This window comes from Fibrisoma limi BUZ 3 (assembly GCF_000296815.2).
Taxonomy (GTDB): Bacteria; Bacteroidota; Bacteroidia; order Cytophagales; family Spirosomataceae; genus Fibrisoma; species Fibrisoma limi.
The window spans coordinates 403,700-865,072 of sequence record NZ_CAIT01000006.1 but is presented as its reverse complement, the minus strand read 5'-3'; the positions used below and the strand labels follow the sequence as shown (position 1 = coordinate 865,072).

Below are 461,373 nucleotides of genomic sequence, written 5' to 3'. Positions count from 1 at the left end.
TCCTTTAGTTACGCTACAGGTACGGTGTCAGGGAGGCCAGTATTATGAGTTCGGCTGGCGCACCCAGGAAGGTAAGTATGTCCCGCTGACGGATGCCCCGCTGGATGGCTCTTTTCTGCCCCGTTGGGACCGGGCTCCCCGTATCGGTATTGGCCTGAGTGGTAAAGACCAGGCGAGTAGTCTGATTCGTGCCCTGACTCTTCACTACAACGAGTCCTGAAAGGGGGCTCTGGGCCGATCGTTGGCCGGGTCACAATGATGCCTGCAACACATTACCGGTACACAGGAAAGTGTATGCTACAGATTACGATTGCCACCATCGTGGCTATTTCTGATGAGTGTGCGTAAACGCTCATCATGTTGATCCCCCCACTGCCCCATGGCGTCAATGACGGGTATTAGTGATTTTCCGAAATCAGTGAGATAGTATTCGACTTTGGGCGGGACAACCGGATAAATCACTTTCCCAACCAATTCGTGGTTTTCCAGTTCCTTTAGCTGTGCAGTCAGGACGCGCCGGGATGCCCCCGGAATCTTTCGCTGTAGCTCGCTGGGGCGTTTATATCCTTCGTTGATAAACCACAAAAGCCGTATCTTCCATTTGCCGTACAGCACTTCGCCGATCAGATCGAGTCCGCAGCTCAGGTTAGGCAATGTCTTTCGTTCGTACATAATACAAAGATAACCGTATGCAGTGGGCAGTTTGATAGGGATAAATTTATCCCTATATGAATCGTAAATCCCTACTTGTCAGCCCCTGCCATACTCCCGAAATTTGTCCTAAACAAATCAACAGCGTAATGGACTTTAATTTTGAAAACGAACTGGCGGGAAAAATTGCACTGGTTACCGGCGGCAGTAAAGGTACGGGTAAAGCAATTGTCGATCGCTTTTTGAAAGCGGGTGCAACGGTGATCATCACCGCAAGAAACAAGCCCGAAAACGAGAACAAGGATACATACTTTATAGCAGCCGACCTGAGCAAATCAGAAGGAACGCAGAAAGTAGTTGATGAAGTACTCGAAAAATTCGGCTACCTCGACATTCTGGTCAATAACATGGGCGGCTCAGAAACGCCCGGTGGTGGTTTTGCCGTGCTGTCCGATCAGGATTGGGAATCCTCTATTCAGACGAATCTATTAGCGCCCGTGCGGCTGGACCGCGGCTTTTTGCCGGGTATGATTAAGCGCGGTAAAGGGGTGATTGTCCATATCGCGTCCATCCAGGCGAAGTTGCCCCTGTACGACTCTACCCTGCCCTATGCGGCAGCAAAAGCCGGTCTTCTCAATTATAGTAAAAGCCTATCCAACGAAGTTGCCCCGAAGGGTGTGCGAGTACTCACTGTTTCGCCAGGTTGGATCAGGACGAAAAATGTCGAACGATTCTTGGAAAGGATCGGCCAGAGTTCAAATATTTCTATTGAGGAAGCTCAACAAAGTGTTATGGATGCTTTGGGTGGAATACCCTTCGGAAGACCTGCCGAACCAGAAGAAGTAGCCGAGCTCGTTGGCTTCCTGGTGTCGCCCCGGGCGGCTTACCTCACCGGCACCAACTACGTAATTGACGGCGGCACGATACCTACCGTATAGACCAGCCGACGATCAAGCTGTTGATGCAACCAAACTCATGTCGATCATCATAAACTATAGAACCATGACACTCCCTGACAACATAGAAGGCCTGATTCAGGCACAAAACGAACAGGACAGCACTAGATTTTCGCAATACTTTACAGCCAACGCCACCGTTTCCGACGAAGGGGCGTCCTACTCGGGCAGAGCCGAAATTGAGCAGTGGATACAGCAGGCGACTGAAAAGTACCAAATGCAGACCAAACCAATTGATTATCAGCAATCGGACACATCGGCGGTGCTGACTGTGGAAGTAACCGGCACCTTCCCAGGAAGCCCAATCGTTTTGCACTATCACCTTGGGTTAGAGGATACGCTGATCCGCTCGTTAAAAATCACCGGGTAAACGCTTAGAGTAGATGTTCACAGGATGCTCCGTAAATCCGCATAGCTTATTACAGATCATCCTGTGAAATCAATACACGCTAACGTAGTAGCCATAGACATGATCAAAAAATTAGGGGGTTCATTTACCATTTCAGCTTTGGCAATGCTGTTGCTTTCAACTTGTACGCTGGGGCAACAGTCAAACTCCAGGCACCAGCTCGACCTGTCTCAACGGATACGAACAGCACCTGAAAGCGTCTTCAAGATGTTCAGCGAGGCCGGTATGAAGCCTGTGAACCACGAGTTAACGCAAGCTCAAAAAGAAAAAGTGAGCAAGGCTTTTAACCTGTTGCCTCCGTTACATCAGCGCATTTTGACGCAGCATCTGCAAAGCATCAGCTTCATGGATAATATGCCCAACACGGCATTGACTTCGTTACTCGATTCTGGTGACGGGCCAAAAAAATTCAATATCACTTTTCGGGCGGGTTTGCTGGATGAGACCATCTCAGAATGGGCATCCTGGAAAGAAAACAGTTGCTTCAAGCGGACAACTGATTCCAGCTATGCCGTGCGTGTCGAAGGGGGCAGCCTGGATGCAATCCTTTACGTCTTGCTGCATGAAGCTACGCATGTCGTCGATGCCGTGAGGAACATTACCCCACATGCTTCAGGAAGCCGCGCAGTCATTGCACCCACCCCGTTCACCAAAGGTGTTTGGCGCACGATGAACGTGCCTGATGACAGATACATTGATTCATTGCTGGAACAGACCCGTTTCCGAAGCGGTCAGCCCATGCCGATCAGCCTGGCCCCGGACGTGTATCGGAAGCTTGCGCAAACCCCGTTTCCCTCGTTGTATGGAATGGCAGCCTGGTCTGAGGATATTGCTGAGCTTGCCACGATCTACCACCTCACCGCTAAGCTGAATCAGCCTTTTCATGTGGTTGTCAGTAAAGACAACGTTGAGGTGACCCGATTTGAGCCAATGAAGAACGGGCTTGTTCAACAACGATTGAAGCAACTACGCTTTTTCTACACATCCTAAAAACTCCTTCTTCTTTTTCTTCACAACAGCCGTAAGCGGCCAGTAGTATCTGCGTACGGCTACCAACGGAGTATTGCTGAAGAGTGGACAAGATTGCTTTGCCCACCCTGTTGGAGGTTTGCTATGTCAAATTCAACCGTAATCAGCTAATAAGTAACAGATTACCACTTGAAGTCTAAACAGATTATTCACATGAAAACAATTGCACTAATTATCGGACTTATGCTAACCGTCAGTCAATTTCTAATCGCGCAAACGCGCAAGCCAGCCTCTGCCGGCCGGGATGAGTACATCGAAGTAGAAAAAAACGTTAAGCTGCACATCGTGGACCTCGGCGAAGGTCAGCCGGTGGTGCTCATTCACGGATGGCCTCTGAACAACGCGATGTATGAGTATCAATATCAGTACCTGGTCGATAAAGGATTCAGGGTCATCGGTATTTCCCTGCGCGGTTTTGGTAAGTCGGACCGGCCCTACGGGAAATACGATTTCGACACGTTCTCTGACGACATCAAAGTGGTGTTGGAAAAGCTGAAAATCGAGAAGGCTGTCCTCGGGGGCTTTTCAATGGGTACCGCCGTAACGATGCACTACGTGATCAAATACAATGGAGCGCACATCAGCAAGCTTGCGTTATTTGGCTCATCGGGTCCGTCGTGGAAAAAACGGGACGGCTATCCGTACGGCATCTCCGACCAGGATGCAGCCGCGCTGATTCAGCAGACCAAGACCAACCGGCAGCAATTGGTGGCGGGTTTTGGAAAGGGTTTTGCCGGGCAGGAAGGCGGACTCTCCCCCGAATCGCTCAGATGGCTTGAAAGCATCAATCTGGATGCATCGCCCTACGCCACCACACAAGCGATCACCGCCTTGCGCGACCTTGACCTGCGGCCACAACTGGCGAAAATCAACATGCCCGTGGCCATCTTTCATGGCGTCAACGACAAATTATGCGATTTTGCTCAGGCGGAACAACTGCTCAAAGGCATCAAGGGGTCTTACCTGGTAAAATTTGAAAAAAGCGGGCACGCCTTGTTCCTGGAGGAAATGGACAAGTTCAACGCTGAGCTTGAGAAATTTGCAAGGTCATGAGCGCCTGGCCGTATCGGTGAAGTGATTGGTAGTGTCGAAGGTACTGCCAACACTACTTCAGAATGGAGAAATATTGGCCCTTCACATACGTATTTCAGGAGATGTAACGCGCTGTCTACTGATTACATTAGTCTTTACTAACCCATAAAAGCCGCCCTGGAAGGGGCGGCTTTTATGGGTTAAGTGGTTTTTCAGCACACTTTAGCAGGGGCGTCAAAACCCAGATCTTTACCTGGGTAAATAGCCGACCATTTGTTGGGTGTAAACTAAACCAACAAGTTACTACTCACGCATCAATAATAGAATCTGGTATGGTTGAGAGGCAGCAAAAAGTCTCTAACTGCTACGCCAGCTTTTCCTTAAAGAAATCGATGGTTCGTTTCCAGGCCAATTCGGCGGCTGCCTTGTCATACCGCGGGGTGGTGTCATTATGAAAGCCGTGATTAGCGTTGGGATACATGTGAGCCGTGTATTCCTTGTTATTGGCTTTCAGGGCGGCTTCATAGGCCGGCCAGCCCTCATTCACCCGCGTGTCGAGGGCTGCGTAATGCAACAGCAGCGGGGCTTTGATGGCAGGAACGTCCTGAGCCGTCGGCTGACCGCCATAAAACGGTACAGAAGCTGCCAGATTGGGAATACGTACCGCCATCATATTGGCAATCCACCCGCCAAAGCAAAACCCAACGACTCCTATGTTGCCGTTGCAGTCTTTGTTGCTTTTCAGATAATCAAAAGCCGCGACAAAATCCTGTAGCATCTCGTCGCGGTTTCGTTTGCTTTGCAGTTCGCGGCCAGCGTCATCATTGCCCGGATAGCCTCCCAGCGGGCTTAGGGCATCGGGCGCAATGGAAATAAAACCGGCCAGAGCGGCCCGTCTGCCTACGTCTTCAATGTGGGGATTCAACCCTCGGTTTTCATGAACCACGATGATTCCGCCCAACGGTTTTTTCGCATCGGCCGGCTTCGACAGCAGGGCTTTGATGGAGCCGCCCCCCTTGGGAGACTGGTACGTAACATAATCCGACTTCAGGCGAGGATCGTCCACCTTGATCTGCATACCACCCTTGTAGTCGGGCATGAGAAAACTCATCAGAGAAGCTACCGTAATGCCGCCCACGGCGTAGGCCGACAGCTTTTGGGTAAACTCACGCCGGTCGATACGGTTGTGGGCGTAGTCATCATAGAGGTCAAACACTTCCTGTTTGAGGTCTTCTTTTTTTATTGGGTTCATGGGCGTCCGCAGTACGTATTAGGTTGAAGATAGTGAGTTTAATGAGCCGATTGAAACGAAGGTAAATGCCAAACCCCGGACCACTACTGAAGGAGGTTGATTCAATCGCTTACCAGTAGCATCCGGGGGACTGTAACGGCGCAGTAACTAAGCCAGCGTTTTCCGGGCTTCCCGGTCCGGATCATTGACCAGCATGGGGGCGTCGTCCAGAACCATAGTCTCGCCGTTCTGACTGGAATACGGTTTCCAGGTTGGTAAACCCCCGCCGTTTGGATTACCGGTTCTGGCGAAGTTTATAAACGACTTGGCCATTTTTTCAGACAGCGCCCGGGGACGTTTGCCACCGCCCGTGTGCGTCAGCATCAAGTCGGTGTTGTAGAACCAGAAACAGATATCGTCGCAGTGAAAAGCCCGCATCCGGCCATCGAACAGGGGCGGCTGCCAGCCAAACCACGCTACGTAAACGGGGGCTTTTTGCTGCGCGGCTTTTGCGTCGGCGGCAGCAATGGCGTTCTTTCGGTTGGAAACGACCAGCGACCAGATTTCGATTGGACGGGCCTTCGGGAAATTCTTCGCGTACGCATCCACGATTTCGTCCGCTTTATCGCCAAACCGTGGTTTAACTTTCTCTTTTACTTCAGCGAGCGTGATGGTTTCCAGCGCTGCATCCGTCCGACTCGGGCTCTGCTCATGGAAGGTTGAGCAGATCAGCAGCGGAATGTCGGCCGAGAAGTGGTTGGCATCGCTGAAGAAAGGTCCTTCGCTCAGCGCAACCCCGTCGGCTACGGGCGAAAAGCCGCCCCGCTGGATACTCATCCGTCTGGCTTCGGCGGTCATCTTCTCAACGGCCCGGTTGGCGATGTCGATGTACTGCCGCCAGGGTATCTGCTGGAGTTTGTCCACTTCGCCGGGTTTCAGGCCCGCTTCTTCCAGCACGGTCATTCCCAGTTTTTCGGCGTACTCCTTGTTGGCGCCAGCCAGGGAGGTGCCACTCAACGCTACTGCCTTGTGAAACAACCCCTTCGCCGACGGCATATTCATCAACGTAGTCACCTTAGCCCCGCCACCCGACTGGCCAATGATCGTCACGTTGTTCGGGTCGCCACCGAAATTAGCAATGTTGTTTTTGACCCATTCCAGCGCGGCTACCATGTCCAGGTTCCCGACGTTGCCCGACGCAGCATGGCCCCCGGCAGCTTTCAGATCGGTATAACCCAGCGGGCCGAGTCGGTGGTTGAGCGAACAGAATACCAGATTTCCCAGACGCGCCAGATTTTCGCCGTGGTAGCCATCCTGTTCGATGCCGTTGCCGTTGGTAAAGCCTCCGCCGTGCAGCCAGACCACAACGGGGCGTTTCTGGGTGTCCAGGGCGGGCGTCCAGACGTTCAGCTTCAGACAGTCTTCCGATACGTCATCGTAATTCCAGTGGTCGACAAACGAGGCATATGCGTTGGCGTACCGTTTCTCCATGATCTGCGGAGCCGAGTTACCCCACCAAAGCGCGGGTCGAACGTCGGTCCAGGGGGTGGGTTTTTGCGGGGGCATGAACCGATTCTTGCCCGACGTATCGGCACCGTAGGGAATGCCCAAAAACTGGTGAATTCCCCGGAGGATGAATCCCCGGACTTTCCCGTGTTCGGTATTGGCGATGGCAATGGTGTCGCCTACGAATAGAATCTGATCATCACCGGCGGATTTGGCCACCTTAGGCGGTTGCGCGGCCGTTGATTCGTGCGCAATGCCCATGCCGGCTACGCCAACGCCCAGTGATTGTAAAAAATTACGTCTCGTTGGTTTCATTCCTGCAATATGGTTAAGGTTGGAAAGAAAAATCTTTTATGTATTATCACTAAACCCGTGAGTACATTGATAAAGCCATGTCAGTACGGTTTTTACTAATTCGGCCTAACGGGCTACATCCCCGATAACCAAGATAAAAAGTCTCGAAGCGAGTTGGTCGGGGGCCTGCTTCAGCCGTGCCTGGTTGAACTGTCTGGTAGGCCTGCTGGACCCAAGCCAGAGAGTTGCCGGCGAACGTCCTAATTGACGGATAGTAAGTACATTCATGTCGCTGCGATAAAACAAAAGATGCCAGGGGCTCCCCTGGCATTTCTCAACCATTTTTTCAGAAAAAAACTTTTTATCGATAGCTATCGAGTCGTATCTGGAAAGAAGATTCAGTCGATCTGAAGTAAATATTTCATCCCGGCCGGATTGTTGTCAATCGTTTCAAAAACCTGCTGTACGTGTTCCAACGGCGACACCTGCGTAATCAGGCTTTCCAGCGGTAGTTCGCCCGATGCGGCCAACCGAATCGCTTCATCGAAATCCTCCGGTTCGTAAACCCGCGCGCCAATCAGCTTGATTTCCCGCCAGAAGAAACGGAATAGGTCAACTGATTTCGGCTCGCTGTGAATCGCGACCATGACGATGCGACCACGGGCGCGGGGCAACTGTGTCATGGCCGTAACACCGGCCTGAACACCCGATACTTCAAAAACCACGTCAGCCATCGCTCCGTTGGTAAATGCTTCTACCGCAGCCACCAGCTCCTGTTCTTTGGGATTTACGGTTGACAAACCGAGCGATTCGGCCAGCCGTAACCGCGCCGGATTGACTTCGGAAATGAGTACGTTGGCCCCAACCTGTCGGGCCACAAGTGCAATCAGTACGCCGATCGGGCCTCCACCAATAACCACTGCGTTTTCGCCCGCTTTCAACTCGCCCAGCCGCACATCATGGCAAGCTACAGCCAGCGGCTCGATCATCGCCCCCAACGTCAACGGCAGGTTCTCGGGTAGTCGATGCAACGTATAGGCAGGTACGTTCCAGTAGGCCTGCATACCGCCCGGGGTATCGATACCAATAAATTTCAGGTTCTTGCCGATATGGCGTTGATCGTTGTCGGAGGGGTCTTCAAGGCCGGGCTGTAGGGGTCGTACGGCTACGCGGTCGCCGACCTGCCAGCCGGATACGCCTTCGCCAACGGCGTCGATTTCACCCGAAACTTCGTGGCCGACGACTTGCGGAATGCGAACCCGCTTGTCCATGCTGCCGTGATAAATATGCACGTCGGTGCCGCATACGCCACAATACGCGACCTTCAGGCGTACTTCGCCCGGTTGTGGGGGTAGGGTAGTAGCGGGTTGTATGTCAAAACGGCGATTGCCGGTGTAATAAGCTGCTTGCATTGGGGTAATAGTTTAAGGATTCGTAATCGGAAGCGGGCGTTCCAGAACTTGGAGCATGTTGCCGTCCGGATCGAAGAAGTTGCGGACCAGGCCACCGCCAATGGCGTTCGTTAGCTCACCACCCCAGGTAACCCCGTGTTGATCGAGCCAGGCAATGGCCTGTTCAATATTCGACACGCGCAGCGCCAGATGCGACCAGCCGGGTGTCCAGGTCGTGCGTACTGGTCGGGCGGTGTCGTCTTTGGGCATGATTTCCAGCAATGTATCATCGGGTGCCACAAGCATCCAGACGGGTTTCTCGTGTCGGAACCACTTTTTATACCCTAGTACGGTACAGTACCAATCGGCCAGCTTCTCCACATCATCGGCGGCTACGGCGGGGTGGTCGACACCCCAGAAAAGCGTTTCATTCATTGTTTGGTCACCAGTTTTTTCTGAATAAATACGTCGGCATACCGCACGCCCAGCGTTCGGGCAGACGGGGTATCAAAATGGGTGGAATCGCCTTTGTGCGTCAGCCCTTCCGATACGACGCAATACGTGTCAGGTACCCGACCGGGCATCTGTTGCAGCGTTGCGTTGATCACTCCTGCGTCCGGGTTTCGCCTGACAATAAAATCGCCCAGCGTCCCGACGACAAATGGTACATTCGGGGCATTCAACTCCCGACGTAGCCGCTGGATCAGTTCGGCCAGCTTAGCGCCGTAGGCCGGCGCTTTTTCGGGTTGCGAATCGCTTTCACCCTGGTGCCACAGAATACCGGCCAGTTCACCGTTACCCAACGCTTTCTTCGCCCGACGTAGCGCATCGTCGTAGGGATACGACTTTGTTGGTTCGTAGTACGCGCCCGGCTGCCAGACATCGATACCTGATCCACCGACGGCGCAGGGAATCAGGCCTATGTTTTCGTTTGGAAACGCTTCGGCCAGCCGCCTGCCGAACGCAAACCCTGGCCCAACCCCCACCACCGCGGGCTTATCGAAGTGCATCGGTTCGCGGGCAGGCACCCAAGTATCCTCTTTTGTGAACATCCAGACCCGGTCGACGGGCTGCTGATCCTGCGCTTCGGGGAGCCCCCGACCCGCCATATTGGACTGCCCGATGAGCAGAAACAACCGTAAGCGGGTTGGTGCATCCTGCTTCAGGGATGTACTCAACACAAGAGCAAGCAGGGCAAGCAGCTTAATTTTCATGGCGATTATTTTACCACAAAACCAGACGAGCCTTCGGTTATACTGACCTGGTTGTTGGCATTTGTCACCTGTACCCGTATGGCAGCGTCAAACGAACCTGTCAGTTGAATACGTTGCGACTGTTTCTCTACAGTTATCTGCTCATCGTCTTGTGTAATGCGCCACTCATCGAGTTCGGCTACGTCGTCGGCAATCAGGACGTGAAGCCGGGATACGTTGGTAGACGCCTGGTTGTCGGTATGCCGGAACAACAGGCCACTACCGGGCAGCCCTTCGCCCAACTGAGCCGGTTCGGGATGGTAGGCATCGTGAACGTAGGCATAAACGGGGCCGGATAAGGCGGCTGGTCCAACCTGGCATAACCGCAGACCGCTCTGGTGGCGATTGAGTACCAGCTCACCGCCATTCGTACGAATGACCGATTGCCCATCGCGGTTGTTGAGCAACCAGTTCCAAACGGTTCGGACGGGTTCAGTTGCCCGAATACGGTCGATCACGAACGTAACGTGCGGACCCACCTGCAACCAGCAGCGGGTAAACTCCTGGATCGGTGCCCCATAGGAAGCGGCCACCTCCGACACCACCCACGATACATCACCGACCCGCTGGCAGTGCAACAGACGACCTCCACGTTCAACGGGTGGCCCCACGTGGCCATCGGTACGGATCAATCGCCGGGAGAGGACATTTCGTTGTTCGAGCAGCTTGATTTTAGCCAAATCCTCCTGCAAGCCAAGCGAATCCTGTTCGACCAGAAAAGTGCAGGTATTGTGCGTCTGCGTGCTGCTTTCAAGACCATGAATCAGGTTTCTGTAGCAACTGTGGCCCGGATCGACCAGCAGCCGTTCCCGATTGTGAACCAGCATAAAGCTGTTTAAATCGCCCTGTAGGTGGCCGGGCGCATAAACACCGTCGTTGTTGCCGCCCTGAACGGCCAGTACCGATCGACCCCGCCAGGCATCCCGAACGAACGCATTACCGTTGGAAAATGAGGTTGTCAGGGGCAGATCAGCCGCTGCGGGCGATACTGATTGACCAGCTTTTGTCAGCAGCGGCAGGGTCAGGAAACCCCAGTCGTTGCGCATGCCGAAGCTCGCCAGGTCGTGTGGCCCCTGCGTTGGGCCTGGCTCGTAATACTCCTGAAATAACCAGCGGGCCAGGCCAGCCTGCAGCGGGTCGTCGTAGCGAACCGCAATGTGCAGCAGCAAATCGCCCGAAGGCCGGAACAGGGCCGCCGAATCGTTGAAGTTTACGGCCCGCGCCCGTGGCTCATCGCTCCCGGAATGGATATTCCATGCTTGCATCGGTTTGCGATACAACATGCTCTGCGCCATCCAGTTCATACCCCGGCTGTACGCGCTGACGTCAAGCTGAGTGGCCTGCACTGGATACTTACGCACCAGTGATTCATACGCCAGCATCAGGGCGTTAGCCAGATAGTTGCCGTACTGCAACGATTCGCCGTAGCTACCATCCGGCTGAAACGCCTGGGCCATGCGGGCCAATTCCGGCGTAAATTCATCCAGCAGATTGTCATCCGGATCGCCGGCCGCCGGATCGCCGGCCGCCGGATCGCCGGCCGCACCCAACGCAGCCGACGCCACCAGCGCGCCCGACGCCATGATACCCCGCCAGTTAGCCAAATGGCTGTTCTTCTGAAGCCACCGCCGACACAGCACTATGCCTTTCTTGTAGAGCATCTCCCGAACTTCGGCCTGCTCGGCATCCGTGAATACGTCACCCGCCAGGTCCAGTACGGCCGCGACACCCCAGCAGACGTGGGCTGTCTCCAGATGGCCCGTCAACGGTTCGGCATGGCTGCGAAACCACGGCCCTACCCAATCGCCAACCGGCCGACGAGCAATGGTCAGCGTGGTGCTACGTAGCCAGGCCGCCAGTTCCTCGGTCGGCTCCAGGGCATGCTGCATGGCCGCGTCGGAGAGGTATTCGGCGCAGGGGTACCACCAACCAAGCGAAAGGCTCTCAGCCTGCAAGCCGGGCACCGTCAGACGACTCGTCACCCGCTGCCTGAGCGCCTGACGAAACCGTTTGATGACCGGGTCCTGGCTGGTCAGGATGGCGTCTCTCTCGTCGCCAGATAGAAACAACCTGAGCGTTGCAATGGCTTCCATCAGAAATAACCGCCGTTTTTGACTACTTCAGTCGGGCGCATACCGCTTTCGACCATTTCTTTAATGCCTACTTCCTTGTGAATAATCTTTTCGGCCGCGACCAGCACATCGTACGCAATAGCGTGCGGGATAGCGATGACACCGTCAATGTCGCCGAAAATCCAGTCGCCGGGCTGAATGATCACCTCACCGATCTGCACCGGTTTCTGGTAGTAATACATCCGGAAACGGCCCAGCATACCGGTGCTCGTTTTGTACTTGTAGAACACTGGAAAGCCCTGATCCAGAATGGCCTTTGTGTCCCGGATGCCGTTGATCAACGCACCCCGACAACCGGCTTTAATAGCCGCCATGGTCATCACTTCGCCCCATTGTGAGGTAACCGTATCGCCCGTGCAGTCCCAGACTACGACTGAATCTTTGTGCAGATCCTCCAGCATCTGCGCCCGCATTTCGAACTCACCGTCGGTGGTGATGTCGGGCGCACCTTTGACGGTGAAGGCCATGCCGGCCATCTTCATCTCCTCGCGTAATGGGGCGTAGCAGGCCGGTAAACTGGTAGCGTGCAGTTTATACGTAAACCGCAGAACGTCGTTAACTGCCCCCGTGTAAAGCTGTAAATACCGTTCGCGCATCTCTGAAACGGGTATCGGGAAAGGCGATGTGTGGTGTGTGCCGTTGGATTTCATTGCGCCAAAAATTTCATGTTGTCAAAATTGATTTCGCGGATCAGGACATAATCCGGCTGATTGAGTACAAACGTGATGACGTTCGCTACGTCCTCTACTTTCAGGAATTTCTCCCGTGGCACCTTGCGGTCGCCCCAATAGTTGCTGTCGGTCGGACCGGGGTTAACGTCGGTGACCTTAATACCTTCTTTAATCACCTGGTCGGCCAGGCCGCTGCTCAGTCCCCGTGCGCCAAACTTCGAAGCCGCATAAACCGGCGCATTGGGGTTTGTACGTTGCCCGGCCATAGAAATAACCGTAATGATGTGGCCCTGTTTTTTGAGTTTCATCACCCTGAGTGCTTCCCGGTTACAGAGAAACACGCCCCGCATGTTCACGTTGACCATCTGCTCGTAGGTCGCCAGATCGGTTTGCGAAAGGTCGGTGGTCAGTACGCCCATGCCCGCGTTGTTGATCAGTACATCGACGGTGCCGAAGGCGTCCAGACAAGCCGCAAACCCGGCCTGAACGTCGGCTTCTGCGCTCACGTCGCCAGTATACGAACGCAGGTTTTCATGCTGAACGTTATCAGTTAAACGGTGGGTACGGCTAAAATCAAATACGTTAGCACCCTGATCAAGGAGTTGCAGCGCGGTCGCTTTTCCAATGCCGCCCGACGCGCCGGTGATGAAAATGGTTCGGCCGGCGATCCGGTTGTTTTCGAGGTTATTCATATTTGTTCAGGTTGGCCGCCGAAGCGGTGTTATATTTCAGCCCCGTTAGGGGAAATGGTCCGCCGTGCGGCCGGTGATGGTACTACTGGTTTGTTTAATTTGGCCCCCATTAAGGGCGATCAGTTAATAGATAACTATTTTGCCGTATCAGAATGGTCGGCACGGTCGCTCCGGCGGAGTTAGGTGCTTTTGCGGGCATCTTCTGCTACTAGCAGGTCATCCCTACGGGATTTTGTTCTGTTCGTTTCGCGCGTCCAGTACCACAGAATGCCCGATAATATCAGGCAGATGACCCCGGCACCGAACGCAAACTTGCCGCTGGTTTCGCCCAAAGATGGCCCGCTCATGGTCATGAACAAGCCCCCCGTTACGGACAGGGCAACCGCATAGAGCCGGTTCATCGAACGCATGAAAATCGGGTCTTCTTTCGGCTTTTCGGCTTCAGTTAAGGGTGTGGATAGACGGCGGAAAAAGGCTTCGACGCGCAGCCGGTATAGGGCATCCTTTGATTCGATGAGTCCCGACAGGAGGAAGACGGCCACGCAGGTTAAAATCTCGATGAGGGTCGCCATCTCCCAGGAAATCGACGGGGTGGCATTGAGAAGCAGGCCAATAATCATTCCGGCCAACACTGTAGCGAGAGCCCCCCAGGGCTGCGGACGCTTCAATACGATACCCAGCACCAGTGGCAGCGTCATCGGAATGGCAAACAGACCCGTGAACAGCTTGTTGGCTTCAAAAGCACCCCCAAAACCTCCGACAAACAGCGCACCTACCGTAATCAGTCCACCGAGCAGCAAGGTCATCATCCGCCCGACCCAGAGTGTCTCTTTGTCCGTTGCGTTGGGGTTGAATAGCCGCTGGTAGATGTCGCGGGTCAGAACCCCCGCCGTTACGTTGTATTCACCACTGAGCACCGACATTGTAGCCGCGAACATGGCCGCGACCATCAGGCCCATGATGCCTTCGGGCAGGAGCTTCAGGCACACGCTGACGTAGGCCATTTCGGGGTTCTCCAGGCCAGGGATAATGGCGCGGGCGGCAATCGACGGGAACAGAAAAACGATCGGGAAAAAGAAGAAAAACACCGCCGTCAGCAGGCCCTGCTTCTGGCTGGCGCGTTCATCGCGGACGCTATAGAACCGCTGAATGAATGTCCAGTTGCCGCTGTATTTAACCAGAATCATGAGGTAATACACCGACAGGTAAAGCGGGGCACCCTTGGGGCCGTTGAAGGGGTCGAAGTGCTGGGGAATCGTCTCCATCATCTTCGGTAACCCCCCGGCGGCCTGCATCGTCAGCGGCACCAGAATCAACGTAGCAACCATCAGGATAATGAACTGCACCACGTCCGTAACGACTACGGCCCATAGTCCACCGGCAATGGTATACAGCGCTACAATGATGCCACAGCCCAGAATCGCCTGCTCCAGACTCAGGTTAGCGGCCGTTTTGACAAACAGGCCGAGGGCGTAGAGCCGCACCATATTGTCCAGAATCTTGAAGAAGACCCCCGCCCACGCAAACACCTGCCGGACGGGTGCGTTGAAGCGCGTTTCGAGGAATTCCATCGGCGTCATGATTCCCGCCCGTCGCCATCGTTTGGCGAAAATGGCCACCCCAACCAGCGCGGGCAGCACCGTACTCCAGATGAGCGTCAGGGCCACGAAGCCGTGCTGGTACGCAATGCCGGCGTAAGCAACGAACATGAACGTACTGAACTTGGTCATGAAGTTGGAGATCGCGCCCGATACCCACGGGATGGCGTTGCCACCCTTGAAGTAGTCACCAATGTTCTTGATGAACTTCCCCAGAAAGAGGCCAATTCCCGCCATCAGCCCCATGTAAATGGCGATTGCCCAGTAGTCTAAGGTTTGGAGTGTTTGCATAGGATCAATGAATGAATGGGCGACAGAGCGAATGAGTGATTGAGCGAACAAGCAGGCGTATGTCAGCCGCTCTTTCGCTTATTCACCGCCCGGCTGCCCGGTCTTTCGCTCAATGCCTTGTTTCGGATGGTTTCGGTAACTCGTCGGCACTCTTCCAGATTCATCTTTTTATCGCCCTGGTACCAGTTTTGCCATTTGCCGGTGGCGATTCGGTGCTGGCCCTTCTGCATCTGGTCGAAGGCTGCAACGGCGTGTTGCAGGTTCGTTTCGACATCGGATAGCCGGTTAGCGTTGGCAGCAATCCGTGCTTGCAGAACGCCTTCGAGCCAAGTTTCGAGCCCCAGAATCAGGTCGAGGTTAGCCAGTAAGTTGGTTTCCATAAATCGACGTTCGCTTACGGGGAGTTGTGGCAACACCAATTGGGCGAGCGAGTCGGCGCGGAGGTGAGCGGTTTTCTGAGCCTGCACCCGTTTCAGCAGCGTTTGAGTATCCAGATTCTCACTGCCCATATCGGCCAGCGCCGATTTAATCCAGCGGCTCTCCTCAGTTTCTACCTTTTGTTGCTTCAGATGAACCGCATACCCCGCCGAATCGGTCAGTTGCAGGCGTAACTCCCGCAGTTGGCCCAGTGCAATACTACGCAGTTGACCATCCATCAGAATGGGCGTCTGGGTGCGGCTATTCAGGGCAAAACCGTCAAAATACGTTTGGTAGGCCTGCTGTACCTGCGCTGCCGACGCGCCGTAACGCGCTGTGAACCAGTTGCGCTCGAAAACATCGATCCGAAAGTTGCTGAAGCCCGTGAGCATCCTGGCTGTAGCATCGGCACCCAGCACAAATTCACGAAGGTTCGAGATGTTGGCGATGGCATAAGCGGTATCGCCTTTTTCATAGACTTCTCGTAAGACTTTATACGTCTGGGCGGGTGGAACAATCTGGGTTAGATGCGGCCCGGAGCCCCACAACTGATGGTGGTAATAGACGCCATACGAATGTCCCGGTTGTCGGGGTGTGTCGCGAAAATCGGCCTGCATGCGCCAGCCGGGGCTGTTATCAGAGAAAACAACCGTAACGCCTTCGGGAATCTTCAGGTGGCCCGCTTTGTTGAGCACCGAGCCTTCGGCCCAGAGCGTGGTGGTGATCGGTGGATTCGGGCGTTTGTCTACCTGTCGGATAAGCTGCATCTGGGTTTGCATAGCCTCCGAGATGAGTCGACCCCGGTCGGCGTCGGTTTGCGGAATACCGGGGTCGGCCAGCCACATGGGCCGGTCGGCAATACCGCGCAGACCAATCTGCCAGATGACATTGGGGTACTTCGCCCATTCGGTAGCATACACGCGCCAGACCTCTTCGAGTTGCGGTCGGCTGCTGAAATAGGAAAACAGGGGAACGTCGTTGCCTCCTTTGCCATTCAGCGGCAAGCCTGCTTTTTCGCGCCAGTAATTGAAGAATGTAAAGGCGCTGACGCCCATCGGTTCAACATGGTGCATGGAGACAAACACCCCACGCCGGGCGGCTTCCTGCACCAGGGCGGCCTCTGCCGGATTACGGATGTCGATGAAACTGGCCGGGATAATCAGGTTCTGCCGGAGCCGGACAAGGCTTTCGACCACATGCCGCAGGGTTTGCGGAGCTACCACCTGACCATAAAAAGGATAGTCGATGTTACGTTTGCCGCCTGCCGCCGGTTCGCCGGGTCGCTGCCACTCGGTCAGCAGGTCTTCGTCGTTGATAAACCAGCCCCGGAACCGAAACGTCGGCGTTGACTGGGTAATAGATACGGTATCCCAACTTAATGCGGTACGTTTGGCCGGTTCGCGGTCAGACCAGAAGTAGAGCGGGTCGACGCCGAGGTACTGTTCTATGAAATGATACACCGCAAACATTGTCCCGCGTTCGTCGCTACCCGCCAGCACCAGATTGCTGCCCACCGACTGCACCCGGTAGTTCTCCCATTTTCCGGTCAATTGGCGACTTTCGGGGAGGTGTTGAGTAACTACCGAAGACCGGCCTACTGTGCCGATGATGACGGCGTTCTGGTACGACCTGCCGGGCGTTGAAGCAGTAACTCGTATTTGCTGATCCGTAATTTTTTGTACGTCGCCGATTAAATCTTGCACGGCCAGCCGCACGCATTCCGGCTCGCCAGACCCCACTACAACCGTCGCCGTTTGCCGCGCCCCCACCAGCACAAACGGCGATGGCTTCTGACACCAGCCCTCCGCTCCGCCCAATAGCAACAGGCTGATTAGTAGATAATATGTGACCGGGTTCTTCATTTGCTCGTTGGAATAATCGATGCGTCGGCTATCAGAATGGGCGCATCGTAAACCGGTATGTTTTTGAATGTGTAGGTCGTGCCGGTTTTCGACCAGTCGGTGGCGGGAATGTCGTACACGCGGCCGGTGATGATGTCGACGTACACCGGTTTGTCGAAGTTGCCGTTCAGGAACGTGACCGTGACTGGTTTCGTCTGATTCGATTCGGCCGGTATGCATTCATTCATCCAGATGGAATAAACCTGCTTCTTTGATTGCTTGTGCTCATAGCCGTACACGGCCAGGCTCCGGTCGGTGCTCTTGTTGTATTTCACTTCGCCCGGAGCCGTTGGTGCCTTAACGTTATGCGTCGGTTTCAGCGACTTAATCCGTTTCAGCGAATTGTCGAATACCGAGGCCACGTGTTGCATCGCGTAGTAGGCCATCTTGGGGCGAATAGCTCGTTTGGTTGAGTCTGACTCAATGATTCCCTTGACGTTCAGTTTCGTGATGGGGCTACCAGCCGACGCGTAGTTCATGTCGATAATACCCAGAATACTACACTCGATGTCGTGGCCCAGGTCGCCGAGCATGCGCCGGGTGTTCCATTTCGCCTGGGTTAACTCCGACCAGTTATAATCGCCGAGAGCGCCCCGCCCGAAGCCGCCAAACGAAGGGCTGCCGTTTTCGCCTTGCCGCAGTTTTACGTTCGGCGCATACTTGTCGAGGACCTGCCGGAGTTCGGCCACGTGCCCGTAGTTGGCGTCGGGGTTGTAGAAATAGTCGTGATACGTCATGTTGTCGAACAGACCCATCTTATCTTTCTGGTGCAGAATTTTGAAGAACGCGTCGGCGTAGTCGAGGTCAATATGGCCCATCGACAGGCCCGAAATTTTGGCTTCCGGCTGAATGCGTTTGATGATGTCGGCGGTACGGATATTCAAATCCGCCACCATCTCGGGTGTGTTGATGGTGTTATCGCCAAAGTTGGGTTCGTTCCAGACCTCCCACTCCTTAACCTTGTCCTTATAGCGTTTCACCAGGGCTTCGACCCAACGATCCCAGGCTTTCAGGGCTTCCGGCGACGTCGGTAATCCTGCACTCAGGTTAATGCCCCCGCCACCGGGATAGACTGGATTGCCGTAGGAAGTCTCCAGCCAGGGCTGCAAACCACGCTGAACGGCATCGTTGATAATCCGGTCGAGCCAGGCCCAGTCGTACTGTCCCTGCACTTTCTCCGTTTTTGCCCAACCCGCCTGTAATCGGATGCGCTTGATGCCCAGCGGAGCCAGGTAGGTTTTGTACTGCTCGTAGTCGGCCATGTCCCGGTCGAGGGTTTCGCAGCCAATCAGCCAGTTCGACGATTCAATGTCGGTCACACTGCGGGGCTTTATGGCACCGAGTTGCGGAAGATCGATCTTGATGTCGGTCGTTGCCGGATGATCTGCCGATTGTGCCCGCGCGCTTATTCCCGACAACAGCAGGAGCAGCCCAAAAACCGTTCGATATGTCAGTTGCTGTTTCATTCTTTACTTTTCACTCATTGTCAAAATCGACGCGTCGGCAATCAGCGCCGGCGAATCATACACCGGAACATTCCTGAACGAGTACGTTGTGCCAGTCTTGCTCCAGCCGTTTTTTGGTATATCGTACACCTTACCCGTCATCAGATCGACCCAGACGGGCTTGTCGAAATTACCGTTTTCGATCGTGATGTCGATGGGTGTGGTCTGGAACAGGTTATTTGGTGTTTTGCCGTCCAGCCAGACCGTAACGAGCTGTTTCTTTCCTGCTTTATGCTGATACCCGAAGATGGATACGGATTCTTTCGCTGTCGTGGTAGCCCTGAAATTTGGAACGAGTTCAAGCCGGTTGTCGAAAACGGATGCCAGGTTTTGCACCGCGTAGTAGGCCACTTTCGGCCGGATGACGGTTTTGTCCAGGTCAGATTGAATCAGACCTTTCATGTTCAGCACTGGTGGGTCGCCACCGTATCGGATGTCGATGATGGTGAACACCGACGTTTCAATGTCGCGGCCCAGATCGCCCAATAGCCGACGCAGGTCGTATTTGGCCTGGCTGTATTCCGTCCAGTAGTATTTGTCCAATGCGTAGCTCGGGATGTACCCCGATGGCGCACCGTTCTCGCCCTGCCGAAGCAGCAATTTCGGAGAGTATTTAGCCAGTGTTCGTTTAAACGCGGCCACACCTCTGTACGATTGCTCGGGGCGGAAGGCGTAACTGTGGTACGACACCCAAGTGAATAAATCCAGCTTATTGCGTTCAGCCAATACCTTCAGCGCGCGGTCGAGGTACACCGTGTCGGTGTGGCTAGCCAGGGCCAGGGCCGCAATTTTGGCGTCGGGCTGAATACGTTTGATGATATCGGCAGTCCGAATGTTCAACTCGGCGGTGGTTTCGGCGGTGATTTTCTGCATGGGATGATCCGGCTCGTTCCAGATTTCCCACTCGGTCACGCGGTCTTTGTAGCGCGTTACGAGGGCTTCAACCCAGCGGTCATAGGCGGCATAGCCTTCGGGCGAGGTCATCAGGCTATTCAGCAGGCCCGTCCGGCCTCCGCCTTCGTAAATCGGATTGCCGTACGAGGTTTCCAGCCAGGGTTCGAGACCATTGGCGACGGCAAAATTGATGATGTTGTCGAGCCATGCCCAGTCGTATTGGCCTCTTACTTTTTCGCACTTGGCCCAACCCGCCTGTAGCCGAATCTTCTTGACACCCAGCGGTGGCAGGTACGCTTTGTACGCATTGAAATCGGTGAAATCCCGGTCGAGGGTTTCGCAACCGACCGTAATCCGCGACGATTCAATATCCTTCGTTGAACGAGGTTTCAGCGTTCCGATCGGCTTCAGGTTTATGGATAAAGGCGTTTTAACGCGGTCGTCGCTGGTGTCGATAAACTGCGCATTTATCTGGCTCGACCAGAGACAGACACAGGCAAGCGCAAAGCGTAATCGAAGACCGTTTTTCGGTAAGTTGTTCATGCGGATTATGGGGAACCTCAACCCGGTTTATGCGTAGTCAAAAGGGTATTACAGCACAGCCGCCAGCGCGGCTTTGTCAGCGATCAGCACCGGATAGTCAGGTACCGGAACGGCCGTAAACGTTACCTGCTTACCCGTCTTGCTCCACTGCTCTTTTGGAATGTCATACACCTTGCCCGTAATCAGATCCACAAATACCGGCTGTTTAAACTGGCCTTCCACCGTTATCGTCGTGGGTTTGGGTGTGTATTCGTCGGCGGGCCGCGCTTCTTTGCTCCAGATCGTAATCAGACTGCCGCCGTTCTTTTTGTGGCGGTAGGCAAAGGCATTGACCGTTTCCTGATTCACCGTTGGCTTGACCTGCTGTAGTGTTTCAATAGTCTCGTCGAATAGGGAGAATACGTGCTGGGCTGCCTGATACGCCAGTTTTGGCCGTTCAATGGTCTTATCCGGTTTTGTTTTCAGCAAGCCCTTCGTGTTCACACCAACCATGTGATCACCGGCCGCGTAGTGAATGTCGGAGATCGTAAACAGGTTGGTGGCAATGCCGCGGCCGTGGTCGCCGAGCATCCGGCGCAGGTCCCATTTGGCCTGGGTCAGTTCACTCCAGTCGTACTGCCGCAGCGCGCCGATGGTCTGGGCGCTGGGCGTAGAAGGAGCGCCATTCTCACCCTGCATAAACACAATCTTTGGGCGGCCGGCGCTCCGGTTGTAGGACCAGACGAGCTTTCGCATCTCCTCAATCTTCGGGTAAGAATCGTCAGGGTTTGGACTGTAGCCGTGATACGTCAGAATATCCACCAGATCGAGCGCGTTTTCCCGTTTCAATACCTCAAAGAAATCGCGCAGCCAGTCGAGCTTCGTGACGCTCGCCATACCAAGAGCGATGAGCCGGGCGTCGGGCTGAATGCTTTTCACAAGGCGGGCCGTACGGATGTAAAACACGCCCAGCTCACTGCCCGTGTTGAGGGGATTACCGTCGGGTTCGTTCCAGATTTCCCACTCCGGCACCTGCCCTTTGTAGCGGGTGACCATCGCCCGTACCCAGTTGTCCCAGGCGGTCAGCCCTTCGGCCGAGGTGGGAATACGGCCCATCAGCTTAGCTTCGCCACCGCCTTCGTAGATAGGGTTGCCGTACGACAGCTCCACCCAGGGGGCCACCCCACGCGAAGCCGCATCCGGAATAACCGCGTCGAGCCATTTGAAATCATACTCCCCTTTCACTTTCTCGCACTTGGCCCAGCCACCCTGCAACCGGATGCGTTTGGCACCCAGCGGGCCGAGGTAGGTTTTGTACGATTGATAGTCAGTGTAGTCGCGATCGAGGGTTTCGCCCCCGATACTCCAGGTGGATGATTTGATGTCCTTAGCGTCGCGGGTTTTCAGCTTGCCCACCTCTTTCCAGTTGGGAGTAACTACGGGATTTGCGATCAGTACGGCTCCGAGTAGGGTTAGCAAATAATTCATGGCTCGTTAAATGGTTATTTCCCGGTTGAGTTAGTCTTGTTTGTGTCGTCAAGCTGTCTTTTCAGGTCGGCCAGAAATACGCTTCGGGTGCCGTCAACGAAGCCGTTAAAGACCACGTAGCGGCCGGAATGATCCCAGGCCGGATGGGCATCAATCCGAAATTCGCCCTGCGCTTTCGACAGAAAAATTTTTGCAATGGCCTGCTCCGTGCCGGTCGACAGATTCAGCAGCCGGATAGGGACAGTGCCATCATTGGCCGTTACGCCCTCGTTCGGGTAAGCGTCGGTGACGATGTAGGGTAGGCCCTTCGGTTGCAGGGACGGATGCCCCGAACCGGGGTGGAAAACCGTCTTCATATCCGTCCCGTCGTACCGGACGGTAATGAGTTCCAGGCCGGGCCTGTTATCCACTTCCAGGTTCATCGACAGGTGTTCGCCATCGGGTGTCCAGTTAACGTGGTGGCCACCTTTCGCCCATTGGTCGGGCGTAATGGCCGTGTGCAGATCCGAACCGTCGGGCCGCATGGTAATGACTGAACGACGGCGCGGCCCTCCGGTAACCGGTGCCCATTGAACGGTCGTCAGCAGCCGGGTACCCTGCGGGTTCCACTTCACCTGGAAGCAGTAGTACTCAAAATCCTGTGGGTTTGCAATGGCGATGCTCGGTACCGACTTTTCATAGATCTCCCGAATGCTTACGATACGCTTGGTTTTACCAGTACGCGTGTCGGTAATATCGATGCCATCGGTGGAAACCGGGCCGATGTTCTTCGGCGTCAGAGAGTCCGGAATGACCACACCGTAGCCAACCTGCGCCCGGCGCGAACTGATCAGGTTATACGAAGCCAGTTTTTTGCCATCCGCCGACGCCATGAAAACAGTGCCCTCTAGCCGTCGTGATTGGCCCGTAAGCGGATTGACCTGTACGGCAAAGGCTTTCCAGGTAGCAGTGTCTACATCGTTGAAGTATAATTCCGCATCGGAACCACCCCACTGCACATTGGCACCCAACTGCATCTCCCAGCCCCGCGACTGCGCTACAACGCGTTCTTTGCCAGTTTGTAGGTCGACCAGCACCACCTCACCGACCTCGCCCGGCTTAGGCCGTCGTGTCTCCTGCGGCAAGCGGAACAGGGCCACGTACCGCCCCGACGGACTAACCGGCGACGTATCGAAAAACCGATGAATGACCCGGCCCGAGCTGATCTTCACCACCGGCACCAGCGTATTGGTTGTGTACGGGGTAAAAGCCGCTATCGGAGCTTGTTGCGCCAACAAACTCGCGATACCCAGCCACCCAGCCAGCACAAATGACACCGTGTTACTCATAACGATCAACTAATCAGGTTTTAGGGCTCTCCGTTACGCTTTCTCATAAAGAGTTTGAAAAAAGGCCGCCAGGAATCTCACTGAACCGGTGGCCCGGCGGGCTTTAACACTAACGGTACGGGTCACGGCGGGGAACGGCATCGGCCGCCCGTCGCGCCCCGCTACGAAGAAAAAACAATCTAATAGCCCTGGTTCTGCGTCAGGGTTCTGTTCAAATCAATCTCACGTTGGGGGATGGGGAAGAAGCGGTGAAAGGCTTGTACCTTAAGGCCCTTGCTCGTCAGAACGGGTAGGTAGCGGTCGGTGCGGACGAGGTCGAACCAGCGGTGGTTTTCAAACGCCAGTTCAACGCGACGCTCCTGCTCCAGTGCCAGTCGCATATCGGCCTGACTCAAGCCGGTTTTGTCGGCCAGCCCGGCCCGCTTCCGAATCTGGTTCAGGAAAGGAAGGGCTTCGGTTGTTTTTCCCTGTTCGTTGAGCGCTTCGGCGTACATCAGCAGCACATCAGCGTAGCGCAGAATCGGGAAATCCACGTCGGAGTCGGCGTTCAGTGCGCCCTGCTGGCGGAACTTAACTACGTACGCATCGTTCACGTCGCGGCCTTGTGCGTTTTTGTAGCTCGTCAGCAGCGAGGCATCCTTGCGCAGATCCCCCGCTTCGTAGGCTTTCACCAGGTCAGCCGTTGGTCGGTTGAAGCCGCCACCACCACCGCCACCGGTGCCGAGCAGGGCTGAGCCCGCGTTGAACGGTGCCCAGTTCGACCACATATCCGAACCCTGACCAGCCTGCCCCGAGTACGTTGGCTGACCGATCAGACCGGATACATACTGTACCGCGAAAATCACTTCCCGGTTGGCGGCAAACGATGTTGTGGGGCTAAACACGGCTGCGTAGCTCGGCATCAGGTCATGCGCCTTAGAGTCGATTACTTCCTTCAGCTTGGCGGCTGCGTTGTCGTACTGTTTTAAAGTCAGATAAACTTTCCCGAGCAGCGTTTTTGCCGCCCAGCGGGATGCCCGACCAGCCTCCGCGTTAGCAATAGACGTCGGTAGTTTCTCTTCCGCAACCTTCAGGTCATTGACGATCAGTTCGTTTACCTGAGCGGCCGGGCTGCGGGTCAGTGTATTGGCTCCGTACGGCGAACCGATTTCAGAAGTAACCAACTGCACATCGCCAAAGAGCCGAACCAGGTTAAAGTAGAACATAGCCCGCATAAACCGGGCTTCGCCTTCGATGCGGTCTTTGCTGGCCTGTGGAATATCCACTTGCGGTAGTCGGTCCAGGATAGCGTTGGTACGGGCAATGCCCTGATAATGACCTGTCCAGGCTGTATTGACAGTCGAATTAGTGATGGTTATCAGGTAATCGTCAATCTCAAAAAGGGGGGATGAGATAGCCGTTCGTGTTACACCCAGATCTGTGTTATCGGAGATAATTTCCGACATGGCAAACAAAGCTCCACTGCCCGTACCATATAGGCCGGGATGTTTCAGGGTGGCATAAACACCCACGACAGCGTTGTTGAAATCGGCGGCCGTTTTGTAAAAATTTACCTCGCTGCGTTCGGTAACGGGTACCTGCTCCAGAAAGGAGTCTTCACACGCAGTCGTGAAGATGGTAAGCAGGACCAGAGGGATATAACGGATTTTCATTGCTTTCAGGGGCTAAGGATTAAAAGCCTAAGTTGATGCCAAACGTAATGGTGCGCGCTTGTGGATACGTACCGAAATCAAGACCAGCAGCCCGCAGGTCGTCGTTAGAAGCACTCACTTCCGGGTCATAGCCATTGTAGCCTGTAAATGTAAACAGGTTAGTACCGGTAGCGTACACCCGTGCCGACCCTACTCCCAGGCGATTGATCAACGACGAAGGCAGGTTATACGCCAGCGTTACGTTGCGGATGCGCAGGAACGAGCCGTCGAACAGATAGGCGTCGCTGAAGAGGGGGTTGTTGTTGCGCCCACCTCGAATTGCCCGGCCGTAGCGGCCGTTGCCCGGCTGCGAAGGTGATACCCAGCGGTTGTCGAACACCTCCTGAAGCTGATTCTGAACCCCCGAGTTGTTGATTGAGAACGTAGCATTATAGATTTTTTGCCCAACAATGCCATTCGTCAGGATGTCGAGCGTAAAACCTTTGTAGGAGAAGTTGTTATTGAAACCAAAGAAGAATTTGGGGTGTGGGCTGCCAATAACGGTACGGTCGTTGTCATCAATCCGGCCGTCGTTGTTGATGTCTTCCCATTTGAAGTCGCCCGCTTTGGCAAACGGCTGCTTGCCATACGCCGTAGCCTCTTCGTCGGTCTGGAATACGCCGATGACCCGCCGACCAAAGAAACTGCCGATGGGATCACCTGCCTGGGTGACGGCGTAGGCCGTCCGTCCCAGAGCCGTGCTGAAAATCCGCTCAGCATCGGCGCTCATCGCCAGTACCTTATTTTGGTTGAACGTGATGTTGGCGCTGGTCGTCCATTTGAATTCTTTAACCGTATTGCGGCTGGTGAGGGCAAACTCGAAGCCCCGGTTCTGCACCTCGCCCAAATTCACGACCGCACTGGTTAAGCCCGTTGCCGCCGGCGTCTGGATCGTGAACAGCATGTCGGTGTTGCGCTTGTCGTAGTAGTCGGCGGTAACATAAATCCGGTTGTTGAGCATACTGAAATCAAGCCCGAGGTCCAACTGCTTCATCGATTCCCAGCCCAGCAGCGAGTTGGTGAACGTTGAGCGGCCCAGACCGGGGGTAAGTGTGTTGCTAATGATGTAGTTGGCATCCTGCAGCAGACCGATAGCCCGGTAGTCGCCGATGGCGTTGTTCCCGGTCAGGCCATAGCTGGCGCGAAGTTTCAGGTCTGATACGACCGATACGCCTTTCATGAAATTCTCCTCCGACACGCGCCAGCCCACCGAAGCCGAGGGGAACGTACCCCAGCGGTTGTCGGACCCAAAACGCGACGAACCATCCCGGCGAACCGTAGCCGTTACGAGGTATTTATCTTTAAACGAATAGTTGACACGGGCGAGGTACGACAGCAGCGTCTGAATCGTCACGTTTTCGTAACCAGCGTTGATCGTGCCGCCATTCACGCTTTCAATCAGATTGTCCGGGAAGCGGGTCGCCTGGGCCTGCAGTACGTTTGAGTAGGCTTTCTGGGCGGTAAAGCCGGCTACCGCATCGACTGAGTGATCACCGAAGCGTTTTTTATAGCTGAACGTGTTCTCATTCAGCCAGTTCGTCGCTTCGGTGTTTGTCCCTGTCGCGTTCGTCAGGATATTAATCGGGTCAATCGTGTTCGGCTGAAACCGACGGTTTTTGGCGTAGTTCAGATCGGTACCAATGGTTGTTCTGAACGTCAACCCGTCGAGAATCGAAACTTCGGCGTAGGCATTGCCGAAGAAGCGCAACTGCGTTCCGTCAATCTTCAACTCGTTGGCTAACTGAACGGGGTTCGGATAGGAAATGTCGCCTTCGGTAGGGCGGTACGTCACGAAATACGAACCATCCGGATTGTAAACCGGGAAGTAAGGCGGTAACGACAGAGCCGCCTGTACCACCGCCCCGCCCGAGTGGCCAATGGCCGCTACGTCGTCCTGCTTCGTAAAGCTGGGAAGCATAGTCACCCCAACGTTAATCCGGTTAGATATCTTTCCGTCCAGATTCATCCGGAAGGAGTACCGCTCCAGACCCGAGCTAATGACAATCCCCTTTTGATTGAAGTACCCACCCGATATGGAATACCGGATGTTCTCGTTACCGCCCGAGGCCGAAATCTGATAGTTCTGAATTGGGGCCGTCCGGAAAATGGCGTCCTGCCAGTCGGTATTCGGCAATTGGGAAATATCACCCTGAATGATCGACGGAATCTGGTAGGAGTTAGGCCGGAGGTTATTCGGATCGGTGATCTTGCCATTCGGGTTGTTGTCGATGTAGCCGTTGTTCCGACCATCTTTTATAAACTGGACAAAATCCGGCGTATCGAGTAGATCCAGCTTTCTGGCTACCTGCTGAAAACCCGTGTAAGCGTCGACTTCAATTCGGGTTTTACCGGCTTTGCCCCGCTTGGTCGTGATCATAATCACCCCGTTCGACCCCCGCGAACCGTAAATAGCCGTCGATGAAGCATCTTTCAGGACGTCGATGCTTTCGATGTCGTTCGGGTTTATCGTATTGAGTGGGTTACCAATCCCCGAGTTCGTTACGGGGTAGCCGTCGATGACAAACAAGGGTTCATTACCGCCCGAGATAGAGCCAATTCCACGAATCAGGATGTTGGTATTCGCCCCGGGCGCGCCGTTGCTTTGCGAAATCTGCAAACCCGCGACCTGTCCCTGCAGGGCCTGATCAACGCCCGAAACAGGCAGTTTCTGAATATCCTTCGACCCAACGGAGGCAATAGCCCCGGTCAGGTCTTTCTTCTCCTGCGTACCATACCCGACTACCACAACCTCGCCGAGCTGTTTGGTATCGGGAGAAAGGCTAACCGTGAGCGATGACTGGTTCTCAACCGTAATTTCTTTCGACAGATAACCGACAAATGAGAAAACTAACGTGGCTCTGCCGGATCTGACGCGCAGCGAAAAAGCGCCACTGTTATCCGTTGTTGTACCCGAATTGGTGCCTTTCTCGACCACCGTAACGCCGGGTAATGCCTGGCCGGCATCGTCCGTAACCTTGCCGGTTACGACTGGGCCCGATTGTGCAAAGAGGCATGCTGATGCTACGAGCCAGCATACGGCTACTAGCCATGCTCTTTGTGTTTTAGTGAGAAGTTGGTTCATATAGGGTTTACTATATTATTGTAAAATTAAATATCAATCGATACAATACTATAATGAGGGTATCTGTAAAGCAAACTATTTTGTATAATTTTTTTTGATGATAAAATTTTTCCAATACGGATTGACTTAGAAAAATAATAGATTGCATTAATCACTTGTTTTCAGAAGGCAGTTGATGTGGTTAAAGTGCAAATCGGGATAAATAATTAAGCTACTGGTATAGTTATTCACTAATAAAAGATTAGTATTGCGCTAATTATCACAATGATATACTATGTCGATTAATACGTTATTTTCACTTTCGGGAAAGGTGGCTTTAGTCACAGGATGCAAACGAGGAATAGGCAAAGCAATGGCGCTGGCACTGGCGGAAGCCGGGGCCGATATTATCGGGGTGTCCGCATCGCTCGAGCGCTCGGGCAGTCAGGTTGAGCAGGAAGTGACGGCGCTCGGGCGGCAGTTCCGGGCTTATCAGTGTGATCTGAGCAACCGACAAACGCTGATGTCCTTCATCGGGCAGGTTCGACAGGATGTACCCGTTATCGATATCCTCGTCAATAATGCCGGCACCATCCTGCGCAAACCGGCCGCCGAGCATCCCGACGATTACTGGGATACCGTGCTGGAGACTAACCTGTCGGCGCCGTTTATCCTTACCCGTGAGATCGGGCGGGACATGCTGACTCGTGGGGCCGGTAAGGTTATCTTTACAGCTTCGCTGCTGACGTTCCAAGGTGGGATTAACGTGCCGGGCTATGCGGCCAGTAAAGGTGCGGTGGGTAGTCTGGTGAAAGCGTTTGCCAACGAATGGGCAGGGTCGGGCGTGAACGTAAACGCCATCGCACCGGGCTATATTGACACCGATAACACGGAAGCCCTGCGGAACGACCCCGTTCGGAGTCAGGCGATTCTGTCGAGAATTCCGGCTGGTCGGTGGGGGACACCCGACGATTTCAAAGGGGCAACAATTTTCCTGGCGTCATCCGCAGCCGACTACGTTCACGGTACGATCCTGACCGTCGACGGTGGCTGGATGGGGCGCTAATTGTGTACTAAACCTTAAATCATATAGAACGCAGATTGTCATGATTGGTATGATTTGTTAAGATAGCCGATCATAATTAACCATACCAATCACACCAATCTGCGTTCTATATAACTTGCTGCCATCATGGTCCTAGTTATTGTTAAAGCGTTCAACATACTCGAATTCGTAGCACGCGACCCAACCAAAGCGCATTCGCTGACCGAGATTGCTGAGGCCATGCAGCTTCACCAGGCTACGTGCGCCAACATTCTAAAAACACTGGTCGAAATCAACTACCTGGAACACCTGGGTCGTAAGAAAGGTTACCGGCTCGGTTCAATGGCGTATAACCTGACCAACAACTCGTCGAACGGACCGACGCTGGTGCTGGCTGCGGCCGAGGTAATGGAAGAACTAACCCGCCGACTGAACGAGACGTCGATTCTGGGCGTGATTCGCAATTACAAGCGGTACATTATTCACCTTGTCAATAGTGATCAGGACTTACAGGTACGTAGCCGCAGCGAACGGAATGTGTATGAGACAGCCAGCGGGCGCATTCTGCTGGCATTTATGCCGGAGAAAGAACGGGCCAGTTTCGTTCAGGTAGTGGGCTTACCGTCGGCCAGTATCTGGCCCGGTGCCGAAACCGTTGAGAGACTGGAGCAGGCGCTCGCCGAAATCCGGAAGAACGAACTGGTCATTACCCATTCGCCCTCCCATATTGTGGGGTTTGCCGTGCCGATCCGGAAAGGCGAGCAGGTAGTAGCCAGTCTGAGCATCTTTCTGCCCGAAATCCGGTGTTCGACAGAACGGAAACGGGAGCTAATCATCGCCCTGCGTGATGCGTCGTCGGCCATCAGCGACCGATTGAAATAGCGATCAGATTCAGAAAGCCGGGTCGGCAACAAATAGCCTCGTACCCCTTCCCCTTGTTCGGAACGAACACAATTGCCTGATTTTGGATGAATCAGGTAATACTTTCATGCCCTAAATCAAATGTCCTTCTCCAGTAGCTGCACCGACCAGACAGCCACTACGTCGCTCTCTTCACAATACGAAATGCCCGCTGTAGCTTGCGCAGGTTGACATCGGCTCAGTGCCCATTCATCATGTCAGCGAATTAGCGCTCTTGACGCAGGATAGTGGTGTGCAAACAGCACCCGTTGATCTTGGGTGAAGCAGGTTGATGGAAAGATTTGAGCCGATAGGCGGGTGTTGTCAACTGTAAATAATTGTACTTAATAAAAATATTGTTCAAAAAATTGTGTCATACTAATTTAAATCATAGTATTGTATCGATGAATTAGTTATTTCATAATGTTATAGTAAATAGTATCAGTGCCTTTCTGGTCAGTTAAAAATAACCAATAATTTGGGTGAATAGCCCGGTTTTCTGCAAAAAGTTGGTAAAAAATTGCAACCCCTGTAAGTGCTTTTGCGGCTGAGTCTGTCTTATCTGAAAAGGCACTGGTGCTTCCTACCCATAACCAATTTACGTAGCCTCCTATCATGAATCCGGCGCAAACAAGACCGTTTCCTTCTGATGACAATCAACTACGGATTGGGTACTCCAGCCTGTCAACCGATACGCGGATGAATGTCCCGGAAGACGATGAACTGTTTATCCGTCGCACGATGGACGAAGACCCCCGGTTGGGCGTAGAACTGCTGTTTCGGCGGTACTACCAGCCCATGTGCAGCCACGCCGTTAAATACGTCGGGTCAAAAAGCGTGGCTGAAGACCTGGTGTCGGATATTTTTTACCAGTTCTATCAGCAGAATATATTCACGGATATTACGTCATCCTACCGGTTCTATCTCCTTCGTACGGTCCGAAACCGGGCTTTTAACTACCTCAAACAACAACTTAACCGGCAGACCGTCGACGAAGATGCTGACGAAGTGGGCCGCCTGGCCGTATCGGCCGGTGACGCCCCCGACTCGCTTATCCAGTACGAAGAACTCTATCACGACGTACAGGACGCCATCAATGACCTGCCCATTGACCGCCGACGTATCTACCTCCTGAATCGATTTGAGGGCAAAAAATACCAGGAGATCGCCGACGAACTTCAACTGTCTATCAAAACCGTTGAGGTGCAGTTGTACCGGGCCAACAAACACATTCGAAGCCTGCTGAAACGGAAATGGTATCTGCTGCTGCTCCTGCTGACCAGCTTTTGATGCTAATAAACGCGGACATCTGTAAGTGGAATAGGGACCTTCGGTTGTCTTACTACTAAACGAATTTCGGACAGGATGACGATCACGAAAGAACTCATATTCGACTATTTGGCCGGGAAGGCGTCTGCCCTGCAAAAGCAGATGATCGAATCCTGGCTGCAGGATCAGCGTAATGAAGAACTGTTCTATCAGTATCTGATTGAATACGAAACGATGCGGCCTACCTATACCGCCGACGTCGCACAGGCCATTGACAACTATAATCAGTTCCTGAAAAATGCCGGATCGAACACGACCCCCGGAAGCAACCAGGCTACCGTAGTAAAAACCCGGCCGATCTGGCTGCGCTGGTCAATTGCCGCTGCGGTTACCCTGCTGCTGATGACCTCAGTCTGGTTACTGCGAAACCAGTGGCAGTACGAATCCTACGAAACGGTTTATGGACAGACACGGAACATTAGCTTACCCGATGGCAGTACGGTGGTGCTGAATGCAAACTCCCGGCTTCGGGTACCGCGCTTTGGCTTCTCGTCCGGTCCCCGCGAAGTGTTGCTGGAAGGGGAGGCCCTGTTTTCGGTATCGCATACGAAAACCCACCAGCGATTTATTGTCAAAACGGATCATCAGTTTCAGGTGGAAGTGCTCGGTACGGTGTTCAACGTTTTTGCGCGGCAGCGGGGCGGCAAGGTGGTACTGAATCAGGGGAAAGTGAACGTGCTGTTCACCGGTAAGGTAACCAGGAACAAAGTGACGTTGAAGCCAGGTCAACTTGTTACGATTGACCCGCAGCGCATCCGGGTCAAATCGACGCCCGAACCGGAAGCCCACGCGGCCTGGTGCAACAACCGCTACGTGTTCGACAAAACCACGGTGCAGGAAATCGGCTACCTCCTCCGCGAGAACTACGGCCTGACAATAAGCACAACCGACAAGGAACTGTTGGCCCTGACGATCTCCGGTTCCTATTCGGCCAGTAACGCCGGTGAATTACTGCAACTCCTCGAAGAAACGCTTGGTATTTCGACCAGCCGCCAGGGCGACACGGTCATGATTGCCCGCCCGGCCGTACCCCAACCGCTCCAATAAGTTTTGAAGCCCTTATCCATATGAATCGATACGTTTACAGGCAATTCCAGTTGATCGGCTTATCGGCGCTCCTGTGTACGAGCGACCTTGCTGTGATGGCGCAGACCAGTAATCTGGCTAAGTACGTTGACAAGTCCGAAAAGAGTATGCCCGCGCCGGCGGTGAGTCTGAAAGAGGCCCTGAACTCCCTGAAAGAACATTACAAAGTCGATATCGTTTTTGGCGATCAGGTGATTGAGCAATACACGGTTTCTCCGGCGCTTATCAATTACAATCAGTCGATTGAAAAGAACCTGGAGGCCGTCCTGAGTGCGTCGGGTTTAAAATTCCGGAAACTCAAAAATGGAACCTATGCCATCGTCGGGCGGATGTCCGGACGCCGGGGGGCGTCGGTGGGGGTGTCGGAAACAAAATCAGCGGTAGCGCTGACAAGCCTTGGCGAACATCTGCCGATGCTGGGCCAGACCGCCAGTACGGAAACGAGCCGGGAGCCTGAAAAAGCAGCCGATAATCCGATACGTGGAAAAGTAACCGACGAAAAAGGCGAAGGCCTGCCGGGGGTAAACGTGACCATCAAGGGAACCACCCGCGGCACTACAACCGACGCATCGGGTAATTTTAACCTGCCCAATGTGGATAAAAATACGGTACTGGTGTTCAGCTTCATCGGCTACACCCCGAAGGAGATTGTGGTGGGCAGCCAACCTGTGCTGACCGTCTCGCTCACGGAGGAGTCGAAATCTCTGAACGAAGTGGTGGTTGTCGGGTTCGGTACGCAGAAAAAAGCCACCGTAACGGGGGCCATCGCGAACGTTACGACCAAAGACCTGATCCAGTCGCCGGTGGCCAATATCAGCAACTCGCTGGTCGGCCGGATGCCGGGTTTGTTTGCCGTACAGGGCAGCGGGGAGCCGGGCAATGATGCTTCTACGCTTCGGATTCGGGGCGTCAGCACCTTCTCGGGGGCGGCCGATCCGCTCATCCTGGTGAATGGGATTGAGGTCAGCAACTACAACAACATTGACCCCAACGAGATTGAAAACCTCACCATCCTGAAAGACGCCAGCGCCACGGCCATTTACGGGATTCGGGGGGCCAACGGGGTGATCATCATCACCACCAAGCGGGGCAAGGTGGGCAAGCCGCAGCTCAGCTACACGGCGAATCTCGCGGTAACCAGCTTCACGAACCTGCGCAAGGGCATGAACAGCTACGACTACGCCCGGTTGTATAACGAAGCCATTCGGAACGATGCCTACGTGAGCGGAGCCGTTTATACCCCCCGGTTTACGGAAGCTGATCTGGCCAAGTACCGGTCCGGCGAAGATCCGATTTTCTACCCCAACACCGACTGGTACTCGCTGGTGCTCAGGCCGCAGGCGTTGCAAACGCAGCACAACCTGAACCTCAACGGCGGTACTGAAAAGGTCCGGTACTTCGTATCGGCGGGCTTCTTCAGCCAGGGCGGTCAGTTTAACAACACCGATCTGATCAAGGAATTTGACGCCAACCGCAAATACAAACGCTACAATTTCCGGTCAAACTTTGATTTCGACGTTACGTCAAAACTGAAGGTATCGCTGGATGTTGCCTCGCAGACCGAAAACCTGAGCGGCAGCAACTGGCCGACCGTCCGCATCATTGAAGGCATCGCCAAAGCTAACCCGCTGACCTCGCCGGGCTTCATTGGCGACAAACTGGTCAATCTGCCCGGTCTTGGAACGGTCAGTAATCCGCTGGCCGATGTGTTTGCGCAAGGCTATAACCGACAGTTCCGGAATTTTCTGCAAGGGTCGGTGCGGGTTGATTACCTGCTGGATTTTCTGTTGCCGGGGCTAAGCGCCACGGGTATTCTCAACTACCAGAACAACAATACCGAAACCCTTGTCAACCTGCGGCCCCTGATCACCTACAATGCCGTTCGGTTGCCGGATGGTACGGTCAATCTGATTCCGCAGAATGTGGAGCAGCCGTTCTCATTCAACCAGGTTATCGGCAAAAACCGGCGGACGTATGCGCAGTTCGGCTTTGACTACAAGCGGTCGTTTGGCGACCATGCCGTTACGGCGCTGGTCAACTACAACCAGACCAAGTACTTCGATCCGAACCTCGCGTTTCTGGTCCCCAACGGCTACCAGGGCGTAGTTGGCCGGGCTACGTACAACTTCAAAAGCCGCTACCTGGCCGAGTTTACGTTTGGCTACAACGGTACGGAAAACTTCGACGTAGGCAAACGCTTCGGCTTTTTCCCGGCCTTCTCACTGGGCTGGGTTCCTTCCGAAGAACCGTTCTTTCCGAAAAACGATGTGGTCACCTACCTGAAAATTCGGGGTTCGTACGGGGAGGTGGGCAACGACCGCATCGGCAACGACCGGTTTCTGTACCGGCCCTCGGCCTATACTTCCGCTACCAACGGCTATTTTTTCGGCGAAGTGGGCAGCACGCAGACCGGCTACGTTCGCTCGGTTGAAGGGAAGCTGGGGAACCCGAACGTAACCTGGGAGCGGGCTGTCAAGCAGAACCTCGGCGTGGAAATGGCGTTCTGGAAAAGTAAGATCAGCGTAACGGCTGATGTGTTCAGCGAAGAACGTAATAACATTCTGGCCAACCTCGGTACGGTTCCCGTTACGGTTGGGGCTACGCTGCCCGCCTATAACCTGGGCCGGATGAGAAACCGGGGCTTCGACGGCGACATCGCCTACAATGACCGGATCGGCGCCGTAAATTTCTTCATCAAAGGGAATTTCACCTTCGCCCGAAACAAGGTGCTGTTTCAGGACGAAATTGCCCGGCCGTTCTCGTATCAGTACCGTACCGGGCAGCGCTACGGGCAGTATTTTGGTCTGGTGGCCGACGGCCTGTATAACACCTGGGAAGAAGTGAATGAGGCCAATCGGCCTGTGTCGGCCTGGAACAGTAACCGGCTGCAACCCGGCGATATCCGGTACAAAGACATCAATGGCGACGGGATCATCAACGAGGACGATGCCGTACCGATCGGCTACTCCAACTTTCCGGAAAAAATCTTCGGTATCTCGCTGGGAGGCAACTACAAAGGGTTCGATTTTTCAGTCCTCTTTCAGGGCGCTGACAATGTATCACTGGCCTATAACCGACGGCAGGTACGCGGCTTTTTCGAAAACTCCGGGGCCGTGGATTATCTGATCAATAGCTGGTCGGCTGAGCGCTACGAGCAGGGGCTGCCCATCTGGTTCCCACGGCTGACTACGGGGGCCGACGAGAACCACAACAACAAGATGTCGACCTTCTGGGTGCGTGACGGAAGTTACGTGCGGCTGAAAAACGCCGAGCTTGGCTACAGCCTGCCAAAGGCCGTTCTTAGCCGACTGGGCATTAGCTCAACCCGGGTGTTTGTCAACGCCAATAACCTGATTACCTGGAGTTCCGTGTTCCCCGGCGTTGATCCCGAGCAGTCGGGTACCGCGCCCGGCAGTACGACAGGAGGTGTCACGAACGAAGAACCGTACCCACTCACCCGCGTGGTCAATTTCGGGCTTACGCTTAAATTTTAATCAGCCATGAAAGCATTCATCAGAGCCGTAGTTGGGGGTTTCCTGTGCATGGCCGTATCATCCTGCGATAAGCCGCTCTCCCAGTTTCTGGATAAAGCCCCCGGCGTCGACGTAACCGAAAACACCGTCTTCTCATCGCGGGCGCAGTTGGAAACGTTCATCACCGGAACGTACCGGATTGGTATCCACTCGATATTCTCTTACAACGATGCCAACCTGATCCCTACTTCCCGCACCTTCTGCATCAATGCCCCCATTACCGACGAGGCCGAGTGCGAGGTCACCTTCATGCACCCTGAGCAGTGGAACGCCGGTAACATTACGGCCTCGACTGCGCTGGTAGCCAACGAAGATTACCGGTATTACATCCGGTGGACGGCCATCCGAAACTGTAACATCATTCTGGAGCGGCTGAATGATGTGCCTGATGCCGATGAGGCTTACAAGAGCCAGGTAACCGGCGAAATGAAATTCATCCGGGCGCTGAATTACGCCGAAATGCTGAAGCGCTACGGTGGCGTTCCGATCATCGACAGGCGGTTTCAGTTGACCGACGATTTTAAGGTAAAGCGGAATACGGTTGAAGACGTAGTCAATTTCATCGTGAAGGACTGCAATGATGCGGTGGAAAAACTTCCCGCTTCGTATCCATCGAACCTCCGGGGCCGGGCCACCAAAACAGCGGCCCAGATGCTCAAGGCCCGTACGCTGCTGTACGCAGCCAGCCCCCTGTTCAACGCTGCAACGCCGTACATGAGCCTGGGCAACGAGGCCGATAATAAGCTGATCTGCTACGGTAACCAGGACAATAATCGCTGGCAACTCGCTGCCGATGCCGCCAAAGCTGCGATTGACATGGCCCCGGCCGGAAACTTCTCGCTCATTACCGACAAGGGCGTAGACAAGAACTACAAGTTTGCCTGGGAGCAGAACGACAATGCCGAGATTGTCCTGGCCGAGAAAGTCTATGCTGCCCGCAGCCGAACCCAGTTTCCCTGGTACGGATTTCAGCCGTCGTCCATTATCAATGCCTGGGGCGGGGTATCGGTAATCCACAACTTTGTCCGAAAATACGAAAAGAAAGACGGTACCCCGCAGACCTGGCCGGGTGGCAATGATTTACTAAAAAAATACGCGGAGCTTGATCCTCGTTTTGCCCAGACGGTTGGGTACACCACCTCAAGCTACAACCGGGATGTACCCCTGCTCGAAACGTTTCAGGGGGGGCGTCATGCCGCCGACTGCGACGGGGGGGCCTGGCTGAAGAAACTCATGCCTGATGCACTGGGCGCTACGTCGAGTGCCGTACCCAACGCCATTGTATTCCGGGTGGCCGAAGCGTATCTGAACTATGCCGAAGCCCTCAATGAAGCCCAGGGCCCGGTACAGGCAGCTCACGATGCCGTTAATATTATTCGCGGGCGTTCGGGTATGCCCAAACTTCCGACGAATCTTACCAAAGAGCAGTTTCGCGAACGGGTTCGCAATGAGCGGGACATCGAACTAGCCTTCGAAGATCATCGGCTCTGGGACATCCGACGCTGGAAAATTGCCGAAAACGAAGGGGTAATGCAGGGGCCGATGTACGGCCTGCGGATTACACGGATCACCGGTAATACTGATTTCGCCTATCAGCCGTATGTGTTCGAAAATCGGACTTTCCTGCCGCGCATGTACCTGCATCCGTTCCTGAATACGGAAGTGTACAAGGGCTACCTCGTTCAGAATCCTGGCTACTAACTCTTTGCTGCTGAGCATTATGAACTTCAAACTATACTATATCCTACCCGTACTGGTATTGCTGGCCGGGTTGCGTCCGTCTGCCCGGGCGCAGCAGAGCAGCCCCGACTCCCTGGCCGAAATCCAGGTTGAACGCCAGCGTACGTCACTCCAGCCGATTGGCTACGGCCAGCAACTGGCCTGGCGCGTGACGAGCGCTATCTCGACCGTAGCCGGCCGGGATCTGGAAAAGAACTTCACGACCAATCTGGCCAATACCCTCTACGGCCGCCTGCCGGGCCTGACGGTCGGGCAATCCGGTGGCGAGCCCGGCAACGACTCACCCTCGGTACTGGCGCGGGGTATCAACACATTCGGGTCCGGTCGGGATGTGCTGGTGATGGTCGATGGATTCGAGAGTACGTATGAGCAACTGGTCCCCAGCGAAATCGAAAGCATTTCGTTGCTCAAGGATGCTTCCGCGACGGCGATTTACGGCCTGCGTGGTGCCAATGGGGTTTTGCTGGTCACGACCAAACGAGGCCGCACCAGTCCGCTGGTAATTAATGCCAGCACCCAGCAGGGGTTTCATACGGCCACCCGGCTGCCGCAGTTTCTAGGCTCGTACGACTACGCCCGGTTATACAACGAAGGGCTTCAGAACGACGGAAAAGCGCCGTTGTATACCGATGCCGCACTGGAAGCGTACCGTACCGGCAGCGATCCGTACTTCTACCCGAACGTGAACTGGTACGACGAAGTGCTGAAGAAAACAGCGCCCATATCGAACTACAACCTAAACTTCCGGGGCGGTAGTAATACGGTCCGGTATTTTGTGCTGCTGAATTCCATCCGCAGCAATGGGCTGTACAAAAACGCAGGTAACCTGGCCGATGAGAGCGTAAACTCGCGGTATTCGCGGATCAACTTCCGCTCGAACGTCGACGTCAACATCACCGACCGGCTGTCGGCATCGCTCACCCTCGGCGGAACCGTCGAAGACAAAGCCAACCCGGCGGCCAATACAACCGGCGCGTTTTTTAACTCGCTGGCTACGTTGCCGCCCAATTCGTTCCCGGTCTACAACGCCGACGGATCGTTTGGCGGTACCAGTGCGCTGACCAACCCGCTGGCCAACCTGCTGCAAACCGGTTCGTATACCTCCAACGGCCGTACGCTGCAAACCACCCTGCAACTAACCGAACAACTGGACGCTATCTTGCCCGGCCTGAGCATTACGGGGGCGGTGTCGTTCAACAATTTTTTTCGCAGCTACTCCAACAAGACCAAGACCTACGAACGCTTTGCCGTGACCAGAAATACGGCCGGCGAAACGATCTACACCCGCTACGGCCAGAGTACCTCACTCGTAGGGAACGAAGCCAACTCCGACCAATGGCGCAATATGATCTTCCAGGGCATGCTGAACTATACCCGTACGTTTGGTAAGCACGACATTGCGGCCATGTTGCTCTACAATTCGAGCAGCTATACGAACATCAGTAACGCAACAACGGCCATTGAGAGTCTGCCCTACAAACACGTTGGCATGGGTGGACGCGTTACGTACACGAACGCGAATAAGTACATTGGTGAACTGTCGTTTGGCTACATGGGCTCGGAAGCGTTTCCGAAGCGTAATCGCTACGGCTTTTTCCCGGCCGCATCGGTAGGGTGGGTGGTTTCCAACGAGGCCTTCCTCAAAGATAACGCCCTGGTGAACTTCCTGAAGATACGGGCCTCGTACGGCCTGGCAGGCAACGACCAGATTGGCGGCAACCGCTTCATGTTCGAGCAACGGTATCCATACACGGCTGCCTATTATTTCGGAACGGGCAATACGCAGGCATTTGGCCTGGCCGAAGGTCCACTCGCAACAACGGATCTGCGGTGGGAAACGGAGCAAAAACTGAACTTCGGTGTAGAACTGAGTCTGGCCCGGCGGCTGGATGTGTCGCTGGACGTATTCCGGCAGCGTCGGTATGATATTCTGGCTACGCCCAACCGCACGGTGCCGCAGTATACAGGCGCGACACTGCCGTTGCTCAACATCGGTAAAGTGAACAACAGCGGCTTCGAGGCTATTGTGCGCTACAGTAGCAAATCGAACAGCCCGCTTCAGTATTCGCTGGAAGCCGGCGCGTGGTACGCCCAGAACAAGATTATTGAAAACTCGGAGGCTATCCGGCTCTACGACTACCAATACACAACCGGCCGACCCGTGGGGCAACCGTTTGGCCTGGAAGCTATTGGACTCTTCCGGGATCAGGCCGACATTGCCGCCAGTCCCCGACAGATTTTTGCGCCCGTGCAGCCGGGTGATATCAAATACAAAGACCAGAACGGCGACGGCCTGATCGACGGCAACGATACCCGCCCGATCGGTAAAACATCGGTGCCGACCCTGACTGTCAGCCTGCACCCGCGGCTGCAATACCGGAGCTTTGATCTGGAACTGCTCTTGCAGGGTGTAACGGGCCGTACCGCGTACTTTGGCGGAGCCTACTTCCACGCGTTCCAGAACAACGGCCAGATCAGTGCCATTGCGCTGGACCGCTGGACGCCCGAAACGGCCGCAACGGCCACCTACCCGCGCCTGTCGGCCAGCAACAACCTCAACAACTTCCGGTACTCGTCGTTCTGGCAGCGCGACGGCAGTTTCGTGAAATTGCGGAGCATCGAACTGGGCTATACGTTGCCGCTGAACCTGACAGAAAAGGTCCGGCTGACAAACGCCCGGGTGTTTATCAACGGCACCAACCTGTTCTCGCTCGATCGGCTGGAGGGCTACATTGACCCGGAGGTAGCCAGTGGATATCCGGCCCTGCGAACACTCAGCGCCGGTCTGCGGGTGCAACTGTAAACGTCATTCCTGAGAGATAAACGACGCCACCGGAAATGACACGACTGATAATCATAGACTTGTCGATCGCCATGAAACGCATTATACCATTTTTCGTACTAGCCGCCGTTGTCGGGCTGAGTAGCTGCGAAGACCTGGAACGTGAACTCATCACGGATATCACCGGGCAGCAGCTCATCCGGTCGTACGACTACACCCTGAACCGGCTCAACTCCATCTATACCGACGTTCCGGCTGGGTATCTGCAAATCGACGGAGCCATGACCGCTTCGGCAACGGACGAGGCCGAGCATACGCTCGAAACCTCCAACGTCCAGAAGTTCAACAACGGCTCCTGGAACGCGATTGATATTCCTGACAATGGCTGGGTTAATTTCTACCGCGGTGTTCGGAAAGCCAATCAGTTTCTGGTCGCTACGGATAGCGTCAATCTGGATCAATATCGACTCGACCCGACCCCCGCAGCCCAGACAACCTACCAGAATCGCCTGAACGACATCCGGCGATGGAAGTACGAAGCGCGGTTTCTGCGGGCTTATTTCTACTTCGAACTGATAAAGCGATACGGTGGGGTGCCGCTGTTTACGAAAGCGCTGACTATTAACGATAACTTCGCAGACGTAAAGCGCAGCTCCCTGGCCGAATGTATCAGCTTCATCACCGCCGAATGCGACTCAGCCGCCCGCAACCTGCCCGTCACCTACGCAGCCACCGACCTGGGCCGGGCTACCCGCGGAGCCGCCCTCTCGCTGAAAAGCCGGGTGCTGCTCTATGCCGCCAGCGACCTGTTCAATACGTCGTCCTGGGCGGGGGGCTATACGAACCTCGACCTGGTTACACTGCCGGCGGGCGACCGCACAGCCCGCTGGAAAGCGGCTGCCGATGCGGCCAAAGCCGTGATCGATCTGGCTGGTACGGGCTACGCCCTGCATAACAACTACCGGAACCTGTTTATCACTAACAGCTATACGCTTCCCGAAATCATCTTCGCCCGGCGTAACAGCGCTTCCAACGAGTTTGAGCGGGCAAACTACCCGATTGGCTATGACCTTGGCAACAGCGGCACGACACCTTCGCAGAACCTGGTCGATGCTTACGAGATGAGCAATGGCACCCGGTTCGACTGGAACAATCCCACCCATGCCGCCAACCCCTACGCCAACCGCGACCCACGACTGGGCCTGAACATCATTCTGAACAACACGACCTACAAAGGCCGTCCCGTTGAAGCCTGGATTGGGGGCCGCGATGGCCAGGGCGTAGTGAATGCTACGCGGACGGGCTACTACCTGAAGAAGTACGTCAACGAGAACCTGAACCTGCTGCTGAACAACACCAGCGTGTACTCGTGGAATATCTTCCGGCTGGCCGAGATCTTCCTGAACTACGCCGAAGCGCTGAACGAATACTCACCCGGTCACGCCGACATCAAAACCTACGTGGATCGGGTGCGTGCCCGGACCGGAGTAGCCTTGCCGGCCCTGTCCGCGGGGCTTTCACAGGCCGAGATGCGCGAACGCATTCGCAACGAGCGCCGGGTTGAGCTGGCCTTCGAAGATCACCGGGGCTGGGATGTTCGGCGGTGGATGATCGGGCCGCAAACGCTGGGCGCCCCACTACTGGGCGTAGAAATCACCCGCCGGGCCGACGGTACGTTCCAGTACAAACCGGTAGAAGTGGAGAAGCGGGTGTTTGAACCGAAAATGTACCTGTATCCCATTCCGCAGGGGGAACTGAACGCATCGAAAGGGCTGGTTCAGAATCCCGGCTGGTAGACCACCTCCCAAAAACCAACTTACCCAATGGCATTGTATTTAAACCTGATTCGGCTGGCCTGTGTGGGCCTGGGGTGCGGTCTGCTGATGAGTGCCTGCTCCTACGATGAATTGCCCGAAGCCGACTATCCACAGCAACTGCTGTATCAGCCTACCGCCCGCAATGGCGTGTACACCATCAACAGCCTGCCCCCGGCTACCGGTACGTATCGGTTCTCGGTCAATCTGGCGGAGAAAAAACTGATTGTTCCCCTGAGCGTATTCCGGGGGGGCGTATCGACGGCGGGTGATGTGGCCGTTACGGTTTCCGCCAACGCCGATACGGTTGCCAGGCTGATTTCGACCAACGTACTGCCCGGTACCGTTCCGCTTCCGGTGGAAAGGTTTGTGCTGCCTAACTCGCTCAACCTCGGCAATGGAATGGAATTCGCGCCGTTTGACCTGCGCATCGACCTCGATTACCTGCGGGCCAATCCGGGGCAGAAGCTGGCTGTTGGTGTTACCATATCGAGTGGGCAGATACCGGTCAATCCGGCCCTGAAAACGACCATTGTCTCGCTGGACCCGTCCATTCTTAAGCCAACTCCTAACTTCACCAGCAAGGCAGATGCGACCACTCCGCGCAAAATCGCGTTCGCCAATACCTCGGCCAATGCGCTGAGTTACTCCTGGGATTTTGGCGATGGGTCGGCGGCCGTGACGGACGCGTCGCCAACGTATACCTACGCCAAAGCCGGTACGTACACCGTTACACTAACGGCCACCGGGATTACCGGAAGTCAGGATGCTACCCAGAAAATAATGTCAGTCGTTGTACCTTGAGCGCCTGTAATTTATGAGTCGAATTAGATGCTGCATGCTGTGTAATTAGCTGATATATAACCAGGTAAACTAGTGTCTTTGACCTGATTAATGGCTGGTAGATTGAACGTCGCTTGAATCAGGGTTCAGCGCTGCCCACCGATCGTTAGGCCACCGTCAACGAGAATGCTCTGGCCGGTGACGAACGAAGCTGCTTCGCTACTAAGCCAGTACACCAGCTCGGCAACCTCCTTGGGGTCAGCAAACCGGCCCACCGGCGTCTGTCGTTTCAGGGCAAGAGCCGCTTCGCTGTCGGGGTCAAAATTGCGCCGGAGCATGGGCGTAACGATGAAGCCGGGATTGACGTTGTTAATCCGGATGCGTTGTTCGCCGACTTCGATAGCCATTGGGCGAATCATGCCATCCAGGGCCGCTTTGGTGGCCGAATAGATGCTTGAGCCGGCCAGGGCACCGATTGCCAGCCAGGAGGAGGTGTTGATGATCGATCCGCCGTCACCCTGCCGAAGCATCTGCTGAACAGCATACTTGCAGGACAGCCACACGCCCTTCAGATTCGTGTCGATCAGGGCATCAAGCTCGTCTTCGGGGGCGTCGACCAAGGGCTGAAAGGTGCCTTCCTGACCGGCGTTATTGACAACTACGTCCAGCCGTCCCAGCCGCTCAATGGCCGTTTGCACGAGGTGATACACCTGATCGCGACGGGCCACATCGGCCTGGACAAACGATACGTCACTGCCGAACGTGGTAAGGTAGTCGACGGCCTGCCGACCGACATCGGCCCGGCGACCGGCAATGACGACGCGGCCGCCCCGTTGCAGGAACAATTCGGCGGTGGCCAGCCCAATGCCGGTGGCTCCGCCCGTAATCAGCACTGCGGGATTGTTCATGATAAGGAAGCGTTTATTGATGAAGTGTTTGGGTAGACAGGCCAGACTCCTGGCCTGTCTGTACGTGAATTAGCGTCTTACGGGTCGGGAAGCCGCTTCCTGGAACGGAGCTGGTATGCCCTGAATACCCAACTGGATAAAGCAGCGTGGCCAGTCGAACTGATCCCAGTGCTCATAAAGCTGACCATTACGGATAGTCCAGATGTCGATCACATCAAACTCCAGCCGTTGCCCGGACGGCGGCACGCCCAGAAAAGGAGCACCCGTTACGTTGCCGGTGATGGTCCAGCGCACCACCACCCGATCTTCAGTGGCAAATACGTCCCGAATTACGGCATTCAGGTTGGGAATGGCTTTATAGAACTCTTCGACAAAACCAATGAGTCCATCACGGCCCAGAGGGGCGATGGCATTGTACTGCTGATAATCCGGCGATACGACCCGGGTAAAGCCGGCCGCCCGGGCAGCCGGCGTATCTGCGTTGAGCCCTTCTTCGAAAAAAGCCCTGCCCAGGGCCGCATTGGCCGCGATGGTATCCGTAGCCGTCGGTTTAACGTTCTCGTTTTCGTCCTTGCAGGCGGACATCGCTACCAGCAGGGTAACCGACAGAACGGCCAGGCGTAAAAAAGATGTGAACGATGTCATGATCGTGAAAAGAGATGTTTGTTGATGAAGTGGTCAGTGCGAACGAAGGGACTAGTCTTCGACAATCTGGTAGGTCGTCCGAACATTACCCCGGGTGGAATTACTGTACGCGCAAACGGTCTTGGTCGCTTCAACGAGTTCTTCGGCCACGTCGCGATTTACGCCCGGCACCCGGATGAACAGGTCCGCTGCCAGACCATACCCGCCTTCGATCTGGAGCAGGTGCACCTGCGCCGTTACGCTGACATTCTTGACGTCGACCGGCAGTTTGCGCTGCGAAGCGACAAAGGACAGGCTCTGGCCAAAGCAGGCTGAGAAGCCAGCCGCAAAAAGCTGCTCAGGATTAGTGGCTCCGCCGTTACCGCCGATTTCTTTCGGGAAGGCCAGGTGGACATTCAGCAGGTCATCGGAGGACTGAGCGTGACCATTACGGCCACCAACGGTTGTTACTTCGGCTACGTAGAGCCCCTTGCTTGTTTGTGTTTCCATTGTGTTGGTTTGTGAAAATTAGGTGAAAGGAAAAAGAACTGCTTAGTACGTGGAGGATACCAGCGCCTGGCTGGTCAGGGTAGGGTAATCCGTGTAGCCATCTTCGCCACCACCGTAGAGCCGGGCTCCGTTGACGTCGTTGAGGGGGGCTCCCTGCCGGAACCGCTCGACCAGATCGGGATTAGCCAGAAATGCCCGGCCGTAGGCCATCAGATGCGCCTGTCCGGTGGCCAGGGCGTCGGTACCTGTCTCGAAAGTCAGCCCACCGTTCAGTATGATCGTTCCCCCGAACGTTCTGGCCATTGTTGCCAGAAAATCGTCGGAGAAGCCCCCGGTCCCGAACGTAGCCTGGTTGAACAGGTGGATGTAGGCCACGCCGAGTTTACGTAGTTCAGCGGCCAGGTACAGGTAGGTGGCTTCCGTTTCGGCGTAGGGAGGCTGATCGTGCAGTTGACCAAACGGCGAAAATCGCACACCGACCCGGTTGGCTCCCCACACGTCGGCAATCGCACGGGTCACCTCAAGCGTTAGCCGGCTCCGGTTTTCGATGCTGCCGCCCCATTCGTCGGTACGCTGGTTGACCACCGGATTCAGAAACTGTTCGAGCAGATAGCCGTTGGCACCGTGCACTTCAACGCCGTCAAAATCCGCCATTCCGGCGTGGCGGGCCGCCTGGGCAAAATCCGAAATGATGCCAGGTATCTCTTCCGTCGCCAACGCGCGGGGTTCACCGTAGGGTAGCTGCGTCAGACTGCCATCATACGCATAAACGGTTGCCTGGTAACCCTGAGCCTGGACGGCCGACGGCGCTACGTGGGCCTGACCGCCCGGTTGAAAATAGGAAAGCGACATGCGGCCCGTGTGGAATAACTGAGCGAAAATGCGGCCCCCGGCTTCATGGACAGCCTGGGTCACCTGCTTCCAGCCTGTTACCTGCGGCAGCGTGAACAGACCCGGTGCGTGAATGTAACCCACAGCCTGAGCGGAAATGTGAGTGGCCTCGGAAATGATCAGGCCGGCACTGGCCCGCTGGGCGTAATACGTAGCCATCAGTTCCGTCGGTACGTCACCGGGCGCGTTTGCCCGGTTGCGCGTTAGCGGGGCCATAATCATCCGGTTAGGCAATAGCAGGTCACCGAGCCGATAGGGCTCGAATAAAGGAGAATGATTCATAACAGTGTATTAGGTTGATTAGATGAGCGTTGAGACCTGGTTAGTGTCCCGCGGGTAGTTGTGTCTGATGAGCGGCCCGCGTGACCGCCTGTACGAACTGATCGGGTGGCTGGGCACCCACCAGAATGAGTTGGTTGTTAAAGAAATACGTTGGTACGCTGCTGACACCGGCAAACCGGTAGAGCCGTTGTTGGTGCCGAACCACCGATGCCCCTTCGTCGCTGGCCAGGAACTGGTCAAGATCCGCCCTCGACCAGTTGAATGGTGCCAGAATGGTCGCAATCTGATCGGGCTGGGTCAGATCCCGGTTCTCGGTAAAGAACGCGTTGAAAAAGACCATTGCCAGCGTGTCCTGATAGCCCTCTTGACCGGCTTTCCACAGCAGGCGGTGCAGCAGGAACGTATTGGGCGACCTGGCAATGCGGTCAAAACGTAGATCGAGTCCTTCAGTCTGTCCCACCTGGGTTACCTGAGCAAAGACGGCATCACGACGCCGGGCCGATCCAAACACCTTGGCCATGTGGGCGTGGCGTTCCACACCGTTTACGGGAATCAGCGGGAACAGCTCGAACGGTTGCCAGTGAATTTGTGTTTCCACCTCGGGTATTTGAGCCAGTGCGTTGGCCAGTCGTTTGCGCCCGATGTAACACCAGGGGCAGACCAGATCAGAAACTATATCAATTCGTACCGGATTCATCTTCGCAGCGTTGACCGCCAGTTGTTTTTCGTCCCGATCAACGATACAAAATTGGCCTTGTTTCCGTCTGTAAATCAAGTAGTTACGAAATTGTGTGTCACTTACGAAAATAATAGTGTGCTGACTATGAGAAAGTTGAATTCGTCCAATGCGCAGAATCAACTGCAAATGATCACGAACTGCCCGCTGACCAGCAGCCTGATCCTGATTAATGGGCGGTGGAAGATGATTATCCTCTGGCAAATCAACGGTGGTGTGATTCGCTTTGGCGAGTTACGCCGGGCCATCCCATTGATTACTGAGAAAATGCTGACGGATCAACTCCGGGAACTGGAACGTGATGGATTTGTCCAGCGAACTATTTATCCCGAGGTGCCGCCCAGGGTGGAATATTCCTTAACGCCACTTGCGCAGTCGCTGATACCCATTTTAGAGCAACTGCTCAGTTGGGGCGAGCAGAACCAGGCTATTGACCGGGTCAGGCAGCATTATCTCGGTTCGGACGCGAAAGAAGCGTAAAGGCGGTTTAAACTCAGCCGGGAGGTGGTCAGGAGTAGTAGCCTGTCTGACACATGATACGCTGAAACGAGAAACCGGGAGTTTTTTTGGTTTAACGGTTGCGGCTGTAAGTGGTTTCTGGTCGTCGGTTGTCTTATGAATGCTGACCAGGTTCACTCTATGTTAAACCGTCGAGATTTTGTCAAACAGGCCGCTCTGATTGGTGCCAGTGCGACTACCAGTTCTACTCTGTTCGCTTACGCCGGTGCCCCCAACGACAAAGTCGTCATCGGGGTCATGGGCACCAACAGCCGGGGGGCGTTTCTGGCTAAAACCTTCGCCAAACTGCCAAACGTCGAGATCGGCTACGTCTGTGACCCCGACGCTACCGTGCTGGCCAGAACCATCTCGGAGATCGAAAAACTGACCGGCAAAAAACCGCAGGGGTTCAGCGACATCCGCCGGATGCTCGAAAAGAAGGACTTCGATGGACTCGCCATTGCCGCTCCCGACCACTGGCACACCCCAGCGGCTATCCTGGGGCTTCAGGCCGGTAAAAACATCTACGTTGAAAAACCATGCAGCCACAACCCCCGCGAGGGCGAACTGCTCGTAGCCGCCAGCAACAAGTACAAAAAACTGGTGCAGATGGGCAGCCAGCGCCGGACGTTCGGCAACGTCAGAGACATGATTGCCAGGCTGCACGCCGGGGCGATCGGGCGGGTCTACTTTGCCCGGGCCTGGTACGTCAACAACCGCAAATCGATTGGCAAAAGCAAGTCTGTGGCGGTGCCCTCTACGCTTGATTTTGACCTCTGGCAGGGCCCCGCTCCCCGGCGGGAGTACCGCGATAACCTGATCCATTACAACTGGCACTGGTTCTGGCACTGGGGCACGGGCGAAGCCCTCAATAACGGTACTCATGAACTGGACGTAGCACGCTGGGGGCTGGGTGTCGACTACCCCACGCAGGTGGTCTCGGCCGGGGGACGGTTCCAGTTTGACGACGACTGGGAAACGCCCGATACCCAGACCATTACGTTTAACTTTCCTAACAACACGGCCTGTAGCTGGGAGGGACGTAGCTGCAATGGTTACCCATCCGAAGGCAGTGGTCGGGGCGTGGTGTTCTACGGTGAAAAGGGGACCCTTGTTTATCCGGGCAGCAACAGCTACAAGATTTTCGACGGGGCGAACAAGCTGGTCGTGGAGGTTAAAGACAACACGCCCTATGATCCGGGCAACACCGTCAGCCCGACTGAGCAGCTTGACGGTCAGCATCTGTTGAACTTCTGCGAGGCAATCCGGGGGAATGAGCCCCTCAACGCGCCCATTCTGGAAGGGCACAAATCGACGCTGCTGCCGCAACTGGGCAATATTGCTTACCGGGTAGGGCGTAGCCTGCGGTGTGATGCGTCGAACGGTCACATTCTCAACGACACGGAAGCGATGAAGCTGTGGTCGCGGGCGTATGCCCGGGGCTGGGAGGTGGTGGTATAAGGCAATTGCAACTTGTATTTTGTAGGTTAGAATAAACCGGAATCAGACAGTCGGTGTACTGTCTGATTTTTATGCCTGTATTGAGTTCTCATTCACGAACGATGCGGCTGAGCTTAGTACACAGACCATCAAACGGTTATACATGAAACAGTACGCCCTCCTTTGCCTGTTTGCAACCCTGCCACTGCTCGTCAAAAGCCAGCAGACGCTCCGTGAGGTACCTGCCAGCCGGTACGAACAACTGAAAAATGGCATCAACATCGATAACTGGCTGGTGCGCAATAAAACAACGGGCGTTCTCGCGCCAACCCAATACACTGAATCGGACCTGAAACTTATCCGACAGGCAGGCTTTCGGCACGTTCGGTTTCCCATCCGTTCGGTGCTGATGGATGAACAACATCCCGAAACACTCAACCGGCAGGATATGGACAGTATCAAAGCCGTACTGAACCTGATGCTGAAAAACGGGCTGGCGGTGGTCTTCAATCCGGTACATCCGGCTCGCGAATACACGGCCCGGCTCGAAGCCGATACCGCCATGCAAACGGCGTTTATTCGCTTCTGGACCGCCCTGGCCCGCGAAGTCAGCACCTACGATCCCGAGCGTTTGTTTATTGAACCCATGAACGAGCCGTTTTTCAAAAGCCAGGCAGTCTGGGATACCTTCAATGGTCGGTTGCTACGGGCCATTCGCCGGGTTGCGCCTACCCATACGCTGGTGGTAACACCGGTAAAAGGCAATCAGGACGTAGCTGATATGCAGCCGGTTGATGATCGGAACGTAGTATATTCGACCCACTGTTATTCGCCGTTCGGCTTTACGCACCAGGGAGCCCCCTGGCTACGCTATACGTTGCCAACAGGCCAGCATTATCCGACCAGTCAATGGACGATTGACTTTATCCGTAAGGACTTTTTCGATCGGGTGCTGGCGTGGGCAAAAACAAACCAGGTGAGGTTGTATCTGGGTGAGTACGGGGTACTGAACACCGCTGACTATAACGACCGCGTAGCCTGGCTGACCGATCTGGGCACCATCATCCGGGAGAACCAACTGGCCTCGGCGCTGTGGTGTTATGGCCGTGCGTCGGTGAGCCCGAGTTTCTCGACGCTGGAAAAAAACGATGCGCCGGCGAGTGAGCGGAAATTTGACGATAAGCTTCTGAACGCTTTACAGCTTAAGTGATTATTTATCCTTATGAACAATACCCTCCATACCCGACGAGCCTTTCTACACCGCGCCAGCCTGCTCAGCGCGTCGCTGTTGGTTTCCCGAATCGGATTGGCTACCAACAAACCTGACCCGACGATTCTGTTTACATCGGGCTGGCAGTCGGTCAATATCGGTGATATTGCGCACACCCCGGGGCTGATTGCGCTCCTCAAAAAGCGGCTGCCAAAGGCCCGGCTGATTCTGTGGAAACGCAGCCGCAGCGCAGAGGTAGAGGCCATGCTGCTTCGGCACTACCCCGATTTACGGATCATTCACGGCAACGTAGTGAGCAACGTACCGCAGTCGGAGGCCGTGAAGCAGGCGTTTGAAGAAGCGGATTTTTTTCTGCACGGCTCCGGGCCGATGGTGGTGGCTGCCGATTACCTGGAAGCCTGGCACGCACAAACGAACAAACCATTCGGGCTGTTCGGCGTCACGATCCAGGACGTTAATCCGAATCTGAAAACGCTGTTGTCAAAAGCATCGCTGCTCTTTACCCGCGAAACGGCTTCGATCGATAGCCTCAGAAAAGCAGGGCTTTCGGGCGAACACATCGCCTTTGCGCCCGACGCGACGTTTGCCCTGACCATCCGCGACGACGATAAGGCGAAGGCATTTCTGAGCGCCAACAACCTCAAACCACGCGAATTCATCTGTGCTATTCCCCGGCTTCGGGTAACGCCCTATCATAAAATTAATCCCAACAACAACGGCTGGAGCGAACAGAAAATCCGCGAAGTCACGGAGCTGAATGATAAATGGAAGGAAGCCGACCACGCCAAACTGCGCGAGGCCATCACGGCCTGGGTCCGGCAGACGGGTCACAGCGTGCTGGTTTGCCCTGAAATGACCTACCAGGTAGACATCATGGACGAGTTACTGATTGACCCGCTGCCTGCCGACGTAAAAGCGAAGGTCGTTAAGCGGGGGTACTGGTTGCCGGACGAAGCCACCTCGCTGTATGCGCAGGCTCATACGGTACTGAGCTTCGAATGTCACTCGCCCATTATGGCCGCCGTTACGGGGACGCCCTGTTTCTACCTCCGCCAGCCGCAGGATACAATCAAGGGGCAGATGTACTACGACCTGGGCCTGGGCGACTGGACTTTCGAGATTGAGCAGAGCACGGGTCAGCAGATTACGGACCGGCTCATGCAGGTAACGAAAAATTACCCGGCCGCCCAGCAGAACGTCCGCAAGGCATTGGCGGCTGTCGAAAAACGGTACGATCAAACATTCCAACTACTCCGAAAAACATGGCTCGTATGAGACGTATTGTTTTCTCGATTCTATGGCTGGTATTATTCAGTCCGCTTGCTCTGGCTCAGGTTTGGCACGTATCCGGCGACGGTAAGGATACCAACGACGGTAAAACACCCCAAACCGCTTTCCGAAGCCTGCAAAAAGCCGCTGAACTGGTTGAGCCCGGCGACGTAGTATGGATTGGGGATGGTACGTACACCAACGACGATACGGGTAACGGCAGCGCCGTTTTGTCCATTACCCGCTCCGGCCGGCCCGACGCCTGGATTTCCTGGAAAGCCCGGCCCGGCCACAAACCCGTCGTTCGTCCGGTGGGCTGGAACGGTATTCACGTTTCCGGATCGTACCACATCCTTGAGGGGCTGACCGTGGTGGGCAACAACGATTCGATTGTGCTGCTGGCCGCTCAGGAAGACGCTAAAAAGCCGAAACCCAATCCGTTCTTTAACACCAACGGCATTTTTGTCAACGGGCGGCTGAACAAACCCGATCAAAAGCCCCACCATGTTATCATTCGTAACTGCTCCGTAAGCAAATGCGCGGGGGGGGGATTGTCGGGATTGAAATGGATTACCTGACGATTGAAGATTGCCGGGTGTACGACAATGCCTGGTTCATGCGCTACGGTGGCTCGGGCATTTCGACGCTCAATAACTGGGCCTACGACGACGCGCCCGGCTACCACATCATCATCCAGCGCAATTTCGTCTGGAACAACAAAACGCTTGTTCCCTGGGAGAGGATCGGGAAGCTGAGCGACGGCAATGGGATTATCCTCGACGTGACCGACGGGGAGCAGGGAGCTACTAACCCCAACGCCGACGCCCTGGTAAAAGTCGATTCTGCGCGGGCGGTTGAGCCACGGCCCGAAAAACCAAAACGCCCCGAATGGAAGGGCCGTGCGCTGGTGGCCAATAACGTGAGCGCGTTCAATGGAGGGTCGGGGATTCACACCTTCCGCACCCGTCACGTCGATATCATCAACAACACTACCTACCACAATGGCGGCATTGTCGGCTACCAGGAACTGTTCCCCAATCGTTCGGAAGACGTGGTGATTATGAACAACGTGATTGTGCCACGGCCCGGCGGCAAGGTTACCTCCAACAACCGAAACAAAGCCATCCGGTGGGATTACAATCTGTATCCGTTAGCGCAGGAGGTGTTTGTCGGTTCAAACGACATCGTAGCGGACCCTCAGTTTATCAACGTTCAACCCGACCCGACAAAAGGCGATTTCCGGTTAGTGAAGGGCAGTGCGGGGCTGCACTCGGGTACGAATGAGATAGCGCAGTCTACCGATATACTGGGAAAGTCCAGAGCCCGGTCAAAAGGCAGGGATCGCGGGGCGTTTGAACAGTGATCGAGCCAGCCCCATGATTACATAATTACCAGTTGAAACCGAAACACCAACGGTCGTGAAGGATAAGCTGATTGCGTTCCTGCCGTCGCAGAAGCTGGTGGCCCTCAACCGGTAAGATGATCTGAACGTTCACGCCCGATAGTACCAACGGCAGCACCTGGACCCGGTCGGCCACGTACCACAAAAGCCGGGATGGTAAACCCGACAGGCTTTTCTCCGTTTATGGCACCACGCTCTATTCAATCAATGCCGGCACGGGCCAGTTGGTCGATGGTTTCGGCCAGGGCGGACGAGTCGATTTTATGAGGGGCTTGAGGTGCCTGCTGCTATGCGTCGTCGACCCATTGTCCCCTCCCTGCTTCCGTTTGCGGAAGCAGGGAGGGGACAATGGTTTTCAATAGATTCCCCGTTCGTGTACGTACCGGCAAGAATTTATACTACTTCAGAACAGCTTTTGCGCGTGTCCGTATCCTCACCCCAACCCTCTAAAGGGCGGACGGGCTCTGTCGGCTTAGCTACGCCATTTCAGGCGTAGGGCCACCCTCTAAGGAGTTGGGGTAAAGCGCAGTACCAAAATGAGGCTGGTAGCATAAGTATAGTTTTGACAAGGCTGTAAGTGTATAATCCTGAAAGATTGTCTTAAAGATAAACCGTATTGGACACGTTTTATATCAGGCTGGTTGCTAATAGCTGCCATAATCTCCCTTTCCTATGCAAAATGGTTACCTCCACGCTTTACGACTCCTTTCGTTGTGTGTACTGCTGATTGGTGTTTGCCGGATCACTCAAGGCCAGACACTGTCAGCCAGTATGCCTTTCCCGCAGTTTAACTCTTCATACATTTCTGGCACGGACATTACTATTCAGGTTAATGCATCAACCCCTACGGGTACGACTGTCACCAAAGTAGAGTTCTTTGTCCAGGAAAACTTCTCAGGCACGTACAACAAAATTGGTGAAGATCTAACGGCTCCGTATTCATACATCTGGACCACACCCACCGTGGCAACGGCCAGAAGCTTTCAGATCAGAGCGATTGTAACTAATTCGGCTTCAAATACGGCCGTTTCCAATGCGTCAACTGGCTACAACAGCATCTCTGTTTATGCTCCAACATACGTCAGCACCCGAAACTGGTATGTGAGTGCTTCCGCTTCTGCCGCCAACACCGCCGGTACCGAAGCCCAGCCTTTCAATACAATTCAAAAAGCGGCTGACCGGGTGGCACCGGGAGATACCGTTTTTGTCATGGGGGGAACGTATACGGGCTCCGGAATTAATGTGGTAGGAATCCAGCGTACCGGCCTGCCCGACAAACCGATTGTCTTTATGCCCTACAAAGCGGATAAACCGGTCATACAGCTCGGTAATGCTAATTTCAATGGATTCAATGTTCTGCCGGCGGCCGCCTACATTCAGATTCGGGGGTTTGAAGTGATTGGGAACAACAATGCGATCACGCTGGAGCAAGCCAGGCAGCAGCCCGGCGCTTGTGAAGGGCCAAGTCCGACAGCGACTCCGATCGCCCGATTTAATGGCAATGGAATCTCGGTGAGTGGACGAACGGGCGGAAATTTACGACCGCATCACGTTACCATCGCCAATAACAACGTGCACGATTGCGCAGGGGCGGGCATTTCTGCCATCGAAAGTGATTACATCACCATCGAGGATAATACTACGGCCCGAACCTCCTGGTACACCGTGTATGGAACGAGTGGAATCAGCGTATTCAACTCTTGGAACTACGATACGAACACCGACCAGCCCCGGGTGATCATCCGTCGGAACCACTCCTTCGGCAATATCCTGAAGATCGCCTGGAACATCGGTGGCACAGGCACTACCTGTCGGTTTTACGATGGTAATGGCATTATCCTCGATAACAACCGGGCCAACGACCCGAACAGACCTACCGTTGTTAAAAACCCGCTTGGTGATTACACAGGTCGGTTTTTGGTGGAGAACAACGTCTGTTATCTCAATGGAGGCCGGGGAATCAACGTAAACTACAGCGATAATGTAACCATCATCAACAACACGACCTATCAGAACGGCCAGAGCGATGGACCACTCTATTTTGGGATCGATAACGAACTGATCATGCAGGGATCGATTGGCTGCCGGGTTTTTAACAATATTTTCTACGGAAAACCAGGCGAAAGCCCCAGTTCGGTTTCGGGTAGTTCAGATCTTCAGCAGAACAATAACCTGACTTTCAGCGATTTTGATAATGGCTATTTTACGGGCGGGCAGAATGTAGTCGGGCAGGACCCTTTATTTGTCGATGCAGCTAACGGTGACTTTCGGCTTACTGCCACCAGCCCGGCGATCAACGCTGGAAGTGCCGTACCTGGGCAATATCCGCTCCGCGACATACTCGGGGTGGAGCGGCCGCAGGGCGCTGGTGTTGATATCGGAGCCTATGAGTATCAGGGAAGTCCTATTGTTTTTTCCCAGCAGCCGGCCAGTGGTTCGGCGGTTTGTGCAGGCACTGACGTGAGCATCTCGGTTCGCGTCGACGGCCCCGTAAAAACGTATCAGTGGTACAGGGAATCTCCGTCCGGGCAGATAGTAAGTCTGACAGGTGTGACCTCGGCGACCACGGCTACGTTGACACTACCAACAACGACGACAGCCGATCAGGGCGCTTATTTTGTTGTCGTTACCGGCTTCAATAGCCTAACGTCTACAGCGTTCTCACTTACGGTGAATGCAGTTCCCGATGCGCCGAATGTCGGTAGTTTAACCGTGGCGCAAGGGGCTGCCAACGTCAGTTTATCCGCAACGAACTGCCCCGGCGTACTTAGCTGGAACGGCGTGGAAGGAGGACCGACATTACCAGTGTCGACGACGGCTGTCGGGCATTTTGTTTATTCGGTTACCTGTAAAGTCGGTGATTGTACCAGCCCGGCTGCCAGCGTAACCCTGACGGTCACTGCTCCACCCGTTGTTCTAAGCGTTTTATACCGGGACGGGGATAATAATCAGACAGGTAACAATACCATCCGACCCTATTTCAAACTGCAAAATGAGGGCGTTTCGGCTGTACTTTATTCCGAGGTGACCGTCCGGTACTGGCTGACTGCGGAAGATTTTTCGCCGGTGACGAACCTGTCCGTGTACTGGGCACAGTTAGGGACCAATAAGGTAAGAATGAAGTACGTAGCCCTGCCGCAGCCCCGACAAGGAGCATTTGGGTATGTTGAATACAGCTTTGATGCTGCCGCCGGAACGTTGTCGCCCGGCAGTAACTCAGGCGAAATTCAAACCGGAATCGGAAAACAGAACTGGACAAATTTTTCGGAAACAGACGACTACTCATTTGTGTCGACTGCCGCTTACGCCAGGAATAACCGGATTACCGTGTACCATAAAGGTGAATTGGTTGGGGGTGTTGAGCCATCGGTCAGTACGCCGGTGACATCCCTAAAGGTATACGCTGAAAACAGGAATTCGAATCCCACTACCAACCAGATCAGTACGCACCTCAAACTGGTTAATAACGGTAACGTACCGCTGGACTACAGCCAATTGACAGTACGGTACTGGTTTTCTGCCGATGGCGATAAGCCTTTAGTACATACCGTCGACTATGCTGAGTTGGGAAATAGCAATGTCAGAGGCCGGTTTGTCAACGAAATTCGTAGCGGTACGGATAGGTATCTGGAGTTGAGCTTTGCTTCCTCGCTGGGGCAACTCCAGCCCGCCAGTTCGACCGGAATCATTCAGCAGCGAATCAACAAGAGCGATTGGTCGACCTTCAACGAAGCCAATGACTTCTCCTACAAACCGGCTGGTCCCCTGGCAGAAAACCCCAGCATCACGGTTTATCTCAGCGGATCGCTGGTATACGGTCAGGAGCCGGGGCCAGTGGGGGCCCGGGTGGCAGCAGAGGGCCGTTCTGAGCTGCGGGTGATGGTGCTAGGTAACCCGGTAACCGATCAGTACGTGCGGGCGCGGGTAAACGGAGCGGAAGGGCAGCCATTGGTCGTCGACCTGATTAATCTTCAGGGGCAATCCATTCAACAGGAACGTTATGGACGGGCAACCTCTCAACAGGAGGTCGTGCTCATTACGGACATGGCATCGGGCACTTATTTACTGCGAATCAGTACGCCTACAGAAACACAAACCGTAAAACTTGTCAGGCAATAATTAACCTCCTGCCCAATTCTTCCTGGTTGAAAGCAGACTGCTATGCTGTCTCGGGGAAGAATTGGAGCAGAATGGGATCGATACGTTCATCCGCACCCGTGGTAACTGAATCGTTTCTTTTCATCTCCCTTAACACGAAAATGTAATGAAAGCACTTGCAATGGCCCTGGTGGTTACTGCGGGCATCACAACCCATGTGTTTTGCCAAGCTCTTTCGGTCAATCTAAACTACCCCCAGTTCAACTCGTCTTATCTGGCAGGAAAGACCATAACGATCCAGGCGACGGCAACAACGCCACCGGGGACGAGCATTACGAAAGTGGAGTTTTTCTACAGTGTGGATTTTTCTGGCTCGTACACAAAAATTGGGGATGACACATCGGCTCCCTATTCCATAAACTGGACGGCACCAAGTGTCACTACGGCGAAAAGCTATCAGATCAGGGCCGTCGTTACCAATTCGGCGGCTACTAGTGCAGGGCAGTCGGGGGTAGGCTACAACGGAATTACGCTCTATCCGACAGATTACACCAGTACCCGGAACTGGTACGTAAGTCAGACGGCTTCCCCAACTAACACGCAAGGAACAGAAGATTTTCCCTTTAACACCATCCAGAAAGCAGCCGACAAAGCAGCCCCCGGAGATATTATTTTTGTCAAAACGGGCACTTACACCAGCACCAGTTCCGACATAGTCAGCATCCGGCGAACCGGAACCCCTGCCCAGCCGATCATTATCAAACCCTACGGTACAGACAGCCCGAAGCTGCAGATGGGGGATACTAACTGGAATGCATTCAATGTGCTGCCCGGGGCAGCATACGTTACCATTCAGGGGTTCGAAATCATTGGCAACAGCAGCAATATTACGCTGGCTCAGGCCCAGGCCCAACCGGGTGCCTGTGAAGGTTCCAGTCCGTCCGCAACACCCATCCCCAGGTTCAATGGGAATGGAATATCCGTTAACGGTCGGTCGGGTGGTATGAACCGACCGCACCACATTGTCATCGCTGACAACAACGTACATGATTGTGCAGGGGCGGGCATTTCAGCGATCGAAAGCGACTATATTACGATTGAGCGAAATTCAACGTCGTATAATTCCTGGTATACCGTATATGGCACCAGTGGTATCAGTGTATTTAACTCCTGGAATTATGATAACAGTACCACCGCTCCCCGAATCATTATCCGCCGGAATCGTTCCTTCGGTAATATGCTGAAAGTTGCCTGGAACATTGGTGGTACAGGAACCAATTGTCGGTTCTACGATGGCAATGGTATTATTCTGGATAATAACCGAGCCAATGACCCCACTAATACGTCTGTTCAAAAAAATCCATTGGGCGCATATACTGGCAAATTTCAGGTCGAAAATAACGTTTGTTATCAGAACGGGGGGCGGGGCATTAACATCAACTTCTCTGACAATGCGTCGGTTATCAATAACACAACGTATCGGAATGGACAAAGTGATGGAGGATCCGGAATTGGGATTGAGAATGAGTTAATCGTTCTCGGTTCACTCGGGACGCGTGTTTACAACAACATCTTTTACGGTAAAGCGGGCGAAACGCCCACTTCTGTGTCGGGCGGCTCTACGGTACAACATAACAATAACCTGACGTTCGGTGGCGCTAACAATGGCTACTTCACTACAGCTCAGAATCTGGTAGGGCAGGACCCTTTGTTTTCGAATGCTGCAAACGGCAACTTCTGGCTAAGTAAGGTACCTTTGAGCCCTGCTATTAACAAGGGAAGCAATGTGCAGGGCCAATTCACGCCAAACGATTTTTATGGCACAAGCCGACCCCAGTCGTTAAGCGCTGACATTGGCGCTTTTGAGATTACGGGCGTAGCCGCACGAATGGCGGCCGAACTCCTTCCGGAGACTGGACTACAAGTCACCTTACTAGAGAATCCCGTTCAGGACGACGCCGTGATAGTTCAGGTAAGTGGGGGTGACGGACAGCCGCTGCGACTGCTGCTGACCGACGTGCAAGGACAATCAATCACAGACCAGCGTACAACCTTAAAAAGTCACTCAACTCAATACCGACTGCCGCTTAATCAGCATCGGGGAATCCTGTTACTACAGGTGAGCACTGACCTGGAAAAGAAATCCATTAGAATTCTCAGACAGTAGAAACGGCTGAGCATGAAGAACGATGGGGTATAAACGCTCAAACCAACGAAAAACCACGTACGTGCAATGGCCGATGCGACGGGTGAGTTGTTGTTTCAGGTAAATTTTGACAACTCAAGTCTGGTCACCACCAGCAATTCTCAGGTAGCTGAGATCACCGGCAGTGGTCGAGCCTATGGCGGGAACGGCAGTCACTGTTGAGGATGTATCGGCCGCAAAAGCAGTACAGGATTCACCTAACCCCGGGTTGAGCCGGATTGTAATCCGACATACGACGCCGGCCAAAACGACCATGCAGCTTCGGGTAACTGCGATACCCGGCAGCGTCAGGCGCACGCGTTGATGCGAGCTGGCTTTTTGATAATAAACGACTACTTAACCACTAATTGAGCAATCGAATATGCCCTTCACTACCCACGACCGGTTCGTTGGCAAACTGCAGTATGGTCTGGCCGTATTGCTGCTTCTAACGAAGGCTTTAGGCAATGCGCAGACAATTGATACGAGTCGTACCCGGGTGATTACTTCATTCAGGGTAGATCTGCCGTATCTGGGTGCGGTCAAACTCCGCTCTACGAATGAGATTGCGTCGTCTAACTGGTTAATTGGCTGCGAGACACTGGATCGAGATTTTACGGATTATGATCAGTACAAGGGGTACCTCGTTCCATTGGGGATCAAACGGCTGCGAATGCAGGCCGGGTGGGATAAAACCGAGAAGGTTAAGGGGCAGTATGATTGGGCCTGGCTCGACCACATTATTGACGACGCCCATAAGCGGGGGCTGAAACCCTGGTTGCAGACTTCGTATGGTAATCACAACTACCCTGATGGGGGTGGGTCGAATCTGGGTGCCGGTATGCCTACCTCAAAGGAAGCGCTCGAAGCCTGGGACAGATGGGTGGAAGCGTTGGTAAAACGATACAGGGATAAAGTTACTGACTGGGAGATATGGAACGAGCCTAATTTTGGCGATAACCAGGAAAACACCCCGGAGAAGGCGGCTGCGTTGAATATACGCACGATCGATATAATCAAGCGCATTCAGCCCCAGGCGAAGGTTTCGGGGCTGGCTATGGGACATATTGACCTGACCTACGCTGAAACCTTCTTTCGAATCCTGGCCGAAAAAAAGAAGATTCAGTTGTTTGATAATTTCACGTATCACGACTACACCTATAATCCCGATTCCCATTACCCGAAAGTGATGAAGTTGCGGGCTATCCTCCACAAGTATGCGCCAACCCTTCCCCTTCGGCAGGGCGAGAACGGAGCACCGTCAAGTCCGGGTTTCGGTCGGGGGGCGCTTGGAGATTATGAGTGGTCGGAACTAACCCAGGCGAAGTGGGACACGCGCCGGATGCTTGGTGATCTGGGGCACGATATAGAAACCAGCATCTTTGGAATTATCGAGATGGCCTACACCAACGGCCCCATAAACCGGCTCAATTATAAGGGGATCATCAAATCGGATACAACCCGACAGGCCATACGCCCAAAAATGGCCTACTACGCTATTCAGCACGTAACGGCGATCTTCGACCATTCCCTGCAGCGAATCCAGAACGTTGACCTGACGTTCAACAAAAATCAGGTTCCTGCACAAGCCGATGCCATTCTTTATTCTAAAGGAACTGATCGTGAAATGGCCGTATACGGCTATCGGCACAAGACGTCGCGAAAACAGTTGTTTACCATATGGATGAATGAATACATCCCGACGGAGTCAACTACAACCCGCAACCTGACGTTCACGTTTGCCAACGCCAATATAGATACGCCTGTTTATGTCGATATTATTACGGGAGGTGTCTATGACATTCCAGCCGCCAAATGGAAAAAAAATGGTAACGTTTACACCTTTACGGACATTCCGGTCTATGATGCCCCCATCCTGATTGCCGACAAAAGTTTAATTCAATTGCGGCCGAATTGAGCTAACAGAACAGATCAGGCACGCTCCAGGTGGGCTTACAGGCGTTATCGAAAACGTAGTTCAGAACCGTTGGCTGGCCGAGTTGCCTGCGAACGCCCGCCCCAATACCGGAAATGCTGGTATTACATGCACGAAGAAAACGTAACAAAAAAGGCGTAGTATGTTAATGAAAAATTTGTTATTCTAAAACTATAGAACTTATATTGTATCGATTCCAACTATAATTAAACTTCATTCATGAACAAATCAGTTCTGGCATCGGTGTTTGCGCTGACAAGCCTAACCGTTGCCTGTAACCGGGACCAGCAGGATGTCTCGTCTCCGCAACCAACTCCCGTCATGTCTTCGGTGTACACCGAGCGAAATGCCGCTGTCACGGCAGGGGAGTCGGCCCCAATGGCTTCCGGTGCCCGTATCGCCAATGCGACGACCGCTCAGCAACAGGAAGTGTTGCTGTACATCAACCAGGCCCGGTCCAAACCCTGTCAGTGCGGCTCCACCACGTATCCGGCCGTTCCACCCCTGACCCTGAATGCACAGCTCAATACCGCGTCGGACAAGCATGCCGTTGATATGGCGACCTACAATTACTTCAGCCATACGGGTCGCGATGGTTCGCAGCCCTGGGACCGTATGACCCGCGAAGGGTATGTATGGCGGGCCGCCGGCGAAAACATTGCGGCTGGCTACACAACGCCCCGGGCCGTGGTTGATGGCTGGCTAAAATCGCCGGGTCACTGCGCCAATATCATGAGCGCGAAGTTCAAAGACATGGGCATTGGATACGGCTATACAACGACCAGCACCTATAAACATTACTGGGTTACCGATTTTGGTACCAAACGGTAATGGTTGTTGATCCTTAAATGCCAAAGCCCCGACATCATCGGGGCTTTGGCATTTAAGCTGGAAAAGGCTATAGAGACTGTTCGTCATACAGCCGCCGGAGCTTGTCGCGGGTCCGTTTCAGGCGCATTTTAACCGCGCTTTCATTAAGATTGAGCCGCTGGGCAATCAATTTAATATCGAGTTCTTCTTCATAACGTAATCGCAGCAGTTGGGTTTCCTCGGCGGTGATACCCTTCATAACAAACGCCAGTTGCTGTAGCTGCCCGTGAACAGGGTCGGTTTCTGTTTCGGCCAGGTAATCGTGCTCCTGATCCAGCGTGATGGTTGTAGTTCGGTTGGCAAGGCGCAACTGATCCATACAATAATTGTAGGAAATTGAGTACAGCCAGGTAGAAAATGCCGACTTTTCCTGGAAACGCCCCAGGTTGCCAAACACCCGCAGAAAAATGTCGTGGGTAAAGTCTTCGGCCTGCGCAGTATCCTTTGTCAAAGACAGGCACCGGTGGTATATCTTGTTTACGTACCGGTTGTAGAGGGTTTCAAAGTAGTCGTTTTTCTGCGTATTAAGGTATAAACGAATCAACTCTTCGTCTCTGACCTGGGGGCTGTACATTCTGTTCTGTCGTGGTTAGGTTAGTGAAAACGGGCCAAGGGCCTGGTGTCTGGTCAAATCCGTTTCCATCAGGTTCATTGAGCGGGTGGAGTAGGGCAGGGCGTATTCCAGCGCAACTCGAGACCTGAAAGAAATGAACTGACGGCAATCAATTCATCAAATGTACCGGCTAAAGTATATGGCGAGTTACAAATGCGCAAGCCGAAGGGATTAAGAAAGGCCGGTAATTTCGTTTCTGGTACCAGAAGGGGGGGGATTGTTTCGCCGGGCGGAGAGCCCCACGATTTGCGACGGGTTATTTTTCGCGAACGTTGATTAATAACGTACCTTTGTTTTCCATTAACCGATTACTCAGTTGAGCGGGGAAATGGGGTATAATTTTAAGTAACGAACCTTGCTCAGTACGGGCGTGGTCATTGGCTACGGAACCGGTACGGCTTTTTTCAATTAGACAATTCGGCTGCTTCAACACGATATGGTGCCTAACGACGAATTAATACGAATCATTGATTTATTAAATACAACCTACGAGAGCGAAGAAGCCTGGCATGGTCCATCGGTTGTGGAGGTGCTGCGGGGCGTTACGCCCGACATGGCCGGTCGACGTATTACACCGAATACGCATTCCATTGCTGAACTGGTTTTTCACATGACGAGCTGGCGGATTTTCTGCGTGAAAAAAATGCAGGGCGACGCTACGTTCGACATTACTACCCCGGAAAAAAACTTTGGTTCGTTTCCGGATAAAATTGATGATTTTGAGTGGGAGGCTTTGCAGATGGAGTTGAGTCTGAGCCAGGAAGAACTGATCAACGAACTCGACAAACGGGACGATGATGAATTCCTGGAGGACATCGTTCCGGGCCGTGATTATACGTATTATGACATGCTGCACGGCATCGTCAACCATGACCTGTACCACACGGGCCAGATCATGATCCTCAAAAAAGCGCTGACCTTCAAAGGCGCTGGGTCCCGTTTTCAGGACAGCGAAGACGATGAGTTTGGTCCGCAATACGGCGACAGCTTCGAACACGACGATTATTATTGACAATAATGGATGCCTGACGGATCTGGCGAATGATTGAACGGAGACACAAGATTCAATCATTCACCAAGTCCGTCAGGCATCCATTCCTTTTATGAATTACTGGTTAGTCAAATCGGAGCCGGACAAATACGGCTGGCATCACTTCACCGAACAGGGCCGGGCCGTGTGGGATGGGGTTCGGAATTACCAGGCCCGCAATAATCTGCAGGCCATGCGCATTGGTGATCAGGTTTTATTCTATCACAGCGTAACCGGTATGGCGGTGGTTGGGCTGGCGCAGGTCGTCCGGGAGGCTTATCCCGATCCTACCGTGCCGGATGATCCTCGCTGGGTTGTGGTCGAACTAGAGCCGCTGATGGCCTTTGACCGGCCCGTAGCGCTAGCGCAGATAAAGGCTGACCCTCTCCTGCAAAATATGGGCCTGATTCGCCAATCCCGGCTCTCGGTGATGCCCGTCCGGCCCGATGAGTTTGAGTTAATTCTGGCAATGGGGAAGTAGGTTTGTGGTTTGTCGTTGTGTTGGTGTTTCATTCGTAATCACCAGCCACCGCAAACCACAAACCACAAACCACAAACCAACAACCGATTGATACAACTGCTTACCCCCGAGCACTGGACAGAATACGAACTGCTGGACTCGGGTAATTTTCAGAAGCTGGAACGGTTTGGGAGTTTCGTACTGGACCGGCCTGAACCCCAGGCGATCTGGGATAAATCCCTGTCGGACCAGGAGTGGGCACGTCAGGCGCACGCTACGTTCCGACGCGACCGGCAGTCGCCCGAGCGGGGCGACTGGCAAACCCGGCCCGAGATGCGTGACCCCTGGTTTGTGTCGTTCCGCGAAGGGGGGCTTGATCTGCGCTTCAAACTGTCGCTGACGTCGTTCAAACACGTGGGGCTGTTTCCCGAACAGGCCACCAACTGGACGTACATCCACGACAGAATCCGGGCGATGTCGGTCAGCCGGCCCCGGGTGCTCAATCTGTTTGCCTACACCGGCGCGGCTTCGCTGGCCGCCCGGCAGGCCGGTGCCGACGTAACGCACGTCGATTCCGTTCGGCAAGTGATCAGCTGGGCCCGCGAGAACATGGATTACAGCAACTTGGATAACATTCGCTGGGTGGTTGAGGATGCCATGAAGTTTGTCCGGCGCGAAGTCCGGCGGGGTAATACCTACAACGGCCTGATTCTGGACCCGCCCGCCTACGGCCGCGGCCCCGACGGCGAAAAATGGGTGCTGGAAGAACACCTGAACGAGCTGCTGAAAGCCTGTGCTGATCTGCTCGATCGCACCGATTTCTTTTTCATTATCAACCTGTACTCACTCGGGTTTTCGTCGCTGATCGTTGATAACCTGATCCGGCAGGTATTCGGCCAGGTGCCCAATGCTGAATGGGGCGAACTGTATCTGGACGATGCGTCCCGGAAGCGCCTGCCGCTGGGGGTGTTTTTTCGGTTTGCTTCCGTGTAAATGTGTACTTTTACCGGACAGATTGCCGGTTTTCAGCACAACCCGGCAGTGCCCAACAGGTCAATCAATACGTCATTCAATCAACTATGCGCGCTTATCTGCTGACCTTCCTGCTGGCTATTGGGCTCGCAGCCTGTGGCAGTGATAACCGCCGGACGGCTCGTATCCCCCCGCTGCCACCGCCGGGCGACAGCAACCGGACGGCGGCTGCGCTACGGGCGCTGACGCTGGCCATTAACCAGACCTCTCCGGCGTCGGCGTTTGCCAAGCGGGCGGTCCTGCTTCTGGCCATGGGGCGGGTAAACGATGCGTTAGAGGATATCAACCGAGCCATTAGCCGCAATGATAACATCGGGTCCTATTACCTGACCCGGGCGCAGATTCTGCGGGCGTTGCAGCAACCCGGAAAAGCCCTCGAAAGCGCCCAGCGGGCCGAAATTTTAGGCGTTGATACCCCGGAATTATACACCCTCCAGGGAGACCTGATGCAGCAGCAGAACGACTTTGGGAAAGCCCGGCTGTATATCGCCAAAGCCCTCCAGATGGCACCGTTCGAAGGGGAAGCGTATTTTTTCAGTGGGCTGATAGCGGCCCGACAGGGGGATACTACGCAGGCGCTGACGCATTATCAGCAGTCGCTCAGGCTGAAACCGCGCTACCTCGAAACGTATAATCAACTGGCCGCCGTATACAGGTCGCTGGGTGATCATCAGTCGGCGCTGGCCTACAATAACCGCGCGATTTCGTACTTTCCCGACAACCCCCGCCTGTACTATGGCCGCGGGCTCATCTACCACGTAGTTGGTGAACTCGACAGCGCCACGGTCTGTTATCAACGTGCGGTGCAGTTGCAACCCAATTATTATCAGGCGTTTTTTCAGCTTGGTCTGATCTTTCAGAAATACCGCAATTACTACGGGGCGCTGACGCATTACCAGCGGGTGCAGCAGCTCCGGCCGCAGTTTCCACGGATTGACACCTACATTGGTTTCTGCCACGAGCGGATGGGGCAGTATGAACTGGCGATTGCGTCATACACCAAAGCAACCAAAAATAACCCGGCCGATCAGCAGGCGTCCGCCGGTCTCTGGCGATCAGAGCGCCGGATATACGCACAAAACTCGTATAACTCGTTATTTTTGCCGGAAACTGAGCCGGAAAAGGAACTGACACCTACCCGGTCGCGGCCAGTGCTTGACACAAGCCGGTTCCGGATTTCGACCATTCAGCCGAAAGCCAGGTTGTCGACCAAGACCGACTCGCTTCAGCGTACGGTCCGGCCCATCGGAGGAAACTGATTTTTTGATGTAAGATGCATGATGTATTGATCTGATGCCTAAACACATCATATATTCTATATCATACAACTTACATAATACATCAATAACAAGTAGCTTACAGTTGTAGGTAGGCTGCGGGTACCAACTATAACAACTAAGTACATGACTGCGCAGGACGTAATGATCCGCGTGACGCTGCCCGACGGGAGCGTTCGGGAGTATCCGAAAGGGAGCACCGGCCTTGACATTGCCGCCCAAATCAGCGAAGGACTGGCCCGCAACGTGCTGGCGGCCAAAGTTAATGGTGTCGTGCAGGACGCTACCCGCCCGATTGATACCGACGCGACGGTACAACTGCTGACGTGGAACGACCCCGAGGGAAAAGCAACGTTCTGGCACTCGTCGGCCCACCTGCTGGCCGAAGCGCTCGAAAGCCTGTATCCCGGCGTAAAATTCGGCATCGGTCCCGCCATCGAAACCGGATTTTACTACGATGTTGACCTGAATGGGCAGCATTTTTCGCAGGACGATTTCAAGAAGGTTGAGGACAAGATGCTCGAACTGGCCCGGCAGAAGAACGCTTATGTCCGTAAGCCGGTTGACAAAGCCGACGCCATCGCGTATTTCGAGGAGAAAGGCGATCCGTACAAGATTGACCTGCTGCAGGGCCTCGAAGACGGCAGCATTACGTTCTACAGCCAGGGTAACTTTACGGACCTGTGCCGGGGACCGCATATTCCTAATACAGGGTTTATCAAGGCGGCCAGGCTGATGAATGTAGCGGGGGCTTATTGGCGCGGTGACGAGAAGAACAAGATGCTGACGCGCATCTACGCCGTTACGTTCCCGAAGCAGAAAGAACTGGACGACTACCTGTTCCTGCTGGAAGAAGCCAAAAAGCGGGACCACCGCAAGCTGGGTAAGGAACTTGATCTGTTCGCGTTCTCGGATAAAGTCGGTCAGGGTTTACCGCTGTGGCTGCCAAAAGGAGCGCTGGTACGTGAGCGTCTGGAAAACTTCCTGCGCAGAGCCCAGGTACGGGCCGGTTATCAGCCCGTGGTGACGCCCCATATCGGCAGTAAGCAACTGTACGTCACCTCCGGTCACTGGGACAAGTACGGTAAGGATTCGTTTCAGCCAATTCATACGCCCGACGAGGATGAGGAGTTTCTGCTGAAGCCGATGAACTGCCCGCACCACTGTGAGATTTATAAGACCAAACCGCGTTCGTACCGTGATCTGCCGCTACGTCTGGCTGAATTCGGTACAGTATATCGCTACGAACAGTCGGGTGAGTTGCACGGCCTGACGCGGGTGCGGGGCTTTACGCAGGACGATGCGCATATCTTCTGCCGCCCGGATCAGGTAAAGGACGAGTTCATGAAAGTGATTGACCTGGTGCTCTACGTGTTCAGGTCGCTTGGTTTTGAGGACTACAGTGCCCAGGTGTCGCTGCGTGACCCCGAAAATAAAGAGAAGTACATTGGCTCGGACGAACTGTGGGAGCGTGCCGAGTCGGCGATTATTGAAGCGGCCGCCGAAAAAGGGCTGAGTACGGTCACGGAGCTGGGCGAAGCGGCTTTCTACGGCCCGAAGCTCGACTTTATGGTGCGCGACGCGCTCGGCCGGAAATGGCAACTGGGTACGATTCAGGTAGACTATAATCTGCCGAATCGGTTTGAACTGGAATACGTCGGGGCCGATAACCAGAAGCACCGCCCGGTGATGATTCACCGGGCACCGTTCGGATCGATGGAGCGGTTTATTGCCATTCTGATTGAGAACACTGCCGGCAACTTCCCGCTTTGGCTCTCACCGGACCAGATCGCGATCCTGCCGATTTCTGAGAAATACGAAGACTACGCCAACGACCTGTTCTTTACGCTTCAGGAGCGCGACATCCGCGGATTTGTCGATCTACGGGACGAAAAAATCGGCCGTAAGATCCGGGATGCTGAGGTGAACAAGGTACCTTATATGCTCATCGTCGGTGAGAAGGAGCAGGCCGAAGGAAAGATTTCGGTACGTCGGAAAGGGCAGGGAGACCTCGGGAGCATGAGCGTCGATGAGTTTGTGGCTTTGTTTCAGCAGGAAGTGAAGCTGTAAGCAGGCTCATCGCAAACTGCCGCCGATTACGCCGATTCGTTTCTCAGCGGAAATCGGCATAATCGGCGGCAATTCACATTTTATTAATTTAAACGCGCTTGTATTGCGCTGTATCGGGGAATTTTTTAGTTTACCGGAAACTTTTACAAACTCCCTACGTTATCACTGCAATTTTGTTTTTGTTACACTAAACACACTGTATGGCATTACCCCAACGTAGACCACCCCGCCGGGAGGTTGAAGAACCTTATCGAATTAATGAACGAATCCAGGCCCGTCAGGTGCGGGTGGTCGGAGAAAACGTAGAGCAGGGAATTTACGATATAGATAAGGCCCGGGCGATGGCAAAGGCCCAGTCGCTGGATTTGGTTGAAATTTCGCCCAATGCCAGCCCGCCCGTCTGCCGGATTGTGGACTACTCCAAGTTCAAATACGAGCAGAAAAAGAAGCAAAAAGAAATCAAGGCGAACGCCCAGAAGGTGGTCATCAAGGAGATTCGGTTCGGTCCAAATACAGATGACCACGATTTCGAGTTCAAGCTCAAACACGCCATTAACTTCCTGAAAGAAGGGGCTAAGGTGAAAGCCTACGTGCAGTTCGTCGGCCGGGCCATTGTGTTCAAGGATCGCGGCTTTCAACTACTGGACCGCTTCGCTAAAGGACTGGAAGAATACGGCAAAGTCGAAGCCGAACCGAAACTGGAAGGCAAGCGCATGAGTATGTTCCTGGCCCCGAAGGTGGTGGTGAAAAAATAAAGGAGGAAAGCAGAAAGGGAGGAGAGGAGGAAAGGGTGTAGATTATCTTCCTTTTCTGCTCTCCTCCCTTTCTGCTCTCCTCCCTTTTCCTTATCTTTGCGGCCTGTTTACTTTTTACATCGCGAAACGGTTCAAAACAATGCCTAAAGTAAAAACCAATTCCGCGGCCAAAAAGCGTTTTAAGCTGACCGGCACCGGGAAAATTAAGCGGAAGCACGCCTTCCACAGTCACATTCTGACGAAAAAATCAACTAAGCAGAAGCGTAATCTGACCCATTCGACCCTGGTCGATTCGACCAACGAGACCCGGATCAAGGCTCTGTTGAACGTATAGTTCGTCAACGAAAGACGCGGTTGCGTCTGGTTTCATGTTTCACCCGATTACTGGCCCATAAGCACCCGATATTGGGTCGCCAGTCGTCAAAAAACACAACTTTTACACAATGCCACGTTCCGTCAATCACGTAGCCTCACGGGCGCGTCGGAAAAAAGTAATGAAGCTGGCCAAAGGGTACTTCGGCCGGCGTAAAAATGTCTGGACGGTTGCCAAGAACGCCGTCGAGAAAGGATTAGGATACTCGTATCGCGATCGTCGCCAGAAGAAGCGGGATTTCCGCTCGCTCTGGATCCAGCGTATCAACGCCGGCGCCCGCGAAAACGGCGTATCGTACTCAGCGCTGATGGGCGCTATCAACAAATCCGGGGTTCAACTGAACCGTAAGGTGCTGGCTGATCTGGCCATGAACCACCCCGAGGCTTTCAAAGCCGTTGTTGAGCAGGTAAAGTAAACAGGAATTTTTAGGAAAAAGGGAGTAGGGAGGAAAGGAGAAGGGGGCTGTTATGAGCTTCTGTTGTCCGCTCCTCCCTACTCCCTTTTTCCTTTCCTCCTTTCCCTACGTTTCAACGACCTTTGTTTTAATCCCTGCCCGCTCACCGTTGGGCTGTTTGCCGATCAGCAACAGGTCCACCTCAATCGTGCCGACACGGAAGGCCTGCCGATCCGTGAGATGCTGTTCCAGCAACTGCCGGAGTTGTCGGAAGTGCTCCGTGCGGGCTTTCTCCGTATCATCGTACCAATCCTGCTCGGTTACAACCGGTTGCCAGAACTGCTCTTCCGGAATTTCTTCAACAAATACGTCCGGCGGGACCATCTGCCAGTCCTTTATTTGGCTGACGGTGAGTGGTTCGGGCTGGTTGAGATAACAACTGATAAATTCGACCGGCTCGTCGGATTCGCTCGGGTAATACAAATCCTTAAGGAGCGGGGTAACCTGATCTTCCAGGGAAGGGTGCGTATCCATGCTGCGTTACGTTTGCGTCAAATTGCGTCAAAGTTGAGAACAATGCCTCAATCAGTGGGTTAAACCTTCTGAATTTTTAGTAAAACATCAGGCAAACCACCTTACGTAAATCGTGTCAATCATGTTAGAAACCCTAATGAATCTCGTGCGTCAGCAATCGGGCGACGCGATCGTCAACAATCCGGCTATTCCGAATCAGCAAAACGAAGACGCCATGCAGGCCGTATCGAACGGCATTCTGGGCGGTTTGCAGCAACAGGCGCAGGGCGGTGGCCTGGGCAACCTGCTGAGCATGGTTATGGGTCAGGGTGGTCACGAACAGCAGAGCGCCGTTACGCAGGGCGTGCAGCAGAACGTACAGCAGAATCTGATGGAGCGACTGGGTATTTCTCCGCAGGTAGCTATGTCGGTGGCCGCGGCTGTGGTGCCTATGGTGCTGAATAAACTAATGAACAAGGCTCAGGATCCGAACGACAACAGCGTTGATACCAACACTATCATGGGGGCCGCTACGGGCCAGCAGGGAACCGACTGGATGAGCATGGCGCAATCGGCCATGGCCGACGGTCGCCTGGATATGAACGATCTAATGCGTGTCATGAGCGGTGGCGGTTCCGGACAGCAGTCGGGTGGGGGACTGGGCGGTATGCTCGGCGGGTTGTTCGGCGGACGTTAGTCGCTCCCCGTCGCCCGTTGGATGAATGCCCGCTGCCGCCAACGTAGCGGGCGTTTTTATAGACTGACAGGGCTGTCAACCGGGCCAGCACAAACTCCGTCAGGTTGGCCCACCGGCTCGGAATGCGCTGACAGATTGGCAGGAAATTGACCAAAACCAGGGGCTGGCATATTGCTTGATACAAGGATATACGTCTGTCAGCAACTAACATCACGATAGAACTAAACCAACAATATGGGAAAGATTATTGGCATTGACTTAGGTACAACCAACTCGTGTGTGGCCGTTATGGAAGGTAACGAGCCGGTGGTAATTCCGAACAGCGAAGGACGTCGGACAACCCCCTCGGTAGTAGCCTTCATGGACAATGGCAACGGCGAGCGGAAAGTAGGTGACCCGGCCAAACGTCAGGCGATTACGAACCCCAAGAACACCATTGCTTCCATCAAGCGGTTCATGGGCCGTCGTTACGATGAGGTTACCAATGAATTGAAGAACACCGCCTATACGGTTGAAAATGGTCCCAACAACACGCCCCGCGTACGGATTGGCGACCGGCAATACACCCCCCAGGAAATTTCGGCGCTGATTCTGCAAAAGATGAAGCAGACGGCCGAAGACTACCTTGGGCAGACCGTAACCGAAGCCGTCATCACGGTGCCGGCGTACTTCAACGACGCCCAGCGTCAGGCCACCAAAGAAGCGGGCCAGATTGCGGGTCTCGACGTAAAACGTATTATCAACGAGCCAACGGCTGCGGCCCTGGCCTACGGTCTGGACAAGACCGACAAAGACCTTAAAATCGCCGTATTCGACTTAGGTGGCGGTACGTTCGATATTTCTATTCTCGAACTGGGCGATGGCGTGTTCGAAGTAAAAGCAACGGATGGGGATACGCACCTCGGTGGCGACGATTTCGACCAGGTGATCATCGACTGGCTCGCCAACGAATTTAAAGCCGACGAAGGCATTGACCTGCGTCAGGACCCGATGGCACTGCAACGCCTGAAGGAAGCCGCCGAAAAGGCAAAGATTGAACTGTCGTCGTCGTCCTCGACGGAAATCAACCTGCCGTACATCATGCCGGTGAACGGGATTCCGAAGCACCTGGTTCGTACGCTGAGCCGCGCGAAGTTTGAGCAACTGTCTGATTCGCTGATCCAGCGGAGTCTGGAGCCGTGCCGCCGTGCGTTGAAGAACGCCGGTCTGTCGGCCAGCCAGATCGACGAAGTGATTCTGGTCGGTGGATCAACCCGGATTCCCAAAGTGCAGGATGAGGTAGAAAAACTATTCGGTAAGAAGCCGTCAAAAGCCGTTAACCCGGACGAAGCGGTAGCTATTGGGGCTGCCATCCAGGGTGGTGTCCTGACGGGTGAAGTGAAAGACGTGCTGCTGCTCGACGTGATTCCGCTGTCGCTGGGTATCGAAACGATGGGCGGTGTCTTCACCAAGATGGTGGAAGCCAACACGACCATCCCGAGCAAGAAGGTAGAAGTATTCTCGACGGCGTCGGATAACCAGCCGAGCGTAGAAATCAACGTTCTGCAGGGTGAGCGGCCAATGGCGCAGCAAAACCGTCAGTTAGGCCGGTTTATCCTGTCCGACATTCCGCCTGCACCGCGCGGGGTACCGCAAATCGAGGTAACCTTCGACGTGGACGCCAACGGTATCCTGAACGTAACGGCCCGCGATAAAGGTACCGGCAAAGAACAGAAGATCCGCATCGAAGCATCGAGCGGCCTGACCGACGCCGAAATCAACCGGATGCGCGAAGAAGCGAAAGCCAACGAAGCTGCCGATAAGTCCGAGCGCGAAAAAATCGAGAAGGTCAATCAGGCCGACTCACTGATTTTCCAGACCGAGAAGCAGTTGAAAGATTACGGCGACAAGCTGTCGGCCGGCAACAAGCAGGCCATTGAAGACGCGCTGGGGCAACTCCGGACGGCGCATGGCTCCCGCGACGTAGCGGCTATTGATGCGGCCATGACCAGGCTGAACGAAGCCTGGGGGGCGGCCTCGCAGGAGTTGTACAACGCTACCAACAGCCAGGCTGGCCCGACGGACGGCGCTGGGTTCGATGGCAGCAACGGTGCGGCCAACGGCCAGGCTGGTCAGACGACCGGTCCCGACGGCAACGTATCGGACGTACCGTACGAAGAAGTGAAGTAAGACAACCTGAATACAAACAAAACGCCCCGGCCGTTACCAGCCGGGGCGTTTTGTTTGTAGAAGGCAGCCTAATTACCCCCGCTTCAACTCGGGTTTGCGGTTTAGCAGGGCGAACAACACTGTAGTGATGGCGGCCCCGATGAGTACCTTCTGCACCAGCCCCTTGCGGTCGTATTTCCAGTCACCGCCCCAGCCTTTCTCGGCGAAAATATTGGGTACGTGGCCCTGTCGGATGTCGTCGATAATACCCTCCACTACGTTGACCCGGTCGGCCAGCAGCAGGGGAATCCAGTGGCCAAAGCTGGATTCGCTGTAGTTGAAGGCGTAGCGCCGGAGTTGTCCGCTCAGGCCCGTCGGTGGGGCGGACGTACCAAACACGGCGCTGACGTTGGGCCGTTCGTTGGAATGCAACACCTCGACGGTGATCGGCTGCTGGGGTGGGCGTTCCCAGGTGTATCCTTTCTGTTCTTCGTCGGTCCGGTGTTTCATGGGATACGTTGGATCGTTTTTCGGGTCCGCGTCGATACCCCAACCCTTGATGTGCGAAAAGTTTTTAGCTAGATCTTCCATGGCGGCTGTGGTTAAATTTTGGCTGATGGGGGAATTAAGACCGGTTTGATGCAGTTGTCGAGCTTGGCCGAGAAGATGTGATACGCTTCGGACACTTCTTCCAGCGGAACCCGGTGCGTAATCATGGCTTTGGGGTCAAGAATGCCGTTTTTGATGTGCTCAATCAGCCGGGGCAGCAGCCGCTTGACCGAGGCCTGGTTGGCCCGGATCGTAATGCCTTTGTTGACGACATTGCCAATCGGAATCAGGTTACCCGTAGGCCCGTATACCCCAACAATGGAAACAATGCCGCCTTTTTTAACGGAATTGATCGCCCAGTGAAGCGCCGTCGCCGAACCGGCCTGGAGCAGCAGTTTCCGACCGGTGATGGTCTGCATGGCGCTACCGGCCGCTTCGGCCCCGACCGCATCAATGCACACGTCGGCTCCCATCCAGTCGGTGGTGCGTTTGACGAACACGACGGGATCGTCGATCTCCCTAAAGTTGTAGGCTTCGCACTGGGCGTAGTTCCGGACGAATTCGAGTCGGTAATCAACGTGGTCAAACTCGATGACCCGGCCTGCCCCGAACAACCACGCGCAGCGGGCGGCCATAATCCCCACCGGCCCCGCGCCAAATACCACGACCGTATCGCCGGGCTGAATCCCACCCATTTCAGCCGCCTGGTAGCCGGTCGGCACGACGTCCGTCAGCAATACGGCATCGTCGGGGTGCATCCAGTCGGGAATGACCGTCGGGCCAACGTTGGCGTAGGGAACCCGGACGTATTCGGCCTGCCCACCGTCGTAGCCGCTTGGGGTTAAAAACTGAACAAACCGGACACCCCGTACCGCCTGACGTAGCTGGTAACCTACAGACCGGTCGGGGCATGATGAACTTTAACCACAATAAATAATACTTGTTCTATCATGAAAATAGTCTACTGATGCAGTTAAGCACCAGTACGTCTGGCTGCTTCATGCCTTTTGTTCGATTATCAGTCAGTTTCGGCCTGTACGAAGCCTGTTGACCAGAGGCTAAGAATGTAGGCGGATTACCCAGCGGGCCAAGTGTCTTCCCAGTCCTGATCCGGGTGCTCCGTACAAAAAAGACCTGCCACGGTATGGTGGCAGGTCTTTTGGCCGATACTACGGGCCGGGGTACTATTCCATATTTTTGTCCAGCGTGGTGACCCGCTCCAGGTGCTTCTGCAACGTCGGCAGGGTCTTGGCGGCAAACGCCTTCACATCGGCGTCGTCGGCATCATCAGCAGCTTCCTTAAACAGCTTGACGTCCTCCTCATGGTCTTCCACCATCATGTCGATGTATTTCTTGTCAAATTCCGCGCCCGTCAACTGCCGCAATTCGTCGACGTGCTTCTGGGCGTCTTCACCCAGCGTAGTGGGCAGGGTGATGTTCTTCTGAGCGGCCAGGTCCTTCAGTTCCTGGTTGGCTTTCTGGTGATCGTCTACCATCATTGCCCCGAAGGCTTTAACATCGGGATTCTGGGCTTTTTCCTGCGCCAGTCGACCCAGTTCCACCTCGAGCATACCACCGTTGGCGGCTTTTACAGCAAAGTCGTTAACGTCGTCTTCCTGACCCGTACCGGCCTGTTCTTTCAGGTCATTGGCATCGTGTGCATTCTCGACGCTGTCGTCGCTGTCTTTCTTGTTTTCGTTGCAGGCCTGGAACGTCAGACTACTGAACGCCAGTAACCAGATTAAGCTTGTCTTTTTCATACCGTTGTGCTAATTGAGTCTACAAGTTTGTAGGTAAAACTGCTCGCTCCGTCGATGGTTAGTCAGGTAAGGCAAACCTTATTGAACGGACGCGGCTACTGGCCGGCTTTGTTCGTTACCTACTGTGTATGCAACATCTCTTTATCCAGACAAAGACTGAACGGAGTCCGGGGGTTAAACTGCACGTCGTAGCCGCCGGACCGGCCGATGGCCCGCTGGTGATTCTGCTCCACGGCTTTCCGGAGTTCTGGTACGGCTGGCGCAAGCAGATCGACGACCTGGCCGCGGCCGGTTACCGGGTGTGGGCACCTGACCAGCGGGGGTATAACCTGAGCGAAAAGCCAGCGAACGTAGCCGATTACCGCGTCGATAAACTGGTCGAGGACGTCATCGGCCTGATTGAAGCAGCCGGCGTGGAAAAAGCGTTCATCGTCGGCCACGACTGGGGCGCGCTGGTTGCCTGGTGGCTGGCCATGACGCATCCCGGACGCATCCGGCGGCTGGTCATCCTGAATGTACCACATCCGAGCGTTATGGCCCGGTTCATCGCGACCCATCCCCGACAGACGTTCCGAAGCTGGTACATCTACTTTTTCCAGGTGCCTAAACTACCCGAGTGGGTGCTGCGGCTCGGTAACTGGCGGGCCTTATCGCAGATGATGCAGCGCAGCAGCCGCCCCGGCACGTTTTCGGATGAGGACATGCGGTGCTACCGCGAGGCCTGGACCCAGTCTGACCGCTACGGTATGCCCGCTTTCAGAGCAATGGTAAACTGGTATCGGGCCGCGTTCGGTCGGGCCACGCTTGGTCGGGCTTCGGTTCAGCATCCGTCCGCTCCACCGGCCAGCCGGCGCGTGACGGTGCCGACCCTGATGATCTGGGGCAGGCAGGATACTGCGCTGGTCAGCGACATGGCGCAGCCAAGTATCGAGCGCTGCGATCAGGGCAAACTGGTGTACCTCCACCAGGCCACGCACTGGGTCCAGCACGAAGAGCCCGCCCGGGTCAATGCGCTGCTGAAGGAGTTTCTGCAGGACGAACGCTGAAACTATCAGACAAATTTCTTTGTTGTTCGGACAAAATTCTGATATTTGCGCTATGTTACTCCAGGACCGTACCGCTATTGTGCTTTCCGCTCTGAAAGGGGTGCCGGCTACCACCTTTTTTGAAGTGGCCGATCTGACCGGCTACCGACGCGAGCAGTTGGCCGAGGTGTTTGATACGTCGCTGAAGACCTTTCAGCGGTACGAGCGCGAACAGAAGAAGCTGAATCCGCAGGACAGTGAGAAAGCGCTGAAAATCATGGCCCTGTTCAGGAAAGGACCGGAGGTGTTCGGGTCTATGGATGCCTTCCGGCGCTGGATGGACAAACCCGCCTATGGGCTCGGCAATCAGGTGCCGTTCGATCTGCTGCACACCTCGGGCGGGATCGACCTGATTATGGACGAACTTGTCCGGATTGAATACGGCGACCTGGCGTAACGCATGCGGGTATACCGAATTACCAAAGCTATTTACGCCGACCGACTGGTGGCATCCGGTGGGGCTGCCCGCTGGAATGCGCGGGGGCGGTTCGTGATCTACACAGCGGCTACGCGGGCGCTGGCCTGCCTGGAAAACGTCGTGCACCGCAGCGGGGAGGGGCTTCAGGACACTTTTCGGGTGATGGTCATCGACATACCCGATACGTTACCGATAGAAACCATTGCTCCGGCGAGTTTACCGCCGAACTGGTTTGATTTTCAGAACTACGTCTACTGCCAGCAGCGGGGCGAAGAATGGCTGCAAGCTGGAAAAACGGCGGTGCTGCAGGTCCCATCCGCCATCATCCCCAACGAGTGGAATTATCTGCTAAATCCCGGCCACCCTGATTTTTCTAAAATTCAGTTGGTACGTACTGAGCCGTTTGCATTCGACCCGCGCATCAAGCAGTAGCCTGAAAAAAGCCCCGTGGCACCACGGGGCTGAGCGTGTACTTCATAACACCAGAAACTGGCTCAGGTAATTTCGGGCGGTCAGGATGGCCGTCTGTACGTCCGCGGTGCTGCCTTCGTACGCTTTGTCTTCTACTTCGATACAAACCGGACCGCGGTACCGTACGTCGGTCAGGGCCGCGAAAAAATCCCGCCAGCGAACGTCGCCCAGGCCGGGTAGTTTAGGCGAATGGTATTCCAGCGGATTAGCCATGATGCCCACACGGTTGAGTTTGTCGCGGTACAGTTTAACATCCTTGAGGTGAATGTGGTGCAGTCGGTCCCTGTAATCGTAGATAGGCCGAACTTCGTCCATCATCTGCCAGATCAGATGCGAGGGGTCGTAGTTCAGGCCCAGCGCCCGCGACGGGATGATCTCGAACATCCGGTCCCAGATGGCCGGCGTGGTAGCCAGGTTCTTGCCGCCCGGCCATTCATCGTTGGTGAACCACATCGGGCAGTTTTCAATCCCGATCTTTACGTTCGCGGCTTCGGCTTCCTGCACAATAGCGGGCCAGTGATCGGCAAACAGCTTCAGGTTATCGGTGATGTTCAGGGCCGGATTGCGGCCGATGAACGTATTAACGACTGGTACGCTGAGCTTAGCTGCGGCCCGGATTACTTTCTTAATGTGTTCGCGGTAAAACTCCGCCTTCTCGCCATCGGGATCGAGGGGATTAGGGTAATACCCCAGCCCGGAGATGGTAACGCCGTACTGTTGCTGGAGCTGGTTAATGCGGTCTACGTTGAGGTTGTCGACATCGAGGTGGGTAACGCCCGCGTACCGGCGGCTGTCGCTGTTGTCGGTGGGCCAGCACATCACTTCCACGCATTGGAAGCGGTGTTCGGCCGCAAATTTGAAAACGGATTCCAGATCGTAATCGGCCAGGATGGCGCTGACGAAGCCTAACTGAAGCATAGGGTCTTGGTTTGGGTAAAGGGCAAAAATACAGCGAAAATGACCTACGTCGCGATCTCGACCCGCCAATTGTCGAGGTAGGCTATCAACGCAGCAAGGTCGGGACTCAGGCCGTTTTCAACGTAAGCACCGGAGGTAGCCATGCCCAGTAGCAGACAGTCGGCCAGCGAAAAGCCATGCAGGAGGCCCCAGCAGTAGCCCGCGTTGAGGTTGTCGCCCCCGCCGGTGAGTACCGTGGGGTGGGGAACCAGTCGTCCGGGCATGGTCAGTACGCCCGCGTCGGTTGCCACCAGCGAGCAGTCAATGGGGTGAATCAGCACCGTCGGGATGTTCGTTTTCTCCCGGATGCATCGGGCAATATCGGGTAGGTCCGGGGTCTGCGCCAGCCGCTGCGCATCGGCGGGGCTGTGGCCGTGTACAGCCAGGTAGATACGCCGGGCTTCGTTCTCGTTCATTCCCAGCGTTACCTGGCCGTAGGGGGCGTACTGAGCCACGATCATCAGGGCCTGCTGAATCGACCCAATGGAGCGTTTGGTAGGATCGCAGAGGTCAAAAAACAGGTGCCGGTCCGGATCGGCCGGGGCCTGGCTGACTATTTCGCGGAGGTAGTTCTCCCATAACTCATTGCTATGGGGAAGGTTGGCCCAGTCCACAAACGCCACCAGCCTGCTTTCGGCGTATTGCCGACGAATCGACTCGATACCAAGCTGCCCAACGATGAACGACCAGCGCAGGCGCTCAAAGACCGATACTTCCGAAAAGATGAGCTTGCCGTCGCCGAACTCCAGGGCATTGGTTTCGGCCGGCGGCCCCAGCGAAACCAGTTCGCAACCGCGGTGCATCTGGTCGAACACCGGATCGCTGAGGGTACCGATGCACCGGTTTGATATCCCCAGCGATGCCAGCGCCTGGGCCATGATGGGTGCGTTGCCGCCGATCTTAGTCGCCAGCGTTACGAGTTCGATCTGGCCACTTTTGCCCGCCAGGGTATGGAGTAGCCCGGCCAGTTCACTGATCTGGTCGAAGTAGTCGTTGCCGTCGGGGCGTTTGGCCCGTACCACTTTCTGAATCTTGTCGACGTAGCCATCCAGGCCCACAAACGCCTTGTAAGGCGAATGCGGGTCGGTGGTCCGTAACCGGTCCAGGAGTGATTGTAAATGGGTGGGTAGGTGCATAGTACGGTTTGAGGTTTTTCGGTTTGTAGTTTTCGGTTTAGGGTGTGGAGTCTCGCCACGGCATGTACAGAAACCACAAACCGAAAAACCTCAAACTACAAACCGTATACTAGTACCCTTTCGACTCCTGTACCGGCTCGGTGGGAGTGTCGGCTCCTACGATGCCGAAGCGACGATAGGCATCTTCCATGATGGTGGCTGTTGCGCTGGCACCCAGGCGCGTAACGCCCATCTCCTTGACCTTCAACAGGCCATCGAGGGTCCGGATACCGCCCGCTGCTTTAACCTGTACGCCCGGCCCGACGTGGTCAAGCATCAGCCGCAGGTCATGTTCCGTTGCCCCTTCGTACGAATACGTTCCATCGGCCCCCTTCACGAATCCGTAGCCCGTTGAGGTCTTGACAAACTCCGCTTTGACGGCCGTGCAGATTTCGCACAGCCGGATCTTGTACGAATCGTCCGGGAGGTAATCATTCTCGAAGATGACCTTGAGAATGGCACCGTGTCTGGCGCAGGCGTCTTTAACGGCCTGGATCTCGGTCTGGACGTAATCCCAGTCGTTGCCGAGGACCTTACCGATGTTGACCACCATATCGATCTCAACGGCGCCGTCCTGGCAGGCCCGTTCGGTTTCGGCAACCTTGACGTCGATGGTGCTGTTGCCGTGGGGGAACCCAATGACCGTACCGACTAATACCGTCCCGGTGGACCCGTCGGGACCGGCCAGCAGTTCGGCGGCCATTTTTACGGCGTAGGGCTTAATGCACACTGACGCTACGTCGTAGCGTTTGGCGAGTTCGCAACCGGCGCGCAGTTCGGCGTCGGTCATGGTCGGGTGGAGGAGCGAGTGATCAATCATCTTGGCGATCTCGCGGACAAGGGCTGTGCTCATGATGGCTATGGACTGTATAGAAAAAGGTTATAAACTGTTGCTGATGGCGTAGTGCTCGGTGTGGCAGTAAAGCGCACTGTAGACGTAAAAGTCCGGTCGGTTGGTCAGGTACCGCCGTTCGATGTACAGCAGGGGCGCACTACGTTTGCAGCCCAACACCGTAGCCTGTTCCGGACGGGCGGCTACGGCGCGCAGGCTTTGCTCCAGGTTGCGCATGTCGATCTGATGCCGGACACTCAGGGTCCGGAACAGCGACCCCTCCAGAAACGGCTCGGTGAGCAGCGATTCGGTACCCAGGGCCGGTACGTAGGTATGCTCCAGCATAACCGGTACGTCGTCGGCGTACCGCAGGCGGTTCAGGACGATGCAGCCGGCCTGCTGTTCGTCGGCCGATAGCGGATAGAAAAAAGGCGCCGGCCAGTTACCACGCACGGGTGGATCCAGAACCGTGGTGCGAACCTGGTGGCTGGTGTTGCCGACTACGTCCGAAAATCCCCTGAAAGACAGCAGTCCCAGCGACGGGCGCGTAGAGGTAACCAGGCTGCCTTTCCCGTGCCGCCGTTCGATGAAACCGTCCCGAACGAGTTCGTTCAGGGCCTGCCGTACGGTCATGCGCGTGGTTTGAAAGGCCGCGCATAGTTCGTTCTCCGATGGAAGCAGACTCCCGGTCGGGTAAACGCCCTGCTGAATCTGCTGTTTCAGTGCGTCGTGGATCTGCTGATAGTAACGTTGCCTGGTCATGACGACGTGAAGATAAGCTCTCAAACTTGTCTAGACAAGTTTGTTGTTAAAAATAAATCCTGCAACGGAGCTGCAAATTGTACTTGCCCAAGGAGGCAAGTCAATTTATGATATGACAAAAATACACCATAATACAGGTCTGGACGGGTGGGTAGGAGGGGAGTAGAAAGCGAAACAGTCGGATTACAGGCGTTATTTTTATTTTTACCGGAATTTTTGTATATTTGTCTATAACCCGGCGTATACGTCATGTGTACGCTGAAATAGTAAATTTTTGCGAAACCCCTTGTTATATGACGGACGAAACGCCCGATCTGGAATCCCCCAGCAATATCATTCCCATTAACATTGAGGACGAAATGCGCGGTGCCTACATCGACTATTCGATGTCGGTGATCATCTCGCGTGCGTTACCCGATGTTCGCGACGGTCTGAAGCCTGTGCACCGCCGGGTGCTCTTCGGTATGGCCGAACTGGGGGTGAACTACAATAAACCGTTTAAGAAATCAGCCCGTATCGTCGGGGAGGTGCTTGGTAAGTATCACCCACACGGCGATGCGTCGGTTTATGATACCATGGTCCGGATGGCTCAGGACTGGTCGCTGCGGTATCCGCTGGTCGACGGTCAGGGGAACTTCGGGTCTATTGACGGCGATTCGCCGGCGGCCATGCGGTATACCGAGGCCCGCCTGAAGCGCATCGCCGAAGAAATACTGACCGACATCTATAAAGAAACGGTCGACTTCCAGCCTAACTTCGACGACTCGCTCGAAGAACCGTCGGTTATGCCCGCCAAACTCCCCAACCTGCTGCTCAATGGCTCGTCGGGGATTGCAGTGGGGATGGCGACCAACATGGCGCCCCACAACCTGACCGAGGTAGTTGACGGGATCGTTGCCTACCTGGATAACGCTGAGATTTCGGTAGAGGAACTGATGGAGCACGTCAAAGCGCCGGATTTCCCGACGGGCGGTACGATCTACGGCATGGAGGGGGTTAAGTCAGCCTTCCGTACGGGTCGGGGCCGGGTCGTGATTCGGGCCAATGCGACGATCGAGGAGAATAAGGGCAAAACCCAGATCATCGTTACGGAGATTCCGTACATGGTCAACAAAGCGGTGATGCTCGAAAAGACCGCTGATCTGATCAACGAGAAGCGAATTGAAGGCATCTCGGCTTTCCGCGACGAGTCGGACCGTGACGGGCTGCGGGTGGTGTATGACCTGAAGAAGGACGCCATTGCCAACGTTGTCCTGAATAACCTGTACAAGCATACGTCGCTGCAATCGTCCTTCGGGATCAACAACGTCGCGCTGGTGAAAGGCCGGCCGATGGTGCTGAACCTGAAAGACATGATCCGCTACTACGTCGAGCACCGGTTCGAGGTCGTAACCCGGCGGACGCAGTACGAACTCCGCGAAGCTGAGAAACGGGCGCATATTTTGCAAGGGCTGCTCATTGCACTCGACAACATCGACGCGGTGATTGAGCTGATCCGGGGATCACGTGATCCGGAAGTAGCCAAGAACGGCCTGATGACCCGCTTTGACCTGAGCGAGGTGCAGGCCAAGGCAATTCTGGAAATGCGGCTCCAGCGCCTGACCGGACTGGAGCGGGATAAACTGCAGGCCGAATTCGACGAGCTGATGAAGCAGATCGCCGACCTGAAGGCTATTCTGGCCAGCGAAGATCGGAAGCGGCAGGTGATCAAAGACGAACTGATCGACGTGAAGGCCCGCTACGGCGACCCGCGCCGGACGCAGATCAACGCCCTTGGCGACGGCGACATCGACGACCTGTCGTTGATTGCCGATGAGGAAATGCTCATTACTATCTCGCACGAAGGCTACGTGAAACGAACCCCGCTGAGCGAATACCGCACGCAGGGCCGGGGTGGGGTGGGGGCCAAAGCCGTGGTAACCAAGGACGAGGACTTCACCGAGCACCTCTTTACGGCGACCATGCACAACACCCTGCTGATCTTCACTCAGAAAGGACGGTTGTACTGGCTACCGGTCTACAAACTGCCGGAAGGAACCCGAACGGCAAAAGGCCGGCCACTGGCGAACTTCATCAATATTGAGTCAGACGACAAGGTGCGGGCCGTTATTAACGTGAAGAGTCTCGACAACGAAGACTACATCAACAATAACTACGTTGTGATGTGTACCCGCCAGGGCACTATCAAGAAGACCCTGCTCGAAGCGTACTCACGGCCGCGTCAGAACGGGATCATCGCCATTACCATTGATGAGGATGATCAGTTGCTGGGCGTGTGCCTGACCAACGGTGATAACGAGATCGTGATCGCGTCCAGCGCGGGCAAGGCCGTTCGGTTCCACGAAAGCCGCGTGCGGCCGATGGGACGTACGGCCGCCGGAGTGCGGGCCATTACGCTGGACGAAGAAGACTCAACCGACCACGTAGTGGGTATGGTCTGCATCGATTCGCCGGATGCCCAACTGCTGGTCGTTTCCGAGAAAGGGTATGGCAAGCGTTCCGAGATTGACGAGTATCGCGTAACGAACCGGGGGGCTAAAGGCGTTGGTACGCTGAAGGTGACCGACAAGGTGGGCAAACTGGTGGCCGTGCTCGACGTAACGGACAACGACGATCTGATGATCATCAACAGATCGGGCATTGCCATCCGGATGGCCGTGAGCGATGTGAGCGTTATAGGTCGAAATACCCAGGGTGTTCGGTTGATCCGCCTGAACGAAGGTGACGAAATTTCGTCCGTAACAAAAATTGAGAAAGAAGAAGGCGAGGAGGGATCTATAGCCGAGTCCGGGGCCGAACCGGTTGAGGACTAATTGATTGCGGTTTTCGTTATTGAGCCGTTCATGGTAGCTGATCAGGACCATGAACGGCTCAAACAATTTAGGCACTGTCATGCTTATACGGATGGATTCCGTAATTTCGTTGTTGAAAACAAAAAACATAACCACTTACTCATGAAAAAAACTGCTTTAGCGCTGCTGGTTTGTTTACTATCGGCGGGGGCATACGCTCAGAACCAAGGGCAGAACCAGCAGGGGCAAAGCGCTCAGGGCGCAAACGCTCTGGACGCTGCCATGAAAGAATCCCTTAAGAAGGATAAGGAAAAGAGCGACAAAGCCATTACGGAAGAAAAATCGGCGGCCAAAGCGAATACCTGGCTGGACCGGGCTAAAACGTACCAGAACATTGCGGCTCAGGCCCCCGAACTGGATCCGAATGCCGCTACGGTAGCGTATGATGCGTACAAGAAAGTAGTGGAACTCGATAAGGACAAGAAAGGTGGTCCGGGCCGATTGGCTAAAGAAGCTGATGAAGCGTTGAAAGGCCAGAGTATGTACGCCACGCTGATGAACGCCGGAGCCGCCAAATACCAGGCCAAGGAATTTGGTGAGGCTGTGAAGCTGATGCGCATGGCCGGCGACATCATGCCGAAGGATACGACGGCCGCTTTGTTCACCGGTATTGCCGCCCAGCAGAACCAGGATAATACCCTGGCTAAGGAAGCGTTTGAGCGCTATGCTGTCAATGGCGGTAAGGACCCCAGCGTATACTATTCACTGGCTACGCTGTACCGCAACGATAAAGAAACCGATAAGGCTATGGCGGCTCTGGACAAAGGCCTGGCTGCGCTGCCGGGTAACAAGGACCTGCAGGCCGAAAAGGTTAACATCATGCTGTCGTCGGGTCAGACCGAGCAGGCTATTGCCAGCATGAAGGAACTGGTGGCTAAAGATCCGAACAACGTACAGAACCTGCTGAACCTGGGTATCCTGTATGACAATGCCGCTGGTAAATTAAGCGAACAGATCCGGAAAGCGGAAGGTGAAGCCCGTAAAGGTGGTGATGCTCAGAAGAAGCTGGCTGATGACAAAGCGACTCTGGATGCCTACACGGCGGAGATTGCCCGTCTGAATGCCGCCCTGAAGAAGCAGCCTAAGAATGCCGCTGAACTCCGTCGCCAGTTAACGGATGTACAGAATAAGCAGAAGGAACTGAAAGCGAGCGTAGCTCAGGCGCAGACGGAAGCACAACAGGCGGCTTCAAGTCCATCGTCGGAAGGTGCCGGGCAGCTAGGTGACCTTAAGAAGCAGTACGAAGAGCAGCGGGCGCAGGCCAAGCAATACTACGATAAAGTATTGGCCATTGAACCGAATAACTACGACGCTAACTTTAACCTGGGCGTTTTCTACTTTAACGAAGCGGTTGAGTTGAAGAAGAGCGTAGACCAGATGAGCATGGCCGATTACCAGAAGAACGGTAAGCAGATTGATGGTCAGGTATGTGGTAAGTTCAAGCAGGCGGAGCCGTACTTCCTGAAAGCGAAAGCGGTGAAGGAAGAAGCTGACCTGGTTGAAAACCTCAATACGTTGCAGAACGTTCTGAAGCAATATGAGCAGAACAAAATCGTCTGCGTAGAAAGCAAATAAGGATTATAGATACGAGAGGGAGGCAGTCATCAGCAGGTGGCTGCCTTTCTTATGAAAACTTTACTTAACATAATATAAATTATACAACAATTCGTATGCTACCGGAATGACTAGTCAAAATCCAGTATGAATACCTATCTTAACGAATTGTTAGGCTATAAGAATAAGAAAACTCGGCGCCTATAGTGACCCGGTGAGACGGTACGTTTGACCGGAATAGAGAGGGCGTCATTGATCCGGTTATCGTTGTGTCCGTAAGTGGACGAACTATTGTCCGGCAGCGGACGGCAATGCAATTACCGACACTGATTCCGAACTGGAAACGCCGGTTAGACAGGCTGGCAAACTATTTGGGGATTGTTGCATAACTGCTTATACCTGATCGATCATGTTTCGTAACTTCCTGATGGTCGCGCTACGCAATCTGACCAAACAAGCCCTCTTTGCCGTATTTAATATCCTCGGTATCGCAACGGGTATTGCCTGCTGTGTTGTGGTTTATCTGCTGGTTCAGCATCATTATTCGCTGGATGCCTTCCACGAAAATGCGCCCACTATTTTTACGGTCAACCACGTGCGGCAAGCAAATGGCCAGTCCGAACTGTGGGCAAGTTCTCCCGACCCTCTGGGACCGATGCTTCAGAAGGATCTGCCCCAGATAAAACGCGTCGTTCGGTTTGACGGCACCAGCGCCGTTGTCAAATACGGTGCAAACGTATTCCATGAGTTTGTGCGTCTGGCAGACCCGGACTTTTTCCGAATGTTCAGCTTTCCGCTGCAGGCGGGACAGGCTGATCCGTTGCGGGACCCGTCCGGCATTGTTTTATCAGAGGCTATGGCCCGAAAGTATTTCGGAAACAAGGCCGCAGTCGGTAAATCGCTGACGGTGCTCTTTGCGGGCAATATCCGCCGGAACTTTACTGTAACGGCCGTAGCCGCTCCATTCCCCAGAACGGCCAGTTTCAGCTTTGATCTATTGGTGAATTATAAAGCCGGAAACGCAGTAGGCTGGGTTGAAAACGATTGGAAGCGGCCGGTGCAGGCTACGTTCATCCAACTAGCTAAACCGACGGATGCGGATGAGGTAGCTAATGCGTTAGGACGGTATGCCAGGCTGCACAACGCGATAAACGACCAGTCCCCTATTCAATCGTTCTACCTCGAAAACATTACAGATATCTCCCTCAATTCCCACAAAACCCGGCATTCGCTCAGCGGGGGTACATCCCCTACCGGCCTGATTATACTGGCGGTGTTGGCCGGTCTGGTATTGATCATGGCCTGTTTCAATTTCATGAACTATACCCTGGCTACGTCAACGACCCGCTTCCGGGAAATTGGCGTACGGAAAGTGTTGGGCAGCACCCGCCGACAACTGATTCATCAGTTTATCGGGGAAAACCTGATGGTTGGTGGTCTGGCTCTGGTGGTTGGACTGGTGCTGGCCAACACGCTGTTCCTGCCTACGTTTAGCCGACTCATCGATTACTACCAACTCGAATTTAGCCTGGAACAGAACTGGCAGCTCGTGGGATTCCTGGCGGCATTAATTGTCGTGATTGCGCTGTTGTCGGGCGTATACCCGTCGCTGTACGTTAGCAGCTTCAATCCGATTACAATCCTAAGCGGCCGGCAACGGCTCGTGAGTCGGAACGGATTGATGCGAACGCTGCTGGGACTACAGTTTGGGCTGGCCATGTTTACGGTTTCGTCGGCTATCCTGATGACCCGCAACGCGCAGTTTCTTCGTCGGATGGACATTGGGTATGTCCCTTCCGATCTGCTGGTACTTCGCGTACCCGATGAGCGGGGATTTAACCGGCTTCGCGACGCGGCTGCCCGATTAGCCGGGGTGACGCGGGTGGCGGGTTCGCAGGATCAGATTGGGCGTTCATCCGATCAGACCATAATACTGGAAGAAGGAACGACGAAAACGACGGCGGATCTCCTGCGGGTGAGCGCGGACTATCTGAGTACGCTCGGGATACGGATCAACCAGGGACGCAGCTTCCTGCCCGACTCCCCTGCCGATGCCGCGCAGGCTGTTCTGGTCAATACAGCGCTGGTGAAAGCAATGGGCTGGACGACGGCGGTTGGCCGACAGGTGCGCTTGCAGGACAAGCTGTATCGGGTGGTGGGCGTAGTCGATGATTTTAATTACCGCTACTTCTTTGTCAGAATCGCTCCCTGTGTGCTGCGGTTGAATACGCCCGAGCAGAACCGGGTGCTGACCCTGAAGGTTCAGGGCGATGAGGTCGAAGCCGTAACGGAACGGATGAAGGCTGTGTGGCAGCAAGCGATACCGGATGTTCCGTTTGATCTGTCGCGGCAGGACGATGTGTATACCATCAGCTACGACGAATCGCGCCGGGTAAAGGACGTATTTACGTACGTAGCCCTTCTCACACTGATTATGTCGACGATGGGACTGTTTGCGCTGGTGTCGCTGAACATTGCCCGCAGAACAAAAGAGATCGGTATTCGAAAAGTGCTGGGAGCATCCGCTATCAGTATTGCCGGTCTGCTGAACCGGGAATTTCTGGTGTTAATTGTGGTGGCAGGTGGTATCTTCCTGACGTTAGCGTACTACGCACTCTCGGCTATCCTGGATGCAAACTATGCGTACCATATTCCCGTTACGTCGGGCGTCTTCATAAATACGCTGGTAGGAATGCTACTGCTGGCAATGGGAACCATTGGTGTACTGGTCTTCCGGGTAGCAACGGCAGCTCCGGTTCAGGCACTACGATCTGAATAGATCCATATCGTATCCGTTTAACCAATTTTTCGGCATTTATAAGACTAGATCCACAGGATTATCCACAAGTTATCCACGTGGAACACTAAAGTATTGCTTTACAGCCTGTTAGCCAATCGATGTAAAAAACGGCCAAATTCACCCCTACAGGCCGTTTTTTCGTGGGGATAAGCTTCGTGGATAAATGATTGATTCAAGTGATACTTAATTACCAGGTTCCTGGTTTAAACGTAGTATAGAACCACTATTTATACGAAGACTAAATTAAGATAAGCTGGGCGAGTATTCCCGGAAAGTTCCATCCGTATAAAAGATCAGAATCCGTTCTACTTTCTTATCGCTGGATATAGACGGGGTGGTTGTTTCAGGAGCGGTGGCCGGGAGATCGGTTGGTATAGGGGCAATTTCACTTCGTTGGCTTCTAACTACAGAAGGAATAGTAGCAGGCCCATTAGTTCGGAACGAGACAGGGCGTTCTTGCCGGTCCTCAACCAATCGACTGACAGGGCGATTATAGCCAGTAGGTACAGCGCCCGATGCATCATCTTCCATAATCCATTCATAACCCAACTCCGGGAATCGACGAATTATTTTCTGGATAATATCAAAACTGGGCCGATTTCTTCCAGATAGAATATGCGAAATACTCGAGCGCTGAACGCCGATTTCGTCGGCGAAATAGGATGGCGACAAATTTTTGTCAATCAGGATCTGTTTAATCTTGTCATTTATAGTCATACTATTTAATAACGTAAATTGTCTATTGTTTATTTACCTATACAAATATAAGGACGCTTTGTAAATATACACAACAATATACAATGTTAATCACAAAGTCCAATCGTAAATTAACATATACAAACATTAAATTGATTGAACTTTGTGTATTAATGAATCCTGTTACTGAATTAAACAGATACGTTATTTTCGCGTAGAGCGTCGTTCAACGAGGTTTTCAGATCTGTTGACTCTTTGCGCTTCCCAATGATGATAGCACAGGGCACCTGAAAAGAACCCGCGGGGAATTCTTTGGTATAGCTTCCGGGAATCACAACCGAATTAGCAGGAACGTATCCTTTATACTCGACCGGTTTATTACCGGTGACGTCGATGATCTTGGATGAACCGGTGATGGTTACCCCAGCCCCTAATACGGCACGTTTACCAATATGGGCTCCTTCGACAACAATGCAGCGAGAACCGATAAACGCACCGTCTTCTACAATGACGGGTGCGGCCTGCGGTGGTTCCAGTACGCCCCCAATGCCAACCCCCCCACTCAAGTGAACATCCTTACCGATCTGCGCGCAACTGCCGACAGTTGCCCAGGTGTCGACCATGGTGCGTTCATCAACGTAGGCACCAATGTTTACATAAGACGGCATCAGAATTACGCCGGGTGCCTGGAAGGATCCGTAACGAGCTACAGCCGGTGGAACGACCCGAACCTTAGCTTCCACAAAATTTGCCTTGAGCGGAATCTTGTCGTGAAACGAAAAAATACCAACCTCCTCAGGCTGCATCGAGCGACTGACAAAGTACAGCAGAATTGCTTTCTTCACCCACTCATTTACCGTCCACGTTCCATCATCTGTAGTCGGGGGGGTGGCCACCCGAAGTTCTCCCCTATCTAATTTGTTGATTATAGTGTCAATCAATGATCGACTGTCGGGGTTATTCAACAATGTTCTGTCCTGCCAGATTTGGTCAATGACGTCCTGCATAACTTAAAGTATTGATTTACATAAAAAGCAATAACACCCTGATAATTAAGGGTGTTACGCGATGAAACAAAATAATATTTGGTAGTAATTACTGAGCCAGTACTTCAGTGATTACAGCTTATGCAAAGGTAATTAAGTGAGTTATATAAATAAAATATATGCTTTCTGAATCCTGAGTTTTACCAGATGATTGGGATCAATTCGATCAGTAATAACACTTGTCTGTGACATGATAGGAACCCCTTTATACAAGACTGTGTAAAACTTGACTCACCTGTTTTAGCCTGCTGATGACAAAAAGGGATGTATCAGCATCTATCGAGATATTGGGCAAAAGTCGAGCCAATGCACAATTGCGTAATGCGGTTATTAAATTGGAGTGGAGATAAAACCGAAGCTGACAGGAATAAAAAAAGTAAGCGTCTTGGTTAAGCTGCCCTTACCGGGGGAAATAGATTCGTGAAATTTTTGATCATAGTTTGAGTGAGTTTTAAGACCTGGATGCAAATTCTTTAGCTAATAATCTTTTCCCATAAATGGAGAGAGATAACCACACATAGTACCGATCGTCAAAACCGGTGGGATGCTATTACGAATAATCTTATTTGACGTAGCTTCCTCGAAGCCGATAATCTAGAGGCCTAATGGTGACTAGTAGGATGATCCGGATAATCTAATGAATGAATATAACAGACAACGTATGCGCGTCGGGGTGAGTTTGATCTAAATAACCAGGGCAACGAAGGAAAATTAGTAAAAGAAGCCATACGACTTAAATATATCAGTTGGACTACTCATTACAAGCCAATCAGAATCTACAAGAGAATAAGCAGAGTAAAAAATAGGTAAAATTTGAAAAGTATAGTATGAAACTTGCTTTACTATAAACAAGTATAGGAAGACTTTATAGTGTTAGTAATAAAAGTAAGATAAGACTTAGTATTTCATAACTTCTACTCCCCCACTCTATTAATAAACAGTACCATTTAGTAAAATGATTTATATATATTAGTATTTAGTAGTAAAATTAGCAATATTTACTAATATAGTTAGCAAAATATAGTATTTCAGCTATAATTTACTAATATTTATGCTAAATACTACAATTCATTACTAAAATATTTGCTATTAATACATATTTGCTAAAACTATATGACTCCCTTATTAATCCGTATATTTGAGCCCGAATCAAACCACTTGTTAAGTACATGGAAAAAATTCGTGTTGCGATTAATGGATTTGGCCGTATCGGCCGTTTGTCGTTCAGACGTTTATTAGAAAAGGAAAACATCGAGGTAGTTGCAATCAATGACCTCACTGATAACGCTACTTTAGCACACTTACTTAAATACGACTCCGTTCATGGCCGTTTTCCTGGCACGGTTGAATCAGACAGTGATAGTTTGACGGTGAATGGCGTAAAGATTCATGCCTATGCAGAGCGTGATCCTAAAAATCTACCCTGGGCTCAACTCAATATAGACGTAGTGCTGGAATCAACCGGTCGCTTCGTTGACGAAGCCGGTGCTGGTATGCACCTGCAGGCGGGTTGTAAAAAAGTCGTTATATCAGCGCCTGCTAAAGGCAACATTCCGACTGTTGTACTTGGGGTAAACGATGATACCCTGACCGGTGATGAGACGATCGTATCAAACGCATCCTGCACCACCAACTGTTTAGCACCAATGGCAAAAGTGCTCGACGATGTATTTGGGATTGAAAAGGGATACATGACAACGATCCATGCGTACACCGCCGACCAGAATCTACAGGACGCCCCCCACTCCGATCTCCGCCGGGCTCGGGCCGCTGCATTATCAATCGTTCCGACCTCAACAGGCGCTGCTAAGGCCGTTGGCCTGGTATTACCTCAATTAAAAGGGAAACTGGACGGGAATGCGATGCGCGTGCCGACTCCGGACGGTTCATTAACTGACCTGACAGTTATTCTGAAGCGGGAAGCCAGCGTAGAAGAAATCAATAACGCGATTAAACAGGCATCTGAATCGTCACTGCAGGGAATTCTGGAATACTGCGTCGATCCGATTGTTTCAGCAGACATCGTTGGAAACCCGCACTCCTGCATTTTCGACGCTAAATTGACAACTGTCAACGGCAATCTGGCGAAAGTAGTTGGCTGGTACGATAACGAATACGGTTACTCAAGTCGAGTTGCTGATCTGATGACCATGTTATTTAAGTAAATCGTATCAAATTGTAAGCCAGGGAGTTCAAATATTAAATTGTAAATTGGTTTACATAATTAACTTTATTAAAAGGGTGTGGTTTTGTAAACTACACTCTTTTACATTGTAAATAGTTTATTGTAAATCCCTTGTCAAAAAACAATTGTTCGTACTTCGTCTTTATACCAAAGTGAATTGCATTGAGTGGCGAGTTGTACAGATCAGTTGTATATTGTAAATCGGTAAATCCTTCTTCCTGCAACACCTGTACGCTGTACGCGAACAATTCCGGGTTATCGGTCTTCAGATGTAATGTCCCCTGAGGCACCAGAATCTGTTTGTAAAGTGACAGAAACGACGGATATGTCAGTCGATGTTTTTCCTGTTTCGGGCGCGGTTGTGGATCGGGAAAGGTAATCCAGATTTCGTTAACCTCTCCCTCTTCGAAAAATTCAAGCAGATACCGGATGTCCGTGCGCAGGAATGCTACATTGGGTAGCCCCAGATTCATGGCTGCCTGAGAGCCCCGCGCAATCCGATCGCCTTTGATGTCAATCCCGATGAAATTTTTGGCGGGAAAAGCCTGGCTCAAGCCAACCGTATATTCACCTTTTCCGCAGGCTAACTCGAGCACGATGGGGTTCGTGTTCTGAAAATATTCATCTCGCCAGCGGCCTTTACACGTTTTGTAAAACGGTTTACCAAGCTCAATTACGTTGGCACTCTCCTGATTTTGTAAAAATCGGTGTTGTTTACGACGGGTCACGTATTGTATTAGTTAATTCGGCAATAATGTAATTACTTCCTGTGATCAGGATCAGATCTTCGCGAGTGGCGTTCTGTTGTGCAGCTTCCAGGGCTTCGTTTACATCGCTGAATGCCTCACCAATTAAACCCAGTTCAGCCGCTTCAGTTCTTAAGTCCTCCGCCGATAATGAACGTGGCGTGTGTGCCTGGCAGAAATAGTATCGGGCCGCGGTCGGTAGCATCTGGAGTACATGGGAACGCTCCTTATCAGCTACCATACCGATTACCAGATGTAACACGCGGTGCGGCATCGACTGTACAGCAGCGAGCACTGACTGTATCCCGGCCTGATTATGGGCGGTATCCGCAAGGACAACGGGTTGGTCATGCAGGCGCTGGAATCGGCCCTGTAAACCGGTTTGGGTCACCACTGCGGCCAGCCCGGCGGCAACCGCATCGCGGCTAACCGGCCATTGGGTTTGTAACTTTTCGACCGACGCCAGTACGCCCGGGAGATTCTGCATCTGATACGGGCCGGTCAAATCCAGCGTATAGACCTGCGTTTGCTGGTTTACGTCGGTGACCTCTACCCGCCGATACCCATCCCGCATCCCCTCATCCCGGACCGTATACACCTGATCGGCGAATGTTATGGATGCGTGATTACGGTCGGCAACCTCTCGAAAAACCGGCACCGTTTCGGACTGGGTTTCGCTGATGACAACCGGCACACCTGACTTAATAATCCCCGCTTTCTCCCCGGCAATCTGCGGCAGCGTATCCCCCAGCACATCCTGGTGATCGTAGCTGATGTTCGTGATAACCGATAGCCGGGGGGTAATGATGTTGGTCGAATCCAGCCGGCCCCCGAGTCCCACTTCGATGACGGCCAGGTCGACCTGCTGCTTGGCAAAATAGTCGAAGGCCATGGCCACGGTTACCTCGAAGAACGAGGGTTCCACGGCTTCGATCAGGGATTGATGCTCCGTCACAAAGTCGGCTACGTCGGCTTCGGCGATGGGGTTTCCATTCAGCCGGATTCGCTCGGTAAACGATTTCAGGTGGGGAGAGGTATACAGCCCCACCCGGTACCCCGCCGACTGGTAGATACTCGCCAGCATATGGGACGTACTGCCCTTGCCATTCGTTCCGGCTACGTGTATGGAACGGAATTTCTGGTGAGGATTTCCCAAAGCGGCACAGAGCCGTTCTGTGTTGGCTAATCCCGGCTTGAGCGCTTTCGCTCCAATCCGGTGAAAAACCGGTAACCTACTATATAAATAAGCGAGTGATTCACTATAATTCATACGTCTACCTGGCGCTGATGTTAATCGTCAGCGTACCGGTTGCGACCCCGGCGGGTGTGGCCGATCCTTTCGGCCGTAACTTAAACCGGAGTACCTGCCGCCGGTAAAAACTCTCGACCGCGGGACTCACGGTCTGTTGTACGGGCCGGGCCGTTACGATGTTGCCGTCGGCATCGACCTGCACCCGGTACACGATTTTTCCGTCTTCGTCGGAATCGTCGCGACTCAGGTTATTATTACCAAACACCCAGCCGGATACATTCAGGGCGACGCCCGAACTGGCCCCACCGGGTTTACCGTAGTATTCTTTCGCATCCAGCTTACCGTCCGGATTGCCTTTGTCGCCCACCCCGCTGGCATCATCACCGTTGTTATTACCACCAGTTCCGGACGCCCGGCCTACCGTACCGTTGGAGCCACCGCCCCCCGACGACCGTTTATAGAGTGCATTCGGGTCAACGGTCTCTACTTTTTTGACCGGTTCCGCACGAGGGGGAGCCGGCGTGGGTTTGGGTGCCGTGGCTTCGACCTTTTTCGGTTCAGCCTTTTCAGGTACACTCACCGGACTCTCGACCTTACTGGCTATATCCGGTTTTTCGGCAATGGTTTTGCTTGTTTTCGCTTCGACAACCTTCGGCACCGGGGCTACGGGCGTTCGTTCGACCCGCGGGGTCGTCGTTACTTTCGGGTTGGGCCGGTCCTCGGCTTTCTTCACCTCTTCGGCCCTGGGTGAGGGGTTAGGCCGGTTGAGCGTCTGGATACGCCCGCTGCCGATGGCATCGGTACCAAAGTTTACCTCCACAAACTGAATGGGCGGTGGCTGGGGGACAGCATTCGACAGGTGAATCAGCAGCAGCAGAGCCAGCACCACCAGATTGATGGCCATTGCCCCCGCCAGCGCTTTCACCCGGACTTCTTTTTCGTTCTCGAACGTAATGCGGTTCATGCGGTCGTCGCTTGAGTTTTGTTAGTAACGCTGAATTTGACCGGTTCGTTTATTCATTGAGTATCCTCTACCGGTTCCTGTCGACAAAGAAACAAAAATTCCGGGAGCAGCTACCTGTACGGCCCACAACACGGGTACCAGTGAGCAGACATTTTGGTTATACTTGCGGCCACATTCCCCACGCACTGCCGTATGCCCATCCTTCAGCCCATTGTTAACCTCGCCGAGATGCTGTTTCAGAAAGGAATCACCGATGTGGTCGTTTCGCCGGGTTCACGGTCGGCTCCGCTGACGCTGGCAGTGGCCCGACACGGCCGACTGCGCGTTCGGGTAATGGCCGACGAACGGGCTGCCGGTTTCGTAGCGTTAGGCATGGCGCAGCAAAGCGGGCGTACCGTTGCCGTGATCTGTACGTCGGGCAGTGCGGTATACAACCTCGCCCCGGCCGTGGTGGAAGCCTATTTTCAGGACGTACCACTGCTGCTGCTTACTGCCGACCGCCCCCATGAATGGCTCCACCAGCGCGATGGGCAGACCATCGACCAGTCCGGTCTGTTCGGTACCCACGTCAAACGGAGCTATGATCTTCCGGCCGATTATACCCATGCGGATGCGCGCTGGGCCATCGAACGCTCAGTCAATGAAGCCGTGAACCTGAGTCAGCTTTTTCCCAGAGGCCCGGTCCACGTCAACGTACCGTTGCGCGAACCGTTTTATCCTAATCCGGATGAAACGTTCCGTTACGAGCAGGTCCGGGTTGTGGAGACGCTGTCCGCATCCCCGCAGTTGTCTACCGACACCTGGCATCAGCTTCAGGCCGAGTGGGAACGGACCGATCGCAAACTGATTGCCGTGGGACAGATGCCCCGCGACCCGGAGCTGCTCAGCGTTCTTCAGCAGATCAGCGACGAATGGGGGGTTCCGGTCGTGGGTGAACTAATCAGTAACCTCCCCCGCAATGGCCAGTTCATTACCCGCACCGATACGTTCCTCTCGGGTATTACGCCGGACAGAGCCGAAACCATGCGGCCGGACCTGTTGCTGACCTTCGGCGGCTCGTTCCTGACCCGCAACCTGAAAACGTTCTTCCGGCAGTACCCATCCCGGCAGCACTGGCACGTACAGCCAACCGTCGATCGGGTGGTCGATCCGTTTCAATCGCTGACCCGGCTGATTCCGGGTGAGCCCACGGCCTTTCTGCAAAAACTGTTCGCCGATCTGGATTACCAGCATTTTCTGCAGGGGGATGATGAGGACGATTCACGGACGTACCTGCATCACTGGCAAACCGCCGATCGGCAGGCCGCCCGACTGGTCCACCAGACCATATCGGATTCGGACAGCCCCCTCACCGACTGGACCGCAACGCAGCAGGTGCTGGATCAACTGCCGACTCATTCGGTTCTCCACCTGGCTAATAGTATGCCGGTTCGGTATGCTAACTTGTGTGGGATTGATGAACGCCAGCAGATCAGCGTGGCAGCAAACCGGGGAGTCAGCGGGATTGACGGCTGTCTGAGTACGGCCGTGGGTGCAGCTCTGGCCACCGATCAGCTCGTTACGCTCCTCATCGGCGACGTAGCGTTTTTCTACGACCGTAACGCCTTCTGGTCGGCACCGGTCCCGCCCAACCTGCGCATTGTGCTGCTCAATAACGACAGCGGACATATTTTCCGGATGATCGACGGGCCTGGCCGCCAGCCGGAACTGGAGACGTATTTTGAAACCCCCCACGGCTATACCGCCCGGAATACAGCCGCCGACGCCGGGATTATGTATATTACTTGTAGCACAAAGGCTGAACTGGCTTCCCTCCTGCCCGACTTCTTCCAACCGGGCGACCGGGCGACACTGCTGGAGATTACGACCGATAAACGGGTCAATCAGTCGGAGTTCGCCAACTATAAACAACGCCTGACTTCCCTATAGGCTATCGACTATAACTATAGTTATAGTCGATAGCCTATAGGGCCTTACTCTACGCCCTTTACCCGCATCGGTAGTGTGTACACCGACTCGGATGCGGTAATGAACAGCGTCCGCCGATCTTTTCCGCCGAAGCAGAGATTGCCTACCCACCGCGACGGCACAGGGATATTACCCAGCTTTTTACCCGTGGGATCATACACGGTTACCCCCCGCCCTGTCAGGTAAAGGTTTCCTTCCGCGTCGAGGGTCATACCGTCGGAGCCCTGTTCAACGAAGAGCTGGCGATTGGTCAGGCTGCCATCCGGGTTAATCTGGTATTTGTAGGTCTTGTTCGCCCGGATATCCGCTACGTACAGATACTTGCCGTCGGGAGTACCGACGATTCCGTTCGGCTGCTGCAACGTGCTATCAGCAACTACCGGCTGTTTCGTTCCTTTGGGTAAATAGTATACACTCTGTTTTTTCAGGTCCGGCTCCTTACGCGTCCAGTAATTTCGCTGGTAATACGGATCGGTGAAGAAAATCCCGCCCTTCGGCTCCAGCCACAGGTCATTCGGGCCGTTGAGCCGCTTGCCCTGGTAATCGTTCAGCAGTACCGTTACCGATTTATTGGTGGGGTTAATAGCCCAGAGTTCGTTTTTGTCATCGGCGCAGGCAATGATGTTCCCCTGCTTATCCATGTACAGCCCATTGGAGCGGCCGGTTTTGTCCATGAACACCGACAGGGTCCCGCCCACGTCGTACTTCCAGATCTTATCGTTGGGCTGATCGGTGAAGTACACGTTGCCCGCCCGGTCGACGGTGGGGCCTTCGGTAAAGGTAAACTGGTTGGACACCTGGGTGAGGGTCGCCCCGGGCGCCACCACACGGACGGAGTCAACCCGCCCGGCGGGGGCCGACGGCTGGGCTACGGCCAGCGAAAGTGTAGAAAAGCAAATGGCGGCCGTCTGAAGGGCAGTTCGGCAATACGTGTGCATGACGAGATAAGCTGTTTGGCAGGAAAGCTACGAAGGTTCAACAAATACTGCTTTAATCAGCAACCGATAAATTAGAATTCGGGGGGCAGTCGCTTTTCATGGCGTAGCCAGTCCGGTCACCGCAGCACGTTAACTCTACCCTTATGCACTACGGCAGCCTGTTTTTTCTCATCAGTTTTCTTTTTAGCAGCAGTACCATGCCCCCACCCTCCCGCAGCATTCAGCGTGAGCTGTTCGGTACCTTTCCCGACGGCCGCGAAGCCCACCTGTTTACCCTTCGCAATGCCGCCGGTATGGAAGTCAAGCTTACGAACTACGGCGGCTACATCGTTTCCTGCACGGCCCCCGACCGTAGCGGTAAGTTTGAAAACGTCGTGCTGGGGCTGCCGACCTTTGCCGACTACCTGAAAGGAACGCCCTCGCTCGGTCCGATTATCGGGCGATTCGGCAACCGCATTGCCAACGCCCGATTCACCCTCGACGGCCAGGAATACACCCTGGCCACCAACAATGGCAGGAATCACATCCACGGCGGTCCGCAGGGATTTGATAAAAAGTTGTGGGACGCTACGCCTAAAGACGGCGCTGAACCGGCCCTGCAACTTCGTTATACCTCCCCCGATGGCGAGGAAGGCTACCCCGGTACGCTGGGGGTGACAGTTACGTATACCTTACAAAAGGACAACGCCCTGCGCATCGACTACCAGGCGACAACCGATAAACCGACCGTACTGAATCTGACTAATCACGCGTACTTCAACCTGAGCGGCATGAAGCAGGACGTACTGAACCACGAACTGATGATTGCAGCCGACCGGTTTCTGCCGACCGACCCGGGACAAATCCCGACCGGCGAACTGCGGCCGGTAGCCGGTACGCCGTTTGACTTCCGCAAACCCATGGCGATTGGGACGCATATCAACGATACGTCGGAGGAGCAGATTCGGCTGGGCCACGGCTATGACCACTGCTGGGTCTTCCAGGACCCGTCGAACAAGCTCAAACTTGGCGCGACGGTCTACGAACCGGCCAGCGGTCGGCGGATGGAGATGTTTACGACTGAACCGGCTGTGCAGCTCTATACGGCTAATCATCTCAACGGGAAGCTGCAGGGCAAAGAAGGGGTTCCCTACGTACGTCGGTTTGGACTATGTCTGGAAACCCAGCATTTTCCGGATTCGCCCAACAAACCCAGCTTCCCCTCCACGGTGCTCCGCCCGGGACAGACGTACCGCTCCACGACGCTGTACAAGTTTTCGGCGAAGTAGGGTTTATCCGGTTAAACGCACTCAATCAAAACGCCCCACCAGATTGGATACCTGGTGGGGCGTTTTGATTGCTACGTAGCCAATCTGTTTCTACCCACAGTTTTTTGCGCGGGCGGTTCGGGCGGATTCGTCCCCGGCGATGTCGCCCCGACGCCAGGCTTCGCAGGCGGCCGCCTGATTGCCCGATGCCTGTTCGGCCTGACCCAGGTAATAATACAACTGGTCTACCGAAGGGTCGAGTTGTTCAGCCCGGCGGAGTTCAGGTAGCGCTTTATCCGGTTGTTTCTGTCGTAGATAGTAAAGCCCGAGGTTCCGGTGCGCCCAGGCGTTCTGATCATCGCGCCGGAGTGACTGCTGCAACAACGGCAGCGCTTCGGCATCGCGGTTCAGCATCAGCAACAGGTACGCTTTGTTGTTGACGTAGTACGGCTGTCCGGCCTGCACGGTCAAGGCCTGGTTTACGTAGGTGAGCGCTTCGGCGTACTGCTCCCGGCGGGCCAGCAGCAGACTGAGGTTATTGAGGGCCGCATCCTGCTTTGGATTCAGTTGCAGCGCCCGGCGGATGTCGGCCTCGGCCTGCTCGTAGGCTTTCTGGTTGTAGTACAACGCCCCCCGGTTGGTCAGCGCTTCAACGTTGGTTGGGTCGAGTTGCAGCGCCCGGTCGTAGGCGACCTGCGCCTGAGCCGGGTTGTTCAGCCGGACGTAGGTATCCCCCAGCCGGGTCTGGAAAAAGGTGGAGTCGCGGTAATCCGCTTCAATCCGCTGCAGGTCGGCCAGACTGCCGGCCGCGTCGCCGGTTTCCAGCCGGGCTTCGGCGCGATTCAGGTAGGCCGCGCCAAAATCCGGGTCCGCCTGAATCGCCTGGGTATAGTCGGCGAGTGCCCCCTCACGGTCGTCATTGCGGAACTTAGCCAGTCCCCGGTTGTTGAACGCGTCGGCAAAATCAGGCTTTTTTTCCAGCGCTTCCGTATAGTACCGGATGGCTTCCCGGTATTCGCGCTTTTTGAGCTGAACGTTACCCTTCAGAAAAAACTGGGCCGCTTCGTCGGTTCGGTCGGTGCACTGACCGAACAAAACCGCGACAACCCCCAGAACCATTATCTTTGTGATCCACTTAGTCATGTTGTTGATGCGTTTCCTGCAAAACATACCTCATCCCCAACTCAGCATTGGGCTGTATGCCTGGAACAACAAATATATTGTCAAAATAGAAGCCGGTCCGTACGAACAGACCTATAAAGTCAGTGAACTGGACGTAATCAGCCCCGACGACGTACCGGCGCTGCTCGACGAGCCGTTTCTGGCGCAGGTCGTCCGGCGCTTTCAGGAGATGGATACGGACTGGCAGGCTACCCTCGAACGACAGGACTTGTTGTAATACGGCAGCAGACCGGTATGGACACGCACCCCATCAAAACCTACTCGGGCGAATCGTTCCGGAGCAGTTTCATGCAACCCGGCGACGGGGTAAATACCATCCTGCACGCTGATTTCGGCCGGTTTTTCATCGTTCCGGTCGAGCAACTGATTCGGCTGATCAAACTCCCGGTACCGCCCACCCGCGTTACCAACCACACAATCATCTACCTCACGGAGGGTGAAGGTAACATTTCCATCGGCAGTCAATCGGTACGCTTTCGGCAGGACGAGTGCGTAGTGGTGCCGGCCGGACAGGTGTTTTCGTTCGAGCGGGAGGAAAACAACCGGGGCTACCTCTGCAATTTTCACCCGGACTTTATGATCGGTAAAATTGCCCGGGCGGAACTACTCCGGGATTTTTCGTTCCTGCGGATCTGGGGGAATCCGCACATTCGGCTCGATCATCCTTCCTCCACCCACGTAGCGCACTTGTTTCAGCGATTGCTGCACGGCTATGCCGCTCATGGCCTCACGTACCCGGACATTCTCCAGGCCAACCTGATTGCGCTGCTCTGTGAACTGAATCTTGGTGCGCAACCGACATCAACCGCCCCCCAGACGCACGCGGTGACGATTGCGAATCAGTTTCGCGAGTTGCTGTTCGAGCATATCAAAACAACGCATCGGGTCAGCGATTATGCCGATCGGTTGCACATCACCCCGAACCACCTCAACAAATGCGTCCGGTCCGTTACGGGCAAATCCCCCACCCGCTGGATCGACGAAGCCATCATCCTGGAAGCCAAGGTACTCCTGCACCAGAGTTCTTTGTCGGTGAGCGATATCACGGCCGAAGTGGGCTTACTGGACCAATCTTATTTCAGCCGGTTGTTTAAAAAGTACGAAGGCATCACCCCACTGGCCTTTCGTCGGCAAATTCATCCAGCGCAGGAATAATCTCTTCTTCAGTAACCGCAAGGACGCTAAAATTACAACACGCGTTCGGCCCCTTTCCAGATGCCCTCGTCGTACTGAATACCAAGGCCCGGTGTGTTGGGGATAGCCATTTTGCCATTCTGCACGCGTATGTCGGGCGAGTACCACGAAGCCGGTTTCTCGCCGGGGTTGTACACAAACTCCTGCAACCCGTAGAGGTTTGGTGCCAGAGCCGCCACCTGCCAGAACGGGGCAATCAGTGGGTCAGCTTTCGGCGTGTGCGGGGCAACCTGTTTACCGTGTTGGCCTACGATTTTTGATACCTGCAACGTCCGCAGAATGCCGCCGTTGTAGTACAGATCGGGCTGGTATAGGTCATAAACACCCGTACGGGCTAGCCGCTCGAAGCGGTACAGGCTGCTGTCCTGCTCCCCACCCGCCAGCATGATTTTCGATAGCGCCTGATTCACCTGCCGCATACCTTCTTCATCCTCAAAGCTGCACGGCTCTTCGAAGATAGCCACGCCATAGCTTTCCAGGAACTTACCCGTTTCAATGCCTTCCGTCGGCGTGAATGACCCGTTGCCGTCGGCGTAGATCGTTATTGCATCACCCAGTTTTTTGCGCACCAGCGGCACAAACTGCCGGGTCCGTCGGTCGTCTTCCGGGGTGTTCATCATCCGGCCACCCACCTTGATCTTTACCCCTTTGGCACCCGTAGCAGCCAGTTTCCCGGCCAGCCGATCAACTACTTTTTCGGGTGGTTCGCCACCGCGGTAGAAATCGGAAATGTACACCCCGTATTCAGTCCGGACGGGTTTGCCCAGTAAAGCGCACACGGGTTTGCGGGCCACTTGCCCCAGCAGATCCCAGGCAGCAATCTCAACCGATCCGATGCAGTTCCAGAGTGGCATCCCGGCGTATTTATAGTTGCTGTTGAGCCGGTAGGCATTGTCGACGAGCTGGGGCAGGTCGCGGGCGTCCTTCCCGACAAAGTGCGGCAGTACCAGCCCTTTCAGCAGCGACGTCAGATTAGGCATGCGGTCATTGCACTGAGTAATTCCCCTGGCTCCGTCCTCCGCCGTAACGACCAGCAACATTCGCTGCTGGGTTTTCAATAACTCAACCGAACGAATGATGACCGGATTTGGCACGATTTTCTTCAGGTCGGGTAGCGGCCAGGTTGGCAATGCATCCGCAGTGGCCTGATGGGTTCCTGGCCGTGGGGCGGCACCCGTCAGGCCGAGGGCCGCCGTAGCTGTGAGTGTTTTCAGGAAATCAAGTCGGTTCATCATCGGGGGTAAGGGTTACTTTTCGGCTTTCAGGTCTTTGTTCCTAAGGTACTTCTTTTCCAGCTGCTGATAAAAACCGGGTGGTTGGTGGCTCAGATTGGACTGCATCAGATACAGCGACAGCAGACCACTGTCTTCGTGGGCGGTGAGCAACAGGCGGCCATCCGCCGAAAAATCGAGATATTCGGTCCGGGGGCTGGGCTGCTCAAACACCTTTTGGCCGTCGCGTAACCTGTAAAAGGTAAACTTTCGCTGGTGCCCGCCCGTCACCAGAAAATTGCCGTCGCTGGTTAGCGCCACGGCTTCCAGTTTCAGCGGTTCGGGGAAGCTTTGCAGGAGCTTGCCGGTTTTGAGGTCATGTACCCGCGCAACGTTGTCGAAGCCCCCGCTGGCAATCAGTTTGCCGTCGGCCGACACCCGAACCGACTTCACCGAGCCGGTAGCGCCTTCGTACGTGCGGAGTACCTGTTTTTTTTGTACGTCGATCAACCGGACAAACCCGCCGTACTGTACTTTTTTGGTTTGCGGGTCCGGTGTCTGGATGTTGCCGGCCACAGCTAACAGCTTATCGTCGCGGGTAAAATCCAGTGAGTTAACCGTCGAACCAACCTTGAGCGCCCCGGCGTTCGCGAACGTATCGGCATTCCAGAACAGGACCTCCCCTTTTTCGGAGCCGGCGGCAATCAGCTTGCCATCGTACGACCAGGTGATACCGTCCAGGCCGCTGTCCACCTCAATCTGTTTCAGTACCTTACCTGTCTTCGTATCCCAGATTTTAACCAGAAAATCTTCGTCGCCGGTCACGAATCGCTTGCCGTCGGGCGCGAAGGCAATGCACTCAATCTCCGCATTCTGTTCCTGTTCCCACAACAGCGTTCCGTCGGCCACACGCCAGACCATCACGCGGGGGCCGAACTTGGATACCGATACGGCCACCCGACCATCCGGCGAAATCCGGGCCGATTCTACGGAGCGAAGCGCAGGCGAAAAGTCGGCCACCCGATGCCAGACCGGAAAAACCTCCGGCACATCGGGGTTGTAGATGGGCTCCTGCGCCAGCACAACAGCAGGCAGTAGGATGAGGAGCACAACGAATAGAGTTGGTCGTTTCATACGTGTTAATTGGTTCAGGCCGGTTACTTCGCTTCAATATAAAACAACAGGTCCCGCCAGGTACAGACGTCGGGATAGCCATTGGTACCGGGGGGAATAGCCGTTCGCTGGGCAAGGTCAGCGGGAAAATGAGCCGACGCATAGGCTTCCGCGTTGGAAGGATCAGTGAATGGTCGCGTTGGATCAGCCGCAACGGGCGGAAATACACCATTCCCATCGCGCCGGATACCGTGACCGTCCGGGTACTTGCCGTAATAGTTGTTGGCCAGCGTGAAGCCGCAGTTGGGGGCCATTTTGTCCAGCATAATAAGAAATGCGTATTGCTTGCCCGGCATCAGTGTTATGAGCTTGTCGGCGGGCAATGCAAACCGAAGCAGCCGACCTTTCAGCTTTGGGTGATCGGGCGGAACGACTTCGGTGTCGGTACGGTACGGCCGGTCCGCCGGTGCGGGTCCGGCAAAACCAAAGGCCCTCCTGCCCGGAAACGTCGCACCCGAAAACACGGCCAGCGAGGTGTAGGCCTCGCCTGTGAAATAATCGTCGCGGGTATGAGGAATTGAATCCGCAAGGCGGTTATGCGGAAAACCATGAAAAGCTTCGGTTCCGGGGCCGGAGCCATTGTCGTTCAGCACCGGCTCGCCCGATACGGCAAAGACCTGAACAGATAAGCCCGCGCCGTAGGTGTTTGGGCGAACGGCGTTGGTACCGTAGCCGGTGGCAACCGTAATGGCCGTTAAGGTTTTTGGCGTTTTTCCGGTGTATTGGAACGTTTGCCCCAGGTCGCGGTCACGTTTGATGTAAGGCAACTCACGGCCATCGGGTGTAAAATACCCCCAACTGTCGGCCGTATAAGGTGAGCCGCCCGACCATTTGTACGTGTTCTCGCTCTCAAAATTTACGGACGTATTGCCCGCGCCTTTATCAGCCCCTGCATACGAAGCCACTACGTTGCGGGTAGGAATCTGTTGCAGCAGCGACAGTTTCAGGCCGGTGGTACGGGTAGAGGTTTGTTGGGTAGTATGCTCACTACGAACGCCTGGCACCTGTTGGGTTACCGGCAACTGTAGAGCCAGCCCTAACCACCCCGCTATACTAAAGCTGTATTTCATGTTCGCGCTTTTTCTTACTGTCTGGTCGTTGGATCAGGCTCCAGCCGCTGGGGCTGCCCCATTGCCCCGTTGGTTGCTACGTCCCAGGCGGCAAACCGAACCCACTTCTTGCCGGTTGGATCGAACGGAATGGTAAACCGCTTTTTACCGAATGGGGGGAGGTCTGTTGTGGGGATTACGTTGCGGTGCGTCTGTACGCCATCCCCCCAGACAACCTCGACAAAATCGAGCGGGAACGTCCATTCAACGTCGGCCGTCAGCCGTCTCTGTTCACCCGTACCGGTGAGGGCGAACGACGTAATGAGCACTTCGCCGGACGTGACAAAAAACGCTCCTTCCTTCAGGGCCTTGATAACCGGCGACATATCATCGACCGTAGGCACGCGATCAATTTTTACGTAGTTCACCGGCGACATGCCGTAGATGTCATCGTAGGGTGGCTTGCCCCGCTCTCCGTAGTCGGACCGTGTTTCGGAAATGGCCATCACGTGCTTCAACGGCCGGTTGCGGGCCGTCATCCAGTTGTTTACTTCGTCCCACAAGGCAATAAACCGGTATTCGCCAAGCCTGCTTTCGGAGGCATCAATGCCCATGCCCCAGCGGTAGCCTAATCCAAAATACCGTTCATGGAGGAAATGGGGTGTGTCTTTAATCGCATCGGGGTAGCCGGTTGACCCTTTTGTGCGCGGGTGAGGCATGGAGATCAGTGCGTTTTCCCGTTCAGTCATCGCCATCAGATCGGCCGGGCTACCCAGGTTGTACACCGGGCCGTATTTCGGGTGTTGTTCCACAAGCGGCTGACCCGGTTTTCGGGTGTTCCGCCAGAATACCGGTTTGGAAAGCAGCAGATCGTGATGCCCGCCCAACTCGTAACTACGGCCGTCTGTGCTGTTTTCGTCGTGTGGCATCAGCAGAAAATCCTTGTCGGAATGCAGCCGGGCGGTCTGATAATAGGTCGCCTGGGCCTCCAAAAACGAGTCGTCCACGGCGTTACGGGCCTCCCCCCGAACCCCATCAATCACCCCGAACAAATTGATGCCGACGCTTTTAATCGCTTCAATATCGTTGATCCGACCCGAGCCGCCCGCGTCGGTAAATCGTTTCACCAGGCCTACGTGGTAATGATAGCCCATCACTTTGTAGCCGGGTAGCGGCTTAAAAAAATCGTGGTGGGTGTAAGCCAGCGCCTGTTCGATCACCTGCTCTCCCGAATCCGGACTCAGCAGAATAAACATAGGCATCCGCTGCCACGTACCGGGCCGGGCACTGTACAGGGCGAAATTGTGGGAGAAATGCGGGTCCTCTTCATAGTCGGCCTGCCGAATGCCCAACGAAAACGTCTGGGCGGAGTCGGTCCGGTACCAGCTATAACCTAAGTTCTGCTCAGTTTCGCGGGCCCAGAAAAAACTGTGCGGGGGTGGAAACACGGCCATTGACCCGGCTTCGGTTTCGACCGCTATGAGCCGGTTGCTGCTTTTGACGGTGACGGGCGCTTTATCGGGTGGTGTTCCGAAACGCACCTGTTGCCAATGGCGGCCCAGGTCGCGCCAGAGCAGACGCGTTGATTGGTGTCGGGGCATCCCCGACAGGCCCGCGTCGAATTTGAAGGCCACGGACGGGTCTTCGGTTTTAGCCATCAGCGTTTGCCGGATCAGGCCGGACCCGCGGAAAATGTCATATTGCAAATACCCGCTAAAAATGCCTGCCTGAACGCCGTCGAACCGGATTTCCATCCTTGCCCCGTTGGTACGTACCGCGCCTTCTGTTACCTGATACGTGGCTGTTACGCGTTTGATCTCGCTCGCCAGTCGGGGCATACCCGGATGGTTGGCAAACCGGGCGAACGCCGGGATGGCAGTTTTGTGAGACAGGGGCGGCACATTGCCCGTAAGCAGGGGGGCATCCCAGAAGGCGTCCCACTTGATGGCATTCAGGGTACGTTCGGTCAGGGGTATGCCTAATTTTTCGAGGGGTTCGGTTTGTTGCTGGGTCACGCGCCGGATGGCCGAGGCAACCCGGTATTCAGGCGTCAGTTGGGTAGCCAGCCGTTTCCAGTTGCCGCCTTGTTTACGAACGGCCAGTCTGGCCAGTTTAGGCGTACCCTGATCCACCACAAAATAGGCCCGGTAGTCGGCGTTAACACCACCGGCCCAGGCCAACAGCAGGGTATCGGCCCGCACGGTGGCCGTCAGGCCCGGTTGTGCTTTGTAGGCGGCCAGGTTCCAGCGGATCGGGTCCGCGTTTGCCTGCACACCGACAACCGTACGAAGGGCGATGTAACACGAAAAGAAAAGAAGTCGGTACGGGTTCATACGTCTCTCAGATGCGGTCGGTTGTGCTTCTGCCGGGTGTCAGCCAAACACGGGCTTAGTCAAAGATTAAGGCAACTTCTCTCAATACCCAAACAGCGCCTTGGCCCGTTTCTCGTTGATCACCAGCCCCAGCCCGTTGCCTTTGGGCAGCAGCATGTCGCCATCCTGAAACTGAATGCCCTCGTCAAATACCGAACAGATGGTTTTGTACAGGTCGGCTTCAATGTATTCGACCATCGGGCCGCAGTTGGGAATGGCGGCCAGGATCTGCATGGTGGCCGCGCTGCCCTGCATCGGTTTGGTGTTGTGCGGCACAATCTGTTTGTGGTACAGCCCGGCCACGTGGCAAATTTTCAGTCCTTCGGTGATGCCCCCCGACTTGATAAAATCGGTGTTGATGATGTCGGGTTTCCCGATTTTAATGAGGCTTTCGACCATCCAGCGCGTGTAACATTTTTCGCCCGCCATCACCGGAATCGTCAGCGCATCAACCACCGTAGCGAGGTCTTCGAGGTTTTCGTTGGGGCAGGGACTTTCGTAAAATTTCATACCCATCCCCTCCAGCGTTTTACCAACTTCAATGGCCCGGTAGCCGGTGTACCCTTCGTTGGGATCCAGAAATAAATCCACGCTGTCGGGCAGTTCTTTCCGAATGGCCGTATAGTATTTAAGGCAGGGGTCGTTTTTCGGATTGATGTTGTACTCCCGTATCTGTGCCCTGATTTTAAGCCGTTTGAACCCTTTTTCGGCTAGTTTGACGGCTTGCTTGATAGCCTCGGGAAGCGGAACGGCACCGCCCTTGAGCCGGAAGCCCGCATAGGCCGGCACGCGGTCGCGGAATTTCCCGCCAATCAGGTTGTGGACGGGCACACCCAGCAGTTTGCCTTTCAAATCCCACAGGGCACAGTCAACACCGGCGATGGCATAGGTCAGTATCCCGCCCGATCCCAGGTCGACATTCTTCCAGAACATCTGCTCCCAAAGCATTTCGGTATCGAACGGGCTTTGCCCAACCACCTGCGGGGCCAGCAAATCGTTGATGATGGTCTGCACCGCCCGGATGCCGTTGGCACTGCTTTCGCCCCACCCCACGGTGCCATCGGTAGCCTCGACGCGGACATACACGCCCCGGTCATAGCCATCCTGAAACACAATCCCCTTCACACTCTTGATTTTGATGTCCTTGGGAACGTCGCCGGCGTGAGCCAGCGCGGGCAGGCCCGCATACAGCGAACCCACGCCCAGGGCGGTCGTTTTAAGAAAATTTCTGCGTTGCATCGTTTTAGATTTATACCAACCCCGCCAGGTTTTACCCGGACACGTAGTACCCTGCGGGGTTGGTTCGTCAGTAACTCGGGTTCTGGTCCAGATTTGGATTCAGGTCCAGTTCGCGGGAAGGTACGGGCCAGAGGATACGAGCCCGGTTGGCTTCGGTCAGGTTGGCTACCGTGCCGACCGCCTTGTTCCAGCGGACGAGATCGTACCAGCGGTGTGGCTCAAACGCCAGTTCGAGGAAGCGTTCATCCTCAATGGCCTGTTTCACCTGCGCCTGCGTGGTAGCCGTAGTTGGCTGCAGGCCCGCCCGCGTCCGGATCTGGTTCAGGAACGGAATGGCCTCGGCGGTGCGCCCCAGTTCGTTGAGGCATTCCGCCCGGAGCAGGATGATGTCGGCCAGCCGCAGATAGACAATATTGGTGGTCTGATTGCCCCGGATGTTGGTCGTTGGCGGAGCGGCCTCATACTTCCGGATGTACCGGTTGTTGTTATGCGTACCCAAACTGACGGCCGCCCGAAGGTCGCCGGTACTGGCCTGAAACGCGTTGACAATTTTGGTTTCCGGACGCATCCGAAAGCCCGCCCCCGTAAAGGGCACCGTTTCGTTATCGAGATCATGACCCTCAGTCGAGCGGTTCGGCCGGAACGACATTTCGAAGATAGTCTCAGTCGTATTCTGCTTCCCGACCGCAAACAGATCGCCGAAGTTGGCACCCGGTACGAGCCGGTACTGAGCATCGGCCATCACTTTTTCGCACTCGGCCAGGGCCAGTGCGTAGTCGCCCTGCGCATTTCGCTGCAGGTACACCTTGGCGAGCCACGCCTGCGCTGAGCCTTTGGCGGGCCGGGCGCGGTTATTCCCGGGATGCGTGGCAGGCAGCAGCCGCTCAGCCTCCTGCAGGTCTTTTATAATCTGGGCGTATACCTCCGGCACCTCACTACGTCGAAGCTGAAAATCCTGGGTGGCCGATTTGGATGGCTGCAGCGGCAGCGGAATCTTACCCCAGAGCCGCGTCAGTTGGAAAAAGGCCCAGCCCCGGATGAAATACGCTTCCCCCAGCACCCGGTCTTTCTGGAGCGCCGGATCGTTGATGGTTGGTACGTTGGCCAGTACGTCGTTGGCCCCGTGCACGGCGGCATACACCTCCCGCCAGTGATCCAGAATGTTACCGTGTACCGGCGTCGCGACAAAGGCTTCGTGGCGGGTAAAGTTACCACCACTATTGGCGCGGGCATCATCGGCCAGCACCAGCGGCACGATAATAAAGTTTTGCGTCATCGAGTTCTGCATGGAGTTGTAGGCGTTCATCAGCCCCGCTTCCGCATCACCCGCTGTCTGCCAGAAATTTTCGGCAACAATAGAACTCGGTGGTGTCAGCTCCAGAATGTCTCCACAGGACGAAAGACTCAGCAGCGCCGACAGGATTGTAAGTTTATAAACGGTTTTCATGGTTTAGAACAGAGTTTAAAAGCCTACACTTAAGCCGACTGTAACCACCCGTGCCTGCGGCTGGGTGAGGTAATCAACGCCCAGCGACGGAATACGCCCTCCGCCGGTATTCTGGCTTTCGGGATCAAACCCGCTGTAGTTGGTCAGCGTAATCAGGTTCTGGCCGCTGACGTACACCCGGGCGGCCGTCAGGCCGATGCGCTGGATAAGTGGCTGCGGCAGACTATACCCCAGCGTAATGTTACGGAAGCGCAGGAATGAACCGTCCTCCAGGTAACGATCGGAAACGTCGGTCGGGGCGGCACCGCTCACCGACGACGAGCCGTACAGCGCTTTGGGTACGTCGGTGATGTCGCCCGGTTTCCGCCAGCGTCGGAGCACTTCGGTACTCTGGTTCAAATCTTCGATCATCCCCGTCAGAACCCCGCGCGTCATGTTGTAGATCTGGTTGCCGTACGACCAGTTGACAACGGCACTCAGTTCGAACCCTTTGTAGCTGATCGTATTGGTAATGCCTCCAATGTGCCGGGGCAGCGCATTGCCAATGATCACCCGGTCGGCATCCCGGGAAATGAATCCGTCGTTGTTGACGTCCAGGAAAGCGGCCTCTCCCCCGCGGACACCCCGCTCGTAGAGATCGGTGATGCGGTTCTCCGGGTCGGGAATCCGGGGTACGTCCTCATCGCTCGCATACACGCCGAGGTACCGATACCCGTAGAAATTACCCACCGGCTGGCCGATGCGGTAGATACTGTACGGGCCTTCAACGCCGTACGCATCCGGCAATTTGAAAATAAAGTCCGATCCGAGCGCGCCGTTGTTCGGCAGGAACGTAATGCGGTTTCGGTTGAAGGAGATATTGACGTTGGTGGTCCACTTAAACGGTCCGTTCACGTTGACCGTATTCAGGGTGAACTCCAGCCCCCGGTTATCCATGGTGCCGATGTTGGCGTTGCTGATACTGCCAAAACCCGACGTAAACGGCAGTTGGCGTTCGAAAATCAGATCGCGGGTGCGTTTCAGATAAGCTTCGGCGGTCAGACTGATGCGGTTGTTAAGTACGCCGACGTCCAGCCCAATGTTGGCCGCTGCCGTTGACTCCCAGCCTAGTTCGGGGTTCGAAATGTTGGCCTGACCGATGCCGGGGTTGCCGTCGTAGTTCCGGCCGGTGCCGTAGAGCGCCAGGGCCGGGTAATTACCGCCCAGGCCTTCCTGATTGCCCGTCACGCCGTAGCCCGCCCGCAGCTTCAGGTCACTGATGAACGTATTGGTTTTCAGGAACGGCTCCTCCGAGATTCGCCAGCCGGCCGACAGCGCCGGGAAGATCCCGTACCGTTTGTTGGCCCCGAACCGGCTCGATCCATCGACCCGGAAACTGGCATCGGCCAGATACTTGTCCTTGTAATTATAACTGGCCCGGCCAAAATACGACAACAGCGCCCATTCCGAAATGGAGTGCTGCGGAATGTACGGATCAGCAATCGCGATGGTCTTGATGATGTTCGACCCGGCCGTCTGCCCGCCTGCCTGGAGGAAATTGGCCTGCGACTTCTGCACCCCAAACCCCGCCAGCACCGAAATAGTGTGCGCGCCAAACTGCTGCCGATACGTCAGCGTATTGTCGCTCAGCCACGTAAACTGGTCGCTGTCCACGGCCAGGGCTTCGGCGCGGTTCTGCCGGGCAATCACGTAGCTTGGCACAAAACGCTCCTGCCGGTCGTCGAGGAAATCAACACCGAAGGTACTGCGGAACGTCAGGTTTTTCAGGATCTGATACTCGGCGTACAGGTTGGAAATAACCCGCTTCTGGTTGCTCTGGAACAGGATATCATTGGCCAGCATGACCGGATTTTCGTTCAGCAGCGGGTCCAGCGGATACGTGCCGTCCGGATTCCGAACGGGCAGGTTAGGATTCCGCGTCAGGGCATTGCCCAGGATCGAAAAGCCGCTGAAATCATTGGCAACCCGGTCCTGCAGCGCATTGCTCAGTAAGGTGCTGGTACCGAGCTTCAGCTTGTCGGTCGCCTGGTAGTCGAGGTTCACCCGCAGGTTGTAGCGCTTGTAATCCTGACCAATAATGGTGCCCTTCTGGCGGAAATACCCCAGTGACACAAAGCTGCTGGTCCGTTCGTTGCCCCCGGCTATGGAAAGGTTGTAGTTGCTGATGGGGGCCGTCCGGAAAATTTCATCCTGCCAGTCGGTATTGATCCCAGTTGGCTGCACCTGGTTAAACGGACTCTCCGTCAGCGGATTGCGCCCCCGGTTGGTCAATGATTCGCGCAGGAGTTCCACAAACTGATCGCCGTTGAGCAGATCGAGCCGTTTGGTCACGCTCTGTACGCCCGTATAGGCATCGAAGCTGAACCGGGGTTTACCGGCTTTCCCCCGTTTCGTGGTAATCAATACTACGCCGTTGCTGCCCCGCGCGCCATAGATAGCGGCTGCAGCCGCATCTTTCAGGATGTCGATACTTTCAATGTCGTTCGGGTTCAGGTCGGCCAGTGCTGACTGGCGCTGCCCGCCCGCGTCGAGTACGGTACCGCCGAAGTTGTTGAGCGGCACCCCATCTACGACGTAGAGGGGCCGCGTTTCGCCCAGCAGCGAGGCCGTTCCCCGAATGCGGATAAAGATTTCGCCGGCCGGTGTACCCGAGTTCTGCACGACCTGTACCCCGGCGGCTTTCCCCTGCAGCAACGCATCCGGGCTGGTAACGGGCTGATTCTGTAAGTCTTTGGCTTTTAGCGACGTAATAGCACTGGTGAGGTCCCGCTGCTGGGCGGTTCCGTAGCCCACCACCACTACTTCGTTCAGGGCGCGGTTATCTGGTGCCAGGGTCGGGCTAATGGTGCTCTGGTTGCCGACGGTAACCTCCTGGGGGGTGTAGCCGACGAACGAGAACACCAGCGTTACGTTCCCCTCCGGCACACTCAGCGTGTATCGTCCTTCCGCGTCCGTAGTCGTGCCCCGGTTCGTTCCTTTGATGGTGACGCTCACCCCCGGCAACGGCTGGTCGTTGTCCGTTGAGGTAACCACACCACTGACCCGCCGGTCCTGCACAACCGATCCGGGCGCTTCCGGAACCGGCTTTTCGCGGAGTATGAACAGACGGCTGCTCACCTGTTCGTAGGTGAGTCCCAGCGGAGTCAACAAGGTTTCCAGTGCCGCAGGTACGTCGGCAGCCGTAACGGGAGTCACCAGCGGTTTGCCGTCGAGCAGGCGGCTGTCGTACCCGAAGCGTACGTTATGGCGACTTTCCAGGTCTTTCAGCGCCTGCCGCAGGGGTATGGCACGGCCCGGTGCCGTATCGCGGCTGGTCTGGTGGGCATTTCTGGCCAGCAGCGGCTGCCCCTGGACCGGGACCAGCCCCACCGGCAACCAGCTCCAGACGGTTGCAGACAAAAGGACAAATAAGCGTAGATGCGTGTTCATAAAGGTTACAGATTAGGGTTTGGATACGCGGGCAGACTGAATCAACAGGGTTTTATCCTGGCGGGTAATGTTGAGGGAGAACGCTTTTTCAAGCGCCGACAGCAGCACGTCCAGGCTGGGATCGGGCACGGTGGCCGTCAGTCGTCGACGAGCCAGCGCGGGATCAGTAAAGGCAACGCGGTAGCCGTAGTTGTTTTCGATCAGTTGGGCAATGTCCGAGAGCGGGGTTTCATCGAAGACCAGTTCATCAGCCGTCCAGGCGGAGTGTTCTTCGGGTTCGATACGGCTGCGCAGCGTAATGGCCTGGCTTTTATTTACCTCCACCAGATCGCCCGGTTGCAGGTCGAGGGTGCGCTGGGCTACGTTCAGGCGAATCTTGCCTTCGTTCAGGACTACCTTTACCTTGCGGTTGCGGGTCGATACGTCGAAGGTCGTACCCAGTACCTCTACCGCTACGTTGGCGGCCCGCACGATGAATTTGACCCGCTTGCCGTCGTGCTGCTGTTTCTGCACCTGAAAAAACGCTTCGCCGGTCAGGATCACTTCCCGGTTGCCCGGCGACCAGTCGGATGCCAGGGCCAGTTCCGAATTGGCGTTGAGCCTGACCACCGAACCATCGGGCAGGGTTACCGTCCGCCGTTCGCCGAATCCGGTCCGGTACGAGAGCGGGCCGGTGTCGGCTGCCGTACCCTCCGGCGCAGGTAGCGGAGGGGCCGCCGGTTGGGCCGCGTTCGTCATCCGGTCGGCAACGGGGGTTGAGTCGGTCCGCTGGCGTAGGTACCACCAGCCGCTCAGCAGTCCCATCGCCAGGATAAACGTAGCGGCCGCCTGCCAGAGCCATGCCCGGTGCCAGAGGGGACGGACCTCAGCCACGGGTGTAGCTAGTTTTTCCTGCAACTGCCGGATTTCGGCGTCGATCTGATCGGGTGTCAGCCCGCGGGGACGGTAATCCCCCAGCGCCCGAACGATCCGGGTCGCTTCGGCAACGTCGTGTTGTCGATCCGGATGCTGCGCCACCCAGTCGGTCCAGAAGCGAACCGCTTCGGGATCGCTGCCGTCGACATACGCCCGAAACGACGGATTGTCGACCAGGTCAAACGAAGTAAAGCCTTCGGATTTCATGCCTTTTTTTCGACAAGACGAATCCCGACGGCGCTTTTACCGGTTTTTTGTAAATTTTTTATTGGATAAATACCGAAGACAATAGCCAGCCCGCTAATCGGAGCAGCCAGGCGGGCGGCAACCGCTGCCGCAGGGCGTTCAGCCCTTCATGAACGAGGTTGTACACCGTTCGCTCCTGTACGCCCATCACCTGCGCCATGTCGGCGTAGTCCATTTCCTGGAGGTACCGCAGAAAAACCGCTTCCCGCTGTCGGCGGGTCAGGCCGTTGAGGGCTTCCGCCAGCAACCTTGACCGTTCGGTTCGGGTCGCTTCCTGAATCATAAAGTCTTCGGGCGAAAACATGAAGTCGGGCTGGGTCGCCATTTCATTGGAGTCTGCCCAGAACACCGTCGGCACAAAGCGGTGCTGCTGCCGCTGGTGGTCGATGATGCGGTTGCGGAGCGTAACGAGCAGATAAGCTTTCACCGACTGGATGGTTGCCCAGTCGGCGGCATGATGCCAGTAGGCCAGAAAGGTTTCCTGGATGCAGTCTTTCGTGGTATCCTCATCCCCGTTGGTCAGTTTTAACCCGTAGTCATACAGCCTGTTGTAATGCTCCCGCATTACGTCGGCTAATTGAGCTTCGGGGGTAAGTTGCGCTGACACAGGACGATGGAACAAAAGGTGTACGTTTAGTCTAAAGCCGCCAGCCCCGTACATCTCCTGCCTGCCGACGCTAAAACCTTTGCCCATCGGGTACGTATAATGGATCGGAAGCCAGCTTCCCGTAGCCCACCGGCCTTACAACAGACTGTCAAATTCGGGGGTCAGTCGTTTGTCGAGACCGTACGTATCCTCCCGGAAATTAATGCGGCCTTCGCGGTCGGTAAACGCCGTCTGATACAGGATATAAACCGGGATTTTCTCCTCCAGCCGCACGACCTGCCGCCGGTTGTTGGTCATCATCTCCTCCACGGTTTTGCGGTCAAACTGCGGAAACAGCCAGTCGGCAAACCAGGCCGGGTCCTCCACCCGAACGCACCCGTGGCTAAACGCCCGGTGGGTACGGTCAAAAAGCTGGTCGGCGGGGGTGTCGTGCAGGTAAACGGCAAATTCGTTCGGAAACATGAACTTAACCAATCCCAGGGCGTTCCAGGGGCCGGGTTTCTGCCGGATTCGGTACGCGTCGAGCTTGTTCCAGTTTACCCGGCTCCGACTCACAACCCGGGCGTCGCTGCCCCAGCCGTCGAGAATTTCGTAGTGGTGGCGACGCAGGTAGCTCCGGCTCTTTCTGATCTTTGGCCACAGTTCTTTCTGCGCAATGCTGTTCGGTACGTTCCAGTACGGCGAAAACTCAGCGTATTCGATCTTATCGCTGAAAATCGGCGTCGCGTTCATGGCCGTGCCGACCACGACCTTCATCTGCCGGATGGTCTGCCCGCCGTCCACGATGCGTACCTGGTAGGCCGGAATGTTGACCAGCACGTACCGCTGGGGCATGGCACCGGTCGAGAACCACCGAATCCGGTCGAGGTTGAGCATGATCTGCTTCAGCCGGGTATCGACCGGTACGTTCATGGCGGCAACCATCCGGTCGTTGATCGCTGGTTCGACGACCAGGCCATTCCGGGTCTGGTAGCGGTTTACGGCCGCCAGCATCGCCGTATCGTACACCGCCGGGCGTTCCCAGTTGTCAGGGTTGGTTTCCAGATCGCCGGTTCGGTGGAGCCGGTTCCGGATGGCAACCACCCGACGGGACGAATCGCCGGGCTGCAGGGCTTTACCGGTTTCAATAGGCTCCCAGCCTCCCTGGTCGAGTATGGTACGGTACGTGTTCAGGTGTTTCTGTAGCGTTTCGTACTGGTCGAACTGGGGGCGGAACGCATCCAGCGACGGTCCTACCTGCCCGGCCACGGCCTGCTGAAGATGGGTAGATAACGTATCGGGTTTTTGGGGTTTAATGTGCCAGGAGGCCGAGAGCTTACCGGGTTTCACCTTTCCGGTGGCAATCATATCCGCCAGTTTCAGGTACGTAGCCGATAGCAGTACATCCAGGGTAGCCCCGGTTTCGGCATCGGCCTGCTGGCTGGTTATGGCGTCGATCAGCCGACGTAGCTCCCCGTGCGGAAACGCGTCGGGATTGAGGCCTTCCTCGTCAAGCTGTTCGATCTGATTCAGTAGCGCCCCCGCCGTTTCGGGCGTCCAGGCTGGTTCGAAAGTCCGGTTGCTGTAAAACGCAAAAAGGTAATCAGCCACCCGCGGCCCGCTGATTTTGGGCAGGTCTTTCGTTAATCCGGTCGAATCCACCCACGTCCGGATCAGTTGTCGGGCTTCTGCTGCCGGGTAATCGAACCCGTCCTGTACGGGGCTGGCTTCGGTGGTTGTCGGGCGCTGTGCCGGGTCTGATTCCGTTTCCGCGCCGTTGCGACAGGCCGAAACCATACCCAGCCACAGCACGAGTAGGTAGGTCAGTTGTCGTCTCATCGCTCGGCTTTTTTGGGTAGTCTATAGTTTATCAACCGACGAGAGACCAAAAAAGTCACATACCCTATAAAACTAATTGACTAATAACAGCCTGATCAACTTCATCAGACCTCCTGAATGGGATTGATTACGTCGGTCTTCCGCTCGCCGATCTGCTGCCGCCACATGGCGTAGTAGAGTCCCTTTGCGCTGACCAGTTCCTCGTGCCGCCCCATCTCCACGATCCGGCCTTTTTCGAGCACGCAGATGGTCGTTGCGTGCAGAATGGTCGACAGCCGGTGGGCGATCAGGATGGTGATCTGCTCCTGCTGGCTCGACAGCCGGCGCATCGTATCGGTAATGGCTTCTTCGGTCAGGGAGTCCAGCGCCGAGGTCGCTTCGTCGAAGATCAGCAGCCGCGGCCGACGGACCAGCGCCCGGGCAATGGCCAGCCGTTGTTTTTCCCCGCCCGACATTTTCATACCGCCTTCGCCGATGGGCGTATCCAGCCCCAGCCCCGACCGGTTCAGCAGGGTCAGGCAGGCGGCTTTACTCAGGGCGTCGAGCATCTCCTCGTCGGTGGCCTCGGGCTGCACGAGCCGCAGGTTATCGCGGATGGTCCCCGAAAACAGGTGCGTATCCTGCGTCACAAAGCCGATCTGTCGGCGCATGGGGTTAAACCGCAGATCAGCGGTGGCGATGTCGTTGTAATAGATTTGTCCGTCGACGGGCCGGTAGAGCCCGACCAGCAGCTTCACCAGCGTCGATTTGCCCGACCCCGACGGCCCCACGAACGCCAGGGTATCCCCCAGCCGGGCTTCGAACGATACCCCGTCGAGGGCGTTGGGCCCCTCGGGCGAATGCCGGAATACGACATCGGCAAACCGAATCCGTTCGATGGGCCCCACCTCCTGGGGCGACTCCGGATTGCGTTCGATGGGTTTGCGCATCAGCTCGTCGAAGCTGTGCAGCCCGGCTTCCACCTCGCGGTACGCCAGCATGATGTTGCCGATTTCCTGGAGGGGGTTGAAGATGGCTACGGATATAAACTGCATCGAAATCAGCTCGCCCGGACTAAGCACCCTCCGGAAGATCAGCCACAGCAGCGTAAACAGCACCGACTGCTTCAGCACGTTAAGCGTGGTGCTTTGCCAGAACGTCAGCACCCGTACCCGCCTGACTTTCTGCATCTCCAGGTCAAATATCCGCCCTGTTTGCCCCCGCAGCCGCCGGATTTCGGGGAAGGTCAGGCCCAGGCTTTTGATGAGTTCGATGTTGCGCAGGGATTCGGTGATGACGCCCGCCAGTTGGGCCGTTTCGCGGTTGATCCGGCGCTGGGTGGTTTTGATGGCCTGACTGAGTCGCCCCGTCAGCCCGCCCAGCACCAACCCGCCGATCAGAAAGACCGGCACCAGCGCCCAGTGTTTGGTGATGGCGTAAAAAATCAGGAATCCAAGCCCCACCACCGACGAGAACAGCACGTTGACGAATGCGTTGACAAACTTTTCGGTGTCGGTGCGGATTTTTTGCAGGACCGACAGCGTAACCCCGCTGCTCTGCTCGCCGAACTGCCCGTACGACAGCCGCAGGGTCTGTTTCAGACCATCGTTGAAGATATCGGTGCCAAAGCGCTGGACGACCAGCCGCGTCAGGTAGTCGCCCGCGGCTTTGGCGAGGTTCGACAGCAGGGCCACGCCGAGAGCCAGGGCCAGCAGGCGCAGCACCCCGCGAATCTGCGCCTGTTCGGATTGGGGCCGGGGATTGGTGGCAAACTCATCGATCAGTTTCCCGAAGATAATGGGGTCGATCAGGGCCAGCACCTGCGCCGTTCCGATCAGACTCAGGGCACCGGCCATTAACCAGCGATACGGTTTGAGATACGTCCAGAGGGTGCGCACAGGGCATAGCGTGGGGTTTGTCGGGCCCGCTGGTTGTTAAACAGGCCGGGGAGACAAAGGTTTGGCCCGCAGCCACGACCCTACCGACGACCATGGGCAAAAGCGAACGGCCTGTGCATCCACAGGCCGCCGTAACAACGTGTAGGTGTCTGACTGGTCCTACTCAATCTCAGCCGCTTCCAGGATCACGTCCAGCACCTCTTCGGGCTGAGAAATCATCGGTACGTGGCTGCTGTCGATTTCAATCGTTTTAGCGCCGATATGACTGGCCATCATCCGCTCCAGGTCCGGTGGAATGGCACCGTCCTGCCGCGCAACAATGTAAAAGCTCGGCCGGTCTTTCCAGGCCTGGATGGTGTTTTTCGCCCCGAACACCGTTTCCGATGCGGGGGTCTGAGTAGCAAAAATCAGTCGTTGCTCGGGCTCCGACAGATCACCGGCGAAGGATTGCTGTACGCCCTCGAAGGTCAGCTTGATGAACCCGTCTGCTACGTCAAAGTGGCTTCCGAGCGCATTCTGAGGCACTTTACTCAACAGATCGATGAGCGATTCACCGGCATCCGGCGCAAAAGCCGCTACGTAGACCAGCGCCTTCACCCTGGGATCGTTGCCCGCTTCGGTGATTACGAACCCACCCCACGAGTGGCCGACCAGCACGACCGGCCCTTCGATCCGGGCCAGTGCCCGCCGGGTGGCCGTTACGTCGTCGTCAAACGAGGTAGTGGGGTTCTGCACCGATACGACGGTATAGCCGGCATCCTGCAGGGGTTCGATCACGGCATTCCAACTGGACCCATCGGCCCACAGGCCATGCACAAAGACAATGGTTGGTTTCTGATTTGCTTCCATGAATGATGGTTTACGGGTAGTTAACCGCTCAATATGGACGAGTTTTGGCAATTCATTGCGAATCAGTCTGTTATTAATTCGTTAACTCCATGCCGCTTTGGAACCGGGCGTTTCGTTTAGTACCTTGGTATCGGCTGTACGCTACTTTCCGTAAACCTGACTGCCATGTTCACCGCGCTGGCTGCTGACTCCATCACGCTGCACCTCATCACCGACGACAACGTAGCGCAGGTGTACGATCTGTTTCGGGGGTATCCCGACTCGGACGTAATGCTACAGGAAATCGCCGACAGTTACCTGCCCGAATACGAAGACGGCCAGCGGACCAAGTACGGCTTCTATGCGACGCTGAACCACGAACTGGCGGGGCTGAGCCTGCTGGGTATCGACACCGGGAAAGCCAGCACGGGCTATACCGGGGCCGATACGTTGATCCACATGCGCGGCAAAGGCGTAGCCCCCCGTAGCAAACCCCACCTGTTTTACCTGGCGTTTGCGATACTGGGCCTGAACCGGGTCGAAACCGGCTGTTTCGTCTCAAACCTGTCGTCCAAACGGTCGATCGAAAAAACGGCTGGCTTCCAACTGGAAGGCATCATGCGCGAGTCCGGCCTGAATGATCGCGGGGCGTTTGAGGATGAATACCTCTACGCCATCCTGCGCCGGGACTGGGAGCGGCTGTATGACCCATCGCAGGTACAGGTTCGGTAAGCGGCTACACCCGTTCCGAAAACCACCGTGTGGCTAAACGAGTTAGGTAGGGAGCCTCTGCACGGACAGACAGCAGAGCGAAACGCAGAATGAGTAAGCTTGTCAGGAACGTAGCCAGATTCACCCTGGGCGGGGCATTGCTCTACGCCGGAATCAGTCATTTAACCACAGCCCGGCAGGAATTTCAGGCGCAGGTACCCGACTGGGTGCCCCTCGACAAAGATGATACGGTCGTGTATTCGGGGCTAGCCGAAATCGCGCTGGGCAGCAGCCTGCTGCTGATCGACGAAGCGCACCAACCGACGGTCGGCCGGGTAACGGCGGCTTTTTTCGGAGCGGTGTTTCCCGGCAACATTTCCCAGTACGTCAACAAACGGGATGGGTTTGGGCTGGATACGGATCGAAAGCGGTTCGTACGGCTGTTTTTTCAGCCGGTGCTCATCGCCTGGGCGCTCCTGAGCACCCGAACGGACTAAGGCCGGTACGGTACGTTTTGCGCGTTACTCATCCACTTCCCGGATCTGGTACGTGACCGAATGGGGTTTCGGGCGGGCGTCCAGTCTTTTCCACTGGGCGTACTGGCGGGTGAAACTGGCCCCATAGTAGAAAATAAGCGAACAATAGAACACGAACAGCAGCACCAGCGTAATGGCCCCGGCCGACCCGTACAGGCTTCCTACGGCGCTGTTGATCAACAGGCGGGCCAGGACGAATTCGCCGATCTCGACCAGTACGCCCGTTACCAGCGCCCCTACCCAAACCGCCCGCCAGTCGATCCGGACATCGGGCAGGTATTTAAAGACAACTCCAAACCAGATCGTCAGGATCAGTACCGACAACCCATGATCCTGTATCGTGCTGAGCCAGGTGGCGGCAGTACTACCGGGGTCGATAACCGTTGCCAGTACTCGCTGCAGGGCCAGCGACGCCGTGAACAGAAAGCCCGTCAGCACAATGACCCCCAGCGCAATCAGCCGATCGGCCAGGGCATTCCACACGCGACGCTGCGGGGTTGCCCGGACGTTCCAGAGCTGATTGATCGAGTTCTTGATGATCATGAACATGGTCGTGGACGCCAGCAGCAGGACAAACACGCTGACCAGCGTCGACAACCCGGACGAGCGGGATTGCTGAAGACTCCGGGAAATATCCCGAAGCTGGCGGGCGCTGGGCCGACCGAAGACCTCCGCCAGTTTCCGAAACAACTGCCACCGCACCCACCGCTCGTCGCCGGTCAGCAGTTCACCGTACAACTGCGTCAGAATGATAACGATAGCGGGCAGGGCAAAGAAGGCAAAAAACGCCGTAGCCGCGGCCATGCGAATCGGGTCGTTCGCTTTCAGGTTGGTGAACGCGTTGGCGGCCACGTGGAGAAAAGGCGGTATGCGTCGCACAGCTACAGCAGAACAATGTAGTAGGCTAACGGTTTGAGTAGGGTTAAAGTTATTCAGGTCCTGGGGTACGGCCCCGCTGCTGGCTCAATCGATATGCTACGGTTCTTTACCCGCACTGGAACCCGGGCTGTAAGTATCCCTAAAATTCGGACAGTTTTGAATTAGAGAAAAATGCTAATTTTAAACTGATTCCCATGAAAAAGACCCGATTCACCGAATCCCAAATTGTCAAAATCCTTAAGCAGCAGGAGAATGGCATCCCCACCAAGGAAATTTGCCGCGAACATGGCATTTCTGAAGCTACTTTTTATAATTGGAAGAGCAAGTATGGTGGTATGGAAGCTTCCGATGTCAAACGGCTCAAAGACCTCGAAGAGGAGAACGCTCGCTTGAAGAAGATGTACGCTGATCTGGCGATGGACAATCAAATCCTGAAGGATCTGTTCACAAAAAAAGGTTGGGCCCTGCCACCAAAAGGCAATTAGCCGAGGAGATTGTTCAGGAGCACGCTATTCCCGTGAGCAGGGCCTGTCAGCTAGTGTCTTTACCGCGTTCGCAATTCTATTATAACACCAGGAAGGATGATACGGCTGTGATTGAGGTATTGCAGGATTTGGCTTTTGCCCATCCTTCGTATGGGTTCCGGAAACTGTTTGCCTATATCCGAAGATCTGGCCAGACCTGGAATCATAAAAAGGTGTATAGGATTTATAAACTGCTCAAGCTGAATAGAAAACGTAAGGGGAAGCGTAGGCTGCCAACTCGAGTGAAGCATCCGCTGCAACAACAGACCGCAATTAACAGCAGTTGGAGTATGGATTTCATGAGTGATACGATGGTAGGTAACCGTAAATTCCGGACGTTCAACGTCATCGATGATTGTACGAGGGAGGTGCTGGCGATTGAGATCGACACCTCACTTTCCAGCAAAAGGATCATCCGAACGTTGGAACGGGTGATAAAAGAACGAGGAAAGCCCAAGACCATTCGAACCGACAATGGCCCGGAATTTACTTCGGGTGATTTTGAGCTTTGGTGTAGGGGCGAGAAGATTGAGATTCAATACATCCAGCCAGGCAAACCGATGCAAAATGGGTACGTTGAACGGTTCAATCGACTATACCGGGAGGCTATTTTGGATGCTTACCTATTTTTTGACCTTGAACAGGTCCGGCAATTGACGAGCGATTGGATAGAGGAATATAATCTAAGAAGACCCCATGAGTCATTGGGTAATCTCACGCCCGAAGAGTGGAAAAGCAGGGTGATTGAAAACGAAGAAACTCTAATTGGTACTGTCTGAGATTAGGGGTACTTACAGGGCGCCGGGATAATAAAATGCTCAATCAAGCTTGGAAAATTGTCTATAATTCATGTTATCTTTATAAAAAGTCACGTCAACAACAGCATCATGAGCCTGGAAGAGGAAATAACCATCTGCCAATTCGGGCAGGGTCTTTATGCGGCAATCCACCTGCTCGAATTGTTTGAGCAAGTGGATGAACTCACCCAGTATAGACAACTGGATGAGCTTTGCTTGTTCCTTTGGCGGATTGAACCCGACGAGGCCCGCGTTGAGCAGGCACTTTTACAGGAAACGAAGCGCGTTCCTCCTCCGGCTGTTGTCAGGAGAATGTATATGTCGAATTCCAAACTGAGCCGTACGTTCCAGCTACTGGAAGGCGATACTAAAAACAGGTACGCATCGCTGCTGGCGGTGTTTAAAACGTGCTACCAAGCGCGTTATGCGGCCGAAAAAGCAAACCCGGCTAACTGGTGGTACCGGGACTTATCGAACCCGGCCGTTGTAGAGGAAATACTGGCGGGCCATCAGCGGTTAATTGACGAACTCTACCACCACCCCAGCTACAGCAGTGAGTTTGTTTGTCTGGCCAGACTCTGGAACGACGAAATAGCGGAACGGTTAGCCGAATCGCAGCAGCTTGCGCCTAAACACACGGCTCCCTACTCCTTTGTGAGCTACGACGAAATCAGTGAGCTGTTCGGCAATGGGGTTTCTATGATCGGGGATTTATCGTCCAGCCGAAATGCTCAGGCCAGATCAATCCTGACCCACTCCCTGGGTAAAGCCCTGTCCAAACAATACAAACTGGAATACGCAGATGTGATTCGGGTCATCAGCGAGGTCACCCGGTTGCACCTTCGCACGAGATATAACGTCGAGTCGCCCTGGGTGTGAGTTGCAAGGTTAGCTATTTCCAATTTTAATTAATTTGACCTTCACAAGCTCAAACAGTGCTTTCCCAATGGAAGACCAAAGCCATACAGTATTTCATGTTTTTACGGGCCGAACGAAGAAGATAAAGAGTTTATTACCTAAAGATTGACCTACACTGCAATGAAAAAATTTAAAAGTATAAAAAATAATACAGCTTACTAACGTTACAAATATACAAAAGCGCATCAAAGAAGCTACAAAAATACATATCAGCAAACTTTATCGTGACGAGTAAAGAAGCTAATAAAATACAGCATTCCTCACTCATCAACAATTATACAACTACCGTTGTTTAAATCTTCAATTACTTTTTTATATTTTACTTCTTTAACTATACCATTTTTATATCTAACCTTAACAATTTCATTTCTATTATAAATTTTTGAGAATTTAATCGGAGCTTTCATGAGCTGTCCAATATTAATTGCATTTAATGCACTTTTTCGAATCATCTCTAATGCAGAAACCGTTAACAAAGTTTTATTAGCTAATTCCTCAAAAGATTCTCTTTCTAAGAATGCCAAGATACTTCTAGCAATTTCAAAACGCTTAAGTTCATTATTAGTGATTGTATAGTACTGAAGCTCTAGGTTTTGAACCAATAGATAGTTTGGATAAGTCTCTTTGTCGACTTTTTTCTTATAAGAGTATAATACCTCTACTAAATTTAAAAATTCAGTAAAGTTAGAATTACTCAAAGAGTTCATAAGCCTACTCATAAATATATAAAAATCATATATATCAAGAGATTTAGGCTCCAATTTTATAAATAAGCTAATATAAATATTAGAAGCTTTCACATCTACTTGTTTAGTTATATTCAAATGTAATTTAACAATAACTAATTTTTCTTCATCATTAAGTCCAAATTTTGAATCTTCAAGATTATCATATAGATTTTTTAAAATTAAAAGTCCAATGCTTATTTCTTCATTTTGAAGAGCAAAAGTTATTAAATTTAAAAGACTATTTCCTAATGAATGTTTGCCATTATTGATATAATTATATATTTTTATAAATAAACTATTTGGGCTAATATTATATGTATATAAAAGAATCAAATTTAACGTATTAAGATTGTAATTATGTGGTTTATCTATAACATATTTGGATGGAACAAACTGTTTTGTAATTATTAAATCAACTACATTATGTAGTAATGCCTGCTTTTCAACTTCATCATCTAGAAGCTTGTAAAGAGTGATGTATTTAACTGGTTTATAATAATCAGGAGAAAATTCAATTGAACTTCTCAATGATTTTACTGCAAGTTCAAATTGACCTTCAATTATATAAATACTTCCTAAATTAAAGAAAGCCAGTGACTGTATATCTTTAATAATCTCTTCTTTTATAGATATATCTTTATAAAAATTTTCATTGATTAAATCATTATATATTTTCTTTGGCTCATCTAGTTGTCTATTAGCAGTTAAGAAAGAAGCGTAATTAATTAATGCTGTTATATAAACATCATCTTTCTTATTTGTATTAATAATACTTTTCAATACAGCCAAACTTTCTTCATATTTTCCAATAAAGAAATAAGCTTTGCCTTGTGTAAGCCGAACAGTATTATATAGATATATTTGATGGCTATCAGTATTATTAAAATTAGTAAGATTCAAGCATTCAAGTGCCTTATCATAGCGTCCATTAGCTAAGTACGCTTTCCCCATATAAAAGTATGCAACTGATCTTTTATCACTAGGAAATGTATTATTAATTAAAAAATTTTCAAAAGCAGCTAAAGCTTCATCATAGCGTTCATTTACACATAAATCAATAGCATAATCAATAGCTCCTTTTTCCTCAACTTCAACTTGATTAATCCAAGCTAAGTTAAGAGCTTCTGATATGATAGGATTTTTAATCTTAATATCGTCCTCACGATAATTAACAATACCAGCTAAATATAGTTTAGATTTGTTACTGTCAGAAATATTCTTACTTTTATTATAATTAATTTCAATTAAAGAGTTTCTAATATTTTTATCTTTTTTTACTAACTCTCTAATATTATCAATAGGTGGTTTATCGTAAGAAGTTAAATAATGTATTTGTACTAAATCATCGACGTCCTTTGGCTCAATATTTTTATTAATTAGTAGGTTCTCAACTTCAGAACATAGGTCCCAAGACATTCTTGGATTGCCATTAGTCCAATAAAATATCCTTTCCAATACTTCATAACTAACTTCAAGTTTTGCCTTATTCACCAACAATGTAAACTCTTCAAATGAAAAATCATTTAAAAATATTTTTTGACCAATATTAAAAGGTGATATTTTAGGGTCTTTTATGATTTCTGTGGGCTCTACTACTCCTGATAATATATAAGTAAGCCTATTAAGTTCTTGGTAGTTAATTCTGGAAAAATAAATGCTTCTTATCTGAGAGAAAATTAAATCCGAGTATGAACTTCTAGTTAAAGCATCAATTTCATCAAGAATAATAACTAACTTTCCTTCAATGGAATTCAAAACAACTCTTAGCTCATTTAAATGAACTTTATGAGGTGGTAATTGATTCTTATTCAGTCTTACTGTATTAATTTCATTTAAATGATCTTCACTTAAAAGATCAGTAGTATCAATAATAGTATCGATAATATTTTCAAAGCATTCTTTTGCTGTATCAAAAGGATTGGATAGATCTATATAAACAAAAATATCTTTTCCACCCTGATATTGTCTTTTTGAATGTATTAGCAAGTTAGTTTTTCCCATTTGCCTAGAGACTAAAACGTATCCAGGTCTTCCCATATCTTCAATAATTCTCTTTAGCTGTCTATCAGCTTCTCTCTCTACATATAAAGAGTTTGGAATGATAGTATATGGTTTAAGCACCTTTTCCATATTATAAATAATAAAAGTCGTGCGTAGTCTCTCTTAGTGCAATTTCCAAAGATTCAGATTCTGAGGTACTTATTGAGATTAAATTCCTGTAAAATGCTTTTATGAATCTAGGACACCCTTTTGATTTAACAATTAGTTTAGAATTAAATGTGTCATCTAATCTTACAGACAATTGTGTTTGTAATAATTGATTTAAAGATCTTATCTCCTCTTCGGGCCAATAAGTAATTTCAATAAACTTTAAATATTGAGTTACCTTAACTTGAAACCTATTAATATAAATCATTGGATTATCTATTGAGGATACAATAAATTTAATCTTTGATAAACTTTTCTCTTGTGTTTTTACGTTAATAAGCTGTATTATCTTCTCAGTAAATTCTTTTAAGTTATCTCCCTCACAAATAGGTACTTCTTCTAATAGAATATAAGCTTCTTGACCAGCTAGATTTTTATTCAGTATACTAAATAATGCTCTCATGTACTCTAAGAAGGAATCAGTTTTGGGGCTCTCGACATTAACCTCAAGTATATTCGCTAATTCAAAATATATCTCTTTGATGAAAGAATCAACACCTGAACTTATACAACCAGCCAAATTTATCTGAAAAACCTTTTTATTATTATATAAAAGATTTCTAATAGCTAGATTAGTCTTCCCCGATCCAGAATTACCATGTAGCCATATACTGTGACTTGTAATTTTTCGTGTAAAATACTCATCTTTTTCTCTTTTTAAATAAAATGGCTCATTCTCTAAACTATATATATCAAATAAAATATCTTCAGCGTTACTAACTTCAATTGATTCTTTTTTTTATCGTTTTGCGCTACCTCAATACCTATTCCATCAAAGGCATAAGGTGAGTTAAATAAAATCATTGAAGCTGAAATTGCCGCTTCAATTGCAATAGCTTGGTTTTCCTTTTTATTTGTTGATTTTCTTCCATCAGCAAAATCACAAATCCCTTTTATTAGTATCCACTCTGCTTTAGAATTTGCTGCTGAAAATAATCCAGCACCTTCCATCTCTCCACCTTTAGCTGTCGGAAAGGATTTAACTAAATTATCTCTAAAGCTTTTATTATCTATTAATTTATCACCCGATAATATATCTCCTACTTTTAAATCAGCTTTTTTTCCATTTGGTAAATTATACTCCCAATCAAAATTACTTTTGAACCTATTTACCAAAATCTGGCTGGCATAGGCATGACCTGATCTTTGAATATCATACTTCTCGCCTACTCGTTTGAATTCATATGGCAAAATAACTTCTGAAACTAGTACATCACCGATTTGCTGTTCTTTCTTATTAGTTCCGAATGCTATTCCTACCATCACAATCACTTTGGGTTTTAAATCGTTAATAGCATCCTTTATAGTAACAATTGAAGCATCTCTAGAAGAAGTTCCCATCCCGCATTGTACATGAATAATGTTATATAAGCCAAGCTTACCTATAAAATATGTCAAACTACCCTTATGAATTTTATAAATAAGATCTTTTTGAATAGCTGTAAGCTGTCCATGTAAATGCTTTGTTTCTGTTGCAGTGGCCGTAACTAGTAATACAAAATGACTACTTAGATTACTTTGAATAAAATCAAAAGGAGCATCAGCGTATGCAATAGAACTCATATTTGACGTAAAAGGGTTTTACAATGTGAATGTGTATTTATAGCAACGATCAAGCAGATTTAGACAAGATTAAAAGGAATATATTATCTATATTTAATAAAAAACCTCCAAATTTCGTAAAATTTGGAGGTTTTGCAGAGGGAGAGGGATTCGAACCCCCGGACCTGTTACAGTCAACAGTTTTCAAGACTGCCGCGATCGACCACTCCGCCATCCCTCTTCGTGGTGATTTGTGGGTGCAAATATACGGCTCTTTCCACATTTGTCAACCCCCCAACCCCGTTTTTTGGCTAAAAACCGTAATTTTGGATGTCTAAAGAGTGAAAGAGTGAATGAGCGAAAGAGCGAGGTACTCAGTATCAGCCCTTTCGACTGTTCACGGCACCGCTGGAGTTTTTGCAAACACCAACCGCCCTTTCACTCTTTCGCTCATTCACTCTTTCGCTTTTATGGAAATCACCGAATCGCCGAACGTCGGTCCGCTCCCAACCGTCGAAACCGCCCGCAAACTGGGCGTGCTGCCTGAAGAATTTGATCGCATCGGGCAAATCCTGGGTCGCCAGCCCAATTTTACCGAACTCAGTATTTTCTCGGTAATGTGGTCCGAACACTGTTCCTATAAGAACTCGATCGTCTGGCTCAAAACCCTCCCCCGCGATTCGGACCGGATGCTGGCCAAGGCAGGCGAAGAAAACGCCGGACTGGTCGACATCGGCGACGGCCTGGCGTGTTCGTTCAAGATTGAGTCGCACAACCACCCCTCGGCGCTCGAACCCTACCAGGGAGCCGCTACGGGCGTGGGCGGGATCAACCGCGATATTTTTACGATGGGTGCCCGGCCTATCGCCCAATTGAACTCCCTCCGCTTCGGGGACCTGAACCTGCCAAAAACCCGCCGGCTGCTGCGGGGCGTCGTGAAAGGCATCGGCGACTACGGCAACGCGTTCGGCATCCCGACCGTGGGGGGCGAGATCTATTTCGACGAGTGTTATAATACGAACCCGCTCGTGAACGCCTTCTCGGCCGGGATCGTGGAAGTCGGCAAAGTCGCCAAAGCGACGTCCTACGGCGTGGGCAATCCGGTGTTCATCGTCGGCTCGGCCACGGGGAAGGACGGTATCCACGGCGCTACGTTCGCGTCGGAGGACATCAGCGACAAATCGACGGAGAAACTGCCCGCCGTGCAGGTTGGCGACCCGTTCATGGAGAAGCTACTGCTGGAAGCCACGCTGGAGATTATTGCCACCGGCCACGTAATCGGTATTCAGGATATGGGGGCAGCCGGGATCATCTGCTCGACCTCCGAAATGAGCGCGAAAGGCGAACACGGCATGATCATCGACCTCGATAAGGTACCGATGCGCCAGCCCAACATGCAGCCGTTCGAGATTCTGCTGTCGGAGTCGCAGGAGCGGATGCTGGTCGTGATCGAGAAAGGCAAAGAGGACGTTATCAACCAGATTTTCGACAAGTGGGACCTGAACTGCTCCCAGATCGGCGAAGTAACGGCTCCCGGTCCGGATGGCGTAGGTCGCCTGCATTTCTACCGACACGGCGAACTGGTGGCCGACGTACCGGCGCATGACCTCGTGCTGGGCGGGGGCGCTCCGCAGTACCACCGCGAATACCGCGAGCCAGCCTACATCAAGGAATTTGAGGAGTTCGACCCCGAGGATGTCGATGATGTTGAGACCGACGAAATCGCCGACGTAGCGCGGCATCTGCTGTCGCACCCGAACATCTGCTCGCGTCGGTGGGTGTACGAACAATACGACTCGATGGTCGGTACGGCCAACCGAGGCACCAACGCCCCGTCGGATGCGGCCGTGGTACGTATCAAAACGCCGGAAACTGGTCTAAGCAACAAGTCCATCGTAATCACCGTCGACTGCAACAGCCGCTACGTTAACGCCAATCCCCGGCGCGGTGCAATGATTGCCGTCGCCGAAGCCGCCCGCAACATCGTTTGCTCGGGGGGTGAGCCGCTGGCCGTCACGAACAACCTGAATTTCGGCAACCCGTACGTACCGGAAGTCTACTGGCAGTTTGTGGAAGCCGTGCAGGGCATGGGCGAAGCCTGCCGCCGGTTCAGCACGCCGGTGACGGGCGGTAACGTGAGTTTCTACAACCAAAGCTCCGACGACGGCCCGGTCTTCCCGACGCCCACCATCGGTATGCTGGGGCTGATGGAAGACCCGAGCCACCAGATGACGCTGAATTTCAAAGCGGAAGGCGACTGGATCTATCTCGTCGGCCCCCCGACCGACGACATTGCCTCGTCGGAGTACCTGTACTCGTACCGCAAGGTGAAAGCCTCCCCTGCCCCGCTGTTCGATTTCGAAACCGAGTGGCGCGTGCAGGAAGCCATCAAGACATTGATCCGGAACGGCTGGATCAAGTCCGCCCACGACGTATCAGACGGCGGCCTGTTTGTCGCCCTGGCCGAATCGGCGATGGCGGGCAACAAAGGCTTCCAGATCGATACCGTAGACCGCTACCGGACGGATGCCTTCCTGTTCGGGGAGAGCCAGAGCCGCGTCGTGATCACGGTATCGCCGGATAAACTGCACGAAGTGGAAGGTTACTTCAACGAAGGCCAGACATTCGTCAGGCTGGGACAGGTAACGGCCACCGATTTCGTCATCAACGACCAGACCATCCTGACCTCGGCCGAGGCCAGAGATCTGTACGATAATTCGCTGGGGCGGATCATGGCGTAGTGTATCAGGCTGTCCGGACCAGTGCCTCTGGTCCGGACAGCCCAAATGTATTCTGCTACCCTCAGTTCTTGCCAGATGCTTACGAACTCACCGAATCAATCGAACCGACTCACCGTCGACGAGTACCTTCGATTAGAAGAGAAAAGCGAGGTCCGTCATGAATTTTACAATGGCGAGGTGAACGCCATGGCGGGTACGACACTAACCCACAACTTATTAGTTGATAATGTAAAAGACCTTCTAAAGCGACACTTCCGACCTCGCGGCTGCCAGGTTTTTTCGGAGAGTGTTAAAGTAGAAGTGATTCGAGGGGTTTATATTCCATACCCCGACGTAATTGTCACTTGCCATCCATTCGACTTACGAGGTGAGCAGTATTTAATTCGACAACCACGCATTCTTGTCGAAGTTTTATCAAAATCAACAGCTCATATAGACCGGGGCTTAAAGTGGAGAAACTACCGAAAGCTTCCGTCTCTTTGGTATTACGTACTAATAGATCAGTACTCGACAACCGTTGAACTCTTTAGCCGAATTGAACAAACTGATGAATGGATCAATACGATTTATGAATCTTTAGACGATATTGTTGTTTTCCCACGACTTGATTTTGAACTGACTGTTAGGGCTATCTACGACGGCATTGAGCTGCGACCTGAAACGGACGATATCCCAACTGACGAACACCCCTGACATCAACACCCGGCTAACCACCGAAAACAGTAAACTGTATACTGTAAACCGTTACTCCCGTTTATGACCAACGATTTAGCCGCGCTCACCCGCGACATGTGTACCATCGCTCTGGAAGCCGGTCTGTTTATCCGCAACGAACGCCTTCGGTTTTCGAACGATGCGATTGAGTACAAGGGCCTGAATAACCTGGTTTCCTACGTCGATAAGGAAGCCGAAAAGCAACTGGTCGCCCGGCTGCACGAACTACTGCCCGAAGCCGGATTTATCACCGAAGAAGGTACCACCGGCACCCAGGCCGACCCAACGGCGCTGAACTGGATCATCGACCCGCTCGACGGTACGACCAATTTCATCCATAACCTGCCCGTTTATTCGGTGAGCGTAGGGCTGGCCCAGGGCAAAACGCCCATCGCCGGCGTTATCTACGACCCCAGTCGCGACGAGTGTTTCTCGGCCTGGCAGGGCGGTGGTGCGTACTGCAACGGCAACCCAATTCAGGTGTCGCCCGCAACGCAACTGGGGCAGAGCCTGATTGCGACGGGCTTTCCGTACTTCAGCTTCGACCAGATGCAGAAATACCTCCAGATCCTGCAATCGCTGATGCAGCGGTCGCACGGCCTGCGTCGGATGGGATCGGCCGCCATCGACCTTGCCTACGTAGCCTGCGGCCGGTTCGAAGGCTTTTACGAGTATAACCTGAACTCGTGGGACATGGCCGCCGGGGTGCTGCTCGTCCGCGAAGCCGGCGGGATCGTGACCGACTTCGACGGGGGCGACGAGTTCCTGTTCCGGGGCGATGTGATCGCGGGTTGTGGCGTTCATCCGGAGCTACAGCAGGTCGTTCGTGAATTCTGGCAGGCCTAAACGTAGGGCCATCATAAAACGTGGTTCTGATACATTACCCCAAACCCCTGAAGGGGCTTAGCGCTGCTAAAAGTGGAATCTTGACCTAGCAGCGCTAAGCCCCTTCAGGGGTTTGGGGTAATACGCAGTAAGGGGCAGTCATACTCAGTAATGAAATAAAGCACAGCCCTACGCGGAAACTTTCTGCAAATCCGCGAGCCACTCCTGCGCGAAAGCCCGCGCTTCCATGACCGGTTCCCGGCCCAGGCGGTACAGGAACTTCCAGTCTGCGGATTTCCGGCGATACCTATCTTCAGCAAACTCCTGCGTGCGGCCCCGGTTGGTAACCCTGGCGTCGAATTTCACCTCATCGCACAGGGCAATGAAGTCGCTCAGTCGTTTCCGTAGCAGGGCCTGGTGATTCTCCTGGGCTTCGAAGGCCGCTTTCTGACTCCGATAGACTCGATTCCGTTCTTTGGCCTCGGCCAGACGCTGCTGTTCGTCGGCGAGGGTACGGGCTGTTTGTTGCCTGCTGAGCTGAACCTGATAAGCCAGATACTGCTTTTTAAACTCGTCGGGTTTACCCTCAGTGGCGAGTATCATCCGCCTTACCTTACCAATCTCCATTGCCCGGCGGGCCCGGTCGCTGGCACTCAACTTGGCCAGTTCCTGCTCCTGCTGCTGGAGTTGTCCCCGCACCGTTTTCAGTAACGTAGCTGGTTCCAGCTCCGACAGTCTCCGCTGCTCGGCACTTTGCTGCTGGGAGGCCTGCACTTCCAGTTGATGAACACGGATTTCCAGGCGGTCGATTTGTTCATCGCTGTACGTCTCATCCATCGGGTATTTTGCCCGGAGCCAGTTTACATACTCGGTCTGAAAGGTTTCGGTTTCTACGTAGGATCGTACCACCCGCCCCAGCGACCGAACGACGGTTGCCTGCGATCCTTTCGGCAGCCGACGGGCCAGTTTGCGCATGGTAGCGGTACTACTAAAAGTAAACGATTGGTTTTCATTAAGGTTCGTGACCGCGTGCTGGCGTATAGTTTCCAGCGTAACGCCGGTCTGCGAAAGGACATCCGTCGGCCGGGCAGCCAGCCAGCACCCTGAGCCGATCAGGGCCAGAAGCAGTGCTTGTTTCATGATCAATTAGAGAGAGAGAATGCGTTATATCGTCGCTATGAGCTAGTTCCTATCATTAATCAGGCCAAAAATGAGCGGGATTTGACGAGTCACCAATCAACTTAGCCACGAACCAGCAAAAGAAGGCACTCAACCGGCAGACACCGCCAGCCAACCGGCTTAAACAAAATCGGCCCGAACGGGTAGATAAGAAGGCAGCGCCCTGACCGGTTTTCTATTTGGAGATGCTGGGAAGAAATGCTTATTTGGAGCGCTGGCGCATTTTTTATAGGTAAAGCAACGTACTCTCATGCAGGATATTGATGTTCTCCGCTACCCGATCGGCCACTACGATCACAATCAGCCAATTTCATTTGAGCAGAGCAAACAGCTCATTGGGGTTATCCGCGATTTTCCTATTGTACTGACCGAACTGGTTGGCAAATGGGGCGACGACCGGCTCGACACCCCCTACCGACCCGATGGCTGGACCGTTCGTCAGTTGGTTCACCACATCGCCGACAGCCACATCAACGCCTACGTGCGGACCAAGCTGGCCCTGACGGAGGATAACCCGACGATCTCGCCCTACGAGGAGAAGGAATGGGCCAAACTGCCGGATTCAACGCTCGACATTGCGCTGTCGCTGGTGATTCTGCGCAACCTGCACGAACGCTGGGCCACTATCCTCGACGCGCTGACGGAAACCGATTTGCAGCGAACGTATTTCCACCCCGCTGCGCAGCGCCAGTATATCCTGTCGGACGTAATCGGGCTATATGCCTGGCATGGCGAACACCACTACCAGCACATTTATCGGCTGGCCGAGCGGAACGGATGGGTATAAAAAGTCGTTAGACAGGGAAAGCCGTGTGTTTATAGGCTTTATCCATTTGTATGCAGGAACTCATCATTCTTCTGGTTTTTCTGGTGGCCGTCGGCTACCTCGTACGTCGGGCGATGCAGAGCCTTGCCCGGCCTAAGACCGGCGGATGCGGCAAGAATTGCGGCTGCGAAACCAACGCGACCTCCTCGACGCCTAACCTGTTGAATAGCAATAAGTAAACCACAAATTATAACTTTTTCATAAGCCGGTAGTTTATTGTGATGCCATGGGCACTCAACGAACTACCGGCTCTTTATTTATACTTTTCTTTCTGGCGCTTTCCATCGGTTGCAATCGTGTACGACCGAAGGCACCAGAGCTGGGCTCATTTGAGCCGCCTATCACCAAAACCACCTCCTACCTGACCGGCCGGATCACCTTCGACATCGCCGATCTGGAGCGCAAAATCAATCACTGCCTGAAGCCCGTTTTGCTCAATCAGGATACGCTCGATGGGGGGCGGGGCGTCAGGTGGCGATTACGCATTGAACGGATGGGGCCGGTACGTATCCGGTACGCCCGGCAGCAGGTGTTCGTGTCCGCTCCGTTACGGGTCTGGCTCAGCAATCCAATCGGGTTCCGTAAAAAAAAGGCAATTCGCCGGTCGCTCTGTGCCTTGCACGTCAATTTCGCGAGCCCGCTGGCCGTATCGTCCAACTGGCGGCTGTCGACCCGCTCGAAATTTGTAAACTACCAGTGGATTGAACGACCTAAAGTCCGCGTACTGGGCGTAAACATCCCCGTTACAAAACTCGCCGACAAAGTGTTGACCAAACGGCGCGCCGACATAGAAGCGGCCCTCGACAGTGCCGTTCACGAGGAATTACGGCTCGATCGGTTCGTCCGTCGCATCTGGCTCGACATCCAGAAACCCCTGCGGATCAGCCGCAAACCCGAACAGTTCTGGATTGTGCCTAAACCGATCAGCGTAGCCGTATCGCGTATCGAAGGTAACCGCCGATCGATCACCGTACCGATTCAGATCGGCTTCGAGGCCGATACCCGCCTGGGAGAAGAACCCGTAGTTCACCGCTCGGGCCGGTTGCCGCGTCTCCAGCGAAAGCCGTATCTACCAGCCGTTTCGAGCCTGCGGGTCCTGTGGTTTATTCCTTATTCCAGCCTGAACAAGGTGCTCGCCCAATCCATTAACGATCAGAAGTTCGAGCTGCTGCGCGGTACGCTCAAACTGCGCAACACGACCATCTCGGGGGGCGGGCGGGCGCTCGTGCTTCGCACGGACGTAACGGGTGCCGTCAACGGTACGTTGTATTTCCACGGCCAGCCGGGCTACGACACCCTGACCAACACCCTACGGGTAAAGGATGTCGACTACGCCGTTGATACGAAAGAAAGTCTGCTCTCGACCGCCGACTGGCTGCTCCACGATCACCTGCGCGACACCCTGCAAAACGCCCTTATCATTCCGCTTAAGAGCCAGATTGTGCAGTTTCCGCAAAAAATTGAAACGGCTTTTGAGCACGGCAAAGCAGGCTTGAAATCGGACCTCAACATTGATGCGTTCCGGTTCGTGCCCCAGAAGATCGTCATTCGACCCGATGGTATTCAGTTGCTTATCAAGGTTGAATCGGCGGTGGAGGTGGCCGTCAAGAAGCTCTGATCAGCCCGGCGTCTACTTTACAATGGCAAAGTTGAACATTGGTGTCTGAAGCACGCCATAAAGCCGTATCCAGATCGGCAGTAGCTGCTCAGTTCCACGCGCGGTCGTGATGTCGCCCATGTCAATGATGCTGTCGGGCGTCCAGCCGAACTGGTCAGTCAGAAAGGTTTTTACGGTTGCTTTGGCATCAACGTCGTTCCCGCTCACGAATACATTGTGCCGCCCGGGAACAGCCGCGGGATTGACCATCAGGGCGGCCGTCATGGTATTCAGCGTTTTAACCACCTTGACCCTGGGAAACTGCCGCTGAAGAACTTCCCCCAGCGAGTCGTCGTTGACGACGGACAGCGTTGGGGGCATTCCTTTCGAAAAATCGAGCGGATTGGAGATGTCGATCAGCACCTTATCGCCGAGGTTATCGACACCCGCAGCTTCCAGCGCGGCTAAGGAGGCCATCCCGGAGGTAGCATTGATCAGGATCTCCCCAAAAGCAGCCGCTTCGGCGAACGTTCCTACCTGAATCCCCGAATTTTTCTGATGCCAGTCCGAAAAAGAAGCCATGCCCCTGCCTGCGTTACCCGGTTTAGCGAGCGTATCGGCTACGTTACGCGTTCCCATCATGACCTGATTGCCCCTGGCAAAAAGTGCGGTGGCCAGTATCTGCCCGACCATACCCGTTCCTAAAATCCCGATAGTCATTGTCGTAATTGGTTGGTTATGTGATCAATGAGTACGAAACAAAGGTACAATCCCGGCAAAAGGAGCGCATAGTCAAAAACGTAGCTGCGCTGGTCAATTTCTACGTACCTTCCCGGCGATACGCCAGGGGTGTTTTCTGCGTATGCTTTTTGAAAAAACGCCCAAAGTTGGCCGGATCACTGAAATTGAGCTGGTACGCCACCTCGGCAATATCGTTTGGGGTGTAGCGAAGCAGCACCTGCGCTTCGTGGAGGAGTTTCTGATTGATAAAATGCAGGGCGTTCTGACGGGTGATCGTTTTCACAGACTCCGACAGGTAATGGGGCGTTACGTTCAGCAGATCAGCGTATTCTTCGACCGTCCGTTTGTCGAGGTAGTAGTTGTTGATCAACTGGATATACCGCCGAAACAGCCGCTGTTCGGGCGTGACGAAGCGCTGTTCGTACTGATTGAGATCGGCAACGAAGGTCTTGAACTGATACAGCACCGCCAGGAGTTTCAGGGCTGCAACGGGGGGCTGATGCGGCTGCGGAAACCGCTGATAGGCCGCAAACACCTCGTCGAGCAGCGGAGCAAACGTATGGTAATGATCCTGCCGAATCGGGAAGAAGTTGGTATGCAGGATGTTAAAAAATGGAAACTCCTCGTCGAAGTCCGGGCGAAAGAAACTGAAGCACTCCTTCCGAAAATAGATCAGGTACCCTTTGGCGGTTCGGTCGCGGTGCCAGCTATAGATCTGTCCCGGCGCCTGAAACACCAGAAACGCTGTCAGGTTGCCGATCTGGGTCGTGTCGTAGCCGATCTGTGTAGCACCGGGATCGGTAATGAGAGAAATAAAATAAAACCCCTTCCTGAAGGGCGGCATTACATCCACCGTATGCGGAAACGTATCTTCGAGCCGCAGACAAAAGAGCGTATCGTTGACGGTCCGATGCCGCGACTGGATGGCCGTCAGAAACTCGTTGATCGTGTTAAAGTACGGAATGTTGGGGGTCATGGAGCACTGGATTGACCTACCGGGCTGGGGTTACCTCTGGAAGGGTATTTGACGCCGGTACGACTCCCTTCCAGCGCCACAGGTACCGGCAGGCCAGCGTCCGGTGCGGACGCCACGGTTCGGCAATCTCGTGCAGCCTGCGATACAATGCCTTGCCGGTCAGTCCGGCGGTCTGGTCGGCGTAGGCACGGAGCATACTCTGCCGAATCACCAGGTCATCGACGGGGAATACGTCGGGCCGGTCCAGCACAAACATCAGCAGCATCTCGACCGTCCACCGCCCAACGCCCTTGATGGGGATAAGGTACTGAACAATTTCCTCGTCGGTCATCGTGTCGAAAAACGGCCGGTCCATTCGGTTTGTGAGCGCAAACTCGGCTACACTTTGCAGGTACTTGATTTTCTGGAACGACAGGCCCGCGCTACGTAGTTCGTCGGTCGATTTCGCCAGCAGCGCGTTGGGATGCGGGTAGTTATCAGGAAACAGGCCAAGCAGCCGCCTGAAGATGGCATCGGCAGCTTTGGTCGAAATTTGCTGGGAAACAATGCTTTCGAGCAGGGCTAGGTATATGTCGTTTTCCCAATCATAAAAAGGCTTAGGCGCGGGGGTTTCGGCGATGATACGGGCAAAGACAGGGTCTTGCGAGAGATGAGTAATGGGCATTTGCTGGTCGGAATGCGTCACAAACAGGCGGAATCGTCTACCTCAAATATACGCAAAATCCGCCGGACTGCCCACACCAACCGGCCCTTCGTTGCCAGCCCTTACTGATCCCTGGCGTATCGCCGTCGCAGCAGATACGCGACCGAACTGACCATGTCGTCGCGTACCTCCCTGAACAACGACCAGCGCGAGGGCTCAAAGAAAGCGGCCGTTTTTAGCGACTGGCCGTTCAGGGCCCGTTCGTCGCCGTCGAACTTTTGCCATTCGGTGGCCCAGGTTTCGGACTCACTGATCGGCTCCTCCCAGAGCACCTGGTCCGTCTGCGTGTCAATGGCGCGAATACGTACCTCCAGCCGGGCGCATATCACCTTGCGGTAAGTTGTCAGCGTCCCTTTTACCTTTTCTTTAATATCGACTTTGGTGGAATCGTTGATTTTCTTCTCCCCGACTTTATACTCCTTATCGCTGTAGACGGTCGTGCTGGACGACGAGACGCTTTCGTCGTAAGGTCTGTAATTGGTAACGACCATCTGAACGGCCTGGTGAATCGGCCAGCCACGATCGGTATTTTCATCGGGCAGATACAACCGCACAAACTCCGACGGGGCCGTCTGGAGGCCAATTTTCCGGAATACCTCGCGTTGCAGGTCGGCCTGATCCCCCCGATCCAGCTCCGGCGAGGGGCTGAACGGTTCGACCACCACGCGCAGAATAGCCAGCGGCAGGGCATCCTCAGCTTTTCCACGGGCCTGCCGGTAGTCGGGTACCCACTCCATTGCTTTCCGGTAGTTCAGATAGGCATCCTTGGCCGCCAGCCGGTTTTCTTCGCGCCAGGCAAACGCCTGTTCCGCCACCTCATATCGGTCGGCCGCAGCCAGTTCACGGGTTTCTCGCTGACGATCGTCGTACGTAGCCGGGTACAGCGCCAGCCACTCAGCGCAGGCCGTGCAGGTGTGGGCGTTGTCGGTCAGCGCCTGAAGCTGTTTGTACTGCTCAAACACCTGTTCCCACCGAAACGGACTCGTATTTGCGGGGGAACTAAGCTGCTGAATTGCCGACTGATGCTGTTGGTACCCCTGTTCGAAGGCGGAACGTAGCACCCTCGGCGCCAGCGCATGACCGCGTTTACCCCAGCCACGGGGCTGCAACAGCCGCTGCGACGCTTTCCGTACGGCGAGGTCAAATTTGCCCCGACGCAGGGCCGACTGCCCACTGCTACAGGCCATCAGTACGTAGCAGCCGAGTACACCAATGAGTAGGAATCGAACCATGGTCGGATACAGGTCAATTTTCTGAACATTGGACCCCGCTCGCGGGTAATAGGTTTATATTTGGCCAACTTTTTTTTACATCCGTATGGCGAAACGCCACCGCTACCGCTCGGTCGATAAAGCCCTTGGTACGTCTCCGGGTACCCTTACGTACGTAGGTCAGGAGATTGAACACGCAACCAAAATTAAACGCATCGAATATAACGAGGCTGATTACCACATTGACGATTCCAGCAAACTGAGTGCCTGCCGCTTACCGGCCTCTACGACCCCCTTCGTCCACTGGCTCGACGTTGACGGTATTCACGAACCACAGGTGATTGACACGATCGGTCGGCAGTATCACCTGCATCCACTGCTGCTCGAAGACGTCATGAACACCGAGCAGAAGCCCAAGCTGGAGCTGTACGACGATACGCGATCCGGCGATCATCGATCCGGCGGCCCGATTGTGTTTATTACGATAAAGTACCTCCACCGGGGCACCCAGCGGCAGGAAATCGACACCGAACACGTCAGCTTTGCGCTGGGAACGAACTTCCTGGTTTCGTTTCAGGAAGAACGGAACAAAGACATCTTCGAACCGGTGCTGGATCGCATCAAAGCCTCATCGGGCAAAACCCGCCGAAACGGGCCTGATTACCTGTTGTATGCCCTCATGGACATTATCGTAGATCATTATTTCCTGGTTATGGAGCGGATTGGCGATAAAATGGACGAAATGGAAGAGCAGATCGTACAGGAAAAAGCAGGCCAGTACACGCTGGCTACATTGTACACCCTCAAGCGCGAGCTGGCGTATATGCGACGGGCGGTATGGCCGCTGCGCGACATGATCGGTACGTTGCTCCGGGGCGAATCGGACCTGATTCAGCCGGCTACCATGCCGTTTCTCCGCGACCTGTACGACCACGTATCGCAGGTCATTGAAACACTGGATTCGTACCGGGAAATCATCGCGGGGCTGATGGAAGTCTACTATTCTATTGTCAGTAACCGCATGAACTCGGTGATGAAAACGCTGACGATTATTTCATCGATCTTTATTCCGCTGACGTTCATTGCGGGTATCTACGGCATGAACTTCGACAACATGCCAGAACTCCACTCCCCGACCGGCTATTTTTGGGTGCTGTTTGCCATGCTCATCATTGGCATCGGCGAAGTCATTTACTTCAAACGCCGGGGGTGGATGTAGAGGAGAAAGGGAGGAAAGGAAAGAGGGAGGAAGGGGAGAAAAGGTGGAAGGGTTATTCACCCTCTCTTCCCTTTCCTTCCTCCCTCTTTTTCTCACACGCCTACGGGACGGTCGAATCGTCCGGGTCCATTTTTGGATTCGGTTCCTAGTTTAGCACCATATCCGGCCGAAGTGACACCGATCAGCAGGCCGAGAAAGCTAAAAATAGCTGCCTTAGATGCTCCGGCCGCAGCATTGTCGGCTACCTCGCGGGCCCGCACTGCAGCTTCCTGTTTGGTCTGTTCAAACTTTACTACGGCCTGTTTATAAGCCTTGATCCAGTTATCGACGATCTGTTCGGATTCGGCCCGGCTTTTTCCCGTTCGCGTCATCACGACATTGACGGCATCATCGCGGTCTACCTGATTAACGGTGGCCTGCCCATTCTGGAATAGCTGCCGGAACAGCTTACCGGCCAGATCATCCGCAGCATTCGGATTTTCGGCGGCCTGTTCGCCCGACTGTCTGGCCTGATCAACAGCCCGATCGGCCTGCTTTTCAAGCCGGTTTGGATTGAGAGCCGAGTCGCCCGTCTGACGAAGAATTGAATTTATCTCATTCCGCACATCACCTAAGTCCAGTTTGTTGAGGTCGATACCATTTTCAGCCAGTTGATCTTCAACTACGTTTCCAATGGCAGGCGCTGCCGCAGCCAGACCCGATCCGGCCGTTCTGACAATACCACCAACCAGCCGACTGGCTCCACCAATCAGGCTGCCGAGCGTTGTGGTCAGGAAATAGATGGTTACCAGAGTTACCAGACACCACGTCAGTACGCCGTGGATGATACCATCAAACAAGCGGGGCGCACTCGCCAGCCGCCCAGCAACCCACCCGCCGACCAGCAGCGCTATCAGGTTGCTGAGAATGTACCAGATGGCGCTGCCTGTCGCCAGGCCTGCCGTTGGGTTTCGCTCTTCCGCTACGTCAATCGTGCTCAGTCCGATACCGAGTCCCAGCAGCGTGAGTAACATCTGCACGACCACGGCCACCAGCACGCCCGCAAAGATGGCACTCCACGAGATACGCTTGTTCGTTAAGCGTATCCCCTCGGCTGAAATTGGTTGAAAAGTATTTGTATTGGGTTGCATAGTAATCAGATATTTAGGTATAGCCCCCGGCAAGAAGCCGGGGGTTTTCATAACGTTGAGAAATTAGTTGATCAGCACAAACGCTTAGCGATTCTGCAAGTTGTCCTTTGCTCTATTGACGGCCGATTTGGCATCGTCTGCTAACTCGTCTGCTTTATCCTGAAACCGATCGGCAGTACCCCGGGCCTTATCCGCAAAATCAGACAATCCATCTTCTACCTTGTCGGTCGCCCGGCCCACGCTCTTTTTAACATCATTGACCGTCTGTTTCACCTGCGATTTAGTAGTATCCCAATACTCATCCAGGTTATTGACCTGATCATCAAATGCACCCGCAATTTTCTTCCGGGTATCTTTTCCGGAACGGGGAGCCAGGAGAACGCCAGCGGTTACGCCCAGCACGGCTCCAGTCAATAAACCTAAAACGAACTCGCTTCCGATCGGAAGATCATTCCGATACTTATTCATGTGCAGTTTCATATGGATGTTTACTTTATGCAACGCACACCTTGTGCGTCTTACTTGTTTGTCGAACTGATTTATCGAAAACAATGCCAAATCCAGGAGAAGGGAGAACGAAGCCTACGCTAGTTCCTTTATATGATTGATTTGGAGTCTATTACGTTAATTGTACACTTTATATTAGTCATTTATACCAGAATAATACTTGAGTAATATTATACGCATACATGTGAATAATTATTCTCTTTCTCAGCTATTTAATGCAATTTTTAAGAATCAATGCCGCTCCTATTACTCATCATGTCACCCCACGTTGACATAAGTATTTTTTACTACTTATTGTTATATTTCTCTCTGGAAACCGATCAAGTTTTGTTCCAACCAGGCCGATTATATGTGTACCTTGTGGCTTTGTTAGAAACGTTGTTAGCCTGTACGCTTCCTTGTGATTACCCAAAACTTCAATCTCCTCGACGCCTACTGGCTGACTGACTCACGCCAGGTGCTTTCACCCGAACAGAGCCGGTCGGCGGTCTTTTTTGCCATGCAGGGCGAACACCACGATGGTCACGCGTTCGTGGGGGAGCTGTACCAGAAAGGCGTTCGGCAGTTCGTAGTGGAGCGGGCCGCGCTGACGCCCGCCCGCCGGACCGAGTTTGCTCAATATACCGATGCGCAGTTCACCGAGGTCGACAGCAGCCTGCGTCTGCTTCAGGAACTGGCGGGCAGTTACCGGCAACACTTTTCACTTCCCGTGATCGGCATTACCGGCAGCAATGGCAAAACCATCGTGAAGGAGTGGCTGTCGCAGTTGCTGGCGGGCGATTACGTGATTGCGAAAAGCCCAAAAAGCTATAATTCGCAACTGGGTGTACCGCTGTCCGTGCACCAGTTGAACAGCAGCCATACGTTGGGTTTATTTGAAGCCGGTATTTCCAGACCGCACGAAATGCAGGCGCTGGAAACGATCATACACCCTTCTCTGGGCATTTTCACCAACATCGGTACGGCCCACGATGAAGGGTTTCGCAGCCGACGGCAGAAGGTGGCCGAAAAGCTCCGGCTCTTCACCCACACCGAAACGCTGATCTACTGCAAGGACTACCCCGATATCGACGAAGAAATCAATCTGCTGCTAAAGGCCGTTAATCCGGCGGTTCGGTTGATTCACTGGTCGAAACACGAAGGAGCCGTTTACAAGGCTTCGGTTCAACAGGATCAACTGACCCTGCTTGCCGAACACGGCACCTGGAGACTAAAACTACCTTTCACCGATCCGGCATCGGTTGAGAACCTGATTCACTGCGTGGTTACGTTGCTGACACTGGGGTTCATTGACGAAGCCGCGTTACAAAACCGCCTGAACCGACTTCGGCCGGTGTCGATGCGGCTTGAAGTAAAGGAAGGGATCAACGGCTGTGTGGTCATCGATGATTCGTATAATAATGACATCGTCGGCTTGCAACTGGCCCTGGGATTTTTGGATCAGCAACTGACCCGCAACCGCAAGGTTGTGATTCTGTCCGACGTATTGCAGTCGGGCCAGCGCGAAGATGAACTCTATGAATCAGTTGCTGCGCTGCAACAGGCCAATCAGATCAGCGAGTTTGTTGGCATCGGCCCTGTCATTGGCCGCAATGCCCACTTTTTTCCGTCCGGAAGTCGATTTTATGCCGGAACCGATGAGTTTCTGGCCAGTTATCCGTTCGATCAGCTTCGCGACAGTGCCGTACTGGTGAAAGGTGCGCGGCCTTTCTCCTTTGAACGGATCGTGAACCGGCTGCAACGGAAAGTACACGGTACGGTGCTGGAAATTAACCTGGATGCGCTGACGCATAACCTGAATTACTACCGGGAGAAAGCAGGCCGTGGCGAAGGCGGTCAGCCAACCAAACTTATGGTGATGGTGAAGGCCTTTGCCTATGGCAGCGGCAGCGCTGAAGTAGCTCAGTTGCTCCAGTTTCACCGGGTCGATTACCTCGCTGTCGCCTACGCCGACGAAGGGGTTTCGCTCCGTCAGAACGGCATTGACCTACCCATCATGGTCATGAATCCAGCCCCCGAAACCTTTCAGACATTGCTGGATTACCAACTGGAACCGGAGATTTACAGCTTGCGGCTGCTACAGGAATGGGGAAGGTTCGTTGCAGGGAGCAAAGGGTATGGGGCATGGGGTAAGGAGTTGGATGCACCCGCCATACGCCCCCACGCCCCACGCCCCATGCACCTAAAGATCGACACGGGCATGCATCGGCTGGGATTCGTTGAAGATGAGCTGCCCTCGGTTGTCGCCTATCTACAGCAACACCCGGCCCTGCGGGTGGCTTCAGTATTCAGCCACCTCGTCGGGGCCGACGAAGCGCAGTTCAACGCCTTTTCGAGGCAACAGTACGATGCGTTTATGCGGAGTATGGCCGGGCTGGAAGCCGGACTGGGCTATCGCCCCACGCGCCACCTGCTCAATTCGGCCGGGATTGTTCGTTTTCCGGAATTCAAGCTGGACATGGTGCGGCTGGGTATCGGCCTGTACGGCGTGGAGTCGAGCCAGTTGGAGCGTTCGATGGTACGGCCCGTCGGTACGTTGCGGACGGCGATCAGCCAGATTAAAGCTGTTAAAACCGGTGAGTCAGTAGGCTACAGCCGACGCGGGGTTCTGGACCACGACGCCCGGATTGCGACCATTGCGATTGGTTATGCAGACGGCTTCGACCGCCGACTCGGCAATGGTGTCGGGCAGGTTTGGATTAACGGAACGCTCTGCCCAACGGTCGGGAACGTTTGCATGGACATGACCATGATTGATGTCACCGCAGCCCAGGCTTCCGAAGGCGATGACGTGATTATTTTCGGTAACGAAATCCCCATCAGCGAACTGGCCCGCACCATCGGCACCATCCCCTACGAAATCCTGACCGGCGTCAGCGAACGCGTCAAGCGGGTGTTTTATAAGGAAGGGAATTAAAGAAAAAGAGGGAGAAGAGGGAGGAAGGGGACAAAAGGGAGAAAATGGTTTATTACCTTTCCTCCCTTCCTCCCCTTTTCTCCTTTCTCTATTCCAGGAACGGCATCACGATTTTCAGTACGTCCTCTTTCGAGAGCGGCTCATCCCAGGCTTCGGTTGAAGCTGAGTACGGTACGCCCGGGATCAGCGACGAAACTTCCAGGTGCGTTACCGCTTCTTCACCCGCGTACACCGCCGGAGGAGCGCCACCGCTTTCGTTGCCGGTGATCCAGCCCTTCAGGCCGCGTAGTTCACGAACGCGGGCCGCGTGACGGGCTTCTACCGAGTGAATCCGCAGGGCCGTTGTCAGGATAGGGTCATCCATGATCAGACGGGGAGCCTGGCCTTTGTAGGCCCGAACGCCCGTATCTTCAAACGCCTGCGCCAGCAGCGCGAACGTTTTGAAGTTCCGGAATACATCAGGGAACGCACCTTTGGCCGTGAAATCAAAACGCGGCTTGGACACAGCCCGCCCACCGAGCACTGACTTCAGCAGATTTACGTGTGCGTTTTCGTGCTTTTGCAACTGACCAAATACGTTGCGATCCAGGTTAATGATCAGCCCCGGCGTATCCATGCCGACGTTGTAGAATTCGGCTTCAAGGTATTCCAGTGTCAGGGCAAAATTCAGTACGTCAACCACGACATCGCTCTGGGCATAAGCCTTGTTCAGGGCAGACGCCAGCAACGTAGGAGCGGCCACCGACGCGGCTTTTTTCGCGAACATGCTGAACATGTTACGACGCGATACATGCTTCAGCCGGTCGTACACTTCACTGTCAACCTGCTCAATTTCGTTGAGGATATTCTGTAAGTTCATCGTGTTGTGTCCGGTTAGGCCATCGGCAGACGCGAGGCTGAGATGATTTCTTTAATAAACTGCTGCGCAACGGGTAATACCTCGCCGGGCATTTTAGCCGGATCAAGACCAGTAGCGGGGTCCACTACGTCATCGCCGGCAAAGTAGGTGCTACCCGGAGCGATCAGCTCGCGAATTACCGACGCGTGACGCGCTTCAACCGAAACGATTTTACCAGCCGTTGCCAGGTTGTTCGCGTCCGTCAGCAACTGACCGGCACCATTATACGCAGCCGTGGCCAGATCGGCAAAATTACGGGCGGTCGTCAGTACGCTGTCGCGGTTGCGGAAGTTCACGCTGCTGTAGTCCAGGGTAAGTTTAGGAATGGCAAAACTGCCCAGTACGGCTTCGAAGAAGTCAACGTGGGTGATTTCCTGATCCCGCAGGTCTTTGAACACCTGGAACTCTTTGGTCGACATACCGTCGTAGCGCGTATCCAGTACGAGTTCCAGAAAGCGCAGTTCAGCCTGTTCCAGAGCATACGCGTAGTTCAGAACGCCAATGTCGCCGGAACCCAGTTCCACGACATCGCCGGCACGACCGCCCCGCATCGACGTTTCGCCGGGGCCAGTAATTGGGTTAAGGTTCTCCTGGGCACAGGAGCTTAGGAGTACTCCGCCAGCAGCCGTTACACCAACGTACCGCATAAACCAACGGCGACCGATGTTCACCGGGACCACAGGCAGTACCGACACCCGCTGCTTGGGTGAAGCCGGATCTTTGTGTAGTTGTTCCATATAGAAAGTAGAAAGTTGAGTAATACCTCGCCGTTCGGCGACGAAGTCACTACAACTACTCCTATAGACTCAAAAGGTTTTATAGATTTTGTCTTTTAACAATAACTTCTTGTATGTATTGAGTTAATGGTCTTTCAGGATTCATTTTTTCATACAAGCCCCCATGTTTGGACCGGAACCAGACCCGTTTAGTTTGGTTTACGGGCCTTTACGGCTTCGACGTTGTTCTTGCGGTTGTCAACTTCAATCAGGGCTTTTTCCTGTTCACCTTTGTTGGTTTCAACATCTTTTTCGAGTTGAACCAGTTCTTTTTCGTTTTCCTCAATCCGTTTGAGGAGTCGTTCTTTTTCTTTTTTGTTCTGATCAATCTCCCGCAGCAATCGTTCCCCATTTTTTACCAGCCGCTGGTGGTTACGCTGGGCCTCATCGAATCCCTGCTCGGCCTGCCGTACTTCCTGCGTAAACTGTGATCGGCTGGCAAAATCCTTCAACAATTGCTCAGCGTCCCGATACGCCCGGTCGCCGGGCCTGACGTACGTGCGGCTACCCAGATCAAAGGATACAAAGAGTGTCGCTGAGGTCCGACCGGCTTTTACCGTACTGACCAGGTTGATGGGTTCCGGCGAGATGGACGAAATATCGGCGTTTGGCACCCGGTATACTCCCCGCGAGGCCAGCAGGCGGCCGTAGGTTTTTAACTGTTCTTCCCAGTCTTTTTCGATCTGTCGGCCGTCTCCTGAAATGGTCAGAAATAAGCCCGGCAGTTTATCCCGGTCAACGGTACTTTCACCCGCGTAGATTGTCTGAGCGCTTACCAGCCGATTACCCAACAGGGTCAGCAGGAGAAGCAGGTACATCACTTGGTTTTTCATCATGTCATTCGTTACGTGTGTATGTCTGGTTTTCGCTGAACAGACTACGGGCTGTCCACTGCTTTTCGGGTAATCAACAGCCGTTTTTCGCCGTTCTGGAGCGTTGTCGCGAAGATATATACGCTCCCTCCTTCCCGCAACCCGAGTTGTTTCCGCAACGCATCGACCGGCTGCGGAAAGTTCCGCACCGTCAGGTTGGCCTGCAAATCGGGTAATAGGGCTCGTAGTGCCTTCCGATCCGGTTTGCAACTGGCGACGAGTTCAAATACACGCCCTGGAAAGTCGTTTTCGGGTTCCTGGCTTGTGTACAGGTGACTGTGAGGAGCCAGTTTCTTAAGCCTAAATCGGTGGGCAATGAGTCGAAATGCGCCCGCCTTCAATATGGCTGCATTCGGCTCGTAAATATACTGTTCGGGATCACCCAGTATTACAGCAGCCCTGCGTTCTTCTCCAATCGTAAAGGCTAGCTTAACTTCTTTATTTATAGTAAGGTTAACAGCGTTAACTTCTACTTCTTCTAAAGGTATAACCGTCTGACCAATCACAAATAACACCTCTTTTACTTCACCCTGCAGGGCCACGATATGCACCACCTCCACCTGGCCAATCTGACGGATAGTGGCTTCCAGATCAAGCAGGGGCGATGTTTTGAGAAACAGTCGCCCGCATTTTGCCAGCAAGCCGGCAAGCACACCTGGTGCCAGCACGTTTGGAAGACAATCCTCCAGCCGAACCACCCGGCCGCCCCGATCGTCCCGGCGGGCCGGATCCAGATAAATCCAGTCGGCCCGACCGTTGAACGCGTTTAGAAAATTCAGCCCATCCTCATTGTATACCTGAACGTTTGTCAGGCCAAGCTTAGGCAGATTGTAGACCGCCAGGGCCGCCAGTTCTGCCCGCTGCTCTACGTACAGGACTTGCTTCACGCGCCGGGCAAAGGCCCAGGTATCAACGCCCATGCCTCCGGTCAGATCAAGCAGGCTGTCCCCTCCTACCAGCGAAGCTTTGTACAGGGCCGTCCGCTCCGACGATGCCTGCTCAACCGACACCGATGGCGGAAAAATCAGCGTGTCGTTACCAAACCAGGTGGGCAGTTTGTCGCGGGCTTTCTGTCGGGCCGCAATCTGTGCTACCAGGTTTCGAATATCCCCCGTGCGGGGTGGCCGGAGCATCAACTGCCTGACATCCGCCGTCATATGTTGCCGGATAAACTGCTGATCTTCCGGACTTAATTCATTAATTTCAGGAACCAATTAGAAAATGGTTAAAAAATTTTAATCGTTCTTTAATTTTGTGCAACGTTCGTATACCATTTGATGTTCATTTGGTCAACCCTTAGCCATAACCCATGCAATCCGATAACCCATTTCGCACCTTACAAAACTACCGTGCGGCTTTTTTACGACAGGATTTTCCGGCTGGAATATCTGTTTTTCTCGTTGCCCTCCCCCTTTGTTTGGGCATTGCCCTGGCGTCGGGGGCTCCGTTGTTTTCCGGCCTGGTTGCCGGTATGATCGGCGGGATCATTGTCGGCCTGCTGTCGGGTTCAGAGGTTAGTGTTAGTGGACCGGCCGCCGGCTTAGCCGTCATCGTGGCCGACGCCATCGCAAAGATAGGTTCTTACGAAGCGTTTCTGGCGGCCGTTGTGATAGCTGGACTAATTCAACTGCTGCTGGGTTTACTTAAAGCGGGCCGGTTCAGCAGCTTTTTCCCGGACAGTGTCATTAAAGGCATGCTGGTTGCCATCGGGCTTGTTATCATTCTGAAGCAGATTCCGCACGCCCTGGGTCGGGATAATGACTACGAGGGTGAATTTGAGTTTGCCCAGCTTGCCGACGGTGAAAATACCATCTCCGAAATTTACCGGGCCATCGAAACGGCCAGTCCCGGGGCGGTATTGATCAGTGCCCTTTCGCTGGCCTTCCTGATCATTTGGGAACGAACGGCAGGGCGCAGTAACCGGACTTTTTTCCGCAATTTCCCGGGGGCACTCATCGTCGTCTTCATTGGCATAGGGCTTAATGAGTTCTTCCGGACTGCCATGCCCACCTGGTATCTGGGCGACACGGCACATCAGCACATGGTACAGGTGCCCATCATTGCAGCCGGCAAAAGCCCGTTTTCGATATTTGATTTCCCGGATTTCAGCGTGCTGGCTAACCCACAGGTATACTTCATCGGCATCACCATCGCGATTGTGGCCAGCCTGGAAACCCTGTTGAACCTCGAAGCCTCGGACCGGCTCGATCCGCACCGGCGGGTATCGTCGCCCGACAAGGAGCTGATTGCACAAGGGATTGGCAATACGCTCTCGGGGATGATTGGCGGTCTGCCCGTAACGTCGGTGGTGGTTCGTACAACCGCTAACATTTACAGCGGCAGCCGAAGCCGGATGTCATCTGTGCTTCACGGCATTTTCCTGCTGGTGGCCGTATTTCTCGGCGGTCCACTGCTCAACCTGATTCCACTCTCGTGTCTGGCGGCTGTTCTGATCATGGTCGGGTACAAACTGGCCAAGCCGAAGATTTTCAAATCCATCTACAAAGATGGCCGGACGCAGTTCATTCCGTTCATCATTACGGTGCTCGGCATCATTTTTACAGACTTGCTCATTGGTATTGCAATCGGCTCGGTAGTGGGTATTCTCTTTGTGTTGTACACGAATTTCCAGTCAACCTTCAGTGTCACCCGGGTAGAGAACAAAGTGCTGATTCTGTTCGAGAAAGATTTATTCTTCCTCAGCAAACCCCAGCTTAAAGACGCTCTGCGGTCACTACGGCCGGGGGATGAAGTGATTATTGATGGAAGCCGGGCTCAGTTTATTGACCATGATATCTACCACATCCTGCTGGATTTCAAGGATACGGCTCAGTCGCAGGGGATTCGTTACGAACTGCGCAATGTCGAACTGAACGTACAGCCCAAAAAGGCCCCTAAACTGGTTCCGGCAATGGAATAATGAATAATATTATTTCAGAATAGCTTTTGGGCGTGTCCTTACCCCAACCCCCTGAAGCGGTCGGCCGTTGACAGGGGTAAGAGTAAAGCGCACCACCAAAATGAACCAGTACTAAAAAGCCTCTGGATGTTGCGTCCAGAGGCTTTTTAGTACTGGTTAGACTTCGTATTAGTGGAAGCCGTGCTGCTCCAGGTACCGAACATCCTCGGCATCGCGGGCCTGTACGCCAATCACGATACCTCCCTGTCTTATTCCGGATTCGTAGGTTTTGGCCCGGTCTTCGGGAATACCTGAACCGACCAGCGCGCCGATCAGGCCACCCGTAAGACCACCGGCTCCTGCACCGGCCAGACCAGCCGCCAGCGGACCGGCCACGACCAGCCCCAGGCCGGGCAACAGCAGATTGGTACCAATGGCCGCGATGGCCGCAGCTACGGCTCCGACCGTACCGCCGATGGCGGACCCGACACCCGCTTTCTCCATTGTTTTGTTACCCAGATCGGTATCGTGGTCGCTGTCGTGCCGGGCAGCAAAATGCCGGTCACGCGTTTCGTTGGACATCATTACGTTAATATCCTTGTCGGCAAATCCCCGATCTTTCAGTTTTTCGTACGCACGGTCCGCGCTGTCGCGGTCGGAAAACATTGCCGTCATCACCCGGTCGGTTCGATCAGTCAGTGTCGAGCCAGACATGGTTTGGTTGGTGTAATCAGCCATGGTTTTGTTTGGTTATGGTTGAGAAAAGTAAGTTAGCTACGCGAATGCAGCTATAAATTCAACCCTACTCACCGGCTGGTGTTTAGCAGAACTGATGGAGCGGTATCAATACATTATCATTGTTGATAGATTAAGTAGTCTATTTCTCTCAGCGCTCCCATCCTGATTGTACCGTAGCAGCACCGCACGATGCCTGGCTTCCGGCAAACGCTTCCGTAGGTCATCAGAAGCGTAACGGCTTGTTCGCAAGGTCTTGTATGAACGGAGCGCCCGGTTTACTCATGAAGTACGTCTCGAACGACGAGCGTTCTTTGAGCATGTACTGACGAGCCGTGCGTGAGCCGCCATACATCTTCCCCAGAAAGTCGAATGTGTTCGTATATCCGTGCAGAAACGGTTGTTCGATGGAGTTGGCGGACGCCGACAAGGGAAACTGTTCAGTATAAAACTTGATAACAGCCGGGCATTCAGACTAAAGAGCAGCCCAAAGAGCGCGTACCGATACCTGGAAAATCCTTCACTCATGGCCCCAGGGCCAACGCACATTGGCCGCCTACCCAGGTTAACAGGAATAAAAACGTGGGAACAACCAGGTAGGCGCAGCCAGGTAACGATCAGTAAAGACGACCTCATTATGAACGGATATTCGGGCCGCAAAAATAGCGCAACAACCCCACTAGTCGGTGCGATGGGTCGTGGGTAATGGAGTCTTTTCGCTACGGATCAGATCAGGGCCAACCGCTTCAATGTCGGGGGCTCCTTTCGGGTAATACCGGAACGAGGTGTTGCGGATCAGCGCCGGATACGGCTTGAACGTCACCCAGCGCAACGGCCATTTACGAACCCACAGCCCCATCTGTACTAACCCCGATACCCAGCCGGGCGGCCGTTGGTAACCAAAGGCCTGCCGTAGTTTATCACTGAGCAGGGCCGCAAACACTGGTGGTACCAGCGGGTGCAATGGAGACGGAAACCAGCGCTGTACAATGGCCACTGTAGCGTCGGCCACCCGCCGATTGCTGGGGGCGTAGCGCACGTAGCGGTCCTCGTACGTTTTCATGAACGACCGCATATCAGGCAGGCTGCTGGGCAAATCCTGGAGGTGCATACGCTGGCCAACTTCGCGAAAGAAATAAAAGAGCGCCTGTTCCTCGCTCTCGGTGAGCCGACGCCAGCCGTACTGATTAATCCACTCGATCGGGTAAAACACAAACGTACCCAGCACAAACAGGTACTCAGCGTTATCAATGCGGTAGTGGCCATGGATACGGTTCATGTGCGTGATGGCCCGCTGCCCAGATTCACTGTCGTAGCCGGATTCCATAAATTCTGCAATCAGCCGGCTGGTATCGTCGTAGCGTTTCTGTCCGTTCCGCTCAAACTCACCGGTTTTCACCAGCAGCCCCGATACCCGCGGACTGGCGTAGGTATGAAACAAAGCCAGCTCAAGGGCCCGGGTCATATCAAACGGAAATTCGTAGGCGGTCAACAGATGTACCATCCGCTGGTGATCCCGAACCGGATCGAGCGTCTGCAATTCCCGCCGAACCGCTGGATCGCGAAACAAACCGAGCCGCTTATGATAAACCTTCATGATTCAATTCGTCAGTTTTTAAAAAGAGGAGATAATTGAAATTCATGCCTACAACTGTCGGACTTTGAGGTTGCGGTACCAGACCGTACTACCCCAATCCTGTAAGCCAATGTGCCCCGTCAGGGTTCCCGAACCGATCGGGGCGGCTTTTAACGGGCTTTTCGCCACGCGCTGCTTCCAGTCGGCCGAGGTCAGGTCGTGTTCCTGCACCAGAAACCCGTTGATGTACACGTTGAACTGCTTTCCTTTCCGGATTACGTGAACCTGGTTCCACTGCCCAACCGGTGCTGACTCGCGGAGCCGGGCGTTAGCGATGCCAAAGAAATCCCCGGCACGGTGCATGTTCTCAGCCGCTCCTTCATAGATGGCATCATCGAGAATCTGGAGTTCTAAACCGGAATCGTGCATGTTTTTAAACGTCGGCGATTCCGCGACGAAAAAGAAAATCCCGCTGTTGGCCAGGCGGCTGACTTTCCAATCGGCCTTGAACTCAAAATCGCCCGAAAACGAAGCGTTGGTAATGATATCCCCACCGTCTTTGGCCTTATTGCCCAATCGGACCGGTACGTCGAGCTTGATAGCGCCCTCCTCAACGCGCCAGGCCTTACCAACGCCTTTGCCGAGGTACGTATGCCACCCGCTCAGGTCTTTACCATTGAAGAGCAGTTTCCAACCCTGTTGACGCTCCTGCGCCGACAGCGTATTGACGGGCTGCGCCTGGGCAACGAATAGACTACCGATAATGGCGTAGAAGAGAAACAAGCGAAACAGAACAAGCATACGGTTCAGGGTTATAGGTTCAGAATAAAGCGGTTCGGGCCAATGGCCTACTCAGTAGTTTCGGCCTGGTTAACTGGTTTGCAGATAACGGACCAGATCAGATATGGTCTGTATTCCCAGCGCCCGGGCCTGTTCCCGGCGCATCATCAGGCAATAGCTGTTACCAAAGCCCAGGGGTTTCAGCCAGGTCAGGTCGAACTGCTTAGCAAACCCCGTTTTTACGAAGGCATACACAGAATCCGACTGCATCGGAAGCTGCCGCAACGCAGCGGCCGGTGGCTGAAGGATGACCAGCAATCCGGTTCCGGTATACTCCGGGTAGAAGTCCAGCGCCCCCGTACGGAGGGCATCGAAGCAGATTTGCGTCCCGCCAAGTCCCGTACGGGTAGCAACCCGAAGGCCGGTCTGCCCTTCAATGAGCTGCCGGTACATCTCGGCCAGGATGTACTGCTCGGTAAAGACCTTCGAACCCAGCACAATCGTCGCAGAACGGTCGCCAGGTTTGGGGGTTTTCCATAAGCCATTCTGTTTCAGAAAATCCCGCGCTATAGACTCCGGCGATTCGTGGCGGTAATCGGCCCGGTAGTTGAGCGTTGTCATGACCGAATCCGGTAGGCGTCCTGCCAGTTGATTCAGTACGGCTTCCAGTTCCGGGTGGCGCCTGAGGGTGGCCTGGCGTACCACCGGAGCTGCATCGTAGGGCGGAAACGCATGCCGATCGTCGTCGAGCACAACCAGGTCATAGGCTTTAATCCGGCCATCCGTCGAATAGCCGCTGATGATATCGACCTGTTTGCGGTGAATGGCCTCATACATTAGGTTCTGGTCGATCAGGCGGGGTGCTATCTGAAGTCCGTACGTTTGCTGGAGGCCCGGATACCCATCGGCTCGCCCGTAGAACTCATGTGCAAAGCCGGCTACCAGTTTGTCGGATCGGGACGGCAGCAGGTAAAACCCGGATAACAGCGGCAGCAACCCCACAAACACCAGCGCCCCCACACGCAGCCGTCGGGCAGGAAGCCGCTGCAAGCGGGCCAGGCCCAGATCAAACCCTACCGCCAGCAGAGCCGCCGGAATAGCCCCGGCCAGAATCATGTTGACGTTGCTGAGGGCAATCCCCCCGAAAATGAACTCCCCCAGCCCCCCGGCCGCTACGTAGGCCGCCAGCGTCGCCACTCCCACATTAATGACGGTCGCCGTCCGGATGCCCGCAAACAGCACCGGCAGTGCCAGCGGTAGTTCAACGCTGAACAAAATCTGCCGATCGGTCATGCCGATGCCCCGGGCGGCATCCCGCACCGCCGGACTTACTTCCTGGATACCAACGTAGGTATTGCGAATGATGGGCAACAGGGCGTACAGAAACAGAGCTACCAGCGCGGGTCCTACGCCAATGCCGAGCAACGGGATCAGAAAACCCAGCAGGGCCACGCTTGGTACGGTTTGCAGCACCCCGGCTACCCCCAGTACACCCGATGCCAGCCGGGGACGGCCCGCAATCAGAATTCCAAGAGGAACGCCGATCAGTAACGCCAGCAGCAGCGAGATAAAGGTCAGGCTGATGTGCGTGATCGTCTGATCAAGTAGTTTGTCGGACTGCTCGCGTACGAACGTAAAAAAATCGATCATGCTACCTGTGCTGTTCTCGGTTTACTGGTTTCAGTTTACAGGAGTCGGTGCGGTTTTTCGTCGAGGAATTCGCGCACGAAATCGTTGGCGGGCCGCTGCAGCAATTCGTCAGGCCGCCCCATCTGTACAATACGTCCCTGGTCCATGAGAACGATCCGGTCGGCCAGTTCGAGGGCTTCGCTGACATCGTGCGTTACCAGCACGACGGTGGTTTCGCGCAGTTCGTTCAGCCCGAACAGTTCCCGCCGGACGTGTCGGCGCGTGAACGGGTCAAGCGCCCCGAATGGCTCATCCATCAATACCACGGGCGGACGGGCCGCCAGGGCGCGGGCCAGTCCTACCCGCTGCCGCTGCCCTCCGCTCAGTTCGGCCGGGTACCGATTCAGCACGTCCGGGGGCAACCTCAGCCGGTCGGTCAGTTCCCGTGTCCGTTCGCGGATGTCGGCCGCATCCCAGCCGAGCAGTTTAGGCACCGTCGCTACGTTTTCGGCTACGGTATAATGCGGAAACAGCCCCGCATCCTGAATGACGTACCCGATGCTCCGGCGCAAGGTGGGACCGTCCTGTTGCCGGACATCGACCCCATTTACGACGATTGACCCGCTGGAGGGGTCAATCATCCGGTTAATCATCCGTACGGTCGTCGTTTTTCCGCTGCCGCTGGTACCGAGCAGGACCATCGTTTCGCCCTTCGCTACTGTAAACGATACGTCGTTTACAACCAGTTGATCGCCATATTGCCTGGTTACGTTCCGAACCTCAATCATCGCTAGGGCTCCACGCGTACGCCTTTCCAGAAGGCAACACGATCTTTGATTTCGCTGGCGGCCGGTTTGGGGTCCGGATAATACCAGGCTGCGTCCGGGTTCGTCTTTCCGTCGACGGTAAGCGTAAAATACGACGCTAACCCTTTCCAGGGACAGGTGGTATGCGTGTTACTGTCCGTCAGGTATTCGGGACTGACGGCATCCCGGGGAAAATAATGGTTTCCTTCCACGACGACCGTATCGTCGCTTTCGGCAATAGTCGTGCCGTTCCAGATCGCTTTCATGGCTTTGCTACGTGTTTTACGGTAAAACCTGAACCTCAACCAAAGAGTTATCGTACACCCGGTGCGTGGCCTTCTGAAAATCGGCCGCGTCGGCCTTGTAAATGTTATCGACGTATTTCTGGGGGTTACGATCGATGAGCGGGAACCACGTACTCTGCACCTGAATCATTACCCGGTGGCCTTTTTTGAACGTATGCAGTACGTCCTGAAGCCGGAAATTCACATCGGTTACCTGCCCCGGCGTGAACGGCTCCGGTTTTTCGAAACTGTTCCGGAACCGGCCGCGCATCACCTCCGACCGCACCATCTGCTGGTAGTTACCGAGGGTGATGTTTTTATTGGGCAGATACGGGTGATTGGGTTCATTAGGCGGGTACACGTCGATGAGCTTCACAACCCAGTCGGCATCGGTACCGGTGGTACTGACTTTGAGTTTCGCCATGATTTCCCCGCCCAGCGTCAGGTCTTCGGTCAGGGGCTCGGTCTGGAACGTCAGGACATCCGGCCGGCGACCGGCAAACCGCTGATCCTCCGACATATAATTGAAGGGCGTAAACCCGAGCGTAGTCGTAATATCCTCCGTGTAGGGCACGGGCTTCATCGGGTCGCTAATAAACTCTGAAAAGGCGGAGCTACTGGGGCTTTGGTTGGGGGTACGGTCAGACGTACCGTCAGACCGCAATAACTGACCATTCCCGGCTAACTGAAAGGCCACCGTCTGGGCGTTCGCAGTTGGCCATTTGTCGAAGGTTTTCCATTCTTTGCGGCCGGTATCAAACAGATACGCTTCGGGCAGACCCGTTTTTCCGTCGCCGGGCCCTTTCAGGAAATGGTTGAAGAATTTGGCTTCGATGTTCCGCTGGTAGAACGTAGCGATGCTGTCGCCGAAATAGATGTTGCTGTGCAGTGTATGTCCCGTTTCCCGCGACCAGCGTCCATGCCCGAATGGTCCCATCACGAGCGTGTTGTATATGCCGGCGTTGTTCTTTTCCAGCGTCTTATACACATTGAGCGGCCCGTAGAGATCCTCCGCATCAAACCAGCCGCCCACGGTCATCACGGCGTGTTTTACATTCTTCAGATGCGGTAAAATGCTGCGCTTCTGCCAGAACTCGTCGTAGTTTGGATGGTTAATGGTTTCCTGCCAGAAGAAGTTATCGCTGTAGTACTTATTGGCATTTTTCAGGGGCCCGAGGTCGTACTGCCATTGAAAGCCGTCTTTCGAGCCGGTATTGATCATCTCGGACATAAACCAGGCCGTTGTCGTTGGCTTGGGATGCTGAACGCCAAACACCGGATAAGTGAACAGATACGCCTGAATGAAGGCCCCGTTGTGGTGAAAATCATCGAAGAAAAAGTCGGACACCGGAGCCTGGGGCGAGGATGCTTTCAGGGCCGGGTGGGCATCGGGCAGGGCCGCAGCCGTGTAGAAACCAGGGTAACTAATCCCCCACTGCCCTACCCGGCCATTGTGAAATTTAACGTTTTTCAGGAGCCACTCAATGGTATCGTACGTATCCGAACTTTCGTCCGGCGAACCGGCCGAGGTGGAACCGGCCGCCGTTGCTCCAGCGACCGCCTTGCCTTTCTTCCGGCTGGCCGTAGCGGACGGATCGGGCAGGTTGGGCGTCATGTTCGTCCAGGTGCCTTCCGACATATACCGACCGCGAACGTCCTGATAAACAAAGATGTATTTATCCTGCTCAAGCGTTGGCGACGGACCCAGGCGGTTGGCATACTGATCAGCCCCGTAGGGGGCAATGCTGTAGCAGGTCCGCTGCATCAGAAACGGATATTTATTCGTTTCTGATGCATCCTTCGGCACGTACACAATCGTGAACAGCTTCGTGCCGTCCCGCATTGGAATCTGGTGCTCGTATTTCTGATAATTGTCTTTGACGAAGGTATTTACTACCGGATTGGGCTGAGCCAACGCCGTCAGGCTAAGCAGCCCGACCAGTGCCGTAAGTAATCGGAAGCGCATAACAAACAGGTTATTTTTTGCAAGGTACAATCCATCACCGTTTTTTGCTACGTTCCCCCGTCAACTCATGGTTCTATTTGCAGTAGGACTCCAGCCGGACTTTGAACACCCACTGGGCTTTATCGAGCAGGTACTCATTCTGACGATACGGCCAGCTTGCGCCCCCGTCCGTACTCGCCCGCAGGTCGTACTTGCGTCCCTGTTTCAGCTTATAGGACGTTACATTCCGCTGGGTTCGGGTCAGCGTGACCAGTTCGCGCCAGTTGTTTTTGCCGGCTTCGCTGTACTGCGTCCGCAGTATGGCGGGTAGTGCAGCTTCGTCGAGCGTCATGCCTTTAGGACACGAAAACTGAAATTCCAGCTTCATAGGCGGTGGTACGGGCAGCGTCCCGAGATTCAGGCTAACCGGCGTCACATCGCAGGAAGTACCCACCGCCGACTCAGCGATCAACCCACCTTTCGTGCCTTTTCCCCAGGCATCGGTTTCATCGAACACGCGCAGTTTCAACCGCCGGTTCCGGGGCTGTGCGGTGATGCGGATCTGGGCACCGTCGTTGGCGCTGGCATAAAACGAACCGGCCAGCTGGCCCGTTACGGCATCGACGATTTCACAACGGTAGTTCACATCCACGTTTTTTAATTTACTGCTCACGCTGAAGACGGGTCCAACTTCACAAATACTGTCGGCCCAGCCCACAACGAAGGTTCCGGCGGTCAATACGTCGGCCTGGTATTCCAGTCTCCCCGTTTGCTGATTCAACACGACGACACCCGGCTTTTCCTGCCGCCAGACGCTTGTCAGGGCATCAAAACTGAACAGCGGAATTACGTCCCCGGCCCGAATCGTTCGGTCGGCCTGCGGATGGCGCATGGCAGGATTCAGTTCCATCGTCAAGCGCACTGGCTGCGAGAAGCTGCGCGCCAGTTGGTATTGTTCGTTATACGCTTCAATGGTGACAGAACCACCCATCGACGAAACGCGCATCAGACCCAGCGACTGCGAACCGGCGATCAAGGGCATGACGTTGTTCATCAATCCCCCGCCCGGCACCTGCGCGGTGGCATTGCCGCTTCGGGTATCTGTATGGACCAGACTGATTGCCAGTTCTCCGCTCACCGCCTGCCCGTCGCGGTCGGTTAGTTTGGTACCCATCGGCAACGTAAGGCTGGCGTTATCAACTTTTCCCGACTGGAGGGGCGTGTCCAGGGTAAGTGTTGTCGTCAAGGCGCCATCCGTTCCGGCCCGACCAGCGGTGAGTTCCGCCGAGAGCGTAGCCGGTGGCAGAGGGATGTTGATAAACCGAACCGTACGCACCTGACGATTCAGACTGGTCATCACGACCGGCTGCACCACCGGCAGGTATCCCTCCGATTCAAGAACGACCGTAAACCGCAGGGGTTGCTGCGCCGAGGGCGACGACTGGGGTGAAGCCGCCAGCAATAAAATGCCGTCCGCATTAACCTTATAACGATTGGTATTCAGCGTAGTAACGATACGTGACGCATCCGGTCCGGCCAGCTTCACATTGATTTGCTTCGGCAGTGGTTTGCCCGCCGGATCGATCAACCGTAGCTCAAGCACTCCCTGCGTTATCGGGTCTTTGAACCCCAACTGAATCCCGTCAATGGGGTTTTTACAGGCATCCGTTAGGAAAGGGAGCAGACACAATAAATACCTTTTTAAAGTTTTCATAAACTTAATAACAACATTAAGGTTATTACTAAGTATAAATGTAAACAAAAAAGCCCATTCATTGGGCTTTTTTGTTGTTTATTTCTTCAATGTAAATATAGGTGGTGTAAGCAACGTAGTAGGATCAGTGCTTCCTACGCAACGGATTACTTTTACATCTGCGTTTTAGCGTACCAGTCGCGGAAACTTTCCTTCGGCGGTTCGGGCAGTTCACGGGCAATGGCCCAGGGGTTCAGTTTACCGTTGTGGCTCAGTGCGTAAGGCGTCATGGCCAGCATCTTGCGGGCCACCCGACCCAGGCGGGCATACACCTTCGGGCGGGCCAGTACGGCAGCCAGCCCTTTCATGCCCAGCCGTTTGCCCGCGGGCATGGCGTTGGCCTGCCCGATTAGTTGCCGCCATTTATAGAGCTGAACGTGAATATCAATCTTCACCGGGCAGACGTCCGAACACGAGCCACAGAGCGTCGACGCAAACGGCAGCGAACTGTGCTTTTTAAGGTCAATGTTGGGCGACAGAATGGCCCCAATCGGGCCGGGCACGGTAAAGTCGTAGCTGTGTCCTCCGCTACGGCGGTACACCGGGCAGGTGTTCATGCAGGCACCGCACCGGATGCACTTGAGCGAATTCCGGAAATCCGGGCGACCAAGCTGGGTAGTACGTCCATTGTCGACCAGGACAATGTGGAGTTCCTGACCGGGTCTTGCCTTATGAAAATGACTGGTGTAGGTGGTCGATAGCTGACCGGTAGCCGAACGGGCCAGCAGCCGCGTAAAGACGCCCAGATGTTCGAGTTTAGGAATGATTTTCTCGATACCCATGCAGGCGATGTGTACCGGGGCCAGCGTTACGCCCAGATCAGCATTTCCCTCGTTCGTGCAGACCACAAAGCCACCCGTTTCGGCAATGGCGAAATTTACCCCCGAAATGGCAACGTCGGCCGCGACGAATTTCTCCCGCAGGTGTTGCCGGGCCGTTTCCGTCAGGCGCTGCGGATCGCTTTCGCCCTCGGGTGTGCCAAGGTGCTCGTGAAAAATTCGTCCGACATCCTCCTTCTTGAGGTGAATGGCGGGCATGACGATATGGCTCGGCGGTTCGTTCGTGAACTGAATAATCCGCTCGCCCAGGTCCGTATCCACCACCTCAATGCCGTGCTGTTCGAGAAACGGATTCAGGTGGCATTCCTCCGTGAGCATGGATTTACTTTTCACGATCCGCTGCGCCTGATGCTGCCGGATGATCCGCAGCACGATCTCGTTGTGTTCCTGAGCATCGGCGGCCCAGTGTACCTGGACGCCATTTGCCTGCGCGTTTCGCTCAAATTCCTCCAGATAGGCATCCAGACGACTCAGTGCGTGTTCCTTGATCTGCGACGCCAGCTCACGTAGTTGCTCCCATTCGGGCAACTGATACGTCATGCGATCGCGTTTCTGGCGGATGAACCACAGCGACTGATCATGCCAAGTGGTGCGGTCAACATCGGCCGTAAATCGTTCGGCAGCTTCGGGGTGAGTCATAGGTTATAGCTCTCGGGCTTTGATACGAACGGGCTTTCCGTTGCGGGCAATGACCAGTTCTTCATCATTTCGTTTGGCCTGTTCAATGACCTTCTGCACAGCCCGGCGCATACCGGCCACTAATTGTTCACTTCCTGGAGATAGTCGCTCAGCTTCCATATTGTTTCAGAGAAGTCCAAACCAGTTCGTCAAAAACGCGCTCATCGCCTTTCCAACATTCAGCAACTAAGCTGAGTTCGGGGGTCGAATTGTTGACGACAACGGTCTGATCACATAGAGGTAAATATAACGAATTCAGGTTAATCAGACTTCGGTGATACCGTCGCTCAATGACATCAGACGGTATGTTATGTCCCCCCTTTACCTGGTAGCAACGTATAGGCTGCGGTCGTCTTCCCAGCGCCGTTTGGACCAGCTATGATATACCGATTCGGCACACTTAATCTGTTTCGTCCAGTTGAAAGACAGCTTCCACCGGCTGCTCAAACACGCGCGCAATTTTCAGGGCCAGGATCGTCGACGGAACGTAGCGTCCTGTCTCAATCGAATTCACGGTTTGTCGGCTCACCCCGATTCTCTCAGCCAGTTCCCCCTGCGATATGTTGTGCTCAGCCCGCCAAACCTTGATGCGGTTCTTCATAACGCCAGCACCCGACTGTTTTTCAGCATCAGCAACCGAAACCGAATCACAAATACCAGCAATACGGTAAACATGTTGTAGAGCATTACGTCTAGAAACCTCGTTCCGTGTACCAATAAAATGGCAACGGCCAGAATGATGTAATTGACGTACACACTCCACTGCAGGCATTCCAGCCGTAACTGACTCACCATCTCGTCTTCAATGGCTTCCCGCGAAAAGCCGATCATCAACAACCCGGCGATCACACCCAGCGCAGCCAGTTCGTCGGTTAGGTTTATAACATCCGGTTCAAAAAAAGCGGACATCCCACTTTTACCCTGAGTCGTACTACGTAGATCGATCGTCAGAAAATCAAAGTAAAACTCCTTGTAAAGCGCAGCTAAGCCCAGAATTATACAAGGAATTAAAATGAACCAGCCAATCAGGCGGTACCGATGCGGAAATAACCACTGCGTTTTCATACGATATGTAAAGTTTATTTGACACACAAGTATCAAATTTATTTTACCATTTGTCAAGCAAACTTTACAAATTATTTTTCTGCATTTAGAATTTCCGCTACGTGCATAACCCTGACTGGCAGTTTTCTTCGCCGGACAATGCCTTCCAGGTGCATCAGACACGACATATCGCCACCGGTGATGACCTGCGCGCCATGATCGACGTGGTCCTGCACGCGATCCTGCCCCATCCGGGCCGATACGGCCGCTTCCGTTACGCAGAACGCCCCGCCAAACCCGCAGCATTCGTCGTAGCGCCCCAGATCGACCAGTTCGAGGCCTTTCACCTGCTTCAGCAGCCGGCTGATCTGCCCGTCGCGTACCGGTGTCTGCTCCGAATCGGTAGCCAGCCGGAGGCCCCGCTGCCCATGACAACTCAGGTGCAGCCCCACGCGGTACGGGAATTCTGCCTCAATGGTAGTGACACCCAGTACGTCGGTCAGAAACTGCACCAGCTCGAAGGTCCGTTCGCGAACGTGCCGGACGGCCGGGGTTTGCTCGATGATGTTGAAGTGCTTCCGGACGTGGTACACACAACTGGCCGACGGCGCGACGATGTAGTCATAATCAGCAAATGTCCGCACGTAATTCTGATACACCGGAATCGAATCCTGTTCGCAGCCGGCGTTGGCCATTGGCTGCCCACAGCAGGTCTGCTGCATGGGAAAAGCCGTCTGAACTCCTAATTTTTCCAGTAACCTCAGCGTGGCAATGCCAACCTGCGGGTAGAACTGATCCACGTAGCAGGGAATGAATAATGCGACGTTCATACGATAGAACGGGGCTCGGCCCGTCTTACTTAAGTTGATACGTTGCCACTACGGGATAGTGGTACGACGTATTGGTTTCTTCAATGACGCGATAACTGAACAGTTTCAGGGCTCCACCCGGCTGCGTCAGTATATAATCCGTCCGACTTCCCAGGTCTGGAAACGTAATGGCATCCGAGTTCCGACCCGCATCATACCAGCGACCCAGCAGGGGCTCTACGGCCTTCTGATCGGGATGAGCGTTCAGGTCACCCGCCCAGATCACCGGCTGAATACTCGGCTCCAGCAACGCACTGATCGTAGCCGCCTGTACCCCTCGTCCCACCTCCGAGCGGTCGTCGAGCCGCGTGGTGCAGAACCGGACCGTCTTTTTGTTGGGCAGTTCTACATACGCACACAGAAGAACACGGGGTTCGGTCAGGTCCGGATTCGGCAATGGAATCAACTGCTGGGCAATAATCGGATATTTCGATAAGATAGCTACCCCGTACCCTCCTGCTTCGGCATTAGCTTCTTTGCCAAACACCGCCTTCAAACCGGTCAGGTAACTGAGCTGAGCCGCCTGGTTTTTACCTAAACTACTGGCTGTCGCGCTGTCTACTTCCTGCAAAGCCACCAGATCGGCCCCCGTACTTCGGATCAGTCGGCCAACCTGGATCAGGTTCGTTCCTCCCCGCTGGCTGAAACCGTGGTGGATGTTATACGTCATTACGGTTAGTTTCTGTCCTACAACGCCCGTAGTCGACACGAGCCAGACCAGTAAACCTATCCATCCATACTTCATGGTAAAGGGGATTGATGTCATCACCCTAATAACTACTTGTCGCCCCGGAACAGTTTGAAAAACGGGCTACAACGCAAAGATTCGCTGCATTAACAGCCATTTTTCACCGGGTTTGGCCATCGGTAAAGCCTGTTGATAGCGCCACATCAGGTCTTCCCACACCTGTACCCTGGGGTTTTCAGCATCCAGTTGCGCCTTCCGCTCAAACGAAAAGTGTTCGTCTGTTTCCATGATCATAAACAGCCGGTTACCGATGCGGTAAATTTCCATGCTGACGATGCCCGCCGACCGTATACTGGCCTCAATTTCGGGCCAGATCCGCTCGTGGTATTGTTCGTACTCGGCAATCAGCGCCGGGTCATCTTTGAGATCAAGGGCCAGTGCGTAGCGCATGGTTTGTTGGTTTGTGGTTTATGGGGTTCGTAGTTTGTGGTTTGGGCGTTGTGAGTTTGTTTGTGGTTTAATGGCTCCCAAGTATCTCTAAACTACGAACCACAAACCCCGAACAACAGCCAATCTCAAAACGCCCACCACCGCTTCTGCGGATACGTTTGTCCAACCACGATGGGTTCGCCGATTAAGGGCGTAGTAACTGTTACGTTCAACTCAGCAGCTTTTTTGAGCACTCGTTCCACCGGCTCAGTCCAGGCGTGGAGGGCCAGGGTAAACTTGCCCCAATGGACGGGCATCAATACGTTTGCCCGCAGATCGACGGCCGCCTGCACTGTTTCTTCCGGCATCATGTGAATCAAGGGCCACTGTACATCGTACTGCCCCGCTTCGAGCAAAGCCAGGTCGAAAGGGCCATAGGCATCCCCGATTTCCCGAAAATGCGGTCCGTAGCCCGAATCTCCGCCTAAAAACAGCTTATGCGACGGCGACTGCAGGACAAAGGCGGTCCAGAGGGTTTTTCCGTTGACCAGTCCCCGCCCGGAGAAGTGACGCGCCCGAACCGCCCGGAGGGACAAACCACGTCCCACCGGTCCGCCCTCGCCCCAGTCGTATTCGTGGATGGCCGACTCCGCAACTCCCCAGCGAGCCAGGTGCGCTCCAACGCCTAATGCCGTATGAAACTGCTTTGCTTTAGGGATCAGCTTTAGTATAGTATCGTAGTCCAGGTGATCGTAGTGGTCGTGGGTGATGACAACCACATCAATGGGCGGCAGGTCATCGACCGAATAGACGTTCGTTCCCGGGTAGCTTTTCGTCCCCAGCACAGCAATCGGTGAGGGGCGGTCACTGAACACCGGATCAACCAGTATCGTCTGTCCTTCCAGCTTAATCAGGTACGATGAATGACCAAACCACACGACGACCGGGCTTCCCCCCGACGTATCGGCACCCAGGCTGTTCAGATCAGTTTTGACCGAGGGCAGCGGTTTTGTCGGTTCCCGGTTAGCAACCGGCCGCAGGTACTTTATCACCAGTTGCCAGTATGATACGCCCGGAGCCATCATTGGTGTTTCGATGGGAAAGTGAAAATGGCCATCCTGGTAATTCGCCGACGCTTCGATCCGCTTCAGCCGATCGCCGGCAGGCATTGCTCCGAACGAAGGCAATTGCAGCACCAGTACGGCCACAACGGCTAACAAGGCAATTATTCCGAGCAGTATGTACATAGTTCGTCGCAGCAACCGCATCATTTGTTTATACGATCGGTGCCCGCTCAACATCCGCTACCCGGGTTCGGTAGCCCTGCGCTGCATAAAACACAATGTAGGCGAAGCAGACCAGCGGCACCAGCAGGGCGTATTTTGGCCCACTGGCAAACAAAGCGCCAGCCACCAGGGGCAGCAACGCTCCCCCAACGATACTCATGATTACCAGCGACGACGCCAGCTTCGACTCTACGCCCAGCCCTTTGGTCGCCAGCGCGAAGATGGTCGGGAACATGATGCTCTGGAAAAAGTACGTGAAACTCAGGGCGATGACGGCGGTTACGCCACCGGCCAGCATAGCCAGCAGGACCATCGCTACAGCTCCGGCTGAATAGATCGTCAGCACCATATTGGGACGCATGCGTGTCATCAACGACGTACCGACAAAGCGCCCGAGCATGAACAGCACCAGCGCAAACGACGCATGAAAGCCCGCAATCTGGGTGGGCGACAGTTCGGTAGGCGAGCCGGTCAGCGAGTTAATGATATTCATGTACCCTTCGGCCAATGCCCAGTGTCCCTCGCGGGATAGGTCCAGCTTCAGGTCAACGAAGTACCCCCATAGCGTGGCCTGCGCCCCCACGTTGACAAACTGCGCAATAATCCCCAGCGTCAGGTGCCGGTGCCGGAAAAGGCTCGTAATGGGTATATTTCCCGCAGCCTGTTCCTCTTCGGCACCTACTTCCGGCATTTTTGTAATGGCAAACAGGACAGTAACGAACGCAATGATCAGCCCTATGGTCAAATAAGGCCCCTGAACGGACAGAGCCTCCTCCACGCGAATGGCTTCGGCCTGAGCCGCTGGCATCGCGCTCAGCATCTCAGGGGTGTATTCCGTCTTGGAAAAGATGAAGAGCGCCCCAATAATTGGTCCGAGAATGATACTGATACCGTTGAAGGATTGAGAGAAATTTAAACGCCACTCTGATTTGGCCGGATCGCCGAGTACGGTTACGTAGAGATTGGCGGCCGTTTCCAGAAAGGCGATGCCACAGGCCATTGTAAACAGAGCGAACAGGAAGAAACTGTACACCCGCACTTCGGCCGCTGGGTAGAACAAAAACGCGCCACCGCCGTACAGGATCAGTCCGAGCAGAATACCACGCTTATAGCCAAACTTACGCATGACGTACCCCGCCGGCAGGGCCATGAAAAAATAGCCCAGATAAAAGGCAAAATCGACGATTCCCGCCTGGAAGCGGTCCAGGTCGAGGGCAATCTGAAACTGCTTGATCAGCGAGCCGTTCAGGCTGTTGGCCAGCCCCCAGAGGAAAAACAGGCTGGTAACGAGCGCAAACGCAAGGCCGAAGTTGCCGGTTTTTTCACCGGATTTGAGTTTGACATTGTCGGTAACGGGTCCGAGAGGCATAGGTAGCGGGTTTGGAAAGAGTAAATGTACGGTTTTTGTCGTTCGACTGATTCTGTGGGCGTGGTGTCAGGTGCTACACCTGACACCACGCCCACAGAATCAGTCCGTTATAGCCCGGTCGAGGTGGGTGTACCCGCCATCCACGTGCAGCAGTTGCCCCGTGGTGTGGCTGGATCGTTCGGATAGCAGAAACGCTACGGCGTTGGCAATCTCTTCAGTAGTGGTCATGCGTCGTTGCAGGGGGATCTTCGAGACGATCTGCTGTAGTTTCTTATCCGGATCGGGCAGCGTTTTAATCCAGTTCGCATACAGGGGCGTCCAGCTTTCGGCCACGATGACGCAGTTGACCCGGATACCATACGGCAGCAGTTCAACCGCCCACTCCCGTGTCAGGGCGTTCCGTCCGCCGTTGGCAGCCGCGTAGGCAGACGTATTGCCCTGACCGGTTTCGGCGACCTTGGAGCCGATGTTGACAATAGCGCCCTTCGACTGTTTCAGGGCGGGCAGCGCGTGGTGAGCCATCAGGTAATAATGCACCAGGTTTTTGTGCAGCGACGCCATGAAGTCTTCATAACAGCCCTGCTCCAGGCCGACGCCATCGTTCACCCCGGCGTTGTTCACCAGGCCATCGATCTGCCCGAACTGAGCCAGTGTCTGTTCAACGGCCCGTTTGCAGTCGTCTGGTCGGGTAAGTTCCGCAACTACCTGATGCGCCTTCCCGCCCGACGCCCGGATGGCCTCAACCACTTTCTGATTATCGGCTTCGTTCCTGCCGACAATAACGGGAATAGCCCCTTCCGTTGCCAATACGGTACTGATGCCTTCGCCAATGCCTTTGGCCCCGCCCGTAACGAGAATAATTTTGTCTTGTAAGTTTAAGTCCATCAGGTTGAATGTTAGATTCTGAGCATTGAATACCGGACATGAGACAGCATCCAATATCCCTCATTTACAATCGATAGAAGTCAACGGCGTTGGCCCCGAACACCTTGGCCCGGACCTCCTCACCCCAGGGAATGACATACTCCTCGATCAGCGTTTTGACCTGGGTGTAATTGGCCGCAACCAGACAGACCGGCCAGTCGGACCCGAACAGCAGCCGATCGGGACCGAAATGTTCAAAGGCAGCATCCAGATACGGGAAAAAGTCTTTCTTGCTCCAGTTCTGCCAGTCGGCTTCGGTAACCAGTCCCGACAGCTTGCAGTACACGTTCGGTTGTCTGGCAATCTCGGCCATAAAGTTCGACCATGTATTGATCCGCTGCTCGCTGACGCGCGGCTTCGCCAGGTGGTCGATCACAAACTTGACCTCCGGAACGGCACGTACCAGATGCAGGGCCGATTTGAGCTGTTGTGGGTAAATCAGGATGTCGTACGTCAGGTCGAAGGCCGCCAGTTGCCGAATGCCCCGGATTACGTCCGGACGCGTCAGAAAATCGTCGGGTTCGGCCTGGGCTACGTGCCGAAACCCTTTAACCTCCTCGTACTGCGAAAAGGCTTCCAGTCGCTCGTAGATGTTCTCAGCCCGCAGGTCAGCCCAGCCTACCACCCCCCGAACGATGTCGTAGGATTCGGCCATCTTAATCAGAAACAGCGTTTCTGCCTCCGACTGATCGGCCTGTACCGCTACGCAGCCGTCGATACCGTTTTCCTTCAGAACCGGTTCCAGATCGGCCGGCAGAAAGTCACGCCGGATGGCGGCCATCTCGTCGGTTATCCACGTATCCCGCTCAGGGTCATAAAACCAGAAATGTTGATGCGCGTCGATGGTCATGGGGAAGAAGGGAGGAAAGGGAAAAGAAGGAGGAAAGGGAAAAGAAGGAGGAAAGGAGGAAGGGGAGAAAAGGGAAACGGCGCTTGACGGACTCCCTTTCTTCCTTTTTCCCTTTCCTCCCCTTCTTCCTTATTATCAATGATAACTAACGGCTGTCTGGCGCTGCTCACCCAGCCCTTCGATACCCAGTTCTACGACATCGCCGGGTTTGAGAAAACGCTGCGGATTGAGCCCCATACCCACACCGGCCGGGGTTCCCGTTGAGATTACGTCGCCCGGCAGCAAAGTCATGAACTGGCTGATGTAACTGACCAGGGTCGGCACGTCGAAAATCATGTCGTCGGTATTGGAATCCTGCAGCCGTTCGCCATTCAGCGACAGCCACAGACGCAATGCGTTCGGGTTGGGAACGTCGTCTTTCGTGACCAGATACGGCCCCAGGGGTGCGAACGTATCGGCGCTCTTGCCTTTTACCCACTGACCACCCCGTTCAAGCTGAAAAGCCCGCTCACTGTAGTCGTTGTGAACGGCATAGCCGGCGATGTAATCCATGGCATCGTCGAGTTCAACGTAGGACGCTTTTTTACCGATAATAATAGCCAGTTCCACCTCCCAGTCGGTTTTTTCCGAGCGTTTTGGGATGATGACCTCATCGTTTGGGCCGACAAGGGCCGTGGTTGATTTAAAGAACAGGATCGGTTCGGCGGGTGATTGCGCACCGGTTTCGGCCGCGTGTTTGGCGTAATTTAATCCAACACAAATGATTTTGGAAGGCCGTTTGACGCAGGGGCCGAAGCGGGTATCGGGCGATACGTCAGGGCAGTGCTGCGCGTGACTGTCAAGCCAGTGCGCCAGTCGCTCGGGACCGTTGGAGGCAAAGAAAGTTTCGTCGTAGTCTTCGCCAAAATGAGTAACATCAATGTGCTGGCCGGTAGGCAACACCACACCGGGGTGTTCGTGAGAAGGAGCGCCGAAGCGGAATAGTTTCATACTTTAGAAGGGTATCTGCCCGGAAAAGTACGCATTCGGCAAATTATAACCATACATCAGGTCAGAACGTACCAACGGCAGGTAAGTGTGGTACTCCTACCACACTTACCTGCCGTTGATTTCCATCCGATACCGTTTGGGCTTAACTGCGCCGGCTTTTCTCCTTCATCCACAGATCAAGCTTATCGATCAGCCTGGTGTTGAACTTATTGCGGAGCAGTTGTTCGTACTCCGGTGAATCCTTTATGGCCAGAAACTCCTGCAGGCTGCCAACCTCAACCAGGCCGTGGTCGGTTTTGGGCAACAAGAAGTACTCGCCCTTGCCCGGGTGATAGCGATTGACGACGTTGGCAATTTGTACATGATCGTCGGGCTTAAGGGCCGCAATGTCCGCTTCGCCGTAGATGGCCAGCACATGGGCATCCGTTTTCTTCCAGGCGTCGTACAGGTTTTTCTCATTCAACTCCTGCCAGAAGCTGTAGTGCCGCCCGAAAAGATGCCCCTTGCCGTCATACGCCATTCGTTCGGCAAAGGCCCGGCCGAGCGCCGGATTTTCCTTTACGAGATCGTCGGGAGATTTCTTCTGGTAAAAATACCGAAACAGAGGTTCCCGTACCCGTTGCAGATCTACTTCGGCTTCAGCATAATCTATTCCCTCCAGGGTCCGCTGGTCGCGCAGGATGTCGATCATGTAATCGTGCCACGACCGCAGCACGGTACCGTAAACAACTACTCCCCTGGGCTTAAACTGCTCTGCCAGCAAGGGCGCGACAATACCGCCCAGCGAATGCCCGAAAATGAAAACATTGTCTTTATCGACCCAGTCGAGGGTCAGCAGCTTCTCATACCCTTTCTGAAAAGCAGCCAATTCCGTATTGAAGCCAATTTCGGCGCAGGGTTGCGTACCGTCGCAATCGCCCATGCCGGGTTTCTCGACCATATACACCGCATACCCTTTCCGGGCCAGTTGATCGGTCGCCATCCGGTACGGATCAACCGGCGGCAGATAGCCCATCGTCATGCACGACGCGCCCTGGATGAAATACACCACCGGCTGCTTCTTACCAGCCGTCCCTTTCTGCCGCTTTACCAGCGCCCGGATGTAGCCATTCTGAAACGGGAATTCGTCGTACACCAGTTCCAGATCAGGAGCCACCTCATTGGCGCGGGCCACGGCTTTGCCCGACAGAACCTGCTCTTTTTTGTCACGAATGAGCGTCACGCTGACGGCGTCGCCTTCGGTCAGTTTCTGCGAGAACGCAATCAGCTCCTGCGGTCCTTTGATCGGCTGCCCATTTACTTTCGTTAGTACGTCCTTTTCCTGAATACCGATCCGCTCGGCCGTCGTATTGGGAACGACCTGCTGAATCAGCACCCCTTCGGCTTTGGGCAGACCGACGTACCGGGCAATGGCTTCGCTGACGGGTGCCGGAACGACGCCAATTACCCCTCGTTTTTTCAACTGTTGCGCCGAAGTTAGCTGGGCGGCCGACAGCACGAACAGCAGCGGCAGCACGACACGTACACGTTTCATCGTATTTGTTTTTGACAAACTTACGGTGCCGACAATCGGCGGTGTTTGTCAAAACCTGCTATTGTTGGCGGTATTGCGAGGGAGCCACCCGGTACGTCTTCTTAAACGCCTTGCTGAACGCAAAAACATCCGAAAACCCCGTCAGGAAGGCTATATCGGAGATCGTGTACTGCCTGGACCGTAGCAGGTCGCTGGCTCGCTGCAAGCGTTTCCGGATGAGGTACTGGTGGGGCGACTGGCCAAACGCCTGCTTGAAGGAGCGGAAGAAATGGAACTCCGACAGGGCCGCCTGCGCCGACAGTTCGGCGACACTCCAGTCGTGCTGAATGTCTGTGTCTATCAGGTTGCGGGCAATGCACACCCGTCGGTATAGCTCCTTCCGCGTCGACCGGTTCCGGGCCGATAGCCGGTCAATCGCCCCCAGTACGTGTTGCTGAGAACGTAACAGCCGTTCGGCAGTCTGGTAATACAACTCGTGCTGATCAACGGCAATGGCACCGGTTTGTCGATTTGTCTGCTGAGCGAGCTGGCTCAGAAAACCACCCAGCGGACCATCCTGCACGGTATAAACGGCTTCGTAGAAGTCGAATGTGCGGCCGGGTGCCCCAAACGGATTGTCCAGCAGCCGGGCGTCCGCACTGATCAGGTTGTGGTACACGTCCTGAATCAGGGCTTCGTTGACGTACAGACACAGTCCAAACACGGCCTCCTGCGCGGAGAAATCAATCTCCAGCGACTGGGACCGATTCACCAGCAGAAACTCTCCTCGTCTGACGGCGTGGGTATGCTGGTTGACCCGGTAATACTCGACACCGTCCAGCACAAACTTAATTGAAAATGAAGGCGAATCCGTATCCACCCGCTGAAACGAGTGCAACCGCGAAAACACGGTTTTAGTCCCGTCGCCCAGGGCGTGGCTGACAATCAGGGCGTCGTCGGCAGGCGTAAACTGATGCATACGAGGAGGGTTCGGATAAAGACTGCCCAGTGACTCAGTTATGTATAAAGCCTACAGGACAGCTCTGACTATGGAAACGAAGGTATTTGGTGTCCCGAACACAGAAAAGCAGTTTTTGACAAAAGGTCGAAAGGCGTTTTCAGGTAAACTTGGCAAACTTCTGCCCCATGAAACGTACTGCCTGCTGGTTCATCTGTCTGCTGCTGGGTGTCGCCTGCATTACGCCCGCCCCGACTGCCCTTACTTTCTCCGACGTATCGCAGACCCACCTGCCCCTGCTCGACCTGACCAGCAACTCCATGGACGTGGAGCCCCTCGACGTTGACAATGACGGCGACCTCGACCTGATCATTGCCTCCGAGTTCCGGCCGAACGTCATCCTGCTCAACGACGGCAAAGGCATCTTCACGAGCGGCACCAAAGGTCGGCTACCGACCAAAAACCACGATCACGAAGACATCGCACTGGGCGACTTCGACAAAGACGGTGACACGGACCTGGTTTTTGTGAGCGAAGACGACAAAATCCACGAGTACTACCTGAACGACGGCAAAGGTGTCTTCAGCGACGTCAGCGACCAGTTTCCGGTGCAATGCATCAGTAATGCGGTGGTTGTTGGTGATTTTGACAAGGATGGCGACCTCGACCTGATTATGGGCAACGATGGTCAGGACTATTTTCTGGCCAACGACGGTAAAGGCCGATTTACGAACGAGTCGGCGAGCAGGATGCCGGTTGATCAGGACGTAACGCAGGATGTAGAAGCCGCCGACCTGGACAAAGACGGGGATCTGGATCTGATTTTTGGGAATGAGGATGACAACAAGCTATACCTGAACGATGGCAAGGGCGTGTTCACGAACGCAACCGCCGGACGGCTTCCGATCTCGCCCGGTACCGAAGAGACCCGCAAGGTAGATCTGGCCGATGTCGATGGGGACGGCGATCTGGACGTTCACTTCTCGAACGTCAACTTCCGGCAAACCAAAAATCCGGCTAACCGGCTACTGATCAACAACGGCAAAGGCGTTTTTACAGACGAAACCGCTCAGCGCTACCAGGCGGTCAATAACCTCAATACGGCCGATGCGCAGTTCGCCGACCTCGATGGCGACAAAGATCTTGATCTGGTACTCGCGAACATTTTCGGAGCCGCCGGTCCGCAGGTGCTCATCAACAACGGGAAAGGTCAGTTTACGGAACAAACCAAAACGTACCTGCCTGAGGGTGCTGGTCGCGAAGCCATCTCCGTCGAAATTGCTGATGTTAACAAGGATGGTGTTCCTGACGTTTATTTTGGCATTTTCCGCGATACGGACGTACTGCTGCTGGGAAAGCGGTAGTTCACGTCCTGGCCAGGCGGGAGCTTGGTCAACTTACCTGACACGGGCCAAGCGGGAGCTTGGCCCGGACATTACGCCCGCAGGTCAATCGCTACCTTCCGGCCGGTTTCGGCGGCTTCCAGAATAGCGCCGATCAGCTTCATATCCTTCCAGCCCTGTTCACCGGAAGCTTCAGGTTTCTGCTTCGTCAGTACGCTCTGTGCAAACGCATCCAGTTGAGCAACCTGCTGATACCGGGGCGATGGTACGTCCATAGCGCCCCGGCTGGTGATGCCCTGCGCCCCGGTGGCATTGTACGATGGTTCCAGTTTGAACCAGCCCCGCTCGCAGGTTACGTACAGCCGGTCAACGTACGACGAGTAGGTGGTGCTGCAATGGGCCAGCGCCCCGCTCGGAAACTCAAACTGCCAGAACACCGTCTCGTGAATGTCCCTGAAATGCACCGTATCAAAGGTATAGGCTTGCGCCGTTACGCTGATCGGGTCTTCGTTGAGGGTTCGTCGTGCCCCCTGAATGGCGTAGACGCCCAGATCCATAATGGCCCCGCCCCCGCCAATCTTTTTATCCAGCCGCCACGAACCCGGCCCCGGTACGGTAAACCCCAGCCCTGACTCAATGACCTTGACCCCGCCGAACGTTTTGGCAGCCGCTAACCGGCGCATTTCCAGGTGATGAGGTTCAAAATACAGTCGGTAGCCCACCGACAGTTGAACCCCCGCTTTCTCGCAGGCCGTGATCATCTGCCGGGCTTCCGTCGCATTCATCGCCATTGGTTTTTCGCAGATGACGTGCTTACCCGCCTGAGCGGCCCGAATGGTGTACTCGGCGTGCAGGAAGTTAGGGAGTACGACGTAGATAATGTCAATGTCGGGGTTGTTCCGAATCTGGTCAAACGTCTGGTAATTGTAGATATTTTTTGCGGGGATGTTGTATTTCTCCGCCCATGTTTTGGCCTTGTCCGGCGACCCGGTGACGATCCCGGCGAGGTAACAGCCCTGGGTTTCCTGGAGCGCCGGTGCCAGTTGGTTTGTGCTGTAGTTGCCTAATCCGACCAGGGCAATGCCTAACTTTTTGGGGGCCGGCTGCCGACCGGCCGTCAACACGGACGCGGGTAACAACAACCCACCCGCCGTCAGGGCGAGCGTCTGTAGCGAAGAGCGACGGGACATGGACATAGCGGTATTAGGGTCAACGGGTTGAGTTCATAATCAACACGACAAAAAAATAGCGCAAATGTGGCATCTGCACTACCGTTCATCACAAAGTGAACATGCCTGTATGGCCCTATTGTCCTTGCCCATTCCAGATGTGTCAGTTAATGCCTGCTGCGCGCAGTTTCGTCACCTTTTTATCCTAATAAACAGCTATCACAAATGTTCATAAAGAGTCATCTTTCTTGAAAAAAGAGAAGATTTTATGCATTTGAGGGTATAAAATAGCTGGGTTTAGGCCAATACTGACTGCATATTGACATTTATTTGTTTTTAGCTTATATGTATTATATGTTTGATTTATTGGATAATACCGGTAACAAAATCTGTCTTCCGGAATCCTTCAGATAGCTTCTTTTCTCGGCAAATAAACTTTGCTTCACAGCGTGCTATAGCCAGTTCGTCCCTGGCGATAACCACCGAGTAGTAATAAATCCAAACCCCTAACTTACTGATTGCCTATGAACAGATAAACCCGAAGATGATATAAGAAGTCAACGGTGGGACCAGCACCGTTGACCAGTAATTCCCGATCTGCAATGCACCCTGTTGAGGGTGTCAGGAATGTCTTTGCCCTTTGTGTTGAACAAAAACGCCTGAAGTTATGAAAAATATCTTACACACCGAGCGTTCGCACGCCTTTGGAAGATATGCCCTATTTTCACTTCTCTTCAATGCCACGCTTACCTGTGCGCTGGCCTCGCCCGACGATGAGCGGAAAGAATCGTCGCGCGTAAGACCTTTTTTACGAACCCTTACCCACGCCGGGCAACCTGGCGCTGCTGAAATTACGGTAAAAGGAACCGTCACCGACGAAAAAGGCGATGGCCTGCCGGGTGTAAACGTAGTCGTCAAAGGCTCGACCCGTGGGAGCACTACCGACGCCCAGGGAAAATTTACCATCAACGTACCGGATCAGGGCGCGACCCTGGTTTTCTCGTTTGTGGGGTATAAAACCCAGGAAGTGCCGGTCACGTCGGCATCAAACGTAAGCGTCAAGCTGATCGCCGATGACCAGTCGCTCGATGAAGTCGTGGTGGTGGGGTACGGCACCCAGTCGCGGGGAACGGTTACGGGCGCGGTTGGCTCCGTCAAAGCCGACGAGATCATCCGTACACCCGCCGTGGCTACGTCCAGTGCGCTGGTTGGCCGCGTGCCGGGGATTACGGCCCGGCAACCCGACGCCCGGCCCGGCGGGGGTACCAACATCCAGATCCGGAACATGGGGGCTCCCCTGTTTGTAATTGACGGCATCGTGGCTGATGCCGGTCAGTTCAACAACCTCGGCATCAACGACATCGAAAACATTTCCATTCTGAAAGATGGCTCGGCGGCCATTTACGGACTGCGGGCGGCCAATGGCGTAGTGCTGGTTACGACCAAGCGCGGAAAAGCTAACCAGAAGCCCGTCATCAGCCTGTCGGGTTACTACGGCCTTCAGAACTTCACGCGTTACCCTCGTCCGGCCAATGCCTACCAGCACGTTCGGGCCCTGGCCGAATCGGATCAGAACCGGGGCATTCCGACGACCATTACGCCCGAGGAACTGGCGAAATGGCAGGCTGGTACCGAAAAAGGTTACCAGAGTTTTGATTACTACAAGATGGTGATGCGCCCGAACGTACCGCAGTGGTACGTGAACAGCAGCGTATCGGGCGGTTCCGACAACGTAACCTACTACGTGTCGGCCAGCCACCTGAGCCAGGATGCCCTCATCCGGGATTACCACTTCAAGCGGAGTAACTTCCAGGCCAACGTCGACGCCGGGCTGAGCAAAAAGCTCCGGATTGGTACGCAGATCAGCGGGCGCATCGAAGACCGGTTTCAGGTGGGTGTGCCGGGACTGGACGATTACTTCAACCCGTTCCTGAGTATCTTTTCAATGTGGCCCACCGAACGCCCCTACGCCAACGATAACCCGAATTACATCAACCAGACGCACAACGTAAACGTTAACCCGGCCACGTACAGGAAAGAAGTAACGGGCTACATCAATGAATACTGGCGGGCCGTTAAAGCCAACTTCATTGCGCAATATGACTTTGATTTCGGGCTGAACGTCAAGGGAACGTACTCGTACAACTTCTCCAACTTTGACTTCGATGGGTTCGAATACACCTACGATGCCTACACCTACGACCCCAAAACCGACTCCTACAACGTAGTGCCGGGCGGGGGTAACCAGAACCCCTGGCGCGAACGGCGGAAACGCAACATTGTCGACCGCTTCATGCAGTTGCAGGCGACCTACAACAAGCAATTTGGCGATCACGGCCTGTCGGCGGTGGGTGCCTACGAGCGCTACGACACCGACAACAAGTACCTGGTCGTGCACACCGTACCGCCCAACAACTACATCCCGCTGATGTCGTTTGCCAACCAGGACCTGCTCATCGACGAGTGGAACGTAACGGCTCGGGCGGGCTACATCGGCCGGGTCAACTACAACTACAAGCAGCGGTACCTGGTCGAAGCGCTGGGTCGTTACGACGGGTCGTTCCTGTTTGCGCCCGGTCGTCGGTACGGCTTCTTCCCCGGGGCTTCGCTGGGCTGGCGCCTGAGTGAGGAACCGTTTTTTAAGGGGAAATTCAATAACGTAATCAGTGAGCTGAAGCTGCGGACCAGCTACGGCCGCACGGGTAGTGACCTGATCAACGACAACTTCATTGTAGCCCCGTTTAGCTACCTGCCCGGCTACAACTTCCTGCAGGGCAGCGCCATCTTCAACGGCAACTACGTAATCGGTGTCCGGCCCCGGGGGCTACCCATCACGACGCTGTCGTGGGTGACGAACGTATCGACTAACGTAGGGCTTGATTTTGGTCTCTTCGGTGGCAAAATTTCCGGTCAGTTCGACGTGTTCGAGCGCAAGCGGAAAGGGTTGCCTGCGGCCCAGTACGACGTACTGCTCCCCAGTGAAGTAGGCTACACGCTGCCCAACGCCAATCTGAACTCCGACGCCATCCGCGGCCTGGAGGGGGCACTGTCCTACACCGGCAAGGCGGGTGAGCTTACCTACACCATTGGCGGTAACGCAACCCTGGCGCGGCAGCGGAGTCTCGACATCTACAAGCCCCGTTTTGGCAATTCCTGGGATCAGTACCGCAACTCCGCTGTCGACCGCTGGTCGGGCATCAACTGGGGCTATCAGGTCGTCGGCCGGTTCCAGACGCAGCAGGAAATCGACGATTACAACGTAGATAACGACGGGCAGGGTAACCGGACCATGCTTCCCGGCGACTTCATCTACAAGGACGTCAACGGCGACGGCATCATCAATAACCTCGATGAACGCCCCATCGGATACGCCGAAGGCGCTACGCCCTACTTCAACTACGCGTTTAACGGTACGTTGGGTTACCGGGGTTTTACGGTGCAGATCGACGTAGTGGGTGCCGGTTTGCAAACGTTCCGTCGCGAGGTAGAGCAGAAGATTCCGTTCCAGAACAACGGTACGTCACCGGCCTACATCTTCGAAGACCGCTGGCACCGCGCCGATCCGTTCAATTCCGAAAGTCAGTGGGTAGCCGGTACGTATCCGGCCGTTCGCAAGGATAGCCCCAGCCACGTGAACTACAGCCGCCGGAGCGACTTCTGGGTAACCAACGTGCGCTACCTGCGCCTGCGCAACTTCGAGGTGGGCTACAACATTCCCAAGCCATTCCTGAACAAGTTTGGGGTGTCGGCCATGAAGGTGTACGTCAACGGTACGAACCTCGTTTCGTTCGACAACCTCAAAGCCATCCAGGTCGACCCCGAAATTTCGTCGAACGGCGCGCTGGTGTATCCTCCGCAGCGCCTGTATAACGCTGGTTTCGCGATGAGTTTCTAATCAACAAATGACTTTACCGATGAATCGTTTTCATAAATACCTCTCGATTAGTCTGTTGACGCTTAGCCTGGCTGCCTGCAAGGAAGACTTTCTCGAGCGCCAGCCGCCTAACATCATTCTGGACAGTCAGGTCTGGAACGACACCCGAATGATTACGAGCCTGCTGGCCAATTACTACGACCGGCTGCCGGCCCATACGCAGATCGATATTGGTTCGGACGTCAACGCCAACCCCGCCCGTTTTACCGGCTGGACAGATTTTGCCGCCTACGACGAAGCCATGTGGTCGGGCAACAACGACGGCCCCAACAACATCATTTCCTACGGGTTTGAGCGTTGGCGGCTATGGGATTACGGTCTGATCCGGGACATCAACCTGGCCATTGAAAGCCTGGAAACAAAGAGCACGGCCCTGTCGGCCGCCCAGAAAGCTCAATTCACCGCCGAGTTCCGGTTCCTGCGGGCCATGATGTACTTTGAGCTGGTGAAGCGCATGGGGGGCGTTCCCGTCATCACCAAACAGCTCATCTACGACTTCAGTGGTAATCCGTCGTCGCTGCAGTTTCCACGTAACAAGGAAGCCGAGGTCTACGACTTCATTGCCAGCGAACTGGACGCGATCAAGAACGATCTGGGCAACGCCGGCAGCAACACCCGCGCCAATAAGTTTACGGCCATGGCGTTGAAGAGCCGGGCGATGCTGTACGCGGGTTCGATTGCGAAGTACAACAGCCGCATGGGTGCCCCCATTACAACCCCGGGCGGTGAAGTGGGCATTCCGGCCAACCGGGCGCAGGAGTATTACACCAAAGCGCTCGAAGCCGCCAAGGAGGTAATTGCCGGACCGTATTCACTCTACCGCGCCAATCCGAACCTGGGCGAAAACTTCTTTGAAGCCATTACGAAGAAAATCAACAACCCGGAGATCATTCTGGCCAAAGACTTCCTGACGGCCAAGGACAAGCGGCACGGCTTCAGCTACGATAACATCGCCCGCAACATCCGGGAGGATAACCTGTCGTCGTCGAACATTACGCCGGTGCTGAATCTGGTTGAAGACTACGAGTACCTCGACGGTAGTTCAGGGGAGTTGAAAACCCGCACGCCCGACGACCGGGATTACATCTACTACGATAACCTGAGCGGTCCGTTTGCCAACAAGGACGCCCGGCTCTACGGCACGGTGATCTATCCGGGTACCAGCTTCAGAGGCCAGGAGGTGCAGATTCAGGCTGGCGTTATGGTCTGGAATGCCGCCAGTAACAACTACCAGGTAGTTGAAGGCAATACCCTGGGGGCGTTGTACACGGACGGGAAGCTGCTGACGGGTAGTTCCGGGCCGCAGCGGTCGCAGACGGAAGTGTCGAACACGGGTTTCTACCTCCGCAAGTACATCGACCCGACTCCGTTGTCGAGTACGCGTGGTATCCGCAGCGACATGTGGTGGGTACGGTTCCGGCTGGGCGAAATCCTGCTGAATGCCGCCGAAGCCGCCTTTGAACTGGGCCAGACCGCCGACGCGCTGACCTACGTGAACCGCCTGCGCGAACGGGCCGGTTTCCCGGCCAACAGCCTGAGCAGCCTGACGCTCGCCCGCATCCAGAACGAACGCCGGGTTGAGCTGGCCTTCGAAGACCACCGCGTGTGGGATCTGATGCGCTGGCGCATTGCCCACGAGGTCTGGAACGGCAGCACCAGCAACCCGGATGCGATGATGTACGCCCTGTATCCCTACCGTGTGGTGCGTCCCGGCGATCCGGCCCGCGACGGCAAGTACGTCTTCGTCAAGCTGGTAGCGCCCCGTTTCCGGGCTCCGCGTCTGTTCCAGATGGGCAACTATTACTCATCTATCGACCAGGCGGTTATCAACAACAACCCAAAAATCGTTCGCAATCCCTTCCATTGATCTGAGACCATGAAAGCGATCCTTTATAGCCTCCTCGTCGGCACGGTTATGCTGGCCGGATGTGAAAAAGACAACTTCGAGCCCCCAAAATCAACGCTAACAGGGCGGGTTGTGTACGAGAATCAGCCGGTGGGTGTCCGTACAAACGGCGTTCAACTGGAGTTATGGCAGCCGGGATTCCAGTTGTTTACCAAGATTCCGGTGTACGTAGCGCAGGACGGTTCATTTTCGGCCTCTCTGTTCGACGGCGATTACAAACTGGTCCGGCTGCGGGGCAACGGCCCCTGGGTTGACAATACCGATACAATCAACGTTCAGGTTCGGGGAGCCGCCACGATCGACGTGCCCGTGCAGCCCTACTACGTGATCCGCAACGAGAAGTTCCAGCGGAGCGGCACCAACCTGACTGCGAGCTGCCAGGTGAACCAGGCCACTACGGGTCGGGCGGTGGAGCGGGTAACGCTGTACGTCGGCGCAACGCAGTTTGTGGACATTAACAACAACGCCGGGCGCGTCGACCTGACGGGTGCCGCCCTGGCCGACCTGAGCAAGCCCCTCGCCTTCTCGCTGGCGGTACCGGGCGCGCTGATCAGCAAGAATTATTTCTACGGTCGCATCGGCGTCAAAACAGTCGGTGTCGCCGAGATGCTCTATACGCCCGTCATGAAAATTACGCAGTAATCGTATCCAAACCGGATGGCAGCGAAACGGTTGCTATCCGGTTTCTTCTGGCCACACCAGCAATTTCCCAAATCGTCGTCACCCTCCCACACGTAGCCATGCCCCGAACCAATCGAACCATCTGCCTGCTGGTAGGCCTGTTCTGGTGCTTACTGAATCCGGCTAACGCGCAGGAGGGCAGCTTTACCACCCACGACCCAAGCACGATTCAGAAGGAAGGCGGCACGTACTGGTATTTCTCGACCGGCAACGGCATCCAGACCGTCAGATCCACCGACCTGCGGAACTGGACCATTAGCAAACCGGTCTTTGAAAAAGGCACCTGGCCCGGCTGGATCGACAGCACGGTTCGGGGGTTTAAAGGGCATTTCTGGGCACCGGATTGCCTCCGGATGAACGGCAGGTATTACCTCTATTATTCGTGTTCAACCTTCGGCTCGGCCGTATCGGCGATTGGCGTTGCTACGTCCCCGACCCTTAACCCACAGTCGCCGGACTACCGCTGGACTGATCAGGGCATGGTCGTTACGTCAAACGTCCGGACAGACATCAACGCCATCGACCCCGGCCTCCTGCGCGACACCGATGGCCGGGTGTATCTGGTCTACGGCTCGTTTCACGGCGGCATCGGAGCCGCCGAACTCGATACGTTGACCGGCAAGATCAAGACCGGTACGTCCGTCAAAACCGTGGCTGGTGGCCGGCAATCCGATTGGGAAGCGCCCGCCCTTGTTAAGGAAGGTACCTATTATTACCTGTTTGCCAACAACGGGCTCTGCTGCAAGGGATTAAACAGTACGTATTACATCGTAGTAGGCCGATCAACGAATCCGCTGGGGCCGTTCGTGGATAAATCGGGACGCGATTTAACGGCCGGAGGTGGCACGCTGGTACTCCGTACCGAAGGCCAGTACATTGGTCCGGGTCATGTCGGGTTGCTACGTGAGGGGGGCCGTAACCTGGTGTCTATCCACTACTACGACGCCGAGGACAAAGGCCGCTCCAAATTCAGCCTGCGCCGACTTTCCTTCCAGGAGGGCTGGCCGGTGCTGGAACGGGAACTGTACTGAAGGTAATAAATCTAATCAGTGTATGAGTATCTCATGATTGCGGTCCGACAAAGACGGGCAAGCTGTCGACGGATATTCGCCTTCTCTGTGAGAAAGAAGATATGATACCGCATGGCTAAAGCACGTCCTTTCTGGTGTCGAGTTCTTTCTTTATCTCTTTCAAACTATTCAGGTTCAGGAGCACGATGGGCAACAAGCCGAACGGAATGAAAATTAACGAGTTAAAGCCTTGCCAGAAGGCCCTAACAATTCCCATGACCAGCAGTATGAGCAGCATTCCGGCAAGCATACCTGTCACCACTTTTGTCGTCTTTTCTTGTTTGAGCAATGCTTCACTACTCATTTCACTAAATTTCTGGCCTTTCATCTGATTCGTTTAGGTCAAAAGCAACGTTTGCTTGTATTCTATATTTCCGTGTAATGCTCTACGCGGATGAGCACCCTGTCACCAGAACGCTGACTCATGCGAAGCGACACAAATCCGCTTTTGGCTGTGTGTTCGCCCAACTTATTCTGCTAACTGCACTTCACTTATTTGAACCACGGGCTTACTGTTTGTGTAGTTGGGAACATCAGCCCTGAGTTTCTCTGCGTTTGCTTTCATGGAAGCCTGGCAATCGGCCATGGTTTCGAAATAGAAGTACCCAATCGCTAAATAAGGTAACGGAGTATCCGGTGTCCCGCTGGCGACTCCTTTGTCAATAGCCATCGCCTTCAACGAATTACCAAACAAGCGAGCCGCCATGGGCATATGCTTCGTCGAATAGTAGTCCATATCGAATGTTTTACCCTCTCCGTTTGGATAGAATATGGCTACTTTAATCATGCCCTTTTTTATTTTGGGATTGTCCGTCAGGTCATGTTGCCGGAAACCGAGTGAAAGCCCAATGACAATAAGCAGGAAGCAGATTGGTGTTTTCATGTTCAGATGGTCAAGTTAGTCAGTATGATTGAAAGCAGGTAATGGTTTAGGAAGTGAGTGCCTTTAAAAAACTACGTAAGTGTTAACCCTCATAGGCCTGCCTGATCGCTGCCATGTCGAGTTTCACCATCTTGTAAATGGCGTTGAGAACGCGGTGAACTTTTGCTGTGTCAGGGTCTTTCATCATATCCCACAGAATAGTAGGTGCAATTTGCCAATAAACTCCAAACTTGTCTTTCAGCCAGCCGCATTCCTGTGCTTTACCTCCTTCCAGCAATTTATCCCACACGTCGTCAATTTCTTCCTGAGAATCACAGTTCATGTAGAGCGACATGCCTTCGCAGAAGTTGAAGGAGCTTCCTCCGTTCGCAAACTGGAACTCCTGTCCGTTAAGCTGTAAGGCCACAAGACACACGCTGCCAGCCGGGCCGGGCTGATCTTCAGTGAAACGAAGAACAGAAATAATTTTCGAGTCCTTGAAAATAGAGGTATAGAACTGAGCAGCTTCTTCTGCTTTGTCGTTAAAAACCAAGGACGGGAGAAACTTTGGAAGAGGAGTTTGCATGGCTACGTATCGTTGAGACTGGGTTATTTTACCAAATGATACAAAAAAGTTGTGAAATCGCTCGGTATTCGATCTTGCTACATCAGCAGTTAATAACCGGCAAACCTGTTGGACTTTACGTACCTCATGTAGGGACTTGGCCTTTGTCGCAGGAGGACTCTTTTTAATCGCCTTAACCGGAACGTGCTGCCTGCCACACACAACTTGGCAAAATCGTTTTCTGACTGAATATTCCCCTTGTCGCGGGCTACCTACATTCTCATTTTTGGCTGAGCCACCCAACGACCCAAGTGGGTTGATGGCCATGTAAGATAGCAGAAAATAGCGAATGACTCACCCGCTCTTACCCCTCTACTGGCCGGGTAGAACGGCTGTCTTTCGAAGGCCCGCTGCCCAGCGCCCGAAGGACGACAGCGCGGAGTAAGCAACACGGCACTCATCCATTAAAACCTGCTTGGATTAGGCCTGATTCGTTACGCCGATTTAATAGGCAACGGCAATAGCTTTTTGCCAGTTGGCTTGTGTATCAAGTTGATCCAAAAGGCAATTTGCCAGATCAGCCCGCGAAATCCTGTTCGCATGGGCTAACTCACCCGATGATCCCACGCGGTACCGACCCATTCGCTTGCCATCGAACAGGAAAGACGGACGCACAATCGTCCACGCTAAATGGCTATCCCGTATTGTCTGCTCCATGTGTCGCATATCGTCATAAATATTCTTGAGTAGTGGCTTTATCAGCCAAACATAGAATAAGGGGCCAACCGGTTTCTCCAGAACCCCGACACTGGTGAGACAAACCAACCGCCGAACGCCAGCTTTATTCATTTGATCGACAATGTTGCGCGCTGACTGGCGGTAAAACGTCATTGGTTTCAAGCTGTTCTGTCCAATGACTGACAGCACAGCGTCCTGATGCTGAAGAGCGGAAGCGAATGAATCTGGCTTCATAACATCGCCCGTTTCCGTGCGCAGCCGGGCGTGGGTTAGCGTGAAGGCTGCGGGCCGACGAACAATCGCCGTTACCTCATGGCCTCTATCAAGGGCTTGAAGAATCAGCTCGCGACCGGTTCCGCCCGTGGCCCCAAAAACGGCTATGTTCATAATGACCTGTTGAGAAGTTGGCTTACGGCTATGGTTGAATCGGAGTGAAGGGTCGTCGGACGCAAACTAGTTGATCCCGAACACACGAACTCCCGGTAGCCCGATAAGCTAACAATCACTATGTTCTTAAAATGTTTACTATGTCGGTGCGGACAGTCGAACTTGGCGTATCGCAATTGACCAAATCATAAGCGAAGGGCTAAACACTAATTTTTTGACCTTATCGATAAAGAATGAGCTGATGTATTCGGTGCGGTACGTTCCGATTTCTATGCCGACAGCGGAAGCTAAACGCTGACATGTCGGAACGTGCTAACTGTCGCCGGGGCGATGGCAAACAAACACTTGATAGACCCGCACCCAACGCCCCAGGGGGTTGATAGCATGGGCAATATTTACCTGGAAACGAGTTGTTTGCGGCTTTACATCCTCGCTTTCGTTGGGCTGAATACCTGCCTTCGGGGGCGTGCGGGCTGTCGCCAGACAGCCGCCCACGCGGAGCGAACCATAACCAAACTTCCACTTTTTTACACTGTCACCCGAAGCTTGACGATGTACTGATCGATTATACTTTGAAGATAGCGGTTGTCAAGTTTCTGATAAATTCATTACTACCAATCTGCTCTACAAATAGAAACGGGATGTGACACAAAAGTAAGAGCTTAAATGATGGGTGCTTAAAACTACCATATTTGAAGTAGAAGATAACTATAAAAATTATCATAACAATCATCGTTGGAATTGCCATTTTGACCATTGTGATTGCCTCCATATTTCCTTTATTGAGGAAAATAGCTCCTATTCCAATCATTCTTAACAGTGCCGGAGATAGGATAAAAAAAACAGAGGCCATCAACCATTGAACGTGGCTTGAAATGTTTTTCTTTTTTATATTTATTATCGCAAAACATACACTTAAAATAAATCCTGCTACTAATAATAAGTCAATTAGAGCAGCAAAATACGCAAAGGTTGGATTAAAGAAGCCATCTGGTTTAAGGTCTTTAACATTGTCTATATTTTTTGGGATAATAGAAAATGCGCTACCAGCTACAATTCCTGCTAATAAAATTCCAATTGTTCCAAGTATTATATGTTTTTGAATATTTTGTTTACGGATAATTAGGTAGGGTTGAAAGATAACCAGTATGTACCAAAGTGTTGCAGAAACCCCATGCACATGCTGATGAAATGTTGCATCAGCCAGATTAAAATAGTAGCTATATGAAAATCCTAAAATTGAAATAACAAAAGGTATTAACATCCAGAGATGGTAATTCTTATATTTGGTTATTGTCGCTTCCGAAATGGTCACCTTCCTTTTTTCTGGAATAGCATTCATAGTAAGTCTATTTGGTCATTAAAAATACAGAACGCGCAATAAACCTAACCTTTGTGGCATGCAGCTTGTCAGCCGCACCTCCGAAATGGAAATCCAAATCTGCTCAACTCAACGGGGGCGTTCAAACAGTCGCACGCAACCCGGAGATGAAGGTCTAAAGTCTACCCGGTAAGACGAGCGACCTGCCGCCGGTGCCCCTGTAAACACATTTCGGTCCCGCCACCCAACGATCCAGGGGCTGATGGAAGGGGAACGAGCCTTTACACACATGGAGGTGTTAGGCTGCAAACCCGCTTTCAGGACGTGCTGCCTGTCGCACAACAGGTGGTTAACACGGATTCATCACCTATTGACCTGCCAGAGGTGGCATACTTTCCGTATTCTGAGAAGCAATAATTAACCACTTCCCCTTTTGTTTCTCTAAAACCCAAGTAAAAATACCTTCTCGTGGTTCGCCATGTTTTACGTGACGAACTTTATCGCCCTTTGTTTCCCACAATACGCGGGCGATGGCTAAATCAGGTCGGATAAACTTAACGTGCGTTTCTTTCGTCTTCCACACACTTTCAGTAAATAGATTTTTGTGCATAAACGTGTGGGCTTCTTTAAACTCTTTCTGCCCTTTTATCCAACCTTTGGGCCCTAAGACTGTAACAAAGTCAACATTTTCAGCAAGCAATGCTGTTAACGCATCCATATCATGTCGATTCCAGGCATCCTGCCAAGAAATACCGATAGCTTCAATCGCCTTCCGGTCAGCAGGGTCATCGTGTGGCTGATTCGTCCCCGACAGTTTGACAACGGCGGTTAATGGACCGTCCACTGGTGTAGCAGCTACTAAGATAAAAACCAGTATAGACAAGAAAATGAGAGATATATGTCTCATGAGATATTATTGATAAGCCTATCACAAATTTTATACATTATTGTGTACTGATTGTAAGTCATTTAGTTTCTGGTCGGTTTATCAGACGCTTACTCTGCCAACTCGACTTGTCCCATGCAGACAATCTATTGAACCAGGGCGTTTCCTCTGTCGCACACAACCCGCCCAGCCTGTCCAAGTCCGACTGTCGGGGCGTTTGTCCTGTCAGCCGAAAACCGGAAATGGAAGCCAAACGCTGTCCTCCAGGACGTGCAACCTGTCGACCAGAACGCCGAAATGGAAGCACTGCTTGGAGTTCCACCCAACGCCAACGGGGGTTGATGGTAAGGAGAAGCCACCTAACAAACGTAGCTTGCATCTTTACACTTGCTCACGTGAGTCGGATTTCATTTTTTCTTTTTCGGTTTAGGTAGTGGCAATTCTTTTATTGATATTCTAACTAATTCGCTTAACCATTCGCTATCTTCAATTTTGTCCTCTATTAAGAAACTTGGTTTTGCGCCTTCATATGGAGGTGCTTCTAAAACATTTCCTATAAATTCTCGTCCTGAATTAGTTGGCTTTATAAATAATTTATTGTCGCATATCAGTCCAACTAATTTTTCGTCAGAATAAATACCGTATTCACCAAACATTTTTTTAGCGGTTATTACCCCTGCATTTTTGATTTGGTCTAAAACAAAGTCCACAAAATTTTGGTCGGATGCCATTGGTTAGTTCGTTATTGTTGACTAAGACGCGAAACACTCACTCGCATGGCCGGGTCACCCAGCGCCCGAAAGGGCTGATGGAGGAAGCTACTCACCTGAACACACGTACATGCCACTTTTACACCCTTTCCCTTATTGGGCTGAACACCACCCTTAGGTCGCGATCAACCTGTCGCCGGGAAGCAAACACACGCGGAGCGGACCTAGGTTGGGGTAGTGTTTTTGTTCGTTCAATGATGCCGTTAATGAGCGAAAAACTGTAAATTCTAAGTCGCCTGAAGTTGCAAAAAAGTCGTCCAAAAGCGAAAAGCTGTCCTCGTGGTATTTCACGGTTTCTGCCTTTCAGATCGATTTTTGTAGTTTATTATTAGTCCGCAAATTGAAGCCAAAAAGCCGAGAATGTAAATAATATAAATTACTGAGGATAATGGGTTATCAAATTTCAAAAATTCTGAATAATCGTATTTTTTTAGCAATGCTCTTCCTGAAATAACTGCAATGATTAAGAAAAAAACATTTATTCCTGTCTTGCTTTTCATGCTTTACGATTGATTTTTTAGAGAGTCGCCTGAAACTATCAAAAACTTTCCACGAGCAACAAAACCATGCTTTAGCCTGACTAAGCTGCGCACCATGCTTCGTCGGCACGTACCGACATCTACAACCTGGTGAGTGCTGCTCCTAAAAAGCAAACGACGGGCATCTGTTGGATACCCGTCGTTTGCTTTTTACTCAACCACCGCTACCGGCTGCGGACCAGCCTCGGGTCGGTCACCTTTGGGTCGGTTCCGGCGTTTTTTCCGGCGCTTGGGTTTATCCGCTACGTCTCCGCTGACGTTCAGCACCGGATCGCCGGGCAGTGGCACACCCGCTTCGGGGATAGTAGCCATAGGTGCACCCTCCGGCCGGGGCTTACGGCCATTCCGGCGTCGTTTTCCGTTTCGCTTGCGTTCGGCCCCCTGCGGTTGTTCGCCGTCCAGAACGGGTTGCGCATCGGTTGCGTCCGTTTCCCGTGTCTGCCCGTCTGCAACAGGGCGCTCCTGACCACGCGAGCCGTTTCGCCGTGAACCGTTACGACGGCCGCCATCCCCACGACTGCCTTCACTTCGGCGGTTATCGCTACGGCGTCCGTCGCCACGGCGGTTATCTCCGCGCCGATTACCGTATCGTTTCGGGTCAAATACCGGCGCTTTGCCCAAGCCGAGTTCTTCGGTGATGGCTTGTTTCTCAACCTCACGTTCAATCAGCCGCTCGATCTTCACCACGCGGTGCTGGTCTTCATCACTAATGAACGTAATGGAGGTTCCGGTGGTGGCGGCCCGGGCCGTCCGGCCAATCCGGTGTACGTAGTCTTCGGCATCGCGGGGAATGTCGTAGTTCACTACGTGCGTCAGGTTGTCGATGTCAATGCCCCGCGACAGTACGTCGGTGGCAACCAGAATCGGGAACTTGCGGTTTTTGAAGTCCCGCAATACCACCTCGCGTTCTTCCTGCTCCAGATCGGAACTGATGCCGCGCGATTCGTAACCTAATTTGCTCAGCGTTCGCACAATACTGCCCACCTCCGATTTCCGGGAGGTAAACAGCACCATGTTCTGTACGGGCGTCGGACTGTTCTGAATAAGGTGGGCCAGCAGCGGGAGTTTCTGGCGGTCGTAGGCCAGGTAAAACTGCTGATCAATGCCCGCGGCCGGTTTCGATACGGCCAGCCGGATTTCCTCGGGTTCGTGCAGAATCTGCTTCGAAAACTCACGGATCTTGTTCGGCATCGTGGCCGAGAACAGCAGCGTCTGGCGCTTAACCGGCAACTTCCGCACGATATTCAGGATGTCGTCGGAAAAGCCCATATCGAGCATTTTGTCGGCTTCGTCCAGCACGAGGTAATCGAGCTTGTCGAAATTGACGTAGCCCAGTTGCATATGCGCAATCAGTCGGCCGGGGGTCGCGATGATGATGTCGGCTCCTGTTTCGAGGGCCTTACGTTGTTTGTCCCATTCGTCGCCCTTGCTGCCCCCGTAGATAGCGATACTCGTCGCTTCCACGAAGTAGCCGAAGCCCTCCACCTGCTCATCGATCTGTTTTGCCAGTTCGCGCGTTGGTACCAGAATCAGCGTACTCGTATGATCGTGATCGGCGTGCGAAATCCGGTCGAGAAGCGGGATGAGGTAGGCGGCCGTTTTGCCGGTACCCGTCTGGGCGCTGGCAATTAAGTCTTTGCCGTCGAGAATTTTAGGAATGGCCTGTTCCTGAATGGGCGTGGCTTGTTGGTAGTTCATGGCCTGCACACCAGCGAGCAGGTCGTCATGAAGATTAAATTCGGAAAATGTCAAGGTGCAGCACGTGTTAGTGAAGTATAGCTGACCTACTTTCCTCAGTCAGCAAATCGTCGCAATCGGATCACCGATTGATTTATGACAAATATACCAAAAAGTTAGTGCATTTGGAAATGGTTTTCAAATCGGCAGGAATGTCTCACCGATCGGTTCCCCTCAGAAGGCGAACGCCCAGATACACCAGGGGTACAAGCAGAATACCATCGGCGATGTGCGCCATGAGTTCACTACGGGGAATGCGGCTCAGCGGAAAGCAGAGGGCGCCAACGCACAGCAACAGACCCGTCCAGACCGGAACCGCCTTACTCCGTATCAGAACGATACCCAGGACCAGCAGACTTAACGGAAACAGTGGTCCAGCCCAGAACATGGTCAGGTTAAAGGGCAAGGGAAAGAGCGCGGCTTCATCCAGGAGCGCCTGTTTCGTGATACCAAACACATCCGCGTACAGCCCTCTGATGCCAAAATTGCTGCCACTGATACAACCATAGATAGCGATTAACAAGCCCCAGGTAGCGTATGTCGGCATTTTATGCCTGACTTTGGCGAAGAGGCCCATAAAAGCCGGAATCCAGAACACCGACCCAATTACCAGAAGCGTTCCACCCGTCAGGGTGTACTCACCGTTGTTCCAGAAAAACGAAGACACACTGAATAATAACGGGGCGATAATCAGGGAGAGACCCCATAGCTTTTGCTCCTGAAGCTGATACGATTGCATAGTACTGATCGATAAGGGCTTACACTAAAGTCAAGCAAGTATAAGTAATAACATAGTACTTTGCAATACACGATACTAATTTATGTTTAGTACCGAGCTCGGTACGTCTTATTTGCATCCAAACCTATTTCAATCTACCTTTGCGCCATGCAACCCAAACAGGCCTGTTTTCATCGTCTCCATCGACATCAGTGCGGCTTCTGATAGCCGCCAACGCCTGTTTTCTCCCATCCGACGACCCGTCCGGATTGTTTACAAAGTCAACTTAACTCCCCAATTTCATGAATTCCGTGCTACGGATTGCCCTGCAAAAATCCGGTCGGCTGAGCGAAGATTCGTACCAGCTTTTCAAAGAATGCGGTATCCGCTTCGACTACGGCACCGGCAAACTCAAATCGATCTCGTCGAATTTCCCCGCCGAATTTTTGTTCCTGCGCGACGATGACATACCCGGCTACGTTGAAGATGGCGTGGCTGACCTCGGTATCGTCGGCGAAAACGTAGCCGTCGAAACCGCCCGCCAGGTGCAGACCATTCATAAACTGGGCTTTTCAAAGTGCCGCCTGTCCATCGCCATACCACGCGGCACCGACTGGGCCGGATTGAGCGATCTGGAGGGTAAAAACATTGCTACGTCCTACCCCAACCTGCTCGGCAGCTACCTCGCCGAACAGGGCGTTCAGGCCACCATCCACGAAATCAGCGGCTCCGTTGAAATCGCCCCCAGCATTGGTCTTGCCGAAGCTGTCTGCGATATTGTCAGCTCAGGCAGTACGCTGCTGAGCAATGGCCTGAAGGAGGTCGAGACTATTTTTCGTTCGGAGGCCATCCTGATTGCCAACCCGCAGATGAATAACGAGCGGCAGGCGCTGACCGAGCAGTTGCTGTTCCGGATCAAAGCCGTGCAGGCAGCCAAGAACAACAAATACATTGTACTGAACGCCCCAAACGATGCCATTGCGCAGATTGCCAGACTATTACCAGGAATGAAAGCCCCGACAGTTATGCCCCTGGCCACCGAAGGGTGGAGTTCCGTACATTCCGTTATCAACGAAAACGCGTTCTGGGAAAACATCGAAGCCATCCGGGCCGCCGGTGCCGAAGGTATTCTGGTTATCCCAATCGAGAAAATGATTAATTAAACAGGAGGAAGGGAGAAAAGGAGGAAAGGAGAAGGGAGCTTCGCGCTTCAGTTTCTTTCCCCCTTTTCTTTTCTCCTCTCCTCCTCTCCTCCTTATGAACATCATCCCTTTTCCCGCCCGTGCTGAATGGCCCGCGTTACTGGCCCGGCCGGTGCAGTCGAGTGCGCAGATTGAACAGGTGGTGGCCCCCATTCTGCAACAGGTTCGTGACCAGGGCGATCAGGCGCTGGTTGAGCTGGCGGCCCGCTTCGATAAGGTTGATCTGACCCAAACAGGTCTGGTTGTTTCAGCCGACGAACTGGCCGCGGCCGAAAGCCAGTTGAGCGATGATCTGAAAGCCGCCATCCGGCAGGCGTATCAGAACATACGCACCTTCCATGAAGCGCAGAAACAGCCCGTCGAGAAGATCGAGACCATGCCGGGCGTTACGTGCTGGCGTCGGAGCGTGGGCATTGAGAAGGTCGGCATTTATATTCCGGGCGGTACGGCTCCACTGTTCAGTACGGTGCTGATGCTGGGCGTACCGGCGCAACTGGCCGGCTGCCGTCAGATCGTGCTGTGTTCTCCCAGCAATCACCCGGCTATTTACTACGCGGCTTCGCTGGTGGGCGTTACGCATGTGTTCCGAATCGGTGGGGCGCAGGCGATTGCGGCCCTGGCCTACGGCACGGAGTCGGTGCCACAGGTGTACAAGATCTTTGGGCCGGGCAACCAGTACGTAACGGCCGCCAAGATGCTCGTTGCCAAAGAAGGGGTCGCCATCGATATGCCCGCTGGCCCAAGCGAAGTAGCCATCTACGCCGACGATACGGCGGTACCGTCGTTTGTTGCGGCCGATCTGCTGTCGCAGGCCGAACACGGGGCCGACAGTCAGGTGCTGCTGGTGTCTACCAGCAAGAAACTGGTCAGTGCGGTAAATTTGGTGCTGGATACGCAGATGAGCCGACTACCACGTCGCGACGTGGCCGCCAAAGCCATCGACAACAGCAAAGCCATACTGGTTGATACTGCCGACGATGCCATCGACCTGCTGAACGCTTATGCCGCCGAGCACCTGATTCTGAGCGTGGCCGACGCTGAAACCGTGGCTGATCGTATCGTGAATGCCGGCTCAATTTTCCTGGGGAACTACACCCCCGAATCAGCCGGAGATTACGCGTCGGGCACCAACCATACGCTGCCGACCAACGGCTTTGCCCGGGCCTACAGTGGTGTGTCGCTGGACAGTTTTGTAAAGAAGATCACCGTGCAGAGTATCACGCCGGAAGGCTTGCAGGCACTCGGTCCGGTAGTGGAAGCCATGGCCGAAGCCGAATCGCTGGAGGCTCACAAACGGGCCGTGAGTTTGCGGCTGGCGGCATTGGCAGAGCAGATCACAGAAGAGACACCCAATGAAACACCTCGCTGACCTGCTGCTCCTCGGCGATCCGCGCCTGTATGAAACCTGCGAGCCCGTCCGCCGGGAGGAACTGCCGCTTGTAGCGGGCTGGGTGGCCGACCTTCACAACGTAATGGAGGAAATTCGCGCGACGTACCAGTTTGGTCGCGGCATTGCGGCTCCGCAGCTCGGCATCATGAAACGGCTGTTTTATCTCAATGTTCCTGGTCCGGGCCACGCTGGGCCGCAAGTCATCATCAATCCGGAGATTGTGCAGGCCAGCGACGACATGGACGAACTTTGGGACGACTGCATGAGCTTTCCGAACCTGCTGGTACGCGTCAGGCGACATCGCAGCCTGACGTTACGGTACCGGGACGAGCACTGGCAGGAACACACCTGGGCTGTGACCGACTGGAGCCTGTCTGAACTGATTCAGCACGAGTACGACCACCTCAACGGGGTACTCTGTACGATGCGGGCCGTTGATGCACAAGCATTCCGCTGGCGACCAACGCCCGTCTGACTGATATGATAACCGATACTACTCTGAGATTTGACCTGCTTTCACCGGATGATGCTACGCTGCTGGCCGACATAGCTCAACGCGCTTACGCCGATCATTACCTGCATCTGTGGCACGACGCGGGAGCCTGGTACATGGAGCGCTGCTTTAGTCCGGCCGTACTGCAACGCGAACTGGCCGATTCGAACGCCCGCATCTACCTTGTCCGGCAGGATCGTCAGGCGGTTGGCTTTTTCAAACTGAATGTCGACCAGCCGCTGAAAGGTCAGGAAACCGCTAACGCCCTGGAGCTTGAACGTATCTACCTGATCAAGAACGTAACGGGGCAGGGCATCGGTAAGGCCGTACTGACTTTTGTGATTGATTACGCCCGGCAATTGGGTAAAGAGTTGATCTGGCTTAAAGCGATGGATACGAGCCACGACGCTATTGCGTTTTACGAGAAGATGGATTTTGTGGTCTGCGGCACCGAACGGTTGACGTTCGACGTCATGAAGGAGGAAGTCCGGGGCATGGTGGTGATGCAGAGTTTCCTGTAACAAGCGGAGCCCGCGGAACTTTATACAAACGAAAAATGTCGCTATATTTGACGAAAAATTTCCAGAGCCATGACAGTAGCTGCCATTGCCAACCGGCTGGGAGGTAGTAAGATACTCGGCCGATCCGTACAGAATGACGCAGAGTTGATGCAACTCATTGAGCAGGGGATTCCCAAAGCTACCATTCGCTATTTGGCTGACTCGCTGGGCATTGAATCCAAGGAGTTGATCGACTACTTACCGGTAACCGTTCGTAACCTGCAACGGTATCATGAAGCAGATCGATTGAACGATGTTTTATCGGATCGACTGGTAGCGCTGGCTGAACTCTTCGAATATGGCGAAGAGGTATTCGGGAAAGGGCGATTCCGGGACTGGCTACACAGCCCCATTCTTTCTTTGGGCCGTCAACAACCCATTAGTTTTCTAAAAACCCACAAAGGTATTGGTATCATTCGAGACGAAATTGGCCGAATTGAGCACGGCATTTTTGCCTGATGGAGTTGTTTCGATTGACCCGCCGAACTTACCAGAACGACCTGTCAGGAATGGGGGCTTACAAATACGGAGCCCGTTGGAACCATAAACAACATGCCATGCTATACACGGCAAGCAGCCGTTCATTGGCAATGCTCGAAACAATTGTTCATTTAGAGAAAAGTCAGTTTCTCGATGACCATTGTGTAATGGTGATTTACGTACCTGACACGGTGATTATGCGTCAGTTTAGTGATCGTGAGCTTCCCAACGACTGGCGTGTTCAGGAAATGTATACAAAGGAAGTAGGCACCCAATGGCTTACCGCTCAGGAATCATTAGTTCTTCGTGTGCCTTCCGTTTTGGTCAAAGCCGAGTACAATTATCTGTTGAATCCAGCTCACATGGCATTTAACGACATCAAACTTATTGACATCGAACCTATTGAGTTTGATGAACGATTTTTTCAAAAACGCTGATGAGTTCTTTTTCGCTACAATCCCTCCTCCGTCCGCACATCCTGACGCTTACGCCCTACTCTTCCGCCCGCGACGAGTACACCGGCAAAGAAGGCGTGTTCCTGGACGCGAACGAAAATGCCCTCGGTTCAACAACGGACTCGGGCCAGTACAACCGCTACCCGGACCCGTACCAATCGGCAATCAAAGAACGGCTGGCTCCTATCAAAGGTGTGCGGCCGGAGCAGATTTTCCTGGGTAACGGCTCCGACGAACCCATCGACCTGCTTATCCGCGCTACGTGTCGGCCGGGGCGGTCCGACGCTTCGACAGATAATATCATCATCATGCCGCCAACCTATGGTATGTATGAAGTCTCGGCCACTATTAATGATGTTGAGCTTGTTAAAATCCCGTTGACGCCGGACTTCCAGCCTGATACTGACGCAGTAGTGGCAGCCGTTACCGACACGACCAAGATCATCTGGATTTGCTCGCCCAACAACCCGACCGGCAACCTGATCGATCCTGAGTCCATCCGAACGATTCTGAAAGCCGCCGATCATTCGCTGGTAGTCGTTGACGAAGCGTACATCGATTTTGCCGAAACTACTTCATGGACGGGTGAGCTGGACAACTACCCGAATCTGGTCGTGCTGCAAACCTTTTCGAAAGCCTGGGGACTCGCGGCCCTTCGGCTGGGAATGTGCTTTGCCTCCGAAGAGCTGATTCGGGTATTGAATAAAATAAAGCCGCCGTATAACATCTCGGCCCCGACCCAGGCACTGGCGCTGGAAGCCCTGGGCCACGAACGCGAAAAAAATGAGATGGTCGCTCAGATTCTGGCCGACCGGCAGGTTTTAGCCGAAAAACTGCTTTCTTTGCCCATTGTGCAGCACATTTATCCGTCGGACGTCAATTTCCTGCTGGTGCGCTTCATGGATGCCAAGGCGGTGTTCGAGTACCTGATCAACCGGCAGGTGATCGTTCGGGATCGGTCGAAAGTGAAGCTGTGCGAAGGATGTTTACGCATAACCGTAGGTACGTCGGATGAGAACGAGCGGTTGCTGACCGAGCTGCGTCAGTACGACGGCCCCACCCTACCGGACACGTCGGCGCACACCGGCACCGTTACCCATCCGGAACCCGTGTCGAACGCCTGAGCATCGGCAGGCTTCGGTTTTAGCGTAAAATGAACTTGTACCCTATCAGGCTATGAAAAAACGTTTGCTGTTTCTGCTACTGATGTTAGTGGGCTGGCTCGGCGCTGCCCACCACGCCCAGGCTCAATACAACAACTGGTCGGTCGGTTTCCGCATCGGCGAACCGTCGGGCGTGAACGTCCGGAAATATTTTGGCGAGAACCATGCGTTCGACCTGAACATCGGCACGTACGGCGGTCTGTACGGCAACAACCGGGCTTACCGGTCTGGTCGATACAAAAGTGTGGGACTGGCCGTGCAGGGCCACTTTCTCTGGCATACGTCGTTCGGGTCGAGCCAGACGTTCCGGGGCTACTACGGCTTTGGCGGACAGATCGGTTCCCGGCGCTATTACCCCGACCGGCTGGCCTACGTGAACGAGTTTGAAAGCACGATTTCGCTGGGCGGTTCGGGCGTAGCGGGTCTGGAAATCTTCCCGGCCAGCAAGCCCTATTCCTTTTTTCTGGAAACTGGCCTCTACGTTGAAGTACTGCCGGCCCCGTTCTTCCTGAACCTGCAATCAGGACTGGGCCTGCGGTATAATTTTTAGCGAGGAAGAAGGGGACGGAAGGGAGAAGGGGGAGGAAGGGGTAGCCTTTCCCCTCGCTCGGGTCAAACGTACCGTCTGACCGTGTGGAAAACCACAATCTCAAAAATCTCGGTCTGGCGGCACGTCTGACCGCTTAGCAAAGCTCGACTCAGACGGTCAGACGTACCGTCAGACCTAAGGCCTTTCCCGAAGTTCTGAACTGAACCGAAAGAATTTCCTTTCCTCCTCTCCTCCCTTTCTTCCCCTTCCTCCCGTCAAAAAGACTCCCCGGTGAAGATGTAGAAGCCGGTGCCTTCGCGGGTGAAGCCTACGTCGAAGCGGAGGAATACGTCTTTCTTGGGGTACAGGAAATAGCGTAGCCCTACCCCACCGCTAGGACGGATGTATTGAAATTGTAGCTCACGCGGCCGATTGGCGACCGCTCCCGCGGCAACGAAGGCGGCCGCGCCCAATCGCTTGCTGAACGGAAACGGCAGTAGTCTGTATTCCAATTGCGTCGCTACGTAGGTTTTATCCCGATACCGGCCAGCATAATAGCCCCGCATCATCATCTCCCCACCCATCAGGGCCAGTTGGTTAAACGGAACGCTTCCGTTCTGAAACATACCTAGGGCCTGCCAGGCCAGCACCTGTGTTTTACTGATGGTTTTATACAGCCGGGCATCGGCAGTAAGCGTCCCGAATGTCAGCGTACTACCCAGGGCTCGGTGATAGCGCAGGTAGGCTAGCTCAGCGAAGGCTCCTTTTCGGGCATTCAGGGCGTTATGACGACTGTCGTAGACAAGCCCCAGCCCAAGGCCGAGGTTCGCCGATCCCCGGCCACCGGTTGGAATGGCATAGGGCTGGCTTTCGGGCTGGCGGAACCGGACGTTGCTCAACCGCTGAAAGTCTACTTCTACGCCCCCAAACAGGTTTGGAACAATTCGGTGTAGTGCCCGTTCGCGAATCTGGATGGTTCCCGCTTCGACCGTAGCAGGCTCCCGCCTGACAACGTCGGGACCAATGCCGTAGTACAGCAGCGGAAACTGCTGGAACCGCGCCCGGCCCAGAAAATACCACTTGTCCTTGTCGGTATACAGGTTATGGTCGATATTCAGGCCATACTGCCCCATCAGTGTCACGAACCCAAACGCCTGTGCTTCGCTGAGTCGGTTTCGTTGATAATCGTTCTTGGCGTGGTACAGGTACAGTGCCGATACGCCCACTTCAATACTGGTTTCGGGAGCGTAACTCAGGGTCGGATACACCAGAAAACGGGGTTTATCCGGTGATGCCGTATCGTTGATCACCTTCCCCGCCATGGTCTGCACCCAGCGCCACGGCCCAAACCGCGACTGGGCTTTCACCTTCTCGGTGGAAAGGAGCAGTAAGAACAGCAAGGCAGAACAGGAAGCCTGGCCGATGTGGAAAAGCGTAGTCAAGTGGTGGTTCAGTAATTATTTTAAATGATTGTATAACACAATATCGTCCCAGTTGATTGCACAACTTGTCAATTTGCCGGATTTAGCCGTATTTTAGCCATTCGCAGGTGGCAACGTTCCTCGCACATGTTTAAAATCTATAGCTCCTCCGCCGGTTCGGGCAAGACCTACACCCTGACGAAAGAGTACCTGAAACTGGCACTCCGCCCCGGGCAGCGCGACGATTATTTCCGGCATATTCTGGCGATTACGTTTACCAACGCGGCCGCAAACGAGATGAAAAACCGGATTCTGGAGCGGTTGCAGGACATCGCCGGGGGTAAGGAATTGCCCTTGCTGGACGATCTGGTACAGGAGCTTCGCGGCTTTACACCCGGCACCGACGCATTTACCATAGCGAAAAACGAGCTGCGAAAAAAAGCCGGTGATGTTTTTCGAACCATCCTCCACCGCTACTCCGATTTCTCCGTCACAACCATCGACTCGTTCACGCAGCGGGTGGTGATGGCCTTCACTGATGAGTTGGGTTTTCCGTATTCGTTTGAAGTGGAAATGGATACGGACGAGGTGCTTGAACTGGCTATCGACAACCTGATCGAAAAAGCCGGCACGGATGAGATGGACGAAATCACGACCATCCTGAGCGAATATTATACACACACGGCCACCGAGGGCAAAAGCTGGAATCAACTCCCCGAACTGCTCCGCGAATTTGGCCGCAACCTGACCTCCGATCAGTTCTACGAAGCAGTTAATGCCGCCCAGGAGCTATCGCCCAGCGCTGTACGGGCCATCCGGACCCAGTTGCTGAGTCATAAAGAGCAATTTGAGATTGATATTGTCGCCGTTGGTCAGAAAGCCTGGACCTTGATTACGGACTCGGGTCTGAGTGAAGGCGATTTTGCCCAGACCAGCAAAGGCATTGGTGCTTACTTTCGGGCCATTGCCGAAGGTGACGCCCATCGCCCGACCAATTCGTATCACCAGAAAGCCGTTGCCGATGGTGACTGGTATACCAAAAAGGCTCCCCTTAGCACTCAGGCAGCCATCGATGCGATTGCCGATCAGTTGTGTCACTGCTTTCACCAGATCGAAGCCATTCGGGAGGAGCGACAAGCGCAGGTTGCACTGTTCGATTGCTTGTTGCCCCACCTCCAGAAACTCGCGCTGCTGAAACAGATGCGCCTAGAATTTGATGAACTGCTGCGCAAGGACGGACGGGTTCACATTTCCGAATTCAACAAAAAGATCCTGTCGATTGTCGCGACGGAGCCCGTGCCGTTTCTGTACGAGCGACTCGGCACCAAGTTCAACCACATCCTGATCGACGAGTTTCAGGATACGTCGCGGCTGCAATTCGCCAACCTGATGCCCCTAATCGAAAACGCCCTGGGCGCTGGGCATTTTAACCTGGCCGTGGGCGATGGCAAGCAGGCAATTTACCGCTTCCGGGGGGGCGACATGGACCAGATCGTAGCGCTGCACCGCAAGAATCTGGATGGGCTTAAACAGGCCCATAACCCCAACTCCTGGACCGCCGACCGTATCGATATGATTGCCGACCATCTGAACAGCGAGGTGCTCGGTACAAACTGGCGAAGTGCCCAGCCGATTGTCAAGTTCAACAATGAATTTTTTGAGTTCACGGCCCGCCGGTACGAAACCGATCACCCTAAAATTGCGGACGTATTCGATCCGGCGCGGGAATTCCACCAGCAACCCTCGCCCAAAGCCCGGGCACTGGGGCACGTGCAGATCGATTTTGTGGCCAAAAACGAGGACGAAGGGCTGGACCTGACCACGGCCATGCTCGACCGCACAATGGAATACCTGAACCGGGCTCTGGCCGACGGTTATCAGTACGGTGACATTGCGATCCTGACGCGCAAGAAAGCCCACGCCAAAGCCCTGGCCAACGAACTGAACGCCCGCCGGATACCGCTGGTTTCGGCCGATTCGCTGTCGCTGGAGTTTTCGGACCCGGTTAAATGGCTCGTCACGCTCATGCGGCTCCTGCAACGTCCGGATCAGCAACTGCTGCGCTATGAACTGCTTTATCTGTTTCACCGCGTAATCAGGGGTATCTTTCCCGACGATAAGCTGACAGAAGAGCTACGTGCCATCGCCAATAACGAGGATGTTTCGGTCCTGTACGACTACCTGGCCGCGCAGGGTTTCCCGCTCGATCCCTATGCACTGGGCCAGCTCAATCCGTACGAACTCGCCGAGCGCCTGACGGCCCAGTTCCGGTTGTTTGAGCGGACGGAGCATAACCCGTTCCTGTTCCGCTTCCTCGACGAAGTGCTGACCTTCAACCAGAAGCAGAGTGGGCATCTGAGTGATTTTCTGCTATACTGGGAAACGGTTCAGGCCAAAGTGTCGGTTGGGGAAGGCGAGTCGCGTCAGGCCGTCAGCATCCAGACCATCCACAAAGCAAAGGGCCTTGAATACCCGGTCGTGATCATTCCATTTGCCAACTGGCAGGTGGTACCGAACAACGACAGCATGATCTGGCTGGATCTGTCGGATATCCGTACCGACGCCCTGGCGCATGAGAATGCCCCCGGTCAACTCGCCCGGCTGCTCCACGCGCCTGCCTTTACAACGAGCAGCCTTCGGAAAGCGCCGGCTGCGGTGGCCGCTCAGTTTGAGGAAGAAATGACCCGGACGTTCCTCGAAAACATGAACCTGCTCTACGTTGCCTTTACCCGCCCGACGGATCGGCTGTACGTGATTGGAGAAGCCAAAGATTTCAGTAAAGGGCCCTTCAATACGGTTAGTCACTGGCTACATACGTTCCTGAACAATTCCGAGGTGGCACAGACCTGCGGCTGTACGTGGCACGAAGGTCAGAGTCGCTACGTACTTAGCGAGTGTTTTGAGGTCCCTACCCAACAGAAAGCAGAGGTAGAGCCGGACGAAATCAGCCTGGACGAAATCATCAGTGGGCACAGGGGGCAGGACTTACAGCTACGGCGGCAGGCCGAGCGCGTTTTCGATGTGGCAACCTTCGAGCGTACCCGCGAACAGGACCGGAAGCTCTGCGCGGCCCTGAGCCTGATCAAAGGATCGGAATCGGTGGAGAAAGCCCTGCGTCAACTCGTCAGCGAGGGCGTTGTGCGGGCATCGGAGCGGGATCTGCTTCGGAAACGACTAACACAGGTTATCACACATCCGGAACTGGCCCCACTATTCGACGCGTCGCTCCGCATCGACACCGACCGTAGTATCCTGAGCAAGAAACAACTGCATGGCGCTCCCCACCGGGTTGTTCATCAGCCCAACGGCACCCTGACCCTCGTACAGTATCAGAGTTTACCCGCCATCGACGATCATACCCGAACGCTTCGGTATTTTACCCGGCTATACCGCGACATGGGCTATCCGGACGTGGAGGGCCGATTGGTGTACCTGGCCGATACACCCAACGTAGTGCGGGTCGTTTGACTTATTCGTTTACCGTTTTCAGTTTTACGTTGATACAAAAACCCACTTTCGTTCTTTTCGTCTGGCTGACCCTCCAGTCGCTCGTCGGAATTGCCCAACGCCCAACGTCAGTTACGTCCTCTCCCTACCAGCTTCGAAAGGGCCGCGAGTTAACCATACTGGGCGTCGGCGTAGCGGCCGGAGCCACCTCGCTGATTCTTGAACAACAGGTTGACCCACTCACTCCCGATCAGGTCCGGGCGCTCGACCGCGCATCGGTTCCGGCCTACGATCGGGGCGCTACGTACAACTACAACCTCACGCTCGACAAACTCCGTGACGTAACGCTGGCCGGCAACGCAGCCATCGGGGGCGCACTGGTTCTCGGCACCCGACCGATGCGCCAGGACTTTAAGACCATTGCCGTTATGTACGCCGAAACGTTCATTCTGGCAAACGGACTACAGCGGTCCGTTAAAAACCTGGCGCAACGAACCCGGCCGTTCGTCTACAATCCGGATGCGCCCCTGGATGAAAAGCTTACTCGAAACGCCCGGCAGTCGTTTTTCTCCGGCCACACGACCAATGCCTTCGCTACGGCCGTTTTTACGGGCGAACTATTCCGGCATTATTTCCCCCAATCCCGTTGGAAAGCAGCCGTTTGGGGCGGGTCGTTTGCCCTGGCAGCCACAACCATCCTATTGAGCTACGAGGGTGGGCAGCACTTCCCGAGCGACCTGCTGGCAGGAGCGGTTTTTGGCTCGGTGGTAGGCTGGGGCATCCCCAAACTCCATGAAGTACGTACCGGCAGTCGTTCAGCCTGGATTCGTCAACTGGACGTTCAGCCGTGGAGCAACGGTCAGGCTACCGGCGTTTTTGTACGGTGGACGCCGGTTTATCCGTAAGTTTGCGGTTTATCATCTGATTACCTTACCATTCGGCTCTGATCGTGACCATTCGTTGCCTTACGTTTTCCCTGTTACTGACCCTCCAGTCGCTGGTGGGATTCGGCCAGATCGCTGTCGATTCCGCCGAAGTTAAACAACCGGCCGGCCGTTTGCCCAACCCCTATACCCTTAGCTGGAAAGTAGATGGCATCCTGCTCGGCACGGCAGCCGTTACCGGGCTGACGTCGTATCTGCTGGAACAACAGGTAACGCCCTTTACAGTGGCTGACTTAAACCAGTTTGACCGTAGCCAGATAAACGCTTTCGACCGGGGCGCTACGTATAACTGGTCACCGAAGGCATTCCGGATCAGCGACCAGGCCCTGACGGCCAATTTCGTCGCTACGGGTCTGATTGCGCTACCTACCCTGTTTCGCCATAGAAACTGGGCAACAGTACCGCTTATGTACATCGAGGTCCTGGCCGTGCCTACGCTTTTTCAACAAACGGTCAAGAACATTGCCCTCCGAACCCGGCCGTATGTATATAATCCGGATGCTCCGCTGGAACCCAAGCTTGTTGCGAATGGGCGACAATCGTTTTTCTCCGGGCACGCGGGTACAGCTTTCGCATCGGCCGTTTTTGCCGCTGAACTCTTCCGGCATTATTATCCGAACTCGAAGCTCAAGCCGGTCGTTTGGGTGGTGATGCTGGGATTGGCGTCAACAACCAGTTACATGCGTTACGCATCCGGCTATCATTACCCCAGCGACATTCTGGTTGGAGCCGCCCTGGGCTCGTTTCTGGGCTGGGGCATACCGAAGTGGCACGAGGTAAAGAACCGGCCGGGGCTGGGGCAACGGATGACCATTCAACCGTGGTATACTGGGCAGGCGAGTGGGCTCAGCATGCGCTTATTGCTTGATTCTCGCTAATTTTGCACTAATGACGAAGATTACCGATCATATCCGCAACGCCAACGGCAAACCAATCTTTTCCATTGAAGTCATACCGCCTGTCAAGGGCGATACGCTGAAGAATCTGCTGGACAACATCGAGCCATTGATGGAGTTTAAGCCACCGTTCATCGACGTGACGTACCACCGGGAGGAATACATCGAACGGCCGCTGCCCGACGGTACTATCCAGAAAATTGTCACCCGTAAACGCCCCGGTACGGTCGGCATTTGCTCGGCAATCATGCATAAATTCGGCGTGGATCCCGTACCGCACGTTCTCTGTGGTGGCTTCACCCGCGAAGAAACCGAGGATTTTCTGATTGACCTGCATTACCTCGGCATCGACAACGTACTGGTGCTGCGGGGCGATCCGGCCAAGCCGTTCAATACGTTCAAACCGAAGGAAAACGGGTATTCCTACGCCAGCGAACTGGTCGAACAGGTAGCGAACATGAACAAGGGCGTGTACCTTCACGAGGAGGATACGGCCCTATCACCGAGCGACTTCTGCGTTGGAGTGGCCGGTTATCCGGAAAAACACTTTGAAGCCGCCGACCACGAGATTGATTTCCAGTACCTGAAGCAGAAGATTGACAAAGGCGCCGACTACATCGTTACGCAGATGTTTTTCGACAACCAGAAGTACTTTACCTTCGTCGAGAAGTGTCGGCAGGCTGGCATTAACGTACCGATTATTCCCGGCCTGAAACCGCTCAGCACCCGCAAACAATTACAGGTACTGCCCCGGATTTTCCACCTTCAGATGCCCCAGGATCTTGTCACAGCCGTCGAAGTCTGCGAGAACGACCAGCAGGCACGGCAAGTTGGCATTGAGTGGTGCATCCAGCAATGTCGCGAACTGATTGCCGCCGGCGCCCCCGTCCTGCACTTCTATACCATGGGCAAAGCAGACAACATCGCCAAAATCGCGAAGGAGGTTTTTTAAGGGAGGAGGGAGGAAAGGGAGAAGAGGAGGAAGGGGAAACGCTGGAGTTCTTTTACCCTTTCTCCTTTCCTCCCTCCTTCCTTCAACAACTTCAGCAAAACCCCATTCGTCCAGCCGAAGCCGTCCTGTAAGGGATATTCGCCCCCTTTGGCCGCGGCCGTGCTGACGACATCGTACTTTTCTACCATTTTACCAGAAGCTTTGTAGACACGCAGGTTTTCAGTCACCCAATTCAGTTTGACCTTTTCGGCCAGGTCGGTCAGGTTGTAATTTCGCAGCCCCCGAATGGCCAGCCATTGCAGCGGTGCCCAGCCGTTCGGCGCATCCCATTGCTCACCGGTCCGGACGAGTGTTGTGGTGAGTCCCCCCGGTTTCAGGAAATCACGCTGCAGGGTTTTAGCTACGCCCTGGGCCTGCTGGGGCGTAGCCACCTTCACGAAAAGGGGATAAACGGCGGCCAGCGAATAGACCGTAGCTTGTTTGCGGGCCACAAAATCGTAGTCAAAGAAAAACTGACGGCGTTCGTTCCAGCAGTACTTCAGGATAGCGTCGCGCCGTTGCTGCGCCAGCAACAGGTACATCTTCGCCCGGCGCTGATCTCCTTTCAGCCGGTAGCCCTCGGCCAGCGTTCGTTCCAGATTGACCAGCAGGCTGTTCAGGTCCACTGGAATAAAATCGGTCGTGTGGATTGTACGCAGGTTCTTACCGTCGCGGAACCAGCGGCTGCTGAAATCCCAGCCCGATTCAGCGCCCGCCCGGATGTGGCGGTACATAACCCCCGCTTCTTTCCCGTTTCGCTTCAAGGTTTTCTCCACCAGGTTGTAGTCCTCCTTGTACGACTCGGGGCGGGGTGTGTCGCGGTCGTCGTAGTACCGGTTCAGGTAAACGCCTTCGGCCAACCGTACCACCCGCCGAAACGCCGGATTTTGCTCCGTCAGTTGCGCTTTGCCATGCATCCAGAAATTATATTCCTGTTGCAGATACGGCAGGTAGCTGACCAGCACCCGCCGACCCTGGGTTTCGCTCAGCAGATTGACCATGAACGAAAAAAATGGCGGCTGCGACCTCCCCAGAAAGTAAGTTCGGTTGCCGTTTGGAATAAAGCCAAACGTACGGATCAGGTATGCGAAATTATCGACCATATTCCGGATCAGGTCCGCCTTCCCCGAAGCCTGAAGGCCCAGCATGGTAAAGTAACTATCCCAATAGTAAATCTCGCCAAAACGCCCTCCGGGCACTACGTATGACTTGGGCAACGGAATCAGCGAGCCGGCCTGGCGTGGCCCGGCCTGACGTGGCCCGGCCTTACTGGTTTGGCCGGCTTGACCGCTGCGCGTCAGTACGGGCCAGAGGTCGGTGATGTGCTGCTGGGCCGATTGTCCGGCCTTGCTGGTATAGCCCGATGCAGGCGTAATGGGCAGCGTAAAATATTGTTCAACAAAGGCTTTCAGATTAAAACCACGCTGTTGTCTGGCTTTCTCATAAGCAGCCAGAGTGGTAGCGGGTGGAAATTTGGGGGTACAGTCAGCAAACGTTTTGGAATCCGGAAAAACGGATTTAAGCTGTACGTCTTCGAACAGGCTACCAAACTGCTGATCCGGACTTGGCCAGGGCTGTCCAGCCTTAGCCTGACTCGTCTTTGCCTGTCCGGTTTGCGTATCACTCTGCCCGGGCGACGCCGGAACTAACCCAAAAAATAGTAATGTAAACGACCAGAAACGTTTGCTTATTCCTTTCATGCGGTAATCTTTACGGTAAGAACAGCGTAATCGCTGACCAAATTGTTTTTATCCAGCCAACACCATCTTTTTCCAACGAATTCACGAGAATATACCGGGTGACTGCGGGCGAATTTCTTCTTTTTTTCGTTACCATGAACGAGGGACGTACACCCCGTTTTGCTGATAACCGGGGCCCGTCCAACCAGTCTTTCCGGACCGAAGCCTTTGTCCGGTCGCTTAAATTTTGTTAAATTAAGCCGTACCAAGGCGGAATCCGTTATTTTTGTCCAAAACACGAACCCCTGAATGGCTCGTAAAAAGAAAGTAGGTGCGTATCCCAGCGGTCTGATTTTGTTTAGCCTGACGCTGGCCTTGTTTTTAATTGGTTTCTGTGGATTGCTGGCCATCCAGTCGAAACGGCTGGTGACATACATCCGCGAGAACTACGAAGTGAGGGCTTTTCTGGATAAAGACCTTAGCGAGTCGAAGCTCCAGAAACTTTATAAGACCATTGCCGAACGGCCGTTTGTGCTGAAAACCAACAGCTCCCCGCAGATTACGCTGGTAACCAAAGACGTAGCGGCTAAGGAGTTCATTGCTGAAACCAAGGAAGATTTTTCCCAGTTTCTGGGCGAAAACCCGTTGCGCGACAGTTACCGGATCAAACTGACCGAAGACTATTTCGCGGAAGCTAAACTCCAGTCAGTGAAGCAGGACCTGGAAGAGCTGGACGGTGTTTTTGAAGTAGTCTATCAGGAAAACCTGGTCGATAACATTAACCGGAACATTACCCGGATTTACATCGTGATGGCGGTGTTCGCCGTGATCCTGCTGCTGATCATCGTCGTGTTGATGAACAATACCATCCGGCTCGCGCTGCATTCGCAACGGCTACTGATCCGGAGCATGCAACTGGTCGGGGCCACCAATGGGTTCATTACGCGCCCGTTTCTGGCGCGGGGCATGTTGCAGGGACTCATCAGTGGACTGGCGTCCTGCATTCTGCTGTTCGTGCTGATTCGGATCGCCATCAGCAACCTGCCGGAACTGGCATCGCTGCAGGAGCCCGATAAGATTGCGATGCTGATGGGTGCATTGATTGGTCTGGGGGTATTAATTGGCCTGATCAGTACGTTACAGGCCGTGAACCGATACCTGGGCCTATCCGTTGATGAAATGTACGGATAAAGCCAGATTCAGGTAAAAAACGTTTCCGGCTCCGGGTAGTTATTATCGTTGACTATTCACTGAACACCTTTCAAACAGGTATAGCATAAAATTGACGAACATGGCAAAAGACAAATCATATAGTTCAGCAACGCTGACACGCGACGAGCCGGCCAAGAAAACGGCTACCGTTACGGCTCCGCCGACTCCTAAAGCAACCACGACCCGTCCTTCGTCGACGGTATCGGAGTCCAACGGCTCGGCCGCGCTGCCGTTTGGTCGCCGGAATTACCAGTTAATGCTGGCCGGCATCGGCGTCATTCTGGCGGGTTTCTTTATCATGAGCCTCGACAAAGAAGAATTTGGCTTCGGATTCCTGGGGCTGACCCTCGGACCGCTGGTCGTTATGAGTGGTTTTGTGCTCGAATTCTTCGCCATCCTTGCCCGTCCGAACAAAGGATAAGTGAAAAAAAACTGAGTGGTGCCACAGCAAGTAGCGGTGGCACCACTATTTTTGCCCGATCACTTACCTGACCGAATGGATTTAATTCACGCGATTGCGTTGGCTATCATCGAAGGGCTGACGGAATTCCTGCCGGTTTCCTCAACCGGCCACATGATTATCTACTCCTCCCTGGCCGGCATTGCCGGAAACGAATTCACCAAACTTTACACCGTCGATATCCAGTTCGGCTGCATTTTGTCTGTCCTGGTGCTGTATTACCGGCGGTTCCTGCGCGACACACGCACCTCGGATTCGGTAGCCTGGTACAGGAGCCTGCCCGGTGGTTTGCAGCGCCTGATTGGCCCGTACACGAGTCAGGTCGATTTCTATCTGAAACTGCTCGTGGCGTTTCTGCCCGCGGCCGTCATCGGTTTTCTGCTGAACGATTTTATCGATTCCCTGCTGGAAAACGTCGTCGTTGTTGCAGTGATGCTGCTGCTGGGTGGTATCGTGTTGGTCTTCATCGACCGGATTTTTGCCGAAAAACCCCGCGACTACGACATTACGTTTCCCGAAGCCATCAAGGTGGGCTTTTTTCAGTGCATTGCCATGATTCCGGGCGTATCGAGGTCGGCGGCTACAATCATCGGCGGTATGACCCAGGGCCTGACCCGCCAGCAGGCTGCGGAATTTTCGTTCTTTCTGGCCGTACCGACCATGGCTGCCGCATCGGGCTATAAGCTGCTCAAAACGTATAAGCTTCTCCAGCCGGGCGACCTCCAGACGCTGCTGCTTGGCAATGCGATTGCATTTGTGGTGGGGCTGCTGGCCATCCGCGGGTTTGTCGGCTTCCTGAACCGTTACGGATTCAAGGTGTTTGGCTATTACCGGATTGCACTGGGTCTCCTGCTTCTGGGTCTGGTTGCCGCCGGGGTGAAGTTAGATATCGTTTAAAACAAATAGAGCGCAGATTAACAAAGATAAAAAGCTGTATTAATCTGTTTAGTTACTGCAATCTGCGTTCTATTAGCCTATGCACCAACAACCACAAACTGACCCCGGCCAGCTCATCCTTATCGATAAACCCCTTGAGTGGACATCGTTCGACGTCGTGAATAAGCTGCGCCGGGCCTGTAAATTCAAGAAGATAGGCCATGCCGGTACGCTCGACCCGCTGGCGACCGGTTTGCTCATCCTCTGCACCGGTAAAATGACCAAACAGATTGACCAGTACCAGGCCCAGGAGAAAGAATACACGGGTACGCTCGTGCTGGGCAAAACCACTCCCTCGGTCGATCTGGAAACGGCTTTTGACGGCGAGTTTGACGTATCAGGCATCACCCCCGAACAGATACAGGCCGCAGCCCGTCAGCTAACCGGTGAAATTCAGCAGATTCCGCCCATCTACTCAGCCATCCGGGTCAATGGAGAACGTCTGTACGAAAAAGCCCGACGGGGCGAAACCGCCAGCGACATTAAGTCCCGTCTGGTCACGGTATCGAACTTCAACGTCCTCACCGACGGGTTTCCGGCAATCGATTTTCGTATTGTGTGTTCCAAAGGCACGTATATTCGTAGTCTGGTACGTGATCTGGGCCTGTTACTTGGCAATGGCGCGTACCTGGCAAACCTGCGCCGTACCCGAATCGGCGAATTTGTTGTAAAAGATGCCGATAGCGTTGAAGGGTTTATCGAACGCTACCGCACCGAACACTTTCCTGCATGATTGTCCATCGCGGCATTGATACCATCCAGCCCCTCCCATACGCCGTTGTAACCAGCGGTACGTTCGACGGGGTACACCTTGGCCACCAGACTATTCTGGCCCGATTAGTTGAAATCACCCGGGCAAACGGGGGCGAATCCGTTGTGCTGACGTACTGGCCGCACCCACGCACGGTCGTTTCCAACGATAGCCAGAATCTCAGGCTGCTTTCGACGCTCGACGAAAAAATTGACCTGCTCGAACAGGCCGGCGTCGATCACCTGGTTGTCATTCCCTTTACCCGGTCGTTTTCCCAGTTGACCTCTGAGGAGTTTATCCGGCAAATTCTCCTCGATGCCATCGGCACCAAAAAGCTGGTGATTGGCTACGATCATCGCTTTGGCCGGGATCGGCAGGGCGGTTTTGATTACATCCAGCAGCATCAGGACGAATACGGCTTTGAAGTAGAGGAAATTCCCCGGCAGGACATCGACGCGGTTGGCGTGAGTTCGTCAAAAATCAGGGCAGCCCTGAACGAGGGGAATATTCTCGCGGCCAATCTTTTCCTGGGCCGTCCTTATAACCTGACCGGTACCATTGTGAAAGGCCAACAGCTTGGCCGGACCATCGGTTACCCAACCGCCAACATGCAGGTGGATGACCCCGTGAAGCTGATTCCGGCCAACGGTGTATATGCGGTTGACGTACGTCACAACGGTCAAACGTATGGCGGTATGCTCAATATTGGTTTCCGCCCGACGGTGGCCGGTACGCATCAAACGATTGAAACGTACATTTTTGACTTTAACCGGGATATCTACGGCGAACACATGACGCTGCTTTTCCGCGAATTCCTTCGTCCGGAAGAGAAATTTGACGGCCTGCCCGCGTTGATAGCCCAGCTAAAGCGCGATGAGGAACAGGCCCGCGCAGTCCTGGGCCGCTAATTCGACGACAGTTGACGCCTGAACTCTCCACGCCGACCGCTTGTTGACATTACGGTAGCCCCGCGGCTAAATGTAATTGCTTACTACGGGATAAATACCCGTCTTAACCCAATGATTCAACAGATTTCCCTGAGCCTCCTGCCCGAGCAGGCTAATGACGACGTAGCGTTCCGAACGGAAGCCTTACGTCATCTCCGGCTCCCCGCCGATAGTCCGGCGGTTGTACGAAAACGTCGCCAGTCTATCGATGCCCGCGGCCGTCAGGTTCGTGTTCACATCGACGCCGACGTATTTGTCGGTACGACTCCCCCCCCGCTTCTCAGCTTTCAGAAGCAGTATCCGAATGTCAGTCAGGCCCGCCAGGCTATTGTGGTCGGGGCTGGACCGGCCGGTTTATTCGCGGCCCTACGGTTAATTGAACTGGGCGTAAAGCCTATTGTTCTGGAACGGGGCAGCGATGTACGTACCCGCCGACGCGACCTGGCCGCGATCAACAAGGATCACATCGTTAATCCGGAATCCAACTATTGTTTTGGCGAAGGAGGAGCCGGTACGTACTCCGATGGTAAGCTTTATACTCGGTCAACCAAGCGGGGCGATGTCCGGCGTATTCTCGAAATTCTGGTAGCCCACGGCGCAACGGAACAGATTCTGGTCGATGCTCATCCGCACATTGGAACCAATAAACTCCCGAACGTAGTAGCCGACCTCCGGCAAAGCATTCTGGATGCGGATGGGGAAATACACTTCGATACGCGTGTCACGGATCTACTAATGGCCGGGGATCAGGTTCAGGGCGTCGTTACGTCCGATGGACGCGAGTGGCCCGGTCTTGGGGTAATCCTTGCCACAGGGCACTCGGCGCGGGATATTTTTTACCTGCTACACAACAAAGGTGTACGTATTGAAGCCAAGCCATTTGCGATGGGTGTCCGTATTGAGCACCAGCAGGCACTGATCGACCAGTTGCAGTATCACCGATCCGAGCGGGGCGATTACCTCCCGGCAGCCTCATACAGTCTGGTAACCCAAACTCGTTTCAACGGTGTCGATCGGGGTGTGTTTTCGTTCTGTATGTGTCCGGGCGGCTTTATCGTTCCGGCCGCAACGGCACCCGGTGAACTGGTCGTAAACGGCATGTCGCCTTCCCGTCGTGACTCCAGGTTTGCGAACTCCGGACTGGTGGTAGCTATAACCGACGACGATCTGAAACCCTACCTCGACGAAGGACCGCTGGCTGGTCTGGCCCTACAGCAGGAACTCGAGCGCTGGGCCTGCCGCCTGGGAAGCGATAACGGTAAACGCCCGGCGCAGACTGCCCCCGCCCAGCGGGTAGCCGATTTTGTGAGTGGCCGGGTTTCGACGGAGTTACTCCCCACCTCCTATCAGCCTGGATTAGCATCGGTCGACATGAGCGACGTATTACCGGATCATATCGCCCAACCGCTGAAGCAGGGATTGCGCGATTTTGGCCGCAAAATGCGGGGGTATCTCAGCAACGATGGTCAGGTGATCGGCGTTGAAAGCCGCACATCGTCGCCGGTACGTATTCCGCGGCACCGTGATACGTGTGAGCATGTGGAGGTCAGTCGACTGTTCCCCTGTGGCGAAGGAGCCGGCTACGCGGGCGGTATTGTATCCGCAGCGATGGACGGTGAACGTTGCGCCGAAGAATTGGTTAAGCTGTATAAGTAAGATTTCTGCCTACAGTTTTTAGTGGTCGGCATACGATCGAAAACAGAAAACCGTACATTGGGAACCGTTTACCGTTATGCTCCAAACGTCGTTTCATACCTTTACCGATACTCTTCGTCAGCGGTTGCAGGAGCCGCTGCCGGGCGAGGTGGCTCATAGCAAAATGGCCGCAGCATCCCGGTATCGACTAGGTATCAAACCCAATGAACGAACCCGACGGAGCGCGGTGCTGATCTGTTTCTATCCCTACCGGGGCAGCATTTACCTGCCGCTGATTCTACGACCTCAGTACGATGGGGTCCATGCCGGTCAGATGGCTTTTCCGGGTGGCCGCATGGAACGATTTGACGAAAACCTGACGCGTACTGCCCTGCGGGAAGCGCAGGAAGAAATTGGCATTCGGGTATCCGATGTTACTGTTCTCGGACACCTCACCGAGTTGTTTATTCCGCCGAGCAATTTTTATGTGTTACCGGTTATCGGCACGTTGCCTTACCGACCCGATTTCTACCCTGATCCCCGCGAAGTAGAAGCGGTGGTAGAAGTGGATCTGGATACGTTGCTCGATGAAACGATCGTGGGCGACAGCCAGGTCGAAGTGCGGGGCATGACGGTCGATGCGCCATTCTATCAGATTGAGAATTACCGCGTTTGGGGCGCTACGGCTATGATGATCAGCGAACTTCTGATGGTGATCGGGTCGGTAAAGTAACATTCAACCCCATTCTTTTGGCTATGGAACTTTAACTCCATGCTTGTTGCCGCCAGTATTCGTTACCGGAAGAGCCACCCAGCCACCAGTTTTACGTAGCGTGGCATGATCACAAACGTCATAAGGCCAACGATGATCAGACTGGTCAGCAAAGCTTTAATCACCGGCATTGTCAGGAAGGACACGGCGGCAAACAGGGGCGTAAGCAGCCACGGCACCAGCATTGATAATGGATAAATAGCCGATACGGTGATTAAGAACTGCTTGACCGGTGGTGCCGCTTTCCTGGCAGCCGGGGGTGTAAACCAAAATTCCAGCCCGGTCTTGATGTCTATTTTCTCTTCAGTATTCAGCAAAGGGCGAACTTTCTCTACCAGTTGTCGGCGCGTGTCGGATTCAAGCCAAGCTCGTAAAGTAGCCTCCGACGAAAAATGAAGTACAATGGTGTATTCTTCAGTCTGGCCGTGCGGCCGGATGATGTTCACACCTCGGTGTCCTTCATACTGTTGCGCTAAGGGCACAATTTCCCTCAGCCACTCCTCATAGGCCGGTACCTGATCTTTATACGGGCGCTGCAGAATGATTGTTGTCACCGCGCTTTCAATTTCAATAGGAACTGGAGCAGACATCGCGCAATCGTTTTGGGGAGAAATCAGTGGGTGAATGAGCGAACGAGAAAGTATCATTCAACTGACTACATTGCCTGTATAAAGGCAAATACCGGTGAACTAGTTCGCCGGTATTTCTATTTGTATAGCCAAAGCTACGCCTATGTCTTCACCGTACACACTACCGCCTACTACCCGAATTGGCCACATACATTTGAAAGTTGCCAACCTCGACCGGGCGCTCCACTTTTATTGCGACCTGCTCGGCTTTTCCATCATGCAGCGGATGGGTGCCGATGCCGCCTTTATTTCGGCTGGTGGTTACCATCACCACATCGGGCTGAATACCTGGTACAGCAAAGGTGCGCCCCCGGCACCGGTCCGCAGCGCCGGTCTGTTTCACACGGCCATTCTGTACCCAAACCGCCGGGATTTATCAGTTGCCTATCGTCGACTCGTTGAAGCTGATTACCCCATTACCGGTGCCGCCGACCACGGCGTTTCGGAAGCTATCTACCTCAACGATCCTGATCACAATGGCGTTGAGTTATACTGGGACCGGCCAACGGAACTATGGCCCCGTCAGCCTGATGGTTCGGTTGCTATGTACACCCGCCCGCTCGACCTCCCTAAATTACTCACGGAATCAGCAGATGCCGGTGCTAATTAGCACCGGCATGGGTTCCGGCTGCATACCAGAGCCCGGCAATGGCCTTCTGGTGTTTGGTACGCAGTTCTTCCAGTTTGATCTGAAGGTCGATCAGCTTCGTTTCCCGGCTGTTGACCAGGAACAGCGAGCTTTCGCCGATGTCAAACTTCTGCTGCTCGGCCTGAAGCAGCGTACGCTGATTGGCAACGGTCTTCTCCTGAACGGCAATCTGCCGTTCGAGTGCTTTCAACTCATTCCAGGCAGTCTGCACGTCGTTAGCAATATTTCGCCCCGTTTGTTGCCGCTCCAATTCGTTTTGCTGCGACTTGATCTGCACCTGCCGGAGTTTACCCCGTTCCTTACGCAGAAACAACGGAAAGGTCAGGTCGATGCCAATTTTATGATTATCAGCCCGAAACGCATAATAGCTTGCCCAGTCGTAACCAGTTCCCGCTTCGGGCGTTCGGCTCAGCAAGCTGGCGCTCAGGGCGATCTGTGGCTGTAGCAGCGACCGTCGAAACCGCTCTTCAATTGCCAGTTGTTGCCCTTTTGCCGTTAGTTTCAGCAGTTCCGGGTGCTGTTCAGCGGCCCGGTTGAGCAATTGTTGCAGCAGTTGTTCGTCGTCCAGTTGAGCCGGTGGACTTTGGGGCACCACCGTAGCGGGCATATCGACTGGTTGCGGATTCCCCCCTGCTTCATCGCTGTTCCAGAGGTAAGCAGTCAGGCGCAGGCGTGTATTTTGCAGTTCCACCTCGGCCTGCCGAAGTTGCACGAGTCGGTCCTGCGCTGTGATAAGCGCTTCGGTTGTGTCAATAATGGCCGCATCGCCCAGCAAAGCCCGCTGTCGGATCGCCTGAAAACGCATATCAGCCAGTTGGTACCCGTCCTCAACAAATCGGTATTGCTGGTAAGCCAGGTACCAATCCCAGTAGGATTTAGCGGCATCAAACAGGGTTTTGTTGATCAGTTTCAGCCGGTCGGCGTCGGCCAGGTTGACGGCCAGTTGCGCCGTACGCAACGCCGTACGCCGGGCATCGATCAAAAGCCCCTGCCCGATGGGCACGCTAACGCCCACGGCCGCCAGTCCGGAAGATGGCACCCGATTTTCAGGGTTGAGGTACTCCCCCATATTCCGGTCATAGGTCATCTTTACGTCAATACCGCCCGGCAAAACCGGCACCGACAGCCCTGACTGCCACTTGTCGTAGTAAAGACTGCGGCCAAATTCCTTCCGGTCATAAACCGAGAACAGCTTCGGGTCAAAGGCCCCCCGCGCCTGCATCACTTCCTGTTGCGCTTCCCGGCTCAGCAAAGCCGCCTGCCTGACAATCGGGTGGTGTTGCAGGACCGCCTGAAAAAAGTCGCCCGCCGTAAAAACAGCCGCCGGGTTTGGCTCAGGGGCTACTACCGTTGTGCCTGACGCGGGTCTTGCAGCCAGTTGAGCGGATACCCGCCAGGGCAAACACCCCAGAACGATCAGGCATATTCCGATCAGTATTCTCATTTTTTCGTTTCCTCTTTTGGCTCCTCCTGTAAACTTGGCGGGAAGCCGTTTAACTGCCGCCACAGTTCGTACCATACCGGCACATCGTCGAGCATTACCCAGCCGTACACGCCGGAACCAACCCGCAATTGTTGCGGCCATGGCTGATCACCTTTCTGTAGTTTAGGCTTGACCAATAGCCTGTATTTCCCATTCACACTGCTAACGGCGTCGATAACCGCTACTTCGCCCCCAAATGTACCCACAGCCACCGTCGGCCAGCCCGAAAATTGAATCGCGGGCCATCCGTCAAACTGCAATCGCACGTGCCGACCGCGCTGAATCAGCGGTACGTCCATGGCCCGCACGTACAGTTCAACCGCTATGGCGGGATTAGCAGGTTGCAGCGTGGCAATGGATTCGCCCTCTTTGATAGTCTCGCCGATACCGGCCTTGAACGAGCGCACCACGTAGCCATCCTGCGGAGCCCGCACAACGTAAAGGCCCCGGCGAACATCCACGCTGCTGATTTTATTCCGGAGTTTGGACACTTCGCCCGTAGCTTCGGCCCGGTACGATACCGCCGAGCTCCGATCCGACAGAGCCTTAGCCAGCTTTTCCTGGTAGTCGGCCTGTATATTACTCAGGTCAAGCCGAGCGTTGACCAGTTCCTGCCGCGATACGTTCAACTTGTTTTCCTGGGCAATCACTTTAGCGTTGTCCTCCTGTACTTTTAGCCGACGCGACTCAAGGTCCGTAAGCGAGAACAATCCGTTCCGGTATCCCTTTTCGTAACGATCAAGCCGATCCAGTGCAATCTGGTAATTTTTTCGAATGGCAATCAGATCCGTACTGTCACTGATTACTTTAAACTGGCTTTGCCGAACCTTGTTGCGGGCCGAGGCAAGCTTCACCTGAAGTCCCGTTTGCAGAGCGGCAATCTGACCGTCGAGAGCCGTAATTTTGGCATCGGTCGCACTCACGCTGCCTTCTTTGGCATCGAGCTGTTCGTCAAGCCGCTGGGGCAGATTCGGGTCAAAATATTCATCCTTGATCTCGGATATGACCAGCAGTGTATCGCCCTTGTGCACAAACTGTCCTTCCTGAATAGCCCAGCGTTCGATCCGGCCGGCAATTGCATTCTGAACGGTTTGGGGGCGGTCCTGTGGCGTCAGAGCCGTAACGGCACCTTCGCCGTTGATGTTCTGCTGCCAGGGCAGAAACATGACACAAAGGCTGATTAGCAACAGCCCCAGCATCCAGCGTCCCAGCCGCCGACCACTGTTAGGCTGGGGTAAGGTGCGGAGCGTTTTAAGCGGATAGTGATTGAATAGCTGTTCGTCTACCCGCTGATTTGATATGTTAAGCATGAGTTGGTGTGTCGGTTTCTAAGGGTAGATCCGTAACATTTGCAATTTTTTCAACGGCGGTCAACATATCGAACACCGTATCGATGCCTGAAATCAGTTTTTCGACCGATCCGGTTATCAACACGATAACCAGCTCAGCCGCCACGAACTGCCCCAAGGTCATTTCGCGACCTACCACCAGCGCGGTACCGAGTATTAACAGACCGCCCGTAACCAGTGTTTTAAATGCAACGGCACTGTAAAAAAAACGCTTCAGCACCCGGAAATGATCATTCCGGTAACTGACGTAACTGGCTACCAGTTCGTCCATCCGGTCGATAGGTTCGAGCACATCATCGCGGTGGCGATACGTCGGCAGATCCCGGGCCAGATCTTCCAGCCAGGCAACCACCTTGTATTTGTACTTCGATTCGTTTAGACTCGTCCGAAGCCCGGATGGCCCGTAAATCCAACTGATACCAATAATTGCCAGCAGCGTGAATAGACCAAACCCCAGGAAAATAGGGTGGTAAAACGATAGCAAAATGATCCCGAAGATAATCTGCACAGCCGCGGCTGTCAGGTCGATGAGCAATTTCGGCATTCCCTTCTGGAGCGTCAGCACATCGAAAAAACGGTTCATCAGTTCAGGTGGATAGTAGGCGGCCAGGGCTTTAGGTTCAATTCTTGGGAGCCGATAGGTAAATTCAAATGCAGCTTTGGCAAAAATGCGCTGCTGCAGAATCTCGACTAAGGTCATCTGCCCGACCATCAGCAGCCCCGTGGCCAGCACCCCCGCTATGACCAGACCGATTAGCACGTACACCGAACTGAAAACCAGTCCGCCGGAGACCAGGTTAAATACTGCCTGAATACCCAACGGCAACGACAGGCTAATCAAACCGGTAATCAATGCGTACAAGTAGATGTACCAGATATCTTTCTTTTCCGTCCCAAGCAGTCGAATCAACCGCTGCAATGACGAAGGAGGTGGTTGTGGGTATGTATCTAAAGCCATAATTGTATTACCTTTGTTAGTGATAGTATTACTATCAATGATACAAACATAACTTTTACCGATAAAAGTTTGTTTCTTTGTTGTAAAATTTTCCGCCAGTGGCAAATACGTAGTATAGATGGAATACACAGTACAGGTTCGGATGAACGACAAACTGTTTCTGCGCGATCCGGAAAGCTCCGAGCTGGGGCGTCGGATTGTTCGTCAGAGCATCATGTTGATTGCTGATATTGGTTTCGAAGAAATGACATTCCGCAAGCTTGCCGACCGGATCAGTACAAAGGAAGCCAGTATTTACCGATATTTTGAAAATAAACACCGTCTGCTGGTCTACCTGATCGCATGGTATTGGCAATGGCTTGAGTATCAGGTTATATTTCATACAAACAACTTAACCGACCCTCGTGAAAAGCTGGACCGTATTCTGAAAATATTGTTGCTGAAGAATTTATCACCACCGACTTTTTCGCTGGGCGCCGACAATATTGATGTATCTGCCCTGCACATCATTGTTATTCGCGAAGCCAGTAAAGCGTACCTGACTCACCACGTCACCGAGGACAACCGTCAGCAGTTGTTTAAGCCGTATAAGGACTTGTGCGGCCGACTGGCTAGTATCATTCTGGAATACCGGCCTGATTATCCCTACGCCCGTTCACGAGCAAGTTCAATAATTGAAACGGCTCACTACCAGGCTTATTTTATGCAGTATCTGCCTTCCCTCACTGACTTTGGCGGGCAACCCGAAGGATTGCCTACTGGTGAGGACCGATTGCTTGAGTTTCTGCGGCATCTGCTGTTTTCCTCGCTCGATGCCCCTATCCAGTAACTGCCCCTGCTGCCAAATAATGATCGCTGATCGGGCCTCAACGGGCGTTTTGTACTTTGCTCAGAAAATCATATCACCTTAAAAACGTACAGCACTATTTTTTAAGGTTATTAGAAAAATACAAAATCTATTCGTTTCAAGGAACCTTTTGTACATTTCCCATAATCGTTGTACTTTACCAATATCAACCCATTCCATTATCAGGAATCTTTGTTAATGAATTGTAAACCAGCGCTTCACCCCTTGCATTAAAGCATCTTCCGGCCCCACCTTTGTCACGGAAAAATAAAATTCTTCGCCAATGAAACAGTTCCGTTTATCCGTGGCCGTACTGCTGACAGTATGGGGTTTGGCTGGCATGGGAGGTGCCGTTGCCGACAATGGTTCGGGAGTGAGTGGGGTGAAAGTAGTGAAGTCCGAGCAAAAGAAAGTTCGTTTACATACAGAGGCAGGACAGCCGATCGACGTTGCCCTAATCGACGCCGATGGCAACGTGCTTTATCAAGGTCTGGTTTCATCTGCCAAGTCGAAAGATTTGACGTTAAACCTCAACAGCCTGCCTGATGGTCAGTATTTCCTGACGGCCAGCACCAACAACTGGTGGATGTCGCAGGGATTGACTATCCAGGCGAATGCCGTGAACGTCGACGAACGTAAACTCAAGCAGATCGAGCAACCGCAGATCACTACGTACGCCAAGAACAAAGTGCAGGTAGTAGTGCCTGCAACAAACGTAGAAGACGCTAACGTAGCGATTTTTGACGCCCAGAACGTACCGGTTCTGACCGAAACGCTCAATGGCACGATCCGTCGCTACGACCTGTCGTCGCTGCCCGAAGGTTCTTACACATTCGTTGTTGGTCCGAGCGAGAAGAAATTCTCTACCCGGATTGACATCCGTCGCTAAGCGCATCTACTGAGCGACCAACTGCTCAGTTTATCAAGTACATAGTTCAATGTACCCCCTGCTTTTCGGACAAGCGTCGGTACATCACCCTCTCCCGGCCGGTGCATTCAATCGAATGCACCGGTTTATTTTTTAATGGTTTTGCTACTGCTTGACAACGTACGTCATTCGCCCGAGCTACCTGTCTGCTGACTGATCAGCCTAGCCAGTTTAGGGGTAATTTCGGGCTCTTCCCCGCGCAAGCGCAGAATCGAAAGTTCCTTGAGTTTTGACTCAAAAATGATGTCTACTTCCTTGCCATACGTATTGACGAGGGAGTACAGCCAGTCGGCGTGAGCTTCTTTGCGGGCTTTCGGATCTTCACGCTCGCGTCGGGAATCCGAGTAGTGAAACACTGGCCGAACATCCCAGGTATTGTAGGCCATCAGAAACGCTTCTTCTTCGGTCAGACCATCGGGATGGAGGGAATGATGAAAATAATCGAACACCACCGGCGTACCGATCGATTCGCGGAACCGTACGAGATCGGCTACGCTGTACAGGCCCGGCCGGTCGTCGTTCTCAACCGTCAGCCGGGCACGCAGGTTTTCAGACAGGCGCATTTTGAAGTTCGTTTCAAACCGGTTCATGGTCGTGGCCTTGTCGCCGTACGTACCACCCGCGTGGATGTTGATTTTATTCCAGTGCGACGGTTTTAAACCCATCAGGTCGAACAGTTCGGAATGGTATTCCAGATCAACCACCGTGTTGTCGAGCACTTTGCCCTGTCCGGCCAGGTGATTGAACGGCCCCGGGTGTACCGTCAGGCGGATCGGCCGGCTTCCAATTTCTTCCAGAGTCTCCCGAATCTCCGAAAAGTCGGGCAGGCTGCTGATTTTGTACTCCGACGCCCATGGAAACAGGTCCGACGAGATCCTGAAGATGCGAAACCCATGTTCAAGATTCCAGTCAACCACTTTTAATAAATCCTGCACATTCTTCAGCGCCAGCTCCGAAGCATACTGTACCCCCCGTTCGGTAAATGTCTTTTTTATCATCCCCCGATTCGTCACAATTTTATCGGCCTGAAGACTCAGGTTGATGCAGGCGTAACCAACATTTTGTGGTGTCAACTTCATACGTAGATAACTTCAACGACGAATCGACAGTTTTATAAATTACCGTTCGTTCAAAAGTTGTAGCCATATTGTGACACCAGCGTTACACTTGCTTACTTTATGCATTCGCCATTTCCTGGCCTATGAAACTTTATTACTATCGCCTATTTGCCGTAACAGGTCTGTTTCTTACTAGTTGCGTAAACCTTAAAACCGTTAACACCTTCGGAACGTCGGCGGTTGCGGGCTTGCAACAGAACTCAGCCTTACCGACTACGTTCACGGCTGTTTACAAGGAACGTACGCTGGCCGACTCCCTTAGCCGGCACCCGTTCAACCGTATCCCAGTGATCGGACCGGAGTTTACCAGCAGCATCCGGCAAGACTCCTTGCGGTCGTATCAACTGGCCGACAGTCTGACGCTCGCCGTTTCGGACCTGATGGAAGCTTATTTTCAGGCCATTGCCGACTTTTCGGTTACCGGCAGCACGTTTGCGCCCGTTCAGCTCAAGTCACCTGCATTTAACCAATACCTGCAAGGATCGCGGCTCAAACTATCGTCAGACCAGACAGCAGCCGCCAATCGGTTGTTCAATTTACTTGGCTCAGCCGCTACCAATGCCTACCGACGGCGCAAACTGTCGGTTCTTATCACGCAGAGCCACGACGACGCGCAACAGGTTCTGTCTGCGCTGGTGTTTGCCTACGAACGCCTGGCCGACGTAGTGGCCATCAGCCGGGATCAGGCCTATGGCCATTACCGCACCCTGCTTATTCAGGACCCAACGCTGACCTATACGCAGAAACGGGAACTCGCAAAAGAGTGGCTGAACACGAGCAAAGCGATTGACCAAACGCAACAAAGCATTCTGACGCACGTCCAGACGCTGAAAACGATTCAGGCCGGCTACCGAGAAGTATATAAGAATCGCTACCTACTGAAAAGCAAGGAGTTAATCAATAATATCGATCCGTACTTGTCCAGGCTCAAACAGCTAAAAGCTGATCTGGAACAATTCAATCTCACGAATGGAAGACTTAACCCCAGAACAGATCGTTGAACTAGCCGACAGCTACCGACGGACCGCCCGGGCTTTAGCCGAATTTCAACTGGCACACTGGCCGGAATTATCCTATGAGCAGCAACTGGATTTGAATGCTTACCAGAACAGTTTGCTGAACCGGGCGCAGGATTTGATGACGCTCTCCGTACGGCCGGCCTTTCACGAAGCAGGAAAGATGATCGAGGCTGTCAGACAGGCCACTACCGATGCACAGTCGGGACTGAAACGCATCAAGAACCTGACGATAGCGTTGAACGTTGGTGCTATTACAGTTGCCCTGGCAGCAAGCATTGCCCGCGCTAATCCAAAAGGAATACAAACGGCCCTGAATGAATTAGGCGAATTGCTTAAAATGGAGGAATAGAGGAAAAAAGGAGGAAAGGGAGTAAGGGAGAAGAGAACGCCGAATAGTATTCCTTTTCTCCCTTCCTCCATTTTTTTCACTCCTATACAATAATCCCGGAAGACGGTTTTACGCCAACCAGTTCAACGTCAAACACCAGATCCTGACCGGCCAGCGGGTGGTTGGCATCGAGCGTTACACTGTCGTTGGTCAGGTCACGAACAATGACCGGAATGGGCCGCGGATTTCCATCCTCGTGCATGTTCAGGGTCATCCCTACTTCGAGCGGAATATCAGCCGGAATATCGGTGCGGTTCAGCGTGAATATCATCTCTTCATTAGCCGGACCGTAGGCGTCCTCAACCGGAATCTGGATGGTTTTCCGTTCGCCTTCGTTCATGCCCGTAATGCCTTCATCAAAGCCTCTGATTACCTGACCGCTACCAAGCTGAAACTCCAGCGGAGTACGTCCCTCCGATGAGTCGAAAACGGTTCCGTCGGTCAGTGTACCGGTATAATGCACCTGAACGGTGTCGCCGGATTTTGCCTGTGCCATAATTGTGGTTGTTTTGTGAACACTGGCGTAAATGTACCCAAACTTCCGGCACCAGGAAGGCTACACACTAATTTTTGCCCACTGACGTACCAACGAAACCATTTCCCGTTGTATAGCCTCCGTACGGTCATCGTTGTACCAGCGCTGGGTTTGCTCTGCAACGTCGGCATACGGCCGTTTCTCCGCCCGCCATTGCATCACCAACGCCTGAAGCGCAGCCGGCCGGGGTCCCCACGTACCAAGCTCCGCCAGCGTATCGGCATTGATACAGACCAGTTTAGGAATAGATCGCGATGTGCCGTTGGTCAGGTAAGCGTCCATGACATCCAGATTTTTATCCCGTAGAATTAAGCGCATCTGCACATTGGGCGACCCATCGGTCATTCGCTGAAAAACGGGCAGAATCTGGGCTGCATCACCACACCACGATTCGGTTAACACCAGCCAGATCCAGCGCTCAGTTACGTGCTGTAACAGGTCGGCCAGTTCGGGCTTAATAACGGCAAATCGCTCCAGCCGGCTCATCCGATGCAGATTCAGCTTGGTAAAGCCCAGCAGTTCAGGGGTATTATAACTGGGGTTGTCGGAGGTCGTACGGCCCTGCCTTAACAAATCGGTTGAAAGGGCAACGTACTGTTCGTAGGTATAGGCTGACGCAATGAGTTCGGGGGTAATAATGGGCGATGGGGTGGTCATACTCGAATGATTAAGCGAATTCATAACAGCGGGGCCAGCCGTTTTTGTTCATAAACGAATAAAGCCCGGTCAGTTGGCCGGGCTTTATTCGTTTAATAGGTTTTATCAGCTTTCCTGCTGATACACAACGACATCCTCAATTTCTTCGCGCATGGTTAACAGTGTTAGCTGCTCATCAAACTCAGCGCTGAACGCAAATGGTCTGCGCTTCAGGAGGTAGTCATAGATGAACCAGTCGGTTCTGGGCGTCGGTACGTTCAGGACATCAGCAAAATCGATCCACTCCAGTGTCCCTTCGTTGCAGGGCGGTGGCGGTACCCGGTCAATTTCGGCCACATACACGTAGCTGGTCCAGTTATAGGCCGTCGGGGAGCTTTCGGTTAGTACCCCACAAAACGTCATCCGGTCAGCCTTGATGCCAGTTTCTTCCCAGGTTTCGCGGTAAGCCGCCTGCAACGGACTCTCGTACGGGTCAAGTTTTCCGCCCACCGGTGTATACTGGTCTTTGTTTGGCTCTTTCAGCCGTTTCAGCAGCAAAAACGTAGTCCCATGCCGAAGCACACACAGTACCGCCGTACGTTTCAGCCCTACCGGAACGCTCATTGTGCTCATAACTTAGTAAGCCCGGGCAAATACGACCCGGCCTTTCGATGGTTTTCCAGAATAGATATCGACACCTTCTTCCGGCTCCTGATCAAACGGAATACAACGGATTGTTGCTTTCGTCTCTTCCTTGATAACCTCCTCGGTTTCGGACGTACCGTCCCAGTGCGCCAGAATGAAGCCGCCTTTCTCGATCTGCTCTTTAAACTGATCGTACGTATCGACCCGGAAGGTATTGGCCTCCCTGAACGACATGGCCTTCTGGTAAATCGTCCGCTGAATATCCTCCAGCAATAGCTTGATACGTTCGGCCAGGCCATCGAACGGCACCGTTTCTTTCGTTTTCAGATCGCGTCGGGCAATTTCGATCGTGCCGTTTTCCAGGTCGCGGGCTCCCATTGCCAGCCGGACCGGCACACCCCGCAATTCGTATTCGGCAAATTTCCAGCCGGGTGAGTTAGCATCGGAGTCGTCGTACTTCACCGAAATGCCGGCCTTCCGCAGTTCCTGAATCAGCGGTTTAAGCTTATCGGTCAACTGGGCAAGTTGTTCTTCCTTACGGTAAATCGGCACAATAACAACCTGAATGGGTGCCAGTTTTGGCGGCAGCACGAGACCATCGTCGTCGGAGTGGGCCATAATCAGCGCCCCCATCAGGCGGGTACTCACCCCCCACGATGTTCCCCAGACGTAGTCGAGCTGGTTCTGCTTGTTCAGAAACTGTACATCAAATGCCCTGGCAAAATTCTGCCCCAAAAAGTGGGAGGTTCCGGCCTGCAACGCCTTACCATCCTGCATCATGGCTTCGATGCACAGCGTATCCTCGGCCCCGGCAAAACGTTCGTTTGGCGTTTTGGCCCCGCGCACAACCGGCACAGCCATCCATTCTTCGGCAAACCGGGCGTACACGTCCAGCATCTGCCGGGTTTCCTCCATAGCCTCTTCGGCGGTTGCGTGGGCGGTATGTCCCTCCTGCCACAGGAATTCGGCCGTTCTGAGGAAAATCCGCGTCCGCATTTCCCAGCGTACTACGTTGGCCCATTGGTTGATCAGCAGCGGCAGGTCGCGGTACGATTGAATCCAGTTTTTATACGTACTCCAGATAACGGTTTCCGATGTCGGTCGGACGATCAGTTCCTCTTCCAGTTTCGCTTCCGGGTCAACCACCACGCCGGAGCCGTCTTCGGCGTTCTTTAGCCGATAGTGCGTTACGACGGCGCACTCCTTGGCAAATCCCTCTACGTGCGACGCTTCTTTGCTCAGGTAGGATTTAGGAATAAACAGCGGGAAGTAAGCGTTCGTATGGCCGGTTTCCTTAAACATATCATCGAGCGCGCGCTGCATTTTTTCCCAGATCGAGAAGCCATACGGCTTGATCACCATGCAACCACGAACGGCTGAGTTTTCGGCCAGATCCGCTTTTTTGATCAGTTCATTGTACCATTCGGAGTAGTTTTCACTACGGGAAGGAATCGCTTTTGCCATGAGTAAGACGTTGGAATCAGAACGCTGAATGATGACGAGCGGAGGTGAAACATTAGATTGAAATATAGTGTTTATTCTATATATCTTGTTCAGTATTCAGCAACCGGCATTCAGCGTCCAAAAAAAGTTTGTAAGGTTTTAAACCCTGCTGAACAAATAGGAATCTAATAGGTTGAAAACTTGCAAAGATAGGTTTTTCCTCTATTTTTGTAATCAAACCGTTTGCTCCTGCGTTATGGATTTAACGGCTAAATAATATGAGCCTTTATTACTATAATCCCCTTGCCCAATGAACACGCAACGCGTATATCGATACCTGGCGCTGGCCGCGCTGCTGGGTTTCTGGAGCTGTAGCTCCAGCCGGCAGACCGCCCGGAACGCAGGCGAAATTGACGATTTGTACGGCAACTCGGCCAATGCTGAGGTGTATGCCAGCAACTCGTCCGAACCCAACCGGGATGCGCAGCGGCTTGATCGTCCCAGACGCTCTGCCCGCAACGCCAACCCTGAGTATTCGGAGGATCAGCAGGCTTATGATGCAAATTCGGATGAATACTATTCGGAGCTGAGTGCCCGCAAACTGAAGCGGGGGCTTTCTCCCGATCCGGGCTGGAACACCGATAATGACTACAACGCCGGTTTTGTGAATGGCTATTATGCAGGCATCGGCAATCCGGCCTTCAACTCGTACCGCTGGAATCCGTGGGGGTATAACAATACCTTCTACAACGGGCTGAATTTTGGTATTGGTCTGGGCCTTGGCTCGACCTGGGGATGGAATCGGTTTAACTACGGTTACGGTGGTTTCTACGATCCGTTCTTTAGTCCTGCCTATGCCTTCAATAGCCCGTTCTATTCGCCGTTTGGCTATGGTTACGGTGGCTTCTATGACTCGTTCTATAGCCCGTATTACGGTGGTTTATACAGCCCATTCTATGGCGGGTATTATGGCGGCTGGGGTCGTCCGGTTTATGCCGGCAACGTGATCGTAACGGGCGCGGACCCCTACCGAAACAACCGGGTGTACGGAGCCCGGAACGACCGGTCGTCGGCTCGCTACAACGATGCGTTCGTGAATACGCCCCGTCCGGCTGATCCAAACGGTGGCCGTCGGGCAAGTGGTGCCTATTACTCAGGTAACGGCACGTCGGCCTCAACGAACAACACCAACAGCCGTACGGGCAGCGATTCGTACTATGCTCGTCCCCGGTCGAATAGCCGTGGGACTTACTACTACGACAATGGTTCGTCGAGCGGTGGCCGCACCAGCAGTGGTAGCGGTACGTACACAGCGCCGTCGTATAACAGTGGTAGCTCAAGCAGCGATTACTACGCTCGTCCACGGTCGAACAGCCGCGGCACGTATACACCGGCTCCGTCGTACAACGGCAACAGCCGGGGTAGCTATCAGCAGCGTCAGCCAAGTTATCAGCAACCCAGCTACCAGCAGCCATCCTACCAAAGCCAGAGCCGGGGTAATTACTCCGCTCCGAGCCCCAGCTACAGCGCTCCCAGCGGAGGCAGCCGGGGCGGTAGCAGTGGTTCCAGCAGCGGTGGCTACTCGGGTGGTGGTGGCTCACGCGGACCACGCTAATCAGCACCGTTCATCAAAATTACGTCCCGCCGAACTGACATTCGGCGGGATTTTTCGTTTATGTGAATAGGTGCTTTAAACGTTTTTCCGTCAATTTGGTCTTACCGGCAAAGCACACCCTTTACTCATCTAACAAAATGGATAAACGCATATATGTAACAGGCGGCCTCATGCTTATGGCCGCTGTTTCGTACGGACAGTACGCTGGGGATGCCTTCCGGTATTCGGAACAGATTATAAACGGAACCGCCCGTTTTCAGGGCATCGGCGGTAACCACGCAGCTCTGGGTGCTGATGCCAGCAATGCCTGGGGCAATCCGGCTGGCCTGGGTTTTTACAACCGCTCGGAGCTAAGCATCAGCCCTTCCCTGCGCTTGCTGAATGTCGGGGCTGACTACCTCGGGCAAACCACCAACTCCTCAAAAGCGGTCCCGTTTGTGGGGAGTGCCGCGTTGATCTTCGCCGGTGGTTCGCCCAACAACGACAACCGCAACATCCGCCGGACTACGTTCGGTCTTACTTACTCGCGGCAAATCAGTCTAAACAATGAATATGTCTATCGGGGACGTAACAACCGGAGCTCGCTGGCTGATTCGTACGTCGAAACGGTGAACGCCCGCGGTATTCCTTCAGGGTCGCTGGATGCGGAATATGATGCTCAGAACAATATAGCCGATAATCTTGAAGCAGCAGCCTATCAGCTTTACCTGATTAACCCAACACAGGAAAACGGAACGAATTATTTCCGGTATGATGTAAACGTTCCGGTTGATCAACGCGGTAGCTTTACCTCCAACGGATCGGTAAGTCAGTGGGGGCTTTCGCTAGCCAGCAACTTCAACGACAAGCTATACGTTGGCGGTACATTGGGTTTTACGCGCACCCGCTATGAATTCACGGATACGTTTGACGAAAGTTACGTAGGAGGCCGCGTGTTCAATGGGTTCCGACAAACGTCTAATTATTCTGTTACAGGTAACGGCATTAACCTGAACATTGGCCTAATTTATAAACTGGATCAGAACGTTCAGATTGGGGCCAACATCTTGTCGCCGAACTTTACGACCCGTACGTTCCGCGAAGAGTTCAGTCAGAACCTTTCGATTGATCCGATTGGTATTCCTCAAACCGATGATCAGGGTCGCCCGGTGCTGTTCATTCCTGATAATACGTCAGTTCCCACAGCACCTCAGAACTTTGACTTTACCATCACGACGCCCCTGCGGGCTTCGGCCGGCGTTACGTATCTCTTCGGACGTAGTGGCTTCATAACGGCTACGGCAGAATACGTTGGCTACAAAGGGCTGCGGGCCGGGACATCGTTCTATACATCGGCCGCGGATAATCAGGCGTTCCGGCAGGACATCACGAACGAAATCAAGGCGACTTATAACAACACGGTTAATTTCCGGGTGGGGGGTGAATTCCGCAGTGGACTGCTTCGGTTGCGGGCCGGTGCTGCTTACATTCCCAGTGCCTACAACACGAATTTCGACCAGTTAGCACGGGACAACGAACGGAACACCCTGCTGTACAGCGGTGGTATCGGCGTTCGCAACGACCGGTTCTTTGCCGATCTGGCGGGTGTATTCTACACGACAAAGTCAGCTTATACGCCGTATACGCTGAACAACCCGCAGAACTACGGTTCGGCCCTGCTGACCAACCGGAACACAAATCTGACGCTGTCGCTTGGAGTATTCTTTTAAGCGAACGTTGACTTAACACAAAAAATCCGGCCACATTGAAGCGTTCAGTGTGGCCGGATTTTTTGTGTTAACCTTCAGTGTTACAGCAACGCCCCAACTTTTTGAAGTACTTCCTCTTCGTTTGTTTCTCCAGTTACTATCACATGCGCCTTACTGTAGTATGGCAGGCGACTCTGGTACCGTTGCTCCAGCGACCGTACCAATTCGGGATCATTAGCATTATAAAGGGGCCGGTCGTCGATGGCATGGGCGACCATTCGCTGCACCAGCACCGCCACGGGTACGTCCAGAAATACCGAAATCCCCGTGGCATTGATATAGTCCATGTTGTCATTAAAACACGGCATACCGCCCCCCGTTGCTACCACCAGACTGCTACCGGGTTTAATCTTACAGAGAACCCGCCGTTCGGCCTCCCGAAAATAGGATTCGCCGGACTGCGCAAAAATGTCGTTGATGGTACGTCCTTCTTCGCGAACAATTCGCTTGTCCGTATCTACAAAACGGTAATGGAGAGCTTCGGCGATACGTTTGCCCAGGGTCGTCTTTCCCGACGAAGGCATTCCAATGAGGAAGATGTTTTTCAAGGGAGGAATGGAGGAAAGGGAGGAAGGGAGGAGAGGAGGAAAGATTCTTTGTTCCTTTCCTACTCTCCTCCCTTCCTCTACTGCTTCACTAATTCTAAAACGTCGGCCGCGTCGGGTGTGGTGTTGTAATGCCACTTGCCTTTCACGACGCCGTCGTTCAGCAGCCACGTACCGGGGTTTGAGCGCATAATGGTTTTCAGCACCGTCGCGTCGGATTTGTAGTACGGTACGTTTTCGAGCTGAAACTCCTTGCGGAATGCCTTGATTTCGTCGTCACTGACCGAGGTAAGGAAGTACGGCGAAACGGCGGAGCCTTGCAGGTCCTTCACCAGCGACCGAATGGCCGGAATGCTGCCCGGATCAAAGTCGTTTACGTCCTTTAGAATAATGAACAGTTTCTTGCCTTCGAACGTCTGCTGCGTAAAATCGCCTTCGTCATTCCACACGCGATAGTCCGTAATTTTCGGCTTGGCGTTCTCGTTCACCAGGACCATCTCCTTGAACTTGTAAGACGGGTCGGATGGATACTGCTCGAATTCGTACTCCTTGCCGCCTTTCTCCAGCACGTACTTATAACGCAAGGGTTCTGACGGCTTCATCTGGGCCGGAATACTCTTTCCAACCGCATATGGCAACAGATCCAGCGGAGACAAAAACTCAATGGCGTATATACCAAGACCCAGAGTCAGCACGATGGTTAGTCCTACGATCCAGCCGGTTTTGCGGGCGCGCATCCGGTTGCGGTGGCCAATGATAAACAGGATCAATACGGTCAGCACAACGTCCTTCCCGAACGAGGTCCAGGGCTTCAGTTTGATGGCGTCGCCGAAGCAGCCGCAGTCGGTTACACGATTGAAATAGGCCGAGTAAAAGGTCAGAAACGTAAAGAAAATAATCAGGAAGAAAAGCAACCACGAAATTAGCCGGGGCCGATACGACACCAGCAGCGCCACGCCCAGCACCACCTCAGCCGCGCAGAAAAGGACCGACATGGCGAGGGTAAACGGAACCAGAGCCATGAAGAAATCGTGCAGCAACGGTACGTCCTGCGCAAAGACTTCAAAATATTCTTCAAACTTGATCTGGGTTCCTACGGGATCGTTGAGTTTAATCAGCCCGGAGAAAATGAAAACAATGCCAACGACATAACGGGCAATCCGGGCGGCAATCAGCATCGCCGGGGTTCCGGTTTTAACTCGGGCTTGGGGGGCGGTTGTATCCATATTAATTATTACGGAATAGTGCGCCAGACATTGGACAAGTATCCAGTGGCTGGTATCCACTATTCAGCGTCTAACGTCCAGTGTTCTGTAGTTTAATCAAACAAAAAACGGCGTAATTAATCATATCCATATAATTGGCGTCAACGCCCTCCGAAACCAGGGTAGTTCCGCGGTTGTCCTCAATTTGTTTGGTACGCAGCAGCTTCATGAGAATAATGTCCGTCATGGAGCTAACCCGCATATCGCGCCAGGCCTCGCCATAATCGTGATTTTTGGCAAACAGCAAACGCATAACCTGGCCAATCTGTTCGTCGTACAGGTGTTCAAGTTCGTCGGTTGGGATATCCATCTTGGCCGTCTTGTCCGGCTGACCATCGACGGTCTGGGATGCTGTCTGAAAATGGAGCTGAATCAGCGCCATTACGCAATAGTTGATGATCCCGACAAATTCCGGCTCAATGCCTTCGCCTACCTGACTGACACCTGTTTCCTGCAGGGTGCGAATCCGCTGGGCTTTGATAAAAATCTGATCAGTAATGCTGGGAAGCCGAAGAATACGCCAGGCTGTACCGTAGTCCTGGTTTTTTTTGAGAAAAAGATCTTTGCAGCGTTGGATTACCTGCCGATATTCGAGTTCGGTTTGGGTCATTGGTGGATGGTTTTCGGTTTTCCGTCTTCGAATTGTGGCGCTACAGTCTACTTCAACAACGGCCCGGCGAAAACTGTCAACCGAAATCTGGTAACGAATGTACCCGAAAGATACGAAAAAAACGCTGAACTGCCGGGGGCGACTCGTCGATTTGACGACACCGGCCGTGATGGGCATTCTCAACGTAACCCCCGATTCGTTCTACGCTGGAAGCCGTGTATCACCCACAACGAACTCAACATCAGTGCATACAGATCAGGCCGTAGCGGCCGCAGAACGGATGCTGGCCGATGGCGCTACCTTTCTCGACGTGGGCGGTTATTCTACCCGACCGGGAGCGGCCGAGGTAAGTGCCGGCGAAGAAGCCGATCGGGTCCTGCCCATCATTGAAGCCATTCTGACCAATTTTCCCGATGCTTTGCTTTCGGTCGATACGTTTCGGGCCTCAGTAGCACGGCAGGCAGTAAACGCCGGAGCCGTACTGGTCAACGACGTAGCAGGCGGTACACTCGATGATGCCATGTTCGGGACCGTTGCTGGTCTTGGCGTTCCGTACGTTCTGATGCACCTGCGGGGCAATCCGCAAACGATGCAGTCCTTAGCCAGCTATGATAACCTGGTGACAGACGTGATTGATGAACTTGGCGTTCGGGTGGCGGCTCTACGGGCGTTAGGCCAAAAGGACATTATCCTGGATCCGGGATTTGGGTTTGCCAAAACCCCGATGCATAACTTTCAACTGCTGCGGCAGCTCGACGCCTTTCGGGTGTTTGACGAACCGCTGTTAGTGGGTATTTCGCGCAAGACAACTATCTGGAAAACATTACAGATAACCGCCGATCAGGCGCTCAACGGCACGACTGTGCTCAATACGGCTGCCCTCCTGAACGGAGCGGCCATTCTCCGGGTACACGACGTACGTGAAGCTGCCGAAGCCGTGATTTTAATAGAGCATATAAAAAAAAGTTGAGCCAGGTATTGCGTTTAGGACCTATAACCTCTACTTTTGCAGTCCCAAACGGATAAACCACCGGGAAATGATCTGGTAGCTCAGCCGGTAGAGCAATACACTTTTAATGTATGGGTCCTGGGTTCGAGTCCCAGCCGGATCACCAAAAAAGCCGCTCACTGAGCGGCTTTTTTGCTGTAAAACAAGTGGTTATATTTAAAAAACCTATCTCACACGCGACGCTTTTTTATCCGGCGTATTGTCAAAATCACCCGTTACGGTACCTTTTGTATAGTATTTACCGCTACCATTAGCGAGCATAATGCCAGCCAGGTGCGGAGCCGCCATCGACGTACCACTATAGGTAGCGTAACCTCCACCCGGAATCGTTGATTTAACCGCTACACCCGGCGCGGCTACTTCGACCGGCGGGTTACCATAGTTTGAAAAATAAGCAAATACGCCGTTTACGTCGTGCGCAGATACCGTCCGAATGTTGGTCGCATTAGCGCGGGCCGGCGAGAACCAGTTAGCAGGCAGGCCATCGTTACCAGCCGCTACGGAGAAATAAATTCCCTTCCCGGCTGCTTTCTTAACGGCGTTGTCTAAGGCCGTTGATGATCCGCCACCCAGGCTCATGTTGGCTACGTCGCCCCGCTTAGCCGTACGACCAACGAAATCAACCCCGGCGATAACCCCCGATGTTGAGCCACTGCCATCACCGCCCAACACTTTCACCGGAACCACTTTGGCACCAGCCGCTACGCCCACCACGCCAAAGTCATTGTTTCTGGCTGCGATTGTGCCGGCCACGTGTGTTCCATGACTATTCAGGTCATCGAGCGAAGCAGCGTCCGGTCCGGTTGTAAATGCGTTGAAACCGGCGCTGGCGTCAACGTTCAGTTCCGGATTGTCGAGATCGATCCCTGTGTCAATCACATACGCTTTGGCCGAACCGGTATAGTTCACAAATCCCCCCACGGCCGTGATGCCCCAGGGGACTTCCTGCGTACTGGCAGCTGTTGTCACTTCACCCTTAATGGGCTCCGATAAACGAACGATCTGGTCCTGCTCAATGTAATCAACGATCGGGCTATTCGCCAGCAGCCGCAACTGCTCAGGTGTCAGTTTAGCGGCAAACCCTTCGATTACTTCGCTGTATCGCTCGTAAATTTCAAGGGGATTAATTCCCATTTGAGCAGCTACCTGATTCAGGTTGGCCAGTTGAGCTGACGACAACATACCCTCTTTCAGAATGACGATGTAACGACCATCCAGGGCAGCTACCCGGGCTTTGGCAGCCGCCGGCATAGCATCTGTTGACGGCTTAGTTGCTGATGAGTCCTGGGGCTGACAACCATCCAGAAGCATAGCTCCGGCAACAAGGGCGGAGCTTAACAGAAAATTGCGGTTGAAACGCATGGGTAGAGTTTGGTTAACGAAAACTTAGATTAATAAAATTTTGAGAAGCATTTTTTTGCACGAATATATTGAAAGCAGTTTACGAACAAGAAGGTATTTTTTTATCGGTAATTGATTTTCTCTGCTTAGAGCGCCGAGCTCAATTCATGAGTTTTTCAGGTCACTGTCATATTATTTCATAAAGTACCCCGCCGACGTTTTTTTTGTCACTCCCCTGCTACTTGGCAGATTATGACATTTTCTATTCAACTCATGACTTTTTGAAAATTGTTCATAAATAAAGAAAAAATAGAACGAGTTCAGCAAAAAGTGCCTGGAAAAATTAAATTCGGATTTAAGCATTATTTACCAAATAATTTTTGTAGTATATTGCACGACTTCATCGTATCAGGAATAAAGGTCGGCTACCAACCATCACTTCTTCATCCGGCCTGAACCCTTTGTGATTTTGAATTTGTTAATCATTCGTGATAAACGCTGTTACGACTATGTCTGATCAGGTTGACCAACGCGGCTCTTCGCCAATCCTGACTGAAGGGCTATACCGCCCGGAATTTGAACATGATAACTGTGGCATTGGCTTCATCGCCGATATTAAGGGCCGCAAGTCTCACCAGATTGTTTCTGATGCCCTGCACATGCTTCGGCGCATGGAACACCGGGGAGCGGTTGGCTCGGAAACAAACACGGGCGACGGTGCAGGTCTGCTCATTCAGATTCCGCACGAGTTCTTTCTGGACGAATGCCGTAAATTAGGTATTCACCTGCCCCCTGCGCTGGAATATGGCGTCGGGATGGTGTATTTTCCGAAAGAAGCCCGGTTGCGGGAAGAGTGCCGGGCTATTCTGAACCGGAACATGAAAAAGCTGGGCCTCGAACTGCTCGGCTACCGCGTGGTGCCGGTCAACAATACGGATCTGGGCGACGGCTCCCGGTCCTGCGAACCGCAGATGGAACAGTTGTTCGTTAAACGCCCGGCTTCGGTCAGCAACCCAGACGATTTTGAGCGTAAATTATACGTACTACGTAACTACAGCACCCGCATCATCAATGAAACGGTAGCGGGAGTCAATAACTTTTACTTCTCGTCGCTCTCGTGCCGGACCCTGACGTATAAAGGTCAGCTTACAACCGGTCAGCTGGAGCCGTACTTCCCTGATTTGCAACGCGAAGAGGTGGTATCGGCCCTGGGGGTAGTCCATTCGCGCTTCTCAACCAACACCTTCCCGTCGTGGAAGTTGGCGCAGCCGTTCCGCTACATTGCTCACAACGGTGAAATCAACACCGTACGGGGCAACGTCAACTGGATGAAAGCGGCCGAATCGCTGCTGGAATCGAGCAAGTTTACGAAAGAGGAGATGGACATGCTGCTGCCCATCTGCGACCCGCGCCAGTCCGATTCAGCGAACCTCGACAATGCCATCGAACTACTGGTCATGAGTGGCCGTTCGCTGCCGCACGTGATGATGATGCTGATTCCGGAAGCCTGGGACGGTAACGAGCAGATGGACCCGGTCCGGAAAGCCTTTTACGAATACCACGCCGGCCTGATCGAACCCTGGGACGGTCCGGCGTCGATATCATTCACCGACGGCAAGATTGTGGGCGCTACCCTCGACCGGAACGGCCTGCGTCCGTCGCGTTTCTGGGTTACCGACGATGATGTGGTAATCATGGCATCCGAAGCAGGTGTGCTGGACGTTGATCCGGCCAAAGTAGTTCGGAAGGGACGCCTGCAACCGGGTAAAATGTTCGTTGTGGACATGGAACAGGGCCGCATCATTTCGGACGAAGATCTGAAAGCCGACATTTGCGCGCGTCAGCCGTATCAGGAATGGCTCGATCAATATAAGATCCGTATTTCGGAACTGGAAGCGCCGGCTCGTACGTACCGGAACTACGACGAGAAATCGCTGCTCCGGTTGCAGCAGGTATTCGGCTTTACGTCGGAGGACCTGCGGATGATTCTGGCGCCGATGGTCGAAACCGGCAAAGAAGCGCTTGGCTCCATGGGTACCGACGTACCGCTGGCCGTACTGTCGGAGCAGAGCCAGCACATGAGCCATTATTTCAAGCAGTTGTTTGCGCAGGTGACCAACCCACCCATTGACTCGATACGGGAAAGGGCCATTATGTCGCTGATTTCGTTCGTGGGGACAACGTATAACCTCCTCGACGAAACCCCGGAACACTGCCGCCAGGTAGAACTGGACCAGCCGGTGCTGACCGTACCGGAGTTTGACAAGCTTCGGTTCATTGACCGGCACCATTTCCAGGCTAAAACAATTAACTGTTATTTCCTGGCCGACGGCAAAGGCGAGTCGCTCGAACGCGCCCTCGACCGGATATGCCGCTACGCCGAAGATGCCATTGCTGATGGCTATTCAATCATTATTCTGTCGGACCGGAATGTTGACAGTAGCCACGCCCCTATTCCATCGCTGCTCTCTACGGCTACCATTCACCACCACCTCATCCGGCGCGGACTCCGTGGCAAGGTAGGTATTGTGGTTGAAGCCGGCGACGTCTGGGAAACGCACCATTTTGCTACACTGATTGGGTACGGCGCTTCGGGCGTAAACCCATACATGGCGTTTGAAACCATTGCCAGCATGAAAGAGCGCGGCCTGTTGCAGGTCGATTACGATCTCGACAAGCTGTACCGGAATTACATCAAGGCGGTCAACGGCGAACTGCTTAAGATATTTTCGAAAATGGGCATTTCAACCCTGCAATCGTACCAGGGTGCTATGATCTTTGAGTGCCTGGGCTTGAACGAAGACGTAGTGAATCGCTACTTCACGGGTACGGTTTCACGAATCGGTGGCATGGGTCTGGACGAAATCGCCCGTGAGATTTTGGTTCGACATTGCACGGCATTCCCCGAAACGCCCACCCCGTCGACGCGTCGACTGGAAGTTGGTGGTGTTTATCAGTGGAAGCAGCGGGGCGAAAAGCATATTTTCAATCCGGATACGATTCACCTCCTGCAACAGTCGACCCAACGCAACGATTATTCGATCTATAAGAAATACGCGAAACTAATCGACGATCAGGCGCAGAAAGCGATTACACTGCGGGGTCTGTTGAAATTCAGAAAGAGTACTCCCATTCCAATTGAGGAGGTTGAGCCGATCGAAACCATCTTCAAACGGTTTGCAACCGGCGCTATGTCGTTCGGCTCCATTTCGTGGGAAGCTCATACGACGCTGGCTATCGCCATGAACCGAATTGGTGGCAAGAGCAACTCCGGCGAAGGCGGTGAAGATGAATTGCGCTACAAGCCGCTCGAAAACGGCGATAGCATGAATTCCGCCATCAAGCAGGTGGCATCGGGTCGGTTTGGCGTAACCAGTTACTACCTCACCAACGCCAGAGAATTGCAGATCAAGATGGCGCAGGGGGCTAAACCTGGTGAAGGCGGTCAGCTCCCGGGGCATAAAGTCGACGACTGGATTGGCCGGACGCGTCATTCAACGCCGGGTGTTGGGTTGATTTCGCCCCCACCCCACCACGATATTTATTCAATTGAAGATCTTGCGCAATTGATCTCCGATTTGAAAAACGCCAACCGCGACGCCCGGATCAGCGTCAAGCTTGTATCTGAGGCCGGTGTTGGTACCATTGCTGCGGGCGTTGCCAAAGCCCATGCCGACCACATCCTGATCTCGGGTCACGACGGCGGTACGGGTGCTTCGCCCCTCTCGTCGATCCGTCACGCGGGACTGCCGTGGGAGCTTGGCCTGGCCGAAGCGCACCAGACGCTGGTTCGGAACAAGCTACGTGGTCGCGTTACCGTACAGGCCGATGGCCAGATCCGTACGGGTCGCGACCTGGCGATTGCTGCCCTGCTGGGTGCCGAAGAATTTGGCGTTGCAACGGCCGCGCTGGTTGCCGCTGGGTGTATCATGATGCGGAAGTGTCACCTGAACACCTGCCCGGTTGGCGTTGCTACACAGAATAAAGAATTGCGGGCCATGTTTACCGGTAAACCGGAGCATGTGGTGAACATGTTTACGTTCATGGCGCAGGAACTACGAGAAATCATGGCTGAACTGGGCTTCCGGACGGTTGCTGAAATGGTCGGTCAGGCACAAATGCTGGAGATGCGCGACGACATCCAGCACTGGAAATACAAGCACATCAACTTATCGGCACTGCTTTACAAAGAGCCGGTTAGCCTCGACGTAGCGCTGTACAAACAGGAAGAGCAGGATCACGGCCTCGATGATGTACTGGACCGTAAGCTGATCGAAGCAGCCCAGCCTGCCCTCTCCGACGCTGAATCAGTCTATGGCGAGTTTACCGTTCAGAACATCAACCGGAGTATTGGTACGATGCTTTCGAACGAAATCTCGAAGGTTTACGGTGGACCGGGTCTTCCCGATAGCACGATTCACATCAAGCTGCGCGGTACGGCCGGACAGAGCTTTGGCGCATTCGCCACCCGCGGCATTAAGTTAGAGCTGGAAGGCGACGCTAACGACTATTTTGGTAAAGGTCTCTGTGGTGCACAGCTTATTGTATACCCCGACCGTCTGGCCCCGTTCAAACCCGAAGAAAACAGCATCGTTGGTAACGTATCGTTCTACGGCGCGACCTCTGGTGAAGCGTTCATCCGGGGTATGGCGGGCGAGCGATTCTGCGTCCGGAATTCGGGGGCCAAGGTCGTTGTTGAGGGAGTCGGTGACCACGGCCTGGAGTACATGACGGGTGGGCTAGCCATCATTCTGGGCACGACCGGACGCAACTTCGCGGCCGGGATGTCGGGTGGTGTTGCCTACGTATGGGACCAAGACGGAACGTTTGCCTCTAAAGTGAACCCGGAAATGGTGAGCCTGGAGCCGCTGAACGACGAAGACCAGGGTATTGTCCGTGAATACGTCGAGAAGCACTTCCAGTACACAACCAGCAACGCAGCCCTGACGCTGATTCAGAACTGGGATGCCCTGATCGGTCAGTTTGTGAAGGTGCTGCCGGACGACTTCAGCAAAGCGCTCATCAGCCGGGGCATTGCGTTGTCAGAGCAGATTCGGGATAAAAACGTAGTGTATCAGGACATCGTGGTCGATGTAGCGCAGGGGTAAGGCACAAATTAGTCAATCATTTAGTTTGTTTTTCAGATAATGGGAAAACCTACCGGATTTTTAGAATTCGCTCGTGAACTGCCCAAAAAGCGCGACCCGCAGGAACGAATTCACGATTACAAAGAGATTGAAATGCCGTTTTCGGAGCAGGATTCACAACGGCAGGCCGCCCGCTGTATGGATTGCGGTACACCGTTTTGTCACAGCGGCTGTCCACTGGGCAACATTATTCCTGAGTTCAACGACGCCGTGTATGAACAAAACTGGGAGTTTGCTTACGAAATTCTGAGTTCGACCAATAATTTCCCGGAGTTTACGGGACGCATCTGCCCGGCCCCCTGCGAAGCTTCGTGTGTGCTGGGGATCAACAAGCCGCCCGTTGCCATTGAATTCATCGAAAAATCAATTGCTGAAATCGCGTTTGAACGAGGTCTGGTTAAACCAAACCCTCCGACAAACCGGACGGGTAAACACGTAGCCGTCATTGGCTCCGGCCCTGCAGGGCTGGCAGCGGCTGCGCAATTGAACAAAGCCGGGCATACGGTAACTGTGTTTGAACGCGCCGATCAGATCGGGGGCTTGCTTCGCTATGGCATTCCAGACTTCAAACTGGAGAAATGGACGATCGACCGCCGACTGGCAGTCATGGAAGCCGAGGGCGTAATTTTTAAAACCGGCGTAAACGTGGGGGTTGATCTGAAAGCCAAAGATCTGCTGGAACAGTTTGATCTGGTGATGCTGACGGGCGGTTCAACAGTTCCGCGCGATCTGCCTATTCCTGGCCGTGATCTAAAGGGAATTTATCCGGCGATGGAGTTCCTCAGCCAGCAGAACAAACGCGTATCAAACCGGCCGGTTGAAGTTGACCACCGCGGGGTGCCGTACGGTGATGGCGATCTCTGGGCGACCGGCAAAAACGTAGTCGTTATTGGTGGGGGCGATACCGGCTCCGACTGTGTCGGTACGTCAAATCGCCACGGTGCCACCAGCGTAACTCAGATTGAGCTAATGCCCATGCCGCCGAAAGATCGGGCTGCTAATACACCCTGGCCCAACTGGCCGATGATGCTGCGTACATCAACATCACACGAGGAGGGCTGCGAACGCTTCTGGTCAATCAACACCAAAGCCTTCATTGGCGACGAGCAAGGTAATCTTAAAGCGCTACGTATCGTTGATCTGACCTGGCAGAACGAAGGCGGCAAAATGCAGATGGTCGAGCTTCCGGGTTCTGAACGGGACATTCCGTGCGAACTGGCCCTGCTGGCAGCCGGCTTCCTGCATCCGCAGCACAACGGTCTGCTCGATGACCTCGAGCTGGAATACGATGAACGCGGTAATGTGAAGACCACGCATTATCAGACGACCACGAACCCTAAAGTATTTGCCGCCGGTGACATGCGTCGGGGTCAATCGCTCGTGGTATGGGCTATTTCGGAAGGCCGCGAAGCCGCCCGGGCCGCCGACTGCTACCTGATGGGCGAAACAATGCTTGAAGCAAAAGCCGTTTCGATGCTGGCAACCGCCTGACTTCGTCAGTCAAAATAAAAAATCCCCTCAGTGGTGCTGAGGAGGATTTTTTATTTTGACGCAATCACTTCGACTTCAATCAATACGTCGTCGCGGAGAATTTTCGGGATGTTCTTTAACTCCGAAATTTTGGGAGCGCCGTCCGGGAAATAGATCGTATTGGTTTGTAAGATCTGCTGATTAGCCAGTGTACTCACCTGGCCCGGTACACCCTTCAGATGATACGTAACCTGTTTGACGTCGCGTAAGGTAAGGCCCACCTTTCCCAGCGCCGTTTTGACATTTTCATATACCTGTCTGACCTGAGCCCCCAGATCACCGCTTCCAACCAGTTCGCCTTTTTCGTTAAAGGGTCGCTGTCCGCAGATAAACACCTGCTTATCCTGGGTACCAGTGTCAACTTTGTAGGTGTACCCAAATTGCACGGGATTGGACTGCGCGCTGGCAAGCGTTGTCAGCAGGGCACAGATCAGGCCGAAAAGAAGTCGTTTCATGCTGGATAATGGTTAAATCAGATCGACACGGTCTCGTTAACTTCATCAAAAAACAGGTAGTTCAAAAAATCGCAGTACGGCTTCACGAGTTGACAACCCCGCACAACCTCCTCAGCAAACGTTGGTTTCAGCACCTCTTTGTCGGTGTAGCGGTGCATGAAAAACAGTTGTTTCCGACGTAACAGATCGATTTCAGGATGATCAGCAGAATATCCTTTGGGGGCCGTTTTCATGGTTTCACCCCAAACTTCGGGGAAGTAAACCCGGAAGGCATCAGCTTCAATAATATTCTTCAGTTCATTGGCATTGTAATCAATTTCCTGCCGGAATTTGCTGAGGTGCTGGGCCGTTGGTTGCCACATACCAGCCCCAAGAAACGACTCATTACCTGGTTGCAAGTGAATGTAATAATCGATCCGGCCCGAATGGCGCCCGCCCGGTCCAATAGCCGCGGCAAAATTTGGCTTATACGGCGATTTGTCTTTAGAAAACCGGATATCGCGATTGATGCGGAAAATGCAGTCTTTAACGTCGGTATTGGGTAACGGCTCAAATAAACCGACGCCCGTCAGCACACGGCCAACCCAGCCTTCAAATTCAGCTTTGGCCATTTCATAACGTTTACGATTTGCCTGAAACCAGTCGCGGTGGTTGTTTTGCACTAACTCACGCAGAAAATCAAGGGTTTGGGCCGTCAATTCGGCTTTTGTCACAGTTTTTGTTGCCATTATATCCCAAAGGTAACAAAAATCAGGTTTTGTCACAGTCGCGCTTACACGCTAATTTTGGCCAAAAGCAGTTATACTTTATGTAGCCTGTAGGGTGAATACTAAATTAAGCGTCTTACGTTTTTTCAGGCTACCTGACTTGGTAAACATTAACAGAATCTGGATGAGGTATTGGCAGTTGGTTTGGCTGTTTTTGTGCATTGGTATACCGGTTATCGCGAGGACTCAACCCCAACCGACCCCGGCAAATAAGCTCACGACCCGCCTGAATGAAAAAACGCCAACCGAATCGACCGCTCAGGAATCGGGGGTGGCGCGTGGAGCCGTAGCCCCCCTTTCGGCTCGTTCCGAACCAACGAATCCGAAAGCCGTAGCTCAACTCCAGGCAGGGAATGCGGCTTATCGGAACCGGGATTTTGCGCAGGCCACGGTTGCCTTTCGCCAGGCGGCCCGGCTTCAGCCGCAGTGGGCACAGGCGCAAACCGCCCTGGGGCACGCCCTGCTCGCGCAACGTCAGTACCGCTCGGCTAAACTCGCCTACGATGCCGCCCTACGTCTCGACTCCCTCGACCGCTACGCTCAGTTAGGATTGGGGGTTATTACGTATCGGCAAAAACAGTACACCGAAGCCGCCCGTCACTTTGCCCTGGGTGAACCGGCGCTGTTAGCATCCAATACGGCTCATGGGGATGCGTTTCTCTATGCCGGATTGAGTTACCTGGAAGCCAAGCAGATGCGCCGGGCTGAAACGGCCCTTAAAACGGCTAATACCTTAACCCCGAGCAATCCGTCCACGCAACTGGCCCTGAGTGACCTGTTTCGTCGGCAGGATCGCTTCTACGCGGCTTTGCACCACGTTGAGCAGGCCCTGCCCAATGATCGCAGCAACGCCCAACTGCTCACCAACCGGGGGAGCCTGTATCTGAAACTGAACCAGATGGACCAGGCTTACGACAACTTCCGGCAGGCCCTCAGGCAAAACCCCCGCGACATGAATGCGCTGAACGGCGCTGGGGTGGCCCTGCTGGAACTGGACCGCATCGATGCAGCCGCAGCCATCTACGACAGCCTGATCAATCGGGGCCACCGTACGGCGTTTTTGTATAATAACCGGGGGATTGTCCGCATGTATCAGGCCCTCCGGCAGGAACAGCGGGGCGATGAGCATCAGGCCAGACAGTATTATTCGCGTGCCCAGACAGATTTTCAGAAAGCGCAGGCCGCGGATACGACCAGCAAATACTACCAGAACAACCTCGGCAATCTGTTCAAAAGCACCCGCCAGTACGACAACGCGGTGAAGGCTTATCAGGCTTACCTGAGCAAAACCGCCATCAATAACATGGCTGTCATGTACGCCAGCGCGCAGCGCCCCAAAGAATCGCGGCTTTATTTCGACGTAGCGCTGAAGCTGGATTCCGGTAATCGGGCGTTTATGTATAACAAATATGTCCTGTACAGCCGATTTTACAAAGATTCACTGGCCATGAAACCTGATCTTGTGCAAGCTGGTCAGGGCGTATCGGCTAAAACGATCAGTACGAAATATAGTCTCGACGGCTACATCAACATCTACCTCTACGATTACGGCTTCGATGCATACGATTATCCCGAAGCGGTGGTGCTCCCGATTCCGCCCGATCCGCCGACGCCCATAGTCTCCGAAACCACGGGCAATGCGCAGCCCCTGGCTCCGGCCCCATCGGCGGTTGCTCCCCCCGTTCGGCAGGGTCCGGTTCAGGTTGAGCGACGGCGAATGCCCAGGATGAAAAAAGCCAAACACCGGGGCAGTACGCGATGTCCCGTGTTTTAAGCTGACCGACAACGAAAAATCTGCGCCGTGAACCAACTATTTCGATTGGACCGCGATTACTTTTGTAGACAACCTGAATATCAATCTTGTGAAAGGCAATTCTGTGCTTACACCGATTGCCCCACGCCAATCTGCCGGAAGAGGCCCCCGTTTTGACCTCAATCGGTGGCTGCGCTGGGCAACCTGGGCGTTGGTGGCTGCTACTCTGGTGGGTCGCCTGGGCGAGTATTATTTTGTTTTTGAATTAGTCAGCCACTTTGTTGTGCTCTATTGCGTGGTGGCCGTGTTCCTGTCTGCCTACTGGCTTTTTACCGGCAGCCGACTGGTTCGCATCACAACCGGCTGTCTGCTTCTGAATAGCTTTCTGGCTGCCCCCTGGCTGGTGGCCGACCCTCCGGCGGCAGCTCAGCATGACTTCCGTGTACTGCACGCCAACGTTCTGTACACGGATACCGACATGCAGCGCACCATCAGGCTCATTGGCGAGCAACAGCCCGACCTGTTTGTGCTGCAAGAAATGACACCGGCTACCATCCGGGCGCTGGTTCCCCTTCGTTCCACCTATCCATTTCAGTATGAAATCTGGTCAAAGGGGCCGTGCCATATTCTGGTGGGTAGCCGAACGCCTTTTTCGGTGGATAAACAAGCGGTAAAAACGCAGCAGGTCATTCATCTGACCACGACGATCAATGGCCGGGAGATGGCTCTGGTTACGGTCCATCCCCGTACGCCGGTCCTGCCGTCGTGGTTCGCTGAACGGAATCGGCAACTGGCATACGTAGCCGACCTGACCCGCCGGGAGCCCAGACCAACGCTGCTGATCGGCGATTTTAACATCAGCGTGTTTTCGCCGGTATATCACCGCATCTTCGAAGAAGAGCCGGTATCCCAACCAGCCCTGGCAGCCTGTCGTAAAGGTTTTGGTATCAGTCCAACCTGGCCACGGTTCTTCCCGCCGGGCATGATTCCAATCGATCATGCGTTTGTGAACGGCGGATTGCGGACCGTTCGGTTCCAGCCCCTCGAACAGCCCGGCTCTGACCACAAAGCGGTTGTGGTGGATCTCAAATGGGCTGACAGGAGCTAAAAACGCCCTCGCTAACTACCTAGCAAATGCATAATAACTAATTGACAATCAACTTGCTTATTGCTATTCATATCCGTACATTAGGTTAGTTTTCACTAAATCCCTTACGGTTATGAATCTGTTGCACCGCATTGAACACTGGGGCGATACGCATCACCCCGCCTGGACCGACGCCGTACGTATCATGCTGGGTATGCTGTTGTTTCTGAAGGGAGTGAGCTTCATCAGCGACACAACGTACCTGTCTCATTTAGTGGGCGGTCTGCGTTTTGGCTTATTGCCGGTGGTACTGGTCCACTACGTTGCGTTTGCTCACCTGATGGGGGGCTTCCTGATTGCTATGGGTTGCCTAACCCGGCTGATGGCCCTGCTGCAACTGCCCATCCTGGTTGGGGCGGTTTTCTTCGTCAATATTTCAAAAGGGTTTTCTCCGCTAAATTCTGAACTCTGGCTGTCGCTTATCGTGCTGATTCTGTTGCTGGTCTTTCTGGTGATTGGTTCCGGACGCTTTTCAATGGACGAATACGTCAAACAAAATGCCCGCTGACCGGTTAGATTGCCATTACAAACACCCAACGTTATGGCAACGAAACATAAAGACGCCCTGGAAAAGGTAGAGGAGGAATACAAGGATCAGCGCATCACGGGCAATCAGAACAATGGCACCGACCATGGTTCAACAGGTACGGGCCGCCAATCAACGGCTCGTTCAAGCTCGAAACACTCGAAAAGCAGCAACAGCAGCGCGGGCAAGGCTACCGGAGGCAACAAAGGCGGCCATAGCAACTAACATCGTATTAAACCACAAAAAGGCCACTACGTCAAAGTAGTGGCCTTTTTTATGCCCCCGTTCGCTCACAATATAAATGCAGTAAAACAATCTACTAATTCTGTAGATTTATAATATTAACAAACGTATTTATAACCAGCATTCCGTATGAAACTAATCAGGTATTACGCGCCTACGGAAACCGGCTCGAGCGATAAAACCGCAGGACGGGGGCAGCAAAAATCGAATGGTGGCGGACACAATAGCCCAAGTCAGGGAAATCACGGTGGAAACCGGAGTGGTAATAATAACGGCGGACATTCTGAACCGAACAATCCCGGCCGTGCAAACAAGGATCAAGGTTAATCAACAGAAGCTATGAACCAGTTCATTAAGTACTATTCCCCGCAGAGTGCGGGCGGTAACAGCACCAAAAATCAGAAGGAGGAAGGTACCAAGCACGGTAACAAACGTCACCGAAGCGAGGGCAATCAGGACAACGACAATAAGCCCGGCAAAGGCAAGCAAAATGCGAACAGTGTGGATTAGCGTAGGGCATGGGGCAAGGGGTTACTTGCCCCATGCCCCATGCCCTACGCTAAAAAATATACCGAATTTCACACCAGGGTATCTCCTCCCGCACCATTTGCCCGAACACCTCAATCATCTTGGCCTTCAACTGGTGGTCGTAGCGAATATTCCAGCCTCCGTACTGGCTACGTTTGTTTTCCTGTAGCTCGGGTACCCACAGCAGTTCTTCTGCCTTCGGATTGATGGCCAGATTCGCCTGATGCTGCCATTGGTTGTGCGTCAGGAAAATCACCTCACTCTTTAACTGCGCTTTCACCTCGGGCCGTACGGTTGCATCCAGTTGACGAAATAGCTCCCGGTAATCGTCGCGCCACTGGCGTCGATCGCCCGGATTGCTCCCATACACAATGACGGGTGAGAAATTGACATGTACCTCATAGCCAGCATCATAGAAGTCATTGATGGCAGCGATACGTTTTTCAATGGAATCGGTTCGCACATCGACAAGCTTGCTGACGTGCGTCGGCATCAGACTAAACCGGATGCGCACCTTACCCTTTGGGTCAAACGCCAGCATATCACTATTCACAAATTTGGTTGCAAAGGTTGCCTTGGCCCGTGGATGGTCGCGATAGAACTCGAACACTTGCCGAATGCCATCAGACAATCCGTAATCGATTGAAATGTCGGAGTTGCAGCCAATGTCGTAGGTATGATAGACGGGATCGGTCTGGTTCGGCTCCTTCGGCCAGGGCAGCGTATGAACGTGCTTATCAACCGCTCCCATAATTTCGTCAACGTTGGTAAACAGCGTAATTGGGTTTACTTTCTTATGCCGGTCAACGTAGCAATACGCGCAACCGCCGAAACAACCATTTGCCAGACTCGGCGCGATGTAATCAGAACTTCGACCGCTCCATTTAATGTCCTTCGTCTTGAGCTTACCAAGCACTAATACATCGGACTTTACCTTAAAATGATTCATGCCCAGTTCAGGTAATCGGTTATGTTGCGTAACCTGCAAAATTTCTGCATCCGGATACTGGCTCATGATAGCTTCGCCACGCTCATTAAGCGCATCGGCGGTATATAAAAGCATTTTGGGCTTGAAATCAGGCATGAATGTTTTGTTGAGTAAGTTACATTAATAACAGGCAGCAAGCAGGTATAGTTCGACTTGGCTACTCAACAAGTCGCTGTCTAACAATGCATTATCAAATTGTTTTATGTCAAAAATAACTTGATTCGCTTACGTTGAATAATACTCTAAACGAGTTTGAAAATCTGTTCAATTCACTGTCATACTCACAAAAGCAGGCAATTATTTCTCATCGTTTAATGGCTCGTAAAAAAGCGTATCAACTCAATCAATTTTCTTTTTCTTCTACAGCTAAGATTGTATACTAAGCCGAAAGTAGCGTTGTAGCGTACGGAGCATTCAACCATTATTAACTAATTAGTTACCTCTTACAAACTATTCTATACGTCCCTATTCATTCTACACTCTTTAGATGACCAATCTGTACAAATTATACACATCATTTACCCGAAATGGACCTGCTTTTTTAGCCATTACAACGAAGGAATGGCTGATTCAGCAAGGTAAAAATTTGCTAAAGCGATTGGGTTTTAATTTTCTGACAAAAGGGCAAACCGAAACCTATCTGCAACCTTTCCAGATTGCCACCGAACCAGGTAGCACACTCCGGCTCCCTTCGGTCGCCAATGAATCAAAACCCGGTAAACTAATCTTTACCGAAAAAGTGGTTACGTTTCCACCAACCTTCGTTTGGCACGTCAGCGCTCCGGGTGGCAAAGCCCGTCAGCTTGTTACCGGCAGTATGATGTTGAATCACAACGTTTTAAAAACGGACTACCGGCACAGGGATTTACTCAAGACGTATATACGCCCTCGCATTCGGCGGAAAGTTGGGACGGAAACCTTACTGGCCCCCTGGAGCCAGGTGTTCGATGACATGTGGTTTGGTGGGTATTACGACTTTATGCTGCTTGTTGCGGCCAAAATCTGTCGGATTCGGGAATCCCTGCCGGAATCCGTTTTTTCAGAAGCCATTGTTGCGTATCCCTTGCTGGGCACCTCGTATGAACGGGATTTCATGAACCTGATCGGTCTGCGGGATAATCAGGTTGTGGATAGCCGACTTTATAACGTAACGTTTTCGGACTGTGTACTGGGAAACAGCAACAGTTGGATCTATCCGAACGTAGCGGATATTCAGTCACTGAAAAGGCAGGTAGAAGCCCGGGTTTCTACCACCCCAAGCGAACGCCAACGTATATACATTAGCCGTGCCGGTCGTCGCCGGATTCGGAACGAAGCCGAATTGATCGTCGCCTTAAAATCACTTGGTTTTCAAATTATTGAGGATAAACCACGGTCCATTGCCGAACAGGTACGGCTTTATAAAAGTGCGTCATTTATAATCGGGCCTCATGGCGCATCGTTCACCAACATCATCTGGTGTGAGCCGGGAACATATCTTTTTGAGCTGTTTTCGCCAACGTATACTCCAGACTACTTTTTATACCTGGCTCAGGTTATGAACCTTCGGTATACGGCCTACAGTCACGGGGAAGCTGATGACCGCTTCGGTATCAGCGACGATATGTACGTAGCTGTACCGGAGCTTGTTAACCGGCTACGTACGTTGCTCGACACACCAATTCAAACAAACTAACCCCCACAGCCGGGTTGACACCATAGCCGTGGGGATGAACTCGGTTATGCACGTACCTGATTTGCGCGCATTTGCTCAGACACGTACTGCGTCAATCCTTTGGGCTGTCGGCCCAGCAAGGTTGCCAGCGTAGCACTGGCTTTTTCTAACCGATGCTGTTTCAATGCCTCCGTCATGCCAACCATTGCCTTTACCAGAAAGTCAGGCAGATTCCCTTTCTGTAAACCCTCTTCCAGTGCAGCACCTGGAATATCAACGTACGTGATGGCCTCCTCAAGTTGCTGGCCAACCACAGTTGCGATGTCGGTAAAACTGTGTGATTCACCGGTGTTGATGTCATAAGCCTGATTATCGTGACCGTCTGTGGTTAAGACAACGGCCAGCGCTTCGGCAATATCGTCGCGGCCAGCGAACACCAGGCGACCGTTCCCGGCCGGAAAGTAGATCGCTTTACTTTCGGCTGGATTGCCGATCAGCAGGGGCAACGTTTCCAGGTACCAGCCGTTGCGGAAAAACGTATACGTTAACCCTGATTCGATGATGTATTGCTCCGTATCGGCATGAATAGCCGCAAATGTAAACGGCGATGCGGGATCGGGGTCAAGAATACTTGTGTAAACAACGTGCTTGGCACCTGCCTGCCTGGCAGCATCAACGGCCGTGCGGTGCTGCTTGATACGTACCTCATTGGGTGCGTCGCCTGAAATAATCAGTACCTTTTCGGCACCCTGAAACGCCCGAACCAGACTGTCGAGATCGTTGAAATCTCCGTGTCGAACGGTAGCGCCCCTACTGGCTAATTCGGAAGCTTTCTCTGGTTCGCGAACACTGACAATTAACTGATGTGCGTCAACGCGTTGAAGCAATTGCAGCGCCGTTGCCCGGCCCAGATGTCCATTACCGCCTGTGATTGCAATCATGATTTTGTGTTTGTTTGTGTCAATAGTTACTTTTAAGAACTCAATACTAAAGCGTAACTATTGCTTTCACAAGAAGGCATTTTGACCATACTAAGGCACATGGAAGGAACTATTGTTGAGAATCAATCGGAAAAAATTTCGAAAGGGCTCGAAAAAATTTTCACCCCTGCCCCCCTGCAGGTTCCTGGCTGTCCGGTTCGGGACGTACTGGATCGTATTGGCGATAAATGGTCAATATTATCCGTTCTGCACTTAGGTCATTCCGGGAAACTGCGTTTTAATGAACTGCTACACCGGATTGACGGCATTTCGCAACGCATGCTGACGGTGACGCTGCGTGGGCTGGAGCGCGATGGTTTCGTCTCCCGGCGGATCTTCGCCGAAGTACCACCGCGAGTTGAATACGAACTGACAACGCTGGGAATGAGTCTGCTCGATCAGGTGCTGGGTCTGGCGGTCTGGGCGCAGGACAACATGGGCGATATCATGGCGGCCAGGGCCGCCCACTCCACTGAATCTGGCTTTAGAAGCCACTCCTAAACAATACAGCCGGATCGACATACGTCGATCCGGCCGCAGCATGTTACGTCTTGTACAGGCAGGGACTACTTATCCACCATCTGGGGCTGCTCCTGGGGTTTCTCTTCTGATTGCTGCGCTTTTTTCCGCAGTTCTTCCAGTCCTTTTTTGCCGTATGCCAGTCGGGTGATGCCCACGTATAACACCGGCACGACGAAGATTGCCAGCGACGTAGCCGCCAGCATCCCGCCCAGCACCGTCCGACCGATCGTAACCCGGGCAACAGCCCCGGCTCCACTCGCAATGGCCAGCGGCAGTACGCCCAGAATAAAAGCCAGCGACGTCATCAGAATTGGGCGCAACCGTAACCGCACGGCCTCGATGGTCGATTGCAGCAGGTCTTCACCCCGATCGACCCGTTCCTTGGCAAATTCCACGATCAGGATCGCGTTCTTGGCCGCCAGACCGATGAGGGTGATCAGCCCGATCTGTGCATAAATATTATTACTCAGATACGGGAACAGTATAAGGGCCACAATGGCCCCCAGCGCCCCAATCGGTACCGATAGCAGCACCGAGAACGGCACGGACCAGCTTTCGTAGAGGGCCGCCAGGAACAGAAATACGAAGCCAATTGACAGCGCGAAGATGTAGACCGAGCTGTTACCCGCTCCGATTTCTTCGCGGCTCAACCCTGAGAAATCATACGAATACCCGGCGGGCAGCGTCTTTTCGGCGACTTCGCGCAGCGCCTGAATGGCCTGACCACTACTGTATCCCTCCCGCGCTCCACCGTTTATTTCGACCGACCGGAACAGGTTGAAGTGCGAAATCAACGGCGCGTTTTCAATGACGTTCGTAGTCATGATGGTACTGAGCGGAATCATCTGGCCGGCCTGGTTGCGCACGTAAAAGTCCTTCAGGTTTTCTACGTCGGTTCGGTAGGCCGTATCGGCCTGCGCCACAACGCGGAACTTACGTCCATAAATGATAAAGTCGTTGACGTATTGGCTACCCAGATACGTCTGCAAGGTTCGGTACACATTGCTGACCGATACACCCAGTTTTTTAGCCTTATCGCGGTCCACCTCCACGCGGTAGGCCGGGCTTTTAGCCGTAAAGTACGAGAAAGCACGGCCAATTTCAGGCCGCTTGTTCAACTCACCCAGGAAGTTCTGTACAACCGCGTCGAACGCTTTAACGTCGTCGTTGGTCTGCCGCTGCTGGATCTGGAACGTAAAGCCAGAGCTCTGCCCTAGTCCCGGAATAGCCGGCGGCTGAATCACCTGTACGCGGGCATCGTACAGACCCGATAACGCCCGCTGCAATTTGCCTACCAGCGAATCGGCCTGCATACCCGATGCCGTCCGTTCTTCCCAGGGTTTCAACTGGATAAAAATAGTACCGCTGTTCGACTTCGACGCAAACGTAATGGCGTTCAGACCACCCAGCGCCGAGAAGTGGTTCACGTAGGGCTGCTGCTTCAGAATACCCATCATCCGGTTCAGCACCGTCAGACTTCGTGAAGTCGACGCAGCTTCCGGAATCTCGTAGGTAACGATCAGACGCCCTTCATCCTCCGTTGGAATGAAGCCCGTAGGTTTGGCCCGAAACAGGAGCGCCGTGCCGATGTACACAACCACCAGCCCGACAAGCACCAGCGGAGTGGCTTTAATCAGGCGTCTAACACTGTTAGAATACGAATCCGTAACCCGGCCAAACCATTGATTGAACCTGAAAAAGAAGCGGTTAAGACCTTTGGCGTTTTCGTCAATGTGCTGAGGCCGCAAAAGCAGTGTACACAAAGCCGGTGTCAGCGACAGAGCCACGAACGCCGAGATCAATACCGACATAGCGATGGTAATGGCGAACTGCTGATACAGCCGCCCGACGATGCCGGGAATGAAACCTACCGGAACGAACACGGCAGCCAGAATCAGCGCAATGGCGATAACCGGAGCCGATATTTCACGCATGGCCTCAATCGTAGCGTCCCTCGGCGACATCCCCTTGTCGATGTTGGTCTGCACAGCCTCTACCACCACAATGGCATCATCCACAACAATACCGATGGCCAGTACGAAGCCAAATAGTGTCAGGGTATTGATCGTGAAACCGAGCGGAATAAACAAGGCGAACGTACCGATAATGGATACGGGAATGGCCAGCAACGTAATGAGCGTAGCCCGCCAGCTTTGCAGAAACAGGAACACCACCAGAATCACCAGACCGATGGCCTCCAGCAGGGTTTCAACCACTTCGCCGATCGACACCTGAATAACCGATACCGATTCGAACGGCACTACGTACTCGACATCTTTCGGAAACGTTTTCTTCAGTTCCTCCATTGCCGCGTACACCCCCTCGGCCGTTGCCAGCGCGTTACTGCCCGGCAACTGGTACACCAGCAGATAAGAAGCCCGATTACCATCTACGAACGAGTTGCTGGCATACGAAAACTTGCCCAACTGGACCCGCGCTACGTCTTTGAGGTACACCAACGCCCCTCTCGACGGGTCGCTGCGGACAATAATGTCGTTGAACTCGCTTTCTTTGCTGAGTCGGCTGTTGGTAAAAACCGTGTATTCAAACGCCTGCGACGAGGGTTGTGGAGGTCCGCCTACCGATCCGCCCGCAACCTGAAGGTTCTGCTCCTGAAGGGCCGCGATCACCTCATCGGCAGTCATACCCAGTTGGGCCAGCCGATCAGGCTTCAGCCAGATCCGCATACTGAAATCGTCGGCCCGGCTGAAAATATCCCCTACGCCATCGACCCGCAGCAGGGCATCACGGATGTAGATGTTGGCATAGTTGTCCAGAAACGATACGTTGTGGGTTCCCTTCGGCGAATAAATTGCCACCAGCATGAACAGCGACGGATTTCGTTTCCGCACCGTTACCCCCAGGCGGTTTACCTCTTCCGGCAACTGCGGTTCGGCAATACCCACGCGGTTCTGTACGTCCAGTGCGGCAATGTTCACGTCCGTACCGACGTCGAACGTTACGTTCATGCTCATCCGCCCGTCGTTTGTCGCGTTGGTCTGGACATAGCTCATACCGGGGGTACCGTTCACCTGGGTCTCGATTGGAGTCGCTACGGTCTGCTCCACCGTTTGTGCATCAGCTCCCGTATACGTACCCGTCACCTGCACAACTGGGGGCGTAATGTCGGGGTACTGACTGACCGGAAGCCCCAGAATAGCCAGAATCCCGAGGGCCACAATCACAATCGAAACCACAATCGCGGTTACCGGCCGTCTTATGAAAATTTCTGCGAACATAGTTTTTAAAATAGGGAGGAAAGGCGGAAGGAGAAGAAGACGAAAGGAGCCGCATGGGTTAATCCTCTCCTCCCTTTCATCCCCTTTCTCCCTTTTCTCCTTTGTTTATTTTACCGATGCCGTTTGTTTGCCGGTCGACTGCCCCTGGGTACCAGCCTGCCCCGGCGGATTCACGTTAACAACTGACCCTTCCCGGACCTTCTGCGTCCCCTCCGTAACGACGACTTCCCCCTCGTTCAGGCCTTCCTTCACGATCACCTTATCATTGATGCGTGCCCCCAGCGTTACTTTTTTCTGGGTCACTTTGCTGCTATCGCCCACTACATACACGAAGTATTCGCTCATTTGCTCCGTAACGGCCTGGTACGGAATCAGCAGTTGGGGTGCGTTGGTGCTGTTTTTCACCATTACGTTGCCGTTCAAACCGGCTTTGAGTTGCCCTTCAGGATTCGGAAATGCCAGCCGAACGCGAAGCGTACCCGTTTGCGGATCTACCGCCCGGTCGATAGTCAGAATCCGGCCCGGATACGCGTAGCGGCTGCCGCTCGGCAACATCAGTACGAACAGTGAATCGCGGGGCGGTGGCGATTGACGCATCAACTGCGTAAACCGCGAAATTTCCGTTTCGTCGATCGCGATGTCCACCGCAATTGGATTATCCGCCGAAATGGTATTCAGCAGTGTTTGTCCGGGCGTTACGGCTGCGCCGAGTCGTACCTGCGAGATACCGATGGTTCCGTCGAAGGGGGCGTAGATGGTTGCGTACTCCAGGCTGGTCTGCACCTGCCTTACGTTAGCCTGAGCCGCAGCTACCTGCTGCTCCGCCGATGCCAGCGTAGCCTGCGCGTTATCTACGAGTTGCCGGGCTACGGCGTCCTGCTGAGCCAGGGTATTGTACCGCTCAGCATCTTTCTGGGCCCTAACAAGGTTCGCTTTGGCCGCATTCAGGTTGGCAACCGCCTGATCGTAGCTGGCGCGGTACTGCTGCTGGTCGATGGTATAGAGCTTTTGCCCTTTCCGGACCCGTTTGCCTTCCTGAAAGAAAACGCCCGTAATGTACCCCGATACCTGCGGTCTCAGTTCAACTTCGGTAACGGCCGTAACCGACGCCGGATAGGTATCGTAATACGTCGCGCTGCTTTTCGTGGCTTTCACAGCCGTAACGGGAGTCGGCGGGGGTGGTCCCTGCTGCTGCTGTTCCGATTTGTTTCCACCACAGGCCAGCACGAACAGTGATCCGAGGAGGATAAACGCTTGCTTATAGTATGCACTCATATAAATTACCAATCAATATCGTTGTCGTATGCTGATCTGATACCGTTACGTTCAGAACTGTATGGCACCAAGTGCCCGCTGCACATCCAGTTTGCTCGACAGCACCTGAAACAGCGCGTTGTAAACCGCCAGCCGGGCCGTTCGCAGGTCGGCTTCGGCAACAATCACATCCAGGTAGGCTTTGATACCCGATCGATACTGAAGACTGATGATGCGATAGACATCCTGCGCCAGGGCCAGGTTTTCACGCAGGGCATTGTAGTTGGCCAGATTACCCTTGTAATTAGCCAGCGCCTGAGCGTACTCAGCATCGACAGCACTGGTGAGTGCAGCCAGGTCCCACTGCAACCGCCTGACCTGCAATTCAGCAATTTTTATCTGCTGTACCCGTCGCCCTCCCTGAAAGATAGGCACCCCCAACGTCAATGCAATCAATGAGTTAGGAAAACTCTGCGAGTAGAGTTGAGGAAATACGTTGTTCTGGTACAGAAAGTTATAGTTTGCGTTGGCCGAAACCGTCGGCAGGTAGGCTTGTTTGTTATAACGAACGTTGGCATCCAGTAACTGCCCCTGCGTACGCAACAACTGATACTCAATGCGATTTTGCGGGTTTACGAGCTGACTCGTATCCAGCGCCACTTCATTGGCTACCTGAAGGGTATCGTACGTCACTGCCAACTGGCCGGTGGGCGGGTACCCCATCAACTGCTTCAGGATTTGGTATTTAGCCCCGATCAGATCTCGATACTGTTTCAACTGCGCACGCGTGTTGTTGAGCGCGATCGTCGCCCGTTGTACGTCCGTTTTATCGACAATACCGCTCTGGTACTGGTTGGTAGCATCCTGTAAGCTACGCTGTAGCCGAACAATATCCTGGTCAAGAACCTCAACCTGCCGTTGGGTCAGCACCAGGTCGTAGAATGCTTTGCTAACATTAACAACTACCTCGATTTTGTTGCTCACCGTTGTCTGGTTGGCCTGTGTCCGGTAGGCATCGGCTGTCCGGTTAGCGAGCAGTAAATCGCGGTTAAATACGTTCTGGGTCAACGAAAACGAAAACGCCGAGGTGTTTTTCGCCCCCAACTGCACCGGTCGTCGTTCGCCCGTTGCCTGATCAGGAATGAGCGTTACGGGGAGCCGCAGGTAATGCTGAATATTGTAGGCAAATCCGATTTGCGGATACCAGGCCGACAGGGCACTCCGAACATTACGATCAGTGATTTCCTGATCGATCAGTGTCTGCCGGACAATTGGCTGATTCTTAAGTGCGTACTGAATGCAGTCGGAGAGATAAGCCGGCTCCGTCAGGGTGGGAGTTGCCGGTTGAGCAGAGGTTACAGTTGATAATGTCCAGACAAGGCAAAACAACAAAACAGACGAACAATATTTCATAGTGCAAGAAGGACTGCCATGTAGCCCCGTCAATACGATAGCAAATCGTAGCCGCTTATAACGGCTAAACGGTATGCACGAATTACAAACCACATAACATCGCCAGTTTGTTCAATTTGCCGAATAAATTGTTGAAACACGGAACTTTTCTAAACGAATCCAGCAACACTCTCATAATCAACATATTAAGCAATTTTACTTAAGCATACTCCGGGCAAATAACTGGCTAACTGATACCTTTTCGCTTTTCGGGAGCACCAAAAAAAAGTCAAAAACTGATTAAATGTACTTGTCAAAAATATTTTGTCTGATTTTGATACAATAGCCTTGTGTAAGGCTACGGCCAGGACGCGCCTGTTAAACACCCACCGCCCACCGACTCAGGCTCGATCTTCCGCCTGTTATTTGCCAAAACCGCGCAATAGCCGTAATTTCGGGGCTTTACCAAGTACAACCTGGCCGTATGACTGAAGCACCCAAAGAATCAAGTGAACGTTCGCTGAACTTCATTGAACAAATTGTTGAAGAAGATATTGCCAACGGCAAAAACGAGGGCCGGGTGCACACACGGTTTCCGCCCGAACCGAACGGCTATCTGCATATTGGCCACGCCAAATCCATCTGCCTGAATTTTGGGCTGGCTGACGAATACGGCGGCAAAACCAACCTCCGCTTCGACGATACCAACCCAACCACCGAAGATACCGAGTACGTTGAGTCGATCAAGGCCGACGTTCGCTGGCTGGGTTTTGACTGGGAAAACGAGCTGTACGCATCTGACTATTTTGACCAGCTCTATGATTTTGCCGAGACCATGATCCAGAAAGGGCTGGCTTATGTCGACGACTCGACGTCGGAGGAGATTGCCGCCCAGAAAGGGACACCAACCGAACCGGGTACGAATAGCCCCTACCGTGATCGGAGCATTGAGGAAAACCTTGATCTATTCCGCCGGATGAAAGCGGGCGAGTTTCCGGATGGTGCAAAAGTGTTGCGGGCCAAAATTGACATGACCTCGCCGAACATGCACTTCCGCGACCCGATTATGTACCGGATCAAGCACGCCCACCATCACCGGACCGGCGACAAGTGGTGCATTTACCCCATGTATGACTTTGCACACGGGCAGTCGGACTCCATCGAGCATATTACGCACTCGCTTTGTACGCTCGAATTTGTCGTCCACCGGCCGCTGTACGACTGGTTCATCGACAAGCTTGCTATTTTCCCCTCGCGGCAGATCGAGTTTGCCCGCCTGAATCTGACCTATACGGTCATGAGTAAGCGGAAACTGCTCCAACTGGTAAACGAAGGGCACGTAAACGGCTGGGATGATCCGCGCATGCCGACCATCTCGGGTCTGCGTCGGCGTGGGTACACCCCCGCCAGCATCCGCGACTTCTGCGACCGGATTGGTGTGGCCCGGCGCGAAAACATGATCGATGTGGGATTGCTGGAGTTTTGTATCCGCGAGGAGTTGAACAAAACTACCGACCGCGTCATGGCTGTGATCGACGAAAAACCGCTGAAAGTCGTACTCACAAATTACCCGGAAGGCCAGACGGAGATCATGAAAATTGAAAACAACCCAGAAGATGAGTACGTGACCGAGCGCGACGTTCCGTTTAGCCGCGAGGTGTACATCGAACGGGATGATTTCATGGAGAACCCGCCGAAGAAGTACTTCCGGTTGTTCCCCGGCGGCATGGTTCGGCTCAAGGGCGCCTATATTATCAAGTGCGACGAGGTTGTGAAAGACGACGCGGGCGAAATCACCGAACTGCGCTGTACCTACATTCCCGAAAGTCGTTCTGGTTCCGATACGTCGGGTATCAATGTAAAAGGAACGATCCACTGGGTGTCGGTGCCCCACGCGGTCGAAGCGGAGGTCCGGCTGTACGACCGGTTGTTCACCGTTGAGGACCCATCAGGTGAAGAAGGAGATTTTAAAGACTTCATCAATCCGGATTCTCTGCAGGTTGTCCGGGCGTTTGTAGAGCCAAGTCTGGCTCATGCGCAGCACGGTAACGCGCTGCACGGCGGCCGCTTTCAGTTCATGCGTAAAGGGTATTTCTGCGTCGACCCAGATTCAACAGAAGGCAAACTGGTGTTCAACCGGACTGTGACGTTGAAAGATACGTGGGCGAAGGAAGCAAAGAAAGGGTAAGCTTTTACAGGGGCAAGCGGCTCAAAAGTAAACTTTTGAGCCGCTTTTTTATTGAGTAAAGGCTGTGGATCCGACGTATTTGCGCGCCATAATAAGATATGGAAAACCTGCCTGACCCTGAGCATTAAAACAAACGAGCCGGATTCAGTCCGGCTCGTTTGTTAAGCAGTTGTCTGCAATTCTTTCAGTTCCAGCAACAGCGTCCACTGCTCCGAGTCGAACCACTCGCGAATGGGCATATCAACCAGGTCGTGATCAATGGCGTAATGCAAAGCTTCCATAACGCGGGCGTGTTTATCAACCGAATAGCCCACTTTTGCGTAATAGTCCGTCAGGAACCGATGTTTATCGGTAGCCAGCAGGGAACAGCCTAGGCCGGTAGCCGTATCACGAATCAGAATGGGATACGTATTCCAGAATTCCAGGGCCGCTTTCTCGCGCTCCGGTTCAAACAGATCAGCGCGTACCTCGTCCGTCAGCACAAACAGATCGACGTAGTAATAGCCTGATTTGTTCAGATTCAGCAAAAAGCCCCGGTCTACAAGTTCACCGATTTCTTCCGCCGTAAAACCCGGTCCTTCCTGACCAAATTTATACATGGTGGCGTATTGACGGGAATGAATCAATAACAACAGCAGGTACTGATTGGGTGTCAATTTATACCGACATAGCGCGTCGATATTCATTTCTATAGTTTTCATTAACTGTACAAGTTTTATGCGTACGGTACGGTATTGAGCAGGCAGGTATTTAGTAATGCAGATTCATTGTTTTCTTAACAACCCCTACCTTTACTCATCTTCATTGCAATCTAACGTATAAACTTAATTTTACAAGATTTAATTCTGCGATTTTTAACATTAAAAGAATTTTAACCACGCCCATTTCACGATCGCAGACAATACAAAAAAGTTTGATTCAATAATTTTTTATAAAAGTGAAACGCCTTCTTTAAGAAAAGCCGCCCACATTCGCCAATAAGTTCTTTAGTTTTAACCAATTATGCACAGAGATGCGGCTGAACTGAATTTGCTACGGGAAGCGGTATACCGCCTGATGCCCTTGCCTGAGCCTACCTGGAACGAGTTTGCGTCCTGCTGGCAACCGGTTTCCTATAAACGTAAAGTAGTTGTAACGGCCGCCGGTGAGGTCGAACGCTACGTATATTTTGTCCTGGAGGGTCTTCAGCGCATTTACCACATTGGTGAAAATACCCGGGAGGCTACGTTGCTCTTTTCCTACACCCAGACGTTTTCCGGCATTGCCGATTCGTTTCAGCTCCAGCAGCCATCGCGTTTCTACCTTGAAACACTAACCCCCAGTCGCCTGCTACGATTGGCCTACGATGATTTCTCATCCCTTCTGGAACGGCACCCCTCGCTGGAGCGATGGGGGCGGCTCGCAACGGCCGGTGCCTTATCGGGCCTGCTCGAACGCTACGTTGACATCCTGACTTACAGCGCCGAAGAAAAGTTTCGGGTTCTGCTAACCCGTAGTCCGCATGTGCTGCAACTAATTCCCCATAAATACCTGGCGTCATACCTCGGCCTCGATCCCACTACGTTCAGTAAACTGTTGGCATCGGTCAAGTTGTAGCAACGCAGCCCTAACTTTTTACGCAAAAATTTCAGCCAGTTCTGCTACTCAATCAAATCTTTGCCTGGGCCAAGATTTTCGACTGAACTACGGTGTAGGTTTGCCACATCAATCAGCAACCCGTATGGCTCAGTATTTAAGTCAAACGCTACTCCGTCAACTCGCCGACGACGTTGAGACAATTCGTCAAACGGCAGAAAATGAATTTGGTTCACTTTCGGCAACTGAACTCCTGCAACGTCCGGGCCCGGCGAAATGGAGCATTGCCGAATGTCTGGAACACCTCAACACCTACAGCCGCTACTATTTGCCTCTCATCGAACTGGCTATTCAGCATGGAGAGCAGCGTCAACTCGTGGCTACGTTTACGTTCAGCAGCAGTTGGCTGGGCGATTATTTCGTCCGGATGATGCAGCCCCCGGCCGAAGGCAAAACCGGTAGCCGCTACAAAGCAGCCAAACGACACCTCCCCGCTCCAACCCTCAACCCGGAAGCCGTATGGATAGAGTTCATCCAACAGCAGGCACGGTTAGGTGATCTGTTACAGCAGGCCCAACACGTACATATTGGCCGACTGAAGATTGCGATTTCGCTGAGCCGCTGGATTCGGCTCAGTCTGGGCGATGTACTGCGGTTCGTTGTGGTTCATGAGCAGCGTCACCTCTTACAGGCACAGCGTGTATTACACACGTTCGATTTAATCCAATGAACACACCAGTTCTCCAGGGACTATGTAATTCAGACGATCGTGATACCTAACCGGACCTCGCGGACGTTTTTTGATTAGCATTGCATATGGATTTTTCAGGCAGCCCTTCTTCGATTGAATTAGTGGTGGCGCGCTACCACGAGCCGCTTAACTGGTTGCGTAACGTGCCAAAATCGATTCAGATAACGGTGTACGACAAACATGAAGAGGCCCCTTACCCGGGAGCGATTCCTTTGCCCAATGTTGGGCGGGAGGCACATACATACCTGCACCACCTCGTCACTCAATACAATAGCCTGGCCGAGTGGACGGTATTCTGCCAGGGTAAACCGTTCGACCACGCCTACGATTTTCACCACCAGTTGCGGGCTTTTGCGGCTAACCCGGCAGCCATAGGTTCATTTCGCTGGCTCGGCCACATCATTGACACTGACGACAATGAGGGCGAGCGACTTTTTCGACACTGGAGTAAGAATGAAACTCAACGCGGGTTGGCTATTCGGGAGTTCCATCGGGCGCTTTTGGGGAGTGATGGCCCGGCCACGTACACCTTTGTGCTCGGCGCTCAGTTTGCCGTGCACCGCACTGTTGTTCATCAGCGCCCTCTGTTTTTTTACGAACGGGCGCTGGCGTTGGCCGTTACGTTTCCGGACGCGGCTCATTGTTTTGAACGCACCTGGGACCGGACGCTGGGCGTTGTAGGAATTGATCCGGTCTGGCTCGATGGCCGACAGACGGTATACTTGAAACCAGTCCGAAAACTACAGGAATAAATACGTGTAAAAATGTTGCCGATAAGACAGAAGGCTGGACATATATCTCACAAAGTCAACCGGTCAGCAAGGCCAACCGGTGAGCTTGTTTGATAGACAAATTATACAAACGGGTATTGTTTTCAAACGGGCTCGCTGCATAGCCGGCCGCAATCAGGCGGCTTTGCATCCGCCAGGTAAGCTGTTTTAAATTAACCGCCGGACGCCCGTGAGTGTCCGGCGGCTTTTCGATCACCGAGAAGCAACCGACTACTTCCGGGGAGGAGTCGTCGTGCTGCCGCTCGTGCTGCTTCCACTTGTACTGTTACCGGTGGAACTGTTGTTCGTGTTGTTGTTCCGGCGGTCTCTCCGGTTCTGACGCTGTGTATTCGACGGGCTGGTTGTGCGGCTGCCCTGCGTGCCGTAGGTTGAGCCGGTACCGGTAGTACCCTGTGTACCGTACGTCGATCCGGAATTGTTCATTGTACCAGTTGTACCACTCGTCGTGCCGGTTGTGCCATTCACAGTGCCTGTCGTACCCTGTGTACCCTGGGTTCCATACGTTGTTCCTGAGCCAGTTGTACCAGTTGTACCGGTCGTTCCTTGTGTTCCCTGCGTGCCGTAGGTAGAATTGGTCGTTGTGCCCGTCGTACCACTTTGCGTGTTCTGCTGAGTTGTACCTTGAGTGCCCTGCGTACCGTAGGTTGTACCTGAACCCGTGGTTCCTGAACCAGTCGTACCGGTGTTACCTGAATTCGTTGTCTGTGCGTTAGCGCTGAATGAAGCTATGGCCATAAGCATGGCGCCAGCTACTATTACCTTTTTCATAGTTTGAGTTTTAAATGCATTAATGATTGATTGGACATCTCTTTAACTAGTCCAATTGAATAAAGTCTTTAATGACTATAGATTAATTAGGCACCGGTCTCCCAATCGATGCCCTCATCTGTTATCGATTAGTTGCCGTTTATTATCACCCTGTAGCATTGCATACGCATCGACTTTCCCAGCCTACGGTTCGTTGATCTGGGTAAATTTTAGTAAACTTGGGCTTTGTAATGTCATATTCTGTTTGATAACCCCATACCCATGTCCCTGTTCAAGTTAAAAATCAACGGCCGTGATTATCAGGCCGATGTAGACCCAGACACCCCGCTGCTGTGGGTCCTTCGCGATAACTTCGGGCTGGTTGGCACCAAATATGGCTGCGGCATTGCCCAATGTGGCGCCTGCACGGTTCACCTGAACGGCGAAGCGGTGCGCTCCTGCGTAATGCCGGTTTCGGCCATTGGCACTGGTAAAGTCACAACGATCGAGGGTCTGTCGAAAGATGGTACTCACCCGGTGCAGCAGGCCTGGAACGAAGTTGACGTTCCGCAATGCGGCTACTGCCAGGCGGGGCAGATCATGACGGCTGCCGCCCTGCTCAAACGCACGCCCAAACCAACCATGGAACAAATTGACGCAACTATGACCGGCAACCTTTGCCGCTGTGGTACCTACCACCGCATTCGTGAGGCCGTAAAAGTAGCATCCACAAAAGGCGTTAAATAGCTTACGATTTACGGTATTCAGTTTACAGTTTTCGGCGGTCGGCGCTCCGGTAGGCTAACGCGACAATGTATTACCGAAAACCATAAACTGAACATTGTAAGCCATGAGCCGTAACCAATCAACCTTATGACCGCAACAAGACGCGATTTTCTAAAAATAGCCGCAGCGGCCGGAGGTGGTCTGCTGTTGGGTTTCAACTGGGCCGAATCGGAAGCCGCTACGACGGTCGTAAACGCGGCCGGTGCAGCAGCCGCTCCAGGTGTGGGGTTTAACAGTTATCTGTCCATTAGCCCCCAGGGGATTATTACCATTTTGTCGCCCAATCCGGAGGTAGGACAAGGGATCAAAACAGCCTTCCCTATCATTGTGGCAGAGGAACTGGATGCCGACTGGACCAAGGTCGTTGTTGAACAGGCTCCACTGGATACCAAGAAATTTGAAAGGCAGGTTGCCGGGGGCAGCGGTTCCATTCCACACTCGTGGGAGCGCCTTCGGAAAGCCGGCGCTACGGCCCGGCAGATGCTAACCGAAGCAGCCGCCAAACGCTGGAACGTACCGGCTGCCGAATGCACTACAGATAAAGGGTATGTGCTGCACACGGCCAGTAAGCGGAAGCTCAGCTACGGCGAGCTAGCCACCGAAGCGTCTCAACTGGCTGTTCCTGCCAGTGTTAAGCTGAAAGACCCCAACGATTTCAAGCTGATCGGTACGACGATCAAAAACGTCGATAACCCCAAAATTCTGACCGGCAAACCGCTGTTCGGGCTGGACTTCTACCGCGAGGGCATGCTGTTCGCCATGATCCAGCGCCCGGCCTTCGGTTACAAGCTCAAGTCCGTCGATTCAGCCGCAGTTAAAGCCATGTCAGGCATTGTCGACGTAGTGACGTACGACAACAACGTAGCCGTTGTTGGCAAATCGACCTGGCAGGTAAAAAAAGCAAAAGACGCCTTAAAGATCGAGTGGGAAAAAGCCGACAATCTCGAAAGTTCTACCGACCACGACCGCTTATTCAAAGAACTGCTCGATAAAAAAGAAGCGACCGTCCGGCGGAAAGACGGCGATGTGGATGCAGCGTTCAAATCGGCGGCCAAAGTTGTATCGGCCGAGTTCCAATGCCCGTTTCTGCCGCACAGCCCGCTGGAGCCGATGAATTTCTTCGCGCACGTCCGACCGGATGGTGTCGAGCTGGTTGGCCCTACGCAAACGCCCGAACTGGCCCGCAATGAAACAGCCAAACTGCTGGGCATTTCGCCCGATAAGGTCACCGTGCAACTGACACGCATGGGTGGCGGCTTCGGTCGGCGGCTCAAGGCTGACTACGTGATTGAAGCGGTTCAGGTATCGAAACTGGTCAATGCGCCGGTGAAGCTGATCTGGACGCGGGAAGACGACATGACCGGAGGCAGCTACCGTCCGGCGGTGCGCTACCGCTTCGAAGCGGCACTCGATGCCCAGGGCAACATGGTCGGCTACAAGCTGCGGGGCGTTGGTATCAACTCCGGCAACTCAACCCGCGAAGATAACTTCCCGGCCGGAGCCGTTGAAAACCTGCTGATCGACAGCGTTGAGCACAAATCGCCCATCACGACCGGAGCCTGGCGCGCACCGATCACCAACTTCCTGGCTTTCGCTGAACAGTCGTTCCTTGACGAAGTGGCACAGGCCGCCGGTAAGGACCCCGTCCAGTTTCGCCTGGATCTGTTGGCCAAAGCCAAACAGAAACCGACGGGGGCTATCAAATACGACATCGACCGGATGCGGGGTGTGATTGAACTGGCCGCCGAAAAAGCTCAGTGGGGTAAAAAGAAGGGCGTATCGCAGGGCTTCAGCGTTTATTTCTCGCACCGGTCCTACGTAGCGCAGATCGGCGAAGTGGTGATGAAACAGGGCAAACCCGTTCTCCAGAAAGTGTACGCAGCCGCCGACTGCGGGGTTGTGATCAACCAGAGCGGAGCCCGGCAACAGATCACCGGCTGTATCGTAGATGGCATTGGTCACGCCATGTACGGCAATCTGACCTTTAAGGACGGTGTTCCGGAGCAAAAGAACTACGATACCTACCGTCTGATTCGCCTGAGCGAAATTCCGCAGGTGGAGGTACACTTCGTTCAAAATACCATTGATCCGACCGGCCTTGGCGAACCGGCACTGCCACCGGCGGGCGCGGCCGTAGCCAACGCTATCTTCAAAGCCACGGGCAAACGATTGAGAAATCAGCCGTTCGTAGAAGAGGACGTATTCAAAGGCGTTTCGTAGGCGTTGCTCTACGTACCTGCCGTCGGGCCAGCGTTTAAAAACGCTGGCCCGCTTCATTTTATAGGCACACGGGCCGATCAACTGGCCATTGCGTTTCGCATCATGTCGATGCTCTTGCGTACGCCGGACTCGGCCGCTTCTTTCCCCTCAAATTCCAGCGATACGTATCCCTGATAATTCGCCTTACGCAGTATATCAAAGATACGTTTGTAATCCAGCTCCAGGGAGTACCACTCCCCTCCGCCGTAATACGTTTTTGCCTGCACAAAACTGGCATACGGCGCAACCATCGCCAGCTTGTCGTACGGATTTTCCAGGAAGTTCCCCGTATCCAGCAAGACCCCCATCCAGGGCGAATCAATGGCCTTTCGGATACGTAACAAACCCTCCGGCGTTGACGATAAACCCCAGTGATTTTCGAGCGCCAGCACAACCCCGCATTCGGCCGCTTTCGGCAGGCACTTTTCAATACTATCAATCACCCATTTAAAGCCTTCATCTTCGGTATGCCCATCCAGAATGGGTTCTACGCCCCGCTTCGCCATCAACTCATCAAACGACTTGATCGTATTCCAGCGACCAGTGTTTAACCGCAGGCACGGGATACCCATTTTATACGCCATTTCAATTCCCCTGATGGTATGTTCAATGTTTTTCTGACGTTCGGCGGGGTCAGGGTACACAAATCCCTGATGAATTGACAGACAGATCAGGTCCACTCCATTCAGAAACGCATGTCGCTTGAGCTTTTGCAGATAAGCGTTGTCTTCACCTTCCATCTGGCGGTGCAGAATATCAACCCCTTCAATACCCAACCGGGCCGCTTCGTCGATCACCGTTTCAATTGGCACTTTAGCGGTTTTGAAGTGCCAGTACGAATAGGACGAAAGGCCAAGTTTGATGCGGGATTTAAGAGCAGGGGCCGCGGGCAGCGAAGTGTGCGGAAATACAGTAGCCGCAGCGGTAAGCCCACTACTGGCCAGAAAGGTTCGACGAGACAATGACATACTTGCTTGGTTAGGTCTGAATCAGCGGAAAATACGAAAAAAAGTAGCGGGTTCGCAACGCCCGGCTGCTGGAAGCAATGCAGGTGCTACGTTGGGCAATCCGGCCTGTGAAGCAGCGCCACCGTTTCGCAAAACAAAGCAGTATAACCAATCGGGTCCGTTCTTTAGTCACCAAGGCCTATTGTCCGTTTACCCCGTGATGCAACTCAATCGCAGACTCTTTCTGAAGCAGCTTGGCTTTGGGGCTGTTAGCCTCGGCATAGCCAGTTCCACCGATCTTTGGGCTATACCTGGCCGAACGGTCAAACTTCCCCGTAGTACGCCGGAAAGCCAGGGAGTTGCTTCGGGCGGCCTGCTTGATTTTGTCAACGCCGTAGAAACAGCCAAACTGAATCTGCACAGCCTGATGGTCCTGCGACACGGTCAGGTAGTGGCCGAGGGCTGGTGGGCCCCCTACACTTCTCAGCGTAAGCACACCCTCTATTCGCTCAGCAAAAGCTTTACGTCTACGGCCGTTGGCCTGGCGGTTGCGGAGAAAAAGCTGTCGGTAGACGATAAAGTTGTTTCCTTTTTTCCGTCTGACCTGCCCGCGACTGTAAGCGATAACCTGGCGGTCATGCGGGTTCAGGATCTGCTGACGATGTCTACCGGCCATGATAAGGACACGACCGCAACGATGCGGGGCGAGGCTAATAAAAACTGGGCAAAGGAATTTCTGGCACTTCCGGTAGAGCACAAACCAGGAACCCATTTTGTGTACAACAGCGGTGCCACCTACATGCTGTCGGCAATTGTTCAGAAAGTAACAGGCCAGCCGATACTGGCGTATCTGAAACCCAGACTGTTTGATCCGCTGGGTATCGAAGGAGCTGACTGGGAAGTAGATCCGAACGGCATCAACGTAGGTGGCTGGGGGCTGCGGGTACGAACGGAAGACATTGCCAAATTCGGTCAGTTATACCTGCAAAAAGGCGTCTGGAACGGAAAGCGTCTGCTCCCCGAAGCCTGGGTAGACGAAGCTACGAGACAGCACATTCTGCAACCCGGTACTAATCGCGACCAAAGCGACTGGCTACAGGGATATGGCTACCAGTTCTGGCGGTGTCGGCACGACGCGTACCGGGGCGATGGTGCGTTTGGGCAGTACTGCATCGTATTGCCGAAGGAAGACGCCGTGATTGCTATTACGTCGGAAACCTCAAACATGCAGGCCATTCTCAACGAAGTCTGGAATCACATCCTCCCTGCGCTCCGGGGTACCGGCCTATCGACCGACCGAATGGCCACCGATGCGCTGAAGCAGCGGCTCAAAACGCTTGCCCTGGCCCCGCCGGTGGTTGAATCCACCTCACCCATTGCCGCCCGAATCAGTGGGCAGACCTACACCTTTGACAACAATGCACTGAACGCCAGCTCAGCCTCCCTGACCTTTGGCAAAGACGGCTGCATCTTTAAACTCCACGACGATCAGGGCGACCATCAGGTGACCTGCGGCATTAACCGCTGGACCGAAGGCGATACGACCTTCTCCCCGATGCCATTGAAACTGGTAAAAACACCCGTACCCGGTGAAACGAAATCGCGGGTGGCTGGCAGCGGTACGTGGAAGGACGCCAATACGTTCGAGATGACCTGGCGTTTTATCGAAACAGCCCACTACGATACGGTGACCTGCCGTTTCGGTGACGACAGCATGGCCGTTGACTTTGCCAGCAGTTTGTCCCAACTGAATAAAACCAAAGACCCCCGCCCAACCTTGCAGGGTAAGCTCCAGGCCGTCACGCAGAAGGGCTAATTCCTGCTTCGGCGAATAAGAATGTCGAGAGCCGGGAAGCTGCCGGTGGATCATCGTCCGGCAAGACCTCGGCCACATAACCAAGTTCGCCGAGGAATCGGATTAGCCCATTGGCCAGGATAGGGCGGGTCAGGCACTCTACCCGCAGGATCTTGTCACAATCCTCCAGATCAAAGCTGGCAGTATAATCTATAAACGTGTTGTGGATTTGGTTGAGCACCATTCGAGCCTGCTTTGCATCGCAGACATTGGTTTTGAAAACTTCTACCATAGTACGTGTTTCTTAGGGATTGGTGTCAGTACCGCAAGGAGAAAGGGATTGTTGTGAAAGCTGGTTAAAGTCCGTAGTATACCTCAACCAGCTTTCACAAACAGGCTTCTGTCATACTGCTTTAATCTGCTCATACCGCTTCCCAACATAATACGTCAGAAATAGCACCGCAAGCATCACAACAGGCGGAATCAACAGGTCAGCTCCGTCACCGACAAATGCTCTGGACGCAAAAGCACCGATAAAGTTGATGGCAAACCCGGCGTAAGCCCACTCTTTGATGGTCCGAAATCGGGTTTGCAGAATGGCTACAACACCAAGAATTTTAGCAATACCGCAGATGATCAACAGATTCATAGGATAACCCAGGTGGCGCATTACTTCTTTGCCGGTTTCCTCCTGTACGACCCCAGCGATTCCATCCATAAGCATCGCCAGCGCAAATAGTCCCGTGAGTGTCCAGTAGCCGATCTTACTTATTCTAGCTTTGCCGGAGGGAGCATTTGAGACCATAGGGCGGCTAATCGTTTCCATAGTTTTTGTTGTTGGGTTGATTAGAAATGTTCGCTTTAATTGTTCATTAATGCTGTTGTTCTATGACAAAGATATGGGCATGGACGCTGAACGTTAGGGTGTGATTCCGGCAATAAAAGGGTAGATTACGACACCATTTTTGGTTATATTTACCCTATGAAACACATATCGATTCTGGTTCCTAAAGGGGCTGTGTTAGGCAGTGTGGAAGGCCCCCGCCAGGTTCTGACTGAAGTAAACAAATACCTAAAAAGTATCGGAAAACCAGCCCTTTTCAACGTACAACTGATTGGGCTTGAAGAACAGGTTCCTGTAGCCGGCGGCAAATACACCGTGTATACTGATGCCCTTACCGAGAACATCCGCAAGACTGACCTCATCATCGTTCCAGCCCTGGATGGCGACCTCCCTAAAACCCTCGAAATGAACCAGAACTTCATCCCCTGGATCATTCAGCATTATCAGAAAGGCGCAGAAGTTGGTAGTTTGTGCGTGGGGGCTTTCCTGCTGGCATCGACCGGATTGCTCGATGGTCGGCAGTGCGCTACTCACTGGATGGCCGCGCAGCAGTTTCGCCAGCTTTTCCCCAACGTGAACCTGGTGGAAGACAAGATTATTACCGATGAGCAGGGTATTTACTCCAGCGGTGGCGCCTTTTCGTACCTGAATTTAATTCTGTACCTGATCGAAAAATTTGCCGGTCGACAGATTGCCGTGTTTATGTCGAAAGCGTTTCAGATCGAGATTGAGCGTCAGAGTCAGTCGCCGTTTATTATCTTCCATGGGCAGAAAGATCACGGCGACGAAGCAATTCGAAAAGCACAGGAATACATTGAACAGAACGTAGAGGAGAAAATTACGGTCGATCAATTAGCATCCCAATTTGCCATTGGTCGGCGGAACCTCGAACGGCGGTTTAAGAAAGCGACCTCCAACTCGGTGGTCGAATACATCCAGCGGGTGAAGATTGAAGCGGCCAAGATGAGCCTGGAATCCTCCCGCGACAACGTCAACGAGGTAATGTACAGCGTGGGTTACACTGACCCCAAAGCCTTCCGGCTGACGTTCAAGAAAATCACGGGCCTCTCCCCCATTGAGTACCGGCAGAAGTATAACCGGGAGGTGATGATCGGATAGCATATACGTTGCCCCTGTCCGGATCACTTCCTTCTTTCCAGCTCAGTAAGCAGGTACTCCAACCCATTCAGCCTGATTTCATAGAGCGTTTGCAGCAGCATACCCAGTTTGCCGGGCGGAAAACCTTTCTGTGCGAACCACTCCAGATACGGCATTGGCAGCTCCCGAAGCAGGCAACCTTTGTATTTGCCAAAGGGCATTGGATAGCGCAGCAACTCAATCAGCAATTCAGGATTACCCATCGGCAGAGAATAATATATTTGAAGAATGCTTCCTACGCTTTCTTAATGCAAACGTTACAATTACACTTAGTGTATGAATATCTTTCAAGCCACCAAATCACTTACCGCTGTTCGCCAAGGATCGGTCCAATCAGCATTTGGGCGGGCATAACGGTGATAATTTCCGCTTAATAACCCGGTCAGCACTGCTCCAAAACGACTCACACTACGTAAGAGAATATTCCGACGAAGTTGAAGATGTTCTTTATAAGCTTGAGCTTTCTGTATGCTTAAAGCGTCTATATATGGTAATAACGTAAGGTACTCGATCAATGCTTCCACAAAATTAGTCTTGTCTTGTAACTCAGAAAGCTTTGCTATTTGTTTTTCACTTCGGTGTATGATGTCCGATAGCAATGATCGGTCTGCACTACGTGTAGTAACACCAACCTTCTGCCCTGCATGTTGGCGATAAGCAATTAATGGTTCGTCAATGTACATTAAGGCATTTGATGCCGTTGCGGCTAGTACCAACCACCAATCATGCATACAAGTGACAAACGCTCCAGGAAATGGCAATACGTACCTGACAAATTCTCGCCTTATTGCCATTGTACAACCCGGTATACGGTTGCTCAGTAAACTTATATCAAAAGCATAACTATTAGTCCAAGCAGAACGTATTTGTTCATTAAAAACAACGCAATCCCAGATTGTTTTTTTCAGATCACTCCCATACTCGTCAACTAATACAGCATTACTAAAAACGGCTTGAAACCGTAAATTAAATTGTAGAAATTCAGTTAAACGCTCAATCTTTGTAGGAACCCATATATCGTCTTGGTCGCATAAAAAGATAATATCGTTTCGACATAAAAAGACAGCTCTTTCAAAATTATATGTTACTCCCAATGGCACAAGATTTTGAAATAGCCTCACACAAAAAGGTGCTGACTCAGCAAATTTGTGAACTATTTCAATAGTTTTATCATTCGAGCCATCATCACATATAACTAGTTCGTCAGGAAGCTGTGTTTGGTTAATTAAACTATGTAACTGTTCTACCAAAAACTTTTCCCCATTATACGTACAAAGTGCTACAGACGTTTTTAAAGCTTTACAACTCATGCCCCCAAAGCTTCCATTCCTTTGTTAAAAAATACAATCAACCAACCCCGTATGAACTCTATCCACTTCGCTCGGCGTCTTACGTATGAGTTTGCTTTATGACGCAATTGCCAACTTTCGTACTTACTCAATGCGTGTTTATACATAAAAAAAATAGGTTCAACATCAGTACGTTCAGTAATAGTTAGGTGTTTGTGGTAGATCGATATTTTATATGGTTCATCAATGTGGTAACCGCTAAAATGAAAGAAAAGTAGTTGATCACAGTCGTTCACAATGAACTTGTTGCCCGACGCTTTCAGGGATCGTTCGTGCAAATTCCAATAAGCTACATTGCATCCTACATGCATCTCCACTCGAACACCTTCGAAAAATAAAGGTACAAAGTTTAGCCAAAGCTGGTCAGCGTACATACCGCGTATGAAATTTGTATAACCATGTGTAATCAAGCGATCTTTCCACCATGAAAGCATTTTATCGGTATTAATCGAACGGCGTAAACCAAAAAAGCCTGCATTGTATATTCCTGTATTTAATATTTGAGTTTCCAAGTTACGATCTCCCTTGTTATGCTCCGATACTATATGTGGAGTAAGTAAAATATCATATTTATTAAGTTTTTCCTCTAAGTATGTCAATGAATTAAAAATCATTATGTCTGAATCAAAATAGAGTACAATATCATTAGTTGGATAACACTCAAATATATAGCTTGCAAAAAATGGTTTAGTAGCAGAGCATAATTCAATTAAGTTGTATCGCTGACACATTTCACCAAAGAAAGATATATCTAATCTGGACACTTCTATATAATCAAATTGCCCAAAATCAGCCGTGTTTAAATCATGTCCAAGTTTATCAACAATACATATAATAAATAAATCTTCAGGGTTATGTTTCTTAAACGACTCACCCAAAATTAACGCATAAGGTATATGGCTAACTGTACTAACAGTATATGCTATCTTCATTAGCGAATGGCGTGAAAAAGTATAGTCAACAAAATTATCGATTCTGTGTATTTATCCTAATATTAATATATTATACGGATTCCATTAGGTGGTAGCGGGTGACATTTTCCTTCTATACCACTATCTTGGCCATCATTTCACCCTGCCATGATCAACCGAATTTTACCTGTTTTATTCCTATTTTTCACTGCACTAAGCGCCTTTGCTCAGCCTAAAGCCTCCAACGGCGTAGCACCGGTAAGTACGTACCAGCCCTCTGTTTTCACCGACCCTGACCGGCTAAAGAAACTCGAAGCGGCTTTTTCGATTATTGACAAACTCTTTAAAGACCATGCTGTCAAACGCAATTTTCCCGGATTGGCTTACGGTATTGTTGTCGACGGTAAGCTGGTTTACAGCGGCAGTACGGGCTATACCGACGTAGCGAAGAAAACACCCGCTACGACAAAATCCCTGTTCCGCATTGCATCGATGACTAAGAGCCTGACGTCCATGGCCATTCTGCGCCTGCGCGACGAGGGCAAACTTCGGCTGGATGATCCCGTTCAGCAGTACATCCCGGAGCTTAAACAAATTACGTACCTCACGGCCGACGCGCCCCTGATCACCATCCGTCACCTGATGACCCACTCGGCGGGTTTCCCGGAAGACAACCCCTGGGGTGATCGCCAGTTGGCCGATTCAGACGCCGACCTGATCAATCTGATCAAAGGGGGATTGACAGTCTCCAATACGCCGGGGGTTGCCTACGAGTACAGCAACCTTGGTTTTGCCATGCTGGGCAACATCATCACCAAAGTAGCGGGGAAGCCTTACCAGCAATACATTACCGAAACCATCCTGAAGCCGCTGGGTATGAACCAGACGGTTTGGGAATACAGCAACGTACCCGCCAACCTGCTCGCGCACGGCTATCGGTACGTTGATGGCAATTGGGTCGAAGAACCGCTGTTACACGACGGGTCGTATGGGGCAATGGGTGGGTTGATCACCTCCATTGAGGATTTCAGCAAGTACGTAGCGCTGCACCAGGCGGCCTGGCCACCCCGTAGTGATGCCGCCAATAACGATAACCAGCCGGTGAAACGCAGTTCGATACGGGAAATGCAGCAGCCGTGGATGTTTTCAGGGTTGTATCCGGAAGCCAGAAGCGCATCCGGCAAACTATGCCCGACCACGACCGCTTATGGCTACGGACTGGGCTGGGGAAAAAACTGCGTTGGTACCGTAAACGTCGGCCACAGCGGTGGATTACCGGGCTTCGGCAGCCAGTGGCGTATCCTGCCCGACTACGGCATAGGCGTAATCTCGTACGCCAATCTGACGTATGCTGGTCTGGGGGGCATCAACACCGTTGTGCTCGATACGTTGGTATCGATCGGTGGCCTGAAGCCCCGTCAGTTACCCGTTTCGCCGATCCTGAAACAACGCCAGACCGAACTGGTGAAACTCCTCCCCGACTGGACGAATGCTGAGACAAGCCAGCTCTTTGCCGAGAATTTTTTCCCTGATCGCCCTATCGATGCCCGGAGAAAAGAGGTTCAGGCGCTTTTTGCCAAAGCCGGCAAGATCAAACGAGTGGGCGAACTGGAACCTGAGAATCAGCTACGGGGTCATTTCGTGCTGGAAGGCGAAAACGCCAACATCGACGTGTATTTCACGCTGACCCCGGAGAACCCAGCCTTAATTCAGCAACTGGATTTCAGGGAGTTGAAACGGTAAAATACCCTCCGTTTTGCCCAGCGTATCAACGAACAAAAGAGCCGTCTTTTATAGGTCGAAGGTGTTGTCCTGATGGATTTAAAAATGGATACTAACTCAGATGGCCACGTATTCAGACCGGTTGATCAGTTTTTACACTTACTCTATCCAATTACTCAGCAAATCAATGTAACTTCATCTTCCGCACCGGTCTACGCTTCAGTATCTTTTGTTTTCCAGTTTTTGAATGGTTCGTCATGGAAACGCCCGTTAGTTTACCCATGCTCTATTTCGCGGTCAGTAATCCACAGCTACAAGTCGAGGAAAGCACAAATCCGGTAGCTGTAAATTGGCAGTATGGTTCATTTCGGGTCTCAAATCTCAAGCATGCCCTTGAGTTTCTGAGCGCCTTTAAATCGCTGGGGTGGTCCATTCATCAGGCTTGGGTAGTTGATACGGATGGTTTTAAACTTACCATTCCACCTGAGCACATCGACGATCGTCTTACGGATCGGCTGGGCGATTTGCCCGCTTTGCAACGTAGCATTGACAATCTGGTGTTTCATTCGCTGTATTGATCTGGAAGGTATTATCCATCAATATGCCCTCGGGCAACGATCATCGTTTTCCATGTACCTAAAGCAACAGCGCCGGATGGAATGTCCGGCGCTGTTGCTTTAGACTACCAATATAAACCTGATAGTAGTCAAACGTGAGTATGGATGATAGGCAATCAAATCCACTGCTTACCGTTATAGCCGGATCTTTTGTCAGCCTGCTGCCAGGATCGGGCTATCTGGATGACAAAAAAGCTCACGGGTATTATTATTTGACGGAATCAATTGTAGCGGCTGCCTGTGCAGCTTCGATATCCGATTGATTAGCTTTGGCAAACTCGTCACGTTGCTCTTCAAAGTGGGCAAAAATTTCGCTGATTTTATCGACATTGCTGGCTATCGAGGCATGCATATCGCCAAGATGCTCCTCCAGGTATTTGTCGTTGAGGCCGTTCATGTTGTCCACCTCGATCTGACCAATCTTACTCATCAGTACCGTCTGACTGTTTTGCAGGTCTTCCAGCTCACGAGCAATTTTGTTCATCAATTCAAACTTCTGCAATTTATCCATAACGTTCTTGAATGGTTAGTGAATCATTATTAACCACTTAATGCAGAAATAGTTTGAATGCGGTTTTCGGGAGGTTGCGGAGTCAGGACCACAGGCATACTGGATCAACAACCTCCTGATTTGCTCTTAAATGGATCTTTTTATCGAATAATGGGCGTAGGAATCCGGCCGTTGTTTAAATCCGTTCCGTTGCCGTTCGGACCGTTGTTAAGCTTGTCGATTGCCATGAGCTGCTTCATGGTTTTTTCCATGCCATCGGTAGAGCCATCCAGGAAAATAACGTTGCCCTGCCCATTTTCAGCGAAGTGTTTGACGGCCTCGGTCCAGATTGAAAACAGAATCAGTGACGCATCAAGATTGGCTTCGGTCATCACCTTCGCCGACTCGGCCATCCCTTTGGCTACTTCCTCCCGGAACAACGCCACGCCCTGTCCGCGCAGTTGAGAAGCCGTTTTTTCAGCCTCGGCCGCAATCTTAATGGCGTTACCTTCGGCTTCCGCCGACTTGGTTTTGGTGATCAGCAATGCCTGTCCTTCGTTTTCGGCGGCTGCTTTCAGGTTGGAAGAAGCCACAACCTGCGCCATCGACCGCATAATTACCTCATCAAACGTAATATCATTGATCTGCAAATCAATCAGGTGATAGCCCCAGCTTTCGAGCAGTCCGTCGAGCTGTTCTTTCACGTGCGTGACAATTTCCGACCGAAGCGACAGAATTTCGGCCTGACGCTTGGTGGCCACAAAACTCCGGATCGACCCTTCGATGGTGCGGGTGAGGGCCTGCATAAACGATTGTTCATCCACAAATTTGAATGCTACGTTTTTAATGGTTTCCTCGCCCTGGTTCAGTACGGCATACACCAGCATGGCCTTGAAGTTAACATTGGCCTGATCGGCCGTAATGGCCTGAAATGCCAGTTCGACCGACCGGTTCTGAATGGATACCCGTCGGAAAATGAACTCGATAAATGGGATTTTAAAATTCAGACCGGGGCCCATCACCCGGGCGTACTTCCCGAAAATCGTGACGACGGCCACGGTTCCCTGCTGTACAATCACGATCGAGAAAAAGGCCAGAATGGCCGCCAGTACAAGTAGCACGAACATAAATTCCATAATTGATACGGTAGTGGTTCAGGATAATCGAAAGTACGTATTTAGGCAATACGTTGTTTGCGCTGGCTTAACTAACGGTAAAAGAGCGACATAACCGCCCAATGCAACATATACAACGTATTAAAGGTTTTATTATACACTCCACAAGGATTCAGAGTTTTTTTTGAAAATCTGTTAAACCTCCTTGTGGCTTCTTTATCTAACGGTCAACAATGAACAAAGGGTCATGCTCGTTGCGTTAGCAGGACAAGACCAAAACGGGTTTCACTAAACTAAACACAGTGATGAAAACGGTTCGATATAGTTTCGTCTGGATACTGCTGATCAGTATCCTGTTCGGCACCTCCGCTCAGGCTCAGCGTGCCTGGAATCCGACGACCAAAGGCACCGTAATCGGTGCGGGCGTTGGCGCAGCTACGGGAGCTATCATCAACAAGAAAAACCGCGCCGTGGGCGCTGTTGTAGGCGGTGTCGTTGGTGGGGCAGCCGGTTACGGCTACGCAAAGAGTAACGCTAAAAAACGCTGGAGCCCTCAGGCTAAAGGAACAGCGATTGGCGCAGGTGCCGGTGCCGCAGCCGGTGCCGTAATCAACAAGCGTAACCGGGCAGTGGGTGCCGTGATTGGCGGGGTGGCCGGTGGCGCGGCTGGATATGCCATCGGTAAGCACATCGACAATAAGCAGAAAGCACGGATTGCCGCGGCCGAACGGGCTGCCGCCGAACGTGAGGCCGCCCAGGAATCGAGAGAACTGGCCAGCGCCAACAACAATCGGGTATACACGGCGACCAATCCGAAACCGGCCTACAATGCCGCGGTCGTTGCCAAAAGTGCAGCCACAGCCCTGCCAACCAACGATCTGACGTCGTACCTGATAGATGGAATTTACCTGCCAAATGAATACTATGGCGATCAGAACTTCGCTTACAGTACGTCGGAGGTACGTCGCAAGAGCTGGTAAACCATCAATCCCCACTTAGCAACCAAAGGCCGGCGGCCGGTTCTTTCTTGCCGCCGGCAATCCACTCAAAACAACAAAGCGATGAAAGCTTTCCTGAATATTCTGATCATCATGGCCACGTTAACCGCTTGCTCAAAACCGGAACAGGCCGTCAACATACAATCCCTCAATCAGCAATTCATCAACGCCTGGAATGCCAAAGACGCCGAAAAAATCGTCAGCTTCCTGGCGGATGACGTACAGTTTCTCCAGGGCGAAACCCATTTTACCGGCAAGTCGGAGGTGTCAAAGCGCTGGGTACAGGAAACACTACCAACGCTGGCCGGACTGAAAACGAGCGTAGTTAGCTCCGGCACGGATAACACCACGGCTTATGAAGCCGGTACCTTTTCGGTAGACGTGCTCCCAACCAGCGCCAACCTGCCCCGCGGCTACGGTGAAGGCAACTTTATCCTGCTGTGGAAGAAAGGGCAGGATAACAACTGGAAGCTGAGCTACGCCCAACTAGAAGACCTGCCGGTGCGGGCTAAGAACTAAACAGAGGATGACATGTACTAAAAAAGCCTGGTTTCAACGAGAGACCAGGCTTTTTGGTTAGATAGCCTACAAAAGGCTTCATGCTCCAAACAGTAACGCTACCATCCGGGTAAACTCGGCCTGCAGCGGTGCCTCAACCATAATTATCTCTGACGTATCAGGAGGCCGGAATTGCAACCGGCTGGCGTGCAGCAGCATGGTGGTCATACTGAACTGGTCCTTAAACAGCTTGTTCTGTTTGTTGCACCCGTGTGGCCGATCGCCAATGATGGGGTGCAGGACATGGGCCATATGCTTCCGTAGCTGGTGCATACGGCCGGTGGTGGGTGTCAGCTCGACCAGGGAATATCGCGACGTAGAGTGTTTTCCGAACGCCAGCGGAATTTCGGTTCGTTGCAGAGTATTCACTCTTGTCACCGCTTCCTGCAACACGCCATCTTCCCGTCGGAGCGGGTAATCGATCACCTGCTCATCGGGCGTATAGCCACGAACAATGGCCAGGTACGTCTTCGCTACCTGACCGTCGGCAAACTGTTGCTGCATGGCCGCATTCATGGATTCGGTCAACGCAAAAAGGAGAACGCCCCCCGTTTTGCGGTCGAGCCGGTGAACCGGATACACCCGCTGTCCAAGCTGGTCACGCAGCAACTGCACGGCAAATTCACTGGCATCACTCGCAATCGGCGACCGATGAACCAGCAGCCCGTGCGGCTTATTGATCGCGACCAGTTCGGCGGACTGATACAGAATGGGCAGTTGTTGGGTTACGATCATATTAAAATTTCAGGTTCCAAGTTTCAGGATAGATACGGAGCTATTTCTTTTCGGAAGACTACTTTTGCAGTTCATTTCAACTTACAAGTATGTCTATTCCGAATCCCTCCCAATCGCTGCGCGTTCTTGTCGTTGGCTGCGGAAATATGGGCGCTTCACACGCTACAGCCTATCATACCCTGGATGGCTTCGAGATCTGCGGTATTGTTTCGACCGGCAAAAGTAAGGAAGTTCTGAATGAACGGCTCGGTGGCGGCTATCACTTGTTCAGCGATTATGCAACCGCTCTGGCCGAGACCCGACCCGATGCCGTCTGCATTTCCACCTATCCTGATACACACGAAGCCTTCGCCATCATGGCCTTTGAGCAGGGCTGCCACGTATTTATCGAGAAACCTGTTGCCGATACGGTCGAAGGGGCCAGACGCGTCGTAGCAGCCGCCGAGAAAGCCGGCAAAAAGCTGGTGGTAGGCTACATTTTGCGCCACCATCCGTCGTGGGAGAAGTTTGTAGAAGTTGCCCAGACCATGGGCAAGCCGCTGGTGATGCGGATGAACCTTAACCAGCAGAGCCACGGCCAGATGTGGACCGTTCACCGGAACCTGATGAAAAGCCTGAGCCCGATCGTTGACTGTGGGGTTCATTATATCGACGTAATGTGCCAGATGACCCGCTCGAAACCCGTGCAGGTGAACGCCATCGGTGCCCGGCTCACCAACGATATTCCGGCCGATAACTACAATTACGGCCAGTTACAGATTCGGTTTGAGGATGGTTCCGTAGGCTGGTACGAAGCCGGCTGGGGCCCCATGATGAGCGAGACCGCCTTCTTCGTTAAGGACGTAATCGGCCCGAAAGGATGCGTATCCATCGTCGCGAAAAATGCTGGTTCCACCGGCCAGTCGGATAATGTTGATGCCCACACCAAAACGGAATCCCTGCGCGTGCATTACGCCGATCTCACCACCGACGACCACTTTGTTCAGCCCGATGCGTGGATCGACATGCAGGACGAGCCCGACCACCAGGAACTCTGCAACCGCGAGCAACGGTATTTCCTGCGCGCCATCCGGGAAAACCTCGACCTGACTGATCACATGCAGGATGCAGTCAATAGCCTACAAATAGCCTTCGCCTGCGATGAGTCCGTTCGTACGGGCCAGCCGGTGATGTTGTAAAATTTCAGGTTTTAGTTATTACCCCAAACCCCTGAAGGGGCTTAGCGCTGCTTTATCAGGTTTTTTAACCTAGCCGAGCTAAGCCCCTTCAGGGGTTTAGGGTAATAATTTCAGGTGTGTTTGGGGTATTACGCGCAACCGACTTACCGAACCGCCAGTTGCACAATGTCTTTCACTTCCAGCACGGATTTGTCGTACCCTTTGGTTACGGTGTTAATCATCGCACGGCCAAGCTCCTCCAGGGTACAGAACCCCGCCGGATAAAGCACCCGTCCGATCGGGTAAAGCCAGGCCAGATACGTGTAGTAACTTTTCACGTTTTTAGCCCCTTCAGACGCTCGCAGGAAGCCGGGGCGGAACATGTAGGCAGCCTTGAACGGCAGTTGCAACAGCGCGTTTTCGGTTTTGCCTTTCACCCGTGCCCACATCAGCCGCCCCTGTTCGGTGCTGTCAGTGCCTGCTCCCGATACGTAGCAGAACGTCATGCCGGGATTTAGGCGGACGAGCGTCCGGGCTACGTGCTGGGTCAGGTCGTACGTCAGGCGATGGTAGTCAGCTTCGTTCATGCCGACGGACGATACACCCAGACAAAAAAAGCAGGCGTTATAGCCTGCCAGTTGATCTTCAATGGCCGAGAAATCGAAGAAATCAGTATGGATGAGTTCGGTCAGTTTTGGATGCGATACACCACCGGGTTTCCGATTGATAACTAACACCCGTTCGACATCCGGGTGCTTCAGGCATTCGTGCAGTACCCCCTCGCCTACCATGCCGGTTGCGCCGGTAATTATAGCCCTGATTGGTTTCGATTCCATAAGCGTATTACCGACGTTTCGGTGATGGTTGGTTAGATTTTAACCGCTTGCCGGGCCAGCAGCTTCCAGTCGCCTTTCTGCTTCACCCAGACCAGCAGCACACCAAGCTTAACCTGACCAGCCACGCCTTTGTTGTTGGTTTCGCCCGATAGCTTATGCCGAACCATCGCGGTATTGTCCACCACCGTAACGCTCTGGTCAGTCAGGTCGATACTTTTGAAGTCAGAAGCTCCACTGACCAGCGCTTCCACAAAAGCGGCCTTGTCTTCAATATTTCCGTTCGAATGGCCGTAGCTCAGGTCGTTGGCGGCCAGGGCTTCGAGGGTCGCCTTATCGGGATCGATCATGGCTTTTCGTAGTTTTTCGACCGCCTGCGTAACAGCCTGTTTATCGTCAACCTTTCCGGAACCGGGTAAAACGACCAGCGTTCCGGCAGTAATCAGCGCAAGGGCAAGGAGTTTAATGGATTTCATGGGGTTTGGTTTATGGGTTTTAGTCAATACTTGATAGACAAGGATTTCAGATTAGTCGCTGTGGAACACGCGTTCCAGGGGTTGCACCACCGGCGAATTGTCGGGATTGGTATCCATCAGATCGGCCATGTAGGCCCACCAGCGCTGCATAATCGACAGCATCGGCAAGTCATCAGCGCGGTGGCCTTCAAGCCGTTTCTGAACGGCAAACAACGTACCGCTGCTCCGGTCGAGATAGATTGAATAGTCCCGGATGCCGGCGTCAGCCAGGGCGGCCGAGAGCTCGGGCCAGATTTCATCGTGTCGCCGTTTGTATTCGGCTTCTACTCCCGGTCGGAGCTTCATTGTAAAGGCAATTTCTTCCATTACACGTAGTTACTGATTGAAGAGAACGGTATTGAGCTGGATGATTTCATTCGTCGGCGGGGTCCGTTTAACCACCACAATATAAATGTCATGCTTTCCCAAGATGGGTTTCTCCAGTTCACCCGTCACCTGCCGGGTATTTTTCCAGTCACCCGTGGCGCTGTAGGGTGTCCGGCTAATTACCGGCCCGGCAAACGAATCGAGCCGCAGCTCAATCTCGCCGTCTTTGTTCAGCGACGAATACTCGTACGTAAGGGACTTGATGCACGTCAGGTCGATGTTTTTGTAAAGCAGATACGCTTTATGCCCACCGGCGCTCAGGCGGTTGCCCCAGCGCGGGAAACCAACGTACGCATCAGCATCGAGCGCCCGAACTTTTGCATTCCGGAGTGTTACGACATCCGTGGCCGTCAGCGGCCCGACTACCTTTCCGCCGTTGTCGGTGTAGGTCGCCACCAGTGTGTACTGACCGCGGGGTTCTTCAGCTTTGTGCTCGTTTAGGGCCAGTGCACCTTCGAGTGGAACGGTCACCTGCTTCTGCTCGTCAGTCAGCGAAAAGATATACTTCACCATCTCCTGCGCATCCTGCATCGGTATCTGCGGGTGCGCACTCATGAGATGGTCTTTGCTCCAGCTTCCGCCCCCGCCCTCAATGATTTTTTTCGCCAGGCGCTCGGTAATCCCCGGCTGGCCTTTGTATCGACTGGCTACGGCCAGGAACGTCGGGCCGACCGATGGTTTGTCGATGGTGTGACAGGCTTTGCAGTCGCTGTTGGCGATGAGTGTTTTCCCAAGCGAACCGTTGCCGATAGCATCCAGATTCTGGTGCCCCTGCTGCGGAGCGGCCGGCGTATTGCCCGGCTGGGCGCTGTACGCATAAAACACCCTGACGCGCTTCGGGTCAACCGTCGCATCTTCTTTATCGGCTACTTTCACTGAGTACGTAAACGGCTTGCCTTCCCAGAAAAACGATTTGTTGCCGGTCGACGTAATGGCGACTTCCGGTTTGGCGTTACCTACCTTCACGACGACCGTATCCATGCCTACCAGACCGGTCTGGTCGCTCACTTTCAGGATGGCGTTGTAAACACCCGGCTGAGTGTAGGTGTACGTTGCACCGGGCTTTGTCGCCCCTACGGTTTTGCCGTCAAACAGCCATTGGTACGTCAGTTTGTCGTCCTGGTCCAGATCAGTACCACGACCGCTGAAACTTACCCGTAGTGGAGCCTGCCCAACGGCTTCCTTGATGGGTGGTACATTCCGGCCGTCTGAGGTTAAATAAGCCCGGGCTCTCGATTGCGCAACGGCCACCGAATCAACGACACCCGCGAGCGCTACCGGTGCCCGATTGCCCGTATTGTATTCAATTTTGACCAGCCGGGCATCGTCGTTATCAGCGCCGTAGACCGAGCCGTATTCCAGCATGTACATCACACCGTCTTTACTGAAAGCCAGATCGATCGGCCGGCGAAAATCTCCGTTTGTGGCCATAAACGGCTCCGTGCGCAGGTAGTTCTCGTTCTGATCGAAACGGGCCACTACCACCCAGTTCCGCATCCAGTCGAAGATAAACAGCCCCCCGTCGTAGTATTCCGGGAACTTACTCCTCGACGTTGAGTTGCGGTCGTACGTATAGAACGCACCCGCCATGGCGCTTCGGCCACCCTGACCCAGCTCCGGAAACTCTTTGGAAGCCGCGTAGGGGTACCAGATCATGGCCGACGTAGCCTGTGGCAGGTTTTTCAGACCGGTATTATTCACCGAACTGTTGACGGGTGCCTTAGGGTCAAACGTCGGTCCGGCTACGTTGGTGGCAAAATCCAGATCCGGATAGGGCTGGCTGTTGCCGATGAACAGCGGCCAACCGTGGTTCCCCGGCTTTTTGGCCTGGTTGAACTCGTCATACCCCCGCGGCCCGATGGTACTGTCTTTACCGGCATCCGGCCCGATTTCGCCCCAGTACAACACCGACGATCTTGGATTGACGGCAATACGGTACGGGTTTCGCAGCCCCATGGTGTAGATTTCGGGCCGGGTCTGCGCCAAACCTTTCGGAAAAAGGTTGCCGTCCGGAATGGTATACGTACCGTCCGGTTGAGGTTTGATACGGAGCACTTTCCCGCGTAAATCATTGGTATTAGCCGCCGAACGCTGCGCATCCAGCGTCAGATGGTCGGGGCGTTCGTCGATGGGTGCGTAGCCGTTAGACGGGAACGGGTTCGTATTATCGCCGGTCGAGAGGTACAGATTGCCTTCTTTATCCCAGGCAAACGACCCGCCGTGGTGAGCGCTGGCTTCAAACTCATGCGGAATCTTCAGAAGTACTTTTTCCGAAGCCAGATCGATCGTGTTATCGTTGTTGACGACAAACCGGGACAGGTGATAATTGACCGGATTTTTGTCGGTCATTGGCGAATAATACAGGTAGAGAAAGTGGTTGGTCGCAAAGTTCGGATCGACCGTAACACCCTGTACACCAAAGCCCTGCTTGGTCGTTACGCTGAATTTGTGCATGACTTTGCTTTGGTTTGTCCGCGGGTCGTAGACCGACAGATTACCACTCCGTTCGGTGAAGAAAACGCGTCCTGAATTGCCACCCCCTTCGTCGGCGATGGCCAGTTCCATCGGCTCGTTGAGGTCGTTGACCAGTACGGTCTTCACGAAGCGGTTTTCTTCGGGCATTACCACCGCATACGCCTTCCGGTAGTTCAGCGGCTCGCCCTTGCCCATAACGTAGTTGAGACCACCCAGTAAGTGCTTGACAAACAACGGTTCGCTGTAACTGGCATTTTCGTGGCCACCACCGGTGTAAAACGCCCGGCCACCGTCGAATTCATGGTACCACGCGATAGGGTGATTGCTGCCGTTGGTGCCGCCTTCGTACGTATTTTCGTCAAGGCTTGCCAGTACGTTCAGGTCGGTATAAAACGAGCGGTAATTGTACCATTCGTCGGTACGCTCCCAGCGGTCGGGCAGGTGAGCCGTCGACGGGTGGTTTTTGTCGGTTACGTCGATGGTGGCTTTCCGCACGTTCGGGTTACTGGGGTGGCTGGCAAAATAGCCGCCTACCAGTTTATTATACCACGGCCAGTCGTATTCGGTATCGGCGGCCGCGTGGATACCCATGTAGCCCCCTCCTGCCTGAATATACCGCTCAAAAGCAGCCTGCTGCTCAGGATTCAGTACGTTTCCGGTCGTGCTCAGGAATACAACGGCCTCGTAATTACGCAGGCTGTCGTCGGTGAAGTACGCGGCATTCTTAGTCGTATCGACCCGAAAGTTATTCTCCTGTCCCAGTTTCTGGATGGCCGCAATACCATACGGGATTGACCCGTGGAAGTAGCCCTTTGTTTTAGAGAAAACCAGCACCCGACGCGGGGCTGCCGACGCCGACGATGTAGTGGTGGCTGCGGTTTGTGTGCTAGCGTTCTGGGTTCTCAGGCAGGCGTATAGGCTAACGGTAGCGCCGACGGTCAGGAACAATCGGAGCCAGGGTTTCGTCGACGACGGTAACCGAATCATGGTGTAATAAAAGTTGAGGGTTTATTGCCGTAACCGGGAAAGAAGGGTGTTAATACTCCTTTTTCCACCGATACAGGTACAGCAGCTTAAGGCAATTGGTCAATAAAAACTACTCATTTTTATAAACAGCAGCTACGTTTGTCGACGTTGCAGAGGCAATGAAAGCTGTCAGGATTCTGATTTTATAGAGCTTAAGCTCCGAATAACACTGGTACCGTTTCAATTGGCGGCTCCGGCCGGATCGACATACGCCAGTATAGCCTTGATGTTCTCATCGGTCAGGTTCGGGAAGTTCGACATTGGAATCTTATTGTACTTATTATAGACCTGTACCGCATACGGATCACCACTGGCTACAACGGCCTGCGAATTACGTATCCAGTTAATCAGCCAGGCTTCGCCGGGAGTCCGCGCTTTTACGCCTTTCAGACCAGGCCCCACAACCACCTCCTCCGTTACGGCATGGCATTGCGCACAGTTATTGGTAAACAATTCTTTTCCTTTTGTCTGCTGCTCGGTTAACGCAACCGGCTTTACAGCGCTGGCCGGCCCGCCCGCCTGTTGAGTAACTGCTGCGGGGCTGCTCTCGGCCGGGTACAAAAACGCCGATGAAAGCAGCAATATGATACAGAGAGTAACCAACCCGATCAGGCTTGCTAAAGCCATTGTCAACGGGCGAATGTAGGAAGTGGGGAGCATGGCGCTTGATTGTTGGAAACGGCTGAAATTTACAGGCCAGCCCTACACAACACAAGTAAACTATCAGCTATTTCTACGTTACGCCGGGCGTTCAAAACTCGCATACCGAATGCGATTAGTCGATGGGTACACAGCCATACGTATTACCCTGAAGCATTGGTTCCTAGGGCGCCTGCATCGGCAACAGAGAATCCACCACCACCCCGATTTGTGCTGTTTACACGTTAAAATCCTTTGAAACTGCGAGGAATTTAAGCCCACTCATTCTTATTTAGACTGATTCTTATTAGCTTTGCAGTCAGTTCACGTAAACCCGGCATCCACATGCCGACGTCCATACGTTTGCCCATACCCATCTTGTCTGTCTATAGTTTTATGAAAAGATTACTGAGTGTCCTTCTGGTAGGCTTTGCGCTCTCGGCTCAGGCTCAGAAAAACGTACTGCTGGATCAGTCGTTCTGGCAAAGTAAGCCGGATGTGAATCAGGTTAAAGCGGAGGTCGAGAAAGGCAGCAACCCATCGCAGCTCAACCCCATGGGATTTGACCCGGTCGTTATGGCGATCAACGCTGGTGCGCCCACCGAAACCGTCAAATACCTGTTGGCGCAACCGGGCAACGACGTGTCGAAGCTCACCCACGACGGACGTATCTACATACACTGGGCGGCTAACCGGGGCAACGTGGAACTGATGGAATATCTGCTCAGCAAAGGGTCGAAAGCCAATCTGGAGGATAATCACGGAATGACTGTCCTGAATTTTGCCGCAGCCACTGGCCAGCCCAATACGCAGGTGTATGACCTGTGCCTGAAGAACGGGGCCGATCTCAAAAAAGAGTTGAACCATGATGGTGCCAACGCCCTGCTGCTGGCCATCGCGAATGACAAGGACCTCAAGCTGACCGATTACTTTGTCGCAAAGGGGCTGGACTTGAAAAGCACGGATGCCGCTGGTAACAACGCCTTCAGTTACGCAGCTCGGGGCGGCAACATCAACACGATGAAAGCCCTGGTAGCGAAGGGCGTACCGGCACAGGACAACGCGTTCATCATGGCCAGTCAGGGGTCGCGCCGGGGCCCTAATTCGCCGGAAGTGTTCCAGTACCTGGAAAGCCTGAATCTGAAACCGACCGTAACCAACAAGAACGGCGAAAACGCCCTTCATGCGATTGTTCGCCGACCCCGCCAGAATGAGCTTATACAGTATTTTCTGAGCAAAGGCGTCGACGTCAATCAGGCCGATGAAGATGGCAATACGGTGTTCATGAATGCGGCTGCATCGAACCGGGACATCACCGTACTGGACCTGTTGCTCCCAAAGGTGAAAAACATTAACCAGGCGAACCAGAAAGGCGTAACGGCACTGGCTATGGCCGTAAAAGGCAATACGCCCGACGTAGTGAGTTATCTGCTAAGCAAAGGAGCCGACGTTGGTGTAACAGACAAAACTGGCGATAATCTGGCTGCGTATCTGATTCAGTCCAATCCGGCCATGGGCGGAGCACGGGGCGAAGGCGGTCCGCGCCCGGAGGGTGGCCCGCAAACTGACGACTTTACGGCGAAACTGAAACTGCTTCAGGACAAAGGACTTGACGTGAAGGCTCCGCAGAAAAACGGTAATACGTTGTATCATTTAGCCGTTGCCAAAAACGATCTGACGCTGCTGAAAAAGCTGGAACCTCTCCAGATCGACGTAAATGCGCGTAATAAAGAAGGCATTACGGCCCTGCACAAAGCAGCCATGATTTCGAAAGACGATGCCATGCTGAAATACCTGCTGTCGATCGGTGCCAAAAAAGACATTCCGACCAACTTCAAAGAAACCGCTTTCGATCTGGCCAGTGAAAACGAAACGCTGTCGAAAAGCAATATCTCGCTTAATTTCCTGAAATAAGTATGTCTTGTTTGCATAAAATCGGCTTACTGATGCTGACTTTGGTTTTTGCCAGTCCGTCAGCTTCAATAGCCCAACAATCGGGTACCTCTCAGTACAAGTGCATGATCCAGATGACCAACTACATGGGCGAGGGTGCCTATATTGTAGTTTCGCTGATCAACGGGAAAGGCGCTTACGAGAAAACCCTGTACGTATTGGGTTCCGATAAAAAATGGTACCCGGACGTAAAGGAATGGCATAAGGCTTTGGGCAAAAAAACGCCAAACATCAGTGCCATCACCGGGGCTTCGGTGGCCGGTGGCGACCGTAGCGTTGTAATGCTCGACATCGACAACGCCAAGATTAACAAGGACTACAAACTGCGGTTTGAAAGTGCGGTGGAGGACAAAAACTACCATGTCAAAGACCTGGAGATTCCGCTGACGACCGAGGCACTTTCTGCCAAGAGTGAAGGTACGGGGTATATCCGCTACGTACGTTTTAGCCCTAATACGAGCAACTGAGTTGCCCTTCTTAACAGCGGCCACCTCTATGACCATTTCTGTTTGGAGATACAGCCACTTAGCCCTAGCTGTATCTTCTTTTCTTTTATTGGCCCTGGCATCGATTACGGGCGTTATTCTGGCGTTCGAACCCGTATCGCAGAAAATGCAGCCGTACCGGGTCGATACCTTTTCTGAACTTACGCTGGCCCAGACGCTGCCGGTTCTGAAAAAAAACATTGCTGAAATCAGTGAGCTGAGCGTCGATGCCAACCAGTTTGTCCTGGTTAAGGGGAGCGACGAAAACGGCAAAAACCTAACCGCTTACGTCGATCCGCAGACGGGGAAAATCCTGGGAGAGCCTACTGAACAAAGCGAATTTTTCCAATGGGCCACCGCCCTGCACCGCTCGCTGTTTCTGAAAGAAATCGGTCGGTTTTTCATCGGACTAACTGCGTTTCTGTTGCTATTGATCACCGTTTCCGGCACCATGCTGATTATCCAGCGGCAACGGGGCCTGAAGCGTTTTTTTACCCGTATCGTGCGGGACAATTTTGCCCAATACTATCACGTCGTGCTGGGGCGGCTGTCGCTGATCCCGATCTTCGTCATTGCGCTGTCGGGGACGTATCTGTCGCTGGAACGCTTCGGTTTGGTCAATACGGAGAAAATCTCGCCCAGGGTCAATTTTGACGCCATTCAGTCAAAACCACAACGGCAACTGGCCGACTTTGCGGTGTTTAACGACATCCGACTGTCGGAGGTTCAGCGCATTGAGTTTCCGTTTTCGGACGATGTCGAAGATTATTACACGCTGAAGCTCAAGGATCGTGAACTGACGGTCAACCAGATTACGGGTGATATTCTCAGCGACGACCGGTATCCAACCGCCGTCCTGCTGACGAATTTAAGTCTCGACCTTCATACGGGCCGGGCGAATGCTCTATGGGCCATCATTCTGGCTGTGGCTGCGGGCAACATCCTCTTTTTCATCTATTCCGGTTTTGCCATTACGTGGAAGCGACGGGCCAATCGCGTCAGAAACAACTACTCAGCCGACGAAAGCCGGTTTATTATTCTGGTCGGGTCGGAGAACGGCAGTACCTTCCGGTTTGCCCAGCTCATTCACCAGCAGTTGCTCAACCAGGGAGAAAAATCCTTCCTGACCGAGTTCAACAAGTACACTGTTTTTCCGAAAGCAGAGCACCTGATTGCGCTGACTGCTACGTATGGCCTCGGTGATGCGCCGACCAATGCCAGACGGTTTGCCACGCTGGTTGAGCAATACCCGCAGCCACAACCGGTGCGCTATTCAGTGCTTGGTTTTGGGTCACACGCCTACCCCGACTTCTGTAAATTTGCCTTCGAGGTAAATCAGTTGCTGTCCCGGCAATCCTGGGCGGTTCCGCTGGTGGATATTCATACGGTTAATGACAAGTCGCCGGAGGAGTTTGGTTTGTGGGCCGAAGCCTGGTCCCAGCAAACCAAGCTACCAATGTCGGTTTCGTCGGATTTGCTGAAAACCCCGCCCCCCAAGCTTGATACGCTAACCGTTACGGACAACACCCGCACCGCACAGCCAGACGGTACGTTTCTGGTTCGGTTGCGAGCCAACCGTAGAAACGGCGTTACGTCGGGCGACTTGCTGGCCATCTACCCAGCCAACGACCACCGCGAACGGTTGTACTCCATTGGCGTATTGGACCATGAGCTTCAACTCAGCGTCCGGCTGCATCCTGGCGGGTTTGGCTCTGGCTTTTTACACGAACTAACGCCCGGCCAAACGATTCAGGCCCGGGTTGTCAGCAACAACCATTTCCACTTCCCGCAAAAAGCGCCGGAGGTGGTCATGATTGCCAATGGCACCGGTATCGCTCCGTTTTTAGGCATGATCAGCGAGAACAAGCAGCAAATACCCTGTCATTTATACTGCGGTTTCCGGCAACGTGCCTCGTTTACTATGTATCGGGAATTTCTGGAAGCAAGCCAGTCCGCGCAGCAACTTACTACCCTCCACGTGGCTTATTCACGGGAAGGCGACAAACAGTACGTTAGTAACCTGCTCACCCGCGACGCCGACTTTATTGCCAATGTACTGGCAATGAACGGCGTACTGATGATCTGTGGATCGCTGGGCATGCAAAAGGATGTCCTCGAACTGCTGGAAACCATCTGCCAGACCAAATTGGGCAAGTCCGTCAGCGATTATCAGTCGCACAGCCAGATTCTGATGGACTGTTACTAGCGGTTTGTTTACAGTCTCCGGCGGCATCACGTAGTAAATGCTACCTCACTATTCGGCTTCAAACCAAAACCCTTGCCTGAGCAAGCCGTTTGTCTTTTGAGCATAGCAGCCAGCAAGAGCATGGAAAAGAAAACCAATACATATCATCTGACCTTAACGCTCCAACAGTATGCAAACGGTCAGAGCGAACCACCCAGGGCGTTAGCGTTCGATTTTACGAACCACGATGAACTCTTTGACATTATTGACAGGATTCGGGCTAAAGATCCGTTTGGTGACCCTTCGCAAGCCACCGAGTTTGCGCTTGGTTTAAAACTATTCAGTGAAGTGATGATCAGGCATCGTAACCATCCGCTGTTTGAGGAACTTGGTCCCGCCTTCGGCAGCTTCATGAAGCGCCTGAAACGTATGTAAGACCTGGCTATTACGGTTGTGAAACAAATATTCCTCTTTTTACTGATTGTATCGGCATTTAACACCTCGGCCCAGGTCCTGCGCAAACGTACCGTCAAATTGATGGGAAGTCGATTCGACATTACCATTGTCGCAGCCGATTCACTGGCGGCCGAGCGCCATATCGACATGATGATTGCCGAAGTAACCAGGATCGAAAACCTTATCTCCGACTGGAAAAGCGATACCCAGATTTCGCGCGTCAACCAGAACGCCGGTATCGCTCCGGTTCAGGTTGATCCCGAAGTGTTTGCCCTTACGGAGCGGGCACTGCATTTCTCACGGCTTACGAACGGCGCTTTCGACATCAGTTTTGCCGCCATGGACCGGATCTGGAAATTCGACGGCTCAATGACGGAAATGCCCAGCCCGGAAGCGGTAAAAAAATCGGTGGAACGAGTCGGCTATCAGAACATCGTGCTGGACCGGACGCATTCCACGATCTTTCTGAAGAAAAAAGGCATGAAAATCGGTTTTGGCGCACTCGGCGAGGGTTATGCCGCTGACCGGTGCCGCGACATGATGCTGGCTCTCGGGATCAAGGCCGGTATTGTTAACGGTTCGGGCGACATGAGCACCTGGGGCAAACAACCTGATGGCAGTGACTGGGTTATCGGCATTACCAATCCCCTCCGCAAAGACACACTCCTGGCGGTTGTGCCCCTTCGCCAAAGCGCTGTCGTTACGTCTGGCAGTTACGAAAAATTCGTCGTGTTCAACGGCAAGCGGTATGCCCACATTATTAACCCTAAAACGGGCTATCCGGCCACGGGCGTAAGCAGCGTAACGGTATTTGGCCCCAGTGCCGAAACGGCCAACGGGTTTAGCACATCCCTGATGGTGCTGGGCAAAGATGCCGGATTGAAACTGATCAGGAAATACCCGCAGTACCAGTACATCCTGGTTACCGACGAGGGACAAATTTACTCCTCACCGGATTTGGGCATAAAGAAAGGAAGCTTATAAGCATCTTGCTGTATTGCCCGGAAGCCCTTGCCCGTAGATAGGCAACTCCTTCAGCCGCTTCTGCTGGCTGGTAGGGTATCATAATAGGCTCGCGCCCAACAATACCTCAATTGGGCGAATACTGCATTATTTGAATGTCATACTAAGCTGTTTGATTTTTGCTGGAGCGGGCAATCCCATCTGTTTACTTTTGTACGCACTAAATCGTGGCAGATTAGCGGGATAAGGACACTACCACCAATCACAATGTGAGTAAGGGAAGATCCGTTGTCTGGGTATAGTCTGTAACCGCACGAGGAATGCAGGCAGATCAGTAGTAGTTTGGTGTTTGCGTCCAATTACGGCAATACAGCCTCACCGGTTGGATTGCCGTAATCGAACTGAGTATATTTGAGAGTTGCAGGCAATTTTACAGACACACCTCTCTAACAGGAAATGAATGAAATTTGACAAACATTTTCCGACCGACCAGCTAAAACCCTACATCAAATATTTTGTAGTATCGGAGAATGAATTGGGAAACGAGTACAAAGTCTTCCCTTCATCAGGACTTGTTATAGGTTTTCAATACAAAGGGCAACTTGCTGCCATAAATGAAAATACAGAAAGCATACTGACTTCAGCAGGGATTACAGGTATTTCTGACGGTTACAAGATTTTCAAAAACTCTGCCGACATTGGGACTATATTGGTTTACTTTACTGAAATTGGCTTTACTCATTTTGCATCTCACCCAGCAAACGAACTATTTAATTTAAGCCTTTCACTTGACAATGTTTTTGACAGAAAAAGCATAACGGAAGTAGAAGAAAAGTTAACAGTCGCTACTTCCGACAAGCAACGAGTTAAAATCGTTGAGCAGTTTTTAGTTTCACAACTTAAAGACATCGAAACTGACAAATTGATTGTTGAGGCTGTTAAACTTATTTACCAGAGTAAAGGGACGATTCGTATCAATGAATTGAACAAAAAACTATTTATCAGTAAAAGTCCATTTGAAAAGCGGTTTAGAAAAGTAGTTGGCACAACAGCCAAAAAATTTGCTTCAATTGTTCGCTTCAATTCAGTTCTCGACAATCTAAACAATACCAAATCGTTAACTGAACTCTGCTACGAGAACAATTTCTTTGACCAAGCCCACTTCATAAAAGACTTTAAACAGTTCACAGGCGACACACCCGAAAATTTCAAACGCTTCTTCTAGAAAAACGATTTTTTACAATTACAGGCATTTCAACAGTTGCACCTTTACATTGTAATCTTAATGTAAAAGCATTGCAAAACGTATTGTTAAAATTAACAATCATTTAACAGGTTTCCGCATTATGGTTGCTTGTAATTCAACTAATCGTTTAACTATAACAAGATAACAAAAATGTTTACAGCAGAACAAATCAAAGCGGCTCACAGCAAAGTAAAATCAGGTGCTGATTTCCCGTCTTACATAAAAGAAATCAAAAGGTTAGGTGTTACTCATTATGAAGCATACGTTAATGATGGACACATTGACTATCACGGTGCTAACAACTATACAGCAAAAACACCTGCAAAGTATGCCCCATTAGTAATTGCTGACACCTTGAAAAGTGAAGAATTTAAAGCAGAACTGGTTGCTCATCAACAAGGCAAAACGGACTTCTTAACTTTCATTAACATGTGTGCAACATTTGGTATTGAAAAGTGGGCAATCTCTATGAACGAAATGACCTGTACTTATTACGACAAAGCAGAAAATGAAATTTTGATTGAACAAATACCGCAGTAAAAACTGCTTACAACATTAGGGTTTGACGTTATTGAGGCCAAATGGAAGTACAATCGACATTTGTACTTCCATTTGGCTTTTGTTTCAGCTTGGCGTAATTCTATTCCTCTAACAACGTCGATAACTGCTCATTAGCGACAATAACTTCTTATAAAGCCATCATCCTTGATTAGAACATGTATTAAGAATTCGTTTACAGATCAAAAACTGACAGAGCACAGCATTTCACCAACTAAGACATGCAAACCACGAAGAACACAATTCTGATTACCGGAGGCAGTTCAGGCATTGGCCTGGCGATGGCCGAAACGTTTATCAAGGCCGGCAACGAGGTGATTATCTGTGGCAGGCGGGGCAGTAAACTGGCGGAAGTCAGACAGCAGTTTCCGCAGTTGCACACACGCGTCTGCGATGTATCGAAAAAGGCAGAGCGCGAAGAATTATTTCAGTGGGCTGTTTCCGAGTTCCCTCACATCAACATGCTTGTCAACAACGCGGGCATTCAGAAGGAAGTCAATTTTTTGACGGGAGCTCCCGAACTATACGAGGATGAAAGCGAAATCGAAACAAACCTAACCGCCAGCATTCACATGGCCGCCCTTTTCATCCCGCACTTCCTGCAGCAGAAGACTGAGTGCGCCGTTGTCAACATCACATCAGGTCTGGCGTTTATACCGCTTTATTGCTCCACCAAAGCGGCACTTCATTCGTTTTCGATGTCGCTGCGCTCGCAGTTAGCCGACACAAATGTCCGCGTTTTTGAAATAGCCCCACCGATTGTAAAAACGGAACTTCACCGGGAAGCAAAGGCCCGCAAGCAGTCCGAGCGTGGCATACCTGCCTCCGAAGTTGCGGAAGCTGCGATCAAAGCGCTGAAAAATGACAACTACGAAGCGATAGTTGGTCAGGCGAAGTCATTGAAAGGCGCATCCCGGATTGCGCCCGGCTTTTTCCATAAACTGCTTAACAAAGTAGCGGCCGGGTAAGGAATAGTGGATAGCATCAAAGCAACGCCCACTGCTTTAGTAAGGCAGCGGGCGTTGTTACGTGTAAAACTTTTTTCTGACTACCGCGGTCCGCGTGACCCGCCCCGACCCTGGTACGCTGGCCCCTGCTGCTGTTCGGGTTGGGGCTGATTCCCTCCCCGCTCAAATCGGTCGGTACGCTGTTCCCGCGGCTGATTATACCCGCCCTGGGGAGCCGACTGCTGCCGTCCACCGCGGCTCCAGCCGGCAGGATTTGACTCCGACCGTTCCGGGCGTTGCGGCTGCGGATACGTCTGCGGTTGTTGGGGTACCGGCTGAGAGGGCTGCGGCTCATAGCGGGGCGTTTGCCGCTGGCTCCACTCCCGCTCACCGCGCGACTGGTTACGTGGCTGGTTAGCACGCTCGTCCGTACGCCAATCCCGATTCACCCGGTTGTCGTTGCCGTATGTGTTCGGAGTGGGTATGTTATCCCGGCGGGAATAATCACGCTGGTCGCCGGGGCCGCGGTTGGTGTTACCCCGCCAGCCCGCGTTTACATCTGGCCGGTAAATTCCGACGGAGTTCTGACGGTACACCGCCCGACCCGGCCGATCCAGGTTGTCGATTCGATACACCGGTACGCTCCGGCGCGTTACGTATTCAATCTCCTCGCGACGTGGTCCGTAGGCATACGCCCGGTTGTTGACGCGGTAGACGTTATTAATAATGGTTGTATTCTGGTAGATATTCACCACACGCGGCCGCGGTACACAGTAGTTGTACAGCCGCGGACTGGTGATGTAGGCCTGCGGCACAAACACCCAGTAGTTCGGCGGAATGTTGATATTGACGTTGATGTTCACGCCCGGCCCCAGTGGTGCCCAGCCGTAGTAGCCGCCCCCCGACCGCCAGCTAACCCAGGCCGGTCCCCATTCGGTACCCGGCACCCAGGCCCAGCCCCGATACCGGTCGAAGTACCAGCGACCGTAGTGAAACGGTGCCCAGCCCCAGTCGTAATCCGACACCCACGTATTGCCAAACTCTGTAACAACCCAGTGGCCATTCGTCCCGTACGGCTGAAAGCCAGCTTCTACGTTTGGAATCCAGACGGTTCCGTATTCCGGTGTCTGCACCCATTGACCATGGGGTGATAAGGCGTCGTAGAAATCACCGGGTTGGCCGTAGGGCTGGCCATAACCAGGCTGGTTATACGATGGCTCATTGTACCCCCATGGGTCATATCCCGACTGCGCCATCGTAGTCGTTGCGCTGATCAGGCCGAGGGTTACGCCGACCAGCCCTATCCAGAATTTACCAACTGTTTTCATTGTCATTGGGGGCTTATAACCGTTAGATGAAATGCCCGAAGAAAGGTTTAACGACCCCGCAGTTTTAATCAGTCAATGGACATGACCGGGTTCACTGTTCCTTTCACCTCACCCTGATAAAGGCCGTAGTAACTTCACTGATAAGGACTTATTTGGATTTACCGGTTAAAAGCACTACGTTACAACCTACTAACGTCGCCAATCCGCTGTAACGAATCAACATACCGAGCATCTACAAACCTTTATGTCCATGAGAACCCGTTTCCCTCAACAAATACGTCTGGTCATCGGCTTATCCTTAGCCGCGGTATCCGCACTGGCCGGCCCCGTACCGAAATCGGCGGCTACCCGCAAATACACCATCGAACAGTTCATGAAAACGATCCGGTTCGGTGGGGCCGACATCTCCCCCAACGAACAAACGGTGCTGTTCAGCAGCAACCAGGACGGGGTCTTCAACCTTTATGAAGTACCCTTCGGTGGTGGGCAACCCAAACAGCTTACCAACTCTACAACGAACGCCATTTTTGCCATTGGTTACCTGCCCGACGGCCGCATTCTCTACAGCAGCGATCAGGGCGGTAACGAGCTGAACCACATCTACCTCCGCGAAAAAGACGGCTCTGTCAAGGACCTGACCCCGGCCGAAAAAGCCAAGTTTCAGTTTGCCGGCCTTAGCCATGACCGTAAAAGCTTTTTCTACCAGTCGAACGAACGCAACCGGGCGGCCTACGATCTGTACGAGATGGACATCGCCACGATGAAACCTAAACTGCTGTTCCAGAATCCGGGCGGCTTTTTTCCGGGCGACGTGTCACCGGATAAACGGTACATTGCGTTGTCGAAACCATACACGACCACCAATAGCGATGTGTATTTGTACGACACCCAGACCAAAGAAACGAAGCTGCTGACGAAGCACGAAGGTGAGGTCAGCAACGGTCCGGAAGGGTTCACGCCCGACGGCAGGAAGCTGCTGCTCTCGACCGATGAAGGCAGCGAATTTGCTTACGTAAAAGCTTATGACCTCGCTACGGGCAAAAGCGACGTACTCGATAAGGCCAACTGGGATATTTCGGCGGATTACCCATCCTATAAAGGGCGCTACCGCGTTGTGTCGATCAATAACGACGCCCGGACGGAGCTAAAAATCATCGATACCCGAACCAATCAACCCGTTAAGCTTCCGGCGCTGCCGGGTGGGGACGTAACGGGTGTCAACATCGCCGACAGCGAAGGGCGAATGATCTTTTTCGTTAACAGTTCCAATTCGCCCGCTACGTTATATTCCTTTGATTTCAAGACGAACAAAGCTACTCCGCTGGTTCGTGGTCTGAATCCCGTAATCAATCCGGACGATCTGGTGTCGGGCGAGGTCATCCGGTATAAGTCCTTCGATGGGATGGAGATTCCGGCCCTGCTCTATAAACCTAAAGACATGAAAGCGGGCGACAAACACCCGGCCATTTTATCGATTCATGGCGGTCCCGGCGGGCAGACCCGCCTGACGTATTCGCCCCTGGTGCAGTACCTGGTGAATAACGGCTACGTTGTGCTGGCAGTTAACAACCGGGGCAGCTCAGGCTACGGCAAAACATTCTACGCGGCCGACGATCGCAAACACGGTGACGCCGACCTGCGCGACTGCGTAGAATCGAAGAAGTTCCTGACCTCGACGGGCTACGTTGACCCGGCTAAAATCGGCATCATGGGTGGTTCCTACGGCGGGTATATGACGCTGGCCGGCCTGACCTTCACGCCCGACGAATTTGCCGTTGGGGTTGATATTTTCGGGGTGGCCAACTGGATTCGTACGCTGAACAGCATGCCCGAGTGGTGGGGACCGCAACGCGAGGCCCTGTTTAAGGAAATTGGCCACCCCAAGGCCGATTCCGTTGCCCTGTACAACAAATCTCCGTTGTTTCATACCGAGCGTATTCGCAAACCGCTGCTGGTAATTCAGGGCGCTAACGACCCGCGCGTTTTAAAGATTGAATCCGACGAAATTGTGGCTAACGTAAAGAAAAACGGCGTGCCGGTCGAATACGTTACGTTCCCCGACGAAGGCCACGGTTTCATGAAAAAGGAAAACGAGATTACGGCCTACAAAGCCGTAAAAGAATTCCTGGACAAATACCTGATGAATCCGCAGATGGTGGTAAGGTAAAATTTCACCCCCAGCCCCCTGGAGGGCGGTTGGGGGTGAAATTTACAAAAGCTCGGCTTCAATACTTCATCAGCAGGTTCAGCAGTTTGCGGTCGAGTTTGTAGCCGTGCCAGTCTTCGTAGGCCACGTCGGCGCGTTTCGAGTTCAGGATGCCAAAATCACCAACGTATTCCCAGAGTGCAAACCCAATCTGATTGCTTGACAGGATGTCGAGGACGTCGCCGAACCAGGCCAGAAACACGTCGTGCGGGGTCTTGTTCCAACAGCCGCACTCCCCGCAGTGAACGCCCACGCCCTGATTGACCAGCTCGATCCAGGGTTTATAAAACGTCTCCAGCATCGCCCGGCTCAGGTACTTATCCCCTACCTGCCCCGGCCATTTAGGCTCCGGCGCCTGATCGGGATACTTGGTCGTCCAGGGAGCTTTGTAATGCGAAATGGCTCCGGGCACGTAGCCACGACAACTCTGCGCGATGTTCAGGTCGGTAAGTTCCGGAACGACCGACTGCCCCACGTTGTTGCCATCGGCAATGATCAGGTGGTCGGGGTTTTCCTTCCGGATGGCCTGCGAAGCCGCAACGGCCAGCTTGCGGTACATATCACCGGGTACGGTTCCCTTCTTGCCGAGCTGGTCGTTCATATCGTCCCGCCAGCTTGGCTCATTGAGCAGATCAAAGCTGATTTTTTGGGCCGATACGTTTTTGTACCGTTTCGCCCACATGTTCCAGTGAAAGCAGAACGCGTCGAGGGCCGGCTGATCGGTCCAGAGGTTATAGGGCTCGTGGAAACCGGCGTTGATGCAATAGCCGGGTGCCCGGTGCAGGTTCAGACTTACGTGCAGTTTGTGTTTGTGAGCCAGATGAACCAGGTGATCGATGCGATCAACGGCCTGCTCGTCAATCTGATACACCTCCTCGGGCGTAATGTTGCGGCTCCGGTCGAAACGGAGGTAATGCGGGTAGGCAATGGGTAGCCGGACAAAGTTGAACCCCCAGTCGCGCATCCACTTCAGTTGCTCCTCGGTCGTTGCACCGCGATTGGTTGTTGGATTGGGCGAAAAGAAATCGAGCAGGTTAAAGCCCTTCCACTGGGGTAGTTTGTTCTTCCGTTTAGCGGTCGACGGCGATAAGGGAAAATCCGTGGACGATCCTACGTATACCGACGACGCCAGCGTTGCTGAGTTTTTAAGAAATGTTCTGCGATGCATTGAGCAATTGTGAGTAATCGATGCCTACCGGTTAAAGCAGGGCAGGCGGTTGATTTTACCGCTCGCTGCCACGAAATCCCCTGACATTTACTTAGCAGAACGGTGACTAATCAGCTTATCAATCCTTAAAAACAAATAACGCCCCAACTCACATCGGGGCGTTACTGAAACCGGTCTGGCCGGACGCGGGCTGCTTATGTTTACTGCATGGCAATAACGCGCGTCGTTTCAACAGGAGCTGATGAAAGTTTCACCTGTTTGCGAATGCTGCCTTCGCTGGAAGCAATCTCCAGTTCGTATTCACCGTCGGTCAGATCCTCAACGCTGAACAGGAAAGCCTGCTTCGTTTCTTTCTTGTTCAGGGTCTGCTGATACAGTACCTTATGCTGGCTGTCCCGCAACGTCACCGTGACGGGCTTTTCGCTGGACTTCAGAACAGACAGGCGGATTTTGTTGGTGTTCGTTACGAACGCGCTGGCATCGAAAGACAACGCTTTCGGCGTAGTAGGGTCGATCAGTGTGGCGGTGCTCAGCAGCGCTGAAATCACCAATTTGCTCATTAATGGTAACATGGTTGTGTGTTGTTTGATGGTTGTTTACTGTTCGTTTAGTATGATCCAAAGCCTGTGCCAGAAAATTACAACTACTGACTACCAATTAGTTATGATTCCGTGCCAGTGTTGACGTTGTACGTAATCGGACATTCTTCGTTCACGACCGGACAAAATTACCCGGCCGGACTAAGTCCTGATAATCAAGCTTGTCCGATCCGGAAAAATTACCCTCCCAACCGTAGTGATTTCCCGATGAAACGTAAGCGCCTGTTGAGCACATAACCCAGATAATCAAGGGCGAACAGGTTATTTACCACCGATATAGAAGTTGATCGGCATCGTGCGGATGAGCGGTAAAAGCCGTATACTTACGGGCACAAACGCGCACTTTTCCTAACCCATGAGCACCCTGCGAAAACTTTTTGGTCCTTTTAAAAATGAAGTCTGGAAACAGTTAGCCGACGAGATCAAGGCCGACTACATCGACAGTAGCTTTTGGAAAGGCAGCAAAGTCCAGGCAACTGTCAACGAATGGACCATTACGCTCGACACCTTCGTCGTATCAACCGGCAAGTCGGCCATTACGTACACCCGGATGCGGGCGCCCTACGTCAATCAGGATGGGTTTCGGTTCAAGATTTACCGGAAGGGTGTATTCAGTAACCTGGGCAAGTGGTTGGGTATGCAGGACGTAACGGTGGGCCAACCGGAGTTCGACGAGCAGTTCATTATTCAGGGCAACGATGAAACCAAGCTCCGGCTGCTGTTCGACAACGAAACGATCCGTCAACTAATAGAAGCTCAACCCAGTATCAGTCTGGAAGTAAAAGACGACGATGGCTGGTTATCCGCAAGTCAGTTCCCAGAGGGTGTCGATCAACTGACGTTCGTCGTGATGGGTGTCATCAAAGACATTGAACGGCTCAAGCAGCTTTACGAACTCTTTGCCGAAATCCTCAATCACCTCTGCCAGATCGGCTCGGCCTACGAAAACGATCCGCAGGTTACGCTGAAATAAACCGGGCATGAGCAACGTACACGACACGTCCGATCGCATCAGTCGCCGGGAATTCATACGGTATTCAGGCGCTGTTACGGCGCTGAGTGTTGGTCATCCCTTACCCGCTATGGCTTCTTCAGCATCGCCTAAAACGATCCGTATCAAACAGGTCGATTCGAGTTTTGAGCGCGAACCGCTGCATCAGTATCGCTTCAAAGGCAGCGCCATTACCGAAAGCTGGCAAACGGCCGCCCTGCTGGAAAGCGACTCCGGCATTCGCAAGGTTGGGTTGGGTACGCAGGGGGTTCTGTGGTCGGATTCGACTGTGTTTGCGGCTCATTCCGAACGGGCCGGAAACGCGCTGATGTATGCGGTGAGCGACCGTGCCCTGCAAATGCTCAGGGGCACCACGTTCAGCAACCCGGTCGACCTCCTCGATCAGATCTTGCCCGAGGTGTATACCTACGCCAAAAAAGTTACGAGCAATCCTGACCTGCGCAAAACCTTCGCCCTGAATGCCCTGGTCTGCGTCGACAACGCGGCCTGGCTGCTTTACGCTGAAGAAAACAAGATCAGTACGTTCGACGATATGATTCCGGCGCAGTACAGACCGGGTCTGTCGCACCATCACAACAAGGTTGCCAGTATCCCGTCGTTCAGCGTAGGAACCACCGCCGACACCATCAAAGCGGCTGCCGATCAGGGGTATTTTATTATGAAGCTTAAGACGGGCTCGGCCGGGACGCAGCAGGAGATGATCGAAAAAGACATCGCCTTCCTGACGGCGCTGCACAAAGCCATCGGGAATTACGAAACGCCGTACACTCAAAGCGGTAAGATACCGTACTACTTCGACGCCAACGGCCGATACGAGAAAAAGGAAACCCTGCTCCGCTTCCTCGACCACGCCCGCAAGATTGGCGCATTCGACCAGATAGCCGTGATTGAGGAGCCCTTTCCGGAGCACGTTGAAGACTACGTGGGTGATCTGGGCGTTCGGGTGGCCGCCGACGAAAGTGCGCACACGGTTGAGGATGCCGCCCGACGGATTGAACTCGGCTACTCGGCCATTGCGGTGAAAGCCATTGCTAAAACGCTGAGCATGACGATGAAGATTGCTCAGTTAGCCTACGAAAAGAATGTACCGTGCTTTTGCGCCGACCTGACCGTCAACCCGATTCTGGTGGAATGGAACAAGAACGTAGCGGCCCGTCTGCCGGCCTTTCCCGGCATGAGTCTTGGCTTACAGGAAACCAACGGCCATCAGTATTACAAGAACTGGGACAAGCTGGTGCAGTACCATCCGTACCCGACGGCATCCTGGACGCAGATGCGCAAGGGCGTATTCGAACTGAACGACGATTACTACCAACGCAGTGGCGGCATCTTTGCCCCGTCGGCGCATTACGTGGACTTATTCAAGCAAACGTAGTAGCTACCGTGTCATTGGTTCTCAGGGACATAAGGTCCACCTGTTTCGCCCCAGCCCCAGATTGGCATCGGCGTATCTGCCTGAACCGGGTTTTCGGCTGCGTTGGAATTGAGCACGGCCAATCGGCTACCCCATTCCAGATACCCAACTAAGGCCGACCGAAACTCCGGATCGTCGGGAAGCCCCACGTCATCCGCACTGTCGAGCAGTAAGGCCAGCCACCGCCGACGTTGGGTTTCGGTGAGGTGTTTGCCTACGTGATGCGCCACCATCTGTGCATGACTTCCGCCATCGGTAGTCGTGTACAAAGGCGGTCCCCCGAACACTTCCCCGATAAAGTGAGCGACGTGCCGGGCGTGGTCGGGCGACATGTGCAGAAACACAGACCCCAGCACCTCATCCTGACGAACTTTGCCGTAAAAGACCTCGGTAAGCTGCTCCAGGCGATCGTTTTCGCCAGCCCAGGCGTATAAAGTTGGTATCGTTGGTGCGTTCATACTGGGGTAGTCGTAGTACGCCTGTAAATATTGTAGGTACCCTGCTTACTGCAACACCTCCGTCAGTTGCTTACCATTCGGATACAGCATGTCCGTGATGCGCCAGCGACCGTCGAACTGCTGCAGATCCACTTTGATTTCCTCCGGCTTGGCGTTGTTGGTGAACGTTACGTACACCACGGCCCGCGTCCCGGCCACAGCCGCCGGATTGACCCAGGTTTTCTGAACGGCTTTGTCCGGCGCGTTGAAGAGTGGGTTTGTCGTGGCCGGCTTCAGCTTACTACCTCCCTGCTGCGTATCGTTCCAGATCAGGTCGGCGGTGGGCTTCGCAAAGTACTGCTCGATCAGGGCGCGGTCTTTCTCCCGGAATGGATTCTCTTCTTTGTTATGCTCGAAGTACAGCGCCCGTACCAGTCGGTCGGCGGCTGAGCGAGGGGCATCCGGTCCCGGTCGGCTGGCCAGGATGGCAGCACTGTCGGGTTGTGCCGCTTCGGATGCGTTAGCCGCTTCCTGTTTTGGCTTGGTCTGACACGCCAGGCTCAGCACAAGCAGGGCAACAATGAGTCGGGAGGTTTGCATACGGTCGTTTAGGAATGAACAACCGCGAAGGTAAACAACGGCACGAAACCAGCAAGTCTGATTCGGTACGATTATTCACGTAGTCAGCGCATCATTCATTCATTGCCGTCGGTAAAAAACCGCTTTAACGCGCTTTGGTACAAAACCCTCGCTGGTCATGTATTCCAAACGCTTACTCCTTTCAACAATCAGCCTGTTGCTCCTGCTTTCGGTATCCGCCGGCGCACAGAAAGACCCCATTGGCCCGGCTACCAAACTGCCGGATCATCCGCGTATTCTCCTGCTCAAAGGTGAAGAGGGACGTATCAGGCAAACGATCGCAGCCGATAAAACCTGGAATAACGTCCACCAGGCGATGCTGGGCGAATGTGACAAGCTGCTGGCGGTTGCTCCCGTAGAGCGGATTCAGATCGGTCGGCGGCTGCTGGATAAATCGCGGGAAGCGTTGCGTCGGGTGTTTCTGCTGGCCTACGCCTGGCGCTTGACCGGGCAGCAACAGTACCTGCAACGGGTCGAAAAAGAACTCCTGGCCGTATCGGCGTTCAGCGACTGGAACCCGTCGCACTTCCTCGACGTAGCCGAGATGACCATGGCCGTTGGTATCGGCTACGACTGGCTGTACAACGACCTGTCGCCCGCGTCCCGGTCGGCTATCAAAGCGGCTATTCTGAAAAAAGGCATTGAACCCTCCCTCGATCCGAAATTTAACAGTTGGCTGACGGCCACGCATAACTGGAATCAGGTCTGCAACGCGGGTATGACTTACGGCGCAATGGCGATCTACGAAGATCAGCCGGAATTGTCCCGGAAAATCATCAACCGGGCCATTGACAGTATTGAGCTGCCGATGGAAGACTACGCTCCCGACGGCGCTTATCCCGAAGGATACAGTTACTGGGGCTACGGCACCAGCTTCAATGTTATGTTCATCAGCGCCATCGAAAAAGCGTTCGGTAGCGATTTTGGCCTGTCTAAAAAACCGGGCTTTTTGAAAACGGCCGCCTACATGACCAACATGACCGGCCCCACCGGCAACTCGTTCAACTACTCCGACGCCGGAACCGGGAGTGGCCTCCATCCGGCCATGTTCTGGTTTGCCTCCAAACTGAACGATCCTTCGGTGTTGTGGGTCGAGCGGGGGCGTTTGCTAAGTGAAAATGGCAGCAAATACGACAAAGACCGACTGCTGCCTGCCATCATGCTCTGGAACAACGGCATCCGCGTGAATGACATCCCCGAACCCAAAGCCAGAATCTGGGTGGGCGACGGCAAAAGTCCGGTAGCGTTGATGCGCACCTCCTGGACCGATCCTTCGGCTATTTTTGTCGGTTTGAAAGCCGGCTCGCCATCGGTTAACCACGCGCACATGGATGTTGGCTCGTTCGTGATGGAGGCCGATGGTGTTCGCTGGGCCATGGATTTCGGGATGCAGGATTACAATTCGCTGGAATCGAAAGGCGTAAAGCTGTGGGGTAAAGAGCAGGATTCGCAGCGCTGGCAGGTGTACCGATACAACAATTACGTCCATAATACCCTGACCGTTAACAACGGCCTACAAAACGTAGAAGGCAACGCCCGCATCACGCGGTCGACGAACAACCCGCAGTTCCTGAGCGCCACCACCGACCTGACCGAGCTGTATAAAGGGCCTTTACACAAAGCCAGCCGCGGCATTGCCATTGTCGATCAGAACCACATCGTCGTCCGTGATGAAGTCGAAACGCCGGGTAAAGAAGCTACGGTCCGCTGGACGTTACTAACGCCCGCCGACGTAACGATTACGGGTAAAAACCGGGCCGAGTTAACTAAAGACGGCAAGAAGCTGATCCTCCAGGTGCAGGAGCCCGCCAACGTAACGCTGAAGACCTGGTCGACCGATCCGCCCCACGAGTATGATGCGCCCAATCCCGGCACGACCCTCGTGGGTTTTGAGGTGACCATGCCCGCCAATACGAAAGGGACCCTGACCGTACTGCTCCTGCCCGAGAAAGCCGCCGGGCAGACAACCCAGGCGGTTCGACCACTGGCGCAGTGGCCCAAATAAACACAGACGGCCTGAACGGCTACCTGGCTCCATCGAATCGACCGGTATGGACAAGTATTTTCCGGTACCGGTTCGCTTATTGAGCAAATGATCTCTCCTTTTCGACCATCTTTCATGCATACTTTCTCTTTTCGAACGTCCTGTCTTTTCTCGGCGCTGCTGGCAATGAACAGTATCGGCGCTTCTTACGGCGAAACGCCCCCGTTACGATCTTCCGATAAACCCCAAAAATCAACGGCTGAGGTAAAAGTTCCGGCCGGTTTTACGGCTACCGTAGTGGCCGAAGATCTCGGTCCGGCCCGGCACATGGCTGTCAGCAAAAACGGCGACCTCTACGTGAAACTGGCTAAGCTGAAAGACGGCAAGGGCATCTACCGGCTCCGGGATACAGACAAAGACGGCATTTTTGACGAACGGGTCGGCTTCGGTGATTATCCCGGTACGGGTATTTACATCCGGAACGGCTACCTGTACACGTCTTCAAACAGTAGCGTATTCCGGTATAAGCTGGACGACAAAGGCGAGGTCACGAACCCCGACCAGCCCGAACTGCTCGTTTCGGGGCTGCGGGTCAAAACCCGCGACCAGTCGAAGTCCATCGCCATCGACAATCAGAACAACATCTACGTCAACATTGCATCCGACAACGACGCCTGCCGCGAAGCTGGTACGGGCAAAGGCCTGATGCCATGTCCGCTGCTCGATTCAGCCGCGGGTATCTGGCAGTTTAAAGCCAATGTACCGGACCAGAAATTTGCCGACGGCGTCCGCTTTGCCACCGGCCTGAAAAACGTAGTGGGCCTCGACTGGAACCCCAGGTCCAACACGCTGTTTGTGATGCAGCACGGTCGCGGCCAATTCCACGATTTTTACCCGCAGTATTACACGCCAAAACAGAGCGCCGAGCTACCCGCCGAAACCATGTACGAACTCCACAAAGGCGACGATGCGGGCTGGCCCTACGTCTACTACGATCACATTCAGAAAAAGAAAATCATTGCACCCGAATACGGCGGTGACGGCAAAAAAACGGGCGGGGCAAAAACCATCAATCCCGCAGCGGCTTTCCCGGCGCATCTCGGCCCGAACGGTCTGCTGTTCTACACCGGAACCGCTTTTCCCGAAAAATACCGTAACGGGGCCTTTATTGCCTTCCACGGGCAATCAGCGGAGTTGAAGAAAGGCTACATGGTCGCCTTCGTGCCCTTCAAAAACGGGAAACCGGCCGGCAATTGGGAAATTTTTGCCGACAACTTCGCCGGAACGGACCTCGAAAAACCGACCGGTCCGGTTCAGCACCGGCCGTGTGGACTGGCGCAGGGCACGGATGGCGCCCTCTACGTTTCCGACGACCTGAACGGTACTATCTTTAAGATCAGCTACAAGCCGCAGGGACGTAGTGGTAAAGCCACCGCAGCCGCTAACAAATAGTCCAATTACGTTTTCTAACCGAAGGCAGTCGCTGCAAAGTGGCTGCTTTTTTGTTGCTGCACCCGTTTTCCTGTCCGGTTATTATCCAGTGCCATTGAGTAGTCAGGCCATGTCGTTTACTTTGCTCAGAAACGGTTAAACAAAAGGTTATGCACTTACGTATGATTTCCGGATTGCTGCTGGTCGTTGGCGCACTGCTGGCATTGGCACCGGTGAAAACCGACCTGGATGGTGCCTGGCGGCTGGCCGAGCCATCGGGCCGAACGGTCATGCTGACCCTGATTGACAACTACCTCATGCAGACGACCTACGAGCCTACTCAGTTTGTGTCGACACGCGGGGGCGCCTGGGAACGAAACGGCAACACTCTGAGCCTTAAGGTTGAGTTTGACACGCAGGACACCAGCCGCGTGGGCCAGACCGAAACGTATCAGGTTGCCCTGCGCAACGGCCAGTTGGTCATGAACGGTCCGGGCGGCACTCGTACCTTCACGCGGGTTGACGAACCATCCGGACAAACACCCCTGGCCGGACTCTGGCGCATCACCGGCCGGGCCAACGACGCCGGACAGGTTACGACCATGCAGCGGGGACCCCGCAAAACGATCAAGCTTCTGACGGGCAGTCGGTTTCAGTGGGCGGCCATCAATCCGCAGACGAAGCTGTTTGCCGGCACGGGGGGCGGCACGTACAGCTTCAAAGACGGCAAATACACCGAAACGATCGATTTCTTCTCCCGCGACAACAGCCGGGTTGGCCGGTCGCTAACGTTCAACGCCGATGTAAACGGCAACGAGTGGCGGCATTCGGGGCAGAGTTCGACGGGCGGACCGGTGAATGAAGTCTGGACGCGGGAAAAATAGAACGCAGATTCTTATGATTCTACTGATTTCAAATTGAATCATCACTAATCATAAAAATCATAAGAATCTGCGTTCCATCGCTTTTTAATACGGCAAATGCGAACAAACCCATGCGACACTTACTACTTGTTTTTCTAATCGGCATTACCACCTCCTCCTTCGCGCAGGAACTGGTCAGCAATCGCCAGCGCGACATCGTGTTCCAGGGGGTCAACGTAATTCCGATGGATCGCGAACGGGTGCTGGAGAACCAGACGGTGGTTGTCCGCAACGGAAAAATAACGGCAATGGGTAACGCGTCCAGCGTCAGGTTCGGCCGGGATGCGCTGGTCATCAATGCCAACGGCAAATACCTGATGCCCGGCTGGGCCGAAATGCACGCGCACGTACCGCCCATCGACGACATTGAGCCGATGAAGGAAGTTCTGATGCTGTATCTTACGAATGGCATCACCACCATCCGGGGCATGCTGGGCCACCCCAAACACCTTGAACTACGCAGCAAAATCAACAACGGAGAGATTCTGGGACCGCATTTTTACGCCACCGGTCCGTCGTTCAACGGCCAGTCGGTCAAAACGCCCGAGCGAGGTGCCGAAATGGTTCGGGAGCAGAAAGCCGCCGGGTACGATTTTCTTAAACTGCACCCTGGCCTGACCAACCAGACCTTTCCGGCCATTGCCAAAACCGCGCAGGAAGTTGGGATTCCGTTCGTCGGCCACGTATCGTTCAACGTGGGTGTCTGGCGGGCCATTGACGCAAAATATTCGTCCATCGACCACCTCGACGGCTTTGTAGAAGCGTTAACGCCGGGCATCGACACCCTGGCCGAACAGGAAACCGGATTGTTTGGCTCCTGGATTGCTTACCGCGCCGACGACAGCCAAATACCGAAGCTGATGAACGGGCTGCGCCAGAACAAGGTCCGGGTTGTGCCGACGCAGGCGCTGGCCGAACGGTGGCTGTCTCCGCTTCCGGCGAGTGAATTTACCGACGATCCGGAGATGAAATACATGAAGCCACAGGAAGTTCAAAGTTGGGAGCGGGCGAAGACCAGCTACAACAGTAACCCCAACTTCTCGAAAGAACACGCGGAAAAACTGATTCAGGTTCGCCGGAAACTCATCGCCGAATGCCAGAAAAACGGCGTCGACCTACTGCTCGGCTCCGACGCGCCCCAGGTCTTCAACGTGCCGGGCTTTTCGATTCACCACGAGATGAAGTACATGGTTGATGCGGGCCTGACACCCTATCAAACCCTGCGCACCGGTACGGTCAACGTAGCGTCATATCTCAACAAACCGGATTCAGGTACGATCAGGACCGGCAACGTATCGGATCTGGTCCTGCTCAACGGCAACCCCCTAACCGACATCAACCAGACCCGAACTATCGAGGGCGTCATGATGGGCACAAACTGGCTGTCGAAAGCCTACATCCAGAAGGAATTGAAGAAGCTGGAGAAGCAGTAGGAAGGCCAAGGCAACTACCTTCTAACTAAAGCCCTGTATGGGCGAACTGTTACTAGCACAGGGTAAGTTTAACTCGCGCCGTAGCTGATGACGACAACGACCTGATTGCAACGGGCCATTTATTGACGGGTCAAGCCTACGGCCTTCCTGGTGTCAATTACGCGAATGGCTTCTTTTACCCCCTATTTTTACCTTTTAATCACGCACAACAACTCTCAACTCCATGCGCTTATTCCCTCACAAACCCATTAACCCACTTCCTGCCTTACTGCTGCTTGCCGTTACCGTGTCCATGATCCCGAACGCCAAAGAGCCGGTGGGCATCGGCGCTAAAGCACCGAAGGGTGCCGAAGTCCTGTTTGATGGTTCCCGACAGATGCTCGACGAAAAGTGGACGTACTGGCAAGGTCCTCGTCTGGCCGCGAGTCTGCCAATCAAATGGGAAATCCAGAAAGATCCGGCCGGCCCCGGTATGGTTATGAACACCAACGACCCGGCCGCTGCGGGTGGTAAATACGGGGCCGCTGATATCGTAACGAAGAAACCGTACCGTGATTTCCGGCTACACGTCGAATTCTACATCAGCAAGCCGGGCGGTAACAGTGGTGTCTATCTCCAGAATCGATACGAGATGCAGATCGTTGATGGCGATACAACCTCACATGGTATGGGGGCTGTTATCAACGAAACACCATCGCCGTATTACGCCTACAACGGCGTCGGCAAGTGGAACGCCTACGACATTCAGTTCCGGGCCGCTCGTTTTCAGGATGGTAAGCGTTCCGAACCCGCGATGGTGACGATGTACTTCAACGGCAAGAAGGTACATACCAACCAGCCGATCAGTCAGGTATGGGGCGGTCCCAACTCCGGCATAGATGGAGGGAACGACGGCGGCAAGGGCATCACTGATACGCCCGGTGGCCTGAAACTTCAGGCGGAAGGCCACGACGTACTCTACCGGAATATCTGGATTAAAGAAATGGACTTCAAAAAAGCGGATACAAATTTTTAGGAGGCTTGTGAGCAAGTAATCTCCGCTATGCACAAGCTTCAGACAGCGGAGATTACTTGCTGTTACGCCTACAACGTAGCTTCGGCAATCGACTCGCCGACATCGGTGTGCTGGCTGCGATACCGGATGGCCCGCTGTCCAAGCAACAGTATAAGAAAACCACTAAAAATACAGCCGGCCATGACGCCCACCATCGGCAGCGCCGTGTTGTTATGCAGAACGCTGACCAGCGCAGACACCAACGCCCCGACGCCCATTCGGAAGCTTCCCATCAGGGCGACAGCACTGCCCGTATGCCGAACAAAAGGTGCCAGCGTCAGCGCGGCCGAGTTTGGTGCCACCAATCCCTGACCAAGCAGAAACAGGAACAGTACGCCCAGCAAGCCGTACAGGTTATACCACCCCGCCCAGGTACCGAGGACCAGAAAGAACCCGACCACGGATTGATACACCAACGTTGTTGAGACAAGCTGCTGATTGCTGTATCGTTTCAGGAGGACATGGTTTAACTGATTCGGTGCCAGAATGGCAATGGCCAGAACAGCGAAGATCCAGCCGTATTCCTGCTCACTGACTTTGTAGATGTTCATAAATACGTCTGGCGAACCGGAGATGTACGCGAATGGAGCCGCTGAAGCAATGCCACCCACCAGCGCATACGTCAGGAACTGCGGTTGCCGGATAACCGTATAAAAGTTACCTAGCACCGCCTGGGGCCGCAGCGATATGGACGCATCGGCCTGGCGCCCGTTGGGAAGCACATAAACGATAGCAAGCAGAATCAAGGCTGTGATAACGGCGAGGATGACGAAAATCGAGTGCCAGCCAAACAACACCGTTGCGTACCCGCCCACCGTTGGCGCAATCATCGGTGAAACCGCGATTACCAGCGTGAGCAGCGAAAAGACCTGCGCCGTCTGATCGACGGGAAACAGATCGCGCACCAGCGCCTGAGCCGCCACCATACCAACGCAGCCCCCGAGCGCCTGCAATAGCCGCATCAGAATCAGGGTTTCGATCGACGTACTCACTGCGCAGCCCAGGGAGGCCAGCACATACACGCCCAGCCCGGCATAGAGCGGCAGCTTCCGCCCAAACCGATCCAGCAAAGGCCCGTACAGAAGCTGCCCAACCGAAATTCCAACCAGATAGGCCGTCAGCGACAACTGCACCTGAGCAATCGACGTGTTCAGATCACTGGCAATAGCCGGAAACCCCGGCAGATACATGTCGATCGAAAAAGGGCTGATGGTGGACAGTGTCCCCAAAATCAGAATAATACTAAACTGCTGACGGCGTGTCATAGTCAAACCTACCTTTATTACGTCGGTCAACGATCAACCAGTTACCTATCGTTCCCCTAGTAGCCCACAACTACAAAGGATTATCTTATTTACTCCATTAATTCTACTGAATATCTACCAACCCTACATCAGATTCGCGGCCAGCTACCTGCGGTTCGGCTTAGTCCAGCGTCGGACGTCGATCAGCCTGGTTAAATTGTTCGGCAATGTTTGTATACTTGCCCGCTAAATCCTGACGACCTGCCTGAAATGGCTCATCCAATTCAACTGCTCTCTGCTAAGCGGACTACCGGTCCTGCTATAAAATTCATGCCCCTCAAGCTGTTTATACTGCTTTTTGTTGCGTTTCAGGCGCTGGCGCAGACAACGCACAGGCTCAGCCAGCTACGTGTTCAGGGCAACAAATTCGTAACGGCCGACGGCAAAACGCTCGTTTTTCGGGGCCTGAACGCCAGTGATCCCGACAAGCTGGACAAGTCCGGCCACTGGGATAAGTCCTATTTTGAAGAGATGAAACGCTGGGGCGCTACGCTCGTTCGGTTTCCGGTACACCCACCAGCCTGGCGTCGACGCGGGCAGCAGCAATACCTCGAGCTCCTGGACAAAGGGGTAGCCTGGGCCGGTGAACTCGGTATGTACGTGGTTATCGACTGGCACAGCATCGGCAACCTGAAAAACGAGATGTACCAGAGCCCGATTTACGAAACCACGCAAAAGGAAACCTTCGAGTTCTGGCGGACCATGTCCGACCATTACAAGGATAACCCGACGGTGGCGTTCTTCGAGCTGTTCAATGAGCCGACCGTAATGGGTGGTAAACTGGGTACCTGTAGCTGGGCCGAGTGGAAGAAGCTCATGGAAGAAACCATCACGATCATCCGGGCCAACGGGTCGAAAACCATTCCGCTGGTGGCCGGCTTTAACTGGGCGTACGACCTGAAAGACGTAGCGCAGAATCCCATTCAGGCCGAAGGTATCGCCTACGTCAGCCACCCCTACCCGATGAAACGCGACAAGCCGTGGGAAGCCAAATGGACAGCCGACTGGGGGTTCGTGGCGCAGAAATACCCGTTGGTGCTGACCGAAATCGGATTTAGTGCCGCCGATGAAAAAGGCGCGCACGTACCGGTTATCAGCGACGAATCGTACGGCGATGCCATCACCCGGTACTGCGACACCCACGGCATTTCGTACATCGTTTGGGTATTCGACCCACAGTGGGCTCCCATGATGTTCACCGACTGGAACTACACCCCCACCCGGCAGGGTCAGTTTTTCAAGAACGTAATGCAGCAGGCCGCCAAACACTGAATAGTCACTACGTACGGGCGGGTTTACTTCCTGAAACACCATCGGAAAAGTCGGACATTGCGACGGCCTCTGTATCTTTGTCTGGCAACGGTACAGTGAAAACCTTTCTGATGCTGGCTCAACGACTCCTTATTCTAGGCTCTTTTCTGTTGCTCGTTCACCTGCGTAGCGTTGGTCAGTCGGTTATGACGCCCAGCGATACCAGCTACATCATGACCCTGCTGCGAAAAGCGGAAGCCATTGAGATGCAGCAGCCCGAAAAAGCCCTTCTGGACTATCAGAAAGCGTATACCTTCGCCCGAAGGATTGGCTACACGAAAGGCTACTTCGAAAGTATCCGGCTTACAACGTACCTGCTGGATTTGCTGGGACGCCATACGGAATCGCATAAACTGGCGACCGAAGGGCTGCAAAAAGCTTTGCGCGATACGTCGGAGCAGTACCGGAGTACGTGCTATTTTTCCCTGGCCCAGTCGGCGATGTTTCAGGGGAAGAACAAAGAAGCGATTTACTACTTCAAGAAAGCCGCACCCTTCATGCTGGCGCACAGGAACCGCAAAAAGGCAGCGGTTCTTTATCAGAATCTGGGCCTGATGTACGAAGCCGAAAAGCTGTACCCGCAGGCGCTGGACTATTTTAACCGGGCGCTGAAGTACGACCTGATCGCGAAAAGCCCCCAGCATGAGATTGCGTTGGATTACCACAGCATGGCCACGGTCTACGTCAAGCAAAACCAGCTACCCATGGCCCTGGCATATTTCCGGCGGACCAAATCGCTGCTCAGACCCGACAACGACATCCATTTTCTCACCAGCCTGTACGGTAATATCGGCAACCTGCACAAAGAACTCAGCCATTTCGATTCGTCGCTCTATTACTACCGGAGCGCCCTGCGGATGAACCGGGAATTGAACAACCCGCTTCAGGAACTGCACCTGCTGGCCGGCCTGGCCGAAACGTACAACGAAATGAAGCAGTTCGGGCAGGCCAAAGCGCTGCTCGACAACGCGTATGCACTGGCCAGGCAGCACAAGGTGGGGCTGTCGGAGTTCAGGAACATCTACCGCGAGTACGCGAACGCCAGCCTTGGCCTAAAGGACTACAAAGGAGCGATTCCCTGGTACGATAAATACATTGAAACGAAAGATTCGCTGTCGACCCTGGAGGCCAAAACCCTGCTGGAAGAGTACGAACTGAAACTCCGCCAGGCAGAATCCCGGCAAAAACTGACCGAAAAACAACGGCAAATCGATCAGCTCGCTCAGGCGCACCAACGCCAGCAGTTATGGCTACTGATTGCGGGCCTGGTAGCACTGGTTGCGGTTGGCAGCCTGGTGTTTGCTTATCAGTACTCACGGCAGCGCCAGCGCGCGTCTGACAATGCGTTGCTGGCCGCTCAGCGAGCTCACTCGCTGGCCGTCATGCAGTCGGAACTACAGGGCCAGCAGAAAGAACGACTGCGTATTTCCAAAGAGATGCACGATGATCTCGGAGCTTCGTTGACGGCCATCGGGTTGCTGAGCGAAGTGGTCAAGACACGAATGGGCACCCAAACCGCCCCGGAGGTCGAAAAGATATCGACGATTTCGGCCGACATGGTCACTACCATGAACGAGATCATCTGGTCGCTGAACACCCGGAACGACAGCCTGAATGGCCTGATTGCCTATACCCGGGCCTACACCAGTGAATTCATCGACAATACGCCCCTGCACTTACGAACCCAGGTGCACGAATCACCCCAGGAGGTCACGATCCAGGGCACGGACCGGCGGAACATTTTCCTGACCGTGAAGGAAGCGCTGCACAACGTAGTCAAACACGCGCAGGCCACCGAGGTATCGCTCACCATTCGGCCCGAAACCGACCGGCTGCTCATTGAAGTCAGCGACAACGGGCGCGGCTTTGAACCAAACGAACGAACCCGACTGCGAAACGGCCTGACGAACATGCAGAACCGGATGAGCAATTCGGGCGGTAGCTGCACCATTTCATCATCTCCGCGTGGCACCACCGTGGCAATAATCTACCCGTATCCGCTTTCGGCAACGGCCAACATACTGCAAATGTAGTATTGCCCCGGAGTTGCCGATTGACTACACCCGCCCACCCGGTCTACATTCGTAGCGGCCAGCATTGGCCAGTTCTCCGCCTTTTTGTCCATACCCACCTGAACACCCGGGTCTGATCGGTTACGTGGCCGTTCTGCTACGTCCAGCGGAGCCTGGAAAGACCTTTTTCAGCGATTTCAGCCGGCTAAAAATCATACAAATGAAGTATTGTTCACCCTACCCCCAGCCGGTAGTTTTGCCCAGGTGATTGTCGTTCGGGTCTCTGGACAATTCTACTTCTTCATTCGCCTGTTATAACCAATTAACCGTATGCAGACTGTATTCCTCCGTAGAATTAGCCTCCTGCTCACTGTAGCATGGCTTGGTACCTTATCCGCCTGTCAGCGTGCGCCGTATGCGTATTTTACGCCGACTCCCCATCCGGCGGCCCAGCGTATGGCGGTCAATGAACCGGCTCCGGCGCCACCGGTTGACCCTACCCTGACGGCTTCGGCGGCTGACGATGTTCCAACCCCGACCAAACGGGTATGGGAAGAAACCACATCCATCCCGACGCTGGCTCCCGCAACGGTTGCCCCCAAAGCCGCCACAAAAGCAAGTCGGCCTTCGTTCAGAACCCGGTTAAAAGCGACACTGCTGAAGAAAATTGCCCCGCCCCAGTGCGACCAGATCGTGTTGCGAAACGGCGATGTCGTTGAAGCCAAGATCAAGGAAGTGGGCGTCAATGAGATCAAGTACAAGAAGTGCGACCGGCCCGATGGTCCCGACTATACTATCTCCAAGCGCGACGTACTCAGCATCAAGTATACGAACGGCGATGTCGAACGCTTTTCATCGTCTACTTCTCCCAGCAATTCATCCGGGAGCAATCGAAGCTCCTACGACAGCCCGACCAACGCTCAAAACGACGGCCCGCGTACTGACCCGTTCGCAATTGTGGCCATCGCTACGGGCGGGCTAGCCATTCTGACTGGCTACGGGGCCTTTCTGTTGGGAGCAGCAGCCATCGTTTTCGGAGCCATTAGTTTAACGCGTATTCGCAGGGAACCAAACCGGTTCAAAGGCAAAGGGCTCGCGCTTGGAGGGATGGTAGCCGGAATTGTCGCGGCCGGTGTGATTCTGCTGTATCTCCTGTTGTAATTCCTTCATTGAGTTACCATCGACATGAATTCAGTCTGTTCACCAATAGCCATCCCCTTTATGAAAAATCTGTGGATTGCCCTGCTGATGTTATTAACCGTGTCCGCCTGTTTACCGGAAAAAGGGGGCAAAGATGATACGGATCCGGAACCTGATCTGAGTGGAACGTACCGGGTTACATCCGTCCGGTTTAACTCAACCACCAACAACTCCGTTCCAGGAACGGTACGGGTAGCGAAAGTGTCAAACGCAGCTTACGACGTTGATATAACCCTGAACGGTCAGTCGCTCGATACGTTTCAGGTGGACGTTCGAAAGGCCAGTGGCAAAACGTACGATATGTATGTCGACAACGAACTCGTCGGGGATATTGACGGCACGCAGTTCAGGTTCGACATCACCGATACGAATAATGATCGGGTCGTGATCATAGCCCGAAAGTAGTTTTCTTTCCACGCCACAACCGGGCCGGCTCAGCATGGTATTGCTGGACCGGCTTTTTTTAATTTCAGCCCCTGTTCCGTTGAATAGGAGCCGTAGCATCAACTGGCTGTGTCAATTTTCTCAAGAGCGTGGCCATGCATCCTTCTTCCAGTCCCCGTTACCGCAAAAAGCCGGGCCGCATGGTAGTGGCCTGCTTTATCCGCTTACCTGTTAACTCCTTCTGCGGAACGTACTTGGCGTACTGCCCGTATACTTTTTGAACTGCTTACAGAAGTGACTGGTATCCGTGTAGCCAAATTCATCGGCAATCTGGCCTAAGCTTAGCGAACTATACAGCAACCGGGCTTCAATAAGTTTCATCTTGTATCGGATGATATACTGCTTGAGCGACTCGCCGGTCTGCTTTTTAAACAACAGGCTAATGTAGGTCGGGGCGTAGTGAAATACATCCGCCAGATGATCAATACTTAGCGCATTGGGCTGATAGATGTGCTGCCGGATATACAGCAGGATAGCTTCCACCGAATCGGTCACGAATGGCCTGACAGGGGTTTGATTAAACAGGTTTCGGGCCAGAATGATGAGCATACTTTGCAACAGGCAATCCCGAATTCCAGCAAAGTGCGCCGACTGCTGATCGGCATATTCATGTTGCATCACCGTCAGCAGGGCGTGCAGTTTCTGCTTCTCCACTTTGTCGGAGACAAGGGAACCCCGACTCTGGGAAGAGGTCGTCAGCAAGGTTTTGATGGCCGACTGCCCGGTGCGCTCAACATTCCCCAGCAATTGCTTATACATCGATTCATTGAAGCGAATAAAGCAGAACTCGGTTAGCTCCTCAATGACAAACTCATGATAATCATCCGGTCCTAATAAAAACACATCACCTGCCGAGTAGCCAAACGTATTGCCGTTGATATGGTGAAGGCCGTGGCCTTTTATGATAAAAATGATTTCGAAGTAGGTATGCCGGTGGACGGCGTGCATCCAGGTCCCGGCTTCAAAATGATAGATGTTAAAGGGCGTATGCAGGATGTATCGTTTCATGACCCGGTACAGTTTCTGTAAACCTACCATTAAAGAATGGATTTGTACAACGCACATCAAGTAGCCCTCCTTTAGTTTTGCCCCATGTCTAATCCGTTGATTGGCTAAGCCAGGTCCGTATATGAAGCATCTATTCCTGTTGATTAGTAGCCTGTTCGTCATGGGGTCCCGCTCCTCCGAGCCCAAAACTGACGATTGGGTACCGCTCCTGGATCAAAACCTGACCCAGTGGGAAACGTACCTGAGTTATGCGCACAAGCCGGGTTATAATGGAAACGTACCAAAAGATGAATCCGGGACGGTGATCCAGCCGATCGGTTATAACAAAGACAAGAACCGCGTCTTTTCCGTACTGAACGAACCAAACGGTCCTGTCCTACGTGTTAGTGGCGAGGTGTATGGGTGTCTGTTCACCCGTCAGTCGTACGAAAACTACCATCTGTCCCTTCAGGTCAAATGGGGGACTCAAAAACACGAACCCCGAAAAGACAAATTGCGGGATTCGGGTATTTTGTACCATTCCAATGGCGAAGCCGGGGCCGAATACTGGCGTTCCTGGATGCTTTCCCAGGAGTTTCAGATTATGGAAGGGCACATGGGCGATTTCTGGTGCCAGGCCAACTCCGCCATCGACATCCGCTGTTTTCAGTCCGAGGGCGTGATGAACCGGGTTGCCGACTCAAGTCAGCCTTTCAGTACCTTTAAAAAAGGACAGGATTACTATTGCATGCGCTCGGCCAATCACGAAAGTCCTCCCGGCGAATGGACCAAACTGGAGCTTATCTGCTTTGAAGGTAAAAGCCTTCACATTGTGAATGGGCACGTGGTGATGGTGCTTAAGGATTCACGCTATACTACGCCTGATGGGCAGGAGGTGCCCATGCGACGGGGTAAGATTCAATTGCAAAGTGAAGCCGCTGAAGTGTTTTATCGGGACATTCGAATCAAACCACTGACGGCCCTCCCCAAAGCGTATGCTAACTTATTTTAACGCGGGTTATGGATGGTAAGCACTGGAGTGCTGCTTGGGAGGCATTTTCGCTTTTTATACCGCTCAAATCCGGATTTGAGTAGCCTGTACGGCCTGTAAATGCGTGTTTTGTTCAAAAACAGTACGCAGATGCGGCCGACAGCACCACTCATTTCTACCCTCCTCGTTGGGATACTCTTTTCTTTTTTTTCAGCCGGTGCCTTTGCCCAATCTGGCTACCTGACATTGGCCGGAAAGGTCGTCAGCCAGAACAAAGGCACTCCTATTCCGTTAGCCAATATTGCGGTTATGGGTCGGGGAATCGGTACGGTTACAAACGCCCAGGGTGGCTTTTCGCTCAACGTACCAACTGCCTATGCCACCGACAGCTTGCAGGTATCATGCGTAGGCTACCAGTCGACAAGGCTGGCTCTATCAGCGGTAAAAGACCAGATGGTAATCATTCGGTTACAGTCGGCCGCTGTTACGCTGGCCGAAGTGCAGGTGCAGGCTCGTCGGAAAACGGCCGCTGATATTATTCGGGAAGCGGTGGCTGCCATTCCGCGAAACTACGATACCACATCGGTACTGTTAACGGCGCTTTACCGTGAAGACCAGGAGTTTGACGGCAAACCCGTTGTTTCTAACGAAGCCGTCCTGTCCTTTTACAAATCCCCCTACAACCAGCCTAAACCCAACGATCAGCTAAAGCTCATCAGCGGCCGAAAGAAAGAGTATGATCGCTCCCGCCATAACCTACCGCCCTTTGTCAACCTAAGTAATGGCGCTAACTCATCCTTATACGGTGATCTTGTAAAATTGCCCAACGATAAGAACAACCTCATCAACACACGCAATATCAGGTACTATGACTTATCGCTGAGTGTGCTCGCAGGCAATCGCCCTATGTACGTAATTACGTTCAACCCTGGAAAACGGAAACGAAAAGCCTATGTTAAAGGAAAATTGTACATAGATGCGCAGTCACTTGCGTTTGTACGAACCGAGTGGCAGATCACTCAGGCCGGACTGGACAAAGAGAACAATCGGAGCTGGGTGTTGAAAAAAATGGCTTCCATCATTCATAAGCTGGATCTGAAGTTTTCTGACTTCACCGAAACGGCAACGTATACGCCCTACGGTGACCGATGGCATTTGAGCCATGTTCAGCGACGATACACGTGCACGATTAACAGCCCGTCGCGGAATCTGACTGATAAGCTCTGGAAAATAGCCACCAGTTTTACCGTCACGAAGGTCGGGCCGAAAGGCGTTCAACCGTTTACCGAGGGCAATATTGCTCAGAACCCTAATCCAATGAGCGTTCTGATTGGCGAAAAATTTAAAACAAACACCTCGGCAGGTGACACCCTTCGGTGGTCTGCTCCACTGGATTCGATTTTGCAGCCAACGAACCATCCGCTCAGCGCCAGAACCGATTCGATAAAGGTCCGGGTCTCCAACCGGCAAAACGGCTTCACCCGCGCCGATACCCTCCGTGGCAAACTGACGCCATTGCGGAGCCGGTACGACGTTACGTTCTATGACCTGGCCGTAAAGGTAGACATTGCCAACAAAGCCATCAGCGGCAGTAACAAGATGCGGTTTCGGGTACTGGCTCCATTGGACAAACTACAGTTGGACCTGTACGCCAACATGCAGATTCACCAGATTTTGTACGCTGGCAAACCGCTTGCCTACACCCGGGAGTTCGACGCCGTTTTCGTGCAGTTTCCGGAGATACTGAAAGCGGGTAGCCAACAGGAACTGGAAATCGAATACGCCGGCAAACCGCAGATAGCTGATCGTTCGCTGCCCATCATGGGCGGGTTTCTGTGGGACAAAGACCGCGACGGAAACCCGTGGGTACAGGTGGTTTGCCAGGGTTCGGGGGCCAGTTTGTGGTGGCCCAACAAAGACCACCTCTCCGATGAACCCGACAGCATGCGCATCAGCGTGACAGTCCCAGGCGACCTGATGACTATTTCCAACGGCCGCCTGTTACGCAAAACGACGCTGCCGGACAACTGGATGCGCTACGACTGGTACGTGAGCTATCCGATCAACAACTACAACGTAACGCTGAACATCGGCAGGTATGCCCACCGTCGGGAGATTTACGGCACCGATTCGCTGACGCTGGATTATTACTACATGCCCTATAACGGCGAAACCTTCCGCTGGGTCTTCGACGGCGTAAAGCCCATGCTGACAACCCTGGAAAAACAGTACGGCAAATACCCGTTTCCGCGCGACGGGTTTACGCTGATGGAATCGCTGCATCCGATGGAACACCAAAGCGCCGTTTCGTTCGGTAAGTTGCCGACTGCGCGAGCCGACTCCCTGACACTGGTCGATACATTACGGATTAGGCAACTGGTCTGGCATGAAGCATCGCACGAGTGGTGGGGCAATAACGTCAGTTGCCGCGACATGGCCGATATGTGGATTCATGAAGCCTTTGCTACGTACTCGGAAGGCTTTTATCTGCAAGCGGCCATGGGTGAAGACGGCGAAATGGGCTATATCGCGTCGCTGCCGTCGCAGGTGATTGGCAAAGAGCCGATTATCGGGGTGCGGGATGTAAACCACATTCACTACAACATCGGCGATATGTATGCCAAAGCAAGCCTGGTCGTGTATACGTTCCGGCACGCGCTCAACAACGATACCCTCTGGGCATCCATCCTGAAAGGCATTCAGCAACGGTTTCGCTACCAGACCGTTTCGACCGATGACATCGTGAACTACATCAATGAACGGACCGGAACCGACTATACGCCCTTTTTTAATCAATATCTGAACCATACCTCTATCCCTACCCTGGAGGTAAAGATGGCCGAGAAGGGGCAATCGCTGGTTTTGAGTTATCGGTGGAAAGCCGATGTGCCGAACTTCCGCATGCCGATTCAGGTCACTAAAGCGCCCGATACATACGAGTTTATAACCCCTACGACCGACTGGCAAATGATAACATTCCCCAACATGACGGCCGACGATTTCGAGGTCGACGAAACCCGATTTTATGTGAAGGTTGAAGAAGTCGAGCCACTCCCGGGCAAGGAATAAGTAGCCACCGGCACCGTAGCCAGTGAGGATACAGGCCACGGTGCCATGATGCTTGCTACGTCCAGTAGCTAAACTTTCGTTTCGTAAAGATTGATTTTGGAATCATGGCATGAACGCCCAGGGTCTGATCCACAACCTGGCTTACTTCAAAATCCACGCCCGTACTGGCAATCGACAGGGCTTCGTTGAATGTATAGCCGAGTTCGTCTTTCATGAACGTAACGGCTTCCATGAGCGCGTTTTTCATGGCTCTGTTGAGGTCCTTGTCCAGCCCAACCGCAATGAAATGCGTGGGTGTTTCAGCTCTGGGCATTTGCAATTTCCTGCCTTTGTGGACAATGAACCTGGCGGTAAGCGTTAGCGCGGTTTCAATCGCTACGCCACTCACTTCGCCGTTGCCCTGCGCCCCGTGGCCATCACCCGTCGTGAATAAACCGCCCGGCACCGACACGGGTAAGTACAACGTAGCGCCTTTGGTCAGGTGCTTGATGTCGAGGTTGCCTCCGAAAAACGCGGGCGGAATCGAGCTGACCCGACCCGTTTCGGCCGGGGGCGATAAGGCCATCACACCCATAAACGGCTTCAGCGGTATTTCGACGCCTTCTTTCAGCAGCGCTACGTTGCGTTTGGTGTCGTAGCGGTACACAAACGTTTCGCGCGTTGTGACGGCGTCGGGAATTCCACCCCCGCCCGGCCAGACGCTGTTGACGCCAAAATTGGCGGGGAAGGTCAAGTCCAGAATTCGTATCTCCAGGGTATCGCCCGGCTGTGCTCCCTCGATGTACACCGGCCCGGTCAGCATATGTCCCCGAATACCCGATGGCTCAGGCTTCACCTTTTTCATGATGGCAATCACCTCCTGCGCATGGGCATCGATGGGCAGGTTATTCTTCTGGTAGAACTCTTCGGGATTCGTTCGACTTACACCCGACGGGTTGACAGTCTGGATCTCGACTACGTCGCCATCTTTCACAGTATAGACGGGCGGCACGTCGGCTCCGAAGTAGCCCCACACCATGTGCTCGGGCAGCGACCGTATTACGTGATCGGGCTTACGGCGAGTTGGTACAGATGCCGATTCAATCGGCGGGGTAACTAAATCAGGGGCACCAGTCGCCAGGTGACCGACCGACAAAGCCGCCAGGCTCTGCCGGGTCGATCGCCGTAAAAAGGTACGTCGGGATGTTCTCATGAGGTTGGTTGTATCGTTTTGTGCAGGAAGTGGTGTCTAATATAATCATCAGACAGCGAATCCGAACACGCCACCACGTAAACCTCAGCCGTTAATATCGATGTGTCTTTCCGTCCAGGTCAAATAAGGTAATTTTCTCCCCGGTTCGCCCTTTCACCAGAATAATCCGGTCGGCCTGGGTCGTGTCCATTCGCTGGAGGTAAGCAGCGTCTTTCGGCAAATACAGATTAGTCAACTGAGCATCCTGAATTGAATAGGGCCAGTACGTTTTTTCAACCTCATCGCGAAACGACAACCGTACGGATGGATAAAGTACCGTATCGCCCGGCGCGTACTGCTCCTTAATTTTCTGGGCAACCAGGTAGTGCGGGTTTGGGCCACGGGGTCGACCGAAATACGTGTACTTCGGGGCACTGTCGTCGTAGATCCGATTCAGCAACTGCGCTACTAATACCCCTTGCAGGATTGTTACGGCCACCAGCACCACCCGGAAAGCCATGGGTAGTTTAGCCATTCGCTGCAAAATCAACGCCACCAACAATGCCGTGTATGGAAACGAAAACCCGGAGTACCGCTGCGTAATGCCGTAGGTATGCCCATTCCGAAACGACATGAGCAGCAGAAACAGGGTCGGCACCACGGCCAGCAGGGTAACCAGAACCAGAAATGGCCGTTGCTCGCGGGTGGTATCGTCCCGAAGCGCCCAGTACAGCAGATAGGCGAACGAAGGCAGGGCCGCTACCACCACGTACTGCGGTTTCATGACCGTGTAGAATGGCAGTCCAATGAGCAGCAACGCCAGGTACACCGGCACTACCCAGGTGGGTACGTCGGCCCGTCGGACGTAGCGGCTCAACAGCCAGCCAGCACCCAATCCGAAGACTAACGCCAGCAGCAGGTTCCGAACGCCCAGGGTATCGATTTGCCCCAGGCCATTGGACAGAATAAACAGATCGGCCCAGATCGGCAGCGACCGCTCCGTAACCGTCCGGATCGTAGCGGGCAGAATAATGCCGAAGCCGTTGTTGTAGGGATTGGTCAGGGCCGCCTGCCGATACACCTGCGCCTGATAGGCCAGCGTCTGGAACGTGTACTTCCCAGCCCCGAAGATAAACCACAACGACACCACCGCCACGCCGATCAGCGCTACGGCCGAAAACGAGACCCACAGCCGGGGCTTCCGGACGTAGAGCAGCATGTAGATACCGTGGCACAGAAACACCGTAATGGTCAGGTAATGCGACAGTAGCGACAACACAAACGTAAGGCCATACGCCACGAATAGCCCTCCGGTTTTCTGCTGATTCCGGGCTCGTTCCAGCAACAGCAGAAACAGGTGCGTAGCCAGCAGGGTCAGAAAAAAACTAAAGGAGTAGTTTCGGGCCATGTGGCTGTAGGCAATGAAAAACGGCTCCACGGCCGCAATCAGGGCGCTCAGCAAGGCCAGGGATTCAGAGCGAAAATGTCGACGAACAAAGATGTACACCAGTCCAACCAGAAGCGTGCTGAAGAGCACGGAGGGGAACCGGGCCGAAAAGTCGCTCAGACCGAATACCTTCATCCAACCCCACAGCACCGCATAATAGGCCGGACTGTTGCCGATGTCGCCCCGGATGTTGGCTTCAATAAAATCGTGAATGGTTTTCGGGGACCAGAACTCGGCGGGCGTGAAATACGTCTTGCCGGGCATAAAAAACACATCGTGCTGGTTAGATCCCTCCATGACGATTCCCTGCGAAATCACCATCGTGTATTTTTCGTCCAGGTAGATGCCGTACGTACCAGATCTATAAAGGCGCAGCCCGAAGGCCAGCAGTATAATCAGGGTGAGCCAGAGAGTTCTTTTCTTACTAAACTGCATAGACTAAAAAAACGGATCGGTGGGGTATGGTGAGCAGGGCCGACCGGAGCCTGGAGAGTAATTCGCTCCAGTCGGCCCCTCCTAATCATCGGGTTGTTCGGGAACAGTTGATAATAAACTGGGCAGAAAAAACGTGTTTCAGCACCGGAATTTTTTCCAGAAAGGGCTGCATTGCGTATATCACCTTAGCCGGCCCGGTCGGGAAGAAAAAGGGCACGTAGCCGACGTATTCCCAATGATTGACCTGTCCGCCGGCCTGTCGAATCCACCGTTTCAACTGCCATTCAAAAAACGACTGCTCTTCGTGTTCAATGTGGTACGTCGACGTACGTTCGATGATTTTCAGGATGGGATTGTTGCCGTTCGGCTCCATAATGATCAGCTCGTCGGCCAGTTTAAAGGCGTTCATCAGCGCTTTCTGAGGGTCCGACAGGTGGTGCAGCACCCCCCGGATAACCCCTACGTCGTATTTCTGATTGGGCGTAGGCAGGTGGTCGTCGAGCAGATTGATCGTGCTGAATTGAACCGAGGGGTATTTTTTGGCCGCAATCTGCACGGCAGCCGCAGCCGCATCAAAGCCATGTACCGTCAGGTGGGGAAAATTCTGCTTGATGTTGGCGGTGTACATACCGTCACCGCAACCAATATCAACGAGGGTTTTGTGGGTTGGTCTGATAAAGCGGAAAATCTCGTCTGTGATTCGCTTGTTGGCCACATGCGAGGAAAACTGAGCGTTGGTGGTGTACAGAAATCCACCGTTCTCATGCACATTTTGATTGAATACGTCAACGTTTTTCTTTACTGCAGATTGCATAGGCGAGTTTGTTTGGTTACTGATGAATGAGTAAACCAGGGGAGCAGGTCATAAACAGACCAATAGCAACCAGCCCGAAACAGGCTAGAAAAGCTTAGAATTAATGAAATAGGATACTCCCCCGGCAAATGGTAGGCCGCGTGAACGAATTGACTAAGGGCTTAGTCAACGGATAGTCGTCAGGGGGGAGTAAGTTGTAGCATATGAATTTAATTTCCTGACAAAGATTAAAAGCGGATTAAATAGAAGCAAGTTTCAGGCGATAAATGGGTGAATTCTAATCGGTTTCTAATGAACCGCGCTATTGTCCGTAGCAGGTTACCAAGCCCCTTTCTGGAAAGGCATAACAAAAACCCCCGGCATAGCTACGCCGGGGGTTTACTAAACTACTTACTTTACCTAACCTGTATTATTTCTTTTTGGGTGTAGCCGTTGCCGCTGGTTTCGCGGCTGGAGTCTGCTGAGCCACGGCTCCTGACTTCGGCTTGTAGATGGCTCCGGTGGCAAAATCAACCGGAATACTGATCAGCGGGAACAGCAGAATATCAGCAATCAGAGCCCCGACCCGTACTTCCCGGCGTGCTTCGCCCGCAGCCGGTTTCCGTTTCTGTTCGGCCGTAACGCGCCCGCCGAACACCGTAGCGCATGACGACAATGAACCCGACATGGTAAGCGCGGCTAAAGCCAGCAATGTGTATTTCTTGAGTGATTTCATCGTAGTTTTCAAAAAGAGGAAGGTTCTGAATTTATTTTTTCGCCGTAAGCGTAAAAGCCTTATTAGCCGAATCGCGGCCGTTGATGCTGATCGCGTTGCCCTTGCCCCGCGCGAATGTCTGCCCGTCTACCTGGTACAGAATTTCATCGCCGGTTTCGCTAACCTCCACGTCATCGAACGTATCGTCCAGGAACGGGTTACCGTTTTTCAGGCTGATGGCAAACACCATGCGTACGGTCGTCGCGGTTTGCCGACTGACGGTGATGGTACCTTTGAGGTTGGTTTCGTCGGCGGGCAGCGTCTGGCCGTTTGCCGATAATTCAGCGTACTTGTAAGTACCCGCAACCCGGTCCGCCAAATCGGCCGGAGCAACAGGGTCAACGTTTTCTTTTTTGCAGGCGGTGAACAGGGTGGTGCTCAGCAGGAGAGCGAACCAGACAAAGCGAAGGCGTAGTGTTGTTTTCATGAGTAGTTGTTGTTTAAGGATCGTTTACGTCTGTCAAACAGACCGAAACTGGTCGTTTTGACGCAACAAAGTTGGGAAGGGACGCAGCCGCTGCGAAGCGTGGACTGTACCAACCATCATCTCCGTGGTCTGAAGCGTTGTTTCTGCCGGATGAGTTGCAATCCGGCGCATTATTTCGTTGGCTTCCGTTACCCCTTGTTTCCAATCGCCCGTCCCTTACCGACTATTTGGTTGAGCTGCCTGCAGCAGGTAATCGGACCACATACCCATCCCGTGAGGCTATCGGGCTGGCTTTTCCGTATTTACCCTTTTATAAATACGGGAAAATTACGCTGTATCAACCTTCAACAACTTATTTACTTTACCCACAAATAATTGTATTTCAGAAGCTTATAGGAGGTACAATTAATAAAATCACCAGTAATTTCTAAACTCAGGAAGAATCGCAGAATTGCCTCCCACCTGCTCCGGTACGAAGCTGCCGATGTAGCCTACAACCGCCCCCACCCCTATCACCGCTCCAATGGTGAAGAAAACCGCTACCGGATTACTGGCGGAGACGGCAAAAGTTATCCCTCATACATTGCTGCTTTTACCAAAGGATTTAAACATGACGATAATGGTTTTTTAGTAAAGCCTGAAAGCGATGCCTATCCCTGTTTCATTCGCGCTTGCGACGTTGGTGATCTTGAATCGATTGAGGGACTGGCTCTGAACGAACGGGTAAAACCCGCTGACGCAACCCCAGATAACCCTGTTAATGACTGGCAATCAAAAATTGCCCTCGATGCCGACGCAAAAGTACGCGGATGGGAGAGCATGGGAGCGGGTCTGACCTATGACCTGGAAGGTCCCGATGCTCAGGCCGTTACGATTCCACCCGCCCCCATGCTGGATAGTGAAGAACTCATTGCCGAAATGGCTGAGCTGTATTGGATGGCGCTCTGCCGCGATATTCCATTTACAGAATTTGAGAACAACAACAGTAAAATCAACCAGGCCGTAGCTGATCTCAACAGCTTGAACTGGTTTAAAAACAAGAGTTTTTACGGACTGCAACCCTACCAAGCGCTACGGAAACGCGGGTACTTTGCTCAGGACGAATTTGAAGCCTATTCACCAAAAACAATTTTCCGGGGCAACGTGAAGGGCGATGATATCGGCTTTTATATCTCGCAGTTCCTGTATGTCGGTAATAAATCACTAGGGAGCAGCAACGTATCCTTTGGGGCTGATCAGGGCCTGATTTCGTATGGGTCCACCACCATTGATCAGCGCGTTCGTACTGCTAAGTCAGGACTCGATTACATGACCACCTGGGAACAGTGGCTTGACGTGCAGAACGGTGCGAACCTTCGCGAATTGGAGAAATACGAAAACGTCGATAACGACAATAACATCAATCGCGAAAATGGCTACCGGTTCATCTGGACACCCCGCGATTTGTGCACCTGGGTACACTACGATGCCCTGCACCAGGCTTATTTCAATGCCTGTCTGATTCTGCTTGGAATCAACGCGCCCGTTGACCCAGGATTGCCCTTCCGGCGACCCGACAGCGTGGATAAGCAATCCGGCTTTGCTCAGTTTGGAGGCCCGCACATTCTCAACCTGGTGTCAGAAGTAGCTACGCGTGCCCTCAAGGCGGTTCGTTATCAGAAATACAACATTCACCGTCGGGCTCGACCCGAAGTAGTAGCGGGCTGGCTCCATCGCTATGCCAGTGGCAACAAAGACCATCTCGACATCATGAAGAATCCCACTACAATTCTTCAGGGTCTGGGTCTTTGGCCGGAACTGCAAGCGTATAATCAATCGCAGAATCAGCGAGCCGACCGGAGTAGTGATTCGTCGGCTTCGTCGCCGTCTTATCTACTGCCTATGCCGTTTGCCGAAGGATCGCCCATGCACCCTTCCTACGGTTCTGGTCATGCTACGGTAGCCGGGGCCTGTGTCACCATTCTCAAAGCTTTCTTCGATGAGGGCTTCGAGCTGCCCTTTGCTTACAAGCCGACGCAACAAGGCCGTAAACTGGAGGTAGATACGACGAACAAAGGGAAACTGACTGTCGAGAATGAGCTGAACAAGCTGGCGGCCAACATTGCGTTTGGGCGCGACTGGTCGGGGGTTCACTACTGGTCGGATCAGATCGAATCGCTGCGGCTGGGTGAGCAGGTTGCCCTCGGTATCCTGGAAGAGCAAAAACTCCAGTACGGCGAAAACTTCTCCATGAACGTACCCCTCTTCGACGGTACGAGCGTACGTATCTAACGCCTGTTTTTCAGTAAAAAAGAGCGACACCGGGTTTGTTAGGATCCGGTGTCGCTCTTTTTTATCCAATGCAAACCCATTGGGATGCGGCTGGGCCGTCTCAGGCTCGCGGAGGATTACAACTAACCTGGTAGAGCAAGTGGTCACCGTTCGTCGGGCCTAAACTGACGTTTATCCGACTGTTTACCCCCTTTGTCCGCTTTCAGTTTCAGGCGTCAGGACTTGGATACACCTTTGTCATGTCTAAGCTCTATTTCATGAAGACGAACGTTTTACTCCTCACTCTATTAGTACTCCTCACCAGTCTGCAACTGCCCGTCAGGGCTCAGTTCCCTGTGATGGGCGGCACTACTCAATCAAAAGCCTTACCTGGTACCGCTGGTGACCAGAGTCCGAAAGGCAGTGGCAAGATTACCGGCAGTATCCTCGATTCGACGCAATCGAAGGCGGTTGAATTTGCCAGTGTTGCGCTCATCAACAAGGCGACCGGCAAAGCCGTAGACGGGACGGTGGCTGATGAGAAAGGTAAATTTGCGTTGACCAAACTGATCGACGGCCAGTACACTATCCTGGTCAGCTTCGTTGGGTATCGCAACAAAACCATCGAAAACGTAACCCTCGCCAATGGTCAGACCCTTGATCTCGGGGTTATCAAATTAAGCCCCAATGTTAAGACCCTCGAAGAGGTAACCGTTACGGGACAGGCAGCCCTGATCGAAGAAAAAGTCGACCGGCTGGTGTACAACGCCGACAAGGACATTGCCGCGAAAGGTGGAGACGCCACCGACATTTTGCGTAAAGTGCCCCTGCTCACGGTTGATCTGGACGGCAACGTCAGCCTACGCGGCAGCAGCAACATCCGGGTGCTGATCAACAACAAGCCGTCGACCATCGTGGCCAGCAGCGTAGCCGATGCGCTGAAGCAAATCCCGGCCGATCAGATCAAGACCGTGGAGGTCATCACCAGCCCATCGGCCAAGTACGACGCCGAAGGGTCGGGGGGTATCATCAACATCATCACCAAAAAGAACAGCCTTCAAGGCCTCAACCTTAACATCGATTCGGGTGTTGGTAACCGCGGGTCGCAACTGTCGCTGAACGGTAACTACCGGAAAGGCAAGGCCGGCTTCAACCTGGGTGGTTTCGGCCGGGCCATGTACAATACCATCACCCGGACGCAGCTCGACCAGACCAGCGAGATCAATGACGTTACGACGCTCACGCGCCAGACCGGCGACGGCCACAGCTCGGGATTGTTCGGGCAGTATAACCTGGGCTTCGACTACGACCTGGCCAAGAACCAGTCCCTGACGGCGGGTGTGCGGTATGGCGTACGGAACTTCAACAGCCAGCAGGATCTGATAACTCAACTGTTCACCGACGGTACGGCCGGCTCATCCAGCAAACGAAACGTGGACGCTAAGAACCTGTCAGGCACCCTCGACATGAACGTAGATTACCTGCACACGTTCAAACCCCAGCAGGAATGGAGCATCTCTACCCTGTATAGCCGCAACGACCTGACCAATAATTTCGATGCGGACCTGCTGAACAGTTCAGACGTACTGACGGGACGCCAACGGAACATCAACAAGAACCTGAACCAGGAGTTCACGCTGCAAACCGATTACCAGACACCGATCAAGAAAAACCAGTTGATCGAGTTCGGCGGTAAGGCCATCTTCCGGCAGGTAAACAGCGAATACCGTTACCTGATCGCCGGTCCGTCGGGCAATTTCACGACGGAGAACAACGGTACGCTAGGCGAACTGCTCTACCACCAGAACATTGCGGCCGGTTACACGTCCTATACGTACACCACCAAGCAGCGGTACACGTTCAAAGGCGGTCTGCGCTACGAGCACACGTTCATCGACGCCAGTACCCGCGAGAGCGGTACGCTCGGAGTGGCCGACTACGGGGTGCTGGTACCCAGCCTGAATGCGTCCAAAACCATCAAGGGGACAACCATCAAACTGGGCTTTAACCGACGTATTCAGCGGCCCGGCCTGCAGCAGTTGAACCCTAACTTCAACGCGGCCAACCCGCAGGTTATCACGCAGGGTAACCCCTCGCTCCGTCCGGAATTAACGAACAACATGGAGCTGGGCCTGAGCAAAACCATCAAGAAAACGTTCATCAATGCGACGTTCTTCGGCCGGGTGACCAACAACGCCATCACGCAGGTGAGCCAGCCGTCTGACTCACTGCCCGGCGCCATCGTCACGACGTACCAGAACATTGGTCGGCAACATGCGTACGGAGCCAATATTTTCTCGAACGTAGCGGTGACGTCGAAGATCAACATCGGCCTGTTCCTGAACGCCTTCTACACCAGCCTGACCGGCCAGGCCATGAACGCAGATGGAGTATCTACCGCCCTGACAAACACCGGGGTCAACGTAAGCGGAGGTACGTTTGCATCCGCCCAGTTTAAAAACGGCTGGGGCGCTCAGGCGTTCGGTTTTATGTCGGGATCGCAGGTGCAGCTCCAGGGTCGGCAGGGTGGCTTTGGTTTCTACACCATCGGGGTTAAGAAAGACTTCAGCAACAAGAAGGGCAGCGTGGGGATTGCCGCCGAAAACTTCCTCAGCAACCGCTTCAACATCCATACAGTGCTGAATTCGCCCCTGTTCCGTCAGGTTAACGATGTGTATCTTTACAACCGGGGTGTACGCCTAACGTTCACCTACAAGATCGGTAAGATGTCGATGGACGCGCCCCGGCGCAAAGCCAAGTCGGTGAACAACGACGACGTGAAGAGCGACGGAAATGGACAGACGCAGGGCGGCACACCAGGTGGTGGTCAATCGCGTCAGTAAACTTAAATTTTGCAGATGCTTTCCGCTTCGCCACCCAACCCTTTACTTTACCGACTAAACGCCACTTTACGAATAACCCTAAACAGTATCTCTAACAAGCAATGAAGACCAACAAACTCCTTTTTAGCACGGCAACGGCTCTATTTCTTTCCCTCGGCGCGTACGCCCAGACAGTCGACGAAATCGTGGACAAACACGTTGCAGCCCTGGGTGGTTTAGACAAAATAAATGGCGTCAAAACCCTGACGATTGAACGGTCGCTGTCCGTACAGGGCATGGAAATTCCGAACAAAACCGTCATGGTGGTCGGTAAATCCATGCGCAGCGAGTCGACCGTAATGGGGAACTCCATGATTCAGGTGGTAGACGGATCGACCGGCTGGATGATTCGTCCGGCCATGATGGGCGGCACCGGCGACCCCGAAGATCTGCCCGCTGATCAGTTGAAGCAGCAGGCCGGCCAGCTCGATCCGTTCGGGGGCCTGGTCGATTACAAAAACAAGGGCAACAAAGTGGAGCTAGTGGGCAAAGAGAAAGTTGATGGCAAAGACGCCTATCACCTCAAAGTGACTACCAAAGACAACCAGGTAACTGACCAGTTTCTGGATGCCAATACGTACCTGCTCAGCAAGATCAAGGTGTCGATGAACGGCCAACCGGGTGAAATTTCGTTTTCGGATTACAAGGATACGGACGGCATCAAATTTGCCAAGACGATGGAGATGGCCTCTCCGCAGGGTCAGCTTACGTTTACCACTGAAAAGGTCACCGTCAACGGACCGGTTGACGAGGCAATCTTCAAAAAGCCGACTAAATAATGTGTAGTTTGCTTTTGCCTACTGGTTTACTATCAGACAGCCCCTTCGTCGCGTCGACGAAGGGGCTTTTATTTGTATCAATAGCAAGTAGCTGTCTTACTTAATGTCAATCAGTATTCAGCCCAGGGGCTACCAAGGTAACATCTGATTGAGTGTTGCCATTCACTCAAAACTTACTTGAACTTTCGGAAAATTACCCGACTCTTGTTCTGGATTTAGCCCTACTACATCCATGAATACGATGTATAACATAGCCCTTTTAGATGATCATCAGGTAGTGCTGGAAAGCTTTTCCAATCTGCTGGCAACGTCCGACCGCTTCCGGGTAGTAGGCATGGCCAACAACCGACAATCGCTTGAGGGTATTCTGGAGCAGAATCTGTCCGATGGGTCAGCGGTTGATGTGCTGATCACTGATCTCATCATGCCGACGCTGAACGGGGCCGATCTGATTGGTCCCCTGAAAGCTCAGTATCCGAATCTGGCCGTTTTAGTTCTGTCCGGCTCCGACGACTCGGTATTGGTTCGGAGGGTCATGCAGGCCGGGGCTAACGGGTACGTCACCAAAACGGCCGATAAAGCCGAACTTTTCGACGCGATTCTGGCCGTTGCCGCCGGTCGCCGATACATGGACAGCCGAGTTTTGGCGATGGATGAGCCAGCCACCGCTGCCTTTGCTGACCATATGCTGACCGAACGCGAATCCCAGATCGCCAGCCTGATCCTGAACGAATTGTCCAGCAACCAGATTGCCGAGAAACTCTTTATTTCGTTTAATACGGTCGAGACGCACCGTAAACGAATCTATCAGAAACTTGGCGTGACCACCTCACTCGGCTTAATGAAGGCGTCATTAAGCCGGAAGCTTTTCAAGTAATACTGGCAGAAAGATACTGGCTTTTGTTCCGTTGGTTTCGCCCGGCTCCAGCCAGAACTGGGCTCCAATCGCTTCCGCACGCTCCCGAATATTGTAGAGCCCCATCCCATCTTCCATCGCATCCTGAACCCCGATGCCATCATCTTCAATCTGTACAGATAAGCCGGTATCGTCCCATATCAGCTTTATCCGGGCCTCTTTTGCCTGGGCATGCCGAAGAATATTCGAACAGAGTTCCAGGCAGATCACATACAGGTTGAATTTAACTTCGGGGCTTAGAGGACGTTCATCGACGTGTTCATGACCCAGCGAGAACACTGTTTTTCCTACCAGATTCAATTTCCTGACCAGACTCTCGAGCGACGTCTGTAAATCCTGTTGAAGTAATTGTTGCGGAATGAGGTTGTGCGACAGCTCGCGAACCTGCGTTACGGCGTCGTTGAGTAAATTGAGACTATTCTCGTACAACTTCCGGTTGTGAGGAGATAGAATGTCAGCGTCGATGGCCTGAAACGTCATTTTCGTGGCGCCAAGCAAGCTGCTCACCCGGTCGTGGAGTTCGGTGGCCACCCGTTTGCGCTCAATTGTCTGGCCTTTAATCAAAGCCATTTCTATCTCGCGGTTTTTGGTCCTTAAGGCTATGTTGGTTCGCCGGAGCCTCAGGCTATAATACAACAACAGCAATCCCAGCGAACTGATAATGGCCAGTCCACTAATCAACAGATTCCGTACGTTTTCCTGCGCCGACATGCCAAGTCGTAACTGATCGATCTTCAGTTGCTTGATGGTCGCCTGCTGAATCGCCTGAGCTTTTTCGAGTCGTTCGCGGTCGAACTTCGCCTTACTCCGTAAACTTTCGGTCTGATTAATGACCTGCTGCTCTTCCCACTTTTTAGCGTCATAGAGCCGCTGATACGTTAACGCCCGTTTCCAGTCATGCTGGTGCTCATATGCTTTGGTCAGTACAGAATAGGCTGTGAGCATGGGGGCATTAACCTTTTGATTCTGAGCCAATGCCCTCTTTGCGGTAGTAATTGCCTTATCATATTGGTGTAAACCAAGGTACGAAACGGCCAGATCAGCCAGTGCGTCGGCCTGCGGCATGGTCGCGTTTAATTGCTCCCAATACGCAATAGATTGCCTGAGATACGGAATCGCCTGCATAAATTTTCGCTGGAGATTGTACACCAGCCCAAGGTCGTTGGTCAGATACGCTTTGTTGGAGATTGTTATGTTGCGCTGTTTGTTCAGCAGGTTCCAGGCGAGCAGGTAGTGCGTTTCGGCCTTCGTTAATTGCTGCTGGCCTTTGTAGGCGTAACCCAGGGCCCGATGCAGATCAGACAAATGCACCGGATCAATTTTTTTGTCTCTGTTAAACCAGGCAATGCTTTGCTGAAAATACGACACGGCATCACCGTACTCGCCAATCGCCAGACTGATGTGACCAAGATTCCGATAAATCCGCCAGAAATACAGATCGAACACGTCAGGCTCCGTTTCGATGAGTGACAGTATGCGGTTGTTAAGGGTAATTGCCCGCGGGTAATCGGTCCTGACATCCCGGTAGTATCGTTCGATCAGCAGCAGCCCTTTGATCTGATATTTACTATTCTTTTTACGCTCAGCCAGGTGAAGCAGTTGATTCGCGACATAGAGCGCGCTGTCGCGGTGAGTCATTCCACTGTAGTGTACATACGCCATGAAGTGCAGGTACTCCATACGGGCCGTGTCGACGGTTGCAGAAGGACGAAATCGGTCGAGACCACGCAACCTCGCACGGGTAGCCTGCAACAAGCTATCCACGTACGTCCGATCCATACTTCGGTCGAAATTAAAAGGTGGTGTATCGTAGCCTTGGGCCTGTAACCAGCCGGGCAGGAACAGCCAGCCGACCAACAGCACTACTTTTTGAAACGGTTTCATGGTACTCTGTGAACGGTCATCTTTCCCCTGTTGGCACGTATCGACACCCATTTACCCCGAAAATCACTGAATTCAGGGACAGGAAAATCACGGAGTTCGGTGATTTTTCCGACAGCGGCAAGTGAGAATTTTGCATCGGTAATCAACTGATACACAATTTAAAACTAACACATTGAAACGGATCTTTTTAACCACCGCTTATTTAACGGTGATGAGCACACTGGCTTTTGCTCAGGCACCCGATTCGTCGCCGGTCGACAACAGTACGTCTCCGCTGACGGCCTTCAACACGCACGTACCGGCGTCGTCGATCCAACCATCCGACGAATACGCTTCATTGACCAATCTGCCCAGTTTTCCCGGCGGTCGGAAGGCGCTGGAAACCTTTCTGAACAGCCTTGACCTCTATCCGGCTCAAGCGCTGGAAACCCAACACAAAGGGACGGTAGTTGTGCAGTTTCGGGTACTGCCCAACGGTCAACTGACCAGGATTCGGGTAGTGCAGTCGTGTGGAGAACTTTTAGACAAGGCGGCTCTTCGGGCTATGGCTCTGATGCCTCACTGGTATCCAGCTCACCTGAAGGGCGTGCCGGTTCCTTTTTCGGTTAAGCTCCCCATTACGTTCCGCATCAACTAATTCCACGCACCCCGCTTGTATCGTATCTATCGACCGTAGGTGATCCGCCGTATGACGGACTGCTGCAATGATGGATCAGCGCAATTGTTGAATAAATGAAAACGCTTCTACTCTCTCTGCCGGCCACGCTATGTGCCGCAGTCTTGTTCCGGTATACCACGTTTGATTTCCTCGACCTCATCGGCGACCAGTTTGACATCTCCTGGGCCGAAATCCTGGACGACTTGACGAGTTCATTCCAATAGACCTCTTAAAACAAGCTAATCAATATGGTAACTAAACCAGCAACTGACCTGGCTAACGAAGCCGGGCAGCAAAGCCCATTGATCACCCATTCGAACGTTTGCCGATTCATCTCCTGAACAGCAGCACAAGTATGGGCCATTCAAGGCTGTTATGGGGTCGAGAAAGCATCCCTGACGACTCCGTACATTCGAAAAATCAGTATCGTGAATGTCAATGTTGAATTCTTTAAAACAACAAAAATGAACGCAAATCAAGCATTATGGGAAAAAGGCGACTTTACGCGCCTGGCTGAAACGATGCGGCAAAGCGGTACCGCTTTGATCGCTCAACTTGGTATCACAAAAAGACTGAATGTCCTTGATCTTGGCTGCGGAGACGGCACTACCGCCATTCCAGCCGCCAAAGCTGGTGCCCAGGTTTTAGGCGTCGATATCGCCCAGAATCTGGTGGACGCCGGGAACAAACGGGCCCAAAGCGAAGGACTGACCAATTGCACATTTCAGCAAGGAGACGCCACCGATTTGAGTGCGTTAAACGACCAAACGTTTGACCTGGTCGTCAGCATCTTCGGGGCCATGTTCGCTCCCAAACCAGTGGAGGTAGCCAAGGAAATGGTGCGGGTCACTCGTCCGGGCGGCCGGATTGTGATGGGTAATTGGATTCCGGGTGACCCTACTTTAGTCGCCCAGATCCTGCGCATCAGTTCAGCCTACACTCCGCCCCCACCGGAAGGCTTTATCAGCCCAATGCTGTGGGGTGTGGAGAGCCACGTGATCGAACGGTTCGGCCAGGCCGGCGTCCCCCAGGAGAATATCTCCTTCGAACGCGCTACGTACACGTTCCAGGCGCCATTCCCGCCGGCTGATTTTCTGGCGCGTTTCAAAAATTACTACGGCCCCACCATGAACGCGTTTGAAGCCGCCGAAAAGAACGGGAAAGCCCAGAAATTGCAGCGCGAGTTAGAGGACTTGTTCGCCAGTCAGAATCAAAGCACGGACGCGAATGCAACCCGCATTCCAGCTACCTACCTACGGGTGACCGTGCTACGCTAACTGTCGTAGAGAAGCTATTCTGTCGTTGACAGCAACGGAGTAGCTTCTCTTAGCATCTTGATGTGCCAGCCGGGATAGCCTTCCGGTTAACCGGCCCCACACTGGCGTCAGGCAAGCCTCCCGACGCCCGCAACCTTTCTCTTCAATCTTGACACAGTACAAAAATGACTATTTACCAGTACCAGTCACTCAAGCGTTTCTTCAGCATCGGTATGATACTGGCAGCCTTGATGGTCGCCTGCACGGATCATCCGGAACCCGATACCTCGTTACCTTCTCACCACATCGCGGCTAGCGAACAACTGACCATTCCGGCTCAGGTAGCACTTCCGTCGAATGTGCCCAGTGGGACCAGTCGAGTAGCAACGTATTATGCCAGGGGCGTGCAGAAATACAAGGCCCGGGAAAAAGCAGACAGTAATCCGGTTACGTATGAATGGGTATTTGTGGCACCCGAAGCCGATCTGTACGATGCCACAAACGCCAACGTGGGAACGCATTTTGCGGGCCCGTCCTGGCAGTTAACTGGTTCAAACGCGCTAATTGTGGGACAACCTTATTCCCCGCCCAAAACCGCAAGCCAAGACCCGAATAGTATCGACTGGCTATTGCTGATGCCTAAATCAGGGATAACACCTACCGGTATTTTTCAGGATGTAGATTATATCCAGCGCATTGCCACCAGGGGCGGGAAAGCACCCGCCACCCCGCCGGCCTCAGCAACTGCAACCGTTGATGTTCCCTACACGACAGTATATCGATTTTCTAAAATGAATCCCTGATACCAAGTACTTCCATTTTATTCTACAATCAATCAACATCATGAACTTCTCCGTCATGCATTCCATGCGTGTGTTGGCTTGTGCCCTATTGGTTATATCCTGCCAGGATCACCAGACACCGCAGCCTCCCGATACCGTTGCTTATTCTTCCGATGTCGTCACCTCGTGGTTGACCATGCAGCTCAGGCTTACCCAAACCACACCGGCATCGCCCGTTGTTACAACACGACGGTTTGCTTACACGGGTATTGCGCTCTACGAAGCCATCGTGCCGGGCTTGTCGGGCTATCAGTCCATTGCTCCGCAACTGAACGGGCTACCGCCTTTGCCTACTGTGGTCACGGGTGAACGCTATTATCTGCCCGCCTGTGCCAACGCAGCGTTAGCCGCCATGAGCCGTAATTTTTACCCGACAACCTCGGCCGCGAACAAGGCTGCCATCGATTCCCTGGAGGCCGCGAATACCGTGCTATATCAGAAAGACCGGTCAGTTGACGAACTGGCTCGTTCGGCAGCTTTTGGCAAACAGATAGCCGCTGCCATCTTCGAGTGGTCAAAAACGGATGGCAACGATGTCAACACGCCCTATACGCCACCGGTTGGCGCAGGACTGTGGGTGCCGACGCCCCCGGCCCTGGCTGCGGCCGCCCTACCCCATTGGGGCAAGATGCGTCCTATTGTCAGTGGCAGCGACACGGGTGCGGATCAGGGAGCGCCGACTGTCTATTCGACAGACCCGGCTTCGGCCTACTATGCACAGGCTAAAGAAGTGTATGATATGTCGCAGAACCTGACGGCTGAGCAGAAGGCGATTGCGTTGTTCTGGGCAGATAACCCCGATGGCAAAAGCTACGGGGGTGGTCACTGGCACTCAATTCTAAACCAGATACTACTAAGTCGAAAGCCCGCATTGGATGTAGCAACCGTGGCGTTTACCCAGTTAGGTATTGCCATGTCGGAAGCCAGCATTAGTATCTTCAAATCGAAGTATCTCTACAATTGCCTGCGACCTATCACCTACATTCGAACGGTAATGAACAAGCCGGACTGGAACGCATTTATTCCTACTCCGAACCACCCGGAATACCCATCAGGCCATTCCATTCTGTCTTCTTCTGCCGCCTACACACTGGGGTTGTTTTTTGGGACTACTTACAAATTCACTGACAATTCCTACAATGCATTAGGCTTCAGTCCTCGTTCGTATACCTCCTTCGAGGAAGCAGCAATTGAAGCTGGCAACTCGCGGGTGTACGGGGGCATTCATTACCGGAAAACCTGTGATGTAAGCAAGAATCAAGGAAAGGTAGTTGCGCAGAACGTAGCGCAGAAACTGAAGTTCAACCGGTAGACGTTCGTGCACTCCATGGAACTGTTCAAGTCGCTTTCATCAAAGCTAAAAAACAGTTCCCCAGATTTACAAGAACGACTTACCTTTAGAAGACTCCTGTGGACTGTATCTTCATAGTTTACAGGAGCCTTCTCCCCTACTTTTCGATCTCGAACGCCAGCAGTACGTTGCCTGGTTTTTCGCCAAACATGCCGTAGCCGGAGTTGACAAACAGCATTCCATCGGCCACCACCGGCGACGGTCCGTCAATCGCTCCCCCTTTACCGGGAACACCATTCACCGTTTCGTAGTCTTTCATGGTGTTGTAATCCCAAAGAATTGTGCCGTCCGCTGTTGAGTACGCCCGGATGTGGCCATCCAATCCGCCCGCAAATACGACGCCCGGCATAACGACCGGAGCCGCCGAATTGGCCTCAATGCACCCGGCCTTCCCTTCGCAGTCCGGCGCAGCCGCTTTCCAGACGACCTTTCCCGTACTGGCTTCCAGCGCGTACAGGCCGGGGCTGGGTTTTATCAGCGAGTCGACTTTCGGGTCCATGGCGTATTTGTTGTCAGCATTAGCCGCGTACACCCGTTTGCCGTCGGTAGCCATTCCCCAGTGAATGCCGCCCAGCGCACTGCCTTTGCCGATACGTGTTTTCCAGATAAGCGTCCCGTTGTCGGGCGACAGGCCGTACACAAACCCGGATTTCTGCCCGACCGCCAGCATTTCGCTTCCGTCCGGCTGTTTAACCAGAATCGGAGCCATGCCGAAATCATGATCGGGTCCTGCTTTTTCGGGGCAGTTCGGGCTGTAGGGGCAGGACATGTTCCAGGTATCATCTTTCGTGGCCTGAAACGACCAGACCAGCTTACCTGTTTTGAGGTCCAGCGCCTGAATGGCATCGCTGCTGGTTGTAGCAGGAGCGGTGTAGTTCTCGCCGGTTCCGTAGTACAGCAACCCGCGTTTCGTATCGATCGTAGGGCTGCTCCACACGATGGCCCCCGACGGGCCGTAGAACGGTTTGCCGTCTTTGCGTTTTCCAACTTCCCTGGCCTCCTCCTGAATGACCCGGTGCCGCCAGACGATCTTGCCGGTCTGCGCATCCAGCACCACGATTTCGCCCGATGATGAGCAGCACGGATAGGCCGGGTCCAGCACCGATGCGACTTCAATGGACGTGATCGGTACGTACACCCGGTTGTTATAAACAGCCACCGAACCCGTTACACCCGACTGCGGATGCTGGCCGGACTTGTTCTCCCAGAGTAGTTTACCGGTCCGAACGTCGAGCGCGTATACGTTGGTGCTGTTGTCGGCGAAGTAAGTGTGCAGGGTGTTGCCCTGCTCCACCACGGAGATCGCCCCCCGGATGGCCGCTTTAGCCGCGAACTGCCAGCCGATTTTACCGGTCGTTTTGTTAAGACAATACACATCGCCGAACTGTGTGCCCAGGATGAGCCAGTCGCCCACGATGGCGGGTTTGCTACGTACCTGATTCGCTTCCGGGATGGCAAACGCCCATTTCAGTTTGAGCTTACCGACCGTGGCGGCCGATATACCCGCCTGCTCTGCCGACCGGAAGCCCGTGCCTTCCAGATTGCCACCCCAACCCGAATGATGCACCAGGCCCTTACCCGACGGCAGGCTGAACGGCGTATAGGCTTCCTGGGGCAGCGCCGTTTCGGTTACGACCTTACCCGTCAGGTAGCGCACGATGGCCTTCTTCTGATCGGTGGTCAGGTCTTTGGCCTGCTCCCGCATCTTGCCCGTTTCGAGTGCCGCCAGGATGGCCCGGGGCGGCATTTGAGCCAGAACCAGATAGCCCGGTGCTTTTACACCCGCATCGGCCTTATGGCAGTTGTCGCAGGTCGCCTTGTATAACTCCTGTCCCGACCAGATGGACGCTTGCTGCCCGAAGCTGATGGTCATTGAACCGGCAGCCAGGGAGAGCATCAATGCATACTGGCGAGGCCGGGATGATCGAGCTGAGGGAAGGACCAGTTTTATCATGGAGAAGAAGTTTGGTTAGAGGAACTACGGAGGTGCCAGCGTACGGCTCCGCACGCTATCCATACACGGAATAAAGGTAAGTAGCCCGGCAAGCAAACCCGCTGGTTTTATGACGAATGCCCGATCAGTAGGAGCGAATTACGACTAATGGCCGATAAACGAAGGGTCGAAACGCCTTGAATGCCTAGGCAGGGTAACAGAACACAATCCCCGCCGAGCCGGTGTGAATCGTTCAGGCGGGGATTACTGTTATTGGTTTGACCGTGAATTGTGGCTATTTCCGTAGCGTCAAATGAGCTTTTCTGTCATCCCGATGCCAGGAGGGATGACAGAAACCGGTCCGTACGACTCACTGTTTTTCTATAATTCACGGTAGTTACTACGTTACAGCAGCTTATCAGGCGTTATGGGCAGTTCGCGGACGCGTTTGCCGGTGGCGTTGAAGACGGCGTTGGCGACGGCCGCAGCTACCCCCACAATGCCCACTTCGCCGATGCCCTTCACGCCCATTTTGTTGGAGATAGTGTCGTTTTCCCGAACGAAGATGACCTCCATGTTGCCAATGTCGAGGTTGGCCGGTACGTGATAATCGCCCAGTGAACGCGTCACGAAATTACCCCAGCGCGGGTCCACCACCGACTCTTCCGTCAGGGCCATGCCGATGCCCCACACATTGCCACCGATGATCTGCGACCGGGCCGTTTTTGGGTTCAGAATGTTGCCTGCCCCCGTCACGGCCAGAAAGCGGGACACCCTTACCATCCCCGTCGACGCGTTGACCCGTACCTCGGCAAAATTCGCGTTGAAGCTGTGCGATGAATACTCGTCCGCTCCCTCCGGTGCTTTGGAATCCGCCCGGGCCTGGAACGTATCAATCCGTTCGGCAATCATCACCTGCGACGCGGTCGGCCGGGCGAAATACTGTTTCCCCGATCGCGCAATCAACTCATCCGTGATCTTGATGCAGGCATCATTCACTACGTTGGCGTAACTGATTGCACCGACCGACCCCACCGACCCCGCGGCCGGGGGCAAGGTGGAATCCCCGATCCGGACGGTTACGTTGCCAATGGGAAGATCCAGCGCATCGGCGGCCGTCTGGGCCAGTATCGTGTACGTGCCCGTCCCCAGGTCGGCAGCGGCCAGTTCAATCGTTGCCGTTACGTTGCTGCCTTCCCGCTTCAGCTTCACCAGGGCTGAACTCGGCCGTTGGTGCACCGGATACGTACCGCAGGCTACGCCGTAGCCAATCAGGTAGTCGCCTTCCCGCTGCTGGCGGGGCTCCGGCTTCCGCTTCTCCCAACCAAACGCTTTGGCCCCTTCCCGCAGGCATTGTACCGTTGCCCGCGACGACCAGGGTTTACCGTTCGACGGATCGCGCTCGGGTTCGTTTTTGATCCGAAACTCGATTGGGTCCATCTTCAGTTTGTACGCCAGCTCGTCCATGGCCGATTCGAGCGCAAAGCTGCCGGTTGACTTCCCCGGGCCACGCGTGTAGGTCGGCAGGATCAGGTTCATCGGCACCACCCGGTACGTAATGAGCGAGTTGGGCGTATCGTACATGAGCTTCGAGCAGTCGCCACACGGTTCCACAAACTCGTCTTTGATGGCGCTGTGGGTCGTAATCTCATGCGCCAGGGCGGTCAGTTTGCCGTCTTTGGTAGCCGCCAGACTGACCTTCTGCAAATTCCGCTGCCGCAGCCCGACTGAATTGACCATCTGCTGACGCGTCAGGGCCAGCTTGACCGGGCGGTTCACCATCCTGGCAGCCACGGCGGTCAGCACCAGGTTGGCCCACTGCCCCCCTTTGGAGCCGAAACCGCCCCCGATGTACGGCGAAACGATCCGGACATTTTCCGGTTTGATGTTGAGCGTTGCCGCCGTTGCCTGCTGAGCTCCGTTGACGATCTGGGAACTGTTATACAACGTCAGCTTATCCCCGTTCCATTCGGCAATGGTGGCATGGGGTTCCAGCGGGTGGTGGTGCTCAATCGGCGTAGCGTAGACCTCCTCGATTTTATACTCGGCCGTGCTGAGTGCCGCTTTCGCGTCGCCCCGTTTTTCGTCTTCCTTGTCTTTTGGTCGTACCGCGTCGTTGGCCAGTTTGTCGAAATCGACCTTAGCCGGTGCCTCATCGTACGTTACCTTAATCAGCCGCGACGCATGGCGGGCCTGCTCAAACGACTCGGCGACGATGATACCAATGTGCTGCCCGAAAAAATCAACGGCCGGACTTTGCAGCATCGCTCCTCCGCGAAGACCACCTCTTACGTTCAGCTTCGGCGCGTTCTTGTGGGTGATGACGGCCAGCACACCGGGCGCTTTTTCAGCGTCGGCGGTGTCGATGTCCTTGATCGTTCCGGCGGCAATGGTGCTTTTGAACAGAATGCCGTACGCGACGTTCTTAACCGGATGGTCGGTCGAATAATCTGCTTTGCCCGTCACCTTCAGAATACCGTCGATGCGGCTCACGGGTGTGCCGGTTACCTTGTTGTTATCGTTCATGGGATAGTTAGCTAACGATCAGGCTTTACCACCGTTGAAGGCCATCTGCAACGCCCGGACAATGCTCCGGTTACCCAGTTCAACCTTGAATTTGTTGTGCGCCAGGGGCCGGGCATCGGCCATTTCGGCCTCGGCCGCCTGTCTGAAATTCGCTTCGGTGGCTTCTTTCCCGACAAGCAGTTGCTCGGCTTTCAGCGCCCGCCAGGGTTTGTGGGCCACCCCGCCCATGGCGATCCGGGCCTGAACGATCCGATTCTCCTTCACCTCCAGCGCAGCCGCCACCGACACCAGCGCAAAGGCGTACGATGACCGGTCGCGTACTTTCAGGTAGTAAGAATGGTCGGCGAACCGGTTTTTGGGCAGCTCAATGGCCGTGATCAGTTCGCCGTGGTTCAGGTTGGTGTCTTTCTCGGGTGTATCGCCGGGGAGACGGTGGAAATCAGCAAACGCAATGCTACGTTCCTGCCCATCGGCCTTCCTGACCCTCACGGTAGCCTCGAGGGCAGCCAGGGCTATGGCCATATCGGAGGGATAAACGGCCACGCACTTGTCCGACCAGCCGAAGATCGCGTGCATCCGGTTGATGCCTTCCAGGGCACCACAACCACTACGGGCTGACTGGCCGTCCGGCTCGCGCTTATTGCAGGGCATCGACACCTCGTAAAAATACGGGCAGCGGGTTCGTTGCAGCAGGTTGCCGCCGTTGGTCGCCATGTTGCGAATCTGCCCCGACGCGCCGGCCAGAATCGCCTGCGTCAGCAGCGGGTAGTTCTGCCGGACCAGTGGGTGATTGGCCGCATCGGCGTTCCGGCCCAGACCACCGATCGAAAGGCCGCCCTGGTTGGGGCCGGACGTAATGGCTTTAATCTGGGTAAGCGGTAGCCGGGTGATGTCGATCAGCTCGTCCGGCCGCTCAACATCCTCCTTCATCAGATCGAGCAGGTTGGTTCCCCCGGCCAGAAACCGGGCATTGGGGTTGCTCGTCAGGCCCTGCACGGCCGAGGACGCGTCTTTAGCGTTAGTGAATCGAAAGGGTCTCATGGGTGTTGTGAAGGGTTAGCCGACAAACTGCCAGGTTTGCTCGACGGGTTTGCCGCTGTGGACTTCCTGAATAGCCGCCACAATATTTGGATACGCACCACATCGGCACAGATTCCCCGACATGCGCTCCCGAATCTCCTCGTTCGACAGTTGAACCGGTCCCGCCGTTTGCCGAACGTTCTCGGTAACGTAGCTGGCGTGTCCGTTTCTGGCTTCCTCCAGCAGGGCCACCGCCGAGCAGATTTGCCCCGGTGTGCAGAACCCGCACTGGAAGCCGTCGTGCTTCAGGAAAGCCGCCTGCATGGGGTGCAGCCGCACCGCCGACCCGTTCTGGCTCTGCGCCAGTCCTTCAATCGTCTGTACGCTCCGGCCCTCGCAGGTAGCCGCCAGGGTCAGGCAGGACAGGACCCGTCGCCCGTCGACCAGCACCGTACAGGCCCCGCACTGACCCTGGTCGCAGCCTTTCTTGGAACCGGTCAGTTCAAGTTTTTCGCGGAGGGTGTCCAGCAGCGTCATCCGCGAATCAACCGTCAGTTTTCGGGCCGCGCCGTTGACCTTGAACGATACGTTCACGCCGTTTTCGATGGCCGCCGACGCGGGTTCCGGGGCCGACGGTACGCTGAGCGGTCGGGTGAAGACCTGTTCCGCCACGGCCGAGTGTGCTGCCAGCAGTCCGCCACCGGCCAAAGTCATCAGTTTCAGGAAATGGCGTCTGTTTACCCCCGTATCCAGGATTTCGTCGAGGTCTTCGGGCATCAGGTCCTCAAACAGCTTCTTTTCGTCGTCGGTCAGTTGAGGGGTTTGGTTGTCTTCCATCAGGTACGTGTTGAGAATAAAGTGTATGAAGGTAAAAGACCTAATACTCTTATTTTTACGCGGAAAGGTATACTAACCATAACTTATTACGGGGTTGATTGTTGTGCAGGCGCACGGCCCGAGGGGATGTAGACGATTGTCGGGCAAAAGTAGAAATGGCCCGTACTCAACTTCTATGGCCATGCGTTGCTCTGCTCTCTCCCACTCCTTGCTCCCGGCCCGTAAAGCCGTTACGCTCCTGCTCCTTGTTGGGGCTCTGCTCAGTACGTTGATCACGCCCGGATACGGCCAGAACACACCCGCCCGGACCGGCACCGTCGAACGGATCAAGGTCCACGGCAAAGGGCTGGAAGGCAATCTGGCGGGCGACTCGCCGGATCGGGACGTATCGATCTACCTGCCACCGAGCTACAAGACCGACAAGAAACGGCGCTACCCGGTCATCTACTTCCTGCACGGTTTTACGGACAGCGACGATAAGTGGTACGGCCTGACGAAACACTGGATCAGCCTGCCCGCCGTGGTAGACAAGGCGCTGGCCGAGGGCAAAACGAAGGAGTTTATCATCGTGACGCCCAACGCCTACAACCGCTACTTCGGGAGCATGTACTCCAACTCGGTAACAATCGGCAACTGGGAAGATTACGTAGCGAAGGAACTGGTGGCCTACATCGACAAGAACTACCGCACCATTCCGCAAGCCGCCAGCCGCGGACTGGCCGGGCATTCGATGGGTGGCTACGGCACGATACGTATTGGGCAGAAGCATCCCGAGATTTTTTCCAGTCTGTACCTGCTCAGCCCCTGCTGCCTGATACCGGGCACGAACGGCCCCGGCAGTCCCGAGATGGCGACCAGACTGGAAGGTATCAAGACGCAGGGGGAACTGGAAAAAGCCGATTTCTTCACCAAAGCCATGTTTGCATCGGCGGCATCGTGGTCGCCAAACCCCAGCCAGGCCCCCTTTTATCTGGATTTGCCGGTGAAAGACGGCCAGCCGCAGCCGATGGTTACGGCGAAATGGACCGCCAACGCCCCCCTGGCTACGCTGGACCAGTACGTATCGAACATCCGGCAACTACGGGCGCTGGCCTTCGACGCGGGGTCGAAAGACGTAAGCATAGCGGCCAACATCAAAGTGCTGGACGGCATGCTGACCAACTACCAGATTCCGCACACCTACGAAGAATACGACGGCGACCACATCAACCGCATCGCCGAGCGCATCGAGCAAAAGATGCTGCCGTTTTTTACGGGGAGTTTGGCGGGTGAGGGAGTAAGAATAGGTCGGAAGTAGTACAGCAGACCTCAATACTACATTATACTAATCTAACTTTAGTATTGCAAAGAAAAACGACTGGCTAGTTCGTATTATAAGCTTGTATGCTTATAATTGCCCATTATAAGCTTATAGCCTTATATTGTATGTCAACAGTAGTTAGTAACGCACAATACGCAGTCTTAACGGGCGACATCGTGAACTCGTCTAAACTCAACGTAGCGGAGCGTGAAACTCTGCTAAGGTCTTTAACCAGTCTATTTGACAAAGATCAGGAGGGAAGCGAAAATGACCTCAAGCTGAAGGTAACTTTCGAAATCTACCGGGGCGACAGCTTTCAGAGTTTGCTCGATATACCCCAACAAGCCTTGCGGATTGCCCTGATCATTCGTACCTACTTACAAAGCCAGGTCAGTATTGATGATCGACTCATTGCTTCTGATGCTCGGATTGCCATCGGCATTGGGTCTGTAGACAGCGTCACTGCCACCCTGGCTGAGTCTAATGGCGAAGCATTTCGCTTTTCCGGTCGTTTACTCGACACCCTTAAGAAAGAGCCTAACCAGATCGCTATCAAAAGCCAGCAGCCAACACTCGATGATGAAGTGAATACGGCGTTGGTTCTACTGGAAGGTATTATTGGTAAATGGACCGCCCTGCAAGCGGAAGTCGTTTACTACAAATTGCAGAACCATACTGAGGTTCGTATCGCCGAACTACTTAAGGTGAAGCAGCCGGCCATCAATCAACGGGCCAAAGCAGCTTCCTGGGTAGCCGTTGAACGGCTATTAGCCCGGTACCAGGAATTAGTCACACCGTAACATCACATGACGCAGTTTTTTTCCAACGCGGAGAATGCTATTTTCTTTCGGCTTTTACTATCCCATCTGCTTACCGATTTTGTATTGCAGCCAACCTCTTGGGTTCTTCACAAACAGCAAAAGCTACTGCGATCAAAATACTTGTATTGGCATAGCCTGATCGCAGGTGCTTTGGCATACATACTCGTCGGTGCCTGGCAAAGCGTTTGGATCATTGCGTTTGTCGGAATAACACATGGACTGATTGATTACCTGAAATTGAGATATAGTGGTCCGCAGCCGTTGCGCCCGTTTCTGATTGATCAGGCGGCTCACCTTTCAATACTGCTGCTCACCTGGCTGTGGCTAACGAACAACTGGGATAACATGGGTAGATTAGTTGGCACCAGCCTGACTGAACAGCGTGTTGTGGCGGTTCTGAGTGGCTATTTGATCTGTACAACACCAGTTGGTTTCATCGTGGGTATGGCTACCAGTAAGTGGCAACGTCAACTAATTGATCCGCTTAATCCATCAGCATCCGACACCCTCGATGATGCTGGTAAATGGATTGGCATTGCCGAGCGGGTGCTTATTTTCTCATTTGTCCTGCTAAGCCAGTATGAGGCTATCGGATTTCTGATCGCAGCCAAATCGCTGCTTCGGTTTCGGGAAGGCGAGAAAGCGGCTAAGCAGTCGGAGTACGTACTAGTCGGAACATTACTGAGTTATGGTATGGCTATCCTGATCGGTTTGATGACTAAGCTTTCTATCGAATAATAAGCTCTACAGTAATAGCCATCAGTTAACTCCTGGCCCAAAATGTCCGCTCTTTGGCTCGCAGGGAAGCTGAGCATCGGCTACTTTTACTGCCTGACTCAGCCAAGCTATGTCGCCTACTCAGCAAGTCATCTTTGTTGTACCACCCCATGTACACGTACTGGACCTGACGGGACCGGTTCAGGTGTTTTACGAAGCTGCTGAGTACGGTTCGCCCTATCAGCTACGCTACTGCTCATTTCAGAATCAGGTGGTTAGCTCAGCGGGACTGGCGATGGGGCCGGTGCTGCCGTTTACGGACGTACAACCCCAACCCGGCGATCTGATCTTCGTACCGGGAATGGACATGGCCTACATCCGGTCGGCGGAGTTCAGGGCGGAACACGATTTTCTGGCCTGGCTTCGAGAGCAGCACCGCCAGGGCGTTACGATTTGCTCGGTCTGTACGGGCGCATTTATACTCGCCCAGGCCGGGTTGCTCGATGGCCGGAAATGTACCACCCACTGGAAACGCCTGGATGAACTGCAAACAACGTACCCGCGAATCGTTACCCAGCCCGACCGCCTGTTCGTGAACGATGGCGGCATCTACACCAGCGCGGGTATAACGGCCGGTATCGACCTGGCCCTGGCGATTCTGGAAGAGCAGCAAGGCTCGTTGTTTGCCTCGAAAATAGCCCGCGAACTGGTTGTGTATCTACGGCGCGGTCCCGAGCATTCGCAGAAAAGCGTGTACCTCGATTACCGCAACCACATGAACGTGGCCGTTCACCAGGTGCAGGACTGGCTGATCGCCAACCTGAAAACCAGGGCTACGTTAGACGAACTGGCCGAGGTGGCCGGTATGAGCACCCGCAACCTCACGCGCACCTTTCGCAAAGAAACCGGCATTTCCATTCATACGTATACCACCCTGCTCCGGCTGGAACTGGCCCGAACCCTCCGGCACAATCCCGGCATGACCATGGAAGCCATCGCCGAGAAGTGCGGCTTTCAGGATGCCCGCCAGCTCCGCCGTATCTGGCAGAAAGACGACTCCAAAACACTCTCAACCTCTTTGTTTCAACGTAATGCATAAGCTCATGAACCTGATCCTCCGTTACCGTTTTCTCCTGCTCGTTGCCGGTTGGCTGATCGCTACGTGTAGCCCTCTTCCGGCGCAATCAGTAGTAAAGAAAGACCCTTTGCTGGCGTACTACTGCGAGCCCTGCGGCAGTGCCTGCGATCTGGAACGGCACGACAAGCCCGGTGTTTGTCAGCATTGCGGCATGCCCCTTGTCGAACGTAGCGTTGCCCTGATGGACTCACTGGCGCGTAATCAGCAACAAACCAGGAAGCGGAACGTAGCCATTTTCATTCACGATGGCGTCGAGATTCTGGATTTTGCGGGTCCCAGCGAGGTCTTTGCCGCTACGGAGGGGTTCCAGGTCTATACGGTATCGCTCACCAAAGACCCGATCATCAGCCAGGGATTCGTTAAAATCGTGCCGACGTATGACCTGACCGATTGCCCACAGCCGGACATTGTGGTGCTGCCCGGCGGCAAGACCGGTCCTTTTATCAACAATAAGCCGCTTATTGACTGGATCAAACGCAGCTCCGAACGGGCCGAGGTGATGCTGTCCGTCTGTACGGGAGCCGGACTGCTTGCTAAAGCGGGCCTGCTGGATGGGAAGCAGGCGACTACGTTTCACTCCTACATCGAACCGCTGCAACGGGCAACGCCCAAAGCCCGGATTCTGCGCGATACACGCTTTGTCGATAATGGTCAGGTTATCACCACAGCGGGGGTATCGGCCGGTATTGATGGGGCGCTGCACGTAGTGGCCAAACTGAAAGGGCTGGCCGTTGCCACCCAAACCGCCCGCTACATGGAATATGACAAGTGGAAACCGGACGAAGGTCTGGTCGTGCAGCAAGCGGGCAAGGTGGCGGCCGATACCAAGTAGCCAGCACAAAGGATTGTGAAAACCACCTCAGACAGGTCTTATGGTTCTGCCTGGGGTGGTTTTCACAGTTTAAGCAGGTAACCCGGCGTTAGTTGGGTCAGCAGTTACACGGACAAAGTTACCGCTATTTATTGCGGCAGGAAACTAGAGTGGTTTCTGGCTGCGCTTTTACATTCTGCACGTACTGGTCCATCTCGGCTTTATTACAAAACTCCTTTGTCTGGTGCGACGCCTGCGTGGTGGTATACACGTCGCAAACGTAGCAGGTAGCATTAATCTTATCGGGCTGGCAGGACGATCCGGTGACCAGCATCAGGAACACAAATAAACGTTTCATCGTATTGAGCGTTGTGAGCGGGCGAAATAAGTTGCCCGACGCCCGGTTTACTACCCTACGCTCAATGCACCGGAAAATAGGATGGTCGTATTGCGCAAAAGCCGACCTCAATTGTGCATAGTCGGCGCTTGTTACGTATGCAACGCGTAAGACGAGGGTATGGAGTAAAACAGTCGATAATCGGATTACTACACGGTGCCAGTAAGCCGCTCCTTTTCTCAGACTGGCAGGGTAGCAAGCCACTTTATTCATAAGCCGCTAACTCAAAACTTTCAAGATAGCCTATTGATAGTCAGTAGATTTACCATATAACTACTGACTATCATATATGAAAGGATTTATACCAATACTATCGCTGGTGGGTTTCATTCTGCACCCGCTTTCGCTTTGGGCGCAGATTGGCCCGGCTGAACCAACGTCATTCTATATCGCCCGGGTGAAAGACATTAATCCCGTTTATAGCACGAGTGGCCCCAGTTGGTTGACCGATCTGAACGGCGTTCTTTATTTCACAGCCGAAAACGGGGTAAATGGACGAGAGCTGTGGAAATCTGACGGAACCGAAGCCGGTACAGTGCAGGTTAAAAACATCAATCTAAACGGCAGTTCAAGTCCTCAAAGCCTTATCAATTACTCGGGAACCCTGTTTTTTTCAGCCGATGATGGGAGTGTAGGCCGGGAGTTATGGAAATCCAACGGCACAGCCGCCGGCACGGAACTCGTTAAGGACATAAACCCGTCAGGCAGTTCCGATCTCAGTATCCCTGTACTAATGAACAACGTCCTTTACTTCTTTGCCGATAATGGAACCAATGGCCGCGAACTGTGGCGGTCCAATGGTACGTCGGCGGGTACGTACCTCGTGAAAGACATCAACCCAGCCGGCGATTGTGTCAGTTCCCCGTTGGTTAGCCCAACGATCATGAACGGTGTGCTCTATTTCGCGGCTCAGGATGCAAGTGGTCCAGGGGTTTGGCGGTCCGACGGAACAGCGGCCGGTACCTACCAGATTCACTCGCTTTCTGCCTTGACGATTGCTGGCGTTATTCAGGCAGTGCCCCCACAGCATTTGACGGTGGTTGGTGGACTGCTTTACTTTTTCTACCAGTACATCGACTCAGCCGATAAATTTAGGAACCGGCTCTATAAAACAAACGGCAGCCCTGGTTCAGCAACCCACGTGCAGACGCTTCCCGGAGGAGTGCACGAAACCATACCCTTTATGAATAAACTCTTTTTTGTGATGGAGAGCGGAAACAGCGACGAGCTTTGGTTTTCTGATGGTACGTCACTCGGTACCCAGCGCTTAAAAAACACGAATCCGTTTGGCGACGATCGGGTTTTCCAACTTACAACAGTGGGCAATACCCTTTTTTTTAGCGGCCAGAACGCACCTAATACGTTTTGCCTGTGGAAAACCGACGGAACAACGGCCAATACGGTTGTTGTGAAGGAAATATACGCATCTGGCCTGGATGCCGTCAATGGAAAACTGTTCTTCAAAGGTCCGGGCAGTCCCGGTATGGGCGGACCGGAACCCTGGATTTCAGACGGTACCACCCAGGGCACCCACCTGTTGAAAGATCTGAATCCCTACGGGCCGTCGGTGGGCACCACGCCTTTTGTGGCATCAGGCAACCGAGTATTTTTCGCGGCTCTTGAAAGCGACCACGGGGTTGAACTTTACAAGTACGTCCCTTGTACCTACTGTCCGGTGGGAAGCCGGGAGGCTGCCGATTTAGCGTTGGAAGTGTCCGACGACTTGCAGCTTCAGGTACAGCAGAATCCGATCATCGGGAAGACGCTGACGGTAGATATCAGCGGGGGAAATGGACAACCGTTGCAACTAAGTCTGGTTACTATACAGGGTCGTGTTCTGGAAACACGAAGCTTGTCGGGTCAGCCAGGCAAGCAGCGACAAGTTATGGAGGTAGGTCACCTGCCGGCCGGTTTACTGTTACTGCGAGCCAGTACTACCGATCAGCAAAAAGTTATTCGTCTCTGGAAACCCTGAACCAGCCTCATGCCCGTTAGTTTCATTGACAGGAGGAAGATACTGCATCTCGAATTGATTTACGGTGTCTTCCTCTGCTTCAATAACGCCCGGATCTGCCCTTCAATCTCATCGTACGTCTGCCGGGCTTCGGCCATCGGCACGCCGGGTGCCATCTCGGGGCGCTTGTGGCCCGTAGCCCTGAGCCAGGCGTTTTTCATGACGTTCTGGCGCCGGGCCACTAACGTAAAAATGGCTTCGCCTTGTGGCCGATCTGCCAGCGCTTCTGCTACCGACTGGGCCGACTCGACGTTCTCACCCAGGTACAACAGGACCGGTTTGGCCATCAGCCAGTGGCCCAGCTCGCCGGGATGTACACCGTCGCGGGCCAGCTTAAACGTCGAGTCGGTCTGCCGCTTTTCTTCCAGGTAGCGGGTCATCGGGAAATGAATATCGGCCACCTCCCACCGGAGCGAATCGCGCTGCGCCAGCAACCAGGTCGAATAGGCATCCAGCGTCCGGTTGTACCCCTGTGTTCCCAGCTTCGGATGGTCGTGAACCGGGGGCGTCAGGAAAATGATTCGTTTGGCACCCGCTTTCTCCAGTTCGGTGTGCAGCCACTTCATCCCTTCCCGGTAGGGCCTGAATCGTTCTTCGGCCAGGGGCATACTGATGCCGTCGTTCATGCCGTAGCAGGCAAACACGACGTCGGGCTTCGTCTGGGCCAGCACCCGGCTGAGCCGTTCGTGCAGATCGGGCCGGGGAAAGCGCCCGTCGGCATGGTTGGGCTCACTCAGCCCCGATACGGTTTCGCTGGGCAGTCCGACGTTGATAAATTCGTAGTGCTGTTTCGGGTAGTGGGTCAACAGATAGGCTTCGACAACGGCCACGTACGTACCGGCATACGTAATGCTGTTGCCCAGAAACAACACCCGCTTCGTACCTTTCGGAAACGGTTTGGCCTGCCCCCGCGTCAGGGCACAAAGGAGAACCAGCACCAGTAAGAGTATCTTTTTCATCAGGAATGGTAGCCGCCGACTCAGTTACAACGTAGAGGGCTTCGTGCTTTACAGCCCACTGGGTCAGGTCTACGGGAAAAGCATCGTCGGCCGCCAATCTAACCGCAACCCAGGAAACGCAACGGCTCCGGGAAGAGCTACTTCGTCTTCTGCACGACGATTCCTCCGTCGAAAATCTGCTGCCATTGCCAGGTCACCCGGCTATTGCTGCGTTTCAGTACGAACAGGGGTTCGTTGATCTTAACCCGGTCTTTGGCGTAGAAGGCCCCATCCGTAACCGAGCGAAAGTATACCTTCAGCGTCGACGGATCGCCGGTTGCGACGCACTCCAGCGTGTAATGCGTCTGAATCCCCTCCGCGTGAACCTCGCATACATTCAGGCCTCTGTACTTGTCCCGGACGCTGATGGTGTACGTCACGCCCTCCCGGTGCTCCCCCGACCATTTCCCCATCCATCCATCGGTCTGCTGACCGCCGAACAGTCCTGCTGCCATCAGTAGCCAACGAGTGATCAATACGACGTTAACCATAGTAATAAGCGTTTTGATGAAGGTGCCTGCGTTTCGTTGTCAGGATCGCAAAAAGACATAGATGCCCCACCCAACCAGCACGGACTCAATGATCCAGATCGACAACGGATTGCGGTGGGTGGCCCGCCGAATCACGTAATGCACGCCCAGCGCCCCGGCCGCAATGGGAATACCGAACATGAACTGAAGGACGTTGTTCTGGCGGTCCATATCGACAAATCCGTACAGGATCATGATCACGCCCATCAGCGCGACAATCCGAAGCGGGGTGACTATATCAAATACCCTCAATAGATTCATACGTTATACAACGTACTTCACCCCGGTTTTTGTTTGTCAAAAAACTGCCGCATGAACAGCAACTGGTACGTAACGGCGTTATTCCAGTAGGCCCAGTTATGGGCACCGGGCCGGGCAATGTAGTCGTGGGCAATGTTCCGTTCCAGCATTTTCTCGTGCAGGTTGTTGTTGACCCGGAAGAAGAAATCGTCGGTGCCGCAGTCGATTAGCAGGGTCAGTGATCCGGGTGTCAGCAGGTGCAGCAGGTTAATGACCGTGTTCTGCTCCCAGCGTTCGGGCTGCTGGGCGTAGGTACCCAGGCGTTTGGCGATGTCCCAGTTGTTGGGAAACGGCCGGATGTCGACTCCGCCACTCATGCTGCCCGCGGCTCCAAACACGTCCTGATGGCGGAATGCCAGGTACAAAGCCCCGTGACCGCCCATGCTCAGGCCCGTAATGGCGCGTCCCTGCCGACTTTTGATTGTCCGATAATGGCTATCCACCCAGGCCACCAACTCGCTGGCTACGTAGGTTTCGTAGCGGAACGACGGATCGACAGGGCTATCAAAGTACCAGCTTCCAAAGTTGCCGTCCGGACAGACGACAATGACATTGTTCGCATCGACGGTCTTGCCCAGCGCGGGGGCTTTCTTTACCCAGTCAGCGTAGTTGCCGCTGTAACCGTGCAGCAGGTACACGACCGGAAACTCGCGGTCGCCGGTGTACGAATCGGGCGTAACCACCACCGCCTTAATGGTTTTCTTCATCGACGCGCTGTACGTATCGACAGTATCTACTTTGGCCGCCTGAACCCGGCCGATCATCAAACAAAACGAAAGCAGGAAGAAGGTACGTAGGGTAATCATTCAATGGGTTGCTTAGGGACGGTAAAGTAAACGGATGAAGTAATGTTTTTAAAAGAATCTCCGTCCAAAACCTACCCATAACCTTTATTCAGGCTGAAAGCTGCGGCAAGCCAGCCTGTCGCAATCGCCCCGTAGAATGACGGATTTACACCCCTCCTGTCGGTGCTACGTACGGTACCTTTGTTTCGGAACCAAACCAGTAAACAACATGCAGACGATCACCACATTCCTGACGTTTAACGACCAGGCCGAAGAAGCAGCGAAGCTGTACACGTCCATCTTTCCGAACTCAACCATTACCAAAATCACTCGTAATGGCGAAGGTGGCCCCGGTCCAGCCGACCGCATACTATCCGTTGTCTTTCAGTTGAATGGTCAGGAATTCATTGCTCTGAATGGTGGTACACACTTCAAATTTTCTGATGGAATTTCCTTATTCATCAATTGCGAAACGCAGGCCGAGGTCGATCACTATTGGGAGAAGTTGTCGGAAGGCGGTAAAGAAGGTCCCTGCGGCTGGCTCAACGACAAATTTGGCGTATCCTGGCAGGTAGTTCCGTCGAAGCTCGGGCAGTTCCTGCAGGACGAAGACCCGGAGAAAGCCAAACGGGCCATGGCCGCCATGATGACCATGAAAAAGATCGACATCCAGGCCCTGGAGGAAGCCGTTGCCGAACCGGTGTGAGGTAGTCAGGCGTTCGCGGGGTAATTGGTACCCGCCCGTGCGGTGAGGTTCCAAACCTGACCAGCGAGGTTTCTCAAAACCTCCTGTACATATGCTTAACGAGTTTTTGAGAAACCTCTTTTGTCATCCCGACGTCAGGAGGGATCTTCGGTGGCTGGAGAAATGTTAGTCTCACCCGAAGATCCCTCCTGACGTCGGGATGACAAAAAAGCTACTATGCTAGACTGGTAAACAATGGATGGCAGCCATCCATTACTCACGTTTTATTACTCCTCAATCCTTACAGCCCCTGGCCGCCCGATACTTCGATGCGCTGGGCGTTGATCCAGCGGGCTTCGTCGGTGCAGAGGAACGCGACTACTCCGCCGATGTCGTCGGGCAGCCCCACGCGACCCAGCGCCGTAATACTGGCAATCTGCTTGTTCACCTCCGGATTGTCCCGCACAACACCCCCACCAAAATCAGTAGCGATAGCGCCGGGCGCCACTACGTTGACGGCGATACCGCGCGGCCCGAGTTCCTGCGCCATGTAGCGTGTCAGGGTTTCGACAGCCGCTTTCATGGCCCCGTATACCGCCCGCCCAGGGTACGTCAAACGCGCCAGGCCCGACGATAGGTTGATGATTCGCCCGCCGTCGTTCAGGATGGGCAACAGGTGCTGCGTCAGCAACAGAACGCCTTTAAAATGAATGTTGAACATCTCGTCAACAACTTCCTCGCTGACGTCGCTGACGGATGCGTTCGATGCGGTTCCGGCGTTGTTGATCAGGAAGTCAAAACGGTCCGTGCCGAATGTATTGGTGAGCACACTGGTCAGTTGCTCCACGAAGACTGAGAACCCCGATACGTCGCTGGTGTTGAGTTGTAGCGTAGCGGCTTTCTGCCCCAATTGTTCAATTTCGGCTACGACAGCCTCTGCTTCGGCTTGTTTGCTGTTGTAGGTTAAAATAACGTTGATGCCTTTTTGAGCCAGGCTCAAGGCCATGTTCTTGCCCAGACCACGGCTACCGCCGGTCACCAGGGCGATTTTTGCGTTTGCAGACATTGGATGGATTGGTTTATACAGCCCGGCGACAGGTGCTTACTGCCTCCCGGCGTTTACTAAACTATTGACTGTACAAAGGTGCAGTCAAAACCGATCCTTCTGTTTGCGCGCATCAATCCGTTGTTTGCAAAAATCAAACCATCGACCTTAAACCCGATACGCAACGGGCGACAGGGTCGTCTGCTTCCGAAAAAAATTGGAGAAGTGGGCTACCTCTTCGAAACCCAGGCTATTGCTGATTTCGGATACGCTCCAGTCGGTCTGCTTCAGCAGAATTTTGGCCTCCTGCGCAATTCGATTGCTGATGATCTCGGTGGTGGTTTTACCCGTCTGCGCTTTCAGCACCTTGTTGAGATGATTGACGTGTACGGCCAGTTGCCCGGCGTATTCTTTGGCTGTACGCAGGCGCAGTTGCTGCCGTGGCGATTCAATCGGAAACTGCCGTTCGAGCAGTTCGATAAACAGCGAGGAAATGCGGGACGAGGCCGTGTGCGTCGGATAAAGCGACGTTGCCGGCTGCAACTTCTGGCCGAAGTGAATCAGTTCGAGAACGTAGGTTCGCAGCAGGTCATACTTGTAGGCATAATCGGAAGCCAGTTCTTTCTGCATCTTCCTGAAAATATACCGGATTTCGTCCGTTGCCTCGTCAGACACCTGAAAAACAGGCACCGAACCAGGCTGGTAGATGGGCAGATCGTCGAGTACAACCCCGCTTTTGCTGGGCAGCATAAACGCATCCGTAAACACGCAGAACGAGCCGGACTGCTGGTCGTCGAGGGGGTAGTAATGGTAGGGGATTTTAGGCGTAGCAAACAGCAGGGCGTTCGTTTCGATCTCGATAACCTTATCGGCGTATTCGGCCCGGTTGCGTCCACAGATCAGGCTGATTTTGTAATAGGCGCGCCGGTTGTACGGCATTTCGCCCCCGCCTTTGCGGGCTCTGATCGCGATCATATCAGCAATCTGAAACACGTTGAAGTGCCCGACCTCCTTATTGATCTCCGCCGGAACGAGCAACGATGTTTCCTTATAAAAATCGTCGATGGTTCTAACCTCCATAGCTACCTTTGTTTGTAAAATTCAAATATAGACAAAGGGTTCGAATTTATCATACTGTCGATCAGTCCCCCCGAAACTGCCGGTTGATCTCGCTCAGCAGGTACGCGTTCGGATCGCTGAAATACTCCCAGAACATCACCCCGGCCAGACCGTTCTCTTTTACGTACCGGCACTTTTCCCGTACCGACTCTTCGTCGTCGTACGATACAAACCGCTTCAGGTCCTTATTGTACAGGTAGGGCGCTTTGGCTTTACGGTCCCAGTAGCGTTTGTAAGCCGGATTAGTGAGAAGGCTGTCTTTAATGAAGGTATAGCCCCCACCCCGTTCCACCTTTGTGATGGTCCGCGGATGTTTGCGGGGGTTGTCGTGCTGCAACTGCCACGCCCGGCCGTAGAAGGCCACCCCCAGCACGAGCTTTTCGGCGGGGACCCCGGCTTGTTTATACAACGCCACGGCCCGGTCACCCGACTGTTCATTGTCTACCTTACCCGATGCGTAGAGGTTCGTGTGGTGCCCGGCCAACGGCCCGCCGGTGAAGTGGTCGTACGACATCACGTTGATGTAGTCCAGGTACTGCTGCGCCTGAGCCATGTCGGTATGCGTAAAAATGGCAGGAAAGCCGGGCAGCGCCGTCGTGACGAAGTACTCCTTACCGGTCTGCTGCTTCAGGCCATCGAGCTGCTGCCGGAGGGCTTTCAGCAGCAGGGTGAAATTCTCGCGGTCCTCGGGCCGGAATACATTGTCTTCGCCTTTCATGCCGGGATACTCCCAGTCGATATCGATGCCGTCCAGCCGATGCTGCCGGACAATGTCCACCGCCGAAGCCGCGAAGGCTGTGCGGGCCGTATCGCTCAGCACGGCATCGGAAAAGTTTTCGCTCCAGGCCCAGCCGCCAATGGAGATCAGCACTTTCAGTTCCGGATTACGCCATTTCAACTCGTTCAGCTTCCGGAAATTCGTCGTATCGGTTTTGAGGTTGTGCAGCCACGCCCGGTTGTTTTTAATATCGACGAAGGCGTAGTTGATATGCGTGAGCTTTTCGGCCGCAATCTTCTCGGCATCCACCAGCCCCCGGAAGCCACCGACGTAAGCCAGCACTATGGGTTTTGGGGGTGGAGCCGGGGTAAAACTGAACACGAGCAACGCCGTCAGGATTAGTAGGAAACTGAATAGAAAAAGTCGAGTCATGGTAAGGTGTTATGCATAGATTGATGTTGTTCCGTAACCGGCCAAGCCGTTATACATCGGCCGTTGCTACGTCCCTGCTGACCAGCATCCGCCGGAGTGTCACGAGCGCAATACCCGTTGCCGCCAGCATCAGCAGCCCGCAAAATACGCCAATGGCCGGAGCCGACCAAAACGCCAGCAACTGCCCGGCTCCGTAAATACCCAGTATGTCGGCCTGATTGCTCAGCGCCATGTAAACGGCAAACTGCGCCCCTTCAATACCGCGTCGGCACAGGCCCATCAATACTGGTAAGGCGGCTATGCTGAAAATGGGTTCAAGTGTTTGTCGCACCACCAACGCGGTCGTTGCCACGGTTGGGTTACTCCAGGTCGAAGCGGCCAGCGAAAAGCCGATGTGCAGTAGTCCCATCCCCAGCGCGACCCCAATCAGCATACGTTGCGCACCGAAGCGGTCCGACAGCCAGCCGCCTACCAGCGCCAGACCCACCGCTACCAACGTACCGTAAGTGCCACTGAGCACCGACACCGACGTATCGCTCCAGCCCTGATTTCGGATGAGGTCAAAGAAGAAGACGCGTTGAAACAACCGTTCGCTGATGAACACCATCGCTACGGCCGCGAACAACGCTAAACTGTGCGGAGCAATAAGCGCCCTGCCTAATTTCCGAAGTAGCTGGACGAACGAATGCGGAATCGCCTGCGTAAGCGCCCGATCATCCCGCCGACGTACCGACAACAGCGCATCATCCGGCCGTTCGCGAATCAGGAACGTAACGGCGGTGAGCGTCAGCAGCACCGCCGACTGCATCATCGCGGCCGTATGAAACCCGGCATCCCGGATCAGGTACGCCAGTCCCGCGGCTCCAATGGCCTGTCCGGTCGCCATGCCGCCCTTCATAAACGCATTCACCCGTCCCCGCTCGGCGGTGGGTACAATCGTTATGGCCATCGCGTCGACGCTGACGTCCTGCAAGGAGGCAAAAACGCCATGTAGTACAAACGCCCAGCCTAACAGGTTCAGGTTAGCCACCGGATCAGCGATGAACAAGATTCCCAGCGAAGCCAGAAACGCCAACACCTGAGCCGCCAGCACCCAGGGCCGCCGTTGGCCCATGACCGAATCCTGGTAGCGATCGACGAGCGGCCCCCAGATGAACTTGAAGCCCCAGGGCAACCCAATCACTGCCCCAAAAACGCCAATCGCCCGGGCGTCGAGGCCTTCGGCGGTCAGGTAGTTGGTCACGGCCGTTAGGGCAAAACCGGACGGTATACCCTGCATGACGTACAGGTAAAAAAATGTGGCGTACCGTAGCGACCGGCCTTCGCTAAGAACGAGCATAGGGTGACGTGGCGAATGGTAAGGAGTGAATCAAGGGTTGTTCAGTGCCTTCGGTACGACTTCAGATTAGATTTATCTTTTCAGAACCGGCTGTTCATCTGCCTGAAAATAGTATCGATCTGCTCGCGCGAGGCTTTCCGGTTGGTTTCCGACGTACCGTAGCCAATTTCCTGTTCGCCCGCTTGCAGACCTTGCATCATCGCATCGGCAAAATCGCCCACCGGTGCCCCAAAGGTATGCAATCCTGCTCCGCCCAGGTCCGTATTGACGGCAGGCGGCACCAGTTCAATGACCTCGATTGAGGTATTGGCCAGTTGATGCCGCAGCGACATCGTGAATGAATGCAAAGCCGCTTTGGTGGCGCTGTACACCGGTGCAAACGCCCCCGGCACATACGCCAGCCCCGACGTCACGTTGACAATCGCGGCTGTCGGTTTTCCCATCAGGTGCGGAATGAACAAGGTCGAGAGGTGGATCGGCGCTTCCAGATTGATCGCAATTTCAGCCTGGCTTTCGTTCCAGTCGTCCTGGGCGTTAACCAACCGCACCCGGCGCTGAATGCCCGCGTTATTGATCAATACGTTGATGTCCGGGGCTTCGCTGCGTACCCAGTCGAACAGGGCCACGCGCTCGGATGCCTGCCCGACATCACACTGATATATTTTTAGCTGAGGATACTGTTGCTGAACCGCCTGCAATCTGTCGAGCCGCCGACCGCAGATTACTACCTGACTGCCCACGTTCAAAAACCGTTCGGCCAGCGCCCAGCCGATGCCCGAGGCCCCGCCCGTAATCAGGACGTTACTTGCTGTTATGTCCATAAAATGTTCTTTCAATGATGACCACCGGACGGCCTGCTTTGTTCGGCAAAATGCGCGTTTGGAGCCAATGTTTTTTCCTGTCGCAATCCACCCGTTTATTGTCGGAAACGCCCACTATGCGTCAATTGAGGGGGTTGTACCTTTGCTATGTAAACCTCAAACAACAATACGACATGGCAACGATGATCTTTGTTAACCTGCCCGTTAAAGACCTGAACCGCTCGGTGGAGTTCTTCACCAAACTGGGCTACACCTTTAACCCCCAATTCACCGACGAGAACGCCACCTGCATGATCATCAGCGAAACAATCTACGTCATGCTGCTGGTGGAGCCGTTCTTTAAAACCTTTACCGACAAAGAGATCGCGGATACGTCGAAAACTGTAGAAGTGTCGATCTGTCTCTCAGCCACCAGCCGGGAAAACGTCAACGAAATAGTGAACAAGGCACTGGCGGCTGGTGCCATTGAGCCGAAAGGGCCACAGGACATGGGTTTTATGTACAGCCGTGATTTTGAGGATCTGGATGGCCACGCCTGGAGTTACATGTTCATGGAGCCGTCCGCCGTTGAGCAACAACAACCCGTAGCGGACAGTACGGCCGCGTAAGGCTCCGCTTTCTACCACCCTTGTTCAGTCAACAGCCGTAGTGATCCTTTCACTACGGCTGTTGAGTTTTACAGCGGCCACCGCAGCCCAGCCGTTCGGAATTCGAGCTGGCGGACGGGCTGTCCGTAGAAATTGATGGCGACGGTCATAGTCCGGGCGGCTTTGATCTGATTGATCAGCTTCTGGTCGGCGTCGAAGAAAACGATGTTGGCCCGACCGTTGGCAGCGGCCGTCAGCGGATACGTAACGGGGGCTTTCCCGTCGAACCGAACCTTAGCGCTTCCGTTCTGGAAACTCCGGTTGAACTGGCCTTTATCCACTTCAATGTACACGGTCGTGCTGCCGTCACGCTCCCGAATGGTCAGGGTTGCCGGGGTTTTGCCGGTATATGGGTAGTCAAACTGAATCGTGTTGGCCGACACCAGTGAGGCCCTCTGCACCCGCCCCTTGAACTTGTCGGCCGTTTTTTCGTACGCCCATCCTTTGGTAGCCGCAGCCGGGGTCTGGGTCAGCAACGGCCCCGGTCGTTCAATCACATAGGTAACCGAAACAGGATCAGGAAGCACAGGTCGCAGCCCCGAATCGACTATCAGGAACGACACAAACCACATCAGACTACCGGTGAATGCATTAACAGCCATACGAGAGATCGGGTAAACACCTAACGAAAACAAAGCGGCCCGTCGTTTGCCGAAGGGCATTCTACGGGCCGCTGCATAGTATGAAATTTTGGTGTCGCTACCAAGTTGCGCCTGCTTTCTTTTACTGATTGCCGGATTTGCTGCCGCTGCTCTTGCTTCGGCTGCTGTTGGCACTGGTTGAGGACCCACTCGTGGTGCTGCCCCGCTGGCTGCCGATGTTGCCGGCTCCCTGCGACGGACCGCCCGATGTAGCCCCGCCTTTGTTGGACTGTTGCAGCCCGCTGCTCGATCCCGTTTTCGACTGACTGTTTTTTGAATTAGCGGTTTTCGAGGAACCGCCCGATTGCGCCAGCGCGCTGGTTGATGCTACGGCCATTGCCAGAGCTATGGCCATTACTACGTTTTTCATAATTGAGTCTATAGAGTAAATAATAGATTAATAACTAGTCGACAAAAGGTATGTTTTGGATTTCTTCCTGAAAAATACCTCGAGGTGTTTCCCGTAAACATTGCAAAGGCCCTCTCCCTCAGTTCGCTCCGGTAAGTCGCCAGTCTATGACACTATTCCGCTGATTAGCGCGGATACGCATTGAATCTATTGCCCTGACCAGATCAACTTTGTCTCATTCATTGATATTCTCAGCCATCCCTCAGTAAACAACACCATGACTATTGAACAATCTATCCGCACCCTGGCCAGCGCACTGATGCTGACCGGCAGCCTTTGGGCCATAAGCGCCTGCGAAACGAAACCCGTTAATCCAGAGCCAACTACGCCCGATACCGTTCAACCGGCAACCGGCGAACCCACCGAGGCTGGACAGCCGGCTGGTATGCCCGTAACAAAAACCATCGGTCCGGCGGGCGGGGTTATTATGCTCCCCGATAATCACCTGACACTGACTATTCCGGCCGGCGCCGTAACCAAAGAAACGACGATCACGGTACAGCCCATTGAGAACAAAGCCTTCGGTGGAGCCGGTCAGGCGTACCAGATCACGCCCAACGAACTCCCGCTCCAGAAAGCCGCTACTCTCTCTTGGCAATATACCCCCGAAGACCTGGACGGCTCGGCTCCCGAAGCCCTTGGTCTTGCCTATCAGGACAAAAACGGGGTCTGGCAGGGTCGTACAGACGTAAAACTGGACAAAGCACAGCAGACCGCTAGCGCGTCCGTCAGCCATTTGGCGCACTGGTCTTTTTACGAACAGTTTCAAATAAAAGTCGACCGGAAGGTAATCGCCCCTACCGAGCAGGCGAATCTGGTGGTGTATTATCAGCTAGGGGCCAGCGATCCCAAAGGTCCCAATGACCTGGAAAGTTTACTAGCGCCCCTAACCCCTCTGAAGACCCTGTCGGCCAGCCGGGTTGTTCGCTGGACGATCAACGGTGTAACGGCGGGCGTCGGCCATAGCGATAACTACGCCAATGCAGGCCAACTTACGGAGGATCGTTCACTGGCTAAGGCTGCCTATGATGCCCCAACGCGTGAGCCGGAAACCAACCCAGTGGCCATAGCAGCGGAAGTTGATCTGAAACAGTTTGGCCGTATTATCCTGGTTCAATCGATACAGGTAGAATCGAATTCGCTGTTACAGGTAGGTGGGCAGACGGATTCGAACCCTAACATATCCCTAACCGTAACCGGGAAAGAGCTGCGGGCCGTGATTATGTCCGGCATGGGCGTACCGATGGTCAGCTTCGTGATTCCGAATTATACCGGTAAAGGCACGTACAGCTTCCCCGAACCCAAGGGTATAGTGAACCAGGCAACGGCCGTCGTCGATTACGGCAATGGCTACACGCAGGGGTATTACCATCCTGTCACCACTGAATGGATTTCCGGCAACGTAACGCTGACAATCAGTGAGCATGGAGGTAGTGGCAAACCAACCCGGGGAACGATTGGGGGTACGTTTTTCAAAGGGACATCCGGCATAGGGGTACGGGTTAAGTTCAAAGCCGTGCCGGTCTATATTCCTTAAGTTATTCCCCAGACCGCCCTGGGTTTTCTGACGAACTGGCTTCGAGGCAGAAAACCCAGGGCGGTCTGCAATTCTGCCTCACAGGGCCGTCGGTACGTATTCCTTACCGGGCTGGGGCGCTAGTTCATACACCACCGCGCCATTGCCGGGCGTTTCGGGGGTTACGGTCCGGTACTGATGGCCGGCAACAGGCAGAATGGGGTGAGATTAGCCCCCTTATCTGCAGTTAGTTTAGCCGCAAAACGGTAGCCTGCTTAGTTTTCACTCCCTAACGGACCTTCGCCAGCTGCGTGTTGCTCACGCGTCAAACCTTTCACGAACTAAACGTACGACCGTACGTATCCGCCCCCTATCTTTCACCACCAATAGTTAGCAACTAAGCTCTTATTTACCAGCACACTACGTAGCACACACCCAGCCCCGCCTATTCCATCATGAAGCAGAACATCGGCCTCGCCTTCTTCGGGCTGTTTGCCCTGGTCGGCACCATTTTTCTCATCGTCGCGTACGTAAACTGGCAATCAACCCAGCGAATTATCAAAACCGGCATCGAAACCAAAGGGGTCGTAATCGACAACCGCTACAACATTGACCGACAAGGTCGGACAACCTCGTCGATGGCCCCGGTCGTGCAGTTCCGAACAACCGATGGTACGCCAGTCACCTATTACAGCCAGACTTATACATCGCCCCCGAGTTTTGAGGTTGGTCAGGCCGTTACGTTATGGTACCAGCCCGACAACCCGCAGGAGCCTATTCTCGAAGGAATTGACGGGTGGCTCTTACCGCTGATCTTTGGCATTTTGGGGACCATTTTTGCCCTGATCGGTTATTCGGGCATCATCAGCACATTGATAAAACGTCGATTACGCGTCAGTTAACCCGACTCACAGGGCCGTCAGTACGTATTCCTTACCGGGCTGGGTCGCCAGATCGTACACCACCGCGCCATTGCCGGGCGTTTCGGGGGTTACGGTCCGGTACTGATTGGCCGGTAATTGATAAAACGGGTTGGGATTAGCGCCCTTCGCAGCAGTTAGCTTAGCAGCCCCAGTGGGTTTGAGCGGGGTATAGACCCGCAACCGGCAGTTGCCGCCCTGCTGCGAGCGTACCGTTAGCCTGGTCAGCTTGCCGTCTTTCCAGGTGTAGTCCAGTTCAAAACCACCGCGTGCTTTAAGGCCTTTCACGGAACCGTCTTTCCACTGGTCCGGCCGGGCGGGTAGTAAGTGTACCACACCGTCGTGGCTTTGCAGCAGCATCTCGCCGATGCCCGACGTACCGCCGAAGTTCCCGTCGATCTGAAACGGCGGATGGGCGCAGAACAGGTTGGGATACGTCCCGCCCCCGTTGGCGTAGTTTGTCCCTTCTACCCCGGTCAGTTTCAGCAATTCGCGCAGGAGTTTGTAGGCATGGTTGCCGTCGTGCAGCCGCGCCCAGAAATTGATCTTCCAGGATTTACTCCAGCCGGTGCCGCCGTCGCCCCGAATCTCAAGCGTCTTGCGGGCGGCTTCGACGTATTTGGGGGTGGTCAGGGGTGAAATCTCCCGGCCCGGATGCAGCACGAACAGGTGCGATACGTGGCGGTGCTGCGGGTCTTCATCCTCCCAATCCTTGTACCACTCCTGGAGGTTGCCTTTCCGACCAATCTGCAACGGAAACAGCTTGCTTTTCTTTTCGGTCAGCATCTTCCGGAAGTCAACGTCGATGCCCAGGTGTTCGGAGGCTTCGATGACGTTGGAAAACAAATCCCAGATCAGCCCCATGTCCATCGTAGTTGCAACCGAAACTGACTCCTTATCGCCTTTTTCCGTCACGAATACGTTCTCGGGTGAGGTGGCCGGGGCCGTCACCAGGTGTCCCTGTTTGTCTTCCACCAGCCAGTCGACGCAGAACTGGGCTGCGTCTTTCATGAGCGGATAGGCTGTTTGTTTCAGGTACGTCCGGTCGCCGGTGAAGGCGTAATGTTCCCACAGGTGCTGCGCCAGCCAGGCTCCCCCCATCGACCAGTTGGCCCACATGGGCCCACCCTTACCGAGATCGCCCACGGGATTCGACGCGGCCCAGATGTCGGAATTGTGATGTACCGTCCAGCCGCCCGCGCCGTAGAAGTTTTTAGCCGTCGCCTTACCCGTTACGGCCGCGTGCTTGATCTGGTCGATCAGCGGCCGGTGAAACTCCGACAGGTTCGTCATCTCGGCGGGCCAGTAATTCATCTGGGCATTGATGTTGGTCGTGTAGTTACTGCTCCAGGGTGGCCGGACCATTGGATTCCAGATGCCCTGCAGATTCGCGGCAATGCCTGTTCCGGGCCGCGAACTGGAAATCAGCAAATAACGCCCGAACTGAAAATACAGCGTTTCGAGCGCTGGGTCCGGCTCCCCACCCGCGTAGCGCATCAGTCGCTCGTCCATCGGCAACGACGCCGGATTGCCGGGCGTCTGGGCGTCATTCAGCGTAAACGATACCCGGTTGAGATACCGCTGGTAGTCGGCTACGTGGGCTTTCCGAATGGCATCCGGGCTTTTCGCCAGCGCTTTGTTCAGATACGACTGCGCCAGTTGAATCTCGTTCTTCCCGTCTTTATCGGGGCACTTGTCGAAGCCGTTGAAGCTCGTAGCCGCCGAAAGATACACGACCGCTTCGGTAGCATTCGTGATGCGGATGCCTGCCGTGTCAGTCGCCACCTGCCCATCGGTGGACTTCACCTTCAGCCGCAGGTCAAAGCGCGTGCCCCGGCAGCCGGACGAGTCGGTATAGCGCACCGGCACCTTGTTGTAGTTGACATAGTTCGGGTCGGCATGAGCCGGTGATTTGCCGCGCATAGCCAATTCGTCGCGGCTGACCACAACTTTGCTGATGGGATGCGGACTGCGGGTACCCAGCGTTACGTTCAGTTTCCCTTTCTGATCGGCCCGGAGCCGTATCACAATCACCTGATCCGGTGCCGATACGAAGATTTCGCGGGTATAACCGACGCCACCAGATTTAAAGCGAGTGGTGGCACTGGCTTCGGTGATGTTCAGATTGCGGTAGTAATCGGCAGGTTCGCCGGTCAGGATTTGCCGAATGGTCAGGTCACCCAGCGGCTGATACGCTTCCGTATAAAGCCCCTGCATATTCCTGACCAGTTTGTCGGCCTCTTTGTAATCCTCCCGAAACAAGGCCTCGCGAACCTGTGGCAGATACGTTGCAGCGCCGGGGTTGGGATTTAGGTTCACGGGGCCGCCCGACCAGAGTGAGGCTTCGTTGAGTTGAATCAGTTCATCGTTGACCCGGCCGAAGACCATCGCACCGAGTCGTCCGTTCCCGACCGGCAGGGCTTCGTTCCAGTTGCGGGCGGGTTGCCGATACCAGATCGTCAGGGGTTGCTGCGCAAAAGCAGCGATTGACATAAACAGAAAAAGCGTCGCAGGCAAAAGGCGCGTCATTGGAGGAGCAGGATTTACCGAACAAAGGCACAAAGAAAATGCACTTTACTTACCCAAAACCGGCTTTACCTAACTTCTCTTGAAAATCCTTTTTCTTTTCCGGGTCATCCGGAAGCAGCTAAACGCGTTTCAGGCAGCCGGTTACGACTCAACGTGCCACCGTTCATCCCGAAATACTTCCGCAAAAACCAACCGAGTGAAAACCTCCGGCTGATTCAACTATCTTGGTAGCTTTCACTCAATCAGTATCATACTCATGAAGATCTTACGCCTACTATTGCTGGGGGCTACTGCGCTTTTACCGCACCTTTCGCAGGGCGCACCGACCACACCGCTACAGTATGAAGTCAACCTCAACGACCGCGCCGACGATCAGTTTAAAGTTACCCTGCGTGTCAGCGGACTAACGGCCGACAACGCGATCTACCAGTTTGCCGCGACGGCCCCCGGTACGTACCAGATCATGGATATTGGCCGCTACGTGCGGTCGTTCAAGGCGTTTGACGCGAAAGGTAAGGAGGTCAAAACCGAGCAGGTCTCGACCAACCAGTGGAAATTAGACCGGCCCGAAGCCGTGCGGACCGTGCAGTACAGCATCGCCGAAACCTGGGATACCCCCGTGAACGAACACAAACCGTACAACATGTGCGGTACGTCCATCGAAAATGACCACGTACTAATCAACGGGCAGGGCGTATTCGGCTTTCCGTCGGGTATGCAGGCGGCTCCCATCGAAGTGAAGCTGAACTACCCGGCCGAGTGGGCTGTCGGAACGGCGCTGGACAAGAACGCGAAGGGTAATTTCACCGCGGCCAACTACGACCGCATCGTCGACTCTCCCATTCTGCTGGGTCGCCTGACGAAAGCCACCACAACCGTAGCCGGGGCGCAGATCGACGTGTACACCTACTCGAAAACCGATAAGATTAAGTCGGAGCAGTTGCTGACCAACATGCAGTCGATGCTCAACGCAGCGGGTCAGTTCCTGAAGCAGTTGCCGGTAAAGCGGTACACGTTCCTGTATCACTTTGAAGATCAGGACTGGGGCGCCTGGGAGCATTCCTACAGCTCGGAGTATGTGGTGAAGGAAGCGGAGTTTTCCAAACAACTGGCCGATGCCATGACGTCCATTGCCGCCCACGAATTCTTCCACGTAGTAACCCCGCTGAACATCCACAGCGAAGTGATTGAGCAGTTTAACTTCGTGACGCCGACGCCCTCCGAGCACCTGTGGCTCTATGAAGGCGTGACGGAATGGGCCAGCGACGCCATGCAGCTACGCGGTCAGATCATGGACGTACCGACGTATTTCGATGAACTGAGCCAGAAAATCGCCGTTGACAAAAGTCTGGATACGACCTACAGCCTGAGCAAACTGGGCCTGACCTGCTTCACCGACGAAGGCCAGAAGCAGTATTTCAACATTTACAACCGGGGGGCGCTGGTGGCGGGTCTGCTCGACATCCGGCTGCTCGAACTGTCGGGCGGTAAGCGAGGATTGCGTGAAGTTGTCAATGAACTGGCTACTACGTATGGCCCCAGCAAAGCGTTTCCGGAGAAGGAGTTCTTCACCATTTTCACGCAGAAAACCTACCCTGAAATCGCCGACTTCTTCAACCGCTACGTCAAAGCGACCGAACCATTGCCGTTCGGGGAGTACTACGGCAAGCTCGGCATTACGTACACCCCAGCCATTCCGACAGGGCAGAAATCACCTACGCTGGGCATGAAGCCCGCTTTCGTCGACAACAAATTCATCCTGACCAATCTGTCGGAACCGCTCGTTAAAGCCGGCTTGCAGGAAAACGACGAATGGGTTGCCTTCAACGGTCAGGCGGTGAAGATGGACGCCATCGGCAGCATCCAGAACGCCCTGAAGCAGTTGAAACCCGGCGATACATATGAGGTCACCGTTCGGCGAAACGGCCAGGAGCAAACCGTAAAGGCAGCCATGCAGGAGAAAGACGTGGTGAAGCAGTACGTCTTCCAGATCGATCCGCAGGCCACCCCGGAACAGGTCAGTCTCCGCGAAACCTGGATGCGGAATTTGTAGGTACGGTCACCCCCACCCCCCTGAAAGGGGCTTAGCGCTGCTTCTTCCAATGTCCGGCAAAGCGGAGCTAAGCCCCCTTCAGGGGGTCGGGGTGACCGTACCATTACCTGGCCGCAACGACCGACGGCAACAGCTTCTGCACGACCCACTGGCCCACGTGCTCGCCCTGGCGAGTGCCTTCGTCGACCCCGTCGCGGTAGTGAATACCACCATACACCCGGCTCAGCGACACCTGCCGGTAGGCCTCATCAACCGAAGCAAACGTTTGCACACCATGCCCAAATGGATGCTCGGTGGAATCCACAAACGCCATGTTGCCAAGCCGGTTCACGATAACCGTACCGGCTGCGGCCGAAATGGCGCTGTGACCGCTGACGTACTCCGGAAACGGGGGTGTTTCCAGAAAGGGCCGCCAGTGCGGATCAATATTCGCGTTGATTACTGTTTCGGGCCGGATGCGGACACTGCGGTATTTTTCGTCCCAGCAGGCAACGAATGCATCGAACAGCGCAATGGACGTGAGTGCATACAACTCCGCCGACTGTATCATCGTCAGCTTTTTCTGTTTGGCCAGCGTCGTGGCAATGGCAACCCAGTGACCGGCCGGTGTCATTTTCTTACTGGCGAACATAACGTGGCCACGTACATTGGTCACGAAGGCGTTGTCATCCCAGAAATACGCAATCCTCCGCTGCTCGTCGCTCAGGTTTTTTCCGATCAGATACACTTCTTCGGTCAGCTTCCAGAACGAACTGCTCTTACCCAGATCGTAACGGGCCGGGGGCGGACAGCGGAACTGCTGCGCCGAGTCGAGGGTAAACGTCCGGACGGTGTTCCACTGCGGCTCACAGGCTTCGGCATAGGTGGGGGGTGTGGGTACCCACGTACCGGGCTTGTTGGTTACCGTATAGCGAAAGCCGCGGGTTTCCTTGTAATGATCCGTACTGGCGTAGGTCAGGATGTGCTTGGCAACCTGCTCGCCGTACGCCATCGATCGCTCGTACACGTCGTCGGGCACCCTGAGATCCTTGAGCCGGGGCGCTAACCGGGCATCAAATTCATTCCACATATCTTCCGAGAACGTCAGCGCCCGCCCCACGGTCAGAAACGCCTTCAGGCTGGCCAGTGGAAAGCAGTACTCACTGTTTGGACTGGGTGCCGGAGCCGGTTTTGACTTGTTGAGCCGGCCCATGAGCGGCTGGTAGGCGGGATAGGCCGGCCGTAACGCTTCATAAGCCGCCAGGTAGGTATAGCCGTAAATCCGGCTCGCAACGGGGGGTTTGAAAATGTCATGAATAATCACGTTGGTCAGTTGAGTGGCACAATCGTGAAGGAACGCCGGATCAGCCGCTTTCGCGTTGTACTCATCCGGACTGGCGCTGGGCTGACAGGCTCCCAGCCCTATCAGCAGCAGGGTAATAGCAGATATACGTTTCATTGGAAACTTGTCTTGTCGGTTGAAAAATACACGTAGTCCCTATTGTTCGTCGGGGAACAACAGACGAAGCCGCTGCCTGTGGCGACAGCGGACGGGTCAGCACAAACTGACTTGCTACGCTCTGGGTGGAGGAGAAAGAACCGACAAGGGAGCAGACGGGTGCAGTTCCCGCCACTCGGCCAGCACCGCCGACGACTGCCTCAACTGAGCTACGGGCGGCTCAAGCCGGAACGGCTCGGTGAGCAGATAGGTTGTGATTCGTTCGCTGAGCAGTTTGAGCAGGCCCGACAGCGGATGTTTAGCCGGAGCGGATTCCTGATTGACGAGTTGATTGACCTGGTCAGCCAGCTCAACGAAGCGGTCGCGGGCATTGCGGTTGGTTTTCAGGACCGTGTACAGGGTATCGTTCTCATAGCGCTGGTGGGCGATGTTGTAAAACTCATCACCTTCCTGAACCAGCCCTGTCTGCCCATCCGGATTTTCCCATGACATAGTGTATGGCAGCGAGATGGGGATTTTTACCACCTTCCATTCATCACCGGACGATACAGGTGACGTTACCTCATACGATTCTTCAAAACACCAGACAGCCACCGATACCCCTATCGTATGATAGAGCAGCAGTAGTAACAGACCGATGGCAAGCAGAACACGCACAGGCATTGTCAGTTTTCAGTACAAAACTGCATTAATTCAAGCAGTATTTCAATGTTTTTCCCAAGTTCTGGCTTATCAATGCCCAATACCAACAAAGCAACTTACTTAAATAACTCACTCATAACCAACGCATAAATCAACCCTAGGGGCGGCCCTGGGACAAGTTAGCCGTCACGAAGGCTAAAGACGAAATAGGGAAGCTCACTACGTAGTCAGCCCGACTTGATATACACAAGTCGGGCTGACTTAACGGGCATTTATTGATCAAGGGCTGGTTAAGCCAGGGCGTATTACTCAGCGTCCAGATTCAGGATTTCGTTTATTTTCCAGACGTTGTTTTGCCGTACCAGCCGAACATCGTAGGTCGTAAAGAGCGTAAACCGAACCGTAGCACGGCCTTTCCGAACCGTTACGTTCTTCACCTGCATGCGGTTCAGTGAAGCCATCTGTTCGCCAACGTCCTGATTCAGCATCACCAGGTCATACTCAAAGCCGATCGGCGGCCCTTCCGTTTGCGGGTTTAGTCGGAACCCCGCTTCCCGCTGGGCAAAGTACGTCCGCCAGTCATTCAGGTAGTGGTCGGTGAACAGGTTACTCTGTTTAAGATAAGCCAGATACTGTTCCGTATTTGTGAAGTTGACGGCGTACGGCTTTCCCTCCTGCTGATTAACTAGGTAGATTTTACTGACCGTACCAAGGTTCGTTTTATACCATTGCAGGAACGTATTGAGCCGCTGGGCTACCTGAATCGAGTCGCGTACCGGCGTTGCCGGAATTCGTTTGCTGGGTTTGACCGGAGCTGGCTCACTGTAGCCCGGCACGGCCATCAGCAACACGAGAGCAATGCCAACACCAGCCAGAATACATTTCAGAAGGCGGTAAGGTCCCATCGTTATACCGCAAACGGCAGTTCGTATTCTTTAGCGATGACCTTCGAACTACGAGTTTTCACTTCCACTTTTGCCTTCAGCGGTTCGCCAACCACCAGATACGTCTTCACGAACTGATCCTCGTGAACGGTCCAGGATTTGTCTTCGAGCAGGTATTCGTCTACTCCGGCTTTCGATGCCTGATACGCCCAGCGCTCAGCCATCAAGGGTTCATAATTGATGATGTTACCCATGTAAATCACCTGAACGCCCGGCAGCGACTGGTTGCCCAGTTCGGTGCAGCCCAGCACCGTAACGTTGATGGAAGAACCATCTTCCAGGTCTCTCACCGACCATTCGTCAATTGTCGTCTTTTGGTTTGCCATGTTCTGATTGTGAGCGCCGGCACAACTCCGCCGAGTCAGTACCAGCGCTCACGTAGGTTAGAAAACGTGTATTACGCTACCGGCTGCGCGGCTTTGGTCAGAGTGGTAGCCTTGGGGTCGTTGCCGTACTGGTTGCGGCCCCGGGTTCCTTCCGTGATGGCGAGGATGAAGTTGTAGATGGGCACCAGCGCGTACCAGCCGCTTTTATCAACATCGTGCATCCGGCGAACGCACAGGGCTACGTACGGAACGATGATGGCCAGGGTGTAAAAGACATTCAGAAACAGGGCGCCATTGAACAGCAATCCATCGATGAAGCCAACGAGGAAGGAAACGATGGTGTTGGCCAGCACGAAATACCAGTACTCGCTCCGGCGGGCACGGCCATCGAAATTCCGGAAGTTCTTCAGGACAGACAGGTAATTGGTTACCGGTGAGAAAGCCGTAGCGCCTTCTGTTTTGGGGTTTGCAAACGTGTTCATTAGGATTTGGTTGTTGTGTAGTGCCTACTCTGTTCGGTTTTCGGCGGCCCCGTTGTTGTCTGGTTCAAAATTGCACCCTGACCGGAGCGATGTCCAAGAATAATGACCCGAGCCGTAGTCAGGCCCGAATGAAAAGCAGCCGGCACTATACGAACCGTTTATACATCCTGGAATTTTACGCCCGACCGCTCATAAAATCTACCTAAAATTGGCAGGTCCGTAATCCAAACGCCCGCTAAGGCGTTATATCTCAAATAACGCTTTCCCACTTTTTTCGAATGGCCAATATACCTTCCCGGTATGCTCGGGTGCTGGCCTGGCTTGACCAGACCATTATCCGCCGGTTGTATAATGAGCAGGTACGCCGAATTATTCTGCAAAGTTTACCATTCTGGGTAGCCTCCGTGGTGACAGGACTGGTGGCGGTTGGGTATGAAAAATTGTTTGTCTGGGCCGAAGAAATCAGCGCCACCTGGTTAGCCACGCAGCCTCTGCTTGCCTTCGGGATAATCCCCGTTGCGTTTGTCGCTTCGTGGTTTCTGGTATACAAGTTTGCGCCAGCGGCCCGGGGCAGTGGCATTCCCCAGGTCATGGCCGGCATTGAATTGTCAAACCCCAGGTTTCATGGCTACACCTCCTACCTACTGAGCCTGCGCGTGGCCATCGTGAAAGTAATCAGCAGCGCTGTGTTGCTGCTGGGCGGGGGCGTTATCGGCCGCGAAGGCCCTACGATTCAGATCTCGGCGGCTATTTTTCGAACCATTAACCGGCTGCAACCCGCAGGCTGGCCACAGCTTTCGCGTCAGATCGCACTCGTTACGGGCGGAGCGGCTGGTTTGGCGGCTGCCTTCAACACCCCACTGGGCGGAATCGTGTTTGTAGTTGAAGAGCTAACCCAGACGCACATCACGCGCTTTCGTACGGCGGTTTTTACGGCCGTAATCATCGCCGGAATGACGGCCCAGACCATCCTGGGACCGTACCTGTACCTCGGTTTTCCGAAAGTCAGTACGTCCACCCCCTGGTTGTTCGGCCTCCTTGTGCTGGTAGCTATGATCTGCGGCCTGGCGGGGGCGTTCTTTGCCCGTACGCTCCTGTGGCTGAATAAATTCCGGCAGCGGTTCAAGACACTTTCGGCTCAGATTGGCTGGGTAGCCGGCTGCGGCCTGATGCTGGCAGGTCTGGCGTATTGGCTCGGGGCCGATGCCACCGGAACGGGCAAGCCCATTATCAACCGGCTGCTGTTTCAGAACGACTACATGACCCCCTGGTATCTGTTTCCGGTGCGGTTTATCGGTATGGCACTCAGCTACAGTAGTGGAGGAGCCGGGGGCGTTTTTGCCACCTCCCTCAGCGCAGGTGCCCTCCTGGGAGACGTCATCGCACAGCAGGTACACGTTACCCAAACCGACACCAATATGCTGATTCTGGTGGGTATGGTTGGCTTCCTGACGGGCGTCGTGCGCTCCCCGTTTACAGCGGCCATTCTGGTGCTGGAAATGACCGACCGGCATTCGGCCATCTTTCAGTTGCTGCTCGGTGGCCTGATGGCTCAGGGGGCTGCGTCGCTGATCGATCCAGTTTCGTTTTATGAGCACCTCAAAACCGGATTTGTGCGCGAGGCTCTTACCCAGCCCGGTCATCAACCCCGACCGCTCCGGCAGGTGCCCGCCCCCTGACCAGTTTTTGCCACTTTCGAATGATCAGTTGCCCCCCTGTACGTAGTATACAGGGGCGGCTCACTACGTATTCCCCTCGCACTTATACGTATATTCTACCTTCTGACAATCAATGGTTTATACGTATATAGATCAGGTAGTTCCCTGCTAAAAAGGCTACCCGAAAACCCATAAACTTGCCCCGTTGCTGGCGTACCCCACCCGGTACCAGCCAACTAACTATTCCTATTCTTCCACTTAACCAACGTCTGTATTATGGCACTACGTTTTATCCGGGATCGGGTCACGTTCGACTCGACCAAGGGCATTATCCAGAATGAACCCCGAACGGTTTCCTTCCCCAGCAACGTTCGCACGGCCCAGATTGCCCTGAACGGCTTCGACATCCGCTACACCGACGGTGACCACCACATTCTACGGCAACTGGTTGACATCAGCGAGCCGACCATTAGTGGCAACTCCGTCAGCTACCGGGTTTCGTTCCTGCTGCGCGATGGCTCCGGCAACATCGATGATCGCTACGAGGGTTTTGTCGATACCCTGGTCATCGCCGACACGGCCAGTTAATGCAAAACGGCCCCTCGCCGTACTGGTGAGGGGCCGCTGCCACGGGCTGAAAGCGCCCGCCTATTTTGCCTTCCAGGTATTATTACTGCGGTCGGCGTCCATGAATACGCCCCCTTCCAGTGTCAGGGACTGTACGCTTTTCTTTGTCGGAAGTTTCACCACCGCCTGACTTTGATTCGCCTGCCAGATCGCCGGGGTTTGGTGGAAGGTTTCCTTTGTTCCATCCGCATACTGCGCGACAATGTCGACCGGGGCAACGTAGCCACCGATGTTTTGCAGCGTAACCGTCGTTTGATTGGCCGAGGTCGCTACCTGCCTGATGGCGTGGTCGATGTAGTTGTTGCTGAAGAACCAGTTCTGCCAGAACCAGTTGAGGTTTTTGCCCGTCGCATCGTTGAACGTGTAAAACATATCCCAGGGGTTCGGGTGCTTACCGTTCCAGCGGCTGATGAACGCATGCAGCCCTTTCCGGAACACCTCATCCCCCAGCAGATCCTTCAGGGCCAGGTAGCCGATGGCCGCTTTCCCGTACTCGTTGTTCCCCAAAGCCGCACCACTCAGGACGTTGGCGGGCGTGATGATCGGCAAATCCTGCTCCGCCGATGGGTCGGCGCTCCAGTACGCTACCCGGAACTGCTGGAAATTTCGGGTGGCCTGTTCATAGCCCAGATCGGCCTGACTGATCAGGTATTCGAGCGCCGTTACCCAGCCTTCGTCCATAAAACCGTAGCGGGTTTCGTTGATGCCCATGTAGAACGGGAACCAGGTGTGCGCAATCTCATGCTCGGCCACAAAACGCGAAAAATTCAGGTCTTGGGTGCTGGCGTCGTTGACCATCATCGGGTATTCCATATCGGCGAAGCCCTGCACAATGGTGGTTTTGGAATAGGGATACGGCACGCCCGGCCAGTTGTTCGAAAACCAGTCCAGTGAGTGCTGCCCAAACTTAACCATCTGGTGAAAATCCCGGGCGTTGTCCAAGAACGCGGCCTGCACGCTCGCCCGCCGACCCGTTTTTTTATCGACGACCACGCTCGACGCATCCCAGACGTAGTGATCACTGATGCACAGCGCTACATCGGGTACGTTACCGGCCGCAAACCGCCAGGTGTTCATCTCCTTCTGCTGCGTTACGTTCCGGGCGTTGATGTCGGGCAACGTAGCCACGTGCACCACCGAATCGGTCCGCATGGACTCGCTCAGGCGCTGGGCGAATGTCGGCTGCAGGACCTCACCGGGATTTTGAAGATCGCCGGTTCCCCAAACCACGTAATTCTTCGGCACGCTGACGTTGACAACGTAGTTGTTGAAGTCGTTGTAGAACTCCTGTGCTTCCGTAAAGGTGGTCCGGTCCCAGCCGTAATAGTCGTCATAAACGGCCACACGCAGGTAGAAGTACGCCAGGAAGAAGGTCGTGGAGTCGAGCGCCCCTTCCCGCCCACTTTCCACCGATACGTCGAAATGCCAGTCGAACGTCAGCTTCACCGAATCGCGGGGCATCAGCGGTTTGCTGAGTGATACCTGTTGGTTGGTTGCACTGGTTTCCCGCAACTTTTTCTCCGTGTTGTTCTCGGTGTATTTATCGATTTGGACCCCCGACGTCAGGTACTCCGGCGAGGCCGCCGACTGCCGGACTGCACCCGGCCGGTGGCTGTTCAGAAACAGCTTGAACACCAGGAACCGGAGTGTATCGGGGCTATTGTTGACGTAGGTGATTTCTTCAGTGCCCCGAATTGTCCGGTTGGGTGGGGTGGCTGTGATGTTGATCGTGTAGCGGGCGGTGTTCTGCCAGTACTTGCTACCCGGTTTGCCGTCCATCGAACGGGTACCTTTCTGATACGCTTTTTTGACATTGCGCGGCATGTAGAGACTCTGCGCCTGCACGGTTCCTGCCCAAAGGGTTACTAACCCCAGGACGATCAGGCTTCGCAATGAGTGATGCTGATGGTTTAACACAACTGTTCTGATTTGGTGATTATAGCTACCGATGTAGCGGAATGTACATAATTAACGATTAGTGCGCTACCAGACAATGGCAAATGGTTGATCGGCTATATGGCTACAGTAGCGGACTACGGTTCAAAGCACTTGCTGACAGGAATTCACGGGTTTGGCTGTTGGCCGGAATTCATCACCACCGGGGCAGAGCCAACATTTGTCACAACCCTACCCTCTTCAGTGATAATCTACCCTTTTCTGGTGGGTTCGCCGGATAGCCCGTACCTTCGCAGTCGGAATTTGACAGCACGGCCATGACATTCGACGAACTGAATCTTAATAAACCCCTCCTCAATGCCCTCAACGACCTGGGCTACACCACCCCGACGCCCATCCAGGAAAAGGTGTTTTCGGTGGTGATGTCAGGGCGGGATGTATGCGGTATTGCGCAGACAGGTACCGGCAAAACCTTCGCCTACCTCCTCCCCTGTCTGCGTCAGTTTCAGTTCTCGAAGGAAAAACTTCCCCAGATTCTGATCATCGTACCCACCCGCGAACTGGTGGTGCAGGTGGTGGAAGCGGTCAAAAAGCTGACTACGTACCAGAGCGTCGTGACGGTCGGCGTGTACGGGGGTGTTAACCTCAAAACCCAGGCCGCCGAGGTGCAGCAGGGCGTCGATGTACTGGTAGCCACGCCCGGTCGGCTTGTCGATCTGCTGACGGGCAAGTTTGTCAAGATGAAAGCCATTAAAAAACTCGTTATCGATGAGGTCGATGAGATGCTGAACCTCGGCTTTCGGGCGCAGTTGACCACCATTCTGGACCTGTTGCCGCCCAAACGCCAGAATCTGCTGTTCTCCGCCACACTCACTGACGACGTTGAGGCCCTGCTCGATACATATTTCAACAGTCCGGTGCGCGTCGAAGCGGCTCCCGTCGGTACGCCCCTGGACAACATTACGCAGTCGGTGTATAACGTCCCGAATTTCTACACAAAAGTGAATCTGCTGGAACGGCTGCTCAACCTGCACCCCGAGATGAACCGCGTGCTGGTGTTCATCGCGACGAAAGAACTGGCCGACCGGCTCTACGATGAACTCACCTGCGAACTGCCGGATCAGGTGGGGGTGATGCACTCCAACAAATCGCAGAATTACCGCTTCGAAACCGTTAACCGCTTTCAGGCCGGTACGTACCGGGTGCTGATCGCGACCGACATCATTGCCCGGGGCCTGGACATTGCCGACGTATCGCACGTGATCAACTTCGACACGCCGGACGAGCCGGAGACCTATATCCACCGCATTGGCCGAACCGGGCGCGCCGACCGGAAAGGCGAAGCTATCGCGTTTGTGTCGGAACGGGAGTCAGAAAATCTGGCGGCCATTGAGGCATTGATGAACTACCCCATTCCTGTTCTGTCCCTACCCGAACGTCTGATCATCTCCGATGAATTGCTCGATGAGGAGAAGCCGCAGATTCACATGAAAGCCCCGCCGGTCAGGCAGCCCCGTCCCGACGAAGGTGGGGGCGCTTTTCACGAGAAGATTGACAAGAACAAAAAAGTCAACGTCCGGCGCGACCATGCCGCCGAGAAGCGGGCCAAGTACGGTCGGCCCATTAAACGGAGCGGGAAGAAATAGGTTTCCCACAGCGGGCCAATTAATTGGCCCGCTGTGGGAACAGTAACTACCGATTAATCTCGACTTTATTCCGTAAAGAACTCATTACTCCGGCCTGAACCATCCGAAACCTATTACTCCGCATGAACGATTTTCTGATTAACCGCCGTCAATTCATACAGGGCGCGTCGGCGTCGCTGGCGCTGTCGTCGCTGGGCGCTACTGCGATGCCTTTCACGCAGGCCAAAACCTACCGCGTTGGTCTGATCGGCACCGGCTGGTACGGTAAAAGTGACCTGTTCCGCCTGATTCAGGTGGCCCCGGTCGAAGTGGTTGCCCTCTGCGACGTCGACAAAAACATCCTCGACGCGGCTGGTAAACTCGTCAGTGAGCGCCAAAAATCCGGCAAAGTGCCCAAGCTCTACGGCGACTACCGGAAGATGCTGGCCGAGAACAAAATGGACATCGTCCTGATCGGTACGCCCGACCACTGGCACGCCCTGCAAACCATCGACGCCCTGAAAGCCGGCAATCACGTGTACGTGCAGAAGCCGATCAGCGTCGACGTGATGGAAGGTGAAGCGATGGTGGCAGCCGCCCGCAAGTACAACAAGGTGGTGCAGGTCGGTACGCAGCGCAAAAGCACCCCCCACCTGATCGACGCCAAGAAGAACATCGTCGATGCGGGTCTGCTGGGCAACATCAAACACGTGGAGATGTGCTGCTACTTCCACATGCGGGCCAATGGCAACCCGGCCGTTCAGCCCGTACCGGCGTTTCTGGATTACGAAATGTGGACCGGCCCGGCTCCGCTACGTCCGTACGATGGCCTGCCGCATATCCGCTGGTGGCGGACTTTCAACGAATACGGCAACGGCATTATGGGCGATATGTGCGTTCACATGCTCGATACGGCCCGCTGGATGCTGAATCTGGGCTGGCCAAAACGCGTTACGTCGACGGGTGGCATTTACGTCCAGAAAGACGGCAAGTCCAACATTTCCGATACTCAGACGGCCCTGTTTGAATTCGACGGACTGAACGCCGTGTGGCAGCACCGCACCTGGGGCACCCCCAACAATCCGGCGTACCCATGGTCGTTGACGCTCTACGGCGACAAGGGTACGTTGTGGGCCAGTACGATGGCCTACGATTTCATCCCCGATGGCAAGGAAGGCGAGAAGATTCACAAGGACGTTGTCTTCGAAAAAGAGAAGTACCCGGAAGATCTCAAGGAAGAGCGGATCGAACTGAATGCGGCCCCCGCAACCCGCCTGCACATGCTCGACTTCCTGTCGGCGATTGAGAAAGGGGGTCGGCCGGTTGCCGACATTGAGCAGGGGCACATTTCAACAGCAAGCTGTATTCTGGCAAACATTTCCATGAAAACGGGTCGGCCGGTGGTGTACGATCCGCAGAAACGCCAGATCGTTGGCGATCAGGAGGCCAACGCGCTGCTGCAGCGGCCCTACCGCCAGCCGTGGGTGCACCCCGATCCACGAACTGTTTAAATTATTAAACGCAGAGGAGCAGAGAATACGCAGAGAACTCAGAGAAAAACTCTGCGAACTCCGCGAACCCTCTGCTCCTCTGCGTTTAAACAACTTAGCCATGCAATTACTTCTGCTCACCCTCGTTTCCTTCATTGTCCTCACCTTTGAAACTGCGCCGAAACCACCCAGGCGCCGGACGACGGTGTCCATCGTTGGGGATCAGTTCTTCATCAACGGCCAGCCGACATTCAAAGGCCGGACGTGGAATGGAAACCGCATTGAGGGGCTGCTGCCTAATTCGAGAATGGTGCAGGGTATTTTCGATGACCGGAATCCCGAAACCCGGGCGCAATGGGCGTACCCGGACACCAAAGTATGGAGCCCTGACCGCAACACCGACGAGTTTGTAGCCGCCATGCCCACCTGGAAACAGCACGGGCTGCTGGCGTTCACCCTCAATCTGCAGGGCGGTAGTCCGCAGGGGTATTCCAAAGATCAGCCCTGGCACAACTCCTTTTTCAATCCCGATGGCAGCTACGACCCGTATTACATGCGGAGACTGGTCCGGATTCTGGACAAAGCCGACGAACTGGGCATGGTGGTAATACTGGGCTACTTCTATTTCGGGCAGGACGAGCGGCTCAGGAACGAAGCGGCCGTCATCAACGCCGTGGACAACATTACGGGTGAATTGCTTGAAAAAGGGTACCAGAACGTACTGGTTGAGATCAACAACGAGTGCAACATCCGGTACGACCACGCCATCTTACAGCCCGATCGCGTCCACGAACTCATCCAGCGGGTGAAGGCAAAGAAGCTGCGGGGCCGCCGGCTGCTGGTCAGCACGAGTTATGGTGGCGGTACCATTCCGAAAGAAAACGTAGTGCGGGAAGCCGACTTTCTGCTGCTGCACGGCAACGGCGTCAGCGACCCCGACAAGATTAAGGAGATGGTGCAGAAGACCCGTGGCGTATCTGGTTACCGACCCATGCCCATCGTCTTCAACGAGGACGACCATTTTGACTTCGACAAACCCGCCAACAACTTCGTAGCGGCCACGAGTGAGTACGCATCCTGGGGCTTCTTCGACTACCGCCTGAAAGACGAAGGTTTCGACGAGGGTTACCAATCCGTACCGGTCAACTGGCAGATCAGTTCTGCGCGCAAGAAGGGGTTCTTCGAGAAAGTAAAAGAAATCACTGGAGCAAGTTTTTAAACGCAAAGGCGCAGAGAATACGCAAAGTTCGCAGATTTTTTCTTTGCGTTCTCTGCGTATTCTTTGCGTCTTGGCGGTTAACCCTTTAAAACCCTAACTCATCTGCACTTGGGCCGTAGCTGCCGGGGATCGGGATATTCAGCAGACGCAGGTACACACCCAGTTGCGCCCGGTGGTGAATGATCTGCGACAACGAAATTCGGACCATCTCGCCTTTCGATGTAGCACTGTAAATCTCGTCGCCATTCCGGAGTGTCCAGGTTGGCTCCAGTTGCTCATCCGTCGCCTGATCCAGTGACGACCGTCCTTCCGTCATCGACCGTTCGTGGAGGTCCAGCAACTCGGTTGTGTTGTTCACGTCTACTGGCACGTAGGGTGTTGTAGCAAAGTCAACGCCATCGGTGGTCAGGGCCAGTTTTACCCAACCCGGCAACTCAGCGATGTGCGTGGTTAACTGGCGGACCGTCATGCTTTTGGGATGTGGCTGCCAATCGAATTTGTCGTTGGGTACGCGTTCGAGCATCTTCCGCGTGGTTTGGGCTTCCTGCTCTAATTCTTTGGCAAACATGGCTACGACTGACATACGATTTACTGCGTTTGGTTGATGATACAAAGTAAACCGGCACTGGTGACAGCCCTATGTCAGTAGGGTTTGACCCGCTATCAATAATATCGATGCCGTAGCATGGGCCGCAGTTGAGATAAGCTATAAAAACGGCTTTTTAAGTAGTAACCACGGGTGTAGCTAATCGCCAGCGATTTATGGTTTAGTGATGTTGAGCACATATATATGTTGGGTGAACAGCCACAAAGTAATGCAGATTTCAGCTATAGGGCGACAGCTTGCACGCCCCATAGGTCAGGCTTTTTGCTCCTTCGGTGGGTTGCGGTTGACAGGAAGAACGCCCCGAAAGTTAGCGTTTATATTTGCAGGGCAGCATCTGCGCGACAGGTCAGCCGCTCGACAGGATAGGCTAGCCTCAACGACTCCCTTTAATGCCAGTCTACGCTTGCGTTGGACTGGCAAAAATAAAGTGATAACTTGTCCCGGCGGGGAACCGCACTGAGTGTTTGTCAGGGGCTGATACTGGGTCACTATATCTTACTTTGTTTCACAACATGAAGGTAGGCAGACGCTTATCTAATTCTAATCCAGCTCCAAATCCCAAACATACTCTAAAATTAGATTCATGCATTTAAGGACAATGAAATACATTAAAACTCTGACTATCTTATTATCTGTAATTTTCATTATTGCTTATTCTTTAAACAATCAAATCTTCAAAATATTGAAGTATCGAAAGCCAACGACTCAAACGTTTAGAAATTTTCCATTAAGGAAAATGGCAGCGAGTAAAAAACCTTTCTATTTTGTCGAGATAAAAACAAATTTAAAAAATCTTGATACCTTAAAAATTGATTATTTTGGTGAAGGTCTAATTCCATTTTCAGAGTATTTTGATAAAGGCAAGTTATTAGCCTTTATCGTCATTCGAAACGACTCTATAATTTACCAGAAATATAAGGATACCTTTCGCGAACATACCGTTAGCAATACTTTTTCGATAGGAAAAACAATGTTATCCATCTTGTTGGGCAAAGCAATTGACGATGGCTTTATAAAAGATATTAATCAAAAAGTAATTGAGTTTATTCCAGAGTTAAAGAACAAGCCAAACTTTAATAGCTTGACTATTAAGAACTTACTGGAAATGAAATCAGGTTTACAATTCACAAGAACAGGTAATGGTGTATTTTCTGATTTGTTCAGTGATGAAGCAAAATTTTACTATTCTGATGACCTTAAGCGAGATTTACAAAACGTGAAAGCAGATACAACCAATGGAACGAAATGGCATTATAGCAACATTGATGTACTTTTTTTAACTTGGGTAATAGAACGAGCCTCAAAAAAACATGTATCCGACTATTTTGAAGAATCAATATGGCAACAAATTGGAGCTCAATATGAAGGTAGCTGGGGTGTTGATAAAGAGGGTGGACTTGAAAATTCACCCAGTAGTTTTCAATGTACTGCAATTGATTTAGCAAAAATAGGAAGGCTTTTTATGATGAATGGCAAACGAGACTCTGTTGCTATTTTATCGACCAGATGGATAAATGAAAGCTTGACCGTTAGTCCGTCTAATAAACATAATACGTCGAAAGGGTGGCAAAAATCTACCCATCAAAATTATTGGTGGATTCCTCAAGATAATGCTAAGGAAGGTGATTTTTCGGCAGAAGGTTTAAGAGGTCAACGACTTTATGTAAATCCGAAAACAAATACTATTATTGTCCAGTTAGCAGATGATGGGTACGGTGGCTTTCCTTATAGAAAAATCAGTCATTACTTTTTCTAATTCCTGCTTTTAAATTACTGAACAACAGCCCCCAACATTTTATTTACGAAAAGCAGGCTGACAAAGGTAATTGAACAGTGGTATGTTAATCAACATTTGTACCAGCAAATGGAGTACAATGAAGCAGTCAGCAGTAACTCAATATTGGAACGAAACCCAGCACCAGTCACGGGTGGGGGAGTTTTGAACCCCCTTCTTCATAATTACTTTTTCGTTGGTTATGGATATAAGAAGGCTTGGAAGTGCGTTGATGTCCGCTTCGCGTAGGCAGCTCTCGGGTGACAGCGAACACTTCCGAGGTAGGATTTGCAGCCCAACCGCCACCGTGTTTTCGGGCGAACGAACCCAAAAGAACGCATGAGGCCAAAATGTTAGCTTTAGATGAATCTTTAACTGGCTGTCAGTAGCCCCTCGTGGGAAGATCGTCCCCATTTGTTGGTGCTCATCAACCCGTCTAACCCCGTAGCGACGGACCGTCCCAATTTGGCTATTTGTCAAAGAGTGCTTTCAGCGTTTCTTGCCTTGAGAACCCAATTGGTAGAGAAGGCTTGCCTTTTACTCCGTATATCCTGCCGCGCGGGCGACCCCGTTATTGTTCATCTAAAATAGCCCGCTGATAGCCCGTTTGTTTACTGCTAATCCTTCTGACCATGAAAAGCAGGATAATTATAAGGTCTTGTCCCGGAAGACCCTGAAAAACAAGTCCACGCTACCTAATACATTCCGAGTGGTGGCCAACTCGCTGGGTAACATGAATCGGACCGCCGAAGCCCAATCCGATGACAGCCTTCTTTCAGAAGATTGCCTACAAGGCTGGTCGAATTAAGGCCATTACAGCGACGGCCCGGAATCTAGCGGTAGTAGTCTACAAGATGCTGACGATGGGCGAGGCTTATGATCCAGTAAAGTTGGTACGGGATGGGGAGCAGGTTCGCCAGCAACAGATTCGTCAGATGAAGAAAAAGCTGGTCAAGTTTGGGATAACGGGGGCGGATTTAGGTCTTTTCACTAACTTAGAGGTAGGTTGATAATGAGAAAGTTAAAAAGCATGCGTACATCCGGGCAGGGTCGTAAAGGGCTACGCCCATCAGCCCTTTCGGTCGTTGGATGTGGTTAAAAACTAGTATTAACAGCCTGTTCTCCAGCAGAACGAACAATCGATTATTAACTGTCAAAACCTGGGTCTTCCTTTTTTTACTATTTCCTGAGCCCTCTATATGATACCGTTACGAGCATTCATCTTGTTGAATGGAGCACTGTTGGGACTAAGCCAGCTAATGGGTTGCCAGCCCCGGCAGAAACCGGCCGACAACACACCAACATCCATAGTCGTTTGTGGTACGCTGCCAACGGACAAGGTCTGGTACAGCGGTAACGAAAAAGCCATGCTCTTCGACAGTATCGGCAATATTGAGTTCCCCATCACGACCCGGAGCCAGGAAGCGCAGCGGTATTTTAATCAAGGCCTTATGCTGGCGGTGGGTTTCAACCATGCCGAAGCCGCCCGTTCGTTTTACGAAGCTACCCGCTTAGACTCCACCTGCGCTATGGCCTACTGGGGCTTCAGCTACGTGCTGGGACCAAACTACAATGCGGGCATGGAGCATGATAATTACGAGCGGGCTTATACCGCCATTCAGCAAGCAATCAGGTTATCCGGCAATTGCACCGACAAAGAAAAAGCGTTGATCAATGCCCTGGCGAAACGCTACCCAGCCAAGCCCGTCGATGATCGGAGGCCGTATGATGTGGCCTACTCGACGGCCATCAGGCAAGTCCACGAACAGTTTCCCGACGACGCCGATATTGCCGGGTTCTACGCCGAATCCTTGATGGACCTGCATCCGTGGGATTTATGGGAGAAAGATGGTCGCCCAAAGCCCTGGACCCCAGCTATCGTGTCGGTGCTGGAGAAGCTGATGGCCCGCAACCCCGATCATATTGCCCTCAACCACTACTATATCCACGCCGTAGAAGCCTCTCAAACGCCGGAACGAGGGCTTAGGAGCGCAGCAATTTTGGGTAAGGTAGCACCCAGGGCCAGCCATCTGGTCCATATGCCGTCGCACACGTACATCCGAACGGGCAACTACCACGAAGGGTCAATACGCAATCAGCAGGCTGTAGCCATTGATAGCATCTACCTGATGAACCGGCACGCCGAAGGCGCGTTTCCCTTAGTCTATTTCCCGCACAATTACCACCTGCTGGTTGCCACCGCCACGCTCGAAGGCAACTATACCTGGGCTATGCATTCGGCGCAAAAAACCGCCGAAAACACAAACAAAAAATTGATGGCTCAGCCTGCCTGGTGCGCCCTTCAGCACTACTATACGATTCCCTACCACGTAGCCATTAAGTTTTCCCGGTGGGATGAACTCCTTCGGATGTGCGATGCCGACACGGTCCGGTTGACCTATCCCACTGCTATCCGCCACTACGCCCGTGGCCTGGCCTTAGTCGGTAAACAGCAGCTTGCTCAGGCAAAGCGGGAATTACAACAACTTGATAAGCTAACCACTCATCCCGACATGGGCAAACTGCTGGTCGGGCCCGTCAATTCGATGCGTTCCATTCTGGAAATCGCCCGTCGGGTGCTAAAAGCCGACATTCTGGCGAACGAAGGGCAATTGGATAGCAGTATTGCCTTATTATGGGAAGCGGTTGCGCTGGAAGATGCCCTGGGCTATAACGAGCCACCCGACTGGTTTTTCCCGGTGCGACACACCTTGGGGGCCACGCTCCTGAAAGCGAAACGATATGCCGAGGCTGAAGCCGTTTACGTAAAAGACCTGACGATATTTCCCCGCAATGGTTGGGCGTTATCGGGGTTGCTTCAGGCTCAACTCGGGCAGGGATTTACCGATAAAGCCCGGCAAACGCAGACCGCCCTGACGCAAGCCTGGAAATGGGCTGATAACGACCTGAAGTCGGGCAAAATAGATCGCTTGTAAGTCCTACGCTCAGTCAGCGTTTTTGCTGGTAAGTTTAGCGTCTAGGTTTGTGTTCGCTTCGCGTTAGGTAGCTTTCCGTCGACAGCAACCACGATCTGAAGGGGGCTTTCAGCCTAACCCAATGAGTGTGTAAAGGTGCAAGCGGCTTGTGTTCAGGTGAGTGACTCCATCGCCATCAACACTCATGGTCGTTAGGTGAATAGCCAATGCAGTTGCTTCCATTGCCAGCTTTCGGGCGACAATGGAAACGCCCCAATGAAGCAGTATAAAAATGACAAATAGCTACCCAACACACTTTCGGCGTCTGCTCGGCTTCTTAGCCTTACTTACGGTAGTGTATGCTGGCGTTGAGATCTACTTTGCCGCGACTTTATGGAGCGTCAAGAACTTAGTACATTTTATACCTTTTGCAGTCATAGTAGTGTGCTACAAGTTTGGCTTGCTGTACGACCCGGTAGATTTTGACGATCAATTCTTTTACCCCAAAAATAGCCGCAAGGAAATTCCACTTTCTTCTATCCAGGCTATTAAATTGACATCGCTAAAAAACCAGTTCAACTATCCCTACTGGAAGATAATCTACTTGTCAGACCAGTTGAACTCGGTTCGAGTTTTACCCCCGCCCTTGGACGATAGTTTCGCTAGCTTCATAGAAACAGTCAAAAAGGCCAACCCATCGGTTGATACTGACATTTATGAATTTAAACTGTATTTCGGTTTTTTACCAGCAACGTTCTGGAAACCCAATAGAAGCTAAATTGGGATTGCCGTGTCGCGGGCGACAGGCCGCACGTCTCGTAAGGACAGGTTTGGGTTTGCGGTTCCAGGTTGCGGCCGATAAGCTAAACGCCCTAACAGGCCTAGTTTTACTTCTATTTTTGGGTTCGTAAGCTACGGATTAGCGTTGACATATATCAAAAAACAGCTTGTTATTTCAGAAGGCACCTTCTCTCTAAACGCTCATACCTGAGACAGAGGAGCGTTTATTTACGTCACGCTCTCAATCGATATCCATAGGAAATTGGCTTAGGTGATAAGGGTTGACTCCCAGGCAGCCAGTAGTGATGGAGGCAGCCTTTACGAATCTGCAACTCGCTTTGTTTTTCGACCCCGTAAGCCCAGTAAACCGGCCAGACCAAGCAGACCGAACCAGCCCATCGATGGCGTAAAACGCCCGTCTTCGTCATCCTCCTGGGTAGACGCAATGGAGTTGGTGGGATTGTCCTGAGGTTGGTCCTGACTCGCTATCACGGGCTGAACTGCCCATACGCTGACGCCAACCGCCACTACTAGGCCAATTACCAGCGTGCGTTTGGCCACCGGTAGACGCCGGGCAGCTCGGCCATCAGGCCCCACGATCCCGACCAGACCTAGTAGCCCAAACAAACCCACCCAATCCAATGTGGTCTCGTGATCCTCGTTGTCTTCCTGACTGGTTTTCACCGATTGATCCCCATCCGGGCCTTGGGCAAACTCGGATTGTTCGGCCTGGCCGTAAGCCGACCAGCAGGCAACCACCAGGCAGGCACTTAGAAGCCAGGCCCTTGCTGTCGCGTTAACGTTGTTCATCTTCATAGCCAGATCATTAACTAGTCATTGAGTACAGCCATAAACTATTGGGCTTAAAAAAGACGTGCCGTTTGCGCCCAGTAGTGAGGCAATGGCCAGTATAGTTAGGACCGCATGCAACTGATTGGCCACGATGGTCGGTCCGCCGTGGACCATCATTCCGGCGCGGGACCACTGGACAGATGGTAAATAGATGAGTATCTTATTGAATTGAATGCTTCATGTAAGAGAATCTCTATTGCGCTTCGTATTGGTAGCCCCTTCGACAGGAATCACGTCCTGGAAGAAAGCTGACAGCCCAACGAATACGTGTGTAAAGGTGTCAGGTACGTTTGTTTTGGTTATCTTGTGTGCTCACCATCAACACTTGGGGTCGTTGGGTGCGTTCAATCGTTAGAAAACCGTGTGTTCTGCCTTTATGGCGATAAGGGTCACGTCTCGACAAGAAAGCTTTGCGGCTCGCTGGACGGCTTCGGACGACACGAGAAGCGTCTCGGTAGCCAGGTTTGAACTTCCAGATCTTGCTCCCCGGCGACAGAATGAACGCCCCGACAACGTAATGTTTTCTTAATCCTACATTAGCTAAATGAAAAGCCAGAAAATCCAAGAGATGAGCAACGAGGCTTTGCTCAAACGGAAGAAGACGACAGAACTTGTGACAGGCTTATTGTCCGGGATGCTACTGGTAGGCGTAACGTTAGTACTATTTTTATGGTTTAAGCAGGGTTCCAGCGTTGCTCTCCCTTTACTAGTAACCTTTCTTGCCTTATCTCCTATTGTGTTGCTTAACTTGGCTGATTTACAGTCTGTCAGAAAGGAACTCCAGACACGAAACATAGTATAACAGTTCTCCCCGTGGACGGCCGTCTGGTTACAGGCAGCACGTATTATGGGATAATTTTAGCCTCACCGAACGGGTGTGTGAAGGTTCATGTACGTGCGTGCAGTGAAGTTTCGCACCCAACACAAACACAACATAATGGAACAAATTTCAATTGGTAGCGTAGTCAAACTTAAATCAGGTGGCCCGCAAATGACGGTTGTAGCCTATGGAACAAAGCTTAAATTTGGATCTATTCTGGCGACCACCGTGGAAGACAAAGAACAGGTAAAATGTCAATGGTTTGATTCATCCGGCTCGTTACAGGAAGATGTTTTCCCAATTGCTTCACTGCAGTTATGAATCAAGTGAAACTATTCTAAACGTATAGACTATACACGTATCAGTCAAATACTGTTTTTATAAATATGAAAGAAAAGCACCCTTTTAAAGTTATTCTTGAAAAATATATTTCTGAGATTCTGGTCATTTTCATTGGTATTTCAATTTCCTTCTTCTTTGATGAATGGAGAGAAAGTAGACGAGATGATGAAACAATACGGAAACATTTAACTTTTTTAAGAAATAACTTAGTAGAAGACACGCTGCAACTGACAATCTGGACAAATCAGGGAAACCTGTTAATAAATAGCATCAATAAATTAGCTTACTTTAAATCTGATTCAGAAATACAGGACAGCATTAATTTTCACATTGACAAAGCAGCCAGTTACCTGTTTTTCAAGCCAAATCAAATGGCTTACGAAGAAATCAGACAAACTGCACACACAGATCTGATCAAAAATGATTCTTTAAAAACATTATTCCTATCGTATTATACGTCAACTATTCCTTATTGTTTAGAGTGGTGTAAAATAGACGAAACGCATACGATGACACAATTAATACCGGAGATGAGCAATTATTTTCCAGTCGTAACTGACTCCTTAAACCTTGTTTCTTCACAGGAAAAGATTAAAGCAGTAAGGCAAAGAAAAGTAAGAAATTTACTTTTAATAAACTCTGCTTTTAAAAAAGAAGCTATAAGTATTTTTATCCCTACTAAAAAGGCTGCTGTGAACCTTCTCAAAAAAGTTGATGATGAATTGAAAAAATAACAGCGTATGACCTTAGCTTACCCTAAGCGATAGGTATGTTGTTGACCACCCCGAATGACATCAACTCTCACGGTCGTTGTGCGATTCTCAAAAGTATGTTATTAGCAAACACTGACACCAGTCTTACGCTTCCCACAAGCTTCTCATCATTCCGATCCTGAAATTGACTGGCAAGCTACGTTCCATAGTAGCGCTGCGACCAGGAACAGCGGAGGTTGCAGAAGTAATTATTAACCGCAGCCATTTGGACGAGGCACATACCTATGAGTAGATTCCGGGCTTGGTCGGGCTTAGGTACGTACAGAAACCTTAGCCATGAACAATCAGCAATCCCGTCGTCAATTTCTGGGCGCGTCGGCTGCCCTGGCCGCCAGTGCCGTTATGGGCACGAATAAACTGTTTGGTGCCCCAGCCATCATCCGGAACCTCAACAAACCGAACTCGCTGATCAACGGCGTACAGATTGGGGTCATTACGTATTCGTTTCGCGACCTGCCCGACCAAAGCGCCGAAGCTACACTGAAGTACGTGCTCGACTGCGGCATCAGCGCCATCGAACTGATGGGTGGTCCGGCGGAGTCGTTTGCCGGTGCGCCGAAGAATACGGTCGATATGCGGTCGGTGTATCCCCTGATGCGCAAGCGTCGCGACAACCAGACCCTGACCGACGACGAGCAGAAAACCCTGACGGAGGCCGAGAGCCAGATGAAAGCGTACCGGGCGGAACTGGCAAAATGGCGGACGTCGGTGCCCATGTCGAAGTTTGAGCAGGTACGCAAACTATACAATCAGGCCGGGGTTTCAATCTATTGCTTCAAGCCCGACGCGTTTGGTATGCAGAACACTGACGCCGAAATCGACTACGGGATGCGGGCAGCCAAGGCGCTGGGCGCTAACCAGGTCACGCTGGAACACCCCGCCAACGATGCCCACACGCTGAAGCTGGGACAGATGGCGCAGAAGCACGGTATCCGTGTAGGGTATCATGGCCATGAGCAGCAAACGCCTACGTTCTGGGACATGGCCCTGGCCCAATCGCCCGGTAACGCCATGAACTTTGATCTGGGTCACTACGTAGCGGCCGGCCAGCCGGACCCGCTGGGCCTTGTTCGGCAAAAGCACGACCGCATTGCCAGTATGCACATCAAGGATCGGCAGACACCCGACCACGGCAAAGGCAATCTCCCCTGGGGGCAGGGCGATACGCCCCTGACGCAGGTGCTGAACCTGATGCGGGAGCAGAAGTACACCTTCCCCGCCACCATCGAGCTGGAATACAAAATTCCGGAAGGCTCAAACGCCGTGGCCGAGGTTAAGAAGTGCATGGAGTACTGCCGGAAAGTTTTGAGTTAGAGAACGTAAGCGTTTAAACGTACCAAAGCGATGTGGTGTCGGGTTCATAACCCGACACCACATCGCTTTGCTACGACTATACTATCTACTTCTTCCGCACGTAGATATCGTTGCTGATGGATTCCAGCCGGACGGCGGGACCTCCGCCGTTGACGGTTCCCTCCAGTTGATAACCCACCATAGGATTCTTCTGCCGCTTGCTTGTGAAGTCGATGTCGAGGTCAGAGTATACTTCGCCGGTAATGGTCTTCATGGCCAGGTTCGCGCCTTTAGCTTTTGGCCAGCTCATGTCCACATACCCGCTGATGGATTTGGCCGACACAGCCTCGGTAGCGCCCTGAATGTTCACGTTGCCGCTGATGGTTTCGAGTTTCAGCTTCGCTTTCTGGGGCAGGAATACCTGGTAGTTGATGTCGCTGCACAAGACGTAGCGCGTCCCGTTTCGGTCATTCCACGACGTATTGCCGGAACCGGGACAATCCTCGGGCTTTCCCTGTTTCACCAGTTCCTTATCGTAATCTACACCAACGCTGATTTCATCGGCGGTCGAGCCGGTCGTTACCAGCAGGGCGTCGTTCAGTTTGCCGCCGTTGATTGTTACGTCGATCCGAACAGACACCTCAGGTTTATCCCAGTACCGCACCTGAATGCTGTCGGCAAATTTCAGGTTCAGATTGACGAGCTGCCCCTGGGTAAACGGCAGCTTTTTCTCAATGATTTTCTGGGCAAACGCCGGGCTGATGAACAGGCCAAGCAGGAGCAGGCATATACTCTTTTTCATGGTCGTAGAGTGGTTGGGGATGGAACGGCTCATTTATTTCTGCTTACGGATGTAGATGTTGCTGCTCACGGTATGGAGCTGGAGTTCGACCCCTCCGCCGTTCGTTGTACCGTCGATGTTGTTGCCCCCACCCACGCGCGGCATACCGTCCTTCGATCCCTTCACACCCAGGTCAAAATCGGTGTACATTTCGCCGGTAATCGACCGCAATTTCATGTTCGCTTTGGTATTGCCGGGCATTGTAATATCGATGGGCCCGCTGACGGTAGAAATGGCGGTTGGTTTATCCTGGCTCAGGTTCGAATACACCACCTTAACCTCTCCACTGGTGCTGTTGGCAACGACGGGTCCCGTTACGTTCGTCAGGTCGATGTTGGCGTTGTGGGTACGTACCTCCAGGTCGCCGTCCATGTTGCTGATGGTAATGTCGCCCCCGCGCCAGTTGGTCTGCTGATACAGCACGGCCACTTTTCGGGGGAGCCGGATCGTGTACTTGATCTCCTTGCGAGTCGCTTTCTCGATACGTAGCCCCCCGTTTTCCGGCGTTACGGCCAGACCAAGGTTTGTATTGTCTACGGCTGAGTTGTAAAGCGGCTTCAACCCTTTGGCGCGTTCGGGAGGGGCTTCGTAGCCCGACGACGCCTGGATGATGACCTCATCGCCGTTATGCCCTTCTACTTTGACATCACCGGCATCGATCTCAATGATCACTTTGCGGTCTTTCGAATTGGCCAGTTTGGTTTTGTATTCCTGGGCGTAGGTGTTGGTAAGGCAACACAAAGCTGTGGCACCCAGTAATAGGAGCTTTTTCATGGATGGTAATTTGGAAATTGGTGAGTTAAACTGTTTTATTAAGGGGGGTGAGGTTTGTAGTTTGTTGACACCGTAGGAACCACGAACCATTAACTACGAAGGCGAGTTACTGCCCGCCAGCCGGTTGATGCCTTCCTCGGCTTTGACGCGCACGACGTCCAGCACCTGTTGATTTTTGGCCAGTCGCTGAATCTGCTCAACGGCCCGCTTTTCCTTGATAGCCACCAGCGATTCGATCAGATTGATCTGCACATTTGGGTCCGTCTGGATCGACAGCGACTGAATCAGTGCTTCCCGTACGCCCGGCTCATTTTCGAACCGGAGCAGTGCCTGACAGGCCGCGAGTCGTACGTTCACATTGTCGTCGAAATTCAATGTATTGATCAGCAACTGCGTTATATCCTGGTCAGCCTGCGTTAGATCATAGCTCTGATTGACCGCCTGAATCCGTTCGCTGGCCGAGGTGTTGGGCATCTGTTCAAACGCCAGCACTTTTTTCATTTCCAGCGCGGATGTTGCCTCAACAGTTGATAGGGCTGTCTCGCGGGTCCGCCACTGATCGTAGAACAAGCCACCGGCAAACCCGAGCATCAGCAACGCTACCCCGGCCGCAATGCGCAGGCTCCACGTCGTCAGGCTACGTACCTTACCGACCTCCGACTGATTCAGTTTCTCGGCCAGTTGATTGTTGAACACCATAGAGAGGTGTTCTTTCCGGGCGTCGGCGAAGAGCCGGAACTGGGCCGCGTGACTTTCCAGATGCGGTGGAATGTTATCGCCCTGGAAAAACTGCCTCAGTATGCGTTCTTCGGCCAGCGTCGTTTCGCCTTCGTAGTATCGCTCCAGCAGTTCGTCAATATCCTGCTTCATAATTGTTTGCTTTTACGTAACCCTCGCGCAGCCGTTGCCGGGCCCGCGATAAAATCACCCGAATGTTATTGACACTGAGCCCTGTTGCCTGCTCGATCTCTTCGAACGAGTACTCTTCCACATCGCGCAGGTGGAGAATTAGTTTCTGCTGATCCGGCAGCTCGTCCATCAGTCGGCGCATCAGGTCCGCGCTGTCGGTCAGTTCCACCTGCCGGTACGGCGACACACCCTCGGCCGTAATCTCCAGCATATTGGCCGCGTCGTCCATTTTCTGGCGGCTGTGGGCTTTGAGCTTGTCCAGACACAGATTCCTGATCATCCGAACGGCCAGGGCTTCCACGCTGTGGTACGTATCCAGTTCCTGGCGGTTAGTCCAGAGCCGCATCAGCACTTCCTGCAACGCATCCTCCGCTTCTTCGCGGTTGCGCAGAAACAACTTGGCCAGCCGAAATAGTCGCCCCTGGACCGGAAGTATGCGTTGTTTGAAAGCTTGTACATCCATTTCAATGACAAAGACGAGCGCGGCAGACAAACATTACAGATTGGCGTAAAATTTTTTCTAAATTTTTACACACACCAACTAAACCGTTGATGGTCAGCGAATTTTTCAGCACCCTGAATCGCTACGGGCAATCTGCGTGCTGTCAGATTCTTTGCGTGTTTTACGTGTTGTCAGTTTCTTAAAACTGACAGCACTACAGATAAACCTAATGCCCCCCGTTGACGTAGGTATGACGACGGCGAACCTAAACTTTGTCTGTTCGTTATACCTATTTTGCCAATGCGCCTTCATAAATTACTCTGGCAGGTGCCTGCTGCCCTGCTCCTTGTCACGACGATGCTCTTATTCGCTAACGAGTTCGCCATTGCCCGGCCCAGCCGCCGTATCAAAGACATACCCTACGTAGTCAGTACGTTGCCCGGCTTCGATCCGCAACGGCACATACTGGATGTCTACAGCCCGCGTAAACAAGCCAGTACGCCCTACCCGGTTGTTATCTTTATCCACGGCGGTAGCTGGAACAGTGGCCGGAAGAACCTGTACACCTTCATCGGTCGGCGGCTGGCCAAACAGGGCGTCGTGGCCGTGATTATCAACTACCGGCTCGCGCCGAACGTGGAGGTTCCGGCCATGGTCGACGATTGCGCCCGCGCCGTGCTGTGGACCCGGCAGCACATTGCCGACTACGGGGGCGATCCCACCCGCATCTACGTCATGGGCCATTCGGCGGGCGGTGGCCTGGCGGCTCTGCTGACGGTGAAGGACAGTGTGTTTGCACAACTTGGCGCAGACCGGAACCCCATCAAAGGAGCCATTCTCGACGATCCGGCCGGGCTGGATATGTTTGATTACCTGACCAAAATGGAGTACCCCAACGACGAGCGATACCTCATACCGTTCGGGAAAGACCCGGCCATTTGGCGGCAGGTGTCGGCCCTGTACCACCTCACGGCTGATTCACCCCCCATCCTGATGTATGCGGGCGAACGGACGTACCCAAGCATCGCCAGCAGCACCCGAAAGTTTGAGAAGCGGTTGCAGGAATTAGGCATCCGATACCAATTCAAGGTCCTGCCGGGCAAGAAACACATCCCGATGGTGACGCAGTTGTTCTGGCAAAACAACGTTATTTACCGCGATCTGCTTCAGTTTGTGGGCGCAAAGCCCGCTACAACATGAGCTTAATTTTGTAGATTAGTCCGGGCTTCTGCAACTGCCACCCAAACAACTTGATTTGACTATGAAGTGCGTTATAACCTGCTGTTTCATACTCTTGCATGTTGGGGTCTTCTATCCTCGCGCTAATGCTCAATCAGGAAATCCGCCCCCATGTAACGAGGTGAAACAAGTCAAAATAGACAATTCCGAAACTAAGCGGCAGATTTTAACTGAATTCATTAGTTCCTGCCTACGAAATAAATACTGGACGAATGACAAAGGAATTGTCCTGCTTAGAGAGTACAAAAACGAAGCAGGGAAACAATGCTGGCTTCTACTACCTAGCATTGATGACGGCTACAAAGACAACCCTCCCGAACGGTTTGCTACGTTTCAGGGTGATATCATCCTGGTTTTTGATGCGAATTCAAACGGCATACAAAAAGCATCAACTGGTAATCGGGAGGCTTTGAATCAATGCCTGGAGCAAATTACTGGTGACCGCGTTTACATTCGTCCTCCGAAAAGAAGCCGATGGACAGATGTGGTTATGCCCTTCACGAACCGTAAAATGACTAATGGCCCTCGTCGAATCTCAGCCGGTAACGGGGGCAGTTTGATTATCATTTTTAATGATGACGGTAGCTACCAGGCACTAATTCCTGTATAAAGTTTTTGATAGTTTTTCTTTTCTATCCCACTGATACATTTGCCTGAAACACGTTGCATAAGGATAATGGCAGTTGGGGAAACTTTCCGGTTGCCGGCAAGTTATGCCAGTACGTGATTAGAACGAAACACTGTCAACGATATGGAAAATCAGGAATCACAAGACCCGCAGGAACCCACGCTGGGCCAGACTGACTACGATTCGATCGACTTCGACCGGGCAACCAACGACAACGAAGCTGCGGCTATGGAATCGGGCGCGGATCTGGACGATGAAACCAACCTGGGCACGAAGCCCTGAATTGGTTTACACCGTCTTCATATTTCCTCACGAACGATAACCCAGGTTCATGTTTGCTGGGGAGCGACCGCATAGCCAAGTTTTGTGCTTTGCTATGGTCGTTTTATTTTGTAAGCCTCGCCTAAATTTACATAGCTCTTGCAGCCGCCTATTATCATAAATTACAGTTATCTGCACATATTTTCCCTACCTTTTGTCTTAGCTTATCAGTATAGCCACTTATACAACTTCTATATCGTTGTCAATCATGAAAATTAACTATTTAGGATTTCTTGGTTTGGGCCTCGTATGTGTGATTATAATAGCTTTGACTGGTAATTACATATTTGCTTTGTCTGCTGATTTTTTCTTTCTGTCGGCTGTTATTTCTCATCGTCGGCAGAGACGATTAGACAAGCAAGTAAATGATTTAAGGTATAAGCAAGACTGAAAAACACACCAGTGTATTGGTTGATTCTCTTAACATAAGCAAGCCGAGCCGCCAAAGCCAAGGATATGTGAGTTGGTAAGTATGAGACTGTTCTGGAGGCAGCTCAACAAGCCATTGATAGCTTCAATCTTTTACGTCTACAGTGGAGTTATGCTTGTCTTGAACCTGAACAAGCTCACCAAATGCAGAGGGTTAGCGTAATATGGCAGGTCAGTAATGTTGATAACAGGGAAAAGTACAAGTTGTTGAAAGGAAGATCGCTGTATAAATTGAAAGCAAAATCTGTCATGTGAAGTCAAAATAATACAAACGAAAATTCCTTTCCAATCTTTTTAGCTTGAACGGAATCTACTTGATACTACCCTTTTGCTTTCTTAGTCAGATGAAAAAGTATACACTATCAATCGCTATTTTGGTTGGCTTCCTATCAACAGCTCAGATGTGTGGAACCAAAGACGATGTAAATCCAGAAGTAGACAGCACATCATGTTTTTCGGATAAATCACTAACAAGCGTCTCTTGGCAGAAAGATCAACTAACTTTCTTTCAACAGCCCAAAAGCGGGTCTTTAAGAGTGGTTGTATACACGTATAAAAATGAGTCTTTCCTAGCTTTTGTAAATGGATTTGTAAGCTCACCAATGAACTACATTTTTGACTGCTCAGGTAGGACGCTCGCTCAGCGTGGTATCAATTACAACGTTTTTTCTGATGGTGCTAAGCAAGTTAAGCTACTGTTAGAGGGTAACTATTAGAATCGTCAATTTCCCATTACATGCATGTGGATTCGAACCCGTTAATTAAGGCTTGAACCACATTACATAAAGTAATTTGTAATACACCAGCAGCAAAAGCACAACCTCATGACCACCAGTTCAATGGTACTTTTCTGGTATACGTAGCCTAATCAAAACTCCCCTTCGGTTGGTTCTTTGGCTTTTTTCTTGGCCTGCCGCAACCGGTAGTTGAACGTCAGATTGACTTGCCGCAACCGCCCCTGCGAGTTGTTTTCCGTGTAGAAATTATCGCCAACCGTAATGGTGCGGAACCGGCGCGAGTTAAATACGTCCAGTACGTTCAGGGTCAGCGTTCCGTTGCCGTGGAGGATGTCGCGGCTCATGGACAGATCCAGCGTTGCGATGGCCTGCCGACGACCCTGCGGGGTTTGCTGGGGCGCTTCGTAGTTGCCCCGCATCTGCAAGTCCAGATTCTTCCAGAAAGTGAACCGCGACGTAGCGCGCGTAAACCAGCTATACGTATCGCTCTGGAAGTTGGCATCGAGGTTATCCCCGTTGATGATGGCCCGGAAGAAGTTCATGCTCCCGTCGAGTTTCCACCACGGGAATAGCGCAAACGAACCGGTAAATTCGGCTCCGTATGAATCCTCCGTCGCCAGGTTTTCGGGACGGGTGTTCGCATTCCCCTGGTCATCGACCCGCCGGATACGGATAATCTTACCGTTCGTGTGCCGGTAGTACAACGACGAAGTTATCGACCCGTTGCCAATGTATTTGATGTGCCCCAGATCAAAAGAGTTCGTGAACTCGGGATTCAGATCGGGGTTTCCGCTGAAGAAGTTCCGGCTGTCGCTGAAGGTCATGAATGGGCTCAGGTCGTTGTACTGCGGCCGTCGCACCCGGCGGCTGAAGCTCACCTGCAACGCGTGCTGCCGGGGCAGGTCATACGTCAGGTGCACGCTCGGGAACAGGTTGGCGTACTGCCGCGGATTCACGTCGTTCGTTTGGCGGAGCGTCGTAGTTACGCCTGTCCACTCGGCCCGCAGTCCAGCCTGATACGAGAACTTACGGCTTTTGTTGCCCACGATGCCGTACAGCGCATGAATCCGCTCCTCATACAGAAAATTATTGGTCAGGCCCGGCAACGGTCGCCACGAACCATCCGCAATCTGCTCCGTTACGGTGTAGTCGTTGGTCATGTCGCGGGTGCTGCTACGGAGACCCGCTTCAAACTTACCGTCTTTCTTGAACGGCCGGATGTAGTCGATCTGCACCAGAAACTGCTTCTCGGTCTCATCGTTCAGCGACCGTTGTAGTACGTTCGGGATACCCGATGTAGTCCGGTCGGGCCGTAGCGTCTGTTGCGTAAAGAACTGATCGGAGCTTTCCCAGTTGTCGAGGTAGCGGACGTCGGCGGTGAGTTCGTGGCCTTCGCGGGCAAAGGTCCGTTTGTAGCTTATCGCGTATTCCGAATTGGGTTCGGTTTCGGTTTCGTCCTGCTGCCGGTTTGTAATGCTGAGCAGGTTACTTAAGCTCGACGCGTAATCCAGATACTGAATGTCGGAGTAGCGTTTGCCTTTGCTGATGCGGTACGTGTACGCGCCCGTCAGGACGTTCTTCGGATTGAAGTAATAATCGATGCCCGCCCGCGCGTTGTTGTACATACCGTTCAGGCGATTCGTCCAGGTTTGTTGGGTGAAAAACGTCGAATCGTTGCGGTTCAGACGCTGGAACTGGTTGCTCCGGCCGGGGGTATTGCGGTACGAAACGCTGTAATTGACAAAGAAATTGAGGTTCTTGCGCCGGTAGTTGACGTTGGCAGCCGCGCCGTAGTTGGCCGGATTTCCCGCAATCAGATCGAACGAGCCGTTGAAACCTTCCTTCCGTTCTTTCTTCAGAACAATGTTGATGATGCCCCCCATGCCTTCGGCTTCGTAGCGGGCGGATGGATTGGTGATAATCTCCACGCGTTCGATGGCGCTGCCCTGCAACTGCTGCAGGCCACTCGACCCTTTCAGGCTGACCAGTCCCGATGGTTTTCCGTCGATCAGGATACGAACACTGTTGCTGCCGCGCAGGCTGACGTTGCCTTCTACGTCGACGGCCACCGACGGTACGTTCTGCAAAATATCGACCGCCGTGCCGCCCCGGTTCGCCAGGTCCTTGCCGACGTTGAACACCCTCTTGTCGAGGGCCAGTTCCATCGTGCTTTTTTCGCCCTGCACCACCACCTCGCTCAACGTACTGGCCGTGGGCAGGAGTTTGAACGTACCCAGATCCGTCGCGCTTTCGCGGGTCAGGCGAATGGCTGCGGTTTTCTGGGCTTTATAGCCAATGAATTCAAGAAGCGCGTAGTAATTACCGACTGCGGCATCCAGCGCAAATTCGCCGGTTTCGTTGGTGATCGCTCCGGTCACGAAGGAACTGTCGACCTGCCGGAACAGCCGGACGTTGGCAAACGCCAGCGGGGTGTTGGCCTGGGCATCGAGCACTTTGCCGCGTAGCTTCAGTTTACCGCTGTCCTGACCGAACAGAGTTGTGCCGGTCAGCAATACTGCAATGGAGTAGGTAACAAATCGAACAACGAGCTGGCCGAACAGCTTCGATGGAAAGGTAAAGGGTAAGCTCATCAGGAAGGGTTGAGTCGGTTGTATACAGCATAAAAGGGCGTATTGCCCGATTTTACTGTAAAAGCGTTCTCACTTTCGCAAAATTGCTGGAACCGATTGCAGGTGTAATAAGCTACGTATGGGTGACCCGTCCATTGATGAGCCAACCATTGCTCCCTGATATAGCGCTGTAGTGAGATATGATACCAGGCAGCACCTAGGGCGCTTGTGATCACGCCAGCCACCACCTGGTTCCAAGGACAGGGCTACGGCCTTATCTGGCAGGCTTAATTTCCTCCAGCCAACTCTGGATGTGTTTACTCATCGAAGCTTCTGTTGACAACTTGTTCGTCCGCTTTCAGAATGACCTTTCTGAGTGACCGTAAATCAGCCATTCCCCTGGCCTGAATTTTCGACAATTCATCCGGCTCCTTCGGCAGTTCAGACAAAAAGCGATTTACGACCCATCCGCAAGCCAATACCTTTACGGCTGTTAACCATACCTCTTTTTTTATGAGAGTTTTTCTTTTCTGCCTGGCACTACTCAGCAGCTTGACCTGCGTGGCGCAATACCAGCCGTTGGGTGCTATCTCCATGTGGGCCGATGGCTACGTAGTCACCACCGAAAACGATACCATTCGTGGTCGCGTCCGGGTTGGCTCCACCGTCAATGACTCACCAGCGGGCATCGTTGTCGAAACGACCGACGGTAAGAAGGTGAAAGTCAAAGGCGAAACCCTGCGCGTACTGGCTCAGCGAATTCCTGATTTTGCGTATTCGACTGGCAGCATTCCCCGCAGCCGCGACATGATCGTTTTTGAACGCGTACCCAATCCCCGGCGCAATGGTAAGCTGATGCTGCTGGAACGCCTGACCCCACCCGGTGGCCGCGTTGCCCTGTATTTCGACGTATCGGGCTGGAAACGAACCGTTGAATACAGCTTCGGTAATTTCACCCTGGGCACCAATCCGCAGGACCTCAGCTACGTCATTGTCAAAGACAACCAGGAGTCGCTCATTGCCAAACGGGGCGACGTAGAGACCATCCACGAGAAATTCTTTGGCGACTGTCCCGCTTTCATCCGGCAATACCCATCCGCTATGCCCCGAATGTGGAATCGCTTCGGCGAGATGGTCGATGCCTATAATCACCTCTGCCTGCAACAGTAATCAACACGCATGAACAGCCCGACGGGCCGGGATACCAAACGGTTTTCCCGGCCCGTCGCCGTATCTTTGCGGTACTTACTAACCGTATTTTGTTAATGCACTTTTCTTTTTGGTACTTGTACCTGGGCGGCTGGTCTGACGGTACGTCTGACCGGTGTACGTCATTACTGAAACGGGTCTGCCTCTGGCTGCTCGTGTTCAGCATGACTGGTCCGGCCTACGGCTGGAACAAACCAACCCACATGGCCATCGGGGCAATCGCCTACCGCGACCTGCAGGCCAAATCGCCCCGGAAGCTCGCCCGCGTCGTGGAGATTCTGCGGCAGCACCCCGACGTAAAAACCCGCTGGGCGACTATGCTCCGGGATTCATCGCTAACCGACGACGAAAAGAACCGCTATCTGTTTATGCTGGCTGCCCGCTGGCCCGACGACATCCGCGGTCAGAACAACCCCAACGATCACGCGAGCTGGCACTTCATCAATTATGTCTACAACCCCGGCCTGGGGATAGCCCGTACGGATTCAACGCTGGCTACCAGCGAGAACATTCTCCAGGCGTTTGAGCAGAACCGGAAAATCCTGACCAGCGACGCCCCCGACAGTACGAAAGCCTTTGCGCTCTGCTGGCTGTTTCATCTGGCCGGCGATGTGCACATGCCCCTCCACACGGCGGCCCTGATCAGTCCGCAGTTTCCGGAGGGCGACAAGGGTGGCAATCTGTTCAAGATTAAAATGGCCATGAGCAACCCAACCCTTAACCTGCACTCCTTCTGGGACGGTATGCTGCTGGGGAAGGACGCGTTCAGAGCCGCTGATCAACTGGCCATTTCGCTGAGTCAGACGCATACCCGCCGTGAGTTACCACGCCCCCGCAAGCCAGCCATTACCGACTGGTCGAAAGAGAGCTTTGCACTGGCCCGTACCATAGCGTATCAGCAGGGGCAGCTCAAGGGAGGTACCGGCAACGAGGGAGTCGTTCTACCAGAAGGCTACGTTGATACAGTAAAACCCATTGCCGAACAGCAGGCGGCCTGGGCCGGTCATCGGTTGGCGGTTGAACTGCTGACGGACGTGAAAAAGCGGTGAACGACCGCCAATTCGCCACATACTAAATCGGCAATCCACTTTCCGGGGCCGCCTGTGTACCTTGCTACCAGGCGGCCCCGGCTTTGTCTGGAACAAACCAGGGGCTTGTCTATAACGCACTGCCCCCAGATGGTACCGAAACCTTCCTCCAGCCCTGCTCAACCCATACCCACCGTAGCCGATGTCGACCGGATTGCCGCCCTGACCGACCCGGTGATCCGTAACCTCCGGATTACTCAATGCTACGCAGAACTGTCGGGGGTATTCCACGAACGAACCGGCGCGGGTGCCAACTGGTGTACGTTTGCGACCTGGGCCTCGAAGCAGGCCGGACAGACCATCCGGCGCGAAGATCTGATTCGTACAGTTGAAGCCGTATTGAGTGCTGATCAGGCAATCGGCCAGGCACTACTGCGGCTCGTCACGCTGGCCCGGCAACTCGGCGCAAAACCTGATACGTCAGCACTTCAGCAATCAGTCTGGTATGAGTTGCTGGTCACGGCGGCCGACCGGGCCAGCAATGCCGTTAGCCGGGGTAACAGGAAAGTGTTCGAGGAGATTGCGCGAGAGTTTGCCCGCTTCATGGCTACGTGCGGAGCGGATACTGAGTTTACGCAGTCCCACCTGGATACCTTCTGCGCCAGCCTGCGACCCGGCGACCCACCCCACGGCCAGCGGTACCTGCGTCAGGCCTTCACGCATTATTATCAGTCGCTGTTTGAGACCGATCCGAAAAAGCAGGGCGAACTCCGGCTGCTGGCTAATCTGGAAGTGGGTTTTCACGAACAGACCCGGCTCCAGCCCGAGATTGCCGAATCCTTGAACGCAGCCACCATTGACGGCGACGAGCTGAAACGTCGGCTGCGCGAACTGCTCTTCCCGGCCGGAAGCTGGCTGAGCCGATTGCGGCTATCGTTCCTCGATCTGTTTGGGCAAACGACCGCACTAGACAAAGCCCTCGATCGGTTGGTTAGTCTCGTACAGGTGCAGATTCGATCGGCCGTAACGGCTCACCTGATGACCATGACCTTTCCGCCTACTATACGCCTGCGACTGGGGCACGACCTGACCACTACGTTCCCGGCATCACTCCGGACACTAACCAACCCTGATCTGAGGAACCTGCTTCAACACATCGACCCGACACCCGACAGTCTGAACCAGAGTGGCGCCGTAGACTGGGCCAATCTACCCGAGCGGATGCATTTCATTGCTGATCTTTTCCGGTGCTACCACGAATCGGCCGACCTGTTTTCCCCCGCCTTTACTACGGAGCAGATTACGGCGCTCAGAGCCGGACAGCGGCCAGAGGGCCGTTTATAACCCACGATTGGTTGCAAAAGCCAATGCAACCCGCGTTATTCGGGCCTGTTTACAGCTACCCGACTTATCGTTCTAAATTTTACCCGCTTTCTGCAACAAAACCATCCGATGAAACCACGATTACTGGTCACTTCCCTGCTATTGTCTACCCTGTTTTCACTAATTAACCCACCGCTTGCTCAGGCGCAGACTGGCAAGGATGCGTTTCTGTTCGGTGATCTTCTCCCCGACGCCCCTGAACTGGCCGCCCGTGGCAGCTACGGCGTCGGTGTCCGGACGATGAAACTGAACCACCCCGGTCAGATCGATGTGCTTCGGGCTAAAGACGGGAAAACGCCCCTGTATGACCGTCCCCTAACTGTCGAAATCTGGTATCCGGCCCGCATTCCGGCCGGAAAAGCCGAACTGGTACAATACGACGAGGTGCTGGGTGTTGCCAATGATCCGAAGCGCCCGCTGGTACCGTTCACCTTTATAGGCCGTGCCCTTCGCGATGCCGAACCCAATCCGGGCGAAGGCGCTTATCCACTCGTGATTGTCTCGCACGGCTATCCCGGCTCCCGGTTAATGTTCACGTACCTGACGGAAAATCTGGCGTCGAAAGGCTACGTGGTGGTGTCCATCGACCATACCGAATCCACCTACCGCGATGCGGCCGCGTTTCCGAGTACGTTGCTCAACCGGGCGCTGGACGATCTGTTTGTGCTGAACGAGATGGCGCGGCTGAGCGGAAAAGGCAGCAAATCGTTCCTGGCTGGACTGCTCGATGCCAACAACACCGCTCTGGTCGGTTATTCGATGGGTGGCTACGGCGTCCTCAACGCCACGGGAGCGGGTTTCAGCAACCAGGCCGTTACGTTCTTTGGCCAGATGACGGGTGGCAGCACCGCGTTGCAGGTCCGGTCGACCAACGCGTCGGAGTACAAAGCCTCGCAGGACCCACGCATCAAAGCCGTCGTGGCCTTTGCGCCCTGGGGCATGGAGCGGGGCGTCTGGGATGCCGAAGGGCTGAAAGGATTGACCCGCCCGACCTTGTTTATCGCCGGCAGCAAGGACGACGTATCGGGTTACGAAAAAGGCATCAAAGCCATTTACGACGGTGCCGTTAATGCCGACCGGTATATGCTCACTTATATCAACGCCCGGCACAACGTAGCGCCTAACCCGCCCCCGGCCGAGTCGATGAAACCCGGTTTACCCTTGAACGAATACATGCGCTACGCCGAACCGGCCTGGAGCGAACGCCGGATCAACAACATCAACCAGCACTTTGTAACGGCATTCCTGGGCATTCACCTCAAGAAACAGGACTACGGCAAGTACCTCGATCTAAATGAAACCGACAGCGCAGGACCTTGGACGGGTTTTAAACCCCGAACGTCCGTCGGGCTGGAGATGCGGCACGCCAGGCCGTAAGTGACCGCGAAGTCCACTCACTCAAACTGAAACGCAAAATACATGCAGCGGCCCCGGCTCGTGTTCTGAATGGCGTGCGGTACGTTGGACTCCAGAAAGATGAGGTCACCGACTGCGGCCGGGTGCAACGTACCGTTGATGCTTTCCTGAGCGGTGTTCTCGATCATGAGCAGGATTTCGGCGGCCCGATGCGTGTGGGGCGGGTGACTCCACAGCCCTTCGTTCAGGGTCGTTACGTGCATCTCGAAGCGTTTGGTCATGGCCGTTGCGCGGTCGAACATGCGCCGGATACCGCCCTGGCTGTGCGGCTGAAACGCTACGTCCCGAAAGTCAATCCAGAAAGAGCCGCCAGCTTTTTGCCCCCGCGCGGTATCGACGGGCGCTTTGGCTTCGTACCGCATGACGTAGTACGTGGCCGGTACGTCCCCCCGGTTGTCAAAGCCGTGTTCGTCGCCGGGCACCATCAGTGCAATGCTGCCGGGACCTAACGTCTTCGTTTTCCCAGCGATGGTGACGGTCAGTTCGCCTTCCTTCACGATGATGAGTTCTTCGTCGTTGTGCCGGTGCGCCGGGTGAGGAGTCTGGTGTGCGGGTAAGGTCGTTGCGTGTATCCGGACGTGTTTGAAGTCGGTCGTGGCCCCTTCCAGCAACAGCCGCTGCGCTACGTTCGCTTTCTGCGTAACGGGGGCTTTTGCCCATGCATACACGCCCGACTCAACGGCCTGCGCACTTAATCGCCCAACCGCGAACCAGAAAAGAATGCCCAACGCCAAACCTAACTTCATGGTCATTTACAGTTTAAGTTTGATTCCTGCTTTGCCCAATACAGCCGTTATACCAATAATCAGGAAGGCAAATACCATTGATTTTAGCAGGCCCACTACGCCAACCGTCAGCCAGTCGGGCAGCGACATACCCGACAACGTAGCCACGCTGTAATAGACGTACGGAATCAGGTAACAGGTCAACGTACTGGTTCCGGCGGGCCTTATTGGGTTGAACCAGTGGGCTTTCCCTTTTATATCGACCAGGACGTACACGCCGGCAAACACCAGACAGGCAATGCCCGAGCAAAGCAGGATCCAGGTAGGTGTCGCCTGAATTTTTGAAATGATAAAGAACTGCCTCGAAACGAGTTCAGCCAGCAGTAGCAACACACCAAGCCCACTAAACAGCAGCGGTAACTGCCAGGGTCTTTGGGCATTTTGACACCGATTGAGCAGTAACGTAGCGAGTACCCCGGCCATCGTAAATGACTGAAAAGCCCCGTTACCCAGTATCCAGTTCGACGGACCGTCGGGCCAGAGTTGCCGTAGCCACCCGGCATGTCCCGCGATACACACGAACGTAAAAACCACCCAGGCCAGTACTGAACCAAGGGGGTGTCGATGAACAAACAAAAAAATCAGGGCGCAGGTCAGGTACGTCCAGCCGATAAGTCCCAGAATCCCCCACCACTGCGGGGTCATTCGACTCAGCTCATTACCGTCTCCTCCGCGAAAGGCAATTACCAGCCCGACCAATAACACTACGCCGGTTAGCTGTAGTCCCCTGATCACGTAGTTCATAGCACCCTCCCGCCTGGGGTATACGTTCCAGATCAGGAAAAAACCCACGACCATCAGGATCTGAAACCACTCGCTGCTGATGCCCGTTGCCTGTGGGTTTAGCTTCGGTACGTTGACCGTAAATACCCCCATAATCAGCAAGGCAACCGAGCGAACGACGATATGCCGTATAATCAGCCCGTAGGAATCGCCCTTCGCCAGCCGGCCCTGGATCGCAAAAGGGATTGACATACCGACGATAAAGAGAAAACAGGGAAAGACCACATCGGCCAGGCCCAGAAAGTCGACATCAGCCGGTGAATGCTCCAGCCAGTCCGGAATGCCGATCAGGGTCCAGAGATCATTGACGAATATCATGAAGAGCATCGTCAGGGCCCGGAATATATCAATAGAATGTACCCGCTTTTCGGGCAATTGCCGTCGGGTTTCTGGTGAAGCAACGACTTGTTGATCAATCATTGGGATGTCGCCTGGTTTTCCGGGTTAGACTGACAATACAGAACACTGTCTATAAAGAAGCTGATCATGTCAAACTAACCAAGCATTCAGGCTTATATAGACTTACAGCGAAATCTCATTTCACCTTGTCTCCTGCAAAACCGGCTTCGCCGTACGCGTTTCGAAACTTTCGGTTGATTGCCGGGGTTATCGCCCAAGCCTGGTTCGGGCTTTTCTTCATCCATCAACGTATTGCATTCATGGCAGACATTACCAAAACGGCGCTCATCACGGGCGGCACAAAAGGCATTGGCTACGGCATCGCCGAAGTACTGATCAACGACGGCATCAAGGTGGCGATAACGAGCCGTTCGTCGGTAGCCGCCGAACTGGCAGCCAACCAATTAAATGAGATCAAAGCGGGGTACGCCCTGGGTATCGGTGCCGACGTTCGCGATCTGGCGTCTCAGCAGCGGGCTGTCGATACGGTCCTGAAGCAGTGGGGGCGATTGGATTACGTCATTGCCAACGCTGGTGTGGGCCACTTTGCCTCCATCCAGGAGATGACGCCGGAGCAGTGGCACGAAACCATCGACATCAACCTGACAGGGGTTTTCTACACGGCCAAAGCAACGCTGTCGTCCCTGAAAGAAAGCGAAGGCTACTTCATTACGATTGCCAGCCTGGCCGGTACGAATTTCTTTGAGAAAGGCTCAGCCTACAACGCGAGCAAATTTGGTCTGGTTGGCTTCACACAGGCCATCATGCTCGATTTGCGCAGCGAAGGTATCAAGGTAACCACGATCATGCCCGGCTCCGTGGCGACGCACTTCAACAACCACGAACCCAACGAACAGGACGCCTGGAAGATCCAGCCCGAAGACATTGGTCAGATGGTAGCCGACCTGATCAAGATGAACCCGCGAACGCTGCCCAGCAAGATTGAAGTCCGCCCCACCCGACCCGGCGGACGCTAGAGATTCTCTCGTACAGAAACGGCACCGGATATCCGGTGCCGTTTCTGTTTGAACGGTTACGTTCTGCCGGATGGCACGATAAACGAATGCCCTTTATGATATAAACTGCTGCGGGCGCTGGCCCACGCTTCTGCGGTTTATCTGATGAGTAAGAACATACGCTTATGTGATGTAGCTCAGTGCCGGATAAGAATCCCTGAAGGACTTTTATGATAGGTCTGTTGCACAGCAGAATTGGCATTTCCAGGGAGAGGATTGCCCGTAATAGACCAATGGAAATACCCTCTGGTCGCTAATTCGTGGTTGATCACGAGCAACAGGACTTTGTAGGGTATTCATACCAGTAACTACTTATTAGTCCTCTACATCATGAAGAATCGTTTTCTATCTCCGGTTCTAATTGGCCTCTGCCTGCTAACTGCCAGTACTGTCGTACAGGCCAAACCCATCTGGAAATTTTCTGTGGTTGTGGCGGTTGAAAAACGGACTGCCGATTTGTATACGTCTATGCAGTCCAAAAGTATCCAGCAACTCGTAGACGAACAGATGGCAACGGTCAACGCCAATTTTAATCAGGGAGCTTTGTTTAAGGGCACCTACGCCTTTCAGGCTGACTCTGTTTACGTGTTTTCCGGCCCCGCCAGCCAGGAAGTTTTCAGGCCCCACCCCAACCATACCTATGCCGTTGTCATTGATGGTTATTCAGACAACTCGGTTGGCGGCGGTTGGTGGGGCTCTAATCAGACCATCTACCACAGTTGGGCATGGAGTAACGATTTTGCCAGCGGCCCCTTCGGTCCGGGCGCAACGGACGGTTTAACCCACGAATTTGCTCATGCCAGGGGTGCCGTTGATCTCTACGGGATGCGCGTAGAAAGTGTTAAAAATCTCGTCAACGCCCAGACGTTTGACCCCGTTAATTCCATTATGAATTATCCTTATGGCAACATCGTCTGGGATGAGCATACCTCCAACCTACTGAACGAAACGGCGGATGGACCGATTCTGGGCAACCAGTGGATCACCAAACCCTTTCCAAAGGCCATCGTCTTAAAAGCGGTTGATTTTCAAGGCCAGCCACTGGAAGGAGCCTTGCTGGAATTGTATCCCGTGGAGTGGTTTTCGTATTCGGTAAAATTTACCCCCGCCCTTAAGGCCACGACTTTGTCTAATGGTACGCACGTACTTCAGGCAAACCCGTTCCAGCCTGGTACAAATGGATATCCGTGGACCATGCGCTATGCCAATTTTCTGGTCAAGGCTTGGTACCATGCGTCTGTAGTGTATCAATGGATGCCTTTGTACGACGTACAAAACGCGTATTACCGCAACGGAGCCGATGCCGCCTACACCGTTACTCTTCAATTTCCAGCCGAAACGCCTATCATCCAAATCACCGGACTGAACGCCAGTAATTTCTACGCGAATGATTCTATAGCCGTCTCTTTTTCAACAAAAGGGGCATTTGACTCAGGCAATACGTTTTCTCTGCATGTAATCGACGAACATAACAATACATTCGTGCTGCAGACCGTCGCTGGTACTGAGGGGGCAACGCTGAAAGGGGTGTTACCCATGTTCACGGCCACCCAGATGTGTAGAGTTCAGATTGTGAGCAAAAGTCCAACTGTTAAAAGCAACGAGTATGAAATTGTTATTCGACCGACTCAGCTCGTGCTGGAAGCTCCATCGTATTACTGTCAGAGTGGAGAGATTTACTTTAACACCACTGGTGGAGACGGATCGCCTATTACTTACTCGGCACCAGGGATTAAACGATCTTCGCAGACCGATTACAAGGGGGTAGTTGAAACTGAACTACGAGGTGACCCAAAAGTAATTCCAATAACAGCCACTCAGAACGGAGTTAGCGTGACTTACTATTTCGACCTCAAAGCCGCATGCAACACCCAGCCCGTACCGCCGGTACTTGTGAAGCCGATCCCTGACCAGACCTTTACGGTTAACCAACCCCTTCCCGGCAGCGGCTTTGACGTTGGGCAGTTTTTTGCAGACCCCACTCCCTATCATCCTGATTACACGTCCGGCTGGCAGGTTGAGGTTAAAGGTCTGCCCCCCGGACTGGACGTATTTGCTAAAAGCCTGACAGGTAGTGGCAGTCCTATCCGGGTTATTGTGGGCACTCCCCGTGTGCCCGGTGTTTATACAATCAGTCTGAAAGCCAGCACGGCTGCCTTTCCTGATAAGCCTGTACGTACCAGCTTTATAATCTCCGTTGTAACTGACGTAACGCCAGGGGGGGTATTAACGGTATTGCAACCGACGTACGACTGCGAGTCAGGAGCCATTGTATTTCACACGCATGGGGGCGATGGCTCTCCTCTATCGTATCATGCCCCCGGCATTACACGGTCATCGACCAATAGTGCTACCGGTATCGTCGAGGCTGAGTTGCGAAGAGATCCTAAACCTATTCTGATCACAGCCATCCAGGGTGAACAGATAGCCACATACTTGTTTGACTTCAAGGCCTATTGCGCAGGGTCACCCCCACCCCATGACACGCTGAAGTTACTGCCCCCTATCTACGACTGCGCCAGTGGTGCCTTTCGCTTTAACACCAGCGGAGGAGATGGTTCGCCGGTCGAGTATCGGGCCATTGGCATTACCGACTGGACAACAGATGCGAATCAGTTTGTCGATTTGGAAAGCCGTACGGCCAATGATGTACAGCCGTTCCTGCTGTTTGCCCGGCAGAGCGGCCATCAGGTTAGCTACGTCTGGGACCTCAAGGCGGCCTGCAGCCGGGCCCGTCTGGGAACACCTACTCTCCTTGAAAACTTTTCGGTTCAGGTACTTGGCAACCCTGTAAGTGAACGACTCCTGGTGTTTGTCAAAGGAGCCGCTGGACAGCCTCTGCAACTTCGACTGACCGACGAACGGGGCCGTATCCTGGACAGTCGGTTGATTCAGCAGGCAGGTGACATAGAAAAGCAGCAGTTTATGCTTAACCAGATTGACACAAAAATCCTGTTGTTACACACCAGCATACCAAACGGCAGGCAAACCACCCGAATCATTAAGCAGTGAGAATTTACCCATATGCGAATGCCCACTCAAACGGCTGATTGAGTGGGCATTCGCATATCTTAACGTCAAACCATATACACTACCTCCAGCAAACCTACCAGATTGATAGTAACCTTGTTTGAGTATTTTATATCGTACTACCAACTTTCACCAAAACGGTACCATTTGATGTAGACAAACCACGTAAGTAGCTGTTTGAGCAAAACTATTGCCTAACTTTAACTCCAAACTTGCCCATTTGATTGCCAGAATAAATAGTACTGCCTAACTTACTTATCCGGTGTTATTGTAAACTTTTCTTCGAATGCGCGTTTGTCTTTTGTTGCTTTTGCCTCTATCCTTATTGGCTCAACCTAAAGGATGGCAGGAACGCACGATTTCCGATGGCTTATCGCAGGGGATGATTTATGCCCTCAAACAGGATCAGAAGGGGTTTATCTGGGCCGGAACAAAAGATGGACTCAACCGCTACGACGGTTACACGTTCAAGGTGTTCACCCACGATTCATACAACGAGTATAGCCTGTCCGACAACAACTGCTCGGCCCTGCTGACCGACAGCCATGGCCGCTTGTGGGTCGGGACACAGACAGGGGGGCTGAACTTGTTCGACAGCCGTACGCAACGATTTTACCACCTCGACATCTTTGACCAGGCAACGCCCAAAGCCGGTAATTATGAGGTCTGGCTGCTGGCCGAAGACCCCGCCGGCAACATTTGGGTAGGTACGGACAACTACAGACTGTTTCGGATCACCCTGCCTGAACAGCTTAAAAACAACTTCCCCAACAAAGCCAACTTCTCCGATCAGGTTCGGATCAGCCGCCTGTCTATACCCGAAACCGGGGCTAACGCTCCTCTCCACTTCCTTACGTTTCTACCCGATGGGCGGGCGTTTGTCGGTAGTGTCAACGGTGCCTATTCGTTCTCGTGGCGGCAACCCGGTCAGGTCCGTCCTGAAAATCCGTTCACGGGAAACTTCAGGGAGTTTTTCTCCATGTACGCCGACGTACAGAACGATTTCTGGGTCGCCACCACCAGCAGCAGCCTCATCTGTCGGCTTAAGGGTGTGCAGAAGGTCATTCCATTACCCCGTTCGAACTACACGAGCGTTAACCTCCGGCCTATCGACGATCATACCGTAGCGGTGGCTACCCAGGACTTTCTATGGTTGATGTCACCCAGCGAGTTGTTTCGTCAGGACAGTTTGACCAGCCGGAACGCCTTCGTAGCCCTGCCCGCCAATGTGTACGCGATCACCAATCTGGTGCGCGATCAGACCGGAGCCCTTTGGGTTGGGACCAGCGGCTACGGCCTCCGGTTGTTTAACCCCAACGTCAAGCAGTTTCAGTCGTACCTGCCCAACACGACACTATCTACCATCTTTGCCGATCGACAGGGCCGGATTTATCTGCGGCACGAATTTGCGTACAGCCTCCTCGACCGATCGGGGAACCGTCTGCTGCCGTTTCTGAGCAACACCCTGCCCCCCGCCGACCGCCGACAGCGGTACCTGATGCAGGACCGACAGGGTACGTTCTGGGTGTCTAACGTCCACTTCGAAACGCACGTCCAGCACCTGTTTAAATTTTCGCCCAACTGGACATTACTCAAAAAATACCCCCTGCCGGCCAATACGTCGTTCGGCTTCTTTGGGAACCAGACCATCGAAGACCGGGTCGGCTATCTCTGGATTGGCGGTGCGGACGGTAACCTGCTTCGCTTCAATCCGACCACCGAACAGTTTCGGGTGTACAGCTACCAATCACTGCTGCCCCGCAGTGGTGCCGCTACGGAAACATATGCCCTTTACGAAGATGGAGCAGGTGTGCTCTGGATTGGTACGCAGAAAGGCCTTATCCGGGCCAGACCGACCCAATCCGGTCTCGACTTCTCGATGTTTAAGAACTCCGTCGCTAACCGACAAAGTCTGACGAATGATTTTGTACTTAGCCTGACCGACGACCCTTACGAGCCAAACCGCTACCTGTGGGTAGGTACCAAAGGTGGGCTGGAACGGCTGGACAAGCAGACGGGGCGCTTCGACCACTTTACGGAAGAACAGGGCCTGCCCAACAAGGTCGTCTACGGCATCTTAACCGACGAGTTCAAAAACTTGTGGCTGAGCACGAACCGCGGGCTGGCTCACTTCAACCCCCGCAGTCTGACATTCAGGAACTACACCAAGACCGACGGCCTGCAGGACGACGAGTTTAATACCGGGTCGTTCTTCAAAACGGCTACGGGTGAGCTGCTGTTTGGGGGTGTTAATGGTCTCACGGCCTTCCGGGCGTCGGCGCTGAACAACGCGACCGGCCCGCGTTCGGCTCAACGGAGGCCCGTAGCGCAGATCATCGGCCTGAAGGTAAACAACCGAACGGTTGATCCGGGTGCGGCCGACGGCATTCTGAAAGAAAGTATTGAATACACCCAGGCTCTTGATCTGGCGCATGACCAGAACCTGGTGACGTTCGAGTTTGGTGTGATGGACTTTACCAATTCGGCCCGGAACCGCTTTCGGTACCGGCTCGACGGCATCGACAACGACTGGGTAGAGGCAGGAACCAACCGCTTCGCCAACTACGCTCAGTTGCCGGCAGGCAGCTATACCCTATACATGATAGGCTCGGCCGATGGCGAGGCCTGGAGCCAGCCGATATCCCTGCGGATTCGGGTTAACCCGCCCTTCTACCGGAGCTGGTGGGCCTACTGTCTGTACCTGGGCCTTCTGGTGGTTATCGCCTGGCAGTTATACCGCTTCCAGATGCAGCGGTTTCTGCTTCAGCAACAGGTCGCTTTTGAACAGAAGGAAGCCAGTCGGCTGGCGGAACTGAACGCAGTAAAAACTCGCTTTTTCACCAGCATTTCGCATGAATTCCGGACGCCACTCACGCTGATTCTTGGCCCGCTGAGTGACCTTAGACAGCGGTTTCCCAACGAATCTGTTCTTCCGCTCATGGAGCGCAACGGGCAGCGGCTGCTGAGTCTGATCAATCAGTTGCTCGACCTCAGTAAGCTGGAAGCAGGGCAGTTGAGCGTTGACCCCAAACCCGGCGACATCTCCGCCTTTTTCCGCCTGCTCGCCAGTTCCTTTGAGTCGCTGGCCGATAGCCGCCAGATCCGGTTTCAGTTCAGCCAGAATCAGGACGTATGGTGGGCTTCATTTGACCGGGATAAGTTCGAAAAGATCGTTACTAATCTGCTTTCCAACGCCTTTAAGTTCACTCCGGCCCAGCACGAAGTTTTCCTGAACGTATCGTATCCGGACCCAAACAAAGCCGATCTGCTGACCCTGACCGTTCGGGATACCGGCATTGGTATTCCCGCCGACGACCTGGGGCATATCTTTGAGCAGTTTTATCAGGTGAAAGCCGATGGTGACCGCTACTACGAAGGGACTGGTATTGGGCTGTCGTTGGTCAACGAACTCGTGAATGTCCTGAAAGGTACCATCCAGGTTGACAGTATCGAAGGGGTTGGCACTACCTTCACCGTCCAGTTACCGCTGGTAGCCCTGGACACACCCGTTCCGGCAGCAGACGAACCGCTCATTCATACGATGGCTGATGCAGGCCCAGTACGTATTCAGGTGACCGATTTGGGGGTACCGGCCGATGAGCCGCTGTCACCCACCCAGGAAAATAGCCTGCTGATCGTGGATGACAATGCCGATATCAGATCCTACGTGCGGAGCATCTTTGCCAGCCAGTATCAGATTATTGAAGCCGTTGATGGTCTGGATGGTCTGGAAAAAGCGACCAAAACCCTGCCCACCGTCGTAATCTGCGACCTGATGATGCCCCGACTCGACGGCTATGGCTTTTGCAAAGCGTTGAAAGCGCAGGAAGCTACCAGCCATATTCCGGTGGTGATCCTGACGGCCAAGGCTACGATTGAAGACCGACTGGAAAGCCTGCGGCTCGAAGCCATCGATTTTCTGACCAAGCCCTTCAACCGCGACGAACTTGAGGTGCGGGTATGGAACCTGATGCAACAGCAGAAGCGCCTGTTCCAGTATTTAACGCTATCGCTGAGCCCGACGACACCCCATCTGGTTTCCCCGCCCCCGCTAACCGCCGAGCAGAAGTTTATTGACCGTCTGACCGACGTTGTCGCGCAACACCTCGACGACAGCAGTTTTGGCGTAGAGGAACTGGCAGAAGTGGCCAACCTGAGCCGCGTTCAATTGCACCGCAAACTGAAGGCACTGACCAACACGACCCCCGTGGTGTTTATCCGGGAGATCCGGCTCCGGAAGGCCGCCGAGCTGCTGACCGCCGGTCAGGATAGCGTCACACAGGTAGCCTATGCCGTCGGTTTCGACAACCTGTCGTATTTCGCCAAGGTGTTTCAGGAGCGGTATGGCGTATCTCCATCCCAGTTCGCCAGGCCGGCTGCTACCCCCAGTTAGCCCGCCTACGTACCTGTTTTCCCGATTTTTTCCTAAAAATGAAACAGGAGTGTTAGTAGATGATACAAATGTGTTAGCCCAGGTTGCACCGGTTTAGGTACTTTGCTTACACAGGTTGCACGCACAGCGTGGAAACCAGCTTAGAAGCCGCTAACCCGTGAGGACCTAGTCAACGACTCAGTACTTTATGAAGCCTTTTGTTCCGACTAACAACGCCCAAACTCATTTACCCGCTCAGGGAAACAGCCTTGCCCAATCGTTTACGGCCCTTTACTGCCACTACGCCCCGAAGGTGTACCGGCTATGTTTTTCGCTCACCAAAGACCCACAGCTTGCGCAGGACTGTACGCAGGACATTTTTCTGAAAGTGCTCGGCAAGCTCGACTCATTCGACAATCGCTCAACGTTCTCGACCTGGCTATATGCCGTTTCGTATAACTGTTGCATGGATCAGATTAAACGCCAGAAACGGCTGAGTACCGAACTCCTGTCCGACGACGTAACCAGCCGCCTGTCGGACAGCAGCCCGTCGGAAGCGACAGAATGGCGACTGAACGTGCTGGAACGGGTGCTGCGGCACGTGCGGGACGAAGACGTAACGTTGCTGCGGCTCAAATACGAACGCGGCATGTCGCTACGTGACCTCAGCCAACAGTACAGTGTGACGGAGAGCGCCCTGAAAATGCGACTGAAACGCACCCGCGACGAAATCCGGAAGCGTCTGAACGACCTGGGGGCAAGCGATTTTTCCGCGTAGGTTTCCCAGCCGCGGTCGTCGGATATTATCCTTGCGTTAAATCTGCCGTTGTGCCCGGTTGTGTACAAACCAAACAACCGGTATGTCCCTTTACTGATGGGCTATTGATGTTGCCCACTCAGCGACAAGGGAACATGAAACGCAGATTGGCCGAATTTTTCCGCTTTGCCAACGTATCGCTTTTGGCCACGGTGGTCGATTATGGTATCGGCTACCTACTGACACACACGGGGCTGACAAGTATCGTCGTGGCGACCGGTATCGGTCACCTCAGCGGAATGATCGTTGGTTTCTTTCTGAACAAATACTGGGTGTTTCGGGATACATCGAGCCGCGAAACCACCACCCAGTTGGTCCGATACGTTGTCGTTTCGCTCGGCAACGGTCTCCTCAATACACTGGGAGTCTGGGGACTGAACCAACTGGGCGTGGACAATTACTGGGTCGTCCGTATTCTCGTCGGCACGACCGTGTTCGTGTTTTACAGCTACGTGTTTACCCGCGCATTTGTGTTTATGCGCAAATCACGCCCCGTCGTTTAACCCGGGCCTATACTCCTCGTTCGGCAAAGAGCCGGAGGGCTTCTTCGTTGCCCTGCTGAACGGCCAGATCGCGGGCGGTCAGGCCCCGGACGTCGCGGATGGTGGTATCAGCCCCGGCGTCGAGCAGCAGTTCAACCATGGCGTGGCGGCCGAACAGTGTGGCAAACATCAGCGCTGTACCGTTGTTGCCGTTCTGCGCATTCACGTTAGCTCCCCGTTCAATCAGCAGCCGACCGATCTCGGGGTACCCCTTGAAACTAACACCCATCAGGGCGGTGTTGCCGGTCACGTCCTGCACATTCGGATCAGCGCCAGAGTCGAGCAGCAACCGGGTGGCTTCCAGATGGCCGTCGTAGGCCGCCAGAATCAGGGGCGTAAACCCTTTGCCATCCTGGGTATTCACGTTAACGTGCGCGTTGATCAGTTCATGGAGGTACGTTACGTCGCCCCGGCGGGCGGCATCAAACAGCAGATCTTCGGGGCGGTTGGATGAAAAAGTCATACGGATTGGTTCGTTGGTAGTTTTCGAGTTGATGGGGTTATCGCCGGGGTCTGGCGCGTTCGTACTGAACCGGCCAGGATACGTCGTCGCCCAGCGTATGGGCTGCATGAAGCGGAAAGTACGGGTCACGTAACATTTCGCGGGCCAGCATAATCAGATCGGCCTGTCCGTTAGCCAGAATCTCATCAGCCTGCTCGGGCGACGTAATCAGCCCAACGGCTCCCGTCAGCATTCCGGTTTCGCGCCGGATGCGGTCGGCAAAGCTAACCTGATATCCGGGGGCGGTTGGGATAGTAGCCCGGGGCACATTCCCTCCGGTTGAACAGTCGACTACATCGACGCCTTCTGGTTTTAACAACCCGGCCAGTGCCACTGAATCGTCCGCCGTCCAGCCGCCTTCGGTCCAGTCGGTGGCCGAAATGCGCACAAAAAGAGGCAAATCGTCGGGCCAGACACTTCTGACGGTACGGACCACCTCCAGCAACAGCCGAACGCGGTTGTCGAAGGAGCCGCCGTAGGCATCGGTACGGTGGTTGCTCAGGGACGACAGAAACTCGTGGAGCAGGTAGCCGTGGGCCGCGTGAATCTCGATCACCGAAAAACCGGCGGTCAGCGCCCGTTCGGCAGCTACCCGAAAGTCGTCCCGGATTTTCTGAAGGCCGGCGTCATCCAGTTCGGTGGGCGTTGGACCTCCTTCGGCAAACGGTATGGGACTCGGGGCTACGGTCTGCCAGCCCCGCTCTTCGGTTGGGGCGATAGGCGTTCCTCCCTCCCACGGCCGGCGATGGCTGGCTTTGCGCCCGGCATGCGCCAGTTGAACACCCGCGACTGATCCCTGTTGGCGGATAAACGATGTGATCCGCGTCAATTCCGGGATGTGGGCATCAGACCAGATCCCGAGGTCGTCGGGCGTAATGCGCCCCTCGGGCGATACGGCCGTTGCTTCGGTGATAATCAGGCCCGCACCGCCTACGGCCCGGCTACCGAGGTGAACCAGGTGCCAGTCGTTGGCAAACCCATCGACGCTCGAATATTGACACATCGGTGAAACAACAATTCGGTTTTTAAGCTGAAGGCTACGTAGGGTAAGCGGAGAAAACAAATGTGACATACAACAGCAACAATCGGCAGTGGTCTGAAGTTTACGCGGATTGATCGAATGTACTCGACCGGCGCTCAGGCCGGTCGGCAGGCAATCGTTTTAGATAGTATTCTATATTTGCAGCCTATGAAAAAGGCATCCATCCGGCCCGCTGCGGAGTCGGACATCTCCACGCTGAACCAGCTTGTTAATAGTGCCTACCGGGGCGATAGCTCCCGACGCGGCTGGACTACCGAAGCCGACCTCCTTGATGGCATCCGGACCGATGAATCGTCGCTGCGGGCTATGCTGCAAAACCCGGCGGCCACAATACTGACCTACGAAGCCGATGGACAGTTGATCGGCTGCGTTTATCTGGAAACAAAGACGGATCGTTCAGGTGCGTCTACCCTTTATCTCGGCATGTTGACCGTATCGCCCGACGCGCAGACGGGCGGCATCGGCAAACAGCTCATGGCCGCGGCCGAACAGGTTGCCCGTGAGCAGGGCTGTCGCAGTATCACGATGACGGTGATTCCACAACGGCACGAACTGATTGCCTGGTACGAACGGCGTGGCTACCGGGCTACGGGCGAAACCCGACCGTTCCCGATGGACGACCCCCGCTTTGGTTTGCCCAAAGTACCGCTGTCATTTATCGTTATGGAGAAGGTGCTTTAAAAAACCTGCTACGTAGCAGGCAGCCCGTCCATTTGGCACTTTTTGTTAGTTTGCAGTCCTAACCCCTGCTGCGGTCTGCAACCGCTGTAGGATGAACGCAACCAATTCCTACATGAAAACGATTGCCTTACTTAGCCTGCTGGCCTTTTCCATGGGCACTACGTCCGCCCAGTCTATTGAGCAAACCCTGACGAAGATGGGCATTACGTTGTTTACGCCGGCCAAACCAATGGCCAACTACGTCAAGGCCGTCCGGACGGGTAATCTGCTGTTTCTGGCGGGCCACGTATGCACCCGCGCCGACGGATCGGGGATTACGGGTAAGCTTGGCCAGGACCTGACCATAGAACAGGGCTATGAAGCCGCCCGGGTCGCCACCATCTCGCTCCTGTCCACCCTGAAAGCCGAACTGGGCAATCTCGACCGGGTGAAACGGATTGTGAAAGTGACCGGTTTTGTCAACTCCACCCCCGACTTTGGCGATCAGCCGAAGGTCGTCAACGGCTGCTCCGACCTGCTGGTCGCTACGTTTGGCGAACGGGGTAAACACGCCCGCTCGGCAGTCGGCATGGGCGCGCTACCGTCTAACTACGCCGTGGAAATTGAGCTGGTGGTGGAAGTAGACTGAGGTGTGACTCACTGCTCGGCACCCCGGATTCTGAATACGCCCCCTTCCAGCGACTCCTCTACCCGAAGCTGGCAGGACAGGCGACTGTCGAAGTCAGCGTCAGGTAACGTATCGAGCATGTCGAGTTCGGCATCCTGGGCGGGCGGTAGCTTATCGAGTCCTTCCAGCACCTGAACATGGCAGGTGGCGCAGAGGGCCATACCGCCACACGTGGCCAGTACGTTGTAATCTGAGGCTTTCAACACTTCCATCAGGCTCAGGTTAATGCCTTCCGGTACTTCTATGGGCTGCCGCGTGCCGTCGCGGTCTTCGATGGTAAACTGGATCATAATAAAGGGGAGGAAGGGGAAGAGAGGGATGAAACGGAGAAAATGGATCAGCACATTGCTATTCCCTTTCGTCCCTCTCTTCCCCTTCCTCCCTTCACTCCTTTTTAAAAAGTTGGTACGCCGTTGACGGTCGTGTACTTGAAACTTAGCTTCTGGTTCGGGTATACGTACCTGAAGGCACTCTGGCACATCAGGGCAGCCTCGTGGAAACCGCACAGAATCAGCTTCAGCTTACCGGGATACGTATTGATGTCTCCGATGGCGTAGATGCGCTCCACGTTGGTCGAGTAGTCGGTCGTGTCTACCGCAATGGCTGCTTTATCGATGTTCAGGCCCCAGTCGGCGATCGGTCCCAGCTTCGGTGTCAGGCCAAACAGCGGGATCAGGTTATCAGCCTCTAAGGTGCGTACCGTCTTATCCTTGGCCGTGATATTCACCTCCTGAAGATGGCCATTGCCGCTGATGCTCGTAATGTTTGATTGTAGTATCAGGTTAACTTTTCCTTCCCTGGCCAGGTCGAACACCTTCTCAGCCGAGTCGGGAGCGCCCCGGAACGTATCGCCCCGGTGCACAAGCGTCACTTCTTTGGCTACGTTGGCCAGGAAAACGGTCCAGTCGAGGGCTGAGTCGCCACCACCGGCCAGCACGACACGCCGATCGCGCAACTGCTCGGGATTCTTGACCATATAGGCCACACCCTTACCTTCAAAGTGCTCCAGGTTCTCGATTTCCGGCTTACGGGGTTCAAAACAACCCAGCCCACCGGCAATCACAACGACCTGGCAATGGACGGATGTTCCGTCGTTCGTCGTAATGATGTACGATCCGTCGTCCTGTTTTTCCAGGTTCTCGACCCGTTCGCCCAGCGTAAACGTCGGGTGAAACGGCTCAATCTGCTCCATCAGGTTGTCGACCAGATCCTGAGCATTGATAGACGGGTAGCCGGGGATGTCGTAAATCGGCTTTTGCGGATAAATTTCAGAAAGTTGCCCGCCCACCTGCGGCAGTGCGTCGATCAGGTGGCAGCGCATCTTCAGCAATCCGGCTTCAAAAACGGCGAACAGGCCAACCGGGCCCGCGCCAATGATGCATATATCGGTGGTAATCATTGATGTATTTGTCGTTCTGGAGCCGACGAAAAACGGACCGGCTCCATATGTAGAACGTGCTGTGTTGGTGAATAATTCGCCGTAAAAGTAGCCTTACGAGCCTTCAAGCAGGCATCACAAATTGGAATGGTGGATAACCGGACGGAATATCACCGTCTGAAAAACGCCCCTGACGTCGGCGATTGTACAAACCGATTTTGCTTCAGGAGCTAATCGGCAGTGTGATCGTAAACTCCGTAAACTGCCCCGATTCCGACTGCACGGTCAGCATACCGCCGTGCCCGTTGGTGATAATATCGTAGCTGATAGAAAGGCCCAGACCAGTACCCTGCCCAGTGGGTTTTGTCGTGAAGAACGGCTGAAATATCTTACCCATCAAGGCAGCAGGAATACCCGATCCATTGTCCCGAATGTGAATGGCCACTACAGCATCCTGCCGCCGGGTACGAACCGTAACGGTTGGCTGATAGGGTTCGCCTACCTGTTTCTGCTGCTCACCGACGGCGTAGAAGGCGTTGTTGAACAGGTTTAGCAGCACGCGGCCAAGGTCCTGCGCCACTACGTTCAGGGTAGGCAGATCGGCCGCGAAATCGGTTTCCAGCGTTACGTTAACGCTTTTATCCTTTGCCGAATCGCCGGACCGCCGTAATCCGTGGTAACTGAGCCGCAGGTATTCATCGACCAGTGCGTTCAGATCGGTAGGCTGTTTCTGGCCGGTACCGACGCGACTGTGTTCCAGCATGCCCCGCACAATATTGGCGGCCCGGTGCCCATGTTCACTAATCTTGGTAATGTTCTGTTTCAGGTCGGTCAGCAGCTCACCTTCCAGCTCCGGGTCGCGATCCGTATCCTTTTCGCGTTCGTCGTCCAGTTCCTGAATCAGTTCCGCCGACACTTCGGCGAAGTTGTTGACAAAGTTCAGTGGGTTCTGGATTTCGTGGGCAATGCCGGCCGTCAGTTCACCCAGACTGGCCAGTTTCTCGCGTTGAATCAGTTGCGCCTGGGTGGCCCGCAGGTCAGCCAGTGATTGCTGCAGCGCAGCCGTCCGTTCCGCAACCTGCTGTTCAAGTGTTTCGTTCTGAACGGCCAGCAGGTGCTGTTTCTCCTGCTCCTGGGCGATCGTCCGCGCCGACAAGTCCTCTACCTCACGCAGTTTCTGGCGCAGGGACTGGTACGTCCGGGCGTAGTCGCGCACGAGCGACAAGGATAGGCCCAGAGGAATGGTCAGCAGGGCAATGAGGGCGGCTACGGTGGTAACGCTCTGAAAAACGAAGCTTTGAAAACTGCCCAATAAAAACGAAAAAACGCCTAAGCTAGCCAGCAAAAAAAACCACCCAAAACCACGAAGAATACGATTCGTAATGAATTCCAAGGCAGGCGGGCATCGGCATCGCCCCGGCGCTTTCCTAACCAGCTAACCCGGACGTACTCAGCCAGTACTGCCGTGAACGGTACCCAGGCGATTGACTCAGCCAAAGGTCCAATGAAAATCTGGTAGCTAGCGTCAACCAGCAGCAAGCCAATTACCAGCCAATAGATCCAGCCGCGTGGCCGGTTTAGATAATAGTAGACCGACCGTAACAGCAGCCCTAAACCCGTATAGCCCAGGAGGTCATTGACCAGTTGTATCAACGAGTACAACGGCAGCGTAACGACAAGAGTGCTCAGGCCGCTCAGCAGAAAAAAGCTACCGAAGACCAGCATCGTGATACCCAGCCAGAAATTGACCCGCTGCGCGGTGTTGGCGCGATAAAACAACAGGTGCAGAAAACCCAGCAGCAGAAACACGCCCGCCAGCGAATAATCGAGTCCGGCTACCCAGCGGTGGTATGAAATCAGATTCTGACCGGCTTCGTTGTTTTTTTCCAGCCGCATCTCGAAGGCCGACAGGTCAACGTTGGCGTAGTAGACGGGCTGACGGGCAAACCGATAACGAACTGCCAGCACGTGCCGATTCGTATCAGGCAGTTGGAAAGGGACAAATTGCGTAATCCGTTGCGGACCGGCAGAATCTCCCCCCGGTGGCTGGAGAACGGCCAGTCGGCGACCATCGAGATACACCTCCGACGACCCGTATTGCTCGATTACCAATTGAAACTCCTGACCAACCAGCCGCTTTTTCATCTGAACCGGCAACCGGAACCAGCCGCGCCCGGATCTCCACAATGCTTTGTTTTCGATGAGGGGTTCGGCTGGTGACGTCAGTTCCCACGCCCGATCATTGTAGGCAGGGTTAGCCCACACCAGGCTATCACCAGCCTGGAATCGCCAGTAGTTATCAGCGAGTTGCTGCATAACCCGGATGGTCTCTGTGCTATCGGCCGACTGCGCAACGCCGAAAAAAGGTACCAGCAGGCAGAAAAGAGTCAGGCAAAGGCGGTGCATTCGCGGAGATAGACTTAAGGGAAGTAGGTTTGATCTCAAAGGTACTCGAATGCCGGCATATCGTAACTCCTTTTCCCTACCCGAAAACCTACTATTTCTTCGTTTTCAATGGCATTTATGCCTTTAATTTTCCTATATCTGCGTAAATTACCAACTTATTTATGGTCAACACCCATTTATGAGAAAAACTACCTTCAAGTTGGCAACGCTGCTGGCCCTACTGTCCATCGGTGTCGCTCAGGCCCAAACCAAACTGGTGGAGAAGGTCACCCGAAAGGGCAACGAACTCCTGATTCCGTACGAAAAGTACGTACTGCCCAATGGGCTGACGCTGGTAATCCACGAAGACCACTCCGACCCCATCGTGCACGTTGACGTTACCTACCACGTCGGCTCGGCCCGCGAGGAAATCGGCAAGTCAGGTTTCGCGCACTTCTTCGAGCACATGATGTTCCAGGGCTCCGATCACGTAGCCGACGACGAACACTTCAAGATCGTGACCGAGTCGGGCGGTACGCTCAACGGCACCACCAACCGCGACCGCACCAACTACTTCGAAACCCTGCCGAGCAACCAGCTCGAACGGGCACTCTGGCTCGAAGCCGACCGCATGGGCTTCCTGCTCGACGCCGTGACGCAGAAAAAGTTTGAGATTCAGCGGGCGACGGTGAAAAACGAACGGGGCCAGAACTACGACAACCGCCCGTATGGCCTGGTGAGCGAGTACGTCGCCAAAAACCTGTACCCTTACGGCCACCCGTACTCCTGGCTGACGATCGGCTACGTCGAAGACCTCAACCGCGTGAACGTCAACGACCTGAAGAACTTCTTCCTGCGCTGGTACGGCCCCAACAACGCCGTCCTGACCATCGGGGGCGATGTAAATTCGAAGCAGGTGGTATCGCTGGTGGAGAAGTATTTCGGCAACATTCCGAGCGGCCCGGCGGTGACTAAAACGCAGGTGCCGACGCCAGTGCTGGACAAAGACCGGTACGTGTCGTACGAAGATAACATCCGGTTCCCGATGCTCCAGATCACCTTCCCGACGGTGCCGAACTTCCACCCCGACGAAGCCCCGCTCGACGCACTGGCCGAAATTCTGGGCGGTGGCAAAAGCTCCCTCTTCTACAAGAATTTTGTAAAGAAACAGATTGCCGTGCAGGCCAATGCATCGCACCCGGCTACCGAGCTGGCGGGGCAGTTTACGTTTACGGTACTGCCGTTCCCCGACAAAAAACTGGACAGCATCGAAGCCGCCATTCGGCAGACGCTGGTTGAGTTTGAAAAACGGGGCGTCACCGACGACGATATCAAGCAGTTTACGGCTACCCGCGAGGCTCAGCTCATCGACGGGCTGTCGAGCGTGTCGGGTAAAGTGTCGCAACTGGCTTCGTTCCAGACGTTTCTGGGGAATCCGAACTACCTGCCGCAGGAGTTCAAGCGGTACAAGAGCGTGACAAAGGCTGACATCATGCGGGTGTACAACCAGTACATTAAAGGCAAAAACGCCGTGATTCTGACGGTGTATCCAAAAGGCAAAGCCGACATCGTGGCCAAGCCCGACAACTATACCATCTCGACGGCCGATTACAAAGCGCCCGACTACGGGTACGCCGGTCTGACGTACAAGAAACCGAAAGACAATTTCGACCGGAGCGCGAAGCCCGGCCCCGGCCCGAACCCGACCCTGAAGGTTCCGCCCTACTGGACCGATAAGCTGGCCAACGGCCTGAAGGTGATCGGCACGCGCAACGACGAAGTACCGACCGTTACGATGCTGTTCTCGATCAAGGGTGGGCATCTGCTATCGGCCACCGATCCGTCGAAAGCCGGTATTGCCCAACTGACGGCCGCGCTCATGAACGAAGCTACCGAGCGGTTCAGCAACGAAGAACTGAACGCCAAGCTGGAGAAGCTCGGCAGTAGCATCGATATTCGGGCCAGCACCGAAGAAATCAACGTATCGGTTGAATCAATGGTCAAAAATCTGGATTCGACGCTGGCGCTGGTGGAAGAAAAACTGCTGCGGCCGAAGTTCGCGGCTGAGGATTTTGAGCGGCTTAAAAAGCAGCAGATCGAGCTGATTGCCAACCAGAGCACCCAGCCGGTGGTGATTGCCAACAAAGCGTATAGCAAGCTCCTCTACGGCCCGGACAATATCCGCTCGATTCCGGTCAGCGGTACGACGAAAACGGTCGAAGCCATCACGCTCGACGATGTCAAGACATTTTACCAGAAATACCTGTCGCCGTCGGTAACGAACCTCGTCGTTGTGGGCGACGTCGACCAGTCGACGGCCATGACGAAGCTGGCGTTCCTGAACAAATGGACGCCAAAGTCGGTGACGCTGCCGAAAGCAGCCCCGGCCCGCAAAATCGACAAGACCCGTATTTATCTGGTCGACAAAGAGAAAGCGGCTCAGTCCGAAATCCGGATTGGCTACCTGACGGATATACCCTACGACGCTACTGGCGAATACTACCGCGCAACCCTGGCCAACTACATGCTGGGCGGGGCTTTCAATAGCCGTATCAACATGAACCTGCGCGAAGACAAGGGCTGGACCTACGGTGCCCGTTCGGGCTTTGGCAGCACCAAAACCCCCGGACCGTTTACGGCGCAGGCGGGTGTGAAAGCGGCCGCTACGGATAGCTCGGTGGTGGAATTTGTTAAGGAGATTACCAACTACAGCAAGTCCGGCATTACGGAGCAGGAACTGGCGTTTGTGAAAAGCTCACTCGGTCAGGTAGACGCCCTGCGCTACGAAACTCCGCTACAAAAAGCGTTTTTCCTCGGCCGTATCATCGAGTACGACCTGCCGCGTAACTACGTAGAGCAGCAAAGCGACATCCTGCGCAACATCACCAAAGCGCAGATCGACGCCGTGGCGAAAAAGAACCTACCGATCAACAACATGATCATCACCGTGGTAGGCAACAAGGAACTGGTCAAGCCTGGCCTGGAACGCTTAGGTTATGAACTGGTTGAACTGGATAAGGAAGGCAACCCGCTGGTAACGGCTTCGTCAACGTCGACGGCTCCTGCCAAAGCCGGTTCGTCGTCTGACAATAAGGGGAATAACCGCAATTAAGTGACCGGGGTCACCCAAGGATACGCGAGGAGCGGTCGGCAAAACAGCCGACCGCTCCTCGCTTTTTTGCAGGCACTCACTCATAAGCGAGTGGGCTTGTAGTAGCACTACATAGTATTCCAAACCGGTTCGACGTACCGGTTTGGAGTTGCGACACGCAAACGCTGATCTGACGAAAAATTAGTTTTTAATTAGATTTTAATTTTTCTAAATCCGAAACGCATGGGGCTACGTAAGGGGATTGTACGAGTACGAGTTAATCACTTCTAACAATCAACGATTCGAGCACTATGTTTACTAACTCCCCATTACAGGTGTTACGTCGGGCAGCGGCCCTTCTGTTAGCCGGCGGTCTTGTAACGCTGAATGCGTGTAAACCTTCGGAAGTAGAGGAACTAAGCTCTCAGCCGAGCAGCGCCCGGTTAGCCTCTGATATGCCAGTTTATCTGCTTACCGACGGCAACAAACTGCTGCGCGTAACGCTGGCCAATACCACTTCCCCTACCGCTACGATCACCATCACCGGCATCGCGTCGGGTGACGTACTACGGGGCATTGACTTCCGCCCGGCCACCGGCCAGCTCTACGGCGTTACACGCGGTAGCCGGCTATATGCAATCAACCCCATGACGGGGGCCGCCACGGCGCTGGGTTCCGGCCCTTTCATGCCAATGGTCATGGGCGATGACATTGGCTTCGACTTTAACCCGACCGTCGACCGGATTCGCCTGGTTACGAACAACGGACAGAACCTGCGCCTGAACCCGGAAACGGGAACCGTGCAGGTTATCGACGGTAACATCAACGGCGCACCGGGCGCTCGGCTGACGGGGGCTGCCTACACCAACAACCGGTCTGGCGTAACCACCACGACGCTGTACGTGATCGACCCCGTTACCGACAAGCTGTATCGGCAGGACCCGCCCAACAACGGGACCCTGGTTGAGATCGGTTCGCTGGGTGTCAATGCGGCTGGTACAGGCAGTTTTGACATTGCTCCGGACGGCAACACCCTCGCTACGTTGATCGTCGATAATCAACCGGCTTTCTTCGAGATCGACCTGGCTACGGGCCGTGCTACCAAGATCGGCAATCTGCCCGACGTCGGCATGAGCATCGTGGGGCTGGCTATTCCGACCGAGCCGGTTGCTTATGCGGTTGAAAACGGCAATACGCTGGTTACGTTCAACCCGATGAATCCGTCATCGCTCATCCGGAAGTCGGTCACGGGCCTGCAGGATGGCGAGATGATCCGGGGTATCGACTTCCGCCCGGCCAACGGCCAGCTCTACGCGATCGGCAGCACCAGCCGGTTGTACACCATCAATACATCGAACGGTGCGGCTGCCATGGTTGGCTCAGGTCCGCTCAGCACGCCGTTGTCGGGCACGGAATTCGGCTTTGACTTCAACCCGACGGTTGACCGGATTCGGGTGACGAGCAACATGGGTCAGAACCTGCGTCTGAATCCTGACAACGCAGCCGTAGCGGCCGTAGACGGCATGTTGCGGCTGGCAGGTGGTGGCCGTATGCCGACCATCCCGGCGGCTGCCTACACCAACAACTTTGCCGGAGCCACCACCACGACGCTGTACGTGCTGGATAACAACACCATGCAACTTTTCACGCAGAACCCGCCCAACGACGGGGTGCTGAATGTGGTTGGTTCACTGGGCGTCATGATTGAAGGTGGCAACGGTTTTGACATCGGCGGTACGTCCAATGCGGCCTATGCCCTGCTGCGGTCAGGCGGCTCGACCCGCGTATACTCGATAAACCTCATGACCGGAGCCGCTACGATGACGGGTAACACGATGATGGGCCCCGTTTCCGGTATGGCCCTGGGCTTAGGTTTCTAAGCAGTTTTTAACGCTAAACAAGAAAACCGAAGCGGCCTCCGCTTCGGTTTTTCTTGTTTGTATCTCTCCCGTTTATAAGAGTGCGAATAGTCAATTCGGATTGCGTCTCAAAAAATAGGTCCTGGGTTTCGACGCCCCGCCAAAGTGCGCCGTCAACAGGAACTCCTGTTCGTTGACCGCCCGGACCGAAAGCGCTGAGTTATTATCCCGCTCCGATTCGATCAGAAAGTAATACGTTTTACCCCGTTCCAGGGGCATAAAAAACGGCTGTTCCCGATCCAGCAACCCCAGACTATCGGCATCCGTTTCGACCATTACCCATTCATTCGAGCCAATCCGAATAGGTTTATCTGCGTTGAGTGTTGTTCGCAGTTTTATGCCTCGTAAGCTAAAATTCAGCGGGAAGTAGAAATTCATTTTGGCGGTGGTTTGCCCGTATGACCACTGAACCAGGCCGAGGAACAGGACAAGGCATATTGCTGGCTTTTTCATAATCGTAGGGTTTATATGTACTCAATAAGCTATGTATTTAACTCCTTTCGGCCAAATGTACCCCCAGCTATATCACAAAATTATCTATTAGCCAGTAGCGGAAACCAAGTCCTGGTTTGAGCCTTCAGCAGCGTTCCCTGCATGAAGGCGTTGCAGCATACCGTAAAGTTTCAGGAGCCACCTGACCTGGTAATCGGTAAAGGATTTTTAGCTATTTTAGGGCAGTACCTACACGCTATTTGTTCACTACGCCATTTGTATGAAGTCTCTCTTTATCAGCCTGTTCTTTCTCATCGCATCGGGTCTATTCGACGTAACACACGCTCAGGACCGACTCAGCGGCAAATCGTTTGCTACCCGATCCGTCGTGATGGGGCAGCATGGTATGGCCTGCACCTCGCATCCGCTGTCGACACAAGCTGCGGTTGAGGTGCTGAAAGCAGGGGGCAACGCTATCGATGCGGCTATTGCAGCGAACGCCATGGAAGGTGTCGTTGAACCGCACGTCAACGGCATCGGGGGCGATCTGTTCGCGATTGTCTGGGACGCCAAAACCAAAAAACTGTACGGGCTGAATGCCTCGGGCCGGTCGCCTTACAACCTGACCCTGGCCGAATTTAAAAAACGCGGGCTGACGCACATTCCCCCTACCGGGCCGTTGCCCGTATCGGTCCCGGGCTGCGTTGACGGCTGGTTTGAGCTTCACAAAAAGTTCGGTAAAACGCCCATGCCGACGATTTTGTCGTCGGCTATCCGGTACGCCCGCGACGGGTACCCCGTCCACGATGAAGCGACGTTTTACTGGGACTACATGATCCAGCGACTTGGCTCGTTTCCGAATGTAAAGGAAACCTACGCGCCTACCGGAACGGCACCAAACCGTGGCGAACTATTCAAAAATCCAGCCCTGGCGAATACCCTTGAGAAAATCGCCAGAGGTGGTCGGGATGCCTTTTATAAAGGGGAGATCGCCCGCACCATCGACGCTTTTATGAAAAAAATGGGCGGCTACCTGACCGCCAAAGACCTCGCCGACCATACGTCAGAATGGGTCGAACCGGTATCGACCAACTACCGGGGCTACGACGTCTGGGAACTACCGCCCAACAGCCAGGGCATTTGCACGCTGCAGATGCTCAATATTCTGGAAGGCTATGACTTTTCAACGATTCCGTGGGGCAGTCCCGAACACATTCACCGCTTTGTGGAAGCCAAAAAACTGGCTTTCGAAGACCGGGCTAAGTACTATGCCGACCCTGCTTTTGCCAGGATTCCAGTCAACGAACTGATTTCGAAGGCGTACGCAGCCGAACGGCGTAAACTCATCAACCCGGAGCAGGCCGCCAGACGTGTGGAAGCGGGCAACCCGGCTCTCCGCGATGGCGACACGATCTACCTCACGGTTGCCGATGGTGAAGGTAACATGGTGTCTCTGATTCAAAGCAACTACCGGGGCTTCGGATCGGGTATGGTTCCCGACGGGCTTGGCTTCATGCTCCAGGACCGGGGTGAACTGTTCAGCCTGATTGACGGCCAAAACAACACCTACGCCCCTCACAAGCGGCCGTTTCAAACCATTATTCCCGCGTTTATTACCAAAGACGGCCAGCCGTTCATGAGCTTCGGCCTGATGGGAGGCAGCTTCCAGCCGCTCGGTCACGTTCAGATTGTAATGAACATGATCGATTTTGGCATGAATCCGCAGGAAGCCGGCGATGCGCCCCGCATCGATCACCAGGGTTCGTCGGAACCGACTGGCGAAAAAATGCTGAACGCGGGCATCGTTACCCTCGAATCCGGCTTTCCCTACGAAAGCATACGGGAGCTGATGATCCGTGGCCATCAGGTCGGCTATGGCCTTGGCGTTTACGGCGGTTATCAGGCCATTATGTACGACGCTAAAAACAAAGTCTACCACGGGGCAACAGAATCCCGGAAAGATGGCCAGGCTGCCGGGTTTTAAGCCGGGCTGGGGCTAGCGCGTCAGGCGGTAGATCAGCACGGCCGTGCGCTGAATCAGCAGCGGGTACTCCTTCAGATTCATGGTTTCCTCAATGCTGTGCGCGCCTTTGCCCGACGCACCCAGCCCATCCAGACAAGGCAGGTACGCAGCAACGAACGATACGTCCCCCGCCCCACGCGAACCCGGATCACCGGCCGCGACCGGTCCCAGACCCATGTCCTCACTGACTTTGCTGACCAGCTTACGCAGATCATCGTTCGCGGCCGAGGGCTCCATCGACGGAATACCGTCGGCAAACGTAATGGTCGCTTTGGTCTGCGGTAGACTTTTGTCAACAATCTCGCGCATCCGGGCCCGGGCGTTTTCCTTCTGCGCTTCCCCCAAAAACCGCAGATCGCCTTTCACCAGGGTCGCCCCGGCAACAATATTCGTTTTGCCGACCGTTTCGGCTTTGGCCGTTTTGTCGTCGTAACGTACTTCGGCACCGCCCACGATCAGGCCGGGGTTGAACGTCAGGTATTGCTCCTGGCTGAGCGTCCGCCGAAACTCGTTGAGGATACGCGTCGCTTCGTAAATAGCGCCGTAGCCCAGGCTGCTGAACACCCCGGATGAGTGGCCGGAGCGAGCTTTTACGTTCAGCGTCCAGCTACTCGCCCCCCGCCGACCCGTGGTCACCGTCCGTAGACCCTGAGCCGTTTCGAACGCCAGCGCTACGTCGCATTGCTTCGCCCGTTTGATGAAATCCCGCCGACTTTCGGGGCCTCCGGAGCTTTCTTCGTCGCCGGTGAAGTAGACAGTGATGGACGTATCGTCGAGCAGGCCCTGAGTTTGCAGCGCTTTCAGGGCAGCAATAACCAGTACGTCGCCCCCTTTCATGTCGTTGACACCCTGCCCCGAGGCCGTCGAATCGTTCAGTCGGGTGAACGGCTCCATCGGCAGGCTCTTTTCAAACACCGTGTCCAGGTGCCCGATCAGAAACAGTTTTTTGCCTTTCTTTCCCTGCCGCGTGGCAACCAGATGCCCCGCGCGGTTCATCGAATCGGGGAGCGTGATCCACTCGGTCTTGAACCCCAATTTCTGTAGTTCGTCCCCCATCAGTTTCCCGACCGTCCGGACGCCTTCAATATTGAGTGTACCGCTGTTGATATTAACGACCTTTTCCAGAAAGGCCATCGTTTCGGGCATCTGTTTCTGAACACTCTGAACAATTCCCTTTTCGGGTTTGGTAAGCGACTGCCCGAAGGCAACCTGGCTGCTCAGCAGGAAGGCAAGTAGAAGTTTTCTCATCAGGTTGACGTAAACGTTAAAGCGTAGGGTAATGCCCCGAAGGGGTGACCTGTCAATAGCATATCAAGAGCCTTCAAACCCCATAGTGCCGTAGGTGCGATTCTATTCACAGGCGCCCTAAGGGGCTGAAAACTACGTAGCTTATTTTCTCAAAGTTGGCAAAATACACAAACTTGCCATTCTCCCGAATTTTCTACGGCTATTCTGGCTATCTTCGTCAAAACGCACGGTTCATTACTACATTTACCGTTTCATTCCGTGTTCATTCCGTACCCATGAAAAAAGCATTTCTTGCACTGCTTACCAGTTGCCTGATCCTACCCGGCAGCTACGCTCAGAAACCCACCGCCGACAAAGAAAAACCCGCCCCCAACCCTGAAACGCCGACCTTTTCGGGTAAAAACCGTACACTGGATCTTGACCGTCAGGTCGTGACCAACGGCCAGGTGACGATCAAAGGGCAGCGCGTACCGTATAAAACCACGGCGGGTACCATTCCTGTCTGGGACGAAGAAGGGAAACCCGTTGCCGGTGTGTTCTTTACGTATTTTGAGCGCTCCGACGTGGCCGACCGCTCGGCCCGCCCGCTGGTGATTTCGTTTAACGGCGGCCCCGGCACAGCCTCCGTCTGGATGATGATCGGCTACACTGGCCCCCGCATCCTGAAGGTCGACGACGAAGGCTATCCTGTTCAGCCCTACGGCATCAAAGACAACCCGCACTCGATTTTAGACGTAGCCGACATTGTCTACGTCGATCCGGTTAACACGGGCTTCTCGCGGCCCGCCAACAAGGACGTACCGGCCGCCAAGCTGTTTTTTGGCGTGAACGCCGACATCAAGTACCTCGCATCGTGGATCAATACGTTTGTGAGCCGCTACAACCGCTGGGCGTCGCCGAAGTACCTGATCGGAGAAAGCTACGGCACGACGCGCGTATCGGGGCTGGCGCTGGAGTTGCAGAACAGCCACTGGATGTACCTCAACGGCGTGGTGCTGGTATCGCCCACCGACCTCGGCATTGAGCGCGACGGACCGGCGCGGGGAGCGCTGAAACTACCGTACTTTGCGGCTACGGCCTGGTACCACAAGGCGCTTCCCGCTGATCTGCAAAAGAAAGACCTGACTGACGTACTGCCTGAAGTCGAGAACTTTACCATTTCGGAGTACATGCCCGCCCTGGCGATGGGTGGTTCCCTGAGCGACCAGAAGCGGAAAGAAATTGCCGCCAAAGTGGCCCGGTATTCGGGGCTGTCTGAATCGGCCGTGATGCAGCAGAACCTTGACGTACCGACCAATTTCTTCTGGAAGGAACTGCTACGTGGCAAGGGCCAGACCGTCGGCCGACTGGATTCGCGCTACCTCGGTATCGACAGCAAGGATGCCGGTATTGCCCCCGACTACAACGCCGAACTAACGTCGTGGCTGCACTCGTTCACGCCCGCTATCAATATGTTCATGCGGGAGGAGCTGAACTACAAAACCGACCTGCCCTATTACATGTTCGGGCCGGTACGTCCGTGGGACAATACCAACAACCACACGGGCGAAGACCTGCGCCAGGCAATGGCCCAGAACCCGTACCTGCATCTGCTGGTGCAATCCGGCTACTACGACGGAGCCTGCGATTATTTCAACGCCAAGTACAACATGTGGCAAATGGACGCGGGTGGCAAGCTGAAAGACCGCATGGAATGGGAAGGCTACCGCAGCGGCCACATGATGTACCTCCGCAAAGAAGACCTCGCGACCAGCAACGAAAACCTGCGCCAATTCATCCAGAAAAGCACCCCGAAAAACAGCGCCCCGGCGAAGTATTCAGGGAGCCGGTGAAGGTTCTGGCTTTTTATTATTAAACTTATAATACAATGGGCTAGATCTTTTACTATTATCAAAACGCTCGCAAGTTCATTTTTGTAATTACTATTAATACTTGTAATTTTCAAACTCAAAATGGCAAAACTTTTAGTGAATTTAGATGCAATGATTACAAGAGCAGATTTTGCTCAAATTAAAGATGAGGATAATAGCTTCGAGACTTTTGACAAAATTTCAATACATCACTTTACAAGCGAAGGTCTTGTAGGAAAAATTTTAAGAAAACCAGATTTTCAAAGAGAAACAAATCACTGGACTCCTGAACAAGTAGTTTCATTGTTAGAGTGTTTTGTAAGTGGTGATTTAATTCCCTCTGTAATTTTATGGAAGTCATCAACATTTTTGTATGTTATCGACGGAGGCCATAGGCTTAGTGTTTTAAAAGCTTGGGTTGAAGATGATTACGGTGATAACTACCTTTCTGTCAAATACTTTGAAGATTCTATTTCTGAAAACCAAAAAAAAGCAGCAAAAAAGACTCGAGAGTTGGTAAATGCCACAATTGGGTCTTATCAGCAGTTCAAAAAGAAGGTAGAAAACAACGAGATAGATTCTAAGATATCATCTATTTTATCAAGAGCTTTACCTGTACAATGGGTGAAAGGAGATGCAGGCAAAGCAGAAGCTTCTTTTTTTAAAATTAACACCCAAGGAACACCTCTTGATAAGATTGAGCAGTCGTTGTTGGAAAATAGGAAAAGACCTATTGCAATTGCAGCTAGAGCAATAATTCGAGCAGGGCGTGGCCACAAATACTGGTCCCAGTTTAACGAAGACAACACCTTAAAGATTGAGGTTTTAGCTAAAAAACTTCATTCAACACTTTTCGAACCTGAAATTAAAACACCAATTAGAAATCTTGATTTACCGCTGGGTGGCTCAAAAGGAATTAGAACTGCATTACAAATAATAATCGAGTACATCTCTATTGCTTGTATAACTCAAACCGAAAAGCATCAATCTATTACATTCGGAACTGATGATGAAACTGGAGATCAGACAATAAAAGTTTTGAAAAAAGCTGAAAGGTTAACTGATAGGATTACTGGTAATGATAGAGGTAGCTTAGGTCTTCATCCAGCTATATATTACTATGGCCCATCTGGTGTGCATTCTTCCCCAATGTTTTTAGGTACTGCAAGATTTGTAAGCGAGAAGATCTGCAATAATGATGGTGATTTCTTTAGGAAGTTTTCTTTATCGCGAAAGAAAATAGAAGATTCATTAATTTTACATAAAGAGCTTATAGCTACAATACTTCAAAAGCTGGGTTCTGTAAAAAGAGTTGAGATTTATAGCAAAGTAATTAATTCAATTTATAGAGCCGCAGTAGATAACGAAGAAATTTCTGAAAGTAAAATTGTTGAATGGGCTGGTCTCACAGGAAAGATCGTAGTTGGAAGTGAGCAAACAAAGTCAACTCTGTTTTCTGATGACATCAAGAGCAAAATCTTTATACAATCGACTCTAAAACATGCACCAAGATGCCCATTATGCGATGGATATATTGACTCAAGTAAATCTATATCCTACGATCACATAATTAGAAGGCAAGATGGTGGAATTGGTACAAGTGAAAATGGCCAAATCACTCACCCCTATTGTAATCAATCCTTAAAAAATTGATAACGCTTCTATAATGATGAGCTACTTGATAAAGCTGAAGAATAATATCTTTTAGATTGATCATGAGTAAACAAGTTGACGAAGTTGCGGCTTTAGTCGGTTTGACGGATAAAGAGATGGCGTATGCCCTTAACATGACGCTACGCAATTTGTACCGACTGAAAGATGAACAGCGTTTGCCTGTAGCAGCCTCCGAGCGCTTTCATCTCCTCCAAAATTTGCTGGCACACGCCTTAGATACGTTTGAGGGCCGCAAAGCAACCGTATTGCACTGGTTCAGAACCCCTATCCGCGAACTGGCTTACCAGACTCCTATTCAATTACTCGACACGGTGACTGGATTCGGCTTAGTAGATGATGTTCTGGGACGTTTGGATCATGGGCTTCCGGCTTGATTGAAGATGACAATCGACAACAAAGAACCTTGGATTCTGGTCGGCTATGGCCTGTTCGCCAAAGAAGGGCCGGCCGCGTTGAAGGTAGAAGTCATGGCCCGGCTGGTGAACAAAAGCAAATCGTCCTTCTATCATCATTTCGCCGATGTCGATGTCTTTACGGAGCTATTACTAAGCTATCATCTCAAACGGTCACACATCATTGCCCAGCGAGAGAGTCTGTGTGAACGTATCACTCCCGATCTGATCAACGTCCTCCTCGACGTAAAGCAGGATTTACTCTTCAACCGGCAGTTACGCGTGAACCGGCACAATCCAACGTTCAACAAATGCCTTGACCAATCCACACAAGCCGTGGAGAGCGCTTTCCTGACCGTGTGGGCCAGAGACCTTGGACTTGCCGACAAATCCCATCTGGCACACTCCCTGTTTAAGCTCACGCTCGAAAACTTCTATTTGCAGCTCACCGAAGCGTCGTTGACCTACGAGTGGCTGGCCAATTACTTCAGCGACGTACGCTCAATGGTTACGGAGTTCAAAAAACCATAAGCGTCTGGTCCGCCCGATTGTACGCTGCCGTCTAAAATTACCGGAACGTGGACATCATCTTTGCCGGTAAGCAGGGAGGCAACCTCAGGATTTAGTCCGTAAGAACCTGTCCTGTATGCCTTTCAACCCACAACCCAGGTACAATCATGTCTCATTCATTTCACAAATTCTGGCTGAAAGTCACGGCTTTTGTTGTCGGCTCGTTTGGGCCGGTTTTCTTCCTCGGGACGATGAAATCGACATCGGAACCCGCTCGGCTAACACTCGATCTGTTGAGCTGGCCGGTTGATGGTGCCACCACCTACGCTGCCCCCGACACGCAGTTTCTGTCGGCGCTTACGGGCGGCTTCCTGTTGGGCTGGGGCGTCATGATCTGGTGCGTGTCCGTATGGGTCTATGATAAAGCGCCGGAAGCTGTTCGTAAAAGCGTACTTACCGGCGTTCTTTCGTGGTTCGTGCTGGATAGTGCCGGTTCCATTGCCTCCGGAAACACCTCAAATGCCTTTTTCAACGTAATCGTCCTGCTGATCGCCGTAGGCCCTTTATGGCGTCCTGCCCGTGAGTTAGCCAGTCGCTGATTTCTAAATCTGAAGATTATCAACAAGAAATATAACCGGTTGTCGGCTCTGATGCTCATGCAGGCTACTCCGTCCACTGGTAAAACCCGCTTCTCGCTGACAATTCGGAAGTTTTTATCTTCTTAACTTTGTAACCAATCTGCCGTCCTTCCAACGTATTTCCAACTTTTGGCGTCATTATACCTTTGTTTTGAACTATACATTAGATATTTATCTTTCCAGTTCAAAACAGGCAACGTTATGGCAACGGGTACATATAGAAGGTTTCGGGTATTGGTCTGGTGGCTGGTCATGGTTTTGCCGGTGCTGATTTCCGCCCGGCCAGGCACGGAGCCCCCTCGCGAACGCAGCGTGTCATTTACGTACTCGACCGTGGTTAAAGACATCCCGGCCGGAGCTAAAACGGTACAGGTTTGGGTGCCTATCCCCCGCAACAGCCCGTTCCAGCAGATTTCTGACCTGACCATTGCGTCGCCTTACCCCTACGAAATCGACACCAGCCGCTTCGGCAACCGGATGCTTCACCTTACGTTGAAAAACCCCGAACCAACCATCTTTACCGTCGATGTGCGGTTCAACGCGCTTCGGCGAGAGCATATTCAGGAGCGACTGTATACCAAAAATGCGACGGGCCCCATGCCGGCCGATCCGGACATGGCTCGGTGGCTTCAGCCGGACCGGCTGGTGCCGATCGACGGTACCATTAAACGCTGGGCGGAAGCAATCATCGACTCGGTCGGGGCCGAAACGGACCTGGAAAAGGCCCGGGCGATTTACAACCACGTGATCTCAACGGTAAAGTACGATAAGACCGGCACCGGCTGGGGGCGGGGCGATATTTACTACGCCTGCGATACCCGGCGCGGCAACTGCACCGACTTTCACGCCATGTACATCGGATACGCCCGGGCCGTGGGGATTCCGGCGCGGTTTGCCATCGGCTTCTCGCTACCCACCGATCGGCCATCCGGCGAGCTAAGCGGGTATCACTGCTGGGCCGAATGCTATCTGAACGGTATCGGCTGGGTCCCGGTCGATGCCTCGGAAGCCGCCAAGAATCCGGCAAAACGCGAGTACTACTTCGGTGCCCACGACGAAAACCGGGTTGAGTTCACCATAGGCCGGGACCTCATGCTGTATCCGGGCCAGAAAGAGCCGCTCAATTACTTCATTTATCCCTACGCAGAAGCCGACGGGAAGCCCTTCCCGATTGACGAAAAACGGTTTACGTTCCGCAATCTGGAGGACGACACGAGCAAATAAACAGGAGCGCGAAGTCGTTCATTTACCTGCGTAACACGTTTCTTCAAAGTACGCCCGCGTATTGGCCAGCGAAATTGATGGAGCAATCATCCGCTTGTCGAACTTAATCAGTTCCTCGCCGGTCAACAGCTTTTTAGGGAAGTCGGGGTTAGCGATGGCGTAGCGGCCAATAGCGAGCAGATCGCCGTGCTTTTCCGACAGTACATATTTCGCCAGGACCGGATCATGCAGACCACCATTCGCGATCACCGGGCACGCTAAAATCTGCCTGGCAATTCCCGTTGAAGAACTGCCATCCGCATACACACATTCACGTACCCAGCCACCGCCTTCGGCCGCTATATGCAGATAGTCAGGGGCTGCTTTCTTTACCTCAGCGAACAGCGCCCTGGCCATGTCGGCCCCTTCCTCCCAGCGGTACGCCAGATTGTTCACCTTTCCCTCCGACAGTCGTAAGCCAACAATGAAATGTGCCGGTACAACCGCCCTCACGGCTGCCATAATTTCGGCGATAAACCGAAAGCGGTTTTCAACCGACCCACCGTATTCATCCGTTCGGGTGTTGGTATATCGGGTAATGAACTGATCGGGCAGATACCCGTTCGCTCCGTGAATTTCGACGCCATCAAAACCAGCGTCGACGGCGTTCAAGGCCGCGTTCTTATACCCTTCGACAGCGAGTTTTATGTCCGCCGTTGTCATCGTCCTGGGCGTAGGAAACGTACCACATCCACCCGACGATGCTGACTGCTTACCAACGGGTTTGATCGCAGACGGCGCAATAGTCTCCGTCAGCGTTTGGGATAACGCCCCGGCATGCATGAGCTGGCAGAGAAAAACAGCCCCGTGCCGACGTACCCGTGTGGTGATCTTCTGCCAGCCTTTTAGCTGCTGATGCGTGACGATCCCCGGCTGCCCGGGGCTGCAAATAGACGCAATTGCGTCCGTATACGTTCCTTCGGATAGGATCATCGCAAAACCACCCGCGGCAAACGCTTCGTAATAATCGCCCATGTCGTTGGTGGGGACTCCTTCGCTCGTTGCACTGATCCGGGTCATGGGTGCGACCACAAATCGGTTCTTCAGGCGATGGTTGCCTAAGGCAGTCTGATCGAAAAAAGATGGCCAGTGGAGGTTCATACGCAATAGCTTGTTTATGCGCACAAACCTCCTGCTTTCGCTTCCCTTTTGCCTTAAAGTAGATGAAGTAATTCGCTTAAACTAGTTTTATTCGGTCATCATATCTTTCCGTAGCTGACTTAAAAACACGGGTGTAATGCCCAGATAGGAAGCGATGTCCTTGAGAGGTATTCGCTGGGCAATCCGTGGATATGCTTGCAGAAAGAGCTGATACCGTTCTTTGGCGGGCAAGCTGAGGTTGTTAATTACGCGTTGTGCCGTAGCGGTCAGCGCGTTCTCGTTCAGAATCCTGAAAAACTTCTCAAACTTCGGCACCTCGACATACAGTTTTTCCAACCCGACTTTGTCAATGACCAGCAACGTAGCTGGCTCAATGGCTTCAATGCTGAACGAAGCCGGGGTGTTGGTCTGTAAACTTTTCAGGTCGCTGGCCCACCAATCTTCGACGGAAAATCGAAGGATGTGGTCGTGCCCCTGTTCGTCGGTGTAGTACGATTTCAGACAGCCGCTAACTACAAAGCTCTCGTATTTGCAGACATCCCCCTGCTGCACCAGAAACTGTTTCTTCCTGAGTTTTTTCACCGTAAAAAGAGCCGATGCCCGAGCAGACTCCTCGTCGGTCAGCGGGATCACTTTGTCGACGTGCTGGCGAAGGGCCGCAAAAACTTCCATGACCGAAGCTACAAAAAGTGCGGGGTCGGCCAAAGGAAGTAGCAACACCTCACGCGCAAATGACTATATTCGACGAAGTAATACCTAACGGAGCAACGTCCCAGCAAACCGGGCCTGCAATCTCCTGACTTTTAGCATTCATTACGGCTAATTCAGACATCAATCCTGACAGTTCATCCGGGTCTTGTTTCCCCGCGAACGAACAAATCCGACCTTTGTCTTAACCTCAGAAACGAACCGAATACCCATGAAAACACTTACCGCCCTATGCCTGCTGCTGGCCGTCGCCATGACCTCGTTCGCGCAGATTGCGAATGACAATAGCTTCTCAGCCCAGATTGATAGCAAAGAATTTAAAACCCAGCCCCGCCGGATCAAAATTGGTCCGTACTGGTGGGTGACGGCCAATGCCAACAAACCCGACAAATCGCTGCGGATCTGGCTCGGCAGTTTCGACAACAAAGACATCGTGGAGCCGGGCGAGTACCTGATCGTGGATGCCGACAACCCCGACACACCGGAAAACTGGAAGAAAGCCCAGGCCACGAAAAACTACAAGGGCATTGCCGTGGTGAAGTACGTAGAAGAAACCCGCGAGCCGCGCATGGAGTACCACGTCGGTAAGTCGCTGAACAACAACGAAACCATCTCGGTAAAAAAAGGTGCCGACGGTTTCCTGGAGGCTTCGTTCAGCTGCAACCTGGCAGGATCGTACTGGAAAGAGAAAGCAACCGCTACGGTATTCGGTGGTGTGGGACGGCTGGTGTCCAAGATGGAAGACAAGGCGGTTACGAAAGCATCGGGCTACGATTCCAACATCGACCCCGAAGGCAACGGCTACAAAAAGCAGGGCAAAACCGACACGATTGCCGTAACGAACGGTACGTTTAAGCTGAAGATGAATTAAAGGTATTGCATGCAGATTTTTATGATGGTCATGATTGATTATGATAATCATTTTGAATCATAACGATCATAAAAATCTGCGTGCAATCAGCTGTCAGTTCTCTGGTTCGGGCAATGGTGCTGAATTGCTGATAAACGCAATTTTCTTGCTGTCCGGCGACCATGAGGGGGTGTTGATCGTCCCCTGACCTCCGTAAACGTAGGCAATCACCCTGGGCGTCGACTGGGCTGGATTTCCACCGTTGATGGGAAGTAGCCGCAGGTATACCTGCTTGTAGAACGGATGGTCGTCGGGCGACACCTCCTTCCCGAACGACAGGATTACCATCTGCTTGCCATCCGGCGAAATATGCGGAAACCAGTTGTTAAACTCGTCGTTGGTGATTTGCTGCTGATCGCTGCCGTCGGCCCGCATCCGCCAGATCTGCATCGTACCCGACCGCGCTGAGTTGAAGTAGATGTATTGCCCATCCGGCGAGTATTCGGAGCCGTCGTCCAGCCCTTTGGCGGTGGTCAGCCTGGTTTCGGGACCACCATCAGCCCCGATCTTATAAATGTCAAATTCTCCATCGCGCTGGCCGGTAAAAATCAGCGATTTGCCGTCAGGCGACCAGCCGTGCAGATACGAGTGGCCAACGGGAGTAATCTTTTTAGGTTTGCCACCCTGCACAGGTACGGTATAGACAATCGATTTGTTACCGTCTTCCTTACTGCTACTGCTGAGTCCCAGCATTTTGCCGTCGAACGACAGTACGTGGTCATTATTATTGTTCGTAACGTAATCCGTGTTGAGTACCGTCGGCGTCTTTTTCTTTAGATCGAACCGGTACATCTTGCCGTTGCTGTTGTAGAGCAGCGCCCGGTTGTCGGGTGTCCAGTTGGGAGCCTGTAAGGATTCGGGCGAATAGTACAGAATCTGGCGCTGGCCATTGGCTACGTCCATCACTTCGATGTTGCTGCCGATGTATTTGCGGTACGGCACAAAATTCTCCCGCGCCGGAACACTGATGCGTACATCCCGGAAAACACCCCGTTCGAGAACATCCTTGTTGTGCGACCCGACAAACAGCCCAACATAAACCTCATCGCCCAGGTCGAGATCCGCGACCTGCTCCGTCACGAACGGTTCGCCAAACTTGGCTGCGCGCATGGTGTAGGTCCGCCCCCGCCGTTCGAGCTGAATCACGTCGGCGCCCGTGAGCGTTGATTTGATTTCTTCCGTATTGGCCCCGGCCGTCCGGCGAAACTGTAGCGATGTCAGGCCATCTCCGTGTTCAACGGCGTTGATGTGTGGCGAATTACCCTCCAGACTCTGTCGCACCATCCAGCCCACTTTCCGGTGAGGGTCAACCCCTTTTCCGATGAAAGCCGCCCGCGTGTAAAGGATAAAATCACCTTTCATGCGTTTCCACATAAAATGAAATTCGTCGTGGTCGAACCACACGTTATAACCCGAACCCGCCAGTTCGTACTGCTGGGTTTTAGGATCGTAGCGGGCGGAACCGGGCTTGAGCACAGCCCCGATGTCGCCGTGACTATCAAATAGGCCGAGCGACTGCTTCTGGGCCAGCACAACGCTGTTCAGAACGAGGAAACTCATTAGTGCGACCAGCAGAAAAATGCTCTGTTTCTTCATGGAGATGGTAATCGCCGGGTGTAAATGTATGGCGCTTTCCACCTAAGCCAGCGGCTGGCTTAATCTACTGATGAGCATTGGTCCCTATATAAACACATCGGCGGAACCGCATTCATCTACGGTTCCGCCGACGTGTTCTTTCGTTTTGTCGCTCAATACTCTTACTAATTTCCACCGCTGGACTTCGACCCAGCCCCCGTCTTCACTTCGGCTGTGGTCGCCGGGCTGGCCGGTGTGTCGAGGTGGTTCCAGTTAATCAATACGTTCCAGAGCAGGGGCGCGTCGTGGTGATTCAGGAAGCGGTGCAACGGATCGAACGTAAACGCAACCACCCGTCCTGAACCGACCGGTACGTTGAAGATGCTGCCGTGGCCGATGATCGTCTGCTCATTCCGTACCATACCCGACAATACGTACGGGTCCTCTTTCTTCGGCGCAGCCTTGGCATCCTTCACCGGCTTTTTGTCCGGCATCCCCATGATTTCACCTTTGTATTCTTCCTCGTCTTTGAGGGGCTTAGTACCGTACTGCATCACCATCATGTCGCGGTTGTACTTGCGGGTTTGCAGCAGGGGTGCAATCCCCCGGAAGATGGGGAAGGTTTCCGGATAGCCGTACATGATCGGGCTGTCGGGTTTGCGGTTTTTGGCCATCACGATCGAGCCGGGGTGGAACAGCGTCGGGGCGGCAGCCTCTTCCAGTTCGCGGGCGATACCCGTCTGCGCAATCATCAGCGACGAGTTATCGAGCGTTACCAGCACCCCACCCTGCTCGACAAACTGCTTCAGGTTTTCGACCCCGTCGAAGCCCGGGCCGCCGGTGATGTCGCTGGTCGCATCCGGGAAGCCGTGCGACGGAAACTCCGCCGTTTTGGTGTACGGCAGCGGCCCGTATTTCTTGTCGATCTCGTGAATGAAATTAGCCGCCGATCCACGCATCCGGGGAATCAGAATGACGTCAAACTTCTTCCGCAGATCGCCCGCTTTCAGTTGATCTTTGTTGATTGAGGTGTACGGAATACCGCGCTGCTCGAAGGTGTACCGCGCCCAGCCTTCGTCCTGGGTGTTAAACCAACTGTGGTAAATAGCCACCCGCGGCAAACTAACCTCGTGCTGACGGATTGGAGCACCCACACCGCTCGGCTCGGCTTTAGTCGCCTGCAAGTCCAGCCCAAACTGCGTCGCCAGCTTCTTCGACTGGTCGGCGGTCAGCCCTTTAAACAGGACCGCGCCAGCCGCCAGTGTGTCTTTCATGCCGGCGAAGGTTATTTTCGTGTCCAGCACGACGGCTTTGGCTGTTTTGCTCTGCGTCTTCAGCCAGAGCATGGCGGGCAGTACGTTGGTCTGCGCTTTGTAATTCAGGACGTAGTTTGTTCCGTCGCCCTCAACCATCCCGGCGTATTTCACATCGTCGCTGATGAGTTTCAGATCGCCCAGGTTGTATTTCACACTGTCTTCGGCTTTCACATCCACGCCGTAGAGGTAGCCCAGCGTCCAGGCAATGTCGTCGTAGGGCGGGAACTTCGCTTCTTTCGGGTAATTCTGTTTCGTAAGCAGCGACACGGCCAGATTCCGATACGGCTGGTTCAGCAGCACGACGTAGTCACCCTGGTTCTTCCCCGACTCAGCCTTGTGTACCTCGATGGCCTGCGCCCGGAGCTGGTTCACCAGATAAGCCGCCATAGTCGGATCGCGCTGGTTCTTCGGGATCACAAAAGCGCGGGGTGTCTCCTGCGTGCCTTTCCGAAGGTTATTGAGTCCTTTCTGGTAGAAATTTTTCAGCAGCAACCGGCTGTTGGTGGCCCCGTACGACAGCGACGCCAGCACCCCGGCCTGCATGTAGTTGATGTTGTTGCGGTACGACCAATACACTTTCTCGGTAGGTGGCGCGGGGCGGTACCATTCTTTGCTCGTGGCCGGATCACCGGCGTATTTCTGCTCGGCCAGATCGCGCAGGTACGTGTTAGCACCGGCGTTACCGAACGTTTCGTAGAAGCGCCCGATGGCATTGTGATTATTGGAAATCCAGAGGGCGTAACCAGGGTACCAGCCGTCGTAGAACGCCCAGGTAAACACACCCGGTACACCCTGCGCAGCCAGGGCCGTAATATCGTGGTGGGCCATGATCTGCCACTCGCCGATGGTGATCGGGTCGATAGTTTCGTTGTACGGACCCGTACCGGTCGAGATGTACAGCAGGGGCACTGACTCGTGCAGGTCAAGGCTCACCGTTGGGTGCCAGTCGTAGAACACCTTGAAGAGCGCCTTGGTCAGCGCCTGCGATACCTGCAACCCATCGCGGTTGTTGTCGTGGTAGGTATACTTACCCCAGTACGGTGGTGATTTGGGAAAGCCATCATCGAACTCCTTCCGGGCTTTGGTGTAGCGGTAGTACCAATCCACCTGCTTGTCCCAGCCATCGGGTTCCGACACCGGGTTAATCAGCACGATGATGTTGTCGCGGATGGTTTTGATGTCCGGCGACTGACTGGTGATCAACCGATACGTCAACTCCATCAGCATCTCGGGTGACCCCATTTCCGGCGAGTGCAGGCCGCCGTTGAGGTAATACACCAGTTTAGTATCCCCCAAAATCGTCTCAACATCCTGCGGATTGACCTTGCGCGGGTCGGCCAGGAGCGCCAGTTGCTTTTTGTAATGATCGAGCCGTTTCAGCGCGTCCTCACTCCCAACAACCACCAGGTTTATCGGCCGGCCTTCCTCACTGGTTGCCACCTGCTGCATCGTTACGTTCGGCGAGGTCTGCGCCAGCTTCTGGTAATAAGCGTAAATGTCGGTGGTGCGGTGAATGATGCCGGGCGTTCCAATGATCTGCCCGAAGTGTTTGCGCGGAGACGGCACCTTCGGATCGTCGGGCAGGTTCAGCACTGAAGCCGGCAGAAAGCGCGGATCAGTCGTGTACTCCTTGATCTTTTCGTTGTACATCTCGTCTACGGACTGCGCCCTGAGGGGCCCTCCAATCAGCGAGAGACACAGTAAAGACGTAGCTAGATAATTTTGCTTCATTCGCTTTTTGGTTAAGAATGTGTTTTGCACAGCAGATAATTCAAACTATTATAAAGCCATAGGCCGGGAATTCAAAACGTAGCCAATATACTAAAAACGACACTACCGGTCATGACAAACGGCGATAATATCCGTTATCAGTCAATCATGACCGGTAGTGCATCAGCCGAAATACGTAGTCTTGGCGTTGGTTTATGGGCAGGGTTTGTAACTAATAGCTATACCCGAAAAGGTCAGATCGAGGCTCTCTGACTCAAGTTTAGTAATCGTATAGCTCCACTGCGTAATGAGTTGCGGGGTTGTGCCGCCTTTCACGTCACTGATCGTAATCGTTTTTTTATCGGGTGAAAACGCCCATTTGCCGGTATCGGGGGAATCCGTTGTTCTGAGCCGTTGCTGCCAGGAGCCATCCGAATTGAAATACTGCTGAGCATAGACACCGGTAGGGCACCACCATTTGTTAACGATAAGTTGCTCGGGTGCAGTGCCTGGAGAGGGGTCATCACTGTTTTGGCAGGCGGAGAAAAGTAAACACCCGGCAATAAACCAAGTCAGAGTAGAAAGTGCACGAAAATAGGTCATGAGGTTTAATCCTTTTGGTTTGCGTAAACTTACCTATTTAATAAACTGACTCACAACCATTTGCTAAATCGTCTGAGACTAAAGCTGAAGGCAGGTCGTCACAGTCGGGCCGTTGCAGAATGCTCAGCCGGGCCGATTATTTGTTTCCCCACCGCCTGTTTATCATTTTTGCTCTCGAAGCGGAAAATGTCCAACGCGCTCAATAAGCACAAACCATCATGAACCGACAATCCCGGAGAGCATTCGTCAGAAAAAGTGTAGCCGCCAGCGTAGGGGCAACCGTACCCGCCACGGACCTGATCACTGTGGCCCCCAAGGAGTTATTTGTACACCACGTATTGTTTTACCTGAAAAACGTCGGTAATGAAGCCGATAAGGCTAAACTGTTGGAAGGACTAAACAAACTGGCCAAGGTACCCACGATCAAAATGGTACACATTGGCACCCCGGCGGCCACCAACCGCGAGGTGATTGATCGAAGCTATACGTTCTCGTGGCTGTGTTTGTTCGACAGTGCGGCCGACGAAGAAGCGTATCAGAAGCACCCCATTCACGATGAGTTCCGGAACAACTATGCCTCACTGTGGGAGAAAGTTGTTATCTATGATTCAATAGGGCCGAAACGGTCTTGACCGTATCCAGGTGAACGGCCAGCAGTGGCCGTTCACTTAATCACCACCTGCACTACGTAGGTTTTGCGGGGCTGGCCGCTACCTTCGTCACCAACCCGTTTTTCTGAGAAAACGACGTTGGCCGTACCGGTCGTAATGCCTTTAATCTGAAAGACAGTCGGGCCTGCATTGTCGCGTTTCAGCGTATCGACAGCCGGAGCCAGCTCCCGACGGGACACCTCAACCACCTCGTTGTTGTCGGACGTACCGATGAGTTGCGTTGACCCATCCCCGCGGCTGTCCAGCCGAACTTCCTTAATCTCCCCGACCGATACACGCAGCCGTTGCGTTCGACCCGTATCTTCATTTCCATTTTTACCGGTGGCACAAGCACTCAACCCGGCAATGAGCAACGTATAGACGACCTGTTTCATGCTCTCTATAACTATCGGGAGCAACAACGGTTTTCGTGAGGTCAGGCAAACAAGTTTCCGGAAAGCCAACGCCCCCTTGCCCACATCGCGTCGTCCAGTCGATGCGCGATGTGGGCAAGGGGGCGACTGCCCAACTTTACCTAACCCGACACCACGTCAGGATTTGCGTTTGCCGGAACGGGTGGCGTCGCAAACGCCCCGGAAATAACCTACAGATTCGGCAATGCCCGCGAGCGGGTCTTTCATGTTTTTTTCGTATTCCAGGCTGCAGGAGCCCGTATAGCCAATCTTTCTGAGTGCACTGACGAAGGCGGGGATATCGATCACACCACGACCCAGTTCGCAGGTTTTTCCTTCTTTCGACGCGGCCGATACGTTCTTGAGGTGAATGTCAAAAATGCGCTTGGCGTAGGTTTGCAGATCAGCAACCGGATCATCGCCATTCCGACGGTCGTGACCCATATCGAAACAGAAACCAATGCGTGCGTCGAGGTCTTTAATCTCTTTCCAGATAGAAACGGCATTGGGATACAACTCAATATCCGGCCCGTGGTTGTGAATGGCAAACCGCATATCGTACTCCTTCACTTTTTTATCGACGTACGGCAGAAACTGGGTATTCGGCACGCCAATGATTAGCTTCACCCCTACCCGTTTAGCGTACTCAAACGCCCGGTCCACATCGGCTTCGCTTTTCATGTAGATCGGCCCAACAGCGTAGCCCGTTACGTTAGACTGCTTCAGCTTCTCGTGAAAAGCGGCAATCTGTTCAGGGGTGCTATCGAGTGGCAGGTGAAAATCTTTGATACACAAATAATGCACATCCACCTTACGCATCATCTCAAGCGCCTGATCCAGTTTGAAATGCACGAACGTGTACCCCGCCATGCCCAGCTTAAATAAATCCTCATCGGCTGCATTAACGGTTTGGGTAGCGTCGCCGGTGGCCATCGCCGGACTGAGGCTGGCCATTGTCAGGTAACCACCGGTATTTTTCAGAAACGATCTGCGGGTAGTCATTCGGAAACTTTTGTTAGTTGATGCCTACAAAAGCAGGAACTTGGCGATGGTTAACCTTCGGTGATGCCTGTTTTCACAGTTATGGTTAAAAGAAACTATGTCAGCCGGGCTCGAACGTCAGAAAAATTTATCATTTTGTCTGGCCGGTAGTTCGACTAACGATCTATTCCAACTAACCCCTCGCCCAATGGTGTATTACACTCAGGTACTGTTCGTTGTAGACGGACAGGAAGCCATATTCGAATCGTTTGAAGATCAGGTGCTGCCGTTCCTCAGCCAGTACAACGGCGAGTTGCTTTATCGGGTGCGTCCTCCCCGATCGGCCGTGCTGGCGACGAGCTTTGGCTACCCTTACGAAATTCACCTGGTTAGTTTTCCGACCCTGGCCGATTTTGAGGCCTACCGCGACAATCCACAGCGACTGGCCTACCTGCCCCTAAAAGAGCAGTCGATTGCCCGGGTACTGCTCATCGAAGGGAAAGCCCTCTGATCGGACCGGCATGCAGGCAAGCTATGCCAGCTACTTCTCAAACTGAAAAATCTGGTCCATCAGCACCCATTTTTGTCCTGGTTTAGCGCCGGGAACGGCCTGCTGGTAGTTCCACATCAGTTCCTCCCATTTCTGTACGTGGGAGTTCTTAGCGTCCATCTCGGCTTTCTTCTCGAACGAGAAATCGTCGTCTGTTTCCAGTATCATCACCATGCGGGTACCAAAGCGGTAGATCTGAAGATCGAGCACCCCGGCATCCAGGTCGTTTTGCCGAACTTCGGGCCAGCCTTTGCCGGGCGCGTGCCAGGCTTCGTATTCCTGAATCAGTTCCGGATCGTCTTTGAGGTCAAGGGTTAAACAGAATCGTTGCATAGGACGGCTTCCGTGCGAAGCGATAACGTAGTGAATGAATTAATAAACACGGCCAAAATACTGCCGATAGGCGTTGATGGTCTGCCCGGCTGCGGCATCGGGATCAGGCCAGGGAAACGCTTCGGCCGATACGTAGCCACTGTAGCCAATGTCGGTCAGGGCTGTCGCGATCCCGCTCATCTCTGTATGCCCAAAACCGATCGGCCGGCGGTTGCTGTCGGCAATGTGAACATGCCCAATAGCCCTACCCGCCGACCGGATGCTATCCTGCAACGACGTTTCCTCGATGTTCATATGGAATAGATCGGCCAGCAGCCGCACGTTACGGGTTGTCAACGTACTGAGCAGCTCCACGCCATCCTCCAGCCGGTTGATCAGGTTGGTCTCGTAACGGTTCAGCGGCTCGTAAATCAGTGGTACGCCCTCGCGTTCGGCGTAATCACCCAGTACGTTCAGACCGTCGGCCAGCCAGTCGAGTGCCTGCTCCCGTGATACGCCCGGCGTTGCGTTGCCCTGCATGGAACCGATAATGGCCGGAGCCTGCACCTGGCCACCGAACGCAATCATGTGCTGAATGAACTGTACCGCCTTGGCCCGCACAGCCGGGTCAGGGTCGGTCAGTGTCAGCCCGTGCATAACTTTGCCGGCACCGGTCCCAACGGCGGCTATCGCCAGATTGTGCTGCCGGCTCAGGGCAGTCAGGTGCTTGGCAGCAATGGCATCCGCCGACGCGGTGAAGAGTTCGACGGCATCAAACCCCAGCGCAGCCGCTTTGCGCATACTGGCATCCAGATCGTCCCAGTAAATCCAGGGGCCTGTTCTGATCGGCGGGACCAGAGCGATGGTAACGCACGATTTTATACGACTAGTCATCCAGATCAACCATAATTTTTGTGATCGGGCCGGGGTTCGCCGACCATTCGGCCAGCGCGGCCCCGGCTTCGTCCAGTTTGACGGTCCGGCTGATCACCGCATCGACCGGGAAGCGGCCCGATTCCAGATAACTGATCACATCGGGGAAGTCGCCCAGACAGTTGCGGGAACCCAGTATCTCCACCTCCTTCCGCACGAACGTACCGGTCTGATAGGCCACTGGCTGTTTGGCGTAGCCGATGTAAACCACCCGACCCGTGTACGCCACCTCATCGACGGCGGCCCGGTACGTAGCGGCATTGCCCACCGCTTCGATTACCACATCGGGACCGTCGCCGTTGGTTATCTGCATCAGCGCTTCGCGCAGGTCGGTTTTGGTGGTATTAATCGCGTGGGCAGCTCCGGCTTTGCGGGCAATGTCCATTTTGGTATCATCTATGTCAATGGCAATCACCTCGGCACCCCGGTTCACCGACGACGCGACGGCCCCCATACCGACAATGCCGCAGCCGATTACGGCCACTTTCTCCCCGGCCGCCACCCGCCCCCGGGCAGCCGCGTGGAAGCCAACCGTCAGCGGCTCGACCAGGGCCAGCTCGCGCAGGGATAGCTTATCAGAGGTATGCAGCTTTTCCCACGGCACGGCAATGTAGCGGGTCATGGCCCCCGGTCGCCGAACGCCCATTGTTTTGTTATCCTGGCAGGCGTTGGGTCTCCCCTTGCGGCACGAAAGGCACACCCCACAGTTCTGGTAGGGATTAACCGTCACCCGCATCCCCGGCCGAAACGCTTCGGGCACATCCGGTCCGGTTTCGACGATCGTTGCGCCGACCTCGTGGCCCAGTACGTTCGGGTATTCCTGTAGTTCAAACAGTCCCCGGAAGCCGTTCAGATCGCCCCCGCAAAACCCAACCCGGCTTACCTGCAGCAGCACGTCGCCGTTGCCCGGCCGGGGCATGTCGATTGCCCGCACTTCGGTTTTTCCAGGTTCAACCAGCACTAAGGCATTTATCGTGTTCATTGTGTTTTTGTCGGTTTAGGAACGTTATTTTCCGGTTTTCCTTCGAACCACATCCAGTTTTTTACCGGTGCCACCAATTCGTCAATACGGTCAAGCAGACCGTCCGGAATCCGGAAGTCAAGTACCCGTACGTTCTGTTCGACCTGCCGCTGCGTGTTCATCCCGATGATGGTCGTAGCAATGGCCGGATGCTCCAGCGCGAACCTGATTGCAACGTCGCTCAGGGCCACACCGTACTCACCGCACAGTTGAAGCAGTTTGGGTTGTATGTCTTTAACCGGCTGGGGTGAGTTCTGCCACGGCGGAACGGGTGCATCCGACAGGATGCGCTGCATCAGAGGAGCCGCATTCAGCAGGCCAAATCCTTTCTGCTGCGACAAAGGCACGAGTTCGTCGTTGATCTCGTCGTCGAGCAGGGTATAGTGCCCCCACGACAATACCGTGTCGACCTCAACGACCCGGGCAATCTGCGCGAGGTAGCGAACCGGCAGTCCCGAGAAACCGACGTAGCGGGCTTTGCCCTGTTTCTTTACTTCCAGCGCGGCCGGAATGGCCTCGTTCAGCACCTGCTCACGGTCACCGAACTCAATATCATGCACCTGGTAGAGATCGACATAGTCTGTTTGCAGACGTTCCAGCGATTCGTCGATGCTTGTCATCACCCGCTGGTACGAAAAATCGAAAACGCCGTTGGCGTACCGGCAGCATTTGGTGGCCAGCAGCACATCCTTTCGTTTGTTGAGCAGGGCTTTCCCCAGGCGTTTTTCGGCGAGTGTATCGCCATAAAAAGGGGCCACATCGAAGAAGTTAATGCCGTGATCAAGGGCCGAATGAACGGCGCGAATAGCGTCCTGCTCGTCGGTTATGTCGAAGACGTTTCCCAGGGGCGATGCACCGAAACCAAGGATGGATACGTCCATATCGGTCTTCCCGAGCCTTCTGTACTCCATGAAGCTGTGTTACAAGGATTTAGTTAAATGTGCCTTTATAAGGGCGGAAAAGATACGCGAAAATAACCGTAAGCGTACCCAGAACGCTGCCAGCATCGTTCAGTTTGTAACGACATTTCTTTCCTCCCCCATCAGTAGATACGTTTGCCTGCTTTATTTACTCAATATTAGCTGAGACAAACCTAACTTTTTGGAGATGCACTAAAAACTATTTTTGTCATTCCGACGCAGGAGGAATTTCCGGTATGTGGTAACTTTCCCTATAGATTCCCGAAGATTCCTCCTGCGTCGGAATGGCAAAAGCACTCATACTAGGCAAGACATGTATCTTCAAAACAGTCTCTTAGTGCACATACCCGTACCTATGAAACGAATCCATCTTACTCCCAGCCTGATCTGCCTGGGTTTGCTCTTAATGCCTGGCTTGGCGCTACCCTCATTTCAGCCATTGGAAAGTCCCACCGGCGTCACGACGTTGGCACCCGTGCAGACAACAGCCACCGGATGGCGGCAGCTCTTCAACGGCAAAGACCTGACGGGCTGGAAACATGTTGGTCAGGGCCGCATGTCGGTCGACAAAGGGCTGATCCGGGGGCATGGCGGGATGGGGTTACTTTACTGGACCAGGGAGACATTCAGCAACTGTACGCTGCGCATTGTGTACCGCATGGAAAAAGAAAACAGCAACTCGGGCGTCTTTATCCGCATCCCGGTCGAGCCCCGGGAAGAGTGGATGCCGGTCCATTACGGCTACGAAGTTCAGATTGACAATCGCCCCGAAACGTCGAACGAGGATGAATACCACGTTACGGGTACCCTCTACTCCCTGTCGAAACCGCTGGCCAAACCGGGGAAGCCCGGCCCCAACTGGAATACGATGGAAATTACGCTGGACGGCGACCGCACCGTAGTGACCGTGAACGGCATAAAGGTGACCGATTATCGGGAGGGGCAACCGGTTCCAGCCCGTAAATTCGATTTTGAACCTCTCCGGGGAAGACGACCCACGGCGGGGTATATAGGCTTGCAGAATCACGGCGCTAATGATGTCGTGTTCTTTAAAGAAGTTGCCGTAAAACCACTATCTGCACGACAATGACACCTAAGCCAGTATCGGCAAAAATGGGCATTAAGCCAGGCAGCCGGGCCTTTTTCGTCAACGCCCCCGACGATGCCATGGCCGCCATCGAGCTGCCCGATTTGGAACGTACGTCCGAATTGAGTGGCGATTTTGATTACATCCACCTTTTTGCGACGAGCCAGGCCGACTTATCCGAACAGTTTCCCAGGCTGAAACCTCACCTCAAGCCAACGGGTACGCTCTGGGTATCGTGGCCGAAAGCGAAACAACTAGCGACCGACCTGACGTTACCGACTGTCATCAAAATAGGCTATGACTACGGCTTGGTCGAAAGCAAAACGCTGAGCGTAAACGCGACCTGGTCGGCCATAAAATTTACTCATCCTATTGCGGGAAAAGTTTATAACAACAGCTTCGGCAAGCTTGCGCTGTAAACCATCAACGATGCAGTACGCAAAAGCAGCCTGATAAGCATCAACATAGGGCTGTCTCCAGAGCGAACGCGTAGCACCAGACAAATTTAACGTAGGGGTAATACCGCGGCCTGTAACTTTCAACCATCAAGGCTTGCTCAGTTACCCATGAAAAAACTACTTCCTCTCGTCGTGGCTGCGGTTGCGGCTGCATTTACCGTCCCCGACATTGATACCGTTAAACTTAATCAGATTCAGGTGATCGGCTCGCACAACAGCTACAAACAGGCCATCGACCCGGCGCTGTTTGCTCTGCTGACCCGCACCGATTCAATCGAGCGTCGACCCGGCCGCTTCAAAGCCATCGACTACAGCCATATCAGCCTGTCGGAGCAGCTCAACATGGGTTTGCAGAACCTGGAGATTGACGTTTACGCCGACACCAAAGGCGGCAAATACGCTCACCCGAAAGGACTGGAATGGGCCAAAGGGCAGAAACCCTACGATCCGGAAGGGGTTATGAACGCACCGGGCTTCAAAGTGCTGCACATTCAGGACATTGACTTTCGGTCAAACTGCCTCACGTTCGCGGCTTGTCTGGACGAACTCAAGCGCTGGTCGGCAGCTCACCCGAATCACTACCCGGTTTTCATCACCATGAACGCGAAAGACGACAAGATCGACCAGCCGGGCTTCACGGTGCCCGAACCGTTTACAGCTCAGGTGTATGATCAACTGGACAGCACCATCGTGGCCGGGTTGGGTCGCGGGAAACTCATTACGCCCGACGACGTACGTGACCGTTCCGAAACGCTCGAAAAAGCGGTGCTGGCCGGCAACTGGCCAACGGTGAAAGCCGCCCGGGGTAAGTTTATGTTTATTCTGGACGAGACCGGCGACAAACGGGCGGCTTACATCGCCGGGCATCCCTCTTTGAAAGGCCGGGTACTGTTCACGAATGCTGAAGCCGGTACGCCCGAAGCAGCTTTCCTGATCCTGAACGACCCCATAGCTGATGGCACAAAAATTCGCGAGCTGGTGAAGAAAGGGTACCTCGTCCGCACTCGCGCCGATGCGGATACCAAAGAAGCCCGGCTGAACGACAAGCGCAAGTTCGAAGCGGCCTGCGCATCGGGGGCGCAGATCATCACGACGGATTATTACGTAAAAAGCCAGCATTTCCCCTCCGATTACTCCGTAAGTTTCGACGGTGGTACGTATCTTCGGCTCAATCCGTCCCTGCGCTGATGATGAACAGATTATCCCTTTTTCCCCTGTGTCTATTACTGACGCTGAGCCTGTCGGTGTACGCTCAGCGTCCGCAGCGTGCCTACCGCCACCGCGCCGACAAACGGGTGCTCAATGAAAAGTCGCCCCTGATCATGCCCTACAACCGGCTTACGCAGTCGGCCGGGACGGTGCTGAGCTACGGCGACCCTAAACTGGAGAATCACACCCTCGATCTGGCCGTACTGCCGGGAGAACAGCAACTGGTGATCGAAGACCGCTACGGCATCGCCATCCTCGACCGGGCCAGCCGCAAGATTGTGCAGCGGTGGGCGTTCAGCAGCGTTCCTGACTACAAGGCGATGATGAGCACGTACTCAGGCATCGAAACCTTCGTGTATAAGAGCCAGACCTACATCGTCTGGGGCGCTTCCGAGCGGGAACGGGGCAAATCGGGCGTGATGGTAGCCACATGGACAAACGGCAAAATTGGTACAGTCAGCCTGATTCCGTTCAGTGCTGTAGCGCCGGCTCCCATTGCCCTCGCCAACGACGTAGCGGTCAGTGTGGAAGCGGGCGAACCGTACCTGTATGTCGTTCTGAACGGCAACAACCAACTCACGAAAGTCAGGTTTTCGGACCGGAGCATCGTCTGGACGGCCCCCACGGGTGTGGCTCCGTTCGGGGTTGCGCTGGCCGGCGACCGCGCCTACGTAACAAACTGGGCGGGGCCCTTACCGGATTCAACGCAGCAGCGCGAAACGGCGGGTATCCCCTGGGGTAGTGCCTACGTTGATCCGCGTACGGGGGCAATCATACAGGGCACCGTATCCGTCATTGACCGGAATACCGGCCGCCCCGAAACCGAACTACGGGTGGGGCTTCACCCGAACGCCATTCTTGCCGACCGCACTGGCCAGCGGCTCTACGTCGCCAACGGGAACAGCGACCACGTATCGATCATCGACGCGCAGTCGCGCCAGGTGACGGATTCGATTCCGGTGGGTTTGTTTCAGGGACAAACCTCCTACATCGGCAGTACGCCCAACGCCCTGGCCCTCGATTCGACCGGCACCACGCTCTACGTCGCCAATGGGCTCGACAATGCGGTAGCCGTCGTATCGCTGACCAACAAACAGGTGCGTGGCTACATCCCTACCCAAGCCTATCCCGGTGGTGTGCTTCAACTCGGCAACGACCTCTACGTAACGAACCTCGAAGGCAGCGGTGCCCGCATTGCTACGTCCGTTGACATGGGCAACAGCCGGACCGCCGAACCGATGAAAGCTGGCCAGGAAGCGTATACCGCCCACCGGCAACTGGCCACTTTGTCGGTCATTCCCGTACCGACGGATGCGCAGTTGACGGACTATACGGATCAGGTTCGGAAGCTAAGTTTACAGTTCCGGCTGGCGCTGGCTGAGCAGCTACCCCGACCGGATGCCAAACCCCGGCCCGTGCCCGAGCGCATCGGCGAGCCCTCGGTGTTCAAACACGTGATCTACATCATCAAGGAAAACCGGACCTACGATCAGGTGCTGGGCGATATGAAGGAAGGCCGCGGAATGCCCTCACTCTGCGTGTTTGGCGATAGCGTAACGCCCAATCAGCACCAGCTTGCCCGCGAGTTCATGCTGCTCGACAACTACCACGTATCCGGCAAATCTTCCGCCGAAGGCCACCACTGGGCTGATGCCGCCATGGTGACCGACTACACCGAAAAAAGCGTCCGGGCGTGGTTCCGGTCGTACCCGCACGTGCTGTACGACGCCCTGGTGTACAACAAGAAAGGCATGATCTGGAACAACGCCCTCGACCACGGCAAAACGGTCCGCATCTACGGCGAAGCCTGCACCTGCCAGTTCGACAAGAAACAGTACGACTGGCGGAAGCTGTACCAGATGCGCGAGGCCGGGCAACCGTTTTCGTACACCAACACGACCACCATCTCGCGGGTGCGGCCGATTCTGGCGATGGATTTCCCCGGCTGCGACGACGAAACGATCAGCGACCAGATGCGGGCCGATGCATTTATCCGCGACCTGAACACGGCAGCCGCCCGCCCCGGCGACGACTGGCCGAACCTAATGATTATGGCCCTTCCCAATGATCACACGGCGGGGATGAGTCCGCAGTTCCCTACCCCACGGGCCATGGTGGCAGATAACGACCTGGCCGTCGGGCGGATCGTGGAAGCCGTTCAGAAAAGCCGCTTTGCCGACAATACCGTCATTTTCATCACGGAAGACGATTCGCAGGCGGGTTGGGATCACATCTCGGCCTACCGCACGACGGGCTTCGTGGTAAGTCACTACTCCCGGCTCCGGCGGACAATCTCGACCAACTACAACCAAACGTCGATGATGCGAACGATGGAACTGATTCTGGGACTGCCGCCCATGAACGTTATCGATGCCACGGCCCTGCCCATGTTCGATTGCTTTACGGATAAAGCCGATCCAACACCCTTCGGGGCTATTCAGAACCGAATTCCGCTGGATGAGATGAACAAGCCGCTGTCGAGTCTGCGGGGCAAGGCGCTGCACTACGCCCGCGAATCGGTTGAGCAGGCCGAAGAAGGCATCGACACCGGCGAAGACGAATTGATGAACGAAATCCTCTGGTTCGCGACGAAGGGCGACAAGCCGTATCCACGTTTCCGCCACGCGGGCGAGAAGGAGGAGCCTTGAGATAGCAGTGCTGTCGGGTTCTCAACCCGACACGTGCGGTTGCTCACAACCTGCCCCCACGACTAAGCACGTTTTCAAATAAGAATGGTGGCACAGTCTGGAACCGTGCCACCATCAAGTAATCTACACTGAAGTTTATCAATACCCCGGATTCTGGTACATCCGCTCCGGATTCAGCTTCACCTCGTCAAACGGAATCGGGTAGTAGTAATCCTTCGTCCCGAAGTTCGACACCTTGGCCGTTCCGTAGTCGGCCTGGCTCTTGGCCTGCATGTAGGCAACCAGTTCGGCTGGGGTGAAGAACCGCAGCAGATCAAACCAGCGGTGGTTTTCGAAAGCCAGCTCGACGCGCCGTTCGTGCAGAATAGCCAGCTTCAGCGTCGGGAACTTACTACTGTAGGCCGGGTTGGTTTTCGCTACGTCATATTTCGGCAGTTTAGCCCGCTCCCGTACCATGTCCAGATACTGAATGGCCGTGGCTTCTTCGCCCAGGTACAGGTGCGTTTCGGCCAGCATCAGGATCACATCGGCGTAGCGGATCAGAATCCAGTCGTTACCACCCCAGCCGTTGGTGCCGGCCGCCGGACTCGTATCGCGGTACTTCGTGATGAAATAATCCCGAACGTTGCTGGCGTTGGCGAACTTGATAGAGAAATCCTTACGCGGATCGCCTTCTTCGTACTCCTTCACCAGATCCGGCTTCACATTTCCGCCCGAACCGGTCGTGACCCGCAGCGAGTTGATGTTCTCACCAGCCGCCTGGTTGCTGGCCGCGATGTTCGATGCGTAGTTCACGTCGCCCTGCCGGTACACGATCTGGAAGATGATCTCCGGGTTGGTCGATTTCTTCGACACATCGAATACATCCTGATACGGGATGTCCTTCAGCATCCCGAACGCCTTCTTGTTATAGGCGTTGGTCAGGTGCGTTTTCGCCTGATTCAGGTTTGCCGTACGGTTGGCCTGATCCAGCGTGGTCGCCATCGTCAGGT

General features: G+C 53.6%; 397 protein-coding genes, 2 tRNA genes and 2 pseudogenes (2 of these 401 only partly in view). 198 read left to right on the top strand and 203 right to left on the bottom strand.

Going from position 1 to position 461,373, the window contains the following annotated elements; genetic code table 11:
- Window positions 1-220, top strand: partial view of a glycoside hydrolase family 43 protein gene (locus BN8_RS11550; protein ID WP_009282052.1) — the end only. 1,349 nt of this gene lie to the left of the window's left edge; only the last 220 of its 1,569 coding nucleotides appear in the window; the start codon falls outside the window, past its left edge; the stop codon is at window positions 218-220.
- 77 nt (window positions 221-297) lie between these two features.
- On the opposite strand, the gene BN8_RS11545 is transcribed toward BN8_RS11550, so the two are convergent.
- Window positions 298-672 (bottom strand): winged helix-turn-helix transcriptional regulator, encoded by a 375-nt coding sequence (locus BN8_RS11545; protein WP_009282051.1) that lies wholly within the window; start codon window positions 670-672, stop codon window positions 298-300.
- A gap of 128 nt (window positions 673-800) precedes the next feature.
- Here BN8_RS11545 and BN8_RS11540 point away from each other — a divergent pair, with 128 nt between their 5' ends.
- The 4 genes from BN8_RS11540 to BN8_RS11525 all read left to right on the top strand — a co-directional run bounded on the left by BN8_RS11540 (window position 801) and on the right by BN8_RS11525 (window position 4,098).
- Entirely contained in the window at window positions 801-1,589 is a 789-nt protein-coding gene (locus tag BN8_RS11540; protein WP_040005748.1) for an SDR family oxidoreductase, read from the top strand.
- 64 nt (window positions 1,590-1,653) lie between these two features.
- Window positions 1,654-1,977 carry a nuclear transport factor 2 family protein gene (locus BN8_RS11535; RefSeq protein ID WP_040006001.1) on the top strand — a complete coding sequence of 108 codons (324 nt, stop codon included), beginning with the start codon at window positions 1,654-1,656 and terminating at the stop codon, window positions 1,975-1,977.
- 99 nt (window positions 1,978-2,076) lie between these two features.
- Window positions 2,077-3,006 carry a hypothetical protein gene (locus tag BN8_RS11530; RefSeq protein WP_009282048.1) on the top strand — a complete coding sequence of 310 codons (930 nt, stop codon included), beginning with the start codon at window positions 2,077-2,079 and terminating at the stop codon, window positions 3,004-3,006.
- A 192-nt stretch (window positions 3,007-3,198) separates the two neighbouring features.
- Entirely contained in the window at window positions 3,199-4,098 is a 900-nt protein-coding gene (locus BN8_RS11525) for an alpha/beta fold hydrolase (protein WP_009282047.1), read from the top strand.
- Between the two features lie 343 nt (window positions 4,099-4,441).
- On the opposite strand, the gene BN8_RS11520 is transcribed toward BN8_RS11525, so the two are convergent.
- The 16 genes from BN8_RS11520 to BN8_RS11445 all read right to left on the bottom strand — a co-directional run bounded on the left by BN8_RS11520 (window position 4,442) and on the right by BN8_RS11445 (window position 27,964).
- Window positions 4,442-5,329, bottom strand: coding sequence for a dienelactone hydrolase family protein (locus tag BN8_RS11520; protein WP_009282046.1), 888 nt, complete (start codon window positions 5,327-5,329; stop codon window positions 4,442-4,444).
- A 147-nt stretch (window positions 5,330-5,476) separates the two neighbouring features.
- A complete protein-coding gene (locus BN8_RS11515) occupies window positions 5,477-7,129 on the bottom strand; it encodes a carboxylesterase/lipase family protein (RefSeq protein WP_009282045.1) in 1,653 nt (550 codons plus the stop codon).
- A 377-nt stretch (window positions 7,130-7,506) separates the two neighbouring features.
- Window positions 7,507-8,520 (bottom strand): zinc-dependent alcohol dehydrogenase, encoded by a 1,014-nt coding sequence (locus tag BN8_RS11510; RefSeq protein WP_009282044.1) that lies wholly within the window; start codon window positions 8,518-8,520, stop codon window positions 7,507-7,509.
- Between the two features lie 12 nt (window positions 8,521-8,532).
- A complete protein-coding gene (locus tag BN8_RS11505) occupies window positions 8,533-8,934 on the bottom strand; it encodes a VOC family protein (protein ID WP_009282043.1) in 402 nt (133 codons plus the stop codon).
- Entirely contained in the window at window positions 8,931-9,713 is a 783-nt protein-coding gene (locus tag BN8_RS11500; RefSeq protein ID WP_009282042.1) for a sialate O-acetylesterase, read from the bottom strand. The genes BN8_RS11505 and BN8_RS11500 overlap by 4 nt, the downstream gene beginning before the upstream one ends.
- Window positions 9,714-9,718: 5 nt before the next feature.
- The gene (locus tag BN8_RS11495; RefSeq protein WP_009282041.1) at window positions 9,719-11,845 is read right to left on the bottom strand and encodes a heparinase II/III domain-containing protein; all 2,127 of its coding nucleotides are present in this window, start codon (window positions 11,843-11,845) and stop codon (window positions 9,719-9,721) included.
- Entirely contained in the window at window positions 11,845-12,534 is a 690-nt protein-coding gene (locus tag BN8_RS11490; RefSeq protein ID WP_009282040.1) for an RraA family protein, read from the bottom strand. The genes BN8_RS11495 and BN8_RS11490 overlap by 1 nt, the downstream gene beginning before the upstream one ends.
- Window positions 12,531-13,247, bottom strand: a complete 717-nt coding sequence (locus tag BN8_RS11485) for an SDR family oxidoreductase (protein WP_009282039.1) — start codon at window positions 13,245-13,247, stop codon at window positions 12,531-12,533. The genes BN8_RS11490 and BN8_RS11485 overlap by 4 nt, the downstream gene beginning before the upstream one ends.
- Window positions 13,248-13,426: 179 nt before the next feature.
- Window positions 13,427-15,136: a sodium:solute symporter family protein gene (locus BN8_RS11480; RefSeq protein WP_009282038.1), complete on the bottom strand. Its 1,710-nt coding sequence runs from the start codon at window positions 15,134-15,136 to the stop codon at window positions 13,427-13,429.
- A gap of 62 nt (window positions 15,137-15,198) precedes the next feature.
- Window positions 15,199-17,415, bottom strand: a complete 2,217-nt coding sequence (locus tag BN8_RS11475) for a glycosyl hydrolase 115 family protein (RefSeq protein ID WP_040005746.1) — start codon at window positions 17,413-17,415, stop codon at window positions 15,199-15,201.
- The gene (locus tag BN8_RS11470; RefSeq protein WP_009282036.1) at window positions 17,412-18,920 is read right to left on the bottom strand and encodes a GH39 family glycosyl hydrolase; all 1,509 of its coding nucleotides are present in this window, start codon (window positions 18,918-18,920) and stop codon (window positions 17,412-17,414) included. The genes BN8_RS11475 and BN8_RS11470 overlap by 4 nt, the downstream gene beginning before the upstream one ends.
- A gap of 3 nt (window positions 18,921-18,923) precedes the next feature.
- Complete coding sequence (locus BN8_RS11465) at window positions 18,924-20,396, bottom strand: GH39 family glycosyl hydrolase (RefSeq protein WP_009282035.1); 1,473 nt, start codon at window positions 20,394-20,396, stop codon at window positions 18,924-18,926.
- A 48-nt stretch (window positions 20,397-20,444) separates the two neighbouring features.
- Window positions 20,445-21,863, bottom strand: coding sequence for a GH39 family glycosyl hydrolase (locus tag BN8_RS11460; protein WP_009282034.1), 1,419 nt, complete (start codon window positions 21,861-21,863; stop codon window positions 20,445-20,447).
- Between the two features lie 14 nt (window positions 21,864-21,877).
- Window positions 21,878-23,191 (bottom strand): TolB-like translocation protein, encoded by a 1,314-nt coding sequence (locus tag BN8_RS11455; protein ID WP_009282033.1) that lies wholly within the window; start codon window positions 23,189-23,191, stop codon window positions 21,878-21,880.
- A gap of 179 nt (window positions 23,192-23,370) precedes the next feature.
- Window positions 23,371-24,843 (bottom strand): RagB/SusD family nutrient uptake outer membrane protein, encoded by a 1,473-nt coding sequence (locus BN8_RS11450; RefSeq protein ID WP_009282031.1) that lies wholly within the window; start codon window positions 24,841-24,843, stop codon window positions 23,371-23,373.
- Window positions 24,844-24,862: 19 nt separating this feature from the next.
- The gene (locus BN8_RS11445; protein WP_009282030.1) at window positions 24,863-27,964 is read right to left on the bottom strand and encodes a SusC/RagA family TonB-linked outer membrane protein; all 3,102 of its coding nucleotides are present in this window, start codon (window positions 27,962-27,964) and stop codon (window positions 24,863-24,865) included.
- A 274-nt stretch (window positions 27,965-28,238) separates the two neighbouring features.
- Here BN8_RS11445 and BN8_RS11440 point away from each other — a divergent pair, with 274 nt between their 5' ends.
- The 9 genes from BN8_RS11440 to BN8_RS33795 all read left to right on the top strand — a co-directional run bounded on the left by BN8_RS11440 (window position 28,239) and on the right by BN8_RS33795 (window position 42,976).
- Entirely contained in the window at window positions 28,239-29,009 is a 771-nt protein-coding gene (locus BN8_RS11440) for an SDR family oxidoreductase (protein ID WP_040005745.1), read from the top strand.
- A 126-nt stretch (window positions 29,010-29,135) separates the two neighbouring features.
- Window positions 29,136-29,870, top strand: coding sequence for an IclR family transcriptional regulator (locus BN8_RS11435; protein WP_009282028.1), 735 nt, complete (start codon window positions 29,136-29,138; stop codon window positions 29,868-29,870).
- Window positions 29,871-30,503: 633 nt separating this feature from the next.
- The gene (locus tag BN8_RS11425; RefSeq protein WP_009282026.1) at window positions 30,504-31,178 is read left to right on the top strand and encodes an RNA polymerase sigma-70 factor; all 675 of its coding nucleotides are present in this window, start codon (window positions 30,504-30,506) and stop codon (window positions 31,176-31,178) included.
- 75 nt (window positions 31,179-31,253) lie between these two features.
- Window positions 31,254-32,264 (top strand): FecR family protein, encoded by a 1,011-nt coding sequence (locus tag BN8_RS11420; RefSeq protein ID WP_009282025.1) that lies wholly within the window; start codon window positions 31,254-31,256, stop codon window positions 32,262-32,264.
- A 20-nt stretch (window positions 32,265-32,284) separates the two neighbouring features.
- A complete protein-coding gene (locus BN8_RS11415; protein WP_009282024.1) occupies window positions 32,285-35,797 on the top strand; it encodes a SusC/RagA family TonB-linked outer membrane protein in 3,513 nt (1,170 codons plus the stop codon).
- Between the two features lie 6 nt (window positions 35,798-35,803).
- Complete coding sequence (locus BN8_RS11410) at window positions 35,804-37,537, top strand: RagB/SusD family nutrient uptake outer membrane protein (RefSeq protein WP_144051648.1); 1,734 nt, start codon at window positions 35,804-35,806, stop codon at window positions 37,535-37,537.
- A gap of 19 nt (window positions 37,538-37,556) precedes the next feature.
- Window positions 37,557-40,379 (top strand): SusC/RagA family TonB-linked outer membrane protein, encoded by a 2,823-nt coding sequence (locus BN8_RS11405; RefSeq protein WP_009282022.1) that lies wholly within the window; start codon window positions 37,557-37,559, stop codon window positions 40,377-40,379.
- A 71-nt stretch (window positions 40,380-40,450) separates the two neighbouring features.
- On the top strand, window positions 40,451-42,154 hold the full coding sequence (locus BN8_RS11400) for a RagB/SusD family nutrient uptake outer membrane protein (protein ID WP_040005996.1): 1,704 nt from the start codon (window positions 40,451-40,453) through the stop codon (window positions 42,152-42,154).
- Window positions 42,155-42,181: 27 nt separating this feature from the next.
- On the top strand, window positions 42,182-42,976 hold the full coding sequence (locus BN8_RS33795; RefSeq protein WP_009282020.1) for a PKD domain-containing protein: 795 nt from the start codon (window positions 42,182-42,184) through the stop codon (window positions 42,974-42,976).
- Window positions 42,977-43,101: 125 nt separating this feature from the next.
- Here the strand turns inward: BN8_RS33795 and BN8_RS11390 are convergent, their stop codons facing one another.
- From BN8_RS11390 to BN8_RS11370, 5 genes are all read right to left on the bottom strand, one after another.
- A complete protein-coding gene (locus BN8_RS11390) occupies window positions 43,102-43,863 on the bottom strand; it encodes an SDR family NAD(P)-dependent oxidoreductase (RefSeq protein WP_009282019.1) in 762 nt (253 codons plus the stop codon).
- A gap of 69 nt (window positions 43,864-43,932) precedes the next feature.
- Window positions 43,933-44,508, bottom strand: coding sequence for an ester cyclase (locus BN8_RS31675; RefSeq protein ID WP_009282018.1), 576 nt, complete (start codon window positions 44,506-44,508; stop codon window positions 43,933-43,935).
- 51 nt (window positions 44,509-44,559) lie between these two features.
- On the bottom strand, window positions 44,560-44,997 hold the full coding sequence (locus BN8_RS11380; protein ID WP_009282017.1) for an organic hydroperoxide resistance protein: 438 nt from the start codon (window positions 44,995-44,997) through the stop codon (window positions 44,560-44,562).
- Window positions 44,998-45,039: 42 nt separating this feature from the next.
- Window positions 45,040-46,170 carry an alkene reductase gene (locus BN8_RS11375; RefSeq protein ID WP_009282016.1) on the bottom strand — a complete coding sequence of 377 codons (1,131 nt, stop codon included), beginning with the start codon at window positions 46,168-46,170 and terminating at the stop codon, window positions 45,040-45,042.
- Between the two features lie 40 nt (window positions 46,171-46,210).
- A complete protein-coding gene (locus tag BN8_RS11370) occupies window positions 46,211-46,867 on the bottom strand; it encodes a DsbA family oxidoreductase (protein WP_063827460.1) in 657 nt (218 codons plus the stop codon).
- A gap of 126 nt (window positions 46,868-46,993) precedes the next feature.
- On the opposite strand from BN8_RS11370, the gene BN8_RS11365 reads away from it, so the two are divergent.
- From BN8_RS11365 to BN8_RS11320, 11 genes and pseudogenes are all read left to right on the top strand, one after another.
- Entirely contained in the window at window positions 46,994-47,386 is a 393-nt protein-coding gene (locus BN8_RS11365; protein ID WP_009282014.1) for a winged helix-turn-helix transcriptional regulator, read from the top strand.
- Window positions 47,387-47,545: 159 nt separating this feature from the next.
- Window positions 47,546-48,865 carry a Gfo/Idh/MocA family protein gene (locus tag BN8_RS11360; RefSeq protein ID WP_009282013.1) on the top strand — a complete coding sequence of 440 codons (1,320 nt, stop codon included), beginning with the start codon at window positions 47,546-47,548 and terminating at the stop codon, window positions 48,863-48,865.
- 142 nt (window positions 48,866-49,007) lie between these two features.
- Complete coding sequence (locus BN8_RS11355; RefSeq protein WP_009282012.1) at window positions 49,008-50,054, top strand: glycoside hydrolase family 5 protein; 1,047 nt, start codon at window positions 49,008-49,010, stop codon at window positions 50,052-50,054.
- Between the two features lie 12 nt (window positions 50,055-50,066).
- Window positions 50,067-51,350 (top strand): polysaccharide pyruvyl transferase family protein, encoded by a 1,284-nt coding sequence (locus tag BN8_RS11350; RefSeq protein ID WP_009282011.1) that lies wholly within the window; start codon window positions 50,067-50,069, stop codon window positions 51,348-51,350.
- Entirely contained in the window at window positions 51,347-51,922 is a 576-nt protein-coding gene (locus tag BN8_RS33580) for a right-handed parallel beta-helix repeat-containing protein (RefSeq protein ID WP_040005743.1), read from the top strand. Before BN8_RS11350 ends, BN8_RS33580 begins: the two co-directional genes overlap by 4 nt.
- Complete coding sequence (locus BN8_RS33575) at window positions 51,910-52,707, top strand: hypothetical protein (RefSeq protein WP_229367907.1); 798 nt, start codon at window positions 51,910-51,912, stop codon at window positions 52,705-52,707. Before BN8_RS33580 ends, BN8_RS33575 begins: the two co-directional genes overlap by 13 nt.
- A gap of 164 nt (window positions 52,708-52,871) precedes the next feature.
- Window positions 52,872-53,108 (top strand): annotated as a pseudogene (locus BN8_RS34020) (hypothetical protein); the annotation flags it as partial.
- 310 nt (window positions 53,109-53,418) lie between these two features.
- Window positions 53,419-56,865: a cellulose binding domain-containing protein gene (locus BN8_RS31665; RefSeq protein WP_009282007.1), complete on the top strand. Its 3,447-nt coding sequence runs from the start codon at window positions 53,419-53,421 to the stop codon at window positions 56,863-56,865.
- 145 nt (window positions 56,866-57,010) lie between these two features.
- On the top strand, window positions 57,011-59,011 hold the full coding sequence (locus BN8_RS11330) for an Ig-like domain-containing protein (RefSeq protein WP_009282006.1): 2,001 nt from the start codon (window positions 57,011-57,013) through the stop codon (window positions 59,009-59,011).
- 400 nt (window positions 59,012-59,411) lie between these two features.
- Entirely contained in the window at window positions 59,412-60,947 is a 1,536-nt protein-coding gene (locus tag BN8_RS11325) for a GH39 family glycosyl hydrolase (protein WP_009282004.1), read from the top strand.
- A 237-nt stretch (window positions 60,948-61,184) separates the two neighbouring features.
- On the top strand, window positions 61,185-61,796 hold the full coding sequence (locus BN8_RS11320) for a CAP domain-containing protein (protein WP_009282003.1): 612 nt from the start codon (window positions 61,185-61,187) through the stop codon (window positions 61,794-61,796).
- A gap of 67 nt (window positions 61,797-61,863) precedes the next feature.
- Here the strand turns inward: BN8_RS11320 and BN8_RS11315 are convergent, their stop codons facing one another.
- Window positions 61,864-62,409 carry an RNA polymerase sigma factor gene (locus BN8_RS11315; protein WP_009282002.1) on the bottom strand — a complete coding sequence of 182 codons (546 nt, stop codon included), beginning with the start codon at window positions 62,407-62,409 and terminating at the stop codon, window positions 61,864-61,866.
- Window positions 62,410-62,884: 475 nt separating this feature from the next.
- Here BN8_RS11315 and BN8_RS11310 point away from each other — a divergent pair, with 475 nt between their 5' ends.
- From BN8_RS11310 to rplT, 8 genes are all read left to right on the top strand, one after another.
- Window positions 62,885-63,460 carry a DinB family protein gene (locus BN8_RS11310; RefSeq protein WP_009282000.1) on the top strand — a complete coding sequence of 192 codons (576 nt, stop codon included), beginning with the start codon at window positions 62,885-62,887 and terminating at the stop codon, window positions 63,458-63,460.
- Between the two features lie 91 nt (window positions 63,461-63,551).
- Entirely contained in the window at window positions 63,552-63,959 is a 408-nt protein-coding gene (locus tag BN8_RS11305) for an EVE domain-containing protein (RefSeq protein ID WP_009281999.1), read from the top strand.
- 90 nt (window positions 63,960-64,049) lie between these two features.
- A complete protein-coding gene (locus tag BN8_RS11300; RefSeq protein ID WP_040005991.1) occupies window positions 64,050-64,931 on the top strand; it encodes a class I SAM-dependent methyltransferase in 882 nt (293 codons plus the stop codon).
- A gap of 86 nt (window positions 64,932-65,017) precedes the next feature.
- Window positions 65,018-66,229: a tetratricopeptide repeat protein gene (locus tag BN8_RS11295; RefSeq protein WP_144051647.1), complete on the top strand. Its 1,212-nt coding sequence runs from the start codon at window positions 65,018-65,020 to the stop codon at window positions 66,227-66,229.
- Between the two features lie 144 nt (window positions 66,230-66,373).
- Window positions 66,374-68,317 carry a threonine--tRNA ligase gene (thrS, locus tag BN8_RS11290; protein WP_009281996.1) on the top strand — a complete coding sequence of 648 codons (1,944 nt, stop codon included), beginning with the start codon at window positions 66,374-66,376 and terminating at the stop codon, window positions 68,315-68,317.
- Window positions 68,318-68,517: 200 nt separating this feature from the next.
- A complete protein-coding gene (gene infC, locus BN8_RS11285; RefSeq protein WP_009281995.1) occupies window positions 68,518-69,072 on the top strand; it encodes a translation initiation factor IF-3 in 555 nt (184 codons plus the stop codon).
- A gap of 139 nt (window positions 69,073-69,211) precedes the next feature.
- Entirely contained in the window at window positions 69,212-69,406 is a 195-nt protein-coding gene (gene rpmI / locus BN8_RS11280) for a 50S ribosomal protein L35 (RefSeq protein ID WP_009281994.1), read from the top strand.
- Window positions 69,407-69,515: 109 nt separating this feature from the next.
- Window positions 69,516-69,860, top strand: a complete 345-nt coding sequence (rplT, locus tag BN8_RS11275) for a 50S ribosomal protein L20 (RefSeq protein ID WP_009281993.1) — start codon at window positions 69,516-69,518, stop codon at window positions 69,858-69,860.
- A gap of 105 nt (window positions 69,861-69,965) precedes the next feature.
- On the opposite strand, the gene BN8_RS11270 is transcribed toward rplT, so the two are convergent.
- Window positions 69,966-70,373, bottom strand: coding sequence for a nuclease A inhibitor family protein (locus BN8_RS11270; protein WP_009281992.1), 408 nt, complete (start codon window positions 70,371-70,373; stop codon window positions 69,966-69,968).
- Window positions 70,374-70,494: 121 nt separating this feature from the next.
- Here BN8_RS11270 and BN8_RS11265 point away from each other — a divergent pair, with 121 nt between their 5' ends.
- Window positions 70,495-71,049, top strand: a complete 555-nt coding sequence (locus tag BN8_RS11265; RefSeq protein WP_009281991.1) for a DUF937 domain-containing protein — start codon at window positions 70,495-70,497, stop codon at window positions 71,047-71,049.
- 234 nt (window positions 71,050-71,283) lie between these two features.
- A complete protein-coding gene (gene dnaK / locus BN8_RS11260) occupies window positions 71,284-73,218 on the top strand; it encodes a molecular chaperone DnaK (RefSeq protein ID WP_009281990.1) in 1,935 nt (644 codons plus the stop codon).
- Window positions 73,219-73,290: 72 nt separating this feature from the next.
- Here dnaK and BN8_RS11255 read toward each other — a convergent pair whose 3' ends face one another.
- The 3 genes and pseudogenes from BN8_RS11255 to BN8_RS11245 all read right to left on the bottom strand — a co-directional run bounded on the left by BN8_RS11255 (window position 73,291) and on the right by BN8_RS11245 (window position 75,506).
- On the bottom strand, window positions 73,291-73,788 hold the full coding sequence (locus BN8_RS11255; protein ID WP_009281989.1) for a hypothetical protein: 498 nt from the start codon (window positions 73,786-73,788) through the stop codon (window positions 73,291-73,293).
- An 11-nt stretch (window positions 73,789-73,799) separates the two neighbouring features.
- A pseudogene (locus BN8_RS11250) lies at window positions 73,800-74,588 on the bottom strand (zinc-binding dehydrogenase); the annotation flags it as partial.
- Between the two features lie 342 nt (window positions 74,589-74,930).
- Window positions 74,931-75,506 (bottom strand): DUF4142 domain-containing protein, encoded by a 576-nt coding sequence (locus BN8_RS11245; protein ID WP_009281986.1) that lies wholly within the window; start codon window positions 75,504-75,506, stop codon window positions 74,931-74,933.
- Window positions 75,507-75,634: 128 nt separating this feature from the next.
- Here BN8_RS11245 and BN8_RS11240 point away from each other — a divergent pair, with 128 nt between their 5' ends.
- Genes BN8_RS11240 through BN8_RS11230 form a run of 3 tightly spaced genes read left to right on the top strand, consistent with a single transcriptional unit; the run spans window position 75,635 to window position 77,441 of the window.
- Window positions 75,635-76,552, top strand: coding sequence for an alpha/beta fold hydrolase (locus BN8_RS11240; protein WP_009281985.1), 918 nt, complete (start codon window positions 75,635-75,637; stop codon window positions 76,550-76,552).
- A gap of 52 nt (window positions 76,553-76,604) precedes the next feature.
- Window positions 76,605-76,988, top strand: a complete 384-nt coding sequence (locus BN8_RS11235; protein WP_009281984.1) for an Xre family toxin-antitoxin system antitoxin — start codon at window positions 76,605-76,607, stop codon at window positions 76,986-76,988.
- A 3-nt stretch (window positions 76,989-76,991) separates the two neighbouring features.
- Window positions 76,992-77,441: an RES family NAD+ phosphorylase gene (locus BN8_RS11230; RefSeq protein WP_009281983.1), complete on the top strand. Its 450-nt coding sequence runs from the start codon at window positions 76,992-76,994 to the stop codon at window positions 77,439-77,441.
- Window positions 77,442-77,483: 42 nt separating this feature from the next.
- Here BN8_RS11230 and BN8_RS11225 read toward each other — a convergent pair whose 3' ends face one another.
- From BN8_RS11225 to BN8_RS11210, 4 genes are all read right to left on the bottom strand, one after another.
- On the bottom strand, window positions 77,484-78,398 hold the full coding sequence (locus tag BN8_RS11225) for a sugar phosphate isomerase/epimerase family protein (RefSeq protein WP_009281982.1): 915 nt from the start codon (window positions 78,396-78,398) through the stop codon (window positions 77,484-77,486).
- A gap of 44 nt (window positions 78,399-78,442) precedes the next feature.
- Window positions 78,443-79,573: a hypothetical protein gene (locus BN8_RS11220; protein WP_009281981.1), complete on the bottom strand. Its 1,131-nt coding sequence runs from the start codon at window positions 79,571-79,573 to the stop codon at window positions 78,443-78,445.
- Between the two features lie 109 nt (window positions 79,574-79,682).
- Window positions 79,683-80,465 carry a deoxyribose-phosphate aldolase gene (gene deoC, locus BN8_RS11215; protein ID WP_009281980.1) on the bottom strand — a complete coding sequence of 261 codons (783 nt, stop codon included), beginning with the start codon at window positions 80,463-80,465 and terminating at the stop codon, window positions 79,683-79,685.
- A 27-nt stretch (window positions 80,466-80,492) separates the two neighbouring features.
- The gene (locus BN8_RS11210; RefSeq protein WP_009281979.1) at window positions 80,493-81,206 is read right to left on the bottom strand and encodes a GntR family transcriptional regulator; all 714 of its coding nucleotides are present in this window, start codon (window positions 81,204-81,206) and stop codon (window positions 80,493-80,495) included.
- Between the two features lie 293 nt (window positions 81,207-81,499).
- Here BN8_RS11210 and gyrA point away from each other — a divergent pair, with 293 nt between their 5' ends.
- The 3 genes from gyrA (at window position 81,500) to BN8_RS11195 (ending at window position 88,391) form a co-directional block, all read left to right on the top strand.
- Window positions 81,500-84,019 (top strand): DNA gyrase subunit A, encoded by a 2,520-nt coding sequence (gene gyrA / locus BN8_RS11205; RefSeq protein WP_009281978.1) that lies wholly within the window; start codon window positions 81,500-81,502, stop codon window positions 84,017-84,019.
- A 141-nt stretch (window positions 84,020-84,160) separates the two neighbouring features.
- Window positions 84,161-85,633 (top strand): tetratricopeptide repeat protein, encoded by a 1,473-nt coding sequence (locus BN8_RS11200; protein WP_040005988.1) that lies wholly within the window; start codon window positions 84,161-84,163, stop codon window positions 85,631-85,633.
- A gap of 388 nt (window positions 85,634-86,021) precedes the next feature.
- Window positions 86,022-88,391: an ABC transporter permease gene (locus BN8_RS11195; protein ID WP_009281975.1), complete on the top strand. Its 2,370-nt coding sequence runs from the start codon at window positions 86,022-86,024 to the stop codon at window positions 88,389-88,391.
- 264 nt (window positions 88,392-88,655) lie between these two features.
- On the opposite strand, the gene BN8_RS11190 is transcribed toward BN8_RS11195, so the two are convergent.
- Entirely contained in the window at window positions 88,656-89,129 is a 474-nt protein-coding gene (locus BN8_RS11190; protein ID WP_009281974.1) for a helix-turn-helix domain-containing protein, read from the bottom strand.
- A 170-nt stretch (window positions 89,130-89,299) separates the two neighbouring features.
- Window positions 89,300-90,115: a 2,3,4,5-tetrahydropyridine-2,6-dicarboxylate N-succinyltransferase gene (locus BN8_RS11185; protein ID WP_009281973.1), complete on the bottom strand. Its 816-nt coding sequence runs from the start codon at window positions 90,113-90,115 to the stop codon at window positions 89,300-89,302.
- A gap of 1,208 nt (window positions 90,116-91,323) precedes the next feature.
- Here BN8_RS11185 and gap point away from each other — a divergent pair.
- Window positions 91,324-92,319, top strand: a complete 996-nt coding sequence (gap, locus tag BN8_RS11180) for a type I glyceraldehyde-3-phosphate dehydrogenase (protein WP_009281972.1) — start codon at window positions 91,324-91,326, stop codon at window positions 92,317-92,319.
- Between the two features lie 91 nt (window positions 92,320-92,410).
- On the opposite strand, the gene trmB is transcribed toward gap, so the two are convergent.
- From trmB to BN8_RS11165, 3 genes are read right to left on the bottom strand one after another with little or no spacing between them, the layout of a single operon-like run.
- Entirely contained in the window at window positions 92,411-93,067 is a 657-nt protein-coding gene (trmB, locus tag BN8_RS11175) for a tRNA (guanosine(46)-N7)-methyltransferase TrmB (RefSeq protein WP_009281971.1), read from the bottom strand.
- Complete coding sequence (locus BN8_RS11170; RefSeq protein WP_009281970.1) at window positions 93,054-94,355, bottom strand: bifunctional folylpolyglutamate synthase/dihydrofolate synthase; 1,302 nt, start codon at window positions 94,353-94,355, stop codon at window positions 93,054-93,056. The genes trmB and BN8_RS11170 overlap by 14 nt, the downstream gene beginning before the upstream one ends.
- A gap of 4 nt (window positions 94,356-94,359) precedes the next feature.
- The gene (locus BN8_RS11165) at window positions 94,360-95,301 is read right to left on the bottom strand and encodes a hypothetical protein (protein ID WP_009281969.1); all 942 of its coding nucleotides are present in this window, start codon (window positions 95,299-95,301) and stop codon (window positions 94,360-94,362) included.
- 192 nt (window positions 95,302-95,493) lie between these two features.
- On the opposite strand from BN8_RS11165, the gene menD reads away from it, so the two are divergent.
- Window positions 95,494-97,230: a 2-succinyl-5-enolpyruvyl-6-hydroxy-3-cyclohexene-1-carboxylic-acid synthase gene (menD, locus tag BN8_RS11160; RefSeq protein ID WP_009281968.1), complete on the top strand. Its 1,737-nt coding sequence runs from the start codon at window positions 95,494-95,496 to the stop codon at window positions 97,228-97,230.
- Between the two features lie 44 nt (window positions 97,231-97,274).
- Here the strand turns inward: menD and BN8_RS11155 are convergent, their stop codons facing one another.
- Entirely contained in the window at window positions 97,275-98,207 is a 933-nt protein-coding gene (locus BN8_RS11155) for an SMP-30/gluconolactonase/LRE family protein (RefSeq protein WP_009281967.1), read from the bottom strand.
- A gap of 197 nt (window positions 98,208-98,404) precedes the next feature.
- On the opposite strand from BN8_RS11155, the gene BN8_RS11150 reads away from it, so the two are divergent.
- A complete protein-coding gene (locus BN8_RS11150; protein WP_229367904.1) occupies window positions 98,405-99,475 on the top strand; it encodes an aldose epimerase family protein in 1,071 nt (356 codons plus the stop codon).
- Window positions 99,476-99,565: 90 nt separating this feature from the next.
- On the opposite strand, the gene BN8_RS11145 is transcribed toward BN8_RS11150, so the two are convergent.
- Window positions 99,566-100,597 (bottom strand): tetratricopeptide repeat protein, encoded by a 1,032-nt coding sequence (locus tag BN8_RS11145; RefSeq protein WP_040005742.1) that lies wholly within the window; start codon window positions 100,595-100,597, stop codon window positions 99,566-99,568.
- 7 nt (window positions 100,598-100,604) lie between these two features.
- Between BN8_RS11145 and BN8_RS11140 the strand changes: the two genes are divergently transcribed.
- Both BN8_RS11140 and BN8_RS11135 read left to right on the top strand, forming a co-directional pair.
- Complete coding sequence (locus BN8_RS11140; protein ID WP_040005987.1) at window positions 100,605-100,853, top strand: hypothetical protein; 249 nt, start codon at window positions 100,605-100,607, stop codon at window positions 100,851-100,853.
- Window positions 100,854-100,870: 17 nt separating this feature from the next.
- Window positions 100,871-101,791 carry an AraC family transcriptional regulator gene (locus BN8_RS11135; RefSeq protein WP_009281963.1) on the top strand — a complete coding sequence of 307 codons (921 nt, stop codon included), beginning with the start codon at window positions 100,871-100,873 and terminating at the stop codon, window positions 101,789-101,791.
- Window positions 101,792-101,823: 32 nt separating this feature from the next.
- On the opposite strand, the gene BN8_RS11130 is transcribed toward BN8_RS11135, so the two are convergent.
- From BN8_RS11130 to BN8_RS11075, 12 genes are all read right to left on the bottom strand, one after another.
- The gene (locus BN8_RS11130; RefSeq protein ID WP_009281962.1) at window positions 101,824-103,065 is read right to left on the bottom strand and encodes a mandelate racemase/muconate lactonizing enzyme family protein; all 1,242 of its coding nucleotides are present in this window, start codon (window positions 103,063-103,065) and stop codon (window positions 101,824-101,826) included.
- 12 nt (window positions 103,066-103,077) lie between these two features.
- Window positions 103,078-104,175, bottom strand: coding sequence for a WD40 repeat domain-containing protein (locus BN8_RS11125; RefSeq protein ID WP_009281961.1), 1,098 nt, complete (start codon window positions 104,173-104,175; stop codon window positions 103,078-103,080).
- 23 nt (window positions 104,176-104,198) lie between these two features.
- Window positions 104,199-105,284 (bottom strand): hypothetical protein, encoded by a 1,086-nt coding sequence (locus BN8_RS11120; protein ID WP_009281960.1) that lies wholly within the window; start codon window positions 105,282-105,284, stop codon window positions 104,199-104,201.
- 14 nt (window positions 105,285-105,298) lie between these two features.
- A complete protein-coding gene (locus tag BN8_RS11115) occupies window positions 105,299-107,596 on the bottom strand; it encodes a CehA/McbA family metallohydrolase domain-containing protein (RefSeq protein ID WP_009281959.1) in 2,298 nt (765 codons plus the stop codon).
- Window positions 107,597-107,677: 81 nt separating this feature from the next.
- On the bottom strand, window positions 107,678-108,874 hold the full coding sequence (locus tag BN8_RS11110; RefSeq protein WP_009281958.1) for a mandelate racemase/muconate lactonizing enzyme family protein: 1,197 nt from the start codon (window positions 108,872-108,874) through the stop codon (window positions 107,678-107,680).
- A gap of 67 nt (window positions 108,875-108,941) precedes the next feature.
- A complete protein-coding gene (locus tag BN8_RS11105) occupies window positions 108,942-110,321 on the bottom strand; it encodes a RagB/SusD family nutrient uptake outer membrane protein (RefSeq protein WP_009281957.1) in 1,380 nt (459 codons plus the stop codon).
- A 15-nt stretch (window positions 110,322-110,336) separates the two neighbouring features.
- Window positions 110,337-113,750 (bottom strand): SusC/RagA family TonB-linked outer membrane protein, encoded by a 3,414-nt coding sequence (locus BN8_RS11100; RefSeq protein WP_009281956.1) that lies wholly within the window; start codon window positions 113,748-113,750, stop codon window positions 110,337-110,339.
- 12 nt (window positions 113,751-113,762) lie between these two features.
- Window positions 113,763-114,872: a FecR family protein gene (locus BN8_RS31660; protein WP_009281955.1), complete on the bottom strand. Its 1,110-nt coding sequence runs from the start codon at window positions 114,870-114,872 to the stop codon at window positions 113,763-113,765.
- A gap of 58 nt (window positions 114,873-114,930) precedes the next feature.
- Window positions 114,931-115,518, bottom strand: a complete 588-nt coding sequence (locus tag BN8_RS11090) for an RNA polymerase sigma factor (RefSeq protein WP_192579042.1) — start codon at window positions 115,516-115,518, stop codon at window positions 114,931-114,933.
- 135 nt (window positions 115,519-115,653) lie between these two features.
- Window positions 115,654-117,336, bottom strand: a complete 1,683-nt coding sequence (locus BN8_RS11085; protein ID WP_009281953.1) for a L,D-transpeptidase family protein — start codon at window positions 117,334-117,336, stop codon at window positions 115,654-115,656.
- A gap of 104 nt (window positions 117,337-117,440) precedes the next feature.
- Entirely contained in the window at window positions 117,441-119,213 is a 1,773-nt protein-coding gene (locus tag BN8_RS11080; RefSeq protein ID WP_009281952.1) for an ABC transporter ATP-binding protein, read from the bottom strand.
- A gap of 159 nt (window positions 119,214-119,372) precedes the next feature.
- A complete protein-coding gene (locus BN8_RS11075; RefSeq protein WP_009281951.1) occupies window positions 119,373-120,062 on the bottom strand; it encodes an alpha/beta fold hydrolase in 690 nt (229 codons plus the stop codon).
- A gap of 165 nt (window positions 120,063-120,227) precedes the next feature.
- Here BN8_RS11075 and BN8_RS11070 point away from each other — a divergent pair, with 165 nt between their 5' ends.
- Both BN8_RS11070 and BN8_RS11065 read left to right on the top strand, forming a co-directional pair.
- Entirely contained in the window at window positions 120,228-120,773 is a 546-nt protein-coding gene (locus BN8_RS11070; protein WP_009281950.1) for a GNAT family N-acetyltransferase, read from the top strand.
- Between the two features lie 89 nt (window positions 120,774-120,862).
- A complete protein-coding gene (locus BN8_RS11065; protein ID WP_009281949.1) occupies window positions 120,863-121,249 on the top strand; it encodes a DoxX family protein in 387 nt (128 codons plus the stop codon).
- A 24-nt stretch (window positions 121,250-121,273) separates the two neighbouring features.
- Here BN8_RS11065 and BN8_RS11060 read toward each other — a convergent pair whose 3' ends face one another.
- Window positions 121,274-122,167, bottom strand: coding sequence for a YihY/virulence factor BrkB family protein (locus tag BN8_RS11060; protein WP_009281948.1), 894 nt, complete (start codon window positions 122,165-122,167; stop codon window positions 121,274-121,276).
- A gap of 194 nt (window positions 122,168-122,361) precedes the next feature.
- On the opposite strand from BN8_RS11060, the gene BN8_RS11050 reads away from it, so the two are divergent.
- Together BN8_RS11050 and BN8_RS11045 are read left to right on the top strand one after the other, a co-directional pair.
- Window positions 122,362-123,470 (top strand): IS3 family transposase gene (locus BN8_RS11050; RefSeq protein WP_374755517.1). Its coding sequence is split into 2 segments (ribosomal slippage): window positions 122,362-122,623 and window positions 122,623-123,470, totalling 1,110 coding nucleotides; the frame shifts between segments, so codons are not numbered across the junction.
- 108 nt (window positions 123,471-123,578) lie between these two features.
- On the top strand, window positions 123,579-124,367 hold the full coding sequence (locus BN8_RS11045; protein ID WP_009281947.1) for a DUF5958 family protein: 789 nt from the start codon (window positions 123,579-123,581) through the stop codon (window positions 124,365-124,367).
- 299 nt (window positions 124,368-124,666) lie between these two features.
- Here the strand turns inward: BN8_RS11045 and BN8_RS11040 are convergent, their stop codons facing one another.
- From BN8_RS11040 to BN8_RS11025, 4 genes are all read right to left on the bottom strand, one after another.
- Window positions 124,667-127,264: an AAA-like domain-containing protein gene (locus BN8_RS11040; protein ID WP_009281946.1), complete on the bottom strand. Its 2,598-nt coding sequence runs from the start codon at window positions 127,262-127,264 to the stop codon at window positions 124,667-124,669.
- A gap of 1 nt (window position 127,265) precedes the next feature.
- The gene (locus BN8_RS11035; protein ID WP_144051646.1) at window positions 127,266-127,745 is read right to left on the bottom strand and encodes a hypothetical protein; all 480 of its coding nucleotides are present in this window, start codon (window positions 127,743-127,745) and stop codon (window positions 127,266-127,268) included.
- Between the two features lie 275 nt (window positions 127,746-128,020).
- Window positions 128,021-128,905: a 5'-methylthioadenosine/S-adenosylhomocysteine nucleosidase family protein gene (locus BN8_RS11030; RefSeq protein ID WP_009281944.1), complete on the bottom strand. Its 885-nt coding sequence runs from the start codon at window positions 128,903-128,905 to the stop codon at window positions 128,021-128,023.
- Window positions 128,906-129,040: 135 nt separating this feature from the next.
- Window positions 129,041-129,125: transfer RNA gene (locus BN8_RS11025), tRNA-Ser, on the bottom strand.
- Between the two features lie 229 nt (window positions 129,126-129,354).
- Here BN8_RS11025 and purL point away from each other — a divergent pair.
- From purL to BN8_RS11010, 3 genes are all read left to right on the top strand, one after another.
- Complete coding sequence (gene purL, locus BN8_RS11020) at window positions 129,355-131,625, top strand: phosphoribosylformylglycinamidine synthase subunit PurL (protein ID WP_040005738.1); 2,271 nt, start codon at window positions 129,355-129,357, stop codon at window positions 131,623-131,625.
- A gap of 75 nt (window positions 131,626-131,700) precedes the next feature.
- Complete coding sequence (locus BN8_RS11015; RefSeq protein WP_040005737.1) at window positions 131,701-132,318, top strand: Uma2 family endonuclease; 618 nt, start codon at window positions 131,701-131,703, stop codon at window positions 132,316-132,318.
- Between the two features lie 63 nt (window positions 132,319-132,381).
- Entirely contained in the window at window positions 132,382-133,185 is an 804-nt protein-coding gene (locus BN8_RS11010) for an inositol monophosphatase family protein (RefSeq protein ID WP_009281941.1), read from the top strand.
- Window positions 133,186-133,353: 168 nt separating this feature from the next.
- Here the strand turns inward: BN8_RS11010 and BN8_RS11005 are convergent, their stop codons facing one another.
- The gene (locus BN8_RS11005; RefSeq protein ID WP_009281940.1) at window positions 133,354-134,304 is read right to left on the bottom strand and encodes a hypothetical protein; all 951 of its coding nucleotides are present in this window, start codon (window positions 134,302-134,304) and stop codon (window positions 133,354-133,356) included.
- A 289-nt stretch (window positions 134,305-134,593) separates the two neighbouring features.
- Here BN8_RS11005 and BN8_RS11000 point away from each other — a divergent pair, with 289 nt between their 5' ends.
- Genes BN8_RS11000 through BN8_RS10995 form a run of 3 tightly spaced genes read left to right on the top strand, consistent with a single transcriptional unit; the run spans window position 134,594 to window position 136,787 of the window.
- Window positions 134,594-135,130 (top strand): YfiT family bacillithiol transferase, encoded by a 537-nt coding sequence (locus tag BN8_RS11000; RefSeq protein WP_009281939.1) that lies wholly within the window; start codon window positions 134,594-134,596, stop codon window positions 135,128-135,130.
- Between the two features lie 50 nt (window positions 135,131-135,180).
- Window positions 135,181-135,348, top strand: a complete 168-nt coding sequence (locus BN8_RS32450; protein ID WP_009281938.1) for a FeoB-associated Cys-rich membrane protein — start codon at window positions 135,181-135,183, stop codon at window positions 135,346-135,348.
- 47 nt (window positions 135,349-135,395) lie between these two features.
- The gene (locus BN8_RS10995) at window positions 135,396-136,787 is read left to right on the top strand and encodes a DUF4403 family protein (protein ID WP_009281937.1); all 1,392 of its coding nucleotides are present in this window, start codon (window positions 135,396-135,398) and stop codon (window positions 136,785-136,787) included.
- Between the two features lie 12 nt (window positions 136,788-136,799).
- Here the strand turns inward: BN8_RS10995 and BN8_RS10990 are convergent, their stop codons facing one another.
- The 4 genes from BN8_RS10990 to BN8_RS10975 all read right to left on the bottom strand — a co-directional run bounded on the left by BN8_RS10990 (window position 136,800) and on the right by BN8_RS10975 (window position 140,418).
- Window positions 136,800-137,486, bottom strand: a complete 687-nt coding sequence (locus BN8_RS10990; protein ID WP_009281936.1) for an NADPH-dependent F420 reductase — start codon at window positions 137,484-137,486, stop codon at window positions 136,800-136,802.
- Between the two features lie 100 nt (window positions 137,487-137,586).
- Entirely contained in the window at window positions 137,587-138,483 is an 897-nt protein-coding gene (locus tag BN8_RS10985) for a helix-turn-helix domain-containing protein (protein ID WP_009281935.1), read from the bottom strand.
- Between the two features lie 16 nt (window positions 138,484-138,499).
- Complete coding sequence (locus BN8_RS10980) at window positions 138,500-139,147, bottom strand: DNA-3-methyladenine glycosylase family protein (protein ID WP_009281934.1); 648 nt, start codon at window positions 139,145-139,147, stop codon at window positions 138,500-138,502.
- A 101-nt stretch (window positions 139,148-139,248) separates the two neighbouring features.
- Complete coding sequence (locus BN8_RS10975; protein WP_009281933.1) at window positions 139,249-140,418, bottom strand: hypothetical protein; 1,170 nt, start codon at window positions 140,416-140,418, stop codon at window positions 139,249-139,251.
- Window positions 140,419-140,503: 85 nt separating this feature from the next.
- Here BN8_RS10975 and corA point away from each other — a divergent pair, with 85 nt between their 5' ends.
- Entirely contained in the window at window positions 140,504-141,616 is a 1,113-nt protein-coding gene (gene corA / locus BN8_RS10970; protein WP_009281932.1) for a magnesium/cobalt transporter CorA, read from the top strand.
- Between the two features lie 92 nt (window positions 141,617-141,708).
- On the opposite strand, the gene BN8_RS10965 is transcribed toward corA, so the two are convergent.
- Both BN8_RS10965 and BN8_RS10960 read right to left on the bottom strand, forming a co-directional pair.
- A complete protein-coding gene (locus tag BN8_RS10965; protein ID WP_144051645.1) occupies window positions 141,709-142,746 on the bottom strand; it encodes a hypothetical protein in 1,038 nt (345 codons plus the stop codon).
- An 84-nt stretch (window positions 142,747-142,830) separates the two neighbouring features.
- Window positions 142,831-143,226 carry a YtxH domain-containing protein gene (locus BN8_RS10960; protein WP_009281930.1) on the bottom strand — a complete coding sequence of 132 codons (396 nt, stop codon included), beginning with the start codon at window positions 143,224-143,226 and terminating at the stop codon, window positions 142,831-142,833.
- Window positions 143,227-143,653: 427 nt separating this feature from the next.
- On the opposite strand from BN8_RS10960, the gene BN8_RS10955 reads away from it, so the two are divergent.
- Window positions 143,654-146,170, top strand: a complete 2,517-nt coding sequence (locus tag BN8_RS10955; RefSeq protein WP_009281929.1) for a bifunctional UDP-N-acetylmuramoyl-tripeptide:D-alanyl-D-alanine ligase/alanine racemase — start codon at window positions 143,654-143,656, stop codon at window positions 146,168-146,170.
- A gap of 88 nt (window positions 146,171-146,258) precedes the next feature.
- Here the strand turns inward: BN8_RS10955 and BN8_RS10950 are convergent, their stop codons facing one another.
- The 4 genes from BN8_RS10950 to BN8_RS10935 all read right to left on the bottom strand — a co-directional run bounded on the left by BN8_RS10950 (window position 146,259) and on the right by BN8_RS10935 (window position 149,930).
- Window positions 146,259-147,029, bottom strand: a complete 771-nt coding sequence (locus tag BN8_RS10950; protein WP_009281928.1) for a ferritin-like domain-containing protein — start codon at window positions 147,027-147,029, stop codon at window positions 146,259-146,261.
- Window positions 147,030-147,043: 14 nt separating this feature from the next.
- Window positions 147,044-147,805, bottom strand: coding sequence for a ferritin-like domain-containing protein (locus tag BN8_RS10945; RefSeq protein ID WP_009281927.1), 762 nt, complete (start codon window positions 147,803-147,805; stop codon window positions 147,044-147,046).
- A 188-nt stretch (window positions 147,806-147,993) separates the two neighbouring features.
- Window positions 147,994-148,680, bottom strand: coding sequence for a hypothetical protein (locus BN8_RS10940; protein WP_009281926.1), 687 nt, complete (start codon window positions 148,678-148,680; stop codon window positions 147,994-147,996).
- Between the two features lie 41 nt (window positions 148,681-148,721).
- Entirely contained in the window at window positions 148,722-149,930 is a 1,209-nt protein-coding gene (locus BN8_RS10935; RefSeq protein WP_229367903.1) for a THUMP-like domain-containing protein, read from the bottom strand.
- A 95-nt stretch (window positions 149,931-150,025) separates the two neighbouring features.
- Between BN8_RS10935 and BN8_RS10930 the strand changes: the two genes are divergently transcribed.
- Window positions 150,026-151,636 carry a SulP family inorganic anion transporter gene (locus tag BN8_RS10930; RefSeq protein WP_009281924.1) on the top strand — a complete coding sequence of 537 codons (1,611 nt, stop codon included), beginning with the start codon at window positions 150,026-150,028 and terminating at the stop codon, window positions 151,634-151,636.
- Window positions 151,637-151,804: 168 nt separating this feature from the next.
- Here the strand turns inward: BN8_RS10930 and BN8_RS10925 are convergent, their stop codons facing one another.
- From BN8_RS10925 to BN8_RS10820, 23 genes are all read right to left on the bottom strand, one after another.
- Window positions 151,805-152,353: a hypothetical protein gene (locus BN8_RS10925; protein WP_051041032.1), complete on the bottom strand. Its 549-nt coding sequence runs from the start codon at window positions 152,351-152,353 to the stop codon at window positions 151,805-151,807.
- Window positions 152,354-152,576: 223 nt separating this feature from the next.
- Complete coding sequence (locus BN8_RS10920; RefSeq protein WP_040005736.1) at window positions 152,577-152,780, bottom strand: hypothetical protein; 204 nt, start codon at window positions 152,778-152,780, stop codon at window positions 152,577-152,579.
- Window positions 152,781-153,029: 249 nt separating this feature from the next.
- The gene (locus BN8_RS10915; protein ID WP_009281921.1) at window positions 153,030-153,947 is read right to left on the bottom strand and encodes an oxygenase MpaB family protein; all 918 of its coding nucleotides are present in this window, start codon (window positions 153,945-153,947) and stop codon (window positions 153,030-153,032) included.
- Between the two features lie 48 nt (window positions 153,948-153,995).
- Entirely contained in the window at window positions 153,996-154,727 is a 732-nt protein-coding gene (locus BN8_RS10910) for a 3-keto-disaccharide hydrolase (RefSeq protein ID WP_009281920.1), read from the bottom strand.
- Between the two features lie 69 nt (window positions 154,728-154,796).
- Window positions 154,797-156,356, bottom strand: coding sequence for an ABC transporter permease/substrate-binding protein (locus tag BN8_RS10905; protein WP_009281919.1), 1,560 nt, complete (start codon window positions 156,354-156,356; stop codon window positions 154,797-154,799).
- A gap of 35 nt (window positions 156,357-156,391) precedes the next feature.
- Entirely contained in the window at window positions 156,392-157,123 is a 732-nt protein-coding gene (locus BN8_RS10900) for an ABC transporter ATP-binding protein (RefSeq protein ID WP_009281918.1), read from the bottom strand.
- 2 nt (window positions 157,124-157,125) lie between these two features.
- Window positions 157,126-157,407 carry a DUF427 domain-containing protein gene (locus BN8_RS10895; RefSeq protein ID WP_009281917.1) on the bottom strand — a complete coding sequence of 94 codons (282 nt, stop codon included), beginning with the start codon at window positions 157,405-157,407 and terminating at the stop codon, window positions 157,126-157,128.
- A gap of 16 nt (window positions 157,408-157,423) precedes the next feature.
- Window positions 157,424-159,391 carry a CocE/NonD family hydrolase gene (locus BN8_RS10890; protein ID WP_009281916.1) on the bottom strand — a complete coding sequence of 656 codons (1,968 nt, stop codon included), beginning with the start codon at window positions 159,389-159,391 and terminating at the stop codon, window positions 157,424-157,426.
- A 73-nt stretch (window positions 159,392-159,464) separates the two neighbouring features.
- Window positions 159,465-161,084, bottom strand: a complete 1,620-nt coding sequence (locus tag BN8_RS10885) for a hypothetical protein (RefSeq protein WP_009281915.1) — start codon at window positions 161,082-161,084, stop codon at window positions 159,465-159,467.
- A gap of 152 nt (window positions 161,085-161,236) precedes the next feature.
- Complete coding sequence (locus tag BN8_RS10880) at window positions 161,237-162,601, bottom strand: lactate utilization protein B (protein ID WP_009281914.1); 1,365 nt, start codon at window positions 162,599-162,601, stop codon at window positions 161,237-161,239.
- Window positions 162,602-162,604: 3 nt separating this feature from the next.
- Window positions 162,605-162,760, bottom strand: coding sequence for a DUF8506 family protein (locus tag BN8_RS33245; RefSeq protein WP_009281913.1), 156 nt, complete (start codon window positions 162,758-162,760; stop codon window positions 162,605-162,607).
- Between the two features lie 280 nt (window positions 162,761-163,040).
- A complete protein-coding gene (locus tag BN8_RS10875; protein ID WP_040005735.1) occupies window positions 163,041-163,241 on the bottom strand; it encodes a helix-turn-helix transcriptional regulator in 201 nt (66 codons plus the stop codon).
- Window positions 163,238-163,705: a hypothetical protein gene (locus BN8_RS10870; protein ID WP_040005734.1), complete on the bottom strand. Its 468-nt coding sequence runs from the start codon at window positions 163,703-163,705 to the stop codon at window positions 163,238-163,240. The genes BN8_RS10875 and BN8_RS10870 overlap by 4 nt, the downstream gene beginning before the upstream one ends.
- 71 nt (window positions 163,706-163,776) lie before the next feature.
- A complete protein-coding gene (locus tag BN8_RS10865; protein WP_009281911.1) occupies window positions 163,777-164,514 on the bottom strand; it encodes a (Fe-S)-binding protein in 738 nt (245 codons plus the stop codon).
- A 25-nt stretch (window positions 164,515-164,539) separates the two neighbouring features.
- Complete coding sequence (locus BN8_RS10860) at window positions 164,540-165,298, bottom strand: endonuclease/exonuclease/phosphatase family protein (RefSeq protein ID WP_229367902.1); 759 nt, start codon at window positions 165,296-165,298, stop codon at window positions 164,540-164,542.
- A gap of 66 nt (window positions 165,299-165,364) precedes the next feature.
- The gene (locus BN8_RS10855; RefSeq protein WP_009281909.1) at window positions 165,365-165,691 is read right to left on the bottom strand and encodes an L-rhamnose mutarotase; all 327 of its coding nucleotides are present in this window, start codon (window positions 165,689-165,691) and stop codon (window positions 165,365-165,367) included.
- Window positions 165,692-165,816: 125 nt separating this feature from the next.
- The gene (locus tag BN8_RS10850; protein ID WP_229367901.1) at window positions 165,817-166,917 is read right to left on the bottom strand and encodes an MBL fold metallo-hydrolase; all 1,101 of its coding nucleotides are present in this window, start codon (window positions 166,915-166,917) and stop codon (window positions 165,817-165,819) included.
- 28 nt (window positions 166,918-166,945) lie between these two features.
- On the bottom strand, window positions 166,946-168,325 hold the full coding sequence (gene fucP, locus BN8_RS10845) for an L-fucose:H+ symporter permease (protein ID WP_009281907.1): 1,380 nt from the start codon (window positions 168,323-168,325) through the stop codon (window positions 166,946-166,948).
- A 99-nt stretch (window positions 168,326-168,424) separates the two neighbouring features.
- Window positions 168,425-169,210: an L-fucose dehydrogenase gene (locus BN8_RS10840; RefSeq protein WP_040005732.1), complete on the bottom strand. Its 786-nt coding sequence runs from the start codon at window positions 169,208-169,210 to the stop codon at window positions 168,425-168,427.
- 64 nt (window positions 169,211-169,274) lie between these two features.
- On the bottom strand, window positions 169,275-170,099 hold the full coding sequence (locus tag BN8_RS10835) for an amidohydrolase family protein (protein ID WP_009281905.1): 825 nt from the start codon (window positions 170,097-170,099) through the stop codon (window positions 169,275-169,277).
- 135 nt (window positions 170,100-170,234) lie between these two features.
- On the bottom strand, window positions 170,235-171,089 hold the full coding sequence (locus BN8_RS10830; protein ID WP_009281904.1) for a fumarylacetoacetate hydrolase family protein: 855 nt from the start codon (window positions 171,087-171,089) through the stop codon (window positions 170,235-170,237).
- Between the two features lie 142 nt (window positions 171,090-171,231).
- Window positions 171,232-172,623, bottom strand: a complete 1,392-nt coding sequence (locus tag BN8_RS10825) for an alpha/beta hydrolase family protein (RefSeq protein WP_009281903.1) — start codon at window positions 172,621-172,623, stop codon at window positions 171,232-171,234.
- 58 nt (window positions 172,624-172,681) lie between these two features.
- Window positions 172,682-173,581 (bottom strand): helix-turn-helix transcriptional regulator, encoded by a 900-nt coding sequence (locus tag BN8_RS10820; RefSeq protein WP_009281902.1) that lies wholly within the window; start codon window positions 173,579-173,581, stop codon window positions 172,682-172,684.
- Between the two features lie 167 nt (window positions 173,582-173,748).
- On the opposite strand from BN8_RS10820, the gene BN8_RS10815 reads away from it, so the two are divergent.
- Window positions 173,749-174,924 carry an FG-GAP repeat domain-containing protein gene (locus BN8_RS10815; RefSeq protein WP_009281901.1) on the top strand — a complete coding sequence of 392 codons (1,176 nt, stop codon included), beginning with the start codon at window positions 173,749-173,751 and terminating at the stop codon, window positions 174,922-174,924.
- 71 nt (window positions 174,925-174,995) lie between these two features.
- On the opposite strand, the gene BN8_RS10810 is transcribed toward BN8_RS10815, so the two are convergent.
- Window positions 174,996-176,099: a Gfo/Idh/MocA family protein gene (locus BN8_RS10810; RefSeq protein ID WP_009281900.1), complete on the bottom strand. Its 1,104-nt coding sequence runs from the start codon at window positions 176,097-176,099 to the stop codon at window positions 174,996-174,998.
- Between the two features lie 640 nt (window positions 176,100-176,739).
- Between BN8_RS10810 and BN8_RS10805 the strand changes: the two genes are divergently transcribed.
- From BN8_RS10805 to BN8_RS10790, 4 genes are all read left to right on the top strand, one after another.
- Window positions 176,740-179,967: a SusC/RagA family TonB-linked outer membrane protein gene (locus BN8_RS10805; RefSeq protein ID WP_009281899.1), complete on the top strand. Its 3,228-nt coding sequence runs from the start codon at window positions 176,740-176,742 to the stop codon at window positions 179,965-179,967.
- 19 nt (window positions 179,968-179,986) lie between these two features.
- Window positions 179,987-181,873, top strand: coding sequence for a RagB/SusD family nutrient uptake outer membrane protein (locus tag BN8_RS10800; protein ID WP_040005731.1), 1,887 nt, complete (start codon window positions 179,987-179,989; stop codon window positions 181,871-181,873).
- Window positions 181,874-181,882: 9 nt separating this feature from the next.
- A complete protein-coding gene (locus BN8_RS10795) occupies window positions 181,883-182,554 on the top strand; it encodes a DUF3823 domain-containing protein (protein WP_009281897.1) in 672 nt (223 codons plus the stop codon).
- A gap of 98 nt (window positions 182,555-182,652) precedes the next feature.
- Window positions 182,653-183,624, top strand: coding sequence for an arabinan endo-1,5-alpha-L-arabinosidase (locus BN8_RS10790; protein ID WP_009281896.1), 972 nt, complete (start codon window positions 182,653-182,655; stop codon window positions 183,622-183,624).
- Between the two features lie 115 nt (window positions 183,625-183,739).
- Here the strand turns inward: BN8_RS10790 and BN8_RS10785 are convergent, their stop codons facing one another.
- The 9 genes from BN8_RS10785 to BN8_RS10745 form a co-directional block, all read right to left on the bottom strand.
- Entirely contained in the window at window positions 183,740-183,991 is a 252-nt protein-coding gene (locus BN8_RS10785) for a hypothetical protein (RefSeq protein WP_009281895.1), read from the bottom strand.
- 141 nt (window positions 183,992-184,132) lie between these two features.
- Window positions 184,133-184,546 (bottom strand): EthD family reductase, encoded by a 414-nt coding sequence (locus BN8_RS10780; protein WP_009281894.1) that lies wholly within the window; start codon window positions 184,544-184,546, stop codon window positions 184,133-184,135.
- 82 nt (window positions 184,547-184,628) lie between these two features.
- Window positions 184,629-185,111, bottom strand: coding sequence for a VOC family protein (locus BN8_RS10775; RefSeq protein WP_040005730.1), 483 nt, complete (start codon window positions 185,109-185,111; stop codon window positions 184,629-184,631).
- A 483-nt stretch (window positions 185,112-185,594) separates the two neighbouring features.
- Window positions 185,595-186,215 (bottom strand): NAD(P)-dependent oxidoreductase, encoded by a 621-nt coding sequence (locus tag BN8_RS10770; RefSeq protein WP_009281892.1) that lies wholly within the window; start codon window positions 186,213-186,215, stop codon window positions 185,595-185,597.
- A 565-nt stretch (window positions 186,216-186,780) separates the two neighbouring features.
- Window positions 186,781-187,557: a hypothetical protein gene (locus tag BN8_RS10765; protein ID WP_040005729.1), complete on the bottom strand. Its 777-nt coding sequence runs from the start codon at window positions 187,555-187,557 to the stop codon at window positions 186,781-186,783.
- Window positions 187,558-187,903: 346 nt separating this feature from the next.
- Window positions 187,904-188,443 (bottom strand): YybH family protein, encoded by a 540-nt coding sequence (locus BN8_RS31655; protein WP_009281890.1) that lies wholly within the window; start codon window positions 188,441-188,443, stop codon window positions 187,904-187,906.
- A 386-nt stretch (window positions 188,444-188,829) separates the two neighbouring features.
- Window positions 188,830-189,153: a TfoX/Sxy family protein gene (locus tag BN8_RS10755; RefSeq protein ID WP_040005728.1), complete on the bottom strand. Its 324-nt coding sequence runs from the start codon at window positions 189,151-189,153 to the stop codon at window positions 188,830-188,832.
- Window positions 189,154-189,881: 728 nt separating this feature from the next.
- Window positions 189,882-191,429, bottom strand: coding sequence for a DEAD/DEAH box helicase (locus BN8_RS10750; RefSeq protein ID WP_009281889.1), 1,548 nt, complete (start codon window positions 191,427-191,429; stop codon window positions 189,882-189,884).
- Window positions 191,430-191,625: 196 nt separating this feature from the next.
- Window positions 191,626-192,207, bottom strand: coding sequence for a hypothetical protein (locus tag BN8_RS10745; protein ID WP_009281888.1), 582 nt, complete (start codon window positions 192,205-192,207; stop codon window positions 191,626-191,628).
- A gap of 281 nt (window positions 192,208-192,488) precedes the next feature.
- Here BN8_RS10745 and hisG point away from each other — a divergent pair, with 281 nt between their 5' ends.
- The 8 genes from hisG to BN8_RS10705 all read left to right on the top strand — a co-directional run bounded on the left by hisG (window position 192,489) and on the right by BN8_RS10705 (window position 198,479).
- A complete protein-coding gene (hisG, locus tag BN8_RS10740; protein ID WP_009281887.1) occupies window positions 192,489-193,349 on the top strand; it encodes an ATP phosphoribosyltransferase in 861 nt (286 codons plus the stop codon).
- A 94-nt stretch (window positions 193,350-193,443) separates the two neighbouring features.
- Complete coding sequence (hisD, locus tag BN8_RS10735) at window positions 193,444-194,757, top strand: histidinol dehydrogenase (protein ID WP_009281886.1); 1,314 nt, start codon at window positions 193,444-193,446, stop codon at window positions 194,755-194,757.
- Window positions 194,741-195,253, top strand: coding sequence for a peptide deformylase (locus tag BN8_RS10730; RefSeq protein WP_009281885.1), 513 nt, complete (start codon window positions 194,741-194,743; stop codon window positions 195,251-195,253). The genes hisD and BN8_RS10730 overlap by 17 nt, the downstream gene beginning before the upstream one ends.
- A 5-nt stretch (window positions 195,254-195,258) precedes the next feature.
- Window positions 195,259-195,792: a GNAT family N-acetyltransferase gene (locus BN8_RS10725; RefSeq protein WP_009281884.1), complete on the top strand. Its 534-nt coding sequence runs from the start codon at window positions 195,259-195,261 to the stop codon at window positions 195,790-195,792.
- A gap of 69 nt (window positions 195,793-195,861) precedes the next feature.
- The gene (locus tag BN8_RS10720; RefSeq protein ID WP_009281883.1) at window positions 195,862-196,290 is read left to right on the top strand and encodes an Xre family toxin-antitoxin system antitoxin; all 429 of its coding nucleotides are present in this window, start codon (window positions 195,862-195,864) and stop codon (window positions 196,288-196,290) included.
- On the top strand, window positions 196,290-196,748 hold the full coding sequence (locus tag BN8_RS10715; RefSeq protein WP_009281882.1) for an RES family NAD+ phosphorylase: 459 nt from the start codon (window positions 196,290-196,292) through the stop codon (window positions 196,746-196,748). Before BN8_RS10720 ends, BN8_RS10715 begins: the two co-directional genes overlap by 1 nt.
- Window positions 196,748-197,890, top strand: a complete 1,143-nt coding sequence (hisC, locus tag BN8_RS10710; RefSeq protein WP_009281881.1) for a histidinol-phosphate transaminase — start codon at window positions 196,748-196,750, stop codon at window positions 197,888-197,890. The genes BN8_RS10715 and hisC overlap by 1 nt, the downstream gene beginning before the upstream one ends.
- 52 nt (window positions 197,891-197,942) lie before the next feature.
- A complete protein-coding gene (locus BN8_RS10705) occupies window positions 197,943-198,479 on the top strand; it encodes a hypothetical protein (protein WP_009281880.1) in 537 nt (178 codons plus the stop codon).
- Window positions 198,480-198,733: 254 nt separating this feature from the next.
- Here the strand turns inward: BN8_RS10705 and BN8_RS10700 are convergent, their stop codons facing one another.
- Window positions 198,734-199,900 carry a BamA/TamA family outer membrane protein gene (locus BN8_RS10700; RefSeq protein ID WP_009281879.1) on the bottom strand — a complete coding sequence of 389 codons (1,167 nt, stop codon included), beginning with the start codon at window positions 199,898-199,900 and terminating at the stop codon, window positions 198,734-198,736.
- Window positions 199,901-200,026: 126 nt separating this feature from the next.
- Here BN8_RS10700 and BN8_RS10695 point away from each other — a divergent pair, with 126 nt between their 5' ends.
- Genes BN8_RS10695 through metF form a run of 4 tightly spaced genes read left to right on the top strand, consistent with a single transcriptional unit; the run spans window position 200,027 to window position 206,118 of the window.
- Window positions 200,027-203,347: a UvrD-helicase domain-containing protein gene (locus BN8_RS10695; RefSeq protein ID WP_009281878.1), complete on the top strand. Its 3,321-nt coding sequence runs from the start codon at window positions 200,027-200,029 to the stop codon at window positions 203,345-203,347.
- On the top strand, window positions 203,344-204,231 hold the full coding sequence (locus BN8_RS10690; protein ID WP_009281877.1) for a phosphatase PAP2 family protein: 888 nt from the start codon (window positions 203,344-203,346) through the stop codon (window positions 204,229-204,231). Before BN8_RS10695 ends, BN8_RS10690 begins: the two co-directional genes overlap by 4 nt.
- A gap of 44 nt (window positions 204,232-204,275) precedes the next feature.
- Window positions 204,276-205,148: a phosphatase PAP2 family protein gene (locus BN8_RS10685; protein ID WP_009281876.1), complete on the top strand. Its 873-nt coding sequence runs from the start codon at window positions 204,276-204,278 to the stop codon at window positions 205,146-205,148.
- A 10-nt stretch (window positions 205,149-205,158) separates the two neighbouring features.
- Window positions 205,159-206,118, top strand: coding sequence for a methylenetetrahydrofolate reductase [NAD(P)H] (gene metF, locus BN8_RS10680; protein ID WP_009281875.1), 960 nt, complete (start codon window positions 205,159-205,161; stop codon window positions 206,116-206,118).
- Here the strand turns inward: metF and treF are convergent.
- Window positions 206,115-207,857, bottom strand: a complete 1,743-nt coding sequence (gene treF, locus BN8_RS10675; protein ID WP_009281874.1) for an alpha,alpha-trehalase TreF — start codon at window positions 207,855-207,857, stop codon at window positions 206,115-206,117. The two genes, metF and treF, sit on opposite strands and share 4 nt — an antisense overlap.
- Before the next feature lie 288 nt (window positions 207,858-208,145).
- Here treF and BN8_RS10665 point away from each other — a divergent pair, with 288 nt between their 5' ends.
- From BN8_RS10665 to BN8_RS10635, 7 genes are all read left to right on the top strand, one after another.
- A complete protein-coding gene (locus BN8_RS10665; protein ID WP_009281873.1) occupies window positions 208,146-209,027 on the top strand; it encodes a cell division protein FtsX in 882 nt (293 codons plus the stop codon).
- A gap of 100 nt (window positions 209,028-209,127) precedes the next feature.
- Window positions 209,128-209,469, top strand: a complete 342-nt coding sequence (locus BN8_RS10660; protein ID WP_009281872.1) for a DUF3098 domain-containing protein — start codon at window positions 209,128-209,130, stop codon at window positions 209,467-209,469.
- A 75-nt stretch (window positions 209,470-209,544) separates the two neighbouring features.
- Window positions 209,545-210,405 carry an undecaprenyl-diphosphate phosphatase gene (locus BN8_RS10655; protein ID WP_009281871.1) on the top strand — a complete coding sequence of 287 codons (861 nt, stop codon included), beginning with the start codon at window positions 209,545-209,547 and terminating at the stop codon, window positions 210,403-210,405.
- A gap of 79 nt (window positions 210,406-210,484) precedes the next feature.
- Window positions 210,485-211,177: a tRNA pseudouridine(55) synthase TruB gene (truB, locus tag BN8_RS10650; RefSeq protein WP_009281870.1), complete on the top strand. Its 693-nt coding sequence runs from the start codon at window positions 210,485-210,487 to the stop codon at window positions 211,175-211,177.
- On the top strand, window positions 211,174-212,103 hold the full coding sequence (locus BN8_RS10645; RefSeq protein WP_009281869.1) for a bifunctional riboflavin kinase/FAD synthetase: 930 nt from the start codon (window positions 211,174-211,176) through the stop codon (window positions 212,101-212,103). The genes truB and BN8_RS10645 overlap by 4 nt, the downstream gene beginning before the upstream one ends.
- A 111-nt stretch (window positions 212,104-212,214) precedes the next feature.
- A complete protein-coding gene (locus BN8_RS10640; protein ID WP_009281868.1) occupies window positions 212,215-213,798 on the top strand; it encodes an NAD(P)/FAD-dependent oxidoreductase in 1,584 nt (527 codons plus the stop codon).
- Between the two features lie 76 nt (window positions 213,799-213,874).
- On the top strand, window positions 213,875-214,510 hold the full coding sequence (locus BN8_RS10635; protein ID WP_009281867.1) for an NUDIX hydrolase: 636 nt from the start codon (window positions 213,875-213,877) through the stop codon (window positions 214,508-214,510).
- Between the two features lie 62 nt (window positions 214,511-214,572).
- Here the strand turns inward: BN8_RS10635 and BN8_RS10630 are convergent, their stop codons facing one another.
- The gene (locus BN8_RS10630) at window positions 214,573-215,139 is read right to left on the bottom strand and encodes an antibiotic biosynthesis monooxygenase (protein ID WP_040005725.1); all 567 of its coding nucleotides are present in this window, start codon (window positions 215,137-215,139) and stop codon (window positions 214,573-214,575) included.
- A 142-nt stretch (window positions 215,140-215,281) separates the two neighbouring features.
- On the opposite strand from BN8_RS10630, the gene BN8_RS10625 reads away from it, so the two are divergent.
- Window positions 215,282-215,788 carry a VOC family protein gene (locus BN8_RS10625; protein WP_009281865.1) on the top strand — a complete coding sequence of 169 codons (507 nt, stop codon included), beginning with the start codon at window positions 215,282-215,284 and terminating at the stop codon, window positions 215,786-215,788.
- Here BN8_RS10625 and BN8_RS10620 read toward each other — a convergent pair.
- From BN8_RS10620 to BN8_RS10610, 3 genes are read right to left on the bottom strand one after another with little or no spacing between them, the layout of a single operon-like run.
- Complete coding sequence (locus BN8_RS10620) at window positions 215,781-217,271, bottom strand: TolC family protein (RefSeq protein WP_040005724.1); 1,491 nt, start codon at window positions 217,269-217,271, stop codon at window positions 215,781-215,783. The genes BN8_RS10625 and BN8_RS10620 overlap by 8 nt on opposite strands.
- Window positions 217,268-218,620: an HlyD family secretion protein gene (locus tag BN8_RS10615; RefSeq protein WP_009281864.1), complete on the bottom strand. Its 1,353-nt coding sequence runs from the start codon at window positions 218,618-218,620 to the stop codon at window positions 217,268-217,270. The genes BN8_RS10620 and BN8_RS10615 overlap by 4 nt, the downstream gene beginning before the upstream one ends.
- Window positions 218,613-219,617 (bottom strand): ABC transporter transmembrane domain-containing protein, encoded by a 1,005-nt coding sequence (locus tag BN8_RS10610; RefSeq protein WP_009281863.1) that lies wholly within the window; start codon window positions 219,615-219,617, stop codon window positions 218,613-218,615. The genes BN8_RS10615 and BN8_RS10610 overlap by 8 nt, the downstream gene beginning before the upstream one ends.
- Before the next feature lie 118 nt (window positions 219,618-219,735).
- Between BN8_RS10610 and BN8_RS10605 the strand changes: the two genes are divergently transcribed.
- Window positions 219,736-220,446, top strand: a complete 711-nt coding sequence (locus BN8_RS10605; RefSeq protein ID WP_009281862.1) for a TetR/AcrR family transcriptional regulator — start codon at window positions 219,736-219,738, stop codon at window positions 220,444-220,446.
- 301 nt (window positions 220,447-220,747) lie between these two features.
- On the top strand, window positions 220,748-221,353 hold the full coding sequence (locus BN8_RS10600) for a T9SS type A sorting domain-containing protein (RefSeq protein WP_040005723.1): 606 nt from the start codon (window positions 220,748-220,750) through the stop codon (window positions 221,351-221,353).
- A 164-nt stretch (window positions 221,354-221,517) separates the two neighbouring features.
- Here the strand turns inward: BN8_RS10600 and uvsE are convergent, their stop codons facing one another.
- The gene (gene uvsE, locus BN8_RS10595) at window positions 221,518-222,471 is read right to left on the bottom strand and encodes a UV DNA damage repair endonuclease UvsE (protein WP_009281860.1); all 954 of its coding nucleotides are present in this window, start codon (window positions 222,469-222,471) and stop codon (window positions 221,518-221,520) included.
- A gap of 122 nt (window positions 222,472-222,593) precedes the next feature.
- On the opposite strand from uvsE, the gene BN8_RS10590 reads away from it, so the two are divergent.
- Complete coding sequence (locus BN8_RS10590) at window positions 222,594-223,511, top strand: hypothetical protein (protein ID WP_009281859.1); 918 nt, start codon at window positions 222,594-222,596, stop codon at window positions 223,509-223,511.
- Window positions 223,480-223,878: a hypothetical protein gene (locus BN8_RS10585; RefSeq protein ID WP_009281858.1), complete on the top strand. Its 399-nt coding sequence runs from the start codon at window positions 223,480-223,482 to the stop codon at window positions 223,876-223,878. The genes BN8_RS10590 and BN8_RS10585 overlap by 32 nt, the downstream gene beginning before the upstream one ends.
- 82 nt (window positions 223,879-223,960) lie before the next feature.
- On the opposite strand, the gene BN8_RS10580 is transcribed toward BN8_RS10585, so the two are convergent.
- From BN8_RS10580 to proS, 4 genes are all read right to left on the bottom strand, one after another.
- A complete protein-coding gene (locus BN8_RS10580; protein ID WP_009281857.1) occupies window positions 223,961-224,413 on the bottom strand; it encodes an FKBP-type peptidyl-prolyl cis-trans isomerase in 453 nt (150 codons plus the stop codon).
- 60 nt (window positions 224,414-224,473) lie between these two features.
- Entirely contained in the window at window positions 224,474-225,133 is a 660-nt protein-coding gene (locus BN8_RS10575) for a thioredoxin family protein (RefSeq protein WP_009281856.1), read from the bottom strand.
- A gap of 81 nt (window positions 225,134-225,214) precedes the next feature.
- On the bottom strand, window positions 225,215-225,721 hold the full coding sequence (locus tag BN8_RS10570; RefSeq protein WP_009281855.1) for an NUDIX hydrolase: 507 nt from the start codon (window positions 225,719-225,721) through the stop codon (window positions 225,215-225,217).
- Between the two features lie 3 nt (window positions 225,722-225,724).
- A complete protein-coding gene (gene proS, locus BN8_RS10565) occupies window positions 225,725-227,197 on the bottom strand; it encodes a proline--tRNA ligase (RefSeq protein ID WP_009281854.1) in 1,473 nt (490 codons plus the stop codon).
- 289 nt (window positions 227,198-227,486) lie between these two features.
- On the opposite strand from proS, the gene BN8_RS10560 reads away from it, so the two are divergent.
- Window positions 227,487-228,791, top strand: coding sequence for a pilus assembly protein (locus tag BN8_RS10560; RefSeq protein WP_009281853.1), 1,305 nt, complete (start codon window positions 227,487-227,489; stop codon window positions 228,789-228,791).
- Between the two features lie 137 nt (window positions 228,792-228,928).
- The gene (locus tag BN8_RS10555) at window positions 228,929-230,500 is read left to right on the top strand and encodes a hypothetical protein (RefSeq protein WP_009281852.1); all 1,572 of its coding nucleotides are present in this window, start codon (window positions 228,929-228,931) and stop codon (window positions 230,498-230,500) included.
- 80 nt (window positions 230,501-230,580) lie between these two features.
- Here BN8_RS10555 and BN8_RS10550 read toward each other — a convergent pair whose 3' ends face one another.
- The 3 genes from BN8_RS10550 to BN8_RS10540 all read right to left on the bottom strand — a co-directional run bounded on the left by BN8_RS10550 (window position 230,581) and on the right by BN8_RS10540 (window position 232,959).
- Window positions 230,581-231,087, bottom strand: a complete 507-nt coding sequence (locus BN8_RS10550; protein ID WP_040005722.1) for a shikimate kinase — start codon at window positions 231,085-231,087, stop codon at window positions 230,581-230,583.
- A gap of 77 nt (window positions 231,088-231,164) precedes the next feature.
- Window positions 231,165-232,310, bottom strand: a complete 1,146-nt coding sequence (locus BN8_RS10545) for a BT_3928 family protein (RefSeq protein WP_009281850.1) — start codon at window positions 232,308-232,310, stop codon at window positions 231,165-231,167.
- Between the two features lie 70 nt (window positions 232,311-232,380).
- Window positions 232,381-232,959, bottom strand: coding sequence for a DUF1599 domain-containing protein (locus tag BN8_RS10540; protein ID WP_040005720.1), 579 nt, complete (start codon window positions 232,957-232,959; stop codon window positions 232,381-232,383).
- A 97-nt stretch (window positions 232,960-233,056) separates the two neighbouring features.
- On the opposite strand from BN8_RS10540, the gene folP reads away from it, so the two are divergent.
- Both folP and BN8_RS10530 read left to right on the top strand, forming a co-directional pair.
- On the top strand, window positions 233,057-233,929 hold the full coding sequence (folP, locus tag BN8_RS10535) for a dihydropteroate synthase (RefSeq protein ID WP_009281848.1): 873 nt from the start codon (window positions 233,057-233,059) through the stop codon (window positions 233,927-233,929).
- Between the two features lie 69 nt (window positions 233,930-233,998).
- A tRNA-Lys gene (locus BN8_RS10530) sits at window positions 233,999-234,074 on the top strand.
- A 59-nt stretch (window positions 234,075-234,133) separates the two neighbouring features.
- Here the strand turns inward: BN8_RS10530 and BN8_RS10525 are convergent.
- Entirely contained in the window at window positions 234,134-235,330 is a 1,197-nt protein-coding gene (locus BN8_RS10525; RefSeq protein WP_009281847.1) for a S8 family serine peptidase, read from the bottom strand.
- Between the two features lie 488 nt (window positions 235,331-235,818).
- On the opposite strand from BN8_RS10525, the gene gltB reads away from it, so the two are divergent.
- Complete coding sequence (gene gltB / locus BN8_RS10520) at window positions 235,819-240,417, top strand: glutamate synthase large subunit (RefSeq protein ID WP_009281846.1); 4,599 nt, start codon at window positions 235,819-235,821, stop codon at window positions 240,415-240,417.
- Between the two features lie 39 nt (window positions 240,418-240,456).
- Window positions 240,457-241,947, top strand: a complete 1,491-nt coding sequence (locus tag BN8_RS10515) for a glutamate synthase subunit beta (RefSeq protein WP_009281845.1) — start codon at window positions 240,457-240,459, stop codon at window positions 241,945-241,947.
- Between the two features lie 50 nt (window positions 241,948-241,997).
- Here the strand turns inward: BN8_RS10515 and BN8_RS10510 are convergent, their stop codons facing one another.
- Both BN8_RS10510 and BN8_RS10505 read right to left on the bottom strand, forming a co-directional pair.
- Window positions 241,998-242,441 (bottom strand): RidA family protein, encoded by a 444-nt coding sequence (locus tag BN8_RS10510; protein WP_009281844.1) that lies wholly within the window; start codon window positions 242,439-242,441, stop codon window positions 241,998-242,000.
- A 17-nt stretch (window positions 242,442-242,458) separates the two neighbouring features.
- Window positions 242,459-243,169 (bottom strand): DUF2461 domain-containing protein, encoded by a 711-nt coding sequence (locus tag BN8_RS10505; protein ID WP_009281843.1) that lies wholly within the window; start codon window positions 243,167-243,169, stop codon window positions 242,459-242,461.
- Window positions 243,170-243,332: 163 nt separating this feature from the next.
- On the opposite strand from BN8_RS10505, the gene BN8_RS10500 reads away from it, so the two are divergent.
- The 5 genes from BN8_RS10500 (at window position 243,333) to BN8_RS33240 (ending at window position 247,387) form a co-directional block, all read left to right on the top strand.
- Window positions 243,333-244,982, top strand: a complete 1,650-nt coding sequence (locus BN8_RS10500) for a tetratricopeptide repeat protein (protein WP_009281841.1) — start codon at window positions 243,333-243,335, stop codon at window positions 244,980-244,982.
- Between the two features lie 88 nt (window positions 244,983-245,070).
- Complete coding sequence (locus tag BN8_RS10495) at window positions 245,071-246,069, top strand: endonuclease/exonuclease/phosphatase family protein (protein ID WP_040005719.1); 999 nt, start codon at window positions 245,071-245,073, stop codon at window positions 246,067-246,069.
- 112 nt (window positions 246,070-246,181) lie between these two features.
- On the top strand, window positions 246,182-246,616 hold the full coding sequence (locus BN8_RS10490) for a DoxX family protein (RefSeq protein ID WP_009281839.1): 435 nt from the start codon (window positions 246,182-246,184) through the stop codon (window positions 246,614-246,616).
- A gap of 33 nt (window positions 246,617-246,649) precedes the next feature.
- Window positions 246,650-246,859, top strand: a complete 210-nt coding sequence (locus BN8_RS10485) for a hypothetical protein (RefSeq protein WP_051041030.1) — start codon at window positions 246,650-246,652, stop codon at window positions 246,857-246,859.
- Between the two features lie 357 nt (window positions 246,860-247,216).
- Entirely contained in the window at window positions 247,217-247,387 is a 171-nt protein-coding gene (locus BN8_RS33240; protein ID WP_009281837.1) for a hypothetical protein, read from the top strand.
- Between the two features lie 49 nt (window positions 247,388-247,436).
- Here the strand turns inward: BN8_RS33240 and BN8_RS10480 are convergent, their stop codons facing one another.
- On the bottom strand, window positions 247,437-248,489 hold the full coding sequence (locus BN8_RS10480; protein ID WP_009281836.1) for a spore photoproduct lyase family protein: 1,053 nt from the start codon (window positions 248,487-248,489) through the stop codon (window positions 247,437-247,439).
- Between the two features lie 391 nt (window positions 248,490-248,880).
- Between BN8_RS10480 and BN8_RS10475 the strand changes: the two genes are divergently transcribed.
- Window positions 248,881-250,068, top strand: a complete 1,188-nt coding sequence (locus tag BN8_RS10475) for a glycosyltransferase family 61 protein (RefSeq protein WP_009281835.1) — start codon at window positions 248,881-248,883, stop codon at window positions 250,066-250,068.
- 44 nt (window positions 250,069-250,112) lie between these two features.
- Here the strand turns inward: BN8_RS10475 and BN8_RS10470 are convergent, their stop codons facing one another.
- Window positions 250,113-250,988: an SDR family oxidoreductase gene (locus tag BN8_RS10470; RefSeq protein ID WP_009281834.1), complete on the bottom strand. Its 876-nt coding sequence runs from the start codon at window positions 250,986-250,988 to the stop codon at window positions 250,113-250,115.
- Between the two features lie 99 nt (window positions 250,989-251,087).
- Between BN8_RS10470 and BN8_RS10465 the strand changes: the two genes are divergently transcribed.
- Window positions 251,088-251,528 carry a winged helix-turn-helix transcriptional regulator gene (locus BN8_RS10465; protein ID WP_009281833.1) on the top strand — a complete coding sequence of 147 codons (441 nt, stop codon included), beginning with the start codon at window positions 251,088-251,090 and terminating at the stop codon, window positions 251,526-251,528.
- A gap of 65 nt (window positions 251,529-251,593) precedes the next feature.
- Here the strand turns inward: BN8_RS10465 and BN8_RS10460 are convergent, their stop codons facing one another.
- From BN8_RS10460 to BN8_RS10450, 3 genes are all read right to left on the bottom strand, one after another.
- Complete coding sequence (locus BN8_RS10460) at window positions 251,594-254,788, bottom strand: efflux RND transporter permease subunit (protein ID WP_009281832.1); 3,195 nt, start codon at window positions 254,786-254,788, stop codon at window positions 251,594-251,596.
- 105 nt (window positions 254,789-254,893) lie between these two features.
- Window positions 254,894-256,063: an efflux RND transporter periplasmic adaptor subunit gene (locus tag BN8_RS10455; protein WP_009281831.1), complete on the bottom strand. Its 1,170-nt coding sequence runs from the start codon at window positions 256,061-256,063 to the stop codon at window positions 254,894-254,896.
- A gap of 51 nt (window positions 256,064-256,114) precedes the next feature.
- On the bottom strand, window positions 256,115-257,455 hold the full coding sequence (locus tag BN8_RS10450) for a TolC family protein (RefSeq protein WP_009281830.1): 1,341 nt from the start codon (window positions 257,453-257,455) through the stop codon (window positions 256,115-256,117).
- Window positions 257,456-257,918: 463 nt separating this feature from the next.
- Here BN8_RS10450 and BN8_RS10445 point away from each other — a divergent pair, with 463 nt between their 5' ends.
- Window positions 257,919-259,622: a glutamine--tRNA ligase/YqeY domain fusion protein gene (locus tag BN8_RS10445; RefSeq protein ID WP_009281829.1), complete on the top strand. Its 1,704-nt coding sequence runs from the start codon at window positions 257,919-257,921 to the stop codon at window positions 259,620-259,622.
- A 161-nt stretch (window positions 259,623-259,783) separates the two neighbouring features.
- Here BN8_RS10445 and BN8_RS10440 read toward each other — a convergent pair whose 3' ends face one another.
- A complete protein-coding gene (locus BN8_RS10440) occupies window positions 259,784-260,323 on the bottom strand; it encodes a hypothetical protein (RefSeq protein ID WP_009281828.1) in 540 nt (179 codons plus the stop codon).
- 301 nt (window positions 260,324-260,624) lie between these two features.
- On the opposite strand from BN8_RS10440, the gene BN8_RS10435 reads away from it, so the two are divergent.
- The 3 genes from BN8_RS10435 (at window position 260,625) to BN8_RS10425 (ending at window position 262,700) form a co-directional block, all read left to right on the top strand.
- Window positions 260,625-261,218 (top strand): Crp/Fnr family transcriptional regulator, encoded by a 594-nt coding sequence (locus BN8_RS10435; protein WP_009281826.1) that lies wholly within the window; start codon window positions 260,625-260,627, stop codon window positions 261,216-261,218.
- 124 nt (window positions 261,219-261,342) lie between these two features.
- Entirely contained in the window at window positions 261,343-261,927 is a 585-nt protein-coding gene (locus BN8_RS10430) for a DinB family protein (protein ID WP_009281825.1), read from the top strand.
- An 86-nt stretch (window positions 261,928-262,013) separates the two neighbouring features.
- Window positions 262,014-262,700: a DUF3431 domain-containing protein gene (locus BN8_RS10425; protein ID WP_009281824.1), complete on the top strand. Its 687-nt coding sequence runs from the start codon at window positions 262,014-262,016 to the stop codon at window positions 262,698-262,700.
- 249 nt (window positions 262,701-262,949) lie between these two features.
- On the opposite strand, the gene BN8_RS10420 is transcribed toward BN8_RS10425, so the two are convergent.
- The gene (locus BN8_RS10420; protein ID WP_009281822.1) at window positions 262,950-263,507 is read right to left on the bottom strand and encodes a hypothetical protein; all 558 of its coding nucleotides are present in this window, start codon (window positions 263,505-263,507) and stop codon (window positions 262,950-262,952) included.
- Between the two features lie 261 nt (window positions 263,508-263,768).
- On the opposite strand from BN8_RS10420, the gene BN8_RS10415 reads away from it, so the two are divergent.
- Entirely contained in the window at window positions 263,769-264,233 is a 465-nt protein-coding gene (locus BN8_RS10415) for a (2Fe-2S)-binding protein (RefSeq protein ID WP_009281821.1), read from the top strand.
- Between the two features lie 126 nt (window positions 264,234-264,359).
- Complete coding sequence (locus BN8_RS10410) at window positions 264,360-266,492, top strand: xanthine dehydrogenase family protein molybdopterin-binding subunit (protein WP_009281820.1); 2,133 nt, start codon at window positions 264,360-264,362, stop codon at window positions 266,490-266,492.
- 77 nt (window positions 266,493-266,569) lie between these two features.
- Here the strand turns inward: BN8_RS10410 and BN8_RS10405 are convergent, their stop codons facing one another.
- Window positions 266,570-267,499, bottom strand: coding sequence for a sugar phosphate isomerase/epimerase family protein (locus BN8_RS10405; protein ID WP_009281819.1), 930 nt, complete (start codon window positions 267,497-267,499; stop codon window positions 266,570-266,572).
- 199 nt (window positions 267,500-267,698) lie between these two features.
- Between BN8_RS10405 and BN8_RS10400 the strand changes: the two genes are divergently transcribed.
- Window positions 267,699-269,294: a serine hydrolase domain-containing protein gene (locus BN8_RS10400; RefSeq protein WP_040005716.1), complete on the top strand. Its 1,596-nt coding sequence runs from the start codon at window positions 267,699-267,701 to the stop codon at window positions 269,292-269,294.
- Here the strand turns inward: BN8_RS10400 and BN8_RS10395 are convergent.
- Complete coding sequence (locus tag BN8_RS10395; protein WP_192579041.1) at window positions 269,278-269,517, bottom strand: hypothetical protein; 240 nt, start codon at window positions 269,515-269,517, stop codon at window positions 269,278-269,280. The two genes, BN8_RS10400 and BN8_RS10395, sit on opposite strands and share 17 nt — an antisense overlap.
- A 159-nt stretch (window positions 269,518-269,676) precedes the next feature.
- Entirely contained in the window at window positions 269,677-270,099 is a 423-nt protein-coding gene (locus BN8_RS10390) for a DoxX family protein (protein ID WP_009281816.1), read from the bottom strand.
- A gap of 156 nt (window positions 270,100-270,255) precedes the next feature.
- On the opposite strand from BN8_RS10390, the gene BN8_RS10385 reads away from it, so the two are divergent.
- On the top strand, window positions 270,256-271,236 hold the full coding sequence (locus tag BN8_RS10385) for a GlxA family transcriptional regulator (RefSeq protein ID WP_009281815.1): 981 nt from the start codon (window positions 270,256-270,258) through the stop codon (window positions 271,234-271,236).
- A 23-nt stretch (window positions 271,237-271,259) separates the two neighbouring features.
- On the opposite strand, the gene BN8_RS10380 is transcribed toward BN8_RS10385, so the two are convergent.
- The 3 genes from BN8_RS10380 to BN8_RS10370 form a co-directional block, all read right to left on the bottom strand.
- On the bottom strand, window positions 271,260-271,478 hold the full coding sequence (locus BN8_RS10380) for a DUF3820 family protein (protein ID WP_009281814.1): 219 nt from the start codon (window positions 271,476-271,478) through the stop codon (window positions 271,260-271,262).
- Window positions 271,479-271,562: 84 nt separating this feature from the next.
- Window positions 271,563-272,585, bottom strand: a complete 1,023-nt coding sequence (locus BN8_RS31650; protein WP_009281813.1) for a glycosyltransferase family 2 protein — start codon at window positions 272,583-272,585, stop codon at window positions 271,563-271,565.
- A complete protein-coding gene (locus BN8_RS10370) occupies window positions 272,582-273,556 on the bottom strand; it encodes a hypothetical protein (protein WP_009281812.1) in 975 nt (324 codons plus the stop codon). The genes BN8_RS31650 and BN8_RS10370 overlap by 4 nt, the downstream gene beginning before the upstream one ends.
- Before the next feature lie 147 nt (window positions 273,557-273,703).
- Here BN8_RS10370 and BN8_RS10365 point away from each other — a divergent pair, with 147 nt between their 5' ends.
- Window positions 273,704-275,278: a serine hydrolase domain-containing protein gene (locus BN8_RS10365; RefSeq protein WP_009281811.1), complete on the top strand. Its 1,575-nt coding sequence runs from the start codon at window positions 273,704-273,706 to the stop codon at window positions 275,276-275,278.
- 353 nt (window positions 275,279-275,631) lie between these two features.
- Here BN8_RS10365 and BN8_RS32840 read toward each other — a convergent pair whose 3' ends face one another.
- The 3 genes from BN8_RS32840 to BN8_RS10350 all read right to left on the bottom strand — a co-directional run bounded on the left by BN8_RS32840 (window position 275,632) and on the right by BN8_RS10350 (window position 277,500).
- Window positions 275,632-275,823, bottom strand: coding sequence for a hypothetical protein (locus BN8_RS32840; protein WP_009281810.1), 192 nt, complete (start codon window positions 275,821-275,823; stop codon window positions 275,632-275,634).
- A 259-nt stretch (window positions 275,824-276,082) separates the two neighbouring features.
- Window positions 276,083-276,385 (bottom strand): hypothetical protein, encoded by a 303-nt coding sequence (locus BN8_RS10355; RefSeq protein ID WP_009281808.1) that lies wholly within the window; start codon window positions 276,383-276,385, stop codon window positions 276,083-276,085.
- Window positions 276,386-276,525: 140 nt separating this feature from the next.
- The gene (locus BN8_RS10350) at window positions 276,526-277,500 is read right to left on the bottom strand and encodes an SPFH domain-containing protein (RefSeq protein WP_009281807.1); all 975 of its coding nucleotides are present in this window, start codon (window positions 277,498-277,500) and stop codon (window positions 276,526-276,528) included.
- A gap of 284 nt (window positions 277,501-277,784) precedes the next feature.
- Here BN8_RS10350 and BN8_RS10345 point away from each other — a divergent pair, with 284 nt between their 5' ends.
- Complete coding sequence (locus BN8_RS10345; RefSeq protein ID WP_009281806.1) at window positions 277,785-278,459, top strand: YMGG-like glycine zipper-containing protein; 675 nt, start codon at window positions 277,785-277,787, stop codon at window positions 278,457-278,459.
- A gap of 81 nt (window positions 278,460-278,540) precedes the next feature.
- On the top strand, window positions 278,541-278,996 hold the full coding sequence (locus BN8_RS10340) for a YybH family protein (RefSeq protein WP_009281805.1): 456 nt from the start codon (window positions 278,541-278,543) through the stop codon (window positions 278,994-278,996).
- 78 nt (window positions 278,997-279,074) lie between these two features.
- Here BN8_RS10340 and BN8_RS10335 read toward each other — a convergent pair whose 3' ends face one another.
- Window positions 279,075-279,770 carry a pseudouridine synthase gene (locus BN8_RS10335; RefSeq protein ID WP_009281804.1) on the bottom strand — a complete coding sequence of 232 codons (696 nt, stop codon included), beginning with the start codon at window positions 279,768-279,770 and terminating at the stop codon, window positions 279,075-279,077.
- Between the two features lie 89 nt (window positions 279,771-279,859).
- On the opposite strand from BN8_RS10335, the gene BN8_RS10330 reads away from it, so the two are divergent.
- On the top strand, window positions 279,860-280,948 hold the full coding sequence (locus BN8_RS10330) for a Gfo/Idh/MocA family protein (RefSeq protein ID WP_009281803.1): 1,089 nt from the start codon (window positions 279,860-279,862) through the stop codon (window positions 280,946-280,948).
- Window positions 280,949-281,091: 143 nt separating this feature from the next.
- On the opposite strand, the gene BN8_RS10325 is transcribed toward BN8_RS10330, so the two are convergent.
- The 5 genes from BN8_RS10325 to BN8_RS10305 all read right to left on the bottom strand — a co-directional run bounded on the left by BN8_RS10325 (window position 281,092) and on the right by BN8_RS10305 (window position 286,823).
- A complete protein-coding gene (locus BN8_RS10325; RefSeq protein ID WP_009281802.1) occupies window positions 281,092-281,763 on the bottom strand; it encodes an NAD-dependent epimerase/dehydratase family protein in 672 nt (223 codons plus the stop codon).
- Between the two features lie 32 nt (window positions 281,764-281,795).
- Window positions 281,796-282,236: a nuclear transport factor 2 family protein gene (locus tag BN8_RS10320; RefSeq protein WP_009281801.1), complete on the bottom strand. Its 441-nt coding sequence runs from the start codon at window positions 282,234-282,236 to the stop codon at window positions 281,796-281,798.
- A gap of 51 nt (window positions 282,237-282,287) precedes the next feature.
- Window positions 282,288-282,602 carry an L-rhamnose mutarotase gene (rhaM, locus tag BN8_RS10315; protein WP_009281800.1) on the bottom strand — a complete coding sequence of 105 codons (315 nt, stop codon included), beginning with the start codon at window positions 282,600-282,602 and terminating at the stop codon, window positions 282,288-282,290.
- 9 nt (window positions 282,603-282,611) lie between these two features.
- Entirely contained in the window at window positions 282,612-286,124 is a 3,513-nt protein-coding gene (locus BN8_RS10310) for a ThuA domain-containing protein (RefSeq protein WP_009281799.1), read from the bottom strand.
- 219 nt (window positions 286,125-286,343) lie between these two features.
- Window positions 286,344-286,823 (bottom strand): cytochrome c, encoded by a 480-nt coding sequence (locus tag BN8_RS10305; protein ID WP_009281797.1) that lies wholly within the window; start codon window positions 286,821-286,823, stop codon window positions 286,344-286,346.
- Window positions 286,824-287,198: 375 nt separating this feature from the next.
- Here BN8_RS10305 and BN8_RS10300 point away from each other — a divergent pair, with 375 nt between their 5' ends.
- The 8 genes from BN8_RS10300 to BN8_RS10265 all read left to right on the top strand — a co-directional run bounded on the left by BN8_RS10300 (window position 287,199) and on the right by BN8_RS10265 (window position 295,616).
- Window positions 287,199-288,716 carry an ankyrin repeat domain-containing protein gene (locus BN8_RS10300; RefSeq protein ID WP_040005713.1) on the top strand — a complete coding sequence of 506 codons (1,518 nt, stop codon included), beginning with the start codon at window positions 287,199-287,201 and terminating at the stop codon, window positions 288,714-288,716.
- Between the two features lie 2 nt (window positions 288,717-288,718).
- Complete coding sequence (locus BN8_RS10295) at window positions 288,719-289,222, top strand: DUF2271 domain-containing protein (RefSeq protein ID WP_009281795.1); 504 nt, start codon at window positions 288,719-288,721, stop codon at window positions 289,220-289,222.
- A gap of 28 nt (window positions 289,223-289,250) precedes the next feature.
- A complete protein-coding gene (locus tag BN8_RS10290; protein WP_009281794.1) occupies window positions 289,251-291,446 on the top strand; it encodes a PepSY domain-containing protein in 2,196 nt (731 codons plus the stop codon).
- Between the two features lie 120 nt (window positions 291,447-291,566).
- Complete coding sequence (locus BN8_RS10285; protein WP_009281793.1) at window positions 291,567-291,860, top strand: DUF3861 domain-containing protein; 294 nt, start codon at window positions 291,567-291,569, stop codon at window positions 291,858-291,860.
- A gap of 18 nt (window positions 291,861-291,878) precedes the next feature.
- Window positions 291,879-292,865, top strand: a complete 987-nt coding sequence (locus BN8_RS10280; RefSeq protein ID WP_229367886.1) for an FAD:protein FMN transferase — start codon at window positions 291,879-291,881, stop codon at window positions 292,863-292,865.
- Window positions 292,866-293,304: 439 nt separating this feature from the next.
- Window positions 293,305-294,069 carry a helix-turn-helix domain-containing protein gene (locus BN8_RS10275; RefSeq protein WP_009281791.1) on the top strand — a complete coding sequence of 255 codons (765 nt, stop codon included), beginning with the start codon at window positions 293,305-293,307 and terminating at the stop codon, window positions 294,067-294,069.
- A 171-nt stretch (window positions 294,070-294,240) separates the two neighbouring features.
- Window positions 294,241-294,630 carry a DUF1398 domain-containing protein gene (locus tag BN8_RS10270; RefSeq protein ID WP_040005711.1) on the top strand — a complete coding sequence of 130 codons (390 nt, stop codon included), beginning with the start codon at window positions 294,241-294,243 and terminating at the stop codon, window positions 294,628-294,630.
- A 239-nt stretch (window positions 294,631-294,869) separates the two neighbouring features.
- Complete coding sequence (locus tag BN8_RS10265; protein ID WP_009281790.1) at window positions 294,870-295,616, top strand: SDR family oxidoreductase; 747 nt, start codon at window positions 294,870-294,872, stop codon at window positions 295,614-295,616.
- Between the two features lie 80 nt (window positions 295,617-295,696).
- Here the strand turns inward: BN8_RS10265 and BN8_RS33570 are convergent, their stop codons facing one another.
- Entirely contained in the window at window positions 295,697-296,923 is a 1,227-nt protein-coding gene (locus tag BN8_RS33570; protein ID WP_229367883.1) for a DUF6600 domain-containing protein, read from the bottom strand.
- A 250-nt stretch (window positions 296,924-297,173) separates the two neighbouring features.
- Here BN8_RS33570 and BN8_RS10255 point away from each other — a divergent pair, with 250 nt between their 5' ends.
- Complete coding sequence (locus tag BN8_RS10255) at window positions 297,174-299,090, top strand: S9 family peptidase (RefSeq protein ID WP_144051643.1); 1,917 nt, start codon at window positions 297,174-297,176, stop codon at window positions 299,088-299,090.
- Between the two features lie 58 nt (window positions 299,091-299,148).
- Here BN8_RS10255 and BN8_RS10250 read toward each other — a convergent pair whose 3' ends face one another.
- Window positions 299,149-300,297 (bottom strand): glycoside hydrolase family 5 protein, encoded by a 1,149-nt coding sequence (locus BN8_RS10250; protein WP_009281787.1) that lies wholly within the window; start codon window positions 300,295-300,297, stop codon window positions 299,149-299,151.
- Between the two features lie 200 nt (window positions 300,298-300,497).
- Window positions 300,498-300,869: a DUF3244 domain-containing protein gene (locus BN8_RS10245; RefSeq protein WP_009281786.1), complete on the bottom strand. Its 372-nt coding sequence runs from the start codon at window positions 300,867-300,869 to the stop codon at window positions 300,498-300,500.
- 382 nt (window positions 300,870-301,251) lie between these two features.
- Between BN8_RS10245 and BN8_RS10240 the strand changes: the two genes are divergently transcribed.
- Window positions 301,252-301,869: a hypothetical protein gene (locus BN8_RS10240; RefSeq protein WP_009281784.1), complete on the top strand. Its 618-nt coding sequence runs from the start codon at window positions 301,252-301,254 to the stop codon at window positions 301,867-301,869.
- Window positions 301,870-301,876: 7 nt separating this feature from the next.
- Complete coding sequence (locus BN8_RS10235; protein WP_009281783.1) at window positions 301,877-303,283, top strand: enolase C-terminal domain-like protein; 1,407 nt, start codon at window positions 301,877-301,879, stop codon at window positions 303,281-303,283.
- A gap of 11 nt (window positions 303,284-303,294) precedes the next feature.
- Here BN8_RS10235 and BN8_RS10230 read toward each other — a convergent pair whose 3' ends face one another.
- A complete protein-coding gene (locus BN8_RS10230) occupies window positions 303,295-303,780 on the bottom strand; it encodes a group II truncated hemoglobin (protein WP_009281782.1) in 486 nt (161 codons plus the stop codon).
- 45 nt (window positions 303,781-303,825) lie between these two features.
- The gene (locus tag BN8_RS10225; protein WP_009281781.1) at window positions 303,826-304,359 is read right to left on the bottom strand and encodes a hypothetical protein; all 534 of its coding nucleotides are present in this window, start codon (window positions 304,357-304,359) and stop codon (window positions 303,826-303,828) included.
- A gap of 157 nt (window positions 304,360-304,516) precedes the next feature.
- Here BN8_RS10225 and BN8_RS10220 point away from each other — a divergent pair, with 157 nt between their 5' ends.
- From BN8_RS10220 to BN8_RS10200, 5 genes are all read left to right on the top strand, one after another.
- Entirely contained in the window at window positions 304,517-306,403 is a 1,887-nt protein-coding gene (locus BN8_RS10220; RefSeq protein ID WP_009281780.1) for a heparinase II/III domain-containing protein, read from the top strand.
- A gap of 114 nt (window positions 306,404-306,517) precedes the next feature.
- Window positions 306,518-307,834: a PQQ-dependent sugar dehydrogenase gene (locus tag BN8_RS10215; RefSeq protein WP_040005710.1), complete on the top strand. Its 1,317-nt coding sequence runs from the start codon at window positions 306,518-306,520 to the stop codon at window positions 307,832-307,834.
- A 149-nt stretch (window positions 307,835-307,983) separates the two neighbouring features.
- Complete coding sequence (locus BN8_RS10210) at window positions 307,984-308,697, top strand: hypothetical protein (protein WP_009281778.1); 714 nt, start codon at window positions 307,984-307,986, stop codon at window positions 308,695-308,697.
- A 110-nt stretch (window positions 308,698-308,807) separates the two neighbouring features.
- Window positions 308,808-310,169 carry an amidohydrolase family protein gene (locus tag BN8_RS10205; protein ID WP_009281777.1) on the top strand — a complete coding sequence of 454 codons (1,362 nt, stop codon included), beginning with the start codon at window positions 308,808-308,810 and terminating at the stop codon, window positions 310,167-310,169.
- Between the two features lie 223 nt (window positions 310,170-310,392).
- Window positions 310,393-311,184: a 3-keto-disaccharide hydrolase gene (locus BN8_RS10200; RefSeq protein ID WP_009281776.1), complete on the top strand. Its 792-nt coding sequence runs from the start codon at window positions 310,393-310,395 to the stop codon at window positions 311,182-311,184.
- A 68-nt stretch (window positions 311,185-311,252) separates the two neighbouring features.
- Here the strand turns inward: BN8_RS10200 and BN8_RS10195 are convergent, their stop codons facing one another.
- Complete coding sequence (locus BN8_RS10195; RefSeq protein WP_009281775.1) at window positions 311,253-312,488, bottom strand: multidrug effflux MFS transporter; 1,236 nt, start codon at window positions 312,486-312,488, stop codon at window positions 311,253-311,255.
- Between the two features lie 249 nt (window positions 312,489-312,737).
- Between BN8_RS10195 and BN8_RS10190 the strand changes: the two genes are divergently transcribed.
- From BN8_RS10190 to BN8_RS10175, 4 genes are all read left to right on the top strand, one after another.
- On the top strand, window positions 312,738-313,799 hold the full coding sequence (locus BN8_RS10190; RefSeq protein ID WP_009281773.1) for a glycoside hydrolase family 5 protein: 1,062 nt from the start codon (window positions 312,738-312,740) through the stop codon (window positions 313,797-313,799).
- A gap of 95 nt (window positions 313,800-313,894) precedes the next feature.
- Window positions 313,895-315,871 carry an ATP-binding protein gene (locus BN8_RS10185; protein ID WP_144051641.1) on the top strand — a complete coding sequence of 659 codons (1,977 nt, stop codon included), beginning with the start codon at window positions 313,895-313,897 and terminating at the stop codon, window positions 315,869-315,871.
- Between the two features lie 309 nt (window positions 315,872-316,180).
- Entirely contained in the window at window positions 316,181-317,011 is an 831-nt protein-coding gene (locus BN8_RS10180; RefSeq protein ID WP_009281771.1) for a DUF4190 domain-containing protein, read from the top strand.
- Window positions 317,012-317,071: 60 nt separating this feature from the next.
- A complete protein-coding gene (locus BN8_RS10175; protein WP_040005705.1) occupies window positions 317,072-317,455 on the top strand; it encodes a hypothetical protein in 384 nt (127 codons plus the stop codon).
- A 210-nt stretch (window positions 317,456-317,665) separates the two neighbouring features.
- On the opposite strand, the gene BN8_RS10170 is transcribed toward BN8_RS10175, so the two are convergent.
- Window positions 317,666-318,502 (bottom strand): helix-turn-helix domain-containing protein, encoded by an 837-nt coding sequence (locus tag BN8_RS10170; RefSeq protein ID WP_040005960.1) that lies wholly within the window; start codon window positions 318,500-318,502, stop codon window positions 317,666-317,668.
- Between the two features lie 121 nt (window positions 318,503-318,623).
- Here BN8_RS10170 and BN8_RS10165 point away from each other — a divergent pair, with 121 nt between their 5' ends.
- Both BN8_RS10165 and BN8_RS32445 read left to right on the top strand, forming a co-directional pair.
- Window positions 318,624-319,493 carry a 3-keto-disaccharide hydrolase gene (locus tag BN8_RS10165; protein WP_009281768.1) on the top strand — a complete coding sequence of 290 codons (870 nt, stop codon included), beginning with the start codon at window positions 318,624-318,626 and terminating at the stop codon, window positions 319,491-319,493.
- A gap of 99 nt (window positions 319,494-319,592) precedes the next feature.
- Entirely contained in the window at window positions 319,593-322,541 is a 2,949-nt protein-coding gene (locus tag BN8_RS32445; protein ID WP_009281767.1) for a M1 family metallopeptidase, read from the top strand.
- Between the two features lie 55 nt (window positions 322,542-322,596).
- Here the strand turns inward: BN8_RS32445 and BN8_RS10155 are convergent, their stop codons facing one another.
- The 5 genes from BN8_RS10155 to BN8_RS10135 all read right to left on the bottom strand — a co-directional run bounded on the left by BN8_RS10155 (window position 322,597) and on the right by BN8_RS10135 (window position 327,589).
- Window positions 322,597-323,733 (bottom strand): acetamidase/formamidase family protein, encoded by a 1,137-nt coding sequence (locus BN8_RS10155; RefSeq protein ID WP_009281766.1) that lies wholly within the window; start codon window positions 323,731-323,733, stop codon window positions 322,597-322,599.
- 91 nt (window positions 323,734-323,824) lie between these two features.
- Entirely contained in the window at window positions 323,825-325,594 is a 1,770-nt protein-coding gene (locus BN8_RS10150; RefSeq protein WP_009281765.1) for a glycosyltransferase family 39 protein, read from the bottom strand.
- 85 nt (window positions 325,595-325,679) lie between these two features.
- The gene (locus BN8_RS10145) at window positions 325,680-326,408 is read right to left on the bottom strand and encodes a class I SAM-dependent methyltransferase (protein WP_009281764.1); all 729 of its coding nucleotides are present in this window, start codon (window positions 326,406-326,408) and stop codon (window positions 325,680-325,682) included.
- A gap of 409 nt (window positions 326,409-326,817) precedes the next feature.
- Window positions 326,818-327,123: a hypothetical protein gene (locus BN8_RS10140; RefSeq protein WP_009281763.1), complete on the bottom strand. Its 306-nt coding sequence runs from the start codon at window positions 327,121-327,123 to the stop codon at window positions 326,818-326,820.
- Between the two features lie 31 nt (window positions 327,124-327,154).
- Window positions 327,155-327,589 (bottom strand): hypothetical protein, encoded by a 435-nt coding sequence (locus BN8_RS10135; RefSeq protein WP_009281762.1) that lies wholly within the window; start codon window positions 327,587-327,589, stop codon window positions 327,155-327,157.
- Between the two features lie 819 nt (window positions 327,590-328,408).
- On the opposite strand from BN8_RS10135, the gene BN8_RS10130 reads away from it, so the two are divergent.
- The 4 genes from BN8_RS10130 to BN8_RS10115 all read left to right on the top strand — a co-directional run bounded on the left by BN8_RS10130 (window position 328,409) and on the right by BN8_RS10115 (window position 334,377).
- Window positions 328,409-329,860, top strand: coding sequence for a vanadium-dependent haloperoxidase (locus tag BN8_RS10130; RefSeq protein ID WP_009281761.1), 1,452 nt, complete (start codon window positions 328,409-328,411; stop codon window positions 329,858-329,860).
- 257 nt (window positions 329,861-330,117) lie between these two features.
- Window positions 330,118-332,682, top strand: coding sequence for a TonB-dependent receptor (locus BN8_RS10125; protein ID WP_040005703.1), 2,565 nt, complete (start codon window positions 330,118-330,120; stop codon window positions 332,680-332,682).
- Window positions 332,683-332,783: 101 nt separating this feature from the next.
- Window positions 332,784-333,500 (top strand): hypothetical protein, encoded by a 717-nt coding sequence (locus tag BN8_RS10120; protein ID WP_009281759.1) that lies wholly within the window; start codon window positions 332,784-332,786, stop codon window positions 333,498-333,500.
- A gap of 232 nt (window positions 333,501-333,732) precedes the next feature.
- Window positions 333,733-334,377 carry a response regulator gene (locus tag BN8_RS10115; protein ID WP_009281758.1) on the top strand — a complete coding sequence of 215 codons (645 nt, stop codon included), beginning with the start codon at window positions 333,733-333,735 and terminating at the stop codon, window positions 334,375-334,377.
- Here the strand turns inward: BN8_RS10115 and BN8_RS10110 are convergent.
- Window positions 334,354-336,300 carry a tetratricopeptide repeat-containing sensor histidine kinase gene (locus BN8_RS10110; RefSeq protein ID WP_040005702.1) on the bottom strand — a complete coding sequence of 649 codons (1,947 nt, stop codon included), beginning with the start codon at window positions 336,298-336,300 and terminating at the stop codon, window positions 334,354-334,356. The two genes, BN8_RS10115 and BN8_RS10110, sit on opposite strands and share 24 nt — an antisense overlap.
- 172 nt (window positions 336,301-336,472) lie before the next feature.
- Between BN8_RS10110 and BN8_RS10105 the strand changes: the two genes are divergently transcribed.
- The 5 genes from BN8_RS10105 to BN8_RS10090 all read left to right on the top strand — a co-directional run bounded on the left by BN8_RS10105 (window position 336,473) and on the right by BN8_RS10090 (window position 340,368).
- A complete protein-coding gene (locus BN8_RS10105) occupies window positions 336,473-336,937 on the top strand; it encodes an energy transducer TonB (RefSeq protein WP_144051640.1) in 465 nt (154 codons plus the stop codon).
- Between the two features lie 95 nt (window positions 336,938-337,032).
- The gene (locus BN8_RS33235) at window positions 337,033-337,182 is read left to right on the top strand and encodes a hypothetical protein (protein ID WP_009281755.1); all 150 of its coding nucleotides are present in this window, start codon (window positions 337,033-337,035) and stop codon (window positions 337,180-337,182) included.
- 240 nt (window positions 337,183-337,422) lie between these two features.
- Window positions 337,423-338,235: a class I SAM-dependent methyltransferase gene (locus BN8_RS10100; protein WP_009281753.1), complete on the top strand. Its 813-nt coding sequence runs from the start codon at window positions 337,423-337,425 to the stop codon at window positions 338,233-338,235.
- A 164-nt stretch (window positions 338,236-338,399) separates the two neighbouring features.
- Window positions 338,400-339,017: a DUF3455 domain-containing protein gene (locus BN8_RS10095; RefSeq protein ID WP_009281752.1), complete on the top strand. Its 618-nt coding sequence runs from the start codon at window positions 338,400-338,402 to the stop codon at window positions 339,015-339,017.
- A 40-nt stretch (window positions 339,018-339,057) separates the two neighbouring features.
- Window positions 339,058-340,368: a vanadium-dependent haloperoxidase gene (locus BN8_RS10090; RefSeq protein WP_009281751.1), complete on the top strand. Its 1,311-nt coding sequence runs from the start codon at window positions 339,058-339,060 to the stop codon at window positions 340,366-340,368.
- A 136-nt stretch (window positions 340,369-340,504) separates the two neighbouring features.
- Here BN8_RS10090 and BN8_RS10085 read toward each other — a convergent pair whose 3' ends face one another.
- The 4 genes from BN8_RS10085 to BN8_RS10070 all read right to left on the bottom strand — a co-directional run bounded on the left by BN8_RS10085 (window position 340,505) and on the right by BN8_RS10070 (window position 346,723).
- On the bottom strand, window positions 340,505-342,361 hold the full coding sequence (locus tag BN8_RS10085) for an outer membrane protein assembly factor BamB family protein (protein WP_009281750.1): 1,857 nt from the start codon (window positions 342,359-342,361) through the stop codon (window positions 340,505-340,507).
- Window positions 342,362-342,745: 384 nt separating this feature from the next.
- Entirely contained in the window at window positions 342,746-344,866 is a 2,121-nt protein-coding gene (locus BN8_RS10080; RefSeq protein WP_009281749.1) for a xanthine dehydrogenase family protein molybdopterin-binding subunit, read from the bottom strand.
- A gap of 18 nt (window positions 344,867-344,884) precedes the next feature.
- Window positions 344,885-345,907: an FAD binding domain-containing protein gene (locus tag BN8_RS10075; RefSeq protein WP_009281748.1), complete on the bottom strand. Its 1,023-nt coding sequence runs from the start codon at window positions 345,905-345,907 to the stop codon at window positions 344,885-344,887.
- 15 nt (window positions 345,908-345,922) lie between these two features.
- A complete protein-coding gene (locus tag BN8_RS10070; protein WP_009281747.1) occupies window positions 345,923-346,723 on the bottom strand; it encodes a 2Fe-2S iron-sulfur cluster-binding protein in 801 nt (266 codons plus the stop codon).
- Between the two features lie 175 nt (window positions 346,724-346,898).
- On the opposite strand from BN8_RS10070, the gene BN8_RS10065 reads away from it, so the two are divergent.
- From BN8_RS10065 to BN8_RS10045, 5 genes are all read left to right on the top strand, one after another.
- Entirely contained in the window at window positions 346,899-348,020 is a 1,122-nt protein-coding gene (locus BN8_RS10065) for an alpha/beta hydrolase (RefSeq protein WP_009281746.1), read from the top strand.
- 128 nt (window positions 348,021-348,148) lie between these two features.
- Window positions 348,149-348,823: a SatD family protein gene (locus tag BN8_RS10060; RefSeq protein ID WP_040005701.1), complete on the top strand. Its 675-nt coding sequence runs from the start codon at window positions 348,149-348,151 to the stop codon at window positions 348,821-348,823.
- A 6-nt stretch (window positions 348,824-348,829) separates the two neighbouring features.
- Window positions 348,830-349,582 (top strand): DUF3307 domain-containing protein, encoded by a 753-nt coding sequence (locus BN8_RS10055; RefSeq protein WP_009281744.1) that lies wholly within the window; start codon window positions 348,830-348,832, stop codon window positions 349,580-349,582.
- A 109-nt stretch (window positions 349,583-349,691) separates the two neighbouring features.
- Window positions 349,692-350,660: a GlxA family transcriptional regulator gene (locus BN8_RS10050; protein ID WP_009281743.1), complete on the top strand. Its 969-nt coding sequence runs from the start codon at window positions 349,692-349,694 to the stop codon at window positions 350,658-350,660.
- Window positions 350,653-351,531: a DJ-1/PfpI family protein gene (locus BN8_RS10045; protein WP_229367881.1), complete on the top strand. Its 879-nt coding sequence runs from the start codon at window positions 350,653-350,655 to the stop codon at window positions 351,529-351,531. The genes BN8_RS10050 and BN8_RS10045 overlap by 8 nt, the downstream gene beginning before the upstream one ends.
- 124 nt (window positions 351,532-351,655) lie before the next feature.
- Here the strand turns inward: BN8_RS10045 and BN8_RS10040 are convergent, their stop codons facing one another.
- Window positions 351,656-351,868, bottom strand: a complete 213-nt coding sequence (locus tag BN8_RS10040) for a hypothetical protein (protein ID WP_040005700.1) — start codon at window positions 351,866-351,868, stop codon at window positions 351,656-351,658.
- Window positions 351,869-352,196: 328 nt separating this feature from the next.
- Between BN8_RS10040 and BN8_RS10035 the strand changes: the two genes are divergently transcribed.
- Window positions 352,197-353,882 carry an ELWxxDGT repeat protein gene (locus tag BN8_RS10035; protein WP_009281740.1) on the top strand — a complete coding sequence of 562 codons (1,686 nt, stop codon included), beginning with the start codon at window positions 352,197-352,199 and terminating at the stop codon, window positions 353,880-353,882.
- A gap of 59 nt (window positions 353,883-353,941) precedes the next feature.
- Here BN8_RS10035 and BN8_RS10030 read toward each other — a convergent pair whose 3' ends face one another.
- The 4 genes from BN8_RS10030 to BN8_RS10015 form a co-directional block, all read right to left on the bottom strand.
- Window positions 353,942-354,880 (bottom strand): SGNH/GDSL hydrolase family protein, encoded by a 939-nt coding sequence (locus tag BN8_RS10030; RefSeq protein WP_009281739.1) that lies wholly within the window; start codon window positions 354,878-354,880, stop codon window positions 353,942-353,944.
- Window positions 354,881-355,017: 137 nt separating this feature from the next.
- Window positions 355,018-355,410, bottom strand: a complete 393-nt coding sequence (locus BN8_RS10025; RefSeq protein WP_009281738.1) for a DUF5991 domain-containing protein — start codon at window positions 355,408-355,410, stop codon at window positions 355,018-355,020.
- 39 nt (window positions 355,411-355,449) lie between these two features.
- Window positions 355,450-355,710 carry a hypothetical protein gene (locus tag BN8_RS10020; protein WP_009281737.1) on the bottom strand — a complete coding sequence of 87 codons (261 nt, stop codon included), beginning with the start codon at window positions 355,708-355,710 and terminating at the stop codon, window positions 355,450-355,452.
- Between the two features lie 17 nt (window positions 355,711-355,727).
- A complete protein-coding gene (locus BN8_RS10015; protein WP_009281736.1) occupies window positions 355,728-356,555 on the bottom strand; it encodes an alpha/beta hydrolase in 828 nt (275 codons plus the stop codon).
- Window positions 356,556-356,763: 208 nt separating this feature from the next.
- Between BN8_RS10015 and BN8_RS10010 the strand changes: the two genes are divergently transcribed.
- Window positions 356,764-357,240 (top strand): VOC family protein, encoded by a 477-nt coding sequence (locus tag BN8_RS10010; RefSeq protein ID WP_040005699.1) that lies wholly within the window; start codon window positions 356,764-356,766, stop codon window positions 357,238-357,240.
- Window positions 357,241-357,520: 280 nt separating this feature from the next.
- On the opposite strand, the gene BN8_RS10005 is transcribed toward BN8_RS10010, so the two are convergent.
- The 5 genes from BN8_RS10005 to BN8_RS09985 all read right to left on the bottom strand — a co-directional run bounded on the left by BN8_RS10005 (window position 357,521) and on the right by BN8_RS09985 (window position 362,693).
- Window positions 357,521-358,285, bottom strand: a complete 765-nt coding sequence (locus BN8_RS10005) for an SDR family NAD(P)-dependent oxidoreductase (protein WP_009281734.1) — start codon at window positions 358,283-358,285, stop codon at window positions 357,521-357,523.
- Between the two features lie 147 nt (window positions 358,286-358,432).
- On the bottom strand, window positions 358,433-359,344 hold the full coding sequence (locus BN8_RS10000) for a helix-turn-helix domain-containing protein (RefSeq protein ID WP_009281733.1): 912 nt from the start codon (window positions 359,342-359,344) through the stop codon (window positions 358,433-358,435).
- A 61-nt stretch (window positions 359,345-359,405) separates the two neighbouring features.
- The gene (locus BN8_RS09995; protein WP_009281732.1) at window positions 359,406-360,533 is read right to left on the bottom strand and encodes a glycoside hydrolase family 18 protein; all 1,128 of its coding nucleotides are present in this window, start codon (window positions 360,531-360,533) and stop codon (window positions 359,406-359,408) included.
- Between the two features lie 49 nt (window positions 360,534-360,582).
- Window positions 360,583-361,872 (bottom strand): MFS transporter, encoded by a 1,290-nt coding sequence (locus BN8_RS09990; RefSeq protein WP_009281731.1) that lies wholly within the window; start codon window positions 361,870-361,872, stop codon window positions 360,583-360,585.
- A gap of 80 nt (window positions 361,873-361,952) precedes the next feature.
- Window positions 361,953-362,693, bottom strand: coding sequence for an SDR family oxidoreductase (locus tag BN8_RS09985; protein WP_009281730.1), 741 nt, complete (start codon window positions 362,691-362,693; stop codon window positions 361,953-361,955).
- Between the two features lie 173 nt (window positions 362,694-362,866).
- Between BN8_RS09985 and BN8_RS09980 the strand changes: the two genes are divergently transcribed.
- The gene (locus BN8_RS09980; RefSeq protein ID WP_040005698.1) at window positions 362,867-363,301 is read left to right on the top strand and encodes a VOC family protein; all 435 of its coding nucleotides are present in this window, start codon (window positions 362,867-362,869) and stop codon (window positions 363,299-363,301) included.
- A 68-nt stretch (window positions 363,302-363,369) separates the two neighbouring features.
- Here BN8_RS09980 and BN8_RS09975 read toward each other — a convergent pair whose 3' ends face one another.
- Both BN8_RS09975 and BN8_RS09970 read right to left on the bottom strand, forming a co-directional pair.
- Window positions 363,370-363,942, bottom strand: coding sequence for a hypothetical protein (locus tag BN8_RS09975; RefSeq protein ID WP_051041029.1), 573 nt, complete (start codon window positions 363,940-363,942; stop codon window positions 363,370-363,372).
- Between the two features lie 121 nt (window positions 363,943-364,063).
- Entirely contained in the window at window positions 364,064-364,351 is a 288-nt protein-coding gene (locus tag BN8_RS09970; RefSeq protein ID WP_009281727.1) for a hypothetical protein, read from the bottom strand.
- 256 nt (window positions 364,352-364,607) lie between these two features.
- Between BN8_RS09970 and BN8_RS09965 the strand changes: the two genes are divergently transcribed.
- A complete protein-coding gene (locus BN8_RS09965; RefSeq protein WP_009281726.1) occupies window positions 364,608-365,927 on the top strand; it encodes a hypothetical protein in 1,320 nt (439 codons plus the stop codon).
- A gap of 434 nt (window positions 365,928-366,361) precedes the next feature.
- The gene (locus BN8_RS09960; RefSeq protein WP_009281725.1) at window positions 366,362-366,808 is read left to right on the top strand and encodes a DUF3592 domain-containing protein; all 447 of its coding nucleotides are present in this window, start codon (window positions 366,362-366,364) and stop codon (window positions 366,806-366,808) included.
- Between the two features lie 6 nt (window positions 366,809-366,814).
- Here the strand turns inward: BN8_RS09960 and BN8_RS09955 are convergent, their stop codons facing one another.
- The gene (locus tag BN8_RS09955) at window positions 366,815-369,319 is read right to left on the bottom strand and encodes a glycoside hydrolase family 95 protein (protein ID WP_229367870.1); all 2,505 of its coding nucleotides are present in this window, start codon (window positions 369,317-369,319) and stop codon (window positions 366,815-366,817) included.
- Window positions 369,320-369,611: 292 nt separating this feature from the next.
- On the opposite strand from BN8_RS09955, the gene BN8_RS09950 reads away from it, so the two are divergent.
- Window positions 369,612-371,408, top strand: a complete 1,797-nt coding sequence (locus BN8_RS09950; RefSeq protein ID WP_009281723.1) for a M61 family metallopeptidase — start codon at window positions 369,612-369,614, stop codon at window positions 371,406-371,408.
- Between the two features lie 103 nt (window positions 371,409-371,511).
- On the opposite strand, the gene BN8_RS09945 is transcribed toward BN8_RS09950, so the two are convergent.
- From BN8_RS09945 to BN8_RS09925, 5 genes are all read right to left on the bottom strand, one after another.
- Complete coding sequence (locus BN8_RS09945; protein WP_009281722.1) at window positions 371,512-372,846, bottom strand: vanadium-dependent haloperoxidase; 1,335 nt, start codon at window positions 372,844-372,846, stop codon at window positions 371,512-371,514.
- Window positions 372,847-372,960: 114 nt separating this feature from the next.
- The gene (locus BN8_RS09940) at window positions 372,961-373,509 is read right to left on the bottom strand and encodes a hypothetical protein (protein WP_009281721.1); all 549 of its coding nucleotides are present in this window, start codon (window positions 373,507-373,509) and stop codon (window positions 372,961-372,963) included.
- A 284-nt stretch (window positions 373,510-373,793) separates the two neighbouring features.
- On the bottom strand, window positions 373,794-374,393 hold the full coding sequence (locus BN8_RS09935; RefSeq protein ID WP_009281720.1) for a hypothetical protein: 600 nt from the start codon (window positions 374,391-374,393) through the stop codon (window positions 373,794-373,796).
- 2 nt (window positions 374,394-374,395) lie between these two features.
- A complete protein-coding gene (locus tag BN8_RS09930; RefSeq protein WP_009281719.1) occupies window positions 374,396-374,758 on the bottom strand; it encodes a hypothetical protein in 363 nt (120 codons plus the stop codon).
- A gap of 71 nt (window positions 374,759-374,829) precedes the next feature.
- Window positions 374,830-375,240 carry a DUF805 domain-containing protein gene (locus tag BN8_RS09925; RefSeq protein WP_009281718.1) on the bottom strand — a complete coding sequence of 137 codons (411 nt, stop codon included), beginning with the start codon at window positions 375,238-375,240 and terminating at the stop codon, window positions 374,830-374,832.
- Between the two features lie 278 nt (window positions 375,241-375,518).
- On the opposite strand from BN8_RS09925, the gene BN8_RS09920 reads away from it, so the two are divergent.
- A complete protein-coding gene (locus tag BN8_RS09920) occupies window positions 375,519-376,919 on the top strand; it encodes a chloride channel protein (RefSeq protein ID WP_009281717.1) in 1,401 nt (466 codons plus the stop codon).
- Between the two features lie 255 nt (window positions 376,920-377,174).
- Complete coding sequence (locus BN8_RS09915; protein ID WP_009281716.1) at window positions 377,175-377,486, top strand: hypothetical protein; 312 nt, start codon at window positions 377,175-377,177, stop codon at window positions 377,484-377,486.
- Window positions 377,487-377,546: 60 nt separating this feature from the next.
- Here BN8_RS09915 and BN8_RS09910 read toward each other — a convergent pair whose 3' ends face one another.
- Window positions 377,547-379,442, bottom strand: a complete 1,896-nt coding sequence (locus tag BN8_RS09910; RefSeq protein WP_009281715.1) for a M1 family metallopeptidase — start codon at window positions 379,440-379,442, stop codon at window positions 377,547-377,549.
- A gap of 296 nt (window positions 379,443-379,738) precedes the next feature.
- Here BN8_RS09910 and BN8_RS09905 point away from each other — a divergent pair, with 296 nt between their 5' ends.
- The 3 genes from BN8_RS09905 to BN8_RS09895 all read left to right on the top strand — a co-directional run bounded on the left by BN8_RS09905 (window position 379,739) and on the right by BN8_RS09895 (window position 383,755).
- The gene (locus BN8_RS09905) at window positions 379,739-381,067 is read left to right on the top strand and encodes a DEAD/DEAH box helicase (protein WP_009281714.1); all 1,329 of its coding nucleotides are present in this window, start codon (window positions 379,739-379,741) and stop codon (window positions 381,065-381,067) included.
- A gap of 122 nt (window positions 381,068-381,189) precedes the next feature.
- On the top strand, window positions 381,190-382,557 hold the full coding sequence (locus BN8_RS09900; RefSeq protein WP_009281713.1) for a Gfo/Idh/MocA family protein: 1,368 nt from the start codon (window positions 381,190-381,192) through the stop codon (window positions 382,555-382,557).
- 100 nt (window positions 382,558-382,657) lie between these two features.
- Window positions 382,658-383,755, top strand: coding sequence for a hypothetical protein (locus BN8_RS09895; protein ID WP_009281712.1), 1,098 nt, complete (start codon window positions 382,658-382,660; stop codon window positions 383,753-383,755).
- An 85-nt stretch (window positions 383,756-383,840) separates the two neighbouring features.
- Here the strand turns inward: BN8_RS09895 and BN8_RS09890 are convergent, their stop codons facing one another.
- On the bottom strand, window positions 383,841-384,338 hold the full coding sequence (locus BN8_RS09890; RefSeq protein ID WP_009281711.1) for a DinB family protein: 498 nt from the start codon (window positions 384,336-384,338) through the stop codon (window positions 383,841-383,843).
- A 622-nt stretch (window positions 384,339-384,960) separates the two neighbouring features.
- On the opposite strand from BN8_RS09890, the gene BN8_RS09885 reads away from it, so the two are divergent.
- The 4 genes from BN8_RS09885 to BN8_RS09865 all read left to right on the top strand — a co-directional run bounded on the left by BN8_RS09885 (window position 384,961) and on the right by BN8_RS09865 (window position 389,829).
- Window positions 384,961-386,118, top strand: a complete 1,158-nt coding sequence (locus tag BN8_RS09885) for a serine hydrolase domain-containing protein (RefSeq protein WP_040005696.1) — start codon at window positions 384,961-384,963, stop codon at window positions 386,116-386,118.
- Window positions 386,119-386,897: 779 nt separating this feature from the next.
- On the top strand, window positions 386,898-387,146 hold the full coding sequence (locus BN8_RS09875) for a hypothetical protein (RefSeq protein ID WP_009281709.1): 249 nt from the start codon (window positions 386,898-386,900) through the stop codon (window positions 387,144-387,146).
- Between the two features lie 189 nt (window positions 387,147-387,335).
- Entirely contained in the window at window positions 387,336-389,072 is a 1,737-nt protein-coding gene (locus BN8_RS09870; protein ID WP_040005694.1) for a tetratricopeptide repeat protein, read from the top strand.
- A gap of 271 nt (window positions 389,073-389,343) precedes the next feature.
- Window positions 389,344-389,829: a hypothetical protein gene (locus BN8_RS09865; RefSeq protein ID WP_009281706.1), complete on the top strand. Its 486-nt coding sequence runs from the start codon at window positions 389,344-389,346 to the stop codon at window positions 389,827-389,829.
- Between the two features lie 320 nt (window positions 389,830-390,149).
- Here the strand turns inward: BN8_RS09865 and BN8_RS09860 are convergent, their stop codons facing one another.
- Entirely contained in the window at window positions 390,150-390,641 is a 492-nt protein-coding gene (locus BN8_RS09860; RefSeq protein WP_192579040.1) for a WGxxGxxG family protein, read from the bottom strand.
- 979 nt (window positions 390,642-391,620) lie between these two features.
- Here BN8_RS09860 and BN8_RS09850 point away from each other — a divergent pair.
- From BN8_RS09850 to BN8_RS09840, 3 genes are all read left to right on the top strand, one after another.
- The gene (locus BN8_RS09850) at window positions 391,621-391,824 is read left to right on the top strand and encodes a YodC family protein (protein WP_040005692.1); all 204 of its coding nucleotides are present in this window, start codon (window positions 391,621-391,623) and stop codon (window positions 391,822-391,824) included.
- A 65-nt stretch (window positions 391,825-391,889) separates the two neighbouring features.
- The gene (locus BN8_RS09845) at window positions 391,890-392,579 is read left to right on the top strand and encodes a hypothetical protein (protein ID WP_009281704.1); all 690 of its coding nucleotides are present in this window, start codon (window positions 391,890-391,892) and stop codon (window positions 392,577-392,579) included.
- A 315-nt stretch (window positions 392,580-392,894) separates the two neighbouring features.
- Window positions 392,895-393,932 carry a sugar phosphate isomerase/epimerase family protein gene (locus tag BN8_RS09840; protein ID WP_009281703.1) on the top strand — a complete coding sequence of 346 codons (1,038 nt, stop codon included), beginning with the start codon at window positions 392,895-392,897 and terminating at the stop codon, window positions 393,930-393,932.
- Window positions 393,933-394,017: 85 nt separating this feature from the next.
- On the opposite strand, the gene BN8_RS09835 is transcribed toward BN8_RS09840, so the two are convergent.
- The 4 genes from BN8_RS09835 to BN8_RS09820 all read right to left on the bottom strand — a co-directional run bounded on the left by BN8_RS09835 (window position 394,018) and on the right by BN8_RS09820 (window position 396,898).
- Window positions 394,018-394,713: a DUF4097 family beta strand repeat-containing protein gene (locus tag BN8_RS09835; protein WP_040005948.1), complete on the bottom strand. Its 696-nt coding sequence runs from the start codon at window positions 394,711-394,713 to the stop codon at window positions 394,018-394,020.
- Window positions 394,714-394,746: 33 nt separating this feature from the next.
- Window positions 394,747-395,526, bottom strand: a complete 780-nt coding sequence (locus BN8_RS09830) for a DUF4097 family beta strand repeat-containing protein (protein ID WP_040005691.1) — start codon at window positions 395,524-395,526, stop codon at window positions 394,747-394,749.
- A gap of 93 nt (window positions 395,527-395,619) precedes the next feature.
- On the bottom strand, window positions 395,620-396,396 hold the full coding sequence (locus BN8_RS09825; RefSeq protein ID WP_009281700.1) for a HEAT repeat domain-containing protein: 777 nt from the start codon (window positions 396,394-396,396) through the stop codon (window positions 395,620-395,622).
- Window positions 396,380-396,898, bottom strand: a complete 519-nt coding sequence (locus BN8_RS09820; protein ID WP_009281699.1) for a GFO_1088 family ECF-type sigma factor — start codon at window positions 396,896-396,898, stop codon at window positions 396,380-396,382. The genes BN8_RS09825 and BN8_RS09820 overlap by 17 nt, the downstream gene beginning before the upstream one ends.
- Window positions 396,899-397,177: 279 nt before the next feature.
- On the opposite strand from BN8_RS09820, the gene BN8_RS09815 reads away from it, so the two are divergent.
- The 4 genes from BN8_RS09815 (at window position 397,178) to BN8_RS33225 (ending at window position 400,210) form a co-directional block, all read left to right on the top strand.
- Entirely contained in the window at window positions 397,178-398,077 is a 900-nt protein-coding gene (locus BN8_RS09815) for an alpha/beta hydrolase (protein WP_009281697.1), read from the top strand.
- Between the two features lie 160 nt (window positions 398,078-398,237).
- Window positions 398,238-398,726, top strand: coding sequence for a hypothetical protein (locus tag BN8_RS09810; RefSeq protein WP_144051637.1), 489 nt, complete (start codon window positions 398,238-398,240; stop codon window positions 398,724-398,726).
- A gap of 141 nt (window positions 398,727-398,867) precedes the next feature.
- Window positions 398,868-399,026 carry a hypothetical protein gene (locus BN8_RS33230; RefSeq protein ID WP_009281696.1) on the top strand — a complete coding sequence of 53 codons (159 nt, stop codon included), beginning with the start codon at window positions 398,868-398,870 and terminating at the stop codon, window positions 399,024-399,026.
- A gap of 812 nt (window positions 399,027-399,838) precedes the next feature.
- Window positions 399,839-400,210: a hypothetical protein gene (locus tag BN8_RS33225; protein WP_051041028.1), complete on the top strand. Its 372-nt coding sequence runs from the start codon at window positions 399,839-399,841 to the stop codon at window positions 400,208-400,210.
- Between the two features lie 152 nt (window positions 400,211-400,362).
- On the opposite strand, the gene BN8_RS09800 is transcribed toward BN8_RS33225, so the two are convergent.
- A complete protein-coding gene (locus tag BN8_RS09800; protein ID WP_009281695.1) occupies window positions 400,363-402,822 on the bottom strand; it encodes a TonB-dependent receptor in 2,460 nt (819 codons plus the stop codon).
- A 492-nt stretch (window positions 402,823-403,314) separates the two neighbouring features.
- Here BN8_RS09800 and BN8_RS09795 point away from each other — a divergent pair, with 492 nt between their 5' ends.
- From BN8_RS09795 to BN8_RS09780, 4 genes are all read left to right on the top strand, one after another.
- Window positions 403,315-403,971 carry a hypothetical protein gene (locus BN8_RS09795; RefSeq protein ID WP_009281693.1) on the top strand — a complete coding sequence of 219 codons (657 nt, stop codon included), beginning with the start codon at window positions 403,315-403,317 and terminating at the stop codon, window positions 403,969-403,971.
- A 95-nt stretch (window positions 403,972-404,066) separates the two neighbouring features.
- Entirely contained in the window at window positions 404,067-405,059 is a 993-nt protein-coding gene (locus BN8_RS09790) for a S1/P1 nuclease (protein ID WP_009281692.1), read from the top strand.
- Between the two features lie 129 nt (window positions 405,060-405,188).
- Window positions 405,189-406,382: a hypothetical protein gene (locus BN8_RS09785; protein WP_009281691.1), complete on the top strand. Its 1,194-nt coding sequence runs from the start codon at window positions 405,189-405,191 to the stop codon at window positions 406,380-406,382.
- Window positions 406,383-406,490: 108 nt separating this feature from the next.
- A complete protein-coding gene (locus tag BN8_RS09780) occupies window positions 406,491-407,798 on the top strand; it encodes an alpha/beta hydrolase family protein (protein WP_009281690.1) in 1,308 nt (435 codons plus the stop codon).
- A 17-nt stretch (window positions 407,799-407,815) separates the two neighbouring features.
- Here the strand turns inward: BN8_RS09780 and BN8_RS09775 are convergent, their stop codons facing one another.
- Together BN8_RS09775 and BN8_RS09770 are read right to left on the bottom strand one after the other, a co-directional pair.
- Window positions 407,816-408,589: a cupin domain-containing protein gene (locus BN8_RS09775; RefSeq protein WP_009281689.1), complete on the bottom strand. Its 774-nt coding sequence runs from the start codon at window positions 408,587-408,589 to the stop codon at window positions 407,816-407,818.
- Window positions 408,590-409,825, bottom strand: coding sequence for a DUF5009 domain-containing protein (locus BN8_RS09770; protein ID WP_009281688.1), 1,236 nt, complete (start codon window positions 409,823-409,825; stop codon window positions 408,590-408,592).
- Window positions 409,826-410,064: 239 nt separating this feature from the next.
- Here BN8_RS09770 and BN8_RS09765 point away from each other — a divergent pair, with 239 nt between their 5' ends.
- The 5 genes from BN8_RS09765 (at window position 410,065) to BN8_RS31640 (ending at window position 419,542) form a co-directional block, all read left to right on the top strand.
- A complete protein-coding gene (locus BN8_RS09765) occupies window positions 410,065-410,781 on the top strand; it encodes an SDR family oxidoreductase (protein WP_009281687.1) in 717 nt (238 codons plus the stop codon).
- A 369-nt stretch (window positions 410,782-411,150) separates the two neighbouring features.
- Window positions 411,151-413,832, top strand: a complete 2,682-nt coding sequence (locus BN8_RS33220; protein WP_009281686.1) for a hypothetical protein — start codon at window positions 411,151-411,153, stop codon at window positions 413,830-413,832.
- A 304-nt stretch (window positions 413,833-414,136) separates the two neighbouring features.
- Entirely contained in the window at window positions 414,137-418,243 is a 4,107-nt protein-coding gene (locus BN8_RS09755) for a hybrid sensor histidine kinase/response regulator transcription factor (protein WP_009281685.1), read from the top strand.
- Between the two features lie 187 nt (window positions 418,244-418,430).
- A complete protein-coding gene (locus BN8_RS09750) occupies window positions 418,431-419,000 on the top strand; it encodes an RNA polymerase sigma factor (protein ID WP_009281684.1) in 570 nt (189 codons plus the stop codon).
- Window positions 419,001-419,134: 134 nt separating this feature from the next.
- On the top strand, window positions 419,135-419,542 hold the full coding sequence (locus BN8_RS31640) for a GtrA family protein (protein ID WP_192579039.1): 408 nt from the start codon (window positions 419,135-419,137) through the stop codon (window positions 419,540-419,542).
- A 7-nt stretch (window positions 419,543-419,549) separates the two neighbouring features.
- On the opposite strand, the gene BN8_RS09740 is transcribed toward BN8_RS31640, so the two are convergent.
- A complete protein-coding gene (locus tag BN8_RS09740) occupies window positions 419,550-420,044 on the bottom strand; it encodes an ankyrin repeat domain-containing protein (protein WP_040005689.1) in 495 nt (164 codons plus the stop codon).
- A 37-nt stretch (window positions 420,045-420,081) separates the two neighbouring features.
- The gene (locus BN8_RS09735) at window positions 420,082-421,155 is read right to left on the bottom strand and encodes an NADH:flavin oxidoreductase/NADH oxidase (protein WP_009281681.1); all 1,074 of its coding nucleotides are present in this window, start codon (window positions 421,153-421,155) and stop codon (window positions 420,082-420,084) included.
- Window positions 421,156-421,272: 117 nt separating this feature from the next.
- Between BN8_RS09735 and BN8_RS09730 the strand changes: the two genes are divergently transcribed.
- Together BN8_RS09730 and BN8_RS09725 are read left to right on the top strand one after the other, a co-directional pair.
- A complete protein-coding gene (locus BN8_RS09730; protein ID WP_040005939.1) occupies window positions 421,273-421,806 on the top strand; it encodes a GNAT family N-acetyltransferase in 534 nt (177 codons plus the stop codon).
- A gap of 112 nt (window positions 421,807-421,918) precedes the next feature.
- A complete protein-coding gene (locus BN8_RS09725; RefSeq protein ID WP_144051636.1) occupies window positions 421,919-422,434 on the top strand; it encodes a RidA family protein in 516 nt (171 codons plus the stop codon).
- Window positions 422,435-422,442: 8 nt separating this feature from the next.
- On the opposite strand, the gene BN8_RS09720 is transcribed toward BN8_RS09725, so the two are convergent.
- From BN8_RS09720 to BN8_RS09705, 4 genes are all read right to left on the bottom strand, one after another.
- On the bottom strand, window positions 422,443-422,763 hold the full coding sequence (locus BN8_RS09720) for a 2Fe-2S iron-sulfur cluster-binding protein (protein WP_009281678.1): 321 nt from the start codon (window positions 422,761-422,763) through the stop codon (window positions 422,443-422,445).
- Window positions 422,764-422,867: 104 nt separating this feature from the next.
- Window positions 422,868-423,872, bottom strand: coding sequence for an NAD(P)/FAD-dependent oxidoreductase (locus BN8_RS09715; RefSeq protein ID WP_009281677.1), 1,005 nt, complete (start codon window positions 423,870-423,872; stop codon window positions 422,868-422,870).
- Window positions 423,873-424,074: 202 nt separating this feature from the next.
- Window positions 424,075-425,163 (bottom strand): sensor histidine kinase, encoded by a 1,089-nt coding sequence (locus tag BN8_RS09710; RefSeq protein WP_229367857.1) that lies wholly within the window; start codon window positions 425,161-425,163, stop codon window positions 424,075-424,077.
- A gap of 17 nt (window positions 425,164-425,180) precedes the next feature.
- Complete coding sequence (locus BN8_RS09705) at window positions 425,181-426,257, bottom strand: hypothetical protein (protein WP_009281675.1); 1,077 nt, start codon at window positions 426,255-426,257, stop codon at window positions 425,181-425,183.
- Between the two features lie 178 nt (window positions 426,258-426,435).
- Between BN8_RS09705 and BN8_RS09700 the strand changes: the two genes are divergently transcribed.
- Window positions 426,436-429,348, top strand: a complete 2,913-nt coding sequence (locus tag BN8_RS09700) for a M16 family metallopeptidase (RefSeq protein ID WP_009281674.1) — start codon at window positions 426,436-426,438, stop codon at window positions 429,346-429,348.
- Window positions 429,349-429,638: 290 nt separating this feature from the next.
- A complete protein-coding gene (locus tag BN8_RS09695) occupies window positions 429,639-431,207 on the top strand; it encodes a DUF4394 domain-containing protein (protein WP_009281673.1) in 1,569 nt (522 codons plus the stop codon).
- 90 nt (window positions 431,208-431,297) lie between these two features.
- Here the strand turns inward: BN8_RS09695 and BN8_RS09690 are convergent, their stop codons facing one another.
- Window positions 431,298-431,699: a hypothetical protein gene (locus BN8_RS09690; RefSeq protein ID WP_009281672.1), complete on the bottom strand. Its 402-nt coding sequence runs from the start codon at window positions 431,697-431,699 to the stop codon at window positions 431,298-431,300.
- A gap of 259 nt (window positions 431,700-431,958) precedes the next feature.
- On the opposite strand from BN8_RS09690, the gene ggt reads away from it, so the two are divergent.
- Window positions 431,959-433,662, top strand: a complete 1,704-nt coding sequence (gene ggt, locus BN8_RS09685; RefSeq protein ID WP_009281671.1) for a gamma-glutamyltransferase — start codon at window positions 431,959-431,961, stop codon at window positions 433,660-433,662.
- 12 nt (window positions 433,663-433,674) lie between these two features.
- Here ggt and BN8_RS09680 read toward each other — a convergent pair whose 3' ends face one another.
- Window positions 433,675-434,949: a M20/M25/M40 family metallo-hydrolase gene (locus BN8_RS09680; RefSeq protein ID WP_009281670.1), complete on the bottom strand. Its 1,275-nt coding sequence runs from the start codon at window positions 434,947-434,949 to the stop codon at window positions 433,675-433,677.
- 275 nt (window positions 434,950-435,224) lie between these two features.
- Between BN8_RS09680 and BN8_RS09675 the strand changes: the two genes are divergently transcribed.
- The 6 genes from BN8_RS09675 (at window position 435,225) to BN8_RS09650 (ending at window position 441,237) form a co-directional block, all read left to right on the top strand.
- Complete coding sequence (locus BN8_RS09675) at window positions 435,225-436,781, top strand: S10 family peptidase (protein ID WP_009281669.1); 1,557 nt, start codon at window positions 435,225-435,227, stop codon at window positions 436,779-436,781.
- Window positions 436,782-436,901: 120 nt separating this feature from the next.
- A complete protein-coding gene (locus BN8_RS09670) occupies window positions 436,902-438,452 on the top strand; it encodes an HNH endonuclease family protein (protein WP_009281668.1) in 1,551 nt (516 codons plus the stop codon).
- A gap of 62 nt (window positions 438,453-438,514) precedes the next feature.
- Window positions 438,515-438,847, top strand: coding sequence for an Xre family toxin-antitoxin system antitoxin (locus BN8_RS09665; protein ID WP_009281667.1), 333 nt, complete (start codon window positions 438,515-438,517; stop codon window positions 438,845-438,847).
- A 6-nt stretch (window positions 438,848-438,853) separates the two neighbouring features.
- Complete coding sequence (locus BN8_RS09660) at window positions 438,854-439,396, top strand: TetR/AcrR family transcriptional regulator (protein ID WP_009281666.1); 543 nt, start codon at window positions 438,854-438,856, stop codon at window positions 439,394-439,396.
- Between the two features lie 146 nt (window positions 439,397-439,542).
- A complete protein-coding gene (locus tag BN8_RS09655; protein WP_009281665.1) occupies window positions 439,543-439,974 on the top strand; it encodes a hypothetical protein in 432 nt (143 codons plus the stop codon).
- Between the two features lie 240 nt (window positions 439,975-440,214).
- Complete coding sequence (locus BN8_RS09650) at window positions 440,215-441,237, top strand: transglutaminase-like domain-containing protein (protein WP_229367854.1); 1,023 nt, start codon at window positions 440,215-440,217, stop codon at window positions 441,235-441,237.
- A gap of 18 nt (window positions 441,238-441,255) precedes the next feature.
- On the opposite strand, the gene BN8_RS09645 is transcribed toward BN8_RS09650, so the two are convergent.
- Complete coding sequence (locus BN8_RS09645) at window positions 441,256-442,377, bottom strand: oxidoreductase (RefSeq protein ID WP_009281663.1); 1,122 nt, start codon at window positions 442,375-442,377, stop codon at window positions 441,256-441,258.
- Window positions 442,378-442,464: 87 nt separating this feature from the next.
- On the bottom strand, window positions 442,465-443,049 hold the full coding sequence (locus tag BN8_RS09640; RefSeq protein ID WP_009281662.1) for a Crp/Fnr family transcriptional regulator: 585 nt from the start codon (window positions 443,047-443,049) through the stop codon (window positions 442,465-442,467).
- A 247-nt stretch (window positions 443,050-443,296) separates the two neighbouring features.
- Between BN8_RS09640 and BN8_RS09635 the strand changes: the two genes are divergently transcribed.
- The gene (locus BN8_RS09635) at window positions 443,297-443,956 is read left to right on the top strand and encodes a hypothetical protein (RefSeq protein ID WP_009281661.1); all 660 of its coding nucleotides are present in this window, start codon (window positions 443,297-443,299) and stop codon (window positions 443,954-443,956) included.
- 93 nt (window positions 443,957-444,049) lie between these two features.
- Here BN8_RS09635 and BN8_RS09630 read toward each other — a convergent pair whose 3' ends face one another.
- From BN8_RS09630 to BN8_RS09620, 3 genes are all read right to left on the bottom strand, one after another.
- Window positions 444,050-445,591 (bottom strand): TolB family protein, encoded by a 1,542-nt coding sequence (locus BN8_RS09630; protein WP_009281660.1) that lies wholly within the window; start codon window positions 445,589-445,591, stop codon window positions 444,050-444,052.
- A gap of 164 nt (window positions 445,592-445,755) precedes the next feature.
- On the bottom strand, window positions 445,756-448,617 hold the full coding sequence (locus BN8_RS09625) for a M14 family zinc carboxypeptidase (RefSeq protein WP_009281659.1): 2,862 nt from the start codon (window positions 448,615-448,617) through the stop codon (window positions 445,756-445,758).
- A gap of 192 nt (window positions 448,618-448,809) precedes the next feature.
- Window positions 448,810-449,199 carry a hypothetical protein gene (locus tag BN8_RS09620; protein ID WP_009281658.1) on the bottom strand — a complete coding sequence of 130 codons (390 nt, stop codon included), beginning with the start codon at window positions 449,197-449,199 and terminating at the stop codon, window positions 448,810-448,812.
- Window positions 449,200-449,417: 218 nt separating this feature from the next.
- On the opposite strand from BN8_RS09620, the gene BN8_RS09615 reads away from it, so the two are divergent.
- A complete protein-coding gene (locus tag BN8_RS09615) occupies window positions 449,418-449,831 on the top strand; it encodes a Dabb family protein (RefSeq protein WP_009281657.1) in 414 nt (137 codons plus the stop codon).
- A gap of 32 nt (window positions 449,832-449,863) precedes the next feature.
- Here BN8_RS09615 and BN8_RS09610 read toward each other — a convergent pair whose 3' ends face one another.
- Both BN8_RS09610 and BN8_RS09605 read right to left on the bottom strand, forming a co-directional pair.
- Window positions 449,864-450,244 carry a hypothetical protein gene (locus BN8_RS09610; RefSeq protein ID WP_009281656.1) on the bottom strand — a complete coding sequence of 127 codons (381 nt, stop codon included), beginning with the start codon at window positions 450,242-450,244 and terminating at the stop codon, window positions 449,864-449,866.
- Between the two features lie 156 nt (window positions 450,245-450,400).
- Window positions 450,401-451,264: a sugar phosphate isomerase/epimerase family protein gene (locus tag BN8_RS09605; protein WP_009281655.1), complete on the bottom strand. Its 864-nt coding sequence runs from the start codon at window positions 451,262-451,264 to the stop codon at window positions 450,401-450,403.
- 187 nt (window positions 451,265-451,451) lie between these two features.
- On the opposite strand from BN8_RS09605, the gene BN8_RS09600 reads away from it, so the two are divergent.
- Window positions 451,452-451,754, top strand: coding sequence for a hypothetical protein (locus BN8_RS09600; RefSeq protein ID WP_040005687.1), 303 nt, complete (start codon window positions 451,452-451,454; stop codon window positions 451,752-451,754).
- A 30-nt stretch (window positions 451,755-451,784) separates the two neighbouring features.
- Here the strand turns inward: BN8_RS09600 and BN8_RS09595 are convergent, their stop codons facing one another.
- From BN8_RS09595 to BN8_RS09580, 4 genes are read right to left on the bottom strand one after another with little or no spacing between them, the layout of a single operon-like run.
- Window positions 451,785-452,126 (bottom strand): L-rhamnose mutarotase, encoded by a 342-nt coding sequence (locus BN8_RS09595; protein WP_009281653.1) that lies wholly within the window; start codon window positions 452,124-452,126, stop codon window positions 451,785-451,787.
- 39 nt (window positions 452,127-452,165) lie between these two features.
- Window positions 452,166-452,999 carry a sugar phosphate isomerase/epimerase family protein gene (locus BN8_RS09590; RefSeq protein ID WP_009281652.1) on the bottom strand — a complete coding sequence of 278 codons (834 nt, stop codon included), beginning with the start codon at window positions 452,997-452,999 and terminating at the stop codon, window positions 452,166-452,168.
- Window positions 452,992-454,020, bottom strand: a complete 1,029-nt coding sequence (locus BN8_RS09585) for a zinc-binding alcohol dehydrogenase family protein (RefSeq protein WP_009281651.1) — start codon at window positions 454,018-454,020, stop codon at window positions 452,992-452,994. The genes BN8_RS09590 and BN8_RS09585 overlap by 8 nt, the downstream gene beginning before the upstream one ends.
- The gene (locus BN8_RS09580) at window positions 454,017-454,970 is read right to left on the bottom strand and encodes an aldo/keto reductase (protein WP_009281650.1); all 954 of its coding nucleotides are present in this window, start codon (window positions 454,968-454,970) and stop codon (window positions 454,017-454,019) included. The genes BN8_RS09585 and BN8_RS09580 overlap by 4 nt, the downstream gene beginning before the upstream one ends.
- 364 nt (window positions 454,971-455,334) lie before the next feature.
- Between BN8_RS09580 and BN8_RS09575 the strand changes: the two genes are divergently transcribed.
- From BN8_RS09575 to BN8_RS09560, 4 genes are all read left to right on the top strand, one after another.
- The gene (locus BN8_RS09575) at window positions 455,335-456,069 is read left to right on the top strand and encodes a 3-keto-disaccharide hydrolase (protein ID WP_040005686.1); all 735 of its coding nucleotides are present in this window, start codon (window positions 455,335-455,337) and stop codon (window positions 456,067-456,069) included.
- Window positions 456,066-456,485 carry a hypothetical protein gene (locus BN8_RS09570; protein ID WP_009281648.1) on the top strand — a complete coding sequence of 140 codons (420 nt, stop codon included), beginning with the start codon at window positions 456,066-456,068 and terminating at the stop codon, window positions 456,483-456,485. The genes BN8_RS09575 and BN8_RS09570 overlap by 4 nt, the downstream gene beginning before the upstream one ends.
- Before the next feature lie 147 nt (window positions 456,486-456,632).
- Window positions 456,633-457,712, top strand: coding sequence for a phosphatidylinositol-specific phospholipase C1-like protein (locus tag BN8_RS09565; protein ID WP_009281647.1), 1,080 nt, complete (start codon window positions 456,633-456,635; stop codon window positions 457,710-457,712).
- Window positions 457,712-460,381 carry a YncE family protein gene (locus tag BN8_RS09560; RefSeq protein WP_009281646.1) on the top strand — a complete coding sequence of 890 codons (2,670 nt, stop codon included), beginning with the start codon at window positions 457,712-457,714 and terminating at the stop codon, window positions 460,379-460,381. The genes BN8_RS09565 and BN8_RS09560 overlap by 1 nt, the downstream gene beginning before the upstream one ends.
- Window positions 460,382-460,519: 138 nt before the next feature.
- Here BN8_RS09560 and BN8_RS09555 read toward each other — a convergent pair whose 3' ends face one another.
- Window positions 460,520-461,373 carry the 3' portion of a RagB/SusD family nutrient uptake outer membrane protein gene (locus tag BN8_RS09555; protein WP_009281645.1) on the bottom strand. The gene runs 679 nt beyond the window's last position, so the window shows 854 of its 1,533 coding nt (coding positions 680-1,533); the start codon falls outside the window, past its right edge; its stop codon occupies window positions 460,520-460,522.

Bases quoted from the DNA above. Each gene is read 5' to 3' on its own strand.
- BN8_RS10895 (WP_009281917.1), bottom strand. From the start codon at position 157,407: ATGAAAGCGATCTGGAACGGCACGACTATTGCCGAAAGCGACGATACG.
- BN8_RS09815 (WP_009281697.1), top strand. From the start codon at position 397,178: ATGCGCCTTCATAAATTACTCTGGCAGGTGCCTGCTGCCCTGCTCCTT.
- BN8_RS10180 (WP_009281771.1), top strand. From the start codon at position 316,181: ATGCAGACTGTATTCCTCCGTAGAATTAGCCTCCTGCTCACTGTAGCA.
- BN8_RS11210 (WP_009281979.1), bottom strand. From the start codon at position 81,206: ATGACCAGGCAACGTTACTATCAGCAGATCCACGACGCACTGAAACAG.
- corA (WP_009281932.1), top strand. From the start codon at position 140,504: ATGGCGAAACGCCACCGCTACCGCTCGGTCGATAAAGCCCTTGGTACG.
- BN8_RS10995 (WP_009281937.1), top strand. From the start codon at position 135,396: ATGGGCACTCAACGAACTACCGGCTCTTTATTTATACTTTTCTTTCTG.
- BN8_RS11075 (WP_009281951.1), bottom strand. From the start codon at position 120,062: ATGGAAGCAAATCAGAAACCAACCATTGTCTTTGTGCATGGCCTGTGG.
- BN8_RS10875 (WP_040005735.1), bottom strand. From the start codon at position 163,241: ATGAAGAACCGCATCAAGGTTTGGCGGGCTGAGCACAACATATCGCAG.
- BN8_RS09835 (WP_040005948.1), bottom strand. From the start codon at position 394,713: ATGAAAAAGAGTATATGCCTGCTCCTGCTTGGCCTGTTCATCAGCCCG.
- BN8_RS11400 (WP_040005996.1), top strand. From the start codon at position 40,451: ATGAAACGCATTATACCATTTTTCGTACTAGCCGCCGTTGTCGGGCTG.
- BN8_RS09965 (WP_009281726.1), top strand. From the start codon at position 364,608: ATGACTATTGAACAATCTATCCGCACCCTGGCCAGCGCACTGATGCTG.
- BN8_RS09780 (WP_009281690.1), top strand. From the start codon at position 406,491: ATGAAACCACGATTACTGGTCACTTCCCTGCTATTGTCTACCCTGTTT.
- BN8_RS09905 (WP_009281714.1), top strand. From the start codon at position 379,739: ATGACATTCGACGAACTGAATCTTAATAAACCCCTCCTCAATGCCCTC.
- BN8_RS10470 (WP_009281834.1), bottom strand. From the start codon at position 250,988: ATGATTGCAATCACAGGCGGTAATGGACATCTGGGCCGGGCAACGGCG.
- BN8_RS33225 (WP_051041028.1), top strand. From the start codon at position 399,839: ATGAAAAAGTATACACTATCAATCGCTATTTTGGTTGGCTTCCTATCA.
- BN8_RS09785 (WP_009281691.1), top strand. From the start codon at position 405,189: ATGGTACCGAAACCTTCCTCCAGCCCTGCTCAACCCATACCCACCGTA.
- BN8_RS33235 (WP_009281755.1), top strand. From the start codon at position 337,033: ATGAAAACGCTTCTACTCTCTCTGCCGGCCACGCTATGTGCCGCAGTC.
- BN8_RS10075 (WP_009281748.1), bottom strand. From the start codon at position 345,907: ATGAGACCCTTTCGATTCACTAACGCTAAAGACGCGTCCTCGGCCGTG.
- BN8_RS10585 (WP_009281858.1), top strand. From the start codon at position 223,480: ATGGAAGACTTAACCCCAGAACAGATCGTTGAACTAGCCGACAGCTAC.
- BN8_RS11505 (WP_009282043.1), bottom strand. From the start codon at position 8,934: ATGAATGAAACGCTTTTCTGGGGTGTCGACCACCCCGCCGTAGCCGCC.
- BN8_RS10125 (WP_040005703.1), top strand. From the start codon at position 330,118: ATGAAGACGAACGTTTTACTCCTCACTCTATTAGTACTCCTCACCAGT.
- BN8_RS11510 (WP_009282044.1), bottom strand. From the start codon at position 8,520: ATGCAAGCAGCTTATTACACCGGCAATCGCCGTTTTGACATACAACCC.
- BN8_RS11530 (WP_009282048.1), top strand. From the start codon at position 2,077: ATGATCAAAAAATTAGGGGGTTCATTTACCATTTCAGCTTTGGCAATG.
- hisC (WP_009281881.1), top strand. From the start codon at position 196,748: ATGAGTTCTTTTTCGCTACAATCCCTCCTCCGTCCGCACATCCTGACG.
- BN8_RS10170 (WP_040005960.1), bottom strand. From the start codon at position 318,502: ATGAAACGATACATCCTGCATACGCCCTTTAACATCTATCATTTTGAA.
- BN8_RS10165 (WP_009281768.1), top strand. From the start codon at position 318,624: ATGAAGCATCTATTCCTGTTGATTAGTAGCCTGTTCGTCATGGGGTCC.
- purL (WP_040005738.1), top strand. From the start codon at position 129,355: ATGGAAATCACCGAATCGCCGAACGTCGGTCCGCTCCCAACCGTCGAA.
- BN8_RS09740 (WP_040005689.1), bottom strand. From the start codon at position 420,044: ATGACTTTTTCATCCAACCGCCCCGAAGATCTGCTGTTTGATGCCGCC.
- BN8_RS11305 (WP_009281999.1), top strand. From the start codon at position 63,552: ATGAATTACTGGTTAGTCAAATCGGAGCCGGACAAATACGGCTGGCAT.
- BN8_RS10235 (WP_009281783.1), top strand. From the start codon at position 301,877: ATGAGCAACGTACACGACACGTCCGATCGCATCAGTCGCCGGGAATTC.
- BN8_RS33220 (WP_009281686.1), top strand. From the start codon at position 411,151: ATGAAGAATCGTTTTCTATCTCCGGTTCTAATTGGCCTCTGCCTGCTA.
- BN8_RS31665 (WP_009282007.1), top strand. From the start codon at position 53,419: ATGCAAAATGGTTACCTCCACGCTTTACGACTCCTTTCGTTGTGTGTA.
- BN8_RS11355 (WP_009282012.1), top strand. From the start codon at position 49,008: ATGAAACAGTACGCCCTCCTTTGCCTGTTTGCAACCCTGCCACTGCTC.
- BN8_RS09800 (WP_009281695.1), bottom strand. From the start codon at position 402,822: ATGAGCTTACCCTTTACCTTTCCATCGAAGCTGTTCGGCCAGCTCGTT.
- BN8_RS09775 (WP_009281689.1), bottom strand. From the start codon at position 408,589: ATGACCATGAAGTTAGGTTTGGCGTTGGGCATTCTTTTCTGGTTCGCG.
- BN8_RS11010 (WP_009281941.1), top strand. From the start codon at position 132,382: ATGACCAACGATTTAGCCGCGCTCACCCGCGACATGTGTACCATCGCT.
- deoC (WP_009281980.1), bottom strand. From the start codon at position 80,465: ATGAGCACAGCCCTTGTCCGCGAGATCGCCAAGATGATTGATCACTCG.
- BN8_RS11325 (WP_009282004.1), top strand. From the start codon at position 59,412: ATGCCCTTCACTACCCACGACCGGTTCGTTGGCAAACTGCAGTATGGT.
- BN8_RS09915 (WP_009281716.1), top strand. From the start codon at position 377,175: ATGGCACTACGTTTTATCCGGGATCGGGTCACGTTCGACTCGACCAAG.
- BN8_RS11415 (WP_009282024.1), top strand. From the start codon at position 32,285: ATGAATCGATACGTTTACAGGCAATTCCAGTTGATCGGCTTATCGGCG.
- BN8_RS09765 (WP_009281687.1), top strand. From the start codon at position 410,065: ATGGCAGACATTACCAAAACGGCGCTCATCACGGGCGGCACAAAAGGC.
- BN8_RS09705 (WP_009281675.1), bottom strand. From the start codon at position 426,257: ATGCACCGCCTTTGCCTGACTCTTTTCTGCCTGCTGGTACCTTTTTTC.
- dnaK (WP_009281990.1), top strand. From the start codon at position 71,284: ATGGGAAAGATTATTGGCATTGACTTAGGTACAACCAACTCGTGTGTG.
- BN8_RS09945 (WP_009281722.1), bottom strand. From the start codon at position 372,846: ATGAAACGTATATCTGCTATTACCCTGCTGCTGATAGGGCTGGGAGCC.
- BN8_RS10370 (WP_009281812.1), bottom strand. From the start codon at position 273,556: ATGAAGATAGCATATACTGTTAGTACAGTTAGCCATATACCTTATGCG.
- BN8_RS09770 (WP_009281688.1), bottom strand. From the start codon at position 409,825: ATGATTGATCAACAAGTCGTTGCTTCACCAGAAACCCGACGGCAATTG.
- BN8_RS09700 (WP_009281674.1), top strand. From the start codon at position 426,436: ATGAGAAAAACTACCTTCAAGTTGGCAACGCTGCTGGCCCTACTGTCC.
- BN8_RS09750 (WP_009281684.1), top strand. From the start codon at position 418,431: ATGAAGCCTTTTGTTCCGACTAACAACGCCCAAACTCATTTACCCGCT.
- BN8_RS09825 (WP_009281700.1), bottom strand. From the start codon at position 396,396: ATGAAGCAGGATATTGACGAACTGCTGGAGCGATACTACGAAGGCGAA.
- BN8_RS11230 (WP_009281983.1), top strand. From the start codon at position 76,992: ATGCGGGTATACCGAATTACCAAAGCTATTTACGCCGACCGACTGGTG.
- BN8_RS10615 (WP_009281864.1), bottom strand. From the start codon at position 218,620: ATGCTTAACATATCAAATCAGCGGGTAGACGAACAGCTATTCAATCAC.
- BN8_RS10425 (WP_009281824.1), top strand. From the start codon at position 262,014: ATGGATTTTTCAGGCAGCCCTTCTTCGATTGAATTAGTGGTGGCGCGC.
- BN8_RS09790 (WP_009281692.1), top strand. From the start codon at position 404,067: ATGCACTTTTCTTTTTGGTACTTGTACCTGGGCGGCTGGTCTGACGGT.
- BN8_RS10475 (WP_009281835.1), top strand. From the start codon at position 248,881: ATGACCAATCTGTACAAATTATACACATCATTTACCCGAAATGGACCT.
- BN8_RS10305 (WP_009281797.1), bottom strand. From the start codon at position 286,823: ATGCTCCCCACTTCCTACATTCGCCCGTTGACAATGGCTTTAGCAAGC.
- BN8_RS10695 (WP_009281878.1), top strand. From the start codon at position 200,027: ATGTTTAAAATCTATAGCTCCTCCGCCGGTTCGGGCAAGACCTACACC.
- BN8_RS10505 (WP_009281843.1), bottom strand. From the start codon at position 243,169: ATGGCAACAAAAACTGTGACAAAAGCCGAATTGACGGCCCAAACCCTT.
- BN8_RS09640 (WP_009281662.1), bottom strand. From the start codon at position 443,049: ATGGAAGTTTTTGCGGCCCTTCGCCAGCACGTCGACAAAGTGATCCCG.
- BN8_RS10850 (WP_229367901.1), bottom strand. From the start codon at position 166,917: ATGTACATACTGCTCGGAATAATTGCCTTGTTAGCCGTTGTGGCCGTA.
- BN8_RS10225 (WP_009281781.1), bottom strand. From the start codon at position 304,359: ATGCAAACCTCCCGACTCATTGTTGCCCTGCTTGTGCTGAGCCTGGCG.
- BN8_RS10220 (WP_009281780.1), top strand. From the start codon at position 304,517: ATGTATTCCAAACGCTTACTCCTTTCAACAATCAGCCTGTTGCTCCTG.
- BN8_RS11225 (WP_009281982.1), bottom strand. From the start codon at position 78,398: ATGCTTCAGTTAGGCTTCGTCAGCGCCATCCTGGCCGATTACGATCTG.
- BN8_RS10975 (WP_009281933.1), bottom strand. From the start codon at position 140,418: ATGGTTCGATTCCTACTCATTGGTGTACTCGGCTGCTACGTACTGATG.
- BN8_RS10765 (WP_040005729.1), bottom strand. From the start codon at position 187,557: ATGAATGCTATTCCAGAAAAAAGGAAGGTGACCATTTCGGAAGCGACA.
- BN8_RS10395 (WP_192579041.1), bottom strand. From the start codon at position 269,517: ATGGTGCTCAACCAAATCCACAACACGTTTATAGATTATACTGCCAGC.
- BN8_RS09730 (WP_040005939.1), top strand. From the start codon at position 421,273: ATGAAAAAGGCATCCATCCGGCCCGCTGCGGAGTCGGACATCTCCACG.
- BN8_RS09585 (WP_009281651.1), bottom strand. From the start codon at position 454,020: ATGAACACGATAAATGCCTTAGTGCTGGTTGAACCTGGAAAAACCGAA.
- BN8_RS09865 (WP_009281706.1), top strand. From the start codon at position 389,344: ATGACAAATAGCTACCCAACACACTTTCGGCGTCTGCTCGGCTTCTTA.
- BN8_RS11040 (WP_009281946.1), bottom strand. From the start codon at position 127,264: ATGGAAAAGGTGCTTAAACCATATACTATCATTCCAAACTCTTTATAT.
- BN8_RS10755 (WP_040005728.1), bottom strand. From the start codon at position 189,153: ATGGCATCCGACCAAAATTTTGTGGACTTTGTTTTAGACCAAATCAAA.
- BN8_RS32445 (WP_009281767.1), top strand. From the start codon at position 319,593: ATGCGTGTTTTGTTCAAAAACAGTACGCAGATGCGGCCGACAGCACCA.
- BN8_RS11425 (WP_009282026.1), top strand. From the start codon at position 30,504: ATGAATCCGGCGCAAACAAGACCGTTTCCTTCTGATGACAATCAACTA.
- BN8_RS10775 (WP_040005730.1), bottom strand. From the start codon at position 185,111: ATGCAAACTCCTCTTCCAAAGTTTCTCCCGTCCTTGGTTTTTAACGAC.
- BN8_RS11460 (WP_009282034.1), bottom strand. From the start codon at position 21,863: ATGAATTATTTGCTAACCCTACTCGGAGCCGTACTGATCGCAAATCCC.
- BN8_RS33245 (WP_009281913.1), bottom strand. From the start codon at position 162,760: ATGGAAGCTGAGCGACTATCTCCAGGAAGTGAACAATTAGTGGCCGGT.
- ggt (WP_009281671.1), top strand. From the start codon at position 431,959: ATGAAGTCTCTCTTTATCAGCCTGTTCTTTCTCATCGCATCGGGTCTA.
- BN8_RS09635 (WP_009281661.1), top strand. From the start codon at position 443,297: ATGAAAACACTTACCGCCCTATGCCTGCTGCTGGCCGTCGCCATGACC.
- BN8_RS11255 (WP_009281989.1), bottom strand. From the start codon at position 73,788: ATGGAAGATCTAGCTAAAAACTTTTCGCACATCAAGGGTTGGGGTATC.
- BN8_RS10085 (WP_009281750.1), bottom strand. From the start codon at position 342,361: ATGATAAAACTGGTCCTTCCCTCAGCTCGATCATCCCGGCCTCGCCAG.
- BN8_RS10390 (WP_009281816.1), bottom strand. From the start codon at position 270,099: ATGGAAACGATTAGCCGCCCTATGGTCTCAAATGCTCCCTCCGGCAAA.
- BN8_RS10000 (WP_009281733.1), bottom strand. From the start codon at position 359,344: ATGGAGGTTAGAACCATCGACGATTTTTATAAGGAAACATCGTTGCTC.
- BN8_RS11515 (WP_009282045.1), bottom strand. From the start codon at position 7,129: ATGAAACCAACGAGACGTAATTTTTTACAATCACTGGGCGTTGGCGTA.
- BN8_RS09795 (WP_009281693.1), top strand. From the start codon at position 403,315: ATGAGAGTTTTTCTTTTCTGCCTGGCACTACTCAGCAGCTTGACCTGC.
- BN8_RS10455 (WP_009281831.1), bottom strand. From the start codon at position 256,063: ATGAGTGCATACTATAAGCAAGCGTTTATCCTCCTCGGATCACTGTTC.
- BN8_RS10835 (WP_009281905.1), bottom strand. From the start codon at position 170,099: ATGACCATCGACGCGCATCAACATTTCTGGTTTTATGACCCTGAGCGG.
- BN8_RS09560 (WP_009281646.1), top strand. From the start codon at position 457,712: ATGATGAACAGATTATCCCTTTTTCCCCTGTGTCTATTACTGACGCTG.
- BN8_RS10630 (WP_040005725.1), bottom strand. From the start codon at position 215,139: ATGTCTGCTCCAGTTCCTATTGAAATTGAAAGCGCGGTGACAACAATC.
- BN8_RS11495 (WP_009282041.1), bottom strand. From the start codon at position 11,845: ATGGAAGCCATTGCAACGCTCAGGTTGTTTCTATCTGGCGACGAGAGA.
- BN8_RS10445 (WP_009281829.1), top strand. From the start codon at position 257,919: ATGACTGAAGCACCCAAAGAATCAAGTGAACGTTCGCTGAACTTCATT.
- BN8_RS11140 (WP_040005987.1), top strand. From the start codon at position 100,605: ATGCGTTTCCTGCAAAACATACCTCATCCCCAACTCAGCATTGGGCTG.
- BN8_RS10030 (WP_009281739.1), bottom strand. From the start codon at position 354,880: ATGAAAAAGATACTCTTACTGGTGCTGGTTCTCCTTTGTGCCCTGACG.
- BN8_RS10640 (WP_009281868.1), top strand. From the start codon at position 212,215: ATGATTCAACAGATTTCCCTGAGCCTCCTGCCCGAGCAGGCTAATGAC.
- BN8_RS10805 (WP_009281899.1), top strand. From the start codon at position 176,740: ATGAAAAATATCTTACACACCGAGCGTTCGCACGCCTTTGGAAGATAT.
- BN8_RS10195 (WP_009281775.1), bottom strand. From the start codon at position 312,488: ATGACACGCCGTCAGCAGTTTAGTATTATTCTGATTTTGGGGACACTG.
- BN8_RS10135 (WP_009281762.1), bottom strand. From the start codon at position 327,589: ATGAAAACAACACTACGCCTTCGCTTTGTCTGGTTCGCTCTCCTGCTG.
- BN8_RS09820 (WP_009281699.1), bottom strand. From the start codon at position 396,898: ATGGATGTACAAGCTTTCAAACAACGCATACTTCCGGTCCAGGGGCGA.
- BN8_RS10575 (WP_009281856.1), bottom strand. From the start codon at position 225,133: ATGAATTCGCTTAATCATTCGAGTATGACCACCCCATCGCCCATTATT.
- BN8_RS09850 (WP_040005692.1), top strand. From the start codon at position 391,621: ATGGAACAAATTTCAATTGGTAGCGTAGTCAAACTTAAATCAGGTGGC.
- BN8_RS11150 (WP_229367904.1), top strand. From the start codon at position 98,405: ATGCCCCCACCCTCCCGCAGCATTCAGCGTGAGCTGTTCGGTACCTTT.
- BN8_RS10355 (WP_009281808.1), bottom strand. From the start codon at position 276,385: ATGGATAAATTGCAGAAGTTTGAATTGATGAACAAAATTGCTCGTGAG.
- BN8_RS09695 (WP_009281673.1), top strand. From the start codon at position 429,639: ATGTTTACTAACTCCCCATTACAGGTGTTACGTCGGGCAGCGGCCCTT.
- BN8_RS10900 (WP_009281918.1), bottom strand. From the start codon at position 157,123: ATGATTGAGGTTCGGAACGTAACCAGGCAATATGGCGATCAACTGGTT.
- BN8_RS10070 (WP_009281747.1), bottom strand. From the start codon at position 346,723: ATGGAAGACAACCAAACCCCTCAACTGACCGACGACGAAAAGAAGCTG.
- BN8_RS10510 (WP_009281844.1), bottom strand. From the start codon at position 242,441: ATGAAACGACTTCTTTTCGGCCTGATCTGTGCCCTGCTGACAACGCTT.
- BN8_RS10440 (WP_009281828.1), bottom strand. From the start codon at position 260,323: ATGAAAACTATAGAAATGAATATCGACGCGCTATGTCGGTATAAATTG.
- BN8_RS10265 (WP_009281790.1), top strand. From the start codon at position 294,870: ATGCAAACCACGAAGAACACAATTCTGATTACCGGAGGCAGTTCAGGC.
- hisG (WP_009281887.1), top strand. From the start codon at position 192,489: ATGAATTCCGTGCTACGGATTGCCCTGCAAAAATCCGGTCGGCTGAGC.
- BN8_RS10005 (WP_009281734.1), bottom strand. From the start codon at position 358,285: ATGTCTGCAAACGCAAAAATCGCCCTGGTGACCGGCGGTAGCCGTGGT.
- BN8_RS33575 (WP_229367907.1), top strand. From the start codon at position 51,910: ATGGATTACCTGACGATTGAAGATTGCCGGGTGTACGACAATGCCTGG.
- BN8_RS09990 (WP_009281731.1), bottom strand. From the start codon at position 361,872: ATGCTCGTTCTTAGCGAAGGCCGGTCGCTACGGTACGCCACATTTTTT.
- BN8_RS11475 (WP_040005746.1), bottom strand. From the start codon at position 17,415: ATGAAGAACCCGGTCACATATTATCTACTAATCAGCCTGTTGCTATTG.
- BN8_RS10790 (WP_009281896.1), top strand. From the start codon at position 182,653: ATGCCCCGAACCAATCGAACCATCTGCCTGCTGGTAGGCCTGTTCTGG.
- BN8_RS11310 (WP_009282000.1), top strand. From the start codon at position 62,885: ATGGTGCCTAACGACGAATTAATACGAATCATTGATTTATTAAATACA.
- BN8_RS10350 (WP_009281807.1), bottom strand. From the start codon at position 277,500: ATGGAATTTATGTTCGTGCTACTTGTACTGGCGGCCATTCTGGCCTTT.
- BN8_RS10525 (WP_009281847.1), bottom strand. From the start codon at position 235,330: ATGCGTTTCAACCGCAATTTTCTGTTAAGCTCCGCCCTTGTTGCCGGA.
- BN8_RS11015 (WP_040005737.1), top strand. From the start codon at position 131,701: ATGCTTACGAACTCACCGAATCAATCGAACCGACTCACCGTCGACGAG.
- BN8_RS10405 (WP_009281819.1), bottom strand. From the start codon at position 267,499: ATGTCATTGTCTCGTCGAACCTTTCTGGCCAGTAGTGGGCTTACCGCT.
- BN8_RS10365 (WP_009281811.1), top strand. From the start codon at position 273,704: ATGATCAACCGAATTTTACCTGTTTTATTCCTATTTTTCACTGCACTA.
- BN8_RS10815 (WP_009281901.1), top strand. From the start codon at position 173,749: ATGAAACGTACTGCCTGCTGGTTCATCTGTCTGCTGCTGGGTGTCGCC.
- BN8_RS09610 (WP_009281656.1), bottom strand. From the start codon at position 450,244: ATGAAACAGGTCGTCTATACGTTGCTCATTGCCGGGTTGAGTGCTTGT.
- truB (WP_009281870.1), top strand. From the start codon at position 210,485: ATGCACCAACAACCACAAACTGACCCCGGCCAGCTCATCCTTATCGAT.
- BN8_RS10155 (WP_009281766.1), bottom strand. From the start codon at position 323,733: ATGAGAACATCCCGACGTACCTTTTTACGGCGATCGACCCGGCAGAGC.
- BN8_RS10065 (WP_009281746.1), top strand. From the start codon at position 346,899: ATGGCCATGCGTTGCTCTGCTCTCTCCCACTCCTTGCTCCCGGCCCGT.
- BN8_RS09665 (WP_009281667.1), top strand. From the start codon at position 438,515: ATGAGTAAACAAGTTGACGAAGTTGCGGCTTTAGTCGGTTTGACGGAT.
- BN8_RS10870 (WP_040005734.1), bottom strand. From the start codon at position 163,705: ATGAAAACGCAGTGGTTATTTCCGCATCGGTACCGCCTGATTGGCTGG.
- BN8_RS10500 (WP_009281841.1), top strand. From the start codon at position 243,333: ATGAGGTATTGGCAGTTGGTTTGGCTGTTTTTGTGCATTGGTATACCG.
- BN8_RS10290 (WP_009281794.1), top strand. From the start codon at position 289,251: ATGACCATTTCTGTTTGGAGATACAGCCACTTAGCCCTAGCTGTATCT.
- BN8_RS09955 (WP_229367870.1), bottom strand. From the start codon at position 369,319: ATGTCAATCGCTGCTTTTGCGCAGCAACCCCTGACGATCTGGTATCGG.
- BN8_RS11295 (WP_144051647.1), top strand. From the start codon at position 65,018: ATGCGCGCTTATCTGCTGACCTTCCTGCTGGCTATTGGGCTCGCAGCC.
- BN8_RS09620 (WP_009281658.1), bottom strand. From the start codon at position 449,199: ATGACCTATTTTCGTGCACTTTCTACTCTGACTTGGTTTATTGCCGGG.
- BN8_RS10095 (WP_009281752.1), top strand. From the start codon at position 338,400: ATGACTATTTACCAGTACCAGTCACTCAAGCGTTTCTTCAGCATCGGT.
- BN8_RS10270 (WP_040005711.1), top strand. From the start codon at position 294,241: ATGTTTACAGCAGAACAAATCAAAGCGGCTCACAGCAAAGTAAAATCA.
- BN8_RS11135 (WP_009281963.1), top strand. From the start codon at position 100,871: ATGGACACGCACCCCATCAAAACCTACTCGGGCGAATCGTTCCGGAGC.
- BN8_RS09580 (WP_009281650.1), bottom strand. From the start codon at position 454,970: ATGGAGTACAGAAGGCTCGGGAAGACCGATATGGACGTATCCATCCTT.
- BN8_RS09715 (WP_009281677.1), bottom strand. From the start codon at position 423,872: ATGATTACCACCGATATATGCATCATTGGCGCGGGCCCGGTTGGCCTG.
- proS (WP_009281854.1), bottom strand. From the start codon at position 227,197: ATGGCAAAAGCGATTCCTTCCCGTAGTGAAAACTACTCCGAATGGTAC.
- BN8_RS09720 (WP_009281678.1), bottom strand. From the start codon at position 422,763: ATGATCCAGTTTACCATCGAAGACCGCGACGGCACGCGGCAGCCCATA.
- gltB (WP_009281846.1), top strand. From the start codon at position 235,819: ATGTCTGATCAGGTTGACCAACGCGGCTCTTCGCCAATCCTGACTGAA.
- BN8_RS10945 (WP_009281927.1), bottom strand. From the start codon at position 147,805: ATGGAACAACTACACAAAGATCCGGCTTCACCCAAGCAGCGGGTGTCG.
- BN8_RS11535 (WP_040006001.1), top strand. From the start codon at position 1,654: ATGACACTCCCTGACAACATAGAAGGCCTGATTCAGGCACAAAACGAA.
- BN8_RS10230 (WP_009281782.1), bottom strand. From the start codon at position 303,780: ATGAACGCACCAACGATACCAACTTTATACGCCTGGGCTGGCGAAAAC.
- BN8_RS10880 (WP_009281914.1), bottom strand. From the start codon at position 162,601: ATGACTCACCCCGAAGCTGCCGAACGATTTACGGCCGATGTTGACCGC.
- BN8_RS10590 (WP_009281859.1), top strand. From the start codon at position 222,594: ATGAAACTTTATTACTATCGCCTATTTGCCGTAACAGGTCTGTTTCTT.
- BN8_RS09870 (WP_040005694.1), top strand. From the start codon at position 387,336: ATGATACCGTTACGAGCATTCATCTTGTTGAATGGAGCACTGTTGGGA.
- BN8_RS10770 (WP_009281892.1), bottom strand. From the start codon at position 186,215: ATGAACATAGCCGTTTTTGGGGCCACGGGCGGAACCGGTCGCGAGCTG.
- BN8_RS11370 (WP_063827460.1), bottom strand. From the start codon at position 46,867: ATGAATCCGGTACGAATTGATATAGTTTCTGATCTGGTCTGCCCCTGG.
- BN8_RS10785 (WP_009281895.1), bottom strand. From the start codon at position 183,991: ATGAAAGGCCAGAAATTTAGTGAAATGAGTAGTGAAGCATTGCTCAAA.
- BN8_RS10980 (WP_009281934.1), bottom strand. From the start codon at position 139,147: ATGCCCATTACTCATCTCTCGCAAGACCCTGTCTTTGCCCGTATCATC.
- BN8_RS10480 (WP_009281836.1), bottom strand. From the start codon at position 248,489: ATGCCTGATTTCAAGCCCAAAATGCTTTTATATACCGCCGATGCGCTT.
- BN8_RS11085 (WP_009281953.1), bottom strand. From the start codon at position 117,336: ATGAGACGACAACTGACCTACCTACTCGTGCTGTGGCTGGGTATGGTT.
- BN8_RS09885 (WP_040005696.1), top strand. From the start codon at position 384,961: ATGAAATACATTAAAACTCTGACTATCTTATTATCTGTAATTTTCATT.
- BN8_RS10015 (WP_009281736.1), bottom strand. From the start codon at position 356,555: ATGATTACCCTACGTACCTTCTTCCTGCTTTCGTTTTGTTTGATGATC.
- BN8_RS10275 (WP_009281791.1), top strand. From the start codon at position 293,305: ATGAAATTTGACAAACATTTTCCGACCGACCAGCTAAAACCCTACATC.
- BN8_RS31655 (WP_009281890.1), bottom strand. From the start codon at position 188,443: ATGAGACATATATCTCTCATTTTCTTGTCTATACTGGTTTTTATCTTA.
- fucP (WP_009281907.1), bottom strand. From the start codon at position 168,325: ATGCCTCTCGGACCCGTTACCGACAATGTCAAACTCAAATCCGGTGAA.
- BN8_RS11445 (WP_009282030.1), bottom strand. From the start codon at position 27,964: ATGAACCAACTTCTCACTAAAACACAAAGAGCATGGCTAGTAGCCGTA.
- BN8_RS10720 (WP_009281883.1), top strand. From the start codon at position 195,862: ATGACAGTAGCTGCCATTGCCAACCGGCTGGGAGGTAGTAAGATACTC.
- BN8_RS10865 (WP_009281911.1), bottom strand. From the start codon at position 164,514: ATGAACGTCGCATTATTCATTCCCTGCTACGTGGATCAGTTCTACCCG.
- BN8_RS11490 (WP_009282040.1), bottom strand. From the start codon at position 12,534: ATGAAATCCAACGGCACACACCACACATCGCCTTTCCCGATACCCGTT.
- BN8_RS09725 (WP_144051636.1), top strand. From the start codon at position 421,919: ATGAAAACGATTGCCTTACTTAGCCTGCTGGCCTTTTCCATGGGCACT.
- BN8_RS09930 (WP_009281719.1), bottom strand. From the start codon at position 374,758: ATGGCAAACCAAAAGACGACAATTGACGAATGGTCGGTGAGAGACCTG.
- BN8_RS11120 (WP_009281960.1), bottom strand. From the start codon at position 105,284: ATGAAATACAGCTTTAGTATAGCGGGGTGGTTAGGGCTGGCTCTACAG.
- BN8_RS10625 (WP_009281865.1), top strand. From the start codon at position 215,282: ATGTCTTCACCGTACACACTACCGCCTACTACCCGAATTGGCCACATA.
- hisD (WP_009281886.1), top strand. From the start codon at position 193,444: ATGAACATCATCCCTTTTCCCGCCCGTGCTGAATGGCCCGCGTTACTG.
- BN8_RS10200 (WP_009281776.1), top strand. From the start codon at position 310,393: ATGCGCTTATTCCCTCACAAACCCATTAACCCACTTCCTGCCTTACTG.
- BN8_RS31675 (WP_009282018.1), bottom strand. From the start codon at position 44,508: ATGACATCGTTCACATCTTTTTTACGCCTGGCCGTTCTGTCGGTTACC.
- BN8_RS11115 (WP_009281959.1), bottom strand. From the start codon at position 107,596: ATGAACCCGTACCGACTTCTTTTCTTTTCGTGTTACATCGCCCTTCGT.
- BN8_RS10750 (WP_009281889.1), bottom strand. From the start codon at position 191,429: ATGAACTACCAACAAGCCACGCCCATTCAGGAACAGGCCATTCCTAAA.
- BN8_RS10140 (WP_009281763.1), bottom strand. From the start codon at position 327,123: ATGAAATCACTCAAGAAATACACATTGCTGGCTTTAGCCGCGCTTACC.
- BN8_RS10820 (WP_009281902.1), bottom strand. From the start codon at position 173,581: ATGCATCAGTTTACGCCTGCCGACGACGCCCTGATTGTCAGCCACGCC.
- BN8_RS10345 (WP_009281806.1), top strand. From the start codon at position 277,785: ATGAAAACGGTTCGATATAGTTTCGTCTGGATACTGCTGATCAGTATC.
- BN8_RS10910 (WP_009281920.1), bottom strand. From the start codon at position 154,727: ATGCTTGTTCTGTTTCGCTTGTTTCTCTTCTACGCCATTATCGGTAGT.
- BN8_RS11200 (WP_040005988.1), top strand. From the start codon at position 84,161: ATGAAAAAAACTGCTTTAGCGCTGCTGGTTTGTTTACTATCGGCGGGG.
- BN8_RS10340 (WP_009281805.1), top strand. From the start codon at position 278,541: ATGAAAGCTTTCCTGAATATTCTGATCATCATGGCCACGTTAACCGCT.
- BN8_RS10285 (WP_009281793.1), top strand. From the start codon at position 291,567: ATGGAAAAGAAAACCAATACATATCATCTGACCTTAACGCTCCAACAG.
- BN8_RS10780 (WP_009281894.1), bottom strand. From the start codon at position 184,546: ATGAAAACACCAATCTGCTTCCTGCTTATTGTCATTGGGCTTTCACTC.
- BN8_RS09995 (WP_009281732.1), bottom strand. From the start codon at position 360,533: ATGACTCGACTTTTTCTATTCAGTTTCCTACTAATCCTGACGGCGTTG.
- BN8_RS10560 (WP_009281853.1), top strand. From the start codon at position 227,487: ATGAACACGCAACGCGTATATCGATACCTGGCGCTGGCCGCGCTGCTG.
- BN8_RS11190 (WP_009281974.1), bottom strand. From the start codon at position 89,129: ATGACTATAAATGACAAGATTAAACAGATCCTGATTGACAAAAATTTG.
- BN8_RS10255 (WP_144051643.1), top strand. From the start codon at position 297,174: ATGAGAACCCGTTTCCCTCAACAAATACGTCTGGTCATCGGCTTATCC.
- BN8_RS10885 (WP_009281915.1), bottom strand. From the start codon at position 161,084: ATGAAAACTTTAAAAAGGTATTTATTGTGTCTGCTCCCTTTCCTAACG.
- BN8_RS10540 (WP_040005720.1), bottom strand. From the start codon at position 232,959: ATGACCCAAACCGAACTCGAATATCGGCAGGTAATCCAACGCTGCAAA.
- BN8_RS10825 (WP_009281903.1), bottom strand. From the start codon at position 172,623: ATGAAACGTGTACGTGTCGTGCTGCCGCTGCTGTTCGTGCTGTCGGCC.
- BN8_RS10610 (WP_009281863.1), bottom strand. From the start codon at position 219,617: ATGGCTTTAGATACATACCCACAACCACCTCCTTCGTCATTGCAGCGG.
- BN8_RS10950 (WP_009281928.1), bottom strand. From the start codon at position 147,029: ATGAACTTACAGAATATCCTCAACGAAATTGAGCAGGTTGACAGTGAA.
- BN8_RS10860 (WP_229367902.1), bottom strand. From the start codon at position 165,298: ATGAAGTATGGATGGATAGGTTTACTGGTCTGGCTCGTGTCGACTACG.
- BN8_RS11220 (WP_009281981.1), bottom strand. From the start codon at position 79,573: ATGCACCTACCCACCCATTTACAATCACTCCTGGACCGGTTACGGACC.
- BN8_RS11405 (WP_009282022.1), top strand. From the start codon at position 37,557: ATGAACTTCAAACTATACTATATCCTACCCGTACTGGTATTGCTGGCC.
- BN8_RS11235 (WP_009281984.1), top strand. From the start codon at position 76,605: ATGTTACTCCAGGACCGTACCGCTATTGTGCTTTCCGCTCTGAAAGGG.
- BN8_RS10080 (WP_009281749.1), bottom strand. From the start codon at position 344,866: ATGAACGATAACAACAAGGTAACCGGCACACCCGTGAGCCGCATCGAC.
- BN8_RS09755 (WP_009281685.1), top strand. From the start codon at position 414,137: ATGCGCGTTTGTCTTTTGTTGCTTTTGCCTCTATCCTTATTGGCTCAA.
- BN8_RS10725 (WP_009281884.1), top strand. From the start codon at position 195,259: ATGATAACCGATACTACTCTGAGATTTGACCTGCTTTCACCGGATGAT.
- thrS (WP_009281996.1), top strand. From the start codon at position 66,374: ATGACTGCGCAGGACGTAATGATCCGCGTGACGCTGCCCGACGGGAGC.
- BN8_RS10840 (WP_040005732.1), bottom strand. From the start codon at position 169,210: ATGGACTTAAACTTACAAGACAAAATTATTCTCGTTACGGGCGGGGCC.
- BN8_RS09840 (WP_009281703.1), top strand. From the start codon at position 392,895: ATGAACAATCAGCAATCCCGTCGTCAATTTCTGGGCGCGTCGGCTGCC.
- BN8_RS09900 (WP_009281713.1), top strand. From the start codon at position 381,190: ATGAACGATTTTCTGATTAACCGCCGTCAATTCATACAGGGCGCGTCG.
- BN8_RS09595 (WP_009281653.1), bottom strand. From the start codon at position 452,126: ATGCAACGATTCTGTTTAACCCTTGACCTCAAAGACGATCCGGAACTG.
- BN8_RS10635 (WP_009281867.1), top strand. From the start codon at position 213,875: ATGCTCCAAACGTCGTTTCATACCTTTACCGATACTCTTCGTCAGCGG.
- BN8_RS31640 (WP_192579039.1), top strand. From the start codon at position 419,135: ATGAAACGCAGATTGGCCGAATTTTTCCGCTTTGCCAACGTATCGCTT.
- BN8_RS09625 (WP_009281659.1), bottom strand. From the start codon at position 448,617: ATGAAGCAAAATTATCTAGCTACGTCTTTACTGTGTCTCTCGCTGATT.
- BN8_RS10600 (WP_040005723.1), top strand. From the start codon at position 220,748: ATGAAACAGTTCCGTTTATCCGTGGCCGTACTGCTGACAGTATGGGGT.
- BN8_RS09860 (WP_192579040.1), bottom strand. From the start codon at position 390,641: ATGAACAACGTTAACGCGACAGCAAGGGCCTGGCTTCTAAGTGCCTGC.
- BN8_RS10245 (WP_009281786.1), bottom strand. From the start codon at position 300,869: ATGTTACCATTAATGAGCAAATTGGTGATTTCAGCGCTGCTGAGCACC.
- BN8_RS10965 (WP_144051645.1), bottom strand. From the start codon at position 142,746: ATGCAACCCAATACAAATACTTTTCAACCAATTTCAGCCGAGGGGATA.
- BN8_RS11130 (WP_009281962.1), bottom strand. From the start codon at position 103,065: ATGATGAACCGACTTGATTTCCTGAAAACACTCACAGCTACGGCGGCC.
- BN8_RS31660 (WP_009281955.1), bottom strand. From the start codon at position 114,872: ATGAAATCCGAAGGCTTTACTTCGTTTGACCTGGTCGACAATCCGTCG.
- BN8_RS11070 (WP_009281950.1), top strand. From the start codon at position 120,228: ATGTTCACCGCGCTGGCTGCTGACTCCATCACGCTGCACCTCATCACC.
- BN8_RS09670 (WP_009281668.1), top strand. From the start codon at position 436,902: ATGGCAAAACTTTTAGTGAATTTAGATGCAATGATTACAAGAGCAGAT.
- BN8_RS09690 (WP_009281672.1), bottom strand. From the start codon at position 431,699: ATGAAAAAGCCAGCAATATGCCTTGTCCTGTTCCTCGGCCTGGTTCAG.
- BN8_RS11360 (WP_009282013.1), top strand. From the start codon at position 47,546: ATGTTAAACCGTCGAGATTTTGTCAAACAGGCCGCTCTGATTGGTGCC.
- BN8_RS10250 (WP_009281787.1), bottom strand. From the start codon at position 300,297: ATGCATCGCAGAACATTTCTTAAAAACTCAGCAACGCTGGCGTCGTCG.
- BN8_RS10855 (WP_009281909.1), bottom strand. From the start codon at position 165,691: ATGCGCTACGCACTGGCCCTTGATCTCAAAGATGACCCGGCGCTGATT.
- BN8_RS10335 (WP_009281804.1), bottom strand. From the start codon at position 279,770: ATGATCGTAACCCAACAACTGCCCATTCTGTATCAGTCCGCCGAACTG.
- BN8_RS10320 (WP_009281801.1), bottom strand. From the start codon at position 282,236: ATGAAATCCATTAAACTCCTTGCCCTTGCGCTGATTACTGCCGGAACG.
- BN8_RS11240 (WP_009281985.1), top strand. From the start codon at position 75,635: ATGCAACATCTCTTTATCCAGACAAAGACTGAACGGAGTCCGGGGGTT.
- BN8_RS10175 (WP_040005705.1), top strand. From the start codon at position 317,072: ATGAAAAATCTGTGGATTGCCCTGCTGATGTTATTAACCGTGTCCGCC.
- BN8_RS11480 (WP_009282038.1), bottom strand. From the start codon at position 15,136: ATGCAAACACTCCAAACCTTAGACTACTGGGCAATCGCCATTTACATG.
- BN8_RS10115 (WP_009281758.1), top strand. From the start codon at position 333,733: ATGAATACGATGTATAACATAGCCCTTTTAGATGATCATCAGGTAGTG.
- BN8_RS11185 (WP_009281973.1), bottom strand. From the start codon at position 90,115: ATGCAGGACGTCATTGACCAAATCTGGCAGGACAGAACATTGTTGAAT.
- BN8_RS09830 (WP_040005691.1), bottom strand. From the start codon at position 395,526: ATGAAAAAGCTCCTATTACTGGGTGCCACAGCTTTGTGTTGCCTTACC.
- BN8_RS11000 (WP_009281939.1), top strand. From the start codon at position 134,594: ATGCAGGATATTGATGTTCTCCGCTACCCGATCGGCCACTACGATCAC.
- BN8_RS10665 (WP_009281873.1), top strand. From the start codon at position 208,146: ATGGCTCGTAAAAAGAAAGTAGGTGCGTATCCCAGCGGTCTGATTTTG.
- BN8_RS10120 (WP_009281759.1), top strand. From the start codon at position 332,784: ATGAAGACCAACAAACTCCTTTTTAGCACGGCAACGGCTCTATTTCTT.
- BN8_RS10330 (WP_009281803.1), top strand. From the start codon at position 279,860: ATGTCTATTCCGAATCCCTCCCAATCGCTGCGCGTTCTTGTCGTTGGC.
- BN8_RS09940 (WP_009281721.1), bottom strand. From the start codon at position 373,509: ATGCCTGTGCGTGTTCTGCTTGCCATCGGTCTGTTACTACTGCTGCTC.
- BN8_RS10090 (WP_009281751.1), top strand. From the start codon at position 339,058: ATGAACTTCTCCGTCATGCATTCCATGCGTGTGTTGGCTTGTGCCCTA.
- BN8_RS10515 (WP_009281845.1), top strand. From the start codon at position 240,457: ATGGGAAAACCTACCGGATTTTTAGAATTCGCTCGTGAACTGCCCAAA.
- BN8_RS11045 (WP_009281947.1), top strand. From the start codon at position 123,579: ATGAGCCTGGAAGAGGAAATAACCATCTGCCAATTCGGGCAGGGTCTT.
- BN8_RS10605 (WP_009281862.1), top strand. From the start codon at position 219,736: ATGGAATACACAGTACAGGTTCGGATGAACGACAAACTGTTTCTGCGC.
- BN8_RS09630 (WP_009281660.1), bottom strand. From the start codon at position 445,591: ATGAAGAAACAGAGCATTTTTCTGCTGGTCGCACTAATGAGTTTCCTC.
- BN8_RS31650 (WP_009281813.1), bottom strand. From the start codon at position 272,585: ATGAGTTGTAAAGCTTTAAAAACGTCTGTAGCACTTTGTACGTATAAT.
- BN8_RS10385 (WP_009281815.1), top strand. From the start codon at position 270,256: ATGAAACACATATCGATTCTGGTTCCTAAAGGGGCTGTGTTAGGCAGT.
- BN8_RS10020 (WP_009281737.1), bottom strand. From the start codon at position 355,710: ATGAATCTATTGAGGGTATTTGATATAGTCACCCCGCTTCGGATTGTC.
- BN8_RS09735 (WP_009281681.1), bottom strand. From the start codon at position 421,155: ATGTCACATTTGTTTTCTCCGCTTACCCTACGTAGCCTTCAGCTTAAA.
- BN8_RS11170 (WP_009281970.1), bottom strand. From the start codon at position 94,355: ATGAATTATAGTGAATCACTCGCTTATTTATATAGTAGGTTACCGGTT.
- BN8_RS11390 (WP_009282019.1), bottom strand. From the start codon at position 43,863: ATGAACAATCCCGCAGTGCTGATTACGGGCGGAGCCACCGGCATTGGG.
- BN8_RS09975 (WP_051041029.1), bottom strand. From the start codon at position 363,942: ATGGCTGTTAATGCATTCACCGGTAGTCTGATGTGGTTTGTGTCGTTC.
- BN8_RS11155 (WP_009281967.1), bottom strand. From the start codon at position 98,207: ATGCACACGTATTGCCGAACTGCCCTTCAGACGGCCGCCATTTGCTTT.
- BN8_RS33230 (WP_009281696.1), top strand. From the start codon at position 398,868: ATGGAAAATCAGGAATCACAAGACCCGCAGGAACCCACGCTGGGCCAG.
- BN8_RS09980 (WP_040005698.1), top strand. From the start codon at position 362,867: ATGGCAACGATGATCTTTGTTAACCTGCCCGTTAAAGACCTGAACCGC.
- BN8_RS11100 (WP_009281956.1), bottom strand. From the start codon at position 113,750: ATGAACACGCATCTACGCTTATTTGTCCTTTTGTCTGCAACCGTCTGG.
- BN8_RS10325 (WP_009281802.1), bottom strand. From the start codon at position 281,763: ATGGAATCGAAACCAATCAGGGCTATAATTACCGGCGCAACCGGCATG.
- BN8_RS10010 (WP_040005699.1), top strand. From the start codon at position 356,764: ATGCAGACGATCACCACATTCCTGACGTTTAACGACCAGGCCGAAGAA.
- BN8_RS11420 (WP_009282025.1), top strand. From the start codon at position 31,254: ATGACGATCACGAAAGAACTCATATTCGACTATTTGGCCGGGAAGGCG.
- BN8_RS10915 (WP_009281921.1), bottom strand. From the start codon at position 153,947: ATGAAGGTTTATCATAAGCGGCTCGGTTTGTTTCGCGATCCAGCGGTT.
- BN8_RS09570 (WP_009281648.1), top strand. From the start codon at position 456,066: ATGACACCTAAGCCAGTATCGGCAAAAATGGGCATTAAGCCAGGCAGC.
- BN8_RS32450 (WP_009281938.1), top strand. From the start codon at position 135,181: ATGCAGGAACTCATCATTCTTCTGGTTTTTCTGGTGGCCGTCGGCTAC.
- BN8_RS10940 (WP_009281926.1), bottom strand. From the start codon at position 148,680: ATGATGAAAAACCAAGTGATGTACCTGCTTCTCCTGCTGACCCTGTTG.
- rhaM (WP_009281800.1), bottom strand. From the start codon at position 282,602: ATGGAAGAAATTGCCTTTACAATGAAGCTCCGACCGGGAGTAGAAGCC.
- BN8_RS09575 (WP_040005686.1), top strand. From the start codon at position 455,335: ATGAAACGAATCCATCTTACTCCCAGCCTGATCTGCCTGGGTTTGCTC.
- BN8_RS11455 (WP_009282033.1), bottom strand. From the start codon at position 23,191: ATGAGTAACACGGTGTCATTTGTGCTGGCTGGGTGGCTGGGTATCGCG.
- BN8_RS11270 (WP_009281992.1), bottom strand. From the start codon at position 70,373: ATGGATACGCACCCTTCCCTGGAAGATCAGGTTACCCCGCTCCTTAAG.
- BN8_RS10420 (WP_009281822.1), bottom strand. From the start codon at position 263,507: ATGAAAAAGGTAATAGTAGCTGGCGCCATGCTTATGGCCATAGCTTCA.
- BN8_RS09605 (WP_009281655.1), bottom strand. From the start codon at position 451,264: ATGACTACCCGCAGATCGTTTCTGAAAAATACCGGTGGTTACCTGACA.
- BN8_RS10215 (WP_040005710.1), top strand. From the start codon at position 306,518: ATGCATACTTTCTCTTTTCGAACGTCCTGTCTTTTCTCGGCGCTGCTG.
- BN8_RS11410 (WP_144051648.1), top strand. From the start codon at position 35,804: ATGAAAGCATTCATCAGAGCCGTAGTTGGGGGTTTCCTGTGCATGGCC.
- BN8_RS09660 (WP_009281666.1), top strand. From the start codon at position 438,854: ATGACAATCGACAACAAAGAACCTTGGATTCTGGTCGGCTATGGCCTG.
- BN8_RS10800 (WP_040005731.1), top strand. From the start codon at position 179,987: ATGAATCGTTTTCATAAATACCTCTCGATTAGTCTGTTGACGCTTAGC.
- BN8_RS10715 (WP_009281882.1), top strand. From the start codon at position 196,290: ATGGAGTTGTTTCGATTGACCCGCCGAACTTACCAGAACGACCTGTCA.
- BN8_RS09985 (WP_009281730.1), bottom strand. From the start codon at position 362,693: ATGGACATAACAGCAAGTAACGTCCTGATTACGGGCGGGGCCTCGGGC.
- BN8_RS11545 (WP_009282051.1), bottom strand. From the start codon at position 672: ATGTACGAACGAAAGACATTGCCTAACCTGAGCTGCGGACTCGATCTG.
- BN8_RS09615 (WP_009281657.1), top strand. From the start codon at position 449,418: ATGAACCGACAATCCCGGAGAGCATTCGTCAGAAAAAGTGTAGCCGCC.
- BN8_RS10960 (WP_009281930.1), bottom strand. From the start codon at position 143,226: ATGAAACTGCACATGAATAAGTATCGGAATGATCTTCCGATCGGAAGC.
- BN8_RS10905 (WP_009281919.1), bottom strand. From the start codon at position 156,356: ATGATCGATTTTTTTACGTTCGTACGCGAGCAGTCCGACAAACTACTT.
- BN8_RS09680 (WP_009281670.1), bottom strand. From the start codon at position 434,949: ATGAGAAAACTTCTACTTGCCTTCCTGCTGAGCAGCCAGGTTGCCTTC.
- BN8_RS11315 (WP_009282002.1), bottom strand. From the start codon at position 62,409: ATGTACAGCCCCCAGGTCAGAGACGAAGAGTTGATTCGTTTATACCTT.
- gyrA (WP_009281978.1), top strand. From the start codon at position 81,500: ATGACGGACGAAACGCCCGATCTGGAATCCCCCAGCAATATCATTCCC.
- BN8_RS10430 (WP_009281825.1), top strand. From the start codon at position 261,343: ATGGCTCAGTATTTAAGTCAAACGCTACTCCGTCAACTCGCCGACGAC.
- BN8_RS11450 (WP_009282031.1), bottom strand. From the start codon at position 24,843: ATGAAAATCCGTTATATCCCTCTGGTCCTGCTTACCATCTTCACGACT.
- BN8_RS10810 (WP_009281900.1), bottom strand. From the start codon at position 176,099: ATGTCCATGTCCCGTCGCTCTTCGCTACAGACGCTCGCCCTGACGGCG.
- BN8_RS11365 (WP_009282014.1), top strand. From the start codon at position 46,994: ATGAGAAAGTTGAATTCGTCCAATGCGCAGAATCAACTGCAAATGATC.
- BN8_RS11470 (WP_009282036.1), bottom strand. From the start codon at position 18,920: ATGAAACAGCAACTGACATATCGAACGGTTTTTGGGCTGCTCCTGCTG.
- BN8_RS09950 (WP_009281723.1), top strand. From the start codon at position 369,612: ATGAAGATCTTACGCCTACTATTGCTGGGGGCTACTGCGCTTTTACCG.
- BN8_RS10450 (WP_009281830.1), bottom strand. From the start codon at position 257,455: ATGAAATATTGTTCGTCTGTTTTGTTGTTTTGCCTTGTCTGGACATTA.
- BN8_RS11440 (WP_040005745.1), top strand. From the start codon at position 28,239: ATGTCGATTAATACGTTATTTTCACTTTCGGGAAAGGTGGCTTTAGTC.
- BN8_RS10990 (WP_009281936.1), bottom strand. From the start codon at position 137,486: ATGACTATCGGGATTTTAGGAACGGGTATGGTCGGGCAGATACTGGCC.
- BN8_RS11110 (WP_009281958.1), bottom strand. From the start codon at position 108,874: ATGCAACGCAGAAATTTTCTTAAAACGACCGCCCTGGGCGTGGGTTCG.
- metF (WP_009281875.1), top strand. From the start codon at position 205,159: ATGACGAAGATTACCGATCATATCCGCAACGCCAACGGCAAACCAATC.
- BN8_RS10890 (WP_009281916.1), bottom strand. From the start codon at position 159,391: ATGCGCTTCCGATTACTTACGGCACTGGTCGGGCTGCTTAGCCTGACG.
- BN8_RS10415 (WP_009281821.1), top strand. From the start codon at position 263,769: ATGTCCCTGTTCAAGTTAAAAATCAACGGCCGTGATTATCAGGCCGAT.
- BN8_RS11145 (WP_040005742.1), bottom strand. From the start codon at position 100,597: ATGACTAAGTGGATCACAAAGATAATGGTTCTGGGGGTTGTCGCGGTT.
- BN8_RS09675 (WP_009281669.1), top strand. From the start codon at position 435,225: ATGAAAAAAGCATTTCTTGCACTGCTTACCAGTTGCCTGATCCTACCC.
- BN8_RS10795 (WP_009281897.1), top strand. From the start codon at position 181,883: ATGAAAGCGATCCTTTATAGCCTCCTCGTCGGCACGGTTATGCTGGCC.
- BN8_RS11465 (WP_009282035.1), bottom strand. From the start codon at position 20,396: ATGAACAACTTACCGAAAAACGGTCTTCGATTACGCTTTGCGCTTGCC.
- BN8_RS10310 (WP_009281799.1), bottom strand. From the start codon at position 286,124: ATGATTCGGTTACCGTCGTCGACGAAACCCTGGCTCCGATTGTTCCTG.
- BN8_RS11265 (WP_009281991.1), top strand. From the start codon at position 70,495: ATGTTAGAAACCCTAATGAATCTCGTGCGTCAGCAATCGGGCGACGCG.
- BN8_RS11350 (WP_009282011.1), top strand. From the start codon at position 50,067: ATGAACAATACCCTCCATACCCGACGAGCCTTTCTACACCGCGCCAGC.
- BN8_RS10460 (WP_009281832.1), bottom strand. From the start codon at position 254,788: ATGTTCGCAGAAATTTTCATAAGACGGCCGGTAACCGCGATTGTGGTT.
- BN8_RS10035 (WP_009281740.1), top strand. From the start codon at position 352,197: ATGAAAGGATTTATACCAATACTATCGCTGGTGGGTTTCATTCTGCAC.
- BN8_RS11500 (WP_009282042.1), bottom strand. From the start codon at position 9,713: ATGAAAATTAAGCTGCTTGCCCTGCTTGCTCTTGTGTTGAGTACATCC.
- BN8_RS10985 (WP_009281935.1), bottom strand. From the start codon at position 138,483: ATGACCCCCAACATTCCGTACTTTAACACGATCAACGAGTTTCTGACG.
- BN8_RS10145 (WP_009281764.1), bottom strand. From the start codon at position 326,408: ATGCAATCTGCAGTAAAGAAAAACGTTGACGTATTCAATCAAAATGTG.
- menD (WP_009281968.1), top strand. From the start codon at position 95,494: ATGCCCATCCTTCAGCCCATTGTTAACCTCGCCGAGATGCTGTTTCAG.
- BN8_RS10050 (WP_009281743.1), top strand. From the start codon at position 349,692: ATGTCGCCTACTCAGCAAGTCATCTTTGTTGTACCACCCCATGTACAC.
- BN8_RS10040 (WP_040005700.1), bottom strand. From the start codon at position 351,868: ATGAAACGTTTATTTGTGTTCCTGATGCTGGTCACCGGATCGTCCTGC.
- BN8_RS10620 (WP_040005724.1), bottom strand. From the start codon at position 217,271: ATGAGAATACTGATCGGAATATGCCTGATCGTTCTGGGGTGTTTGCCC.
- BN8_RS10660 (WP_009281872.1), top strand. From the start codon at position 209,128: ATGGCAAAAGACAAATCATATAGTTCAGCAACGCTGACACGCGACGAG.
- BN8_RS10025 (WP_009281738.1), bottom strand. From the start codon at position 355,410: ATGGTTAACGTCGTATTGATCACTCGTTGGCTACTGATGGCAGCAGGA.
- BN8_RS10705 (WP_009281880.1), top strand. From the start codon at position 197,943: ATGAAAAAACGTTTGCTGTTTCTGCTACTGATGTTAGTGGGCTGGCTC.
- BN8_RS10645 (WP_009281869.1), top strand. From the start codon at position 211,174: ATGATTGTCCATCGCGGCATTGATACCATCCAGCCCCTCCCATACGCC.
- BN8_RS09655 (WP_009281665.1), top strand. From the start codon at position 439,543: ATGTCTCATTCATTTCACAAATTCTGGCTGAAAGTCACGGCTTTTGTT.
- BN8_RS11165 (WP_009281969.1), bottom strand. From the start codon at position 95,301: ATGAACCGCATTACGTTCGAGAACGAAAAAGAAGTCCGGGTGAAAGCG.
- BN8_RS10300 (WP_040005713.1), top strand. From the start codon at position 287,199: ATGAAAAGATTACTGAGTGTCCTTCTGGTAGGCTTTGCGCTCTCGGCT.
- BN8_RS11375 (WP_009282016.1), bottom strand. From the start codon at position 46,170: ATGAATCATTCTCCTTTATTCGAGCCCTATCGGCTCGGTGACCTGCTA.
- gap (WP_009281972.1), top strand. From the start codon at position 91,324: ATGGAAAAAATTCGTGTTGCGATTAATGGATTTGGCCGTATCGGCCGT.
- BN8_RS10730 (WP_009281885.1), top strand. From the start codon at position 194,741: ATGAAACACCTCGCTGACCTGCTGCTCCTCGGCGATCCGCGCCTGTAT.
- BN8_RS11520 (WP_009282046.1), bottom strand. From the start codon at position 5,329: ATGAACCCAATAAAAAAAGAAGACCTCAAACAGGAAGTGTTTGACCTC.
- BN8_RS09895 (WP_009281712.1), top strand. From the start codon at position 382,658: ATGCAATTACTTCTGCTCACCCTCGTTTCCTTCATTGTCCTCACCTTT.
- BN8_RS11330 (WP_009282006.1), top strand. From the start codon at position 57,011: ATGAAAGCACTTGCAATGGCCCTGGTGGTTACTGCGGGCATCACAACC.
- BN8_RS33795 (WP_009282020.1), top strand. From the start codon at position 42,182: ATGGCATTGTATTTAAACCTGATTCGGCTGGCCTGTGTGGGCCTGGGG.
- rplT (WP_009281993.1), top strand. From the start codon at position 69,516: ATGCCACGTTCCGTCAATCACGTAGCCTCACGGGCGCGTCGGAAAAAA.
- BN8_RS33240 (WP_009281837.1), top strand. From the start codon at position 247,217: ATGAACCAGTTCATTAAGTACTATTCCCCGCAGAGTGCGGGCGGTAAC.
- BN8_RS11105 (WP_009281957.1), bottom strand. From the start codon at position 110,321: ATGAAAACCGTTTATAAACTTACAATCCTGTCGGCGCTGCTGAGTCTT.
- BN8_RS10655 (WP_009281871.1), top strand. From the start codon at position 209,545: ATGGATTTAATTCACGCGATTGCGTTGGCTATCATCGAAGGGCTGACG.
- BN8_RS10210 (WP_009281778.1), top strand. From the start codon at position 307,984: ATGCACTTACGTATGATTTCCGGATTGCTGCTGGTCGTTGGCGCACTG.
- BN8_RS09875 (WP_009281709.1), top strand. From the start codon at position 386,898: ATGACAGCCTTCTTTCAGAAGATTGCCTACAAGGCTGGTCGAATTAAG.
- BN8_RS10410 (WP_009281820.1), top strand. From the start codon at position 264,360: ATGACCGCAACAAGACGCGATTTTCTAAAAATAGCCGCAGCGGCCGGA.
- BN8_RS10830 (WP_009281904.1), bottom strand. From the start codon at position 171,089: ATGAAACTATTCCGCTTCGGCGCTCCTTCTCACGAACACCCCGGTGTG.
- BN8_RS09645 (WP_009281663.1), bottom strand. From the start codon at position 442,377: ATGAACCTCCACTGGCCATCTTTTTTCGATCAGACTGCCTTAGGCAAC.
- BN8_RS10060 (WP_040005701.1), top strand. From the start codon at position 348,149: ATGTCAACAGTAGTTAGTAACGCACAATACGCAGTCTTAACGGGCGAC.
- BN8_RS10400 (WP_040005716.1), top strand. From the start codon at position 267,699: ATGCAACTCAATCGCAGACTCTTTCTGAAGCAGCTTGGCTTTGGGGCT.
- BN8_RS11435 (WP_009282028.1), top strand. From the start codon at position 29,136: ATGGTCCTAGTTATTGTTAAAGCGTTCAACATACTCGAATTCGTAGCA.
- BN8_RS10295 (WP_009281795.1), top strand. From the start codon at position 288,719: ATGTCTTGTTTGCATAAAATCGGCTTACTGATGCTGACTTTGGTTTTT.
- BN8_RS09650 (WP_229367854.1), top strand. From the start codon at position 440,215: ATGGCAACGGGTACATATAGAAGGTTTCGGGTATTGGTCTGGTGGCTG.
- BN8_RS10925 (WP_051041032.1), bottom strand. From the start codon at position 152,353: ATGGCTGATTACACCAACCAAACCATGTCTGGCTCGACACTGACTGAT.
- BN8_RS10100 (WP_009281753.1), top strand. From the start codon at position 337,423: ATGAACGCAAATCAAGCATTATGGGAAAAAGGCGACTTTACGCGCCTG.
- BN8_RS10485 (WP_051041030.1), top strand. From the start codon at position 246,650: ATGGCAACGAAACATAAAGACGCCCTGGAAAAGGTAGAGGAGGAATAC.
- BN8_RS11525 (WP_009282047.1), top strand. From the start codon at position 3,199: ATGAAAACAATTGCACTAATTATCGGACTTATGCTAACCGTCAGTCAA.
- BN8_RS09970 (WP_009281727.1), bottom strand. From the start codon at position 364,351: ATGAAAAACGTAGTAATGGCCATAGCTCTGGCAATGGCCGTAGCATCA.
- BN8_RS09890 (WP_009281711.1), bottom strand. From the start codon at position 384,338: ATGTCAGTCGTAGCCATGTTTGCCAAAGAATTAGAGCAGGAAGCCCAA.
- BN8_RS10055 (WP_009281744.1), top strand. From the start codon at position 348,830: ATGACGCAGTTTTTTTCCAACGCGGAGAATGCTATTTTCTTTCGGCTT.
- BN8_RS10150 (WP_009281765.1), bottom strand. From the start codon at position 325,594: ATGCAGTTTAGTAAGAAAAGAACTCTCTGGCTCACCCTGATTATACTG.
- BN8_RS10130 (WP_009281761.1), top strand. From the start codon at position 328,409: ATGGGAGCGGGTCTGACCTATGACCTGGAAGGTCCCGATGCTCAGGCC.
- BN8_RS11485 (WP_009282039.1), bottom strand. From the start codon at position 13,247: ATGAATAACCTCGAAAACAACCGGATCGCCGGCCGAACCATTTTCATC.
- BN8_RS10490 (WP_009281839.1), top strand. From the start codon at position 246,182: ATGAATCTGTTGCACCGCATTGAACACTGGGGCGATACGCATCACCCC.
- BN8_RS10465 (WP_009281833.1), top strand. From the start codon at position 251,088: ATGGAAGGAACTATTGTTGAGAATCAATCGGAAAAAATTTCGAAAGGG.
- BN8_RS10545 (WP_009281850.1), bottom strand. From the start codon at position 232,310: ATGGATACAACCGCCCCCCAAGCCCGAGTTAAAACCGGAACCCCGGCG.
- BN8_RS09600 (WP_040005687.1), top strand. From the start codon at position 451,452: ATGGTGTATTACACTCAGGTACTGTTCGTTGTAGACGGACAGGAAGCC.
- BN8_RS10435 (WP_009281826.1), top strand. From the start codon at position 260,625: ATGCACAGAGATGCGGCTGAACTGAATTTGCTACGGGAAGCGGTATAC.
- BN8_RS33580 (WP_040005743.1), top strand. From the start codon at position 51,347: ATGAGACGTATTGTTTTCTCGATTCTATGGCTGGTATTATTCAGTCCG.
- BN8_RS11035 (WP_144051646.1), bottom strand. From the start codon at position 127,745: ATGAGAGCATTATTTAGTATACTGAATAAAAATCTAGCTGGTCAAGAA.
- BN8_RS09845 (WP_009281704.1), top strand. From the start codon at position 391,890: ATGAAAGAAAAGCACCCTTTTAAAGTTATTCTTGAAAAATATATTTCT.
- uvsE (WP_009281860.1), bottom strand. From the start codon at position 222,471: ATGAAGTTGACACCACAAAATGTTGGTTACGCCTGCATCAACCTGAGT.
- BN8_RS09935 (WP_009281720.1), bottom strand. From the start codon at position 374,393: ATGGGACCTTACCGCCTTCTGAAATGTATTCTGGCTGGTGTTGGCATT.
- BN8_RS10555 (WP_009281852.1), top strand. From the start codon at position 228,929: ATGGATAAACGCATATATGTAACAGGCGGCCTCATGCTTATGGCCGCT.
- BN8_RS10745 (WP_009281888.1), bottom strand. From the start codon at position 192,207: ATGCAATCGTATCAGCTTCAGGAGCAAAAGCTATGGGGTCTCTCCCTG.
- BN8_RS10110 (WP_040005702.1), bottom strand. From the start codon at position 336,300: ATGAAACCGTTTCAAAAAGTAGTGCTGTTGGTCGGCTGGCTGTTCCTG.
- BN8_RS10205 (WP_009281777.1), top strand. From the start codon at position 308,808: ATGCGACACTTACTACTTGTTTTTCTAATCGGCATTACCACCTCCTCC.
- folP (WP_009281848.1), top strand. From the start codon at position 233,057: ATGTACCCGAAAGATACGAAAAAAACGCTGAACTGCCGGGGGCGACTC.
- BN8_RS11380 (WP_009282017.1), bottom strand. From the start codon at position 44,997: ATGGAAACACAAACAAGCAAGGGGCTCTACGTAGCCGAAGTAACAACC.
- BN8_RS10380 (WP_009281814.1), bottom strand. From the start codon at position 271,478: ATGGGTAATCCTGAATTGCTGATTGAGTTGCTGCGCTATCCAATGCCC.
- BN8_RS09565 (WP_009281647.1), top strand. From the start codon at position 456,633: ATGAAAAAACTACTTCCTCTCGTCGTGGCTGCGGTTGCGGCTGCATTT.
- BN8_RS09960 (WP_009281725.1), top strand. From the start codon at position 366,362: ATGAAGCAGAACATCGGCCTCGCCTTCTTCGGGCTGTTTGCCCTGGTC.
- BN8_RS10570 (WP_009281855.1), bottom strand. From the start codon at position 225,721: ATGAGCACAATGAGCGTTCCGGTAGGGCTGAAACGTACGGCGGTACTG.
- BN8_RS11195 (WP_009281975.1), top strand. From the start codon at position 86,022: ATGTTTCGTAACTTCCTGATGGTCGCGCTACGCAATCTGACCAAACAA.
- BN8_RS11245 (WP_009281986.1), bottom strand. From the start codon at position 75,506: ATGAAAAAGACAAGCTTAATCTGGTTACTGGCGTTCAGTAGTCTGACG.
- BN8_RS10045 (WP_229367881.1), top strand. From the start codon at position 350,653: ATGCATAAGCTCATGAACCTGATCCTCCGTTACCGTTTTCTCCTGCTC.
- BN8_RS11005 (WP_009281940.1), bottom strand. From the start codon at position 134,304: ATGAAACAAGCACTGCTTCTGGCCCTGATCGGCTCAGGGTGCTGGCTG.
- infC (WP_009281995.1), top strand. From the start codon at position 68,518: ATGGCATTACCCCAACGTAGACCACCCCGCCGGGAGGTTGAAGAACCT.
- BN8_RS32840 (WP_009281810.1), bottom strand. From the start codon at position 275,823: ATGAAACACCAGATTGTCAATGCTACGTTGCAAAGCGGGCAAATCGCC.
- treF (WP_009281874.1), bottom strand. From the start codon at position 207,857: ATGAAAGGAATAAGCAAACGTTTCTGGTCGTTTACATTACTATTTTTT.
- BN8_RS11320 (WP_009282003.1), top strand. From the start codon at position 61,185: ATGAACAAATCAGTTCTGGCATCGGTGTTTGCGCTGACAAGCCTAACC.
- BN8_RS10190 (WP_009281773.1), top strand. From the start codon at position 312,738: ATGGCTCATCCAATTCAACTGCTCTCTGCTAAGCGGACTACCGGTCCT.
- BN8_RS11065 (WP_009281949.1), top strand. From the start codon at position 120,863: ATGAGTAAGCTTGTCAGGAACGTAGCCAGATTCACCCTGGGCGGGGCA.
- BN8_RS09590 (WP_009281652.1), bottom strand. From the start codon at position 452,999: ATGACTAGTCGTATAAAATCGTGCGTTACCATCGCTCTGGTCCCGCCG.
- BN8_RS33570 (WP_229367883.1), bottom strand. From the start codon at position 296,923: ATGAAAACAGTTGGTAAATTCTGGATAGGGCTGGTCGGCGTAACCCTC.
- BN8_RS09920 (WP_009281717.1), top strand. From the start codon at position 375,519: ATGGCCAATATACCTTCCCGGTATGCTCGGGTGCTGGCCTGGCTTGAC.
- BN8_RS11030 (WP_009281944.1), bottom strand. From the start codon at position 128,905: ATGAGTTCTATTGCATACGCTGATGCTCCTTTTGATTTTATTCAAAGT.
- BN8_RS10240 (WP_009281784.1), top strand. From the start codon at position 301,252: ATGAGCACCCTGCGAAAACTTTTTGGTCCTTTTAAAAATGAAGTCTGG.
- BN8_RS11125 (WP_009281961.1), bottom strand. From the start codon at position 104,175: ATGAAACGACCAACTCTATTCGTTGTGCTCCTCATCCTACTGCCTGCT.
- BN8_RS09925 (WP_009281718.1), bottom strand. From the start codon at position 375,240: ATGAACACGTTTGCAAACCCCAAAACAGAAGGCGCTACGGCTTTCTCA.
- BN8_RS11540 (WP_040005748.1), top strand. From the start codon at position 801: ATGGACTTTAATTTTGAAAACGAACTGGCGGGAAAAATTGCACTGGTT.
- BN8_RS10580 (WP_009281857.1), bottom strand. From the start codon at position 224,413: ATGGCACAGGCAAAATCCGGCGACACCGTTCAGGTGCATTATACCGGT.
- rpmI (WP_009281994.1), top strand. From the start codon at position 69,212: ATGCCTAAAGTAAAAACCAATTCCGCGGCCAAAAAGCGTTTTAAGCTG.
- BN8_RS10930 (WP_009281924.1), top strand. From the start codon at position 150,026: ATGCAATCCGATAACCCATTTCGCACCTTACAAAACTACCGTGCGGCT.